This window comes from Brevundimonas subvibrioides ATCC 15264, assembly GCF_000144605.1.
Taxonomy (GTDB): domain Bacteria; phylum Pseudomonadota; class Alphaproteobacteria; order Caulobacterales; family Caulobacteraceae; genus Brevundimonas; species Brevundimonas subvibrioides.
This window is the reverse complement of sequence record NC_014375.1, coordinates 1,444,005-1,892,612: the sequence shown is the minus strand read 5'-3', so window position 1 is coordinate 1,892,612 and position 448,608 is coordinate 1,444,005. Positions and strand designations below refer to the sequence as shown.

Genomic DNA, 448,608 nt, shown 5'->3' with positions numbered 1-448,608 from the left:
TGGACGAAGATATCGCCCGGATCGGTTTCGCGCACCACGAAACCATAGCCCTTGGTGCGATTGAACCATTTGACGGTCGCGGGCTCCAGGTCGCCCAGGACCGCCGCCGGGGCCGACAGGCTGCGCGCATCGGCGCGGAGGGCCTCGTAGCCGGTCCGACGCGGCGCGGCCATCTCGGGCTCGCTCTGGCCGAGGTCGTGGATATGGACCACCTGCCAGCCCTTGGCGCGGCGCGCGCAGTCGCATTCGATGGTTGCGCCCTCGCCCGCCAGGTCTCGTCCGGAGTCCCGCAGGCTGGAGATGTGCAGCAGGATGTCCTTGTGATCCGTCTGTCCCGGGTCGTCGGGCACGATGAAACCGTAGCCCTTGCCCGGATCGAACCATTTTACACGCCCGGCGACACGGACCACATCGGTCGCCTCCAGGCTCTCAAAATCAGACACGTCCAGCCCCCCGTCCGCGCATCTGGCAGACAGCGGTCTGTTTAACACGGTTACGCGAACGCTAGAAAAGCGAAAAACACCGATTTCTTGCCGAGCACGGCGCAAATCCCGGTCGAATGATGCGCACAACTCGCAATAACGCCCGGGCCGAGGCCCGTCGGGGCCGGCCAGGAGCGGTGTTCACACATCGATGTGGGGAAATCCCGCGTGGCAGTCCCTAGGGGAGTCGAACCCCTCTTTTCAGGTTGAAAACCTGACGTCCTAACCGATAGACGAAGGGACCGCTGCGCGAGAGCGGGCGATATAGCGGGCGATTTCCGGGGGCGCAAGCGGCCTTTTGAACTAAGTTTTGAACTAAGTAGCCATCCGCGGATCGGCGACGTCCTCGATCTCGAACTGGACGCCCTTGCGACCGTTCCAGTCGTCCGCCTTCAGACGACCGACGACGCTGAGACCGCCCTGCCCCGCCAGCAGCGCCCTGCCCGAGGGCAGGTCGGCGCAGCGCCAGGCGATGGCCTTCACAGAAGCCCCGTCCGCACCGACCAGCCGGCAGCGGACATGGCCGCCGTTCATCTGCACCGGCTCGCGCGACTGAACGCCGCTGAGCGCGAACAGCGGCTCGGGGTTGGCCGGACCGAAGGGGGCCAGACGTTCGAAGCCCTCGAACAGCGCCCGCGAGGCCGCGCCGGGGTCGATCAGGGCATCGACCTCGACCCAGTCGAGGGCATCGGCATCGGCCTGTTCGCCGGCCATGGTCGCATTCAGGAAATCGCGGAGGGCGTCGATGCCGTCGGGCCGGATCGTCAGACCCGCCGCCATGGCGTGGCCTCCGCCCGCCAGCAGCAAGCCCTCGCGCCAGGCCGACTGGATCGCGCGCCCCAGGTTCATGCCGGGCTGTGACCGCCCGGAGCCCTTGCCGACATGCGCGACGGCGTCCACGCCGATCACGATCACCGGCTTTCGCCAGCGTTCGCGAAGCCGGCCGGCCACGATGCCGACGACGCCGGGATGCCAGTCCTCGCCCGAGACCACGACGACGGCCGAGCCGTCCGCATGCTGCCCCGTGGCCTCGACGCGGCGGGTGGCCGTTTCGGTGACCTCCCGCTCGACCTCGCGCCGGGCGACGTTCAGGGCGTCCAGTTCCTCGGCCAGGGCCCGGGCCTCGAGCGGATCGTCCGTGGACAGCAGGCGGGCCCCCAGATCGGCCCGGCCGATCCGTCCCCCCGCATTGATGCGGGGACCGAGGATGAAGCCCGCGTGATTCGATTTCGCCGGGCCCGGCTCTGCGCCCGCGACGGCCAGAAGCGCCTTCAGGCCCGGATTGCGCCAGCCCGACATGACCCTGAGCCCCAGCCCGGTCAGCGCGCGATTGAAACCGGTCAGGCCGGTGACGTCGCAGATGGCACCGAGCGCCGCCAGATCGAGCCACTGGCGGATGTCGGGCTCCGGCGTCTCGACGAACAGCCCGCGCTTCCGGGCCTCCCGGTTCAGGGCGGCCAGCAGGACGAACACCACGCCCGCCGCCGCCAGATTGCCCTGACCGGAGGTATCACCCGGGCGATTCGGGTTGACGACCGCCAGACACCGGGGCGGCTCCTCGCGCATCATGTGGTGATCGATCACCACGACCTTGAGCCCGATCCCGCACGCGTGGGCGATCGCCTCGTTGGCGGCTGCGCCGCAGTCGACCGTGATGACCAGTTCGGCCCCCGAGGCCTTCAGCCGGTCGAAGGCCATAGGACTGGGGCCATAGCCCTCGGTCAGGCGGTCCGGGACATAGATCGGCAGGTCGCGGCCAAGAGCCCGGAACCAGCGCACCAGCAGGGCCGCGCTGGAGGCCCCGTCGACGTCATAGTCGGCGAAGACATGAATGCTCTCGCCCGACTGGATCGCGGACACGATCGCTTCGGCCGCCAGGTCCATGTCCATGAAGCTGGACGGATCGGGAAACAGCGCCTTGAGCGTCGGCTCCAGAAAGTCGGCACCCTGCTCCGGCTTCACGCCCCGCGCGGCCAGGGCCCGCGCCAGCGGCTCGTCAAGCCCCAGACCCTGCATGTGGGCCCGGATGACCGACGCCTCGGCGGGCCGCTGCCTCCATGCGCGCCCCGACAGCGAGCGCGCGACATCGAGGAACCCCGGCGTCAGTGGCGCGGCCGGAGGTCCATCGGCCATCAGATCGGGCGGGTCGTGCGAATGCGGCGCACGGTCCGGGTGGAGGAGTCCATCACGAGGGTGTGGGTGGTGACGAAGTTGGCCCCCATCTGCACACCGTCCAGCATGGCCCCCTTGGTCACGCCGGTGGCCGCGAAGACGGCGTCCTTGGAGACCAGTTCGTGCAGGTCGTATTTGCGGTCGAAATCGGTGACGCCGGTGCGCTGGGCCCGGGCGCGCTCGTCATCGTTCCGGAACAGCAGACGCCCCTGGAAATGCCCGCCCACGCATTTGAGCGCAGAGGCCGCCAGCACGCCTTCGGGGGCGCCGCCCGAACCCAGATACAGATCGATGCCGGTTTCCGGCTCGGCCGTGTGGATCACGCCGGCCACGTCGCCGTCGGTGATCAGCATGACCTTGGCCCCGACCTCGCGCAGGGCGGCGATCAGCGCCTCGTGGCGGGGGCGGTCCATCACGCAGACGGTGATCTGGTCCGGCCGCACGCCCTTGGCCGAGGCCAGCGAGCGGACGTTGTCGCCGGGCGTCATGTCCAGATCGACCGTGCCGAGCGCATAGCCGGGACCGATGGCGATCTTGTCCATATAGGTGTCGGGCGCATGCAGCATGCCGCCGCCGGCCGACATCGACAGCACCGTCAGCGCATTGGCCATGGCCTTGGCCGTTAGGGTGGTGCCTTCCAGCGGATCCAGGGCGATGTCGATGGCCGGGCCTTTGCCGGTACCGACCTTCTCGCCGATGTAGAGCATCGGCGCTTCGTCGCGCTCGCCCTCGCCGATGACGATCTTGCCGTCGATATCCAGGCTGTTCAGCGCCGTGCGCATGGCGTCGACCGCCAGCTGGTCGGCGTGTTTCTCGTCCCCGCGCCCGATCTGGGCCCAGGACGCGATCGCGGCCAGTTCGGTGACCATGGCGGCGTCGGCGGCCAAGGTCGATGAAAAGGGCGTCGAGGCGAAGGGGGCCGTGTCAGCCATGTGAAAACTCCTGAGAGGGATGATCCCCGGATTCTCTCGACCGGGCGATGGATTTCGCGGATCAGCGCGGCGCGGGCGTCCGATCGATCGGGGGCGGGGCCGCGCCACGACGGCGCAACTCGGCGGCGAAGGCGTCGACCTCGGCCTGGGTTTCCGCCGTGACGGGCGAGATGGCCTGGGCATCGACGCGGGCGTTGACCTCGTTGGCGAAGGCGACCGGGTCGCCCAGCGTCCACTCGATCCGGGACGCCTCGCCGGCCAGGGCCCCGCCCGAGGCGCGCAGCGTATTGACGCGGGCCGCAACCTCGATCGGCCGTGGCGTGTCCGTCGCGGTCTTGGGGAAGTCGGCCCAGCGCGGATACTCGCGGTTCGCGTCGACCAGGGCCTGGACGCGCGGCGCGATCGGCGAGGTGGCATCGGTCGTGGGGTCGAAGGCCCCGGCGCAACCGGCCACGCCCGCCGTCGACACTGAGGCCAGCGCCAGTCCGACTATCTTTTTCGCCCGATGCGCGTTCATGTCCGCGTCGGTCTAATGCATGATCGTGACAGGCGGAAGGGCGGAGCACGCGCACGCCGTCGAACTGGAAGCGCAAGGATCCTTCATGGCCCGGACCCCGACCTCCCCACCGCCGACCCTCGCCGCCGCCAAGGCCCCGCGCAAGGCCGGCCGTCCGACCTCGGCCAAACCTCGCGCGCCCAAGGCGAAAGCGGTCCCGACCCCCGTCGACACGCCGGCCGTCGATCCCGTCCCGGCCCCGCCGCCCGAATCGCCCTCTCCCCTCGCCCTGCCCGACATCGCGGCCGACCAGCGCCAGATGCTCGAGGCCCTGTCGCTGAACCTGGCCCGCGCGGCCATGACGGCCCAGTCCGCCATCGCCGAGGCAGCCCTGTCCCAGGCCGACCGCCCGGCGGCCCTCTCGCCCGATCCCTTCAACGTGGGGCCGGCGATGAATTCGGTCATGACCAGTCTGGCGGCGCGACCGGACAAGCTGTTCGCGGCCCAGGCCGACCTGTTCAACCGCTACATGGACCTGTGGGCCTCCACCACGCGCCGCGCGGCCGGCGAGGCCTCGCCAGAACCGTCGAAGGACAAGCGGTTCAAGGACCCTGCCTGGTCCGAGAACCCGATGTTCGACATGATGCGCCAGTCCTACCTCGTGACCTCGGACTGGATGAACGGCCTCGTCTCCTCGGTCGAGGATGTCGATCCGATCGTCAAACGCCGCGCCGAGTTCTTCACCAAGCTGCTGACCGACGCCTTCTCGCCGTCGAATTTCCTCGCCTCCAATCCGGCGGCGCTGAAGGCCATGGCCGAGACGAATGGCGAATCGCTGGTCAAGGGCATGCAGAACTTCGCCGCCGATCTCGAACGCGGCATGGGCAAGCTCAAGATCAGCCAGGCCGACTACGGCAAGTTCGTCGTCGGCGAGAATGTCGCCACCGCGCCGGGCCAGGTCGTCTGGCGCGACGAACTGTTCGAGCTGATCCAGTTCGATGCCGCGACGGACAGACAGCGCGCCATTCCGCTGCTGATCTTCCCGCCCTGGATCAACAAATTCTACATCATGGATCTCCAGCCGGAGAACTCCATGATCCGCTGGCTGTCGGCCCAGGGCTTCACCGTGTTCGTCTGCTCATGGGTGAACCCCGACGTCGACAAGGCCGGCTTCGGCTTCGACGACTATCTGGAAAAGGGCATCTATCGCGCGGTCGAGAAGGCGCTGGAGCAATCCGGCTCGAAGACGCTGAACACCGTCGGCTATTGCATCGGCGGGACGCTGATGGGGGCCGCCCTCGCCCATATGGCGGCCAAAGGCGATACCCGCGTCGGCTCGACGACCTTCTTCGCCGCCCAGCATGATTTCGCCGAGGCGGGCGACCTGCTGCTGTTCACCGATGAGCACTGGCTGTCCCAGGTCGAGGACCAGATGGATGCGGCGGGCGGCGTCCTGCCCGGTGCGGCCATGGCCGAGACGTTCAACGCCCTGCGCGCCAACGACCTGATCTGGTCGTTCTTCGTGTCCAACTATCTGATGGGCAAGTCGCCCGCGGCGTTCGACCTGCTGTTCTGGAACGCCGACCAGACCCGGATGCCCAAGCGGCTGCACATGGACTATCTGCGCTCCATGTATGGCCAGAACCTGCTGTCGAAGGGCGAGTTCACGATCGGCGGCCTCAAGGTCGATCTGTCGAAGGTGACGATCCCCCTGTATTTCCAGGCCAGCCGCGAGGATCACATTGCGCCGATGAACTCGGTCTATCGCTCGGCCCGGGCGTTTTCCAACGCCGACGTGACCCTGACCCTTGCCGGTTCGGGCCATATCGCGGGGGTGATCAATCCGCCCTCCGCGAAGAAGTACCAGCACTGGACCAACGCCGCCCTGCCCGGCTCTCTCGCCGAATGGCAGGCCGGGGCGCTCGAGCATCCCGGCAGCTGGTGGGAGCACTGGGCCACCTGGCTCCACGACAAGTCCGGCGACTGGGTCGCGGCCCGCAATCCGAAGACGGGGCCTCTGAAGCCCATCGAGCCGGCCCCCGGCAGCTATGTAAAGGTCAAGTCTTGAAGGTCGAACCCAATCTGCTGCTGGCCGTCGCCACCGGCACCGCCCTGACCCTTCTGGTCCTGACCGCCGGGACCTTCGGCCGCCCCGACTATCTGTTCCGCTATTCGGTCATCGCGATCGGGTTTTCGGCCTGCTACGTCGCGCTCAACACCCTGATCGAAAGCCGGGCCGTCGCCCCGCCCGCGCCCATGGTGTCGCGCGATGTGCGCTCCCTGCCCTGGGCGGCCTTCATCCCGGCCTTCATGCTGCTGGCGGCGGCGGTGCCGGTCATCCTGCCGGGGCGCGACTTCGCCCTGCTGGTGATCGTCTGCACCGTCCTGTTCGGGCTGACCGTCCGTTCGGCGATGCGGGTCACACCCTAGCGCTCGATCGTTTGAGGTGGACCCACTTCGTGGGTCCACCGAAGGCGTGAATCAAGCTCTCGCTTATCCCGGGCCTCAGGCCGGCTGAAAGGTCAGCGCCACGCCGTTGTTGCAGTAGCGCTTGCCCGTCGGCCGCGGGCCGTCGTCGAAGACGTGGCCCTGGTGCCCCAGGCAACGGGCGCAGTGGTATTCGGTGCGCGGGAAACCGATGGCCAGGTCAGTCTTCATGCCCAGCGAGCCGGGGATGTAGTCGTAGAAGCTGGGCCAGCCGGTGCCGGAGTCGTACTTGGTCTGCGACCGGAACAGCGGCAGCGCGCAGCCCTTGCAGACGAAGGTCCCCGCGCGGTGCTCGTTGTTCAGCGGGCTGGTGCCCGGCCGTTCGGTCGCCTCATGGCGCAGGACATTGTAGCTGGAGGCCGGCAGCCGCGCGCGCCACTGGGCATCGGTGATCCGGCGGAACGGCGAGTTGGCGTACTGCGCCTCGGACGCATCCGCCTCGCCCGGAGAGGAACAGGCCGCAAGCCCGGTGGCGGCGGCACCGAGCAGCAGGGCCCGGCGGGAGGTCGTGAAGGTCTGGGTCATGGCCCTACATACGTCGGCATGACGCGCGAGGTTTCAAGGCGTCATATCCGCCCCGCTCAGACCAGGCCCGTCGCCTCGTCCAGACCGAGCATCAGGTTCAGGTTCTGCACCGCCGCCCCCGACGCGCCCTTGCCGAGGTTGTCCAGCAGGGCCACCAGCCGCGCCTGCGAGCCGTCCCGGTCCCCGAACACATGCAGACGCATCCTGTTGGTGCCGTTCAGGCCTTCGGGATCCAGGCCCGTCATGGCCTCGGTCTCGTCCAGACCGGCCACTTCGACGAAGCGGGCTCCGTCATAGGCCTCGACCAGGGCTCCGTGCAGCCGGTCGATCGAGGGCGTCTCGGGCAGGGCCGCCAGCTGAAGCGGCACCTCGACCAGCATGCCCTGGCGATAGGTGCCGACCGCCGGCGCGAACAGCACATCGTGGTGCAGGCCGCTGTGCCGCGTCATCTCGGGCACGTGCTTGTGCCGCAGCGTCAGGCCATAGGCGCGGAAGGCCGGCGCGCCCTCGCCCTGTTCAAACTCGGCAATCATTGATTTCCCGCCGCCCGAATAGCCCGACACGGCGTTGACCGTCACCGGCCAGTCAGCGGGCACCAGTGCGGCCTTCACCAGCGGCCGTATCAAGCCGATGAAGCCCGTTGGATAGCATCCGGGGTTCGATACGCGTCGCGAGCCGATGATCTCGCCCCGCTGGACCGCGTCCATCTCGGGAAAGCCATAGGTCCAGCCGGTCGCGACGCGGAAGGCCGTGGAGGCGTCGATGACCCGCACGTCCGGGTTCTCGATCATGGCGACGGCATCCCTGGCCGCATCGTCCGGCAGGCACAGGATCACGGCATCGGCCGCATTCAGCGCCTCGGCGCGCGCGGCGGGGTCCTTTCGCCGGTCGCCGGTCAGGGAGATGAATGTCAGATCGGCGCGTCCCTCCAGCCGCTGCCGGATCTCCAGCCCCGTGGTCCCGGCCTCGCCGTCGATGAAGATGGTGTGGGTCATGAGTGTATTCCGACCAAGAAAAAGGGCGCTTCGGTGTCCCGAAGCGCCCTCATCCAAACCGCGGTGAAACGGCTTAGCGCTTCGAGAACTGGAAGGACTTGCGGGCCTTGGCGCGGCCGTACTTCTTGCGCTCGACGACGCGGCTGTCGCGGGTCAGGAAGCCGTGCGGCTTCAGGACCGGACGAAGCGCCGGCTCGTAGTGGGTCAGGGCGTGCGACAGGCCGTGGCGGATCGCGCCGGCCTGGCCGGACAGGCCCGAGCCCTCGACCGTGCAGACCACGTCGAACTCGGTTTCACGACCGCAGACGACCAGCGGCTGGGCGATCATCATGCGCAGGATTTCGCGAGCGAAATACTGCATCTGATCCTTGCCGTTGATCGTGAACTTGCCGGTGCCGGGCATGACCCAGACGCGGGCGATGGCGTTCTTGCGCTTGCCGGTCGAATAGGCGCGACCCTGGGCGTCCACCTTCTTTTCGTAGACGGGGGCCGAGTTGTCGTAGCCGTTGTCCGAGGTGGCGAGGCCCTTCAGGGCGTCGAAACCGGTAGCCGCTTCTTGCGTGACGTCGGTCATGATCAGAGGCTCCGGGCGTTCTTGGGCGAGCGGGCCTTGAAGTCGATGACTTCAGGCTGCTGGGCGTCGTGCGTGTGGGTCGGGCCGGCGAAGATGCGCAGGTGCGTCATCTGCTGGCGCGCCAGCGGGCTTTCCTTGGGCAGCATGCGCTCGACGGCCTTTTCCAGGACGCGCTCGGGGAAGCGGCCGTTCAGGACCTTCTGGGGCGTGGTCTGCTTGATGCCGCCCGGGTGGCCGGTGTGGCGGTAGTAGATCTTGTCGGTCAGCTTCTTGCCCGTGAACACCACCTTGTCGGCGTTGACGACGATGACGTGGTCGCCCGAGTCAACGTGGGGGGTGTAGGTCGGCAGGTGCTTGCCGCGCAGGCGCATGGCGATGAAGGTCGCGAGACGGCCGACCACGACGCCTTCGGCGTCGATGACGATCCACTTCTTGTCGACCTCTGACGGCTTCAACGCAGCCGTGGTGCTCTTCAGCATGAGGTGGGTTCCGGAAACAGGAGGGTTCGCTCCGGACGGTCCGAAGCGAGCGAAGGCGCGCTAGTAGAGGATGGGTCCACAGGCGTCAATGGCCGCATGAACGCCGAACCGGCATCAAGCGATTGTTCTGCAACGACTTTTCGATAGCGGTATGAAAATACCGCATCAAACACGCCCTATCGACGCGGTCCCGACATGAAAAGCCGGGGTTGCGACCGCCGCACCATCCACAGATTGGCGGTCACGAGGGCCAGGACGATCGCCGCCCCGGCCTGGTGCAGCCCGCCCAGCCACAGGGGCACGACGCTGATCAGGGTCACGATCCCCAGCAGGGCCTGCATCCACAGCGCCCCGCCGACGACGAAGGCCGACGTGCCCAGCCCCTCGGCCAGTTTCCACCGCCAGGCCTGGACCGCATAGACCGTTCCGCCGATCAGCAGGCCATAGGCCCAGATCCGGTGATTGAACTGCACCAGCGCCTGGTCGTGCAGGAAGGCCCAGCCGCCCTTGCCCCAGTCGACCGGTGCCAGCAGCGCCCCGTTCATCAGCGGCCAGTCGGTGTAGATGAAGCCCGCCTTGGCCCCCGCCACCAGCCCGCCCAGCAGGCACTGGATGAAGACGGCGCCCCACAGGATCGCCGCGCCGCGGCTCCAGCCCTGCGGCGCACGGTTGTGGTCCTCCCCGCTCCAGGCCTCCAGGGCCGTCCAGATCAGCCCCGCGAAGATCAGCAGGGCCAGACCCAGGTGGGTGGTCAGGCGCTCGGGGGCCACATCGACGCGCTCCGACAGGCCCGAGGACACCATCCACCAGCCGATGACGCCCTGCATCCCGCCCATGGCCAAGAGCAGGGCACAGCGCCAGATCAGCCGCGTCGGCATGGCCAGCCGCCCCAGCAGCGACCGCTCGGGGAACAGCCGGCAGGCGAGGAAGAAGAAGAACGGCAGGGCGAACACGGCCCCGACCAGCCGCCCGAACAGCCGGTGGGCCCACTCCCACCAGAAGATGGACTGGAAGTCCGCCATGCTCATGCCCGCATTGACCTGGGCGTACTGGGGAATGGCCTTGTACTTCTCGAAGGCCTCGGACCAGTCCGCGGCGTTCAGGGGCGGCAGGGCCCCCATGATCGGCTTCCATTCCGTGATCGACAGCCCCGAGCCGGTCAGACGTGTGATGCCCCCGATCACCACCATGGCGAACACCATTGCCGCGCACGCGAATAGCCAGATCGCCACCGGGCGGGATTGGCTGGAATTTCCGAAACGGTTCATTCGACGCCTGTCGATTGGACGGATACAGTGACGCCTCATCGGGCGACCGGCGCGGTATGCTCCCGCCCGGTGGCAAGATCGAGTCGGGTTTGATGACGCAGGCGGGCTTGCAGGCGCGCTTCAGGAGATGGCCTTGGAATATGCCGATATCGTCGCGGCCTTGGTGGGCGTCTTCGCCGTCGCCTGGATCGCCGACATGCTGACCGGGCGGCGGGGGCTGTTCGCGGCGTCCCTGGTCAGCGCGACCGGAGCGGCCTGCGGCTGGTTCCTGGCCGTGCGCGTCTTCGGCGCGGCCACCATGGACGACTTCCTGTGGACGGCCTGGGCCGCCGGCGGGGCGATTCTGGCCCTTGTGGCCTTCTACCTGTTCCGGAACACCCGCTGATGGGCCTTCGCACGCGCAGAGCCGTGGCGTCCTTAGGGATCGTCGCCTTCCTGACCTTCTACGTCTGGGCCGTCGTCAGCCTGGGCGCCCGGCTGCCGGAGCACCCGCTGGTGCAGCTTCTCTTCTACGGCATTGCCGGCACCGCCTGGGGGATCCCCCTGCTGCCGCTGCTGAGTTGGTCCGAAGGCCGCCCGTTCGGCTTTGGACGTCCCAAGCAGGACTAGAGGCGCCGGGCATCGGCAAGGCGGCGATTCGCGGCCGGGCGTCCGGACGGACCGCCGATCGGCGACCGGGCCATCAAAAGGTTTCCCATTCGATTTCCCTCGGGGCGGCAAGGGCGAGCGCGGCACCGCCTGATCGCCGGGGCGCGGCCTGCCGTCGCACGGGGCCGCCGCTGCGGTCGTGGGCGGCGTGGCCCGGACCGGGCACGACCCGCGCCGTGGTTCCGGCGGCCGCGCCGATCCGGAAGCGTCCGACCAGCTGGGCCAGTTCGCTCGCCTCCTGGGACAGGTTGTGGCTCGCGGCGGTGGACTGCTCGACCATGGCCGCGTTCTGCTGGGTCGTCTGGTCCATCTGGTTGACGGCCGTGTTGACCTGGCTGAGCGCGGTGGCCTGTTCCTGCGCCGAGGCGTTAATCTCCGCCATCAGTCCGTTGATCTCCATGACCCGGCCGACGATGGCGGTCAGGGCCTCACCGGTCTGGCCGACCAACCCGACGCCGTCGCGCACCTGATCGGTCGAGGCCGAGATCAAGGCCTTGATCTCCCTGGCCGCCTCGGCCGAGCGCTGGGCCAGGGCCCGGACCTCGGACGCGACGACCGCGAAGCCGCGACCCGCATCGCCGGCCCGGGCCGCCTCGACCCCGGCGTTCAGCGCCAGAAGGTTGGTCTGGAAGGCGATCTCGTCGATGACACCGATGATCTGGCTGATCTGCTCGGCCGAGTTCTGGATCTGGCCCATGGCGGTCACGGCGCGGGACACGATCTGGCCGCTGGTCTCGGCGTCCTGACGCGCGTCGGCGACCACCACATTGGCACGCTGGGCACCCTCCGCCGTGCGGCGCACGGTGGCCGTGATCTGGTCCAGCGCCGCCGCGGTCTGCTCCAGGGTCGCGGCCTGCTGCTCGGTCCGGCGCGACAGGTCGTCGGCGGCCTGGCTGATCTCGCTCGAGCCGACCTGCATGGCCGAGGCGTTGGCGGTGATCATGCCCATGGCATCGGCCAGCTTGCCCATCGCCGCATTGAAGTCCGCCTTCAGTTGCGCGTACTCGCCCGGAAACTCCGGCTCGATCCGATAGGACAGGTCGCCGGCGGCCAGGGCCGTCAGCCCGCGACCGGTCTCCGCGACGATGCCGGCCTGCTCGGCGGCGAGGGCCGCCCGACGCGCCTCCATTTCGATGCGCTGGGTTTCGGCCGCCGTGATGTCGCTGGCGAACTTGACCACCTTGTAGGGCGCACCGTCCGGGCCGAGGATCGGATTGTACGCGGCGTCCAGGATGATCCGCTCGCCGTTCCGGCCGACCCGCACGAACCGGTCGGAGACGAACTGGCCGTCCCGCAGCCTGCGCCAGAGTTCGGCATAGTCCTCGGACGCTGCATAGGCTGGATCCACGAACATGCGGTGCTGACGGCCGACGATGTCGGAAAGCGAATAGCCGACGACCTTCAGGAAATTCTCGTTGGCGTCCAGGATCGTGCCGTCCAGATCGAACTCGATCACGGCCTGGTTGCGCTTGGCCGCCACCATCAGGGCCGCGGCATCGGCCGCACCGATCGAGGCCTCGCGCATCCGGGCGACGATCAGATCCTGCAGGGCGATGACCGCCCGGCTGATCGCGCCCAGTTCGTCCTTCCGGCTGGTCGCGCCCAGCGCGACGTCCGTGCGGCCCTGGGACATCGCCGTCAGGGTTTGCGTGAGGTCGCCGAGCGGCGCGAACACCGTCCGGATCAGCAGCACGACCGCCAGACCCAGCACGCCCAACAGGATCAACGCTCCCACCGCCATGGCCGCGTCGCCCGTTGCGCCGACCGAGACGGCCTCGGCTTCGTTGAGCTTCTGCAGGTCGGTGGCCTGCCGTACCGCGGTGTCGACGCCCTGCCTGTGGTCGCGATAGGCGGCCTGGACCTCGTCGTACGCCGCCGCCGACGCGGCGGGATCCCCGCGCTTGAGGGCGGGGATCAATCCCTGTTCCACCGCCACCCAGAAGGCCTGCGCCGGACGGTCCACCTTCTCGGCCAGGGTCGCCTTGATGTCCGCCGGCAGGTCGGACGCCGCCCAGAAGGCCATGCGGTCCGCATACTGCCGGCGAAGCTCGGTCAGGCGCTGACTGTGGCGATCGACATCATCCGGACCGATGAAGGCCTGGGAGGCTTCCAGATTGGCTTCGATGACGTAGGCCGGCGGAGGCAGGATGTCGGCGACCAGGTCCTTGTCGCGGACGATCGACTGATAGGCACCCCCGCCGACGCGGATGGTATCCACGATCTGAAAGTTGGCGGCGGCGGCAAGGACGAAGAGAGCCGCGAAGGCGAGGGCTCCAAGGGTAAAGGATCGTCTCAGCAAGAGGTCCCCACGGGTATGTCTAGAAGCTAGCGAATACTCCAAGGTGGGGCTTAAAGATCGTTTAAATAGGTAGTGTCACTGAGGGTTCGATCCACGAGGTCACGCCGTACTTTGTATTTTTCGCTATTGGGTCCCGGCGGAACCGGGACGGGATCGGCGATGCTGTTCATCCGTGGACCGTTGCGGCGCAGATCACAGGTCAGTGCGCCGTGGATGGGTCCGATCAAGGCTGTGCTGCAAACGACCGTTGGACCACCGCGCGATCGGTGGCGGACAGGCACATCGCCGTCATTCTGACGCCCGTCGAGGCTGTGAAGGCATAATGGCGACGCAGTGGATCACCACCGCGTCGCCATTACGACAGACCATTGATTTTAATGGTCGGAGCGACAGGATTCGAACCTGCGACCCCTTGACCCCCAGTCAAGTGCGCTACCAGGCTGCGCCACGCTCCGAGAGGCCGGTCCTATAGCGGGGGGTTCGCATCCCCGCAAACCCTAAAAGTCGCAATCGACCTCAGCGCGCCAGAACGGCGTCCAGACGCGCCCGCGCCTGCTCCAGATCGGCCAGGACGCTGCGCAACCGCGCATCGGCGCCGTCGGAGGCCGGGTTCGATTCGCCAACGGCAGACGGGCTCGCCGATCCCGGCGCCGCGTCCATGCTGAACGCCGCTTCCGGATCGCCGTAGGCCGCCAGGCGCGCCAGCCCCTGATCCTTGTGCAGGCGCTGGACACCCTTGATGGTCAGGCCCTCGTCGTGGAGCAGTCGACGGACCGCCTTGAGCACCACGACATCCTGGGGGCGATAGAACCGGCGTCCGCCGGCGCGCTTCACCGGCGTGATGAAGGTGAATTTCGTTTCCCAGAACCGCAGCACATGCTGGGGCGCGCCCACCGCCTCGGCGGCCTCCGAGATCGTCCGGAACGCGTTGGGACTCTTGGCCATCAGGCGCCGTTGGTCGCGCCGTGAACCCGGGACTTCATGATCTGCGAGGCGCGGAAGCTGATGACGCGACGCGGATTGATCGCCGCCGGCTCGCCGGTCTTGGGGTTACGCCCCATGCGCGCGCTCTTCTCGCGGACCTGAAAGACGCCGAACCCCGACAGCTTGACCGTCTGGCCCTGCTCCAGACTTTCGACGATCAGTTCCAGCGTGCGCTCCACCAGGCTGGAGCATTCCTGTCGCGACAGGCCGACTTCTTCCAGAACGGCCTCGCACAGGTCTGCGCGGGTCAGGGTCTGCAGTTCGGCCAAGTCACGATCCCCTCGCTTCGACACCGGAACCGGCATCGCTCCCGTTGCATCATAAAAGGGGAAAACCACGCGAAGTCAAAGCGCACCGCACTCGTTACAGTCGAAACGCGCAGGCTCCCCAGGTCAGGCCGCCGCCCATGGCCTCCAGCAGGACCAGATCGCCGCGCCGGATCCGTCCGTCCCGGATCGCCGTGTCGAGCGCCAGGGGGATGGAGGCCGCCGAGGTGTTGGCATGCATGGCCACGGTCGAGATGACCTTGTGCTCATCCAGGCCCAGGCGATCGCCGACGCCCTTGATGATCCTCTGGTTGGCCTGATGCGGGACGAACCAGTCGACCTCGGGCACGGTGATGCCCGCGGCCGCGCAGGCCCCGGTGATGGCCTCGGCGATATTGACGACCGCGTGGCGGAAGACCTGGTTCCCCGCCATGCGCAGATGGCCCACGGTTCCCGTGGTCGCCGGGCCGCCGTCGACATACAGCAGATCCGTCTTGGTCCCGTCGGAACGCAGCGCGAAACCGAGAATGCCCTGGTCGGCGGATGTCCCCTGCCCTTCACGGGGTTCGACCACGACGGCCCCGGCCCCGTCCCCGAACAGGACGCACGTCGTCCGGTCGGTCCAGTCCATCAGCCGGGTCATCTCCTCGGCCCCGATGACGAGGGCGCATTTCGACAGGCCGCGCGCCACGAAGCCGTCGGCCACGCTCAGGGCATAGACGAAGCCCGAACAGACCGCCTGGACGTCGAAGGCGATGCAGACGGGCGCCCCCAGCTTGCGCTGCACGATCGACGCCGTCGCGGGAAAGGTCATGTCGGGCGTGGTGGTGGCCACGATGATCATGTCGACATCGGCCGCGGTGCGCCCGGCGTCGGCCAGGGCCCGCCGGGCGGCCTCGGTGGCCAGATCGCTGGTCGGTTCGTCATCGCGCGCCTTGTGGCGCTGGCGGATGCCGGTCCGCTCGATGATCCACTCGTCGGAGGTGTCGACGGTCTTCGACAGCTCCTCATTGGTGACGACCTGTTCCGGCAGGTAGGAGCCGACGCCGGTCACGGCGCTACGGATGACGCTCACGATACAGTCTCTTCTCGCGGGGAGGCGGAAACGGGGGGAAGGCTTTCCAGCACGGTGCCGAGACGACCCAGGTTGGCCCCCACGGTCTGCATATAGTCGCTGCGGGCCAGATCGACGGCGATGCGGATGGCATTGCCAAACCCCTTGGCGTCGGCACCCCCGTGGCTCTTAACCACGATGCCGTTCAGACCCAGCAGCGGACCGCCGTTGATGGCGCTCGGGTCGATCTTCTGGGCCATGGCTTTCAGCGCCGGCATCGCGATCACCGCGCCCAGCTTGGCCTGCAGGGTGGAGGTCAGGGCCTCCTTCAGGAGGGTCGAGATGAACCGGGCCACGCCCTCCGCCGTCTTCAGCGCGATATTGCCGGTGAAACCGTCCGTCACGACCACGTCCACCGTGCCCTTGGCGATGTCGTCGCCCTCGACGAACCCGTGATAGTTCAGGCCCAGACCGCCTTCACGCAGGATTCTGGACGCCTCGCGGACCTCCTCGTGGCCCTTGATGTCCTCCGAGCCGACGTTGAGGATCCCGACCGTCGGCCGATCAACCCCGTGCACCGCCCGGTGAAACGCCTCGCCCATGATGGCGAACTCGATCAGTTGCTCGGCATCGCTCTCGATGTTGGCGCCGACGTCCAGCACCGCCGTGACACCACGAAGGGTCGGCCAGCTGGCGACGATCGCCGGCCGTTCCAGGCCCGGGGCCGCCATGCGCAGAATCAGCTTGGAGATGGCCATCAGCGCGCCGGTGTTCCCGGCCGACACGACCGCGCCGGCCTCGCCCGCCTTCACCGCCTCGATGGCGTTCCACAGGCTGGAGCCCTTTCCCCGCCGCATGGCCTGTGCGGGTTTTTCGTCGGAGGCGATCTTCTTGTCCGTGTGACGCACGTCGCAGACGTCCGCGCTCACGTTCAGCCGGGTCATCTCGGCCCGGATCGCGGCCTCGTCGCCGTGGAGCAGGAACCGTACGCCCTCGCCCCCGTGGCGACGGATGTAGTCCCGGATACCGCCGACGACGACGGGTGGGCCATGGTCGCCACCCATGGCGTCCAGAGAGATCAGCGTGGGGGCTGGCAAGGGCTCGTTCGCTCCGGGCGCGCGCGTCAGGGCGGCGCTCATCTTGTGGGCTTCAGGATACCGTCACCCCGGCGGGATGCAACGGGCACGACGCAGGGTCAGCTTTTTCCCGTATCGTCAGGCAGCTTGAAGGCCTTCAGCACCGCAAACGGCGATATTTCCGCGGGCTCCTCGGGCTGGACGAACTCGGCGCCCGGCTTCCGGGGAAAGGGGTCGAGCGCCAGGGAAAACTGCTCGACCGCATATTGCCCCAGATCGATTCGGCCGTCCTCGATGACGTCGGGCGCATCGTCGTCCAGGGAAACCTCGACCTCGACCTCGTCCGGCTCGCGCGCGCTCGCCTCGACCAGATCGATGGAGAACCGCTCGTCGATCTGGACCGGCAGGGGTTCCAGCGTGATGCCGCAGACCTGCTCGGCGGCCGCGGTCACCCGCCCCGACAGCGTCCATCCGGCGCGCGACGGCAGGAGGCTGACGTCCGCCTCCAGACTCGACAGCGTCGCCAGATCCAGCGCCTTGACGATCCGCGCGCGGGCCGCGTCGTCCGGCACCAGATGCCGGTTCAGGCCCGCGCCGATCTCGTTGATCCGCACGACCTCGCTGAAAGGCAGGATGCGTTCCGGGTTCATGCCGCGACCTCCGGCCATTGGGGGCGTGTCAGCACGGTCTCCATCGGCTGTTCCGCCAGTTTGGCCCTGGCCGCCAGCGCATAGGCCGCCAGGCCCTCAGCCACCGCGGCGTCCTGGCTCTCGTAGACATTGCGGGCCAGTCCGGTCGACAGGGCGGCGGCGTCAGCCTCGCGGATCGCCGGCTCATAGGCGGTCATCCGTCCGTAGAGGGCCTCGCCCAGCTTGCGCATCTTCTTGGCCATGGTGACGTCGTGAACGCCCAGTTCGCGCAGGGAGTTGTCCAGCGCCGACACATAGACGTCGAACAGGTCCTGACCGGCCTCGGCCCCGGCCTGGGTGTTCGGCGCGGGCTCCTCGCGCAACCGCATGACCAGCAGCAGGACGTGCAGCGTATACAGCTCGAATCGCGCGTCGATCTGGTCGGTGACGCCCAGGTCGCGATAGAAGCCGGGTTGCCGCGCCTGGGCCACGGCGGCCTCGTACAGGGCCAGGCCGGGACGGCTGCGCTCGCGCGATCGGAACAGGTTCTTCAGCATGGTCAGCGGCCCCTTTTCTGCCGCGCCGTTGAACTAGGACGCGGGTCCGGTTAGGTCAAAGACCTTGTTTCGTCGCAGGCGCCCGCTCCATGCATAAAATCGTCGCTCGTCTGGCTGTCGTTTCGGCCGTCGCCGCCCTCGCCGGAGCCTGTGCGCCTGTGGTGGGCCTGCAGGGATTTCAGGTCGTCGACGTCAAACCGGCCGACATCAAGGTCGGCGAGGACACCAAGGAAACGGTCGTCGCCCAGCTGGGTTCGCCCTCGGCGGTCTCCACCTTCGAAGACAACATCTGGTACTACATCTCCCAGACGACCGAGCGGTACACCTACAACGTGCCCCAGGTGTCGCAGCGGACGGTGACCGCCATCACCTTCAACGAGACCGACGACAAGGTCGCCGAGGTCCGCAATCTGGGCCTCGAGGACGGCCAGCAGATCGCCATGGAACGGCGCGAGACGCCGACCCGCGGTCGCCAGCTGACGGTGCTGGAACAGCTGCTGGGCAACGTCGGCCGTGGCCAGCTCCCGCGCACCGAGGACAATGTCCCCGGCCAGCGCCGCCCGGACTAGACGTTCATCAGACAGAAAAAGGCCCCGGAGATCGCTCTCCGGGGCCTTTTCTTTGTTTCCTCCCCGTCGCGAAGCGATGGGGAGGTGGCAGCAAGCCCTTGAGAGCTGACGGAGGGGTTCTTCGTGCACGCAGAAGGGCCCCCTCCACCGCTTCGCGGCCCCCCTACCCATCTGCGATGGGTAGGAGAGTTGTTCGCCTAGCCGATGTTCCCGCTCGCCAGCACCGCCAGCAGCAGCAGCGCCACGATGTTGGTGATCTTGATCATCGGGTTCACGGCCGGGCCGGACGTGTCCTTGTAGGGATCGCCGACCGTATCGCCCGTCACCGCGGCCTTGTGCGCCTCGGAGCCCTTGCCGTGGACCACGCCGTTCTTGTCGGTGAAGCCCTCCTCGATCACCTTCTTGGCGTTGTCCCAGGCCCCGCCGCCCGAGGTCATCGAGACGGCCACGAACAGGCCGGTCACGATCACACCCATCAGCATGGCCCCCAGCGAGGCGAAGGCATTGGCCTTGTCCGAGATGAACAGGATCGCCACGAACAGCACGATCGGCGACAGCACCGGCAGAAGCGACGGCACGATCATCTCGCGGATCGCCGCCTTGGTCAGGATGTCGACGGCCCGGCCGTACTCCGGCTTGACCTCATAGGTCATGATGCCGGGGTTCTCGCGGAACTGGCGACGGACCTCCTCGACAACGGCCTCGGCCGCGCGGCCCACGGCCATCATCGACATCCCGCCGAACAGGAAGGGCAGCAGCCCCCCGAACAGCAGCCCGACGACGACATAGGGATTGGTCAGGTCGAAGGTGACCGCGCCCATGTTGGCGAAGAACGGATAGTCCGCCGGGTTGGCAGCGAAATACTGCAGGTCCGACGTATAGGCCGCGAACAGCACCAGCGCGCCGAGGCCCGCCGATCCGATCGCATAGCCCTTGGTCACGGCCTTGGTGGTGTTGCCTACCGCGTCCAGGGCGTCGGTGACGTGACGCACGTCCGCCGGCAGGCCCGCCATCTCGGCGATACCGCCCGCGTTGTCGGTCACGGGACCGAAGGCGTCCAGCGCCACGATCATCCCGGCCACGCCCAGCATGGTCGTGGTGGCGATGGCGATGCCGAACAGGCCCGCCAGCTGGAAGCTGACGATGATGCCGACGATGATCGTCAGGGCCGGAAGCGCGGTCGCCTCCAGCGAGACGGCCAGACCCTGGATCACATTGGTGCCGTGCCCGGAGACCGAGGCGTTGGCCACCGACCGGACGGGGCGGAAGTTGGAGCCGGTGTAGTATTCGGTGATCACCACGATGGCGGCGGTCACGGCCAGGCCCACCAGACCCGACAGGAACAGGCTCATGGGCTCGATCTGCAGGCCCCCGTTGGTCACGACCGGTCCGGTCACCAGGGTGTCGATGACCCAGTAGACCGCCCCGATGGACAGGACCCCGGTCACGATCAGACCCTGGTACAGGGCCCCCATGATGTTCTGGCTCTTGCCCAGCCGCACGAAGAACGAGCCGATGATCGAGGTCACGATGCAGATGCCGCAGATCGCCAGCGGCAGAAGCATCATCACGTCGACATAGGGCTGGCCGCGGAAGAAGATGGCCGCCAGCACCATGGTGGCGACCGTGGTCACCGCATAGGTCTCGAACAGGTCGGCGGCCATGCCGGCGCAGTCGCCGACATTGTCGCCGACGTTATCGGCGATGGTCGCGGCGTTGCGGGGATCGTCCTCGGGAATGCCGGCCTCGACCTTGCCCACCATGTCGCCGCCCACGTCGGCGCCCTTGGTGAAGATGCCGCCGCCCAGACGGGCGAAGATGGAGATCAGCGAGGCCCCGAAGCCCAGGGCGACCAGTCCGTCGATGACCTCGCGCCCCGTGGCCTCAAGCCCCAGCACCTGGGTCAGCACGGCGTAGTAGCCCGCGACGCCCAGCAGGGCTCCGCCCGCCACGAACATGCCGGTGATGGCGCCCGACCGGAAGGCCAGGTCGAGGCCCTTGGACAGGCTCTGCGACGCCGCATGGGCGGTCCGCACGTTCGCGCGGACGGAAATCAGCATGCCCGCGAACCCGGCCAGGCCGGACAGCACGGCCCCGATCACGAAGCCGACGGCGGCATAGACGCCGATCAGCAGCCAGGCGGCGATCAGGATGACCACCCCCACCATGGCGATGGTCGTGTATTGCCGGTTCAGATAGGCGGAGGCGCCTTCCTGAATGGCGGCGGCGATTTCTCGCATCTTGTCGTTGCCGGTTTCGGCCTTCATCAGACTGGCGGTCTGGACCAGCCCGTAAAGGACCCCCAGCGCACCGGCGGCTATCACTAGCCACAGATAGTTTGTCATCGGCGTTTCCATACCTAGAGCATTAGGCGCGCGGACCCTTGGCGCGGCGGGCGTTATCGCCTCTGTCCGCCTTCCGGTCCCCCCGTGCGCAGTCCGGACGCATCAGCGCGCCCTTCGGGATTTGCCCGGGAAGCTTACAACTGCGACCGGACGACGCAACCGGCCATTTCAGCGATGACGGGCGCTTCAGCCCTGCCGCATGCCCGTGCGGCGGCGCGGCGTCTGCAGCGCCACCTCGGCCCCCACGATCGAGCCCGCGCCGGAGATTCCGGGCGCGGCGCGCATCAGCATGGCGCTGATCGCCGCCGCGTCGACCACGGTCCAGTCGTTCTGGACCACGAAGGGGGTCACGTGCGCCGCCTTCACCAGGGCGTCCCGGTAATAGGGCTCCTTGGCGCGCATCAGCTCGGGGGTCTGTCCGCCGCCCAGCGTCAGCCGGATCGTCACGAAGACGTAGTTCCGGATTCGCCCGCCGACGATGATCGGCAAGCCGACGCCGGCGATGTTCAGCGACGGATTGCCCGTCGGCGCGTCCTCGGACGCGGACGCCGGGCCGGCGACCGTCGCGGCGACGGCCAGTGTTCCGAGAGCGAATAGGTTTCTGCGCAGCATGGTTCCTGTCTACGCCAGGACCGATTAGCATTCCGTTTCAGTCGTGCGTCCAGCCTGTCCGGCCCAGGGTCACGGGCTGGCCCAGATACCGGACCGAAACGCCCTTGCCGGCCACGACCTCGCCGATACGCGTCAGGCGCAGGTGCAGACGATCGGCCTCCTTCTTCAGCCGGGCCTCGTCCAGCGGATGGACCGACAGGGCGATCTCATAGTCGTCTCCGCCCGTGACCAGCGTCTCCAGCGCCGCCTGCGGATCGGTGCGGGCGTCCAGCCAGGCGTGCGCCGCGGCCGACAGGGGCGTCGCCTCCAGGTCCAGCGCGATCCCGACCCCGCTCGCGCCGGCGACATGGGCCAGATCCGCGACCAGTCCGTCCGAGACGTCCACGGCGGCGGTCGGCAACCCGCGGATCGCCGTCCCGAAATCGACGCGCGGCACGGGCCGCCGGTAGTGCTCGGCCAGGGCCGCGACGCGCTCGGGCTCCAGCGACAGCCGCCCGCGGGCCGCCTGCAGGCCCAGCCAGCCATCGCCGATCGTTCCGGTGACATAGACCGCATGGCCGGCCTTAGCACCCGACCTCGCCACCGCCTGCCCCTTCGGCACCCAGCCCAGCATCGTCACCGAGAACGACGCCGGCCCCGGGGTCGCGACAGTGTCGCCGCCCAGCAGGGCAACGCCGAAGGCGTCCTGGTCCGCCTTCAACCCGGCGGCGAAGGCCTCCCGTTCGGGCCAGCCGCAGCGGGGCGACCAGTGGCAGGCCAGCAGATAACCGAACGGCTCAGCCCCCTTGGCGGCCAGATCCGACAGGTTCACCCGCAACAGCTTCTGCGCCACCTGGTCCAGCGGATCGTCCGGCAGGAAATGCACGCCCTCGACGATGGCGTCCTTGGTCAGGACCAGGTCGAACCCGGCGCGCGACGGCAGCACGGCCACATCGTCCAGCAGGTCTCGCGCATAGTCGGGGTGCGCAAGCGGGGCCAGCAGCGTGCGGATCGTCTCGAACTCCCCCGCAGCGTCCAGCGCGGCCATGGGATCAGTCCTTTGGCCGCACGTCGCGGGCGACCCCGTCCAGGGCGGCGTTGACGAACTTGGCTTCCGCCTCGTCGAAGAAGGCCTTGGCCAGTTCGACGTATTCGTCGATCACGATTTCCTTCGGCACGTCGGTCCTGTGGGCCAGTTCCCACGCCCCGCAGCGCAGCAGCGCCCGGAGGGTGGCGTCCAGCCGCTCCAGCCGCCAGTTCGACGCCAGCCGGGCCTTCACCGAGGCATCGATCTCGCGCTGGCTCTGGATCACGCCGCGCACGACGTCGGCGAAATAGGCCTCGTCCGCCTCCGCCAGGGGTTCACCCTCGATGTCGGCGTCGAAGCGGTGATTGGAGAACTCGGTGATGACGGTCTCGACGCCCTCCCCGGCCAGTTCCATCTGATACAGGGCCTGGACGGCCGCCAGACGGGCGACGGTCCGCGCGCGCCGCTGGCGGCTGGTCAGCTGCGGCTCGGCCTGGGCGCGCTCGGTTTCGGCCAGCTGCGCCAGCACGGCCTGGATGGAGTTGGGTTCGGTCATGCCCCGAGCCCTAGGCGCAATCGCTTCTTCAAGGCAATCAGATCCAGACAGGCCCGCGCGGCCCCGCCGCCCTTGTCGCCTTCCGACCGCCGGGCCCGGGCCCAGGCCTGCGCCTCGTCCTCGACCGTCAGGATGCCGTTGCCGATGATCAGACCGTGGATGCCGAGGTTCATGATCCCCGCCGCCGATTGATCCGACACGATCTCGAAATGGTAGGTCTCGCCCCGGATGACGCAGCCCAGCGCGACATAGCCGTCATAGCGCGGGGCCGTCGGATATTTCCCGGCCTCCTGGGCCAGGGCGATCACCGGCGGCACTTCCAGCGCGCCGGGCACGGTGACCACGTCGAAGACCACGCCCCGGGCCGTCAGCGCATCCTTCGCGCCGTCCAGCAGGGCATCGGCCAGATCATCGTAGAAGCGTGCCTCGACGATCAGCACGCGAATGGGTTCGCTCAGGATTGGTCTTCTCCGTCCATGTCGCGCCAGCCGACGATGCGCAGGCCATAGCCCTCGATGGCGGCGGGCTCGGGGCGAGTCGAGGACATGACGATCATGTCCCGGACGCCGAGGTCCAGCAGGATCTGCGCCCCGACGCCGTAGTTCCGCAACGATCGATCCATGGCCGCGGGCTTGTCGACGCCCGCCAGCCGCTCTGCCAGCCCCTGCAGGGCCGGGTCGCGCAGGAACACGACCACGCCGGGGCCGTCGTGACGGGTGATCGTCTTCAGCGCATCGGGGATATAGCTCTGCCGTTCCTCGACGTGCCCGAGCAGGTCGGCAGCGAAATCCACCTGGTGCATCCGCACCAGGGTCGGCGTGTCGGGATCGATCCGGCCGTGGACCAGGGCGACGTGCTCGGCCCCCTCGATCGTGTTCCGGTACAGCATCAGGCGGAACGGTCCGCCGTGGACGCTCTCGAACGGCTGGTCCATGACCCGCTCGACGAAGCGTTCGGTGCGGCGGCGATAGGCGATCAGGTCGGCGATGGTGCCGATCTTCAGGCCGTGCAACTGGGCAAAGCCGATCAGGTCCGGCAGGCGCGCCATGGTCCCGTCGTCGTTCATGATCTCGCAGATCACGCCGGCGGGGGTCAGGCCCGCCATTCGGCTGATGTCGACGGCCGCCTCGGTGTGGCCGGTGCGGACCAGCACCCCGCCGTCGCGTGCCACCAGCGGAAAGACGTGGCCCGGCGAGACGATGTCGTCGGCCGTCTTGGTCGGGTCCGAGGCCACCTGGACCGTGCGCGCGCGATCCGCCGCGCTGATGCCGGTCGTGACCCCCTCGGCCGCCTCGATCGAGACGGTGAAGGCGGTCGCCATGCTCTCGCGGTTCTCGGCGGCCATCGGCGGCAACCGCAGCTGGCGCGCCCGGTCGGCGGTGATGGCAAGGCAGATCAGGCCGCGGGCGTGGCGGGCCATGAAATTGATCTGGTCCGGCGTGGCGAACTGGGCCGGGATGATGACGTCGCCCTCGTTCTCACGGTCCTCGGCGTCGACCAGGATATAGGGCCGGCCGTTCCGGGCATCCTCCAGGATGTCCTCGATCGGACTGATCGGGCTGTCAGGGTTGCTGGCGGCCCCAAGGGCTTGAGAGGAACTGCGCATCATGCCGTCTCCTGCCACCGCGCGAGGTATCGCGCCAGCATGTCGATCTCCAGATTGACCGGATCGCCGACCGACAGCCGGCCGAGCGTCGTCGCCTCCCAGGTGTGCGGGATGATGTTGAGCCCGAACCGCTGTCCGTCCACGCTGTTCACGGTCAGGGACACCCCGTCCACCGTGATAGACCCCTTCGCGGCGATATATCGATGCAGCGGCGCGGGCGCCTCGAGGGTCAGCCGGTGCGACCCGCCCTCCGGCGTGATCTCGACGACCGTGCCCAGCCCGTCGACGTGGCCCGAGACGATATGCCCGCCCAGCTCGTCGCCGACCTTGGTAGCGCGTTCCAGATTGACCGGCGTGCCGGTGCCCCAGCGGCCCAGCGTCGTCTTGTCCAGCGTCTCGCCCGAGACCTCGACCGCGAACCAGCCCTCGCCTTTCTCGACGACGGTCAGACAGCAGCCCGCATGGCTGATGGACGCGCCCAGGTCGATGCCCGACACGTCCCAGGCCGTCTCGACCTCGTAGCGACGGTCACGCGCCGTCTCGGCGACCGAGCGGACCCGGCCGATATCGGTGATGATGCCTGTGAACACTGCTTCAAGCCTTCTCGTAGCGTTCCCACAGGTCGTCACCCATGGGCTCCACCGCAAGGCGCCGGTAGCGCGGCGCATGCGCCAGCCGGGCCAGGGCCAGGCTCGCCACGCCCGGACGGCCGTCGCCGCCCAGTAGAATCGGGGCCCTGAACCATTCGATGGCATCCACCACGCCCGCCGTGACGAAACAGGCTGCGACCCGACCGCCGCCCTCGATCATCAGCGAGCGTACGCCCCGGGCCGACAGGGTCTCCAGCACGGCCTCGACGGTCGGACGCCCTTGGGAGTCGCCCGCCACGCGGACGATCTCGGCCTCGCCGATCACGATCGGCTCGCGGGTGGTCAGGATCAGGGTGCCGGCCCTCGCCAGCCGGGCGAACGGCGGCGTCCGCAGCCGGCTGTCCAGCACCACGCGCAGGGGATCCGCCGCCGTCTCGCCGTCCGGCAACCGGACCGTCAGCCGGGGATCGTCCGCCAGGACGGTCTCGACCCCGACCAGCACGGCGTCATGCGTGGCCCGCAGCCGATGACCCTGCTCGCGGGCCTGCGGGCCGGTGATCCACTGGCTCTCGCCCGTCGATGTGCCGATGCGCCCGTCCAGCGACGTGGCGACTTTCCAGGTGATCCGGGGCCGCATCAGGTCCTCGACGGTCCCTGGTCGTCGTCCAGACCCTCGTCGCCGAGGAACCGCGCGAAGTCGCCTGTCGCCCGGAAGTCCTTGTAGACCGAGGCGTAGCGGACATAGGCCACCTCATCGACGCCCTTCAGCGCCTTCATGATGAAGTCCCCGACGACGCTGGACGGGATCTCCGTCTCTCCCAGGCTTTCCAGCTGGCGCACGATCCGCGACACCATCTGCTCGACCTGTTCAGGCTGGATCGGACGTTTCCGCAAGGCGATGGCCAGCGACCGCTCCAGCTTGTCGCGGTCGAAGGGCGTCCGACGCCCGTTTCGCTTCAGGATCACCAGCTCGCGCAGCTGGACCCGCTCGAAGGTCGTGAACCGCCCGTTGCAGTTGGGACAGGACCGGCGACGACGGATGGCCGCGCCGTCGTCCGACGGGCGGCTGTCCTTCACCTGGCTGTCCATGTTGCCGCAGAACGGGCACTTCATTCGGTACGCCTATCCGTAGATCGGGAAGCGGCCGGTCAGTTCGCGCACCTTGCCGGCGACCTCGGCGATCACCGCCGGGTCGGCCTCGTCGCCGCCGTTCATCGAGGTCACGACGTCGGCGATCCAGTGGCCGACCGACTGGAACTCGGCCACGCCGAAGCCGCGCGTGGTGCCGGCGGGGGTGCCCAGACGCACGCCGGACGTCACGGTGAAGGGGGCGGTGTCGAACGGCACGCCGTTCTTGTTGCAGGTCATCAGGGCGTGTTCGAGCTGCAGCTCGGTGGCCTTGCCCGTCACGCCCTTGGGCCGCAGGTCGACCAGCATCAGGTGGCTGTCGGTGCCGCCCGACACGATCGCCAGACCGCGCTCGACCAGCACGGCCGCCAGGGCCTGGGCGTTCAGCACGACCTGTTTGGCATAGGCCTTGAACTCCGGCTTCAGCGCCTCGCCGAAGGCCACGGCCTTGGCGGCGATGACGTGCTCCAGCGGCCCGCCCTGCAGGCCCGGGAACACGGCCGAATTGATCTTCTTGCCGATCTCGACGTCGTTGGACAGGATCAGCCCGCCGCGCGGCCCGCGCAGCGTCTTGTGCGTCGTCGTGGTCACGATGTGGGCGTGCGGCACCGGGTTCGGATAGACGCCCCCGGCGACCAGACCCGCATAGTGGGCCATGTCCACCATCAGATAGGCCCCGACGCTGTCGGCGATCTCGCGGAAGCGGGCGAAGTCGATGTGGCGGCTATAGGCGCTGGCGCCCGCCACGATCAGCTTGGGCTTTTCCTTCAGCGCCATCTCGGCCACGTGGTCGTAGTCGATCAGGTGGGTGTCCTCGGTCACCTTGTAGGTCACCGGCCGGAACCACTTGCCGGACTGGTTGGCCGGGCTGCCGTGGGTCAGATGCCCGCCACAGGCCAGATCCATGCCCAGGAAGGTATCGCCGGGCTGCAGCAGGGCGAAGAACACGGCTTGGTTGGCCTGGGCGCCCGAGTGCGGCTGGACGTTGGCGAAGGCCGCGCCGAACAGTTGTTTGGCCCGCTCGCGCGCCAGGTCCTCGGTCACATCGACGAACTCGCAGCCGCCGTAATAGCGACGGCCCGGATAGCCCTCGGCGTATTTGTTGGTCAGCACGGACCCCTGCGCCTCCAGCACCGCCTTGGAGACGATGTTTTCGGACGCGATCAGCTCGATCTGCTCCTGCTGGCGGTGCAGCTCGCCGGTGATGGCGGCGAAGACGTCCGGATCGCTCTGCGCCAGACCGCGCGAGAAATAGGCGTCGTGGATGAAATGAGCGGTCACGGGCGGCATCCGGGGCTGGCGGAACGGGAGGGGCCCTATCTAGTCCCGCGCGTCGCTAGCCACAACATCTTGTGTCAGGACGCGGCGATCAGACGCCGGAGCTTGGCTATGGCGAGGCGCTCGACGGCCTTCGGTTCCGCGGCGGGGCCGACGGCGGTCGCCTCGACGCCGCTCGCGACGTGGACGGCCGTGACCTTGAGATAGACGCCGTTGCGAATGGCCTCGACGATCACCTCGCCGAGGTCGTCGGACATCAGGCCGCGACCGGCATCCGGGCGACGTTGCAGTGGGTCCACAGCGCGTCCATGGCGGTGACCAGCCTGTCCATCATGCCGTCGTCGTGGTTCGGCGACGGGGTGAAACGCAGCCGCTCGGTGCCCTTGGGCACGGTCGGATAGTTGATCGGCTGGACGTAGATGCCGTGGTCTTCCAGCAGCATGTCCGAGATCATCTTGGCGTGGACCGGATTGCCCACGAACACGGGCACGATGTGGCTCTCGCTGGGCATGACCGGAATGCCGGCCTCGGCGAAGCGGCGCTTCAGCGTCTCGGCCCGCTCCTGATGCGCGTCGCGCAGCTCGGGGTGCGTCTTGAGGTGGCGGACCGAGGCCAGGGCCCCGGCGGTCAGGGCCGGCGGCAGGCTGGTGGTGAAGATGAAGCCCGAGGCCCAGCTGCGCACCGCGTCCACGATCACCGCGTCGGCGGCGATATAGCCGCCCATGACGCCGATGGCCTTGCCGAGGGTGCATTCGACGATGTCGATGCCGTCCAGAACCCCGTCCCGCTCGGCCACGCCCGCGCCCGTCGCCCCGTACAGGCCGACCGCATGGACCTCGTCGAGGTAGGTCAGGGCACCGTACTTCCGCGCCAGGGCGATGGTGCCGGCCAGGTCGGCGATGTCGCCGTCCATCGAATAGACGCTCTCGAACGCCACCAGCTTGGGCGCATCGGCCGGAGCCGCCGCCAGCAGGGTCTCCAGATGCGCCAGGTCGTTGTGCAGGAACACATGCCGTTCGCAGCCGCCGTTGCGGATGCCCGCGATCATCGAGGCGTGGTTCAGGCTGTCGGAGAAGATGATCAGACCGGGCAGGATCCGCTGCAGCGTCGTCAGCGTCGCCTCATTGGCCACATAGCCCGAGGTGAACAGGAGCGCGGCTTCCTTCTGGTGCCAGGACGCCAGCTCGGCCTCCAGGTCCACCGCCGAGCGCGTCGTGCCCGAGATGTTGCGCGTACCGCCGGCCCCCGCCCCTACGGCGTCCAGCTCGGCCGACATGGCCTCCAGCACCTCGGGATGCTGGCCCATGCCCAGATAGTCGTTGGAGCACCAGATCACGCAGTCCTGCTCGGACCCGTCCTCACGCCGGCGCACGGCCTTGGGGAACTGCCCGCGCACCCGCTTCAGATCGGCGAAGACCCGGTAGCGGCCCTCGTCCCGGACCTGGTCGACAGCGGACTGGAAGGCTGAGGTGTAGTCGAACACGGTGACGGCTTTCGCGTGGCGTCGGAAACGGCGCGGTGATGCGCCGATGACACTCCAAAGTCCACACGCGGGGCAAGGCGAAATCGTCGCAAGCCCTTAATCGATAACGGTTCTCAACTAGGTCGTGGGTCGGTAGCGGACGATACACCAACCCAAATCACGTGCTGAAACCGCCGCTTCCCTGAACACGTCTTCCCGCTCCGCAAGTCGTTCTTCGGACACGATGCCAGATCGAAGCGCGTTTACTTCGCTCCAGCCGTCGGAGGACACGGCGGCGATGGCCGTCATTTCAGCGCGTTCTCGCGACTCGTCGCTGACGAGGACGTTGAAGGCGCGCCCTCCCGCCTCCGCCGAGACCTGGACGATCCAGAGCGTCGTCATGCTCAGCCCTTGGGAAGCTCATCCAGCTTGCCGCGCAGCATCTGCAGGATGCCCGAGAAGTCCCGCCCGCCGTAACCCAGCCGGTCGAACAGCTGGAACAGCGCTTCCGACTGCGCCCCCAGCGGCGTCGACGCCCCCGATTTCGCCGCCGCGTCCTGCGCCAGCTTCAGGTCCTTCAGCATCATCGCCGTGGCGAATCCGCCGTCGTAGTTCCGGTTCGACGGCGCGGTCGGCACCGGGCCCGGCCACGGATAGTAGGTCGTCACCGACCAGCTCTGGCCCGACGACTTGGCCGCGATGTCGAAGAACTTCACCGGGTCCAGCCCCAGTTTCTCGGCGAGCGCGATCGCCTCGCAGGTGCCCAGCATGGTGATGCCGAGGATCATGTTGTTGCAGATCTTGGCCGCCTGCCCGGCCCCGTGGTCCCCGGCCCGGAACGTCGCCCGGCTCATCGGTTCCAGCGCCGCCTCGATGCGTCCGAAGTCCGCCTCGTCGCACCCGACCATGAAGGCCAGGGTCCCGGCGTCCGCCGCCATCGTCCCGCCCGACACCGGCGCGTCGGCGAAGGCGTAGCCGCCCTCCCTGGCCAGGCCCGCGACCTTGCGCGCCGTGTCCACGTCGATGGTCGAACAGTCCAGCAGCAAGGCGGACGACGGGGCCACGCCGATGATCTGTTCCGAATAGACCTTCAGCACGTGGGGTCCGGCCGGCAGCATGGTGATGACCACATCGGCGTCCCGGACCGCCTCGCTCACCGAAGCGACCGGGGTGCAGCCTGCGGTGCCCGCGCGCTCCAGCGCCGCCGCCGACAGGTCGAAGGCCGCGACCGCGTGACCGGCTTTCGCTTGGTTGGCGGCCATGCCGCCGCCCATGTTGCCCAGTCCGATGAAGGCGACCTTGCTGGTCATGACGTCTCTCCCAAAAGCGATTTTTCTTTGGGGTTAGCCGCTCGGCCCGCGCCCCGCCAGACCTGTTCGGCGGGTTTCCCGATGCGACGGGATTTTCCCTTTACCGTGGGCCCATGTCAGACTGGCCTCGCAGCCCTGTCTGCGAATTCGCCTTTCACAGATCTCCGGAGACGACCTTGGCCCAGCTTGTCGTGACCTATCGCACGCCGACCGACCCCGCTGCCTTTGACGCCCACTACCGCGACGTCCATGCGCCGCTTGCCAGACAGATTCCGGGTCTGCGCCGTTTCGACCTGAGCGACGGTCCGGTCATGACGCCCGAGGGTCCATCCGACATCCACAGCATCGCCATCCTGACCTTCGACAGCCTGGCCGACCTCACCGCGGCGATGGGCAGCCCCGAGGGTCAGGCCGCCGCCGCGGATGTCGGGACCTTTGCCACCGGCGGGGCCTCGATGCAGATGTTCGAGACGCGCGAGGCCTAGTTCGGCTTCCTGAAGCGCAGCACGAACTGGTCGCTGCGGCCCCGGATCGCTTCGTCGAAGACCGACAGGCTGCGGTCGTCCTCGGGGTTGCGCACCACGTCGGTCTCGCCGTCGAAGATGAAACCCGCCGCCTCGACCTGGGCCCGCACGGACGAAGCCTCGATCCGGTGCAGGGTCCCGACGACCGACGTCCCGGCACCCGGCGCGGCCTCGTGGTCCAGAATGACGTAAAGCCCGCCCGGCTTCAGCGCCGCGAACACGGCTGCGTTCATCTTCGCCACATCGACGCCGAAGCGGTCGATGACGAAGTCATGGTATTCCTGGCCCATGAAGACGACGTCGAGCGGCTCGGGGAAACTCAGGTCCTCCAGCGCGCCGGTGACGCGGGTCACGTTGGGATAGTCGGTCGCCAGGGTGTCGCCAAAGGCGTTCTCGCGGGCCGCGGTCTGGTTCGGCACGAAGGCATAGACCCGGCCCTCGGGCCCCACGGCGCGGGCGAACAGGCGGCTGAAATAGCCCTCCTCGGGCCGCACGTCGGCGATCCGCTCGCCGCCGTCGATCCGGGCGAAGGCCAGCATCTCGGCGGGCTTCCTCAGCGGATCGCGCGCCACCTCGGTCGCGGGCCGCAGCGGGTCGGCGATGGCCAGGGCATAGTCCTGCACGACCGCCGACGACCGTTCATCCGGATCCACGGCCGTCGTCTGGCTCGCGCAGGCCGAGGTCGCCGCCAGCAGGGCCAGGGCGGAGACGGCGAGCAGGGTCGATTTCAGCATGGGGGATCCTCGAACAGCGTTGGGTGCACTTACGCGCAGGACCGCGCCGGGATGCAAGGTCGATCAGGACAGCGGCGTCCATTCCTCGCCATCCGGCAGGGGCGCGAACAGGGCCTCGATCGCGGCGTCGTCGACCTCGCCCAGGGTGGCCGGCGACCACTGCGGCGCATTGTCCTTGTCGACGATGACGGCGCGGACGCCTTCCTGGAAATCGTGGGTCCGCACGACCCGCCCACCCAGCCGGTACTCCATCGCCATCGCCTCGGCGAAGTCCGTCATCCCCCGGCCCAGCCGCAGCTGGCGCAGCGTGACCTTCAGCGACTGGGGCGACTTGGTCTTCAGGATCGCCAGCTGCGGCAGGGCCCAGTCCGACCCGTCCGCTTCCAGGGCCGCGACGATGTCCTCGACCCGGTCATGTGCGAACAGCCGGTCGATGGCCTCGCGGTGGGGGGCCAGCGGCGCGGGCCCGGCGTCGCCGGCCTGCGCTCCAACCGCCTCCGGACCGTCCGACAGCAGGGCCGCCTTCAGGGCATTCACCTGCGCCGACAGCACGAAATGCGTATGGATGCCCAGGGCCACCGTGTCGGCGGCCTTCAGCCGGGCCCCCGTCAGCGCCAGCCACGTCCCGGTCTCGCCGGGCAGGCGCGGCAGGAACCAGCTGCCGCCCACATCGGGGAACAGGCCGATGCCGGTTTCAGGCATCGCATAGGTCGTCCGCTCGGTGGCGACGCGCACACCGGCCGGCTCCGAGATCCCGACCCCGCCGCCCATGACGATCCCGTCGACGATCGCCGTCACCGGCTTGGGCCAGGTGAACAGCAGATGGTTCAGCCGATATTCCGCGTGAAAGAAGGCCTTGGCCTCGACGGCGTCGGTCGCCCCGCTCTCGGCGATCATGCGGATGTCGCCCCCGGCGCAGAACCCGCGCTCGCCCGCATGGTCGATCAGCACCGACCGGACCGCGTCGTCGTCGCGCCAGTCCAGCAGCGCCGCCGTCATGATCTCGCACATGCCCAGGTTCAGCGCGTGCAGGGCCTTCGGCCGGTTCAGGGTGATGCGGCCGACGCCGTTCTCGACGCGGGTCAGGATTTCGGGTTCGGTCACTGCCGCATCATCTCCCGCGCGGTGATCACCCGCATGATCTCATTCGTCCCTTCCAGAATCCGGTGCACCCGCAGATCCCGCACGATCCGCTCCAGCGGATAGTCCTTCAGATATCCATAGCCGCCATGCAGCTGCAGCGCCTCGTCGGCGATGTCGAAACAGGCGTCCGTCGCCATCCGCTTGGCCATGGCGCACCACTTCGTCGCCTCGGGGTGGCGCGTATCCAGCGCCCAGGCCCCGCGCAGCACCATCAGCCGCGCCGCCTCCAGCGCCGTCGCCATGTCGGCCAGCTTGAACTGGGTGTTCTGGAATTCGGCCAGCGCCTTGCCGAACTGCTTGCGGCTGGCGACGTAGGTCTGGGCCGTCTCCAGCGCCAGCCGGGCCCCGCCGATCGAACAGGCCGCGATGTTCAGCCGCCCGCCGTCCAGCCCCATCATCGCATAGCGGAACCCGTCGCCCTCCTTGCCCAGCAGGTTCGCGGCCGGCACGCGGCAGTCGTCGAACTGGACGATGGCGGTGGGCTGGCTGTTCCAGCCCATCTTCTTCTCCTGCGCGCCGAAGCTCAGGCCCGGCGTGCCCTTCTCGACCACGAAGGCCGAGATGCCCTTGGGCCCCGGCTCGCCCGTCCGCGCCATGACGACATAGACATCCGACGTCCCCGCGCCCGAGATGAAGGCCTTGGACCCATTCAGCACCCAGGTGTCGCCGTCGAGGGTCGCGCTGGTCCGCATCGCCGCCGCGTCCGACCCCGAGCCCGGCTCGGTCAGGCAGTAGGAGGCGATCAGCTCCATGGTCGCCAGACGCGGCACATAGCGCGCCCGCAGGTCGTCCGAGCCGAACCGGTCGATCATCCAGGTCGCCATGTTGTGGATCGAGATGAAGGCCGCCGTCGACACGTCGCCGCGCGACAGCTCCTCGAAGATCACCGCCGCCTCGACCCGGCCCAGCGCCATGCCGCCGTGCTCCTCGCCCGTATAGATGGCCGCGAACCCGGTCTCGGCCGCACGGCGCATGACGTCGACGGGGAAATGCTTGGTCTCGTCCCATTCGGCGCTGTGCGGGGCCAGCTCCGCGTCTGCGAAGGCGCGTGCCGCGTCCTGAATGGCGCGCTGGTCGTCGGTGAGGGCGAAATCCATGGAGTCTCCTGGGCCGTCGTTTTCTTGGGCTTCTAGCCCAAGCCGCGCGAAAGCGAACCCCTCTCCCCAAGGGCGAACGGCCGCGTCTATAAGCGTCCCATGACCCTGCCCTTCGCGCCTGCCCCCTATCCGCTCGCCCGGCCGCGCCGGCTGCGAAGCCAGCCGTGGATCCGGCGCCTGGTCGCCGAGACCACCCTGACGCCGTCCGATCTGGTCTGGCCGCTGATCGTCCACGACGGGGCCGAGGACCGCGTGCCGGTCGCCTCCATGCCCGGCGTCTTTCGCCTGTCGCCGAAGGCCGCCGCCGCCGCCGCCGTCGAGGCCCGCGATCTGGGCATCCCCATGGTCGCCCTGTTCCCCAACGTCGATCCGTCGCTGAAGGACGCGCTCGGCACCCGCGCCACCGACCCCGACGGCCTGATCCCCGACTGCATCCGCGCCATCAAGGACGCGGCCCCCGAGGTCGGCGTCATGACCGACGTGGCGCTGGACTGCTACACCGACCACGGCCACGACGGGGTGCTGGAGGACGGCCGGATCGTCAACGACACGACGCTCGAACGGCTGGCCGAACAGGCCTTCATCCACGCCCATGCCGGGGCCGACGTCGTGGCCCCCTCCGACATGATGGACGGCCGGGTCCAGGCCATCCGCGAGGCGCTGGAGGCCAACGGCTTCCACGACACCCTGATCCTCTCCTATGCGGCCAAGTTCGCCTCGGCCTTCTACGGCCCCTACCGCGACGCGGTCGGCTCCGCGAAACAGCTCAGCGGCGACAAGAAGACCTATCAGATGGACTACGCCAACGCCGACGAGGCGTTGAAAGAGGTCGCCATGGATATCGCCGAGGGGGCCGACATGGTCATGGTCAAGCCCGGGATGCCCTATCTCGACATCGTCCGGGCGGTGTCCGGGACCTTCAGACTGCCGACCTTCGCCTATCAGGTCAGCGGCGAGTACGCGATGATGCAGGCCTCCATCGCCAACGGCTGGCTGGACCAGGACCGCGCCATCCTGGAGACCCTCCACGGCTTCAAGCGCGCGGGCTGCGCGGGCGTGCTCAGCTATTTCGCGCCCCAGGCGGCGAGGCTGCTGGGATGATCCGCCGCGCCATTCTCGGGCTCGCCGTCGCCTTGGTGTGGCCCGCCCTGGCGATGGCCCAGGACGCGGCCGTCGCCCCCCTGCCCCGCGTCGCGCTGGAGACCTCCGCCGGACGGATCGTCATCGAGGTCGAGACCGGAAAGGCCCCGATCACCGCCGCCAACTTCCTGCGCTACGTCGACGAGCACCGGCTGGACGGCACCACCTTCTACCGCGCCATGCAGGCCGGACCGGGTACCGGCCTGGTCCAGGGCGGGGTGAACAACGATCCCGACCGGATCCTGCCGCCGATCGCCCACGAGCCGACCACGCAGACCGGTCTCAGCCACATCGACGGCGCGGTCGCCATGGCCCGCTACGCGCCGGGCACGGCCACCGGCGACTTCTTCGTCTCGGTCGGGCCGACCCCGTCCTATGACGCCGGCCGCCCGTTCTCGGTCGATCCCGACGGCTTCGCCGTGTTCGGCCGCGTGGTGGAGGGGATGGAGATCGTCCGCGCCATCCTGGCGGCCCCGACCTCGCCCACCGAGGGCGAGGGCTTCATGCGGGGCCAGATGCTGGACCCGAAGATCGTCATCAGCCGGGCCGCGCGCGCGACGGAGCCCTGACCGGCGGACCACCGATTGTGAATTTATTCCTACGTCGGTCTTGCGGCGTAGCCGGAGGCACCCCAGATGTACGCTCGCCGATGACGCACACCACAGCGCCCTGCGTTCCGAGCACAATATTCTTTCGGAACAATGATCTGGACGCCCAAGGTCATAGCGTGTGTCAGGCGTTGCACCTTTTGGACCCGGTTTTTTCGAGTCCAATCAGGGTCGGGCCTCAGGCCTACGAGGACGGTCCCGGTGTCTGCAGCCGCGCCGCCAGGCTGGACGTGTCCCAACGGTTCCCGCCCATGGCCTGGACCTCGGCGTAGAACTGATCGACCAGCGCCGTCAGCGCCAGCCGCGCGCCGTTGGCCCGCGCCTCGTCCAGCACCAGCCCCAGGTCCTTGCGCATCCAGTCGACGGCGAAACCGAACGCGAACTCGCCCTTCGCCGCCGTCTTCCAGCGGTTGTCCATCTGCCAGGACTGGGCCGCGCCCTTGGAGATGGCGTCATAGGCCGCGTCGGTGTCCAGCCCCGCGACCTGGGCGAAATGCACTGCCTCGGCCAGACCCTGGACCACGCCGGCGATGGCGATCTGGTTGACCATCTTGGTCAGCTGCCCCGCACCCGACGGCCCCATGTGCTGGATCGCCTTGGAATAGGCCATGACCGCCGGGCGCGCCGTCTCCAGCGCCGCCGCGTCTCCGCCCGCCATGACGCTCAGCTGGCCGTTCTCGGCCCCCGCCTGACCGCCAGACACCGGCGCGTCGAGGAAGGCCAGGCCGTGCACGGCGCACAGCGCCGCCATCTCGCGCGCGATCTTCGCCGAGGTCGTGGTGTGATCGACCACCACCGCGCCCCGGGGCAGCACCGCGACCGCCTCGGTCACGACCTGACGCACGTCCTCGTCCTTGCCGACGCACAGGATCAGCAGATCGGCACCTTCCGCCGCCGCCGCCACGGTCGCCGCGAACCGCCCGCCGTGCGCCCCGGCCCAGGCTTGCGCCTTGTCCGCCGAGCGGTTGTAGCCGGCGACGTCGTGGCCCGCCGCCACCAGATGGCGCGCCATCGGCCCGCCCATGACGCCCAGTCCGACGAACCCGATCTTCATGCGTCCCCCGCCGTGCCGTACCCGCCCCGGAAGTAGGTCAGGGTCGGGCCGTCGGCGGCCTCGAAGGCCTCGACCTCCCCGACGATGATCAGATGGTCGCCCATCTGCACCCGGTCATGGGTCCGGCAGTCGAAGCGCGCGACGGCCCCCGACAGGCGCGGGGGTGCATTGCCGACCCTCTGGTACTCGCCCTCGGACAGCAGGCCGACGCCCTTGGCGAACCGGTTGGACAGGGCCTGCGACCCCGCGTCCAGCACGTGGATGGAAAAGGTCTCGGCCGCCGAGAACGGTGCCCACCGCTCGGACTTCTCGTCCAGGCACCATAGCACCAGCCGGGGTGTCAGCGAGACGGAGGTGAAGGAGTTGATCGTGATGCCCAGCGGCCCGGCGGCGCTGTCGGCGGTCACGACACAGACGCCGGTCGCGAACGCGCCCAGCGCGCGGCGATACTCGGCTGCGTCCGCCTTGCGGACCGCTTCTTCTGGCAGGGGTTCAAGGCTCACATGCCGGACCTAGGCGAGGCTCGCCCGCGAGGCAACCGGACCTTCGACGGCGCGGCATACATTTCGTCGCAGGGCGACAGGGTCTAGACTGCCCCAATGACGCCGTCCGAACTCCACGCCATGGTCCTCACCTTTCCGGAAACCCAGACCGGGACGTCCTACGGGATGCCGTCGTACAAGGCGGCGGGCAAGTTCTTCACGCGCCTCCGGGCCGAGGACGACAGCATCGTCGTCTATGTCGACGGCCTCGACCACCGCGACATGCTGATGGAGGCCGAGCCCGAGACCTTCCACATCACGGACCATTATCGCGGCTATCCGGTCGTCCTCGCGCGGCTGGCGACCGTCGATCCGGCCTGGCTGCGCAAGACGCTGGAAAAGCGGTGGCTGAAGGTCGTCCCCAAACGCCTGTCCAGGGCCTACGCCCCACCCGCTTGACCTTCCCCGACGTCACCGTGTCACGTTCGTTTTAATACAGGACGGACTCCGGGGGGCGGCATGTCTGACATCAATGCGCAGGACGTCGTCGCCGTCGCCGCAGACGGCTATCGGCTGTCCGCACGCCTGATCACGGGGCCCTCTCCGACCCACGCGGTCCTCGTCACCTCCGGTACCGGCTTTCCGAAAGGCTTCTACGAGCGGTTCGCCCGCCACCTCGCCGCCCGCGGTGCGATCGTCCTGACCCACGACATGCGCGGCATCGGCAGCTCGCGTCCCGACGATCTCGCCGCGATGCGCATGACCTACGAGGACTGGGGGCGTCTGGACATGCCCGCCGCGCTCGAGGCCCTGACCGCCGCCGCACCGGGCCTGCCGGTGGTCCACGTCGGCCACAGCGTGGGCGGCCATTTCGCCGGCTTCATGCCGAACCATGCGAAGATCGCGCGCCACGCCTTCGTCGCCGTCGGCTCGGGCTACTGGCGCAAGCACCCCATCCGCTACAATCCGGTCGAGCTGTTCTTCTGGTGGATGTACGGACCCTACAGCCTCGCCCGGCACGGCTACATCAGGGGCGGGAAGCTGTGGCGCGGGGCCGACCTGCCGCGCGGTGTCTTCATCCCCTGGCGGCGCTGGTGCCACGACCCGGCCTATTTCGGCGCGCGCCTCCTGGACGAGCTGAAACCCAATCATTTCGTGGAGGTCACCGCCCCCATCCGCTCCTGGATCTTCACCGATGACCCGATCGCCAACCCCCGGACAGGGGCCGACATGCTCGCGGTCTATCCCGGCGCGCCCGGCGAGCTGGTCATCCGCACGCCGGCCGAACAGGGCGTGCCCCGCATCGGCCACGAAGGCGCGTTCCGGCGGGGCATGGAGCCCCTGTGGGACGAGATCTTCGACTGGCTGAGGCAGGCCTGACTGGCGAACCGGGCGGACGGCCCCATATCGGACGTTCCCGATCCGTAGCCCGAGCGTCCCCATGACCAACCCCCAGCTGTCCCTGACCGTCGATGGCCTGACCATCCCGCAACTCGGCTTCGGCACCTGGCAGCTGGAACCCGCGGACGCCCGCCGCATGGTCGCCGAGGCCCTGCGCATCGGCTATCGCCACATCGACACGGCCTGGATCTACAAGAACGAGGCCGCGGTCGGCGACGGCATTCGCGATTCGGGCGTGGCCCGAGAGGACATCTGGCTGACGACCAAGATCTGGACCGCCCATTTCGAGCGGGACGCCCTGCTGCGCCAGGCCGAGGAATCGGCGCGTAACCTCGGCTTCACGCCCGACCTGCTGCTGCTGCACTGGCCCAAGGCGAAGCCGACCTTCGCCGAGACGATCGGGGCGCTGAACGAGGCCAAGGATCAGGGCCTCACCCGCGCCATCGGCCTGTCCAACTTCCCCTCCGGCCAGTTCCGCGAGGCCCAGCGCCTGTCGCCCGCCCGCCTCGTCACCAACCAGGTCGAATACCACCCCTACCTGTCGCTCAAGACCCTGCGCGACACCGCGGCCGAGCTGGGCTCGTCGATCACGGCCTGGTCACCCCTGGCCCAGGGCAAGATCTCGGATGACGAGGTCATCGGCCAGATTGCCAGCGCCCACGGCAAGACCGCCGGCCAGGTCACCCTGCGCTGGCTGGTGCAACAGGGCGTCATCGCCATCCCCCGCACCACCAAGGCCGAGCGCGCCGCCGAGAACTTCGACATCTGGGACTTCCAGCTGTCCGACAACGATATGGCCCGCATCCATGCGCTGAACCGCGCCGACGGGCGGCTGGGCGACTGGCTCGACAAGGATTTCCAGTGGGATAAGGTCTGACCTGCAAAGCAGGCCGAACGGCCGCAACCAGGAAGCGACCATGGGTTCCGTTCACGGTTTTCCCGGCATCGATCCCGCCGATGCGGCCATCGGGGCGCGGCTTAAACGCTGGCGAGAGGCGCGCGGCATGGACGTCGACACGGTCGCCGCCGCCCTCAAGATCACCCCCGAGGAAGAACGTCGGGCCGAAGCCGGTCGCGCGCACCTGACGTCCTTGCAGCTGGCCGCGGCCACGCACCGTCTGCGCCTGCCCATGTGGGCCCTGGTCTCGGACAGCCGCGCCTACTGACGGGGCAAGGCGCGACCGGCCGCCCGCAAAGCTAACGATTCCTTAGCTGCCTCGACCGACCCTGCGGTCCGTGCGCCCCGCCCTCGAGTCACCCCCGGCCGAAGACCCCGCGCCGCCCCTGTGGGAGCGGGCGGCGGCGATGTTCGTGGTCATCATGCTCACGGGTGCCTTCGTCGGCCCGGTCTTCGCTCCGACCCAGGCCGAGACCCCGATCCTGCGGCTGATCTGGCTGCCGGTCTATGCGATCATCATCGCCCTGGTGGCCCTGCGCGCCGACAGGGTCGCTCGTGCCTGGCCCGCCCTGCTGATGGTGCTGGCCCTCGTGCTCCACGCCTATGCCTCGAAATACTGGTCGATCGACGCGGAGACGACGGCGCGCCGCGTGCTGGCCATGGGCATGGCCTCGGTCTTCGCCGTCTATCTGGGCGTCGTGTTCCGGGGCGTGCACCTGCCGCGCCTGCTGATGGGCATGGGCCTGATCCTGGGCGTCGGCAGTCTGGTCTTCGTCTTCGCCTTCCCCGCCATCGGCGTCCACCACGGTGACAACGACGGCCTGTGGCGCGGCCTGTGGTACGAGAAGAACCAGATGGGCGGCATCATGGTTGCGGGTGCCGCCGCCAGCGCCGCCTGTCTGGCCTCCGAACAGACCCGACATCGGTGGCTGCCCTTCATCGCCCTGCTGGTCACCACCCTGCTGGTCCTGGCGACCCAGTCCAAGACCTCCCTGCTGTGCCTGTTGCTGGCGGTGGGCCTCATCGCGGGCCTGTGGGCCATGCGGCGCGGCGGGGCGGCCTTCTCGGTCGTGGCCATCTGGGTCGGCGTGGTCCTGATCGCCACCGGCACCTATGTCTTCATCACCGAACCCGCTGTCGTCCTGAAGGCGCTGGGCAAGGACCCCTCCCTGACCGGCCGCACCGACATCTGGGTCAGCCTGATGCACAAGGTCTCGGTCCATCCCTGGACCGGCTATGGCTACCAGGCTTTCTGGGGCCGCGAGTCCGTGCCCGCCATGTTCGTGCGCGCCGAAACCGGCTGGCCGGTCCCGTCCGCCCACAACGGCTGGATCGACCTGCTGGTCCAGCTGGGCTGGCCGGGCGCGGTCGCCGTCGGGATCGTCGTCGCCGTCGGCTTCTTCGGCTCGGTCTCCCGCGTCGCGACCGACGGTCCGAAAGAGGGCTGGTGGGCGCTGGGATACTTCCTCGCCTTCCTGCTGCTCAGCCTGTCCGAGAGCGTCCTGCTCAGCCACGCCAACCTGCCCTGGGTGCTGATGCTGGCCATCGTCGCCCGGGCGACGGCCTTCGCCCCCGACACGTCGCGCGTTCCGCTTGCTCCGGCCGCGCGCGGGGCCTACCAGCAGCGACCCCGAATCGCCGCACACTCAGCCCATGCCCGCCAACGCGCCGTCCCTGTTCGATGACATCCCCGAGGCCCCCAAGCCTGCGGCTCCCCCGCCCGCGCCTGAACCCTCGCTGAAGCCACAAGCGGCGAGCGCGCCCGTCGCGCCGGCGGCCGTCACGCCTCCGCCCGCGCCCGGCTCCTATTCCGCCTCGTCCATCGAGGTGCTCGAGGGCCTCGAGCCCGTCCGCAAACGCCCCGGCATGTACATCGGCGGCACCGACGAGCGGGCCCTGCACCACCTGTTCGCCGAGGTGCTCGACAACGCGATGGACGAGGCCGTGGCCCGCCATGCCAAGCTGATCACCGTCGATCTGGACGCCGAGGGTTTCCTCTCGGTGCGGGACGACGGGCGCGGCATTCCCGTCGACCCCCACCCCAAACACCCGGGCAAGTCGGCGCTGGAGGTGGTCATGACCGTCCTCCATTCCGGCGGGAAGTTCTCCGGCAAGGCCTATGAGACCTCCGGCGGCCTGCACGGCGTCGGGGTCTCGGTCGTCAACGCCCTGTCAGACCGGCTGGACGTCACCGTCTGGCGCGACGGCTTCGAGTGGAAACAGTCGTTCAGCCGGGGCCTGCCGCTGGGCTCCATCGAACAGGTCCAGCCCTCGAAGAAGAAGGGCACCCTGATCCGCTTCCATCCGGACGCCGAGATCTTCGGCGTCGGCGCGGCCTTCAAGCCGGCGCGCCTGTTCCGCATGGCCCGGTCCAAGGCCTATCTGTTCCGCGGCGTCGAGATCAAATGGACCTGTGCGCCCGACCGCATCACCGATGCGACGCCGGAGACCGCGACCTTCCACTTCCCGAACGGGCTTGCGGATGCCCTGGCCGAACGGATCGGCGAACTGGAGACGGTCACCCCGACCTTCTCGGGCCGCGTTGAACGCAAGGGCGAGGCCGGGGCCGTGGAATGGGCCGTGGCCTGGTCCCCGATCGGCTTCGGCGAGGCTGACGGCTTCGTCCAGTCCTACTGCAACACCGTCGCGACCCCCGACGGGGGCACGCACGAGGCGGGCTTCCGCGCCGCCCTCGTGCGCGGCCTCAAGGCCTATGGCGAACTGACCCACGAGAAGCGCGCGGTCCAGATTACGGCCGAGGACGTCATCGCCAACGCCGGGGCCATGATCTCGGTCTTCATTCGCAACCCCGAGTTCCAGGGCCAGACCAAGGATCGGCTGTCTTCCAGCGAAGGCCAGCGCCTGGTCGAGGCCCTGCTGCGCGATCCGCTGGACCACTGGCTGACCGAGAACCCCAAACAGGCCAACGTCCTGCTGGGCTTCATCATCGAGCGTGCCGAGGACCGCCTGCGCCGCAGGAAGGACAAGGAGGTCCAGCGCGCCCAGGCCACCCGCAAGCTGCGCCTGCCCGGCAAGCTGTCGGACTGCTCGCGCCAGTCGGCCAACGGCACCGAACTGTTCATCGTCGAGGGCGATTCGGCCGGCGGCTCGGCCAAACAGGCGCGCGACCGCACCACCCAGGCCATCCTGCCCCTGCGCGGCAAGATCCTGAACGTGGCCAATGCCACGGCGGACAAGCTGCGCGCCAATATCGAGCTCAGCGACCTGACCCTGGCGCTCGGCGTCACGACCGGCCCGCGCTTCCATATCGACCAGCTGCGCTACGAGCGGATCGTGATCATGACGGACGCCGACGTCGACGGCGCCCACATCGCCGCCCTGCTGATCACCTTCTTCTACCGCTCCATGCCCGAGGTGATCCGTCAGGGTCGCCTGTTCATGGCCCTGCCGCCGCTCTATCGCCTGTCCGCCGGTCCCCTGTCGGAATATGCCCGCGACGAGGCCCACCGTGACGAGCTGATGGCCACGGTGTTCAAGGGCAAGAAGGTCGAGCTGGGCCGGTTCAAGGGTCTCGGCGAGATGATGGCCTCCCAGCTCAAGGAGACCACCATGGATCCGAAGAAGCGGACCCTGGCCCGCGTCACCCTGCCCGAGAGCGAGAACGACATCGAGGATCTGGTCGAGCGGCTGATGGGCAAGAAGGCCGACGCCCGCTTCCGCTTCATCCAGGACAACGCCCAGTTCGCGGTCGCCGATCTGGACGTCTAGGCCGGAGCGCCGATCGTCTGCGCCCCCTCCGACGCCAGCGCGACACCTTCGGCGTCGTCGCTGGCGGCCGCCTTGCGGCACTGGATCGCGGGCCGGTGGTGATGGCCAAGGGTGACAGCCCGCTCAGGCCGTCCTAATCGGCATCATGGCCTACAAATCCCTGCGCGACTTCATGGCCCAGCTGGAGGCCTCGGGCGAGCTGGTCCGCGTGACCGAGCCCGTCTCCACCGTGCTGGAGATGACCGAGATCCAGACCCGCCTCCTGCGGAACGGCGGCCCGGCGGTCCTGTTCGAGAAGCCGGTCATGCCCGACGGCTCGATCAGCCCGATCCCGGCGCTGGCCAATCTGTTCGGCACGGTGAAGCGCGTCGCCATGGGCGTGACGCTGGACAAAAGGTCCCGCACCACCGCCGCCGAGCTGCGCGAGGTCGGCGAACTGCTGGCCTTCCTCAAGAACCCGACCCCGCCGCGCGGCCTGTCCGACGCCATGGACATGCTGCCCCTCGCCCAGTCCGTCCTCGCCATGCGGCCCAAGGTGGTCAAGTCCGCCCCCGTGCAGGAGGTCGTCCTCAAGGGCGACCAGATCGACCTCGGCAAGCTTCCCATCCAGACCTGCTGGCCCGGCGAGCCCGCCCCGCTGATCACCTGGGGTCTGGTGGTCACCAAGGGCCCGTCGGACGACCGGGAGGACGACTTCAACCTCGGGATCTACCGCATGCAGGTGCTGGGCAAGGACAGGGCCATCATGCGCTGGCTGGCCCACCGCGGCGGGGCCCAGCACTATGCCCGCCACAAGAAGAAGAAGACCGGCCCCCTGCCCTGCGCCGTCGTCCTGGGGGCCGATCCCGGCACCATCCTGGCCGCGGTGACGCCGGTGCCCGACACCCTCAGCGAATACCAATTCGCCGGCCTGATGCGCGGGGCCAAGGCCGAGCTGGTCGCCTGCAAGACCGTGCCCCTGATGGTCCCGGCGCAGGCCGAGATCGTGCTGGAGGGCCACGTCCTGCTGGACGAGCACGCGCCGGAGGGTCCCTACGGCGACCACACCGGCTACTACAACTCGGTCGAGACCTTCCCGGTCTTCCAGGTCAGCGCCATCACCATGCGCCGGGACCCGGTCTATCTGACCACCTTCACGGGCCGCCCGCCGGACGAGCCCAGCGTGCTGGGCGAGGCCCTGAACGAGGTCTTCATCCCTCTGCTGCGGGCCCAGTTCCCGGAGATCACGGACTTCTGGCTACCGCCCGAGGGCTGCTCCTACCGCATCGCCGTGGTGTCGATGAAGAAGGCCTATCCCGGCCACGCCAAGCGGGTGATGCTGGGCGTCTGGAGCTATCTGCGCCAGTTCATGTACACCAAATGGGTCATCGTCGTGGACGACGACATCGACGCGCGCGACTGGAAACAGGTCATGTGGGCCATGGCCACCAAGATGGACCCGGCCCGCGACATCACCCTGATCGAGAACACCCCGATCGACTATCTGGACTTCGCCTCGCCCGAGAGCGGCCTCGGCTCCAAGATCGGCCTCGATGCCACCGACAAATGGCCGCCGGAGACCCATCGCGAATGGGGCGAGGAGATCCGCATGGACCGCGACGTCATCGATCGCGTCTCGTCCATGTGGGATCGCCTCGGATTGCCGGGCGACGGGACGCCGATCTGGAAGTAGCGTTGGCGTGAACACGGCCGGGGGGCGACTTGAGCGACTTCGAATTCTTCTTCAGCTTCTACGGCCTGCTGCTGGGTCTTTCCGTCGCCGAACTGGTCGGCGGGTTCTCGCGTGTGCTCCATGAGCGCCAGCGGGTGCGGTTCGGCTGGCTGACGCCGCTGCTGGCCGTGTTCGTGGCCATCGATCTGGCGACGTTCTGGAACCAGGCCTGGCGCTTCTTCCGGGACGCGCCGTTCAATCCCGTTCTCTTGCTGGTCGGCCTGATCATCGCCGCGACCTTCTACATCGCCGCCAGCATCACATTCCCCCGCGTGACGGCCGAGGGGGTCGAGACGCGCATCGACCTGGACGACCACTTCTGGGCCCATCGTCGCGTGGTGTTCGGCTGTGTCCTGGCCGCCAACGCGATGGTCTGGGCCCTGCTCGGACTTCTGGCGCTCGCGGACCCGGCCTGGTCCACCTTCTGGACGCCACGCCTCATCTTCGGCGTCATCCTGTTCGCCGTCTGCACGGCCACGGCCGCGTTCGCGCCGCAGCGCAGCGTCGTGATCGGGGCACTGATCGTCGTCCTCGCCTACACCCTGTGGAACATGGTCCGGGCCGGCTCGCAGCTGGTCGCGGCCGGAGCCTGGTCGCCACCGGTCTGACGCCACGAAGGCTTGCAAGATCGACCCTATGGGACGACGAAGGGCCATGCGCACCGCCCTCCTGTTCGCGGCCCTGGCCGCCCTGTCCTCGAGTCCCGCCATGTCCCAGTCGCTTGCCAACACCGCCGCCTGGGACCAGCCCTTCCTGCCCCCCGCCCTCGAATGGAGCGGGGCCAGCCGCGCCCTTCTGGCCGACCCGTCGAACCCGTGGACTACCGAATTCGAGCGCGACCCGGCCCATGATTTCAGCCCCGACTACGCCGCAACCCGCGCCTGGTTCGACCGGCTGGATGCGGCCTCGGACCTGATCCGGATCGAACAGTTCGGCACCTCGCCCGAGGGCCGGCCGATCTATGCCGTCATCGCGTCCAGGGACGGCGCGACCCTCGACCCGGCCAAGCCCGTCCTGCTGGCCCAGGCCGGCATCCATCCGGGCGAGATCGACGGCAAGGACGCGGGCATGATGCTGCTGCGCGACATCGCCTTCGGCGCGAAGGGCGACCTGCTGGACCGCGCCAACCTGGTGCTCATTCCCATCCTGTCGGTCGACGGCCATGAGCGGGCCAGCCCCTACAGCCGCCCGAACCAGCGCGGCCCCCGCATCCAGGGCTGGCGCAACACCGGCACCAACCAGAACCTGAACCGCGACTTCCTGAAGCTGGACCAGCCCGAGATGCGGGCCCTGCGGACCTTCATCAACGCGCTGAAGCCCGACCTCTATCTCGATATCCACGTCACCGACGGCATGGATTACCAGTACGACGTCACCTACGGCTTCAACGGCGAGTTCAACGCCTACAGCCGGTCGCCCGCCTCGTCCGCCTGGCTGGACGACGTGTTCAAGCCCGCCCTCGACGCGGCCCTGGAAGACCAGGGCCACATTCCCGGCCCGCTGGTCTTCGGCATCGACGACCAGAACCCCCGCGCCGGTCTGAACGACGGCGGCCTGGGCGAGCGGTTCTCCAACGGCTGGGGCGCGGCCGCCCACGTCCCGACGGTCCTGATCGAGAACCACAGCCTGAAGCCCTACGACCAGCGTGTGCTGGGCACCTATGTCTTCATGGAGGCCTCCCTGCGCCTCCTCGCCGAACAGGCCGGCCCCCTGCGCGCCGCCATCGCCGCCGATCAGGCCCTGCGCCCGGCCGAGATCCCCGCCAATTTCGAGGCCGACCCGGTCCCGCATCAGACCCGCGCCTTCAAGGCCGTGCTCTATGAAACCTACGACAGCCCGGCCTCGGGTCGACAGGAGATCCGCTGGCTGGGTCGCCCGGATCCCGAAGTGTGGCAGCTCCCCTACTACGGCTCGCGTCCGTCGCTCAGCCTGCGCCGTCCGACCGCCTACTGGATCCCGGCCTATCGCACCGACCTGATCGAGCGCCTGCGCCTGCACGGGTTGGCCATGGAAACGCTGGATGCGCCCCGCACCGTCGCGGTCGAGATGCTGCGCCTGAACGATCCGACCCTCGCCTCCCGGGCCAATGAAGGCCACGTCCAGATGGCCGTCACCGACGTCACGCCCATGCGCCGAGACTGGACCTGGGCCCCCGGATCGGTGCGCGTGCCGACCGACCAGCCGCTGGGGGACATCGCCGTCCTGCTGCTGGAGCCGCAGTCCAACGAGAGCTTCTTCGCCTGGGGCCTGTTTCCCGAGATCCTCAGCCGCGTCGAATACATCGAGGGCTATGCCATCGCACCGCTCGCCGAGGCGATGATGGCCGCCGATCCGGCGCTCAAGGCCGCGTTCGAGGCGAAGGTCGCCTCCGACCCGGCGTTCGCGGCGAACGGCGACGCCAGATTGGCGTGGTTCTACGAGCGAACCCCGTTCTATGATGAGCGGTACCGGCTCTACCCGGTCGCACGCGAGGACTGACCATGGCCATCCTGACCGACATGACCCCCGCCCAGGCGACCGCGCTCTGGAGCGGTCTGATGATCCTGCTGATGGTCGTCCTGTCGGTCCGAGTCGTACTGGCGCGACGGGGAAACAGGGTTGTCCTCGGAGACGGCGGCAATGCCCAGGTCACGCTGTCCAGCCGGGTCTTCGGAAACGCCGCCGAGTACATCCCGGTGGGCATCGCCGCCCTGGTCGCCCTGACCCTCCTCGGTCTTCCAGCCTATGCGATCCATGCCGTCGGCGGAACGCTGCTGCTGGGGCGGCTGCTGCACGCTGTCGGGCTCAGCGACCGCAAGCCGACTGCCGGGCGCGTGGGCGGCATGATGCTGACCTATCTGGCCCTGTTCGTGGCCGCGGGCATGCTGGTCATCCATGCCTTCGTCGGCAGTCCCCACGGCTAGGGCCGTTGCGGGCAAGGCCCGGGTCCGCCATATCGGGCCATGCCTGACAGTCTGACGTCTCCCGACATCCTGCACGACCTCGTGGCCGCCGCCCTGCGGGCCGGGGCCGATGCTGCCGAGGCCGTCACGGCCGAGCGCGCCTCGCTCTCGGTGGGCGTCCGCAACGGCGCGCTGGAAGATGTTGAACGCGAGGAAAGCCGCGATCTGGGCCTGCGCGTCTTCGTCGGGCGTCGACAGGCGTCCGTTTCGGCCTCGGACCTGTCCGCCGCCACGCGTACCCGCCTGATCGAGCGCGCCGTCGCCATGGCCCGCCTCGCCCCCGAAGACCCGTATTCCGCCCTCGTCCCCGCCGACCGGCTGGCGCGGGGCCCCTTCCCCGACCTTCAACTGTTCGATCCGTCCGAGCGGTCCGCCGCCGAACTGGAACAGGTCGCGGCCGAGACCGAGTCGGTGGCCCTCGCCGTCCCCGGCATCGCCCGCTCGGAAGGCGGCCATGCCTCGACCGCCTCCAGCCGCTGGCGTCTGGTTACGTCCGAAGGCTTCGACGGGGCCTATGGCGCGACGGGCTTCTCTCTGGGGGCCGGCGTCATCGCCGAGAAGGACGGCGCCATGGAGCGCGGCGGCGAGAGCCGCTCGACCCGCTGGCTGTCGGACCTGCCGGACGCCGCCAGTATCGGTGCCGAAGCCGGTCGCCGCGCCATCGAACGCCTGTCGCCTCGAAAGATCGCCTCCACGACCGCCCCCGTCATTTTCGATCGCCGCATCGCCGGGCAGGTCCTGTCGCCGCTTCTGGGGGCCATCTCCGGCCCGTCGATCGCGCGCGGCAACTCCTTCCTGAAGGACCGGATGGGACAGGCCGTCCTGCCGCGCGGCGTCAGCCTGGTCGAGGATCCCTTCCGTCTGCGCGGCCTCGGCTCCGCGCCGTTCGACGACGAGGGCTCGCCGGTGCAGGCGCGCAATCTGGTCGATGACGGCGTGCTGACCACCTGGCTGCTGAACGCCTCGGCCGCCGCCCAGCTCGGCCTCGAAAGCACCGGCCATGCCTCGCGCGGGCTGGCGGGTCCGCCCGGGGTCTCGACCCACAACGTCCACCTGACGCCCGGCGACCTCGACCGCGACGGGCTGATGAAGCAGGCCGGCACCGGCCTCATCATCACCTCCATGTTCGGCCCCTCGCTGAACGCCAACACCGGCGACTGGTCCGCGGGGGTCTCGGGCCTGTGGTTCGAGAACGGCGAGATCGCCTGGCCGGTCAGCGAGATCACCGTGGCCGGCAATCTGATCGACCTCTGGGCCCGCATGGTCCCCGGGTCGGACCTGGAGTTCCGGTCCAGCTTCAACAGCCCGTCCCTCCTCATCGACGCCGTCGCCATCGCGGGCAAATGACCGATCTGGGATCCGACCTTCACCTGATCCGCGCGGCCGCCCTTCGCGCCGGTGCGCTGGCCGAGGCCGAGCGCGACCGGGGGCTGCGGATCGATCACAAGGTCGGCGGTTCCCCGGTCACCAGCGCCGACCTCGCCGTCGACGCCATGCTGAAGGCCGAGCTTCTCGCCGCCCGTCCCGACTACGGCTGGCTGTCCGAGGAGACCCCCGACACGCCCGCGCGCCTGTCGAAATCCCGCGTCTTCGTCGTCGATCCAATCGACGGCACCGTCGCCTATATGAAGAACCAGCCCTGGTGGTGCGTGCCCATCGCCATCGTCGAGGACGGGGTGCCCGTCGCCGCCGTCATCCACGTGCCGGCGCTGAACGAGACCTTCGAGGCGACCCTGGAGGGCGGGGCCCGACTGAACGGCCGCCCGATCCTGGCGTCGGACGTCGACACCCTCGATGACGCTGCCGTCCTCGCCGACGCCCGCCTGATGGAGGGAGCGCACTGGCCCGAGCCCTGGCCGCCCATGCGATACGAGAAGCGCAACGCGCTGGCCTATCGCATGGCCCTGGTGGCATCGGGGGCCTTCGACGCCGCCATCGCCCTGACCCCGAAATGGGACTGGGACGTCTGCGCCGGGGCCCTGATCGCCACCGAGGCCGGCGCGAAGGTCAGTGATCACCACGGGCGGCCCTGGCGGTTCAACCAGCCGGATCCCCGTCAGGCCAGCCTGGTGTGCTCGGCCCCGGCGCTCCACCCGTTGATCCTGCGGCGCACAGGGCCTATCCCGCTGGCCAACTGACCCCGCCGCTCCCCCGGAAAGCCTTTCATGACCGACGCCCCCAACACCGCCGACCCCCAGTTGCTGCACCTCGTCATCGGCGGCGAACTCCGCCATCTGGATGCGCCCGTCTTCCGGGACCTGTCCAAGGTCGAGTTCGTGGGGGCCTTCCCCAACTATGCCGAGGCCAAGGCCGCCTGGAAGGCCCGCGCCCAGGCTACGGTCGACAACGCCCACATGCGCTTCTTCATCCTACACGCCCACCGGATGATCGATCCCCGCGGTGAGGCGACCGGCGGTTGAATCCTCGCCACATTCGCGCGCTAGCCTGAAGGGATAAAGGAGCGACACGATGATACCGACCCTTATCGTTCTGGGACTTCTGGCCGTCGGCGTGGCCATCGTGGCGTTCGCCACGCGGCAGCGCGGGCCGGCGTCGGCTGCGCCGCCGCTGGACCCCCAGACCGGCTGGAACGATCCGATCACGCCCGCGAACGCGGCCGCGACCGAGGATCCGTTCGCCCATGCCCCCGGGACGACGACCGTCGAGCCCGTGCGCGCCACCGAGCCTCAAGCATGACCCTGTTCGGCACCACGCTGGATGGCGCGCAGGTCGCGAGCCTCGTCGCCCTTCTGGCCATTCTGCTCCTCTGGATCGGGGCCCTGGGCCGCGAGCGCGGCTATGCGCGCTGGTTCAAGGCCTGGGAAGCGGAGCGCAAGGCGCGCCACGACGCCGAACAGGGCACGCAGGCCAGCGACCCCGACAGGCCCCCGACCGGCCCCTGGGGCTGACGCCTACTCCCGCTTCAGCAGGCGCTCGGTCAGCAGGGTTCCCCACCAGGAGGCCCGGAAATGCTCCCGCATCGCACGGGGGTCATAGGCGTCGGACTCGACCCATTCCATGAAGCCCACACCTGTCGGTTCGACCTCGTCGATGTAGGTCTCGACGAAATGGTCGAGCACGCCGGTCAGCCCCTCGCGGCTGTGCAGATACCGTTTCGACAGCTCCTGGCGTGCGACAGAGATCGGCTCGCCGAGGTGAAAATGCCGGTAGAAGACCGCCATCAGCCCGGCCCGGTCCGCGCCTGACTTGCAATGGATCAGGGCCGGATACTCGATCGAGGCGAACAGGTCGCGCGCCCGCCGCACCCGATCCTTGGACGGCGGATCGCGCGAATCGAGCGGGGCGTCGATCAGGGTCAGGCCCAGCCGCTCGCAGGCCGCCTTCTCAAGCCAGTAATAGCCCTCGTCGCGCTCCCCGCGCAGATTGATGACGGTCCGGATGCCCCGCCGGGCCCAGCCCTCGAGCTGGCGCGGCGACGGCTGGTTGGTTCTCACCAGATCCGGCCCGATCCAGTGGGCGTTGGAAAACGCCAGCCGCAGGAAGGCGTGATCGTTCCAGAAGAAGTCCCGTCGCGCGGCCGCCAGCCCTTCCGGGGTCGAGACATCAAATCGCGCCATGGCGCTGAAATAGGCGATGGATGGCCCTCCGTCATCCCGTCCCGACGACCGAAAGCTTGACTTGCGCCCCCTCCCGTCCGACCTCCGGCCGATGAGTTCGCCCGTGAACGATGAGAAAGCCCCCCTGCGCCCGCTGCTGGCGCGGATCTGGCGCGACTACCTCTCGCATCACAAATCCGCTCTGTTCGCCTCGATCCTGTGCGCGGTGGCCGCCGGCGGCCTGAACGCCCTGACGCTGAAGCTGCTCGAGCCCGCGATCAACGGCCTGTTCGTCGATCCGGACGCGCCGATCAGACTGTGGGGCCTGTTCCCCATCCCGCCCGGTCAGAGCCTGATCTGGATCCCCGCCACGATCGTCGTCGTGGCCTTCGTCTGGACGCTCGCCTCGCTGGGTCAGGCCGCGCTCGTCAATCGGCTGGGCCACGGCATCGTCGGCGATATCCAGGTCCGTCTGTTCGGGGCCATGATCCGCGCCGACCTGGCCCGCCTGCGCAGCCAGCACACCGGCAGTTTCGTCTCGTCCGTCCTGTTCGACGCCAATCTGGTGCGCGAGGCCTTCACCTCCGGCGTCGTCAACTACACCCAGAATGCCGTGACCCTGCTGGCCGTCATCGTGGGCATGGCCTTCATCGACTGGCAGCTGACCCTTGTGGTGCTGCTGGGCGTGCCGCTGATCAGCTTCGTGCTGCGCCGGTTCTCCAAACGCACGCGCAAGGCCACCGTGGGCGCGATGAAGGAGACCGAGACCCTCTCCACCGCCCTGATGGAGAACCTCGACGGCGTCCGGCTCATCAAGCTGGAGAACCGGGAGGCCGCGGAACAGGCCCGGGTCGGCGACGTCGTCGCCCGCCGCCAGAGGCACGTCATCAAGAGCGCCGACAGCCGCGCCTTCGCCGGGCCGTTCAGCAATCTGGTCGCCATGATCGTGGTCGCCACGGTGATGGCCTATGCGGGCTGGAAATCGCGCGACGGCCAGATGAGCGTCGGGGCCTTTGCCGCCTTCATCGGCCTTCTGATGCTGGCCGGGCAGTCGCTGCGTCAGGTGGTGAACCTGCAGACGGTGATGATCGAGGGCCTGACCGCCGCCCGCCGCCTGTTCGCCTCGCTGGATATCCAGCCGGAGATTCGCCAGGCCGCGGCCCCCGTGGCCCTGCCTGAAGGTCCGGCCACGGTGGTGTTCGACGGCGTGTCCTTCTCATACGCGTCCGCCGCCCCGACGATCTCGGACGTCTCGCTGACGGTCGCACCCGGCGAGACAGTGGCCCTGGTCGGCCCCTCGGGCGGCGGCAAGTCGACCCTGCTCAGCCTGCTGCCGCGCTTCTACGACGTGACGGCGGGGACCATCACGATCAACGGCATCGACCTGCGCGACCTCAGCCTCACCGACCTGCGCGCCCGCATCGCCCTGGTCACGCAGGAGCCCTTCCTGTTCGACGACACGATCGAAGCCAACATCGCCTATGGCCGGCCCGGGGCCACGCCCGAGCAGATCGCAGAGGCCGCCCGTTCGGCCGCCGCCCACGACTTCATCACCGCCCTGCCCGACGGCTACCAGACCCGCGCAGGCGAGGCCGGCATGCGGCTGTCGGGCGGCCAGCGTCAGCGCATCGCCATCGCCCGCGCCTTCCTGAAGGACGCGCCTATCCTGCTGCTCGACGAGGCGACATCCGCGCTCGACACCGAAAGCGAGGCCCTGGTCCAGGCCGCGCTGGAGCGGCTGATGACCGGCCGGTCGACCCTGATGATCGCCCACCGCCTGTCCACGGTGCAACGCGCCGACCGGATCCTGGTGCTCGAGGCCGGGCGCATCGTCGAAAGCGGCACTCACGCGGCCCTGGTCAGGAAGGGCGGTCTCTACAGCCGTCTGGCCCGCCAGCAGTCGCTGGATGGCGCGCCCGCCGTCGCCACGGTCGCGTGACGTGAGGCCGCTCCGCAACCCGGTCATCCAGATCATCCTGTCGTCCGTGCTCGCCGCCTGGATGCGGTTCTGCTTCGCCACCATCCGCTGGTCGTACGAGGGGCGAGAGCACGCGGAAGGCGTCTGGGCCGCGGGCGGCGGCGTGCTGTGCACCTTCTGGCATTCGCGCATCGGGCTGTCACCGTCGTGCTGGCCGCTCGACCGCGCGCAAGCGGCCAAGGCCCTGATCTCGCTCAGCCCCGACGGCCAGTTCATCGCCCGGGCCGTGGCGCTGCAGGGCTTTCCCGCCGTGCGGGGCTCCTCGGCCAACAAGGACAAGGCGGACGCAGCCAAGGGCGGGTCGCAGGCGCTGCGCGACGGCCTCAAACAGCTGAAGATCGGCGCGCTCGCCGTCACGCCCGACGGTCCGCGCGGCCCCGTGCGGGTGATGGCCGAGGGCCTGCCGCTGATGGCGAAGATGTCCGGCGCGCCGGTGCTGTTCATCGGCATGAGCTGCAATCCGGCCGTGCGCCTGAACAGCTGGGACCGCGCCCTTCTGCCCCTGCCCTTCGGTCGCGGGGCCATCGTCTACGACATCGCCCGTTTTCCCGCCGGCGCGGCCCTGTCCGACGTCACCGGGCCCTGGACCGAGCGCCTGACCGCCGTGGAGGCCCGCGCCGACGCGATCACCGGGCTGGCGCGGCTGTGACCCTGCCGCTCCTGGCCTACCGGCTGCTGACCCGCCTGCTGGAGCCCCTCGCGCCGCGGCTGCTCGACGCCCGCGTCAAACAGGGCAAGGAAGACCCCGTCCGCGTCGACGAACGGCTGGGAACGACGCGCGTCGCCCGTCCCGACGGCGACCTCGTCTGGCTGCACGGCGTCAGCGTCGGCGAGACCCTGTCGCTGCTGCCGGTCGTCGATCGACTCCGGAAGGGCCGGCCCGACCTGACCGTGCTGGTCACGTCCGGCACGCTCACCTCGGCGGAACTGCTCGCCCAGCGCCTGCCGCCCGGCGTCATCCACCAGTTCGCCCCGGTCGACGGCCCCCACGCCGTCGGTGCCTTCCTCGACCACTGGCGGCCTTCGCTGGGGATCTTCGTCGAGAGCGAACTCTGGCCCAATCTCATCCTCGCGGCGCGGGCCCGGTCCATACCCCTGGCCCTGGTGAGCGCCCGGATCACCGAGAAGACGCTCCAGGGCTGGACCCGCATCCCCGCCTCGGCCCGCAAGCTGCTGGACGGCTTCGCCCTCGTCATGCCCCAGGACGAGACGTCCGCCGCCCGTCTGCGGTCGCTGGGTGCGCGCATCGACGGTCTGGTCAACCTGAAGCTCTCGGGCGCGCCCCTGCCCCACGATGCGGCCGCCTTCACCGCCCTCAGCGCCGCCATCGGCGACCGGCCGGTGGTCGTCGCGGCCTCGACACATGAGGGCGAGGAGATCGCCATCGTGCGGGCGCTGGATCGTCTGGCCGAGCGCCTGTGCCTGATCATCGTCCCCCGTCACCCCGCGCGCGGCCCCGAGATCGCGACGACCCTGACCCGCGACGGCTACCGGTTCGCCCTGCGATCGCGGGGCGCCGCCTTGACCGGCGAGACCGACATCTATGTCGCCGACACCCTGGGCGAGCTCGGCCTGTTCCTGCGCCTGGCCGATGTGGTGGTCATGGGCGGGTCGTTCGGCTCGGTCCTCGGGCGCGAGCCGCTGGGGGGCCACAACCCGCTGGAGCCCGCGCGGCTCGGCAAGCCCGCCGTCACGGGTCCGGATGCGTCCAACTGGCAGGCCGTGACCGCGGACCTCGTCGCCGCCGGAGGGCTGATGGTCGTCGCCTCGCCGGGCGATCTGCCGGGCGTGGTTGCGCCCCTGCTCGCCGATCCGTCGGTGGCCCGCGCCATGGGCGATCGGGGCCGACGCGCGGCCGTGGAGGTCGGGGCCGGTCTCGACCGCCTGTGGCAGGCCTTGCAACCGCTCCTGCCCGCGGTGCGCCGATGAAACTCTCCACGCCCCGCTGGTGGTACGAGCGCAACGGACGCCATGGCCGCGTCGCCCGCACCCTGCTCAAGCCCGTGTCCTGGATCTGGGCCGCCGCCACCGCCCGTCGCATCGCCCGCGCCGTGCCCGTGGATGTGGGTGTTCCCGTCATCTCGATCGGCAACCTGACCGTCGGCGGCTCCGGCAAGACCCCGGTCGCGCGCGAGGTGCTGCGCCTGCTCCGCGCCCGGGGGATCGATGCCCAGGCGCTGTCCCGGGGCTACGGCGGACGCCTGGAGGGACCTGTCCGGGTGGATCCCGCCGCTCACACGGCCGCCGACATCGGCGACGAACCCCTGATGCTGTCGGCCGGGGCTCCGGTCTGGATCGCCCGGGACCGCGTGGCCGGGGCCCACGCGGCCGTCTCGGCCGGGGCCGGGACGCTCGTCCTCGACGACGCCCACCAGAACCCGTCGCTGCGCAAGACGCTCAGTCTCGTCGTCGTCGACGGCGAAACGCGCGGGGACGAATGGCCCTTCGGCGACGGGTCGGTGTTTCCCTCGGGACCCATGCGGGAAGCCTTGGCGGCCGGCCTCGCGCGGGCCGACGCCGTCGTCGTCCTGCTGCCGGCCGACGCCCCGCCCGCCGATCCCGAGCTACTGGCGACCTTCGGTGCCCTGCCGACCTTCATCGCCCGCCTGGAGCCGGCCGAGGCCCCTCCGGCCGGTCCGCTGATCGGGTTCGCGGGCATCGCCAAGCCGTGGAAGGTGGAGCGCGCCCTCAAGGCCGCCGGGGCCGAGCTGGCCGACTTCGTGCCCTTCCCGGATCACGCCGCCTACCGCCCGGCCGACCTCGCCTTCCTGTCGGACCGCGCCGCCGTATTCGACGCCGGCCTGATCACCACGGAAAAGGACTGGGTCCGCCTGCCCCCCGACTGGCGCACCCGGGTCACCTCATGGCCCGTCGCCGCCCGGTTCGAGGACGAGGCGGCCTTCGAGGCCCTGCTGGCTCACTCCTCGCGATAGACGACGCCGCCCTTCATCACGAAGGCCATCCGCTCCAGCGTGGTGACGTCGGTCAGGGGGTCGCCCTCGACCGCCACGATGTCGGCCGGCATGCCGACCGCGATCCGCCCCGCCTCGCCCGAGATCTGCAGATGCGCCGCCGCCACATTGGTCGCGGCCTGGATGGCTTCGAGCGGCGTCAGGCCCGCGCGGACCAGCAGGGCGAACTCCTGGGCATTGTCGCCATGGGCTGAGACGCCGCTGTCCGTCCCGAACGCGATCATGACCCCGCCGTCGTGGGCGCGCTGCGCCATGTCGACCATCTTCGGCCCGACTTCCAGAGCCTTGGCGGTCTGGGCCGGGGTGAAGAAGTTGTCCGGTCCCGCAGCCACCCGCGCCACGAAATCCCCGGCCAGCAGGGTCGGCACCAGATAGGCATCGTGCGCGCGGAACAGCCGGATCGAGGCGTCGTCCAGATAGGTGCCGTGCTCGATCGAGTCGCCGCCGGCCTCGAGGAAGGCGTTGATCCCGTCGACCCCGTGGGCGTGGGCGGTGACCTGCCGGCCCATCCGGTGGGCCACCTCGACGATGGCGGCCAGCTCGGCATCGGTGAACTGCTGCGCCAGGCCCGCGGCCGTATTGGACAGTACGCCCCCCGTCGCGGTGATCTTGATGATGTCGGCCCCCGCCCGAACCTGCAGCCGTACGGCGCGCATGCAGTCGTCCGCTCCCGAACAGATGCTTTCCGACGACAACAGGTGCATCACGTCGTCGGTGTAGCCGTTCACGTCCCCGTGCCCGCCGTGGATCGACACCGACGACCCCGCCGCGATCACGCGCGGCCCCACCACGTCACCGCGACGGATGCCGTCGCGCAGGGCGAAGACGGCATCGTTCGACCCACCCAGATCGGCCACCGTCGTGAACCCCGCCATCAGGGTCCGTCGGGCGAAACCCGCGCCGATCATGGCACTGTCGGCGGCATCGCGCGTCACGGCGTCCAGACGCCCGGACGGGCTCTGCTGGGAGGTCAGATGCACGTGGCTGTCGATCAGTCCGGGCAGGACGAATGAGTCGCGCAGATCGACGACGCGTCCCTCTCCGACGAAGCCGTCGCGGATTTCGGTGACCCGGTTCCCGACGATCACGAGAGTTTTATCGCGCAGCACCATACCGCTCGCGGGGTCCGCCAGAAGCCGCCCCGCCTGAACGAACGTCGTTTCGCCTGCCGCGGGTAAAGCCTGTGAGACGGGGCCCTGCTGCGCCTGCGAAGAGCCTGGCATGGCCATGATGGCCATCGCGGCCGCGAGTGCGAACTTCATCAATCTCTCCCCTGTATGCTGTCTCGACCATACGCGGGTCGGGGGCGGAGCCAAGGTCGCGCTTGAACGCGGGACCAACATTGTGAAACAAGTCCTGACTTCGGACCAACCGCTACGAGGGCGTCGCATGCGGCTATCGAGACGAGGTATGATTCTGGGCGGTTCGGCGATGCTTGCCGGTTGCGCCTCGGCACCCGCCGCCGTCACCCCGATCGTCCTGGCCCAGGCTCCGGCCCCTCGCCCCCTGGCCCCGATTCCGCAGATTACGCCGCCGCCGCTGGACCCGCAGCGCCTCGTCCGCCCCGCCCTGATGGCCCGCGCCATGGCCGCCCTCGACGTCCATCATCACCGCATCCCGCTCCGCGACCGGATGTACCTCGTCGACTTCCAGAAATTCTCGGGCGAGCAACGCTTCTACGAGGTCGATCTGATCGCCGGGCGCGTCACGGCTTTCCGGACCTGCCACGGCCGCGGCTCCGATCCGGAACACTCGGGCTATGCCCGCACCTTCTCGAACGAACCCGAGAGCTACATGTCCTCGGTCGGGGCCTTCGCCACCGCCGGGGCCGGCTGGGGTGCCCAACAGGGCCCCAACGTCCTGCTGGACGGTCTCGAATACACCAACAACCTGGCCCGCGACCGCGCCATCATCGTCCACGGCGCGGACTATGCCGACCCGGAGTTCCTGGCCCGCGAGGGCAAGCTGGGCCGCAGCTACGGCTGTTTCTCCACCGCCCACACCGACCTGCCGATGCTGCGCGAGCGGATGGGCGAAGGCCGGCTGCTGTACGCCGCGGCCTGACGCCTACTCGCGCTCCAGCGCCCGCCAGCCGATGTCGGTCCGGTTGAACCCGCCCGGCCAGTCGATCTTGCGCACCGCCTCATAGGCTCGCTCCCGCGCCTCGACGATGTCCTCGCCCTCGGCGCAGATGTTCAGCACGCGCCCGCCGACGGCCGTCAGCATGCCGTCCTCGTCGCGGTGGGTGCCGGCGTGGAAGACCTGCACATGCGGGCCGAAATCCTGTTCGGCCCCGCGGATGAGGGATCCCTCGATCGGGCTGTCGGGATAGCCCTTGGCCGCCATGACCACGCAGATCACTGTCCCGGACTTGAAGGCCGGTTCCGGCAGTCGCGACACGTCACCCTGCGCGCAGGCCAGCAGATAGGGCACGATGTCCCCGGCCATCCGCATCATCAGCACCTGGCATTCCGGGTCGCCGAAGCGGGCGTTGAACTCCACCACCTTCGGACCTTCGTCCGTCGACATCAGCCCGGCATAGAGCACCCCGCGATAGGGCGTCCCCTCCAGCGCCATGGCCTTCAGCGTCGGCTGCACGATCCGACGGTTCGCGGCCATCACCAGCGCCTCGTCGAACACGGGCGCGGGCGAATAGGCGCCCATGCCGCCCGTATTGGGTCCCAGATCGCCGTCGAAGGCCCGCTTGTGGTCCTGGGCCCCGCCGAACAGCACGGCGCGCTTGCCGTCGCAAAGGGCGAACAGGGAGCCCTCCTCGCCCGCCATGAACTCCTCGATCACGACGCGCGCGCCGGCGGCTCCGAAGCGCCCGCCCAGCATCCGCTCGATCTCCGCCTCGCCGTCGTGGCGGTCGGGGCTGATCGCCACGCCCTTGCCCGCGGCCAGGCCGTCGGCCTTGATCACATACGGGGGCTTGAACACCTTCAGGGCAGCCTTGGCGTCCTTGATCCGGTCGTAGACGCCGTAATGCGCCGTAGGGATCTCGTGGCGCGCCATGAAGGCCTTGGAAAAGGCCTTGGACGTCTCCAGCTGCGCCGCCCGGGCCGTCGGTCCGAAACAGGGAATGCCCGCTGCCGTCAGCCGGTCGGCCAGACCCGCCTCCAGCGCCACCTCCGGGCCCACGACCACCAGCCCGACCTTGAGCTCGCGCGCCAGCCGGGTCAGCCCCTCGGCATCATTGGCCTTGTAATCCGGCAGGCAGGTCGCGACCTTGGCGATGCCCGGATTGCCGGGGGCGCAATACAGCCGGTCGACCAGCGGCGACTGGCTGATTTTCCAGGCCAGGGCGTGCTCACGCCCCCCCGATCCGACGAGCAGGATATCCATGCCCGCGCAATGGCCGCGCCGCGCCGGGCGGTCAAGGGCGTGAAGGCCTCAGAGCACCGCGGAGGCCACATAGACGACCGCCCCCAGCAGGCCGATCGCCATCAGGATCAGCCAGATCGACACCGACGGATTGTTGCTGCGACGGGACAGGTCGCGCTCGCGCGGATCGTCGGATTCGCGGGGGGGCATGCGTTCATCGCTCATGACCACAGGGTATAATCCGAATGCGGCGGTTTGCGCACAGGCCGACGCGCCATAGACTGCCGTCATGACCGACGACTACGTCTTCGCCGGGCCCGAAGAGGCCACGCCCGCCCCCGCGCGCGATAACAATCCGCCCCTGTCGATCTCGGAGCTGTCGTTCGCCCTGAAGCGCACGCTGGAGGACCGATTCGGCCACGTCCGGCTGCGGGGCGAGATCTCCAAGGTCAATCGCCACGCCTCGGGCCACATCTATCTGACGCTGAAGGACGACAAGTCCGCCATCGACGGCGTCGTCTGGAAGGGGTCGGCGCGCGGCCTGGGTGTCCAGCCCGAGACGGGCCTGGAGGTCATCGTCACCGGCAAGATCACCTCCTATCCGGCGCGGTCCAGCTACCAGATCGTGATCGAATCGATGGAGGCGGCCGGTGCCGGGGCCCTGCTGGCCCAGCTGGAGCGGCTGAAGGTCCGTCTGTCGGGCGAAGGCCTGTTCGATCCGGCCCGCAAGCGGTCCATTCCGCTCTACCCCCGCACCATCGGCGTGATCACCAGCCCGACCGGCGCGGTCATCCGCGATATTTTGCACCGCATCGCCGAGCGCTGGCCCTGCCATGTCATCGTCTGGCCCGTGGTCGTCCAGGGCGATGCCGCCTGCGGTCAGGTCGGGGCCGCCATCCGCGGCTTCGACGCCATGACGCCGGGCGGTCCTATCCCGCGCCCCGACCTGCTGATCGTCGCGCGCGGCGGCGGCTCGGTCGAGGACCTGTGGTGCTTCAACGACGAGGGCCTCGCCCGCACGGTGGCGGCGGCCACTATCCCCATCATCTCGGCCGTAGGGCACGAGACCGACACCACCCTGATCGACTTCGTGTCCGACCGCAGGGCACCGACACCGACCGGCGCGGCCGAGATCGCCACGCCGGTCCTGGCCGACCTCCGTGCCGCCGTCACCGATCTGGAACGCCGGCTGGACCGCGCGGGCGCCCGTCTGCTGGAGGACCGGCGCGTTCGTCTGCGCGCCGTCGCCCGGGGCCTTCCCGCGCGGCCCGAGGACCTGATCGCCCTGGCCCAGCAGCGTCTGGACCATGCCGCCAGCCGACTGGGGTCGGGTCTGGGCCGCAACGTCGAGCTGCATCACCGTCGGCTGGTGGGGGTCGCAGGCCGGTTCTCGCCCCGCCTGCTGGACCGCGCCGTCGAACAGCGCACGGCCCGGCTGGACGGGCTGGGCAGCCGTCTGGTCGCCGCGCTCGGCGCCAACGCCGCCAGACATGAGCGTCGCCTGCTGCAGGTCAGCGGCAGGCTGACGCCCGCCCCGCTCAGGCATCGCCTCGAACAGCGCAGCGACCGCCTGACCGCCACGGTCGCCCGGCTCGACCGGGCCCGGCCCCAGGCCATCCTGCGCGCATCCGACCGCCTCGCCGCCCTCGCCCGCGCCCTGGCGACCCTTGATCCCCGCCGCCCCAAGCCCGGCTTCGCGCGGATCGACGACGAGACCGGCAAGATGATCGCCTCCGCCGCCGCCCTGTCGCCGGGCCAGCGGGTCAGCCTCAACTTCGCCGACGGATCGCAGGGCGCGACGATCGATGGCCCGGCGTCGGCGCCCCGACCGCCCGGCAAGCCGCGCACCGCGCCCGTCGATCAGGGCAGCCTGTTCTGATCCCCGTTTCCTGAAGGAGGCATTCAGGTCGGGTTCATCCAGCGGCTGCGAGTCTGGCCTTCAGGTCGGGCTGAGTGACTGGCTGCGAAAGCGGCCCCGGAACGGAGCAGTACAGTGAAGAACAAGACCCTCATCATCGGTGCCATGGCTCTGGCCACCCTGGCCGCGCCGGTCGCCGCATCGGCTCAATCGCGCCACTACGATCGTGACCGCGACGGTCGCTACGAGCGCTGGGAGCGCCGCGCCGACCAGAATCGCTGGGACGGCGGCCGCTATACCAACCGCGAGCGCTACAACGATTACCGCCGTGGCCAGCGCGACCAGTATCGCGACCACCGCCGCTATTACCGCGGCGCGACCCTCCCGCACCAGTACCGCTCCAGCTGGTACATCCGCGACTACAACCGCTACGGCTATCGCCAGCCCCCGCGCGGCTATGGCTACTACCGGACGGATACCGGCGACGTGGTCCTGGCGGCCCTGGCCACCGGCGTCATCATCTCGCTGCTGAGCAACTAGACGCTCGCAGCGTTGGGCGAGAAGCCCGCCCGGAGCGATCCGGGCGGGCTTTTTCGTGGGAACCACACCCAGGGTTCATGCGGCTTCCAGAGAGAGCAAGGAGCCCGACATGACCGACCAGCAGCCCGACACCAGCAAGCCCACCAGCCCGCCCGAACACACCGAAACGACCCGCCCCGACCAGACCAGCGTCACGCGCCCGTCGGAAGGGCCGGCCAAGCCCGCCACCGGCGGCGACGGGGCCGCAGGGGCCGGCGGTTCTGACGGTTTCGGAACGGGATCGTGACCGAGCGCCTGTTCCGGGTGACCCTGGAGGGTCCGGACGGCCAGCGCGACGTCGTCGTCCCCTCGCCCACGGCGGTGCAGGCCTCGGACGCGGCCGTGGTCGATGCGCGACCGGGCGAGGCCATCGTGTCGATCCACGAGGTCGACGCCGATACGCACCGTCCCGACGTCGCGCCGCCGGTCACCCAGGCCGAGGCCACGCCCCAGCCGGGCGACGCCTAGAGGCCCAGCTTCGCCTTCAGGATCTCGTTGGCGGCGGCAGGGTTCGCCTTGCCGCCGGTCGCCTTCATGACCTGACCGACGAACCAGCCGATGGCCTGGGGCTTCTCGGCCACGGCCGCCGCCTTGTCCGGATTGGCGGCGATGATCTCGTCCACGGCCTTCTCGATCGCCCCGGTGTCGTTGACCTGCACGAGGCCGCGCGCCTCGACCACCGCACGCGGCGAGCCTTCGCCGTTCCAGACGTGATCGAACACCTCCTTGGCGATCTTGGAGGAGATGACCCCCTCCTCGATCAGCGCGACGAGTTCTCCGACGTGCGCCGCCGGGAGGGGGCTCTCGGAGAAGTCCCTGCCGTCCGCCGCCAGCCGCGCCGACAGTTCGTTGGTCACCCAGTTGGCCACCAGCTTGGCGTCCCGCCCCATGGCGGCTTCCTCGAAATAGTCCGCCTTGGCCTGTTCGGAGGTCAGCACCACGGCGTCGTACTGCGACAGGCCATAGTCGGCCATCAGCCGCCGGCGCTTGTCGTCCGGCAGCTCGGGCAGGTTCGCCTTGATGGCGTCGATCCAGGCCTGTTCCAGCTCCAGCGGCAAGAGATCGGGGTCCGGGAAGTAACGGTAATCGTTGGCTTCTTCCTTGGACCGCATCGACCGCGTCTCGCCGGCCGTCGGGTCGTACAGGCGCGTCTCCTGAACGATCTTGCCGCCGTCCTCCAGGATCTCGATCTGGCGGCGCGCCTCGTAGTTGATGGCCTGGGAGATGAAGCGGAACGAGTTCACGTTCTTGATCTCGCAGCGCGTGCCCAGATGGCTGAAGTCACCGGTCGCCTTGAACTTCGCGTACTGGCCCTCGCGGCAGACCGAGACGTTCACGTCCGCCCTCAGGTTGCCCTTCTCCATGTCCCCGTCGCAGGTGCCCAGATAGATCAGGATGGTCCGGATCTTCTTCACATAGGCGACCGCCTCTTCCGGCGAGCGGATGTCCGGCCGCGAGACGATCTCCATCAGGGCCGTCCCCGCGCGGTTCAGGTCGACATAGCTCTCGGTCGGCGACAGGTCGTGGATCAGCTTGCCGGCGTCCTGTTCCAGGTGCAGCCGCTCGATGCCCACGTTGAAGAAGCTGCCGTCCTCGGCCTCGACCTCGATGACGCCCTCGCCGACGATCGGGAAGTACAGCTGGCTGATCTGATAGCCCTGCGGCAGGTCGGGATAGAAATAGTTCTTCCGGTCGAACTGGCTGCGCTTGTTGATCGTGGCGTTCAGGCCCAGCCCGGTCTTCACGGCCTGTTCGACGCAGTGGGCGTTCAGGGTCGGCAGCATGCCGGGGAAGCCCGCGTCGATCAGCGACACCTGCTCGTTCGGGCCCGCGCCGAAGCCGACGGCGGCCCCGGAGAACAGCTTGGCCTTCGACGCCACCTGGGCGTGGATTTCCAGCCCCATGACGATTTCCCAGGCCCCGGTCCGGCCCTGGATGAGGTTCGATGTGTCGATCGTGTCGGTCATGGGCCCTGATTAGCGCCACGGCGACCGATGCGGAAGTTCCTGTCTTGAGTGCGTCACGATTTCCGGGTCATGCTCCGCCACTCACCAACCCGGAATCTGTCAGATGATGAAGTCCATCCTTGCTGCGGCCGCGCTCGCCGCCGTCGCCACCGCCGCCTCGGCCCAGACCGCGCCCGCGACCCCGCCGGCCGACCACGCCGCCCATGCGGACCACGCGGCCCTGCCGACCATCACGTCCTCCATCAAGGACCTGCTGGCCAACCCGGCCACCGCCGCCGTGCTCGAGAAGCACCTGCCTGGTGTCTCGCAGCACCCGGCCCTGCCCCAGTTCCAGGACATGACCCTGAGCCAGGTCGCGCCGCTGTCCGGCGGAGCCGTCACGCCGGCGATCATTGAAGCCATCGACACCGACCTGAAGGCCCTGCCGGCGACCTGAGTGAAAACGGACTGATCCTCGTCGATCGAGGATCAGTCCCTCACCACCAGCGGTCGGCCTTGCCCACGCCGCCGGCCGCCTGCTCCAGGGCCGCGCCGACCCGGAAGACGGTCGCCTCGTCCAGCGCCTTGCCGATGACCTGAAGACCCAGCGGCAGGCCGTTGGAATCCAGACCCGCGGGCACCGAAATGCCGGGCAGCCCCGCCAGGTTGGCCGTGACCGTGAAGACGTCGTTCAGATACATCGTCACCGGGTCGATCTGTTTGTCGCCCACGGCAAAGGCGGCCGACGGGGTCGACGGCGTCAGGATGGCGTCCACCTGGCCCCAGACCTTGTCGAAATCCTCGGCGATGCGCCGACGCACCTTCAGGGCCCGGACGTAGTAGGCGTCGTAGAACCCGGCCGACAGGACATAGGCCCCGATCACCAGACGCCGCTTGACCTCCGCCCCGAACCCTTCGGCCCGACTGGTCTCGTACAGGTCCGTCAGCGACGAGGCCGTCTCCGCCCGGTGGCCGAACCGCATGCCGTCATAGCGGGCCAGGTTCGACGACGCCTCGGCGGGGGCCACAATATAATAGGTCGGCAGGGCGTATTTCGTGTGCGGCAGGCTGATGTCGACGATCTCGCAGCCCGCATCCTTGAGCCACTGGACGCCCTGATCCCACAGCGCCTGGATCTCGGCCGGCATGCCGTCGACGACGTATTCGCGCGGCACGCCGATGCGCAGGCCCCGGACCGACTGGCCGACCGACTGGGTCCAGTCCGGCGTCGGCACGTCCAGACTGGTCGAGTCCTTCACGTCGAAGGAGCACATGGATCGCAGCATCAGGGCCGCGTCCTCGACCGTCTTCGTGATCGGACCGGCCTGATCCAGCGAAGAGGCGAAGGCCACCATGCCGAACCGGCTGGCGCGGCCATAGGTGGGCTTGATCCCGACCGTGCCGGTGAAGGCGGCGGGCTGGCGGATCGATCCGCCCGTATCCGATGCCGTCGCGGCCAGGCACAGCTCCGCCGCCACTGCGGATGCCGATCCACCCGAGCTTCCGCCCGGCGTCAGGTCGGCATTGGACGCCTTTGATTTCCAGGGGTTCACCACCGGCCCGAAGGCGCTGGTCTCGTTGGACGAGCCCATGGCGAACTCGTCCATGTTCAGCTTGCCCAGCATGACCGCCCCGTCGCGCCACAGATTGGCGGTGACGGTGGACTCATACGGCGGCACGAAGCCGCGCAGCATGTTGGAGCCGGCGGTGGTCTGCACGCCCTCGGTGCAGAACAGGTCCTTGATGCCCAGCGGCGCGCCTTCCAGCGCCCCGGCGTCGCCCGAGGCGATCCGGGCGTCGGAGGCCCTGGCCATGGTCATGGCCTTGTCGGCGGTGACCTCGACATAGGCGTTCAGGGTCGGGTTGGCGGCCTCGATGTTCGAGACGAAGGCGCGGGTGATCTCTTCGGACGAAAAGGCCTTGGTCTTCAGGCCGTCGACGGCGGCCTTCAGGGTCAGTTGGGTCAGATCCGACATCTATTCGACCACCTTGGGCACGACGTAGAAGCCGTCCGCCGACTTCGGCGCGTTCGACAGCACCGCCTCGACCCGCGCGCCGTCCGTCACCGCGTCATCGCGCAGGCGCAGCGGCTGGGCGACGTTGGACGTCATGGGCTCCACACCCGCCACATCGACCTCGTTCAACTGGTCGATCCAGGCCATGATGGCGTTCAGCTCGCCGGCCAGCGGCTCCAGCCGGTCGTCGGGGGTCTTGATGCGGGCGAGGTGGGCGACCTTCCTCACCGTCGCGGCGTCGATGGCCATGCGGCCCTCCAATGCGAAACCTGAGCCGGCGGGATTAGCGGCGTGGAAAGGGTTTCACAAGGTTGCAGTCAGGAAGGCTGCCCAAGGCCCAGGGGTTCGCAGGCCACGACCAATAGATCCGCGGCGGGCGGCGGCTCGGCATCCATCGTAACGGCCAGGGGGAGACGTGCCCGCTGGAGACGGAAGCGGTACGTGGCGCCGCTTGCTACAGGTACATCGCAGGAGGCCGTCGCATCGATCACGGTCACAGGATCGCCGAGGCCGTCCATCCGGACCACGACATAGGCCCCCCACACGACGGCGACGTCACCCATCATGCCGGTGACCTCTCTCGTCGAGAGGACGCGCCCCGTCAGCATCACCATCGGCCCGGTCGAAGCGCCAGGGGCGGACCGGTCGATCGCACAGCCCGCCGTGGCCGACAGCACGGCGACCAGCAGTCCGGCCTTCGCTACGGCGCATCTGTGCCTCACGAGGCGGGCGTCACCGTGATCGCCGTCGGGGCCTCGTCCTCGGCCGGAACGGTCCAGGACACGATCACCTTGCGATGGCGGCTGCCGATCTCGCCCGAGGCCTCGTTGTAGGTGCTTTCGTGCAGATCCAGATCGACCCGGCCCGCCGAGGACGACAGAACCGTGTAGTCGAGGAAGTTGCCCAGCATGAACACCGACCATCCGTCGCCCGGGCCGCCGTAGAAGGCGATGTAGCTGTACAGACCGTTCATCGCCGGATCGCCCCCGGCCGTGCCGAACATCTTGGCCCCGTCCTCGGCGACCCAGTCCATCCGCACGACACTGGCGGCCGACTGAAGCGTTTCACTCTCGGCCTCGACGGTCAGGGTTTCGGGCGCGCCCGACGCGGTCAGGGGCGCGGCCTGCGGCACGGCGGCCGCCTCGGTCGTCGTCGTGACCTTGACCTCGGGCTGGGCGTTGCAGGCCGTGGCGGCCACGGTGCTCGCCAGAGCCATGGCGATGAACAGATGACGCGACATGATACCCCCTCCGTTATGGTGACGCTCACCCTCGCCTTTGACAGCCATCATGGCAACGCCTACCGCCCCCGCTGTGCCCGTATTGAATCTGACAGACCTCGCCGCCGCCTGCCCGCCCGACACCGCCTGGATGGGGCTGGATCTGGGTGAGACGACCATCGGCGTGGCCACCTCCGACACCTCGCGCATGATCGCCAGCCCGCTGGAGCTGATCCGCAAGTCGAAGTTCACGGCCGAGGCCCATGCCCTGTTCCGGCTGATGGACCACCGCAAGGTTTCGGCCCTCGTCATCGGGCTGCCCGTCAATATGGACGGCACGGAAGGGCCTCGCGCCCAGTCCTGCCGCGCCTTCGCCCGCAATCTGGACCGGATCCGTCCGGTCAACGTCGCCTTCTGGGACGAACGGCTGTCCACCTCCGCCGTCGAGCGGTTCCTGATCGACGAACTGGACCTGTCCCGGAAGCGCCGCGCCGGTGTGGTCGACCGCACGGCGGCCGCGTGGATCCTGCAGGGAGCGCTGGACCGGGTTCGCCACCAACCTCTCCCTCCCCGCTCCGGGGAGGGTGGCTGATGCGCAGCAGCAGCCGGGTGGGGACGGCAAGGCAAGGCCCCACCGACCTGTTTCTGGATCGCCCGACCCTTCCCACCCCGTCGAGGCTGCGCCTCGACGACCCTCCCCCGAGGGGGAGGGAGACACGGCGGTGACGGCTCTCATCGCGGGCATCGTCCCGGTCTTCATCCTGATCGCCATCGGCTATGGCCTGCGCAAATCCGACTTCCTGCCGGACGCCACCTGGCGGCCGATCGAGAAGCTGTCGATCAACCTGCTCTATCCCGGCTTCCTGATCCCCGCGATCTGGGACGCCGACCTGTCGGGCGGCAGCGCGGGCGCGGCGGGCGGATCGGCGGTTACGGCGGTTCTCATCGTGGGTGCCCTGACGCTGCTGGCCAAACCGCTGCTGAAGATCGACGGGCCGGCCTTCACCAGCGTGTTCCAGGGCACGATCCGCTGGAACAGCTTCGTCTTCCTGCCCGTCATCCAGTCGGCCTACGGGGCGGAAGGGCTGGCGCTCGCCGCCGTCATGATCGCCTGCATCATCCCGGTCACCAACATCGCCTGCGTGGCCGTCCTCGCCCGCTGGGGCGCCGACCAGCGCGGCGTCTCGCCCCTGGCCCTGACCCGGGCCATGCTGGCCAACCCGATCCTGGTGGCCTGTCTGACCGGTCTGGCCCTGAACTTCCTCCATGTCCCGCCCATCCCGGGCATTTCCGACACGCTGAAGCTGCTGGGCGGAGCCGCCCTCCCCCTCGGGCTGATCGTCGCCGGGGCGGGGCTCAGCTTCGCCGAGGTGGCCCGGCGCAAATGGACCGTGGCGGGCGTCACCGTGGTCAAGCTCATGGTCATGCCGCCGCTCATGTGGGGCCTGTGCGTGCTCTACGGGGGCAACGAACTGGCCCAGGCGACCGCCCTGCTGTGCGGAGCCGCGCCCGGCGCGGCCGCCGCCTATCTGCTGGCGCGTCAGATGGGCGGCGACGCGCCGCTGATGGCGGGGATCGTGGCCCTGACCACCGTCGGCAGCGCCCTGGGCATTCCCGTGGCCCTCGCCCTGTTCCATCTGGCGTAAGACGCGTTTATAGCCGGGCTTTGATGACCCATACCGCTGTCGCTGCCGACCTGATCGCCGACCGGCTGGTCCCGTTCCCGAAATCCCATTTCCTGGCCGCTGCGGACCTCAATCCGCCGTTCACGCTCGCCCTGCTCGATCTGGCCGACGTCTTCGTCGATCTGAACCGCGAATCGACCAAGGGGCTGGAACTGCTGCGCGGCCGCACCGTGCTGAACCTGTTCTTCGAGAACTCGACCCGGACCAGCTCCTCGTTCGAGATCGCGGCCAAGCGGCTGGGGGCCGACGTCGTCACCATGCCGGTCCAGGCCTCATCGGTGAAGAAGGGCGAGACCCTGATCGACACCGCCGTCACCCTGAACGCCATGCGCCCCGACATCCTGGTCGTGCGCCACTCCGCCTCCGGTGCCGCCGCCCTGCTGTCGCAGAAGGTCGGCTGCGCGGTCGTCAACGCCGGCGACGGGCGCCACGAACATCCGACCCAGGCCCTGCTGGACCTCCTCAGCCTGCGACGCGCCTTCGGCGACGTCGGCGGCCTGACCGTGGCCATCTGCGGCGACATCGCCCACAGCCGCGTCGCCCGTTCCAACGTCGCCCTGCTGTCGATGATGGGGGCTCGCGTCCGCCTGATCGGCCCGCCGACCCTCGTGCCCGGTGACGCCGACCGCTGGGGCTGCGAGGTGTTCCACGACATGCGCGAGGGCCTCAAGGGCTGCGACGTCGTCATGATGCTGCGCCTGCAGCTGGAGCGGATGGACGGGGCGCTCGTCCCCTCGACCCGCGAGTATTTCCGCTTCTGGGGCCTCGATCGCGAGAAGCTGGCCTGGGCCAGTCCGGGCGCGAAGGTCATGCATCCCGGACCGATGAACCGGGGCGTCGAGATCGATTCCGACGTCGCCGACGACCTGAGCGTCTCCCTGATCCAGGACCAGGTCGAGATGGGGGTCGCCGCCCGCATGGCCGTCCTCGCCTCCCTTTCGGCCCGGCTGGAGGGCGCGGCATGACCAGTCTCGCCATCGTCAACGCCCGCCTGCTCGATCCCGCCTCCGACTACGACGGTCCCGGCGCGGTCCTGATCGAGGACGGGGTCATCACCCGCGTCGAGCATGGGGCGGCCGCCCTGACCGCCAACCGGGTCATCGACGCTGCTGGGCTGTGCCTGTCTCCCGGTCTCATCGACATCCGCGTCCGCACCGGCGAGCCCGGGGCCGAGCCCAAGGAGACGCTTAAGTCCGCCAGTCTCTCGGCCGCGGCCGGGGGCGTCACCACCATCGTCATCCAGCCCGACACCGACCCCGCCGTCGACGATCCCGCCATGGTCGACTTCATCCAGCGCCGGGGCGCGGCCCTGAACCTGGTCAACGTCCGCGCCGCCGGGGCCGCCACCCGGGGCCGCGACGGCAAGCGGATGGCCGAGATCGGCCTGATGCACGAGGCGGGCGCGCTGTATTTCACCGACGGCGACCACGTCATCGCCGACAGCCGTGTGCTGTCGCGGATCATGTCCTATGCCTCGGCCTTCAACGCCCTGATCGCCTGCCGTCCGGCCGACCCCTGGCTGTCCGAGGGGGCTGTCGCCACCTCGGGCGAGCTGGCCACCCGCCTGGGCCTGTCCGGGGCCCCCGCCATCGCCGAACGCATCCAGCTGGAGCGCGACCTTGCCCTGGTCGAACAGACCGGCGCGCGCTTCCTGGTCGACCAGATCTCCACCGAGGCCGCGCTCGAGGTCCTGGCCCGAGCCCGCGCCCGGGGGCTGGAGGTCGCCGCCAGCGTCTCGATCAACCACCTGTGCTTCAACGAGATCGACATCGGCGACTACCGGACCTTCTTCCGGCTGGACCCGCCGCTGCGGCCCGAGAGCGACCGGCGGGCCCTGATCGAGGCGGTCCGCGACGGTCTGATCGAGGCCATCACCTCGGCCCATACCCCCGCCCCCGCCGAGGACAAGCGCCGCCCCTTCGCCGAGGCCGCGCCCGGTGCCGTCGGCCTCGAAACGCTTCTGCCCGCCGCTCTCGGCCTGCACCACGAGGAAGGCCTCGACCTCCTCGACGTGCTGCGCCCCCTGACCCACGGCCCCGCGACCCTGCTGGGTCTGGACGCCGGCGCGCTCACGGCCGGTGCCCCCGCCGACCTGATCCTGTTCGATCCCGGCGCCCCGGTCGTGGTGGACGCCGCCACCCTGCGCTCCAAGTCCAAGAACTCCCCGTTCGACGGGCGCAGGCTGCAGGGCCGGGTCGAGATGACGGTGGTGGGTGGTCGGACGGTCTATAGCGCCTAGACCCTCGCCCGTCAGAAGAGCGTCAGCGCCGGCAGCCCTGCGCCGCCGTCAGCTCCGCCCCCAGCACGCCCTTGACGGCCAGCGGCGTATCGGTCGCGATCACCGTCACGCCCTGATCGAACAGGGCGCGGTATTCGCTGACGTCCCCGTCCGCCGCATAGACGCGGTCCCAGGAGCGATCGGACCCGCCGAGCGTCCCGAACTGGACCTCGACATCGCGCGCGCCCAGCGCCCGCCACAGCGCGGGCCGCGCTTCGCGGGTGCCGGTCCAGGCCAGGATCTGCGCCGGGTTCAGCCCCTCCAGCCCGGCGACGTCGTCCAGCCCGGCCGAGATCATCATCTCCGGGGCCATGGCCGAGACGGCGCGCGCGGCCTCGGCGGAATAGGTGATCAGGATGACGCGATCCGCCGCCCCCGACCGTCGCACCTGATCGACCACCTGCCGCGCGAGGGCCACGGTCGCCGCCTCGCTGGAGGGCTTCAGGTCGATCGAGGCGATGGCCCCGACCCGGCCGGCGGCGGCCAGTGCCTCGTCCAGCGTCGGCGGGGCGGCCCCGGTCAGGGTCCCGTCGGGGGCCCGCAGCCGCGCGGCCTTGACCTCGGCCAGGGTGCGGTCGGCGACCAGACCCCGCCCCGTGGTCGTCCGGTCCAGACTGTCGTCGTGCATCATCACCAGCACGCCGTCGCGCGTCAGGGCCGCATCCATCTCGAGGATCGCCCCCGGAATGGCCCGCCCCGTCGCCTCGATGGCCTGGAGGGAGTTCTCGGGCTGGTCCTCTCCCGACTGGGCCCGGTGCGCCGAGATGGCGATCCCGCCGCGCTCGCGCACGCAGTCGAAATAGGCGGCCATGCGCGGGGCGGAGGTCGGGGCGACCGGCGGTGCCCCCGCGCATCCTGCGACCGTCGAGGCCAGGAGCAGGGTCGCGAGCGAAAGACGGGTCATGGCCATACCGGAAGGGTCAGGGATTTGCGCCCTCATACCCGCACATCCGGCAGGCCGTCACCCCCGGAACCCTTGCCCCCATCGCTGCGCCGACGCATTGTCACGGGGCACGTCAGGCGGGAGCGAATCGGTTGCAGGATCTGGTCGGCCCAGCGCTTCTCACGCTCGGCCTCGTCGCCGTGGGCGGCTATCTGCTGGGCTCCATCCCCTTCGGCGTTCTGATCACCCGCGCCGCCGGGACCGGCGACGTGCGCAATATCGGCTCGGGCAATATCGGCGCGACCAATGTGCTGCGCACCGGGCGCAAGGACCTGGCCCTCGCCACCCTGCTGCTGGATGCCGGCAAGGGCGCCGTCGCCCTGCTTCTGGCCCGCCACTTCCTGAACTCGGAGGCGGCCGGAGCCATCGCCGGCGGCGCGGCCTTTCTGGGTCACCTGTTTCCCGTCTGGCTGGGATTCAAGGGCGGCAAGGGGGTCGCCACCTTCTTCGGCCTGATGATCGCCGCCTGCTGGCCGCTGGGCCTGATGGCGGGCGCGACCTGGCTGATCGTGGCCTTCCTGCTGCGTTATTCCTCGCTGGCCGCCCTCGTGGCCGCCGCCGCCGCGCCCCTCTACGCCCTGCTGCCCCTGCCTGCGCTCGGCCTGCCCGCGCCCCAGCCGGTCTTCGTTCTGGCCATCGCCACGGCCGTTCTGATCTACATCCGCCACCACGAGAATATCGGCCGCCTGCTCAAGGGTGCGGAGCCGCGGATCGGGGCCGCAAAGAAGGCGTGAGCCTGCCCGAGGCCGAGCGGTTCGCCCGCCTGCGCCTCGCCCGCGCCGACCGCGTCGGACCCGTCTCCTTCCAGCAGCTTCTGGAGCGCTTCGGCACCGCCGTCCGGGCGCTCGACGTCCTGCCCGACCTCGTCCGCAAGGGGGGCGGCCACGGCTACACCCTGCCGGATCACAGCCGCATCGACGCCGAACTGGCGGCCGGAGCGCGCGCCGGGGCCACCCTGCTGGTCCTCGGCGACCCGGACTTCCCCGCCATGCTGGCGGCGCTCGACCCGCCCCCGCCCCTGCTCTGGGCGCGGGGAGACGTGGCCCTCCTCGGCCGGGAATCGGTCGCCGTCGTCGGGGCCCGGATCGCCTCGGCGGGCGGCCAGAGGATCGCGCGCGGTCTGGCGCAGCAGTTGGGCGAGGCCGGATTCGTCGTCGTGTCCGGCCTCGCGCGGGGCATCGACGCGGCCGCCCACGCCGGGTCGCTCGCGACCGGGACCGTCGCCGTCCTCGGCGGAGGGGTCGACGACGTCTATCCTCCGGACAACGCCAGCCTCTACGACCAGATCGCCCAACAGGGCTGTATCGTCTCCGAAAGCCCCATGGGGGCCCGGGCCCAGGCCCGCGACTTCCCGCGCCGCAACCGCATCATCTCCGGCCTGTCGCGCGGCGTCATCGTGGTCGAGGCCGAGCTGCGGTCCGGCTCCCTGATCACCGCGCGGCTGGCCGGGGAACAGGGCCGCGACGTCTTCGCCGTCCCCGGCTCGCCGCTGGACCCGCGCTCGAAGGGTCCCAACGAGCTCCTGCGGCAGGGGGCCATCCTGTGCGAGGGCATCGACGATGTCCGGCGCGCCTTCGAGACGCTGCGCACCCTTCGGGAGCCGCCGGCCGATCCTCCGTTTCTCGACGGCGGGGATGACGTCGACGCGGCCTTCCTGGACCGGGTCGCCGCCCTGCTGTCCCCCACGCCCACGCCCCGCGACGAGATCGCCCGGGCCCTGAACGCCCCGATCGGCGCCGTCGCCGCCGCCCTGCTGGAACTCAGCCTCGCCGGCCGGGCGACGCTTCTGCCTGGCGGGTCCGCCTCTACCTAGGGCAGGGCCCACGGTGGCGCCTGCAACCGCGAGCCATGGCCCAACCGAAACGGGAATATCGCGGTCCGGAACAGCCTGATTGACTTAAGGCCCGCGCCCAACCACGTTCTGCCCCCCCCCTCCTCCCAGACTGAGCCGCAATGAATCTCGTCATCGTCGAGAGCCCCGCCAAGGCCAAGACCATCAATAAATACCTCGGCTCCGGCTTCGAGGTGCTCGCCTCCTATGGCCACATCCGCGACCTTCCGTCGAAGGACGGCTCGGTCAAGCCGGACGAGGACTTTGCCATGGAGTGGGAGGTCGACGCCCGCGCCTCGACCCGGATGACCGAGATCGCCGCCGCCGCCAAGCGGGCCGACCGCGTCATTCTCGCGACCGACCCCGACCGCGAGGGGGAGGCGATCAGCTGGCACGTGCTGGAGGTCCTGAACAAGAAGAAGGCCATCAAGGACACGCCGGTCGAGCGCGTGACCTTCAACGCCATCACCAAGTCGGCCGTGCTGGAGGCCATGGCCAACCCGCGCCAGATCGACATGGAGCTGGTCGAGGCCTATCTGGCGCGCCGCGCACTGGACTATCTGGTGGGCTTCACCCTGTCGCCGGTGCTGTGGCGCAAGCTCCCCGGGGCCCGCTCGGCCGGCCGGGTACAGTCGGTGGCCCTGCGCATCGTCGTCGATCGCGAACTCGAGATCGAACGCTTCCGGCCCCAGGAATACTGGTCGATCGAGGCCGATCTGGCCGCCGACAGCCCGCCCTTCACCACCCGTCTGGTCAAGCACGCCGGCAAGCGGATCCAGCGCCTCGACATCAAGGACGAGGCGACCGCCAACGCGGCGCGCGACGCCATCCAGACCGGCGACTTCACCATCCGCTCGATCGAGAAGAAGCCGGTCCGCCGCTTCCCTTCGCCGCCCTTCACCACCTCGACCCTGCAGCAGGAGGCGTCGCGCAAGCTCGGCTTCGACGCACAGCGGACCATGCGCGCGGCCCAGAAGCTGTACGAGGGCGTCGACGAGACCGGCGGCCTGATCACCTATATGCGGACCGACGGCGTCCAGACCACGCCCGAGGGCATCGCCCAGGCCCGCGAGGTCATCGGCGAGACCTTCGGCCCGGCCTTCGTCCCGGCAGAAGCCCGTTATTACAAGACGAAGGCCAAGAACGCTCAGGAAGCGCACGAGGCGATCCGGCCGACCAACATCGCCCGTCGTCCCGACAGCCTGCGCCTCGAGAGCGACCTCCAGCGCCTCTACGAGCTGATCTGGAAGCGGATGGTCGCCTCCCAGATGGAGGCCGCGCGCCTGGACCGCACCACGGTCGAGGTCGAGACCCCCGACGGCCAGACCGGCCTGCGTGCCACCGGCCAGGTCGTGACCTTCGACGGCTTCCTGGCCGTGTATGAGGAAGGTCGCGACGAGAAGCAGAAGGGGGCCGAGTCCGAGGAGGACGACGACACGGCCCGCCTGCCGACCCTCAAGGAGGGCGCCAAGGCCAAGGTCGAGGCCATCCGCACCGACCAGCATTTCACCGAGCCCCCGCCCCGCTATTCCGAGGCGACCCTGGTCAAGAAGCTGGAAGAGCTCGGCATCGGCCGGCCCTCGACCTATGCCTCGATCCTGACGACGCTGCGCGACCGCGAATACGTCCGCATGGACAAGAACCGGTTCATTCCCGAGGACAACGGCCGTCTGGTCACGGCCTTCCTCGAGCAGTTCTTCGGCCGCTGGGTCGAATACGACTTCACCGCCGCCCTGGAGAACCAGCTCGACGAGGTGTCGGCCGGCGACATGGACTGGAAGGCGCTGCTGCGCGAGTTCTGGTCCAAGCTGAAACCCGCGACCGCCGCCGTGCTGGAACGTCAGGGTGTGATCGACGAGCTCGACACCGCCATCGGTCCGTTCCTGTTCCCCGAGAAGGCCGACGGGTCCGACGCCCGCCTGTGCCCCCTGTGCAAGACCGGACACCTGCACCTGAAGGCCAGCTTCAAGATGAAGTCCTCCTTCATCGGCTGCTCCAACTATCCCGAATGCCGCTACACCCGCGGCTTCGGCGCGGGCGAGAACGCCGGTGACGAGGCCGGCGGCGATCGCGAACTGGGCATCGACGAGGCGACGGGACTGCCGGTCGCGCTGAAGATCGGCCGCTTCGGCCCCTATGTCGAAACCGCCAATCCGGGTGAGGAGAAGCCCAAACGCTCGTCCCTGCCCAAGGGCTGGAGCCCGGCGACCCTGACGCTGGAACAGGCCGTGCGCCTGCTGGCCCTGCCGCGTCCCGTCGGCGATCACCCGGAGGACGGCAAGCCCATCACCGCCGGCCTCGGCCGCTACGGCCCCTTCATCCTGCATGCCGGGACCTATGCCAATGTCGCGGATATCGATGAGGTTTTCGACATCGGCCTGAACCGTGCGGTCGTGCTCCTGGCCGAAAAACGCGCCGGCAAGTTCGCCGGACGCGGAGCCGCCGTGGCCCCGCTGAAGGACCTCGGGGCCCACCCCGAAAGCGGCGAGCCGGTCCACGTAATGGCCGGCCGCTTCGGTCCCTACGTCAAGTCCGGCAAGATCAACGCCACCCTGCCCAAGGGGACGGCGCCCGAGGACATGACGATGGAGATCGCCGTGCCGCTTCTCGCCGCCCGCGCCCTGGTGGCCCCCAAGGCCAAGAAGGCCCCGGCGAAGAAGGCCGCCCCCAAGACGGCCGCTGCGAAGAAACCGGCCGCTGCGAAGAAGCCGGCTGCCAAGAAGCCCGCTGCGAAGAAGACCAAGACTGTCGCCTGATCCACGTCTCCTCCCCGTCGCCATTTGGCGATGGGGAGGGGGACCCCGAAGGGGTGGAGGGGCTCTTAACCGCGCACACGCTCTTCCGCATTCGTCCTGATCCACGTCAGCACGCTATCAAGATTGACCCTGACGCTTTCGGCCGAAAGTCGAAGCACGAAAACGCCCTGCGCCTTCAGCCAGGCCGTGCGTCGCTGATCCTTCTCCCAATGCTCCGCCTGCATATGGATCTGGCCATCCACTTCGACGGCAAGCCGCGCCTCAGCGCAGTAGAAGTCGAGGACATACGGCCCGACCGGATGCTGACGCCGAAACTTCAGGCCGGCCAGTTTGCGACCTCGAAGACAAATCCAGAGCCTCGCTTCCGGCGGCGTCAGCGTGCGTCGAAGCACCCGCGCCCTGCTCACTGCACCCTGCGTGGTCAAGAGCCCCTCCGTCTCTCCGCTGCGCTTCGAGCCACCTCCCCGAGCCTTCGGCTCGAGGAGGAGACACATCTGCAACATTAGTTCTTGTTTTGTTCTGTTTCCAGCCTTACCCTGTCGTCATGTCCCCCCGCCCCCTGCCGACGAAAGGACGCGGTGCCCGCACCAACGCCACGGGCCGCTACGAGGCGACCACGCACGAGGCCTTCGATGACGGCTGGACGCCGGAGGACGAGGCCCCGACGCAGATCCGCACCACGCTCACGCCCGAGCACGCGCGGACCATCATCGCGAAGAACACCAGTCCCGACATCGGTTTCGACCGCTCGATCAACCCGTACAAAGGCTGCGAACATGGCTGCATCTACTGCTACGCCCGTCCATCCCATGCCTGGATGGGCCTATCCCCGGGCCTGGATTTCGAGAGCCGGATCTTCTTCAAGCCCGAGGCCGCGGGTCTCCTGGAACGCGAGCTCCTCGCGCCCCGGTACGTCTGCAAACGCATCCACATAGGCGGCAACACCGACCCCTATCAGCCGGTCGAGCGCGATCTGAAATCGACGCGGTCGATCCTTCAGGTCTGCCGGCGGTTCAACCAGCCCTTCTCCATCATCACCAAATCGAATCTGATCACCCGCGATGTGGACATCCTTGGGCCGATGGGCCGCGACCGTCTGGCCAGCGCCTTCGTGTCGATCACGACCCTGGACCGGGGCCTCGCCCGCGCCATGGAGCCCCGCGCCTCGACGCCTGCGAAGCGCCTCGAGGCCATAAGCCGCCTGGCCGAGGCCGGCGTGCCCGTCGGCGTCGGCTTCGCCCCGGTGATCCCCGGGCTCAACGATCACGAGCTGGAGGCCGTCCTGGAGGCTGCGGCCAAGGCCGGGGCGACCACGGCCATGTACGTCACCCTGCGCCTGCCGCTCGAGATCAAGGACCTGTTCCGCGAGTGGTTGGCCGACGCCCGCCCCGAGCGCGCCGCCCGCGTGATGTCCCTGATCCGCCAGACCCGGGGCGGCAAGGACTACGACGCCGACTGGTCCCAGCGCATGAAGGGCACCGGCCCCGTCGCCGACCTGATCGCCGCCCGCTTCAAGGCCGCCGTCAAACGCTATGGTCTGGAGAGCCCGCGCCACGATCTGGACGTGACGAAGTTCCGCGTCCCCGCCGATGCCCGGCCGCAGCTGGAGCTGTTCGCCTGACCCGAACGGGTCGAACGGGTCGAACGGGTCGGACGGTGTTTTTCGTTCGCCCTATCGCCGGAACACCCCGACCAGCTCGACATGGCTGGACCACAGGAACTGGTCCACGGGCGTGACCGTCTCCAGCCGGAACCCTGAGTCGATCAGCACCCGCGCGTCCCGGGCGAAGGTCTGGGGATTGCAGGACACGCCCACGACGACCGCTGCCTTCGTCCCCGCGATCTGGGCCGTCTGGTCGATGGCCCCGGCGCGCGGCGGGTCGAACACGATGGCCTCGCAGGCCTTGAGGTCGAAGGGCGTCAGCGGGCGCCGGAACAGGTCGCGGGCCTGGGCCTCGATGGCCTTCATGCCCTTGGCCGATCCGATCCCGACCTTCAGCGCCGCGATCCCGGCGGCCGAGGCGTCCGCCGCGATCACCCGCGCCACCGTCGCCAGCGGGAAGGTGAAGGTCCCGGCTCCGCAGAACAGGTCGGCGACGACCTTCGCGCCCTTCACCGCCGCCACGGCCCGCGACGTCATCGCGTCTTCAGCCTCCGGCACCGCCTGCAGGAAGCCGCCCGCCGGCAGGGGGACCGTCGCCGGGCCGAAGCGGACCCTCGGCTGCCGCGCCATCACCAGCGTCTCGCCGGCCAGGCTCAGCCGGGCCAGGTCGCCCTCGCCCGCCGCCCGGATCGCCTGCATCTGGCGGTCCGCGGACAGCCCGCCCGAGCGGCGCTCGACCCCCGTCACATCGACGTCCAGTCCGTCCAGCGTCCAGGTCACATGCAGGGTCGGGGCGGATTTCGGATGTTCCAGGAAGGCGCCCGCCATCTTCGCCAGCAGCGGAAAGGCGGCCACCAGCCGGGGGTCGGCCACCGGACAGGTCGTCACCTCCACCAGCCGCCACGACTTGCGCGCCTTGAACCCCAGCACGACGCGCCCGTCCTCCAGCCGCCGCGCATGCAGGGCCAGCCGTCGCCGCGTCCCCGGCGGCACCGCCACCGTCGCCTCGACTTCCGTCTCGATCCGCTCGCGCGCCAGGGCTGCGACCACCTGGTCCCGCTTCCAGTCGAGATACGGCTTGCTGGCCCAGTGCTGCAGCGAACATCCGCCGCAGTCGCCATACTGCGGCGACACCGGCGGCACCCGGTCTGGACTGGCCTCGACCACCTCCGCCCCGTCCATCCGCCCGTCCCGGACCTCGCCGCGCACGGTCTCGCCGGGCAGGGTCAGGGGCACGAAGACCGGCCCGCCCGGCGTCTCGGCCACGCCGTCTCCCTGTCCGGCCACCCGGGCGATCTTCAACGTCATGCTCATCGCTCGGCTTCTAGACGCCCTGACGCGCATCGCGAAACCTGAACGAAGATGAACGACCCGCTCAAAACGCGTTCAGGTTCGAACCCCTAAAACCGGAGCATCAGATCGGAGCCGCACCCCGCGTCTCCCAACACAGGGGATCCTCCCGATGTCCGTTTCGATGAAGAGTTCAGTCGCCGCCGTCGCCGCCGTCATCGGTGCCTTCACCCTGATGCCCGCCGCCGCCTCGGCCCAGTCCTATGGCTACGGCAACAGCTACCAGAACCAGGGCTACAGCCAGCCCTACGGCTACAACCAGGGCTACGGCAACAATGGCTACCGCGATCGTTGCCAGACGCTGGGTCAGGGTCGGACGGGCGCGGGTGCCCTAATCGGCGCAGGCGTCGGAGCCGTCGCCGGCTCGCAGATCGCGGCCCGTGGCAACCGCACCGAAGGCTCGATCATCGGCGGCGTGCTGGGTGCCATCGTCGGATCCCAGGTCGGTCGTGCGTCGAACAGCAATTGCCAGTCGAACGGCTACCAGGGGTCGGCCTACGCCCCGCCGGCGACCTACTACAACGACCGGGATCGCTACGACGACCGGGCCCAGTCCTACGGCCGCTACGACGATCGTCGCTATGACAGCCGCTCGAACGACCGTCGCTACGACAACGGCTACCAGGTCAGCGCCGACGGCTATTACGTTTACGACCCGCGCCGCGGCTGGGTGCCCCGGTAACGGTCAACAGGATCGCGGCGTCGGTTAGTTTTCAGCCCCCCTGTCGACCGACGACGTGACGGGAGCCGCCGGTGGAGCAATCCATCGGCGGCTTTCACTTGTCCCAAACGGCCAAAGCCCGACGCGCGACGGCTCGCTGCCCGAGCGGCGACCGCCCGTCGATCAGGGCTTCTTCGCCCAGATCAGAAACTCGACATTGCCATCACCGCCGGTGATCGGGCTTTCGGTCGTTGCCTGAACCGACCAGCCCACGCTGGCCAGCCAGGCCGAAACGCCCTCCACCGCCGCCACATGCGCCTCGGGGTCCTTCACGATCCCCTTCTTGCCGACCGCCGACGGGCCCTCCCCTTCGAACTGCGGTTTGACCAGTGCGATCAGGTCGGCCCCTGCCCCGGCAAGATCCAGCGCCGCGGGCAAAACCTTGGCCAGGCCGATGAAGCTGGCGTCGCAGACGATCAGACCAGGTGCCTCGGGGATCAGCTCCCGATCCAGCGACCGGGCATCCGTCCGCTCCAGGCTGACCACCCGCGGGTCGGCCGCGATCCTGTCGTGGAGCTGCCCGAAACCCACATCAACGGCAAACACCTTGGCCGCCCCGCGCTTCAGGCAGACCTCGGTGAACCCCCCGGTAGAGGCCCCGACGTCCAGCACCACCCGTCCGGCAACCTCGACGGGCCAGAGCGTCAGCGCGTGATCCAGCTTCAGCGCCCCGCGCCCGACCCAGTCGTGCGCCTGCGTCACCGTCACGATCGCATCGTCGTCGAAGGCGCGCGCGGCGTTGGTCACCACGATACCGTCCACCGTGACGCCCCCGGCCTGAATGGCCGCCTTGGCCCGCGCCCGGCTGTCGATCAGCCCTTTCGAAACCAGTAGTTGATCAAGGCGCATCAGCGGTCATCCAGGGTCAGAAGCGGCAACAGATAGTCGAGGAACACCCGCCCCTTGCGCGGCAACTCCCGGTGAGTCCACAGCGCCGACAGGTCGATGGACGGGCCACACCATTCCGGCGCGACCCGGACCAGCCGCCCGCCGGCCAGATCGGCGCGGACGGCAAAGGACGGCAGCAGCACCACGCCCGCCCCGGACAGGGCCAGGCCACGGACGACAGCCCCCGCCCCGGCCGTCACCGGCCCCGACGCCTCGAACACCACCGGATCGGCAGGTCCGTCCAGCCGCCACCGCACCCCCAGCGTCGACCCGGAGTAGAGGATACAGCGGTCCCTCAGCTGGTCCGCGAGCGGCGCCCCGGTATCCAGCGTCTGCGCGACCTCAGGTGACGCGACGAGCCAGCGTTCATAGGCCCCCAGCCGCCGCCCTGTCATGCCGCTGTCGGTCAGCGGGCTCAGACGCAAGAGCAGGTCCACGCCCTCGGCGACCGCATCGATCCGCGCGTCCGTCGCCGCCAGATCCAGCCGCATCTTCGGAAAGGCGTTCAGGAAGCTGCTGACGTGCGGGGCGACCTCGTCGGTCGCGAACGCCACCGAAGTCGAGACTCTCAGCCGCCCGACCGGTTCGCGGTCCGCGCCCGCCGCCGCCTCCATCAGGGCCGCGTCCTCGTCGAGCATGCGCAGCGCCTGCTCATAGACCCGCTGGCCGGGCTCGGTCACCGACAGCCGGCGCGTGGTGCGCAACAACAGCCGCGCGCCGAGATCGGCCTCCAGCGCCGCGATCGCCCGGCTGGTGGCGGATTGCGACAGACCGGCGTCGCGCCCGGCGCGCGAGAAGCTGCCGGTTTCCACCGTGCGGACGAACAGGCGAAGGGCGGACAGGCGATCCATGCCGCCCTTTTCATGCGTTGCGCGCATAAGTCAAAGGCGATCTCCCCGGCTAATGCTCGCTGCGCAGACGGCGCACCTTGATACCGACGACGCAACCCGCGTCCGCCAGATCAAGGAGACCGACCATGACCCAGTTCCCGATCCATACCGTCGACACAGCGCCCGAAGGCTCGCGGCCCTTCATCGCCGGAGCCAGGGCAGCCTTTGGCCTCGTGCCCAATCTGGTCGGCGAGTTCGCCGAGAGCCCCGCGGTGATCGAAGGCTATCGGTCCCTCGCCGGTGCCTATCAGAAGTCCGACCTGACGCCGCTGGAGCGCGAGATCGTCCTGATCGCCGCGTCGGTCGAGAATGCCTGTCACTACTGCGTGGCCGCCCATACGACGGTCACCCAGGGCCAGCATCTGGATCAGACGGTGATCCAGGCCGTGCGCAACGGCGGACCGATCGCCGATGCCAGGCTGGAGGCCCTGCGCGACTTCGCCACCCGGGTGGTGCGCGAGCGCGGCTGGGTCTCGGACGCCGACGTCAACCGCCTGATCGGCGCGGGCTACACCGCCGGCAATGTGCTCGAGGTCGTGCTCGGCGTCGGGCTGAAAACCATCTCGAACTACGTCAACCACATCGCCGAAACCCCGGTCGACGCGGCCTTCCAGGCCAATGCCTTTACGCCCCGCAAAGCGGCCTGAACCCTTTCCGTAACCAACAGGCGGTGTCGGGCGAAGCCTCGCGCGACGCCGCCTCAGGAGACTGACCCATGCGCATCCTGACCGTTCTGTTCGCCCTCGGCCTGCTCGGGGCCGTGGTCATCGTCCTGCCGATGGTGGGGCACGACACCCTGATCAACGCCCAGTCGATCAGCCCCACCATGCCCGCCCTGCGCGGCTAGAGGCTCTCCAGCCGGGCCAGCGCCGCCTCCAGACGCGCCTTCCCGGCCTCGGCCTCCGCCAGCTTCGCCCGCTGTTCGTCGATCACGGCCGGAGCGGCGCGTTCGACGAAGTTGGGATTGCCCAGCTTCTTCATCACGTGCCCGATGTCGCTGTCGAAGGCCGCGACCTCCTTGGTCAGGCGAACGCGTTCGGCCCCCAGGTCGATGATGCCCGCCAGCGACAGGGCCGCGGCCGTGCCGCCCGAGACGAAGGTCACCGCTCCGGCCGGAGCCGTCGGGGCCGCGGCAGCCTCGGAAACGCGCGCCAGCGTCAGGATCAGATCGCGGTGCCGCAGGGCCCGCTCTGCCGTCACCCCGTCCGGCGCGACGAAGGTCAGGGGCGGCTTGGCCCCCGGCGGAACGTTCATCTCGGCCCTCAGGGCGCGAACGTCGGTGACCAGATCGACCAGCCAGCCGATCTCGGCCTCGGCCCCTACATCGATGAAGGCGTCGGGCAACGCGGGCCATTGGGCACCGATCAGCATGGGTTCCTCGCGCGCCGCGCCGTCCTTGCCCAGTTCGTCCCACAGCTCTTCCGTAATGAAGGGCATGACGGGGTGGAGCAGCTTCAGCGTCTGATCCAGGGTCCAGGCGGTCATCGCCCGGGTCTCGGCCTTGGCCGCCGCGTCCGATCCCTGGAAGACCGGCTTGGCCAGCTCCAGATACCAGTCACAGAAAACGTTCCAGACGAAGCGGTACAGGGCCGAGGCGGCATCATCGAACCGACCGCCCTCGATGGCTTCCGACACAGCGCGTTCGGTCTTGGTCAGCTCGCCGCGGACCCAGCGGTTGATCGTCTGATCAACCGTTGACGGATCGAAGCCCTCGACACGCAGGGCTTCGTTCATCTGGCTAAAGCGGGCGGCATTCCACAGCTTGGTGCCGAAGTTGCGATATCCCTCGATGCGCTGACGGGACAGCTTGATGTCTCGCGTGCCCGACAGGATGGCCATGGTGAAGCGCAAGGGATCGGCCCCCAGCTCATCGATGATCACCAGAGGATCGATCACGTTCCCCTTGGACTTGCTCATCTTCTGGCCCTTCTCGTCGCGGACGAGGCCGTTGATGATCACGCGTTTGAACGGCACCTCGTCCATGAAGTGCAGCCCCATCATCATCATCCGGGCAACCCAGAAGAAGATGATGTCGGCCGCCGTCACGAGGTCCGAGGTCGGATAGAACCGCGCCAGATCGTCGGTCTTCTCTGGCCAGCCCATGGTCGAGAACGGCCAGAGGGCGGACGAGAACCAGGTGTCGAGGACGTCCTCGTCCTGGGTCAGGGCCTTGCCACCCGACTGGGCGACGGCTTCCGCCTCGGTCTCGGCGACATAGATCTGGCCGTCGGCGTCATACCAGGCCGGGATGCGATGGCCCCACCACAGTTGGCGCGAGATGCACCAGGGCTCGATGTTGCGCAGCCATTCGAAATAGATCTTCTCGTACGACTTCGGCTCGAACACCGTGTCGCCCTGCTCCACCGCCTTCAGCGCCGGCTGGGCCAGGGTTTGGGCGTCGACGTACCACTGGTCCGTCAGCCACGGCTCGATGACCACGCCGGAGCGGTCGCCGTGCGGCACGACGTGGCGCGTCTTCTCGATCTCGCGCAGCCAGCCCTCTTCCTCGGCGCGAGCGACGATGGCCTTGCGCGCGGCGAAGCGATCCAGGCCGTCGTACTCGGCCGGGATATCCGGCGTGTCCGCCGTCGTAATCCGCGCGAAGGCGTCGAGGATGTTCAGCGCTTCAAGTCCTGCACGTTTTCCGACGCCGAAGTCGTTGAAATCATGCGCCGGGGTGATCTTGACCGCGCCCGAGCCCTTGGTCGGATCGGCGTAGTCGTCGGCCACGATCGGGATGCGCCGCCCGACGATCGGCAGGGTCACGAACTTGCCGACCAGACCGGCATAGCGGCCGTCGTCGGGATGCACGGCCACGCCGGTGTCGCCCAGCATGGTCTCCGGCCGGGTCGTGGCCACGACGATGAAGTCGCGCGTCTCCCACTCGGTCGCATTCCCGTCTTCGTCGAAGGCGATCGGGTGTTCGTAGGTGACGCCGTCGGCCAGGGGATAGGCGAAATGCCAGTACGCTCCCTCGACCTCGCGCTGTTCGACCTCGAGGTCGCTGATGGCCGTCTGGAACTGCGGATCCCAGTTCACCAGCCGCTTGTCGCGATAGATCAGCCCCTGCTGGTGAAGCTGGACGAAAACCTTGCGCACGGCCGCGTTCAGCCCCTCGTCGAGGGTGAACCGCTCGCGGCTCCAGTCGCAGGACGCGCCCAGCCGGCGCAGTTGCTGGACGATCGTCCCGCCGCTTTCGGCCTTCCAATCCCACACCTTCTGCACGAAGGCCTCGCGGCCCATGTCGCGGCGGCCGACATTGCCCGCCGCCGCCAGTTGGCGCTCGACCACCATCTGGGTGGCGATGCCCGCGTGGTCCGTGCCCGGCAGCCAAAGAACGGCCTTGCCGCGCATCCGGTGATAGCGGGCCAGGATGTCCTGCAGGGTGTTGTTCAGCGCATGGCCGATGTGCAGCGACCCCGTCACGTTCGGCGGTGGAATGACGATCGAATAGGCCTCAGCCGCGCCGTCCGTCTTCGGCGCGAACGCCCCCGACGCCTCCCATCGGGCATACAGGCGCGGCTCGGCGGCCGCGGGGTCGAAGGTTTTCTCGAGCATCAGAATGGTCCGGAAACGAAAAGGGGCGGCCCCGTCGGAGCCGCCCCTGGTGGTCTTAGTGACAGGTGACGCCGGGGGCTAGGCGGAGCGGGCGATCCGCTCGACTTCCTTGCGTACCGCCGTCTCGACGATGCCGGGCAGGTTGGCGTCCAGCCACTCCTTCAGCATCGGCCGAAGAAGGGCGCGAGCGAGGTCGTCGATGGTCGGGCCGGTTCCGCCCGTCGGTGTGGGTTCCGGCGGACGGAAGCTGGCGGCCAGACCGGCAAAGGCCGAGGCCGCGCTGGCCGAAGCCGTCTCGCTGACCAGGGCTTCGTGATCGACGGAGGATGTGCTGGGGGCCGGTTCGGGATGCACGGGCGCGGGCTCCGAATGGAACGACGTCGGAAAGGGCTCGGGCTCCGGCGCGGCGACATCCAGGTCGCCGATCGTTTCGTGCGCGGGGGCCTCGTAACGGTCGGTCAGATCGAGGATTTCCTCGTCCTCATGCTCCGGCTCCGGCTCCGGCTCGGACGTCGAGGGCGTCGCCTCCATGAAGGCGGTGACGGGTTCGGGTTCGACCACCGGGTCCGGCTCGGGTGCCGCAGCCGCAGGGGCCGCCTCGGGAGCCGGGGTGTCGTCCTCGGAGATGATCCGGCGGATCGACGCCAGGATCTCTTCCATCGTCGGTTCTTGAGCGGTCGTGTCGGTCATGGTCTGGCCTTCGGAGAACCTGCGCGGGCTATGGGCGAGAACGCTGGGGCCAAGGACGCCACCAACCCACAACATTTCGTCGCATCAACGCCCTTGGGAATCAACGGGCCTTTTCGCCTGTTGGGTTAATTGGCGCCCGAAGGGACCGTCTGGACGATCTCGGACTTCAGTTGCGTGTCGATTGGCGCATCCTCGGTATCCGTGGCCGAGGTCACCGGCGGGGCAGCGATCCGGTCCAGGGTCTCGATCAGGCCGTCCCAGGGAAGAGCGCCGCGCAGGTTGACCCGGTCGCCATTGGTGGCGGGATCGTAAAGCTCGATCGACGGATCCAGTTCGCGGGCCCCCAGACGACCCATGGCGGCCAGAAGCTGGGCCTGGGCGACGTACTGGTTGCGCCGTGCGCTCGCCAGGTTGATCTCGGCGTTGCGCAGTTCCAGCTCTCCGTTCAGGACGTCCAGCGTAGTCCGCAGGCCGACCTGCTGCTCCTGACGGACGCCCTCGGCCGCGACCGTGGCGGCCCGCACGCCGGATTGTCCCGCCGTCAGCTGCGATGCCGTCGAAATGACCTGCGCATAGGCGCTGGAGACGTCCTGAAGGACACTGCGCCGCTGACGCTCGATCTCGATCTGGGCGGCATTGGCCTGTTCCAGCGCCTGGACTTCCTGGGACCGGTTCAGGCCGCCGGTGAACAGCGGGAACGACACCGAGGCCCCGGCCTGGAAGCTGGTGCGGTCGGCGAGGTCGAAGTCCGTCAGGTCGCCGGAGCCGCCGTAGGACGCAGTGGCGCGCGCCGTCGGAAGGAAGGCGGACTTGGCCTGGGCGTGACGCGCCTCTGCGGCCTGCAGGTCGTACTGGGCGGCCGTGATGCCGGGGTTCTCGGCCAGACCGATGTCCAGGGCGACCTCGAAATCGTTGGGGATGCCGGGCAGCACGGGCGGGGCTTCCAGGTTGGCGGGGGCCTGGCCGACGACGGCGGCATAGGCGGCGCGCGACACCGAAAGCTGGGCCTGGGCCCCGGCCAGATCGGCCTCGGACTGGGCCAGACGGGCCTCCGACTGGGACACGTCGGTACGGGTGATCTCGCCGACCTCGAAGCGGGCGTTCGATTCGTCCAGCTGGCGACGCAGGACGGCGACGTTGGCCTCGCGGATCCGTAGGATCTCGACGTCGCGCTGGACGTCCACATAGGCCTGAATCACCGAAGCCAGCACCTGCTGCTCGATGGCGCGCAGCGATTCGCGACCGCTGAGCACATTGGCCGTGGCCGCATCGATGCCGCGGGCGATCCGGCCGCCCGAGTACAGGGTCTGGGACAGGTCGATGCTGGCCCCGCCCGTGTCGCTCTCGATCGTACCCAGACCGCCGCCCTGGCTGCGGCTGTAGCTGGCCGAGCCGCTGACGCTGACCTCGGGGCGCAGGCCGGCGCGCGCCTGGGGCACGACCTCGTCCAGCGCCCGCTGATTGGCCCGCTGCTGCTGCAGGGTGGGGTTGGTGCGGTAGGCCAGCGCGATCGCTTCCTGCAGCGTCTCGGCGAACGATGGCCCGGCCAGGCCGACCGCGACGGCGGTCACCAGCGAGATCCGGGCGACGGTGGCGAGCGCGCGCGAGCGTTTGAACATGGTCACATCCTGATGGGTCCCGCGAACGGTACCGGTATCCCTCTGGAACGGGGTAGTGAGGGCGTCCCGTCCCTGACGCCAGTTAAGTTTTTTTCACCCGAGCGCCAGAGCTTGGCCGCAACAAGGCGTGGGTCACAGCGCGAAGGCGGGCGCGGGTGTCATTTCGGCCAGAACCGGCGGCGCGGCATCGAACAATTCGCGGCGCGAATAGCCCTCGCGGCCCCGCACATAGAGGACGGCGCGACCATTCGGCCCGCTGCGCTCCACCACGGCCAGCCGACCGCCGATCCGCAGCCTTTCCAGCCAGGCGGTGGGCCGGGCGGCGACGGCACCCTCGCTGACGATCAGATCCCAGTCTGCCCCGGTCGGCGTGGTCAGGGGCCCGACATGCATCACGACTCCGGCATCGTCCAGCGCCGGAGCGACAACCTCGGCCACGGCCGGGTCGGCTTCCTGGGCTGTCACCTTGAGCCCCAGATCGGCCAGGACGGCGGCGGCATATGGGGCGGCGATGGCCAGGGCGGTCTCGCCCGGACGCGCGTCCAGCGCCTGCAACAGCTTGGCGACCTCGCGGGCCTGCATCAGGCGACGGTCGCCCGCGATCTCGACCTCGACCTCGCCATAGGCGGCAAAGGCCCGATCGGCGGCACAGAAGTGCTCACGCGGCACGGCCAGCAGGGCGGCCTGCAAGCCCCGGTCGGTGACGTCGTTCACCCGCACCTGGGAGTCGACCATGACCTTGCGTGCGGCTGCGAAATCCATTGTCCGATACGTCCCTTGGCCCGGCCACGCCGGGAATCTCGCGCGCTTATAGGTCCGTGGATCGCGGCCGACAATCATTGCAGCGGACAATCATTGCAGGGGTCGGATCGATCTGATAGCAACCGCCCCTCGCGATCTGGGGGCCTTGCAAGAGGTCCTACGGCCTGATGGCGGAGTGGTGACGCAGAGGACTGCAAATCCTTGCACCCGGGTTCGATTCCCGGTCAGGCCTCCATCGCGACCCCGTCGGGATCCCGGATGGATCAGAGCGGCGCGGTCATCCAGCCGATGGCACCCGCCGCACCGACGCAGCCCGCCACGATCGCGGCTGCCAGCGCGATCCGCAGATTGCGGCTCATGAACCCCAGAATGCTCGTCATGTCGTGCCCTCCCCGGACCGACACAGCGCCACAGATCACACCGTTCATCAAGGTGGACAAAGCGTTAATCCGTTGAAATTTTGGTGACTGTCACGCTTGCGGCTGGGTCAGTTGATAGAGGCCGAGCGCGCTGGTCACCGACACGTTCAGCGAGTCGAACCCGCCCGCCATGGGGATGCCCACCGTCCGCGTGCGCGCCATGACCGACGCCGGCAAACCCGGCCCCTCCGACCCCAGCAGCAGGGCGCGGCGTCCGCCCGGTTTCAGCCCTTTCAGGGGTTCGATCGCCGACGGCGACAGGGCGATGACCTCGAACCGGGCGGCCTCCAGCGCGTCGACGAGGGCCTCCAGCGAAGGGGCCGCCGCGCCAGGCGTCCGAAGCACGGCCCCGACCGACACCCGGATCGACTTGCGATAGAAGGGATCGCCGCACCGGTCGTCAGTCAGGACTGCGGCCGCCCCGAACGCCGCGGCGTTGCGGTACAGCCCGCCGATGTTGTCGTGATTGCCGATTTCGGAGGCGGCAACGACGACCGCTTGCTCCGGCAGGTCCGCCAGCACTGCATCAAGCGTTCTCGCGAGTGGCTTCTCCCCCAGCGCCAGAATGCCCCTGTGCAGCGGAAACCCGACGATCCGGTCCAGCACGTCCTGGCCCACCGCAAAGACCGGCGTGCCGGCGGGCACGGTTTCCAGCAATCCCCGCAGCCCGTCGACCCGGTTCGCGGCGATCAGAACCGACCTCGGTCGACAAAGCGACGCGTCCGACAGCAGCGTCCTCAGGACCACTTCCCCCTCGGCGATGAACAGGCCCTGCCTGCCTGTCAGGTCGCGTTCGCGGATATCGCGATAGGCCGCGATCCTCGCATCGTCGGGGTCATCGATGGTCTCGATCAACATGGTCGACATTTCCCGTTGCGCCGCGCGCGCAGCCGCTGCTATAGGCCCGCCTCCCGAGCCTCTGTTCCGCGGTAGCTCAGTGGTAGAGCAGCCGACTGTTAATCGGCTGGTCGTAGGTTCGAATCCTACCCGCGGAGCCACTCTCTCGGCTGCTTTGGCCCGACAATCCAGACTTCCCGTCCGGGACCCACGGGCTCAGGCGGTCGAAGCGCTCATCCCCCTCGCCCGACCCAGTCGCTCGATCGCGAGATCGAGGACATCGTCCGCCTTGGCGAAACACAGCCGAACGACGGCACCGTCTTGCGGTGCCGTGACGAAGGCCGAGACGGGGATGGCGGCGACGCCGAACTCGGCGACGGCGCGCCGGCAGAACATGTCGTCGCCGACAGCCACGCCGGAGGCAGCCAGGTCGATCCCGAGGAAATAGGTGCCTTCGCTGGTCGTCAGCACGAAGCCGTGACGTTCCAGCCCCGCCGCCAGCCGGTCACGCGATCGCTGGAGGTCGTCTGCCATCGTCCGGAACGAGTCGTCCGGCCAGGCCAGCCCCACGGCCACTGCGGTCTGCAGATTTGGCGGCGTGGCGAAGGTCAGGAACTGGTGCGCCTTGGCGACGGGATCGACCAGATCGGGCGCGCCGCAGACGAACCCGATCTTCCAGCCCGTCATCCCGAACATCTTGCCGGCCGATCCGATCTTGAGCGTCCGCCCGGCCATGCCCGGCTCGGCCAGCAGGGAGCGGTGCCGCCGCCCCCCGAAGATCACATGCTCCCAGACCTCGTCGCTGATGGCGATCAGATCGTGGCGGACGCACAGTCGCGCCAGAGCCGACACTTCGGCCGCATCGAAGGCGCGGGCCGTCGGATTGTGCGGATTGTTGAATAGGACGACGCGGGTCCGGGGCCCGATGACGGCCTCGACATCCGGCTCGGACAGCCGCCACACCGGCGCCTGCAGCCGGACGACCCGGACCGTACCCCCGGCCCGCTCGATCAGGGGGCGATAGGCATCATAGGCCGGCTCGAAGACGATGACCTCGTCGCCCGGGCTGACGAAGGCGAGGATGGCCGCGGCCAGCCCCTCGGTCGCGCCGGACGTCACCAGCACACCCTCGACTTCCAGCGGCACGCCCTGCATGCGGCCATAGTGCTCGACCACGGCCTGACGCAGGTCCGGCAGGCCTCGCGACGGCGCGTACTGGTTCGACCCCGTCATCAGCGCCTCGGCCGCTATGCGTCGCAGGCTTTCCGGGCCCGGACTGTCCGGAAAGCCCTGTCCGAGGTTGATCGCCTGATGCGTCCGGGCGAGCCCCGACATGGTCTCGAAGATCGTGGTCGGCATGTCGGCGAAGACGGAATGGGCGCGCATCCCATCAACGGAGCCGAGCGGCATGGGCAGCGCAAGCCACAGCCTCGAAAAAGCTGTCGCGCCGACCGTCGAGTCAGGGCGTGGTCCTGTCCGGGAACCATGTCACCTGGCGCGCGCCGCCTGTGCTGGTCCAGCCCAGTCGCCAGCCCTCCCCTGCGCGCTCCAGCACGCCGTCGGTGGTGACGACCATCGGCGGCGGCGTGAAGACTCGGTCGCCGACCTGGACAGGTTCGGAACCGTCGCCGCTGACCAGAAGCGTCCAGCGGCCGTCTTCGCCCGCGGTCACCGTACCGCCGCCCCTGCGACCCACAGCGACGGCAGCGCCCGCTCCGGCGCGACCGGACAGGAAACCCGCACGTCCGTCGGTGTCGACGGCATCGAGCGGTCCCGCCGGGTCCAGCCGGCGCGTCGGGGCCCCGATGCCCAGCAGGGCGACGGGCCCGCGCGGGTCGAGTGGCACCAGAAGCCGGCCCGGCGCGGGATAGGCGATCTGCCCGACCTGGGCCTCGACCGCCAGCAGGGCATCCTGTTTCGGCGCCGGCAGCCGGATATCGAAATGCCCCGCCTCATCCGCTCCGGCGGCATAGGCGACCCCATCGGGACCGGTCAGGACGATCCGCCCGAACCGCGCGCCCAGACCGCTGACGACGATGGCATTGCCTTCGCGCACGACGCGGTCGACGCGCGGACCGGCGACCCAGCCGTCCGTAGCGGCCTCGGCACCAGCCGGCGTTTCAGGCGGCGATCCACAGGCGAAAAGGCCGAGAGTCGCACCGACAACCGCACAGATTGCAAAGGATCGTTTCATCCGGCTCGCCGCGACTATAGGACTGCCCATCCCGTTAGCCTGTCCACCGGCTGACTGTCTCGCTTCACCTGACCCCAGAGAGTCCATGAGCACTTCGGAGCTTCGCATCGCCCCCTTCGACGGCCAATCGGTCTGTCTGTTCTGCGGCTCGTCCGATGCGGCCGATCCCAAATACACCCGGGCCGCTGCCGACTTTGGCCGCGCCAGCGCACAGGCGGGCTGGCGCCTGGTCTATGGCGGTGGAGGTGTCGGTCTGATGGGGGCCTCCGCCCGCGCCGCGCACGAGGCCGGCGGTCGGGTGCTGGGCGTCATGCCGGGCTTCCTGCGCAGCCGCGAGCGTCTGTTCGACGAGGTCGAGACCCTGGTCGTCACCTCCATGCATGAGCGCAAGCAGATTATGTACGACCAGTCTGACGCGTTCGTGGTGGCCCCGGGGGGCATCGGCACGCTGGAAGAGGTCGTCGAACTGCTGTCGTGGAAGCGGCTGGACCTGCACGGCAAGCCGGTGATCTTCCTCAACATTGACGGCTTCTGGGACACCTTCTTCGACCTGATGCGTCACAGCGTCGCCTCCGGCTTCACGCCCGAATCCTTCCTTCAGGCCTGGACGGTCTGCGACACGGTGGAGGCCGCGGTGGAAGAGATGAAGCGCGCGCCCGACAGCGCGGCCTTGCAACATGATCGGCGATAAGTGAACATCGCTTAGTCACCGGCGCGTCGATCTGCCCGTCCATCTGCTTTGAAAACGCAGGTTGACAGTTTTTAAAAAAGACGCACTAGTCGGAGCGTTGATGCCCAGGGCCGATCCGGCCCGATCCAGTCTCGGAGCCTCCCCATGCGCGCTGTCCTCCTCGCCGCCGCCCTTCTGCTTGCGCCCGCCACTGCCACCCATGCCCAGTCCGGCACCGGCAGCACCTTCACGGTCCAGAACGTCGCGTTCACTCCCCAGGCTCCCGTTCTGATCGACGGGGTCAACTGGCGCTGCAATGCCGAGAACGTCTGCGTCGGCACGGGCGGCCAGTCCCAGCCCGCCAGCCGCGCCTGCCGCCGCGTCGTCGCCCGCGTCGGCGTTGCCCTGGCCAGCTTTACCTACAAGGGCACGACCCTGAGCAGCGAAGAGCTCGCCGCCTGCAACGTCGCCGCCGCAGCCTGATCCAATGGGTCGCCTCCCCGTCGCCGTTTGGCGATGGGGAGGTGGAACGCAGCGTAGCGGCGTGACGGAGGGGTTCTTGGTGCACCCAGAGCCCCTCCGTCTGCTCGCAAGGGCTCGCACCCACCTCCCCATCGCTGCGCGACAGGGAGGAGACAGTTGACCTAGGCCACTTCGCCCTTCAGCCGCTTCTCGATCCGCTCGCGTCCGATCAGGGGCACGATCGTCGCCATATCGGGCCCGTGGGGCTGACCCGTCAGGATGTGGCGCAGCGGCATGAACAGCGCCTTGCCCTTGGCCCCGGTGCTGTCCTTCACCGCGCTGGTCCAGACCGACCAGGCTCCCGCATCGATCGTCTCCGGCAGCACGGCCAGCGCCGCGGCCGCGAAGGCCGGATCCTCAATTACCGGCGTCACCGGCCCCCGCACCATCCGCGCCAGATCGACGACGTCGCCGAACTTCGTCAGGTTCGCGCGCACCGCATCCCAGAACGTCTCGCCCAGATCGCAATCGAGGGTCTCCAGCCGGCCTTTCGCCGCCGCATAGGGCATGGCGTGCAGAGCCTGGGCGTTCAGCCGGTCCAGGTCCTCGTTGTCGTATCGCGCCGGAGACCGGCCCATCTTGTCGAAGCTGAAGCCTTGGCCCAGCGCCTCGATGCTGTCGGCGACCTCCAGCGGGTCCGACGTCCCGATACGGCCCAGGTGGCTGGTGATGGCGATCGGCTCGTATCCCTGATCGCGCATCTCGGCGACCGACAGCGATCCCAGTCGCTTGGACAGTGCCGCGCCGTCCGCCCCGACCAGCAGCGGCATGTGGGCGAAGGTCGGGACGGTCGTCCCCAGCCCGGCGGCGATCAGGGCCTCGAAGATCTCGATCTGCGCGCCCGTGTTGGTCGTGTGGTCCTCGCCCCGGATGACATGGGTGATCCCCATGTCGATGTCGTCCACGACCGACGGCAGGGTGTAGAGATACAGCCCGTCCTCGCGGATCAGCACCGGATCGGACATCGAAGTCGTGTCGACCTCGGCATGACCGCGCGACAGGTCCTCCCAGGCGACGCGGCGACCGTCCAGCTTGAAGCGCCAGTGGGGCTTGCGCCCCTCGGCCTCCAGCGCGGCCTTGTCCTCGTCGCTGAGCGCCAGCGCCGCGCGGTCGTAGATCGGCGGCAGGCCGCGCGACAGTTGCACCTTGCGGCGGCGATCCAGCTCCTCGGGCGTGTCCCAGGCCGGGTACAGCCGTCCCGCCGCCTTCAGCCGCTCGGCCGCATCGTGATAGCGGTCGAACCGCTTCGACTGGTTGTAGCGCTCATCCCAGACCAGCCCCAGCCAGGTCAGGTCGTCCTCGATCCCCTGCTCGAACTCCGGCGTCGATCGGGCCAGATCGGTGTCGTCGATCCGCAGGACGAACGACCCGCCCTGCCCCTTGGCGAACATCCAGTTGACCAGGGCTGTGCGGACGTTGCCGACATGCAGCTTGCCGGTGGGCGATGGGGCGAAACGGACCTTGACGGACATGAGACAGGCGACCTTGAAAGCGAGGCGCACAGGTCGGTCACCCCGCCGCCCAAGTCAAGGACAGCGGCCAACAGCCGACGACGTTCGCTTTTCGGCTTCCGGCGCAACGATCTTGCGGCATAAGGCGACGATGACCGCGACCGCGACCCTGACCGTCGATCTGGATGCCCTGGCGCACAACGTCCATGCGCTGGCGGCCATTTCCGGTGCGCCCGTGCACCCGGTGGTCAAGGCCGACTCCTATGGCCTTGGGGCGATCCCGGTCGCGCAACGCCTGTTGAGGGAGGGGTCACGAACCTTCTTCGTCGCGCGCCTTGCCGAGGGCATCGCCCTGCGCAGCGCCCTCGGCCCGGAGCCCACCCTCTATGTGCTGGACGGCTGCGTCGGCGACGCCGCGCCCGCACTGAAGGCCGCCGATCTTCGCCCCATCCTGAACCACGGCGACCAGCTGATGGCCTGGCGGGCGGCGGACGGCGGGGCCTGCGGTCTGCAGATCGACACCGGCATGAACCGGCTGGGCTTCCGCATCGAGGACGCGCCCGCCCCCTTCGAGGGCCTGTCCCTCGTCATGAGCCACCTCGCCTGCGCCGACGAGCCCGCCCAGCCGATGAACCGGCGACAGAGAGACGCCTTCGCCGCGGCCGCGGCTCGTTATCCCGGAGCCTTGAGGTCTTTCGCCAACTCCGGCGGCTGCTTTCTGGGGCCCGACTACGCCTTCGACGCTGTCCGCCCCGGCATCTGCCTCTACGGCGGTGGACCCGAAGGCCGCCCCCACGACCGGATCAAACCCGTTGCGACCCTGTCGGCCCGGGTGCTGCAGGTCCGCGATGTCCCGGCGGGCGAGAGCATCGGCTATTCGCGCGGTTTCGTTGCGCCTGAGGCGCGCCGCATCGCTACCTGCGGAGCCGGGTACGCCGATGGAGTCCTGCGCAGCCAGTGCCCGAACGGCCAGGTCTGGGTCGCCGGATCGCTTCGCCCCATCCTCGGCCGCGTTTCGATGGACGTCATCGCCGTCGACGTGACCGGGCTCGACGTCGCCGTCGGCGACCCGGTCGAGCTGTTCGGCCCCAACCACCTGCTCGATGACGCGGCAGCGGCGGCCGGGACGATCAGCTACGAACTGCTGACGTCGGTCACCGCGCGGGTTCCCCGGCGATACGAGGGGTGAGACAGAGGTCTTCCCATCGCTTCGGCGATGCGCGTTGTCTGCTTCGCACTTGACCTCCCGGTCCTGCCGTCGTGATCTCGCCGTCCCCCTCAGTCGCCTTTTACGGATCCGCCCATGTCCCGTCTGCTCGTCACCGCCTGTACGGCCGCCCTTCTGATCGCGGCGGGTCCGGCGCTGGCCCAGAGCATCGGCACCGGTGCCGGTCCGACGGCGCAGAACATCGGCGGATTCGCCGATAGCCCGGCCATCCCTGCGCCCACAGCCGCCACCTATCCGGGCACCATCCGGTACGAAGCCGACATCACCGACCTGGACCATCGCGTGATCTCGGTGAAACAGACCATCCCGGCCCGCCCCGGCCCCCTGACGCTGCTGTATCCGAAATACCTTCCCGGCAACCACGCCGACTCAGGCCCGATCCAGCTGCTGGCCGGCGTCGTGATCACCGCCAGCGGTCAGCCCGTCGAATGGCGACGCGACGCGGCCGACCCCTATGCCTTCCACCTCGACGTCCCGGCCGGAGCTTCCGAGATCGAGGTGTCGCTCCAGTGGCTGACCCAGGCCGACAACGCCAACTGGCGCGTCGTCATGACGCCCTCGATCGTCAACCTGGAATGGGAGAAGGCCATCCTCTATCCGGCCGGCTATGTGTCTACGGGCATCATGGTCGAGGCGTCGGTGAAACTGCCCGCCGGCTGGAACTACGGCACCGCCCTGACCACCGTCAGCCACGAGAACGACGTCGCGCGCTTCGAGCCCGTCGACCTCTACACCCTGGTCGACAGTCCCATGTTCGCGGGCGCCAACTATCGTCGGATCGACATCGATCCGTCGGGCGACGACGTGCACCTGAACATCGTTTCGGACGAGCCCGGCAACATCGCGCCGACCGCCGAACAGCTGGGTCTCTACGAGAATCTGGTCACCCAGACCGACCGCCTGTTCGGAGCCCGTCATTTCGACCACTACGAGTTCCTGGTCGCGCTCACCGACCAGCTGGGCGGCATCGGGCTGGAGCATCATCGCAGTTCCGAAAACACCGTCGCGCCCGACTTCTTCACGAACTGGGGCCGGTCGGCCGGCAACCGCGCCCTGCTCCCGCACGAATACGCCCACTCCTGGAACGGCAAGTATCGCCGCCCGGCCGACGAACTGACTGCCAACTACAACGTCCCGACCGAGAACAGCCTGCTATGGGTGTATGAGGGCCAGACCGAATACTGGGGCGACGTGCTGTCGGCCCGCAGCGGCCTGCACACCCTGGAGCAGACCCGCATCACCCTGGCCAGCCGCGCGGCCTTCTATCAGAACCAGCCGGGCCGGGCCTGGCGCAATCTGCAGGACACCAACAACCACAACCTGCTGGGCTACCGCGTCCCCGGCCAGTGGGGGTCGTGGATGCGCGGCACCAGCGACTACTACGACGAGGCGGCCCTGATCTGGCTGGACGCCGATACGCTGATCCGTGAGCGGACCAATGACCGCAAATCCCTCGACGACTTTGCCCGCGCCATGTTCGGCTCGGGCATCGAAGGCTCGGACGGCGTCTGGGTGCCCAATGGCTATACGTTCGCCGACGTCGTTGCGGCGCTGAACGGCGTCACGGAATACGACTGGGCGACCTTCCTCCGCACCCGCCTCGACGCCACGGGTCCAGAGGCCGAAGCGCCGCTGGACGGGATCGAACGCGCCGGTTACCGCCTCATCTACGTCGACGCCCCCTCGGCCGAGGAAAAGGCCATGAACGGGGGATGGGGGTCAGACTTCCAGTACTCCCTCGGCTTCAGTCTGCAGGGACCGAACAACCGTATCGGCGGCATTCGTTGGGGCGGGCCTGTCTATGCGGCGGGGATCGGCGCGGGCTGGGACCTGATCGCGGTCGGCGACAAGGCTGCGACACCCGAGGTCCTCCGCACCGCCGTCACGGATGCCAAGGGTGACACCGCCCCTATCCGGCTGACGCTGAAAAGCGGCAGCCGGATCCGGACACTCGACCTGATGTGGACAGAAGGGCTGCGCTATCCCCGCCTGGAGCGGATCGAGGGCACCCCCGACCGCCTGGCCGACATTCTGGCCCCCCTTCGGCGCTAGACCTTCAGCAGGCCCAGCAGAGCCTTCGCGGCCTCCTCGGAGGACGCGGGGTTCTGACCGGTGATCAGCTTGCCGTCGGTCAGGACGAAGGGCGCGAAATCGGCGCCCTTCTCGTAGAGGCCGCCGTTGGCCTTCAGCATGTCCTCGACCAGGAAGGGCACCACGTCCGTCAGGCCGACTGCGTCTTCTTCACCGTTGGTGAAGCCGGCCACCTTGCGACCCTTGACCAGGTATTCGCCGTCCGGGCCCTTCACATGGCGCAGGACGCCGGGCGCGTGGCAGACGGCCGCCACCGGCTTGTCGGCACGAACGAAGGCCTCGATCAGGCTGATGGACCCGGCGTCTTCCGCCAGATCCCACAGCGGGCCGTGGCCGCCGGGATAGAAGACCGCGTCGAAATCGTCGGCCTTCACCTCCGACAGCCTGTGGGTGCCGGCCAGTTCGGCCTGGGCGGCGTCGTCAGCCTTGAACCGCTTCGTGGCCTCAGTCTGGGCGTCCGGTTCGTCGCTCTTGGGGTCCAGCGGCGGTTGGCCGCCCTTGGGCGAGGCCAGGGTGATCTCGGCCCCGGCGTCCTTCAACACATAATAGGGCGCGGCGAATTCCTCGAGCCAGAAGCCGGTCTTCTTGCCGGTATCCCCCAGCCGATCGTGCGAGGTCAGGACCATCAGGATTTTCATGGCGGGGGGCTCCGTTCAGACGAGGGGATCGCGCCAGGCTTTGCCGTGGCGGGGACTGAACGCGAAAGGGCCCGGCGGTTTCCCGCCGGGCCCCTGAAAAGCGATCGGCGACCAAAAGGCCGCAGGCGTTTTTCGCTTACTTGATCTGAACGGTCGCGCCGGCTTCCGTCAGCTTCTTGGCGATTTCGTCGGCGTTCTGCTTGGAGACGTTCTCGACGACGTTCTGCGGAGCGCCTTCGACCAGGTCCTTGGCTTCCTTCAGACCCAGGTCCGAACGCACGCCACGGACTTCCTTGATGACGTTGATCTTCTTGTCGCCGCCCGAGACGAGCACGACGGTGAATTCGGTTTGCTCTTCGGCGGCTTCAGCCGGAGCAGCAGCACCGCCACCGGCGGGCATCGCCATCGCGACCGGAGCAGCGGCGCTGACGCCCCACTTTTCTTCCAGCAGCTTGGACAGTTCGGCGGCTTCGAGGACGGTCAGCGAGGACAGGTCGTCGACGATCTTGGACAGGTCGGCCATGGTCAGTTTTCCTTCGGAGGATTGGGTTTGTTAGAGAGGGTTTGCAGAGATGGAAGAGAGGTCGCTTACGCGGCTTCCTTGGTGGCATAGGCGTTGAACACCCGGGCCAGTTGGGCAGCGGGGGCCTGGACGACGCCGGCGATCTTGGTCGCGGGCGCGTTGAGCAGGCCGAGCAGCGAAGCGCGGATCTCGTCGAGTGTCGGCAGTTTGGAGAGGCTCTCCACGCCCTTCAGATCGACGACGGTCTCGCCCATGAAGCCACCGACGATGACGAAGCGGTCATTGCCCTTGGCGAACTCGGTCGAGACCTTGGCGGCCGTGGCGGGGTTCTCGGCGTATGCGATGCCCACGGGCCCCTTGAACAGGCCGTGGTACTCGCTGCCTTCGGCCGCTTCGAGCGCCTTCAGCGCCAGGCGGTTCTTGACCACCTTGAACGCTCCACCGGCGGAGCGCAGACGGCCCCGCAGGTCTTCCATTTCCGCAACGGTCAGGCCCAGGTTATGGGCCACGACCACGCTGCCAGCCTCGGCGAAGACGCCTTTCAGCGACTCGATCGACTCGGCTTTTTGTGCGCGATCCATTGCGGTCTCCAGTCTTGAGGTTCGCCGCCGGGCTTATTCCCGACAACGAGTTGGCCAAAGCACTGCGCGTCGCCGCGAAGCGTTGAGGCCGGGTAACGATGTCCGAAGGAAGGTCTGACGCTGGGTCCGTCCCGGATGCCGGGCCGACCGATGCGTCTTCACGTCCCCATCTCCCCACGGCGCTGGAGGGCTCTCCAGCATTTATGGCCTGGGTGACCCCCAGACCCCGAAGTTCTCGGACAGGACCGTCGGGACCGGGGTCTCGACGGAAGAGCGCGCTCTATACAGCGCAGGATAGGAATTGCAAGCCGACTCAGTCGGCCAGCAGGCCTTGCTGCGCGGCATCCTTGGCCTCACGCAGTTCATCGGGCGTGCACTTCAGCTCGGCGCACAGCTCGACCACCACGTCGCGCGTCAGCGAAGGCATAAGCTCGGCTATGCGCTCCTGAACCCTGGGTGCCGCCTCATACATGCCGGTCAATGTGGCCTGGCCGAGATCGCTTTCGTAGAAGGCGACGATGCCCTGCAATTGCTCGAGCGTGTAGATGTCGGCATAGATCGGGGCGGTCTCGGCAAAGATGCGTTCGATCATCCGCGACGTCGTCGCCTGCAGCGCCCGCTCATAGGCCTGAGGATCGAAGCCGCCTTCGCTCTTGGTGAACTCTGCGCCGGCCCCCGTGATCATGTCGCGGATCATGACGCCCATCTGATCCACCTGCATCGCCGCCATATACCGGCGCGCCAAGGCCAGCCGCTCGGCGGCGTGCGGTCCCGAGACCTGGTCGATGGCCCGATCCTGCGCCATGGCGGGGGCCGCCACCGCACCGCACGCCAGAACGACGACGGCGCAAAGGCTCGTCAGACGATGCGTCATCGAAAATCCCCCAGGTTGTACGCGTACAATCTACGAGGCAGCCCGTAGCGCAAGAAAAAAGGGCGGCGACCCTGCGGTCGCCGCCCCTGTTCTCTATCCGACGATGGTCGGGATCAGGCCGTGACGGAGGCCGGATCGATCTTCACGCCCGGGCCCATCGTGGACGACAGGCTGATGCGCTTGACGTAGGTGCCCTTGGCGCCGGTCGGACGAGCCTTTTGCAGGGCGTCGACATAGGCGCGGACGTTGGCCTCGAGGGCTTCCTGAGTGAAGGAGGCCTTGCCGATGCCGCCGTGGGCGATACCGGCCTTCTCGACGCGGAACTCGACCGCACCGCCCTTGGCGTCCTTGACGGCCTGGGCGACGTTCGGGGTCACGGTGCCGACCTTGGGGTTCGGCATCAGGCCGCGCGGGCCCAGCACCTTACCCAGACGACCGACCAGGGCCATCATGTCCGGGGACGCGATGACGCGGTCGAAGTCCATGAAGCCGCCGTTGATCTTTTCGTACAGATCCTCGGCACCCACGACGTCGGCGCCGGCGGCCAGGGCCTCGGCGGCCTTGGCGTCCTTGGCGAAGACGGCGACGCGGACGTCACGGCCGGTGCCGGACGGCAGGTTCACCACGCCACGGACCTGCTGGTCGGCGTGACGGGGGTCGACGCCCAGGTTGACGGCGATCTCGATCGACTCGTCGAACTTGGCGGTGGCGTGGGCCTTCACGGCGGCGATGGCGTCGGAGACGGTCATCAGGGCCTGGGTGTCGGCGGTGAACGCCTTCATGCGCTTGGTTGGCTTCGACATGCTCAGCGCTCCACGATGTTCAGGCCGATGGCCTTGGCGGAACCTTCGATGATGCGCGCGGCGGCATCCAGATCGTTGGCGTTCAGGTCCTTCATCTTCTTCTCGGCGATCTCGCGCAGCTGGGTGCGGGTGATCGAACCGACCGTCTCGCGGCCCGTCAGCTTGGCGCCCGAGGTGATGCCCACGGCCTGCTTGATGTAGTGGGTGGCCGGCGGGGTCTTGGTGACGAAGGTGAAGCTCTTGTCCTGGTAGACCGTGATCACGGTCGGCAGGGGCGTGCCCTTCACTTCCTTCTCGGTGCGCGCGTTGAACTCCTTGACGAAGCCCATGATGTTCACGCCCCGTTGACCCAGTGCGGGCCCGATGGGCGGCGAAGGCGTGGCCGAACCGGCCGGCACCTGCAGCTTGATATAGCCCAGAATCTTCTTGGCCATTGGTCTCTCCTGTGAATGACCCCGAAGCTAATCGGGGCCGGTGAGCCGTGGTCGGGCATGGCTGCCTCCCACGGATTTGTCCCGGAGCCGGAGCCACGGGAGGCGCGCCTATAGCGGAGGCACCCCGCAAAAGCAAACGGCGGCTCCGAAGAGCCGCCGCTGCAGATCGTGATCCTGAAAGGCCTAGGCCGCGTTCTTCTCGACCTGGCTGTATTCCAGATCCACCGGCGTCGGCCGGCCGAAGATCGAGACGGCGACGCGCAGGCGGGCGGCGTCCTCGTCGACACTCTCCACCTGGCCGTCGAAGCTGGCGAAGGGACCGTCGATGACCTTGACGGTCTCGCCGATGTCGAAGCGGATCGTGGGCTTGGGACGCTCCACGCCCTCTTCCACGGCGCCGATGATGGCCTGGACCTCACGCTCGGAGACCGGCAGCGGCTTGGTGCCGCCCGCGGCGCCCAGGAAGCCCGTGACCTTGGGCGTGTCCTTGACCAGGTGATAGGCGTCGTCGGTCAGTTCCATCTTCACCAGGACATAGCCCGGGAAGAATTTGCGCTCGGAGTTGACCTTGCGGCCCCGGCGGATTTCCACGACGTCCTCGGTCGGCACCAGGATCTCGGAGAAGCATTCCTCCAGATCGCGCTGCTTGGCCTGGTCGCGGATATGCTGGGCGACCTTCTTCTCGAAGTTCGAATAGGCGTGGACGATGTACCACTTGTGCCTCGGGTTCGAGGCGACCTTGGTGTCGGGCGCTGCATCCGTCATGGGCGCGTCTCCTTGTTGATTATTGGCCGATGGCGAGAATGATGGTCGACAGCCAGCCCAGGGCGGTGTCGACGGCCCAGAAGAACACGACCGCGATGGCGACCATGATGAACACCATGACCGAGGTGATCCAGGTTTCCTTGCGGCTGGGCCAGACGATCTTGCGCGCCTCGGCCTGCACCTGGCTGATGAACTGGCCGGGTGAGGTCCGCTTCTTGGGCGCGGGCGCGTCCACTGTTACGGTCGAGGCAGCCGCAGCCGTCGCCAGTTGCGGCTTGGCACGAGCGGCGGGATTGCCGGTGCGACGGCCGGGGAAGTGGGGCTTGGCCATGATCGCCTTAAAGGTCTCGTTTCGAACTTGGGTCCTGTCCCCGCAGATGGGGAGGCCCAGGCTGCGAGAACAGGGGGAAAATGGCAGGAGTTGGGGGATTCGAACCCACGACCCCCGGTTTTGGAGACCGGTGCTCTACCAGCTGAGCTAAACTCCTAGACAAGTCAGATGCGCCGTGAGGAAGACCCCGCGGCGCGTCCGTTCGCCAGACGGGGGGCTATGCCTGACGCTGCCGACCATTTCAAGGCCGGATCAGTGATCCAGGTGCGCGGCGACCGCGTCGGCCTCATCTTCTCTGTTCACGACCTGGCGAAAAAGCAGCTTGTCGATGCGGCGGTCGTCCATGTCGATGACCTCGACCTCGAAGCGGCCGAGCTGAAGGATCTCGCCCTCGTCCGGGACGCGCGACAGCTGATGCAGCACAAGGCCGGCCACGGTGTGGAAGCCGTCGGCTTCGCCGAAGTCCTCGCCCAGTTCATCCGACAGCTCGTCCAGGTCGGTCTGGCCGTCGACCAGCCAGGTGCCGTCGTCGCGCAGACGGATCAGCGCCTCCTTGTCGTCGTGGCCCTCGTCGAAGTCGCCGGCGATCATCTCCAGCAGGTCGGTGGCGGTCACCACGCCTTCGAAGGCCCCGAACTCGTCGACCAGAAAGGCCATGTGGACCTTGGACGCCTTCAGGATCTCCAGCGCCTTCAGCACCGAGGTCGACTGGGGAATGAAGGCCGGCGTCTGGACGTGCTTCTCGATATTGAACTCGCCGTTGTCCAGCAGGCTGTCCAGCAGGTCCTTCTTGTGGACGACGCCCAGCGGGTTATCGACGTCGTTTTCCTTGGCCACGACGATCCGCGAATAGGGGCAGGTCCGGACCTCTTCGCGGAGAACCGCTTCGGTGTCGTTCAGGGCGACCCAGAAGACCTCGTGGCGCGGCGTCATGGCGACCCGGATCGGCCGGTCGCCCAGACGCAGGATCTCCTCGATCATCGTCTGCTCTTCGGGCTCGATCAGACCGGCGGAGGTGCCCTCCGCGATCATGGTTTCGACCTCCTCCTGGGTGACATCGGACCCGTCCCGGTCCTTGACGCCCATGACCTTGAGGATGCCGGAGGTCGAAGCCGTCAGCAGCACCACGAACGGATGCAGCACGATGGCCACGGTCGAGATCGGCGCCGCCATCTTGGCGGCGATCGATTCGGGGAAGATCAGCGCCAGACGCTTGGGCACCAGCTCGCCCACGATCAGCGAGACATAGGTGATGCCCACGACCACCACGGCGGTCGAGGCGATCTGCGCCCAGTGGCCCGCGGCCGGGAAGGCCCCCTCCAGGATACGGGTCAGCTCTCCGGCGATGGCTGCCTGACCATAGGCACCCGCCAGAATCCCGATCAGCGTGATGCCGACCTGGACGGCGGACAGGAAATGGGTGGGGTCTTCCGACAGCTTCAGCGCGGCTCGCGCCCCGCGGTCACCGCGCTCGGCGCGGCTCTGAAGCTTGGATTTTCGGGACGAGACGACCGCCATCTCGGTCGCGGCGAACAGGCCGTTGAGCACCACGAGGAGCAGAACGACGGCGATGGCGATGAGTAACATCTAGGGGGGAGTGGGACCGGCGCGGCGCAACAGCCGGCGTCCGCCCTTCGTCATTAGCCGAATGTGGCCGCTTTCGCCACGATTTCCTTGGGGACGCGGATCAGTGGGTCGAGCCCGCATCCACCGAGCCATAGGCCCCCCGCTGTGGCCCCGGCCCGTCGTGTGCTGTCGCGCAGGCGGAGACCCCGATCAGGGTGCCGATGAAGAGGCCGATGTGCAGGGCGCGTCGCATGAAGGTTACCAAAATCCTAACGTCCGGGACTGAACCTACACACCTGTTTCCGGTTCCCGGCAAGCGGGCACCCGCCGGCGGTTGTGCGGAACGGTAAACTCCGCCGCGGGTTGGCTAGACCTGTCCCTCAGAAGGCCCCGTTTCATGATCCGCCTGTCGCTTGCCACCGCCCTTCTCGCCTCCGTGTCCCTCGCCGCCTGCGACGCGCAGGATCCCGAACAGTCCGCACCGACCGCCCGGACAGCGCCGGCCACAAACCCGGTCCAGGCCGGGGGAACCGGCCCGTTGTCGGCCCAATCGATCGAGTCCGCCGCGTGGTCACCGACCCGCCCGGCGCAGCCCGCCTCCACCCGCACCGGATCGGCAGCCCCGACCGCCCCGGGCGACGAAGGCGCGCCGGCCGCGAACGCCACCCCTCCCCGTCCCGACATCATCCGCGCCCAGATCCTGCTAGACCGCGCCCGATTCTCGCCCGGGGCCATCGACGGACTGGGCGGCCAGAATACGGAACAGGCCGTGGCCGCTTTCGAGCAGGCCAACGACCTGCCGGTCGACGGCCAGCTGGATGAACAGGTCTTCGCCCGCCTGACGCAGAACGCCGGCGCGGTCACCACGACCTATACGATCAGCGCGGCCGACGTGGCCGGACCGTTCGTCGCCACCATCCCGACCGATCTGGCGGCCCAGGGCGAACTGACCGCCCTGTCCTATCGCACGCCGCTGGAGATGCTGGCCGAACGGTTCCATGTCACCGAGGGCCTGTTGACCGCGCTCAACCCCGGCGTCGACTTCGCCCGCGCGGGCCAGGCGATCCTTGTCCCCGCTGTGGCCGACCAGCCCCTGCCCGCCGCCGTGACCCGCATTGAGGTCAGCAAAGGCGAAGGATCGCTGCGCGCCTTCGGGGCAGACGGCACCCTGCTGGCCTTCTATCCGGCCACGGTCGGCAGCTCGGCCCGCCCGGCTCCGACGGGGCGTCTGACGGTCGTCGGCGTCGCGAACGAGCCGGATTACACCTACGATCCCGATCGGGTCAGCTACGACCGCGGCGACAAGAAGGTCGTCGTGCCCGCAGGTCCGAACAACCCGGTCGGCTCGGTCTGGATCGAGCTCTCCCGCGACACCTACGGCATCCACGGCACTCCCGAGCCCTCGAAGATCGCCAAGACCGCCTCCAGCGGCTGCGTTCGACTGACTAACTGGAGCGCCGAGCAGCTGGCCAAGGCCGTGAAGCCGGGCGTCGAGGTCATTTTCAGCTAGGCTCCACGGGCCCCAGCGCCGTGCCGCCCCAGAAGCCGCACTGGTGCCGGTCGTGGAACGTCGTATCGACCCGGTCGCCGGCCGGGTCGAACACCACGACAGGCCCACCGCCATCCGTCACCCGGGGCCAGCGCGCGTCAAAGTCGGTGTCCTGGCCGAACCCGGCCCACAGCGCCATTATCCGCTCCGACAATGCACGCTGCTCTGGGGTCCACCGGTCGGTGTCTGTGAAGATCCACGACGTGCCGAACACATAGGCCAGCTCGCTGGCATGATAGGCGCCCATGTCCAGCCCGGTGATCCAGTCGGGCAGGATGAACGGCACTTCGCGGTCGGCGAATTCGTAGCCATGCACCGGCACGTGCCGCGCCAGCAGCCGCCGAAGCGAGTCGGCGGGGCATGAGAACCGGCTGTCGGTGAAGCTCTGGGCGATCGCCACCGCAGGCCCCTCGGCATCGACCGGATAGCGCTCCAGCGCTCCGGTGCCGGCGTCGCCGTACAGCCAGTGCGTCTCCTTCTCATATCGGTCCATGTCGCGCACCTCGACGGCGAACAGACGCCCTTCGTCGGTATTGGAGCCCACCATGACCGGGACCCGGGTGAAGGCCCCTTTGGCGAAGGCCTCGGGCGGGCTCAGCGGCACCATGGCGTCGCCGAAGACCGGGCCCCACGATCCCGGCCCGTTGATTCCCGACCGCGTCGAGGCCCCCCGGGCGATTCGCCAGGCCGGCGTCTTCCTCAGGCACGCCACGACATCCGGTCCCGGACACCCCAGATTGGCCGCGAAGGCCAACCCCGGCCCGGCCTGGTCCGCCGCCGCGTTCAGCGACGACGGCTCCAGGCACGGCCCGCTCTGCAGGATCACGCGGCTGTACAGCCCCTCCGAACCGGGCGACGCCATCAGATAGCAGGCGCTCCAGGCGCCCGAACTCTCGGCGAACAGGGTCACGTCCCCCGGATCGCCCCCGAAGGCGGCGATGTTGTCGTGCACCCAGCGCAGGGCCGCCTGCTGGTCCATCAGGCCCCAGTTGCCGCCCACGCCCTCGCCGTCGTCCGCGAACGCCGGAAGGGCCAGCCATCCCAGGGCACCCAGCCGAAAGTTGACCGTGACGACGACCCGGTCCTGCTCGGCCGCCAGACGGCTGGGGTCATAGTTGGCGCCCGCCCCGATGGTGAAGGCCCCGCCGTGCAGATAGACCATCACGGGCCTGGCCTGCGCCGCTGCCCCGGCCGGCGCATAGATGTTGACGAACAGGCAGTCCTCGGACCCGACGACCAGACCGCCCCCGCCGCCCAGGATCGCCTCGCGGCCCAGAGCCTGGGTGCAGTCCGATCCGATCCGGGTCGCGTCGCGCACGCCGCTCCAGGCCTGCACGGGCCTTGGGCCCCGCCAGCGCAGGTCTCCGACTGGCGGCGCAGCGTAGGGAACCCCGAGGAAGGCACGCACACCCGCCCCCTCCACGCCGCGCAGACGGCCGGCCTCGATGGTTGTCTGAACAAAGCTCCGGTCCCGCGCGAAACGGACCTGATCGACCCCGCCGGGGTGGGTGGCGCAGGCCCCGCAGACCAAAACCAGTCCAAGCACGACGAGGAATCGGATCATGCCCCCCTTCTAGCGTAACGCGCCAGGCGCGCGCCACGCCCGGGCCGGACCGTCAGGCGGCGAAACGCTCGATCGAGCGCCGGCCCGCCGGGGCCCGTCGCCCGCGACCGGTGCCGCCGAGCTCGAACCGGGCCACCAGGGATGCCAGTTGCGAGGCGTCGTTGGTCAGGTTCTGGCAGGCAGCCGTGGACTCTTCCACCATGGCCGCGTTCTGCTGGGTCGCCTGGTCCATCTGGTTGATGGCCAGATTGATCTCGGCCAGGGCCGTGGCCTGTTCGCGGGTCGAAGCCGTGATCTGGCCCATGATGCCCGAAATGTCGCTGACCCGGGCGGCGATGGCCTCCAGCGTCACACCGGTGCGGCCGACGAGCGTGACACCATTCTTGACCTGATCCCGGCTCTTGGTGATCAGCGCGTTGATCTCCTTGGCCGCCTCTGCGGAGCGTTGAGCCAAAGCCCGCACCTCCGTGGCCACCACGGCAAAGCCGCGTCCGGCGTCGCCGGCCCTCGCAGCCTCGACACCGGCGTTCAGGGCCAGCAGGTTGGTCTGGAACGCGATCTCATCGATCACCCCGACGATCTGGCTGATCTGTTCCGACGACGCCTCGATGTCGCCCATGGCATTGACCGCGTCCTCGATGACGGGGCGGCTTCGATCAGCCTCGGCCTGGGTCCGCTCCATCACCGCGGATGCATCGTCCGCGCCCTGGGCCGCCATGCGCACGGTCGCCGTGACCTCTTCCAGCGCCGCGGCCGTCTCTTCCAGGGTGGCGGCCTGGGTTTCCGTGCGTTGGGACAGCTCATGCGCCGCCTGACTGATTTCGGCGGCCTCGGAACTGATCGCCGACGCGTTGGCGTCGATGGTGGTTATGTCAGCGTGCAGGGCCTCGATCGCGACGTTGAAGTCCGCCTGAAGCTTGGCATAGCTGGCCGGAAACTCTCCTGTGATGCGGTAGCTCAGGTCGCCGCGGGCCAGGGCGCTCAGCCCGGCGGCCGTCTTTTCCACGACCTCGGCCTGCTCCTCGGCGAGAACCCGGTCGCGCTCGGCCGTCTGTTTCGCGACCATGGCCTGCTCATGGGCGACGGTCCGCTCGCGATCGGCGGCCTCGGCGGCCTGACGATCGGTGGTGGCCCGCGAAATGCCCAGGGCATCGGCGGCTTCATGGGCCTTCCGCGTCGCGAGTTCGGCGGCGGCCTGGCTCTCGGCGTTGGCGGCGAACATGGCCGTCACGCTGGCCGCGCTCCAGGTCAGCACAGCGGCTTCGACCACCAGGATGACGGCATGGACCAGCACCCGCGTGATGTCCGCGGAGCCCGGAAAGACGAGGTCGGGAAGGACAAAGCTCAGGATCAGGTGATGCAGGGCCACGGTCACGGCACCCCCGACGATCGCCCGCCAGTCGCAGTAGATGACGACCACGGCCAGGGCGGCGAAATAGGCCATGTGCATGTCCGTCTGCAGGGCATGGCCCGACAGGGCAGCCACCAGCGTTGAGACCTGGGCCATCAGCAGGATGGACGACAGCATCCGCCCGAAGGCCTGGTCGCGGAATCCGAACCAGACCCCCGTCTGGACGGCAGCGCATAGGAGGGCCGGGCCGACGTCCGACAGGAGATCGGACTTCAGAACCAGCGCCTGAATCAACGCGACCGCGACCAGGACATAGCCCAGCCCCAGAATGACGCCGGCGCCGATGGCGCGCTGGTGAACGAGGTCGCGCGGCTGGAAGATCATGATGTGGCTCCGGGACGGACGGCGCACCCAATGAGCGCGGGATTGAGAATGAACCAGGCCCCGGCGGCGCGGAGGCCCGCGGCCACGTCGGTGCCACCGATCACGGTCACAACGGTCGCCATCCGGCCGGTCGCCGAAATCTCGCCGACGGGCGCAACCGCGGCCCTGACGCGCGCTGCATCCCACCACGGCGGGAAGACGGCTGCGGCTTCGAAGGGGCGGGCGGGTCGTGCGGCAATGGCCAGGGCGGGAAGGACGGTCAGGACGACGACCAAGCCAGTGGCGAGCGCCTTCATTAATGAAGCAACGCGGATCGAACGCATTTGAACTCCCCGCCGATCGAATACATCGACGGCCCCGAAGTTGTTTGGGCTCCGGGAGCTCTACAAAACCTTTATTATGTCAGGCTAGGTACTAGCACCTACGCTCAAGTCCACGAGCTTCGCGTGGGGAGTGCTGACGGTCTTTGACAGATGCGACATGGCCGGGCCCAGCGACGGCGAGTCGCCCAAAGAAAAAGGCCCCCGGCTTTCGCCGGAGGCCTCGTTCAGATCGGTTCAGACCGTCGCTTAGGCGATGATCTTGGCCACCACGCCGGCGCCGACGGTGCGGCCGCCTTCACGGATGGCGAAGCGCAGCTTCTCTTCCATGGCGATCGGGGTGATCAGCTCGACGTTCAGCTCGGCGTTGTCGCCGGGCATGATCATCTCGACACCTTCCTTGAGGTGCACGATGCCGGTCACGTCCGTGGTGCGGAAGTAGAACTGCGGGCGGTAGTTGGTGAAGAACGGCGTGTGACGGCCACCCTCTTCCTTGGTCAGGATGTAGGCCTCGGCCAGGAACTTGGTGTGCGGGGTGATGGAGCCCGGCTTGCACAGGACCTGACCGCGCTCGACGTCTTCACGCTTGGTGCCGCGCAGCAGCACGCCGACGTTGTCGCCCGCCTGACCCTGGTCCAGCAGCTTGCGGAACATTTCCACGCCCGTGCAGGTCGTCTTCTGGACGGGGCGGATGCCGACGATCTCGACTTCCTCACCGACCTTGACGATGCCGCGCTCGACGCGACCCGTGACCACGGTGCCGCGGCCCGAGATCGAGAACACGTCCTCGACCGGCATCAGGAACGGCAGGTCGACCGGGCGTTCCGGCTGCGGGATGTAGGCGTCGACGGTTTCCATCAGCGCCAGAACCTGCTGCTCGCCGATTTCCGGGTTCACGCCGTCGGTCGCGGCCTTGGCCGAACCCATGGTGATCGGAATGTCGTCGCCCGGGAACTGGTAGGACGAAAGCAGCTCGCGCACTTCCATCTCGACGAGCTCCAGCAGCTCCTTGTCGTCGACCAGGTCGACCTTGTTCATGAACACGACCAGGGCGGGCACGCCGACCTGACGGGCCAGCAGGATGTGCTCGCGGGTCTGCGGCATCGGGCCGTCGGCGGCCGACACCACCAGGATCGCGCCGTCCATCTGGGCGGCGCCGGTGATCATGTTCTTCACATAGTCGGCGTGGCCGGGGCAATCGACGTGGGCATAGTGACGGTTGGCCGTCTCATATTCCACGTGCGCGGTGTTGATCGTGATGCCGCGGGCCTTCTCTTCCGGAGCCGCGTCGATGTCCGCATAGGCCATCGCCTTGGCGCCACCGGCCTTGGCCAGCGTCATCGTGATCGCCGCCGTCAGCGTCGTCTTGCCGTGGTCCACGTGACCGATCGTGCCGATGTTGCAATGCGGCTTGTTACGTTCGAACTTTTCCTTGGCCATTCTCTTCTCTCCGTCCCCTGAATTGAGGGGGCATATCCTAGATTTTCAGGGGTCCGGGCGGACCAGGGTCCGCCCGGTGTTGGTGGGGTTTAGGCAGAGTACTTCTTGATCACTTCGTCGGCGACGTGTTGCGGCACCGGCTCGTAGTGGTCGTACTGCATGGTGAAGGCGGCGCGGCCCTGCGACATCCCGCGAAGGGTGTTCACATAGCCGAACATGTTGGCCAGCGGCACGAAGGCGTTCACGACGGTGGCGTTGCCGCGCATGTCCTGACCCTGGATCATGCCGCGACGGCCGTTCAGGTCGCCGATGACCGAACCGAGGTAGTCCTCGGGGGTCACGACCTCGACCGCCATGATCGGCTCGAGCAGCTTGGGCGCGCCCTTTTCCTTCAGTTCGCGGAAGGCGGCGCGGGCCGCGATTTCGAACGCCAGCACGCTGGAGTCGACGTCGTGGAACTTGCCGTCCGTCAGGGTCGCCTTGAAGTCGATCAGCGGGAAGCCCGCCAGCAGACCCGAATCCTTGATGGAGTTCAGACCCTTTTCGACGCCGGGGATGTATTCCTTGGGGATCGCGCCGCCGACGATCGAGTTCTCGAACACGAAGCCCGAGCCCGGCTCGCCGGGTTCGAAGGTCAGCATGACGCGGGCGAACTGGCCCGTACCGCCGGTCTGCTTCTTGTGCGTGTAGTCGATGTCGACCTTGCGGCCGAGCGATTCACGATAGGCGACCTGCGGCGCGCCGATCGTGGCCTCGACCTTGTAGGTGCGCTTCAGGATGTCGATCTTGATGTCGAGGTGAAGCTCGCCCATCCCCTTCAGGATGGTCTGGCCCGACTCGTGATCCGTCGAGACGGTGAACGAGGGATCTTCCGAGGCCAGCTTGGCCAGGGCGACGCCCAGCTTCTCCTGGTCGGCCTTGGTCTTGGGCTCGACCGAGATCTCGATCACGGGCGCGGGGAATTCCATCTTCTCGAGGATGACCGGCGACTTCAACGGATCGCACAGGGTGTCCCCGGTGCGGGTGTCCTTCAGGCCGGCCAGGGCGACGATGTCGCCGGCGTAGGCTTCCTTGACGTCCTCGCGGTTGTTCGAGTGCATCTGCAGCATCCGGCCGACACGCTCGCGCTTGTCGCGCGACGAGTTCAGCAGGTTCTGGCCGGTTTCCATCTTGCCCGAATACAGGCGGCAGAAGGTCAGCGAGCCGACGAAGGGGTCGTCCATGATCTTGAACGCCAGGATCGACAGGGGCTCGTCGTCCGAGGCGCGACGCACGATCGGCTCCTCGGTCTTGAAGTCGATGCCCGGGGTCGGCGGGATGTCCAGCGGCGACGGCAGGTAGTCGACGACGGCGTCCAGCAGCGTCTGCACGCCCTTGTTCTTGAAGGCCGAGCCGCAGAGGATCGGATAGAAGGCACCGGTCAGCACGGCCTTGCGGATGCACTTCTTCAGCACTTCCGTCGAGGGCTCGGTGCCTTCGAGGTAGGCTTCCATCGCCTCGTCGTCGAGCTCGACCGAGTTGTCGATCAGGTACTGGCGGGCCTCGACGGCCTTGTCCATCAGGTCGGCCGGGATCTCGCCGACGGTGAAGTTGGCGCCCAGGGCGTCGTTGTCCCAGATCACCGAGGTCATGGTGACCAGATCGACCAGGCCCGACAGGCTGTTTTCCGAACCGATCGGGAACTGGATCGGCACGGCCTTGGCGCCCAGGCGGTCGCGCATCGACTGCACCGAGGCGTCGAAGTCGGCACCGATCTTGTCCATCTTGTTGACGAACACGATCCGGGGAACGTTGTACTTGTCGGCCTGGCGCCAGACGGTTTCCGTCTGCGGCTCCACGCCGGCGTTGCCGTCCAGCACGGCGACCGCGCCGTCGAGCACGCGCAGCGAACGCTCGACTTCAATGGTGAAGTCCACGTGGCCGGGGGTGTCGATGATGTTCAGGCGCTTGCCCTGCCAGAAGGCGGTCGTGGCAGCCGAGGTGATCGTGATCCCCCGCTCCTGCTCCTGGTCCATCCAGTCCATGGTCGCGGCGCCGTCGTGGACTTCGCCGATCTTATGGTTCTTGCCGGTGTAATACAGGATCCGCTCGGTCGTCGTCGTCTTGCCCGCGTCGATGTGGGCCATGATGCCGAAGTTGCGGTAGTCCTCGAGCTTGTGAGTGCGGGCCATGAAAAGCGTGCCTTGAAGTGGTTCAGGACGCAGGTAACGCGTCCTCGGGGAGATCGTCGATGTTGCGAATAAGCGGGCGCGGGCGATTTAGCTGAAACCGCCCGCGCCGGATAGGCCTAGATAGTGTCGCTGTTTGACGCTTTGAAGGCGTCTACCAGCGGTAGTGGCTGAAGGCGCGGTTGGCTTCGGCCATCTTGTGGGTGTCTTCACGCTTCTTGACCGCGGTGCCGCGGTTGTTCGAGGCGTCCAGCAGCTCGGCGGCCAGCTTTTCGGTCATGGTGTTCTCGCCGCGCTTGCGCGCCGCGTTCACCAGCCAGCGGATGGCCAAAGCGCGGCGACGATCGGGGCGAACCTCGACCGGCACCTGGTAGGTGGCGCCACCGACGCGACGCGAGCGAACCTCGACCGACGGCTGGACGTTTTCCAGCGCGGTGTGGAAGGTCTGGACCGGCTCGAAGTCCTTCTTCTTCTCGGCCAGGATCTCGAACGCACCGTAGACGATGTTCTCGGCGACGGCCTTCTTGCCCTCGTACATGACGTAATTCATGAACTTGGTGACGATCAGATCCTTGTATTTGGGATCCGGCAGGACTTCGCGTTTCTGGGCGCGGTGACGACGTGACATGGGTTGGGCCTTTTAAATCGGTGTCTGGAAGCCGGATGGAACCGGCTGAATCTGGAGGGGCGGTCCGGCTTACTTCGGACGCTTGGTGCCGTAGTGCGAACGGCGCTGCTTGCGGTCCTTGACGCCCTGCGTGTCGAGCACGCCGCGCAGGATGTGGTAGCGCACGCCGGGAAGATCCTTCACGCGGCCGCCGCGGATCAGGACCACCGAGTGCTCCTGCAGATTGTGGCCCTCGCCGGGGATGTAGCACACGGCTTCGTAGCCGGACTTGGCCAGGCGGACCTTGGCGACCTTACGCAGAGCCGAGTTCGGCTTCTTGGGGGTCGTCGTATAGACGCGGGTGCAGACGCCGCGGCGCTGGGGCGAACCTTCGAGCGCGGGCACCTTGTTGCGCACGGGCTTGGGCTTGCGGGGCTTGCGGATCAGCTGGTTGATCGTAGGCATCGTAGGGACAGTCTCGACTTCTGATGGAGGCGTGTGCCTGTCGGCCGGGGCGCCTCGGTTTCCTTCTTTTGAACGCCTCCGACGGAGACGCCCGGGATCGTTCGAGACCGGACCGAACAGCCAAACGAAAAAACCGGAACGCGCGCTTCGGGCGTTCCGGCGGGCACAGCCCGTCCGTTCAATTGTCACGATCAGGATGGGGCAGGCCCCGCCTCGAAAGTCCGGCGCGTTTACGCGGGAGGGGCCCTCAGGTCAAGACCGGGGTCCGCCCTGCTCCACCAACGGCCGCGTCAGATCGAACTCCACCCGGAAATGCCGGTTCGGGCGGCGCAGTTCATAGGCGAACATCCGCCCGGGATGGACCTCCATGGCCCAGACGTTGGTCGTCGAGACGGCCGCGTCGCCCGCATTGAACAGGGCGATCGAGAAGGCGTCGACCGGGAACTCCTGACGGTCCGCCGTGCCGGTCGAGGTCGTGTCCCCGCCGTACCAGTGCAGGCCGTCCGGCCGGCCCTGCGGATCACGATGGTCGTGCTTCAGCGTCAGGCCCGCGGCGGTCCGGGTCACGAACCACGTCCGCGAGCGGTCCTCGCCGACGCTGAAGGGGATGCGGACCTCGTCCGGGGCGCAGTCGCGCACGTGCATCACGAGACGCTGGCTGGCGAAGCCGGCATCGGCCGCGTCGGTCGTGACGACCCGCCCCTCGAATCGCTGACCGCACAGGGCGTTCAGCCGGGCCATGAAGACGTCCTGCGGCGACGAGGGCGCGGGCGCGGTGGCGCAGGCGGACAGGATCAGCGCGAGGGCGGCGGCGAGCGGGGCTTTCATACCCGGAGCCTAGCGGCTATCGATCCCGGCTCAAGCCGCGAAGTCGGGCGTTGACTTCACAGGCGCGCTGAGTATGTTCCGCGCCTCTTATTTTCACGGCTCTCCCGCCGTCGCAAAGGTAATTTCCGATGGCCAAGCCCGCCTCAATCAAGATCCGCCTGAACTCGACCGCCGACACCGGCTTCTTCTACGTCACCAAGAAGAACGCCCGCACGATGACGGAAAAGATGGTCGTCAACAAATACGATCCCGTCGTGCGCAAGCACGTCGAGTTCAAGGAAGGCAAGATCAAGTAAGGCATTCCTGCTGGGCTAACGCGCGGTCGCGCTGCTTGAGCCCGGAATGAGATGCGAACGCCCGGTCAGAAATGGCCGGGTGTTTTTCTTTTGTCTCCTCCCCGTTCGCCGCTGGGCGAATGGGGAGGTGGCAGGGAGCCCTTGCGAGCTGATGGAGGGGTTCTGCGTGCACGAAGAACCCCTCCGTCTCCTTCGCTGCGCTTCGGATCCACCTCCCCATCGCTGCGCGACGGGGAGGAGACGTCACGGATTGGACTCGGAAAAAACCGGGTGCAAGGAGTCCAAATCCTGCGAAGCCGTGTCGATAGGTTCAGACACCGCGTTCAAATCGTTGAGGTTCGCCTCCCCGTCCCCGACCAGCCGCAGCGGCTCGCGTCTGGACTCGATCCTCGGCGGGGCGATGTCGGGCAGGTCGGCCATGACATGGGCGCGGGCGCGGTCGCACAGGCGGTCGTAGACGCGCATCCAGGTCGAGGCCTCCGACGCGCGGCCCATCCCCAGGGCGCGGCGGATGTTGAGGAAGGCCTGGTCGGCCAGGTCGGCGAAACTGACCTCGTCCTCGGGATGGAACTCGCCGGCCTCCGGCAGCACGTCGCCGATCGGCTGATCGATCCGCCGCCACTTCCCGGCCCGCGCATGCATCCGGAACGAGCTGAGCGAGATGTCCCACTTCTGGCAGATGTGCGTCGCCTTCACCCCCGACAGATACTCCCGCCGGATATGATCCCACATATTGCCGCCGAGGCCGTCGAGATCCTCGGGATTGATCTGAGTGCTCATGGTCATGCGGGAAGCATGGCACATCGCTACGTCAGAATCGGACGTGGCTGTCGGAGACCCTTCGCCGTGCTGTCCAGACGCGGAGGCTGCCGACGTCCGCTGCGGGAGTTAGCGGGCCCCTGAAACCAACCGAGCCATGCACACCAGCGCCATCAGGAGACCCCGCCCGACCGCCCCATCCATCGCCCCAGACCAACCAGCAGCAAACCTGCCGCGAGGTAGAGGATCAAAATAATCGCCACCGTGGCGAGCGCTGACGGCAAACCAACGACGGGGATGTCCATAAACGGATAGGGATATTTTCCGTCAGACGCGCCACGCGCCAGCGCATACACGAAATATGCCACCGGATAGACAGCCCATATCACCGGGTCATGCCACCGTAATGCGCCTTTGGGGGCGAACAGAAGCCAGAACACGGGAACGAGGGATGGCACGACGTAGTGCATGACGGTGTCTGCGAACAGCGCTCCACCGCTCAGCTCCAGCAGCCCTCTGAGCAGGACGGCGTAGACCACGCCGACAAAGAGGATGGAAAGCGTCAGAAGGCCCAGAAGGCGCGGCGAACGGCACGCGGATTGACCGACGGCAAGTCCCGTCAAAACCAACGCAGCCAGCAGATTGGTCAGGACCGTGAAGTACCTCAGCATGACCCACACAGCCTCGGTGACTGATCCGACCTGCGCCGTCACAGCCACGAACTGCACCGCCAGGCCAATCCACGCCAACAGCGCGATCAGACCCGCTGCCACGCGAGCACTCGCGGTTTCGATGCGCATCGATCACCCCCAACAGCTCAGGCTGACGCTGGCGTAAATTCTTCGCGGCGGAATGGCAACGCCGGTCCATCGCGCCTGTTTCGCGGCTAGCCGAACTGCCGCTCGAACCGCCCCATGGCCTGAGGGTCCAGCCGCACGGTCAGCAGCATCCGCCCCTGGTCGTCCGTGTCCCGCGCCGTCACCCGGCCGTGTTCGTACAGCCAGGCCAGGGCCTCGCCCTGTGAGGGCTGGAGGATCAGCTCGGTCTCCGGGTCGTCGTCGATCAGGTCGGTGATGGCCTGGCGCAGGGTCTCGATCCCCTGCCCGGTCCAGGCGGAGACGGCGACGGCGGTGTTGCCGGAGCGGGCGGCCTGGCCCTCGACGGCCTCGCGGGCCTCGGGGTCCAAGAGGTCGGTCTTGTTCCAGACCTCGAGGATGCGGCGGGGCTTTCCTTCCGGCTGCTCGATCTGTTTCAGGACGTCCTCGACGTCTTTGGCCTGGGCCGCCGTGTCGGCCGAGGCGATGTCGCGGACGTGCAGGATCAGGTCGGCCTCGCCCACCTCTTCGAGGGTCGCGCGGAAGCTCTCGACCAGTTCGTGCGGCAGGTCGGAGATGAAGCCCACGGTGTCGGCGATGATGGCGGGGCGGCCCTGCGGGAGGCGGATCGTGCGCTGGGTGGTGTCCAGGGTGGCGAACAGCAGGTCCTTGGCCAGGACCTCGGACCCCGTCAGCCGGTTGAACAGGGTCGACTTGCCGGCGTTGGTGTAGCCGACCAGGGCGACGGCCGGGAACGGGGCCTTCTTGCGCTGTTTCCTGTGCAGGCCGCGGGTGCGGCGGACCTCTTCCAGCTCGCCCTTCAGCTTGACGATGCGGTCGGCGATCAGGCGGCGGTCAAGCTCGATCTGGGTCTCGCCGGGACCGCCGGTCGAGCCGGTGCCGCCCCGCTGACGCTCCAGGTGGGTCCAGGTGCGGACCAGGCGCGACTTCTCATAGTCCAGCCGGGCCAGTTCGACCTGCAGCCGGCCCTCTTTCGTCCGGGCGCGACGGCCGAAGATCTCGAGGATCAGGCCGGTGCGGTCGATGACCTTGCAGTCCCATTCCTTTTCCAGATTGCGCTGCTGGACAGGCGTCAGGTCGTCGTCGATGACGGCGGCCTCGGCCTCGGCGGCGCGGATCAGGGCGGCCAGTTCCTCGACCTTGCCGGTGCCGAACAGGGTGGCAGGGGTGGTCTTGCGCAGGCGCACGACCTCTTCCGCCCGGACGTCGAGGTCCAGCGCGCGGGCGAGGCCGGCGGCCTCTTCAAGCCGTTCCTGCGCCGGTCGGGACGATCGCTCGCCCATGTCGGGATGGATGACGACCGCCCGGATCAGGGGGACGGAATGGTCGATGAGTTTGGTGGTCAGGCTGGGTCTCACGGGCTGAAGCGGAGAAGGCAACATGGTGCCCTTAGACGCCTGCCGCCAGTGGTCAGTTCCGGGGCTTGTCATCCCGGCCGTAGCGAAGCGAAAAGCCGGGACGTGGGTCGCGCCATGTCACCACGCCCGGAAATCGCGTGAGCGATTGTCCGGGGGACGGCCTGCCCGCGCTCGACCGGCTCCCGGACAGCCGCTTCGCGTCTTCCGGGAGGGCCCAACAGGATGGATCACCGTCCCGGGTCTTCGCTTCGCTACGCCCGGGATGACAAGAGCGAACTTTGGAGGTCCGCGCGTCCTGCCTCAATCCTCGTCGGCCTCGGGCTCGTACAGCTGCACGGGCGCGGACGGCATGATGGTGGAGATGGCGTGCTTGTAGACCAGTTGCGACTGGCCATCGCGGCGCAGCAGCACACAGAAGTTGTCGAACCAGGTCACGATGCCCTGCAGCTTGACGCCGTTGACGAGGAAGATGGTCAGGGGGGTCTTGGTCTTGCGGACCGAGTTGAGGAAGGTGTCCTGAAGGTTCTGACGCTTGTCTTGCGACATGGCAGGTTTGTCCTGTTCTTTTGTTGTTTCGCCGCGATCGAGGAGGACCGCGGGGCCGGTTGGATCCGGCCTTTTCAGCTTAGACGGCAGGTTCGCCGCATCGCAACATCTAGATGGCCTCGCGCTTCGCCTCTTCAAGGTAGCGGGCCCGCAGTTTCGTCGCGATGGGGCCGGGCTTGCCGTCGCCGATCTTCACGCCGTCGATCGAGATGGCGGGCATGACGAAGGCCCCGGCGGCGGTGAAGAAGGCCTCCTTCGCCTCCTTGGCCTCTTCGACACTGAAGGGCCGTTCGTCCAGTTCGATCCCCTCGGCCTCGATCATCGCCATGATGGCCGTGCGGGTGATGCCCTTGAGGATATTGGCCTGGGTGTCGCGGGTGCGCAGCTTGCCGGCCTTGTCGACGATCCAGGCATTGGTCGAGGAGCCCTCGGTGACCAGGCCCATCTCGTCGACCATCCAGGCCTCATAGGCCCCCTTGTCGCGCGCGGCCTGTTTGGCGAGGACATTGGGCAGAAGGCCGACGGTCTTGATGTCGCAGCGGCCCCAACGGATGTCCGGATGGGTGACCACCGCCACGCCCTTGGCCGCCTGGGCCTGGGACCGGGCGAAGGGAATGGATTTGGACGTCACCACCACGCTGGGCGGGGTGCCAGGCGCGGGGAACGGGTGGTCGCGGCGGGCCGTGCCGCGCGTGACCTGCAGATAGACGATGCCGTCGCGGACGCGGTTCCGGCGGATGGTTTCCTTGAGCACCCGGGTCAGGGACTCGGCCGACATCGGGATGTCGATGCGCAGCTCGTTCAGGCTGCGATGCAGCCGGGTCATGTGGCCCTCGAAATCGGCCATCCGGCCGCCGAAGACCGACCAGACCTCATAGACCCCGTCGGCGAACTGGAAGCCGCGATCCTCGACGTGGATCGTCGCCTCGGCGTGGCGCTGGTAGACCCCGTTCACATAGGCGACCCGTGACATCAGTCGACACTCCCGTCTTCGTCTTCGCCGCCGCGCGAGGGCGAGACGCCCAGCGACTTCAGCTTTCTGTGCAGCGCCGACCGCTCCATGCCGATGAAGGCGGCCGTGCGCGAGATGTTGCCGCCGAAACGCATGATCTGGGCGGCCAGATACTCGCGCTCGAACACCTCGCGGGCCTCGCGCAGCGGCAGGGCGATGGTGCGTTCGGTGCCCATGCCCGACGCCCCGTTCGAGGCGACCTCCTGGGGCAGCATGTCGGCCGAGATCGGGTCGTTCAGGTCGCCGGTGGCCAGGATCAACAGCCGTTCGACGTTGTTCCGGAGCTGGCGGACGTTGCCGGGCCAGGGGTGGACCTGGAGCACGGCGATGGCGTCGTCGCCCAGCCGGCGCCGGGGCAGCCCCTGCGAGGCCGCCAGGGTCTCGATGAAATACTCCACCAGTTCGGCGATGTCCTCGCGGCGTTCCGACAGCGGCGGGACGCGGATCGGCACCACGTTCAGCCGGTGGAACAGATCCTCGCGGAAGCGGCCCTCGGTGATCTCGCTCTTGAGGTCGCGCGAGGTCGAGGTGACGACGCGGACGTCGACCTGGACGTCCTGTTCGCCGCCGACGCGCCGGAAGCGCTGCTCGACCAGTACGCGCAGGATGCGGCTCTGGCTCTCGCGGGGCATGTCGCCGACGTCGTCGAGGTAGAGGGTGCCGTTGTGGGCGCGCTCGAACACGCCGATCTTGCGCGGACGGCCGTCGTGGCCTTCCTCGCCGAACAGCTCCAGATCGAGACGTTCGGGCGTCATGCCGGCGGCGGAGATGGCGACGAACTCGCTCTTCGCGCGCGGGCTGGCCTCGTGGATCTGGCGCGCGACCAGCTCCTTGCCCGATCCGGGCGGACCCGAGATCAGGACGCGGCTGTTGGCGGGGGCGACCTTGACGATGGTGGTCCGCAGCACCTGGGCGGCCGCCGAGCGACCGATCAGGCCCGTGGGCGTCATGGCCTGGGCCCGCAGGCGGCGGTTCTCGCGCTTCAGCGAGGCGGCTTCCAGAGCGCGCTCGATGACGACGACCAGCCGGTCGGACTTGAAGGGCTTCTCGATGAAGTCATAGGCCCCGCGCTTCAGGGCGCTGACGGCCGTCTCGATGTTGCCGTGGCCGGAGATCATGACCACCGGCAGGTCGGCGTCGAGCGCCTTGACCACGTCGAGCAGCTCCAGCCCGTCCATGCCCCCGCCCTGCATCCAGATGTCCAGCACGATCAGGCTGGGCTTTCTGGCGCGGATGCCGGCCAGGGCCTCCTCCGAGCTGGAGGCCACGCGCACGGCGTGACCCTCGTCCTCGAGCAGCCCGGAGACCAGGTCGCGGATGTCGGCCTCGTCGTCGACGACCAGAATATCGGCACCGTTTGAACGCATATCGCCTCGCTATTCGGCCGCCAGCGTGCGCGAGCTTTGAGGCTCGGGCGCGCGGTCGGCTTTGCCGGTGGGAATGAGGGGAAAGATCAGACAGATTTTGGCACCGCCCAAGGTGTCGGCATCTGACAGTTTCAGGTCGCCGCCGTGGTCCTCGCAGATGCGCTTGACGATCGCGAGACCGAGGCCGGTGCCCTTCTCGCGGGTCGTGACATAGGGCTCGGTCAGGCGGTCGCGGTCACGGACGGGCAGGCCTTTGCCGGCATCCTCGATGATGAAGGTGGCGATGCCGTTCTCGACCTCCAGCCGGGCGCTGATGGCGACATCGTCCTCGGCCGCGGGCGTGCCGAGACGGCGGGCGGCGACGGCCTCTCCGGCGTTCTTCAGGATATTGGCCAGGGCCTGGCCGACCATCCGGCCGTCCGCCTTCATCCTCGCCTTGGGCAGGGGCTCAACCAGGTCGACGACCATGTCCGGCGCGGCAACCCGCTGGGCGAAGACCGCCTCGCGCAGCAGTTCGGCGGGGTTCTCGTTGGTGAAGCGCGGGGCCGGCATGCGGGCGAAGGAGGAGAACTCGTCCACCATCCGGCCAATGTCGCCAACCTGACGGATGATGGTGTCGGTGCAGCGATCGAAGATCTCGAGATCCTCGGTGATGGCGGGGCGGAATTTGCGCTTCAGCCGCTCGGCCGACAGCTGGATCGGCGTCAGGGGGTTCTTGATCTCGTGGGCGATGCGGCGGGCCACGTCGCGCCAGGCGGCATTCCGCTGCGCCGTGACCAGACGGGTGATGTCGTCGAAAGTCAGCACCATCTCGCCGCCCACGCCGCCCTCGATCCGGACGCGCAGCCGGCGCATCTCACCCTCGCGCGAGACATCGATGTCTTCCTCGATATGGGCCTCGACGCGCCGGACCAGCTCGCCCAGCTCGGGCGCGACGCTGGCCAGGCTCTGGCCGCGCACCTCGACCTCGGAGATCGACAGCAGCTGCAGGGCGCTGTCGTTGATCGCGGAAATCCGGCCGCGCCGGTCCAGCCCGATGACGCCCGCGCTGACCCCGGACAGGACGGTCTCGATGAAGCGGCTGCGGTCCTGGGCCTCGTCGCTGGCGGTCTTGAGCGCGGCCTGCTGGGCCTGGAGGTCGCCGGTCATGCGGTTGAAGGCGCGCGACAGGGTGGCGATCTCGCCCGGCGCGCCGTCGGCCTCGACCCGCGCGGACAGGTCGCCCGCCGCCACCTGGTCCGCGGCCTTCACCAGCCGGCCGATCGGGGCCGAGATCGCGCTGGCCGCCGACATGCCGAGCCAGACCGCGCCGACGAGCACCAGCAGCGCCGTCTCCAGATAGCTGAGCGCAAAGGCGGCCTGCAGCCGCGCGCGGCTCTCCTCGGCGACGCGATAGCCCTGGATCGACTCCTCGCCGTTTCGCATCTGGGCGACGATGCCGGGGGCCAGCGGCCGGACGACGTACAGATAGGCGTCGCCGTAGTCCGGCAGCGGATAGACGGCTCGGACCGTGTCGGGATGCTCGGTCACCGTCACCGGCACTTCATTGCCCTCGGCCGCGGTTTCGAACACCTCGCGCGGCGGAGCGACATAGGCGGGGGCATCCGGCAGTTCACCGCGGGCCAGCACCTCGCCGTTGCCGTTCAGGATGTAGACGGCGGGATAGCCGAAGAACTCCGCAATCTGCGTCAGGGCGCCCGAGAACTGGATCCGGTTGTCGAACACGTCGCGCACTCCGCCGAGTTCGTTGGCCATGGTCTCCAGATCGCGATCCAGCCCGCCGCCGACATCGGCGATATAGGCCCGGCCGATCGTGGCCCCGTTCTCGACGGCCGAGCGGACGTTCTGGCTGAACCACTGGTCCACGCCCCGATTGACCAGCAGGCCGAAGACCAGCGCGATCAGCACTGCGGGCACGACCGCCACCAGCGAGAACAGTGTCACGAACCGAAGGTGCAGGCGCGCGCCCGGATCGTCCGCCCGACGTTGAGACAGACGCAGCACGCGACTGCCGATGATGGCCCCCAGACCCCCGATCAGAACCAGATTGGCGATGAGGATGTAGAGGACCGCGCGGCTGGCCGTGGCGCGAGCGTCATCTCCAGCGGCGGCACCAGGTGCCACGGCAACGAGCCAGATGGCGGCTCCGGCAATCAGGAAGGCCAGTGCATAGGCCGCGCCGAACGCCGCACGCATCCGACCGGCCTCCAGCCATCCCCACAGGGATGCCTCGCCATCTGTCGCACTGGGCTGGACCGGCGTGTCGTTCATGTCGAGGCAGCTTCGGCTACCTGTGGCGAAAACTCAACAGCGACGTTGCGCAAATGCTGCGTGGCCGGGACGTGCCAGAGATCCGCCAGCACCCGGACGACCGCCTCCGGATCATCGAGGCGACAGATCTGGCCCTTGGCCGCCCGCCGGTCGTCCGCCGAGGCGGGCCAGGGGGCCTGTTCGACGTACCAGCCCAGATGCTTGCGGAACATCTTGAGGCCCAGCCCCGGGCCGTAGAAGGCGATCGAGGCCCGCATGTGATCCACGACGATGTCGAAGCGCTCGGCCGCCCCCGGCTCGGTCAGCACGGTCCCGTCACGCAGCGCCCGCTCGAGATGGGCGGCGAGCCAGGGCCGGCCGTAGACGCCGCGGCCCAGCATCAGGGCGTCGGCCCCCGACTTCTGCAGGGCCTCCCGCGCCTGATCGGCGGTAATGATGTCGCCGTTGACGATGACCGGGATGCCGACCGCGGTCTTGACCGCCGCGATCGCATCCCAGTCGGCATGGCCGGTGTAGAACTGCTGGCGCGTGCGGCCGTGAACGGTCACCGCCTTCACGCCCAGGTCTTCAGCGCGCGCCGCCAGTTCGGCGGCGTTGCGGCTGGCGTCGTCCCAGCCCAGCCGCATCTTGACCGTGACCGGACGCGACGTGGCCGCCACCACCGCCGCCATGATCCGCCCCGCCAGATCCGGCGTCCGCATCAGGGCCGAACCCGAGGCCGAGCCCGTGACCTCCTTGGCCGGGCAGCCGAAATTCAGATCGACGATGTCGGCCCCCGCCGCCTCGGCCATGCGGGCCCCCTGGGCCATCGCCGCCGGATCGCGGCCCACCAGTTGGATGACCGTCAGGGGCAGTCCGTCGCCGACGGCCGCACGGCGCATGACGTCGGGCCGTCCGCGCGCTAGCTCGGCCGAGGCCACCATCTCGGTCGCGACATAGGCCGCGCCCAGACGACAGGCCAGCTGCCGGAACGGCAGGTCGGTGATCCCGGTCATGGGGGCCATCAGCACCCGTCCGGGAATGGTCACGTCGCCGATCAGGAACCCTGTGCTCATCCGTCCGTCACCATCCCATGCGCAGGCTCTCGTCAACCGCCATCATGGCCCCTAGAAGGCCTTGATGACCTTTGCAGCGATCGTGGTGGCGGCCGGCTCCGGTTCCCGGGCCGGCGGGGACAAGCAGTGGCGACCGCTGGGCGGCAAGCCCGTGGTCCGCTGGTCGGTCGAGGCGCTGCTGAACGCCGGAGCCGAACAGGTGGTCGTGGTCGTGGCGTCAGACGGTCACGGCAGGGCGGCCGATGCCCTGGCCGGCCTGTCGCACTGGACGGCGGTGAGCGGCGGGGCGGACCGAAGCGATTCGGTTCAAGCGGGCCTGCGCGCCCTGTCCGGCCCCGGCGATCGGATCGTTCTGGTGCACGACGCGGCGCGGCCGCTGCTGTCCCCGGACGTGATCGCCCGTCTGATTGCGGGCCTGGCCGAGGCCGATGGAGCCATCGCTGCCCTGCCCGTCGCCGATACGCTGAAGCGGGGCGAGGCGGAACGGATCGAGGCGACGGTCGACCGCGCCGGCCTCTGGCGCGCCCAGACACCCCAGGCCTTTCGCGCCGACCGCCTGCTGGCCGCCTATGCCGCGTGGCCGGCGGGCGAGACACCGACCGACGACGCGGCCGTGGTCGAGCGCGACGGCGGCACCGTGCGCCTCGTGGCGGGCGATCCGCGTCTGATGAAACTGACCTATCCCGAGGATTTCGCCATGGCCGAAGCTATGATCTCCCGACAGACCCGCGTGGGCTCCGGTTTCGACGTCCACCGCTGGGGTCCGGGATCGTCGGTCTGGCTGTGCGGCGTCGAGATCGCTCACGACCAGACCCTGATCGGTCATTCCGACGCGGACGCCGGCCTGCATGCCCTGACAGACGCGATCCTCGGCGCGCTGGGCGCGGGCGACATCGGCGATCACTTCCCGCCGGAGGATCCGCAGTGGAAGGGCGCGGCCTCGGACCGGTTCCTCGTCCATGCGGCCGAACTGGTGAAGGCGCGCGGGGGCGAGATCGTCCATGTCGACGTCACCCTGATCTGCGAACGGCCCAAGGTGAAACCGTACCGGCAGGCCATGCGCGAGCGCCTGGCCGAACTGCTGGCCCTGCCGCTGGACGCGGTCAGCGTGAAGGCGACGACGACCGAGACCCTGGGCTTCACCGGCCGGGGTGAAGGCCTGGCGGCCCAGGCCGTGGCGACGATCGAACTGCCCCGCTGATCCGAACGCTCAGCCCTGCCCCCTGAAGTGACGCCATAGCGAGCCGAACAGGTTCACATAGTCGTCGGTCCAGGGTTTGACGTCGGTGTCCGGCAGCTCGGCCCAGCGGGGATCGGACCGGAACCGGGCCAGACCCGCCTCGGTCGGCGACAGGATGATCGCCTCGGTCGAGGCCTCGGCCATGTCGGCCGCATACGGCTGCTCGGCATAGATCTGGTGCAGGTAGGGCACGCCCAGTGAAACGGCCGCGGCCTGGGCCGGCCGGGTGATGTCGAGGTTCCGGTTCGACAGGTGCAGCAGCAGCACCCCGTCCGGCTTCAGTAGTTTCAGATATCCCGCGATCGCCTCGACCGTCAGCAGGTGCGTCGGCACGGCGTCCGACGAGAAGGCGTCGATGACCAGATAGTCGTAGCTGCCCGCCGTCTCATGCGCCATCGACAGCCGCGCATCGCCCAGCACGGTCCGCACCGGACCATCGGCGCAGCCGGTTATGAAGGTGAACCACTCCGGGTCGCGCGACAGCCGGTCGACCATCGGATCGATCTCGAAGAAGGTCAGGGTGTCCTCGGCCCGCTTGTAGCCCGCCATGGCTCCCGACCCCTGCCCCACCACGCCGACGGCCACGCCCCGGCCGTCGTTGCGCAGCTGCAGCCCCTGCATGACCTGCCCGAGGGGCGTGGACGGCGCGTAATACAGCGTGGGCATGCAGGCGAACCGGGGGTCCACCGGCTGGGCCCCGTGCAGGGTCGTGCCGTGCATCAGCACATGGACGGGGCCGCCCAGTCGCGGGTCCTGGGGCGTGGCCACCCGCATCAGGCCAAAGAAGCTCCGCTCGCTCAGATCCCAGACATAGCCGCGCGCGATGTGGTGCGACCCCATCGCCACGACGGCCAGGATCACCGTGAAGAACACCGACCGTTCGCGAACAAGGAAGGCGCAGATCACCGCCGCCCCGAAGATCAGCTGGGCCAGCGCCACGATCTGCTCCAGCGTGAACAGGGCGCGGAACGGCGGGTTGTAGCGCATGATCTCCAGCGCCACGGGCGGCACGATGGCCAGCAGGATGCCCCCGAGCAGCAGGGCGATCTCGACCCGCCGCACGGGCTCCCAGCTCCACGGCCGGACCAGACCGACCAGGACCAGCACCAGCGGATACTCCCACACCATGTTGAAGATCACGGGCGCGATCAGGGCGTTGAAGACGCCGCCGACGACCCCGCCGACGGACAGGAGCAGGAAGAACTCGGTCAGACGATCCGGGGCCGGTCGCCGGGCGGCCAGGACCTGATGGCACATCAGGGCGGTGATGAAGAACGTGCCCAGGTGCAGGGCGAACATCATCACCCAGTCGCCATTTCTGAACGGCAGGAGGACGATGCAGGCGGCGGCCATGGCGGCCTGGAAGGCGAAGGTAAACTTGAGCGGAATCAGAGGCTTGGCGGAAAACGCGATGACGAACGTCAGCAGGTAGAGCGCCAGCGGTATGATCCACAGGAAGGGGGCCGAGGCGACGTCGGTGGACAGGTGCTGGGTCACCCCCAGCATCAGGCTGGACGGCGCGGCGGCGATCAGGACCAGCTTGATCTTGTCGGCTCCCGCGATCGGCTTGCTGCGCGCGACCGGCGCGGCATCCAGCGCCGGCGCGGACCCCCGCTTCCAGGTCACCAGGGCCAGCCCCACGACCAGCAGCATGAAGATCGCATAGCCGCCGCTCCAGGCCGCCCGCTGACCCGACAGGGTCATCAGCGGCTCGATCACGACCGGATAGGCCAGCAGCGCCAGGAAGCTGCCCAGGTTGGATGCGGCGTAGAGGACATAGGGATTCTGGCCGTCAGCATGCCCGGCCCGGACTCGTGCGAACCAGGCCTGCAGCAGGGGGGCGGTCGCGGACAGGACCGCGAACGGCGCGCCGACGGACAGCACCAAGGTCGCCAGCAACCAGCCGATCGGCGCAGAGGGATCCGGGTCGCCGAGCAGCCCGTTGATCTTCAGCGGCAGGAACAGGGCGGCCAGGGCCAGCAGGGCCAGGTGCACGCCCAGCTGGGTGCGCAGGCTCTTCAGCCGCTGCAGGGCGTGGGCATAGGCATAGCCCGCCAGCAGCGCCGTCTGGAAGAAGACCATCGAGGTGTTCCACACCGACGGCGACCCGCCCAGCATGGGCAGGACCAGCTTGGTCACCATCGGCTGGACCACGAACACCAGGGACGCCGAGGTGAAGATCGCGACGGCGAACAGCAGCGGCGTCAGCCGATCGCCGGCCGTGTTCCCGCCCGATCCGGGCGCATCCGCGTTCAGGACGGTCTCTGACATGGATCCTCCGGTCTGTTCGGCTCGACAGAACCCTTGACGGGCCTCACGCTAGACTGACTCGGCACGGCTGCGGATAGGGCGATGTTTCCAGAGGATATCCAGGCGCTGGCCGACGCGGTGATCGGCGCCGCCACCGCGCGGGGCCTGACGGTCGCGACGGCCGAAAGCTGTACCGGGGGTCTGGTCGCCGCGGCCCTGACGGCCGTGCCCGGATCGTCGGCCGTCGTGGACCGGGGCTTCGTCACCTACAGCAATGCCGCCAAGACGCAGATGCTGGGCGTTCCGGCCGAGCTCATTGACCGGAACGGAGCCGTGTCCGAGCCCGTGGCGCGGGCGATGGCAGCGGGGGCGCGCGACCTCGCGGGCGTCGACCTGGCCGTCTCCATCACGGGCATCGCCGGGCCAGGCGGCGGATCGGCGGACAAGCCGGTCGGCCTGGTGCATTTCGGCTGTGCGAGCCCGCAGGGCGTGGCGCATGCGGTCCACCGGTTCGGCGACCTCGGCCGCGACACTGTGCGGCTGGCGAGCGTCCGGGTCGCCCTGCAGATGCTGCTCGATGCCGCAGGGTCTTCATGACGGCCGTCATCGACGCGCGGGGGCACCGCTGTCCCGTCCCCAGCCTGCGTCTGCGCAAGGCCCTGCAGGATCAGCCCGGTATCGACACCTTCAGGCTTCTGGCGTCAGACCCCATGGCCCGGATCGACGTGCCGTTCCTGATGGGAGAGCTGGGCGGGCGGGTCCTGTCGGTCGAGGAGATCCCGGACGGCCTGGCCATTACCGTCGAGAGGCGCGCCGCTCCGACAGGTTGACGACGGACCCGGACGCCTCCGGTTCGATGTCGGGCGCGCCGCGGGCGCGCGAGGCGATCTCCATCTCCGTGGCGAAGGCCCCGCCATAGAAGATGGCGTTGACGTTCCAGGACAGCCAGATCAGCAGGACGACGACGGCGCCGACCGAGCCGTAGGTCGCGCCCAGCTGGGCGATCTGCTCGACATAGATGGCGCAGAGCCAGGACGACACCATCGACATGAGGGTGGCCACCACGCCTCCGGTGATCGACGGTCCCCAGGCCACCGGATCGCGATGGGACATGGCGTAGCGATACAGAAGGGTCAGGCCGAGCCCGAGGCCCAGCGCCGGCCACAGACCGTCCAGCGGCATGAACCCGCTGCTCGCGGCGGCGGGTCCTGCATGATCGAGCAGTCGCGAGGTCACCACCGCCCCGGACACGACGGTGAACAGGGCGAAGGCGAAGAGAGCGACGAAGAAGGCCAGCAGGTTGAACTTGAAGAAGCCGTGCGGCTCCGTCTCGTCATGGATCAGGTTCAGTCCCGCCAGCAGGGCCTTGAACCCCCGGTGCGCCGCATAGGCACCGACGATCAGGGCGAAGGCGCTCTGGGTCGAGACGGTGCGCGCCGAGGCGTTGGACAACCGCTCGATCTCGGCGCGGAAGATGGCGCGCGCGGCATGGGGCATGACGTCGGCCAGGGCGGCCGCCTGCTCGCCGACCTGCGCGATCGACAGCACGGCCTTGTAGAAGCCGATCAGGATGGCGATGGCGGGAAACACCGCCAGCAGGGCGAAGAACGACACCCCGCCTGTGTAGAGCATGACGTCCCGGCCCCAGCTGCGGGTAAACGCCCGCACCGAAAGCCTGCCCCAGAAGCCTGGGGACGCGATGTCCGTCCGATATCCGCTCAAGCCGGTTCCCGCCGCAGCCTTCAGGTTTGTGACCCTATCGTAAAACAACCCCGTGGGAAGCGTCCACCGTCCCGTGTTTTTCGCTCCGTACGGGTGTCACCGGCGTTGCGCCGACCCGGACCGCATCGGTATGGTCCGCGCGCCATCGAAAAGGCCCGTGGGCGCAGGGCGCACGGATGGGGGAGACGTCGCCTTGGGTCAGGAGCCGCGCGTGCTGGTCGTCGCCGCGACCGATGAACGGATCGGGTTGCTGTGCCGGGGACTGGATTCGCTGGGCTGGCGAACCATGACGGCGCGCAGCGGGGCCGGTGCCGTGGCCGCCCTGACCGACTTCACGCTCGAGGTCGCCATTCTGGATGGCGACCATCCCGAGATCGCCGCCCTGCCCCAGGCCCTGCGCCGCGCGGCCGGTGCCCGCCGGCTACCCATCGTTGGAATCGGCACCGGGCTCGAGGAAGGCGGGGACTTCGACATGGTGGCCCTGCAGGCACCCCATCCCGCCCAGGCAGCGCTTCGCATCGAGCAGCTGGTGCGCGCCGCCATCGCCGAGGAAGAGTTCCGCCTGCGCCAGGCGACGTTCGCCCTGCACGGCGCGACCCTGGACCCCGGCGCGCCCGACCCAGCTCCGCTGAAAATCCTGATCGCGGGGGCCCCCGACCACCGGTTCCTGGCCCTGTCCAACACCCTGACGGCTGCAGGGGCGGAAGTGATCGCGGCCCCGACGCCCTATACGGCCTTCGACTACCTGCATGAGACCGCCTTCGACGCGGCGGTGCTGTGGGGCGCACCGGACCACGCCCCTGCCCTGTCGATCGCCTCGGGGATGAAGCGCAACACCCGGCTCTATCACATCCCGCTGGCGCTCTATCTGCGCAGCGAGGGCGAGATCAATCTGAGCGAGCTGTTCCACCGGGGCTTTTCCGACGTGGCGGCCGCCGACACGCCCGAGCCGGACACCGCCGCGCGGGTCCTGTCCCTGGCCCGCACGCACCGCCGCCACCTGGCCATCCGCAAGGCCCTGGAAGGGGCGCGGGGTGCCGGGATCATGGACCCGTCCACCGGCCTGTTCACCCGCACCCTGTTCGCCAGCCATCTGGGCCGCGTGGCGGAGGCGGCCACGGCCCGCCGGCGACCGCTGTCGGTGTGCGTGCTGCGGCTCGGCGACAACGACGCGATCACCCGCGCCCGCGCCGGGGGCTGGCTGGACCGGGCCATGCCCCAGATCGGGGCCATGGTGTCCCGGCTGGTGCGCGTCGAGGACACGGCCGCGCGTCTGGCACCGGAGGTCTTCGCCCTCGCCCTGCCCGCCACTCCGGCCGCGGCGGCGCGACTGGCCGCCGAGCGGATCGCGGCGGTGATCGGCTGCACGGCGTTCGACGCCGGCCCTGACCGGTCGCCCTTCGTGGCCGATTTCCATATCGGGGCCGCCGAGCTGATGCCGGGCGAGAGTGCGGCCGCCGTGCTCGAACGCGCCTCGGCCGACCTCAATGCCACGCGATCTGCGCTGGTCTGACGGGCGCGCGCCCTGTCCGGGCTAGTGGACCGGCAGCGTCTCGGCAGGCGTCACGAACTCGGGTTTCCCGCTGACCTCGCCATAGGTCATGCACAGGTCCTCGAACACGCGGTTCCAGGCGAACTTCTCGACGGTGTGGACCCGCGCGGCCGCGCCGATGGCCTCGATGTCGCGTTCGAACAGGGCCGTGACGGCCTGGGCATAGTCGTCGGGGTCGGCGCTGCGGGCCAGCTGGCCGACCTGATCCGTCACCGTTTCGGCCACCCCGCCGGCATTGACGCCCACGACCGGACGCCCGCAGGCCATGGCCTCCAGCACGATCAGGCCGAACGGCTCCTTGTCGTTGGCGTGCACGAACGCGTCGCACGACGCGATGATGCGGGCCACGGCGCGGGGATCGCGTTCGTAAGGCAGGGCGATGACGCGGTCCTCGGCCGGCATCCCGGCCCCCGCCCCCACCAGCACGAGATGATAGGGGGCTCCCAGCTTCTGGACCGCCTCGATCAGGACATCGATGTTCTTCTCGCGGGCCGGGCGGCCGGCAAAACAGAGCAGACGCGCGTCCCTGGGCAGGCCCAGACGCTTCAGCAGCCAGTCGCGGTCGCGCCGGTCGGGCCGGAAGGTATCGATCTCGACCCCGAGTGGCCGAATGACGATGTCACGCACCCCGGCCTCCTCGAGCCGTCGCGCGATGAAGCGGCTGGGCGAGATCACCCGGTCGAACTGGCCGAACAGACGGGCCCAGCGTTTCTCGACCGGTTTCTTGGCCCACTCGCCGAAATGCAGCGCGGCCAGGCCTGCCGGGTCCGAATGGCAGAACCCCACGACCGGACAACCGGCCCGCTGGCCGGCCTCGAGCGCGCCCTGCCCCGGGGTATAGGGGTCGCCCGCCTCGATCAGCGACGGCTTCATGGAAGCCACCCAGGCTCCCCACCGCTTCACCGAACTGGGCCAGCGATAGCCGTCACCGAAGGGCAGCTTGGTCGCGTGCAGCTTGATGATGCCGTCCGGTCCCGCCTCGTGACGCGCACCGGGCACGACCAGCGAATGGGCGATGCCGGGCCGGTTGGCTTCGATCCAGGCCTTCTTGGACAGCAGGTAGCGCTTCACCCCGCCGGAGCGCGGCGCATACAGCATGGTGGTGTCGACCATGCGGGGCCTGGGATCGGCGGTCGACGCCTTCAGAACCCTGAGGGTCTCCGCGACTTCCTCGTCCAGGCCCGGAATGAGCCGAAGCTCGCCCTCCTGCACGTCCAGATCGGTCAGACTCATGGGTTGGTTTCCCGTTGATCGGCCAGCAACGCGCGTTCCTGACTTTTGGATGCGTGCGGACGATTTGCGCGTGGCCATGATCCGCCCCTACGCCCGGCGACGGTCAAGCTCAAGAGCCATCGCCACCCCTCCCGCGGAGCCATTGGATCGCCGCAGCACCACCCGGCCGGAAACCCGCGCTACATCGGGCGCAGGGGTGGTTTAGCCTTGCAATCGCCTCAAATTCGCGAAACTTGAGACAGGTGGCGGCCCTCCTGTTAGAAGGCCCCGCGCCTGCCGGCGTGTCCTTCTGGGGTGAACTTTGCGAATGCGTAGACTGCTTGCGACCGCGGTGGCGCTTGCCCCTCTGATGGCGGTTACCGCGGTGCGTGCCGAGGTTGTCATTTCGACGACGCGCACGACACCGATCCAGACGTCCAACGCGACCGGCACGGCGCGCGATGACATCCGGATCGCCAGCGGTGGCCTGATCACCGTCGTCAACGGCGTGGCCGTGACGGTCGATTCGAACAATAATTTCGACCAGGACAGCGGTTCGAACATCACCCTGCCCGGCAGCGCCGACGGCACGACGGCGATTCTGGTCGGCCCCGGTGCCGATACCGCCAATGTGACCGTGGGCGGCACGATCTCGGTCACCGACGATATCGACCCCTATCCCGACACCGACAGCGACGGGGATCTGGATGGCCCGCTGGCCAATGGAGCCAACCGCTACGGCGTTCGCCTGACGGGTACGACGGCGCTGACCGGCAATGTGCTGATCGAAAGCACGGGCAACATCCTGGTCGAGGGGGCCAATGCCCGCGCGATCTCGGTCGAGCGGAACCTGACCGGCAATGTGACCAGCTTCGGCAACATGCGCGCGGTCGGCACGAATGCGGCGACGGTCGGGATCAACGGCAACGTCACGGGCGCGGTCAATATCGGCGGCACCGTCACGGCGCAGGGCCTGGGGGCCAACGCCGTCAACGTCCAGGGCGACGTGAGCGGACGGCTGACGCTGCAGGGACAGATCTCGACGACCGGGTATCGCTATTCCTCGCGGCCGACGGCCGCCCAGATCGAAAGACTGGAAGCGGACGATCTGCTGCAGAGCGGGTCGACGATCGTCGTGGCCGGCAATGTGGCCGGCGGCGTGGTCCTGGACACGCGTCCGGCCGACGCTGACACGGCCAACCTGGACGAGGACGCCGACGGCATCCCCGACGCCAACGAAGGCAACTCCGAACTCAACGCCTTTGGCAGTGCGCCGGCGCTGACGGTCGGTTCGGCCACGCGGGCGATCACCCTGGGCGTCGCCGGAACAGGCACGAATGCATTCGGCCTGATCAATCGCGGGTCGATCAATGCCAATGGCGTCTATGACGGCATCGCCGCCACAGCGGTCGAGATCGGCGCAGGCCAGGCGGTCACGATCGCCGGTGGCATCCGCAACGATGGCCCGGTCGTCGCGGTCGGGACCGAAGCGGGCGCCACCGGCTTCCGCATCAACAGCGGCGTCTCCACGCCCCTGTTCGAAAACACCAACTCCCTGACCGCCGGGTCGCTGGCGACCAAGGCCGCGCAGACCGTCGTGGCCGTCGATATCGCGGCCGGCGCCAGTCTGCCGGCGCTCACCAACAGCGGCTCGCTGCTCGCCTCCGCGAGCGGCGGACTGGCATCGACGACCGCCGTCCGTGACGCCTCCGGAACGCTGACGTCCATCACCAACTCCGGCAGCATTCAGGCCCTTCTCTCGGCCAGCGACACGACCGGGCAGACCACGGGCATCACGACGGCGATCGACGTCTCCGCCAACACCACGGGCGTGACCTATCGTCAGTTCGGCGTCACAGGCACGCCCTCGGCCGCCGATCCCGACTCGGACGGCGATGGCGTGACGAACTCCAGAGAACCCCTGACGATCGGCAACATCCGCTTCGGGTCGGGCGCCGACGTCCTGGCGGTGGAAAACGGCACCGTGGTCGGCGACGTGTCCTTCGGGGCCGGGGCCGACCAGCTGTCCATCACGGGTGGCGCCCGCGTGCAGGGCGCGGTGTCGGACGCCGATGGCCTGCTGGCGGTCAACATCGCCAACGGCACGCTGGACGCCCGTCAGGTCACCAGCACCAACGTCACCAGCCTGAATATCGGCGCAACGGGCGATCTGATCGTCACGCTCGATCCGACCGCCGGCACCAACTCCGGCTTCAGGGTCAACGGCACGGCGACCCTGGCTGACGGCGCAGGCCTCGGCATCCGGTTCAACTCGCTGATCACGTCCGCCCAGCGCTACACGATCATCGACGCCAACACCCTGGTGGCCGGGACGATCGACCAGACGGCGGTCCAGGCCAACTCGCCCTATCTGTTCGTGGTGTCGGCCGGGACGGACGTCGCCGCCGGCGACGTCTATATCGATGCCCGTCGTCGGACCGCCGCCGAAGCGGGCCTGATTTCATCCGAAGCCCAGGCCTTCGATGCCTTCTATGCCGGCCTGACGGGCGGGGGTGCCCTGCTGGACGCCTTCGTCGCCCAGGGCACGCGCGAAGGCTTCATCGAGCTGTACGAACAGGTCCTGCCGGACCATTCGGGCGGGCCGCTGCTGTCGCTGGCGTCCGGTGTCGATGCCGTCACCCGCGCCCTGACCGGGCGCAACGCCACGGTCGCGCCAGGTGAAACCAGCGCCTGGCTGCAGGAAATCAACTTCTACGCCGACAAGGACAAGACGGACACCTACGGGTTCCGGTCCGAAGGCTTCGGCGTGGCGGGCGGGATCGAGCGCGGCTCGTCGCTCGGCGCCCTGGGCGTATCGCTGGCCTTCACCTCGTCCGACATTCAGGACCCGGAGGCCGAGGCCGAAGAGGTCCTGACGGCGAACCTGGTCGAACTCGGCCTGTACTGGCGGGCCCAGGGTCAGGCCTGGACGACGTGGGCGCGGGCGGCGGGCGGCTATGCCACCTTCGATTCGACGCGCCAGATCGTGACCAGCACGGTCAATATCCAGAACACCTCCAGCTGGAACGGCTTCACCCTGGCACTCGCCGGCGGGGCCTCGTACGAGCGCAAGTTCGGCCGGCTGAGCGTGCGGCCTGAAGTCTACGCCGAGTATTTCAGCCTCAGCGAGGACGGACACCTCGAAGAGGGTCCGAACGACAGCTTCAACCTCGATATCGAAAGCCGTGACGGCCACATGTTCTCGACCGTGGCCGCGGTGAACATCGGCTACGGCTTTGGCCAGGATGGCTGGATCCGTCCGGAGCTTCGCCTGGGCTGGCGCCAGAACATCTCGGTCGATCCCGGCGAGACCATGGCCCGCTTCGTCTCGAGCGGTTCGGCGTTCAAGCTTACGCCCGACTCGATCGAAGGTGGCGGCCCCATCGCGGGCTTCAGCCTCAGCGTGGGCAACGACCTGGGCAAGCTGTCGATCACAGCCGACGCCGAGAAGATCGAAGACTACATCCGCTACAGCCTGCTCCTGCGGGCCAGCTTCAAGTTCTAGCCCCCCGGCCCGGGCATCCCAAGCCGCGGCACGTCGCGCTTGCTGCGAGGTCGTTCGCCCGATCGGGATCCGCCCGCTCGGGACAGGATTGGAAGCAGGCCGGATCATTGACCGGGCGTGCCGGCGGCCCACGCCTGCCCGCGCCCCTTAAGCCAACGAGCCTGAGGCTCAGGGCACCCTGTACTGACCGGCCAGGAAGATCAGCTCCTCGCGGCTGCTGACGCCCATTTTCGCATAGATCCTGCGGATATGGGTCCGGGCCGTCTCGAGCGTCACATTCAGCATGGACGCGAGCACGATCGCCGTATGCCCGGCGGTCAGGCCGACCAGAACCCGCTGTTCGGCGGGCGTCAGGTCGAAGGTCTCCCGAAGATCCGGCAGGATGAAGCTGGCCGTGTGCGCCAGATTGAAGGCCGTGACAGCGACCATTCTGGGACCGGAGGTGCCGGACAGGGGCTTGATCCGCACGATCAGGGTCTCGAGGCGCGATTCGGCCGTGAGAATGATCGCCCCGCCCGTCCCTTTCGCCATTGCCAGAAGCCGGGTGGTGTGTGCCGGGGTGGCGCCCACCAGACGATTGCCCGTCATGGCCAGCCGGCCCCCGCCCTCCGTGAGCTCGCGCGCGCGTATGTTCAGCCAGAGCACCGAAAGGCGGTCGACCTCACAGAGAAACAGCGCTTCGTCGAGATCATCGAGGTAGGCGGCTGGCAGGTCCACATCTGCCGCCTCCTGGAAAGCCGGGCTCTCCGACGGCGGCAACACGCGGCTGCCTTTCGGCTCGTACTGTATCAATCCGCACCTGTACTCATACCTCAACTTGGGCAGGAGTAACGCAGTCCCGCGTTCCGTGCGCATCCCCTAAAAGTGGTACGTGACGAATTGGCTTTCAATCTCTGCGTCGGTGTTCGACCAGCCCCGGATCCGCCCTGCCCTACTGGGCGCGATACGGTGCCACCATCGCGAACATCTCGTCCCGGGATTTGACGCCAAGCTTGGAGTACACCCGTTTCAGGTGGGTCCGGACGGTTTCCGGCGAGATGCCGAGCGCGATCGCCACCCGCACCACGCCGAACCCCTCGACCACGCGGCGCGTCACCTCCGCTTCGGCCGGAGTGAGGCCGAACGTGGCGCCCAGGTCGGCCCAGCAGTTGCCGTCGTCGGCCCGCTCCACCTCAAAGATGACGATCGCAAAGGCCACCGGGAGGTTCTCTGGTTCCAGCCTGTTCACGCGCACGACCCGCGCGTGGGTCGATCTCGGCCGATAGGCCCACGTCCCCGCGACCTCCACCCCGGCGATGAAGCGGGAATAGCCGCGGTTCTCGTCCGATCCCACCCACGCCATCGCGTTTCCCTGTCGCGTCAGCACCTTGCCGCCCGCCAGAAGGCGCTCACCCGCAACGTTCATCCACAGCAGCCTGAGGTCGGCATCGTGCATGAAGCTGGGCGTGGCAACCCGCTCTGACCAGCATTCGAAATACTGGCCGACGTCAAACGATCCGAGGTTCATCCGACGCTTCTAGGTCAGTTTATGTGTGGCGGTACTGACAATTAACCTAACCGGGCACGAAGCTTCGTCCTCAGGGTTGGGTATTACCCTGCCCGGCCGCGGAAACCTGAAGCGTCGCGGTCAAGGCGATGTTGCCATCGGCCGATCTTACGCTGACCACGTAGTGATCCGGCCCCCCGGGGGTATCCAGCGCAAACTCGAGAAGCGCCGACAAGGCGGCGTCCCGAACGGGTTGCCCCTCGCCCAGGCGAAGGCCGGTGCTGTCGGAATGAAGGATGCCGGCATGGGCGATGTCAAAGCGGTACCAGTTCCGGTCCATTGCCTGATCTGACCCTTCGGAGGGGACGTTGCCCCCGGCACCGGCATATTTCATGAGATTTACCTTCAGTGCAGGGTTATCAGTAAACACCTCAAATGCGACAGGATCAAGGAGCAGCGATTCAGGCCGCAGCTACCCCTTCATTCAATATTTACCAGAACGTCAGCCATTATTCCAATAGAACGGACGCGGAATCATCAAGGCTGACGAGAACAGACCTACGAACTCTGCGCGCTATTTCCATAGCTATCGGATGTTTCAAAAGATCAGTCGAAGTCTAGATCGAAACCGCGCAGCACGGCCGGGTCGACGTATAGTGTAGCCCTGGATTTGTGATGGCTGATCATGGTGTCGGCATCAGGACCTTCTGCAACCGAGAGCGCTGCGGCGAGCCTCCTCATGGCGCTGACCCTTGCCCATTCGTGGCGATGTCAACGTGGGCAACAGTGTGCCTGAATCGCCAGGTCCGGAGCGGCCTGCGGCTCGCGAACCGGGGTGCCGGGCGCGCCGTGCCGATCCCTGAAATCGTCTGATCTTTCCCGGGCGGCCCCCGGCGTGTGGACACCCGGCTTCCGTTCGCAGGGTCCTGGTTCGGATTGTCTCGCTCCAGCGCCACTGCTCAGGTAGCGCAGCTAACACGATCCGCTCGTTCGGGGTTGGGTCGTTGTCCCCACAATGGGGGACGAAGAAGCGGCCTGTTCGACTAACGATCTCGATCCCATCGAGATTTTCCACCGTTGCGCGAGACCGTTGAAAACCTGATCAGCCCTCGACCCGTCGATCCGCCCCGGACGACGCGCGGTCGCGTGCCGTGCCGGACGGTCATGAGCGGTGCCCTGTCCCTCGCCGTCCTGGCGGGCTGCGATCAGGTCAGCCCACCGCAGAGCCTCGCGCTTCCCACGCCGGGGGCCAGTCTTCTGTTCCGCGTGCGCGACGGGGCCTTCAGCCAGCCGACCCTGGAACTGACGCTGATCAATCGTGCCGGACGGCTCCGGTCCTATGTCGGCGATATCGAGCCGATGGGGCCGCCGGCGAACCTCTACCTCACAGCCGATGACTGGGTCGTGCTGATCATCGGGAAGGACATCGCCATGTTCGACATCGATGCGGACCGGAAACCCAGGGCCATTCCCGCCGAACATCGTCCCAGGGCCGCCACCTCTTCGTGGACCTACGTCGGGTTGGTCCTGCCCCGGGAGGACGGCCAACTCGGCATCTTCTCTCCAACGGATCTGGAACGTTATGGCCACCATGGATGAGGCGCGACAGTCCCGGTCGCTGTTCAGGACAGTCGTGCTGCTGGTCACCGGCGGACTTTGCGGTCTGTTCTGGCGCGAAGTCTTTCAGCTCGTGATCCTCATCGCGGGCTGACCGCAGCCCCTCGGCGGGACCGCCGTGTGGGCTGTGCAGTGGTAAGTTCGGCGGACCCCGGGAGGCGGGGGTCCGCCGAAAGCCGACCCGCCCTAGAAGCGCGCGGTCAGGCCGACCGAGTAGCGCCGACCGAGGGTGTCGTAGGTCGAAGGATCGGTATTGGCCTGCACACCCGGGGAGTAGACGATGGGCTGCTCATCCCCGACGTTGTTCACGGTGAAGCGCAGGCTGACCCGTTCGGTCAGATCCCAGCTGCCGTTGATGTCGAAGTAGTTCGCAGCGTCCAGTTCGTTGGTCGTGCCGAACTGCGTCATCTCGCCGACATGACGCCAGCGCGCGCCCAGGCCGAACGCGCCGTGGCTCCAGTTGACCGAGGCCAGCGACTTCCATTCCGGGAAGGTGTTGCCGAACACGCTGTCGATCGTGCCCGTGCGGTTGGTGAACGGACCACCCGGCGCGTCCTGACGCTCGCGGTTCTCGAGCCAGCCGACGACCACGTTGAAGTTCAGGTTGCCCCAGTCGGGCGCGCCGATGTCTGCGAGGACGAAATTCCAGTCGAACTGGGCGTCGATGCCGGACGTCTTCAGGGTCGCGAGGTTGCCGTTGACCTCACGGGCCTGGTTGACGTTGCCCGACAGCGGATCGCGATCGAACAGGGCGCAGTAGCCGTTGTTCGGGTCGAAGGTCGGGTTTTCGCCGCGCGCGTTGAAGCAGCCCTGCAGCTGGGCCGAGGCCCCGATCGTGCCGATCACGTTCTCGATCTCGATGTCGTAGTAGTCGATCGAGGCCGAGAAGCCCGACAGCCAGGCGTTGTCGTAGGGCGAGGTGATGACCAGGCCGGCCGAGAAGGAGTCCGAGGTTTCCTCCACCAGATCGGGATTGCCGCCGGTGATGCCGGGGACCTGGTTGTTGGTGAAGACATAGGCGTCGATGGCCGAGGCCGAGATGCCCTGCGCCAGGCACAGATCGCGCACCTGGGCGGCGTTCGGGCCGGTGCGGTAGCTGGAGCGGATGTCGCAGGGGTCGCCGGAGATGCCGGTGGCCGAAACGGTGCCCACGCTCGGGAAGGAGGTGTTCACCGGGGCGAACAGTTCCCCGACGGACGGGGCACGGACGGCGCGCTGGACGCCACCGCGGACCCGCAGGAAGTCGGTGATCTCCCAGTCGAGGTCGGCCTTGTAGGCATCGACGTAGCCCACAGTCGAATAATCCGAGAGCCGGTAGCCCAGGTTCAGGTCCAGTTGCTGGATGAAGGGCAGGTCCGACAGGAGGGGGACCAGCACTTCCAGGAAGTACTCGACCGAGTTGGTGTCACCCACCAGAGGCTGGCCGGGGTTGAAGCCGGCGATCTCGGAGCCGCCCACCGAGCCGCCGTCGGGACGGACCACGACGGGATTGACCTGGGCCAGGGAGGCGTCCGGGCGGAAGGCGAAGACGTCCTCGCGGTACTGGATGCCGCCCGCGAAGCGCAGGTCTCCGGCCGGGAGCTCCAGCAGGCTGCCCTGCAGCGTGGCCTCGACCACCGACTGCTCCTGCTCGGTCACGTTCTGGGCGGTCCGGCCGATGTAGGTGGCGCATTCGGCCGAGAGCGCGGTCTCGCCGTACCAGTCGAAACCGCCGGCGCAGAGCGAAGCCCCGCCGTCGGCGGCGTCCAGAAGCCTCTGGACCGCCGAGCGCGAGACGTTGCCGGATTGCACGGACGTCCGCAGGACGCGGCCGTACTGGGCGTAGACGTCATAGGTCCAGTCACGCAGGCCGACGAGGTCGCCGCGAACACCCACCGTGCTCTGGTAGACGTTGTAGTTCTCGTTGGCGCGGCGACCGCCGAGCGCGTTGAAGCGCTTGTTCAGCAGGAAGGAGCCGCCGGGCGTGGGGCGCGACGCCAGCAGCGCGGCGAGGTCGGCAGAGATGAACGGGTTGGTGACCGGCACGCGGAAGCCGGTGGCCGGGACGTTGCCGGCCGCAGGGCTGGCCGCCAGTTCATTGGCCGAGTCGTATTCCGTGAACAGCAGGTTCGCGTAGACCTCGGCCCCGGCGTTGATCTCGTAACGACCGCCGACGTAGGCGTTCCAGCGGTTCAGTCCCAGCTGGTTCAGGTTCAGGGGGCCCGTGTTGTAGACGTAGTCGCCCACGCCGGGATTGGCGTAGCCGTCGTAGTCGATGCCGCCCGGGCTGTCGAAGTTCAGCGTGCGGACGTAGCTGAAGACGGAGCCGTCGTTGTTGAAGCCGAACTGGCCCGTGTTGGTCAGGGCCCCGTCCCCGAAATAGCTTTGGACCAGGGTTTGGCTGGGAAGGTTGGTCGAATCGAAGGTCGTGCTGCCGAGCGGCGTGGTGCCCGACGGACCCGAGATCGCCGAGAACTCGCGATCGCGGTTGAAGATCTGGTCGCGGCTGGAGTGACCGAGCGACAGGACCAGATGGCCCCGGCCGTCGGCGATCTCACCGCCCAGCGTCAGGGCGTAGCTTTCGCTGACGCCGTCCTGGCGGTCGGTGACGCCGTACTGGGCGTCGAACTGAACGCCCTCGAAATTCTCGTTCAGGATAAAGTTGGCCACACCGGCGAGCGCGTCCGAGCCATAGGCCGCCGAGGCACCACCCGAAATGACCTCGATGTTCTGGATCAGCGGCGTGGGCAGCAGGTTGATGTCGACCGTACCGTCCGAGTTGGACGGAACGACCCGTCGACCGTTCATCAGCACCAGCGTGCGCTGGGTCCCGAGACCCCGCAGGTTGATGTTGGCCTGACCGCCGTTCGAAGGGTTGTTCGACGACGAGTTCACCGACGGCACGAACTGCGGAAGGTCGTTGACCAGGGTGTCGATGGTCACCGAGCCGGTCGCCTGGAAGTCTTCCTGGGTGACGGTCACGATCGGGCTGGTCGCCTGATAGTCCTGGCGGCTGATCCGCGATCCCGTGACCACGACGTCGTCGACCTGAGCCGCCTCGTCCGACTGGGTGGCAGGATCGGGCTGACCGGCCGTTCCGACGTCCTGCGCCAGGGTCGGCGTCGCGAACACCAGCGAGGCGGCGGCGACAGACGCCCCGAATGCCATAGAACTGTTCAGCAGTCTGCGGCGGTAAGCGGACGCATTCATAGAATACTCTTTCACTGATATCGCCAGTACAGGCGGAACATACAAGCTTGCCTTAGTCGTGCAGCGCGACGGTCACAGACCCGGCACAAATGTGACGGTTATATGCATCATAATGACAGTCAATCGCATTTCTTGTAACATCGTTACAGTATGACCATTTAATACCAGCGATTTCTCATCGCATAATGACTAATAACGACGATTTTGGATGCAACGTTTCTCGCGTGAAAACACGCGCTTAAACCGTTACCGAATAGCGTTGCTCTTCAACCGGAAGGTTGCTTAATCCGGCAGGTCACGAGCGTCGCGAGGGATGGCAGATGCAACAAGTTGTCGCGTGGCGCCGCTCGTCTCGAGCACCAATTCTCAGCGGTTGGTGCGTATCCAGCCGGTGATCGAAAGGCGGGTCCCGCCCGCGAAGTCAGCGACCTGGGTCACCAGGTGCGGTTGGGGCGTCCTGAACAGATTCAAGGCATTGAACGCCGGCGTATAGGCCTCCGCCAGATGTCCGTCGGCGTCGATGAAGCCGAGCAGGCCTCCCCACGACGGACGCCATCCCGGGCTGAGGTTCAGGACGTAGGCCAGCCGCCGACCGGCGTCCGGCTTTTCGTCATCGTGCTCGGTCAGATAGTGGCCCGGCCTGAAGCGGGTCGCCTGGGCATCGACGTAGGCCAGGTCGTCAAAACCCGAGATCTCGGCGGCGAAACCGAGGAACGCCGGGCTGTTCAGCCACTGATAGAGCTCACGTAGCGGGTCCGGCAGATGTGCCCCCGTCTCCGCCAGATCGCTGACTCTCAGGGTCTCGAACAGGTAGTGGAAACCTGTGCGGGCTTCCTGCCGCGCGGTGTCCGCAAGGGCGGCCCGCGCGGGCGCATCGGCCCGGGCGAAGGCCTCGACGGGAATGTCGACCGTGGAGGTTGCTCCGCGCGTGGACAGGGTCCAGCCCCCGGCCGCGTCGAGGGCTTCAACGAGACGCGCCGCGCCGTCCGCCTGCAACAGGCCGGGAACGTGCAGCCGTCCGAAGCGACGGAACACCGGTGCCATCCGGGCCGCGTCCAGGGCGGGATCGATCGCGTAGGCCATGCTCAGGATGTCGTCCCCGGCTGAAGGTCGAAGGCCACCGTCAGGCGCTCGCCCGGACCGGTGAAGGGCTCGGTGCCATGCCAGAGACAGGAGCGAAACAGAACAACCGTTCCGGCTTCCGGCCGCACCCAGTACTCCGCCGGCAGGTTCCGGCCGTTTCCGACCGGTGCCGCCCCGAACCGCAGCCAGCCCTCCCGGCTCCCGGGTTTGGACGGCCCCGGGGTCACGATGTAGACCGCGGACGACACCCAGGCGCGCGGGTGGACATGATCGGTATGACGCCCCCCGGCCCGCAGCCGCACCGACCAGGCCCCGGACATCCGCCACGCCGTGCCCCCCGGGCTTCCTTCCCAGGCCGGTGCCGCCTCCGCCAGATAGGAATCGATGGCGGGTTCGAGCGACCGGAACAACTGGTTGATGTCGGGGTCGCCCGCCGTGCGCGGATCGATGAACGATTGGGATCCCGCCGACACGGACTGCTGGAAGGGATGTGCCTTGAAGGGGTGAAGCGCCCGCAGGGCCTCCGCCGTCCGTGACAGCCTGTCCAGATCCGGCAACGGATCCAGCGGGAAGACACGGACGAGCCGCGCGTAGTCGGCGCTCGTCAGGGCACGCGGATCCGCCATCATCCGCCACGCCGTATACAGGAGGGCCCGCGCGTGCTGATGGCCCGGGTCCCGGTCCAGCAGTCCTTCCAGCAGGGTCGCCGCTTCCGGCGCCTGATCGGTGGCGACGAGCGCGGCGGCGAGGGCGATGCCGGCCCGCGGATCCCCCGGTGCCCGCGTCAGGGCGTTTCGCGCATGAACGAGCGCCCGTTGAGGATCGACGCCGGAGGCCGCTGCGGCGGCGGCCAGCAGGACCTCGACCGATCCGGACTCCAGCCAGGGAACCAGACTGGCGAGCGCCGCGTCGTCGCCGGCCGTATCGCGCAGGATCGACGCCCGGAGGATGGCCGCGTCCTCTCGCGACTCGGCGAGTGCCTTCAAAGGCTCAAGCACCGCCAATGTGCGCGACAGGTCCCCGCTCCGCATCCAGACGAGCTGGGACAGGTCCCGCACCGCGGGCAGAAAGTCGCCGCGAAGGTCCAACGCGCGACGGAACCAGACCTCGGCCTCGTCCAGATCGCCCTGGGCCAGAAGCGCCCGCGCGAGGATCAGCCGGGTCTCCGGGGCAGACCCGCCCTTGGCGATGGCCCGGCGCGCCGCGGCCTCGCTGTCCGCCTGCCGCCCGGCATCGCCCAGCGCCGCCGCCAGATTGTGCTCGGCGATCGCGCTGCCGGGCTGGCGCCGGGCCACACGCTCGAGAAGCGGCAGGGCCGCTGCGGTCTCGCCAAGGGATCGCAGCGCCCTGGCCAGAAGTTTCAGGGCCTCGTCGGGCGCGTCGGGGTCGAGGTCGGCTGCCGACAGCGCCCGCCTCGCCCGTCTGGCGTCGCCGAGCGCCAGGGCCGACCGGGCTTCGGCAAGGGCCGGCTTCCAGTCCACGATCATCGCTGATCCTTCGTCTCGACGGTTTCCCCGGGGGCCCAGAGCCTGGGCGGCCCGGTGGGGCGCGGCCACGGCGGGTGAACGGGTGCCGACGCATACAGGCCGACTTCGTTCCACGCCAGCCTCCGCGACGGGTCGTGATCCCGTTGCGGCCGAGGATCGTCAGATCGACGCATCGTGGTGATCAGCCCTGGTCCAGAACGGCGTCGAGGGAGAGGAAGGCTGACCCGTCGGCCGGGGAGACGGCGTGGTCCGCGTACAGGTCGAGGGGGTCTGCGGGCTTCCGGCGACCGTTTCAGGCCCTGCCGAACCGTCCCTCATGACGGACGGTTGAGGGTCGATGATCGCGAAGACCGGGATTGTCGGTGATCCGTTCATGACGGCCGACCGTTGAGAGGCCGTGGATCAGATGGAAAACACCGGTGCTTGCCCCTGGTGCCATCCGATGAGATGCGTGGCCCGACATTGCATCTCCGGGGCCGAGCATGACCGCATTCCAGATCACGCGCGACGAGGCCGTCGCCCATCTCCGCCTGACGCGCCCGGAGGCTTCCAACGCTCTGGACGTGGAGTTCTGGAGGAGCTTCGGCCCGGCCCTGCGCGAACTCGACGCCGGGGGCGATGTCCGCGCTCTCGTCATCTCGGGAGAGGGCAGGAACTTCTGCGCCGGGATGGACATCTCCGTGTTCTCGGGTGGCGCGATCCTCCAGGCGGACACGTCGTCCCGGAGGCAAGCCTTCCAGCACGCCGCGCGCGAGCTCCAGGAGTCCCTGACGACGCTGGAGCGGGTGCGCTTTCCCGTCATCGCAGCGGTTCAAGGGGCCTGCGTCGGCGCGGGTCTGGACATGGTTTCGGCCTGTGACCTGCGGCTCGCGTCGGAAGACGCCTATTTCCGTATCGAGGAGATCAACATCGGCATGATGGCCGACGTCGGGACCCTTCAGCGCCTCCCCAAGACCCTGCCAGACGCCGTTGTGCGCGAACTGGCCTATCTCGGGACCAGCCTGACCGCCGACCGGGCCGAGCGCCTGGGCTTCATCAATGCGGTCGGTTCGGACGCCGAGGCGACGCTGGCGGCCGCGCTTCAGATGGCGGCCACCATCGCCGGGAAGGCACCGCTGGCCGTGTCGGGCTCGAAAGCCGCCATCACCTACGCCCGTGACCACAGCGTCGCCGAAAGTCTGGAATGGGCGGCGGTGATGCAGGGGACGCTGTGGAACCCCGAGGATGTCCTGGCCGCAATCCAGGCGCGCCGGCACAAGGAAAAAGGCGTGTTCGCGGCGCTCGCTCCTCTGGTTCCCTTCGGCGACTGATCGGCGAACGTCCCTCCTTTGAGCCGCTCCGGCGCGGACGGCCTCTTCGGCATCAGGGTGAAGAAGGACCGGGAGCCGTGTGTCATGGGCCGGGTGTCAGGACGGCGCCCGCTGGAACACGCGGACGTAGTCGATCTCCATCGTCTGGGGGAATGCCCGGTCGTCCACGCCCTCGACGCCGCCCCAGTCGCCGCCGACGGCGATGTTCAGGATCATGTAGAAGGGCGCGTCGAACGGCCAGGTGGCGGGATCGTCGCGACCGTCGTTGCGAAAGCGGTAGTAGCCGACATCGTCGATGCCGAAGTTGATGCCCTCGGGCGTCCAGAGCACCTGATAGCGGTGGAAGGCGTCGCAGGCGTCGCGGACGCGTTTCATGCCGCCCCGCTCGGTGCCCTGGGTGTGATTGTAGCGGGTGGTGTGCACGGTGCCGTGGACCTCGCCGCGGGCATGGCCGACGTGTTCCATGATGTCGATCTCGCCGCCCGCCGGCCACTCGGCGTCGGCCACCGGCAGCATCCAGATGGCGGGCCATGTGCCGCGGCCGCAGGGTATCCTCGCCTTCACCTCATAGAAGCCATAGGTCCATTCCGCCTTGCCGCGTGAGATCAACCGGGCGGAGGTATAGGCCTGCCCTCCGGCATCGGCGACCTGATCCGGTCCGAGTTGTTCGCGCCGCGCCTCGATGATGAGGTGGCCGTTCTCGACGCGGGCGTTTTCCGGCCTTTCGGCGGCGTAGTACTGGAGTTCGTTATTGTACCAGCCGTCGCGGTTGCGTTCGACGTCGTAGGACCAGCGGGTGGGATCTGGCAGCCCATCCGTGTTGAACTCGTCATTCCAGACGAGGCGGTAGCCCTCCAGGCTGTCGTCCTGCGGCGGCCGTGCCGCGCCGGCGCAGGCCAGGGCCGCCAGTCCGATGACCGTCGTGGTGAAGATGCGCATGGTGGCCTCCCGTGATCATTCTGCGACGACCTTCGGCCACGCAATCGCGGTTTGACAACGTTGTCAACTCCCGACACCTTGAGACAAAAGAGACTCCAGGGATGAGACAGATGCCAAAAAACGTATGCCGGCGCGGCCTCGCCACGGCCGCCGTGTCGCTGACGGCCCTCCTGATGGCCGCGGGCCCGGCTCTGGCACAGAGCGGAGCATCGCCGGTCGTCGACGTCTCGGCCTGGCCCAGCGCGAAAAGTCCTGATGCGATGACCGATGCGGCGACGTCCGCCTTCGTCGAGGATCTGCTGGCCCGCATGACGGTCGAGGAGAAGGTCGGTCAGGTCATCCAGGCGGACATCGGCTCGATCAGTCCCGCCGATCTGGCCACCTATCCCCTGGGTTCGATCCTTGCGGGTGGAAACTCGGCACCGGGCGGGGACGAGCGGGCACCGGCTCAGGCCTGGGTCGACCTCGCCGAAGCCTTCCGGGCAGCGGCCGCGGCCCGGCCCGGAGCACGCGTGCCGCTGATGTTCGGCATCGACGCGGTGCACGGGCACAACAACGTGGTCGGCGCGACCCTCTTTCCGCACAACGTCGGCCTCGGCGCGGCGCGCAATCCGGACCTGATCGAGCGGATCGGCCGGGCGACGGCGCTCGAGGTGGCGGCGACCGGGGCGGACTGGACGTTCGGACCGACGGTCGCGGTCCCACGCGACGATCGCTGGGGCCGGACCTACGAAGGCTACGGCGAAGATCCCGAGATCGTCGCCGCCTATGCCGGTCGCATGACGCTCGGCCTGCAGGGGTCCTTGGGTCAGGGCCATCTCGCGCCCGGCCACATCGCCGGCTCGGCCAAACACTATCTGGCCGACGGGGGGACGCTGAACGGCAAGGATCAGGGCGACGCGATCATCAGCGAACAAGAGCTGATCGCCATCCATTCCGCCGGCTATCCGCCCGCCATCGACGCCGGCGTCCTGACCATCATGGCCAGCTTTTCGAGCTGGAACGGGGCCAAGCACACCGCCAATCGCGACCTGCTGACCGATGTGCTGCGCGGCCCCCTGGGCTTCGACGGTTTCGTGGTCGGCGACTGGAACGCCCACGGCCAGATCGAGGGCTGCACCAACGAAAGCTGCGCGGCCGCCTTCAATGCCGGCATCGACATGTTCATGGCGCCCGACAGCTGGAAGCCGTTGTTCGACAACACCCTGGCCCAGGTCCGTTCGGGCGAGATCGCCATGACCCGGCTGGACGAGGCGGTCCGGCGGATCCTGACCGTCAAGGTCAAGACCGGGGTGTTCGAGACCGACCGTCCGGTGGAGGGGCGTATCGAGGTGCTCGGGTCGCCGGAACATCGGGCCCTGGCGCGCGAGGCGGTGCGTCAGTCGCTCGTCCTCCTGAAGAACAACGGTTCGGTCCTGCCGATCCAGCCCGGTGCCCGCGTGATGGTCGCCGGCAGTGCCGACAACATCGGCCAGGCGGCGGGCGGCTGGACCATCAACTGGCAGGGCACCGGCAATACCCGCGCTGACTTCCCGAACGGCGAATCGATCTGGGAGGGGCTGAAGGACGCGGTCGAGGCGTCCGGTGGGACGGCCGTGCTGAGCGCAACCGGCACCTATGAGACACGGCCCGACGTGGCCATCGTCGTGTTCGGCGAGGAGCCCTATGCCGAGTTCCAGGGCGACCTGTCCGACCTCGATTTCCGTCCGCGGGCGCCTCTCGCCCTGCTGCGTCGACTCCAGGCCGAAGGGATTCCGACGGTCGCGGTCTTCCTGTCCGGGCGACCCCTGTATGTGAACCCCGAGATCAACGCCTCGGACGCCTTCGTCGCGGCCTGGCTCCCGGGATCGGAAGGCGGCGGAATCGCCGATGTGCTGGTCGCCGGCCCGGACGGCAGGCCGCGTCATGATTTCCGGGGACGACTGTCCTTCAGCTGGCCGCGCAGCCCCGATCAGGCACCGCAGAACCGGGGCGGGCCCGACTACGATCCGCAGTTCGCCTATGATTTCGGCCTGAACTATGCGGCGCCGGTGGAAACGGAGCGCCTGATCGAGGTCGAGGAGGGCACCGACGCATCGTCCATGCGGTTCCTGGCCGATGGGCGGTTCGTGACACCCTGGTCCTTGGTCGTTCGCGACGCGGGCGGCGAGGCGCGGATCGCGGACGGCGCGCGGGGCGTGAGCCCCCGCGCGGTCGTGACGGTCGCCCCGGTCGATGGACAGGGCCAGGAAACGGCTCGCCTGGTGACGTTCGCCGGACCGGGTCAGGCGATCGTGACCGGCCCGGCCATCGATCTGTCGGGACCGGATTATGCCGGCGTGGCCCTGACCTTCCGATACCGGATCGACGCCGGCGACGCCTCGGCGCTCGGCATCGGGCTGGGCAATGGCGTGGTGCCGCTGGTCGCAGGCTCAGGCTGGCGGGAGGCATCGGTGCCGCTGCGCTGTTTCGCGTCCGGCGAGGGCGGCCTCGCGGGTGTCGACCGGGCCTGGATCCTGAGCGCGACGGCCCCTGCGACGGTGGCGGTGGAAGACATCCGGCTGGACGCCGCGACCTCGACGGACTGTCCGGTCGCCGCCCGCTGAGCTCAGGTCAGGGGGGCGGTCGAACCCCGGACTTCCAGTGCGAAGGGAAGCAGATGGTCGGACGGGGCGCCCTCCCCTGTCCGGCTGACGCCGATCAGCAGCGCGGCCGCCTTGGCGGCCATCTCGGAGATCGGCTGGCGGATACTGGTCAGACCCGGCACGCTGAGTCGCACTCCCGGCGTGTCGTCGAAACTGACCAGCGACAGGTCCGGCACGCGGATCCTCAGGCGTGAGGCCACGTGCAGGGTCGCCAGAGCCATCTCGTCGTTGCTGGCGAGGATCGCCGTGGGGCGATCGTCGCGCGCCAGCAGGGTCCCGGCGGCGGCGACACCGCTCTCGAAGGTGAAGTCGCCCGGCGCGATCAGGTCCTCGTCGATCGTGACGCCGGCTTCGGTCAGGGCGTCGCGATACCCGTCCAGACGCTGGCGACTGGCCTCGAACCGGGGGCTGCCCGCGATGAAGCCGATCCTGCGATGGCCGAGCTGAAGCAGATGCCGGGTCGCTTCCGCCGCCGCCGCCCGGTCGTCCATGAAGACGCCGAAACCCACGCCCTCGCCAGCCACACCCATGCGCACGACGGGGACGTTGCGCCGGGTCAACATCTCGACCAGGGCCAGGTTCTGCGAGTGCGGTGGCGTCAGGATGATGCCGTCCGGCTGGAGCGCGGACAGGATGGCCACCACCTTGCGGTCCAGATCAGGCGATCCCGCCTCGACCAGCTCGAACAGCATCCGGTAGCCGTGCGCCTCGCAGGTGAGCATGGCCCCATGCAGCATCTGGTCGATCCAGTCGTTGCCCCGCCCGCTGCGCCAGTTGTTGATGGTGTTCTCACGGTCGTTGAGCGCCACCAGCAGATAGGACCGGCTGCCGCCCATTCGTCGCGCGGCCATGCTGGGGACATAGCCGAGCGCGTCCACGGCCTTATTCACCCGGTCCTGCAGATCCTGGGTGACGTTGGGCTCGCCGTTCATCACCCGCGAAACCGTCTTGACCGCGACACCGGCCGCTGCAGCGACGTGACGGATGGTGACCTTCGACATCGAGCCTCCCGCGACCCATCGGCTGCGCACCGACGCCACCGAACAGATCGACCTGTGTTGCACCAATCCCACCGTGCGGCGCCAGTCGAAAAACGGGCGTTGACAACGTTGTCAAACGATGGCGGATTGAAGGCAAGCGGAAAGAACAACGATCCGCAACGGGAGGACGATTCACATGCGTAACCGGAAGACAGCATTGCTGTGCGGCGCAACCCTTGCCATCGCGCTGCCAGGCCTGGCGATGGCCCAGGCCGCGGACACTCCCCGCGCGGCGGCCCAGCAGGACGAGGATGGCGAGGCAACCCAGGTCGACGATATCATCGTCACGGTCGAGCGCCGCGAACAGAGCCTGCAGAACTATGCCGGCACCGCCGTCGCCCTGACCGGCGAGGACCTGAAGGCCGTCGGCGTCCAGGATATCTCCGACCTCGAAGGTCGCGTCCCCGGCCTTTCTGTCGCCAACAACGGCGGGAACATCGAGATCTATATCCGCGGCGTCGGCTCGTCGAACAACACCGAACTGGGCGACCCGGCGGCCGCGACGCACTACGACGGGGTCTATCTGCCGCGACCGGCCGGCATCGGATCGGCGTTCTTCGACATCCAGCGTGTCGAGGTCAACATCGGCCCGCAGGGGACGCTGCGCGGGCGCAACGCGACGGCGGGCACCGTCAACATCGTGACGTGGAAACCCGGCCTGAACATCTGGGATTCCAGTGCCGAGTTCGAACTGGGCAATTATCAGCAACGGGTGTTCCAGGGGATGGTCAACATCCCGCTCGGCGAGACGGCGGCGGTCCGTATCGCGGGCTATCATCTGGAGCACGACAGCTACTACGAGGACGTGGGGCCCGCGCGCGTGGGCGTGGCCGAGGCCGAGAACAACGACGCCGGGCGGATCCAGTTTCTGTGGGAGCCCACCAGCCGACTGTCGATCCTTCTGGGTGCCGACTACATCCGCGAGACCGGCACCGGCTACACCGGCACCAACTACGCCAATCCCCTCGGCAACGGCATCGACCCCAATGACATCGAGGATCCCCGCCGGGTGATCAGCCGGGCCCAGGCTCCGGACCTGAACACCCGTCACTGGGGCGCGCGCGCCAATATCCGCTACGACGGCGACCTGTTCGACATCGAGTACACGGGCAGCTACCGCGACCTGGTCTACGACTATCGAGCCGTGACGCCGCTCGCGCCCTTCTATCCCGGCGTGCTGCAGACCTTGACCGGCCCGGGTGGACTCGGCGAGACGCTGGACAACTTCTCGCAGTTCCAGTCGATCACCGACAGCCAGTCCAAGACCCACGAGCTGCGCTTCTACGACAACGAGGGCCCCTGGATCTGGAGCCTGGGCGCCTTCTACTTCGAGGAGGACCAGTACTCGTTCCTCGGCTCGACCGGGGACCGCGGCCTGTTCTTCCAGGGCGTGGAATTCAACATGCCCGACGTCGACACCTCGTCCTACGCGCTCTTCGGGGACACGACCTACAGCGTGACCGACCGGTTCCGGATCACTGCCGGCCTGCGCTACACCGAGGACGAGAAGAGCCGCCGCGGCGTTGCCGCCCGCTACGGTTTCGCGCTCGGCGCCGGCGACTTCAACTGCTGCGGCGGCGTGCGCGTGGGCACTGAAGGCTTCGAGTTCGCCGGTCGTGGTCGCACGATCATCAACCCCGACACCGACGGAAACGGCACGATCACGGAACAGGAGATCGTGAGCTTCTATTTCAACGGCGTGAGCCGGTTCGGAGCCCGGGACAATGTCGACGACATCTTCGCCAACGGCCCTGTGCCGGGTGGCGCGCCGAACCGGCCGGCATGCCTCGACACGGTTACCGGCGACTTCTGGACCTGCGCCGCAGACGGCCGGCTGACCTATGCGGTCCCCTTCACCGGCCAGATCTTCCAGCAGGTCGGCGAAAGCCAGATCGATTTCGTGGACTGGCGCCTGCGGGCCGAGTTCGACGTCACGCCCGACAATCTGCTGTACGGCCTGATCGCCACCGGCAACAAGTCGGGTGGCTTCAACGACAACATCGGCAACGCCGGTCTGGCGCCGACCTACGACGCCGAAAAGGTGACGCTGTACGAACTTGGATCCAAGAACGAGTTCTACGTCGGCGACCTGAAGGCGCGCCTGAACGGGTCGCTGTTCTACAACGACTACGAGGACCAGGTCCTGACGTCCCTGCTGTCGGTGGCCCAGATCGTCGAGTTCCTGGGCGGCCCGCAACAGGTGCCGGTGCCGCTGGACTCCTCGCTAGCCCTCGTCGTCTCCTATTCGTACAATGCAGCGTCCTCGCGCATCTACGGCGCCCAGTTCGACGGCGGGATCGACCTGCCCTGGAACATCGGCCTGGACTTCAACCTTCTGTACCTCAAGGCCGAGGTCGTGGAGGCCGAGCCGATCCAGGACTTCCGCTTCCAGGCTGACGTTGCCCCGAGCGAGGCCGTGTTCCAGTCGATCGAGGGCAAGACCCTGCCCCGGACGCCGGAATGGCAGTTCAACATGAACCTCACCCAGGCCTTCCCGACCGAGACGATGGGTCAGTTCGACTATGTGGTGTCGGCCGGTTACCGCTCCGACTTCTTCACCACCATCTTCAACGGTCAGGATTTCCAGCAGCCCAACAATCCGCGCCGTCGCCTGGACGACAAGGTGGACGGATACTGGACGTTCGACGCCGGGTTCGGCTGGACCCCGCCGGGCGATGGGCGTCTGCGGTTCGAGGCCTATGTCAACAACCTGACCGACGAGATCCACGAGGCCGCGATCATCATCACCCAGTTCGACAATACCCGCTTCTTCACCCGGCCCCGCACCTTCGGTGCCCGGGTACGGGTCCAGTATTGATCCCCTGAAACCCTGAGCGGCCTTTGGCGGCGTCTTCCGACCGGAAGACGCCGCTTCTTTTTGCGGTGACAGCAGCGGTGCAAGCGCTCAAGGTTGGCCCCGATGCAGACGCCGCCCGCCGACCATGACGCCGGCCCCTCGATCCCCGTCGGCCCCGGCTTCATCGCCCTCTACATGGCGGCCCAGGTCGGGGCCTACATCGCCTTCATACCCCTCCTGACCCTGCTCCTGCCTCTCAAGGCCGAGGCGATCGATCCGGCCGGACGAACGCTCGCCCTCAGCCAGATCGCCCTCTGGGGCGCCGTGACGGCCGGCGTGGCCGGCGTGATGGCGGGCATCATCGGCGATCGGACCCGGCACTGGCGGGGCGGACGGTCCATCTGGATGATCGCGGGATTGGCGGGAACCGTCGCGAGCTATGTCCTGATCCACAGGGCGGCGACCCAGAGTAGCCTGATGGCCGCGATCGTGGCCCTGCAGATCAGCCTGAACTTCATGCTCAACCCGTTGGCCGCCACCCTGCCGGAGCGGGTGCCCGGCCGCCAGAAGGGCCTGGTGGCAGGGTTCACGGGGCTGGCCTTTCCGCTGTCGAGCCTGTTCGGGGCCCTGGTGATCGGTGTGTGGCTGACCGGCGAGACCGAGCGGCTGACGGCCGTCGTGCTGGTGACCGTGGCCATGGTGGTGCCATTCATCGTGATGACGTTTCGCGCGGGGCCCCGATCGACCGCGAAACCACGCCAGCGCCCGTCCCTGGCCGCCTTCGCCGATCGGGATTTTCTGATCGCGTTCGGATCGCGCCTGCTGGTCCAGACCGCGGTGGCGCTGAACGTTCTGTATCTGCTGTTCTTCCTGGATCAGGAAACCGGTCTGGATCGGGCGCTGAAGGGGATGCGGATCGAGGTGGCGATGGCCGTGCTGCTGGGCACCTCGACGTCTCTCTCGGTGTTGGCCGGCCTGATGGGCGGGCGCGTCTCCGACCGGATCGGCCGGCGCAAGCAGCTGGTGTTCGGGGGTGCCTTGCTTCTCGCCATGGGGTCGTTGCTGATGGCGCTGGTCCCGAACTGGCCGGGGCCCTGGGTCGCACAGGCGATCCTGGGCGTCGGCGTGGGTCTTTACGGTATCACCGACGCCGTTCTCGTGGCGGAAGTCCTGCCCGACCGGACCCATGCCGGCCGGGACATGGGCCTGATGAACGTCGCTGTCACGGCGGCCCAGATCTTTGCGCCCTTGCTGGGCCTGTTGGCGCTGGCGTGGTTCGGAGACGACCTTCAGTCCATCTATGTCACGGGTGCCGTCCTGGCGCTCCTGGGGGGCGCGGCTGTCATGAAGATCCATCGCGTGCGGTAAGGCGCGACCTCGATGCCGGCAGCCCGATCGGTTGCGGCTCAGAGGCCCGCAGGCCCTCTTCGCTGCGTCCAAAGGTCGAGATCGGCCTCGAGGCCGATCAGGGCGAGGCCCGACGCGATGGACTCGAACTCCCCGCCCGTCTCGATCCGGGCGGGATCGAAGCGTCGATGGAAGATGTGCCTGACCGCCGGCACGAAGGAGGTGCCTCCGGTCAGGAAGATCCGGTCGACCTCACCCGCCTGGAGACCTGATCGCTCGATCGCTTCATCCACGGCCTTCTCGATCGCGGCCAGCTCGGGCGATATCCATTCCTCGAAGTCCGATCGGGCCACCTCGGCCTGGATGTGGATTGATCCCGCGGCGAATTCGAAGGTCGCTGCAGCGGCGTCCGAGAGATCCATCTTCAGACGCGAGATCGACTGGTAGAGGGCATAGCCGTGATTGTCGTCGAGCACCTCGATCAGTCTGGCCAGCTTCTCCGGCTCCAGTGCGTTTCTGGCGATGTCGCGGATGTCCTTCATGTCCCGCGAGGCCCGTAGAAGGGCCAACTGATCCCATCGCGCGAAGGCGGCGAAGTAGCGCTGGGGGATCGGCAGGACCTTTTCGAAGCTGCGATACTCGCTGCCCTTGCCGAGTTCCGGCGATACCAGCCTGTCGATGATGCGGTAGTCGAAGGCGTCACCGGCGACACCCACGCCGGAGCGCGCCAGCGCGGTGGACCGCAGGCCGTCCGGACCGGGCTCGAACCGCACGATCGAGAAGTCGCTCGTGCCGCCGCCGAAGTCCGCGACGAGGACCGTGGCCGCGCTCCTGAGCTGACGCGCAAAGAAGAAGGCCGCCCCGACGGGCTCATAGGCGTAGCGGATGTCGGTGAAGCCCAGACGACTGAAGGCTGTCTCGTACCGCTCCAGCGCGAGGCGCTCGTCGGAGCCGCCGGCGAAGGTCACGGGGCGACCGACGATCACCTGCGCGGGCAGCGCCCCCATGGCGGCACCGCCGTGATGACGCAGACGAAGCAGGAAGGCCGACAACAAATCCTCGAAGCCGTAGCGCCGGTTGTCGATCACCGTCTCGGTGAAGGCGGAACTGGCGGCAAAGGTTTTGAACGACTGGATGAAGCGGGTCTCCAGCGGATCCTCGACATAGGCGTCGATGGCCCAGGGCCCGGCTTCGACGATCCGCTCCGGTGGGCGGCCCCGCTCCTCGAGCAGCTGGAAACCCAGCGTCGAGCGGAACGCGGTCAGGTCGCCATCGGGCGCGCTGAACCGCAGCACTTCGACATCGCCATCGGATCTGGTCACCGCGACAACGGTATTGGTCGTGCCGAAGTCGATGCCGATGGTCAGGGCGGGTGTGGGAGTCATGAGGGGGATGAGAGGGCCGAACGGATGGGGCCCGGTCCTTAACGCGAAACGGCGGCGGGGACGCTACCAAAGCGGCAGATCGTCAGCCCCGATGCCGACGGATCACCGACCAGATCGGCGGGTCCCCTCTTCCCCTGCTCTGACGGCCAGCGGCTACGTCGAACCCGGACCGGACCGCCCCGGCAAGATCATTGTATCTCTATGATTCTGCCGGGGGACGTTGTTGGGCGGCGACGGCGCTCAGGCTGGATATTCTAAAGGGCATAGACCCTGTCGCCGAGCGCGCCGAGGACCTGGAAAAAGCGAAGCGCCGGCCGCTCGGCCGCTGCGCCGAGGGTCGGACGCGGCAGGCCGTGATGACCATGTGCATGGCCGCCAGCCGCGTAGGCTCGGTCTCTCCAGCCCACATGGATCTGCTGGCTGATGTCGGTCTCGAACTCGCGGACAAGAACGACTGGTCGGAACTGGAGGCGTGGATAAGCGGGTTCGGCTGAGAATGCGGATGGCGATCTCGCTGATACGCGGGCCGCGGGCATCCGCATCTCGTTCCCCCACGCACGAGCTGCACAGGCTCCACGCGCCCGAACCAGGGAGGTAAGGTGCCGAGACATCGCCAGAGCCGAGCGCTACGGGGGGTTGTGCCGGCCAAATCCGCAGGCGATCATCGACCTCAGCTTCGGGGAATGACATGCGCGGCCAAGTGACGACATTCGGCGAGGGTGCCGGCGGCGGAACCATTACCGGCGACAATGGCGAGATCTATAACTTCAGCGCTTCATCGATCCGTTCGGCCCCGCCCCTCCTGTCCGGACAGCGTGTTGATTTTATTGCGTACGAGAGTGTCGCAACCCAAATCTTCGCGCTCGACGGGCCGCCGGCCTCGCAGGCCTTGAGCGTCGCATCGGTCTCTGGCACTTTCGATCTGGGCCGGGTGATCCAGAGGACGTTCAACGCGATCCGACAGAACGGCGTGACCTTCCTGATCGGCTCCGTCCTCCTGGTCGGGATTCCGAGCCTGCTGCTGGTCTATGGTCAGTCCAGGTTGTTGGAGGGCCAGGCGGCCTCCTTCGCCATCATCGGGCTCGCCTATCTGCTGTGGTTCGTCGGCACCTATATGCTGCAGGGGATGGTGGTGAAGGTCACTGTGGCCTCATTCAACGACAAAGCCATGAGCATCGGTGCGGCCTTTGCGGCCGGGAGCAAGCTCTTCCTGCCGCTGCTGGGCGTCGGGATCCTCGTCGGACTGGGCACGGGCCTCGGGTACATCCTGCTGGTCGTGCCGGGCGTGATCCTGGCGGTGATTTGGTCGGTGGCAACCGCTGCGGTGGCGGTCGAGGACCGGGGCGTGACGGAAAGCCTGCAGCGTAGCCGCGAGCTGACCAAAGGCTACCGCTGGCCCATCTTCGGTCTGGCCGTGATCCTCTTTCTGGGCTCGGTGATGATCGGCATGCTGGTCGCCGGTATCGGCGCGGCGACGGGCGGCAGCTTCGTGGGCGGCTCGGCCAGCCTGGGTGTGAATATGATCACGACGGCGCTCAGCAACATCCTGACCAGCGTCATCGGCGCGGCGGGCGTGGCGGCCCTGTACTACGAGCTTCGCAGCATCAAGGAAGGCGTGGGTCCTGAGGAGCTGGCGTCGGTCTTCGACTGAGGCTGAAGCTCAGACGTCGTGCTTGTCGCGGCGTCTTACGCCCATCAGCAGACGCTGTTCGAGCCGTCCGCGAAGGGCGGCATAGTAGGCGCTGAGAAAGTCCTCGTCGCGGTCGTCGAGGCCGCGCTGCCAGCCGATCTTCGCCGAGATGCGGGCAGCGACCGCCGCCATCGTGCCGCGGTCACGCTGGCGCAGGACAGATTCCAGCACGTGCAGCTCCTTGGCTCCATAAGCATCCAGCTGGGCCGGCTCGAACACGAAATGCCCCAGGCGCTCCGCGCCGTCGTCGGCCATGTCGCGCGTCAGCTTGCGCCTGGGCGTGCGCACGACCCAGGTGCCACCGACCAGGTCTCCGGCCCGGAGGCGATCCTTGTTGAATAGCGGGAAGAAGACGAAGACGCACGCCCAACCAAGCGCCAGCAACCACATCCAGCTCTCGGCGCCGCCCTGGTCAGCCCGGCTCATGAGGAGGGACAGGGGCAGGAAGACCTCCAGTTCGCGCAGCGCATTGCGAGCGAAGACTGACTCTGCCCTGAGCCGTCCGCCGTCCCGTGAGGCGACCCGGAGGCCGAACATTCGCTTGCCCGGGGTCGCCGCAGCGGCCGAAAGTTCAAAGGCCGTAAAATAGAAATTCCGCAGCAAGAAGAAGATCAGCAGCCAGATCACGGCAATGACCTCGACCCCCGTGAAGCCGCTCGCGGCACCAGCGCCGATGCCCATCAGGACCGCAGCGATGGTCAGGCCGACGAGGACGGCAATGATGATCGCTGCGTCCATCAGGAAGGCGGCGGCGCGCTGCCCCGCGTCGCCGATGTTCAGGCGCAGGTCGACGCCCTCGGGCGTAACGAAGACGCGTTCGGTCGACTTGCCGACCGGCTTAGAGACCACGGAAGGTTCTCCCACGCGGACCGTAGAAATAGGCGGTCCAGACCAGGCCGGTGAAGGCCGCCACCGCGTAGCGCACCCCGGTGTCGACGATCAGCTGGCGGCCAAACCCTTCCAGCAGGCCGGCGACGAACAGCATGACGACCACACCGCCCATGGCGACTGCGGCGGTGCGACCCGCGGCGATCGCGGCGTCAAGCCTCGACCGGTCGGCCGGGAAGGCGACGGCCCAGCCAATCTTCAGGCCGGCGGCTCCGGCGAGGGTTACGGCAAACAGCTCGGTCACCCCGTGAATCAGCAACCAGCCGCCGAGCTCCACGCCGAGCCCCCGGCTGGCGAACAGGGCGAAGAAGGCCCCCAGCATCGTCCCGTTGTAGAGCATCAGTAGCGCCGTAGGGACGCAGAGGGAGAAGCCCAGCGCGAAGGCCAGGATCGCCACCTGGGCGTTGTGGGTGAACAGATAGGCAGCGAACACGGACAGGCCGGGCTGGTCCTCGGATCCATCCAGAGTGGCGCGCAGAGTCTCGGTCGAGGCGGCGGGATCTCTGCCGCCCGCCAAGTCGGCGGGGACAAACGCGTAGAACCAGTCAGGCTCGATGGAAACGAGCCACGCCGCCACGAAGGCACCCAGTAACATCAAGGCACCAGAGACCAGGGTCTCGCGCCACAGGCTACGGACTGACGCCGGCCAGTCGTTGCTGAAAAAGCTCGCGAGCCGGTCCTGGAGGGTCGTCCGGGAGCCGTAGACGAAGAAATAGGCGCGGGCCGAAAGGGTCTCGAGGAATTCGACCAATCCCCGATCCAGCGACGTCTCGCGGGCCACCGACAGGGCGGAGAGGGTCGAGCGATAGAGGACAGGAATGGCGAGGATTTCGTCGTCGGTCAGCTGGGCGGCCGAGCCCTTTTCGACCTTATCCATCAGTCGTTCCAAGCGCGCCCAGTCGGCCTGCCGCTCGCGCCGGAAGCGCTGGCTGCGCAAGGTGTGCGGGGATGGGGTGCCGGTCACAACAGGTCCCTTCGCTTCAGGTCGAGATAAGCATTCAGCACGTCCGGTCCGACGCGATCGGCGGGTGCCTCGACGATGTGCGCGCCCATGCGGCGCAGGCGGGTCAGGACGAGCTCACGTTCGCGCAGCAGGCCGCCCGCCACAACGGAACGGGCGACGTCCTCAGGCTCGACCGGTTCCGCGGCGGTCAGGCTTTCGAGCTCCTCGTCGCGCATGACGACGAAGAGGATGAGGTGGCGACGCAGCAGTCGGCCGAGGGATTCGATCATCAGCTCGGCCGAGGTCGAATCAGCGAAGTCGGTAAAGACCACGACCAGCGAGCGTCGCTTCAGCCCGCTGGCCAAGGTCGCGAGAGCGAGCGTGTAATTCGTCTCGTGCGTCGAATAGTCGATGCGGCCCGCGATCGTCTGGAGCGTACTCTGGGCGTTGAGGCCCGACAGAGGCCCGGTGTTGATGCGGGCGACGTTGTCGAAGGCGAAGAGGCCCGCTCGATCGCCGGAGCGCAGACAGGCGTAGCTCAGCAGGAGTGCCGCGTGGATGAACCGATCCATGCGCGGCATTCCTCCGACAGGCTCGGAAGCGACGCGGCCGCAGTCCAGCGCCATGATGACGTTGTGGTTGCGCTCCGTATGGTGCTCCTTGGCCAGCAGAGTGGCGTGGCGGGCGGACTGTTTCCAGTCGATTGCGCGGCGGTCGACGCCGGGCTGGTAGTCGGTGAGGGCCTGGAACTCCGAGCCCTCGCCGAGTTGGGCCTGGGATTTCACACCGAACATGGCGTCGCGGGCGAACAGTCGGATGGCCTGATCTCGCACGGCCTGGACGTCGGTCAGGACCGCCACCGGAAGGTCGAGGGCGAAGGTCTTCTGTTTGGCGGCCAGTGCAAGGGGGCCGATCCAGCGCACCCACATCGTCTCCATATCGACGACCCCGCGCCGCTCGGGTGTGAACGGGAAGTCGAACCTCGCGCGGCGCTCGATCAGTGGCATGCGCCATGAACGCGTGGTCAGACCCAGCCGGGCGTCGGCGGCGACAGCAGCCTCTACCTCGCGCGGGCGGGGGCCGCTGCCGTCGAAGCGGACGATCACTTCCGCCGAACCCGGGCGACCCACTGCGGCCAGGACGGAAGGCAGAGGCTCCAGCCGCAGGGCCTTGCGTGATCCGGCGCAGGCAGCGTCGATCACGGTCAGGACAACGACAGCGAGGACCCATGCGAGCGCGACCTGCCAGCCCTGCGGCACCAGCACGCCGAGCAACAGGGCGACGGGAGCTCCCGCCGCCATCAGGACTACCGCTCGCCGCGTGGGATAGATCACCGGGGCGCAGCCACCCGCTCCACCAGACCGGCGAGCACCTGATCCACCCGACGCCCCTCGATCTCGGCCGAGGGAGACAGCAACACGCGGTGGCGCAGCGCCGGCAAGGCGAGGACTTTCACATCATCAGGGATGACATAGTCACGGCCGTCCAGAGCGGCGCGGGCGCGGGCAGCGGCGGCCAGCATGGCTCCTGCCCGGGGCGAGGCACCGGTCTCGACATCGGCGGAATCGCGGGTCGCCCGGATCAGGTCAGCGGTGTAGGCCACGACCTCCTCGGTCAGGCGGACTCCCGCCACGGCCGTGGCGGCCGCGTCGATCGTCGCGCCATCGGCGACCACCTCCACGCCCAACGCGACCGGATCCATCTGGCGCGTGCGGGTTCCTTGGGCGGCGATGATGGCACGCTCCTGGTCGATGGTCGGATAGGACAACACATGTTTGAAAAGAAAGCGGTCCAACTGGGCCTCAGGCAAGGGATAGGTGCCCTGCTGCTCGATCGGATTCTGCGTGGCGACGACGATGAAGCGATCGCCCAAGGCGTGGCGCTGCCCGTCGATGGTGATCTGACGCTCCTGCATGGCCTCCAGCAGGGCGGCCTGGGTCTTGGGCGGAGTTCGGTTGATCTCGTCGGCGAGCAGAAGTTCGCAGAAGATCGGTCCGCGCGTCAGGGTGAAGCTGGAGGTTTGGAAGTTGAAAAGGTTCGACCCGATGATGTCGCCGGGCATCAAGTCCGGAGTGAATTGGATGCGGCCGTAGTCGAGACCCACGCTGCGCGCGAAACTGTGGGCGAGAAGGGTCTTGGCAGTACCGGGAGGTCCCTCCAGCAGCACGTGGCCGCCGGCCAGCAGCGCGGTCAGCAGAAGGTCCACCGCACCGTCCTGACCGATCACCGCCTTTCCGATCTCGGCGCGGATGCGATCGGCGACGGTCTTCACCTCATTGACGTGCACGTGTCATCTCCTGGGTCCAGCGGTGGAGGTCGCGGGCGACGCGGATAAGGTCGCCGGGGGTTCTGGCAGCCCGGGCGCTCTCTGCCAGGGCGGTGTAGGGGCGGGTTGCGCCGGCGATGACGCCGACCCGATCGAGGAAGGCGTCCAGATCGTCTCCCGCCAGATCGCGCGGCGCGCCGATGGCCCGGGCGACGGCGGCGCGAACGAGAAGGGCGTAGGGAGGCCCCATATGGTGCTCGCGCCCGGCCATGCGGACGAGGGCGGCGGTATTGTCAGCGAGGGCACGCTTGCCCAGGGCGACGACACGGCCGTTCTGCCGCGCAGGGCCGTAGCGGACCGTCGCTTGCCAGCCGGCGAAGAGGATCAGGGCGACCAGAACCACGGTCATGCCGACGAACGGCGGCTCCAGCAGCAGCCTGCCGAGGTTGCGGGTGCGCTGGAAGCCATGGAGCGTCAGGTCGAAGACGACCGGCGTCCCGTGTGGACGCAGGGCATCCAACAACGCCAGCGCCGTACGGGCACCGGCGAGGGACTTGAGGCCTTGGGTGTTCAGGACGTCGGCGTCAGCCAGGACATAGAGGCCCGTCTCCCGATGGGTGGCCAGCACCGTGCCACCGTCAGCGTCGACGATAACTGGCATCCATTGAGATCCAACGATCCTTCGGTGCGTGTCTATGACGACCGCCTGGTCGGTGAGGAGCGCGTCGGCCGCCCGGCGCAGCGAGACGGGCTGGCGGCCGGGAAGGTCCGAGAGGGTCGTGCCGTAACGCATTTCTTGGGGCAGGACGGAAAGCGCCTGGTCGGCAGAGACAACGCCCACCGTCGAGACCCAGCCGCGGTGATCGGGCAGAGGCGTGTAGTTCCACTTGGGCAAGACCACCATGACCGAGCCCTCGTGCCGCATATCTTCGATGAGCACCGGCGGCGTTCCGACCGACGGGGTCAAGATCAGAAAGCTGTCGCTTGAGCCATTGCCCAACGATCCCCGATTGAGCACGACTGGCGTTCCGGTCGCCCGCAACAGACGCGGCAGGGCGGCGTAGCCGACCGAGGAGCGGGACAGGGCGTGAGTGCCGCCGTCATCGCCCGACTTCAGCTCCGGCGCATAGGCGGAAAGAATCCCGAGCCCTGCCAGGGCCGCCACCCCGATCACCAGGACCAAAATCATCGTCAGGGGCGTGAAGGCACCGGATCCGCCCTTCGACAGGCTCACGTGCGCCATCCGGCGGGCAGGGCGAAGTCCTCATAGGCGCGTCGGCAGTCGGCGAAATCCTGGGCGTCGACCGGTCGCCCGCCGAACAGGCTGCGCTCCACAACCTGGCCGATGCGAATGAACGCCGGGCGGGCGACCTCGGGCAGCGACGCCGCCATGGCGATTTCGCGGGTCGTAAGCGAAACCTTTATCGCGTGCGGCTTGCGCTGCTCGATGTCCTCCACGCTGCGCATCAGCAGCAGGTGCGCAGCCTCGGCGTAGCGACCCTCGGCCGCGAGCGCGTCGGCACCGGCCAGAAGGTTGCGTGCGGTGGCTTCGTCTGGCCGCCACTCGGGCTGAGCCGCGACGACGGCCGCCTCCGCCTTCGGGCGGGGCAGACGCAGGCCCAGCAGTTCGCGTATGATGAACCAGCAGACCAGGGCCACGATGATCGCCAGACCGACCCAGAAGATGATCTCCAGAAGTGGCGCGATGGCGCGCAGCGCTTCAGGGATCCACCGGAGCCAGCCCGGGACTTCCGGCGGAGTGAAACCGGTCCGATCGAACTGGAGGCGCTCGTCGGCGAGAAGTCTGGAGTGCGCCTGCGCGAACGTTGCGTCCGCCGAGCTGTTGGTCTGGTGAACAGGCGGACGGGCGATAAATGGCACCCGCAAGGCATACCAACAGATAGCTGGGCGTCAACCTCAGGCTGCGGCTTGCGGCAGGACGAAAACTACCGCCAACTCGCCGCTATGTCTCAGGGGGGCCGATACGGCTTGTCCCGGTGCTGTCAGTCAGGCGACCCGCAGTACTTTTCCTGGAATCGCCGGCAGGCGCAAACGCGCTGGGCAATATCTGCTTTCGGGCTAGGGCTTTGGACCGCTGCCGACCCATTGCGGACATTGGCACGAGAGAAGATGCTTCTCGAATGAGAACCGCCCTCTTCGCAGCCATGCTGTTCTTGCCTGCGGCCTGCGCGTCGGCCCCAAGGGAGATCGCGGTCCCAGGCTACCCCGTCACGGTCAAATACCGCGAGGATCAATGCTAGTTTTCGATCCAGGACATGTGGATGCCGAATGTCACAATGGTCGAGGGATGGCTCGCTGCGCTGCCCGACAAGTCCGGGCTGGACGTCGTGTGGCAAACCGACCAGGACCGGCGGTGCATTGATACCGCGCGGAGGGCAGTCGAACGAGCGGGCTTCACCAGCATACATGTTCGCCGTGGCAGCGCGGAGGACTATCCTGATCTGCTACGTTGCACTGCGCGGGAATCCGTCGTCCGCTAACCGCGCCTGCCCGACTGTCCGCTTCCGACCCTGAACGGACGTTTAGCCATTGTGCTAGTCGGATTGGGCAAGGACAAAGATCCATGATCGATCTCGCTCGTCGCGCTGCGCGCGCGCACCCTGCCATCCTCACATCGGTTCTCGTAATCAGCGCGCTAGCGCAGGTCATAGCGTCGGGCACGACGGTGTCGCCGTTGGTGCGCGCCCTTCTGACAACGGTGCCAATCGCATCCGCCTGCTTCTGGTTCTGGTCGATTTATGTCGTAGCCAATGAAACGGTAGTGACCCCTCGGGCACCCTTCTGGGCATGGATGTTCGCTGCCCCCCCAGTTATTGCCCTTGTCGCGGCGCTGGCTGACTTGCCCACAAAGAACAGTCCAACGTCGTTGGCGTTCTTCGCTGTCTGGATCGTCGTGCTGTGGTTTGCGGCTCAAGCTTTGGAAAACGCGGATGCCGCCAATCGCCATGCGCCATTGGGGCGCATAGTGGTCACATTGTTTTTGATGTTCGTGAGCGTGATCGGAGTCTGGGCCTTGTCAGCGAAGATCGGGCGGGTTGATGCCAGACTTCCTTAGGCTCCGAACGAACGGGTCCGCTTCCCACCCTTGGCAGACACCCGGCACGTCCGCTGTCGCGCGATGTGCCTCGTTAGACGCCCGCGGGCCCGACGAGGGCTCTTCGCTGTTTCCGCCGGTCAAGATCCGCCCCAAGACCGATCAGGGCGAAGCCCGACGCGATGGACTCAAACTCCCCGCCTGTTTCGATTGACAGGAAGACGGCGACCAGCGTCCACCGGACCGTGCCAGGGCAGTTGGGGCCGGACCGGCTTCCTTCCAAAACTCCCACGCAAAAAGAACCGGGGGAACGCTGGAACTGCCCCCGTTCGGACGGCCAGAGGCCCACAGTGTTTCAGGACAGTCAGCGAAATCCGCACAAACTGCCGCCCCTACTGCCCCCCCTTGGCACACCTTTATCCGAATCCGGAACAAGCGACCCCGGCAAAATCGCTCTATATCTTTGATTTTGCCGGGGAAAGTTGGTAGGCGGCGACGGGTTCGAACCGCCGACCCTCTCGGTGTAAACGAGATGCTCTGACCAGCTGAGCTAGCCGCCCATCCAGACGGTCTGTTTGCCTGCGGAAACCCGTGGCGTCCAGAACCGCTGCGTCACGGCACGAAAATCGGCCGCGGTCCTCCCCATCGGCGGCGCCGACAGGGAGGAGACGCTTTGGCCTAGTGGCTGACGACGGTCGTGCCGTCGATCGGCGGCACGGTCGCCGGCGCGGGGTTCAGCGGCTCGGCCACCTCGTCCCACTCCACCGCCGTCAGCGAGCCGGTCAGAGCCCATTTCAGGGCCTCGTCGGCCGTCGAGATCGGCACGATCTCCAGCGCGCCCTTCACGTTGTCGGGCACGTCGGCGAGGTCCTTCTCGTTCTCCTGCGGGATCAGCACGGTCTTGACGCCCGAACGCAGGGCCGCGAGCAGCTTCTCCTTCAGACCACCGATGGCGGTGACGCGGCCGCGCAGGGTGATCTCGCCCGTCATGGCGATATCCTTCCGGATCGGCACCCCGGTCAGGACCGAGACCATGGCCACGGTCATGGCGACGCCGGCGGACGGACCGTCCTTGGGCGTGGCGCCGTCCGGCACGTGGACGTGGATGTCGGTCTTCTCGAACACCGGCGGCTTGACGCCGAAGCTGAGCGAGCGGGCCCGGACGTAGGACGCGGCGGCGGAGATCGACTCCTTCATCACCTCCTTCAGGTTGCCGGTCACGGTCATGCGACCGCGGCCCGGCATCTTGATCGCCTCGATGGTCAGGATCTCGCCGCCGAACTCGGTCCAGGCCAGGCCGGTGACGATGCCGACCTGATCCTCCTCATCGGTCTCGCCGAAGCGGAACTTCTGGACGCCCGCATAGGTCGCCAGCTTCTCCGCATCGACGGTGATCGAGAGGGTGTTCTCCTTGGACATCTCGCGCACGGCCTTGCGGGCCAGACCACCCAAGGCCCGTTCCAGCGAGCGTACCCCGGCTTCCCGCGTGTAGTAGCGGATCAGGTCACGGATCGTGTCCTCGGGCACGATGAACTCGGCCGGGGTCAGGCCGTTCTCGGTCGTGACCTTGGGCAGGACGTGCCGCTTGGCGATCTCGACCTTCTCGGCCTCGGTGTAGCCACTGACCCGGATGATCTCCATCCGGTCCATCAGGGGCTGGGGCATGTTCAGGCTGTTGGCCGTGGTCACGAACATGACGTTGGACAGGTCGTAGTCCACCTCGAGGTAGTGGTCGCCGAACGCATTGTTCTGCGCCGGATCCAGCACCTCCAGCAGGGCCGAGGAAGGGTCCCCGCGCCAGTCGGCACCCAGCTTGTCGATCTCGTCCAGCAGGATGAAGGCGTTGGTGGTCTTCACCTTCTTCATCGACTGGATGATCTTGCCGGGCATCGAGCCGATGTAGGTCCGGCGGTGACCGCGGATCTCGGCCTCGTCGCGCATCCCGCCCAGCGACATGCGGACGTATTCACGCCCCGTCGCCTTGGCGATCGACTTGGCCAGCGACGTCTTACCGACGCCCGGAGGGCCGACAAGGCACAGGATCGGACCCTTCAGCGAGTTGGTACGGGCCTGGACGGCCAGATACTCGATGATGCGTTCCTTGACCTTCTCGAGGCCGTAGTGATCCTCCTCGAGGATCGCCTCGGCCTTGTTCAGGTCGATCGGCTTCTGCTTGGCCTTGCCCCACGGGATCGCCAGCAGCCAGTCGAGGTAGTTCCGCACCACCGTCGATTCGGCCGACATGGGGCTCATGTTGCGCAGCTTCTTGACCTCGGCCTCGGCCTTGGTGCGGGCCTCCTTGGACAGGCGCGTCTTCCGGATGCGCTTCTCCAGCTCCATGATCTCGTCGCGGGCATCGTCGGTCTCGCCCAGCTCGCGCTGGATCGCCTTCATCTGCTCGTTCAGATAATATTCGCGCTGGGTCTTCTCCATCTGGCGCTTCACGCGCGAGCGGATCTTCTTCTCGACCTGCAGGACGCTGATCTCGCCCTCCATCAGGCCATAGACCTTCTCCAGCCGCTGGGGCACCACGATGGTTTCCAGCAGCGCCTGCTTGTCGGCGATCTTCACCGACAGATGGGCGGCGACGCTGTCGGCCAGCTTGGAGGCATCGGTGATCTGGGGGATGGAGCTGAGGGCCTCGGGCGGGACCTTCTTGTTCAGCTTCACATAGTTCTCGAACTGCTCGACGACCGCGCGCAGCAAGGCCTCGGCCTGGGACGGGTCGCCCAGGTCGTCCTCGACCTCGACGGCTTCGGCCTCGAAATAATCCTCACGGTCGGTGAATCGGGTCAGGCGCGCCCGGCCCTTGCCTTCGACCAGCACCTTCACGGTGCCGTCGGGCAGTTTCAGCAGCTGCAGCACGGTGGCCAGCACGCCGATGGGATAGATGGCGTCGGGCGACGGATCGTCGTCGACGCTGTTCTTCTGAGTGGCCAGCAGGATCTGCTTTTCACCCTTCATGATCTCGTCGAGCGCCCGCACGGATTTCTCGCGCCCTACGAAGAGCGGCACGACCATGTGAGGAAACACGACGATGTCCCGCAAAGGCAGGACGGGCAGGATCTTTGACTCGGACATTATGCGCTCCTGGGCCATTGACGATCTCCGGCCCGCCTCCCCCGACGCCCCGCGATATGCAGCGACACCCTGGAGAGGCCCGTCGATTCCGACGGCGTTCGGATGAGTATGTGGCCCCTTCGCCGCCCGGTTCAAGCGTCGCCGCGCTACGGTGCACAGTTGCGTCATTAGGTACCGAGACGGCAAGATTTGTGCGGATGACGGGCGGATCTAGGTCGTCCTGTTGTCGGTCCACGGCGTCGCCGGTTTCATGGCCCGCTCGCCTTGTGGCACGGCGGACGCAGCCCGGACGTCACGCGCAACCGAACCGAACCTTGGCCGTTGCTCGCCCAACAGGAAAATCCAAAGGGAGGCCCTTCATGCGTACTCTGATCATTCTGGCCGCGACGGCTTCGGTCCTGACGCTCGGTGCCTGCAACCGCGAGACCGAAACCGCGCCCGCGACCGACGACGTGACCATGGGCGCCGGGGCCACCGCCGCTGAGGCCGCCGGAGCGGACGCGTCCGCGACAGCCACCAATGGCCGCGCAGCCGCCCGGTCGAGCGGTGCCAACAGGGACCTGACCGCCGGTGCCGACGGCGAAACCATAGATCCGGCCGGTTCGGCCACGGCGGGCTCGACGGGCACCGCCATCGCGCCGGTGACCGAAGCGACCCGGGACACGGCCAAGGAAGCCGCCGAGGCCACGAACCTGCACCCTAAACCCGCCACCCGGTAAACGCGGGCCTCGGGACAAAGAAAAAGGGGCGGCACCGCCTGGTGCCGCCCCCTGTTTCGTTGCGGCGCGCCGATCAGGCGGCGCCGTCGGCCTTTTTCTTCTCGGCATAGATCAGCAGAGGCTGGGCATTGCCCTCGATGACCTCGGCATTGACGACCACTTCCTCGACACCGTCGAAGGTCGGCAGTTCGAACATGGTCTCCAGCAGGATGCCTTCCAGAATGGAACGCAGGCCCCGGGCGCCGGTCTTGCGGGTGATGGCCTTCTTGGCGACGGCGTTCAGGGCGTCGTCGGTGAAGGTCAAGCCGACGTTCTCCATTTCGAACAGGCGCTTGTACTGCTTGACCAGGGCGTTCTTGGGCTCGGTCAGGATGGTGACCAGCGCCTTCTCGTCCAGATCTTCCAGCGTCGCCAGGACGGGCAGACGGCCGATGAACTCGGGGATGAGGCCGAAGCGCATCAGGTCGTCCGGCTCGACGCCCTTCAGGATGTCGCCCGTACGACGCTCGTCGACTTCCTTGACCTTGGCTCCGAAGCCGATCGAGGCCCCGGCTCCGCGCGCGGCGATCACCTTCTCCAGCCCGGCGAACGCGCCGCCGACGATGAACAGGATGTTGGCGGTGTCGACCTGCAGGAACTCCTGCTGCGGGTGCTTGCGGCCACCCTGCGGAGGCACAGAGGCGACCGTGCCTTCCATGATCTTCAGCAGGGCCTGCTGCACGCCCTCGCCCGACACGTCGCGGGTGATCGAGGGATTGTCCGACTTGCGCGAAATCTTGTCGATTTCATCGATGTAGACGATGCCGCGCTGGGCCCGCTCGACATTGTAGTCCGAGGCCTGGAGCAGCTTCAGGATGATGTTCTCGACGTCCTCGCCCACATAACCGGCTTCGGTCAGGGTGGTGGCGTCGGCCATGGTGAAGGGCACGTCGATGATGCGCGCCAGCGTCTGGGCCAGCAGCGTCTTGCCCGAGCCCGTGGGCCCGATCAGCATGATGTTGGACTTGGCCAGCTCGACGTCGTTGTTCTTCGTCGCGTGGTTCAGGCGCTTGTAGTGGTTGTGGACCGCGACCGAGAGCACCTTCTTGGCGTGGCTCTGGCCGATCACGTAGTCGTCCAGGACCTCGCGGATTTCCTTGGGCGTCGGAACGCCGTCCTTGGACTTCACGAAGCCGATCTTGTGCTCTTCGCGGATGATATCCATGCACAGTTCGACGCATTCATCGCAGATGAACACGGTGGGTCCGGCGATGAGCTTGCGCACCTCGTGCTGGCTCTTTCCGCAGAAGCTGCAGTAGAGGGTGCTCTTGGCGTCGGTGCCGGCGGCTTTGGTCATGGACCCTTCTCACTCTCGCGTCCCGGAGAGGGAACGCGCTTTCTTCGCAATGATTCCACCACTATGGACGCGAAGATATTCAAAAAATGACAATCCCCCATCCGAACCGCCACGACAACCCCGCGAAGACCGGGGTGACGCAACAACTGTTCGTGGATGGATCACGTTGGAGTGGGATCAAGGCGAATGGGTGACATGGGAACCGAGGATGCGTTTCGCCAGTCGCCGGTGCCCGGTCAGGCCATCGTCGCCTTCGATTTCGACGGCACCCTGACGGTTCGCGACAGTTTCACCGCCTTCCTGAGATGGAAGGTCGGCCCCGAACGCTGGCGCACCGGGCTTCTGGCCATGGCCCCTCAGCTGGCCGCCTATGCCGTGGATCGCGACCGGCAGAAGCTGAAGGAGGCGGCGGTCCGGCGCTTCATGCCCTACACAAGCCCGGTCGCCCTGGCGGTCGAGGCCGAACAGTTCGCCCGCGAACGCTGGGACGGGCTGATGCGCCCGGACGCGCTTCGGGTCTGGGAGGACTGGGGACGACGCGGCGCCCATCGCGCAATCGTGACCGCCTCCCCCGCCCTCACCGTGCGTCCGTTCGCCGAACGGCTGGGTGCCGACACCCTTCTGGGCACCGATCTGGTCATCGGCGACAAGGGCTGGTTCACGGGGGCGTTCGAGGGCGACAACTGTCGGGGCGAGGAAAAGGTCAGACGGCTGCGCGTGGCTTTCGGCCCCGAAGTCCGGCTGGCGGCGGCCTACGGCGACACCTCGGGCGACACCGAGATGCTGGCCATCGCCGACATCGCGGGCTTCCGCGTCTTCAAGGAACGGCCGGCTACTCGGGCAGGCGCAGCAAGGGCGAGGCGTCGGTCGGCAGGTAGTCCCACATCGTGACGTCGTCGGCCTGAAGGACGCCGTCCAGGTAGTAGTCCTGGCGCAGTTGCTTGCCCTCCAGCCGGTACTGCCAGCACTGGCGGGCGGCGATCGATTCACCGGCCCAGGCCTCGCGCAGCTTTTCGCGGAAGGTCGACAGGCCCGCCGAGGATACCGGCACCATCCGGCCGTCCTCACCGATCCCGAAGGCCAGCGAACGGGCCGCCCCGGCGGTACGGACCTCCGGCGTGATGCAGATGCCGTCGCGGGTCACGGTGTAGTCGACCTCGTCGACCTTCACGAGGCCGTCCGGCCGCTTCAGGTCGCGCGCCTCGAAATCGTCCACGACCGCCAGGTCCATGGCGTCGTAGGCGGGATCGGGGATTCGGGTCGCCAGCATGAAGCGGACGCGGAAGGCCCGCGGTCCGCGCTGGATCAGGTCGACCGTCGCCTGACAGTCCCCCTCCACGTCCTTGTCGTAGCAGAGCGTGTTTCCGGAAACGAAGTCGACATAGGCCGGGCCGCTCATATGCCCGTCGACCATGGCCGGCACATTATCGAGACTCTCTTCCAACGGCGCGGTCGGGGCGGCGGGGGCCGGCTTGTTGCTGCCCCAGACCGCCAGCCCCGTCCCGGCCAGACCGATCACGGCGGTCGCCAGGCCGATGACGCCGGCCACGTTGGTCAGCCGTTTCGGGCTCGAATCCGGTTCCGTCACGTCCACCCCCGTTATGCGAGGACGCTAGCCCATCGCGGTCGTGGGCCGCAACGCCGGGGCACGCCGCATCCCTGACGAAACCCGACGAAGATCAGCGTGTCAGCGGCCGTCCGCGTCGACGTCGAAGACCACGACCTTGCCGCGCGACGTCGGGTTCCAGCCGGCCGCGATGGCCGAGGCGACGGCGTTCTTGATGCTTTCGACGTTGATCCGCTGGCGTTCGAAGTTGGGGATGCCGCTGGCCCGCATGACCATGGGAAACTGCACCAGGGCCTCGCGCTGTCCCTCGACGAGGCGCAGGGCCACGCCGATGCCCTGCCATTCATTGCCGGTCGTGCGCTGGGGCTGGCGCCGGACTTCCCATTCGTAGTCGTCGCCGTCGACGGTGACGACGCCCTTGAGGTCTCGTGTGTGTTGCATGGGAGGCTGATACCACAAACGAAAAGGGCGCGCCGGTCATGGCGCGCCCTTCGTGTTGACGTTCGACAGGTCTCAGACGGTCTTGATGCCGTCCGCGTCGGCCTGGTCGCGCTTGTCGTAGACGTGGTCGACGATGCCCCATTCCTTGGCGGCTTCGGCATCCATGAAGTGGTCGCGGTCCAGGGTCTTCTCGACCTCCTCATAGGTCCGGCCCGTGTGATGGACGTAGATCTCGTTGAGGCGGCGCTTGGTGTAGCGGATGTCGGCGGCGTGCAGCTCGATGTCCGAGGCCTGGCCCCGGAACCCGCCCGAGGGCTGGTGGACCATGATGCGCGCGTTCGGCAGGGCGATGCGCTGGCCGGCGGCACCGGCCGTCAGGATCAGAGAACCCGCCGAGGCGGCCATGCCCATCACCACGGTCGAGACCGGCGACTTGATGTATTGCATGGTGTCGTAGATCGCGAGCGCCGAGGTCACCTGACCGCCGGGGCTGTTGATGTACATGCTGATTTCCTTCTTCGGGTTCTCCGACTCCAGGAACAGCAGCTGGGCGCAGATCAGGCTGGCCATGCCGTCCTCGAACGGACCGGTCAGGAAGATGATCCGCTCGCGCAGCAGACGCGAGAAGATGTCGAACGCCCGTTCGCCCCGGCTGGATTGCTCCACGACCATGGGAACGAGGTTGGATTGCAGATAGTCGATCGGATCGCGCATTCAGGCCTTCTCGGATTCTGTCGGCGGCGACTCGGACGTCGCGCCGTTCTTCCAGCATATCGCGTTCGGGTGCTCCCTATGCAAGCGAGCCGCTCCGATCAGTTGCGGGATTCGCCCGAATCCGGTGTCGTCTCCGGGCGAGTCGCGCGTTCCGCCATCCGTTCCGCGATGTCGGTGGCCTGCTGGACATACCGGAGCTGGTCGCCGCGCGTCCGGTACAGGGCCTGCAGATAGGACTGGTCCCAGTCGGTGATCCGCTGTCCGGCCGCGCCCGAAAACAGGTTCAGCACGCTCTGATAGCCGGTCAGGTCGGCGTCCGGTTCGACCTGGGCCAGGGTCACCATGCCGAGATATTCGCCCAGGGCACCGAACGAGACCTGGCTGATCTGGTTGGCGTCGACGATGAGGATCGCGCGCTGCAGGGCCTCGCGGGTGTTCGACCCGATGCGCGATGCGTTCGGCGCGTTCATGATGGCCGGACCGTCGTCCATCCCCATCATCACTTCGCCGGTCAGGATGCTGACCGGCGCGCTGACATGCCACCAGCGCACCGGCGCATCGGAATGGTGGAACTGCTCCAGCGCCGCCTCGCCCCGGTCGGTCGCGCCGTAGCGCACGGGTCGAAAGGTCTTCATGTCCTCGTCGATCAGCCGACCGGCCGCCGCATCCGGATCGGCCGTGAAGATGATCAGGACGTCGGGGCTGCAGCCCGGCCGCCCCGGCGTGAGGCCGACGGACGCGCCGACGGCCGTGACCCGGTCGACGATGAACTGGCCATAGCCCGCGTCGAGCCCGGCGACGCTGACGCACAGGCTGCGCTCCCAGCGGGCCAGCCGTCGCCCGCTGGGCGGCGCGGCCACGCGATCGATGAACCCCAGCGCCCTCGCCTCGTTCGGCGGCGCATTGACGATGATGTCGCCCAGCGGCGTCGGTTCAGGATCCTGCGCCTGAGCCAGCCCCAGGGCAAAAGCGGCGACCAATCCGATCAACATGACGACTCTCCCGATGTCCTGCCCGGGAGACCCTCGTCGAGAACCGTGTTCGGCTCAGGGCACCGTTGTTTCAGGGACGATACCGCACGGAAACAAAGCCGCGCACCGGATCCCGGTGCGCGGCGTCGTCATCAGCCTTCTTCGTCGTCCTTGAGCAGGTCTTCCTTGGTGATCGGCGTATCGGTCACGTCGGCCAGGCTGAAGATCAGGTCGCAGACCTTTTCCTCGTAGATCGGCGCGCGCATCGAGGCGGCGGCGTTGGGGTTCTGGCGATAGAAGTCCAGCACCTGACGCTCCTGGCCCGGATAGTTGCGGGCCTCGGCCATGATGGCGTTGTTCAGTTCCTGATCCGTGACGCCGACGTTGTTGGCGCGGCCGATCTCGGCCAGCACCAGACCCAGGCGCACGCGGCGCTCGGCGATCTTGCGGTACTCGGCCTTCAGGTCCTTGTCGGACTTCTTGGCGTCTTCTTCCGGCAGGTTGCCGGCGGCCTTGTCGGCCTCGACCTGTTGCCAGATGTCGTCGAACTCGGCGTCGACCATCTTGGGCGGCAGGTCGAAGCTGTGCTGGGCGTCCAGCACGTCCAGCAGGCCGCGCTTCAGCTTGAAGCGCGCCTGGCCGGCGTACTGCTGGTTCAGGTTGTTGCGCAGCAGTTCCTTCAGCTTGTCGAGGCTTTCCAGCCCGATGCGCTTGGCGAAGTCCTCGTCGACGACGGCGGGCGCCTCGGCCTTGATGGCCTTCACCTTGACGTCGAAGGTCGCCAGCTTCCCGGCCAGGTTCTTGGCCTGGTAGTCCTCGGGGAAGGTGACCTCGATCGTCTTCTCCTCGCCGACCTTGGCGCCCTTCAGCTGCTCTTCGAAGCCGGGGATGAAGCGGTTGGAGCCGATCACCAGGTCCGCGTCCTCGGCGGCACCGCCCTCGAAGGGCTCGCCGTCCAGCTTGCCCAGGAAGTCGATCGTCAGCTGGTCGCCGTCGGCGGCCTTCACGGCCTTGCCCTTCTTGTCTTCGTAGTTCTTGGCCTGTCCGGCCAGTTCGGTCAGGGCCTCGTCCAGATCGGCGTCCGACGCCTCATAGGTCGGGCGCTCCAGCTTCAGCGTCTTGGGATCGACCGGCGTGAATTCCGGCATGACTTCCAGCGCCATTTCGTAGGCGAGGTCGTCGGACCCGGCCAGGACCTTGTCCATGTCCGAGGTCAGCTTCATGTCGGCCGGGGCGGCGGGACGGACCTTGATCTCGTCCAGGGCCTTCTGGCTGGTCTCGTTGATCGTGTCGTTGACGATCTCGCCCATCATCTCGCGGCCATAGGTCTTGCGCACGTGCGAGACGGGCACCTTGCCGGGACGGAAGCCCTTCAGCTTCATCTTCGGCGCGAACTCGGCCAGCTTGGCGTCCAGCTTGGCGCTCAGCTCGGTGGCGGGCACGGTCACGGTGATGACGCGGCTCAGACCTTCGGTGGACTTTTCGACGACTTGCATGGCGGGATCTGACGCTCTGGGGCGGCACCACGAGCGGGTGCGCGCGCAGGGATGGGTAAAGCAGAAAGGGCCGCCCCATTCGGAGCGGCACCTCGAAGCCCGCCCTTATGTCGAGAGGGACGCCAAAGGTCAACGCGAAGGCGGTTTCGCAGATGCGTCTCCTTCGCTATCTCTCACCCATGTCCCAGTCCCCCTCCCCCGTCGGCGTCTTCGTGACCCCGGTCACCCCCCTGCAGCAGAACTGCACGACTGTCTGGTGCACGGCGACGATGAAGGCCGCGGTGATCGATCCCGGTGGGTCTGTCGACATCGTGATGGGCGAAATCGCGCGTCGCGGCCTGACGCTGGATCAGATCTGGATCACCCATGGCCATCTCGACCACGCGGGCGGGGCTGCCGAGATGGCGGAGAAGTCGGGTGCGCCGATCGTGGGCCCCCACCCGGCCGACCAGTTCTGGATCGACGGCATTCCGGCCCAAGGCCAGATGTACGGTCTGCCCGAGGCCCGCACGTTCGTGCCGACGCGGTGGCTGGACGAAGGGGACACGGTCGAACTGGGCGAGACCACCTGGGATGTGCGCCACTGCCCCGGTCACACCCCGGGCCATGTGATCTTCTACAATGCGAAGGCCCGTTTCGCTCAGGTGGGCGATGTGCTGTTCAAGGGGTCGGTCGGACGCACCGACTTTCCGCAGAGCGATCCCGACGCCCTGGTGCGGTCGGTCGTGGAAAAGCTTTGGCCGCTGGGCGACGACGTGACCTTCGTCCCCGGTCACGGCCCGATCTCCACGCTGGGCGAGGAGCGCCGGACAAACCCGTTCGTGTCCGACGCCGCCCTGGCCGGAACGCGACCCGTAAGGGCGGCGTCCGGCCCGGCCTAGATCAGCGGCGCAGTAGCACGCCGATCAGGACGCCGATCCCCAGCGCATAAAGGGTCGCCTTGAGGGGTTCTTCCTCGATACGTCCGCGCGCGACGGACGCCTGTTCGCGGGCCCATTCACGGCCGGTGTCGATGTCGCTGCGGACCGCCTGGCGCAGGCCCTGGTCCTTGGCGAACGAGCGGGTCTCGCCGCGCTCCATCCAACGGTCGCCGGCGCGGTCCAGGCGGGCGCGCTCGCTGTCCACGTCGTCGACGATGTCGTCGATCGTCGGGTTCGATTGGAAGTCGGTCATGGGTCGTCCTCAAGCAGGTTTGATACTGTCGGAGTGAACCCCAGGCGCTCCACGCGGTTCCCATGACAGGCCGCTTCCGGACCTGGAGTACCGCGTCATGACCGACCCGACCCCGCAGCCCGAAATCCCCCCGATGGATCCGGTGCCCGCACAACCTGAGATCGACCCCGCCGGCACGCCCGACGAAGTCCCCCCGATGCCCGGCGAAACCGACGGCGATTTCGATCGCCCAGGCGCCATCTGATTCGCACGGTCTTGAAATCGCGGACCTTTGGGAACCTTGGCGGTCCCCTCGGGTTAGCTATTCAACCGCTAGCATACAGACAGTAGAGGAAGTCCAGCATGGCCCAGGGTCAGCCTACCCGCCCTTCCGGCGTGTCCAAAAGGGGTTTTGCCTCCATGGATCCAGAACGTCAGCGCGAGATCGCCCGCAAGGGTGGCGCCAGTGTTCCCAGCGAGAAACGCAGCTTCTCCCAGGATCGCAGCCTGGCCGCCCAGGCCGGCCGCAAGGGGGGCGAAGCCTCCCACGGCACGCGTCGTCCAGAGGACGTCGAGGGCCAGGCGGAATAGCTTTCGCAGTCCAGACAAGTTGAAGGCGGCCGGTGAATCACCGGCCGCCTTTTTCTATGTCCGAACGGTCGTTCGGGCGGTCAGTTCGAAAGCAGCGCGAGCGCGACCGACGGGTCATCGCTGACGTCAAAGCCCTGCACGGTCCAGCCCGCGGCCGCGGCCATCGATGCCACGCTGTCCCGGGTGAATTTGCGCGAGCTTTCGGTATGGATGGTCTCGCCGGCGGCGAAGTCGATGCGATCGTCGCCGATATGGACGGTCTGGTCCCGGGTCGCTTCCAGATGCATCTCCATCCGCGACCGGTCCGCGTTCCAGATCGCGCGATGCCGGAAGCCGGACAGGTCGAAGTCCGCGCCGAGCTCACGGTTGGCGCGCACCAGCAGGTTCATGTTGAACGCCGCGGTCACGCCCTGTGCATCGTCATAGGCCGCGACCAGCAGATCGGACGCCTTCACCAGATCGACGCCCAGGATGAACAGTGCGCCGGGTCCCAGGCGCTCGCGCGCATTGGCCAGGAAGGCGATCGCCTGCTGCGGTTCCAGGTTGCCGATGGTCGAGCCGGGGAAGAAGCCGATCCGGCGGCCCCGGCCCAGCTCGGGCAACGGCGGCAGGTTCAGGAAATCGCCAACAACCGGAACCACCTCGATGGCGGGATAGGAGTCCGCGATCCGCTCCGCCGCCGCGTTCAGCGCGTCGGGACTGATGTCGATCGGAAGGTAGGTCGACAGGGTCGGCGCCGCATCCAGCAGGATCCGCGTCTTCTCGCTGGCCCCCGAGCCGAATTCGACCAGTACCGCGTTCTCGCCGAAGCCCGCCGTCAGGCGCGGAGCCATGGTCTTCAGCAGGGCGGCTTCCTGGCGCGTCGGATAGTATTCCGGCAGCCGGGTGATGTCCTCGAACAGGTCGGATCCGGCGGCGTCATAGAACCACTTGGGCGACACGGCCTTTTTGGGCTGAGACAACCCGGCGACCATTTCCGCACGGAACCGCGCCGTCTCCATGTCCTCGATCCGCGGACGTTTCGCTGCGGGCGCATCGGCGGCCAGTCTCAAACCCATGAACGCCCACCTTTGCTGCGGATAGAAGAAGTTGCGGTATGTGGCCCGGGCATGGCCCGGCGGCGTCGCCAGGCTGCCGCCCCTCAGCACCCGCTGATTGGCCATGAATTTCCCGTTGTATTCCGACGCCGTCCCCTCGGTCGGCCGGAAGCCCGGATAGGGCGCATAGGCACTGGCGGTGTGCTGCCACACCTCGTTGAACAGGTTCGAGAACACGTCCGGGGCCGTGGCGACGGCGCTCTCCCATTCGGCCTCGGTCGGCAGGCGCTTGCCGGACCAGACCGCGAAGGCCTCGGCCTCATAGGCGCTGATATGGCGGACCGGGGCGTCCGGATCGACGGGGGCGCGACCCGTCAGGCCCAGAACCGTCCAGACGCCGTCGTCCTCGCGCCAGTACAGCGGCGCGGTCCAGGCTTCTGCCTTCACCGTCGCCCATCCGTCCGCCAGCCAGAACTCCGGCCGCCGGTAGCCGTCGTCCGCCATGAAGGCCAGCCAATGGCCGTTGGTGACCAGGTCGTGATCCAGCAGGAAGGGCTCCAGCCACACCCGGTGCCGCGGTCCTTCGTTGTCGAAGGCGAACGTCTCGTCCCCGTGACCGATGTCGACCAGCCCGCCCTCGAACCGCGTCGCTCCGCCCCGCGCCGGCTGCAGCGGCCCGCCGGGTCGTGGCTCAACCGGATAGGCGGCCGGATCCATCGGCGAGCGCGACATCAGGTGCAGCAGGTCCATCAGGAACAGCTCCTGGTGCTGCTGGTCGTGATGCAGGCCCAGCACGAACAGATAGCGCTCCATGTCGCCCGACAGGCCACGCTCCAGGCGCGCCTCCATCCGCCGGTCGATCTCGGCGCGATAGTCCATGACCTCGTCCAGCGACGGACGCGTCATCAGCCCGCGCTCGCCGCGCTCCACGCGACGGCCCAGGCTTTCGTAGTAGGAGTTGAACAGCTGCTGCAGCCGGCCGTCGACCGGGACATAGTCGGGATCGGCAGCGAGGATCATCGCCTCGAAGAACCAGCTCGTGTGGGCCAGGTGCCATTTCGAAGGGCTGGCGTCCGGCATGGACTGGGCCGTCAGATCCTCGGTCGACAGGCCTTCGGCCAGGACGGGCATAGCGGCGCGCACGGCACGGAAGCGAACCAGATCGTCCGCCCCGGGCGCGGCCTTTCGTGCTGACGCCTTCATCGACGGTGCTCCACAGGCGCGGAACTGCCCCGATCGGTCGTCCGCGTCGGGCTAACACATCTGTTCCGCATTCGTTGCCTTCAAGGGGCAGCGGTCACAAGGACGGTCCGCTGCTGCCACCGTGGTGACAGCAGTCCTGTATCGTCCCGGACGTGCCAGGGACAATGCGGCTGCACGCATCCGCAGCGACCGATGGTCGCCACTCGCGCTCCGGGCCGGGGGATCGCCACCCTCGCGCACGGCGAGGGTGGCAGTTCCGTCTAGCGAACGGGCCGACCGCCGTGCTTGGCGTATTCCAGCCGGGCGATCGTGCGGTTGTGAACCTCGTCCGGGCCGTCGGCGAGCCGCAGGGTGCGGACCGTCGCATACATCTCGGCCAGCGGCGTATCGGCCGAGACGCCGGCACCGCCGAACGCCTGGATGGCGTCGTCGATGATCTGCAACGCCATCTTGGGGGCCGCGACCTTGATCTGGGCGATCTCGGACTTGGCGTTCTTGGCCCCGCCGTTGTCCATCATCCAGGCGGCCTTCAGCACCATCAGGCGGCACATCTCGATATTGGTGCGGGCTTCGCCGACGCGCTGTTCCCAGACCGAATGCTCCGACAGGGTCTTCCGGAACGCCGTGCGGTTCAGCAGCCGCTCGCACATCAGCTCGAGCGCCTTCTCGGCCGCCCCGATCACGCGCATGCAGTGGTGGATACGGCCCGGCCCCAGACGCCCCTGGGCGATCTCGAAGCCCCGGCCCTCGCCGGCGATCAGATTCTCGACCGGCACCCGGACGTTGTCGAGCACGACCTCGGCGTGACCGATCGGCCGCTCGTCATAGCCGAACACGGTCAGCATCCGCTCGACGCGGAAGCCGGGCGTGTCGGTGGGCACCAGCACCTGGGACTGCTGGGCATGGGTCGCGGCCTCGGTGTCCGTCTTGCCCATCACGATCGAGATGGCGACGTTCGGGTGGCCCATGTTGGTGGACCACCATTTGCGGCCGTTGATCACGTATTCGTCGCCCTCGCGCACGATCGAGGTCTGGATGTTGGTCGCATCCGAGGACGCGACGGCGGGCTCGGTCATCAGGAAGGCCGAACGGATCTCGCCCGCCATCAGGGGCTTCATCCAGCGCTCCTGCTGGGCCGGGTTCCCGTACATATGGAGGACCTCCATATTGCCGGTGTCGGGGGCGTTGCAGTTGAACACCTCGGGCGTCCACAGGCCGGCGCGGCCCATGGCCTCGGCCAGCGGCGCATATTCGAGGTTGGACAGGCCGGTGCCGTGCTCGCCGGGCAGGAACATGTTCCACAGGCCCGCATCCCGCGCCTCGGCCTTCAGGGCCTCCATGGTCCGGGGCTGGATCGTGTGGTCGGCATGCACCTCGGCCCAGTAGTCGGCCGCGCGCGGCAGCACCTTGTCGTCGAGGAACCGGGTGACCCGCTCCTGCCAGTGAAGGGCCTTGTCGGAATGCTTGAAATCCATGGTGGTGTCCTCCCGAGACACGAACGGCGCGACCCCGGTGGGGCCGCGCCGCGTCTTGTTTTGATTTTATCGACGCAAGATCAGCGCTTCAGCAGCGGGATCAGCTTCTGCGCGATCATCATGTCGCCGGCGATCTTCAGCTTGCCCTGCATGAAGGCCATCATGCCGTCGAGTTTGCCTTCCGACATGGCGATGAAGTCGTCCCACGACACGGTCACGGTCGTGTCGGCGGGTTTGTCGTCGTTGGTGACGGTGTTCGGCACCGAGGCCCCGTCGATGAAGATCTTGCCCGCGTCGCCCATGTCCAGCTTCACGGTCTTGCCCAGACCGGAGTTGTCGCCGACGGCGGCGCGGATGTGATCGGTAACCTGAGCCAGATCGGCCATTTTGCTCTCCTGGGAAGCGGTGGAGGCAAAGCCCTATCCCTCCCCGGCGACGGTCACAAGATCACGTCGGGGAAACTCGGGCCCGGTCACCGGTCCCGACCGGGGGTCGCCTGCCACGGCCCGCCTGGAACCTCTTCGCCGATCGACGGTTGTCCAGCCAGGCGGCACCGCGGCCGCAGGACTTCAGGAACAGGAACCGGCCATGAAGCCCTCCTCCATGCTCATCGTCGCCGGCCTCGCGGCGCTGTCCATCTCCGCCTGCACCCAGGCCGAAGACACGCCGGCCAACGTGCCGGAAACGGCGGCGACCATGCCCGAGGGCCAGAACGAGGCGACCGGCGCGATCGAGCCCGGCGTCGGCTCCCCGCCGGAGCCGGGTGCCGGCATCCCCGACGCGTCCCAGCCCGACGTCCTGCCCAACCCCGACGGCACCAACCCCGTGCCTCCCCAGCCGCGCGACCCGGTCGAGACGCCCGCGACCTGATCAGTCGACGCGTTCCACAGCCGCGATGATGGCCGCTGCAACGGCCTCCGGCTGCGCCAGCATGACCAGATGTCCCCCGTCGACCGGGACCACCGTCGCGCCGATGGCCTGGGCGAAGGCCTGCTGCAACGGCGGCGGGATGATCTGGTCCTGGGTGGCGACGACGTAGGTCGTCGGATGATGGGTCCAGGCCGGGACGGCACCGATGGTGTCGTCGTTGACCTTGAAGAAGGTCGGGTGCTGGGTCGCGGCCAGCACGGTCTGCAGCTCAGGCGGCAGTCCGGCGGAGAAATAGGTCGCCATGGCCTCGGCGGGCCAGGTCACCCAGCCCCCGGCGTCGGCGTGCAGCAGCGGAAACCAGACGGGCGGCGGAAAGCCCGACAGGATGGAGTTCACCCCCTGATTGGGCCCGGGGGCGAATGCCGTGACATAGACGAGCCCCTTGACCCCCGGGCTGTTGCCGGCTTCCGAAATGACCACGCCGCCGTAGGAGTGGCCGACCAGAACCACATCACCCGGCTGGTCGGCGATCACGCGGTTTACGTTGGCCACGTCCGCCTCGAGGCTGGAAAGCGGGTTCTGCACGGCGACGACGCGCAGGCCCGCGCGATGCAGATAGGGAATGACGGTCTCCCACGACGAACCATCGGCCCAGGCGCCGTGGACGAGCACGACGGTCGGCGGGGTCTGGGCACCGGCGGAGCCCGCCAGCGACAGGCTGGCAGCGGCAAGGATGGGAGCGATCAGCCGGCTGAGCAGATCAAGCATCGTGACACCTCCTTCGGCGGCTCACCAGGCGTGGCCGCACAGCCGGAAGCAAAGCACTGTCGCCCTGTCATGGCCCGTTACAACTTCGGCGATCAACGAACAGTGATCGGTCGGTATATGGCGAAGCTGCTCCCGATAGCGTGACCGGCCGAACATCGGTTTCAAGCCATTTATTCATATTGTAAGCCTACCCCTGAGCAATCCAGAAGGCCGTAAAAACGGCTGCGTGTCGGGGGACAGGCGTGCGGAATCCATCACTCTTCGGCTGGGCGCGAACGCTGGCCCTCCCCTTCGCCCTGGCGATCGGCCTCGCGTCCTGCGGCGGTGGTGGCGGCGGCGGCTCCAGCGGCGGCGGTGGCGGCCCGGCCCCTCCGCCTCCGGTCGCGGCCCCCACGCCCGCCGAAGCCGCCCGGCTTCTGACCCAGGCGACCTTCGGACCGACCGATGCTGAGATCGATGCCGTCATCGCCATCGGCTACAGCGGCTGGCTGACCCAGCAGATGGCGGCCCAGTCGTCGTCGCATCTGACCTATCTGGACAACCGTCTGGCCCAGTTGCGCCTGACCAATCCCACGGCGTCGCTCGGCGCCAACCAGTTCTATGAAAGCTTCTGGCTCTATTCCGCCACCGGACAGGCCCAGCTGCGCGAGCGGATGAAGCTGGCCCTGTCGGAGATCTTCGTCATCTCCGTGCTGGATCCCAACATCGATATCCGCGGGGCCGGTGCCTACTACGACATGCTGGGGGCCAATGCCTTCGGCAACTACCGCACCCTGCTGGAGCAGGTCGCCCTGCATCCGATGATGGGGATCTACCTGACCCACCTGGCGAACCAGAAGGAAGACGCGACCACCGGCCGGAACCCGGACGAGAATTTCGCCCGCGAGGTCATGCAGTTGATGTCGCTGGGGGTCCAGGAACTGAACATGGACGGCACCGTCCGGCGCGACTCGTCGAACAATCCGATCCCGACCTACACCCCGTCCGACATCTCGAACCTGGCGCGCGTGTTCACGGGCTTCAGCTGGTATGCGGCCACGCCGACGAACTCGACCTTCTTCGGCGGCTCCCGCACGCCCGACAGCTACGTCCGGCCGATGATCCCCTACGCCAACTACCATTCGACGTCGGTCAAGACCTTTCTCGGGACCACGATCCCGGAAGGATCGACGGACGCTGCCGATGACCTGAAGATCGCGCTGGACGCCATCTTCAACAACGTCAACGTCCCGCCCTTCATCTGCAAACAGCTGATCCAGCGGCTGGTGACCTCGAATCCGACCCCGGCCTACGTCGGCCGCTGCTCGGCGACCTTCGTCAACAACGGCTCGGGGGTGCGCGGCGACCTGGCCGCGGTGGTCCGGACCATCCTGCTGGACACCGAGGCCCGCGACATCACCGTCCTATCGGCCTCGACCGCGGGCAAGGTGCGCGAGCCTGTGATCCGCATGACCAACTGGATGCGGGCGTTCGGGGCGACCTCGGTCAGCGGCAACTATCTGCTGAACTCGACCAGCGCCAATACCTCGCTCAGCCAGTCCGCCCTGTCGTCCCCCTCGGTGTTCAACTTCTTCCGGCCCGGCTACGTCCCGCCCAATACCCGGCTCGGCACCGCCAACCTGACCGCGCCCGAGTTCCAGATCGTGGATGAGGTGACCGTCGCCGGCTATGCCAACACCATGCAGGGCGCGATCGGAAACGGCATCGGGACCGGTCGGGACGTCCTGTCCCCCTATACCCGGGAGATCGCGGTGGCCGCAGACGCCAATGCCCTCGCCGACCGGATGAACCGGATGCTTCTGTACGGCACCATGACGACCCAGCTGCGGGCGCGCCTGGTCGAGAGCATCAACAGCGTGGCGGTCCCGGCCGCCACCGGGACCAATCAGGCAGCGATCGACACCGCCCTGCTGAACCGGTCGAAGCTGGCCGTCTATATGACGATGGTGTCGCCCGACTATCTGGTTCAGCGGTGAGGACGGCAAGATGACCCACGGAATCCACAACCGTCGTCAGCTGCTCCGCATCGGCGGGGCCATGTCGATGCTGGGGGCGGCCAGCCCCTTCGCCGCCCAGTTGATGGCCGCCGGCAATGCCGCCAGCCAGAGCGCGCCGGACTACAAGGCCCTCGTCTGCATCTTCCTGTTCGGCGGCAACGACAGCCACAACACCGTCCTCGCCACCGACAGCGATTCCTGGGGCCGTTACTTCGCCGCGCGCAACACCGGCAATGCGCCCATCGCCCTGATGCCGGTCGGCACTCCGCCCACCCCGGTCGGGGCGACCAGTCCCGTCACGGGCCGCGTGGCCCAGGCCAATACGCCCGAGGCCTGGGGCGGCGTCCTGCCCATCGTGCCGCGCACGCCCAACCCCATCCCCGCCGGGACGAACGCGACGGTCCGCACCTTCGGCCTGCATCCCTTCCTGGGTCCGCTGAAGACCCTGTTCGACGCCGGACGTCTGGGCGTCGTGGCCAATGTCGGCACCCTGATCCGTCCGATCACCAAGGCCCAGTATCAGGGGCGGACCGTGGCCTTCCCGGCGAACCTGTTCTCGCACAACGACCAGCAGTCGACCTGGCAGGCGGGTCAGACCGAGGGTGCCCGGGTCGGCTGGGGCGGCCGCTACGGCGACCTGCTGTCCAGCCTCAACGGCAACGGATCCCTGTTCACCGCCATCTCCACGGCCGGAAACGCCGTCTTCCTGTCGGGTCAGAGCGTCGTCCAGTACCAGATGACGACCGCCGCCCAGCCGGCCGTCGTCATCACCGGCCAGTCGGCCAACAGCCTGTTCGGATCGACCGTGGCACCGGGCCGGGTGCGCGACATCATCACCGATACCTCCTCGGCCAGTCTGTTCGCGGCGGACTATGCGACGACCACCGGCCGATCGATCGGCGCGGCCACCTCGGTCAACAGCGTCTTCGCGTCAGCCGCCGTGACGGGCGTCCAGGCCGCGCCCGCCTATGTGAACCCCATCACCGGCGCGACCGAGACCAACTCCCTGGCCGTCCAGTTGCAGACCGTGGCCCGCATGATCGCCGCCGCCCCGGCGCTGGGGGCCAAGCGCCAGGTGTTCTTCGTCAGCCTCGGCGGCTGGGACACCCACGACTTCCAGAACACGGCCCAGGCCAACAATCTGGCCAAGGTGGCCCACGCCATGGCCTATTTCGACAGCGCCCTGGGCAATCTGGGAGGCGTGAACATGCGCCCGGCGGTGACCACCTTCACCGCCTCGGACTTTTCACGAACCTTCACGACAAACGGCGACGGCACCGACCACGCCTGGGGCGGCCACCATTTCGTCATGGGCGGCTCCGTACGGGGCGGCGACATCTACGGCCAGTATCCGACCCTGGGCGTCGATCTGGGCACGTTCCGGAACCCCGATATGAGCCGGGCGTCCCTGGTGCCGACCACCTCGGTCGATCAGTACGGCGCGACCATGGGGCGTTGGATGGGCGTGTCGGAATCGAACCTCGACACGATCTTCCCCAACCTCGGCAACTTCGGAACCCGCGGGCTGGGCTTTCTGGGCTGACGATCAGCCCGACCGGGGCCAGTCCGCATCCCGCCCGGCCTCGTAGCCGTCGCGCACGGCCTGCCGGGGCTGGTCAGCCCCCAGCTGGGCGATCTGCTCGGCCCAGACGTCGGCCAGCCTGCGGACCGTGGTGGTCACCCACCCCGGGGCCTGTTGCCGTGACCAGTTCTGGATCGAGACGGCGTTGAAGATCAGCAGGAAGGCCGTCGCCAGCACGATCGTCCGGCTGGCCCAGCGCCGCTCCCGGGCCGCCACACCCTCGTCGTCCGGCGGTGCCCCCGGCGGGAAGGCGAACCGTCCCAGGGCGATCAGGGGGTTCACCGTCGGCGCGTCATGCGGTGCGGTCGGCAGGTCGTGGGCGTCGGCGGTTTCGATCCAGTCGCTGGGAGGATCGGCCGGCGCTGCGTCCAGATAGGGCTCGACCCGCTCGCCTTCCAGCGGCGGGAACGGCGAGACGGTGTTCGCCACAGGGAACGGGGCCAGCGGCGTCTCGGGATCGTCGGGATGCTGGGTCATCGGCTCGCCCCCTCAGAACTGGAAATAGATGAAGGGCGCGACGCCGTCGGGCCTGACCGCCTCGACCAGCAGGATCGCAGCGCCGACCAGCAGGCCCATGGTCAGCGACGGCGCGGGCTTGAGCCAGGTCGCGACGCCCTCGATCGCGCGCGGCGGCAGCCAATGCATGGCCAGCCCGCCGACGATGAGCACCAGCAGGAAGGGCGTGACGAGCGTCGCCGGCTCGAACCGCCCCAGACCCGTCAGCACCTCCATCGCCATGGGGAAGGTCTCGGCCCGGAACAGGATCCAGCCCAGGCAGACGATGTGGAAGGTAATCAGCACGCCCAGCCAGGCGGGCGGCCCCCTGCCCGGCCCCAGAACCGATCTGCCCAGCCGCTCTACCACCTGGACCCCGCCGTGCAGCGCCCCCCAGGCCACGAAGGTCCAGGCCGCCCCGTGCCACAGCCCGCCCAGCAGCATGGTGACGAAGACGTTCAGGCAGGACCGGGCCAGCCCCTTCCTGCCGCCGCCCAGCGGCACATAGAGATAGTCCCGCAGCCAGCTGGACAGGCTGATGTGCCAGCGCCGCCAGAAGTCCTGCATCGAACTGGCCCGGTACGGCTGGTCGAAATTGCGCGGGAACGAGTAGCCGAGCAGCGCCGCGATCCCGATCGCCATGTCCGAATAGGCCGAGAAGTCGCAATAGATCTGGACCGCATAGCCGTAGACGGCGGCCACCAAATCCCATGTTCCGTATGCGGATGGATCGAAGAAGACCGGGTCGACCAGCCGCACCGACAGCTCGGAGGCGATCACCGTCTTCTTGAACAGGCCCCAGCAGATCAGCAGCAGGCCGTGCGCCGCCATCTCGCGCGTCAGCCGAGGCACGCGGTCGAACTGGGGCAGCAGGTCGGACGCCCGCACGATCGGCCCGGCCACCAGGTGCGGGAAGAAGCTCATCAGCAGCATGACGTCCAGCAGGCTCCTGGCCAGCGGCGTCTTTCCCCGGTGCACGTCCACGACATAGGAAATGCCCTGGAAGGTGAAGAACGAGATCCCCACCGGCAGCACGATCTGCAGCAGCGGCAGGTCCCGCTCCCAGCCGAACCGGGTCAGCAGGTCACCCGCCTGTTCGACGAAGAAGCCGTAGTATTTGAAGACGCCCAGGATCAGCAGATTGACCGCGACGCCCAGCCCCACCAGCCAGGCGCGCCGGTCCGCCGGCCTGCGCGCGACCAGGACCGCGACACCCCAGTTGAGGATCGCCGACGCGATCAGCAGGGCGACGAACCGCCAGTCCCACTGGGCATAGAAGAACCAGCTGGCCAGCAGCAGGAACAGCTTTCGCCGCCCGTTCTCGCGTTCCAGCGACCAGGCGGTGAAATAGACGAACAGGAAGAACACGCCGAAGGCCAGCGTCGGGAACAGCATGTCAGAAGCCCCGCCGGTCGTAGGCCGTCATCAGGTCGGCGAAAAGCAGCGACCCGATCCAGTCCCCGCCGGGCCCGGTGAAATGCACATGATCGCCGCGCATCAGGGGCGTGTCGCCCTGCGTCAGGGCAAAGGCCGAACAGTCTCCCCCCATGCGGCCTTTCCAGTCCCAGAACGCGACGCCCGTCGACGCGGCGACCCGGTGCTGCACATCCCGCACCACGGACAGCATGGCCGGGGCCTTCCAGCGCTGCTCGACGTCGCCGGGACAGGTCCCCCCGCCGTCCCCGCGCATCGCCTCGGGGGCCCCGAGGATCAGGATCGATGCCCCCGGAGCCGCCTGCCTCACCCGCGTGATCTGGCCCCGCAGCAGGGTCTCATAGGCGGCCGGGTCCAGCAGATCGTCGAACCCCTCGTTGGTGCCATAGGCGATCACGACGAGGTCCGGCGTCCCGTCCCCGGGTGCCAGCAGGGGTTCGGTCCCGGCCATGGCGTTCAGGGTCGCGCCGACCTCGCCCTGAGCGCTGAGGGCGATCTCGCGCTCCTCGAACCGCCCGCGCAGCCGCCACATCAGCGAGGCCGCGATGTCGCCCCCCGCCGTATGGCTGTCGCCGAACTGCACGATGCGCACGGGTCGTCCGGGCCGAGCCAGGGCCGTGAAAAGGGACGCAAGCGCCCCGGGCTGACACAGGCCGTTGGCACAGGTGGCGCTGACCGGCGACGGCAGGGGCGCATAGGGACGCTCCTGCGCGCCTGACGCGCCCGCGACGGCCAGCGCACCCGCAGCGATCAGGGCTGTCCGGATCACACCCCGGCGGCGGGCGCGGTCGGCACGACCGGTGCGTCGAGCCCCGCATCGCGCTTCAGCCGCGCGGCGACCGGCTCGGCGATCCGCAGATAGCCCGCCATCGACATGTGGATCCCGTCGTTGGCCCGCATCAGCCGCCGCCGACCCGTGCCCGTCTCGGGCAGATAGGCGTCATACTCGCCGTCCGCGTTCTCGGTCAGGCTTTCGGTCTCGATATAGGGCACGCCCAGCGCTGCCATCCGCGCCGACACGACCCCGTTGATCAGGGCCATCTTCGCATCGAACCCGGCGCGCTTCATCTTGGGCAGGCCGACCCAGTAGACCGCGATGTCCCGGCCCCGCAGCATCGCCACCAGGTCGTCGACCCGTCGGGCATAGGCGACCTTCCAGCCCTCGGTGCCGAAATCGTGGATCTCGCCATCCATGCTGATGCCCTGGGCATCGTTGGTGCCGAACAGGATCACCGCCACGTCGACCGGCTGTTCGGCGATCTGGCGCGCCGTCTTGGCCTGGATGTCGACGTAGTCGTAGCGGCTCAGCCCGGTCGAGACCTCGCTGAACTTGGTCACCGTGACGCCCGGCTGCGCGCGGAGATCGCGATACAGCGCGGTCCACAATCCGTCGCCCATGGAATCGCCGAACACGCCGATGCGCAGGCTGCCGCGCGCGGCCTTCTCCTGCAGGGGCGTCAGTGTGGGCAGGACGGGTGCGACCACGGGCGGGGCCGCGGGCTGGCCGGGTCCCGGCCCGGCCGAGGCATTGGCCGCTGCACCGAGCATCAGGGTCGGACGGCGCAGCCAGGCGCGACCGTCCGGCGTCAGGACCAGCCCGATCCCGATGCCCACGACCAGCGCGGCTGTCACGGCATTGATGCCCGCCTTCACCCCGATACGCCCCCGAACGCAAAACGACCCGGCTTCTATAGCCGGGCCGTTCCGTGGCGCGCCATGACGCACGCGCCACGCACGAGTGAAAAGGTTAACGCAGCTCGGTGAAGAACAGCTCGGCCGCGATGCTGTCGCCGCCGTACGACCCGACCCAGATGTCATAGACACCCGACGACGGCCGCCGGAACGTCAGCTCCGCATCATTGCTGCCGCCCGAGTCGTCGTCGCAATACCATTCGCCGTCCGGGCCGTTGACGACCAGGGTGACGTCCCCGCTCGAGGTCGCCCCGATGGTCAGGGGCAGGCTTCCGGCGTCGTAGGTGATCTGGAAATCCGGCGCCGAGGCGATGGTGCCCGAGCAGCTGTCGTCCACGGTCGAGGCATCGATGCTGCCGCCCGCCATGACCGACACCGTATAGGGGTCGCCGCGGAACCCGGAGCTCAGATCGATCTCGCCATAGGCGGCCGTCGCCGAGCTGTCGGGATAGCCGCCGCCGTCATAGGTCCGGCCGTTGTCGCCATACAGGCCGTTCCGCCCGCCGTTGTCGCGCCGGCCGTTGCCCCGATCGTTGTCGTACCGGTCGTTACGGCCGCGATCGCGGTCATAGTCGTTGTTGTCGCCGTAGTCGTTGCTGCGGCCGTAGTCGCTGCCCAGCTCGGTCACGAACAGCTCCGCCGGACCGCTGTCGCCGCCGAACGCGCCGACCCAGACGTCATAGGTGCCGGACTGCGGACGCGAATAGGTGATCTCCGGGTCGGTGTTGCCGCCGGAATCGTCGTCGCAGGTCCAGCGGCCGTCCGGTCCGTTGATGACCAGGGTCGTGTCGACCTGACCGTTGACGCCGAACGTCAGCGGCAGGCTGCCGGCGTCATAGGTCAGCTGGAAGTCCGGCGCACGCGACACCATGCCGGTGCAGCCGCTGGCGATCGTCGAGGCATCGATGCTTCCCCCCGACGTCACATCCACCCGGTAGGGATCCTCGTCGAAGCCGGAGTCGAGGTAGATTTCGCCGTAGGTCGCGGTCGCGCCGGTATCGACACCCTGGCCATAGGACTGGCCGGCGCCGCTGGGCCCGTACTGATCATACGGCGAGGTCGCCCCGTAGGCATACGGATCGACCGCACAGCCCGCCAGGCCGATCGTCGCCGCCCCGCCCAGCACCAACCAAAGTCTCATGACCCGTCTCCCCCGGACCTCGCGTCCTTTTGGGCAGCAGATATCATCGCTACGCCGAAAACAATGGCTTCAGGCCAGCTGTCGGGAACCGTCAGGCCAGTCTCGCGACGACCCCGGCGTGCGGGTCACCAGAGGCGTCTGGCCCTCCGCAATGGCCCGCGGGTTAGGCCGGGTAGACTAGCGCCCCAGTTCGGTGATGAAGAGCTCGCCGGACACGCTGCGTCCGCCGTAGGCCCCCACCCAGACGTCATAGATGCCCGACTGTGGATTGCGGAAGGTGTATTCCGGGTCGCCCTGGCCGCCGGAGTCGTCATCGCAGTACCAGCGGCCATCCGGACCATTGATCATGATGGTCGTGTCGCCGGATGCCGTGACCCCAAAGGTCATAGGCAGGCTGCCGGCGTCATAGGTCACCTGATAGTCGGGTGACCGGGACACCATCCCGACGCACCCGCTGGCGACCTGCGCAGCGTCCACGGCCCCGCCGGAATAGATCTGGACGCGCCGCGGATCCCCTGTGAAGCCGGCGCTCAGAGAGATCTCCCCGAAGTTTGCCGGTGCCGAGGCATCGACCAGACCGGATGAGACACCCCCGCTGTCGGACGTCCGTCCAAGCTCGCTGATCAACAGCTGTGCGGCGCCTGAGTTGCCCCCGTAGGCCCCGACATAGACGTCGTAGATCCCGCTGAGCGGACGCTGATAGGTCACCTGGGGGTTGCTGCCGTCGCCCGAGTCATCGTCGCAACTCCAGCGTCCGTCGGGCCCGTTGATGACCAGGGTGGTGTCGGCATCGCTGCGCACCGAAAAGGTCAGCGGCAGGCTGCCGCTTCCATAATTCAGCTGAACGTCCGGAGCGACGGCGACCATCCCGGTGCAGCTTCCGCCCAGGTCACCGGCGTTAACCGCCCCGCCCGAGGTGAGGTCCACCCGATACGGGTCGGGGTTGAAACCGGCATTCAGCGTATGGTCGCCGTAGGTCGCCTGGGCCGATGTGTCGACGGACGGTGCCTGCTGTTTCTTGCTCTGGGCCGAGGCCGCCGACGTCGTCCCCGCGGCCAACAAACCGGCAAGCCCCAGCAGCATCAACTTGCGCATCGTTTCCCTCCCGGAACCTGTCCACCATCGGCCATATCACCGGTTGCCCAAAAGGCAACCGGCATCGGACGAGCGGTCAGGGGGCGGGCCTTGTCAGGCGCGTCCGGTCAGCGCGCTGGTGGCCAGATAGCCCAGGGTCGCCGACGCCATGGTCAGGAAGGTGCCCCAGCACAGGTCGATGATCGTCAGCTTCCACTGCCAGACCTGCAGCGTGGCCTGGTTGGTCAGGTCATAGGTCGCATAGGCGACGAACCCCAGGGCCGCGCCGTTGATCGCCGCGCGCGTCCAGGCCCCCTCTTTCAGCGCCGGGGCGACCGCCAGGAAGACGATGCCGCCGACATAGATCAGATAGAAGATCACCGCCGCGACCATGTCCGGCTTGGGGGCCATGATCGGACCGATGACGGGCTTGTACAGCCGGTCGGTCATGGTGGTCAGCCATCCGAAGTCCACGACCGCCATCGCCACGCCGGTCGACAGATAGGCCACGATCCATTTCAGCATGCGTCAGTCTCTCTTCAGGCGGGTTTCAGGCGATAGTGGGTGACGGCCCATGTGTTGCCGCCGTCGTTTCCGAACAGGCCGGCCGTCGCCAGATAGAACCGGCGCCAGCGACGAACCCACAGCTTCGCGTTTTCGCGGCCATAGGTCTCCTGCATCAACTCCAGAACCCGATCCGGGTTCGCGTCCATATTGGCCAGCCAGTCCTCGGCCGTGCGGGCATAGTTCCCGCCGTTCCAGGTCCATTGCTGCTCGACCGCGAACAGGTCGGGGAACTGGTGCATCAGGTCCTGGCTGGGCATCACGCCGCCGGTGAAGAAATGCTGGGCGATGAAGTCGCCGTTGTCGGTGTGATCGAACCGGTAGGGCGCGTCCCGGTGCGTGAAGATGTGGATGAACATCCGCCCCTCGGGCTTCAGCCAGCCCTTCGCGCGCGTCAGCAGGGCCCGCCAGTTGGCCATGTGCTCGAACATCTCGACCGAGACGATCCGGTCATAGGTGCCGGCCGCCGGGGCCTGGAAGTCGTTCATGTCGCAGGTGATGACATTCAGGTTGGTCAGGCCGCGCAGGGCCGCCTGTTCCTCGATGTGACCGCGCTGGCCGTGGCTGTTCGACACCGCGGTAATCCGGCTGTTCGGATACTTTTCCGCCATCCACAGGCTCAGCGAACCCCAGCCGCAGCCCAGCTCCAGCACGCTCTGGCCGTCGACCAGTTCCGCATGGGCGCAGCTTTCGGCCAGGGCTTTCTCCTCGGCCTGGTTCAGGGTCTCGGCCCCGTCGCCGTACAGGCAGCAGGAGTATTTCAGCCGCGCGCCCAGGCAGATTTTGAAGAACTCGGGCGGCAGTTCGTAATGCTGGTCGTTGGCCGCATCGGTGTGTTCGGCGATGGCGCGTACCGCCATCTGGCGAGCGAATTCGGCCGAATCGTGCGGGCCGTCGCGGTCCAGCTTCTTCCTCGCCTCGGTCACCAGGCTGGCGATCGCCGGGCGGGTGATGAAGTCGGGAAAGGGCGCATCCTGAAGCTGGCGAATGGCGACGTTGGTGATGTTCATGCGGCGATCCTGACATTGCGTGGGCGGGCCGAGCCGCTTACGCCTGTCAAAGGTGTAACGGCTCCGCTGCGGAAGACCACCCAACTACGCAAGGTCGGGCGCGACGGATGATCTCATCCACGCCGGCTCGCCCGCCGTAGCTCCGGGCCAACACCCTACATGCTGTCCGGAGACCCCATGAGCGCCCATCTCGTCGCCTCGACCGATCGCCCCGCCGCCAGAAAGCGCATCGCCGTGGTCGGATCGGGCATCGCCGGCCTGTCCTGCGCCTGGCTGATGTCGCGGTCGCACGACGTGACCCTGTTCGAGGCGGACGACCGCGTCGGCGGCCACTCCAATACGGTGGAGGCGCCCAGCCCCTCGTCCCCCGTCGCGGTGGACACCGGCTTCATCGTCTACAACGAGGACAACTATCCCAACCTGAAGGCGATGTTCGAGCACCTGTCCGTGCCGACCAAGGCCGCCCACATGTCCTTCGCCGTGAGCATGGACGACGGGGCCTTCGAATACTCGAGCCACGGCATCGCCGCCCTGTTCGCCCAGAAGCGCAACTACGCCAGCCCGAAATTCTGGGGCATGATCGGCGACCTGCTGCGCTTCCAGAAACAGGCGCCTAAGGATCTCCCCGAGATGGAGCGGACGGGCGAGACGCTCGACGCCTATCTGGCGCGCAAGGGCTATGGCCGGCTGTTCCGCGATGCCCACCTGCTGCCCCAGGCCGCCGCGATCTGGTCCTCGACCCTGGATCAGATGACGGGCTATCCCGCCGCCTCCTTCGTGCGGTTCTACATGAACCACAACCTGCTGACCTATGACCTGAAGCCGACATGGCGCACCGTGGACGGCGGCAGCCGGGAATATGTCCGCCGCCTGCAGGCCGACTTCGCCGGAGAGACAGTGCTGAACGCCGGCGTCGTCGGGGTCTCCCGTGATTCGATCGGCGCCTCGGTCCGTTTCGCGGACAGCCGCGTCGAACGCTTCGACGATGTCGTCCTCGCCACCCATTCGGATCAGGCGCTGCGCCTGCTGGACCAGCCGACGCCGGACGAGCGCCGCCTGCTCGGCGCGATCCGCTACCGGCCCAACCGCGCCATCCTGCACCGCGACACGTCCCTGATGCCGAAGCGGCGCAAGGCGTGGGCCGCCTGGACCCACAAGGGCTATTCCGACCGCGCGGGCGAAGGCGGCGTGACCTACTGGATGAACGAGCTCCAGTCCCTGTCCGGCCCGCCCCTGTTCGTCAGCCTGAACCCGGCCAGGGATCCTGATCCGGCCCTGGTGCTCGGGGAATGGGATTACGAACACCCCGTCTTCGACACCGCCGCCGTGCGCGCGCAAGCCGAGCTGTGGTCCCTGCAGGGCGAGGGCGGCGTCTGGTTCGCCGGGGCCTGGTTCGGCTCGGGCTTCCATGAGGACGGGCTCCAGGCCGGGCTGGCCGTCGCCGAACAGCTGGGCGGCGTGCGTCGGCCCTGGTCGGTCGCCAACGAAAGCGGGCGGATCGTGCTGGGCGCAACCGCCACCCTGTCCGAGGCGGCTTGAGCGCGACCCAACAATCCTCCCCCGCCCCTCCGCGGGGGAGGGGGACCGCCCGAAGGGTGGTGGAGGGGGCGGACGCAGGCACAGTGTCCGGGGTCGCCCCCTCCACCCCCTCGGCCAAGCGGCCTCCGCGGTCCCCCTCCCCCGTTTCGCTGCGCTCCCCGGGGGAGGATCAGAACGCCCTCTACATCGGCGAGGTCGTGCATCACCGCGTCGTCGGCATCCGGCATACCCTGCGCTATCGCCTCTACATGCTGCTGCTGGACCTCGACACGGCCGAGGATGCCATCCGCCCCCTGCGCTGGCTCCGCAACGGGGCTTTCGGCCTGATGACCTGGCGCGCCCGGGACCATGGCGACCGCAGCGACACGCCCCTGCGAATCCAGGTCGAGCACCACCTGTCGGCCGCCGGCATCGACGTCGCGGGCGGCCCGATCCGGCTGCTCTGCATGCCCCGCATCCTGGGCTACGGCTTCAACCCGCTGGCGGTCTATTTCTGCCACCGCCCGGACGGCACCCTGGCCGCCCTGCTCTACGAGGTGACCAACACCTTCAACGAGCGGCACTCCTACCTCGTCGCCGTGCCTAATCCTCCCCCTTTGGGGGAGGGGGACCGCGAAGCGGTGGAGGGGGGACGCCGCGCGGTCGTTCGCCAGACCACGGGCAAGACCTTCTTCGTGTCCCCCTTCATGGACATGGCCCTGACCTACGACTTCACCGTCCATGCACCGGACGACGCCGTCTCGGTGGTCGTCGCCGTGCGCCGGGGCGAGACCCCGATCCTGACCGCTTCCTTCGCTGGAACGCGCCGTCCCCTGACCGACGCGGCCCTGTTCAGAGCCTGGCTTACCCATCCCCTGCTGACCTGGAAGGTGATGTTCGGCATCCACTGGGAGGCCTTGCTCGGCATGCTCAAGGGGGCCCGTTACCGCGAACGCGGCAAACCGCCGGTCCATCCCGTGACATTGGGTCGGGCCCGCTGAATGCGCCGACTTGCGCCCGCCGACATTTCCCCCCACCTCCTGCTCATCCGGACGGTTCAGGGGCCTCGAGGGCGAACGGGTCGGACGGGTCGGACGGTGTTTTTTGCGATCGCCGGGTTCGGGCCCTTGGCTTGCCCAACGGCCTCGCCCACCGTATGGAGCGTGACACGCCGCGTTATTCATCAGACGGTGAAAAAGGGGAAACGATGCGCAAGATCTACGCCGATGCCAGGACCGCGCTGGAGGGCCTGACCTTCGACGGCATGACGATCATGTCCGGCGGCTTCGGCCTGTGTGGCATCCCCGAGAACCTGATCGCCGCCCTGCGCGACACGGGCGTGAAGGACCTCACGGTCATCTCCAACAATGCGGGCGTGGACGGCTTCGGCCTCGGCCAGCTTCTGGAGACCCGCCAGATCGCCAAGATGATCTCGTCCTACGTCGGCGAGAACAAGGAGTTCGAGCGCCAGTACCTGGCCGGCGAACTGCAGCTGGAATTCAACCCGCAAGGCACCCTGGCCGAGCGCATCCGCGCGGGCGGCGCGGGCATCCCCGCCTTCTTCACCGCCACCGGCGTCGGCACCCTCGTCGCCGAGGGCAAGGACGTCCGCACCTTCGACGGCCGCGACTACGTCATGGAGACCGGCCTCGTCGCCGACCTGTCGATCGTCAAGGCCTGGAAGGCCGACGAACGCGGCAACCTCGTGTTCCGAAAGACCGCCCGCAACTTCAACCCGATGATGGCCACGGCCGGCAAGGTCTGCGTCGTCGAGGTCGAGGAGATCGTGCCGACGGGCTCGCTGGACCCCGACCACATCCACACCCCCGGGATCTACGTCGACCGCATCATCCAGGGCACCTTCGAGAAGCGCATCGAGCAGCGGACCGTCCGCCAGCACGCCGGTGCCTGACGCCGAACGCGCCGGGCGCGGCGCCGCCTATATGGCGACCCTGGATCCGGGCCTCGAAGGAGCCCTGCGCAAGGGCATGGCCCCGATCGCCCCCGACTTCGCCGACATGATGGTGGAGTTCGGCTACGGCGAGATGATGAGCCGCCCGGGCCTGGACCCGAAAAGCCGCCAGATGGTCACCCTCGGGGCCCTCGCCGCCCTCGGCCACCCGGTCGACCAGTTGAAGGGCCACATCAACGGGGCGCTGTCGGTCGGGGTCACCCCAGCCGAGATCGTCGAGGCCCTGATGCAGGTCGCCCTCTACGCGGGCTTCCCCGCCGCCACCAATGCCCTGCGCGTCGCCAAGCGCGTCTTCGCCGACCGGGGCGTCAGCCCCCTGCCCGCAACCGGAGAACTCTGATGCCCCGCACCCGCGAACAGCTCGCCGAACGCGCCGCCCAGGAACTGCAGGACGGCTTCTATGTGAACCTGGGCATCGGCATTCCGACCCTGGTCGCCAACTACATCCCGGCCGGGATGGAGGTCACCCTGCAGTCCGAGAACGGCATGCTGGGGATGGGCCCCTTCCCCTATGACAATGAGGTCGACGCCGACCTGATCAATGCCGGCAAGCAGACGATCACCGAGATCCCCGAGAGCGCCTATTTCAGCTCGGCCGACAGCTTCGCCATGATCCGGGGCGGCCACATCAATCTGTCCATCCTTGGGGCCATGGAAGTGGCCGAGAACGGCGACATCGCCAACTGGATGATCCCCGGCAAGCTGGTGAAGGGCATGGGCGGGGCCATGGACCTCGTCGCCGGCGTCAAGCGCGTCGTGGTCGTGATGGACCACGCCAACAAGCACGGCCAGTCCAAGGTGCTGAAGGCCTGCACCCTGCCCCTGACCGGCACGGGCGTGGTCAGCCGCATCATCACCGATCTGGCCGTCTTCGACGTCAAGCCGGACGGCGCGGGCCTGGAACTGGTCGAACTGGCCGAGGGCGTGACCCTGGACGAGGTCGCGGCAAAGACAGAGGCAAGCTACACCGTTTCGCAAACCCTGAACTCTGCGCCATAGTGATCGCCGGTACCGGACCCGCGAGAGGTCCGGACGACGGAGGATGACATGGGGGCAACGGGATTGGTCGGTCTGGGCAACGGCGCGCCGGTCCCCGATGCCGAACGCGTTGACGCCATCCGGTTCTCCATTCTGGACGACGCGGACGCCTGCGCCGCCTTCGGCGAGGGTCCCCGCGCGGCCCTCGCAGAGCTGAACGCCCGCGCCCACCTCGCGCTTTCGTCCAGCGGATACGACGACTGCCGGGCCCTGCTGGCGCGCCTGAAGGACGGCCTGAACGCACTGGACACAACCCGGCTCGAACCGCCCCGGGGTCTGGCCGGGCTCTTCGACAACCGTGCCGGACGGCTGAAGGCCTTTCGCGCCGCCTGGACCGCGGCGGCCCCGCTGGCTTCGGAAACCGCCGCCGAGATCGCCCAGCGAGGCCGTGCGGCTGCCGGCCGCGGGCGGGCTCTGGAGGACCTCTGGACCCACACGCGCGAGGCCCTCACCGATCTCGACGCCCACATCGTGGCCGCCCGGGCCTGGCTGGCCGATCGGGACGCGGGCGATGCGACACCGGCCGACCCGCCCGGCTTCGCCGACGCCCAGGAGCCGGAGAGCGATCCCCCGCCGTCGCCAGTCCTTCGTGAGCCGCATGATCAGTCTCTTGCGGCGATGGACACCGATGAGCCTGCTCCGGCAGAGGCCCAGCCCGCCGCGGGCGTGACCGCCCCTCATCCCCTGCAGATCCGCCTCGATACCCTCATCGCCGCTCGGTCCTCGGCCGTGGCGGCCCTGCCCCTGCTGCGGGCCATGCCGAATGCCGAGGACGGGCTGGCCGCAAGGCTCGTAGCCCTGCCGGAGGCGATCGACGCCTGGCGGCTGGATTGGCGCGACGGCCTCGGTCTGGCCGGCAAGCGGCCCCGCAAGGTCCGTCCCGACCCGAACCGTCTGGATCGGGCTCGCCAGGGCGTCATCGATACGATCGCGGAAACGGATGCCAGGCTGGCTGACGCGATTTCACGTCTGGCAGAACTGGGATCGCGTGTGTCGGGGGCCGGAAAAGCCCGGATGTCCATCGGCGGCGGACCAGCCTGACGGAGCCCCTGGGGCGAAGGGATGGTACCGCCTCTCAGGCTTGAACTGAGGACCTCCGGTTCCACAAACCGGCGCTCTAACCAACTGAGCTAAGGCGGCGCAGCGACCCTGTCGGGCAACGCGAGGGGCGTTCTCTAGCGGGACAAAGAGGGGCGATCAAGGACGGATTGAACTTCATGTCCTGTCGGCCAAACGCAAAACACCCCGGGAGATTCCCGGGGTGTTTCACGATTGAACAGATAGCCTAGTCGGGGACGTTGAACCTGACGGTCCAGGTCACCCGTCCACCAACGGCGACGCCGTCGACGGAACGCGGGGACAGTCGGGCGCTTCTGGTCGACGCCAGAACCGCGCGGCCGAAGCCGGCACCTGGCGGGTTTTCCGACACCACGCTGCAGTTGCTCACGCTTCCGTTCGGATTGACCGTGCAGCTCATCTGAACCGAGCCAGAAATGCCTCGTTCCAGTGCGCGCTCGGGGAACTCCGGAGCCACGGCGCGAGACCACACCGGGTTGGTGATGACCGGCGGACGCACCGGAGCCGGAGGGGCTGGCGGAGGCGGCGGACCGGGGACGATAACGGGCGGGCCCGTGTATTCGACGCGGTCTTCCTTCTTCGTCGGCTCGATCGGCAGGGTGATCGGCGGCGGCGGTGCCGTGGTGTTGATCACCGGCGGACGGACCTGCAGCTTGGGCGGCGGCGGGGTGTCCGGCGGAGGCGGCGGCGGCGGCGGCGGCGGCGGCGGCGGGATCGGCTCAATGATCTCGACGTCGACCGCGTCGTCGACGTAATCCATCGTCTTCAGTTCGAAGCGTTGCTTCTGCAGAAAGTAGAACAGAACCGCAAACAGTACGCAGACGACACCGAGAACAATGAACCAAGTCAAAGGCGAGGCCTTCGTCCGGGGCGCGTCATAACGGCTGCGGTGATACTCGACGGGTGTATCTGTCATGTGATTTCCCGTTCCTACTGCGGTGCTTTGTCTTCGCCGACCAGGGCGACGCTGTAGAAGCCGGCGTCCTGCAGTGCATTCATGGTCTGCATGAAGTCACCGTAGCGCGTCTGCTGGTCCGCACGAATGAAGATGCGTTCCTTGGTCGGATCCCGGCGGCCGATCTGGCTGGTCAGTTCGGCCCCGAGCGTGTCGAAAGTCGTTTCACCATCGCCGATGAATACGCGGCCGTCGGTCCTGATCGAGATGAAGACCGGCTTCGGCGGATTTTCAGCGGGCGGCGCGAGCGCGACGGGAAGCTTCACCACCACCGACACGGTCGCCACCGAAGAGGCGACCATGAAGATGATGAGCAGGACGAGCATGATATCAACGAACGGAGTGACGTTGATGTCAGCGGTCTGCTCGACCTGATACTTACCGCCGCCCGAACCTCCAAGTTTGGCGGCCATCTTGCTTACGCTCCCTTGTCGAGCTGGCGGGAGATACCGTTCAGCAGTTCAGCGGCGAAGCCGTCCGAGCGGGTGCCGTAGGCGGAGATGCGGGTGTTGAAGTAGTTGTAGAACACCACGGCCGGGATAGCGGCGAAGAGGCCGATACCGGTGGCCAGCAGGGCTTCGGCGATACCCGGCGCCACGGCGGCCAGGTTGGTCGTGTTGGACTCAACGATCCCGATGAAGGAGTTCATGATCCCGTACACGGTACCGAACAGACCCACGAACGGGCCGGTCGAACCAACCGAGGCCAGGAACTGCTGTCCACCCGACAGACGGGCGGCCAGACCGGCCTGGACGGCGGCGACGGCCGACTGGGCGCGGAACAGGGCCGAGTCGCGGTGATCGCCGGTGACCGAGAGGCCGGCCTGACGGGACAGTTCGACTTCTTCGGTAGCGGCGGCGGCCATGTCGGCCAGCGGGTTGCCGTCGTATTCATCGGACGTGGCCACGCGGCGCATGTCGGCGATGGTGCGGGTGGCCCGGAACTCTTCCAAGAACCGGTCGGTCTTGCGGTTCAGGCCGCCGTACTCGAGCAGCTTGATGAACAGCAGGGCCCACGAGAAGATGGAGGCGAGCAGCAGGCCGATCATGACAACCTTCACGACCAGGGTCGCGTCGTTGAACATGGAAACCGGGGTGATCGGGCCGCTGTGGCCGCCGGTTGCTTCTTCAGCCGGAGCCTCTTCAGCAGGAGTCGCGGCGGCCGGGGTGGTCGCAGCGGGGGCGGTCGCGGCCGCTTCGGCCGCAGGAGGCGTTGCCGCCGGGGCCTGGGCCAGTGCCGGCGAGCCCGCCATGAGCACGGCAGCGCCGGCCAGAGCGAGAAGAATGTTGGTCTTTTGCATGTGTCGCCAGTTCCTGCTTTTTGGTCTGACTCGTGGAACCCTGGAACCACAACGCGTCAGCACGCTGCGGCCCCTGATGAAATCGGTTTTGTCCCGCCGGAGGCCGGAATTGGCCTGACGTCGGAACGCCTTCTGTCGCGTCAGGTTGCCGGATGGCCCCATCGGCGGGTTGGTCGAACACCGTTGGACATTGATCCGCCGGTTTTTCGGCCGCTCACGCAAGAAAGCGGTTCAAGTCCTTTGGCGAACAGCTAACGGAGCGTCAAGGGCGCAGGGGTGCTTTTCACCCTTGGGGCGAGCCCGGAGTGTAAATCCCCGCAATGTCGCACCACTGCTGCATTTCATCGTTAGATTAACCAACCCCGGAACGGCCAAAGCCGTCGCAATCCGTGAGGGGGAGGTGGTGGTGCCTGGGGGCGGATTCGAACCACCGACACGCGGATTTTCAATCCGCTGCTCTACCAACTGAGCTACCCAGGCGCACGCATCAAAATGCGAGAGCGGGGTCTATAGGCGAGCCGAATGAGGGTGTCCAGACGGGATCAGTCGTCGTTTTCCGGATCAGCGTCCGGGACCCCCTCATCGGTGTCCGGCAGGACATAGGCACCGACCAGCCAGCGCTGCAGATCCAGGTCGGCACAACGCCGGGAACAGAACGGCCTGTAGGCCGCGACGGTCGGGTTCTTGCGACAGATCGGGCAGACGGACATGGCGTTCATCCCTGTTCAAAGACCGGGTGGCCGGGCGCGATGTGCGCATCGGCCACGACCGCGGCGCGCGGGCCCAGTCGCGTGACGAGAGGAGCGGCATTTTCCGCGTCCTGGGGCGCGCATCGCACCGTCAGACGCGGGCTCGCGGTATCGGACGCCAGCGCCAGGCGCAGGCGCCGCGTCAGGTCGATGGCCCGGGTCATCCGGCTGCGGGTGCCGTCCGCCTCCAGCAGAAGGTCGTCAACCGGTCGCGTCCGCCATGGCAGGGCCAGCTGCAGAAGGCCGAAGCGGCTGATCGGCCCCACCGTCGCCGCCGGGCCAAAGGCCGATCTCGTCATCTCGGACACGACCTTGGGGTCGAGCGTGGTCCCGACAAGGTCGATGGCCACGAGGCCGCCCCATCCCTTCAACCGCAGCAATCGGGCCGCCTGGACCAGACCCTCCCGATTCGCTCCGTCGCGTCCCTTGCGGGCGTCGCGACCCGGCAGATGGGCATAGTCGAGATCGACCGCGATCAGGGCGCGCGTCCGCTGGATGGCAAGGTCGAGAGCAAAGCGGGGAAACAGGTGGGCGATGGTCATCGCCTCTTCCTCGGCCTCCAGGCTGGCGCGAATCGCATCGCTGCCCGTGACGGGCACGGCGTCCGGTGCGAACCTCGCCAGTTCCTCGAGAACCGACGGGCCGGCCGACAGAAGCCGTGGAGCCCCCTGCCCCATCCCGCGCAGGCGCAGTGTCGGCCCCTTGGCCTCGCGCGGTTCGGCCGCGACCTCGACCTCGACCGCCGTCCCTTCGAGGAGGCTCTGCCCTTTCGACAGGGGAAGGAACCCCATGGGGCCGGCGCAGCCCAGATCGACGAAGGCCGCCCGGAAGGCCCCCTCCACGCGTGCGATCCGACCGATGGAGACGGCCCCAAGGCGATGCGCGGGCGAATCGCTCTCCCGCTGGACGATCAGGCGTTCGTACAGTCCATCCCGTACGACGATGCCCCGGAGCTCGCCGGGCGTGTCGTCCAGAAAGGCCTCGACCTCGCTCATCGGGTCCAGCCGGCTCCGGCCAGAAGATTAACGGTCTCGGGCAGGGGCAGGCCCATCACGGCGGGGTGGCTGCCGATGATTTTGAGCACGAAGGCCGCCGCCGGGCCCTGGATTCCGTAGCCGCCGGCCTTGCCCCGCCAGTCGCCCCCGGCGACGTAGGCCGAGATTTCCGCCTCCGACAGCCGCTTGAAGGCCACACGCGTGTCGATGCAGCGATGGGTGACCTGGTCGCCGCAGGCCACGGCCACGCCCGTGAAGACGCGGTGGTTGCGACCCGACAGCAGCCTCAGAAACCGTGCGGCCTCGGCACCATCGGCGGGTTTCTCCAGCAGGCGACGCCCCACGGCGACCACCGTGTCCGCCGCCAGCACCACGGCCCCCGGCGCGCGCTCGGCCACGGTCTGCGCCTTGGTGCGTGCCAGCCGCACCGCGAGCCGCGCGGGCGTCTCGTCCTTCAGCGGCGTCTCGTCGATGTCGGCGGGGTCGATGCGGTCGGGGGTGATCCCGACCAGCGCCAGCAGTTCGCTGCGGCGCGGGCTGGCCGAAGCCAGCACCAGTTCAGGTCGGGCGCTCACCCAACCTTACTTGAAGCGATAGGTGATACGGCCCTTGGTCAGGTCATAGGGCGTCATCTCGACCAGCACCTTGTCGCCGGCCAGAACGCGGATGCGGTTCTTGCGCATCTTGCCCGCCGTATGGGCGATGATCTCGTGGTCGTTCCCCTCGAGCAGAACGCGGAACGTCGCATTGGGCAGCAGTTCTGACACCACGCCGGGAAACTCGAGCAGTTCTTCCTTAGCCATGCGGCCTCTCGCGCCCGGTGAATACGAATAAAGGCTCGCGCCGGGCGAAAGCGCGAGCCGTAACAGGTGGGCGCTAATGCACCAAAACGTTCCGTTAGTCGAGTTCCCCTCCCCGCCAATCGTCGGCGGAGAGGGGAAACCGGTCCGGCTAGAGCGGCAGGGTGAAGGTGATGCCGCCCATGTTGCTGTCGGCGTGATCGCCGAAGCGGCCGCGATAGGACAGTTCGACCTTCACCGGGCCCAGGTCGCCCGACACGCCGGCCGAGGCCAGGATCTGGCCGCCGAACGGATCATCGAAGCTGCGGGCCAGCGTACGGGCCGGGTTGTTGGCGATGCCGACCCGGACGTCGTTGGTGGTGTCGTCGACGTTGTCGCGATAGCCGCCCTCGACGAATACGCCGAAGCCGCCCATCTGGCCCTCGGCCCGCACCGAGGCCTCGGCCGTGACGGCGTTGACCGAGCGATCCTCATAGCGATAGGACGCGGCGACGCCCTGTTCGGTGTAGCCGTCGACATTGGCGGTGACATAGCTGACCGCCGCGCGGGGCGAGATGGCGATGCCGCCCAGGTCCAGCCAGACGCCGCCCTGGAGACGCGCGCCCGTGCTCTGGCCGCGGGTGGTGGCCGTCATCACGATCGGAGACAGCGAGGAGACGCGCTCGATGTCGTTGTAGTCATCGCTGGCGACGCCGGCGGCGGCATTCACGAACAGCGAGCCCGAGCGATAGCCGGCATAGACATCCAGGCCGATCGACTGGAGGTCGAAGCGGTTGCGACCCGATTCGACATTGCCCTCGCGATAGGTTCCGGCCAGGCCGAAGCGCATCGTCTCGGTCCCGGCTTCCAGAGCACCGCGGACGACCGCGCCGTCTGCCGTGGCAGAGGCGACACTGCCGCGGGCATCGGTTTCGGACTGGTCATAGCCGCCGGTCACCGAAATGCTGGTGCCGGCCACCCAGGGGCCGCGACCCGACAGGCTGTCGGTCGCCGTCGACAGGGTGTCTTCGTGATGGCGGAAGGCGGTCTCGCCCTGCAGGGTGCTGCTGGCACCCAGGTCGCCATAGTACAGGTAGTCGTTGGCCAGGGCCGCGAACAGTCGGTGACCGGCCGCCGTCGGGTGCACGCCGTCCCAGTACAGATAGGTGTCGGGCGTGGCGCACACGGTCACGCCGCTCAGGCACGGAGCCGTCACGTTGGTCAGGCCGAACCGGGCGGGGTCAGACGCGAGCGTGTCGCTGACCTTGGCGATATCGAACAAAATGATGTTGGTGTTCGGCCGGGTCGGCGCGAGAGTGTTCAGACCGTTCGCAAGGGCACTGTTAAATGTACTGCCGGCAAAGTCGGCCAGCGACGAGCCCGTGGCCCCGATGGATGTCGCCGAGAACTGCGGCGTCAGACCCAGGCGCGGCAGATTGGTCACCAGGACCGTCCCGGCCCCGGCACCCGCCACGGAGTTGACGATGAAGTTGATGTCGGCGGCCGCCGCAGTGGCGACGCCGCTGATCACCGTCTGGGCCGTCAGAGGGTTGCCGGCGGCACCCGGGAAGGCCTGGAAGATGTTGTTCGCGCCACCCAGGACGCTGACCAGGTCACGCGATCCGAACACGCCGCCCGCGGTGGTGTAGGTCGTCAGTTGCTGACGCATGCCCGGCGGGAAGGCGACGACGTTGTCCGTGCGCGAGCCGCCGTAGGCGTAGTTGATGCTGCCCGTCACCGGCGCGCCGGCGGCCGAAACGCCGGCCGTGAAGCCCAGCAGTTCCGTGAAGACCGGACCGTTCGAGAAGCGCCCCTGGAAATAGGGCGGCGAGGTCGGCTGGGTGTTGCCGCTGGCGCGGTACAGGTTGCCGTTGTCGCTCAGGCTGTCGCCGAACACGACCAGACGGTTGTAAGATTGCGCCGAAGCGGCACCGGCCACGGTGACGGATGCGGCGAGCGTCAGCGCAGCCAGAGCTGCACCGCGAAGAAGTCCTGACATTGTATCCTCCCATCGGTCGGCTGGTCGCGACCGTTGAAGGCCAGTGTGATCCGCTTTTGCGCCGACGCAAGATGCCGTTGCGTCAGCTTTCAGTGCAGCAGACGGAAACGAAGCGTTCCGGCAACACTTTTGAGCACACGCAGCGCCTGCGGATCGTAGTCGCGGTCGACATCGGTGATGACGTAGCCGGTCCGCTCGTCGGTCTTCAGGTGCTGGCCGAGGATGTTCAGGCCGGCCGCAGAGAGTTCGCGGTTCAGCTCGGCCATGACGCCCGGCTGGTTTCTGTGAATGTGCAGGATCCGGTGCCCGCCCGACACGTCGCTGAGCTGCACGTTCGGCAGGTTCACACAAAAGGTGGTGTCGCCCCGGTTCAGATAGCCCAGCAGACGTTCGGCGGCGAACTCGGCGATGGCCTCTTGGGCCTCCTCGGTCGAGCCGCCGATGTGGGGCGTCAGGATGACATTCTTCAGGCCGCGGAGGGGACTGTCGAACGGGTCGGCGTTGGTTCGCGGTTCCTCGGGGAAGACGTCCAGCGCCGCGCCACCGACCCGACCCGATCCGATCGCCTGCGACAGGGCCCCGATGTCGACGACATGGCCGCGCGACAGGTTCAGGAACAGGGTGCCCGGACGCATCGCCTGGAACTGGGCGGCACCGATCAGGTTGGTGTTTTCCTTGCGTCCGTCGACATGCATCGACACCACGTCGGCCTCGGCCAGGAGTGCCTCGAGGTTTCGCATCCGGCGGGCGTTGCCCAGCGCCAGTCGCTCGGACAGATCGTGGAAGATGACCCGCATGCCCAGCGCCTCGGCCAGCACCGACAGCTGGGATCCGATCGCCCCGTAGCCGACGATGCCCAGGGTCTTGCCGCGGAGCTCGCGCGAGCCGTCGGCCGACTTGTTCCAGACGCCCTGGTGCATGGCGGCCGATTTGTCGGCCACGTCGCGCATCAGGGTGATGGTCAGACCGATGGCCAGTTCGACCACGCTGCGGGTGTTCGAATAGGGCGCGTTGAAGACCGCGACGCCCCGCCCTGCGGCCGCTTCCAGATCGATCTGGTTGGTGCCGATACAGAAGGCGGCAATGGCCATCAGGCGGTCCGCTTCGGCCAAGACCCTCTCACTAACATTGGTCTTGGAGCGGATGCCGAGGACATGGACGCCCTTGATCGCCGCGATCAGGTCGTCCTCGTCCAGCGCGCCCTTGCGGGTCTCCACGGAGTAGCCCGCCTCCTCCAGCCGTTCGACGGCCGCAGGGTGGATGTTTTCCAGCAGCAGCATCCGGATGCGGTTGCGGGGATAGGACCAGCGTCCGGCCAGACCCTCGGCGTGCAGCAGCTCGTCGATCGAGGTGGCTTCCCCGTCCGCCACGGCCACGACCTTGTCGCGTCGGGCGATCTCGGTGAAGGCGTAGAACCGGTCCGCGGCCCCCGCCAGCTTGACCTCCGCATCATTCCAGCCGTCGCCGATCATGACGACAGGACCAGTCAGACCCAGCCCCCGAATGACTATCGGCTTGCCGTTCTCGCGGGCCAGGGGGTTGGTCTCATCGACGCCGGTCACCCGCCCGTCCGCGTCATAGGTCAGGTCGTTGCAGAGGACCCGGTCGGGGGCCACGCCCAGGCGCTCCGCGATCGGGGCGATGACTTCTCGGAACCCGCCCGACAGGATCACCAGCCGATCCGCGTTTTCATTGAAGAAGCGGAGGTTCCGCCGCACCGAAGGCGTGCCCTCCTCCAGGATACGGTCCGCCAGCAGTTCGACGTGCGCGCGCGTCAGGGGCAGCAGGGCCAGCCGGGCCTTCAGTGCTGCGCCGAAATCCATCTCGCCGGCCATGGCGCGGTCGGTCAAACTCGCGATCTGGGCGCGGATCGCATCCGCGCCCTCGACGCCGGCCAGCGCGATGTCAGCCAGGGCTTCCAGCGTCTCGATCCGCACCAGGGTGGAATCGAAATCGAAGATCAGCGTCGGGAGAGCGGTCATGCCCCCCCTTTCGCCGACCTTCGGCCCGGTCGCAACGGCTTTTGTCTGGTGTCAGAGACCCGTAATTCTGCGCACACGGCTGTCGGGACGCTGGCTTTCCAGAGCCGCCGCGCCGATGGCCGCCGCGATGGTCGCGAGGGCAATGAGGGCCCCACCCTCACGGGCGTGATCCTTGGCATAGCGACCGGCATCGTCAGCGTAGCGGCGCGCGGAACGGCCTGTCTGCTCGGCGTAGCGCCGGGCTTCGCGGGCGTATTTGCGACGCTGCTTGTCCGACATGGCCCGCTGACCACGCTTGAGCGCCTTCTTCGCCTGATGGCGCGCGTCGTCGCCCAGATCGCTGACAGTCTCGCCAAACTCCCCGGCGCGTTCCGTCAGGCCGCGCGAGATGTCGTCGAACCGGTGACGCAGGGCTTCGGCGTCGAGCCAGCCGCGCGGGTCGAGACGGCTGCGCAGCGCATCATAGCGCGTGGGGCCCGTCCGTTGCGTCAGCAGATAGGTCGCCAGAGCCGCCGCAGCGACAACGGCGAGCGAGCCCGCCGTGATGCCGGGATGTTTGCGGGCTTCGGCCAGAGCGCTGAACTGTCGAACCATGGGATAATGAACCTCTTCGTCGAGGCCGTCGTCGGAGGGCTCGTAGAGCCCGTCGTCATACGGCTGATAGGCGGAACGCCTGTCCCGCATGAGGCTAGGAGCGAACTTGGCGAAAAGTGGTTCCGCCAAGCCTGGCAGCAGGGCGTAGAAACCGGCGATCAGGCGCCCGCCGCCCCCGACCGTGATCTCGCGGATCGCGTGGGTGGCGCACCACAGGATCGTATCGGCCACCACATGGGTCGCATAGACGGGCTGGGGATTGCGGAACGGCTCACCCGTCAGATTGCGCGCATGCCGGTTGTAGGGCGTATCGATGGCGGACGGCTTGATCAGGCTGACCGCGACCGGTGCCCCCTCCCGCATCAGCTCCATCCGAAAGGCGTTCGTGAAGCCCTTCACCGCGTGTTTCGAGGCCGAATAGACGCCTTGAACGGGGATGGGCGAATCGCCGAGCACCGATCCGACATTGATGATGGTGCCGCCCCCGGGCTGGGCCCGCAGATGCTCTGCCGCCACCAGCGACCCATTCACCACGCCCCAGTAGTTGGTCTCGAACACCCGATGCTGGTCTTCCAGCGTTGTCTCGCGGATCGGCCCGTGGACCGAGACGCCCGCATTGTTGACCCAGGTATCGAAGCCGCCGAACAGGCGACGGCATTTGTCGGCGGCCAGGGCCAGCGCGTCGTGGTCGGCCACGTCGGCCACCGCATAGGCCACGCGCGCGCCCTCCCGCTGCAACTCCTCGACCAGGGCCTTCAGGTCCTGCTCGCCTCTCGCGATCAGAAAGACGCAGGCCCCCGCCGCCGCCGCGCGCCGGGCGGTAGACAGGCCGATGCCCGAGGTGGCTCCCGTGATGACGATGGCTTGCTGATCGAGCGGCTTCAGGATCGGTCTGGTCGGCATGGTGGACTTTCGCAGGACGTCTGGATCGAAAACGAGGCGGGCTTCGAGGCGGTTCCGAGGGATAGCACGCCCTGCCCCACCCTTACCAAGCGGCTCCCGGTTTCCTATCTTGCCCCCTTCTCGACATTTCGCCTGCCCAAGGACCCTGCCGTGACCGATCACGAGCCTGCCGCCGCGTTCACCCCCGCCCTCGGCGATCATCCCGCCGACGACCTGGCCGCCGCCTTCCAGATCGAGGGCTGGCCGGTACGCGGTCGCCTGGTGCGTCTGGGCGAAGCCATCGACACTATCCTGTCCGCCCACGCCTACCCCGAGCCGGTCGCCGCCCTGCTGGGCGAGGCCTGCGCCCTCGCGGCCCTCGTCGGGTCGGCGCTGAAGTTCGAGGGGCGTCTGATCGTCCAGGCCCAGGGGGACGGGCCGGTTCGCTACGTCGTCGCCGACTACGACACCGACGGGCACCTGCGCGGCTACTGCCGGTTCGACGAGGCCGAGGTCGAGGAAGCGTCCAAGGGCTTCGTCCGGCCCGGGGCCAAGGCGCTGCTGGGTCAGGGCGTGTTCGTCATGACCCTGGACCGCGGCCCGGACTTCGAACGGACCCAGGGCATCACGCCGATCGAGGGCGAAAGCCTGTCGCTGGCGGCAGAGCATTACTTCGTCCAGTCCGAGCAGGTACCGACCAAGGTGCATCTGGCGGTCGGCTCGGTCACGACCGAGACCGGCACGGCCTGGCGCGCGGGCGGGGCCCTGATCCAGCTGATCGCCGCCGACGATGCGCGCGGCTCGACAGAGGAGGTCTGGGACCGCACTCGCGCCCTGTTCCAGACCTTGGGCGACGATGAGCTGATCGATCCGACGATCACGCCCGAGACCCTGCTGTTCCGCCTGTTCCACGAGGACGGTGTGCGGCTGGAGGATTCCCGCGCGCTGAAGGCCATCTGCCGCTGCTCGCCCGACCGCATCCAGTCGGTTCTGGGCTCCTTCTCGGAGGCCGAGCGCGCCGACATGGTCGAGCCGGACGGGAAGATCCACGTGACGTGCGAGTATTGCGCGACGGTCTACAAGCTCGAACCGGCGGACGTCGCGGCGGCGGCGGCCGAGGCCCACTAAACGCCGCTTTGTCCACTCAACTTTGGCGGGATGGGGTGACCGGCAGCGGCCACCCCATCCAACCTGAGGGATGAAATGTTCGGTTCGCTGTTGGCGCTCGCACTGGCCCAGACCGTCTGCGCCGCGCCGCCCGGCGTTTCAGACCTGCTCGATCGCAACCCGCGAATCGTCGTCGTGGGCGAGACGCATGGGACAGCTGAAACCCCAGCAGCCTTCGCCCGGATCGTCTGCGAGGCGGCCGCCCGAGGGCCGGTGACAGTGGCCCTGGAACTGCCGCAGCCGATGCAACCCCAACTGGACGCCTTTCTGGCTGCAGACAGCGAGACGGAGGCCCGGGCGGCGCTCGACGGCACGTGGTTCATGAATCCGCGGATCGACGACGGCCGCACCAGCCGGGCGATGCTGGACATGATGCAGGTCGTGCGTCGGCTCAGGGTCGAAAGACGCGACGTCGCCATCGTGGCCTTCCAACCGGGCTCGCAGCGGCCACGGGAGTTCCCCCAGTCCTATTACGAGCTCGACATGGGGTATCTATTGAGCCGCGCCGCCATCGACCGGCCGCAGGCCCGCGTGTTCGCCCTGGTCGGCAACATCCACGCCGGCAAGAAAGAAAATGCCAACTTTCCCGGCCTCGGCCTGCCGGCGGCCGCGCACCTGCCGGCCGACGAGACGGTAACGCTGTATGTCGCCCAACAGGGCGGCGACGCCTGGAACTGTACGTCGGATTGCGGCGTCCATCCGGTGCCAGCCCGCTATGACGCCGAAGCGCGCGGTCTGGTCCTCGGCGGCTATGGAGACGGAGCCTATGACGGCGTCCTGGCCCTCGGCCCTTCGACTGCGTCGCCGCCGGTCACCCGGCAAGCGACGGACTGACGTCAGCCGTCCAGATCCAGGGAATAGCCGGCCGAACGGACCGTCCGGATCGGATTGGCGCTCTCCTCGACGTTCAGGGCCTTGCGCAGGCGGCCGACGTGGACGTCGACGGTCCGGGCCTCGACATAGACGTCACTGCCCCAGACGGCGTCCAGCAGCTGCTCGCGGCTGAACACGCGGCCCGGGTGGCGCATGAAATGGTCCAGCAGGCGGAACTCGGTCGGGCCCAGATGGACCTCCTTGCCCGAGCGCCGCACGCGGTGCGCAACGCGGTCGATGACGATGTCGCCGTGCCCGACGCGGTCATCGGCGAGGCCCGGCCGGATGCGACGCAGCACGGCGCGGATGCGGGCGATCAGCTCGGTCATCGAGAAGGGCTTGGTCAGATAGTCGTCGGCACCGGTGTCAAGGCCGCGCACGCGGTCGCTCTCCTCCCCCCGCGCGGTCAGCATGATGACCGGCAGGTTGCGCGTCTCGGGGCGACCCCGAAGACGACGGCAGACCTCGATGCCCGACACCTTGGGCAGCATCCAGTCCAGCAGGACCAGATCCGGCTGACGCTCGTCGATCTGGACCAGACCCTCCTCGCCATCGGCGGCGACGACGACGTCGTAGCCTTCCTTTTCGAGGTTGTACTGGAGCAGGGTCGCCAGGGCGTCCTCGTCTTCCATCACCAGGATATAGGGCTGCATGTCGGTCTCCGTCGGCTCAGGCGTCAGGCGGTTGGGGGCGGGGTCGTCAGATGACTGGTGTCGGCGTCCCAGTCGCCGGGCGACGGCGTCCAGCGGGGTCGTTCACCGGTCATCTCGTCGCCGGTGATCTCGTAGTGGATGACCTCGGCAATGTTGGTCGCGTGGTCGCCGATCCGTTCCAGGTTCTTGGCCATGAACAGCAGATGGGTGCAGGCGCTGATCGTGCGCGGGTCGCCCATCATGTAGGTCAGCAGTTCGCGGAACAGGGCATTGTAGTGCTCGTCGACCTCGTCGTCCGAGGCCCAGACGGCCATGGCGCGGTCGATCTCCGAGGCCGTATAGGCGTCCAGCACGTCGCGCAGCCGCATCGACACCAGCTTGCCCATGCGCTCGATGGAGCGGGTCAGGGGCTGCATCGGCTCGGTCTCGGCCAGGCTGAGGGCCCGCTTGGCGATGTTCTTGGCCAGGTCGCCGGTGCGTTCCAGATCGGTCGCCAGCTTCATCGCCGACAGGGTCTTGCGCAGGTCCGAGGCGACCGGCTGGCGCAGGGCGATCAGGCGGATGGCCTTCTTCTCGATGTCGCGATGCATCGCGTCCAGCTTGACGTCGCGCTCGACGACCGCGCGGGCCAGGGCGATGTCGCGCCGGGCCACGGATTCGACCGCGTCCGCCACCTGGGCTTCCGCCAGGCCTCCCATGCGCGCGACCTCAGCCGTCAGCTGGTTCAGCTCGTCGCCGTAGGCCTTGACCGTGTGCTGGTTCACCCGAAGCGTCCCGTGATGTAGTCGAGCGTGCGCCGTTCACGGGGATTCGTGAAGATTTCCTCGGTGTTGCCGTGCTCGACCAGCCGGCCGAGGTGGAAGAAGGCCGTGCGTTGCGACACCCGCGCGGCCTGGGCCATCGAATGGGTGACGATGACGATGCAGTACTGCTCGCGCAGCTCGTCGATCAGTTCCTCGATCTTGGCCGTCGCGATCGGATCCAGCGCCGAACAGGGCTCGTCCATCAGGATGACTTCGGGCCGCACGGCGATGGCGCGGGCGATGACCAGACGCTGCTGCTGTCCGCCGGACAACCCCGTGCCGGCCGAATGCAGGCGATCGGCGACCTCGTCCCACAGCCCGGCCTTCTTCAGCGAGCTTTCGACGATGGCGTCCATCTCGGCCTTGGACTCGGTCAGGCCATGGATGCGCGGCCCGTAGGCGACGTTCTCGTAGATCGTCTTGGGAAAGGGGTTCGGCTTCTGGAACACCATGCCGACCTGGGCGCGCAGCAGGACCGGATCGACCGTCCGGGCGTTGACGTCCTGATCGTCCATCAGGATCTGGCCCGTGACCCGGGCCCCCTGGATGGTGTCGTTCATCCGGTTCATGCAGCGCAGGAAGGTCGACTTCCCGCAGCCCGACGGCCCGATGAAGGCGGTGACGGTCTTGTCCGGGATATCCAGGCTGACGTCGAACAGGGCCTGCTTGTCGCCATAGAAGACCGAGACGTCGCGGGCCGCGATCTTGGTCGGACCGGCGGGCCCGGAGGGCGAGGTCACCGACGGGATGCGGCCGGCCATCGCTCCCGCAGGTTCGGCCTGCGCAGCCGGCATGGACTCGCTGACGGACGCATCAGGATGCGTCCCGGCGGCGGGCAGGACCTGGCCGCCCATCATGGGCACGTCGGTCGGGTCGGCGGGACCGCCCTCGCGGCCGTCCGGGGCACGAAAGAAAGGGAATTTCATTAGCTTACCACCGGCGTTCGAACCGCCGGCGCAACAGGATCGCGGCGGCGTTCATGACGATCATGAAGGCGAGGAGAACCAGGATGGCCGCGGCCGTCCGTTCGTGGAAGGCGCGCTCGGAGGCGTTCTCCCAGATGTAGACCAGCGAGGGCAGCGCCCCCGTCGGGGCCGTCACCGAATGCGGGATGCCGGGGACAAAGCTGACCATGCCGATCAGAAGCAGGGGTGCGGTCTCGCCCAGGGCATGGGCCATGGAGATGATGGTGCCGGTCAGCACGCCCGGCATGGCCAGGGGCAGGACGTGGTGGAACACCGTCTGGGTCCGGCTGGCACCCATGGCCAGGGCCGCCTCGCGGATGGACGGCGGCACGGCCTTCAGCGCCGAGCGGGTGGCGATGATGATGGTCGGCAGGGCCATCAGGGCCAGCACCAGCCCGCCCACCAGGGGCGAGGAGCGGGGCAGATGCGCCCAGTTGATGAACAGGGCCACGCCCAGAAGGCCGTAGACGATCGACGGGACGGCCGCGAGATTGTTGATGTTCACCTCGATCAGGTCGGTGATCCGGCCCTTCTTGGAGAATTCCTCGAGATAGACCGCCGCCCCGACGCCCAGCGGAATGGCGAGGGCGGCAGTGACCAGCAGCATCAGGGCCGAGCCGACCACCGCGCCGAGGACGCCGGCCAGTTCCGGCTCGGTCGAATCGCCGTTGGTGAACAGCAGGGTGTTGAACGTCGTCGAGACCGCCCCGTCACGCTTCAGCCCGTCCAGCCAGGCCATCTGCTGGTCGGAGACCTTGCGCTGGTCGGCCGGCGTCTCGCGGGTCACCTCGCCCTTGTAATAGAGGTCCGCCTCGTCCGAGACCGGAGCAGTGACCGTGACCGTCTGGCCGATCAGGGCCGGGTTCTCGCGGATCATGGCGGCCGCGCGGAACTTCAGCTCCGACGACAGCAGGGCGCGATAGGCCGTGGTTTTCGTCCCGCGCTCGTCGTCGGTGACGCCCATCCGGGCCAGCGACTGTTGGGCGACCATCTGCTGGAAATTGGTACCTTGCGGATAGGCACGGTCGATACGCGCCGGGTCCATATAGACGGGCACGGTGATCTGGTTGGCGTAGAAGGCCGTGTGGCCCTGTTCGATGATCCGGCCGAGCAGCAGCAGCAGGAAGCTCATGGCCACGCCGATCGCCAGCAGGCCGTAGAGCTTGAACCGACCCTCGCGGGCATAACGCGCCTTGAGGCCGCGCTTCAGCAGGCTGTCGCGGGCACCTTCGGTCAGGATGTCGGGGGTCGCCTCAGTCATACTGTTCCCGATAGGTCTGGACGATGCGCTGGGCGACGATGTTGAGGACGAGGGTGACCAGGAACAGGGTCAGGCCCAGGCCGAAGGCCGCCAGCGTCTTGGGACTGTCGAACTCCTGGTCGCCGGTCAGCAGGGTGACGATCTGAACGGTGACGGTCGTCACGGTATCGAGGGGGTTGAGCGTCAGCCTGGCCGCCAGCCCGGCCGCCATGGTCACGATCATGGTCTCTCCGATGGCCCGCGACATGGCCAGCAGCAGGGCACCGGCGATCCCCGGCAGGGCGGCCGGCAACAGCACGCGCTTGACCGTCTCCGACTTGGTGGCGCCCATGGCATAGGACCCGTCGCGCAGGCTCTGCGGCACCGCGTTGATGATGTCGTCGGACAGGGAGGAGACGAACGGGATCAGCATGATGCCCATGACGGCCCCGGCCACCAGCGCCATCTGGTTCTGGACCAGCAGCAGATACTGGCCGATCCCGTCCAGCGGCCCGCCGACCAGCAGGGCCCCGATCCCGTTGAAGAACTCGCGGAACGCCGGCCCCACCGTCAGGGCGGCGAAGAAGCCGTAGACCACCGTCGGCACCCCGGCGAGGATCTCGAGCAGCGGCTTGACGATCCCGCGCGACAGGCTGCTGGCGTACTCCGAAAGGTAGATGGCCGAGAACAGGCCGACCGGGGCGGCGACGGCCATGGCGATCAGCATGATCAGGAAGGTTCCTGCAAACAGCGGGACGGCGCCGAAGGCCCCCGACGATCCGACCTGGTCGGCGCGGATCGCGATCTGCGGGCTCCATTGGGTGCCGAACAGGAAGTCGGTGACGGGCACGGCCTGGAAGAAGCGAAGACTGTCCCACAGCAACGAGAAGACGATGCCGACGGTGGTCAGGATCGCCACCGCCGAACAGGCGAACAGCAGACCCCCGATCCAGCCTTCGACCCGGTTCCTGGCGCGCAGGCTCGGCCTGATCTGGGCAAGGGCGAACAGCCCGCCCATGATCGCGGCCAGGATCGCCGCCGCGACGGCACCCCACACCAGCGTATCGTGAATGCGGCCGGCTCTGGCCCCTTCCGAGATCAGGATCGGAGCCAGCTCGCCGGGCCAGGCCTGCAGCGCACGGCCGCCTTCGCCCACGATACGGGCGTCGTTCATGAAGGCTTCGCGGCGGAAGGGCTCCAGCGCCATGACCGCGTCCGGAGACCCGGCGGCCACAAGGCTGTGTTCAATGCTCCCCGAAAAGAGGCCGGCGGCGATGACCACCGCCAGGGCGGGGACCGCCACCCAGATCAGGGCGTAGTAGCCGTGCTGCTGCGGGCGCGAGTGCGGGCTCTCGCCCTTGGCCACATCGCGCGCCAGGCGCTGCGCACGGTTGCGCCCGAGCCCGTAGGCCAGCGCAGCCATCACAGCCAGCACGGGGATAAGGAACCAGATCATCACGCCCCAGAACACCGTATTCTGGGCTGTCGTGCGCCAGAATCAGAACCGCCGAGGATCGGCGGATGTCGGCGCGGAACCTGCCCTCGGATGGTCAGCGGATTACGACGGCTGAATGACAGTTCTGCAACGACGCAGGGCAAACGTCGTCAACGCGGCCGTCAGGCCGGCATCGGTGACGGGGTCCGGTCGTCGGTCATCGGAAAATAGGCGGTGAACAGGGCACCTTCGCCGGGCGAGCTTTCGACGATCAGACCGCCGCGATGGCGGTTGATGATGTGCTTGACGATGGCCAGGCCCAGACCCGTTCCCGCCCGCTCCCCGCTTTTCTGGCCCTCGACGCGGTAGAACCGCTCCGTCAGCCGCGGCAGGTGCTCACGCGCCATCCCCGGCCCGTGGTCGCGCACGGTCACGGCCGCATAGCGCACGCCGATCTCGCGATCCGGGGTCAACAGCGAAAGCCGGGTCGCGCCCGGCATGCGCGGGGCGGTGGCGCGGTCCGCGTCCAGTCCGATGTCCAGACCGATTTCAACGATCGCGCCCGTGGTCGAATACTTGATCGCGTTGTCCGCCAGGTTCTGGATCACTTGAACGATCTCGTCACGATCCCCCGTGATCCGGCCGCCCTCGGGGACCGCCAGATGAATGGACACGCCCTTGTCCTGGGACAGCACGCTGAGCGCGTCCACGACGTCCGCCGCGGCCCGGCCCAGATCGACCCGACCCGAAGGAGGGATATGCTCGTTGAGCTCGATGCGGCTGAGCGAAAGAAGATCTGCGACCAGCCGGCTCATGCGCTCGGCCTGGGCCGCCATGATGTCGAGAAACCGGTCACGGGCGGCGGGATCGTCGCGGGCGTGACCCTTCAGGGTCTCGATGAAGCCGCTGAGGGAGGCCAGCGGCGTCCGCAGCTCGTGGCTGGCGTTGGCGAGGAAGTCGACGCGCATCAACTCCATCCGGCGCACGTCTGTCTCGTCGCGAAGACCCAGCAGGGCCAGTGCCGCCCCTTCGGGTGATGGCAGGGGCCGGACCCACGCCTTCCAGTGCCGGGCGCGCGATCCACCCGCCGCATAGTCCGTGGTCCGGCTGATGCCGCCGAACAGGGCCTCGTCGATGGCCTCGAGGACATTGGGATCGCGCATCGCGGAGACCAGCAGCATGCCTTCGCGCGGCACCCTGAGCAGTTCGCGGGCCGCGCGATTGGCCAGCACGATCCGGCGTCCGGCGATATCGTCGGCCTCGCCCCCACTGATGATCAGGACCGGATCGTCCAGCGCCTCGAAGACGCTGTCCAGCAGGCGGCCGTCGTCCCCGTGGCGCGAGGTCGCCGGCACGTCGGCGCTGGACGCCTGACCGGCGACCGGCTGGCTGCGCGCCCCCAGCCAGGAGACGATCGCGACGATACAGGCCCCTCCGATCAACCAGGCCGAAATGTCGGGACGGGCCGCGGCGATCACCAGCATGACCACGACCGCGACGCCCCCGGTCGTGCCCGCGGTCCAGAGCCGCGAGGACGCCAGCGGGGCGACCGGCGATGGCGATTCGTCAAAGGGCATGGATGGCGAATGCTCCGGGATCCGGCACCGTTCGTGGCGTCCGGTCGTCAGGACTAGCATCATCCGGACACGGCGCGATGACGACCCGCAGTCATTGAGACCGCGATTCATCGGAAACCGACCGCTTTTTTTACCTATTGTCGCCAGGGTGCGTGTCTGAGTTGGGGAAGACGCGCCTTTGCCTTGGATCGTGAACTGTCTGGTGGGGATGCACGACTGGCGGCTGACGCTGCTGGCGGCGACTGTTTGCGTCACCGGACTGGCAACCAGCATCACCCTGATCGGCATGGCCCGGCGGTCTTCGCAGCGCGATCGGTTTTCCTACGGCGGACTGGCCGGAGTACTCGGCGGCCTGACGGTCTGGGCCACGCATTTCCTGGCGATGCTGGGTTATCGGTCCGGCGAGACGCTGCATTACGTCGCCAGCGAGACCCTGATGTCGCTGGCCATCGTCGTCGTCGGGATGGCGCTGGGCATCGCGCTGACGCTGAGCAACGATTCGCGACTGACCCGGGTGCTCGTCGCCGTCCTGGCCGTCTGCAGCGTCGCTGCGATGCATTTCATGGGCATGGCCGCGATCCGCATCGATGGCGCGGTCGCCACCTGGGATACGGCCACCGTCGTGACGGCCGTGACCCTCAGCATCCTGGCCGCCATGTGCACGGCGATCTGGAAACGTCGTGACGGTTGGCAGCGCATTTCGACCAACACATTCCTGGCCGTGACCAGCGTCTGCATCCTGCATTTCGGCGGCATGGCCGGGCTGACGATCGTTCCGGATCCAACCATCCGTGTGCCGGTCTCGGCCATCACACAAACCAGTCTGCTGATCTGGGTCGTCGGCGGTGCAACCCTGGTCGTTGCTGCCGCCGCACTGGTCACCATGATGAGCCTGTGGGGCCGCAGCAGTTCCCTGAACCAGTTGCGCGAGGCCATCGACACCATGCCCGACGGCCTGGGCTTCTACGATGCCGACGACCGACTGGTGATCTGGAACGCGCGCTATGCGGAGGTGAACACCGAGCTGGCGGCCGCGCTGGAAGTCGGGGCGAAGTTTCGTGACATGCTGCAGATCGGCCTGGAACAGGGTCTTTATGCCGAGGCCGTCGGGCGCGAGCAGGAATGGATCGAGGAGCGGCTGGCGGCACGGCGGCGGCTGTCGAACACTCTGGAACAGCAGATTTCGGGCGATCGCTGGCTGAGGGTCCAGGACCGCCGCACGGCCCAGGGCGGCATCGTCACGGTCGTCAACGACATCACCGACCTGAAGCGCGATGCCCAGGCCCTGGCCGAAGCGCGCGACACGGCCGAGACGGCCAACCGGGCCAAGTCGGAATTCCTGGCCAACATGAGCCATGAGATCCGGACCCCGCTGAACGGCGTGATCGGCCTGACCCAGGCCCTGGCCCGCACCGAACTGGATCACGACCAGCGCGAGATCCTGAACCTGATCCAGTCGTCGGGGGTGACGCTGCAGACCCTGTTGAGCGACATCCTCGATCTGGCCCGCGTCGAGTCCGGGCGGCTGGAAATCGCGGACGAGCCGTTCGATCTGGCCCGCGCCATCAACGAGGCGGCGCACCTGTACGGCGCGCCGGCCGCCGAGAAAGGCCTCCAGTTCTTCGTCGATATCGACCCGGCCGCGGAAGGCTGGGTCAGAGGCGACGTCGTCCGCCTGAAGCAGGTGCTGACCAATCTGGTGTCCAACGCCGTCAAGTTCACGGCCAAGGGCTTCGTCAGCCTGAATGCCGCGGTGGGCCGTGACCGGGACGGGGCCGCGATCCTGCGCTTTACGGTCGAAGACACCGGCGTCGGGTTCGATGCCGAGGCCAAGGCCCGCCTGTTCACGCGGTTCGAGCAGGCCGACGGCACGATCACCCGCCGGTTCGGCGGGACGGGCCTGGGCCTGGCCATCTGTCGCCAGCTGGCGGACATGATGGGCGGGCATCTGGACTGCGAAAGCGAGGCCGGCGGAGGATCCACCTTCATCCTGACCCTGCCCCTGATTGCGGCCGAGGCCCCGGTGGTGCAGCCGATCGAACTGGCGTCGTCAGCCGATCCGCACGAGCGTCGGGTCCGGGTGCTGGTGGCGGACGATCATCCGACCAACCGCAAGGTCGTGGAGCTCATTCTGGGTCAGGCCCCCGTCGACCTGGTGTCGGTCGAGGATGGCGCCCAGGCCCTGGCGGCAGCCCGGTTGCAGACGTTCGACCTGATCCTGATGGACATGCAGATGCCGGTCATGGACGGGCTGACGGCCGTTCGTGAAATCCGGCTGCACGAGGCGACGACGGGCACCCAGAGGACCCCGGTCGTCATGCTGACCGCGAACGCCCTGCCCGACCATATCGCGGCAGGCCAGGCGGCCGGGGCAGACCGGCACCTGGCCAAACCGTTCGACGCGGCCGAACTGATCGCCCTGGTCAGCGAACTGGGCGGCGAGAGCTGCGCCCTCGCCGCCTGAACTCGCCCTATTCGTAGCCGTGGGCGGCTTCGTTGATCACCTGTGACGGCATGCGGGAGAAGTCCACGGCCACGGGCGTGGCGGCCTTGGCCTGAAACGTCTTGATGACGTGCTCCAGACGGCGGCGGACTTCCTTCTCCGACTCCGAACCCGGATCGAGGTCCAGGGGGGCCAGGCAGAAGTCGATGATGGCCTGGGGGCGGCTGATCGGATCCATGGGTTCTCTCCTTATTCCGCCGCGACGAACTGCGCGGTTTCGGTGGATTCCTTCATGGCGGTCGTGGAGGACTGCCCGTTGGAAATGACGGTGGCGACCTGGTCGAAGTAGCCGGTACCGACCTCGCGCTGGTGGCGGGTGGCGGTGTAGCCGATGGCCTCGTTGGCGAACTCGCGCTGCTGCAGCTCGGAATAGGCCGCCATGCCGCGGTCACGGTAGCCGTCGGCCAGCTCGAACATCGAGTTGTTCAGGGCGTGGAAGCCGGCCAGGGTCACGAACTGGAACTTGTAGCCCATGGCCCCGAGCTCGCGCTGGAACTTGGCGATGGTGGCGTCGTCCAGCTTGGCCTTCCAGTTGAAGGAGGGCGAGCAGTTGTAGGCCATCAGCTTGCCGGGGTGCTCCTTCTGGACGGCCTCGGCGAACTTCTTGGCGTCCTCCAGCGAGGGGTGGCTGGTCTCCCACCACAGCAGGTCGGCGATCTTGGCATAGGACAGGCCGCGCGCGATGCAGTGGTCCAGGCCCGTGCCTTCCTTCAGGCGGAAGAAGCCTTCGGGCGTGCGGTTGTCGCGGTCGATGAAGGGCCGGTCCCGCTCGTCGATGTCGGAGGTGATCAGCTGGGCGCTTTCGGCGTCGGTCCGGGCGACGGTGATCGTCGGCGCGCCCATGACGTCGGCGGCCAGGCGGGCGGCGATCAGATTGCGCTCATGCGCCTGGGTCGGGATCAGCACCTTGCCGCCCAGGTGGCCGCACTTCTTCTCGGAGGCCAGCTGGTCCTCGAAGTGGACGCCCGCGGCCCCCGCCTCGATGAAGGCCTTCATGATCTCGAAGCTGTTCAGCGGGCCGCCGAAACCGGCCTCGGCGTCGGCCACGATCGGCACGAACCAGTCGCGCTTTGCCCCGCCCTCGGCATGCTCGATCTGGTCGGCGCGCTGCAGGGTGCGGTTGATGCGGCGGCACAGTTCCGGCGCGGCGTTGGCGGGGTACAGCGACTGGTCCGGATACATGGCCCCGGCGGTGTTGGCGTCGGCGGCGACCTGCCAGCCCGACAGGTAGATGGCCTTCAGACCCGCGCGGACCATCTGCATGGCCTGGTTGCCGGTCACAGCGCCGAGGGCGTTGATGTAGGGTTCCGAGTGCAGCAGCTCCCACAGGCGGTTGGCCCCGCGTTCGGCCAGGGTGTGGGTGATCGGCACCGAGCCGCGCAGCTTCAGCACATCCTCGGGCGTGTAGGGGCGCTCGATGCCGTCGAAACGACCGGCGGGGGATGGAACGAGATCGGCGAAGGTGGTCATGGCGCGGCTCTGGGATCTGATCTGGCCGGGGCGAACGTCGCGACGGCCAGACCATCAAACACGCGCCTGTCATCTTTGATACAGAAGCGGGCCGGTCTGCGAAGTCATCTTGTCACATTATGACCCTTGAATTTCAGTCACGATGTGACAAGCATGGTCCATGGACGTCACCGCCGATCGCAAGCTGTTCCTCGGGGCCCGGGTCAAGCGGCTGAGGCGCGACCGGGGCCTGACCCAGACGGCCATGGCCGGCGACCTCGGCGTCTCGCCCAGCTACCTGAACCATATCGAGCGCAACCAGCGCCCGGTCTCGGCCCAGCTGCTGCTGCGTCTGGCCGATGCCTATGACGTCGACCTGCGGACGCTGGGCCAGACCGGGGCGGCGGGCGAGGCGGACCTGGCCGAGGTGCTGGCCGATCCGCTGTTCAAGGGGCTGGAGGTGCCGCGCCACGAGCTGGTGCAGCTGGTCGACGACGCGCCCGGGGCGGCCGAGGCCATCGTGCGGCTGTACCGCGCCTTTTCCGAGCAGCGGGACAAGACCCGCGCCGCCCTGATCGAGGGCGGGCAGTCCAGCGACGCCGCCTCCCCGGCCGACTGGGTGCGGGACCATGTCCAGTCGCGCGCCAACTACTTCCCCCAGCTGGACGGTCTGGGCGAGACCCTGCACGCGGCCCTGGACCCGAACATGACCGGCGAGGGCTGCGAGGCCCTGGCGCGCGTACGACTGGCCACGCGCCACAATCTGGCGGTCAAGGTCATGCCGGCCGAGGTCATGGTCGAATGGACGCGCCGGTTCGATCCGCACCGGCGCAGGCTGCTGCTGTCGGAGACGCTGGACCATTCCTCGCGCGCCTTCGCCATCGCCTACCAGCTGGCCCTCGCCGAGCATGACGCCGAGCTGAACGCCCTGGCCGACGCGGCCCGGCCGCCGGACGCCACCACGCGCGCGCTGCTCAAGGTGTCGCTCACCAACACACTGGCGGCCGCCATCCTGATGCCCTACGCCGCCTTCCAGCGCATGGCCGAGGCGACCGGATACGACATCTCCCGGCTGCAGACGCGGTTCGCGGTGTCGTTCGAACAGGTGGCGCACCGGCTCACGACCCTGTCCCGGCCGACTGCGCGGGGCGTGCCCTTCTTCCTGATGCGCGTGGATCAGGCGGGCAATGTCTCCAAGCGCTATGCCGCCGGGGCCTTCCCGTTCGCGCGGTTCGGTGGAGCCTGCCCCCGCTGGCGGCTGCACTCCGCGTTCCGCACGCCGGGACGGCTGGTCACCCAGATCATCGAGACGCCCGACGGACGCCGCTGGTTCACCCTGGCCCGGACCGTCGACCGTCAGGGGCACGACGGGTTCGGCGAGCGCTACGACCTGGCCATCGGCCTGGGGTGCGAGCTGAAGGACGCGCATCGACTGGTCCATGCGCGCGGGCTCGACCTGGCCGCGCCGGACGTCACCCCCATCGGTCCGGCCTGCCGCCTGTGCCACCGCCATCCCTGCGCCGAACGGGCCGCCCCGCCGGTCGACCGCGTTCTGGCGGTCGACGACTGGTCGAAATCGGTCAGTCCCTATCCCTTCGGCGCGGCCTGATCCCCGGTCAGGACGACGCGTCCCTCCACCATCGTGAAGGCCACGCCGGTGCGTTCGAACAGGCGGGCGATCTCGCTGGCGGGGTTGTTTGAACCCTCGTCCAGCATTCGCTCGATGCCCGCCCGCAGCGACGGATCGCGGGACTCGCGCGTCAGCATCTGCAGCCATTCCTCGCGGGTCAGGATGCCGTCGTCGGCGTTGAGGCGCTGCAGGTCCGCGACGACATCGAAGAAATCACCCCCGCGGCGCTCCCGTCTCGCCCCCTCCAGCGCCATGGCCCAGACGGCGCCACAGGCATAGAAGGCCTTGTTGTCGCCGCGCTCGCCGGCGGTGGCGACGGGCTTGCCGGTGGCGAAGGTCACGCAGTCGTCGACCTCGCGCTGAAGCTCGGCCCGGGCGTCCCAGGACGGATCGATGGCGGAGATCGCCCGCACGGCCATCAGGTCGGCCCCGCCCTCGGTGATCCAGGCATCGCGGGCGAACTCGTACTTCAGGCCGTCGGAGCCCAGCCAGAAATGCGCGCTCTCGTGGCCGATGAACCAGCGGGCGCGGGCCAGGGCGGCGGGTTCGGGGTTCAGGACGCCCTCGCCCTCGAAATTCATCGAGATCAGGCCCGGCAGGACGCTGCCGCCCATGCTGGACAGGCTTTCGGTCGGCCCCGTCCAGCTGACCATCAGCGTGGGCTTGGGGCCCGCCTGCGGGCCGAGGCGCGCGGCGTAGTAGTCCATCACCAGCGGCGTGAAGCCGCCCAGCTGGTCGCCCAGCCACGTCGGCAGGCCGGGATCGATCACCGTGGTGATCCCCTGCCCCTCGCGCGTCCGGGCCTCGCCGAACAGGACATAGGTGTCGGCGTCGATGGCGGTGACCCGGGCCAGACGCTCGCCCTTGAACATGACCGGCCCGGCCCTGTCGTGCCAGCTGACCTCGGCCGGGCCGCCGGGCAGATCCAGGCCGTTCAGGTCCAGCGGCAGGGCGCGCGCCTGCTCGACCGACGCCAGCGGCGACGCGTCGAACTGCCCCGAGTACAGGGCCACGGCGCCGTCCGAGAAGATCAGGGCGGGATCGTAGTCGGCCTCCAGATCGCCGGCGCTCGGCACCATGCGGACCCGGACGCGGCGCGGGACGGGACCGCCGTCGGCGGCGCGCAGGACGTCGTAGCGCCCCTGACGATCCAGGATGACGCCGGGCGTTTCGACCGTCCAGCTGTCGGGGCGCCACGGCATCCGGCCGACGCGCAGCAGGGCCGATCGCTGGAAGAACCAGACGGGTGCGTCCTCGTTCAGCACGAAGTCCGCCGTCCAGCGATCGCCGTCCCGCTCGACCGCGACGGTCACGGGCGTGTCGATGCTGGCCTGGGCGTGGCGCGGGGGGGCGGCCGAGGCGCAGCCGGCGGTCAGCGTCGTGGCGGCGAGAGCGATCAGCAAGGCACGCATGGGTATCCCCCGGGTCGGCGACGGCGTTCTGGGTAGCAACCCGACCCCATGTCTTCACCTTAAGGATCGCTCATGAAGCCGGACGTCAGGGAACGGCGTCGAGCGCCCTTTGTGCCGCCGCCAGTTCGCCGGCCATCACGGCCTTCAGGCGTTGCGGGGCCAGGATGACGACCTGATCGCCCCAGGTGAACAGGTGCCAGGCCAGCTCGCGCATGCCCGACGCCCGGAAACGGACGATGACGGACCCATCGGGCTGATCCTCCAGCGACTGCGTCGGATGCCAGCGCCAGCCCCGCGCCTCGGCCGCCCCCTGGGGCGTGACGGACAGGACCACGTCCTCGATCTCGTCCTGATAGATGCCGAAGGACTGGCTGGCGAAGACCGACAGGTCGAAGTCCGCCGGCGGCGGCGCGAAGCCCGGCTGGGCTTCCACCGCGCTCATCCGGTCGAGCCGGAACGTCTGCACCTTGCCGCTGTCGCGGTCGGCCGCGACCAGATAGTTGGCCCGGCCGAACATCACCCCGCACGGGGCGACACTGCGCCGGCGGGCCTCGGCCCCCGGTCGGGAATAGGTGAAGCCCAGCGGCGACTGGGCCAGGACCGCGCCGCGGATCGTCGCCAGCATGGCCTCGTCGGCCCCCGGGCGTGGCCCGGCCTGGACCGCGATGGTCTCGGCCCGGATCAGGGCCTCCAGATCCGGGGCCAGACGGTTCAGGGTGGTCGAGCGCATGGCCGACTTCAGCTTTCGCTCCAGCCCCTCCAGCGCCGCCGCCCGGCCGGGTTCGCCCGCTGCCCGCAGGCCCTGCGCGGCACGGGTCAGTTCGATCAGTTCGACGGTGGTCGGGGCCTGTTCGAAGGCGGACAGGCCGCCCCGGATGCGCCAACGCTTCTGGGGCGGATCGAAGACCTCCTCCGTCGCGGGGAACAGGGCGATGACGGCGTCGCGCAGCCGCTCGGCCGTGCGGCGACCGACGTCGAGGTCGCGGGCCATGTCGTCCAGGGTGAGCCCCTCGGCCGAGGCGGCCAGCCGACGCGCCAGCTCCACGACCATGACCGCCTTGTCGTGCCGCACGCGAAGCCTCCGGAACCCTACGTCCGATTTTGACGTATCACCGCCCTATACCACGATCAACGACAAGACGTCGCTCACCGGAGATCGTCCCATGGCCCGCGCCTTCGCCCCCCAAGCTGCCGTCAACGCCAACCGCTACCTGATCGTGCCCTGCGAGGCCGACGGCTGCGGCGACCTCGCCGTCATCTGGGACCGGCTGGAGGAACAGGTGGTCGACGTCATCGATGCCCGTGCCTCGGCCCGGTATTCGGACGAGGACGCCCTGTGGGACGAAGCGCGCGGCTGGCAGGACGCCGACCTGCGCATGGCGGCCTGACGTCAGGCCGGATAGCGGGCCTGGAGCGTCTTCATGCTCCACTGCGCCATCTCGGCCAGCACGTCCGGGTCGATGTCGGACAGCCGGTTCACATAGATGCAGCCCTTGCCGCTCTTGTGCTTGCCCAGCCGGTTCAGGAAATCGACGCGGGCGTCCTCATAGGCCGCCATGTAGAAGACGAGGTTGGCCTTGCGCGGGGCGAACGCGACCAGGGGCGCATCGCCCTCATGGCCGCTGTCGTAGCGATAGTGATAGCGCCCGAAGCCGATGATGGTCGGCCCCCACATGGTCGGAGCCAGCCCCGTGGCCTGGCCCAGAAGGGCGGTCGCCGCCGCGGCGTCGTCGCGTCGCCGGGGGTCTTCGACCGCCGCGATGAAGGCCTCGACCGACACGGCGGTCGGTTTCGTCTTTGCCTCGGCCATCAGACGCCTCCTCGTCAGTGCGCTACCTTCGGCCGGGCGGTCCAGCGGTCGATCAGGCGCTGGGCAGGGGTCTCGACCAGACGGTGCGCGACCAGGGCCAGAACCAGGATCAGGCCGAACAGGGCCACGGCGAACAGATCATTGATCCAGACCGAACCAAAGTCGATACGCCGCCCGCCCGGAACCCAGTCCAGCTTGCGGGCCACGATCATCAGCACCGTCAGCACGAACATGTGGACCATGTAGATGGCGAACGACCAGCGCCCCAGGGTGACAAGGGCCGGATGATCGAGGACGCGTGACAGGGCCCCCTCCTCCCCCGCGAACACCCATACGACGGCGACGAAGATCAGGGTGACGGCGACCGTGACCGGCCCGGTGGCCCAGCCGATGAAGACGCAGATCGCGACGACGGCGGCGACTTCCAGCGCCGTGGCGGCGGACCCGCCCAGACGCGGGATCCGGGTCCAGACGCCCTGGAGCAGGCAGCCGAGGAAGAAGCCGTAGACCGCGCGCGGAACGGCGAAATCGTAGGTCGTGTTCATCCAGCGCCGGGCATAGGCCAGGACCAGAACGGCTCCGATCAGGGCCAGAACCGCACCGATCCAGCGGAAACGCCGGGGCGCGACGAGGACCAGACCGGCGAAGATCAGATAGCAGGCGACCTCGGCGCTGAGCGTCCAGGCGGGACCGTTCCACGTCAGGGACGGCAACACATGCCAGGCCTGGACCAGAAGCAGGTTGGCGAAGATCGCTTCCACCGACCGGTCGCGGACGAAGGGCGTCGCGCCGTCGATCTGGAAGAAGAGCCGGGCCAGCTCCAGCCCGATGAAGGCGGCCAGCATGAGGGCGTGCAGCGGCCAGACCCGACCCAGCCGACGCACCATGAACCGCCCGGCCTCGCGTGGCGTCGTCAGCCGACCGGCATAGGCATGGGCGATCACGAAGCCGGACAGGACGAAGAAATAGTCGACGAAAAGATAGCCGTGCTGGACCAGCCCCCAGTCGCGCCAGTGGCTGGCGACCGGCATATGGAACATCACGACCAGAACGGCACAGATGCCGCGCAGGGAATCGAGGGCTTCGAATCGACGGGGGGCGGTGGCGAGGACGGGTTTCACGCGGTCGTGATAGCGCCGCACCGCGTCGAGGGGTAGCGCCGTTCACAACCCGCGCTCGAGCAGCGAGCGACCGCGTCGCGAGCGTTGGCGCGCTTCAGGGAGGGATGGAGGCCTGGCCTCCGAGTTGAACGGAGGGTTTACGGGTTTGCACACCCGTTGCGTCGCCCCTCCGCCACCAGGCCGTGTCCGAGAGCCCGATCACTCTGGCCCTCAATGTTTGAAAGTGTCCTCACGAACACGGTTGACGCGTCATTCACCGCGAAGGGCAACGGTTGGCCATAGTGGCGCGCTATTTGTATGGATGACTGGCGGGCCAGACCGGCCGTAGAGACAGACCGAATCCATGCGCTTTGACTATCGACTCGTCCTGATCGCCTGTGTGTCCGCCTGCGCCCCGATGCTGCCGGAGGCCCCACCCGTCGCGCCCCCCGCGCCGAGCCCGGCGACGCAGCCCCCGCGCGGATCCGGCCCGGCCACGCCGCCGCCTGCGCCGGCCCAGACCGCTGGCGTCGATCAGCCGGGGTTCGAGGGCTGGAAGCAGGGATTCCTGAACCGCAAGGGCGGGGCCCGACGCGCCCAGTACGAGCAGCAGCTGGCCAATCTGACGCCCGACCCCGAGGTCGTCCGGCTCGACGGCAACCAGCCCGAGTTCAGCCGCCCGGCCGGGACCTATATCTCCAACGCCGCCTCGGCCGCGCGGATCGCCGAGGCGCGTCGGCGGATCGATGCCGTGCCTTGGGCCGTGACCCAGCGCTACGGCGTGCCGGCCGAGATCCTCGTTTCGATCTGGGGCAATGAATCCAGCTTCGGCCAGGTCCAGGGCAACAAGGACGTGATCCGCTCGCTGGCCACCCTCGCCTATGACGGGCGTCGCCGGGACTGGGCCGAGGATCAGCTCAAGAACGCGCTGGACATCGTCGTCGACGGCCGGCGCGAGCGGTCCGGACTGCTGGGCAGCTGGGCGGGCGCGATGGGCCAGACCCAGTTCATGCCCGACAACTATCTGAGGCTGGGCGTCGACCAAAACGGCGACGGCCGGGTCGACATCTGGGGCTCCGACGCCGATGCGCTGGCCTCGGCCGCCAACCTTCTGGCCCAGGCTGGCTGGAAGCGGGGTCAGGCCTGGGGCTACGAGATCGTGCTGCCCGCCGGGTTCGACTATCGTATGGCCGAGGCCGAGGGCCAGCCCTGGAGCTACTGGGCGCAACGGGGCGTGACCCTGGCCCACGGCGGTGCGCCGACGGCGGCCGAGGCGGCCGAACCGGGTATCGTCCTGTTGCCGCAGGGCGCGCGCGGGGCCGCCTTCCTGGCGCTGCCCAACCACTACATCATCCGGCGCTACAACAACTCGGTCAGCTATGCCCTGGCCATCGGCCTGACCGCGGACGGCGCCGTGGGCAAGCCCGGACTGGTCGGCACTTGGCCGGACGACGGACCGATCTCGCGCGAGCAGCGGTTCGGGGCCCAGACCGCCCTGGCCCGCGCCGGGTTCGATCCCGGCACAATCGACGGCGTGATCGGCTCCGGCACCCGCCGGGCGCTGCGCCAGTGGCAGATCGCCAACGGCCGCCTCCCCGACGGCTACCTGACCGCCGCCCTCGCCGACGAGCTGATGCGGGGGATGTAGGGCACCGAGTCTCCTCCCCTTTCGCGCAGCGAATGGGGAGGTGGCAGCGAGCCCTTGCGAGCTGACGGAGGGGTTCTGCGTGCACGAAGGCCCCCTCCGTCTCCTCCGCTTCGCTGCGGAGCCACCTCCCCATCGCTGCGCGACAGGGAGGAGACGGCCGACTACTCCTTCAGCCGCCAGGTCGCCCCTGTGGGGCCGTCCATCACCACCACGTTCAGCGCCGTCAGCCGGTCGCGGATGCGGTCCGCCTCGGCCCAGTTCTTCTCCGCCCGCGCGGTGACCCGCTCCGCCAGCAGGCCCTCGACCTCGGCCTTCAGCGCGTCGTCGGCCCCGCCTTCGAACCACTGGTCCGGCGTGGACAGAAGCACACCCAGGATACGACTCGACGCCAGCAGCTCGGCCTTGGCGATGCCCACCGCATGGTGGTCACCGGCCGTCATGGCCCGCTCGATCTCGCTGGACAGGGCGAACAGCGTGGCCATGGCTCCCGGCGTGTTCAGATCGTCGGAAATGGCGGTCAGGAATTCCGGCGAGGGCATGTCGCCCAGCGGCGCGACGGCCTCGGCGCGGCGAAGGGCCCCGTAGAGCCTGTCGAGGTTTTTCCGCGACTGATCCAGCAGGCTCTGGTTCCAGTCCAGCGGCTGGCGATAGTGGGCGCTCAGCAGGGCCCAGCGCACCACCTCGCCCGGGATCGTCTGCACCAGATCGTGCAGCAGCAGGACGTTGCCCACCGACTTGGACATCTTCTCGGCGTCCACCGTCAGGAAGCCGTTGTGCATCCAGTAGCGGCTGTAGGCGTCGTGCGAATCGGCGTCGTGCGCATGGCCATGGGCGCAGACGCCCTGGGCGATCTCGTTCTCATGATGCGGAAAGACCAGATCGATGCCGCCGCCATGGATGTCGATCGGCAGGCCCAGGGTCTGTTCGATCATGGCCGAGCATTCGATATGCCAGCCGGGCCGACCGTCGCCCCACGGCGATGGCCACGACGGCTCGTCGGGCTTGGACGGCTTCCACAGGACGAAGTCGTGGGGATTTTTCTTGTAGGGCGCGACCTCGACGCGGGCCCCGGCGATCATGTCGTCCAGGTTCCGGCCCGACAGCGCGCCATAGGACGGATAGCTGGAGACGTCGAACAGCACATGGCCCTCGGCGGCATAGGCGCAGCCTTGGTCCATGATCTCGCCGATCTGGCGCACGATCGCGTCCATGTGCCCGGTCACGTGAGGCGCGATGTCGGGCGGCGTGACGTTCAGCGCGCTCATGTCGGCCAGATAGGCGGCCTCGTAGCGGGCCGTGACGTCTCCGATCGGCACGCCTTCCCGGTGCGCCTTCGCATTGATCTTGTCGTCCACGTCGGTGACGTTGCGGGCGTAAATGACGCTCTCGGCCCCGTACTCGCGCCGCAGCAGCCGCACCAGGACGTCGAACACGACCGGCGGACGGGCGTTTCCGATGTGGGCGAAATCGTAGACCGTCGGTCCGCAGACGTAGAGCGTCACCCGCTCGGGATCGCGCGGGACGAAGGCCCTCTTCTCGCGGTGCAGGGTGTCGTGAAGGAAAAGCGTCATTATGAAGCGGAGCCGTTCGGATTCTTGCGGGATTGGGTCTTGCTCCCATATAGCCGTGTCAGCCGGGCGAACAGCCGTGGTTACGAATAGGGAGAGCGACGCGCGTCAATCCGGGGCCATCGTCCCGGCGCTACTGGTCGCTGAAATCATCTTATGGACGCCAACGCCTCCAGGCCGACTCTCGTCGGCAACGATCATCTGACCCGTCCGACCCGCGAGGAGGCCCTGGCGGCCGTGCGGACCCTGATCGCCTGGTCGGGCGACAATCCCGACCGCGAGGGCCTGCTGGACACGCCCAAACGGGTGGTCGACGCCTACGGGGAATGGTTCGAGGGCTATACCGCCGATCCGGCCAAGGAACTGAGCCGCACGTTCGAGGACGTGCAGGGCTATGACGACATGGTGCTGCTGCGCGATATCGAGGTCGAGAGCCACTGCGAGCACCACATGGCCCCCTTCCTCGGCAAGGCCTATGTCGCCTATCTGCCGACCGAGAAGGTCGTCGGCATCTCCAAGATCGCCCGCGTGGTCGAAATCTTCTCCAAGCGTCTGCAGACGCAGGAAACCCTGACGCAGGAAATCGCCGGCGCGCTGGAAGATCACCTGTCGCCCGCCGGCGTCGCCGTGCTGATCGACGCCGAGCACCAGTGCATGACGACCCGCGGCGTGCACCACCGCCACGTCTCGACCATCACGACGCGCTTCACGGGCCAGTTCAAGACCGATCCGGCCCTGATCGAGCGCTTCCTGAAACTGGCCAAGGGCTGATCTTCGCGCGGCGCGTGAAAACCGCGCCGTCGGAACCGGAACAGGCTCGAGACCGCTTTACAAGCCGGACGCCAGACGCCAGAAACCGTTCGAACCGTATAGCGTTGCTCGTGGCCCGTGGCCGGAGCCTGCATGGAGAAGACATCATATGGCTGCCAAGCTCTCAGGCCCCGGTGGACAGGGTGGCAAGACCATCGAGCAGAACGCGGACATCAACGTCACGCCGTTCGTCGACATCATGCTGGTGCTGCTGATCATCTTCATGGTGGCCGCGCCCCTGGCCACGGTGTCGATTCGCCTCGACCTGCCGCCGGCGACGCCGCCGAGCCCGGATGATGTCCAGAAGGAGCCGGTCTATATCTCCATCCAGGAGTCCGGCTCGATCTTCATCGCCGACCAGCAGACCACGATCGAAACCCTGGTGCCGGACGTGTGCGCGGCTCTCGGCGGCGGCAACCCGGGCTGCAAGGAAGAGCGCGTCTTCGTCCGCGCCCAGCCGGAAGTGAAATACAACCAGTTCATGGAAGTCATGAACGCGCTGCAGGACCAGGGCTTCTACAAGGTCGGCCTGCTGAACGAAGACATCACCTAGTCGGCCTCGCCTTCAAAGGATCAGGGCCGCGTCTCGAAAGAGGCGCGGCCCTTTTTCTTGTCTTCAGCCCAGGGTCGCGACGACGCCGCGCGATTCGAGGCCGGCGAGGGCGTCGCCGACGGCGGTGATGAAGCGAACGTCGCCGCCGAGGCGGGACGGGACGACCGCGGACAGGCCGGCGATCGCACGGACCCTGTCCGCCGCGGATCCGGTTCCGGCCAGGGCCTGCCCAAGGACGTCTGCCAGGGGGTCGTCGACGACATGGGTCTCGCCCGTCTCGGCGACGCCGTCCTGCCACCGGATCCAGCCGGCGACGGCCATTGCCAGGGCCTCGATCCCCTGCCCTGCGGCCAGCCGGTCCGCGATGGTCGCCAGCAGGCGCTGCGGCAGCTTCTGGGAGCCGTCCATGGCGATCTGCCGCGTGCGGTGCTGCAGGGCCGGGTTCCGGAAGCGGGCCATCAGGTCCCGCCGGTAGGCCGCGACGTCCAGGCCCGGCGGCGGGCTCAGCGTCGTCGCGGCCTCATCCCACAGGCGTTCGACGAAGGCGGCGAAGGGCGGTTCGGCCACGACCTGGTGCACGAACGCATGGCCGGCCAGACCGCCCAGATAGGCGATGGCGGAATGGGCGCCATTCAGCAGCCGCAGCTTGGCGTCCTCCCACGGCGCGACGGCATCGGTCAGCTGGACCCCGAGGGCCGCGAAGTCCGGGCGCGGGCCACAGAAGCGGTCCTCGATCACCCACTGGGTGAAGGGTTCGGTCTTGACCATGCCGGGATCCTCGACCCCGAGCCGCGCCGCCAGCGACGCGACGTCGTCCGGCGTGGTCGCAGGCACGATGCGGTCGACCATGGTGGCCGGAAAGGCTCCCGCCTCGGCGATCCAGTCGGCCAGCGCCGGATCGATTCGCCCGGCCATGCCGAGCACGGCGGACCGCACCCGCGCGCCGTTGTGCGGAAGGTTGTCGCACGAGACCACGGTGAAGGGCGGCAGTCCCCGCTGCCTGCGCCTGGCCAGGGCGGCGACGAGGAAACCCGGCGCCGTCCGGGGCGCGACGGGGTTCGCGATGTCTGCGACGACATCGGGGTCGGTCTCGATCAGCGATCCGGACGCGGGGTCGAGGCGATAGCCCTTCTCGGTCACGGTCAGGGTGACGATGTGGACCTGCCGCGAGGCCATGGCCTCGACGACCGCACCGGGGTCCTCGGGCGCGACCAGCACGCCCTGGACCGCGCCAATGATCCGGATGCGCTCGACGTCGCCGTCGCGAACCAGAACGCTGTAGAGGCCGTCCTGGGGCTGCAGCTGGTCGCGCACGCCCGGAGACCGCAGCGACACCCCCAGGATGCCCCAGCGCATGTCCCCGGACCGCAGGGCGTCGTCGAACACCACGGCCTGATGGGCGCGGTGAAACGCCCCGATCCCCAGATGGACGACGCCAATCCGCACGGACGAACGGTCATACCCCGGCCGTTCGACCTGGGCGGTCAATCCAGCCAGCGTCGCGTTCGAAAGGCGTCCCGTCACAGCCGGTAGGCCGCCTTGACCAGGTCGTAGGTCAGGGCGCGGGCGAGATCGTGCGCCTCGTCCTCCTCCAGCCGGTGCTCGACCACCAGCCGGGCCAGATGTCCGCAGTCCATGCGCCGGGCGACGTCGTGGCGGGCCGGGATCGAGAGGAAGGCCCGCGTGTCGTCGTTGAAGCCGACGGTGTTGTAGAAGCCGGCCGTCTCGGTGGCCTGTTCGCGGAACCGGCGCATGCCCTCGGGGCTGTCGTGGAACCACCAGGGCGGACCCAGCTTCAACGCCGGATAGTGGCCGGCCAGAGGGGCCAGCTCGCGGCTGTAGGCCGTCTCGTCCAGGGTGAACAGGATGATCGTCAGGCCGGGTTCGGACCCGAACCGGTCCAGCAGGGGCTTCAGGGCGCGGACATAGTCGGTCTGCGTCGGGATGTCGGCTCCCTTGTCTCGGCCGAAGCGGGCGAAGACGGCCGCGTTGTGATTGCGGAACGAGCCCGGGTGGATCTGCATGACCAGTCCGTCGTCAAGGCTCATCGCCGCCATTTCGGTCAGCATGTGACCGCGGAACAGCTCGGCCTCGGCCGCAGACACGGGACCGGCCGCGACCCGCGCGAACAGGGCGAGAATGTCGGCATCGGACAGGTCGGCGGTAAAGGCGGTCGGGTGTCCGTGGTCGGTCGAGGTGGCGCCGTGGGCGGCGAAGAAGGCCCGGCGGTTCCGCAGCGCCGCGCGGTAGCCGTCCCAGGTCCGGGCGTCCTCGCCGGTGATCCGGCCGAGTTCATCGAGGTTGGCGTGAAAACCCTCGAAGTCCGGGTCCAGCACCGGGTCGGGGCGGAAGGCGGTGACCACCCTGCCCTTCCAGCCCGAGGCCTTGATCGCGGCGTGGTGATGCAGCGGATCGAGCGGGCTCTCGGTCGTGGCGATCAGCTCGATGTTGTAGCGCTCGAACAGGGCGCGGGGCCGAAAGGCCTCCGTCTTCAGGGCTGCGTCGATGACGTCGTAATAGTGATCGGCCGTCCCGGCCGACAGGCGGACATCCAGACCGAAGGCCTCGGCATAGACCCAGTCATGCCACATCCGCGAGGGCGTGCCCCGGAACAGATGGTAGCGCTCGGCGAACCGACGCCAGATGGCGCGGGGATCGGTCTCGACCGGGCCGCCGTCGGCACGCGGCACGCCGAGGTCCTCCATCGGGACACCCTGACTGAACAGCATGCGAAAGACGTAGTGATCCGGCGTGATCAGAAGCTCGGCCGGATTGGTCCAGGGCGCATTGGTGGCGAACCACGCCGGGTCGGTGTGGCCGTGCGGACTGACGATCGGCAATCCGGCCACCTCGGCATACAGGCGGCGCGCGATCGAGCGTGTGTCGGGCTCGGCCGGAAAGAGGCGATCCGGATGAAGATGCAGCGGCTGGGGCATGGGCAGGCGATCCACGAACGGGCTGGCCAGAATGCCGTCCCGCAGACCTTCAGCCTATCTCGACACCGGTGTCAGGGTCCAGTTGCGAACGGCCTGTCCATCCGTCAGGGTCCGAAAAAGGTAGGACGCCCGCGGGTTTCGACCCAACCTCCAGCCAGGCAGCCGCAGTGGGCATGCAAACGATTGTTGCAATCGATTGCATTATAGCTTAGCTGTTCGGGCTACGGGCCCGGATGAGAGGCTCGGGGACATGGGGAAGATACGATGAAACGCACCGGAACCGTCTGCGCCGCCGCCTTGCTGGCCGCGCTGAGCACCAGCGCCTTTGCGCAGAGCACCGCGCCGCAACAGACCGAGCAGGAAGCGAGCAACCTCGACGAGATCGTCGTTACCGCGGTCGCCGGCTCCAGCACCACGTTGCGCTCCAGCGTGTCGGTCACAACCCTGAATGCCGAGGCGGTCGAGGATCTGGCCCCGCGTTCGACGGCTGAAATCTTCCGCAGCATCCCGGGCATCCGGTCCGAATCATCGGGCGGCGAGGGCAATGCCAACATCGCCGTGCGCGGCCTGCCGATCTCGACGGGCGGAGCCAAGTTCCTGCAGATCCAGGAGGACGGTCTGCCGATCCTGGAGTTCGGCGACATCGCCTTCGGCAACGCTGACATCTTCACCCGCTATGACGCGACCATCGCCCGCGTCCAGGCCGTCCGGGGCGGCTCGGCCTCGACCTTCGCATCCAACTCCCCGGGCGGCGTCATCAACCTGATCACGGCGACCGGTAGCCAGGAAGGCGGCTCGCTGTCCCTGACGCGCGGAATCGACTTCGACTCGACGCGCGGCGACTTCCAGTACGGCGGCCAGATCACTGACGACCTGTACGGCTCGGTCGGCGGCTTCTATCGCTCGGGCGAAGGCGCGCGCGACGCCGGCTACACCGGTGAGAGCGGCGGCCAGATCCGGGCCTCGCTGACGCGGGAGTTCGCCAACGGCTATCTGCGCCTGAGCGCCAAATATCTGAACGACCGGGCGATCGGCTATCTGCCGTCGCCTATCCAGGTCACCGGTACCAACAGCGACCCGAACTGGGGGCCGCTCTCGGGCTATGACGCCTCGTCTCAGACGCTGCATTCGGCCCTGTTCCAAACCAGCCCCGGCCTCGACGGTGACAACGGTCCGCGCGTATCCGACATCAAGGATGGCATGCACCCGGAGGTCCTGTCGGTCGGCATCGAGGCCAGCTTCGACATCGGGTCGGGCTGGACCCTGACCGACCGTTTCCGCATCGCCTCGGCCTCGGGCCGCTTCGTCTCCCCCTTCACCGCGGGCACGGGCTCGCCCACGACGATCGCCGCCGGCATCGGCGGCGCAGGATCGACAGCCCGCTACGCCAATGGCGCCAACGCCGGCCAACTGGTCCCGGCCAACGCCAACGGCAACGGCCTTCTCGCGCAGATCGTGCTGTTCGACACCGAGATCAACGATTTCGGCAACATGGCCAATGACCTGAAGCTGGAACGCGAGTTTCAGGCCGGTGGCGGCACCCTGAAGACGACCTTCGGCTACTACCGCTCCAGCCAGACGATCGACATGGACTGGCTGTGGAACTCGTTCGTGCTGGAAGTGAAGGGCGACAACGCCGCCCTGGTCGACGTGTTCAACTCGGCCGGCGTCAAGCAGACCCAGAACGGCCTGGTCGGCTACGGCGCAACCTTCTTTGGCAACTGCTGCCGCCGTTCCTACGACACCGAATACACGATCGACGCCCCCTATGCGGCGTTGAGCTGGGAAAGCGGCGACCTGATCGTCGATGGCTCGGTCCGCTTCGACAATGGCAAGGCGACGGGCAGCTTCGCCGACGGGATCGTCACCACCCGAGACATCTCGGGCGATGGCATCATCCAACGGCCGGAAACCCAGGTCACCCAGATCGACTTCGCCAACACCAAGCCGGTCGACTACGACTGGAACTATTTCTCCTATTCGGTCGGGGCCAACTATCAGCTGAACGCCGACACCGCCGTCTTCGGCCGGGCCAGCCGCGGGGGCCGGGCCAACGCCGATCGCCTCCTGTTCGGGCCGGCCATTCTGGCATCGGGCGACATCCGCAGCAGCGACGCGGCCGTCGACATGGTCGATCAGTACGAAGCGGGCGTGCGCTATCGCAACGGGGCCATCCAGCTGTTCGCCACGGCCTTCCTCGCCAACACCGAGGAGACCAACTTCGAAGCCACCAGCCAGACCTTCACCGACGCCGAATACGAGGCCAAGGGCATCGAGGTCGAGGCCTTCTATCGCGCCGGCGGCTTCGATTTCTCCGGCGGGGTGACCTACACCAAGGCGGAAATCACCGCCGATCGACTCAACCCCGCCAACGTCGGCAATACACCGCGTCGCCAGGCCGACTGGGTGTTCCAGGGCACAGGCAGCTACACCTGGGGTGCCTTCCGGGTCGGGGCCAACATCGTCGGCACGACCGACTCGTTCGCCCAGTTCGACAACCAGCTGGTCCTGCCGGGCTACGTGATCGTCAATCCGTTCGCCAGCTATGACCTGACCGAGGATCTGGCCCTGACCCTCAACGTCAACAACGTGTTCGACGAGTTCGCCGTCACGGAAAGCGAGGAAGGCTCGATCGTGCCGAACACGACGAACATCCTGCGCGCCCGGACGCTGAACGGCCGGACCGCCAGCGTCAGCCTGCGCTACCGCTTCTAGAACCTCCTGACCGCCGCGAGCGACAGCGGCGACCCCTGACGCGCGGTCCGGCCCCATCCGGATCGCGCGTCTTTCTTTGCCGACGCGATTTGACCCCGGTCGCGCGACAACGCAAAGCGATGCAATGAACGACAAGACGGCCAAGATCGGAAGTCTGGCCGATCTGGCCAGGATCGCGGGGCTCTCGACCTCCACAGTCTCGCGCGCCCTCGCCGGCAGTCCGCTGATTCGCCAGGAGACCCGCGAGCGGGTCGCCGCCCTGGCCCGGGAGCACGGCTATCGGCCCAACGCCATCGGACGCAACCTGCGAACGGGCAAGACCCAGGCCATCGCCGTCATCCTGCCGCTGGGCCACGAGATCGGACAACCGGTGTCGGATCCCTTCTTCATCACCCTGCTGGGACATCTGGCCGACGCCCTGACCCGCCACGGCTATGATCTCCTGCTGTCGCGGGTGATCCCGTCTGACGACGACTGGCTGGCCCGGATGACGGATTCCGGGCGGGTCGACGGGGTGCTGGTGATCGGCCAGTCGGATCAGATCGAGACCATCGATGCCATCGCCGCGCGCTATATGCCGCTGGTCGTGTGGGGGGCGGTCTTTCCCGGACGGGTCCAGTGCACTGTGGGGACCGACAACCGTCTGGGCGGCGAGATTGCGACGCAGCACCTGCTCGATGCGGGCCGGCGACGGCTGGCCTTCTTCGGCAATCCAGATTTCCCGGAGCTGGGCGAACGCTATCAGGGGTTCCTGGCGGCGCACCGGGCGCTGGGCATATCACCGCCCGCCCACGTCCTGCCCGTCCATCTGACGCCCCAGACCGCCTATGAGACGATCGGAGAGTTTCTCGACTCAGGCGCAGCCATCGACGGCGTGGTGGCGGCAACCGACATCATCGCCATGAGCGCCATACGCGCCCTGACGGAGCGCGGTGTTTCGGTGCCCGAGGATGTGGCTGTGGTTGGCTATGACGATCTGGAGATCGCCATCCACGCCTCCCCGGCCCTGACGACGATCCGGCAGGATCTGCACGCCGGGGCCGAGGCGATGGTCGATCTCCTGATGCGGCGTCTGGGCGGCGAGGCGGCCCCCTCCGTCGTGCTGCAGCCGGAACTGATCGTGCGCGATTCGGCCCCCGGCGGCCTGACGGCTATCCGGCGGAGCCCACCTCGTATTCCCGGTCGTCGTTGACGGCGAGACGCGCCGCTGCCGGGTCGAACAGACGATTCAGCAGCAGCGCCAGGAACAGCACCAGAGCGAAGCCGGTGGCGAGGACGAAGCCGTACTGGGCCCCGCCGAACGCGTCGCTGACCGCGCCCATGGCCAGGGGCGACACGACCGCGCTGACGCAGGTGAAGAACAGGATCACCCCCGCCACGGCCCCGTGCTGGACCTTGGGAAAACAGCTGATCCCCTTGGAGTTCAGGGTCGGATAGATCACCGACATGAACAGACCGGACAGTGGCAGCAACCAGACCGCCGCGCCCCGACCCCCAGCCAGCGCCCCGGCGAAACAGATCAGGATCGCCAGACTGCACACCACTAGTACGGTCGTCCAGGCGAACCGTCCCAGCAACCACGCGCCCAGGAACCGGCCGGCCGCGCGCAACACGAAGAAGATCGAAAGCGCATAGGTCGCGATCAGGATTGCGGGCCCGCGATAGTCCGCCAGCAACGTCGGCATCCAGACATAGATGGCCGTCTCGACGCCGACATACAGCATCGTGCCCAGGCTGAAGGCCAAGGCATAGGGATTGCTCATCATGGCCAGGGTCGCCTTCAGGTCCGCGGGCTTCTGCTGGCCAAGGACCGGCCGCGGATAGCGGACCGCGCTGGCCGTGGCGATCAGTAGGACGGCCAGGACCCCGGCGATGACGTAGAGCCATTTCCACGACGCGCCCGAGGCCAGCAACGCCGCCACGACGGCCGGCCCGACAATCGCGCCGACGCCGAAGAAGCCCTCCACGGTGTTCATGGTGGCCGTGTGGGAGCGGGTCGAGGTCGAGATGTCTCCGATCAGGGCGAGGGCGGCCGTCTTGAACACACCGATGGCCGCACCCGACAGGAACAGCAGCATCACGAAGAAGCCGAAGCTCTGGCCGACGGCGAAGAGGAAGGCCGTTGCGGCGAACAGGGCGAGGCCGAGGATGATCGCCCGCTTGCGTCCCAGACTGTCGGCCAGGAATCCCAGCATCAGCCCGGCAAGGGCGATACCGCTCATGGTGGCGTAGTGAAACGACCCCGCGGCCGTCATGCCCAGATCGAACTCCTCGATCACGCGCGGAATGATCACGCCGACCGAGTCGGTCGTCATCGCGAACATCATGAACATCAGATAGGTCAGGGCCTTTATGACCCCGATGTTGCCGGGTCTATCCGTCGGGCTGGCGGCGGTCATGGGGGTCTTCCTCCAGAGTGCCTTGGCTCGCCGGACCGTCCGGGGCCTTGGTCGTTTGGGATGTGTCGTGGAGCGCCCGCGCGAGGGCGATGGCCCCCAGGACGCCGGACCGGTCGCCGAGCGCCGGCGGCACCAGAAAGGTCTCGATGGCCCCGGCGGACGCAAGATGCGGCAGATACCCGCCGAGCTCGTCGCGCAGACGCAGCCGCGTCGCCGCCAGCACCGTCGGGTGACTGCCGACGCCCCCTCCGATGACAATTCGCCGAGGTGCTGCCACGAAACACAGCGTGGCCATGGCCTGGGCCAGATAGTCCGCGACCAGATCCCACACCGGATCGTCGGCGGTCAGGGTTTCACCCCGTTGCCCGGTCCGCTTCGCGAGCGCGGGCCCGCTGACCAGACCCTCCAGACAGTCGCCATGGAAGGGGCAGACGCCCTCGAACGGATCACGCGCGGGATCTCGGCGGACCTTGATGTGGCCGGCCTCCGGATGAAGCGCACAGTGAAGAGGCATGCCATTGACGATCAGGCCCACGCCGACGCCTGTCCCCACGGTGACGTAGGCGTGATCGCGCAGACCCTGCGCCGCCCCCCAATGCCCCTCCCCCATCGCCGCACCCGCGACGTCGGTGTCGAACGCGACCGGGACACCGAAGGCCTCGGCCAGCCTCGGGGCGATCACGGCACCGGTCCAGCCCGGCTTTGGCGTCGGAAGGATCCGGCCCCAGTCGGGGGCGGCGCGATCCAGGCGCGCGGGTCCGAAGGTGGCCACGCCGATCCCTTGAAGCGTCGTGTGCGCCGCGACACCGGCGATCAGTCGCTCGACCTCGGCGAGGGTCTGATCGGGCGTGGTGGTCGGGATCCGGATGGGGTCGGACAGGTCATCCGGCCCGCTGCCGAAGCCGACCATGACCTTCGTTCCGCCCAGTTCGACCCCCGCGAAGACGCTCATCCCGTCACCAGCCACCGAACGGCATAGGGGGCCAGTCGTGCCATATCGTCATTGTCCGCCAGTCCCAGGACGTCCTGCGCACCTGAATACCCGTGCGGAACGGTCACCGACACGATGCGGTCGCTCATGTTCGCGAGCAAAAGGAACCGCCGGGTGCCTTCGTCCCGCGTGAAGGCCAGGACCGCCGGATCGCCCGCCGCACAGGGGATGGCACGACCGGAGACGCCCAGATCGTTCAGTCGACGGGCGGTGGCACCGAGGTGGCTCAGGGTGTCGAACAGCATTTGTTCGACCGTGCCCGGCTGATCCCGCAGGCCTGCCCGGGTCCAGTCCATCAGCGGCCGGTGCAGCCAGCGTCCGTCAACGGCCCGCAGGGGATCTTCGGCAAAGGCCTGGTCGTTCGTCAGGCCGATCTCGTCGCCCATATAGATCAGGGGCCAGCCGTCGAGGCCGTAGATGGTGGCATACAGCAGGATCAGACGGCGCGCCGGCAGGCCGGTCGGTGACGGATCGTCTTCCAGCCCGGCCAGTGAGGCCGCCATGCCGTTGGTGGACGGTACGCCCCCTTCCGCCGTCTGGAAGGCGCGCCCGTTCGAGAAACTGTTCGCCCCGCCCCCACCATAGAACCGCGACCACCGCGCCAGATCCTCGGGTGGCGCATAGTCCGCCAGGGCGTTCCAGATCAGGTCGTCGTGACAGCGCACATAGTTCAGCCAGTTGGCCCCGTCCGGCCGCGCCGAGGCTGCGGCGATCAGTTTCGCGGCGATCCCCGCATCGCCATCGGCCAGGGCACCCCAGAGCGCCGTCATCACCCCGTTGCTGTAAGCCAGGTCGCATCCGGGGGATTCCTGTCCGAAGAACGGCAGCACATCCTCCAGACCCTCGATGGCCTCAGCGATCAGAACGACGGAGGGGGCGACGATGGACAGAGCGGCACGCCAGGCCTCGACGATCCAGTAGACCTCGGCTTGATTGCGGCAGGTGGTGCCCGGCCGTTTCCAGAGGAAGGGCGCACTGTCGAGGCGAAAGCCCTGAACGCCCTTGCTGGCCAGGTACAGAAGCACCTCCAGCATCTCGGCGAAGACGGCCGGGTTGGCGTAGTTCAGGTCCCATTGAAACGGATAGAAGGTCGTCCAGACGTGGCCGCCCATCTCGGCGTCCGGGGTAAAGCTGCCCGGGGCCGTGTCGGGGAAGACGTCGATCAGGTCCTCTTCCCACCGGGCGACGTCGTCAGGATTTTCGACCGTGATGTAGTAGTCGCGGTAGCGAGAATATCCGGCGCGGGCCACGACGGCCCAGGCGTGTTCTCGTGCGGTGTGATTGCAGACGACATCGAGGATCACGCCGATGCCGTGCCGCTGGAGTTCCGTCGCGAGCGCCTCCATCTGATCCATGTCGCCGAGACGCGGATCGATTTCGCGATAATCCTGGACCGCGAACCCGCCGTCGCTGTCGCCGGGCCGTGGACGCAGAAGGGGAAGCGGATGCAGCCACTTGACCCCCAGCGCCTTCAGATAGTCCGCCCGCGCCGCCAGCCCGGACAGGTCGGCGTCAAACCGGTCGACGTAGAACGTATAGATGGACTGGCCAGAGGCGGATCGCGCTCCGGGATGAGCCTCGACCGCGGCATCCAGCGCCTTCAGGTCCGGCCGCCGCGCGGCCAGATGTTGGGACAGGCTGGCCTCCAGGCCTGAAAGGACGTCGTTGCAGGCCGGATGGTCGCCATACACCTTCCGGAATCGCGCCCGGAGAACCTGCCAGCGTCGATCCGACTCCGGCGTCGGGCGGTCGGCTGGGGTCTCGGCCATCTGGGTCATGAAGGGGTCGTTCGCATCCGGAATAAGCGAACACGCTAGCACCCCGCCCACCAAAAATGCAATCGATTGCAGATCAGCCTTGCAGCGGCGGTCCGCTGGCCCATCTCGCGATTGCCTCATCGACCGTGAGCGCACCGGATTTGGCGGCGATATGCCCCTCCCCGTCCGAGAACCGCGGCGCGGGCGCGGGCTGACGCACCGCGTTCACGGTCGGAAACACGCCACGGTCGCGGTTGTGCGGGTGGTCCGCCGCCTCGGCGAAGCTGAGCACCGGTGACACGCAGGCGTCCACGCCCTCGAACACCTCGGCCCAGGCGTTGCGCGACCGGCCGGCGAAGGCGGCCTCGAAGGCGGCCTGCATCTCTGGCCAGATGCTCCGGTCGTGCTGGGAGAACCGGTCCCGCGCGATGCCCAGACCATCCAGCAGCAGGGCGAAGAACTGGGGCTCCAGCGCGCCGACCGCGACGTGGCCGCCGTCGGCACAGGCATAGCAGCGATAGAAGGGCGCGCCGCCGTCGATCAGGTTGGAGCCTCTCTGGTCGTTCCAGAGGCCGCTGGCGATCATGGCGTGGAACATGCTGGACAGGACGGCCGTGCCCTCGACCATGGCCACATCGACCGTCTGCCCCCTGCCGGTCGCGCGCGCGCTCATGACCGCCGACAACAAGCCCACGACGGCGAACATGGCCCCGCCCCCGTAGTCGCCCAGATAGTTCAGCGGTGGCACGGGCGGCCGATCCGCCTCGCCCATCGCGTGAAGCGCCCCGGTCAGGGCGATGTAGTTGATGTCATGCCCGGCCCTGGGCGCCAGCGGACCGGTCTGGCCCCAACCCGTCATCCGCACGAACGCCAGCTTCGGATTGGCCTCCAGACAGACGTCGGGGCCGAGGCCCAGCCGCTCCATCACCCCCGGCCGAAACCCCTCCATGACCGCGTCGGCGCGGGCGATCAGATCCAGGACGGCGGCCCGGTCCTCCTCGCGCTTCAGATCGACCTCGACATGGGTCCGGTTGCGATGGAGCACGGTACCGCCGATGTCGTCCCACACCCTGGCCGCACCGGCCGGGCGCGCCACGCGGATCACCTCGCAGCCGAGGTCGGCCAGAATCATGCAGGCCAGGGGCACGGGGCCGATGGCGTCGAACTCGACGATGCGAAGGCCGGCCAGAGGTCCATGCGACATCACGCGCTGCAGGCCCGCATCATTTCCATCCCTGGGTCAAACGTCCGAAAGCCCGGGTTTTCTAGCGGTCTTTTTCCGATTCAGACAGGCGTCAGACGCGGCGCGCGTCTTCAGGCCCCCGGCGTCGCCCGCGGCACACTGCAGGCTTTCACGTAACCATAAGAACCCAAACGATCAGACCTGAAATTGATTAACCATAGTCGGACGTGAGCACCTGAGGCCCTGAGCGACTGCCAAAATGCCTCATGTGAAAGAATACACTGTGACGTTGTGCGCACGGTGCAACCATTTGCGCCCTACCCCATTATGTGTGCGTCACTGAGTTCATCGAACACTGGCCTCTTTGCCAGATTCTGGCGGTGACGCGCATAGCCTTGGCTTTGCGTGTCCCCAATCGGGTCCGTTCTGCAGACTTCCCTGGCACGCGGTGCTTCCCTGCTGCTCGGGAACCGGCGCGTCCTGATTCACGCGGCGGCGACCGAGACAATCGTGATGAGACTTAGCCTTTTGACGGCTGCCCTGCTTGGGGTGGCCGGTTCCGCGCACGCGCAACAATCCGTTCCGAGCGCCGGCAGCCTCCTGCAACAGATCCCACCGGTGGTCCGGCCCGAACCTCGCAGCGGTATCGACCTGGTCACGCCTGACCAGATCCGTGAACCGGTCGTCGAGGGGGCCCGGGTCCATGTCTCGGCCGTACGGGTAACCGGTGTTACCCTCTTCGCGGAGCAGGACCTCGCTGCCCTGACCGGCATCTCGCCCGGCAGCGACCTGACCCTGGCCGAACTCCGCAACGGCGCGGCGGAGATCACCGACTTCTACAACGACAAAGGCTACTTCCTCGCCCGCGCCTATCTGCCGGCGCAGGAGATCAGCGGCGGCCTGGTCACCATCGCGGTCACCGAAGGCCGGTACGGCACGATCGCGGTCCGCAACGGCTCCCGGCTCGACGACGGCGTCGCCGCCGCCATTCTGGATCGGCCCGCTCTGCAAACCGGGGAAGTGGTCACCATCCGGCCGCTGGAGCGGGCGCTGCTGCTTCTGTCGGACACCCCGGGCGTCGTTGCGAACTCCACCCTGTCACCGGCCGCCCGGCCCGGAGCCTCCGACCTGACCATCGAGCTCGCCAACGCGCCGTTGATCTCGGGCAGTCTGGAGGCCGACAACGTCGGCGACCGCTATTCGGGCCGCTACCGGTTCGGCGGCTCGCTCAACCTCAACAACCCCACCGGTGCCGGGGATCTGGCAAGCCTCCGGGTCCTGACGTCGGGCGAGGGCCTGGGTTATGGCCGTGCCAGCTATCAGCGGCCGCTGGGCGAGGCGACGATCGGAACGGCCTATACCCACGTCGACTACACGCTCGGCGAGGAGTTCACGGCCCTGGATGCCGGCGGGTCGGCCGACATCTTCGGCGTCTTCGCCAGCTATCCGATCCTGCGCTCGCGCCGGGCCAACGTCTCCGTCTTCGGCAGCGTCGACCACAAGCGGCTGAAGGACGACATCGGGCTGGTTTCGCAATCGTCACGCAAGACCATCGACGCGGTCGGACTGGGACTGCGCGGTGACGCACTGGACGCCTTCGGCGGCGGCGGGGCGACGTCCTGGTCGCTGATCGGCACCGCCGGGTCTCTGGACATCCGCTCGCCGCTCGAACGGGCCGCCGACGCCGCGACCGCCGGGTCGCAGGGCGGGTTCGGGAAGCTGCAGTACAGCCTGGCCCGCAGCCAGACCCTCGTGGGGCCGCTGTCGCTCTACGGCGCGCTGCGGGGCCAGGTCGCGTCCGGGAATCTGGACACGACCGAGAAGATGCAGCTCGGCGGTGCCTATGCCGTCCGGGCCTACCCGGAAGGTGAGGCCTACGGCGACGAGGGCTATGTCGCCACCGTCGAGACCCGGCTCGAGCTCGACCGGTGGACCCCGGCCCTGCCCGGCCGTCTGCAGGTCTTCAGTTTCGTCGACTGGGGCGAGGTGGATGTGGCCCAGAGCCCCTGGTTCGCCGGCTCCAACCATGAACGTCGCAGCGGAGCGGGCGTCGGCCTGGTCTGGCAAAGCCCTTCCGACCTGATCGTCAGGACGACCTGGGCCCGCCGGAACAACGACCAGAGGGTCACCTCGGGTCCCGACCGCCGCGACCGCTTCTCCTTCCAGATCGTGCAGCTGTTCTGATGGCGGATTTCGCCCGAGCCGCCGCGCCGCACACCCCCAAGGATTCCGCCATGACCCGCCTGCACAGTCTGATCTCCGGCCTCCATGGATGGGGTCGCCCCGCCGGACGTCGCACCGCCCTCTCCGCCTCGACCGTTCTCACGCGGCTGATCTCTCCGGCCGCCCTCGGGCTCGCCGCAGCCCTGTCCATGGGAACAGGCGCCACCGCGCAGACCCTGCCCACCGGGGGCGTGGTGTCTGCCGGCACGGCGACCCTGTCCACCAGCGGCAACACGATGACGGTCAACCAGTCCAGCCAGACCGTGGCGATCAACTGGCAGAGCTTCTCGATCGGCACCGAAAGCAACGTCGCCTTCGTCCAGCCGGACACCACCTCGGTGGCCCTGAACCGGGTGCTGGGGGCGGATCCGTCCCTGATCATGGGCGGGCTGACGTCGAACGGTCAGGTCTTCCTGATCAATCCCAACGGCATCCTGTTCGGCCGCAGCGCCCAGGTGAACGTCGGCGGCCTGGTGGCCTCCACCCTCGCCCTCAGCGACGCCGACCTGATGGCCGGTACCCTTCGCTTCTCCGGAACGGGCGGATCGGTCGTCAACGAGGGCGCGATCACCAGCGGCGGGGGCTACGTCGCCCTGCTGGGCGGGCAGGTGGCCAACGACGGCGTGATCCAGGCCCGCCTCGGGACCATCGCCCTGGCCGCCGGCGAGGCGATCACCCTGGACTTCGCCGGCGACGGCCTGCTCAAGGTCGCGGTCGACACCGGCGCGGTCGGCACCCTGGTCCGGAACGGCGGCCTCCTGCAGGCGGACGGCGGATCGGTCATCATGACCACCCAGGCCGCCGGCACCCTTCTCAACACGGTGGTGAACAACACGGGCACCATCCAGGCCCGCACCATCGGCAATAGGGACGGCGTCATCCTCCTGCTGGGCGACATGAGCAGCGGCACGGTGACGGCGGGCGGCTCTCTCGACGCCAGCGCGCCCGACGGCGGCGACGGCGGCTTCATCGAAACCTCGGCCGCCACGGTCCGGATCGCCGACGGTGCCCGCATCACCACCCAGTCCTCCGGCGGAACCACCGGAACCTGGCTGATCGACCCCCAGGACTTCACGGTCGGGGCGGGCGGCAACATCTCGGGCGAGACCCTCTCGCGACAACTGGTCACCACCAACGTCACGATCAGCACCCTGACGGGCGCGGGCGCAGCCCTGCCCGGCAACGGCGCCATCCACATCAATGACGCGATCGCCTGGTCCGCGTCCGGCACGCCGACCACCCTGACGCTCAACGCCAATCGCGACATCAACATCAATGCGCCGATCACGGCCACGAACGGCAATCTGGTGGCCTGCTGCGGCCGGGACGTGAACGTCAACGCCCCGATCGTCACCACGCGCGGCAGCGTGCTGCTGAATGCGGGCCAGGACATCCGGGTGTTCCACGCCATCACCACGACGGACGGCAACATCGCCCTGTGCGCCGGGCATGACGTCCATATCGACGCCGCGGTCACCCTGACGCGGGGATCCACCATTCCCGCGCAGAGCCTCGGCCTTCCGGTCGGTCTGACCCTGATCGCCGGCTACAACGCCAGCGGGCCCGGGGTGGACGGGGGCACGATCATCTACGGGGCCCTCACCCCGCCCACGACCGTCACCGTCGCTCCGACGACCATCAGCTACAATCCGGTGTCCTATGCCGCGCCGACCGACTTCGGCATCCATTTCGTCCGCACCGAAGGGGCAACCCTGACCCAGCGCATGCTGCTGTTTCCCGAGGGCGGGCGCGTCGCAGACGGCACCACGGCGACGACCCTGACCGGGTTCCGCACCACGGCCCTGTCGGGGACACCCGCCGGCGTGAGCCTGGTCGCGGGTCCCGGCGCCACGGCCGCATTCGACAGCGTCGACGCCGGCACCGACGTCGGCATCACCTACAGCGGCTACAGTCTGTCGGGTGCCGACGCCGCCCGGTACGCCCTGGCCGGGCCCTGCTGCTCGGCGGGCTTCCGGACCCGCAGCACGATCACCCCGGCAGCGGTCATCACGCCCCCTGTGGTCGTTCCGCCCGTCGTCGTTCCGCCGGTGGTGGTCCCGCCCGTGGTGGTGCCTCCGGTCGTCACCCCGCCCGTCGTGACACCGCCGGTCGTCGTGACGCCCGTGGTCACGCCGCCGTTCGTGACTCCGGTCTTCCCGGTGATCCCGACGTCTTCGACGCCCGTGTCGGGAAACGACCGACCCGTGCCTCCCGGCGAGGGACTGAACCTGGTGATCGTGGACTTCCCGCCCCCGGCCTCCCCCTTCCCGCCCGTCGATGTCCCGGTGCCCACACCCCCGGTGCCCGAGGTCCCGGCGACCCCCGTCCCGCCGACCGGCCGGGATATCCCGCCGCCCGCCGCGGAGACCCCGCCCGACACGACCACGCCCTATCTGGAACAGCCCAGGCCGATGGCGCCCGCGCCCATCCGTCCGCCCAAGCAGGATCGAAACTGATCGTGGCCGTCTTCCAGGCCCACGCATCCGCCCGGAACAGGGCAGCGGCCCGAAAGCCGCACGCGACCGGCGTGCAGGTCCTCGGCCTGGGGGGCGCGGCCAGTCTGGCGGCGCTCGGGTTCGGCGGACCGGCCGCCGCCCAGGGTGGGGGGGCGATCCCACGCCCCCCCGTCGCCGAGACGTCGACGAGCCTCCAGGCGTTGCGGACCTGGGTGCTGGCGACCGGCGACAACCACGGCCGGCCGTTCGTGATCGTGGACAAGATCGACGCCCGGGTCGCGGCCTTCGACCCGGCGGGGGCGATGCTGGCCTCGGCCCCGGTTCTGCTCGGCCTCGCCCGGGGCGACGACTCGCCTGCAGGGATCGGTGACCGGGCCCTGGCCAGCATCGGTCCGGAGGACCGGATCACGCCGGCGGGCCGCTTCGCCGGGGAACTGGGCGAAAATCTCGCCGGCAGGACCGTCCTGTGGGTCGACTACGATGCGGCGATCTCGCTGCATCCCGTCGCGACCGCTGTTGTCTCCGAACGCCGTCAGGCCCGGCTCGACAGTCCGGCGACCTCGGACAACCGGATCTCCTACGGCTGCATCAATGTGCCCGCGGACTTCTATTCGGCCGTCGTCCTGCCGATGTTCAGGGACGCGCCGGGGGTGGTCTACGTCCTGCCGGAGACCCGATCGCTGGACGCCCAGTTTTTCCACGGCACCGCAGCGCCTGCCGATCCCGGACGGGCGAGCGCGTCCCTGCAGGGCGACAGCCCGGACCTGTGACATAGGCCACGGCCCTCGCGGCGGCCCATCCCTGCCGCCGGGACCCGTCAGGCGATGCCAGAGCGTCCCGGACGCCCGAAGCCGCTCATTCCCACTCTATTGTTCACGGGACCAGAAGGCGCTGATTTATCAGCGCCTTTTCTCTGACCTTCGCGACATACCGACTGCGGTACCGTCGCGAAAACAAAGCTGCTGAAAAGAAACAAGATTTTGATGTAGATAAAATTCCGGTGATGCCGCGGTCTATCGGGAGGCGCCGGCCACGGCCAAGACTGCAAGGCGCAGCCAACCCCAAGCTCAGAGCCCTCCTAATACCGACAAATCCATACCGACATGAGCGGCAGTCGTGTGAGACGATACCGTCATTTGGATGATCGGCCAACGTCGTCAATGCGCCAGGATCGGACTTCACGTGACGCCGCGAGGCCTGACATTAGGATCTCGAGGGTTTCGCCAAACCGTGCAGGTCAAGTCGGGCGCTTCCTCTGATCACGCCGGCCAATTGCCCGCATTGGCAATGGCAGCGCAGAGTGTGAGAACCGGCCATCGCATCGGAGCCCTCAGCATGTCGAACGCCAAGCTTCTCCTCGTCCTCGCCGTCTCAGTGTCGATCTGTTCAGTCGGGCCGGCGTTCGCTCATGCTCCGGGCCAGACCGCCGTCGCCTCGGTTAATGACGTGCAGGCGGAGGCGACTGCGGCAGCGCAGGTCGTCGATGCCTTTCATGCTGCGCTCGAACACGGAGAAGCAGACGCTGCACTGGCCCTGCTGTCCGACGACGTCCTGATCTTTGAGAGCGGCGGGGCTGAACGATCGAAAGCCGAATATGCCCAACACCATCTGGCCGCCGACGCGGCGTTCTCGGCCGCCGTGCCCAGCATCCGGTCCCGCCGCCTCGCGCGAGCCAGCGCGGACAGCGCCTGGGTCGCGACCGAGAGCCGAACGACAGGCTCGTTTAACGGCCGCCCGATCAACAGTCTCTCGGTCGAAACAATGGTCCTTCGTCGCGAGGCCGATGGATGGCGGATTTCGCACATTCATTGGTCGTCGCACGCGGCGCGCTGATCCAAGTCAGCCAGCGGGGGCTGCAGACGCGCCCTTCTGGGCCAGCCATGCGTCGATCAAGGTGATTTCGCGCTCCTGCGCCGTGATCACCTCTTGGGCCAGGCTTCGCGCTTGGGCGTCCTTGCCTTGCGCCAGCTCGACACGGGCCATCGATACGGCAGCGACGTGGTGCCCCCGCATCTGCTTCATGAAGTCGATGTCAGCGTCGCCGGTGAAAGCCGGCATCTGCTCCATCATCGTGTTCATTGAGGATTTGTAGCCCTGAGTGGCGATTGAATCGCCCGGCGAGGCCGCGGCGAGGCCGCCCATCTTCCCGTGCGTGGCCGCCATTGCAGGAGCTTCAGGCGGGCCAGCAGGGGGCGCTTCAGCTTGTTGCGGGGAACAGGCCGCTGACAGGGCGCAGGCGACGATGACGAGACTGATGCGGTTCATGACGGGCTCCTTGAGATCCCGACGTTAGCGACCGGACCTCCTCATTCGTTCCGCAAAGCCCTACCGACTGGCTCGCGCCAACAGTTCGATCAGTTCGCCGGCCTTGGCCTTGCGATCCTCGGGATCGTCGCCGGTCATGGCGCCCATCACGCAGTGGTCAAGGTGGTCCCTCAGCACTTCGGTCTCCACGCGATGCAGCGCCGCCCGGACCGCCTGCAACTGGGTCAGCAGGTCAACGCAGTACCGATCATCTTCGACCATGCGCGCGATTCCCCGCACCTGGCCTTCGATGCGGCTCAGCCTGTTGAGAACCTTGGGTTTCGTTTCAGTTTGCATGCGGCCTCGCCTCGTGAGCCATCAATATACCCCATACGGGTATCTTGCGATATACCCCCCACCGGTATATGTGATCGCTTCGATCAGCCGGAGAGAGCGACATGACCACGCATCCCCACAGTCACGCCGCAGTTCATGCCTGCTGCGGGGCAAAAGCCTCGGATGGCGCGGCCACGGTCAAGGATCCGGTCTGCGGCATGTCGGTCGATCCCACGACGACGGCCCATCGAGCCAGCCATGACGGACAGGACTATTTTTTCTGTTCGGCCGGGTGCCAGTCCAAGTTCGTCGCCGACCCCGCCCCCTACTTGACCCCAGGAATGCAAGCGGAGCCCGTCATTCCCGGCGCCATCTACACCTGCCCCATGCATCCGGAGATCCGACAGGAAGGACCGGGGTCGTGCCCGATCTGCGGCATGGCGCTGGAGCCGGAAACCGTCACCGCTGAAGCCCCGCCCAATCATGAACTGGTCGATTTCACCCGCCGTTTTTGGATCGGTCTGGTCCTGACCCTGCCGGTCTTCGCCCTGGAGATGGGCGGGCACCTGACGAACCTGCACATGCTGATCCCGGGCCAGATGTCGAACTGGATTCAGTTCGCGCTGGCGACGCCCGTGGTCCTGTGGTGCGGCCTCCCCTTCTTCGAGCGCGGCTGGACGTCGCTGCGCACCCGTCGGCTGAACATGTTCACCCTGATCTCAATGGGGGTGGGGGTAGCCTGGCTCTACAGCGTCGTCGCCGTCCTCGCTCCGAGCCTGTTTCCGCCCGCCTTCCTCAAGGCCGATGGGAGCGCGCCGGTGTATTTCGAGGCGGCGGCGGTCATCACCGTGCTGGTGCTGATCGGACAGATTCTGGAACTTCGGGCCCGGGAGCAGACCTCCGGCGCCATTCGAGCCCTGCTGGACCTCGCGCCCAAGACCGCACGACGGGTCCGGGCCGACGGCGTAGATGAAGATGTCTCCTTAGATCAGATCACCGTTGGCGACCGCCTGCGCGTCCGGCCCGGCGAGAAGATCCCGGTCGACGGCGAACTCTTGGACGGCCGGGTCGCGGTCGATGAATCGATGGTGACGGGAGAATCGATGCCAGTGACGAAGGATGTCGGAGATCGCGTCGTCGCCGGCTCCCTGAACAAAACCGGCTCCTTCATCATGCGCGCCGACAAGGTCGGGGCCGACACCCTGCTGGCCCAGATCGTCCAGATGGTCGCTCAGGCCCAGCGAAGCCGCGCACCGATCCAGCGGCTGGCCGACACGGTCTCCGGCTGGTTCGTGCCGACCGTGATCGCGATCGCCCTGCTCGCCGCCCTCGTCTGGGGCCTGGTCGGCCCGGAACCCCGTCTGTCCTACGCTCTCGTCGCCGCGGTTTCGGTCCTGATCATCGCCTGTCCCTGTGCGCTGGGCTTGGCGACCCCGATCTCGATCATGGTGGGCGTGGGCCGAGGCGCGCACGCCGGCGTCCTGATCAAGAACGCGGAAGCGCTCGAACGCCTCGAGAAGGTCGATACCCTCGTTCTGGACAAGACCGGCACCCTGACGGAGGGGCGTCCGTCGGTGACGGCGATCCTGCCCGCCGAGGGCTTCACCGACACCGACATCCTGCGTCTCTCGGCCAGCCTCGAGCGCGGCAGCGAGCATCCGCTGGCCGACGCGATCGTCCGAGCCGCCCGGGATCGGGCCCTTACCCTGTCGGAGGCCGCGGATTTCGACAGCCCGGTCGGCCGGGGCGTGCGCGGGACGATCGAGGGACGCCAGGTCGCGCTGGGCAACACCCGCTATCTCGGTGAACTCTCGATCGACGTCTCCGCCCTGGAGCCGAAGGCCGAAGCGCTCCGTCACGACGGCGCCACCGCCATCTTCGTGGCGATCGACGGGAAGGCAGCCGGGGTCCTCGGCATCGCCGATCCGATCAAGGCCACGACGCCCGCCGCGATCATTGCATTGAAGGCGGCCGGCCTGCGGCTTGTCATGATGACCGGGGACAACCGGACGACGGCCGAGGCCGTGGCGCGACGTCTCGGCATCGACGAGGTTCAGGCCGAGGTCCTGCCGCAGGACAAGGCGTCCGTGGTTCAGCAGCTTCGCGCACAGGGCCGGATCGTCGCTATGGCGGGGGACGGCGTCAACGACGCCCCTGCCCTCGCCGCCGCCGATGTGGGCGTCGCCATGGGGGCGGGCTCGGACGTCGCGATCGAGAGCGCGGGCGTGACCCTGTTGGGCGGCGATCTGCAGGGCATCGTTCGGGCCAGACATTTGTCGAAGGCGGTGATGGGCAACATCCGCCAGAACCTTGTCTTCGCCTTCGGCTACAATGCGCTCGGCATCCCGGTGGCGGCCGGCCTGCTGTACCCTGTCTTCGGCTGGCTGCTGTCGCCCGCTCTGGCGGCGCTCGCCATGGCGCTCTCTTCGGTCAGCGTCATCGGCAATGCGCTGAGGCTGCGCGCGGTGAAACTCTAGGCCGACGAGGGAAAGCGGCGTGAGCCGCGTATTTCTGAGATATCGTCTGGATGTCAGTGGAGTCACGACATGGGTTTCAATCGTTTCGGTCCCGCTTTCGCGGTCGCTGCGGCCGTGGTCATGGCCGCCGGCGCGGTCAGCGCCCATGCGCGTCTCGTCAGTTCGACGCCTGCGGCGAATGCGACCGTGGCCGCACCCCGCTCCATTGCCCTCACTTTCAGCGAGCGGATGGTGCCGGCATTCTCGACGTTTGACGTGGTGAACGCCGCCGGCGCCAAGACCGCCGTCAGCACGACCGTGAGCGAAGACGGCCGATCGATCACAGGCGCCCTCGCCCGACCGCTCGCCGCCGGAGGCTATACGGTCAACTGGACCATCGCCTCGAGCGACGGCCACCGCATGACAGGCTCCTACGCCTTCACCGTTCGCTGAGGTGATCGAGGCCTGGGTTATTGGCCTGAGAGCGATCCAGTACGGCGCCGCCGCGCTGCTGTTCGGTCTGCCGGCCTTCCTGATCTACAGCGCCCCAGCTACGGAGCCCCTTTCCCTGGCTTGGCCGCGACCCGCCCTGTTCTGTGCGGCCGTGGCGCTGGCGTTGGCGGCGCCCGCCGCCCTCATCGCCCACACCGCGATGATGGCCGGATCCTTGAGCGAGGCGATCAAGCCCGAGACGCTCGGTATGATGGTGACGGGTATGGGCTTGGGGATGGCGCTAGCCGTTCGGTCCCTTGTCGCCTTTGTGGCCTTGGCGGCGGTCGCGATGATCCGGCCCGGTCCGCGACTGTGGTGGGCCTGCATGCTCCTCGGCCTCGTCGTCTCGGCCACCTTCGCCTGGACCGGTCATGGTGCGGCCACCGAGGGTCCCGGACACGGACTCCATATTGCGTCCGACATTCTGCACGCGGTTTCAGCGTCTCTTTGGGTCGGCGCTCTGGCCGCCTTCGCCGCCTTGGTCGCATGGCGTCCCCGGGAGCCATCCCGGCACGATCAGGCTCTGGCGCGCGTCTTGGCCGGCTTCGCGCAAGTCGGCACCCTCGCCGTGGCGGTTCTCCTGCTGACGGGCTTGGTCAACAGCGCCTTCCTGGTAGGGTGGAGCGGGCTCTGGACGCTGCCCGACAGAGCCTATGGGCGCTGGCTCATCCTCAAGCTCGCCCTGTTCGGCCTCATGCTGGGACTGGCGGCCATCAATCGCTTCCGCCTGACCCCCGCCGTCGAGGCCGTCCGTGCGGACTCGGCTACCGTGTTCGGCCATCTCAGGCGAAGCCTTGTCGTAGAATTCGCGCTCTCTCTGGCCGTTCTGATGGTCGTCGCCGTGATGGGGACGCTCGCGCCCCCGGCCTCGTTGCCTTGACGGGGCGGGGCCTCAACCGAGGGATTTGGTCGTACGAGGCGTATGGGGTTATGGGGCCGACGGAGGTGCAACATGACTGAGGACATCGATCGCCTGATCGCGAGCGCCCGGCCGGCGAGCCCGGCCGGGCTTTCAGGGCTGGAATCCGATGTCTGGCGCCGCATCGAAGACCGCGTCAGTGAAGGGCGGATGGGTCAGGTTCGCGTGGCGGCCCTCGCCATGGCGCTCGTGGTTGGCGTCGCCAATGGGGGCCTGTTCGCTCTGTCCGCGCGGGCCGAACCTTCCGAAATGCAGGTGTTCAGCGTGTCGGCAGGCCTCTCGCCGATCGGGACGCTCGGAGCCGGCGAATGACGGGGGGGTGGCGGTCCATCGCGATCACGGCGGCGCTCGCCGCCCTCGCCAGCGGCGCAGGGACCTGGGCCAGCACAGCCTGGTTGATGAAGCGGAATGAAGCGCCCAGCCTGCACAGTATCGTCCATGATCAACTTGACCTGACAGAGGACCAAGAAACGCATCTGGAGGCGATCGAAGCCCGCTTCGCCTCGCGCCGAGGCGCGCTCGAAGCCGAAGTCCGGACGGCCAATCGCGAGCTGGCGGATGCGATCGCCGTCAGCGAGGGCGACAGTCCGCAGGTTCAGGCGGCGGTCGATCATTTCCACGTCGCCATGGGCGGTCTCCAGAAGGCCACCATCGCCCATGTGTTTGAGATGCGGTCGGTCCTGACGGCCGAGCAGGCCCAGGTGTTCGACCGGCAGGTCGTCGGAGCCCTCCTGCAAGACGCAGGATAAGACCCTGGTGGATTCGGGGGCTCCACTCGAAACACGGGCGGCGAAGGGCGACCGGGCCGCCTTCAGCGCGCTGATGACTGCGACGAAGTGCGATCTCCATCGCTTCGTTCGCAGATACGTGGGCGACGACGAAGAGGCCTACGATCTCGTCCAGGAGACCTATGCCTCCGCCTGGCTGGCTATTCGCCGGTATGATCCGAGCCGCAGCTTCGCGACTTGGCTCCGCTCGATCGCCGTCAACAAATGCCGCGACTGGGGCCGCAAGCGTGCGGTTCGCCGGGTGGTCCGCGGCGTTATGGGCCTCGACGCGCCCGAAGCCCTGGCTGTCGGGGACGGGGCGACGACGCCGGAAGAGCGGCTGGATGAAGGACGGCGACGGACGGCGCTGGACCGCGCCATCGCTGATTTGCCTGACACCCTGAAGGCGCCGCTGCTTCTGACTGCGCTCGAGGGCCGCTCCCACGCCGAAGTCGCGGTCATCGTCGGAGCCACTCCCAAGGCGGTCGAGACCCGCGTTGCGAGGGCGCGCGCCAAGCTCGCGGAAGCTCTTCGGGACCACTGAACCGTCGCTGTCGGCGACTGAGGCGGTTCGACGCAAGGGGACGGGCGCTCCCGTGCGTATTGGCAGTAGGACCGTCCGTTCTCCCCGTCCGGGATGACGACGTCGAAATAGCCTTAGCGAGGACCGAGCCTAGATGTCGATCATGCGACTGGACCGACGCACCTTTCTACGCGGCGCCGCGGCGGGAGGCGGCCTGCTCGGTTTGCAAGGCCTACTGCCCGCCTGGGCCCAGACCGGTTCAGCGGGTCTTCGGTCGGAGTTGCCGGCCCTCGTCGGCCCGAACATCGACCTCACGGTTGGCCACTCGCCGTTCTCGGTCGGTGGGCGAACCGGACACGCCGTGACGGTCAACGGCCTGTTGCCGGCGCCGCTGCTGCGCCTTCGCGAAGGTCAGAACGCCCGCTTTTCGGTGACTAACACCTTGGACGAAGACACCTCGATCCACTGGCACGGCGTACTGTTGCCGTTCCAGATGGACGGCGTGCCGGGCATCAGCTTCCCGGGCATCCGGCCACGCGAGACCTTCGTCTATGAGTTTCCCGTCAAGCAGTCGGGCACCTATTGGTATCACAGCCACTCCGGGCTCCAGGAGGCGATGGGCCACTACGGACCGATCGTCATCGACCCGGCCGGCGCCGATCCCGTCGCCTATGACCGCGAGCATGTCCTGGTCCTGTCGGACTGGAGTTTCATGCATCCCCACGAAATCCTAGCGAAACTGAAGAAGAGCCCCGGCTACTTCAATCGCCAGCGGACGACGCTTTCCGGCCTGCTGGCGGGTGCGGACGGCATGAGCCTCGAAGAGCGGCGAATGTGGGGCCAGATGCGGATGGACCCGCGCGACATCTCCGACGTGAACGGCACGACCTACACCTTCCTCGTCAACGGCCATGGCCCGGAAGAAAACTGGACCGGTCTGTTCCGTCCGGGCGAGCGTGTGCGCCTGCGCATCATCAATGCCTCGGCGATGTCGATCTTCAATGTACGGATCCCCGGCCTGCCGATGACCGTCGTTCAGGCCGACGGCGAAAATGTCCGACCCGTCGAGGTCGACGAGTTCCAGATCTCCGTCGCCGAAACCTACGACGTTATCGTCCAGCCCAACGAGGACCGCGCCTACACCATCGTGTCCGAAGCGATCGACCGCTCGGGCATGGGCCGCGCCACGCTCGCCCCGCGCCTGGGCATGACGGCGGAGGTTCCGCCGCTCCGCGAGGTTCCAACCCTGACGATGCGCGACATGGGCATGGGCGGGATGGATCACAGCGGGATGGCGGGCATGGACCATAGCGGCATGGCCGGAATGGACGATGGCGCGATGTCCGGCATGGATCACGCGGCCATGGGGCAGACCCCGGCCGCCGCTCCCGCGTCCGATATGGCGGGCATGGGCGCGATGAATATGCGGGACCCTGACAACGCGCCGGCCGACATGGCGGTGGGCGTGGGCGTCGACATGATCGCCATGGCCCCCGCCAACCGGCTGGGCGATCGCCCCCTCGGCCTGGAAACGGTCGATCACCGGGTGCTGGTCTATACCGATCTGGTTTCGCTCCAGCCGAACAAGGATCGCCGTCCGCCGTCCCGGACGATGGAAATCCATCTGACCGGCAATATGGAACGGTTCATGTGGGGCTTCGACGGCCGCAAATTCAGCGAACTGGTCGAACCGATCCGCTTCGAGCGGAATGAACGGGTCCGCGTCACCCTGGTGAACGACACCATGATGGGGCACCCGATCCATCTGCACGGGCATTTCTTTGAACTCGTTACGGGCGGTCCTGCGGGGCATCAGCCGCTGAAGCACACCGTCAATGTCGCTCCCGGATCAAAAGTGACGTTCGACCTGACCGCCGACGCACCCGGAGACTGGGCCTTCCACTGCCACATGCTGATGCACATGCACGCCGGCATGTTCAACGTGGTGACGGTGCGGCCCATGGACGGAGCCGCCTGATGAACCGCCTCGCCATCGCCCTCGCCCCCATCATCCTCGCCGCCAGCGCCTTCAGCGCCCAGGCCCAGGACCCGCACGCGGGCCATGTCATGCCGGCGCCGACCCGCCCCGCGCCCGAACAAGTCGCCGAGCCTCAGACTCCCGCCCGGCCGGCAGCACAGGATCCGCACGCGGGTCATGTCATGCCGCCCGCGCCGATGCCGCCCGAAGCCGATCCCCATGCGGGTCACGAGACGTCGACCATGGCGCCCGCGCAGCCTGATCCGCACGCCGGGCACGACATGGCCACGATTCAGCCGGCCCAGGCGGATCCCCATGCCGGGCATGACATGGCGGCGATGAGCATGGGGCCGCCGGATGTCCCGACCAGCGCGGACGATTCCGGTCGACCTCCAGAGACGCCGGTTCCGACCGCCGCCCTGAGCGGCCCGACGCACGCCGCCGACCTGGTCTTCGGCGCAGAGGCGATGAACGCATCACGCCAGACCTTGATTGCCGAGAACGGCGACGTGCGTACCACGGCCGTCATCATCGATCGCCTCGAAGCCGCCTTCGGCGATGGCGACGACACCTACCTTTGGGATGTCCAGGGATGGAGCGGCGGCGACATCAATCGCTTCTGGTGGAAGTCCGAGGGTGAAGGCGACTTCGGCGGTGATCTGGAGGAGGTCGAAATTCAGGCCCTCTACAGCCGCGCCATCACGCCCTTCTGGGATGTGCAGGCCGGTGTGCGCCAAGACTTCCGGCCCGATGGCGAGGACACCACCCATCTGGTCCTGGGTCTCCAGGGACTGGCCCCATACTGGTTCGAGATCGACGCAGCCGCCTTTCTATCCACGAAGGGCGACCTGACCGCCCGCGTCGAGGCCGAGTATGATCAGCGGATCACACAGCGCCTGATCCTTCAGCCGCGCCTCGAAATCGATGCCTCGGCCAGCGATATTCCGGAACTGGAGATCGGCTCGGGTCTCTCTTCGATCGAGGCGGGCCTGAGACTGCGCTACGAACTCCGCAAGGAGTTCGCCCCCTACGTCGGCGTCGAGTGGAGCCGCGCCCTCGGAAACACCGCCGACTACATCGAAGCCCGAGGCGGCGAGGCAGAAGACACCCGGCTCGTTGTCGGCCTCAAGGCCTGGTTCTAATCCAAGGAGACTACCCGATGATCCGCACTCTTGTTCTCACCGCCGCTTTGGCGTTTGCCGGCGCCGCCGCCGCTCAAGACCCGCACGCCGGCCACGCCGGAATGCAACACCAGGCTCCGGCCGCCTCCAACATCGTCACCACCCCGGCCGACGGCGCCATGATGCAAGGCGCACCGGAACGCTTCAGCGCGACTTTCCCGCACCCGATGATCCTGAAGACCGTGACACTCACCGCCGAGGGCCAGGCCCCGATCGTCGTCACCGCGCCCGCCCTGCCCGCCGCCGTGACCGTCAGCGTGGCCTTGCCGCGTCTCGCGCCGGGGAGCTACGCTGCCGCCTGGTCCGCCGAAGGTCCGGACGGCCACAAGATGTCTGGCTCTACCCGCTTCATGATTCACTAGGAGAACGACGATGAAAGTTTCCACCCTGCTGGCCGCCGCCGGCGCGATCCTGACCCTGAGCGCCGGCGCGGCCCTGGCCGCTGAAGGCTGCGCCTGCTGCAAGGACATGGCCGCGGATGCGGCTATGACCTGCTGCGACGAGATGAAGACCGACACCACCCCGGCCGAGCCGGCGGCGCCCGCACCAGCGCTGTCGGACACGCCTGCCCCCCAGGGGCACGCAGACCACAACTGATCGTCGGCGATCGATCTCCTCCGGCGGCCCCCTCGGCGAAGCCACCGGAGGTGACCGGAATCAGGTTGCCTGGTCCCGGTCGCCGGCCTGCTCTGTGCCGGGGACCGGCCCGGCGGCGTCCTTCCGGACGAAGCGCACGATCTCGGCTCGCATTTGCGGTTCAGCGATGAATCCGGCGTCCGCGAACGCGATGTGCTGGGGCCCCAACGGCCCAGATGGATCCGCTCGCCACCATCCGTCGACGGCCGCGGCTTTCGGCAGAATGCCACCCACGATCCGTTCAATTTCCCGGAACGTCAGGTTTACCTCGGACCGCTTCTGGCGGCGAAGGAAGGATGCGAGGGGCGCATATTTGGTCATCGGCGTCTTTTCCTCCCTCGCCGCGATCGGTCAAGCCCGACTCGCGCGACCAGCCTTGAGCGTTGTAGGATCGTCGTCGGCGGGTTCCGGAACGGACAGGCGCTGGTTTTGAGCCAAGCGACGCAATGCGTCGGCGGCGATCAGAGCCGACACCTCCGGCTTCTGTACAGAAGTCCAGGCCCGCCCCCTCTCCTTCTACGCGCGCTCAAGCTTGGCGCTCATTCGTCTTCAGGGTCTATGATGCCGGTGCGAACCCCGACCGCTACAACCTGAATCCTGGTCCGTACGCCCAGCTTGGCGCATGCCTTCCAGATATAGGGCTTGAACGACAAGGCCTGTGGAGCACGCAGCATCCTTGCCTGCTCGTCCTCTGAAAGGAGATCAGGCCAGTAGCGAAACCTGTCCGGAGCGGCGGGTCCCGCGGCAACCGGCTCGCCGAAGAGGTTTGCCTGCACACGCATCAGGCCAAGGCGAGCTGGTCGGACGCCGACGGCGCCGGCACCTTGAAGTTGGACAGGCTGACGCCGACCAGGCGGATGCCCTTGGCGGGCGGATAGAGCGAGCGGACCAGCAGGAGGCTGATCTCTTCCAGCCGATCCTTGGACGTCACCGGCTCCGGAAAGGAACGGCTGCGGGTGGACTGCTGAAAGTCGGCCCATCTGACCTTCACCGTCACCGTGCGCCCGTAGGCGTCCGACTTCTCGCACCAGCCCCAGACATCGCCCGTCATGGCGAGGACACCGGCCTCAATCGCCGAGGGATCGGTCAGGTCGCTTCCGAACGTCGTTTCCGATCCGGACGACTTGCGCTCCCGGTTCGGGTTAACCGCGCGATGATCCTCGCCGCGCGAGATGGCGTAGTACCAGGGACCGGACTTGCCGAAATGCTGCTGTAGTAAGGCCAGCGACTGGCGCCGGAGGTCCTCGCCGGTCTCGATGCCCAAGCGGCTCATCTTGGCGGCCGTCACCGGCCCGACCCCGTAGAAGCGTTTCACCGGCAGGATCTCGACGAAGGCCTCGCCCCGCCCGGGCGGCACGACGAACTGGCCGTTCGGCTTGCGCTGGTCTGAGGCCAGCTTGGCTAGGAACTTGTTGTAGGAAATCCCCGCCGACGCTGTCAGGCCGGTCTCTTCCAGGATGCGGGCGCGGATCTCGACGGCGGTCTCCGAGGCGGTCGGCAGGCCGCGCAGGTTGTCAGTGACGTCGAGATAGGCCTCGTCCAGGGACAGCGGCTCCACCAGAGGCGTGTAGTCAGCGAAGATCGCCTGGATCTGTTTCGAGACGGCGCGGTAGACCTCGAACCGTGGCGGGACGAAGACGAGGTCCGGGCACTGCCGCAAGGCCGTGGTCGACGGCATGGCCGACCTCACGCCGAAGACCCGCGCCTCATAGCTGGCCGCCGCCACCACGCCGCGTTGGGCGGCGTAGCCCACGGCCACCGGGCTGCCGCGCAGAGCGGGATCGTCGCGCTGTTCGACGGACGCGAAGAAGGCGTCCATGTCGACGTGAATGATCTTGCGAACCGGCCCGTCGCTCATGCCCCGGCCTAGCAAGATTGGAACATAAAGGGAGCAGCAAAACCGCCCCCCTGTGACACCAAGTCGGTTCGCGGCGCGCCGGTCGCCGGTCTACAGTGACAGTCTCGCCGCCATCCGGGACCGCCGCCGATGAACCGCCTTTCTCGTCGCCTTCTCATCCTCGGCCTGCCTCTGGCCGCCCTCGCGGGCCCGGCCCTCGCCACGCCGCCCAAGCGCATGATCGCGTACAAGACGCCCTGGTGCGGCTGCTGCGGCGGCTGGATCGCGCACATGCGCCAGGCGGGCTGGACCGTAGAGGTCGTCGAGCGCGAGGACCTGGCACCGATCCGGGCCCAGCATGGCGTTCCGGACCGGCTGGCCTCCTGCCACACCGCGGTGGTCGGCGCCTACGCCATCGAGGGCCATGTCCCGGCCGGCGACGTCGATCGATTGCTGGCGAAGCGCCCGGCCGCCCGGGCTCTGAGCGCGCCCGGCATGCCGGCGGGGTCGCCGGGCATGGAGGCCGCCGGACGGGAGCCCTATACGACCGTCCTGATCCTCAACGACGGTTCAACCAGCGTGTTCGGTCGGCACAACGGCGCCTGACGCCTGGGGCGTCGTCGCCGGATCTGGCGCCGTCCCGTTGACGCGAGGCGGATTGAGCCAAGTCTGGACCGGACGGTCGAAGCCGTAGCGGAACACAGCGGCGGCCACGAAGGCGCCGACCAAGCCGACGGCCCACAGGGCCCAACGAACGCCGGACGACCAGGACTCCTGTCCCAGGGCGTCGAGCAGGCCGAACCAGACGATGCGGCTCACCTCATTGGTGAGGAACATCGAGAACGACATCAGGGCCAGATGCTCGATCAGCCGTGAAGGACTGCGCACCGGCACGGCGCCGGCGGCCCAGATGATCACGGTCATCAGGCCCAGCGACAGCAGGCTGAAGGCGCCGAAGGCCTGGAACAGTACGAGCGCGACGGCGGCGGCGACGCCGATCGCTCCGGCCAGGCGCGGCCCGACATAGACCCGCGAGCCGTAGAAGGCCGCCGCGACCCCGAGCAGGAACAGCGGCAGAGCGCGCAGGATGCCGTAGCGCATCGGCAGGCGGTAGATCGGATCGCCGAGCCAGAGCGAAGCGGCGACGTCAGCGGCGAGGACTAGGACCGTCGCGCCGATCACCACGACAAGCGGGGGCCAGCGCCACAGGGCGCGGCTGATCCAGGGCAACAGGAGATAACACCCGATCAGGGCCGAGAGGGTCCAGGTCGGGGCGTTCCACCCCTGCCCGCCCGGCACGCCATAGGCCTGGACCAGCAGCACCTGCGCGGACAGCTGCGACCAGTCGAACCAGCGCGGATTGCTGGGCGCGATCCCCGCCAGGGCGGCGCCGCCGACGAGAGCGATGAGGATGAGGCTGACGACCAGGTGGGCCGGGACGACCCGCAACAACCGCTGGCGCGAATAGGAGCGCAGCGAGGCCTGCCCGGCGGCGAACCGGTCGCCGTAGATGCGGGCCAGGACATAGCCGGAGTCGATGATGAAGAAGTCGGTGAGCAGATAGCCGCGCTCGAACACCGGATGCAGCTGTGGCAGCGGGACCGGTGAGGCCTCGCGGAAATGGTAGAGGATGATCAGCGCCCCGACGATAAAACGCAGCGCGTCCAGCCAGCCGCCGCGCGCGATCCGGACGGGGCGAGGCGACGGCTCGGTCAGGGCGGCTTTGGGCATTCAGTCAGTCTTCCGTGGCGCATACCCGGCGACGGCGCTGTGGTGCTCATGTGGATGCAGGACGATCTGGTCTCGCGAAAGATAAAGGCCGGTCGTTCCCAAAACCCAAACGACGATCAAGCCACCGACGATCATCAGTCCCGCCCGATCGCGGGGGCCGAACACGAACGAGCAGGCGATCACGCCGCCCAGAATGGCGCCGTAACCAAAATGCAGCGGCACCTTGTGGGCGCCGAGCAGCAGAAGCGCCATGCAGAAGACCAGGCCGCCCGCGAACAGGCTGACCCCGATGGCGATGAGCGTATCGAGCACGGGCCTTGGCCTGAGCGGGCGTGTCTGGAGCCGCCGCCCTCGTTGGCGATAGCGGCCTTCGCGCCAACGAATGCTTCGGCCGCGCACGGTGAAGCGCTTGCCGGCCATCCGTCAGGGCCTTGCGCCGGGCGCGGGCGTGTCCTCATGGCGCGCAAGGAGGATTCTCATCCGGACAATCTCGGATTCCTGGGCCGCGATAATCTCAACGGCCAGATTGCGAACGTCGCGGGCTTCGCCATGCTCGACGGCGACCTTGGCCATCGCGAGCGCACCCTCGTGATGGGCGATCATTCCGCGCAGGAAGTCGATGTCGGCGTCGCCGGTGTAGTTGATGCTCATGGCCTGATGCATCTGCGCGCTGGCCTCGCGATAGGCGCGGGTCGACGGGCTGTCTTCGGGCGCGCCAGCGTGACTTGCTTCGGTGTCGCTCGGGCGGGCATCCACCGCCGACGGCGCCGCAGCGACGTCACGGGTTTGCCGCGAGATCATGCCGAAGGCGAAGGCCGAAAGGGCGAGAAAGACGGCGATGACGGAGATCCATCCGAAACGCTTCATGACGATGTCCTCGAGAGACCCCGCGCGACCACGGGGGCGGCTGGGATTGCGGTTGGAAGGGTGGGCGCGGTTCGGTCGCGGTAGGCGAGCAGCCGAAGGGCGTTGAACACCACCAGCAGGGTCGAGCCTTCGTGGAGCGCCACGGCGGGACCGATGCCAAGACCGAGGATGGTCGCGGGCACCAGGAAGGCGACGACGCCGAGGCTGACATAGAGGTTCTGGAGGATGATCCGGCGGGTCTGCCGGCTCAGGCCGACCGTGAACGGCAACTGCGACAGGTCGTCGGACATAAGGGCGACATCCGCGGTCTCGAGGGCGACATCGGACCCGGCCGCGCCCATGGCGATGCCGACCGTGGCCGTTGCCATGGCTGGGGCGTCGTTCACGCCGTCGCCCACCATGGCGATCTTGCCGTCCGCGCGGAGTTTCTTGATGGCGTCGACCTTGTCCTCCGGCATGAGATCGCCCCACGCCTCGGTCAGCCCGACCTGCTCCGCGATGGCCTGGGCGGCCTTCTGGTGATCTCCCGAGATCATGATCATGCGCTGGACGCCGAGGGCCCGGAGCGCCGCGAGCGCGGCCCCGGCCGCAGCGCGCGGCGTGTCGAGCAGGCCGATGACACCGAGGTCTCGCGTCCCGCGCCGCACCACCATCAGGGTCCGCCCCTGGTCGCGCAGTTGCGCGGCGACGGCCGTCGTTTCGTCGTCGAGACCCGCCACGCCGTCGGCCCCGAACATCTCGGGCTTGCCGATCCAGATCGTCTCGCCGCCGAGTTGGGCCGTCACCCCCTTGCCGGTCAGGCTCTTGAGCTCGGTTGCGGCCACGAGCGCGGTATCGCCCAGCCGTTCGGAGCCGTCGCGGGCGATCGCGTCCGCGAGCGGATGGTCGCTGAGCCGCTCGACGGCGACCGCGATTGCGAGGAGGTCGGCTTCCGTCGTCCCGCGCACCGGCATGACATCGGTGATCCGGGGCCGACCCTCGGTCAGGGTCCCGGTCTTGTCGAAGGCGATGGCGTTGAGCGAGCCGAGATTCTCCAACGGCGCGCCGCCCTTGATCAGAACGCCCGCGCGCGCCGCACGGGCGACGCCCGACAGGACCGCGCTCGGGGTGGCGATGGCGAGCGCGCAAGGGCTGGCGGCGACCAAGACGGCCATGGCGCGATAGAAGCTGTCGCGGAACGGCTCATCGACCACCACCCAGGCGAACAACAACACGAAGGCCAAGCCCAGGACGACAGGCACGAAGATGCGCTCGAACCTGTCCGTGAAGCGCTGGGTCGGCGACTTCTGGGTCTCGGCCTCGCTCACCATCCGGACCACCTTGGCCAAGGTGGTGTCGCTCGATTTGCGGGTGGTCTCGATCTCGATCGCACCGGCGCCGTTGATGGTGCCCGCGAAGACGAGGGACGCAGATCCGACCTGGGCCGGCCGCTCGCGGGCCGCAGCGGCGTCCGGGACCGGCTGCTTGTCCACCGGCATGCTCTCGCCGGTCACCGGGGCCTGATTGATGCTTGTCGTTCCCACCACGACGAAGCCGTCGGCCGGAAGGCGCTCGTTCGGACGCACCACCACGGTGTCGCCGACCACCAGTTCTTCGACCGGCAGTTCGACGACCTGCCCGTCACGCCGCACATGGGCGATCCGGGGCGCCAGATCCGCCAGGGCCTCGATCGCCCGTTTTGCCCGCCCCATGGCGTAGTGCTCAAGGGCATGACCGATGCTGAACAGAAACAGCAAAAGCGCACCTTCGGCCCAGGCGCCGAGCGCCGCCGCGCCCGCGGCGGCGACGAGCATCAGGGTGTCGATCTCGAAGCGCTTCTGACGAAGGTTTGCGACCGCCTCCCCCACAGTGAAGAGCCCTCCGAACCCATAGGCGACCACATAGAGCGCGATGGGCAACCAGGCCGGCAGATTAGGAACGAGTTTCTCCAAGCCGAAGCCTACGGCCAGCGCCGCCCCCGACGCGAGGGCGAAGATCAGTTCGGTATTGGCTCCAAGGATGCCGCCTTCACCGTGGGCATGGCCATCGCCGGTCGCATGATCGTGAGCTTCCGCCGTATCGCCAGATTTGGTTGCGGAGGTCATTCATCGTTCTCCTATACTTTGGTGCGCGCGGCATCTCGCAAGATGTCCACGCCGCCCTTCACCGCGATGGCCGCGACGAGCACACCGACCACGAGGTCCGGCCAAGCCTGGTCGAGCCACAGTACGAGCCCCCCCGCGACGAGGATTCCTCCGTTGGAGGCGAAATCGTTAAAGCTGAAAGTCTCGGCCGCCTTCATGTTGACGTCGCCGCTGTCCTGGCGGCGGATCAACTGCAGGCAGATGAGGTTGATGATCGCCGCGACGATCGCGAGCCCCATCATGGTTGGGCCGATCGGTTCGGTTCCGACCAGGAATCGACGACCGGCGTCCAGAAGGACGCCGGCGCCGAAGATGAGGAGCATCACGCCCGAAAAACGCGCCGCGCCCCGCTTCCACGAGCCGGCTCGGCCGATCGCGAGGAAGCTGATCAGGTAGACCGCAGCGTCCGAAGCGTTGTCGACCGCATTGGCCAGCAGGGCGCTGGAATCGGCGGACCAGCCGCCGATTCCGAGCGCAACCGCCAGGCCCGCATTGAGCGCAAGAACCGTCAGCAGGGTGCGCCCCTGCTGACGGTCATTCTGATTGCGAGCAATCAATCCTCGACCCCCTCATCCTTGCGGTGCCGCACCGCCTTGGCCGCGAAGGTCGGAAGCACCAGCAGGGTCAGGGCGGTCGCGGTCAGCAGCCCGCCGATGACGACGGTCGCCAGAGGCTTCTGAACCTCGGCGCCCGCGCCATGGGCGATCGCCATCGGGATGAAGCCGACGATGGCGACGAAGGCTGTCGTCAACACCGCCCGCAGCCGGCTCGAAGCGCCTTCGATCGCTGCGTCACGCGGCGCAAGACCCGCCTGCAATCGCTCGCGAATGGCCTGCATCAGGACGAGCCCGTTCAAGGTCGCCACCCCTGAAACGGCGATGAAGCCGACTGCTGCAGACACCGAGAACGGCATCCCTCGCAGGAGCAGCGCCAGGGCGCCGCCGATCAGGGCCAGCGGCACGCAGGCGAAGACAAGACCAGCCTCCGAGAACGACCCCAGAGCCATGAACAACAACACGCCGATCAGTACGAAGACGATCGGGATCACCAGCCCCAGACGCTGCTGGGCGCGCTCGAGGTTTTCGAACTGACCGCCCCAGGTCAGGCGGACGCCCGGCGGAAGCGCGATCTGTTCGACCCGTTGCTGGGCGTCGGTGACGAAACCGCCCAGATCCCGGCCGCGGACGTTAGCCTGAACCACCATCCGGCGGCTGCCGTCATTGCGGCTGATCTGGTTCGGCCCTTCGGCGCTCTGAATGCGCGCGACCGAAGACAGGGGCACGGTCACGCCCGTCGAAGAGACGATTGGCAGGGCGGCAAGCGCCGCCGGATCGTTCCTGGCGTCGTCGGGGAGGCGGACGACGACATCGAAGCGACGATCGCCCTCGAAGATCCGACCGGCCTCCGCGCCGCCGATGGCGGCCGAGACCGCCTCGGAGACGTCGGCTGCGGACAGGCCGTAGCTGGCCGCCGCAAATCGGTCGACGCTGACCGTCAGGGTCGGCAAGCCGGACGCCTGTTCGACGCGAACGTCGGCGGAGCCGGTGGTCTGGCGCAGCGCGCCGGCCACCTGATCCGCGACCCGCTGCATGGTGTCGAAGTCATCGCCGTAGACCATGACCGCGAGGTCCGTCCGCACGCCTGAGATCAGCTCGTTGAAGCGGAGCTCGATGGGCTGGCTGAACTCGAAGTTATTGCCGATCTGTTGATTGGCAAGCTCTTCGAACCGCTCGAGCAGGGCCTCCTTCTCGAGACCGGAATCAGGCCAGTCCTTGCGGTCTTTCAGAACGATGACACTGTCCGAAATGTTGGGCGGCATCGGGTCGACGGCCGCCTCGGCGGTGCCGGTCCTGGAGAACATGGTCTCGACTTCCGGCTGGGCGGTGATGACCCGTTCCAACGCCATCTGCATGGCGAGGGACTGTTCCAGCGACGCCGAGGGAACTCGCAGCGCCTGCATGGCGATGTCGCCCTCGTCCAGAGTGGGGATGAACTCCCGTCCCAGGGATGAGAAGGCCAGACCACCGACAACAACCGCGCCGAGTGCCGAGATCAGGACGATCTTAGGACGATCGACGGCGGCGCGGATGGCCGGCTGGATCCAACGCCGCGCGTGGCGGAGCAGGAAGGTCTCATGTTCGTGGGCTTGGCCGTGTTCGTCGGTCTCGACCTTCTTGGGTTCCCGCACCAGCAGGGCCGTCATCGCCGGAACGAAGGTGAAGGAGAAGATGAAGGCGCCGACGAGCGCGAGCATGACCGTCGCGCCCATGGGGACGAACGTCTTGCCCTCGACGCCCTCGAGCATCAGCAAGGGGGTGAAGACGAGCAGGATGATCAGCTGACCGAAGGCGGCCGGCTTGACCATCTTGCGGGCTGCGGCCACGGCGACATCAAGGCGTTCCCGACGGGTCAGGGCCCGTCCCAGATCAATCCGCCGCTGCGACAGCATCAGCAAGGTGCTCTCGACAACGATGACCGCCCCGTCGACCAGAAGGCCGAAGTCCAGCGCGCCCAAGCTCATCAGGTTTCCACTGATGCCGAACCGGTTCATGCCGATGACCGCGAACAGGAAGCTGATCGGGATCATCAGCGCTGTGATGCTGGCCGCACGAATGTTGCCGAGCAGCAGGAACAGCACGACGATGACCAGAAGCGCGCCCTCGATGAGGTTGCGCGCCACCGTCGAAATCGTCGAGTTGACCAGGGCGCTACGGTCGAGAACCGTTACCGCCTCGATCCCTGCGGGCAGGGTCTTGCGAACTTCCTCAAGGCGCTCCCCGGCCGCTTGGGCCACGGTGCGGCTGTTGCCGCCCGCGATCATCAGCGCCGTACCGAGCACGGCCTCGTGGCCGTCACGGCTGGCGCCGCCCAGACGCGGGGCCTGGCCGATTTCGACTGTTGCAACGTCAGCCACGCGAACGATCAGGCCGTTCCGGTTGACGACCGGCGCCTGAGCCAGGTCCTCCACGGTTGAGGCCAGGGCGTCGGTGCGGACCGTCAGCGCTTCGCCAGCGCGCTGGATGTAGCCCGCGCCGGCCTGGGTGTTGGCGCGGTCGAGAGCCTGGATCAGGTCACCCATGCCCAAGCCGTAGGCGGAGAGGCGCGCGACGTCGGGACGGACCGCGTACTCCTTCACATAGCCGCCGACGGTGTCGACGCCGGCGAGACCGGGAGCGGTCCGCATCTGCGGCGCGACAATCCAGTCCTGCACGGTGCGCAGATAGGTGGCGCGCTGCTGCGGGGTCGAAAGCAGATCGCCTTCCGGCGTCAGATAGGCTCCGCCCGCCTGCCAGCCCGTCTCGCCAGGCTTGGCGAGGTTCTGACTGTTGAACGGCTTGTAGTCGACCGTCCACATCAGCACTTCACCGAGACCCGTCGTGATTGGGGCCATGGTCGGCTCCACCCCTTCGGGCATGGCCTCCCGGGCGCCGGCAAGGCGTTCAGCCACCTGCTGACGGGCGAAATAGATGTCCGTCTGGTCGGTGAAGATGACCGTGACCTGGCTGAAGCCGTTTCGGCTCAGGGATCGGGTCGTCGTCAGGCCGGGAATGCCGGCCATGGCGGTCTCGATCGGATAGGTGACCTGCCGTTCGATCTGTTCGGGCGCGAGCGCCGGAGCGACCGTGGTCACCTGGACCTGGCGATTGGTGATGTCCGGCACGGCGTCGATGGGAAGCCGTGTCAGTTCGAGGAGTCCGTAGGCCGCGACGAGCGCCGTGGCGAGGACCACGAACCATCGGAATTTAACCGAGAGCTCGATGATAAACTTGAACATCTGGTGCGCCCCTAGTGACCGTGCTCGGCCTCGCCCTTGGCGAGCTCGGCTTTGAGGAGGAAGGCGTTCGTGCCGGCGACCCGTTCAGCCCCAGTGAGGCCGCGCAGGATTTCGGTCCGCCCCCCGGCCTGACGGCCGGCGAGCACAGGACGGGCCTGGAAGCCGTTCGGGACTTGGACGAAGACGACGGTGTTGCCGTCAACGGTCTGGACCGCCTCGGTTGGAACGGTGAGACCGCCCGTGGTTTCGCCCGTCACGATCGCACCCGTGACGGCTGAACCGGCCGGCGGGAGGACCGAGCCCGTCGGTCGGGCCCGGATGACCGTGGCGCCGCTCTCGCCGCCCGCGCCTGCGGCCACGCCGGTGACGATGGCGTCGAAGTCGCCGCTCGGGCTGCTGACCCGCAGAGGCGCCCCGGCCCGGACATTGGCAGACAACGCAGGCGGCGCGTTGAAGACCAGCTCAACCCTGGCCGGGTTGGTGACCTCGGCGACAACGCCACCCTGGGCGACGAAGCCGCCCGGTCCGACCTGAACGCTGGTCACGACCCCGGCGATGGGGCTGGTGACGCTGAGGCGGCCTGAAGCGTTGGGCGAGCCCGCTGCGCTGGACCGCGCGCGAGCCGCCCGGGCGCCAGCTTCGGCGCTGAGCAGTTGCGCGCGGGACGCCTCGACTTCCTGTCGCGCGACGACGCCCTGATCCGCCAGATTGCGGTTGCGTTGATAGGCCTGGCGCGCCGCCTCCGTCTCGGCGGCCGCGGCGTCCGCGTCCGCGCGGAAGGTCGCCGCTTCGCCACTGACGACGCTCACCAGAGGCTGGCCGATCCGGACCGTCTGACCCGGTGCCACGAGAACTCGCTCAACGCGCCCACCGACGGACGCAGCAACAGCGGCGCGCGCGTCGACCATGGGCTCGACCCGCCCGGAGAGCCGGGTTTCCGCTCCCCCTCCCCTACCGACGCCGACCACGATCAAGCTGGCGGCCTGGGCCTGGGCCGCGCTTAGCGCGACGAAGCCTTCCGGCGCTTCGGCCTCGCCTTCGTGGCCGGCCTCGCCCTCGGCATGGGTCCCTTCTTCTTCAGCGTGACTCGTCCCACCCTCGGCAGCGGCTGGAGCGTCCGGGCCGCGCGTGAGCAGGAAGAGCCCACCTCCGCCGAGAAGAACGACGGCGGCGGCGCCGCCGATGAGCAACGTCTTGTTGGATGTGCGCTTGCGCATCATTGGGCTCCTTGGAATGGGGCGCGGCCGTCCTGGCGCGCGAGTTCAATCTCGGCCTGGACGCGTGCAAGGCGTGCATCGACGGCCGAAGTTCGAGCTGAGATCAGGGCGGTGCGGGTGACCCGCAGTTCGAGCTGGGAGATCCTCCCGGCTTCGGTTCCAATCCGCGACAGACGGTAGGCTTCCTCTGCGGACGCCACCCCCGCATCGGCGGCGGAGACCCGGCTGACGGAGGCGGCAAGCCGCGCCCGCGCTGCGGCCCGATCGGCCTGGGCTTCCTGACGGGCGCCGAGAAGCCGCGCATCCGCAGCCCGGAAGTCGGCCTGCGCCGCGTCTATGTTCCCGCGGTTGCGGTCGAACAGGGGCAGCGGCATGCTGACGCCGAAAGTCAGCGCCGTCGCGTCCTCCATCTCGTAGCGACGGACACCGACGCTGGCGTTGATATCCGGGCGCGAGCGGATCCGCTCCACGTCGATCCGGCGTTCGGCGGCCGCGCGTTGAGCCTCGGCGACGCGAACGGTCGGCGCATCCTCCGGGGCCGCGAAGGTGGAGGCAGGCGCGAGGTCCAGCAGGCTGGCATCGATGGCCGTCACCGGAGCCGCCAGCATGGCGACAGCGGTCAGTCGCGCGAAGGCCGCGTCGCGCTCCGCGACAGCCTCATCGCGCGAGGCGCGCGCCGCAGCCGCTTCGCTTTCACCCTGGATGCCACGCAGCAATGGCTCACGGCCTTCCTCGACAAGAACCAAGGCGGCCCTCGCATCGGCGATGGTCAGGGTCAGGCTTTCCTCGGCCAGGACGGCCCGCCTTTGAGCGGCTTCCGCGTCGGCATAGACCTGAGCGAGCCGTCCGGCGGCGTCGATGACGGCGAGATCCCGTTGCAGCGCCGCGGTTCCGGCTTCCGCGCGGGCGACATTCACCCGCGCGGTTCGGCGTCCCCAGAGCTCAAGGTCCTGACTGATCGACAAGGTGGTTTCGGCGTTGGCGTAGCCGGAGAAGGGCCCCGTGCCGAACGCGTTCTCGGCGTCGAGGGCGATCGTCGGATTAGGCCTGACACGGGCCTGGCGGACACGCGCTTCGGCGGCGTCCGACAGGGCGCCGGCTTCAAGGGTGGCTGGGGTTTGATCGAGCTGGGCGAGCAGCTCGGCGAACGACGGAGCGGGGTCAGCCCAAGCGGGACTGGCCAGCACGGCAGCAAATGCGGCCAGCGCGCAGCCGACCGCGAAACGCGGCGGCCTGCGATGTGAGGGAGGCATGATTCATCTTCCAGAAATTTGACACGAGATCGCGCGCACGGCGGCGCAGAGGTCGAGTCAGACTCTGGGCGGGCGCTTCAGGCCGTCGGGCGAGATCGACGACGGAAAATCACTCGAGGGGAAGGCGTGAACCGGCCTTGCGTGGATTTGCATCGCGATGTCGTCGGCGACATCCGCACGGGCGGTTCCGTTGTGGTGGCAATGACCGTGGGTGCAGATGCCGTGCCCACCGCCTAGGTCGGCCTGGTCGCTATCGCCTGCATCCTGAGCGACCATGGCGTGAGCCGAGGTCGTCTCTGGGGCGCAGGTCGCGGCGTCAGCGATAGGGGCGACGAAAAACACGGCGGCGACCAAGGTCACAGCCAGAATCAGTCTCGCCCATGTCGCCATTGACCAAGTCATCGCGCGCTGAATACTTTTATTCGAGCGGAGGAGCAATCTGTTACACAGTCCGCTTGCTGCGACGGTTTCACCGCTCCGCGAGCAGACCTCGCCCCGCGAGCGAACGACGCACGGCGGACAGCGGGTCGCGCCTCTCCCGCAAAGCGCTCCAAGCCGGTCCGTCTTACCTTCTGAACGCGCCGGGTCATGCCCGAGCCGATCGGCTCTCCTGCCGCGCCTGCAGCAGGATGGACAGGGCGGAATGCAGGAAGACGGCTCCGAGCAGCGCGCCGGCCAGCAAATCGGGCCAGCGCGAACCCGTCAGCCAGACAAGACCGCCGGCGGCGGCCACGCCGAGACTGTGAACGAGATCGTTGCGGGTGCAAAGCCAGACGGAGCGGACATTCGCGTCGCCTTCGCGATAGCGCACCAGCAGCAGGGCGGCCACGAGGTTTGCGGCGAAGCCAAACAGGCCGAGGCCGGTGATGACGGATCCCTCGGGCGGCTGTCCGGAAACGGCTCGCCAGACGGCGTAGCCGAATACGGAGACAGCCATGAGGACCAGGCTCAGGCTCTTGAACATCGCCGCCCCTGACCGCACCCGGACGGACCGGCCGATCACCCACAGGCTTATGGCGTAGGTCGCGCTGTCGGCCAGAAAGTCCATCGCGTTGGCGGCAAGGGCTGCAGAGCCCTGAACGACGCTGCCGGCGACGATCGCGGCGAAGCCGACCAGGTTGATGGCGATGACGGCGACCAGAATGCGCCGATAAGCCGGGGAGGCCCCGTCGAACTTGACGACCTGACCGCAACAGCCGGAGGGGGCCGTCGAGCAGGAAACCGGGGTATCGCGTGCGCTCATGCCCGCCTTCTGCACCCTCTAGCCACTAGAGGGTCAAGCGCCTATCCTGCCGTCATGCCCACCGTCTCATCGCCCGCCCGTTCCATCGGCCGTTTGTCCGCGGCGACTGGCGTGAAAGTCCCGACCATCCGCTTCTACGAACAGATCGGCTTGCTTCCGCGCGCCGCGCGCAACGAGAGCGACTACAGGGTCTATGACGAGCCCGCCTTTCGTCGCCTGTCCTTCATTCGTCATGCCCGCCAGCTCGGGTTCGAGATCGACGACATTCGAGCGCTGCTCGATCTCGCGGACGAACCGGAACGGCCCTGCGGGGACGCCAACCGGATCGCGGAACGCCAGCTCGCGGCCGTCGACGCCAAGATAGCGGGTCTGCAGGCCCTTCGCACCGAGCTTTCGCGAATGCAGGTCGCCTGCGCCGGCGGACGCGTTTCGGACTGCCGTGTGATCGAGGCGCTCAGCGGGGCTGGCGACCTGCAGCTCGGCGCGGTCACCTCGCCTTCTCCAACGGTATTGTCTCAGGGGAACGTCGGGTGAGTTTCGCCGCCGGCAAGAGCGAACCTTGGGCGCTGGGCGCCATGCGTTTCGCCGCCATGGCGCAAGGCGCCTCACTGCCAGTCTGAGCCAGCATAGGTTTGGGCCGGATGTTCCGCAAACCTCCCGACTGCTGAGTCCCCTTACTTCGTCGGCGAACAGCTCGGGAAACTGGAGCGTGAAGGCGCACGCTCCAAATAAACCCTCGCGCCTTCTTCCGCTGACGGGCTCCGGCCAACCTTAGTCCCACGATCGAGCGCCAAGCATCAGGGTTTGGCTTGGCTCAAACTCCAGCTAGGATGCCAGTCGGCGGGCCTCGACCGGATAGCCTTTGATCTTGAGCCAGGGGACGTTCTGCGTCGGCGGCGATCACGGGTGAAGACGTCGAGCTTCACACAGAAGTTCCCGGCCCGCCCCCTCCCCTTCACCAACGATCAGCACTGAGTCGCCGCCACCGGTCCTTCTCAGACAGCGGCACCTCCGCCAAATCCGCATGGTCGCGCCAGCGCGTAATGACGCCCTGCTCGACCTCAAAGACGCTGATGGCGCGCACGTCCAGCAATCCTCCGCGGCGTGCCGCCAGGAGGTAGGCGCTCTCCGCGATCACGAGATCATCTTCGGCGACGCATTTAAGGATGTGCAGTTCGAAGAGCGAATAGGTTTGAAAGAGCCGGCGCCAGAACCCGAGCAGCGCCGTTCTGCCGATAAGGTCGCCCGCGATGTCGAACCGTGCCGCGACATGCTCGGCAAGATAGGTTTCAAGCCGCCGTACGTCGCGAAATGCGATCTCCTTGGCGAAAGCTTGGACAACAGATCCGGGCATCGACGATATGATCACAGTTCAGATGAGCGATCATGATCCGATTCTTGATCAAAAATCGCGCGCTGCGTGTGGCGACCTATTAATCCGGTTCAATCACGCCGGCCCGCACTGCGACTGCGACCGCCTCGATTCTTGTCCGGACCCGGAGTTTCGAACAGACTTTTTCCAAATCGCGCAGCACCGGACCGCCCGCCGCCTCGTAGTTCTCGACGCCGACAAACCGGACGCGCCGGTCGCCGACGCTCACCTTGGCCTCGGTCATGGCGCGCCGGATGGCGTAGGCCGGGGTATGGGGGCCGACCTGCTCCAGCACCTGCCGCTGCCGGTCCTGATCCTCGCTGACGCAGAAGGCGGTCAGCTGATCCAGAGCCAGCGTCCCGGCCCGATAGGCCGCCATCAACTCCGGGACCGCTGACCCAAGCCGAAGGCGCTGGCGCACGACATGGGCCGACACCCCGAACCGGGCGCCGATCTCCTCGGGGCCGTAGCCCTTCTCAACGGCGAGCCGCTGGAAGGCCTCGAACTGGTCGGCGGGATGCATGGCCTCGCGGGTCATGTTCTCATCGAGGCTGATCTCGTGGGCGTCGTTCTCGGCGTCCACGATGACCCGAACCGGATGGGTCCGCTTGATCGTCTTGCGCTTGGCCAGCAGCCGAAGTCCCTGACGACGCCCCTCGCCGATCGTCACTAGGTAGTTTCCCGTAGGCGCGCCCTCATCGTTCCGCTCGATCTCGACCACGGGCGGCTGCAACACCCCCTTGGCCTTAATGGAGGCCGCGAAGGCCTCGATGGTCGCCGGGCTATGCGGGGTCTTCCTCGCATTCTTCGGCGAGGCCTTGAGCCGGTTCAGCGGCACGATGAGTTCCGCGCCGTGTTGCGGCGCGGTCGCTTCGGTCGCGATGGTTTCGATGGATTGAGCCGTCATGTCTGCCTCCTTTGGGCATGGGTTGCAGGCACGCGAACTGCGCGCCTGAAACCCTGCCCGTCGGCGAGACCGGGGTAGCAAGGGCCAGGGCGGACCGGCCGGAGGGGGATCGCCCGACCTGCACAAGCCTGACCTTGATGATGATCATGAAGACGATCGCCGGCGCGGAAGGTCGGGGAGACCGGCCGGTCCGGCGGCGCAGCCGCTTCACCCTGGCGCGCGCGAGGGCGGAGCCCTTAGCTCTGGACGCCCGCCGGACCGTTGGTCCCGTCGGCAAGGTCGATCGTCAGTGCGAGCGTGTCGATCACCGCCCACGACACCCTGTTGCAGCGAGGAAGGAGCCTGAAGAAGGCGTCGCCTGTCCCGCGGTGAGGAATGAATCGCGGCGAAGCGATCGGCATCGGCGTCACGTCGATCAATTGTCCGCGCTCGTCTGCAACGACGGAATGGGCGACGATGTGGAGCTGGAACGCGTCCTGCGCCTCGATCAACCAGCCGTGGACCGGGATCGCGTCCGGCGTCTGCGCCGCCCAGCGCACAGCGTTGGCATGACAGTCGTTGGGGCGCGCCGCATCACCATCGCGAAACACGACCTGAAGCGGTTTCGGGCAAAGCGCTTCGGAGCGGCGCCCGTGGACCTCATCGAAATAGGCGACATCATCGGCGTCGAAGGTGATCGTCATGTCTCGTCCTCTCGCCGTCGACGGCCCGACGGGTCCGAAGGCATGACACGCTCTCGACTTCCGACCAAAGCAGAGCTTCACTCGGACATTGAGGCTCTCGCCTCCGCTTGCGGGCGGAAAGCGGCGGCGCGAACTTCGAGGACCACGCCCTGTCATCCCCCACCCTGATATCCTTCGATGAGTCCGGCTTCACCGGGCCCAATCTGCTCCGGGACGACCAGCCGGTCTTCGCCTATGCGGCGGTCGAACTGTCCATTGAGGACGCCAATCAGCTGATCGCGGAGATCCGCGACGGTCGCAAGCCGGTCATCCAGGCCGCCGAACTGAAGGCGTCCGGACTCAAGAAGCGGGGGGACTGGCCCGAGATCGCGGGCCTCGTGCTGGCCCGGATGGAGGGCCGTTACAGCTTCCTCGTCGCGGACAAGCGGCTGGCGTTCGCGGGCAAGGTGTTCGAGTACCTCATGGAGCCTGTGCTCGAGGACAACAGCCTGCTCTTTTACCGTCACGGGCTTCATCGGCTGGTCGCGGGAGCCGTCTATCGAAGCATCGCGACCGCCGGCGGACCGGCCGAGGACCTCGCCCTTCAGCTCGAGACGTTCATGCGCAGTTTCGATCCCGCAGACGCCCCCGCGGTCTTCGCCGCGACCGGAGAGGCGCCGGCGGATGCGCGGGTCCTGGGCGAAGTGTTGCGGTTCGCGCGGGGCTATGCCGAGCGGATCAAGGCGCGCACCGAGCACCTGAAGGACGACGCCGAGTACGCCAAATGGGTGCTGGACCTGACTTCGACCGCGCTGATGTCGCTCCTCGTCAACGGTTTCGGCCCCAAGCATCAGCAGCTCGAGGTGCTTTGCGACGACTCCAAACCGCTACAGGGCATCGCCTCGACCTTCGACGGCTTCATCGGTCGCGATGAGGAATTCCCTCTGCATGGCGGCAACCGCGTGGTCAGCGCCAGGCTCAATCTCGCGGGGCCGATCCGGTTCGGCCAGTCGCATGACAATCCGACGCTTCAAATCGCCGACCTGATCGCCGGCCTCGCCGCCCAGCTCTATGGCCGCAACACACCTGCTGAACTTCAGCCTCTCAAGGCCGACCTGGACCGCCATCTGCATGAGGATCACATCCTGCCGGAGACGGCGGGGGACTCGCAGATGACCGCGGTCGAGAAACAAGCCAATATGTTCGTCCTGCGTCACCTCGCGGGCCGCGCGGCGCTGGGAGCCGACCCCCTCAAGGGGATGGCCAAGGTCTACGTCCAGGCCTTCAAGCGAGCGGGCTCCGTCGGCCAGCGCTTGCGAAACCGGCGCTGAGGACACGTAAGCCTGCCACCGCAGGTCTGCGTGTTCACCCTCCAGCATCTTTCGGTTCGAATCGGCCGGAACAAGGAGATGCTCCATGGGACAGACCCATTCGCCCCTGCCGCGAACGATCAAGAAGCCGGAACTGCGCCAGATGGTGCCTCTCGCAGACAGCACCATCTGGGAAATGGAGCAGCGCGGGGAGTTCCCCAAACGCTTCCGGCTGACGCCGCGATGCGTGGTCTGGGATCTGTCGGAGGTGCAGGCCTGGCTGGAGAAACGCCGCCGCACCCCGGTCACGGCGGCCAAGGCCCCGGATGTGCGCCTGCGCCGAACACGCCCGGTCCACGACGGGCTGGGCGCGGCCCGGCCGCACCTGTGAGCCGGGTGCGCTTCAGAAATCAGCGAGTATGGTCATAGAATGCTTCATCCGGGGCCGGTTGTGACCCGGAGACCGGGACAGGGACGTCCAGGGCTGATCATTGATTTCTTCACCCCCGGGGCTTATATGTCCTCCCGAGGCCAGATCGGTTGAAACAGCCTCACCCGCCTCTTCGGAGGTCCACGCGTGAGCGAGATAGGGATTTCGGTCCCGGAAGCGGCTACCGAGTGACTTCTGATAGGGGCGCCTCCGGGCGCCCTTATCTTTTCCGGTGAAACTTCAGCTTCTCGCCCTTCAGCGTCTTGTCGACCAGCACGGCGAAGCGAACCTTGCTCATGTGGGCGATGGCGAGCGCCTGCGCCGGTTCAGGGCTGTAGGCGCTTTCCACGAAGAGCTTGAGATCGATGCCGGCGCCGGCGCCGCGCTTGACCCTGAAGAAGACCCTGTAGTCCCCTGCTCCGCCGTCGTTGCGCACACCGATCCGCAGGAAGTTCGCCTCCGGGGTCTGATAGACATGCGCGGTCGGCAGACCTTTCAGGATATGCGGCAGCGCTTGCGACAGCCCGTAGCGGATCGGACAGAAGACGCGCCGCCTCGGGCCGTCCCAGACCGCCACCGCGTTGTCGTCGTGCCGGGCGGCGTCGAAGGTTTCGCTGAAGCAGTGGTTGCTGAACCGGACATCGATCTTCACGCCGTTCGGACGCGACTGGGTCGCCATCTCGAGAACGAAGGGCTCGAGATGGTCGAACGCGAGCGTCTGCCCCGCGACCTCCAGCGGCGGAAAGTACGGCCCGGCCATGATCTACAGTCCGGACAGGTCCGGCGACCGCTTGCGCAGTCCCGGCCGAACGGCCGCGCGCTTGGTGGCGGCGGCCTTGTCGCGCGCGTCGATCATGTCCTTGGCGATCGGCTTCAGCTTCTCGACCAGGGGCTTGAGGTCATAGATGTTGCTGGCCTGCCCTCCGCTGGAATGGCGACGCACGATCCGACGAACGAGACCTTCGTCTTCGAGGCGTTTGATGGCGCGCTGGACGGTCTTGTCCGACACGCTGAGGCGTTCGGCCAGCCTGCGCTTCGAGGGGAACGGCATCTCCTCGTCCTCCCACCAGTGGTCGATCAGGTGCATCAGCACCGCGAGTTCGGTGGCGTTGATGTGCAGGCGAGCCTGGGCTCGGAGCAGGACCGAAGGGACGAAGGTGAAGCCCGGGTCGATCACGCCCTTGGTCCACCGCTTCTCCAGGACCTTGCGCGACGTCTCAGGCGTGGCGGCGGGACGGAGGGGGACGACCTTGTTGGTGGTTTCGCTCATGGTTGATCTCATTGATTGAGCCGATACAATGGACCTTCAAACCGTTGAACGGAATGGTTCGGGCCCGCCTCTCCCCTGGACATAGGCGCCCATACCCCCGGACGCCATCGTCCCTCCGCCCCGGTCGCCACCGTCCCCCGAATAAGCACGCCGCGCGTTTCAGGACGCCGTGTCGCATGAGGCTATTGGAGTACAACAACCCCCTGGTCGTCGGCGTCCACGGGTCCACCAATTTTCTGTTCGCATCCCTGGGATGCGTTTCAGAATTTCGGATCGAACCGCGGCGCGCTGACCTCTGGTGCGGCGAGCGCCGGGGTATAGGCGCGTCCCGCTTCCCACGCATCCACGGCGTTCGACCATTCCTGAGCCATGTGCCGACGCTGGGTCTCGAACTCCGCCTTGTTGTAGACGCCGCGCGAGGATCGCTCTTCGTGAGCCAGCCCCTTCTCGATCCAGTCCGAGTTGAAACCCATCTCATGCAGCAGGGTCGAGGCCGTCCGCCGCAAGTCGTGGACGGTGAAGGGTTCGAGCGGGAGATCACCCTTACCGGCCTTCTCAGCGATCGCACTGGTGACGCGGTTGAAGGTCGCCCGCGACATCGGCGCATCGGCGTCGTAGCGCGACGGCAGGATGTATTTCGAGTTGCCGGCGCAGGTCTTCAGGGCGACCAGGATGTCCAGCATTTGGGTGGAGAGGTAGACGTTGTGAGGGCGTGAGCGCTTCATGCGCGCTGCCGGTATCGACCAGACCGCATTGTCGAAATCCACCTCGGTCCATACCCCGTCCTGAAGTTCGCTCTTTCGAACCATGCTGAGCAGGATGAACTTCAGGCCGAGCCTGATGGTTGGCAGGGTCGCCACCTCACCCAGAAGCATCAGCATGATCCGGATTTCGGCGGGGGTGAGCGAGCGGTCGCGCGGTCGGAAGGTCGCGATGGACGCCGGGCCCACGTCATCTGCCGGGTTGTCGATCTTCTCGCCGTGGAGGATGGCCCAGCCGTAGATCTGCTTGACGATATCCCGGACGTGGATCGCCGTCGCGGGCGCCCCGCGGTCCACGATCGCCTTGCAGTGCGCCCGCAAGTCGTCAGGCGTGATCTCGCTCAGCAGGCGTTTCTTCCACTTCGGAAGGATGTCCCGATTGAAAATCGCCCGGCGCATGTCGCGGGTGCTGTCCGCCATCGGCGCGCGGTCCATCCAGCCCTGGGCGACCTGTGCGAAATCGTGAGCTTCCTTCAAGCGACGTTTGGCGCGCTGCTTTTCAACGGCGGGCGATACCCCGTCTGCGATCGCCTTCTTCACCTCGATCAGCCGCTCGCGGGCTTGGGCCAGCGTCAGCCCGGCCCGACCGTAACGCCCGAGCGTCATGGTCTCTCGACGGCCGTTGAACCGATAGTCGTAGCGGAATGAGATCGCGCCGCCCGTCGAGACATAGACGTACATACCGTCCCTGTCGGTACTCTTGTAAGCCCTTGCTTTCGGACGCAAATTCTTCAGTGCGGTGTCGGTTAGCACGGTATAATCGCCTCTGGCTGTCGGTCCTCGAATTCGGGCGCGCCAAGACAGCTTTTTATCATCCATTTCAGAGACTTGCTGGAAATGAATACCGTCAGGGCTTGGCCCGATGTCAGGACGGTATGAGCCCGAGTCCGCCAGATCAATGCAGCGGCGTACCGTCGGGCAGTCCGACAAAACGAAAAAAGACCCTCCGAATGGCTCCGAAGGGTCTCGACAGAATTCACAATGTTGTCAGCCCTTTAGAGGCGGCTTCGGAAGCGATACCGAATGCTACCGAAGGGTCGGGACTATTCCCACTCGATGGTGCCGGGCGGCTTGGACGTGACATCGTAGACGACGCGGTTGACGCCGCGGACCTCGTTGACGATGCGCGTCGCGCACTTGCCGAGGACGTCCCAGGGGAATTCGAAGAAGTCGGCGGTCATGCCGTCGGTCGAGGTGACCGCCCTGAGCGCCAGCACCTTCTCGTAGGTCCGCGCATCGCCCATGACGCCGACGGTCTTGACCGGCAGCAGGACGGCGAAGGCCTGCCAGATCTTGTCGTACAGACCCGCCTTGCGGATCTCGTCCAGATAGATGGCGTCAGCCTGCTGCAGGGTCTCGACCGCGTCCGGCGTGATCTCGCCGGGGATGCGGATGGCCAGGCCCGGCCCGGGGAAGGGATGGCGGCCAACGAAGGCGTCGGTCAGACCCAGTTCGCGGCCCAGGGCCCGGACCTCGTCCTTGAACAGCTCCCGCAGGGGCTCGACCAGCTTCAGCTTCATATAGTCGGGCAGACCGCCGACGTTGTGGTGGCTCTTGATCACATGGGCCTTGCCGCTGGACGACGACACGCTCTCGATCACGTCGGGATAGAGGGTGCCCTGGGCCAGGAATTCGGCACCGTCGATCTTGCCGGCCTCGCGGTCGAAGACCTCGATAAAGACCCGGCCGATGATCTTGCGCTTGGTCTCCGGGTCGGACTGGCCCGCCAGTTCGCCAAGGAATTCCTTCGACGCATCAACGTGGATCAGCGGGATGTTGTAGTGTTCCCGGAACAGGGTCGTGACCTGGGTCGCCTCGTCCTTGCGCAGCAGGCCGGTGTCGACGAAGACGCAGGTCAGCTGGTCGCCGATGGCCTCGTGGATCAGCACCGCCGCGACCGACGAGTCGACCCCGCCCGACAGGCCGCAGATCACCTTGGCCGAGCCGACCTGTTCGCGGATCTGGGCGATCTTCTCGTCGCGATAGGCCGCCATGGTCCAGTCGCCCTTCAGCCCGGCGATGCCGTGGGTGAAGTTCTTCAGCATCTGGTGGCCGCGCGGGGTGTGCATCACCTCGGGGTGGAACTGGACGCCGTAGAAGCGGCGGGTCTCGTCGGCGATGACGGCATAGGGGCTGCCCGCCGAGGTGGCGACGACGTCGAAGCCTTCGGGGATGGCGACGATCTTGTCGCCGTGGCTCATCCAGACGGTTTCATCCTCGCCGACCGGGGCCAGATCGGCCAGCAGGGGCGAAGCCTTCTGGACGGTGATCTCGGCGCGCCCGAACTCGCGGGTGTGGCCGCCCTCGACCTTGCCGCCCAGCTGTTCGCACATGGTCATCTCGCCGTAGCAGATGCCCAGCACCGGCACGCCGGCCTCGAACACGGCCTGGGGCGCGCGGGGGCTGCCCTCCTCGTGGACGCTCTCGGGACCACCGGACAGGATGATCGCCGCCGGCTTCAGCGCCGCCAGCGCCGCCTCGGCCTTGGCGTAGGGATGGATCTCGCAATAGACGCTCGCCTCGCGCAGGCGGCGCGCGATCAGTTGCGTCACCTGGCTGCCGAAATCGACGATCAGGACTTTCTGGTGCGTTTCAGCCGACACGTTCAGTTTCCTCGATGTTCCAGCCAGACCCTGCGTTCGATGGTCTCGGCAAGGTAGCAGTCCGCGAATGCGACGGCGGCCCGGGACCCGGCGCCCGCCCGGGCACGATCGGCCGCGCAGTAGCTGTCGCGCATCTGGATCCACGCCCGTTCCATGTCGCGCAGCTCTATCCGGTCCTCGGGCGATGCGGCAGTGCGCATGCGCCGGTAGACGACGTTCAGCCGGTGGTCCTGACGCTCTGTCTCCGCGGTCATGCAGGCCAGTCGCCGCTCCGGAACCCGTCCCGCCGCGGCCATGCACTGCAGGTAGACCGGCGTCATCTGCGCCTGGATCTCCGGATCGGCCTGGGCGAACGACAGCGCCGTGGCGGCGAACAGGGCGATCATGCGGGCTCGCCCGGCAGCGGCGCTGTCAGACGCTCGAACTCCGCCTTCAGCAGGTCCAGCGCCTCGGCCAGGCCTTCGTCGATCACGGACAGGGTATCGGTCCAGTCGGACAGGCCGGTCAGGTCCGCCTTGCCGTCCGAGATGCCGCGCAGGCCCAGCACCGGCACGTCGAAGCGGGCGGCCGCGCGGACGACGGCATAGGTTTCCATGTCCACCATGTCGGCATCGATGGCGTCATAGGCCTCGCCCGAGACGACGGAGGCCCCGGTGGCCAGACGGGCATAGGGCTGGCCCGCCGGTCCGCTGGCCAGGGTCAGGACGGCGGGCTGGTCCAGAAAGGGCGTGACCCCGGGCGGAAAGCCGAGCACCGACGCATCCATGTCGCGATAGCCGACCTCGTCGACCCAGTAGACGCGGCCGTGTTCCAGCGTCTGGGACCCCGCCGAGCCGAGGCAGAGGATCACGTCGGGCAGCCGGCCCTGATGCGCCAGGTCGGCCAGCACGGCCGTCGTCTGGACCGCCGCCTCGACCGGGCCGACGCCGGTGATCAGGGGCTGGATGCGCGCCCGCAGGGCCGGGCCGTACTCGGCCTCCGCCGCCATGACGCACAGCGCCGTCAGCGGCCCGAAGTTCGAAAGCTCGAACGTCCCGCTCACGCCCGCCGCTCGTAGAGGGCGACGAAGAACCCGTCCGTGTCGGTCGTCGCCGGCGACATCCGCAGGCGATGGCCCTGGGCGAGGCCGGCCAGGGTCTCGCGCGCCGCGTCGGTCATGGCCGCGCTGCCGAGCGCCTCCGCGACCGGAACCGGCGCGAACGACGGATGGTCCTCCTCGAAGTGGTCGACCGTCGCCTCGTTCTCGACCCGCAGCATCGAACAGGTGACATAGACCAGCCGCCCGCCCGGTTTCACCAGCTTGGCGGCCCGCGCCAGGATCGCCATCTGCAGCGCGTGCATCCGGTCGACGTCCTCGGGCTTCAGCCGCCAGGCGTCCTCGGGCCGACGCCGCCAGGTGCCGGAGCCGGTGCAGGGCGCGTCGACGAAGACCACATCGGCGATGCCGACGATGTCCTCCACGCCGCCGCCATTGGGCCCCAGGTGGATCAGCTCGGCCTCGACGCCGGCGCGCGCCAGCCGGGGCCGGATGTTGTCGAGACGCTTCTGCACCACGTCGCAGGCGATCAGACGCCCCTCGGCCCGGGCGATCGTCGCGGCCTTGGGCTTGGATTTCGGCGCATCGACCCAGCCGGTCGGGGTCCAGATGCGTTCGGGTTCGGCCGGCGCGGCCTCGACGCGCGAGGCACCGTTCGCCAGGCCCTGCATCGCCAGGCCCAGGGTCTTGCCCCCGCCGCCGGCGCAATAGTCGACGACGGTCATGCCGGGCTCGACGCCCGCCAGCCAGCAGACGATCTGGCTGCCCTCGTCCTGGATCTCGATACGCCCGGCCTTGAAGGCCTCCAGCGCCTGGACGTTGGGCGGCGGCTCGGCCGACAGTCGCAGGCCCCAGGCGGACCAGGGCGTGCGTGTCGGGTTCAACCCCGCCTCGCGCAGCTCGGCCTCGACCTCGGCCACCGTGGCCCTGGCCCCGTTGACGCGCAGGTCGATCGGCGCGCGCGGCACCATCAGACCGGCGGCCTCCTCGGCCCAGCGGTCGCCGAAGGTGTTCCTGAAATCCTCGACCACGAACTCGGGCAGACCGGCCGCGACCCAGCCCGGGACCTCGTCGGCGGTCATGCTGATGCGCGACCGCTCCTGTTTCGACAGCGGCTTGGGGCCATAGCCGTCGCCGGCGTGCAGGGCCTCGATCTCCTCGACCGACAGGCCGTCGATCAGGCTCAGCGCGCCGATGACCAGCGCCCGCCCGTCCTCGCGCCCGCCCATGGCCCAGACCAGGCGGCCGCGCGCGCGCAGCACCTTGTAGACCTGGTCGGCGATGGCCCGGCGGTCTTTGGAGCCGGCGTAACGGTTCTCGGTCCCCCAGGTCTTGAGAACGGCCTCGGCCGGGGCCTTGCCCGCGCTGATGCGGTCGATGATGGCGGCGGCGGAGGCGAGACGGGCGGCGGGGGTCAAATCAGGAGGTCAGTTCAGGTTGTTCAGGTGAAAAGGGCGGCGAAGATGGCGACCAGACCGCCCATGGCGATCAGCCAGACGATCGATCGCACGAACGGGATGCCGAAGGCGTACAGCGGGATATAGACCAGTCGCGCCCAGAAGAAGGCCTGCGTCCCCCAGAAGGTCAGGGGCCCGTCCTCGCCGGCGACGTGGGCGATCAGCACCGCGCCGATGAACAGCGGCAGGGTCTCCCACATATTGGCCTGGGCCCGCTCCAGCCGCTGGGTGATGATCCCCGGCCGGGCCGGCACGCCGTCGCGCGCTCCGGCGTTCCAGTCGATGCCGTTGGCCATCGTCCGCCCGGCGGCGGGCAGGAAGATCAGCACGAAGGCCAGCACCAGCGTCGCCGCCAGCATGGTCAGTTCCGGTGTCGTCACCAGCACCCAGCCGTCACCCATCGTCGTCACCCCTGCCTGTAGTTCGGTGCCTCGCGCGTGATCATCACGTCGTGGACATGGCTTTCGCGCAGGCCCGCTCCGGTGATGCGCACGAAGCGTGCCCGGTCCTGGAACTCCGCGATCGTGGGTGCGCCGACATAGCCCATGGCGGCGCGGAGCCCCCCGACCATCTGGTGCAGCACCGGCGCGATCGGCCCCTTGTAGGGGGTCTGGCCCTCGATACCCTCGGGCACCAGTTTCTGGGTGTCCTCGACTTCCTTCTGGAAGTAGCGGTCCGCCGACCCGGCGCCCATGGCCCCGACGGAGCCCATGCCGCGATAGCTCTTGTAGGACCGGCCCTGGTACAGGAACACCTCGCCGGGACTCTCGTCGGTTCCGGCGAACATCGAGCCCATCATCGCGACCGAAGCGCCCGCCGCGATGGCCTTGGCCAGGTCGCCCGAATACTTGATCCCGCCGTCGGCGATGACCGGGGCACCACTGTCCTTCGCGGCGCGCACCGCGTCCATGATGGCCGTCAGCTGGGGCACGCCCACGCCGGCCACGATCCGGGTGGTGCAGATGCTGCCCGGGCCGATGCCCACCTTCACCGCATCCGCGCCCGCGTCGATCAGGGCCCGCGCCGCGTCATAGGTCGCGATGTTGCCGGCGATGATCTGCAGACGGTTGTTCTCGCGCTTGATCCGCTCGACGACCTTGGACACCTGGGCCGAGTGGCCGTGGGCGGTGTCGATCACCACCACGTCGCAACCGGCGTCCGCCAAGGCCATGGCGCGCTCGAACCCGGCGTCGCCGACGGTCGAGGCCGCGCCGACCAGCAGCCGGCCCTGATCGTCCTTGGCCGCGTGCGGATGGGCCTGGGCCTTCTCGATGTCCTTCATCGTGATCAGGCCGGTGGCGCGATAGTCCTCGTCCACCACGATGACGCGTTCGATCTTGCGGGTGCGCAGCAGCGTCCGCGCCTCGTCGCGGCCGGCCCCCTCGCGCACGGTGACCAGGTCGCCCGTGGTCATCAGGTCGGCGGCCCGGGTGTTGGGATCGGTGTCGAACCGCATGTCCCGGTTGGTCAGGATGCCGACCAGCTTGCCGCCCGCGTCCACCACGGGAAAGCCGGAGATCTTCCGGTTCGCCACGATCTGCCGGACCTCGCCCAGCGTCGTTTCCGGACGGATGGTCACCGGGTTGATGACCATGCCGCTTTCGTAGCGTTTCACCGTCCGGACCTGATCGGCCTGTTCCTGCACCGTCATGTTGCGATGCAGGATACCCAGACCGCCGGCCTGGGCCATGGCGATGGCCAGACGGCTTTCGGTGACCGTGTCCATGGCGGACGAGGTCAGCGGGATGTTCAGTCGGATGTCGCGCGTCAGCCGGGTCGAGACATCAGCCTCTGCAGGCATCACCTCGGACGGGCCGGGTTCGAGCAAAACATCGTCGAAGGTGAGCCCTTCGCGAATCTCCATGGGAGTCTCCGTTTTGCGGGCCGCCTATCCTCTTTCGCAGACGCGAAGTCAACCGCGACGCATCCAAACCCGATCCCGTGCGTAAGTCTTTTCAGCAGGACTTGAAACTTTCAGCCTGAGCTAACATTTTAGAGGCAGATGGTCGTCACCCTCGCCAGATCCGTGCAGAGCCTCGCGCTCAAGATCGCCTCCTACGGCGTCATGCACCTTGTCGTGGCGATGCTGGTGGCTTTCGCCATCACGCGCGACTGGCGCATGGCCCTGGCCATCGGCGTGGTCGAGCCCTTCTTCCAGACCATCGCCTATTCCTTCCACGACCGCATCTGGCACCGGATCGAGCATCGCCGGACCCGCAGCGGCATGGAGGAGGCGAGCGAGGCCGTCACCGCCCGCCTGGACGTCATGAACGCCGAGGAACAGGCCCGCGCCCACGGCCACCACGGCCACAGCCACGCCCTGCCCTCGCTGAAGAAGATCGCCGTCAAGACCGTGACCTACGGCGTCATGCATTTCGTGGTGGCGGTGTCGGTGGCGTTCGCCATCACCCAGGACCTGAAGGTTGCCCTGACCGTAGGGGTCATCGAGCCCCTGGTGCAGATGGTCTTCTTCGCCATTCACGACCGCATCTGGACCGGCCGCGAAGCGCGCCGGTCCGCGACACAGGCGGCCTGATCACCGCCTATTTGCGGTTTAGCGCCACCAGATAGACCTCCGACGAGCCTTTGCGGCTGGCGGCGGGCTTGACGTATTTCACCTCCTGGAACGCCGCCCGCAGCTCGGCCAGCACGCGCCCGGCGTCGCCGCCCTGGAAGTTCTTGGTCACGAAATGCCCGCCGGGCCGCAGCGTGCGGATGGCGAAGTCGGACGCGACCTCGATCAGGGCGATGATCTTCAGGTGGTCCGTCTGGCGGTGGCCGACGGTGTTGTGCGCCATGTCGGACAGGACGAGATCGGGCGGACCGCCCAGCAGGTCGATCAGTTGTTGGTCCACCCCCGGATCGGTGAAGTCGGCCTGGATCAGCGTCGATCCGGGAATCGGCTCGATCGGCAGCAGGTCGACGCCGACGACGGAGGCCGCGCCCCGGTTGACGCACACCTGCACCCAGCCGCCCGGGGCCGCGCCCAGGTCGATGACGCGGGAGCCCCGCTTCACCAGATGAAAGCGGTCGTCGATCTCGCTGAACTTGAAGGCCGCGCGGCTGCGCCAGCCCTCGGCGCGCGCCTTTTCGGACCACGGATCGGCCAGCTGGCGCTTGATCCATTCGATGGACGAGATGGACTTCTTCTCGGCCGTCTTGATCTTTCCGCCCATGCCGCGGCCAGCCGCGGTCCCGCCCGTCGGCGGTTTGACCATGCGGCGACGCTCTTGCGGGGCGGACGCGGGCTTTTCATCATCACTCATCGCCCCCACATAGCGCCGACGGCCCTCAGGGGCTATGACCCCCCGACTTTACCTCCATGGAGCGCCCGATGGCCGACCAGACCCTGACCCTTACCCTCGAGACCGGCGACGTCGTCATCAAGCTGCGGCCCGACCTGGCCCCCGGCCACGTGGCCCGCATCACCGAGCTGGCGTCCGAAGGCTTCTATGACGGCGTGGTCTTCCACCGCGTCATTCCCGGCTTCATGGCCCAGGGCGGCGATCCGACCGGCACGGGCACCTCGGGCTCCAAGAAGCCGAACCTGAAGGCCGAGTTCTCGAACGAGCCGCACGTGCGCGGCATCTGCTCGATGGCCCGCACGAACCAGCCGGACACGGCCAACAGCCAGTTCTTCATCGTCTTCGACGACGCGACCTTCCTCGACGGCCAGTACACCGTCTGGGGCGAGGTGATCGAAGGCATGGATCACGTCGACGCCCTGCCCAAGGGCGAACCGCCCCGCAACCCGGGCAAGATCGTCAAGGCGACGGTCAACTAGAACGACTGGAAAGGCGGCCCCCCGGGCCGCCTTTTTCGTCAGTCCCCGCCGGACCAGGCGAACTTCACGCCCGTATAGCTGCGCCCGTCGATGGTGACGGCGGCGGTCATGGCGGAGGCTTCGCCCTCCCCCAGGTTTCGACGCGCCGTCGACAGCGCCCCCTGATCCAGCCGCGCATCGAAGGTCACGCGTCCATGCTCGGGACTGGTGCCCGTCATGCGGACCCGGCCGTCGCTGACCGAATAGCTTTCTGGCAGGACCCGCTCGGTCTGTTCGCCGGGAACCAGGAACTCCAGCATCACGGGCGCGAAGGTCGCGCTGCGCTTGCCGTCTTCCCAGTCCCGGAACTCGGGTTCCTGGCCGACGAAGACGGTCGTCAGCTGGAAATCGTCCGGCCCCACCTGGGCCCCCGGAAGATAGTAGCCGGACAGGTCGCCGGTCTGGCTGTGGGCGAAGGCACCTGCCCGCGCAGTATTCGACGTGGCCTCGGCCGCAGGGCCGGCCTTCGGCTGTGCGGGTGGCGACAGATCACAGGCGGCGACGAGGAGGCTCGCGGCCACGGCGACGATGAGGGGGCGCATGGTGTCTCCTGAACAGGCTTTCGCGGGATCATACCCCGATACGGCCGTCCGGCGCACCGACCGCTCAGGGCAGATGGATCAGGACCGGCAGCCAGCCTTGCGCCTGGGCCCAGTCGACGCCCTCGAAGATCGGCACGGCCAGCAGGAAGACCAGTCCGTCGCGGATCGTGGTCAGGAAGAACTGGGGCCGCACGGTCAGCTCCGCGTTGTCCTGCCATTTGCTGAAGGCGGGGCCGCAGCGCGGCGTGCGCGCCATATAGGCCTTGTAAGGCTCGCCGAACTCGGCCGTCAGCCAGGCCTCCTCCTGGCGGATGGTGAAGTGGAACACCGCCACGGCGATCACCACGAACAGCACGCCCATGCTGAAGCTGCCCGTCTGGGCCCCGACGCCGAAGGCCCCGAAATAGCTGAAGACGTAAAGCGGGTTACGGCTGATCGAATAGGGGCCGGTCGAGACGATCTCGGCCTTCTTTCGCCCGCCGATATAGAGCGAGCACCAAGCCCGACCGACGATGCTGATGACGATGGCCCCCAGGCCGACCGATTCGATGCCTTCGGAGAGCGGCTCACCCACCCACGGCGAGGACGAGACGAAGGCCAGCGCGACTGCCGCGAGCAGGGCGATTCCGAGAACCCACTTCCGGATCAGCTGGATTCGCTGCAGATCGAAGGCGTTGGTCGTCGTCACAGTCATGTCACGTCCCGGTCACTTTCCGGACGAGAACGCCAAAGCGTGACCGCGCGCAAGCGCTATCTTTGCGACTGAAAATCGCCTGCGCTACCGGTCGAGCGAACGGTCCAGGGCCCGGAAGGCGGAAACCGACAGTTCCGTCGCGCTGGCGAAGACTGCGGGTGTGATCCGCTCGAAATCGTCCGACGGGCGGTGATAGTCGGGGTGGTAGTCGACGCCCAGGTACAGGAACGGCACGCCGGCCGTGAAGAAGGGCCCGTGGTCGGAGGCCTGGACCCAGTTGTTCTCGCCCGTGTCCTGCGGCGTGTCCTTGCCGAACGCCAGCGACACGGATCCGTCCGCGGGAACGGTCTCGAGGATCGGCCGGAAGGTCGGGTTCTGATAGGTGCCGGTGACCCACAGATGGCCGTCGGTCTCGGCTCGCGATGTCATGTCGAAGTTCAGGTTCAGCGCGATCGACGACAGCGGCACGGGCGGGGCCTGGACGAAATGCTTGGCCCCCAGCAGGCCGTGCTCCTCGCCGTCGAAGGCGACGAAGATCACGCTGTGCTCGGGCGGCGCGTCCTTCAGCCGGGCGGCGATCTCCAGCATGGTGGCGACGCCCGAGGCGTTGTCGTCGGCTCCGTTGTAGATCTGGCCTTCGCTGATCCCCACGTGGTCGTAGTGCGCGGTGATGACGATGTAGCGGTCCGGCACCCGCGTGCCCTCGACCAGACCCAGGATGTTGATTCCGTTGTAGGTCTTGGGCCCCTGGCGCGTGCGGCCGTCCAGGGTCCAAGGCTGAAGCCGGCCCACCGGCGGGGCGGCGATGCCGAGGGATTCCAGCCGCGCGACGATATAGGCCCGCGCCCGCTCCCCTCCGGCGGTTCCGGTGTCGCGTCCCTCCATGTCGTCGGCCGACAGGATGCGGACGTCGGCCAGAAGCTGGTCGTAGGAGGGCGTGCCGGCCACCGGTGCGGCTGCGGCCGGCACCTCCGCGTCGGTCATGGCGGCGCAGGACGACAGCAGGACGGCGGCGGTGGTCAGGGCCAGGAAGCGGAACGAACGGGACATGGGGTCTCCTGAAAGGTCCTCACCGGCATAGACGTCGGCGGGTGGCGCGTCAGATTAACTTCCTGTCATCCCGCCGGGCTGGCGAGGCCGCGCGGCGATGCTAAACCGGGCCATGGCCCTGACCCCCGTCGAATCCCTGAACGAAGTTGAGGCTGAGGCCGAGCTGGCCCGGCTGGCCGCCGAAATGGCCGCGCACGACGCCGCCTATGCCGAGGCCGCGCCGACGGTATCGGACGCCGACTACGACGCGATGAAGGCCCGCAACCTGGCCATCGAGACCCGGTTTCCGGCGCTGGTGCGGTCCGATTCGCCGTCGCTCAAGGTCGGGGCCCCCGTCTCGACCCAGTTTACCGAGGTGCGCCACGGCGTACCCATGCTGTCGCTGGACAATGCCTTCGAGGCCGCCGACGTGACGGACTTCGTCGCCCGCATCCGGCGCTTCCTGAACCTCCCGGCGGACGAGGTCGTCGCCTTCACGGCCGAACCCAAGATCGACGGCCTGTCGGCCAACCTGCGCTACGAGGACGGTGTCCTGGTCCAGGGGGCGACCCGCGGCGACGGCCGGGCGGGCGAGGACATCACCGCCAATCTGAAGACCATCGCCGACATTCCGCACCGGCTGAACGGCAAGGGCTGGCCCGCCCGCATCGAGGTGCGCGGCGAGGTCTATGCCCCCAACGACGCCTTCGCCGCCTTCAATGCCGAGGCCGAGGCTGCCGGCCGGCGGACCTACGCCAACCCCCGCAACTTCGCCGCCGGGTCGCTGCGCCAGATCGATCCGACCGTGACGGCCGCCCGGCCCCTGCGGTTCTTCGCCTATGCCTGGGGCGAGACGTCCGAGCCGTTCGCGGAGACCCAGGCCGGCGCGCTTGAGGCCTTCGAGGCCTGGGGCTTTCCGGTCAATCCGCGCTCGGTCCGGGTCGAGGGGTCCGACGGCCTGATCGACGTCTATCGCGGTCTGGAGACCGACCGCGCGGGTCTCGGCTATGACATCGACGGCGTCGTCTACAAGGTCGACCGGCTGGACTGGCAGACCCGCCTCGGCTTCGTCTCCCGCAGCCCGCGCTGGGCCATCGCCCACAAATTCCCGGCCCAGCAGGCGACCACGGTGCTGGAGGGCATCGACATCCAGGTCGGTCGCACCGGCTCCCTGACCCCCGTCGCCCGCCTCGCCCCCGTCACCGTCGGCGGCGTGGTGGTGCGCAACGCCACCCTGCACAACGAGGACGAGATCGCGCGCAAGGACGTCCGTATCGGCGACACCGTCGTGCTGCAGCGCGCCGGGGACGTCATCCCCCAGATCGTCTCCGTGGTGCTGGACAAGCGCCCGGCCGACGCCTTGCCCTATGTGTTCCCGACCCACTGCCCGGTCTGTGGGTCCGAGGCGGTGCGCGAGGGCGACGACGTGCGCCGCCGCTGCACCGGCGGGCTGATCTGCAGCGCCCAGCTGATCGAGCGGCTGAAGCATTTCGTCTCGCGCCGCGCCTTCGACATCGAGGGGCTGGGCGAGAAACAGCTCAGCGCCTTCCACGACCGCGGCTGGATCCACGAGCCCGCCGACATCTTCCGCCTGGCCCGGGACGCCGACAAGCTGGACGCCCTGCGCGCCGAGGACGGCTATGGCGAGACGAGCGTGCGCAACCTGGTCGCGGGCATCGACGCGCGCCGCGTCATCAGCCTCGAACGGCTGATCTTCGGCCTCGGCATCCGCGACATCGGCGACCAGACCTCCCTCCTGCTTGCCCGCCATTTCGGCGACTGGGCCAGCTTCCACGCCGCGGCGATGGAGGCCGCGTCGGGCATCCCCTCGCCGGAATGGACGCAGCTGGCCGAGGGCCATGGCGTTTCGCCCCGCACCCTGTCGGTCATGGCGGCCGCCACCCTTTCGCCCGCCGATCCCTGGCCCGAGGCTCCGATCGACCAGAAGCTGGCCCTCGCCTTCCCCGGCATCGCCGCCCCCGCACGCCGCGCGCTGGGTCCGCTCGCAGTCGACTGGGCGGGCATCGTCGAACTGGCCCGGATCGCGCGCGAGGACGGCCCGTCGATGACGCTGGGCGAGATCGCGGGCATCGCCGGCGTCGGGCCCGTCGCCGCCCGCGCGGTCGCCGACTTCTTCCATGAGCCGCACAACCAGGCCGTCGTCGCCGCCCTGCTGGCGGAACTGACCACCGTCCAGGATGCCGAACGCCCCAAGTCCGACACCGCCGTCACGGGTAAGACCGTGGTCTTCACCGGCGCGCTGGAGCGGTTCACCCGCGACGAGGCCAAGGCCCGGGCCGAAAGCCTGGGGGCCAAGGTCTCCGGTTCGGTGTCGAAGAAGACCGACTACCTCGTCGCCGGCCCCGGCGCGGGGTCGAAACTGGCCGACGCGCAGAAGCACGGCGTCGCCGTCCTGACCGAGGACGAATGGCTGGCGCTGATCGGCGGTTGACCTGCGCCACGAAAACCGCCTGATCCGCGTCCAACCTGCCTGCACCAGTATCCGGAGTACCCAGAATGATCCGTCCCCTCGCCCTCGCCGCGCTCGCGATGTCCACGCTCGCCGCCCCCGCCATGGCCCAGAGCACCGACCCGACCGGCCTGTGGCAGACCCCGACCAACGGCGGCCAGGTCCGGATCGCCCGCTGCGGCCAGGCGCTGTGCGGGACCCTGGTGACGTCCAACAATATCCGCAGCAACCCCGGCCTGCTGGACGAGAACAACTCCAACCGCGCCCTGCGGACCCGCACGATCCGCAACGTCCAGCTGCTGAGCGGCTTCACGGGCGGGCCGACCGAATGGCGCGGCGGTCAGGTCTACAATCCCGAGGACGGCCGCACCTATCGCGGCACCATCACCCTGACCAACCCCAACACCCTGAACCTGCGCGGCTGCGTGGTCGCGCCCCTGTGCCGCAACCAGACCTGGACCCGCGTGCGCTAGGTCCAGGTCGGCTCCGTCGGCCGCGCGGACCAGGAGGTCAGCCAGAGCTTGATTCACGCTTTCGGCGGACCCACGCAGTGGGTCCTCCTCAAACGATCAAGCTCTAGCGGTTCAGCGCGGCCCGGCCGGCGGCCGCATAGCGTTCGCCGGCGGCGGCATCCTTGGGGAAGACCGCTTCGATGCGGGCCAGATCCCCGGCCGTCAGCGCCACCTCGGCCGAGGCGACATTGTCCTCCAGCGTCGTCACGCGCCGCGTCCCGGGGATCGGCACCAGATGCTCCCCCTGCGCCAGCACCCAGGCGAGGGCCAGCTGCGCGGCCGTCACGCCCTTGTCCGTGGCGATCGCCGTCACCGCCTTCACCAGGTCGATGTTCTTCTGGAAGTTCTCGCCCATGAAGCGGGGATTGGTCCGGCGGAAATCGCCCTCCTCCAGGTCGTCGATCGACTGGATGTCCCCCGACAGGAAGCCGCGACCCAGAGGGCTGTAGGGCACGAAGCCGATGCCCAGCTCCTCGCAGGTTTGAAGGATCCCGTCCTCGGGTTCGCGCGACCACAGCGAGTATTCGGTTTGCAGGGCCGTGATCGGATGGGTCGCATGCGCCTTGCGCAGGGTCTCCGGCGCGGCCTCGGACAGCCCCAGGAACCGGACCTTGCCCTCGGTGACCAGTTCGGCCATCGCGCCCACCGTCTCCTCGATCGGCGTGTCCGGATCGACGCGGTGCAGATAGTAGAGATCGACGTGGTCGGTGTTCAGCCGCTTCAGGCTGCCCTCGATCGCGCGGCGCACATTGGCGGGCGAGCCGTCGACCTTCAGCGCCGTGCGCTCCGCATTGTAGCCGATGCCGAACTTTGTCGCGAGGAAGATGCGGTCGCGCCGGCCCGCGAAGGCCCGGCCCAGCAGTTCCTCGTTCGTATAGGGGCCGTACATCTCGGCCGTGTCGAACAGGGTGACACCCAGCTCCAGCGCCCGGTGCAGCACGCCCGTCGCGGTCGCCTCGTCGGAGGGCGCGCCGTAGAAGGCGCTCATCCCCATGCAGCCCAGGCCCACGGACGAAACCTCGGGACCGTTCGGTCCAAGACGACGGGTCTTCATGGGGCATGCTCCGGGGTTGTTGAGGCCGAAAGGTCGGGTCTCACCCCCCGATCCGCAACCCCCTCAGAGCGGCGCGCACTGCCGCTCCAGCCAGGCCAGAACCACACCGTCCAGCAGCGGCCCCACCTTCGCCAGCGTCTCCGCATGATAGGCATCGACATAGGCCCGCTCGTCCGCCGTCAGCAGGGCGACGTCGATCAGCCGCCGGTCCAGCGGCGCGAAGGTCAGCTGTTCGAACCCGTGCATCGGCCGCTCGCCGCCCGGAACGGCCTCGGGCGGCGTGACCACCTGCAGGGTCTCGATCCGGATGCCCCAGTGGCCCTCGCGATAGTAGCCGGGCTCGTTCGACAGGATCATGCCGGTCAGCAGGGGCTGGCTGTTCACCGCCTTGGCGATCCTCTGCGGCCCTTCGTGGACCCCCAGATAGCTCCCCACGCCGTGGCCGGTCCCGTGGTCGTAGTCCAGCCCCGCCATCCACATCGGCAGGCGGGCCAGAGCGTCCAGCTGGTGGCCCGTCGTGCCCGCCGGAAAGCGCACCGTCGCCATGGCGATATGGCCCTTCAGCACCAGGGTGAACATGCGCCGCTGATCGGCCGAGGGCTCGCCGATGGCCATGGTCCGGGTGACGTCGGTCGTGCCGTCCAGATACTGGCCGCCGCCGTCCACCAGCAGCAGCGAGCCCGTCTCCATCCTGCGGATCGTGCGCGTCACCGGCTTGTAGTGCGGCAGGGCCGCATTGGGCCCGACCCCGGCGATGGTGTCGAAGCTGAGGTCCTTCAGCGCCCCGGTTTCCTCGCGAAACCGCTCCAGCGCCTCGACCACCTGGCGTTCGTCGGGCAGCTCGACCTGGGCGACCGTGTCGACCCAGTGCAGAAACCGGGCGAGCGCCGCGCCGTCGCGGATGTGGGCCTGACGCGATCCCTCGATCTCGACCGGGTTCTTGGCCGCGCGCGGCAGGGCGCAGGGATCCATCCCCTTGACCACCGTGGCTCCGACCAGGGCCAGCCGGTCGAAATACCAGGCCGATGACTGGGCCGGATCGATCAGGACACGCACGCCCTTCATGCCTTCCAGCGCCTGCGGCAGCTCGCCGGGGTTCATCAGGGTCACGTCGTCGCCCAGCCAGCCGGGCAATTCGTTGGTGACCTTGGCGGGATCGAGGAACAGCATCGCCGTGCCATTGGCCGCCACGATGGCCTGGGCGAGCGGCAGCGGCGACCGGATTACGTCCCCACCCCGCACATTGAACAGCCAGGCGATCGACGAGGGGGCGGTGAGGACGCAGGCCTCGGCCCCGGCCTCGGCGATCGCCGCGCCGATCCGGGCGCGCTTGGACGCGCTGCTCTCGCCCGCATAGCGATCCTCATGCGGCACGACGGGAGCCGTCGGCTGGGCCGGTCTCGCCTCGGCCCATGCGACGTCGACCGGGTTGTGGTCCACGGGCTTCAGCGTGGCACCGGCTTTGGCCGAGGCGCGCTTCAGCCGTGCGAGGGCATCGGGACTGTGCAGGCGAGGATCGTATCCGATCACCATGCCGTCGGGGATCTTCTCCAGATAGGCCGGCACCCCACCCTCGACGAGGTCGAGGATCTCGAACTGCCCCGCATCGACCTGGGCGCGGACCTGAACGGTGTACCGACCGTCCGCGAACACCGCCGCCCGGTCCTTCAGGACCACGCCCGCGCCCGCCGAGCCGGTGAAGCCGGTCACCCAGGCCAGCCGGTCGTTGGCCGCCGGCAGGTATTCGTTCTGATGCTCGTCCTCGTGCGGGACCAGAAACCCGTCCAGCCCCTGACGCGCCATCGCGGCGCGCACGAGCGGAAGGTGTTCCGCTCCGAAGGACGGATCGGTGGTTTCGTCGAAGGTCTGGCGCATGCCGCACGCATAGCGCCCCCTCCCCCATCCGGGAAAGAGGGCGCGTCGGCGTCAGGGCTGGGGCGAGGTCGGGGTCACGGTGGCGACGTCGGGCGACGACGGGGCCGGCGTAGACACGGGCACTTCGACGCGGCGCTCGATGATGACGGGCGGCTGGCTGGCGGCGCGGGCCTGTTCGGCCCGGGCCTCGTTGGTCGCGCGGATGGCCTCGGCCTGGGCGCGGGCGGCATCCATCCGCGCCATGTCGACGCTCTGCTGCGCGCCGTTGATCTGGTTTTGCAGAACGGCCTGATCGGCCTGGGCCTGGGCGGCGGCGGCGTCGGCCTGCGCCTGGGCCAGCTGCGCCTGCGTCTCGTCGGTCGTGCCGCGATTGGCCAGGATCCAGAAGACGGCGATCAGGACGACGGCGGCCAGACCGCCCGCGATCCACCAGCCGGTGCTGGACTCGCGGCGCACCACGACGGTCTCCGTATAGACGGGCTCGCTCACCACGATCCGCTCGGGCGGAATGCGGTTCGGGTCGGGGTCGTACTGGCTCACGGGAAGTCCCTCCATTGAGCCAGCGTAACGGCGGCGCATTGTCGCGGTTCCGCCTCAGCCCATCCGGCGCAGGACCAGGGCGCTCCAGGCATCCCGGTGGATGCGGCGCTCCAGCCGGAACCCGCGCGACAGATAGGCGGCCGACACCCGCCGCTCCTGCGTGCGCAGCAGGCCCGACAGGATGGCCACCCCGCCGATGCGCAGGCTCATCTTGATGTCCTGCGACAGGGCGACCAGGGGCGGGGCCAGGATGTTGGCGAACACTAGATCGTAGGGCGCACCCGCCCGGACCTTGACGTCGTTCAGGCCGGACGCATGGACGAACCGGGCATGGGCCTGGTTCAGCTTCGCGTTCTCGTTGGCGATCCGCACCGAGGGCGCATCGATATCGGTCCCGACGGCCAGGGCCGCGCCGGTGCGGGCGGCCGCGATGGCCAGCACGCCCGTGCCGCAACCGACGTCCAGCACCTTCTCGAACCGCTCGCGCTTCAGCAGCTCGTCATAGGCGACCAGACAGCCGACTGTCGTGCCGTGGTGTCCTGTCCCGAACGCCGCGCCGGCGTCGATCTTCAGGTTCACGGCATTGGGCGGCACCCGCCCCTGGTCGTGCGCCCCGTAGACGAAGAACCGGCCGGCCCGCACCGGCGGCAGCCCCGACAGCGACATGGCCAGCCAGTCGGCGTCCGCCAGGGTCTCGACCTTGACCGTCACACCGGTGTGCAGGGCCAGCCGCGCCACCAGACCGTCGGCCTCGGCCTCGGAAGTGGGGAAGGCGTCGATGCGCCAGACGTCCCGGTCCTCGTCCTCTTCCAGGATGGAATAGGTCGCGCCTTCCAGCATGACGTCGGTGTCGATGTCCTCGGCCGCCGCTTCGCAAGCGACGCGCGAGCCGTGGGCGATGATTTGAACGGGATTATAGGACATGGTGCTCAAACGCCGGTATCATTGCGAATCGTTACAACCAGACAGGCGTTTGGGCGCTCCCGTTCCTGACGCGATTGTTCTAACCGAGGGGTCGGGGAATACATGGCCAAGTCACCGTCTACTGCGTCGCCGAAAGCGACCGCCGCTTCCAAGCCTAAACCGGCGCCGAAGTCGAGCGCCGCGAAGACCGCTACCGCTGCAAAGGCAACCGCTCCGGTCAAGACGACCGCCGCAAAACCGGCCAAGGCGCCCGCAGTGAAGACCGCCGCGGCGAAGGCTCCGGCACCGAAGGCCGCAGCAAAGGCACCGGCGGCGAAGGCTCCCGCGGCCAAGGCCCCCGCCGCCAAGGCGCCCGCCGCCAAGCCGGCTGCGAAGGCTCCGGCCCCGAAGGCCTCGGCTCCCGCCCCCAAGGCCGCCACCAAGCCCGCCGCCAAGGCCCCCGTGAAAGCGCCGGCCGCCAAGGCTGCCCCCAAGACCGCTGCAAAGACTCCGGCTCCGAAGACCACCGCGCCCAAGGCCGCTGCGTCCAAACCCGCCGCCGCCAAGCCCGCGCCCTCGACGGCCGCCGCCGCCGCCAAACCGGCCACGGCTCCCACGCCCGCTCCCGCGCCTGCAGCCAAGCCTGCCGTGACCCCCGCGCCGACCGCTTCGGCACCGGTGACGCCGCCCGCGCCCAAGGCCCCGGAAAAGAAGAAGGGCTTCTTCGACACCCTGGCCGACGCGATCTTCGGCAAGCGCTGATCGGGTCTGAAATGCGAAACGCCGGGCAGCACATGCTGCCCGGCGTTTTCATGTCTGGTGGATGGCGGGCCGATCAGTCGGCGGGCAGGTCCTCGGCCAGGATGGCCATCTCGAACATGAAGCTGCCGTCCTCGTCCTCGTCGTCGAACACGACGCCGATGAACTCGTCACCGACATAGACCTCGGCGGAATCGGTCACCTTGGGCCGGGGCTTCACGACGATCCCGCCCGTATTGAATGTGCGCTTCAGGTGGGTCTCGATGCGCTTCATGTCTGCGGTGTTCACGGCGGGCCTCGATGGTCTGGAAATGAGCGGCGGACCCTAGAGACGCGAGCCTGCGAAGGAAACCCCGGCCGTCAGATCACGAAGTCATAAACGATGTCGGCCAGGGTATGATCCATGGTCCGGGCGGGCGTCGCATCGGTCGGGCAGTTGACCAGACGCGCGGGGACCCCGGCCACGGTGCAGCCCGCCGGCACCGGCTTCAGCACCACCGACCCCGAGGCCACCTTGGCGTAGTCGCCGACCACGATATTGCCCAGCACCTTGGCCCCGGCCCCCAGCAGGACGCCCTTGCCGATCTTGGGGTGACGGTCGCCGCGTTCGGCCCCGGTCCCGCCCAGGGTCACCCCGTGCAGCATCGACACCTCGTCGCCGATCACCGCCGTCTCGCCAATGACGATGCCCGTGCCGTGATCGAGGAAGATGCCGGACCCGATTTTCGCCCCCGGATGGATGTCCAGCTGGAACAGCTCCGAGATCCGGCTCTGGAAGTGGAAGGCCAGGGTCTCGCGTCCCTGACCCCACAGCCAGTGCGCCACCCGCCAGGCCTGCAGGGCTTGGAAGCCCTTGAAATAGAGGAACGGCTGCAGCAGCGACTTGATCGCCGGATCCCGCTCAGCCACGGCCTGCAGGTCCGCCTCGGCCGAGGCGACGATCGAGGGGTCCGACCAGAAGGCGAAGGCGCAGACCTCGCGCACGCTCATCGGGGCCAGTTCGGCGTCGCCGATCTTGCGCGCGATCTGGAAGCTCAGGGCATTGGCCAGATCGATATGGGACAGGATGGTCGCGTTCATCAGCGACCCCAGGTGAGGTTCGCTGCGCGCGGCCTCCTCGGCCGACGCCCGCAACTGGCTCCAGATGCCGTCCTGCGAGGCGACCACTTCCAGCTTGTGCATCACCGGCTCCATTCGATCATCATACCCGCGCCCTCACGATCTTGTAAGCATGGCGTGCGCCAGCCAGCCCGGCAGCTGCCCTTCCCGCGCCATATGGTAGGCCCGGTAGGCCGTCGCCACCGTGAACCCGTCCAGCACCGCGCCGCGCTCGATCTCGTGCAGCAGCTGGGTGAACGGCACCCGCACCACGGCGATCACCTCGGTCGGGTCGGGGTCGAGCGGCACGGGCGTCAGATCCCATGCGATCCAGGTCAGGCCGATCTCGTCGGTGATCGAGTTCGAGACCTCGATGGCCAGCGCCCGCTTCCACGCCCCGGCCTTCAGCCCGGCCTCCTCGGCCAGCTCGCGCATCGCGCCCTGCAGCGGGTCCTCATCGAACGGGGCCCCGCCCTCGGGCATCTCCCACGAATAGTTGCCCCGGGCGAAGCGCGCCTGACCCACCAGGGTGACGGTCCCGTCCGCGTGGACCGGCAGGACCCCGGTCGCCAGGTTCTTGAATCGCAACACGCCATAGCGCGCCGCCCGCCCGGTCGGGGCCACCGCGTCGTGCTGCGTCACCTTCATCCAGGGCGTTTCATAGACGACGTCGTGCCCCCGATCCTGCCACGGCACGGGCGTCGGCAGCCCCTCGGCCCAGGCCGGAACGGGGCGGTCCTCGCCGAAGGGATCCTGATCGTCCATGGCCCCAGCTATGGCGCGAAAGCATGACGTCGCCTAGTTGGAAGCCATGGCCCTGCCCCCTTCCGCCGCTCTCGGCACGCCCCTGCCCCTGCCCACCCGGTCGCCGGACATGCTGCACCGGCTGGCGACCCGCCGGTCCGCCCCGGCCCAGGCCCTGATGGACCCCGGCCCCTCGGACGGCGACATCGACACCCTTCTGACCCTGGCGGCCCGCACGCCCGACCATGGCAAGCTGTTTCCCTGGCGCTTCGTCGTCCTGGGACGCCAGACCCGCGCCGACCTCGCCGAACGCCTGGCGGTCATGGCCGTCGAGCAGGGCCTGCCCGGCAAGGCGACCGCCGTCCTGGCCAAGCTGACCGCCGCCCCGACCACCGTCCTCGTCATCTCGACCGCCGCCCCCGCCTCCAAGCCCGTCTGGGAACAGGAACTGTCGGCCGGCGCCGTGTGCATGAACCTGGAGCACGCCGCCGATGCGCTGGGCTTCTCGTCCAGCTGGATCACGGACTGGTACAGCTACGACCCCGACGCCCTGGCCCTGTTCGGCGTCCGCGAGGGCGAAAAGGTCGCCGGCTTCGTCCACATCGGCACCGTGGCCGAACCGCCCCTGGAGCGCGAACGCCCCGACGTCTCGGCCCTGACCACCACCCTGCCCTAGGCTTTCGCCCACTCCATCAGCATGAACCAGGGAGCGCGGTCGTAGTGCGCCGCGCGCACCGGATCGCCCGCCGGGTTCGCGCGTGGCTCGGCGAAGTGCGTCAGGGTCAGCCCCTGCTCCAGCAGCAGCGTCATGTAGGTGCCGAGCGGCCGGTGCCAGTTCTGGATGCGAATGCCCTTCCAGGCGATCCAGCCGACCGTCTCGTCCAGATAATGATCCATGGCATGGGCCCGCCGCCCGTCCGGCAGGGTGACCCACCCCAGCTCATGGGCATCGGCGGCGGAGTTGTAGGCCGCCAGATTGGCGATCAGCAGCCGGCCGCCGGGGGCCAGCACCCGCGCCATCTCCGCGATCGCGGCCCGCACATCCGGAATGTCGATCAGCGACAGATAGCTGACCACCAGATCGAAGGTGCCGTCCCCGAACCCCAGGGCCTCGGCCGCCTCGACGCGGTAGTCGCCGCCGGGATGCAGCCGGCGCGCATGATCGATCAGGGCCGCCGTGGGGTCGATGCCGACCGCCGCCACCCCCTCCGCGCTCAGCATCCGGCAGAACCGGCCCTCGCCGCAGCCGACGTCCAGCGCCCGGGCATAAGGCCTCATCCGGACCCGCTCCAGCATCGGCGCGTCCATGACCCAGCGTCGCCCGAAGTCGCCCTCGTCCCCCTGGGAGGCGACCCAGGCGTCGGCGGAGGCCTCCCATCCGTCGCTCATCGCGGCTCCTCCTCCGGCCGGTGCACCAGCGACACCATCACCACCGAGATGATCATCAGCAGGAACCAGCTCCCCAGCTTGGACACCGACACCATCTCCCACCCCGCCTGCTGTCCCGGATAGGCCCAGGCCCGCCCCAGGGTCCCCAGATTTTCGGCGAACCAGATGAACAGGGCCACCAGCAGATAGCCGAGCAGCAGGGGCATCTTCAGCCGCGTGCGGTTCGCCGTGAACCAGAACCACCCTCGCCCGAACAGCAGGGCCGTGGCCACGAACAATCCGGTCCGGATGTCCGGCAGCCAGTGATGGGCGAAGAAATTGACATAGATCGCGGCCGCCAGGACCCAGGTCGTCCACACCGGCGGATAGCCCCGCACCCGGATATGGAAGATCCGCTGCACCCGCGCGATATAGCTGCCGACGGCCGCATACATGAACCCCGAGAACAGCGGCACGGCCCCGATCCGCAGCACCGAGTCCTCCGGATAGACCCACGACCCGTGCGCTGTCTTGAACAGCTCCATGATGGTCCCGGCGATGTGGAACAGCAGGATCACCCGCGCCTCGGCCCAGCTCTCCAGCTTCAGACCCAGCATCGCCGCCTGGATCAGGACCGCCCCGACGACGAGAAAATCGTAGCGCGAGACCGGCGCATCGTCCGGCCACAGCAGGAAGGTCACCAGGATCAGTCCCAGCATCGCGCCGCCGAACAGACAGGCATAGGCCTGTTTGATCCCGAACATCAGGAAGGTGAAGCCCAACCGGCTCCACGCCGCGCGGTCGGCCACGACCTGCAGCGCGTCGAGCTTGCGGCGGCCCCAGGATTCCCAGGGAAGGCGATCGGATCGGTGCACGGCCGAGCCTAGGCAGGGAAGGCACCGTTCGCCAAGACCGCGCCTTGTCAGAACGACGAAAGCCGGCCCCGCATCGCTGCGAAACCGGCTCCCGTCATCCCTTGACGCACACCACCTGACGCAGGGTGTGCACGACCTCGATCAGGTCGGTCTGGGCCGCGATGACCGCGTCGATGTCCTTGTAGGCCATCGGCGTTTCGTCGATCACCTCGGCGTCCTTGCGGCATTCGACGCCTTCGGTCGCGCGGACGTGGTCCTCGACCGTGAAGCGCCGCTTGGCCTCGGTCCGGCTCATCGCCCGACCGGCGCCGTGCGAGCAGGTGCAGAACGAGTCCGCATTGCCCTTGCCGCGCACGATGAAGGATTTCGCCCCCATCGAGCCGGGGATGATGCCCAGCTCATCCAGCTTGGCCGACACCGCGCCCTTGCGGGTCAGGAACACGTCCTTGCCGAAATGACGCTCCTTCGAGACGTAGTTGTGGTGGCAGTTCACCGCTTCCTGCGTCGTCTCCAGATCCGGCCAGAAGGCCTTCAGCACGCCCAGCACCGAGTCCATCATCACCTCGCGGTTGGCGCGCGCGTATTTCTGCGCCCACGACACCGCCCGGACATAGTGGATGAAGCCGTCCGTCCCCTCGGGGAAATAGGCCAGGTCCTGGTCCGGCAGGTTGATGTGCCACCGGCGCATCTCGTGCTTGGCCCGTTCGATGAAGTAGGTCCCGAACCGGTTGCCCACGCCCCGCGAGCCGGAGTGCAGCATCACCCACACGTCCCCCGCCTCGTCGAGACAGAGCTCGATGAAGTGGTTGCCGGTGCCCAGCGTCCCCAGGTGGCCGAAGCCGCGCGGGTGCGCCGCCTTGGGGTGGGCCTCGACCACGGCGTCGTAGCCGGCCTTCAGGTCCGCCCAGCGGGTCACGGCCGAAGCCGGCGGCTCGCCGGCCCAGGCACCCTTGTCGTTGCGCCCGCCGTTGTCGGTCCGGCCGTGCGGAACGGCCGCCTCGATGGCGGAGCGGATGGCCGACAGGTCGTCCGGCAGGTGTTCGGCGCGGATCGAGGTCCGCACCGCCATCATGCCGCAGCCGATGTCCACGCCCACGGCGGCCGGGATGATGGCCCCCACGGTCGGGATCACCGACCCCACGGTCGCACCCATGCCCCAGTGCACGTCGGGCATGACCGCGACGTGTTTGTGGATGAACGGCAGCGAGGCCACGTTCTTCAGCTGTTTCAGCGCCGCATCCTCGATGGGCACCCCCCGGGTCCAGGCCTTGATCGGCACATGGTCCGGGTTTTCGATCACGTCATGGCCACGCATGGCGGATGCCTCCTTTTCTGTCTGTGATCCTCACGGACCGGCAGCGGAGATGTCGCTTGCGGATACAAGAAACCCCTCCGGCCGGTGGCGGGAGGGGTTGCTGGAAAACCGAAGTCTTTCGACCGTTCGTCCCTACACCGCCTCCGCGCACGCGCCATTGCCCTCGACCGGCTGGCGGTCGAAGTTCATGGGCAGATACGAGGTGGCGACTTTCAGGAACATGGTTCGCTCGTCTTCGGGAGGCGTCCCATAGAGGAGCGGCCGACGTAAATCCAGCCGGTTTGTGCCGATGCCGCTCGACTGTCGATACGCCTGCGCGACAACCGGCTCAGGCGTGGTCGGCGTCCAGATACCGCATTGTGTGGTCGCGCACGTCCGCCGGCCAGTCCTCCATCTCCTGGTTCAGCCGATCCCGATCCCCGGCGAACAGGGCGCGCGACGCCTCCTCGAACCCGGGCATGTCGCCCGCCATCGCCTGCATGAACCGATAGGCCGCCTCGCGCGCGGACCGGCTTCGGCCCTCATCCGCCCCGTCGCGTCGCGCGGTTTCGACCAGACGCCGCAAGGCCACCGACGCGCCCCCCGGCTGGGTATTCAGCCAGTCCCAGTGGCGCGGCAGCAGCGTCACCTCGCGCGCGACGACACCGAGCCTGGGCCGCCCCCGTTTCGGCGGGGCGACCGCGACCGTGTCCGCGACGATCGCATCGCGCGGGTCCAGATCGGCCACCCGGCCGGTGTCCGCGTCGAACACCAGGACGCCGTCCGGCGCCCCACCGTCGATGGCGCGCCAGGCCGCTGCGCTGGCCTGCGCCCAGTCGCCCCGCGCCAACAGGCGGGAGCCTTCGAACACGAAAAAGCGTCCCGCTGCATCGATCATATATTTACCCGGGTAAAACTATCCGGCTATATTACCCGGGCAAAAAGGAAATGTCATGACCCGCCCCGACCGCAAGGCCCTCATCGCAGCGTACAAGGACCGCAAGACCATCGCCGGCGTCTTCGCCGTCATCTGCGGCGCGACCGGCGAGGTCTGGGTGGGGGCCAGCCGCCATATCGACACCCAGCAGAACGGACTGTGGTTCTCGCTCCGCCTCGGCAGCGGTCGCACCCCCTCGCTTCAGGCCGCCTGGGCCGAACATGGCGAGGACGCGTTCCGCTTCGAACAACTGGACCGCCTGCCCGAGGACACCTCCGCCCTCGCCCGCGACACCGAGCTCAAATCCCGCGCAGCCCTGTGGACGGCCCGGTTGGACGCGCGAAAGCTGCTTTGAAGACGCCTACCCTCGCCCGCGATACGTCGGCACGCCCTGGTCGGGCAGCCACAGGCCCTCGGGCGGCGCGCCCGTCTGCCAGAAGACGTCGATTGGGATACCGCCGCGCGGGTACCAGTAGCCGCCGATGCGCAGCCAGCGGGGGCTCAGCAGGTCGGCGATCCGCTTGCCGATGGCGACGGTGCAGTCCTCGTGGAAGGCGCCGTGGTTGCGGAAGGCCGTCAGGTACATCTTGAGCGACTTGGATTCGACGAGCCAGTCGCCGGGCGCATAGTCGATGACGATGTGGGCGAAGTCGGGCTGGCTCGTCACCGGGCACAGGCTGGTGAACTCCGGCGCGGTGAACCGGGCCAGATACAGGGTGTCGGGATGCGGGTTGGGCACGCGCTCCAGAACCGCCGTCTCGGGCGTGGTGGGCTGGACGGTGTGCTGGCCCAGTTGGGAGAGGCCTGAGGTGTCGGTGGTCATGGCGCTTCTCTAACGCCAAGCCCGTTTCGCGTCGATGCGTCCGATTCTGTCGTCGGTGCGTGGTAGGGTCCGTCCTTCTCCCCGGCTCGGCCCCCGACGTCAGGGCGAACAGGTCGGACGGGTCGAACGGGTCGGACGGTGTTTTTTCAGACCGCCTCGACGCCGGATTTGCCTTCCCCCGCGACACCCGGTTAAGCGTAGCCAAACAAAACGGAGCGAACGCCATGGCCATCCCCGTCTCCCTGCAGAAGGGTCTGAAACTGCCGGTCATCGAGGCCCCGATGTTCCTGGTCTCGGGACCGGACCTCGTGGTGGAATGCTGCAACAACGGCATCATCGGCACCTTCCCGTCGCTGAATGCCCGCACGACCGAGGGCTATCGGGAGTGGCTGGTCGAGATCAAATCCCGTCTGAACCCCGATGCGGCGGCCTTCGGCGTCAACCACATCGTCCACCCGACCAATCCCCGGCTGATGGCGGACATGATGGTCTCGGTCGAGCATCAGGTGCCGCTGATCATCACCTCGCTGGGGGCCGTGCGCGACGTCGTCGACGCGGTCCACGGCTATGGCGGCGTCGTCTTCCACGACATCGCCAATGTCCGCCATGCCCGCAAGGCGGCCGAGAGCGGCGTCGACGGCCTGATCCTGGTCGCCAACGGCGCGGGCGGCCACGCCGGCATCATCAACCCCTTCGCCCTGGTCAACGAGGTGCGCGAGTTCTTCAAGGGCACCATCATCCTGTCCGGCTGTCTGTCGAACGGACAGGACGTGGCGGCGGCGCTGATGCTGGGGGCCGACTTCGCCTATATGGGCACCCGCTTCATCAACACGACCGAGGCCATCGCGCCGGACGCCTACAAGGACATGATCATCGAGTCCGGCGCGACCGACATCGTCCACACCCCGGCCGTGTCCGGCATCCCGGCCAACTTCATGATCAAGTCGCTGGAGGCCAACGGCATCGACCCCAAACACCTGCCCGAGCACAAGCTGGACATGGGCGACGAGGCCAAGGCCTGGAAGACGGTCTGGTCCGCGGGCCAGGGCGCGGGGGCTGTTCACGATGTGGTTCCTGCGGCGGAACTGATCGGGCGTTTGCGGGCTGAGTACGCCGATGCAACAGCCCAGTTCACCAACAAGGTCGGCGTCGCCTAGACTGGAGCGCATGACCCGCTCCCGTCTCGCCGCGCTCGCCCCCGCCCTGATCCTTGTGGCCTTCGGTCCCGCCGAGGCCCTCGCCCAGGACCGCGACAACGCCCGCTGGAGCCCCGACCGGGCCTCCCACTGGTCGTTCGAGACGGGGGCCGGGACCGACAACCGCTCCAAGGGGGCCTCCAAGACCGACGGCGATCCCTATGTCTTCGGCGAGGTCCAGTGGAACGCCGCCAGCGGCTTCTATGCCGACGCCGAGTTCGAGACCATCGATTCCTCCGGCTCCCGGGTCGAGACGGAACTGGAGGCCGGGTGGCAGTTCGCGGCCGTCGGCCTCGAGTTCGACACCTCCGTCTCGCGCAAATGGCGGGTCGGGGCGGATCCGGGGCAGGACGACGACGCCTGGGAATACCAGTTCGACGTGATGCGCGAATTCGGTCCCGTCGACACCCGTCTGCGGGTCGAGCATTCGCCCGACGGCCTGGGGTCGACGGGCACCACGACCTGGGTCGAGACCCGCCTGCGCTGGCCCGTGACCGAGGGCCTGCAGGCCAGCGCCACCCTCGGCCGGCGCGAGCAGGACGGGGCCCCGGACTACACCGGCTGGAACGCCGGGGTGACCTATGAACTGACCGGCACGACCGACCTCGACCTGCGCTGGCATGGCACCGACGCCGAAGACGAGGGCCGCCAGTACGAGGACGCGCTCGTCGCGTCCGTCCTGATCGCCTTCTAGGATTCAGCGGGTGCGACACGTGCGGCCCCTCGCCGCGCGGCCGTTCGCGGCGCATCCGGAACGGCGGTCTCGTCGTTACTGGGCCGGTCGCCACGAGGCGGCTCTCACAGGAGACCTCCCATGAAGCTCACCTTCCTCGCCGGTGCCGTATCGGCCGCCGCTCTGCTGGCCGCTGCTCCGGCCGCCTTCGCCGATCACCATGGCGGCGCGCACAGCCAGACCGTCACCGTCGGCGGCGCGCCGATGTACGCCAACAAGACCATCGTCGAGAACGCCGTGAACTCGCCGATCCACACGACGCTGGTCGCCGCGGTCACCGCCGCCGGCCTGGTCGAGACCCTGTCGGGCCCCGGCCCCTTCACCGTCTTCGCGCCGACCGACGAAGCCTTCGCCGCCCTGCCCGCCGGCACGGTCGAGACCCTGGTCCGTCCCGAGAACAAGGCGACCCTCACCAAGATCCTGACCTATCACGTCGTCGCCGGCCGCGTGACCGCCGCCGACGTCATCGGCCTGATCGAACAGGGCGGCGGATCGGCCGCGATCACCACCGTCTCGGGCGACACCCTGACCGCCAGCCTGGACGGCTCGACCGTCGTCCTGACCGACGAGAAGGGCGGCACCGCCCGCGTGACCCAGGCCGACGTGCTGCAGTCGAACGGCGTGATCCACGTCACCGACGCGGTCTCCATCCCGGAGTAGTCACCGACCGTTTGCGGAGGGGGTTCGCCCCCTCCGTCTTCGCTTACCCCAGCGCCTGATCCAGATCCCCGATCAGGTCGTCGATGTCCTCGACGCCGACCGACAGCCGGATCAGATTGTCCGTCACCCCGCCCGCCTCGCGCACCTCCCTGGGGACGGAGGCGTGGGTCATGATCGCCGGATGATTGACCAGGCTCTCCACGCCCCCAAGCGACTCCGCCAGCGTGAACACCTGCACCCGCTCCAGCACCTGTTTCGTCCGCGACAGGTCGCCGTCGAGGATCACCGTGACCATGCCGCCGTAGCGACCGTTCATCTGGTGGGTCGCCAGCTCGTGCTGCGGATGACTGATCAGGCCAGGATAGATGACCCTGGTCACGCCCTTGCGCTCCTCCAGCCAGCGCGCGACCGCCAGGGCGTTTTCGTTGTGCGCCTTCATCCGCAGGCCCAGCGTCTTCAGACCCCGGTTGGCCAGGAAGGCGTCGAACGGCCCCATCACCCCGCCGACCGAGTTCTGCAGGAACTTGATCTCCTTGGCGATCTCGGCGCTCCCGGCCACCAGGACGCCGCCGATGATGTCGGAGTGGCCGTTCAGGTATTTGGTCGCCGAATGCATGACGATGTCGGCCCCGAGCGACAGCGGCCGCTGGCTCCAGGGCGTGGCGAAGGTGTTGTCGACCACCAGCAGCAGCCCGTGCGCCTTGGCGACCTTCGACAGGGCCGCGATGTCGGCCAGCTTCATCAGCGGATTGGTCGGGGTCTCGACCCACAGCATCTTCGTCTTCGGCGTGATCGCCGCCTCGACCACCGCCGGATCGCTCAGGTCCACATAGGCGAAGTCCAGCCCCATCGACCGCCGACGCACGCGCTCGAACAGCCGCCAGGACCCGCCGTACAGGTCGTCGCCGGTGACGATATGCGATCCGGCGTCCAGCAGCTCCAGCGCCGTCGAGGTCGCCGCCATGCCGGAGGCGAAGCCGAAGCCCTGAACGCCGCCTTCGAGGTCGGCGATACAGGCCTCGAACGCCTCGCGCGTCGGGTTCTTGCCGCGGGCGTACTCATAGCCCTTGTTCACCCCCGGGCTTTCCTGGGCATAGGTCGAGGTGGCGTAGATCGGCGTCATCACCGCCCCGGTGGTCGGGTCCGGCCGCTGCCCGGCATGGATGGCGCGGGTCGAGAACCCCTGGCTGTTCTTCAAGTCGGCCATGGTCCTACCGGTTCAGGCTGAGGTGGTTGATCAGGTCGACGCGGGCGATCAGGCCGACGAACGTCTCGCCATCCAGCACGATCGCCACCCGGTCGCGGTCGAACAGGGGGATCAGCGAGTCCAGAGGCTCGGTCACCTGCACCGTGTCCAGATCGCGCGTCATGGCCGAGGAGACCGGCTTGGCAAAGCGCTCGCGTCGCGTGATCTCGTCGGTGTTCATGATGTGGACGATGTCGCTCTCGTCCAGGATACCGACCAGCCGGCCCTCCTGGATGATTGGCAGCTGGGACACGTCGGCCCCGCGCATGCGCTTGAACGCCGTGTCCAGGGTGTCGTCCGGCCCGGCCGTGACCACGTCGCCCTTCTCGTATTTGCGGCTGATCAGGTCGGACAGGTCACCCTGGATCACCCGCTCGCCCAGCCCTTGGTCGGCCAGCCAGGCGTCGTTGTAGACCTTGGACAGATATTTCGCCCCGGTGTCGCAGACGAAGGTCACGCAGCGCTTCGGCTCGGTCTGCTCGCGGCACCAGCGCAGGGCCGCCGCGATCAGCGTGCCCGACGACGACCCGGCCAGGATGCCCTCCTTCAGCAGCAGCTCGCGCACCGTCGCCACGGCCTCGGCGTCCGGGATGGAATAGGCCTTGTCGATCAGGCTCATGTCCGCCGTATCCGGGACGAAGTTCTGCCCGATGCCCTCGACGGTATAGCTGCCCTCCGGACCCGGGACGCCTTCGTTGACGATACCGGCCAGCACCGACCCGACCGGATCGGCCAGGACGATCTCGGCGTTCGAGCCCTGGCTCTTCAGATACTGGGCCACGCCGGTGATCGTTCCGCCCGAGCCGATGCCGGCGACATAGGCGTCGATGTCGTGACCCATCTGCTCCCAGATCTCGGGGCCCGTCGTCTTCACATGTGCTTCGGAGTTCGCATGGTTGTTGAATTGGTTGACGAAGAACCCGCCCGGGATCTGCTGCGCCAGCCGCTCGGCCATGTCGGTGTAATACTCGGGATGCCCGTGCGCGACGTCGGACCGCGTCAGCCGGACATCCGCCCCCATCGCCCGCAGGTGCTGGATTTTTTCCTTGGACATCTTGTCCGGGATGACCAGCAGCACCTTATAGCCCTTGGCCTGACCTACGAGAGTAAGCGCCAGGCCCGTGTTGCCGGCCGTCGCCTCGACGATCGTGCCGCCGGGTTTCAGATACCCCTCAGCCTCCGCTGCCGCGATCATCGACAGGGCGATACGGTCCTTGATCGAGCCCCCCGGGTTCTGGGCCTCCAGCTTCAGGAAAAGACGGCACGGCCCCGTGTCGATCCGCGTCACCTCCACCATCGGCGTCTTGCCGATCAGGTCCAGCAGCGAACCGGTCGGCGCGCTCAGGGTCGGGTGTTCGGCGAGGGACGAGGAAGACATTCAGACAGACTCCGGAACGGAAAGGCGCGGCGGAAGCTGATCGCCCGACCTCATCCGGTCAAGCGGCGCAACATTTCGCCCTTTTACGCGAAGCGCCCTACATAGGAACTCAATGACCAAACACCCAAGAAAACCCGCCGCCGGATTGCCGGACGAGGCCACCCTGCTGGCCTTCCTGCGTGACGCCGGATCGGCGGAAAAGGGCGATATCGCCCGCCACTTCGGCCTCAAGGGCGAGGACCGTCGCGCCCTGCGCGAAATGATCCGCGGCCTCGAAGCCGCCGGCAAACTCGGCAAGCGCGGCCGCAAGGGTTTCTCCGAAGCCGGTGCCCTGCCCCCCGTCGGCGTCGCCGATGTGGTCGAGAAGGACAACGACGGCGAGCTCTACGTCCGCATGGTCGAGGCCTCGGCCGATGCGCCCAACGCCCTGCTGATCCCCGACAAGGGAACGCCGGGCCCCGCCCCCGGCCTGGGTGACCGCGTTCTCGCCAAGTTCGAGCTCGGCCCGAACGGCTGGGAAGCCCGGCTGATCAAGAAGCTCGACACGAACAACAACCGCGTCCTCGGCGTCATCCGGAAATCCAACAAGGAGACGCGGGTCGAGCCCGTCGACCGGCGCTCCAAGGACGTCCTGATCGTGCCCGCGGTGCAGGCGACGGACCTGCGCGACGGCGACCTGGTGCTGGCTGCCATCGAGAAGTCCGACCAGCGCTATGGCCACAAGCGGGGCAAGATCCTCGAGACCGTCGGCCGCGAGGACGATCCCCGCGCCGCCTCCCTGATCGCCATCCACACCCACGGCGTGCCCATGGGCTTCTCGGAGGCCGTGGAGCAGGAGGCCGAGAACCAGGACCTGCCGACGCTGAAGGGCCGCGACGACCTGCGCGACATCCCCTTCGTCACCATCGACCCCGCCGACGCCCGCGACCACGACGACGCCGTCTACGCCCAGCGCGACGAGGATCCGAAGAACGAGGACGGCTGGATCGTCTGGGTCGCCATCGCCGACGTCGCCGCCTATGTCCGCCCCAACACCAGCCTGGACCGCGAGGCGCGGGCCAAGGGCAACTCCACCTATTTCCCCGACCGCGTCGAGCCGATGCTGCCCGAGCGGCTGTCGAACGGCCTGTGCAGCCTGAAGGAAGGCGAGAACCGCGCGACCCTGGCCGTCCGCATGGTCTTCGACAGCGACGGACGAAAACTGGGCCACAAATTCCACCGTGGCCTGATGCGCAGCCACGCCAAGCTCAGCTACGAACAGGCGCAGGCCGCGATCGACGGCGTCGAGACCGGCGGGGGCACCGACGACACGACCGGCCCGATCCTGGACGCGATCCTGCGGCCGCTGTGGAACGCCTACCACACCATGCTGAAGGGCCGGCTGAAGCGCGCCCCCCTGCAGATCGACTCGGCCGAACGGCGCATCCGGATGTCGCCCGACGGCGGCATCGCCTCGATCGAGAAGCGTGTCAGCCTGGAGGCCCACCGCCTGATCGAGGAGATGATGGTCCAGGCCAACGTCTGCGCCGCCGAGACCCTTGAGGCCAAGCGGACCCCCCTGATCTTCCGCGTCCACGACACCCCCAGCCAGGAGAAAGTCTTCAATCTGGCCGACTTCCTGTCGACCCTCGGCAAGCCGTGGAACAAGGGCGAGGCTCCGACCACCAAGCGGTTCAACAAGCTGCTGGACGAGACCCGCGACGGCCCCCACGCCGAGGTCGTCAACGAGGTCGTCCTGCGCTCCCAGATGCAGGCCATCTACAGCCCCGAGAACGTCGGCCATTTCGGCCTGAACCTGGATCGCTACGCCCACTTCACCTCGCCGATCCGGCGCTATTCCGACCTGATCGTGCACCGGGGCCTGATCCGGGCGCTGAACCTGGGCAGCGACGGCCTGACCGACCGCGAGATCGCCGAACTGCCCGCCATCGCCGACCAGGTGACCCAGACCGAGCGGCGGTCGATGGCCGCCGAGCGCGATGCCATGGACCGCTACATCGCCGCCTTCCTCGAAGACCGGGTCGGCGCGACCTTCACCGGCCGCATCACCGGCGTGACCCGCTTCGGCCTGTTCGTCCGGCTGGACGAGACGGGCGCCGACGGCCTCGTGCCCGTCTCGTCGCTGGGCAGCGAGTACTTCACCCACGACGACCGCGCCCACGCCCTCGTCGGCGAACGCTCGGGCCAGCGCTACACCCTGGGTCGTCCCGTCGAGATCAAGCTCAGAGAGGCCACCCCCATCACCGGCGGCCTGCTGTTCGAGATGCTGTCGGACCCCGAGCCGCGCGACCCCAACGCCCCCGCCCCGCGCCTCGGGATGCGCGGCCGCGGTCCAGGCACCGGCGGCAACGGCCCGCCCAAGCGCGGCATCGGCCGTCCCGGCGGTCCCAAACCTCCGCGCGGCGGCACGCCCAAGGGCGTCCGGAAGGGCAAGCGGCGCTAGGCCCCGGTCCCCTCGGCCAATCGGTCGCCCTGTCAGGACCACCCCGGTCTGATATGACCGGCCAAGGCTTCAATGGAGTGATCGTCATGCCCCGTCTGGTTCCGGCTCTGTCCGCCGTCGCGGCCCTTGCCGTCTCCGCCTGTGGCGACGTCGATGTCGGGGCGGCCGGGCGCAACGCCGCCATGGCCGCACTGGAGGCAAGCCATCCCGAGATCGTGCAGGGCGTGGAGGCCGCCCGGCTGCTCAAACTGGCGGCCGCGACCTGCGGCTGGGAAGACGTCGACGCCACGCGCCTGGCCCAGACGGCGGTGGCCGGCATCGAGGAGCCCCCGCTCCGCGCCGCCGCGTCGAGCCTGGTCGAGGACCTGATCGTCGCCCCCGCCGCAACCCCCGCTGCCGGGGCGACGACGACCGCCAGCGACTGCTCGCCCGAAGTCCGGCAGGCCCTCGAGGCCCGCATCGCGGCCATCGGGCAAGGCAACGGCGAGGCGGAAGCGGAGGCCGAGGCCGAGGCGGGCTGATCGCCCGAGGCGCAGCCCGGGTCCTTCCTGCCACCGGTCGCGGCGATGGACGGGCCGTCAGCCCCCCGCCAGCCGTCGCGCCAACGCCGCCTGTTCGCACGGCACCTCGCCGCTCAGCCACACCTGCAGCATAGCCAGCTGGCCGGCGGCGGTCGCGGCCGCCGTCATGGCCGGCGGAATGCCGCCCGGCGTCTGCCCGCCCAGCCGCGCCTCGATCATCCCCGCCAGTTTCCGCTGCAGCTTGGCCGCCAGTGGCGGCTCGAACATCACCCGCGCCAGCGCCCGGCGCTCCCACAGGTGGTCCACCACGAACCGCAGCCGAGGCAGGCTGGCCCTGCCCGCCCCGGCCTCGGCCAGGGGCGCGAAGATCGGATCGATGGCCCAGACCATCACGTCATCCTTGTTGCGGAAATGCTCGTAGAAGGTCGAACGCCCGACGCCCGCTTCCTCGATCAGGTCCGACGTCCGCATGGCGCTGTAGCGGCGCGCGAAGATCAGGCGCGTGAAGGCGTCGAACACCGCCTTGCGGGTCCGCTGGCTGCGCCGGTCCAGATCCTCGACGGCCTCGGTCATTTCCGCACCCTAGACGATCGCCCGCCGGGGTTCAGCCCGAACCCTCGCCCCCGTTCCGGACATTCCCGGTCATTCGTCCGCTACCGGACTTCGGCCGACGTCGTCTGTCGCCCGGCGCGCGGACCCCGGGCACACAGGGCCTCTGAAACGGGGACCACCATGACCGACCAGACCCGCGCCGACGGCGTTCTCATCGTAGCGGCGACGGCATTCGCCCTGGTCCTGATGCTGCACCATCCGACGTCGTTCGACACCACGCATGAGGATGGCCTTCTGCTCAGCGACTGGTCGAACGGCTTCGTCCACGCCGCCATGATCGGCTGTCTGCTCGCGCTCGCCGTCGGTCTGGAGGGCGTCAGGCGACGTCTCGGCGGCACCCGCCTGTTGACCCGCGCCGGGGCGGTCCTGCTCTGGGCCGGCTTCCTGGCCCTGGCCGGAGCGGCCCTCGTCAACGGTTTCGCGACCGGCCGGCTGATGGCGTCCACGTCCGACCCCGTGATCCGCGAGGCCGGCGGCCGCGCCTTCTGGGCCCTGAACCAGAGCCTCACCGCTCTCGGCACGATGCTCGTCGCGCTCGGGGCCGCCGCCTGGTCCCCGGGCCTGTGGCGTCTCTCCCTTGCAGGTCGCGTGGCGGCGGGTCTGGGGGTCGCCCTCGCCGCCCTGTCGCTCTGGCACACCACGACCGACGGCGGTTTCGGCCTCCACGTCGCAGTCGCGGCCACGGCGGCCTTCGCCCTCTGGTCTCTGTCCACCGCGGCGACCATGATCCTCGCTCGCCCACAGGAAGGCCCATGACAGAACGCCATCACGCCGCCGCCATCGTCCCCGCCCGCGACCTCGAGGCCAGCACCGCCTTCTATCGTCGCCTCGGCTTCGAAGTCGTCAGCGACCATGGCGACTATCGTCTGCTCGACGACGGCCGGGGCTGGCGCATCCACCTGCGGTCCACGCCCGGCTGGCCGCGCCGTGTCGAGGACAATCCCCTGGGCCTCTACCTCTATGTGGAGGACGTCGACGCCGTCGCCGACCGGGTGCGCGACCTGATCATCGAACCCCAGGGTCCGCATGCCCGCATCTGGGGAACCTATGAGTTCGCGGTCAGCGACCCGTCCGGGGCGCTGGTCCGCATCGGCCGCGTGCTGGACTGACGGCGCATCCGCCACTCTTTCCTTGCCCTCGCCCGCGTGGCATCGCTCGGACATGCCGTCCGCTCACCAGCCTTTCGACGCTGCCCAGGATCTGGCGGACGCCCCGCGCGCGCCCGGCCCCCGGCAACGTCCGAAGGATGCCGCGACCCTGATCCTGGTCCGCTCCGGCCGGCACCCCCAGGTCCTGATGGGCCGGCGCGCGCCGGGCCACGTCTTCATGGCGTCGAAATGGGTCTTTCCCGGCGGGCGGATCGACCGCTCTGACTTCTCCGCCGCCTCGGCCACCGAGCCCTCCGCCGCCACCCGGGCCCGTCTGGAGACCGAACTGGCACCCCATCGCGCCCGCGCCCTGTGCCTGACGGCGGTACGTGAGACGTTCGAGGAGACCGGGCTGATCCTCGGCCGCCCGGCCCCGCCCGCCTCCGTCGCCGGGCCGTGGCGCGAGTTCCGGGCCGCCGGGGCCCTGGCCGACCTCGCCGCCCTGGACTATGTCGCGCGCGCCATCACGCCGCCGGGCCGGACGCGGCGGTTCGATGCCCGGTTCTTCATGGCCGATGCCGCAGCCCTGCTGGCCCCCGAACCCACGGCCGGATCGGGCGAGCTGGACGAGATCGCCTGGCTCCCGCTCGAGGCCGCCCGCGCCCTCGACCTGCCCTCCATCACCCGCTTCGTCCTCACCGAGGTGGCCGAGCGGCTGACCCACAAGGGGCGTCCCATCCCGTTCGTGCGCATGGTGCGCGGCACCCATCAGGTGACCCATGACTGAGACCCTGACCCTGCGCCTGACGATCGCCGACCCTGTCGCCGGTCTCCACTACAGCCTTCAGGATGCGAAGAGCCTGCCGGTCGACATCCGCATCGCGACCGACGCACCCCTGTCGTTCGACGTGCCCGTGACGCTGCGCCCCGACGGCCGGCTTGGCGGCCCCTTCGTGCGCCGCGAGGGCCCTGTCCGGCGCTTCATCTATCTCGCCATCGCCGGCCAGGCGGGCCAGACGGATGCGATCGGCCGGCACATCAGCCGCCGCGCCAAGATCGACGTGCACGAGATTGCCGCCGACCTCCTCAGGCCCGGCGCGGTGATCGAGGCCACGCTGCCCGGGCGCGGCAAGGACGGCCTGCCCGCCTGCGCGACGGTGCGCCCGCTGGACCCGTGGCAGACCGTCGGCTGAAAATGGTCATCCCGGAAGCCGCAAAGCGCCTGTCCGCGATGCCCTGATCCCGCCACGGTCGCCGGTCAACCTCTGCGGGATTGGGTGGGGGAATAGGTGGTCGACGCCAGTGTGAGTCTCGTGCCGCGCCGTCCGTCCTTCGGGTCGGTCGAACGCCGCCGCGCCGCGCTGATGGCCGCCTCCGTCCTGGTTCACGTCGCCATCCTGACGCCTCTGGCCCTGCGGTTCTTCGAGCCGCCGGCCGCCCCGACGGTCGCCTTCGACGAAATGCCCGTCTTCATCCAGATGGAGCCGCGCCCCCTCCTCCGCGGAGAGGTCGCCCGCGTCGCCGCGCCGGCGTCGGCGCGCACCGAGGCCACGCCGACCGTAGGCGAGGTCCCCGCCAGCCGGTCGATCGCGCCGCCGGTTCCCGGTCAGGCCGAAGCCTCGCCCGCGCCCCTGTCCCCGCGAATCGCCGCCGAAGCCCCCGCCGACGCCGCCCCGTCGTCGGTCGATCCGTGGCAGGTCACGCCCGAGACGATGCGGGCCGCCGTCGCCCGATCCATGCGCCTGGGGGCCGCCGGCTGTCGCGCCATGGACGGCCGGCTCAACCCGTCCGAGCAACGGCTGTGCGACGACCGCTTCAACGAGGCCGCCGGCCGCGCCGGACCGCTGGGCCCCCGCACCCTGACGCCGTCGGAAGCACGGCGCGAGGCCCAGTTCGCACGCGACGGAGCGGCCGCCCTGGCGCTGCACGATTCCCTGCGCGGCGGCCGCGCCGGTTCCGGTATCGTCGGGGCCAGCCCGGACTGTCCCGGCGGCAACCTGCGCGGGTCCTGCGCCGGGGCGCTTCTGCGACCGGGGTTCGAGATGACCGACGACCGCCTGCGCAACAACCGCAAGATGGAGTAATCCGGCCCGCCGCCCTCAGACGGCCCAGCCGTGCTCCGTGCAGAAGGCGTCGTGAGCGGCGGCCCCGAGATCGACCATCGCGTTCATCGCCATGAGGTAGGTCATCGCGCCCAGGGCGAGGAGGGTGACGGCCCACAGCACGCTGTCGGCGCTGCCGTGTTTCCTGTTGGCTTTAGTCATTCCCGCCTCTCGTCCTGCGAAGGATGCAGGGGGTCCCTGACCACGTCAACGGCAATCCGCAACCCCAGGCTGCAGCCCTTGAAGGGCGCTGACCCATGAAAAAGGGCGGCTCCGTCGCCGGAACCGCCCTCATTCGTCTTCAGCTGTGAAGAGCGATCACTCGCTCTCGGCCAGCTCCAGTTGCAGCTCGGCCGGCAGGGGCTCGATCGCGGCTTCGCGGGTCGAGGTCAGCTCGGCGTCGCGGGCATTGGCGACCTTCTGCAGGCTGCGGAGGTAGGCCCCCGTGCCCGCCGGGATCAGGCGGCCGACGATGACGTTCTCCTTCAGGCCTTCCAGCGTGTCCTTCTTGCCGTTGACCGACGCGTCGGTGAGGACGCGGGTGGTCTCCTGGAAGGACGCCGCCGAGATGAAGCTGCGGGTCTGCAGCGACGCCTTGGTGATGCCGAGCAGGACGGGCTGCGTCGTGGCCGGACGGCCGCCACGCTTCTCGACCTTCTCGTTCTCCAGGACCGCCTCGGCCACCTCGACCGTGTCGCCACGGATCAGGGTGGTCTCACCCGAGTCGATGATCTCGACCTTCTGCAGCATCTGGCGAACGATCACCTCGATGTGCTTGTCGTTGATCGGCACGCCCTGCAGTCGATAGACCTCCTGCACTTCGTTCACCAGATACTCGGCCAGCGCCTCGACGCCCTGGATGCGCAGCAGATCGTGCGGATCGGGGTTGCCGTCGATGATGTAGTCGCCCTTCTGGATCAGATCGCCGTCGTGGACGGAGATGTGCTTGCCCTTGGGGATCAGGAACTCGACCGCTTCGGGCTGTTCGCCGTCCGCGTTCAGCTCCGGCGTGATCTTGATCCGGCGCTTGTTCTTGTAGTCGCGACCGAATTCGACCCGGCCGTCCATCTCGGCGATGACCGCGCAATCCTTGGGACGACGGGCCTCGAACAGCTCGGCCACCCGCGGCAGACCGCCGGTGATGTCGCGCGTCTTGGCACCCTCGGTCGGGATACGGGCCAGGATCTCGCCGGGCTTGACCTCGTCGCCGTTGGCGACCGACAGGATGGCCCCCACCGGCAGCAGGTACCGGGCGTCGGAGCCCGAGGCCAGCTTGGTGTAGGCGTCGCCCGCCGTGATTCCCATGGCCGGACGCAGGTCCGAACCGCGGGGCGAGGCACGCCAGTCGATGACGACGCGCTGGGCGATGCCCGTCGCTTCGTCGGTCTCCTCGCGGAACGACAGGCCCTCGGTCAGATCCTCGAAGCGGACGGTGCCGCCGACTTCGGTGATGATCGGGGTGGTGTAGGGGTCCCACTCGGCCAGGCGTTGGTTCTTCTTGACCTCTTCGCCTTCCTTGACGCGCAGACGGCCGCCGTACGGGATCTTGTACGACTCGCGGTCCTTGCCATCGACCATGACGGTGACGACGACGTTGCGGCTCATCGACACCAGGTCGCCCTGGGTGCCGGTGACGGTCGGTCCGACGATCTTGATGATCCCGGCGTTGGTCGCCTCGTAGAACGAGGTTTCCGCCACCTGGGCCGTGCCGCCGATGTGGAAGGTCCGCATCGTCAGCTGGGTGCCCGGCTCGCCGATCGATTGCGCCGCGATGACGCCGACCGCTTCGCCGATGTTGACGTTGGTGCCGCGGGCCAAGTCACGGCCGTAGCACATGCCGCAGATGCCGGCTTCGGCCTCGCAGGTCAGGGCCGAGCGGACCTTCACCGACTGGACGCCCTCGCGGTCGATGACCTCGACCACGTCCTCCACCAGATAGGTGTCGGCCGGGAACAGCACGGTGTCGGTGCCCGGGGCCTTGATGTCCTCGGCGTTGTAGCGACCCAGGACGCGTTGCCCCAGCGAGACCAGGACGTCGCCGCCCTCGACCACGGCGCGCAGGGTGATGCCCCGCGTGGAACCGCAGTCTTCCTCGGTGACGATCGAGTCCTGCGCCACGTCCACCAGACGGCGGGTCAGGTAACCCGAGTTGGCGGTCTTCAGCGCGGTGTCGGCCAGACCCTTACGGGCCCCGTGGGTCGAGTTGAAGTATTCGAGGACGGTCAGGCCTTCCTTGAAGTTCGACACGATCGGGGTCTCGATGATCTCGCCGGACGGCTTGGCCATCAGGCCGCGCATCCCGCCGAGCTGCTTCATCTGGGCCTGCGATCCGCGGGCACCGGAGTTGGCCATCATGTAGACCGAGTTGATTTCGGCCGTACGACCCGAGGCCAGGACGCGCGGCTGCGCGATCTCGCCCATCATCTCGTCGGCGACCCGGTCCGTGGCCTTGGCCCAGGCGTCGACGACCTTGTTGTACTTCTCGCCCTTAGTGATCAGGCCGTCGGCGTACTGCTGCTCGTATTCCTCGACCAGCGTGCGGGTGGCGGCGACGATCTCGACCTTCTTGGCCGGGATCACGATGTCGTCCTTGCCGAACGAGATGCCGGCGCGCGCGGCTTCCTTGAAGCCCAGCCCCATCATCTGGTCGGCGAAGATCACCGTCGCCTTCTGACCGCAGTGGCGATAGACCACGTCGATCAGGTTGCCGATTTCCTTCTTCGTCAGGTTCTTCTCGAGCAGGCGGTAGCCGACGTTCGGGTTCTTGGGCAGCAGGGCGCCCAGCTTCATCCGGCCCGGCGTCGTGTCGATCACCTTGGTGATCTCGTTGCCGTCCTTGTCTTCCTCGGTCCAGCGCGCCTTGATGCGGGTGTGCAGGGTTACGACACCGGCGTCGAGCGCCGCGTCGATCTCGCCGACGTTGGCGAACAGCTTGCCTTCACCGGGCTCACCGTCCTTGACCAGCGACAGGTAGTACAGGCCCAGGACGATGTCCTGCGACGGCACGATGATCGGCTTGCCGTTGGCGGGCGACAGGATGTTGTTGGTCGACATCATCAGGACGCGCGCTTCCAGCTGGGCCTCGAGGCTCAGCGGGACGTGCACGGCCATCTGGTCGCCGTCGAAGTCGGCGTTGAACGCGGCGCAGACCAGCGGGTGCAGCTGGATGGCCTTGCCTTCGATCAGCTTGGGCTCGAACGCCTGGATGCCCAGACGGTGGAGCGTCGGCGCGCGGTTCAGCATGACCGGGTGCTCGCGGATCACCTCTTCGAGGATGTCCCACACCTGGGGCTGTTCGCGCTCGACCATGCGCTTGGACTGTTTGACGGTGCCCGACAGGCCCTTGGCGTCCAGACGCGCATAGATGAACGGCTTGAACAGCTCGAGCGCCATCTTCTTGGGCAGGCCGCACTCGTGCAGCTTGAGGTCGGGACCGACCACGATGACCGAACGGCCCGAATAGTCGACGCGCTTGCCCAGAAGGTTCTGGCGGAAGCGGCCCTGCTTGCCCTTCAGCATGTCGGCCAGCGACTTCAGCGGACGCTTGTTGGCGCCCGTGATGACGCGACCGCGACGGCCGTTGTCGAACAGGGCGTCGACCGATTCCTGCAGCATCCGCTTTTCGTTGCGGATGATGATGTCGGGCGCGCGCAGTTCCATCAGCCGCTTCAGGCGGTTGTTGCGGTTGATCACGCGGCGGTACAGGTCGTTCAGGTCGGAGGTCGCGAAACGACCGCCGTCCAGCGGCACCAGCGGACGCAGTTCCGGCGGGATGACCGGCACGACCGTCAGGATCATCCACTCGGGCTTGTTGCCGGATTCGAGGAAGGCCTCGATCAGCTTCAGGCGCTTGGAGGCCTTCTTGGCTTTCACTTCCGACGGGCTGTCGGCCAGTTCGCCGCGGTGGCGTTCGGCCTCCGAGTGCAGGTCGATGCCCATCAGCAGGTTGCGCACGGCCTCGGCGCCAATCTCGGCCGTGAAGCCGTCATCGCCGAACTCGTCTTGGTAGCGATAGAACTCGTCTTCCGTCAGCAGCTGGTTCTGCTTCAGCGGGGTCAGGCCCGGCTCGGTGACGATGTAGTTCTCGAAGTAGAGCACCCGCTCCACGTCCTTCAGCGCCATGTCGAGCATCAGCGAGATGCGCGACGGCAGGGACTTCAGGAACCAGATGTGGGCGACGGGGGACGCCAGTTCGATGTGGCCCATCCGCTCGCGCCGGACGCGGGCCAGGGTGACCTCCACGCCGCACTTCTCGCAGATGATGCCCTTGTATTTCATGCGCTTGTACTTGCCGCACAGGCATTCGTAATCCTTGGTCGGGCCAAAGATACGCGCGCAGAACAGGCCGTCACGCTCGGGCTTGAACGTGCGGTAGTTGATCGTCTCGGGCTTCTTGATCTCGCCGAAGGACCACGAGCGGATCTTTTCGGGGGACGCGAGGGCGATCTTGATCTGGTCGAAGGTCGGGGTGACCGGGACCGCGTTGAAGATGTTCAGGACTTCCTGGTTCATCTTGATTCCTTCTGCGGCGGGGGCCGCGTAAAATTCGAAAGATGGAGAGGGCGGAGGGACCGTCCCTCCCCGCTTGCGCGAGGAGGGATCATTCGGTCGGTCAGCTGTTCTCCAGCTCCACGTTCAGACCCAGCGAGCGCATTTCCTTGATGAGAACGTTGAAGCTCTCGGGAATGCCCGCCTCGAAGCTGTCGTCGCCGCGCACGATGGCCTCGTAGACCTTCGTCCGTCCGGCCACGTCGTCGGACTTCACGGTCAGCATCTCCTGCAGGGTGTAGGCGGCGCCGTAGGCTTCCAGAGCCCAGACCTCCATCTCCCCGAAGCGCTGTCCGCCGAACTGCGCCTTGCCGCCCAGCGGTTGCTGGGTGACGAGCGAGTACGGTCCGATCGAACGGGCGTGGATCTTGTCGTCGACCAGGTGGTGCAGCTTCAGCATGTAGATGTAGCCGACCGTGACCGGGCGCTTGAACTGCTCGCCGGTCGTGCCGTCATAGACGATCGACTGACCCGAACGCTCCAGACCGGCCTTCTCCAGCAGGTCCTCGATGTCCGAGATGTGCGCGCCGTCGAACACCGGGGTGGCGAACGGAACGCCCTTGGAAAGGTTCTGCGCCAGCTCGACCAGCTCGTGCTCGTCCTGCGGCAGAGGGGTGTCCTCGCCGTAGATGCCGGTCAGGTGATCGATCAGCGCCTGCTTCTGGCCACCGCCCTGCCAGGCTTCCAGCAGACCCTGGATCTGCTTGCCCAGTCCGGCCGAGGCCCAACCCAGGTGGGTTTCGAAGATCTGGCCGATGTTCATGCGCGAAGGCACGCCCAGCGGGTTCAGAACGACGTCGACCGAGGTCCCGTCTTCCAGGTGCGGCATGTCCTCGATCGGCAGGATCTTGGAGATGACGCCCTTGTTGCCGTGACGACCGGCCATCTTGTCCCCGGGCTGAAGCTTGCGCTTCACGGCCACGAACACCTTGACCATCTTCATCACGCCGGGGGGCAGTTCGTCGCCGCGCTGCAGCTTCTCGACCTTGTCCTCGAAGCGACGGTCGAGCGCCTTGCGGGCGTCCTCGAACGACTTCTTCATCTGCTCCAGCTCGCCCATCGCCTTCTCGTCGTCGAGGGCGATCTGCCACCACAGGCCGCGCGACAGCTCGCCCAGCTTGGCGTCCGTCACTTCACCGCGACCCAGGCCCTTGGGACCCGAGACGGCGTTCTTGCCCAGCAGCAGGGGCTTCAGGCGGCCGTAGGTGTTGCGCTCCAGGATCGCGAGTTCGTCGTCGCGGTCCTTGCCCAGGCGTTCGATCTCGTCGCGTTCGATCGACATGGCGCGTTCGTCCTTGTCGACGCCGTGGCGGTTGAACACGCGCACGTCGACGATCGTGCCGGCCACGCCGGGCGGCAGGCGCAGCGAGGTGTCGCGGACGTCCGAAGCCTTCTCGCCGAAGATGGCCCGCAGCAGCTTCTCTTCGGGGGTCATCGGGCTTTCGCCCTTGGGCGTGACCTTGCCGCACAGGATGTCGCCCGGCTGGACCTCGGCGCCGATGGCCACGATGCCCGCCTCGTCGAGGTTGCGCAGGGCTTCCTCGCCGACGTTGGGGATGTCGCGGGTGATTTCCTCAGGCCCAAGCTTCGTATCGCGGGCCATGACCTCGAACTCCTCGAGGTGGATCGAGGTGAAGACGTCGTCGCGCACGATGCGCTCGGAGATCAGGATCGAGTCCTCGAAGTTGTAGCCGTTCCACGGCATGAAGGCGACGAGCGCGTTCCGGCCCAGGGCCAGTTCGCCCAGGTCCGTCGACGGGCCGTCGGCGATCACGTCGCCGGTCTTCACTTCATCGCCCACGCGCACGATCGGGCGCTGGTTGATGCAGGTCGACTGGTTGGAGCGCTGGAACTTCGACAGGCGGTAGATGTCGACGCCCGAACGGCCGGCGTCCAGGTCGCCGGTGGCGCGGACCACGATCCGCGTGCCGTCGATCTGTTCGACCACGCCGTCACGACGGGCGACCACGACGGCCCCAGAGTCACGGGCGACGACCGCTTCCATGCCGGTGCCGACCAGCGGCGCGTCCGACTGCACCAGAGGCACGGCCTGACGCTGCATGTTCGCGCCCATCAGGGCCCGGTTGGCGTCGTCGTTTTCCAGGAAGGGGATCAGGGCCGCGGCGACCGAGACGACCTGTTTCGGCGACACGTCCATCATGTCGACGTCGGCGCGGATCAGCAGCTGCGAGTCGCCGTTGATCCGGCCCGGGACCAGTTCGTCGACGATCATGCCGTCCTTGAGGGCGATGTTCGCCTGGGCGATCGTGTATTTCGACTCCTCCATGGCCGAGATGTAGACCACCTCGTCTAGGGCCTTGCCGTCCTTCACGCGCCGGTACGGGCTCTCGATGAAGCCGTATTTGTTGACCCGGGCGTGGGTCGCCAGCGAGTTGATCAGGCCGATGTTCGGGCCTTCCGGCGTTTCGATCGGGCAGATGCGGCCGTAGTGGGTCGGGTGCACGTCGCGGACTTCGAAGCCCGCGCGCTCGCGCGTCAGACCGCCCGGTCCAAGCGCCGACAGGCGCCGCTTGTGGGTGATCTCGGACAGCGGGTTCGTCTGGTCCATGAACTGCGACAGCTGCGACGAGCCGAAGAATTCACGCACCGAGGCCGCGGCCGGCTTCGCGTTGATCAGGTCGTGCGGCATCACCGTGTCGATATCGACCGACGACATGCGCTCCTTGATGGCGCGCTCCATGCGCAGCAGACCGACGCGGTACTGGTTTTCCAGCAGCTCGCCGACCGAACGGACCCGGCGGTTGCCCAGGTTGTCGATGTCGTCGATCTCGCCGCGGCCGTCCTTCAGGCCGACGAGAATCTGCAGCACCTTCAGCACGTCGTCCTTCTGCAGGACGCGGATTTCGTCGGACACTTCCGGCGTTTCCAGACGCATGTTCATCTTGACCCGGCCGACGGCCGACAGGTCGTAACGCTCGCCGTCGAAGAACAGCGAGTTGAACATGGCTTCGGCGGCTTCCGGGGTCGGGGGCTCGCCGGGGCGCATCACGCGATAGATGTCGAACAGCGCGTCCTCGCGGCCCGTCGACTTGTCGACCCGCAGGGTGTTGCGCATGTAGGCGCCGACCGTGACGTGGTCGATGTCCAGCACGTCGATGGTGGTGAAGCCGCGCTCTTCCAGCAGTTCGATGGTCGGCGCGTCCAGCTCGTCGCCGGCTTCGGCATAGATCTCGCCGGTCTCGTAGTTGACGGCGTCGGCGGCCAGGTAGCGGGTCACCAGGGCGTCGGCCGCGAGCGACAGCGACTTGGTGGTGTCACCCAGCTTCTTGGCGGCGCGAGCGCTGATCTTCTGGCCGGCCTGGGCGACGATCTCGCCGGTGTCGGCATCGACCAGATCGAACTCGGGCTTCACGCCCCTCCAGCGTTCGGCCTTGTAGGGGGTGACCCAGCCGTCGCCGCGCTTCTCGTACGGCACGGTCTCGTAGAAGGTGCGCAGGATCTCTTCGCCGTCCATGCCCAGGGCCATCAGGAAGGTCGAGGCGGGCAGCTTGCGGCGACGGTCGATGCGGACGAACACGATGTCCTTGGCGTCGAACTCGAAGTCCAGCCACGAGCCGCGGTACGGGATCACCCGCGCGGCGAACAGCAGCTTGCCCGAGGAGTGGGTCTTGCCCTTGTCGTGGTCGAAGAAGACGCCCGGCGACCGGTGCATCTGCGAGACGATCACCCGCTCGGTGCCGTTGACGATGAAGGTCCCCTTGTCCGTCATCAGGGGGATGTCCCCCATGTAGACGTCCTGCTCCTTGATGTCCTTGACCGAGCGCGCGCCCGTTTCCTCGTCCGCCTCGAACACGATCAGGCGCAGCTTGACCTTCAGCGGCGCGGCATAGGTCATGTCGCGCTGGATGCATTCCTCGACGTCGTACTTGGGGTCCTCGAATTCGTAGGACACGTATTCCAGCACGGCGCGTTCGTTGAAGTCCTTGATCGGGAAGACCGACTTGAACACGGCCTCGATGCCCTGTTCCTTGCGGACGCCCGGACGGACCTCGCGCTGCAGGAACTGCTCGTAGGATTCGCGCTGAACCTCGATCAGGTTCGGCATCTGCACCGCCTCGGGGATGCGGCCGAACGATTTGCGGATGCGCTTCTTGCCGGTGAAGGTCGTGGCCGATGCGATCTGACCATTGATGGTGAGACCGTTCAGGACGTCAGTCATTCTGTTTTCCCATGTCGCGCGCCGGGGGAGACGCGCGTGAAATGCAGCGGCACAGGGCACCGTTCGGTGTCCCGTGACAGTCGGTTTCGGCCTCCACCCTCGACGCGCTTTCGCGCATCAGGAGGCCTGAAATCTGGTAAGCTCCCTGGGTAAGGAGCCACGCCTTCGCTCGGTCGGAGGGCGACGGACCGGGCCTCGGCGCTTTCGCGCGGAATCATGGAGTGATTGCGGAACGCGCACATATACGCGCTTCGCGGGCGAAATAAAGGCCCGTCGCGCGATTTTCGGGAACCGGGCGAGCCTGAACCTTTCGTTGCAGCGGCGGCCGCACAGGTTCATCACGGCGGACACAGCGAAGTCACGGAGGACACGACGAGACCGAGTGGTCGTTAGGGTCGCCGTTCTCCTCTGGTGCCGAAACGATAGAAGGGCGGCGTCGCCGCCGATCCTCTCGTCGACGGGACATCGAGCCAGAAGGAAGGGATCGGCGCCGGCGCCTCAGTCTGGGTTTCGTCGTGTTCGCTGTGGCCCGTTGTGATCGCTGTGATGCACCTCTTTCTGGACATCCATACGCCAACTGAAGCGCCGCCTGGTCTAGGCCGGCAAGGCCCCTGCCCCGTCCGCCGCCTTGGCATCAGGGGTGAAGTCCCGCTCGAAATGCGCGATCCGGCTCTTGAGCCCGCCCACGCGACGCAGCGCCAGCGACGCGGCCCAGCGCGCCGCCAGTTCCGGCGTCGACATGCTGTCGGTGAAGCGCGGACGCCCGCCCCGGCTGCGGATCACGGCATTGGTGTAGATCGCACCATTGCGAAAGCGCGTCGGCCAGGTCTGGAAGTCCATCGACAGGCTGACGCAGAACTTGTCCAGGTTCTCGACACGGTGCGGCGCATACAGCGGCCAGGTCAGGGCCTCGCCGGGCTCAAGGTCCATCACCTGGGCATCGGCCTCGAAAGCCCGCGTATAGGGCAGTTCCTCGGTCGTCTGGCGCGCCACGACCTGCTCCATCGCCTGTTCGGGCAGATGCGCCTCGTCGCCCGGATAGATGAACAGCCGCTTGCGACCCCGCAGGTGGAACAGCACCACCCCGGCGGCGTCGAAATGATAGGGCACCCGGGCCACGGGCGACGAGATGATCAGCTGACCGGCATTGGTCACGGCTTTCATGCCGGGATAGGTCGCCTGGATCCTGGCGAATTCGCCCATCGCCGCGCGCCACAGGTCGGGGCAGCCCTGCTCCGCCTGCCTCAGATTGACCCACAGCCGCCCGGCCTGGATCGCCGCCAGCATCTGGTCGCCCGACAGGGTGCCGCGCGCGCCGGTCCTCAGCGAGACCTGACCTTCGTCGTCGTAGTCGTACAGGTTGATGTCGAACAGGTGGGCCGGATAGCGGTGCAGGATCTCGGCCAGGGCCTCGTCGGAGGCGAACCCCTGCTCGACCAGACCATGCGGATGCTTCTTCGCCTCGGCGATCGGGCCGGGATAGCGGGTGCGGCGGCCGGCGGTCGCCGCTTGTGTCTGGCTCATCGTCATCTCTTTCAGGCCGCGGCCTGCCGACCGGTCGCCTTGCGCACGGCGACGCCGGCGGCCGCGACCGCCCCCATGAAGCGGTTGGCGGGCGTGGTCTCGCAGGCCTCGATGGCGGCCCAGCGACGCCGCACGCTGGTGCGCAGCCGCTCGCCCCGTCCGCCGGACGCGCTGTCCAGCAGCCCGACCGCCACGTCCGACAGACTGGCTCGCAGACCGGGTTTCAGCACCACGGCCTCGCGCACGCTCTGGGTCGCATTGCAGAAATACTTCTTGTAGCCCTCGCCCCCGAACCCGAAGTCGAACACCCGGAACCCCGCCGCGCAGCCCAGCCGCATCGTGTCCATGGTCAGCAGGATGCCCGGCGAACACCGCGCCAGGGCGGGCTCGTAGGCCGGGAACCAGAAATGGTAGCGGTCGCCCGCGTGCAGCGAATATTCGATGGCCGTCAGCCGGTCGCCCGCCCACAGGGCCGCCATCGAGGCTCCGAAATCGGTCCGCGTCTCCGCCATCAGGGCGTGCAGCAGTTCGGCCGTCCAGCCGCACGCGAAGATGTCATGCCGCCCCGTTCGGGCGTACTGGTCGCGCTTCAGCCCGATCAGATGATCCAGCAGTTCCGGGTCGCGCAGGCCGTGCTCGACGCGGATCGGCCCCAGCTCGGCCTCCAGGCTGCGGCGGGCCCGCTCCTTGTCCTTGAAATACTTGCCCCAGGTCTGGCGGCGCTCGGCGTACCAGCCGTGATAGGAGGCCTCGCCCGCTTCGGGCACGACGGTCATCAGGGTCTCGCGCAGGCTCCCCGCCCCCGACGGTCCGACCCAGGCCGAGACGTTCAGGCGCGGCGCGCCCAGCAGTTCGGCCACCGCGGCCAGGGTCGGGGCCTCGCCCGGCATGGCGATGACGCCATGATAGTCGTTCATCGGCGCGCCCAGGGGCTGGATCGCCGATCCGCGGCGCTGATGCGGGAAGTATCCGACGGTCCGCCCGTCGCGGGTCAGGATCGCGACCGCCGCGTCCGGACTGATCCGCGATGCGATCTCGGTGAACTCCCACCGGAAATAGGGGCTGGCCAAATCGGGATTGGCGTCGGTCATCTGACGCCACAGGGCCACGTCGGCGACCGTCAGCTGGTCCGCCTTGACGACCTCGATCTGTAGCGTTCCGGCCATGCACGTCTCCTGGACGCCTGCGTCCGCAAGCGCCGTTCCACCGCATGTCCTATCCGATGCGCCGTTTCAGTACGGTTGAGCGGCGTGGTGAACGAAACCTTCGCCCCCGGGCCGGCGTTGCCATAGCCCACACGGAGCTTGACCATGACCGATCCGAACCGCCCGCCGCGCCAGACCGAGAACGAGAACCAGCGCCCCGCCGGCGACGGCAAGACCCCCCGCCCCGCCACCGAACCGCGCGGCTCCGAAGGCAGCAGCAACTCCGGCGAAACCGCGACGGACCCGGCCACGGGAAAGCCGAACGCGTAACCTCCTGCTCCCTCGCGGGAGACGCGTGACCTCTCCCTTCTCCCCTTGCGGGAGAAGGTGGCCGAGCGAAGCGAGGTCGGATGAGGGGTCACGCTGACGTTGAAGGCTCGCGTTGCGTCCGCTCACGCCGACCGCTGGTGTGACCCCTCATCCGTCAGCCTTCGGCTGCCACCTTCTCTCGCAAGGGGAGAAGGACCAAAGAAAAAGGCCCCCGGCTTTCGCCGGAGGCCTCGTTCAGATCGGTTCAGATCGTCGCTTAGGCGATGATCTTGGCAACCACGCCGGCGCCGACGGTGCGGCCGCCTTCACGGATGGCGAAGCGCAGCTTCTCTTCCATGGCGATCGGGGTGATCAGCTCGACGTTCAGCTCGGCGTTGTCGCCGGGCATGATCATCTCGACACCTTCCTTGAGGTGCACGATGCCGGTCACGTCCGTGGTGCGGAAGTAGAACTGCGGGCGGTAGTTGGTGAAGAACGGCGTGTGACGGCCACCCTCTTCCTTGGTCAGGATGTAGGCCTCGGCCAGGAACTTGGTGTGCGGGGTGATGGAGCCCGGCTTGCACAGGACCTGACCGCGCTCGACGTCTTCACGCTTGGTGCCGCGCAGCAGCACGCCGACGTTGTCGCCCGCCTGACCCTGGTCCAGCAGCTTGCGGAACATTTCCACGCCCGTGCAGGTCGTCTTCTGGACGGGGCGGATGCCGACGATCTCGACTTCCTCACCGACCTTGACGATGCCGCGCTCGACGCGACCCGTGACCACGGTGCCGCGGCCCGAGATCGAGAACACGTCTTCCACCGGCATCAGGAACGGCAGGTCGACCGGGCGTTCCGGCTGCGGGATGTAGGCGTCGACGGTTTCCATCAGCGCCAGAACCTGCTGCTCGCCGATTTCCGGGTTCACGCCGTCGGTCGCGGCCTTGGCCGAGCCCATGGTGATCGGAATGTCGTCGCCCGGGAACTGGTAGGACGAAAGCAGCTCGCGCACTTCCATCTCGACGAGCTCCAGCAGCTCCTTGTCGTCGACCAGGTCGACCTTGTTCATGAACACGACCAGGGCGGGCACGCCGACCTGACGGGCCAGCAGGATGTGCTCGCGGGTCTGCGGCATCGGGCCGTCGGCGGCCGACACCACCAGGATCGCGCCGTCCATCTGGGCGGCGCCGGTGATCATGTTCTTCACATAGTCGGCGTGGCCGGGGCAGTCGACGTGGGCATAGTGACGGTTGGCCGTCTCATATTCGACGTGCGCGGTGTTGATCGTGATGCCGCGGGCCTTCTCTTCCGGAGCCGCGTCGATGTCCGCATAGGCCATCGCCTTGGCGCCACCGGCCTTGGCCAGCGTCATCGTGATCGCCGCCGTCAGCGTCGTCTTGCCGTGGTCCACGTGACCGATCGTGCCGATGTTGCAATGCGGCTTGTTACGTTCGAACTTTTCCTTGGCCATGGCCAAACTCCTGATGGCCCGGGTTGAGGGGCGCTGGGTGCTATCAAAAACCTGGAGCGGGTAGACGGAATCGAACCGACATATTCAGCTTGGAAGGCTGCTGTATTACCATTATACTATACCCGCACGGAAACCACGGCAGTCCCTTGTTTTTGCAAGGAATTGTCCGCAGTCGATCCTCTTTTTCGCGCTCGTTCGCCGTGTCGAAACCGCGTGGTGGGGGAAGCAGGACTCGAACCTGCGAAGCTTACGCAGGGGATTTACAGTCCCCCCCCTTTGCCGCTCGGGACATTCCCCCTCGCGCGTTTCGAACCGTCGAACCCTGACCCGATACCCGTCTTTCGACAGCTATCGGAACAAAAGGCTTCTGGGTCGGGACACGCCTGAGATAGAGGGTGCGCCAGACCCGAAAGCCCTAGGGCTCCAAATCGGAGGGCGTCTTATAGTGTCGAGAAATCCAGAACGCAACGACCGGAAATCGGGTCCGAAAACGGCCTCGAAACCGGGCGGCAAACCCCCTTTCAAGCCGCGCTCCGGTGACGCTTCGGCCGAACAGCGTGGGCCGAAACCGGGTGGCTGGAACCCCAACCCGCCGGCCAGGGCCTTTTCCTCGGCCGCCCCGCGCCCGAGCCGGGGCAAGGTCGATGCCGACGGCTTCCTGTGGGGCCGCCACCCCGTGCTGGCGGCCCTGGCCAATCCGGCCCGCAAGGGCATGGGCCGGCTTCTGGCCACCGAAGACCGCGCCGCCGAGATCGAGCGCGAAGGCACGGCCAACGGCCACAAGATCGAGGTCATGGACGCCCAGACCCTCGAACGCATGCTGCCCGCCGGGGCCGTTCACCAGGGCATGGCCTTCAAGGTCCAGCCGCTGGAGGGCGTCAGCCTCGAGGACCTCGGCGATCCGGCCGAGGGAATCATCGTCATGCTGGACCAGCTGACCGACCCCCAGAACGTCGGGGCCATCTTCCGCTCGGCCCTGGCCTTCGGCGCGCGCGGCATCGTCGTCCAGGACCGTCATTCGCCGGTGCTGGCCGGTGCCCTCGCCAAAGCCGCCGCCGGGGCGACCGAACGCCTGCCCTGCGCCCGCGTGACGAATCTGTCCCGCGCCCTGGAACGCCTCGCCGACCTCGGCTGGCGCGCCGTGGGTCTGGACGGCGATTCGGAGGAACTGCTGGAGAACGCCCTCGACCACCGCCCGACCGTCCTGGTCATGGGGTCCGAGGGCGACGGCATCCGTCGTCTGGTCGCCGAGCACTGCGACGTGCTGGCGAAGATTCCCATGCCCGGCGGCTTCGAGAGCCTGAACGTCTCCAACGCGGCGGCCGTCGCCCTGTATGAGGCCACGCGCAAGCAACGCTGATCCGCCCCTCCCCATTCGCGCGGCGAGTGGGGAGGAGGCTTGGCGGTACGGATTCACCCCGCTAGAGACCGCGCATGGAATTCCTCAGCTCTCCCGAACTCGCCAGCCAGCTGTCCGCCCTGGGCAAGGTGCTGGCCATCGACTTGGTCCTGGCTGGCGACAACGCCGTCGCCGTCGGCCTGGCCGCCGCCGCCCTGCCCCAGGAACTGCGTCGCAAGGCCATCCTGATCGGTCTGGCCGCCGCCGTCGTCCTGCGGATCGTGTTCGCCCTCGTCACCGTCCAGCTGCTGGCCATCGTCGGCCTGCTGATCGCGGGCGGGGTGCTGCTGCTCTGGGTCTGCTGGAAGATGTGGCGCGAGCTGCAGGAGGCGGCCACCCACGACCAGGCCGAGGCCCAGGCCGAGCTCGAGCTCGCCCTCGCAATCGAACACGGCAAGGGCCCCTCGCCCGAGGAAATGGGCCTGAAGCGCAAGAGCTTCGGCGCCGCCCTCGTCCAGATCCTGATCGCCGACGTGACCATGTCGCTGGACAACGTCCTGGCCGTCGCGGGCGCGGCCCACGACCACCCCTGGATCATGGTCTTCGGCCTCGTGCTCTCGATCGGCCTGATGGGCGTGGCCGCGACCTACATCGCCAAGCTGCTGGGTCGCTACCGCTGGATCGGCTACGTCGGCCTGGTCATCGTGCTCTACGTCGCCATCCACATGATCTGGGACGGCTATCGCTCGACCGTGGTGCGGGCCCTGGCCGTGGAACAGCACAACGCCTCGGCTCCCGCCTTCCTCGACGTCACCGCCGAGGAGGTGACGAAGTCCTGCCGTCCGGAGAAGGGCGAAAAGCTGACGATCTGTCTGGCCCAGCAGGCGATCGCTGAACCCTGACGCCGCCTGACGTCGGGGCCGGGTCCGCTATCGTCCCTACGGCTTCGCTTCTACGATGGGGATCGTCACCTTTCCCCATCGATGAACCTGCGGAGTGCCCGATGAGCCTGATGCTTCTGCCCCTCCTGCTCGCCGGGCCGATGACGACCGCGGCCGAGCCGGTGCCGCCGGCCGTCGTCCAGTCGGGCGTCCGCACCATCGGCGTCGGCGATCCGCTCCGCCGTCCGATCCTCGACGCCCTGAGGCCGTCCATCCAGCGCGATCTCGGCGGCCAGCCGGTGCAATTCGTGGTGGACCGGCTGCGGGTCCAGGGCGACTGGGCCTTTTACGCGGGGTCGATCCAGCAGCCCGGCGGGCGGCCCATCGACTTCGGCCGGACCCGCTACGCCAGCGCGCTGGAGAACGGCGTGTTCGACGGTCCGGGCACCTACGCCCTGCTGCGCCGGAGCGGCGGCACCTGGCGGGTCGTGACCTTCGTCATCGGCCCGACCGACGTCGCCTGGCTGGCCTGGCCGGACGAGTTCAACGCGCCGGCCGCCCTGTTCGACTAGTTTTCGTCGTTCGGGTCGACGCGCCGACCGGCGTGTTCCGGGACGATGGCGGGTTCATCACAAAGCGCACAAAGGGAACCACAAAGGGCACGACGGATCCTGTGCGTTCGCCAGAACCGCGTCTGCGGTTGCCTCGGACCTATGCGGCGTATGCCGCGATCAGGAATTAGAAGCGAAGACGTCGACCTGCACAAGGCACCGCTGCCTTCGTGCCCTTCGTGGCCTTCTTTGTGCCCTTTGTGATGAACCGTCCTCACGCGCTGCAGCGCTTGTAGGATCAGCGACGGTTCCAGCTCCGCCGATCGGTCCAGCCGAACGCGCGGGGAATCAGTCCGCCCCGCCGAAGCGCTCGGACCATTCCGCCACCTGGACGTCCTCGATCTTCCTGAACAGCACCTCGGCCGAGGCCACCTTCTGGCCGCGCGGCAGGCGGTCCAGCAAGGCCTCGTCCGCCGCCGGCCATGACAGGTCCGTCTCGCCCACCGTCGCCGCGATCGTCGGGGCGGTGAACGGCAGGACCGGGGCCGCCAGCCGCGCGAACAGGGCGACCAGATTCAGGCCCGTCCGCACCCCGACGGCCGAGCGTTCGACATCGGTCTTGTAGGCGGTCCAGGGCGCGGCCTCCTGCAGGTATTCGTTGCCCAGCACCCAGACGGCGCGCAGGGCCACGCAGGCCTTCCTGAACTCCATCGCCTCGAAGGCGGCCGTGGCCTCGGCGATGCCCGCCGCCACATCGGCCTCCAGTTTCGCCTCCAGCGGGCCCGGTGTGCCGCCGTCCGGCACCACCCCGTCGAATTTCGATTCCGCGAACTTGACGATCCGGTTGACGAAATTGCCCAGCACATCGGCCAGGTCCTTGTTGGTCGTCGACTGGAACTGCTCCCAGGTGAAGGCCGCGTCCGACCCTTCCGGCCCATAGGCCGTCAGGTGCCAGCGCCAGTAGTCGGCGGGCAGGATCTCCAGCGCCTGGTCCATGAAGACCCCGCGCTTCTGCGACGTCGAGAACTTGCCGCCGTACCAGTTCAGCCAGTTGAAGGCCTTCAGCGTGTCGACCGTCTTCCACGGCTCGCCCGACCCCAGGATGGTCGCGGGGAAGCTGACGGTGTGGAAGGCCACGTTGTCCTTGCCCATGAACTGGACGTAGCGGACGTCGTCGGCCCCCTCGTCCAGCCGCCACCAGTCGCGCCAGGTCGTGCCATTGGCCTCGGCCCACTCCTCGGTCGCGCCGATGTATTCGATGGGCGCGTCGAACCAGACGTAGAAGACCTTGCCCTCCATGCCCGGGCGCGGCCCGCCGTCGTCACCGACCACCGGCACGCCCCACTTCAGGTCGCGCGTGATTCCCCGGTCGATCAGCCCCTCGTCGAGGTGCTTCAGCGCGATCGACTTCGCCAGCGTCTGCCAGTCGGACTTCGACTCGATCCAGCCCCGGATCCGGTCCTCGATCTTCGTCTGCAGCAGATACAGGTGGCGCGTGTCGCGCACCTCGAGGTTGGTCGAGCCCGAGACCGCCGAATAGGGGGCGATCAGGTCGGTCGGGTCCAGCAGCCGCCCGCAGTTGTCGCACTGGTCGCCCCGCGCGCCGACGTGGCCGCAGTGGGGGCAGGTCCCCTCGACATAGCGGTCGGGCAGGAAGCGCGCGTCGTCGACCGAATAGACCATCCGGTCCACCCGTTCCTCGATCAGGCCGTTGGCCTCCAGCACCTTGGCGAAATGCTGCGTCAGCCGCCGGTTCGGCTCGCGCGAGGACCGGCCGAACCAGTCGTAGCTCAGGCCGAACGCCTGTCCCGCCGCCTTCTGGATCTCGTGCTGTTCGTCGCAATAGGTCTGGACGTCCTGACCGGCGGCCGCGGCGGCCAACTCGGCCGGCGTCCCGTGCTCGTCCGTGGCGCAGATATAGAGGACTTCATGCCCCTGCCCGCGCTTGAACCGGGCGAAGACATCGGCCGGCAGCATCGACCCCGCCAGATTCCCCAGATGCTTGATGCCGTTGATGTAGGGCAGCGCCGAGGTGATCAGGATGCGGGGCATGGGTGTCCGGGGGTCAGGGGAGCGGTCGGATATAGGGCGATGCGGCCCCGGCGTCACCCTTCGCGCTCCCTGTCTAGGACGCTTTACATTTGCCGCTCCGTGATGTACAGGGTGCTTTACATCTCGAACGCCCGGTCAGGGGATCGGGCCAACACGGAGCCGGACGATGTCGCGTGGACTGGGCTGGACGCTGGGAGGAATCTTCGCCGGTTTCGGCGTGCTGTTCTTCACCGTATGGCGGTCGGAAGACTCGATGAGCATGGTGGCGATCATGTTCGCGGTGTCCTCGGTGATGTTCGCCACCACGGAGGCCACGCAGAAGCGCAAGGCTCCCTGCCCGGATCAGGCCGGGGATCAGGCCTCGGCGGACTGACCCGGGCCCGCCTGCAGCCGCCGCGCGATCCGCACGAACCGGCCCGTCAGCAGGCTCGCCGACACCAGGCTGGCGATGATCACCGCCCAGACCAGGCCATCGACGCCGATCCGGTGGGCCAGCACCCAGCCCAGCGGCATCATCACGGCGCCGTACGAGAAGAAATGCATGATCGTCGGCCACCAGACGTCGCCCGCCGCGCGGTTGGCCTGTGACGCCACCACCTGGATGCCGTCGGCCACGAAGAACAGGCTGGCCAGTACCAGGGCCGGCACCGCGATCGCCGCCAGTATGGGATCGCGGTTGTAGGCGGCGATCAGCAGCGGCGCGGTCGGCCACACCACCAGCGCCACGATCAGGGTCAGCACGGCGATCGTTCCGATCCCGACCAGCCCGTTCCGCAGCACGCCGCGCGCGTCCTCTGCTCCATAGGCCCGGCCCACCAGCACCGCTGTCGCCGACGACAGACCCATCGGCACCATGAAGACGATGGCCGAGATGTTCAGCACGATGGCCCAGGCCGCCGTCTCTTCCGTCCCCAGCTGCCCGGCGATGAAGGTCATCAGGGCGAAGGCCCCGACCTCGATGAAATAGGACGCGCCCGACCCGGCGCCGATCTTGATCTGCTCGCGCTCGGCCGGCGGGTCCTTCGGCGGCTTGTTGAACACCCCCAGCGCCCGCGCCTCCGGCAGGCGGACGATGTAGATCACGAGGAACACGGCCAGCGACCCGCGCGCGAAGAAGGTCGCCCAGGCCGAGGCCTCAGCCCCGAACAGCCCGATGCCCAGGATGTCGGGCACCAGCAGCAGGTTCAGCGCCAAGTTGACGCCGTTGGCCACCCACATGGCGATCATGCCCGGCTTGGGCTTGCCCAGGGCCTCGAGGAAGAACTGGGCCGCCACCGAGATCAGATAGGCGGGCATGCCCAAGGCGAAAACGATAAGAGCCGGCCGCGCCCCCTCGCCCAGCCCGTCGGCCAGGTTCAGCTGCGTCAGGGCCCACGGCCCGACGACGATCAGGGCGATCATCGCCGCGATCCCCAGCTGCAGCGAATAGACCAGCCCGCGCCGCAGCACGGCTCCGGCCTCGTCGCGCCGACCCTCGCCGATCCGCCGCGCGGTCATCACCTGCACGCCCAGCAGCAGGCCGACCGCCGTCGTCACCATGATCGAGGTGGGAGCCAGCGCCAGCGAGCTGTAGGCCAGCTCGGTGCTCGAATAGTTGCCGACCACGATCGCGTCGGTCAGCCCCATGGTCATGATGCCGATCCGTGCCAGCACCACCGGCCAGGCCAGCGTCAGCAGCTCGCGCGTGGCGGCCCGGGTGGAGGGGGAGAGGAAGGGCATGAGCGGTCTTTGAGGCAGTAGGCAGTAGGCAGTAGAGGGTAGATCAGGGCCGCGAGGGTGAGATCGGGCCGGTCGCTATAGCCGCTTCCGCCAGCCCCGTCTTCACTGCCTACTGCCTACTGCCTCCTGCCTCTCTCTTCACCACGCCCCCATCTCCCGCAACTGCTTGGCCAGATCCTCCGGCATGTCCCCGGCGTCCAGCGACGACAGGTCCGGGGGCGCGTCCTTGGGCTCCAGATAGCGCCAGCCCTGGAACGGCCTGCGCGCCTGCGGGGCCGTGCGGATCACCTCGGGCGACAGCTTGATCAGGCACATCGACGCCTTGCCCTCGCCTTTCGTCGTGATGTCCAGGATCGGCATCCGGCAGGTCACCGAGCCCTTCATGACCCAGAAGATCGACCCCCCGTCCTCGATCTCGGGCGCGCGCTTGGGCGTCATCCGGGTGTTGACCGTCAGCCAGTCCCCCTTGGCCGCCCGCCGTTCCAGCGTCTCGACCTTGGCGACACCGACGCAGAGCTTGATCATGTGGAGAGGCATGGTCGGGCACTATCATCTCCCTCGCCCTCGGGGGAGGGTCGTCGATGCGAAGCCGCGACGGGGTGGGGCGGGCAAGGTGACGCGGGGCAGGCCTGTGGGGTCTAGCCTCCCCCTCTCCCGGCGGGAGAGGGTCAAATCCGTTGGACTCATGGAGTCCAACGGAGTGCAAATTCTGTTGAGCGAAATCAGCGACTTGCACGTGCTAGACTCGGTTTTTCCGAGTGCAATTGCCTCAGCCTCCGCCCATCACAGGGCCTCATAGGCAAAGTGCACAAGCCTCTGTATTAAAACACTTTCCTGCCTAGACGTCGGCCTCGACCACCGCCAGCACCGCATCTGCCGCCACCTGGTCCCCGACGGCGAAGGCCACCTCGCCCACCACCCCGTCGAACGGCGCGTTGAGCGCATGCTCCATCTTCATGGCCTCCAGCACGATGACCGGCTGGCCCTTGGTCACCACATCCCCGGCCTTCGCCGGCGTCGCCACGATCTTGCCGGGCATAGGCGCGCGAAGCGACCCGTCGGAGGCGGTGCCGGCCGCTCCGCTACGCGGTGCCTGGCGCGAGACTTCATAGCGGTCGCCGCCGTGAAAGACGACCAAGCCCCCGTCGATCTCGGGCCCGTAGCTAACCACCGGATAGCCGTTCAGATAACCAGCTTGATGCCTGATGCCATCGATGAAGAAGGTCTGCTGCATGACGGCCGCGCCGTTCAGCCGGAAGCCGCGCGATCCATATTCGGTGTCCCAGGCGTCGCCCGAGTCGACCGCCCTGGACCTCCATAGGAGGTCGCTGGCGTCCTGAATGACGGCCTCGGGCGGTTCGCCAACGGCCGTCAACGCCCCCTCCTCCGCCCCGATGAACCCCGTGTCCACGTCCCCCGCCACGAAGCGCGGATGCTCCAGGCACCGCACCAGGAACCCCGCATTGGTCCGCACCGGCCAGACCTCGACCGACCCGCACGCCTCCGCCAGCCCCGCGGCCGCCTCTTCCCGCGTCTCCGCATGCACGATCAGCTTGGCGATCATCGGGTCGTAGAACTGGCTGACCTCGCCGCCCTGCTCCACGCCCGTGTCGATCCGCACCCCGTCCGGCAGCACGAAATGCTCCAGCTTGCCGATGCTCGGCAGGAAGCCGTTCGCAGGATCCTCGGCATACAGCCGCGCCTCCATGGCCCAGCCGTGGATCGCCAGCTGGTCCTGCCTCAGCGGCACGGGCTCGCCCGCCGCCGCCCGGAACTGCCATTCGACCAGATCGACGCCGGTGATGGCCTCGGTCACCGGGTGTTCGACCTGCAGCCGGGTGTTCATCTCCATGAACCAGATGCGGTCGGCCCGCAGCCCCTCGGTCCCGTCGGCGATGAACTCGATGGTCCCCGCCCCGACATAGTTTACGGCCTTGGCCGCCTTGACCGCCGCCGCCGTCACCGCCGCCCGGGTCGCTTCGTCCATCCCGGGGGCCGGGGCCTCCTCGATTACCTTCTGGTGCCGCCGCTGCAGCGAGCAGTCGCGCTCGAACAGGTGCACGACCTCGCCGTGGGCGTCGCCGAACACCTGAACCTCGATGTGGCGCGGCGACAGGATGTATTTCTCGATCAGGACCCGGTCGTCACCGAAGCTGGACGCCGCCTCGCGCCGGCAGGAGCCCAGCGCATCCAGGAAGGCCTCGGCCGCATCGACCCGCCGCATCCCCTTGCCGCCGCCGCCCGCCACGGCCTTGATCAGCACCGGATAGCCGATCGCGTCGGCCTCCGCCTTCAGGCGTTCGGGCGACTGGTCCTCGCCCATATAGCCGGGCGTGACGGGCACCCCCGCCTCGACCATCAGCTTTTTCGCCGCGTCCTTCAGCCCCATGGCCCGGATCGCCGCCGGCGGCGCGCCGATCCAGACGATCCCGGCCGCCATCACGGCCTCGGCGAACTCGGCGTTCTCGCTCAGGAAGCCATAGCCGGGGTGAATCGCCTCCGCCCCCGTCGCCTTGGCCGCCGCCAGCACCCTGGCCGCATCGAGGTACGATTCGCGCGCCGGGGCCGGCCCGATCAGCACCGCCTCATCGGCCTCCCGCACATGCAGGGCCTTGGCGTCGGCCTCCGAATAGACGGCGATGGTGCGGATCCCCATCCGCTTGGCGGTGCGGAAAACGCGGCAGGCGATCTCGCCACGATTGGCGACCAGGACGGATGTGAACATGCGCCCGGTTTAGAGGGGCACACGGCGATTGTCTCCTCCCCGTGCGCAGCATGGGGCTTGCGGTCGGCTCGTATACGAGCCGATCCTCAAGGCGCGGCGCGGCTTCGCGCCGTGACGGAGGGGGCGAGACGGTGCCCGAAGCGAGTGCTGGCGGGCGCTCGACCGGCGCGACCCGGTCGCCCCCTCCGTCAGCTCGCTAGGGCTCGCTGCCACCTCCCCATCGCTCCGCGACGCGGAGGAGACGTGCGGTTCTACTCCGCCCAGCTCGGGCTGCGCTTTTCGAGGAAGGCCAGCACGCCCTCCTGACCCTCTTTCGACACCCGCGCCTTGGCGATGCGCCTGGCGGTGTCCTCCATCAGGCCGCGGTCGATCGACTCGCCGGCCAGATCGTTGACCAGCCGCTTGGCCTCGCCCATCGCGCCGGGCGCGTTCTGGGTCAGGCTGTCGGTCAGCATCGACACGAACTCGTCCATCGACCCCTCGGGCAGGACCATGTCGATGATCCCGGCGTGGGCGGCATAGTCGGCGTCGAAGATGTTGGCCGTCAGGAACAGCTGCTTGGCCCGGCGCGCGCCGACCGCCTCGATCACATAGGGCGCGATCGTCGCCGGGATCAGGCCCAGCTTGACCTCGGAGAACGCGAACCGCGTCCCCTCGACCGCCACCGCCATGTCGCAGGCGCAGACGATGCCCGCCCCGCCGCCCATCGCCGCGCCCTCGACCAGGGCGACCGTCAGGGCCGGAATGTCGTGCAGCGCCTTCAGCATCTTGGCCAGCATCATGGCGTCGTCGCGATTGTCGCTCTCGGACCAGCCGGCGGCGTCCCGCATCCAGCCCAGGTCCGCGCCCGCGCTGAAGGTCCCGCCCGCGCCCCGGATGAAGACCACCCGCACATTGTCGGCCCCGCCCAGCGTCTCGAAGGTCTCGTGCAGGGCGGCGATGGTCGCGGCGTCGAAGGCGTTCTTCTTGTGCGGCCGGTTGATGGTGACGAACACCACCCCGTCGGCCGTGCCGTCGACCTGCACCAGGTCATCGTTCGCGTCCGGGGCCGGATCGGGCACCAGCGGGTGCGAGATCGCATTCATTTCCAGCGCCTCGGCATCGGTGATGTCCAGGGCATTCAGGTCGTTTTCGGTGGGGTCGGCCATGGTGGTCTCCTGCGGCTGTCGCCCTATAACGCGTCTGGGGCCGAACGGAACATGGAGACGACGCCATGGCGACCAACACGACGGATCGCGTCCGCCGCATGAGCGTGTCCAGCGTCCACGTCCACTATGTGAACAAGGCCGAACGCAAGGGCCGCACGCGGGCGGAGGTGGACGAGGTCATCCGCTGGCTGACGGGCTATTCCCAGGACCAGCTGGAGGCCCTGCTGACGGCCGGAACGGACTTCGAGACCTTCTTCGCCGAGGCCCCCACGATGAACCCGAACCGCTTCCTGATCACCGGGACGATCTGCGGCCACCGGGTCGAGGCGATCGAGGACCCGTTCATGCGCGAGGTGCGCCACATGGACAAACTGGTCGACGAGGTCAGCAAGGGCAAGGCGATGGCGAAGATCCTGAGATCTCCGCCCGCCTGATCACATCCGGAAGATGCCGAAGGTCGTGTCCTCGACCGGCGCGTTCAGACTGGCGCTGATCGCCAGCCCCAGCATATCCCGCGTCTGCGCCGGATCGATGATCCCGTCGTCCCACAGCCGGGCCGTGGCATAGTAGGGATTGCCCTCGTCCTCATATTTCTGGCGCACCGGAGCCTTGAAGGCCTCGGCCTGCTCCGGGGTCCAGCTGTCGGCGTCGCGGTGGACGGTAGCCAGCACCGCCGCCGCCTGTTCGCCGCCCATCACGCTGATCCGGCTGTTGGGCCAGGTGAACAGGAAGCGCGGCGAATAGGCCCGGCCGCACATGCCGTAGTTGCCGGCCCCGAAGCTGCCGCCGATCAGGACCGTGAACTTGGGCACATTGGCCGAGGCGACCGCCGTCACCAGCTTGGCCCCGTCCTTGGCGATCCCGCCCGCCTCGTATTTTCCGCCGACCATGAAGCCACTGATGTTCTGCAGGAAGACCAGCGGGATCTTCCGCTTGCAGGCCAGTTCGATGAAGTGCGCCCCCTTCAGCGCGCTCTCCGAGAACAGCACGCCGTTGTTGGCCAGGATGGCGACCGGATAGCCCCAGATGCGGGCGAAGCCGCAGACCAGGGTGGTGCCGTACAGCGCCTTGAACTCCTCGAACTCCGACCCGTCGACCACCCGCGCGATGACCTCGCGCACGTCGTAGGGCGCCCGCACGTCATCGGGGATCAGACCATACAGCTCCTCGGCATCGAACGCCGGGGCCCGGGGCTCGCGCACATCCAGATCGACCCGTTTGACGGTGTTCAGATGGCCGACGATGCCCCGCACGATCTCCAGAGCGTGCTCGTCGTTCTCGGCGACATAGTCGACCACGCCGGACTTGCGGCCGTGCGTCTCCGCCCCGCCCAGTTCCTCGGCCGAGATGACCTCGCCCGTCGCGGCCTTCACCAGCGGCGGGCCGGCAAGGAAGATGGTGCCCTGGTTGCGCACGATCACCGTCTCGTCCGACATGGCCGGCACATAGGCCCCGCCGGCCGTGCACGATCCCATGACGCAGGCGATCTGGGGGATGCCCTTGGCCGACATCCGGGCCTGGTTGAAGAAGATACGGCCGAAATGGTCGCGGTCGGGAAACACCTCGGCCTGGTGCGGCAGGTTCGCCCCGCCCGAGTCGACCAGATAGACGCACGGCAGGTGGTTCTGCTCGGCGATCTCCTGGGCCCGCAGGTGCTTCTTCACCGTCATCGGGAAATAGGCGCCGCCCTTCACCGTCGGATCGTTGGCCACGATCATGACCTCGCGACCCGACACCCGCCCGACGCCGCAGATCATCCCGGCTCCGGGAGCCTCGTCGCCATACATGCCGTTGGCGGCCAGCTGCCCGACTTCGAGGAAGGGCGAGCCGGGGTCCAGCAGCCGCTCGACGCGGTCCCGCGGCAGCAGCTTGCCGCGTGCGACGTGCCGGTCCCGGCTGGCGTCGGAGCCGCCCCGGCCCGCCTTCTCCACCCGAGCGCGCAGCTCGGCGTTCAGGGCAGTGTTGTGGGCGTGCAGCGCCTTGAAGGCGGCGCTGGCAGGATCGACGGCGGAGGTCAGCTTCGGCATGGGGGTGGTTTAGGGGCGGTCGGGACGGAAGGCAAAGGGGGGCCCCTCTCCCCTTGCGGGAGAGGGCTTGAGCGCCCGCGAGCGAAGCGAGTGGACTTGCGCGAAAGGGTGAGGGGTCAGGCGGTGCCAACCGTCGAGAGCGATGTCACCCCTCACCCGCAAGGGGAGAGGGCTACTTCTTCAGCAACCGGTCCCGCGCGGCGTTCAGCTTCGCCGCCAGCCCCTCGGTGCCGCCCTGATCGGGGTGGGCCCGCCCCATCAATCGACGCCAGGCGGCATTGACCTGTTCGGGCGAGGCCCCGGTCCCGACCCCCAGGATCGACCGCGCCTCGGCATCGCCGATCGCCTCGCGCTTGACCGCCGCCGTCCGCATCCGCGAGGCCACCACCAGCCAAAGCGCCGCCCCGACCAGGCCGGCACCGCTGACCCATGCGCCCTTGGTCAGCGCCAGGACGCCGCCGACCAGCAGGGCGGCCGACACGAGCGTCGCCGCGACCCGCCAGTGACCTCTGCGCGGTCCTTCCGTCTGGCGACCCAGTCGGATCAGCGCCCACACGACGATGCCCGCCAGCACGAGCCAGATCAGGCTCATGCGAACTGTCCGATCAAGCGGCTTCGAGCGCCGGCAGGCTGACGTCGTCCAGGCCCAGGGCCTGCATCAGGTTACGCATCTCCTGGCGCGCCGCGACGTGGGCCAGCGACACCGCCACAGGCCGCACCTCGTTGGACAGGTCCGCCACGGTCAGGCCGAAGGGGAACAGCTCGCGATAGATGACCCGGTCGCGCAGCCCCGGCCCGACGCGGAAACCGACGCGCTTGGCCAGCTTCAGCATCCGCTCTTCCAGACGACGGCGGTTGCGCGCCTCGGCCACGGCCATGCGGTTGACCACGACGATCCAGTCGATGGCGGCATGGCGGCCCTCCTTGATCGCGCGGTGCTTTCTGGCCTCCCACACGCTCTCGGAATAGGTCGAGGGCTTGAGCAGGTCGAGGGTCACGGGATCGACGGTGCCCAGCATGTCGAAATCGACGAAGCTGTCGTTCATCGGCGTCACGATCTGGTCGGCACGGGCATGGGCGGCGCGCGACAGCGCGGTGTCCCCTCCCGGCGTATCGATCAGGATGACCTCGGCCCCGGACACCACCGCCTCGCTGAAAGCCGCCTCGAACCGCGCCAGTTGCTCGGCCTCCTCGGCCCGTGCCAGGGCCTTGCCGTCGCCCAGGTCCGGCTGCACCGGCATGGGCAGGGTGACGCCGTTGGCGGCCGTCCAGGCCGCCCGGTGCGAGAAGAAATGGGCCATCGACCGCTGCCGCAGATCCAGGTCCAGGATCGCGACCTTCCGGCCCGCGTGCATCAGGCCGCAGGCGATGTGGATCGCCAGGGTGGACTTGCCCGCCCCGCCCTTTTCGTTGCCGACGACGATGACCTGAGCCTGGTGCTGGGAGGGCTGCGTCATGATCCGATGATCCGGTGTTGGCGACCACCGACTCACTGGCCGGTCGTCATGGCCCACCAGAATCGGGCCCGCCGCCCCATCCGTCAACGAAAGGTTAAGCGACAGCTGTGGGAAGATAGCCGGCGACGCGGCTCAGCCCCGGCGCAGACACCCCAGATCGGCCGCGTCGGCGGCGCGACAGACGGCACGGGCCGCCTCGCCGGAGGTGGTGACCTTCAGCCGGGTCAGGGTGCGACCATCGACGTCGACGGTCTCGAACGCGGGCGTCAGATCGGCGACCGACGCGCCGGCCGCGCGGATGCGCGACCAGGCGGCCCGGGCCGCCGAGGGGCTGGAGAACGCCCCAAGTTGCAGGGTCTCGCTCGGGCCGGCCGTCGACATCCTCACAGATTCTTCTTCCACGGCACGCGTCGGGCGCATCGTCGGCAGACGGTCCGACACCTGCTGCAGCACCGCCTGTGTCACGACCGGTGCGGCGGCCTCGACCATCGCCGGTGCCGCCTGTTCCACGGCCCCGCGCAAGCCCAGGTCCCGGGCGTCCCACAGGGCATGGGGGTCCATGACCTCGACCTTGAGCGCACCGGGGTTGGCGATCGCGGCGGCATCGACGACGGCCGGGCGGATCGAGCCTTCGGACGCCTTCCGCGAGGGCCGGCTGGACCCATCCAGCGGTACGCTGGCCACGGCCTGGGCCATGGACTCGAACCGGTTCGGGTCGCCCTCGACCATGCCGCACGACGCGGTCGCGAGGCCGGCGAGACCGACGAGCACTGGACGAAGCATTCTGCTGGGCGTCATAAGCCGACCTGTAGCCCGGCACCATTTGCCGTCCGGTGCATGAACACGCTTAAGTCGAAGGGTTAATCCGGTAAGCATGAGCGAAAACTCTCCCTCCATGCCCATCGCGCGAAGCGTGGATGCGTTGCGTACCGCCGTTCGCGACTGGCGGCGCCAAGGGTTCACCGTGTCTTTCGTGCCGACCATGGGAGCCCTGCACGAGGGTCACCTGACCCTCGTGCGCGAAGCCGGACAGCGGGCGGACAAGGTCGTTGCCAGCGTCTTCGTTAACCCGACCCAGTTCGCCGCCCACGAGGATCTGGGCACCTATCCCCGGCGCGAGGCCGAGGACGCCGCCCTTCTGGCCGGCGCCGGATGCGACCTGCTGTTCGCCCCGACGGTGGGCGAAATGTATCCGGACGGCTTCGTCACCTCCGTCGCGGTCGGAGGACCGTCGCAGGGGCTGGAGACGGACTTTCGTCCCCACTTCTTCGGCGGCGTGGCCGTGGTGGTCGCCAAGCTGCTGAACCAGGTCCAGGCCGACGTCGCCGTGTTCGGCGAGAAGGACTACCAGCAACTGATGGTCGTGCGCCGCATGGCCCGCGACCTGGACATTCCGACCGCGATCGTCGGCGCACCCACGATGCGGGATGGCCATGGCCTCGCCCTGTCGTCGCGCAACGCCTACCTGTCGGAGCCCGAACTCGACGTCGCCCGCTGCCTTAACGGCGTCCTCGCCGAGGCCGCCATCAAGGCTGCCGACCGACGTCCCCTGGCCGCCGTCGAGCGCGACGCCTACTCGGACCTGCTCAAGGCCGGCTTCGAGCGGGTGGACTATGTCGCCGTGCGCCAGGCGGACAATCTGGCCCCGTTCCCGAACGGTGTCGTCGAGGCACCGGCGCGCATTCTGGCGGCGGCCTGGGTGGGAAAGACACGCCTGATCGACAATCTGGCCGTGTGACGCCTGTGGCGGCTTGACGCACCCCGACCTCTGATGTTCCGTCGCGTTCGGAGAACAAGGGGATCTGAAATGTCGCGTGCCATCGCAACCATCGCTGCGGCATCGGTCGCAGCCCTGCTCACCGCCTGCCAGCCGACGGCGGAGGCCGAGAGCTCGGCCCAGGCCGTCAGCGGTCCACATGTCGTCGCCGCCACGGACATCGAAGCCGGGCGCTACATCGTTCTGGTCGGCGGCTGCAACGACTGCCACACCCCGGCCTATGCCCGCACGGGCGGGACCGAACCACCCGAAAGCGAGTGGCTCAAGGGCAGCACCGAGGGGCACACCGGCCCGTGGGGCACCAGCTACGGCAAGAACCTTCGCCTGACGGTCGCCGGTATGACCGAGGACGAGTGGGTCGAAAAGCTGGCCACGGGCTCGAGCCTTCCGCCCATGCCCTGGCCCAGCGTCAAGGCCATGTCCGAGGCCGACAAGCGCGCGGTCTATCGCTACATCAAGGCCCTGCCGGGCGATGCGGGCCAGCCGGCCCCCGCCCCCCTGCCCCCCGGGGTCGCCCCGCCCGGACCACCCGCCGTCTGACCTAGCCGATCGCCCCGACGCAGCCCTCGGCGTCGCCGGGCGTCAGCGCGGCGTCGGTCAGGGCCAGGGTCCAGCCGTGGTGGGTGTTCAGACCCCAGCGGCGCGCGCCGCCGCCGTCACCGGCATCGCCCCCGGCCGTGACGATCACGCTGCGCCCCCTGGGCAGAGCAGCCGGATCGATCTTGCCGACCGCCAGGGACGTCGGCTGACCGCCGGTCTGGCCGAACCCGTCGAACACGCTCAGCGAGGACCAGTCGCGGCGCAGGCCCAGCCACCAGGGATCGTCGGTGTTGATCGCCAGCACGGCCACGCCCCTGCCCTCAGCGGCGAAGGCCAGGGCGGCCTGCGGGTCCCGCACCATGCGGATGGCGGCCGCCGCACCGAAGCGGTGCCGGGCCCCGTCGAAGGCCCGTGTCGGATCGGTCGGGGCCCAGACCTGGACCTGCAGCTGGCCCTGGCGCGCCAGACCCCAGCCCACGATCTCGCGCCACAGACCTTCGACCGCATCGGCATAGCCGGGCTCGGCCCTGGCCAGCATCCGGCTGAGGACGGTCTGCTCGCGGTCGGGCCGCAGCTTGGTGTGGGGGCCGTGCGGCGCGTCCTTGGCGAGACCGACCCTGGCGGCGATGTCCAGACGGCGCTGGAACAGGGCAAGAAGCTGGTCGTCGACGCTGTCGATCTCGGCGCGCAGCGCGGCCAGCGCCATCTGCTCGGGGGACAGGTCTTGCGGGGTCATGTCGGGCCAGACGGGCTGGAGGTTGGTTTTCGGCATGGGATCAGGGCTTTCACGGTGTGCATTTCGATGAGGGGTGCGTGGGTGCGCCGCCGCCCCGGGTCGGGGCGGTCGCCGGCGAGGCTGTCAGGAGCGGGTGCCGCTCGAGGCCTCAGCCGGCGTATCGAAAGCCGTAAAAGCGATAGCCGAAATAGAGGGCAGCCGCGCGCGAACGAAGCGAGAGGGTCGAAAGCGAGGCGCGCAGCGGGGACATGGGTCGGTCCGGTTCATCGGATCGGTGGCGATCCGTACCCCCTTATGACACGCAACGATCGTGCGCCGTCAACCCGCCTCGCGGGCCAGGAGAACAAATCGCGTGCGGTTATCGGCGGAATCCTGAAGATCGAGACGCAGGATCGACAGTCCGTAGACCTCCGCCGCAGCGACCGGTGCCAGGGCAGCGCGCGTGCGGTCCCCCGCCTCGGACACGTCGCGGGCAGCCCCGGCCGTGTCGAACGCCTCGACCATCGTCAGGTTGAGCGCGGTCAGCTTGCCGGAGCACTGGGCCAGGGCGATCGGGTGGCTGGCCACGGTCCGCAGCTCGTCGAGCTCGACGCCGTCGAGCGCCATCAGGGCCATGCGGATGGGCCGCCAGGCCTCGCCCACGACGGCGAGGCCGGAGGTCCTGACCAGGGTCGCGGCCGGTTCGACATCGCCGATGGTGGAGTTCTCGACCGGGATCAGCGCGCAGTCGCAGGCCCCCGACTTCACCGCGGCGATGGCGTCCTCGAACGTCTCGAACGGGACGTGTTCATCCCAGGGACGCAGCTCGACGCAGGCCTCGTGGCTGAAGGCGCCAGGCGCGCCCTGGAAGGCCGTGCGGCCGCCCCGGTCGTCGCCGGCCGGCCGCCCGATCGCGGCCTCGGTCACGCCGCGCGCGACTGATTCAGCCGTCCGCTCTTGAGCCGCTCGGCCACCAGGAAGGCCAGCTCCAGCGCCTGGTCGGCGTTCAGGCGCGGATCGCAATGGGTATGATAGCGGCTGGACAGGTCGTCCTCGGACACGGCCTGGGCCCCGCCGATGCACTCGGTGACGTTCTGGCCGGTCATCTCCAGGTGGACGCCGCCGGGATGGACGCCTTCCGATTCGGCCACGTCGATGAAGCCCTTCACCTCGCCCAGGATCCGGTCGAACGGCCGGGTCTTGTAGCCACTGGCGGCCATCAGGGTGTTGCCGTGCATCGGGTCGATCGACCAGATCACCTTCTTGCCCGCCGCCTTCACCGCCCGCATCAGGCCGGGCAGCCGCTTGCCGACCTTGTCGTGACCGAAGCGTCCGATCAGGGTCAGGCGACCCGAGATATTGTCGGGATTCAGCGCGTCGATCAGGGGCAGCAGGTCGTCGGCCTCCATGGTCGGGCCGCACTTCACGCCGATCGGGTTCCGGATGCCGCGCATGAACTCGACGTGGGCCCCGTCCAGCTGGCGGGTCCGTTCGCCGATCCACAGCATGTGCGCCGAGGTATCGAACCACTCGCCCGTGCCGCCATCCAGCCGCGTCAGGGCGCTCTCGACGTTCAGCAGGAGGGCCTCGTGCGAGGTGAAGACCTCGACGCGGCTCAGGTCGGGGTGTGTCTCGGGCGTAACGCCGACCGCCTCCATGAAGGCCAGGGCCTCGGCGATCTTGTCGGCCAGTTCGCGATACTGGGCTCCGATGCCGTGGTCGGCGAAGCCCTGGGTCCAGCGATGGATGTTGTACAGGTCGGCATAGCCGCCGCCCGCGAAGGCGCGCAGCAGGTTCAGAGTCGAGGCCGACTGGTTGTAGGCCTTCAGCAACCGCTGGGGATCGGGCACCCGCTCTTCGGGCGTGAAGGCCGAGCCGTTGATGTTGTCGCCGCGATAGGACGGCAGGGTCACGCCATCGATCTCCTCGATGGGCGAACTGCGCGGCTTGGCGAACTGGCCGGCGATCCGGCCGACCTTCACCACGGGCTTGCGACCCGCGAAGGTCAGGACCACCGCCATCTGCAGCAGCAGGCGGAAGGTGTCGCGGATGTTGTCGGTCGAGAACTCCTTGAAGCTCTCGGCGCAGTCGCCGCCCTGCAGCAGGAAGGCCTTGCCCGCCTCCACGTCGGCCAGCTTGGCTGTCAGCGTCCGGGCTTCTCCGGCGAAGACCAGCGGCGGCAGGGCCCGCAATTCGTCCTCGACGCGCTGAAGCTCGCGCACGTCCGGATAGTCCGTCGGCATGTGCACGACGGGCTTGTTTCTCCAGGATTCAGGGGTCCAGCGCATGGTCATGGCCGTAGAATAGGCCTCTCGCGGTTGCGAAACAACAAACTAGCCCGCCGAAGTTTCCTGGTTCTGCTTCACCTTCAGCGTCACCAGTTCCTCGGCCATGGTCGGGTGGACGGCGCAGGTGGCGTCCCACTGGGCCTTGGTCAGTCCGGCCTTCACGGCGATGGCGGCCAGCTGGATCATCTCCGGCGCTTCCGGTCCGACGATGTGGACGCCCACGACGCGGTCGTTGGACGCATCCACCACCAGCTTCATCAGCACCCGCTCGTCCGATCCGGTGAAGGCGTATTTCATCGGCCGGAACTTCGTCGAATAGATATCGACCGCGCCGGAACAGGTCCGCCTCGCCTCGCTTTCGCTGAGCCCGACGGTGCCGACCGGCGGCTGGCTGAACACAGCGGTCGCCACCGCCTCATAGTCGAAATGCTGGGGGTTGCCCTTGTAGACGGTCTCGTGGAAGGCGACCGCCTCGCGGATCGCGACGGGGGTCAGGTTCATCCGGTCGGTCACGTCGCCGATGGCCCAGATGTTGTCGGCCGTGGTCTTCGACAGCGTGTCGACCTGGATCGCGCCCTTGTCGTTCAGGGCGACGCCCGCCGTCTCCAGCCCCAGGGACTTCACGTGCGGGACGCGGCCGGTCGCGAACATGACGACGTCGGTCTCCAGCTCCATGCCGTTCTCCAGCACGTTCACGAGACCGCTGTCGGTCTTGCGGATTTCCTTGTGCTGGCAGCCGAGGACGACCTTGATGCCGCGCTTCTCGATCTCTCCGGCCAGATGGGCGCGTACGTCGTCGTCGAAGCCCCGCAGGATGTTCGGCCCGCGATAGATCAGGGTCGTCTCGACCCCCAGCCCGGCGAAGATCCCGGCGAACTCCACCGCGATATAGCCGCCGCCCGCGATCAGGATGCGCTTGGGCAGTTCCGGCAGGTGGAAGGCTTCCTCCGAGGTGATCGCGTGCTCGATGCCCGGCAGCTCTTCCGGCATCCACGGGCGGCCGCCCGTTGCGATCAGGATGCGCTCGGCCGTGACGGTCAGGTCGCCGCCGTCCTCGCCCTTGCCCGCGATGACCACCGTGTGGGCGTCGGTCAGGACCGCGCGGCCATGGATCAGCTCAACGCCCGCCTTGCCGAGGTTGGCGGCATAGATGCCCGACAGCCGGGCGATCTCGACATCCTTGGTCTCGATGAATTTGGGCCAGTCGAAACTGGCCTCCACCGTCCAGCCATAGCCCTCGGCGGTGTGGAACTGGTGGGCGAAGTCGCTGGCCATGACCATGAACTTCTTGGGCACGCAGCCCCGGATCACGCAGGTCCCGCCGACGCGGTGCTCCTCTGCGATCGCCACCTTCTTGCCGCCCAGCGCCGTCAGGCGCGCCGCCCTCACCCCGCCCGAACCGGCACCGATGACGAAGAGGTCGTAGTCGTAGTCGGCCATGCCGGGCTCCGCGAAAAATACCGTCCGACCCGTCCGACCCGTTCGGGTCGACCGCCTGCGTCCATGGGGAGCCGCGCGGGGGACGCAGGACTTAGTGACCCGGGGTCAGAGCGGCAAGGCTTGAGGCCTGCGCCAATCAGCGCCTAGGGCACCAGCACCTCGACCCCGTCGTCCCGCCCGATGATCGCCTCGTCGGCCAGATCGAGGAACAGGCCGTGCTCGACCACGCCGGTGATCAGCTTCAGGTCGTCGGCCAGGCGAACCGGGTCGTGGATGGCGACGCATTTCGCGTCGTAGATGACGTTGCCGCCGTCCGTGCGGACCACGCCCCGATCCGCCTGGCGCAGCCGGGCGGGCATGGTGATGTCGTGGTCGGTCAGCACATCCATGATCCGGTTCGCCGTGGCCTTGTGGCCGAAGGCGACGACCTCGATCGGCAGGGGGAAGGCCCCCAGCACCGGCACCACCTTCGCCGCATCGGCGATGACGATGCAGCGGTCCGACGCCTCCCACACCAGCTTCTCGCGCAGCAGGGCCGCCCCGCCGCCCTTGATCAGGGCCAGCCCCGGGCCGACCTCGTCGGCACCGTCGACGGTAAGGTCGATGCGCGAGACATCCTCCAGCGTCGTCAGCGGCAGGCCCAGTTCGCGGGCCAGGTCGGCGGTCTTCTCTGACGTCGGCACGCAGCGCAGCCCGGTCAGGCTCCGCGCCGCGAGCGCCTTCACGAACCAGCCCGCGGTCGACCCGGTGCCCAGCCCCACCACCATGCCCGCCTCGACCCGCAGGGCCGCGGCCTCGCCGGCGATCTGTTTCTGGTGATCGCTCATTTCGATTTCGCCGCCTTGATCGCCTTCGCCCGTTCGCGGAACGCCGCCCCCGCGCCCGGCATGTTCACCTGACGCCCGCGTCCCAGGGCCATGGCGTCGGCCGGCACATCCTCGGTGATGACCGAGCCCGAGCCGATCACCGCTCCCGCCCCGATCGTCACCGGCGCGACCAGCGCCGAGTTCGACCCGACGAAGGCCCCGGCCTCGACCTCGGTGCGGACCTTGTTGAAGCCGTCGTAGTTGCAGAAGATCGTGCCCGCGCCGATGTTCGCGCCCACCCCCACCGAGCCGTCGCCCAGATAGGACAGGTGGTTGGCCTTGGCCCCCGTCTCCATCCGCACGTTCTTGACCTCGACGAAATTGCCGACCCGGACGCCCTCGCCCAGGTCCGCGCCGGGGCGCAGCCGCGCATAGGGTCCGACCTCGGCCCCCGTCGCGATCGTCGCGCCCTCGATATGGCTGAAGCTGCGGATGCGCGCGCGTTCGGCCACCGTCGCGCCGGGACCGAAGACCACGAAGGGCTCGATCACCGTGCCCGCGCCCACCCGGGTGTCCCAGGCGAAATGCACCGTCTCCGGCGCGCTCATCGTCACGCCGGCGGCCAGGAAGGTCTCGCGCTGCACCTTCTGGAACAGGGCCTCGGCGGTCGCCAGCTCGGCCTGGGCGTTGACCCCCATGACCGAGTCCTCGGACGCCATCACCGCCCGCGTCGGCGCGCCGCGCTTGCGGGCCAGCTCGACCACGTCGGTCAGATAGAATTCGCCCTTGGCGTTCTCGTTGGTCACCTCGGCCAGCAGCTCGAACAGGAGGCCGACGGGTGCCGCCATGACGCCCGAATTGCAGGTCTTCAGGGCCAGGACCTCGGCCGAGGCCTCCTTGGCCTCGGTGATGGCGGTCAGGGTGTCGCCTTCCATGACCAGACGGCCATAGGCCCCCGGATCGGCCGCCTCGAAGCCGATGACCGTCACCCCGTCATGCGCCTCGAACACCGCCTCGATATCGGCGGCGCGCAGCAGGGGCACGTCGCCATAGGTCACGACCACCTGCCCGACGAAGTCGCCGAGCACCGCTTCAGCGGCACGGACCGCGTGGCCCGTGCCCAGCGGCGGGTCCTGGACCGCGATGGACTCCTCGCCCAGCCGGTCGACCACATGCGCCCGCACTTCCGGAGAGTGCGCGCCCACCACGACCACGATCCGCTCGCAGCCCAGGGCCTCGGCCGCGTCGATGGCGTGGTCCAGCATGGCGCGGTGACCGACCGGATGAAGCACCTTGGGCACCGGCGACTTCATCCGCGTGCCCTGGCCGGCGGCGAGGATGATGGCGGCTCTGGGGTGGCTGGTCATGAATCGGTCCGGCGGCTAGTCAACGGCCGAGGTCTAACCCATCGGGCGGCCCGACGGGAGAAGGCAAGATGATCGAACGCGACCTTGAAGGCTGGACCCTGGCCTTCGACCTGGACGGCACCCTGGTGGAGACGCATCAGGACCTGGTCGGCACCCTGAACCGCATGCTGGTGTCGAAGGGTCTGCCGCCTGCCCCCATGGAGGGCGCCCGCGACCTGATCGGCGGCGGGGCCCGGGCCCTGCTGGAGCACGGCTTCACCCTGGCCGGCGCGCCGCTGGAACAGGCACGCAACCCCGACCTGTTCGACGCCTTCATCGCCGACTACATCGAGCACATCGCCGATGAATCCGCCCCGTTCGACGGCGTGGTCGAGACGCTGGAGACCCTGTCGGCGCGGGGCGCGACCCTGGTCGTCGTCACCAACAAGCGCAGCGACCTGTCAGAGCTGCTGCTGGGCAAGATCGACCTGACCCGCCACTTCGCCGCGATCGTCGGCCCCGACCGGGTCAGCGAACGGAAGCCTTCCGGCGCTCACCTGATCGAGGCGATCAAATCGGTGGGCGGCGACCCGGCCCGCGCCGTCATGGTCGGCGACGCCGCCCCTGACGCGGGCACGGCGAAGGACGCGAACATCCCCTGCGTCCTGGTCAGCTTCGGCTACACCCCGATCCCCGTCGAGGATCTGGGCGGCGACATCATCGTCGATGCCTTCGAGGACGTGGAAGAGGCCGTCGATATGATCGTGGTCGATCATTACGTGAACAAGGCGATGTTCGGGGGCTGACCCCTACCCCGCCTTCGCCGCGTCGAAGGCCGCCCGGGCCGTCTCGATCCGCGCCAGATGGGCCTCGGCCCAGGTCCAGACGCCACAGAAGGCCTCGGCGAGGCTGAAGCCCATGTCGGTCAGGCGGTACTCGACCTTGGGCGGCACCACCGGGTGGACGGTGCGGACCACCAGGCCGTCGCGCTCCATCTGGCGCAGGGTCTGGGTCAGCATCTTCTGGCTGACGCCGCCGGACAGGGCCGCCAGCCGGGTGAAGCGCTGCTCGCCGTGCTCGGCCAGGACATCCAGCACGATCATGGTCCATTTGTCGGCGACCCGGCCGATCACCTCATTGACCAGGGCCTCGACGCGCGGATCGACCGGCGGGTGATCGAAGATCGCGGGGCGTTCGGCAACGGGCCTGGCGGCAGCGGCGGACATTGGTTTCCCTTCGGTGCGTATGGCACGTTTCGGTGCCTGCTTTCGATCAGTGCGTGATCGTTCTATCTGCTCCGGCACGGGGCCGGAACCCCGAAGGAGCGACGACATGAACACCGCACACGACACTGTCCTGATCACCGGCGGCGGCACCGGCATCGGCCGCGCCATGGCCGAGGCCCTGCACACCAGGGGCGCAAAGGTCATCATCGCCGGCCGCCGCGCCGAGGTCCTGGCCGAGGTCTGCGCCGCCAACCCGGGCATGGCCCATGCGGTGCTGGACGTGGCCGATCCCGCCTCGATCCCGGCCGTCGTGGCGCAGGTGATCGCCGACCATCCGGCCTTGAACGTGGTCATCAGCAACGCCGGAATCATGAAGGCCGAGAATCTGTCCGCCGGAGCGTTCGACGCCGCCCTCGTCGACGAGACGGTGGCCATCAACCTGCTGGGCACGATCCGGGTGGCGGCGGCGGTCCTGCCGCACCTGCTGCAACAACCGGCGGCGACCTTCGTCACCGTGTCCTCGGGCCTCGCCTTCGTGCCCCTCGCCGCGACGCCCACCTACTCGGCCACCAAGGCGGCGATCCATTCGTGGACCCAGGCGCTGCGGACCCAGCTGTCGGGGACCTCGGTCAAGGTCGTCGAATGGGCCCCGCCCGCCGTGGCGACCGACCTGATGCCGGGCCATGCCGAGAACCCCAACTCCATGCCCCTGGCCGACTTCACCGCCGAGAGCCTCAGCCTGTTCGAGGCCGGGCACGACACGGTGCTGGTCGAGCGGGTCAAGTTCCTGAGCGGGGCCGAGGCGCGGGGGGACTATGCGACGGTGTACGGGATGTTGAACGGGGCGCACTGAAGGCCTTCCTTCTCCCGGAGGAAGAGGGTCTGGGGCGTCGATAGAATTCATCGCCACCGCGCCGGTTGCAGTCGTGCCTGGCAGGCAACATGTTGCGGCTCCTCCCCGGAAAGACCGCCGTCATGCTCGCCAGATTCTTCGCCATCCCGCTGTGGCAGCGCACCGCCGCAGGGTTCGCGCTCGGCATCATCGCCGGGCTGATCCTGAGGGAACAGGCGACGGTGTGGCTGCAGCCGATCGGGGACGTCTATCTGAACCTGATCCGCATGGTGGTGGCGCCGCTGGTGCTGTTCACCATCGCCTCCTCGATCGCCAAGCTGGGCGCGGGCGCGGGCGCGATCCGGTTGGGCGCGCGCACCATCCTGTGGTTCGCCATCACCTCCCTGCTGGCCGTGCTCGTCGGTTTCGCCTTCGGTCACCTGATCAACCCGGGGCTGGGGCTGTCCAACCTGCCGCTGGGCGAGGTCAAGGACCGGGTCATCCCGACCCCGCTGGAGGTGCTGCTCGGCATCGTTCCGACCAACCCCTTCGCGGCGCTCAGCGAGGGCAAGGTGCTGCAGATCATCTTCTTCTCGGCCCTGGTCGGGGCGGCGCTGGTGGCCCTGGGAGACCGGGCCCAGACGGCGCGGCGGCTGGTGGACGAGGGCGCGGCCATCATCTTCCGCATCACCCGCTGGGTCATCCAGCTGACCCCGTTCGGCGTGTTCGGCCTGATCGGCTCGGTGGTCGGCGGCTATGGCTGGGAAGCGCTGCTGCCGCTGGGCAAGTTCATCCTCGCCATCTACGCCGCCTGCCTGTTCCACATCCTGATCGTCTATTCCGGGCTGCTGAAGCTGCACGGACTGAAGGCGACCAGCTTCTTCCGCGGGGCCTTCGCGGCCCAGCAGACGGCCTTCGCCACCTCCTCCTCGCTCGGCACCCTGCCCATCACCCTGCGCCAGACGGTCGAGCGGCTGGGCGTGCCCCAGGCCTACGCCGCCTTCGCCGTGCCGCTGGGGGCCAACGTCAAGATGGACGGCTGCGGGGCTATCTACCCGGCCATCGCCTCGATCTTCATCGCCCAGTATTTCAGCATCGACCTGACCATCACCCAGTACGTCCTGATCGGGCTGACGGCGGTGCTGGGGTCGCTCGGGACCGCCGGGGTGCCCGGGACCAGCATCGTCATGCTGACCCTGACCCTGTCCACTGCGGGCCTGCCGCTGGAGGGCATCGGCTATATCGTCGCCATCGACCGGATCATCGACATGATGCGCACGGCCACCAACGTCACCGGCCAGATGCTGGTGCCGGTGCTGGTCGCGAAGGAAGAAGGCCTCCTGAACCAGGGCATCTACGACGGCCACGTGGCCTGGCTACCCGGCGACCCGGAAGCCGAGACGCCCGAAAACGTGGTCGCCGCCGGCATCTGATCCTCTTGCCTCCCGCCGGGGAGCGGGCTATGTCCCCGCCTCCCCGCATGGACCGAGGTCTGCGGGGCCCGAGATGGATGCGTAGCTCAGCGGGAGAGCACCTCGTTCACACCGAGGGGGTCACAGGTTCAATCCCTGTCGCATCCACCACTCTCTCCCCCTCCGCCGCTGAAGGTCACCTGCAGCCCCGTTCCGTTGCCCTTGTCGGCATTGCGGCGGAGAACGGTGGCGCGGACGTCACAGCATAATCCGAACACTGCACAACTTTGAGTATGGACCATGCCTCTGGAACGGGTCATCGTCCGCGAAAGATGCGCCTTTGTTGCAGGCGCATCGAACGTCAGTGCTCGAGAGTTCGTTTGCCGCAGTATCGCTTACATCTCCACGATGGGCCCACCAGGCCATCCGAGACCCGATACATCGATCTGCCCAGCAACGAGGAAGCGCTCGAGTTGGCGCGCGACGCCCTGATCGATAACGAGCAGTTTTCCCGTGCCGAAGTGTGGACCGACGACCGCATCGTCGTGGTGTTCGAGCGCGGCGGGGACAGGCCCTAGCCGCGGCGTCGCGTTTCGGCTGTAGCGCCCCGCGGTCACCGACCGAGGCAGGCCGGCTCCGTTACATCGCGGGCTGACGGGTTCGATCCCTGTCGCATCCAGCCTCTTTCCGCTCTAGAACCCGAAGCGCCGCAAGCCAGCGACCTGCTGTCCTTGCGAACCGTCATGCAAGGGGCCCGACCGTGATCCACGAAATCGCCGAGATCGATATCATCCCCGGTCACGAGGCGGAGTTCGAGGCGGCGGTGGCCGAGGCGGCGTCGCGTTTCCGCAGTGCGCGGGGCTGCCGCAGCCTGGCCCTGAACCGTTCGGTCGAGCACCCCCGGAAGTATCGGCTGGTCGTCGGCTGGGACACGATCGAGGATCACATGGTCCACTTCCGCGAGAGCGAGGCCTTCCAGGTCTGGCGCGGTCTGGTCGGACCCCATTTCGCCAGTCCCCCGCAGGTCGAACATGTCGAGACCGTGCTGGAGGCCTTCAGCCAGTGACCCTGACCTTCCCCTCCGCCCCGCCCGTCCTCGCCCCCACCACCACCGGCGAGCAGTTCCCCGTGCGTCGCCTGTTCTGCATCGGCCAGAACTACGCCGCCCATGCGCGCGAGATGGGCGGAAATCCGGACCGCAAGCCGCCGTTCTTCTTCACCGCCTGGGCCGAGACCGTGGTCCCGGACGGCAGCGTGATCGCCTATCCGCCCATGACCGCCGACTATCACCACGAGGTCGAGCTGGTCGTCGCCATCGGCGCGCCCGGTCGCGATGTGGCCCCCGCCGACGCCCTGGCCCTGGTCCATGGCTATGCAATCGGCCTCGACATGACCCGCCGGGACCTTCAGGCCGCTGCCAAGGAAGCCGGACGTCCCTGGGATGCCGCCAAGAACGTGGAAGCCTCCAAGCCGCTGGGGCCGATCCACCCCGCCGCCGGCTTCGATCCTGCGTCCGGGTCCATCACGCTGAGCATCAACGGCCAGCCCCGTCAGGCGGGCGACCTGGCCGACCAAATCTGGTCGGTGCCCGAGATCATCGCCCATGTGTCGAAATTCTACCGGCTCGAGCCGGGCGACCTGATCTACACCGGCACGCCCGCGGGCGTCGGCCCGGTCGTGCCCGGCGACACGCTCGTCGCGGCGATCGAGGGCCTCGGCACCCTGACCGTCACCGTCGGCCCCGCCGCGCACTGAGGCTCCGACCATGATCCTGCACGGCTATTTCCGCTCCTCGGCGGCCTGGCGCGTCCGCATCGCGCTTCATCTCAAGGGCCTGCCGGTCGAGACCCGGTTCCAGCACCTGGGCAAGGGCGAGCAGCTGTCGCCGGCCTACAAGGCCGTCAATCCGCAGGGCCTGATCCCCAGCCTGGTCTTGGACGACGGGGCGGTCCTGACCCAGTCCCTGGCCATCTGCGAGTATCTGGACGAGGCCCATCCCGAACCGCCCCTGCTGCCGGGGGCACCGCTCGACCGCGCGCGCGTGCGCGCCTTCGCCCAGGTCATCGCCTGCGACATCCATCCGGTCCAGAACCTGCGGGTGCTGAAGGCGCTGCAGGCCCGGGGCCAGACCCAGGACGACACCCGTGGCTGGGCACGCGAGGTCATTTCCGGCGGCTTCGACGCGCTGGAAACCCTCGCCGCCGATCGGCCCGGTCCCTTCGCCTTCGGCGACACCCCGACCCTGGCCGACATCTGTCTGGTGCCCCAGATGGCCAATGCCCGCCGGTTCGGCGTGGAGCTGCGCTGGCCGCGCCTGTCCGCCATCGAGACCGCCTGCCTGGCCCTGCCCGCCTTTTCCGAGACCCACCCGGACCGTCAGCCGGATGCCGAATAGGACCCAGCCATGAAGGTCGTCATCGTCGGTGCCGGTCACGCGGGCGGATCCGCCGCGGCCCTGCTGAAGGCCTCGGCCTTCGAGGGGGAGATCGTCCTGCTGGGCGACGAGCCCGCGCTCCCCTACCAGCGCCCGCCCCTGTCCAAGGCCTGGCTGAAGGGCGAGGCGGATCTGGAGTCCCTGCTGCTGCGGCCCGAGAGCTATTACGCCGAACAGGGCATCACCCTGCGCACCGGTGTCGTCGTCTCCGCCGTCTCACCGGCCGCGCGCACCGTCACCCTGTCGGACGGCAGCGTGGAGACCTACGACACCCTGATCCTGGCCACCGGCTCGACGGGTCGCCGCCTGCCGATCCCGGGCGCGGACCGGTCCGAGTTGATCGAGCTTCGCACCTTGGCTGATGCCGAGCGCCTCAAGGGCCAGCTCGGACCCGGCCGTCGGCTGGTGATCGTCGGTGGCGGCTATGTCGGGCTGGAAGCGGCGGCCTCGGCGCGTGCGCTGGGCGCCGAGGTCGTTCTGCTGGAGCGGCTGGACCGGGTGCTGAAGCGCGTCGCGTCCGAGCCCCTGTCGGCCTTCTTCACCGCGCGACACCGGGCCGAGGGGGTCGACATCCGCCTGGACGTCGAGGTCGCGGCCTTCGAGGACGGCGGCGTGCGGCTCGCGGACGGTACACTGGTCGAGGCCGATGTCATCCTGGTCGGGGTCGGGGCCCTGGCCAACGACGGTCTGGCCCGCGCAGCCGGTCTGGCCTGCGACCCGGCGGGCTCCGGCGGCATCGTCGTCGATGAGACGGCGCGAACCTCGGATCCGTCCATCTACGCCATCGGCGACGTCACGGTCCGCCCCGTGCCCGTCCATGGCCTGACGTTACGGCTGGAAAGCGTGCCCAACGCCCTCGAGCAGGCCCGACAGGCCGCGCACGCGATCGTCGGCCGCGCCCAGGTCGCGCCGGAAGTGCCCTGGTTCTGGTCGGACCAGTACGACCTGAAGCTTCAGATCGCGGGCCTGCCGCAGGCGGCAGACCGGACCGTGGTGCGCGGCGATCCCGCGACCGGCCGGTTCGCCGTCTTCCACCTGTGCGAAGACCGCATCGTCTGCGTCGAGGCGGTCAACGCCCCGCCCGAGTTCATGGCCGGCAAACAGATGATCGGACGGCGCACGCCGGTCGATGTCGCCAAACTGACGGACCTCGCCGTCTCGATGAAGGCGGTAGCGCTGGAGCCCGCCGCCTGAGCCACGGCGGGCCCTCCGTCAGAGTCCGCCGCGATACGAGCCGTTGGACGCCAGCCGCACCACGATATCGTCGATCTGCACCCCGCCCCGGTCGATGACCAGGTTCTGGTAATTGCGCTGGCCTTCCATGGTCTCGGACTCGACGCCCTGAACCTCGGCCACGAACTGGGCCCGCAGATAGGTGGCCAGTTCGCCGGCGGTCACCGCCCCGTCGCCGTCGCCGTCGCCTTCACCCGCCAACCCCGCGCGCAGGAAGTGGGACAGGTATCCACCGGCCTCGAACTTGTCGGCCACCGCGCTGGTCAGGTCCTCTTCGGAGCTGAACAGGCCCATGACTCCCGGCCGATCGACGACGTTCCGCGCAAAGCCGCCCGAGAAACAGCTGTCCAGCACCAGCAGCGACAGCCGGGTATCCAGGCTGTTGAACAGCCGCGCCATTTCGGTGTCCGTGATCTCTCCGTCGGTCAGGATGATGGACTCGGTGCGACCGTCGGGTTCCTGGGCACTGGTGACCGAATCTTCCTGGCTGCCGTGGCCAGAGAAGAAGAACAGGAACATGTCGTCGGGCCCGGCCTCGCGCGCGACCTCGGTGAAGGCGCGACGCACGCCCGCCACCGTCGCCTCGGCATTGGTCAGGACCACGCTGGAGGCGTTCAGGACGCCCTCGCGGTCCAGTGTCTCGGCCAGTTTCTCGGCGTCCTCGTCGGTGTAGGGCAGGTTGTTGGCCTCATCGCCGTAGTCGGAGATGCCGACCATGATGGCGAACACCCGCGGGCCACCCTGAACCGCCGCCTGGCGCTGCGATCCCATGCTGGGCGTCACGCTGAACCGGTAGGATCCCGTCTCGCCGGGCTGATAGCTGGTAACCGCCACCGTGTATTCGCCGTCTTCCGACAGGACGGTGTCCAGGCGGCTGTTGGTGCCGTCCTCGCCGTCGTCGTTCTCCAGCTGCTCGCCCGAGGGCGTGGTCAGCAGGACATAGGCGTCGAAGGCCGAGGACGTCAGCTCGGCCGCCACCCGCTGGCCGCGCTGGCCCCGGAAGGTGAAGGTGTCGACGTATTCGCCGCTGTCCAGCTGATCGTCGCCCGACTGCAGGCTGCCGCCGACGGTATCGCCGACCCGGATCGTGCCGCCGGCCACATCCTGGCGGCCGCGATCGTTCTCGACATAGCTGTCCTGCTGCGGCCGTCCGGCCTGCTGGCGGCCGGTCGCCGGCACGACGCTCAGGCGATAGTCGCCGGCCTCCCCGGCCTCGTAGCTGGTGGCCGTGATCCGGTATTCGCCATCGGCCGGCAGGGTCACGAACAGTCGGCTGTTCAGGCCGTCGCCCTCGGAGTCGTCATCGTTGAACTCCGACAGCCCGCCGGGCCCCTGGATGGCGAGGTAGGGGTCGAAGCCGTTGCCGGTCAGGCGCAGGTCCAGCTGCTGCCCCCGGCGTCCGCGCACGGTGTAGGTGTCGATGTATTCGCCCGAGTCCAGCTGGCGGTCGCCGCGCGCCAGCGAGCCGTTCACCGTCTGGCCGACCGTGATGGCCCCCTGCACCGGACGCTCGGGCGGCTGATAGGCCCCCTGCGGCGGACGTCCCTGCCCGGTCGAAGATCCCCGTCCGCCTTCCTCCAGCGCGATCTGGTAGCGGCCGGTCTCGCCGCTTTCGAAGCTGGTAGCCGAGACGTTGACTGTCCCGTCGGCGGGCGCGGTGAAGCGGATCCGGCTGTTGCGGGTCCCGCGCTGGCCGGTGTCGTCGTCGTTGTCCTCCGACAGCCCGCCTGGTCCGCGCAGGATCAGATAGGGATCGAAGTCGCTGGCGTTCAGGCTGACCGAATAGGTCTGGCCACGCCGGACCGGGAAACTCCACGCATCGGCGAACTCTCCGGTCGACAGGGTGCGGTCGCCCGACGCGAGCGCGCCGGAGGCCGGGCGATCGGCCGACAGGACACCGCCGCCTGCGTTGCCCCCCGTGTTTCCACCGCCGCCGCCCCGCGGGCCGTTGCCACCGCCGGTCCCCAGGCTGATGGAATAGCGACCGCTTTCGCCGGACTCGTAGCTGGTGGCCGTGATCCGGTAGGTGCCGTCGACCGGCAGACGCACGTCCAGCATGGAGTTGGTGCCGTCGTCGCCGCCGTCGTCGTTGTCTTCCTCGAAGTCGCCGGGCCCGCGCACCATCAGATAGGTGTCGAAGTCGTCCGAGCGCATCGTCACCGCCAGAGGCTGACCCGCGCGACCCTGAACCTCGTAGACGTCGATGAACTCGCCCGAGTCCAGCTGGTCGTCGCCGCGCGCCAGCTCGCCCTGCACCTGTCCGCCCGGCCGCAGCTGGGTCTGGGCCCAGACCGGCCCGGTCAACAGCGGTCCACCCGCGAGGCTGACCGAAAGGACCGTCGAAAACAGAAGCTTGCGCATAAAGATTCCCCCGAATACCGGCGGCACACTGCCCGTGGGAAGCTTCGCTGTCATCCCGTCGCGTAACCGGGGTCAGATTCCGACATCTTTCGGCCACCACCACCATTCGGCCTTGATCGGGGAGCATACGCCCCGCCCTCCCGAAACGACCCAAAGACGCTCACGCCTCGCCAATCCGGGCGAAGCGCACTACGGAATTCATATGCCCTTCCCCGCCAGTCATCCCGCGCTCGACCGCGCCCTCTCCGAACGCGGCTATGCCGAGCCGACGCCTGTCCAGGCCGCCGTGCTGGAAGCCGCCCTGTCGGAGGACGGCAGCGTCGATGCCGAAAGCGGACGCGACCTTCTGGTCTCGGCCCAGACCGGGTCGGGCAAGACGGTCGCCTTCGGCCTGGCGCTCGCCCCCACCCTGCTGGGCGAGGCCGAGCGGTTTACCGACTTCGGCGCGCCCCTGGCCCTCGTCATCGCCCCCACCCGCGAACTGGCCCAGCAGGTCGCCAGCGAGCTGACCTGGCTCTATGCCCAGACCGGAGCGCGCATCGTCTCCTGCGTCGGCGGCATGGACCCCAAGGTCGAGCGTCGGGCGCTCGAGCGCGGAGCCCACATCGTCGTCGGCACGCCCGGCCGTCTGCGCGATCACCTGGAGCGCGGCGCGCTGGACCTGTCCGAGGCCCGCGCCGTCGTCCTCGACGAGGCCGACGAGATGCTGGACATGGGCTTCCAGGAAGACCTGACCTTCATCCTCGACGCCGCGCCGCCGACCCGCCGCACCCTGATGTTCAGTGCCACCCTGGCCCGCGACATCGTCCAGCTGGCCAAGACCTACCAGCGCGACGCGATCCGCATCGACACCGTCGCCGGCAACAAGTCCCACGCCGACATCGAATACAAGGCCATCCGTTGCGCCCCCAACGAGATCGAACTCGCGGTCGTCAACGTGCTCCGGTACTTCGAGGCTCCCGGCGCCCTGGTGTTCGCCAACACGCGCGAGCGGGTGAAGCACCTGACCGCCTCCCTGCGCGAGCGCGGCTTCTCGGTCGTCGGCCTGTCCGGTGAACTGACCCAGAGCGCCCGTTCCGAGGCGCTGCAGGCCCTGCGCGACGGCCATGCCCGCGTCTGCGTCGCCACCGACGTGGCTGCTCGCGGTCTGGACCTGCCCGATCTGGGTCTGGTCATCCACGCCGAGATCCCGGTCAACAAGGCCGGCCTGCTGCACCGTTCGGGCCGCACCGGGCGCGCCGGCAAGAAGGGCGTCTCCGTCCTGCTGGTCAGCTACACCCGCCGCCGCAAGGTCGAGCTGATGCTGCAGTCGGCCGCGATCGTCGCCGAATGGTCGGGACCGCCGAGCGCCGAGATGATCCTGGAGAAGGACCGCGAACGCCTGCTGGCCGACCCGGCCCTGACCGCCCCCGTCGAGGACGCCGAGGCGCTGGAACTGGGCCGTCTGCTGCTGGAGCGCACCACGCCCGAACAGGTCGCCGCCTCTCTGATCCGCCTCTATCGCCAGAAGCTGCCCGCGCCGGAAGACGTCTATGACGACGACCGCATGAAGCGACAGCAGGAGACCGGAAAGAACGACCGCGGCCAGACCGACGCCCCGTTCCAGGACTTCGCCCGCGGCGGCGAGATGGCCTGGTTCCGCATCAACATCGGCCGCGACAAGAACGCCGACCCGAAATGGCTGCTGCCCACCATCTGCCGCATCGGCCATGTGACCAAGCGCGACATCGGCTCGATCAAGATCTTCGACCGCGAGACCAAGTTCGAGATCACCAAGGAGGCCAAGGCCAAGTTCAAGGCCGCCGTGGCCGCCTCGACGGAGGACGGCGTGACCGTTCAGGACGCCGTCGCGCCCGGGCCCAAGGAGCGCCCCGCCAGCCGCTGGGACAAGACGCCCGTCGGCGGCGAGCGCCCGGAGCGCGCCGAGCGCAAGCCCTGGGCCAACAAGACCGAGGGCGACCGCGCACCCCGTGGCGACAAGCCGCCCTTCGAGAAGAAGCCGTGGGTCAAGCGCGAGGGCGCTCCGACCGGCGAGAAGAAGCCCTGGGTCAAACGCGACAATCCCGAAGCGGTCGAGCGCACGCCCTGGGCCGGCAAGGTCGAGACCGGTGACGCCCCGGCGAAGAAGCCCTGGGTGAAACGCACAGCCGACGCCCCGACGCCCGAGGGCAAGAAGCCGTGGGTCAAGCGGGACGACCCGGATCGTCCGAAGACCCCTTGGACTCCGGCCTCGGATGCCACGCCCTCAGCCCCCGGCGAAAAGCCGTGGAAGGGCAAACCCAAGGGCGGCGACCGCCCCTGGGCCGCCAAGGACGCGCGCGGCAAGCCGGCCGCCAAGCCCGCGGGTGACAAGAAGCCGTTCAAGAACAAGAAGAAGCCGAACGGCTAGGGGCCAGAACCCTCAGCGCTCCGGTTGACGCAGGGATGTCCAGCGAGCGGTTCATCACAGCGACCACAGCGGGCCACGGCGAGCACAACGGGATCAGGACTGCGGCACCACCGCCGGGCCCTTCCTTCTGAGCAACGTCCGCCGAAGCGAGGCTCGGCGGCGACGCCGCCCCCGGTCTCGTTGCGGTGCCAGGAGCGATCGACGAGCGCGACTACCGCTCGGTCCCGTCGTGTCCTCCGTGACCTCGCTGTGCTCGCTGTGATGAACCTGAGCGACGGCCGCGCCAACTCAGCCGACAAACGCCCTAGAGCGCCCGGAACCACCGGTCCAGCAGCGCGGCCTCCGCGCGGCGGGCCTCCGTGCGTTCGGCATTGTCGGCGTCGACGCCCCACTGTCGCTCCTGGAAGGCCTCGTCCAGGCGACTGATCTCGAACGCAGCCGCGCCCGACAGGGCACCGCGCTGCACGGCCAGTCCCAGGATCGCGCTGCCGAACAGCGGGACGGCCGTCGCCAGCCCCGTCAGGGCGAAGTCGTCCAGCTCGAGCGCCAGGGTCTTCACCCGGGCGAGGGTTTCCGGCGGCTGGGGCCGGTGGATGATGCCTTGGGTGGCCTCGACATGGACGCCCAGTTCGGCCCCCGCCCAGTGCCGCCACGGGGCCCAGTCCCGCGCCTGCTCGGCGACCAGATTGGTCGGGTGTTCAGCCAGGTAGCAGAGCAGGTCTGACCCCACATAGGAGGCGATCTCGTCGGCTACGGGTTCGCGCGTCTGGCTGACCCGGTCGATGGCGGTGGCCGCCAGCCGGGTGGCGGGCATGGTGCCCGGTTCGATGAACTCGCCCTGGGCCGCCCACTCGTCGGCGACCAGTCGCGCCGCCGCCTCGGTCGGCAGGACCATTCGGGCATGGGCCGGAGTCTTGGGGGCCCGCCCGTCCAGCAGGACGACATGGCCCTCTCCGTCCGGCGCAACGGACGCGTCCTTCCAGAACCGCTTCAGCCGTTCCTCGGATTCGCGAAACCCCTTCTTGGCGGCGACGCGCGGGTCCAGCGGCGGGATATGGCTCATGCGAAGGCTCTCGAGGCGAAACGGTCCAGCGCGACCTCCAGGTCGGCGAAGTCGGTGGCGACATGCGGTGCGCCCGCCGCGATCTGTTCCTCGGGCGTATGAAACCCCCAGGCGACGCCCTGCGGCCGGACCCCGGCATTCAGCGCCATCGAGATGTCATGGGCCGTGTCGCCGATCATGATGGTGTCGGCCGCGCCGGCCCCGGCCGCCGTCATCGCGGCGTGCAGCATGGCCGGATCGGGCTTGCCGGGGCCGTCCTCGGCGCAGTGGGAGGATACGAACAGTTCGCCCCAACCTTCGCGCGCCAGGTTCCGCGCCACGCCGCGCCGGTTCTGCCCCGTCGCCAGCGACAGCCGCCAGCCGTCGCGATGCAGGCGACGTAGCGTGTCCAGGGCCCCGGGATAGAGCGGCTCCTCGTGGCCCGCGTCGAACATCCGCCCGAAGCTGGCCCGGAAGGCCTCGGTGAACCGCTCCAGCTCGGCCGGGCCGAGGTCCGGCTCCAGCACGGCCAGGGCATGCGGCAGGCTCAGGCCCACGATCTGGCGCACCCGGTCATAGTGGGGATCGGGCAGGCCCAGATCCCGCGCCGCCTCGGTCGCCGCCTGCAGGATCGACGCGCGGCTGTCGACCAGGGTCCCGTCGATGTCGAAGACCGCCAGAGGGCGCTTCATCGAAATCCTCCCCCATTGGGGGAGGTGGCGCGGCGCATCTTCGCGCCGTGACGGAGGGGGCCTACCGCGAATGCCGGAGTGTGGGGCGAGCCCCCTCCACCCCCGCGCAAGCGCGCGGCGGTCCCCCTCCCCCTACGGGTGAGGATTGCCATCATCGCTGCCGCCTCACCCCCGCGAAGGGATCGTGGTCCGACTCGTTCTCGTCGAAGCCGAAATGCTCGAAGCCGGCCCGCAGCTCGGCGCTGATCGGGGCTTCCACGACCAGCGTCCCGCCCGCCGGATGGTCCAGTTCGATCCGCCGCGCGTGCAACTGCAGCTTCAAGGGCCCGCTCAGCTGGGTCGAGGCGTCGTCGCCGTATTTTGGATCGCCCAGGATGGGATGGCCGATCGCCTTCATGTGCGCGCGCAACTGGTGGGTCCGGCCGGTGAAGGGTCGCAGCGCCATCCACGACGCGCGCTGCGCCGCATGGCTGATCACGGCATAGGCGGTCTCGGCCGGTTCGGCCCCCGGGTCCTTCGGGTCGGCGGGACGCATGATCTCGTAGTCGTTGATGCCCGACTTCTTCAGATGAACGCTGATCTGGCCGTCGGCGGGCTTGGGCAGACCCATCACGATGGCCCAGTAGGTCTTCTTGGCCTGACGCCGCGCGAACGCCCCCGCCAGCCGCTTGGCAGCCTCCGGTCCCTTGCCCAGAAGCAGGACGCCCGAGGTGTCCCGGTCCAGCCGGTGCACCAGCCGCGGGCGTTCCATCCCCTCGCCCCAGGCCGACAGCAGCCGGTCGACGTGGCGCGTCGTCTTGGTGCCCCCTTGCACGGCCAGGCCCCACGGCTTGTTCAGGGCGATCACCAGATCGTCCTCATAGATGACCATGGACTTGGCGAAGGCGATGTCGGCGGGGGTCAACGCCATATGCTCGCCCGGCGCGCGCACGATGGGCTCAGGGATCGGCGGCACCCGCACGGCCGCGCCCGCCGTCAGCCGTCCCTCGGGCTTGATGCGGGCCCCGTCGACGCGGATCTGGCCCCCGCGCGCCATCTTCTGCACCTGGATGTTCGACAGATGCGGCCAGCGCCGGCGGAACCAGCGGTCCAGCCGGATGCCGTCCTCGGCCTCGGCGACATACAGGATCTGGGCCTCGCGCGCGCCGACCGGCCCCTTGGGCTCCGGCGCGGCGGGTGTGGTTTCCTTGGGATCGTAACTCACAATGCCGCTCCAAACGCCCGTCGCGCCATCATCAATCCCGCCATCAGCGCCGCGATCGCCAGCACCACCGACAGCCCTACATAGGCCGCCGCCATTCCATAGTCCCGCCGCTCGATCATCAGCACCGTCTCCAGCGAGAAGGCGCTGAAGGTCGTGAACCCGCCGAGGATGCCGACGGCGGCGAACACTCGCACGGTCTCCTGCGACGCCTCGGCCCGCAGGCCTATCCAACCGACCAGCAGGCCCATCGCCAGACCGCCGACGACATTGACCGCCAGCGTCCCCCACGGCCAGGCCCCGGCCGGGAACAGCCGCCCGGCCGCCAGCCCCACGCCATAGCGCGCCATGGAGCCCAGGGCCCCGCCGATGGCGACCAGCAGAAATCGTGTCATGATCGGGGGCTTATAGCGCGCAATCGCCGAAAGCACAGGGAGGCGTCCATGCTCGATCTGGTCCTGGCCATCGTCCACCACCTGCTGGTGTTCGGACTGGCGATCATGCTGGCGATGGAGCTGGCCTATCTGCGCGCCGACCCGGTGCCGGTCGCGCGCCTGACGAAGCTAGACGGCGGCTACGGCGGGGTGGCCGCCCTGGTCGTCGCCGTGGGCGTGGCCCGCATCGTCTGGGGGGCCAAAGGCTGGGTGGCGTACGAGGCCAACCCCTTCTTCTGGGCCAAGATCGCGACCTTCGCCGTCATCGTCCTTCTGTCTGTCATGCCGACGATCCAGTTCATCAAATGGGGCCGGGCGCTGAAGGCCGACGCCGGCTTCCGCCCGCCCCCTTCCGCGGTCGCCCGCACGGCCCTCTGGGTCCGGATCGAGGTCCTGCTGCTGCTCCCGCTGGTGGGGTTCGCTGCGGCGATGGCGCGCTGGCCGCTCTAGACCGAGCTGGGTGCGCTTATCCACTGTCCGGGCTCGCGTGGCCAGGGAGCCTGCCCACCCATTGGCATCGGGTTCAGCGGCTGCCTTCGCCCAACGGGGCAGGATTACCTGACCAAAACGTCACTTGCCGCCTGCTACGGTTAACGGCGATATCCAGCTTCGCGTCGCGAGAGAACACCGTCCGCCCGGCGGCGGGGTCTGTCATACTGCCGGGTCAGAGTTCGCAGGGGTTCACGGCCTTTCTCATGTCACACGACGATCCTCACGCGCCGCATCCGTCCGTGGAACCGATCCCGCATACGCCGGAGGCTCCCCTTGCGCCGCCGGCCGACACCATCCCGCGCACGCCTCCGCCGGCCACGCCGCCGCCCCAGCCGAACCCGACGACCTCGGACGACGGCATCCTGCGTCCGATCCAGGAGAGCGACTATTTCACCATGGATCCCGAGGCGATCCGGGTGATCTCGGCCAACATCGACCAGTATTTCAACCAGCCGCTCGACATCTTTCCGTTCTGGGAGACCGAGAACAAGCCGGACCGCTTCCACGTCCTGTTCAATCGACAGATCGAGGAGCGCTTCCCCGCCGACGCCGACATCCGGGGCCGAATCTACGGTTACGGCCGCCGCGTGTTCAACGCTCTGCGCGTTCATGTGATCACCAAGCGCCTGACGCAGGCAATGGCCCTCATCGCCTTTGCCGCCCTCGCCGTTCTCGGCCCCGGCCTCTTCGCCGAATGGACGGGCGGCCAGCCCCAGGGGCTCGGTCTTGCCGTCCTCGGCATGCTCGTGACCCTCGGCATCTTCTTCGGCGTGTCGTCGATCCTGTTCGTCCAGTACCGCTTCCGGCTGGAGAACGATTCCTATGAGCTGTCCCGCGAGGTCGTGCAGCGCACCCGCGAACTCCAGAACCTGTTCACGAACGCCCGCGCCCTGTCTGACCAGGCCGAGACCCAGTTCGCCACGGACGGCAAGGGCTGGGGCATCCGCGCCCTCTTCCTGACCCGGCTGGTCCTGTGGATCGGCGCGCGCATGGAGTATCTGGAAAAGTTCGCCCAGATGACCCTGTGGCGCACCCGTCGCGAGCGCTACTGGATGCGCTGGGTCGGCCGGATCACGACGCCGCTGGTGCTGCTGGTCTGGATCGCCGTGTTCGCCTTCTGGCCGGCGCCGGCCGGCAACGAAGGCGGCTTCCGGGTCCTGCAGGGCATCGCCCTCGTCCTCGCCGTGCTGGTGTCGTGGCTGTCCTTCTTCCGCTGGCAGACGCCAACGGCGGCCGTGAAGGACAAGCTGGGCGTCGACGGCTGGGTCCGCTACGCCTCGCTGGACGTCGACAACACCGTCGGCGACCAGGTCCGGCGCGACAAGGAACGCCTGGTCGAATACCGCGCGCTTACCCGCGGCCGCTGAGGCTGTAACGCACCTCGCGCGCGTCGTAGGCCTCCACGCTGTCCGGCTTGGCCCCGCGTCCCAGCCGGACCTCGAGCACCGTCGAGGTCGGGGACGGTCCCTGGAAATTCAGCCCGACGCCGACGCCCGTGCTCGTGCCCGAATAGCGGTATCCGCCATATCGACCCGAGCTGGAGCCGACCCCGACCGAGACGCTGGGCCGGAATCCGCCTGCGCTGTCTGGGCGACCGTTGATGTAGCGCTGGGTCACCTCGAACCAGTCATAGCCCTGCTCGATCGTCAGGTCGGCGGCGCGCAACAGGGCCATGTCCGCGACCGGACCCGGGGCCCCCACGCCGTTGTAGCTGACGCGATATCGGTCGCTTTCGATCCGCTGCTCGGCATAGCCCTGACCGCCCGGTCCGCCCTGGGGTCCGTAGGGGGCCAGGCTGGCGCAGGCAGAGGTGGTCAGGACGACGGTTGCGATTACGCCCGCCAAGGCAACGCGATTGGGATTGAAGCGCTTGGACATGTCAGTACCCATTTTTGTTCGGGGCGTGTGTTTGTCAAAAATCGGAAGCCGGCTTCGAAGCGAGGACTATCCGGCCATGCAAACCTTCAGCGCCGGTTCATTGTCCGAAAGCCTTCACGCGCTGCAGGGTTCCGAACTGCTGGCCAACGGCTGCGTCAACCTGATCGGGCTGGACGCCATCCGTGACCGGGCCGGGCCGATGTGGGCCCGCAAGCAGGAACTCGTCTGGGAGTTCACGGCAAAGAAGCTGCAGGAGAGGCTGGGGCCGCACGACCTGCTGCTCCGCGTCGATGACACCACTTTTCTGGTGGCGGTCGTCACCGACTATGCCAGCGCAGCCCAGGCGGTCTGTCTGCGCGTGCTGGAGGAGGTGCTCCTGCACTTCATCGGCCACCTCGACCGTGCCGACATCCGGTTGCGTCGGGTCGAGGATATCCGGGACGGCGAAGTCGTCAGCAGTAGCCTGGACCCGACCCGCATTCCCAAGCTGGAGGATGCCCCCCGGTCGTCGGCCGCCATGGCCCCGGACCCGGTTCGCGAGGCCGAGAAGAATCCCCTGCTTTTCAAGTCGGTGTCGGGGCGCGTGCTGCGCGTGGACTTCGCGCCCCGGCCGGTCACCAGCCTTCAGCATGGCGTGCTGACGGCGCTCCACCTGTCCCAGGCCATCGTGGATACCGAGACGAACATGGTGCTCGACGCATCCGGACGGGACGATCTGACGGACGCCGATCTGATCCGGATCGACGAGGCCAGCCTGGACTATGCCTCCCTGTTCGCCATGGGCGACCAGGCCGCCGGCTACGTCGCCCTGATCATTCCCGTCTCGTATCGAACCCTGCTGAACCGGCGCGGGCGTGCCGCGCTGATCGCCCATAGAGCCGGCAGTGTGGCGCTGAAGACCGGCGGGTTGTTCGAGATCATCGACATGGACCTCGGAACGCCGCCCAGCCGGATGGACGAGGCCGTGTCCATGGCCCGCACCCTCTGTCGCGGTGCCCTGGCGCGCCTTCCCGAACGACACGGGTCCCTGACTCCGTTCGCCGGCATCGGCTTCGCCGGTCTGACAGTGCCGCTATCGCGTCAGGGGACCCAGGCCATGCAGACCGTGCGGCTGCTGGCCTCCCGCAGCGAGTCGCTGAAACGATCGTTCCGCGCCATGATCGCCCTGGACGCGCCAGCCGGTAGCGCCGAACGGCTGCGCGCCCTGGGGTTCACCCACAGCAGCACCGAAGTCGCCTTCAACCCTTCGGCCAGCCCGATCCCAGATCGAGAGACGCTGCCAGCGCGCTGAAATCCTCAGGCAGGCCCGCGGTCACCGTCCGTTCCCCGCCTTCGGGATGCGGGAACGTCAATGACACTGCATGCAACATCAGCCGGGGCGCGGCCCGCCCCCCCGCCGTCAGGGCCCCGCCATAGCGGACGTCCCCGATCAGCGGCCGCCCGATGTGCGCCATGTGCACCCGCAGCTGGTGCATCCGGCCGGTGAACGGCTGAAGCTCGACCAGGGCCCCGTCGTCGCTGGACGCCAGGGTCCGGTACCGGCTGCGCGATCCCTGTGCCCCCTTGGTGTCGAAGGCCGCGACCCGCATGTAGCTCTCGCGCCCGATCTCCTGGCGCACCAGCGGCACATTGATGTCGCCCTGGGGCGGCTCGGGCGCGGCCGAGACCAGCGCCAGATAGGTCTTGGTCAGCCGGTGCGCCTGGATCGCCTTGCCCAGAAAGCTCGCCGCCGGCTTGGTCTTCGCCGCGAGGATGACACCGGAGGTGTCCCGGTCCAGCCGGTGCACCAGCTCCGGCCGCTTCCCGTTCGACCGCGCGAAGGCCCACAGCAGGTCGTCCAGGGTATGCGCCTGGATCCGCCCGCCCTGGCTCGACAGCCCCGCCGGTTTGGCGAAGGCGATCACCGAGGCATCCTCGTGGATCACCCACGACCTTACGGCGGCGATCTCGTCTTCGGTCAGGGATACGGGGGTTCTCAGGGTCACACGCCCGGAGTTAGAGCCTGATCCCGAAAAGTGTAAGCGGTTTTCGGTTCAGATCAGGCGTCTGCAATCAGCGCAGGAAACCCCGCGCCGCCATCATCCGCGAATACCAGACGAGGAACAGACACCCCGCGAGGATGACCCCATTCATGATCAGGGCCGTGTCGCCCATGACCGCCGCCCCGTTCGACAGGCCATAGCTATAGACCAGGCTGATGAGAAACGCCGCCAGCGACGCCACGAACACCGGAAAGGCCAGCCTGCGCCGCGCGAGCAGCAGGATCGCCCCCAGCAGCCCGGCCCACACGCCGATGGCCCAGACGCCCGTCATCCAGACCGGCATCGCATGGAGATAGGCGATCTGGGGATCGGTCATGCCGACCCCGCGCAGATACGCGTCTCCGCCCGTCTGCGTCATCGTGTAGTCGAAGGGCCCATAGCTGTTCCACAGCAGCCCGATCACCCCGACCACCCAGTAATGCCAGGGCGTCCGCCCCGACCGCGTGTCGCTCATGATGCTGACCATCGTCCCCTCCCAAGGATGTCCGGGGAACGACGATACGCCTCTGGGCCGTACGGGCAACCTCGACCGCGTCAGCTCGTGCCCGACTTCGCCGCCCGCATCGCCGCCCAGCGTTCCAGACGGGCCTTGACCTTCTCCTCGTGCCCCTCGCCCTTCGGTTTATAGAAGACACGCCGGTCCATCTCGTCGGGGAAGAAGTTCGCGCCCGAGAACCCCTCCTCGGTGTCGGGGTCGTACTGGTAGCCCTTGCCGTATCCGAGCGACTTCATCAGCTTCGTCGGGGCGTTGCGAATATGGGCCGGCGGCATCAGCGAGCCCGTCTCGGCCGCCGCCCGTTTCGCCGCCTTGAAGGCCTCGTACACCCCGACCGACTTGGGCGCGGTCGCCAGATGGACCACCGCCTGGGCCAGCGCCAGTTCGCCCTCGGGGCTGCCGAGGAAGTCGTAGGTGTCCTTGGCCGCATTGGCGACCAGCAGCGACAGCGGGTCCGCCTCGCCGATGTCCTCGACCGCCATCCGCACGATCCGGCGGGCGAGATACAGCGGATCCTCGCCGCCGTTCAACATCCGCGCCAGCCAGTACAGGGCCGCATCCGGGTCCGATCCCCGCACCGATTTATGCAGCGCAGATATGAGGTTATAGTGTTCTTCTCTCGACTTGTCGTAAGCCGGAGCCCGCCGCTGCAGCGTCGCCGCCAGGGCCTGGACGTCCAGCGGCTCGGGCGGCAGGGCGAACAGCGTCTCGGCCATGGTCAGCAGGTATCGACCATCCCCGTCGGCGAGGGCCAGCAGCGCCTGACGCGCCTCGAGCGTCAGCGGCAGGGGGAGACCCTCCTCCGCCTCAGCGCGAATCAACAGTTGATTCAACGCCGCATCGTCCAGCCGTTTCAGGACGAAGACCTGGCTGCGCGACAGCAGCGCCCCGTTCAGCTCGAACGACGGGTTCTCCGTCGTGGCCCCGACCAGGGTCACCACCCCCTCCTCCACGAACGGGAGGAAGCCGTCCTGCTGGGCGCGGTTGAAGCGGTGGATCTCGTCCACGAACAGCAAGGTCGACTGCCCGGCCGCCCGCCGGACCCGCGCCTGTTCAAACGCCTTCTTCAGGTCCGCCACGCCCGAGAACACGGCCGAAATTTGCTGGTACTGATAGCCGGCTGCCTTGGCCAGCAGGCGCGCGATCGTCGTCTTGCCGGTCCCTGGCGGCCCCCACAGGATCATGGATCCGAGGCGTCCGGCCTCGATCATCCGCCGGATCGGCCCGCCCTCGCCCAGCAGATGATCCTGCCCCACCACCTGGTCCAGCGACGCGGGCCGCAGCCGGTCGGCCAGGGGCGCGTCGGGAGGATGGATGCCGGAGGCTTCGAAAAGATCGCTCATGACGCTATGTAGGTCGCTCGCGCGCCCGGACAAAGGACAGACGATGACCGATCAGACCCCTGCGGCCCCGACCGGCGGCGTCATCCCCTATCTGACCATCCCGTCGCGCGGCGGTCAGGCGGCAGTGGAGTTCTACCGCGCCGCCTTCGGGGCCGAGGAGCTGTTCCGCAACCTCGCCGACGACGGCGAGCGGGTGCTCCACAGCCGGCTGCTGATCAACGACGGCGTCGTGATGATCTCGGACGAGTTCCCCGAATACGGCAACGCATCGGACATCGTGCCCGTCGGCGTGGCCCTGCACCTCCAGGTCGACGACGCCGACGAATGGTGGAACCGCGCCGTGACCGCAGGGGCCGTGCCGCTGATGCCGATGGCAGACCAGTTCTGGGGCGACCGCTACGGCCGGGTCATGGACCCGTTCGGTCACACCTGGTCGATCGCCGCGCCGATCAAAGCCTAACGCACCCGCCCCGACATCGCCCGGCCCTGCCGCAGCATGGACACCTCCGACCCCCGCGTGGCGCGCTGGATCGCCGACAGGTCGCGCACCGGCCGCCCGTCGATCTGGGTCACGACATCGCCCGGCAGGAAGCCGTTGGCGCGATAGGCATAGCTGTTGCGCGCCACGTCGGTGACGATCGCGCCGCTGGCGAAGGGATCGCCGCCCAGCCGGTCGGCCAGCGCCGGGTTCAGCGCCGCGACCTGCGCCCCCGCGAACGGGCCCTGCTCGATCGTCTGGCCATTGCCCTTGGCGTCGCCCGGCAGGCTCTGCACCCGGGCGTTGAGCGTCTGGGACTGCCCCTCCCGCAGCACCGTCACCGCGACGGAATCGTTGGGGTCCCGCGTCCCGATCCGGAAGTTCAGTCCGCCCTGGTCGTTGATCTCTGCCCCGTCGATGGCGGTGATGACGTCGCCTTCGCGCAGTCCCGCCCGCGCGCCGGGTCCGTTGGCATAGACGTCGGTGACGATCAGGCCCTGCGGCCGCGCGAGACCCAGCGACCGCGCGATATCGGCCGTCACGCTGTCGCCCTTCACGCCCAGCCAGGGCCGCACCACCGCCGTCGCGCCGCCCAGCGCCGAATCCACCACCCGCCGCACCATCGAGGCCGGCACCGCGAACCCGACCCCCGAGGAGGACCCCGACCGCGAGAAGATGGCCGTGTTGATGCCGATCACGTCGCCGTCCATGTCGACCAGCGGCCCGCCGGAGTTGCCCGGATTGATCGCCGCATCCGTCTGGATGAACGAGCCCGAATCGCTGATGCCCGTCTCGGTCCGATTCAGCGCCGAAATGATCCCGTTGGTCACGGTCTGGCCCACGCCGAACGGATTGCCGATGGCCAGCACCAGATCGCCGACCTGCTGTTCCTCGCGGTCGTCGATGGCCAGGACCGGCAGCTGCTCGGTGACCCCCGTCAGCCGCAGCACCGCGATGTCGCTGCGTTCGTCGGCCAGGATCACCTCGGCCGGGAACTCGCGCCGGTCATTCAGGACGACCCGGATCTGCTGGGCCCCCTCGATGACGTGGTTGTTGGTCACGACGATGCCGTCGGACCGCACGATCACGCCCGAGCCGGCGGATTCCGCCACCCGCTCCCGCGGCATCCCGCCGCCGAACATCTGGAAGAAGGGGTCCGCCTGCACTCTCTGGATCGATCGCGCCGAGATGTTCACCACCGCCGGGGCTGCCTCGCGCACGACCGGAGAGAAGCTCTGCTTCATGGTCGAGACGTCGGTCGGCGTGGTCCGGTTCGTCGGCTCGGCGAACACGCCGTCCTGGGCCTTGGTCGAGTTGGCATTCCCGCACGCGGCCAGAGCCAGCGCCGCGGTCAGGGCGAGGGTCGAGGTCTTCATGGCATTCCAGGGTTCAGTCATAGCGGACACCCATATCTGTACCGATTTCGGGCCGCATCAAGGCGGTGTCTTACCGTCTTATGGCCGGCAGACTATCGGCCGCACGCCCGTCCCCAACCGGAACCGCGATCCCCAGAAGCCGCCCCAGCAGGGGCTGCACATCGACGCTGTCCATGTCCCGCAACACCACGCCCGTCCGGATGGACGGCCCACGGGCGATGAACAGGGCCTGCATCTCGGTCGAGGCATTGTCGAACCCGTGGGCCCCGCCCGGTGACCTCAGGGGCCGCGCACGGCTTGCCAGATACCAGCCGATGTCGGCCAGGCAGACGATCGGCGGCACGCGTGGATTGGTGCCCAGCACGAACCGCGCCGGAAGCTCTCCACGCCGCCAGCATTCGTAGTGGTCTTTGCGCCCGATCAGGGCCGCATCCACCGCCGCCTCATGACCCGGCATCGGGGCCAGATAGGCGACCCCGCTGGCGTAGATGACGTCCAGCGCGCCCGCCGGCAGCGCATCGTCCAGATAGATGGTCTGGTCAGGGCGGATGGGGGCCATGCCGTGGTCCGACACGATCACCAGCGTCGTGCGGTCATACAGACCCCGGTCCTTCAGCCCCTGCACCAGCCCGCCGATCGCGGCATCGACCTGACCCGCCGCCGCCAGGGTTTCCGGTGACCCCGGCCCCGTCGCATGGCCCACCGTGTCCACCACGTCGAAATACAGCGTCACCAGATCCGGCCGCCCGTCTGCCAGGTCCAGCCATGCCAGCACCTGATCCACCCGCGCCTCATTGCTGACCGCGCTGTCATAGGGCCGCCAGTACGTCGGCCGCCGCCCCCGGATTTCCGTCTCCGACCCCGGCCAGAACATGGTCGCCGCGGTCAGCCCCGCCGTCTCGGCCGTGACCCAGATCGGCTCGGCCTCGTTCCACCACCCGGTTTCCTTCCGTGCCTGGTTGAAACGGCCCAGCACCGGATCGTCGAAATTGTTGCCCACCATGCCGTGGTGGTCGGGATGCAGCCCGGTCACCAGCGTGTAGTGGTTCGAGAAGGTCAGGCTGGGAAACGACGGCCGCATCGGCCCCGTTGCCCCTTCGGCCGCCAGTCCCGCCAGCACCGGCGTCGCGCCCCGGTCCAGATAGTCCGACCGGAACCCGTCGATGGAGATCAGGAGGGTCAGGGGTCGAGACTGCGGCGGACCCGCCGGAGCGGTCGCGCAGCCAGCGAGGAAAAGGGTCAGCAGAACGATCAGAAGACGCGGCATGGGTCGGCCTTGAAGCAGAAGCCGTCCGGCATAGGGTCGATATGAGACAGGGCGGCGACACCCGGTCGTCCGACCACGCCCGCCGCGGCCGGGCAAAACCGCGCGGCGACGGAGCGCTCGCCACAGCAGGGCGTTCAGCCTTCCAACCCTCACCGGAGCCGGACCATGAGCCAGACGCTGAACACCACCTTCGCCACCCGTCGCGACGCCGAGCTCGCCATCGAACGTCTGGTCCAGGAACACGGCATCGAACGTACGGACATCTTCGTCGCGCCGGAGGGGGCCGCCAACTCCGCCGGCGAAGACGTCTCCGGCTCGGATCAGGCCTCCGCCGCGCCCGGCCAGCCCCAGCGCAACGACGGGGCCCTCAACGGGCGGATCGAGGTCTCGGTGGATGTCGGGAACGACGACGACGTGGCCGTGATCCAGGCCGCCTTCACGGAGATGGGCGGCCAGGCGGCGAAGGGCTGATCCGACGATGGACCGGCCGGTGGTGACCCTGCTGGGCGACTCCCTGTCGGCCGGCTACGGCCTGTCCGTGGACCAGGCCCTGCCCGTCCAGCTGGAGCGCGCCCTGTCCCGCCTGGACGTCCCGGCGACCGTCATCGGCGCGGGCGTGCACGGCGACACGACCGGCGACGGTCTGGCCCGGATCGACACGGCCGTGCCGCCCCGCACCCGTCTTTGTGTCGTCGCGTTGGGGGCCAATGACATGATGCAGGTCCGCGCCCCCGACCGCATCGAGGCGACGCTCGACGCCATCGTCTCGCGTCTGCTGGCCCGCGGAATGGATGTGCTGCTGTGCGGCATGCGCGCCCCGCCGTGGCTGACCGGCTATGCGCCCGCTTTCGACGCCGTCTTCCCGGCGGTGGCACGGCGGCACGACATCCCGCTCTATCCCTTCCTTCTGGACGGCGTCGCGCTGGATCCCCGCTACAACCAGCCCGACCGGATCCACCCCAATGCGCAGGGCATTGCCCTCATCGCGCAACGGCTCGCGCCGGCTGTCCATCACGCGCTGTCCCGCCAGCACATCCGGAAGAGGGGATGACGGCGCCGGTCTATCCCGACACGCCGGACGGCCGATATTTCGTGGTCCGGGGGCGGCTCTGGCGCAGGTCCAACCCCGCCCTGCCGGAGGCCGAACGGCAGCAGCGGGTCTCGGACCTCATGCGGGGCCGAAACGCCGTGCGGCTGGCCCGGCGCTCCGGCGACGCAGCGGCGATGGCCGAGGCCCGCAGGCAGGTCGACGACGCCAAGATCGCGCTGGGCGAGCGCGGACCCGTCTGGTGGACGGACGCCAGCCCCGACCTGAACCGCCACATGGCCCGCACCACCATCTATGCCGACTGGTTCGCCGGGCTGGAGCCGGGCGCCTAGACCCAGTGATCCTGGATCTGGGTCGGCAGCCAGGGCAGGGCTGCGTCGTGATGCGGCAGCGCCGGGCCGTCATGCCAGGTCACGGCGTCCGCGTCCCACGCCTGCAGGCTCGCCGCCTTGGACGCAGTCTCCTCGAGCGGCGAGACCGGGGCACCGGCGGGGGGGCCGTTGAAGGCGAAATTGTGCACCGTCAACTGTCCGATGGTGACGTTGCTCAGCGTCAGCGACTGCGTCTCGCTGACGGTGATGATCACGTTCGATCCCGACTGGGTCATGGCGGCCTGGACGGCGGCGAAGTTGGCGAACTGGCTCTGGGACAGGACGATCATCTCGCCTGAGCCGGTCGAGAAGTCGGTGATCCGGTCATGGCCTCCGCCGGCCAGATGCCAGAACTGGTCGACGCCCGCCCCGCCGGTCAGGATGTCGTTGCCGGCGTTGCCGTTCAGGATGTTGTTCAGCCCGTTGCCGACGATCGTGTCGTTGCCCGTCGAGCCCAGCCCGACCCGGCCCGAACCGACGAGGTAGAGCGCCTCCACGTTCAAGGACATCTGGTAGGTGTCGATGTAGGAATAGACCGTGTCGGTGCCTTCGCCGGCGGCCTCGTAGACGACGTCGCCCGCCTCGGTGACCTCATAGGCGTCGTTGCCGAGCGAGCCGACCATGATGTCGTTGCCGGCCCCGCCGATCAGCACGTTGTTGCCGTCGTTGCCCACGATCATGTTGTTCAGCGCGTTGCCGGTGGCGTTCACGGCCGTGCCGACCAGACGCAGGTTCTCGACATTGGCCCCCAGCGTGTAGGTGACGTAGCTGAAGATGGTGTCGATGCCCTCGCCGGCGGCCTCGACCACGACGTCGCCGGCCTCGGTGACCTCGTAGGTGTCGTCGCCCGTGCCGCCGTAGAAGGTGTCGTTGCCGGCTCCGCCGACCAGCAGATTGTCCAGCCCGTTGCCGACCAGGGTGTTGTCGCCCGCATTGCCGTAGCCGGTCGTCGCCGACCCCACGAGGCGCAGTGATTCCGTGTTGGCGGCCAGGGTATAGCCGCTGGCATAGGCGAAGACGGTGTCGAAGCCCTCGCCGGCCCCTTCCTGGATGTTGTCGGCGACCTCGCTGACCTCATAGGTGTCGTCGCCGTCGCCGCCGACCATGATGTCCGCGCCGTCGCCCCCGACCAGGACGTCGATCCCGCCGTAGCCGAACAGCACATCGTTGCCGCCGTTGCCATAGAGGCTGTCATAGCCGTCGGCCCCGTTCAGGACCTCGCCGCCGCCCGGGTTCCGACCAGGGTCTGGCCGGTCGTCAGGACCACGACCTGGTCCGAGAACTGGATCCGCTCCACCCCGGCCAGTGTGATCGTCCGGGCCCCCGCCGGTCACGGTGGTGATCCCGCTGTTGGTGGCGATCGTGAACCCGGCCCGCGCCCCGCCGATCACGGCCGTGTCGCTGCCGCCGCCGCCGATCAGCACGGCCGAGCCGCCGCCGACGGTCAGGGTGTTGTCCAGGGCGTTGCCGATGACGGTCCCGCCGTCCGCATTGGTCGACCCGTTCCGCGCCCGCCCGGCCAGCTCAAGCCGCTCGACATTGGCCGAGGCCGTATAGGTCTCCAGATAGGAATAGACGGTGTCCGTGCCCTCGCCGGCGGCCTCGACCACCACGTCGCCGGCCTCGGTCACCTCATAGAAATCGTCGCCCTGGCCGCCGACCATCCGGTCGACCCCGGCCCCGCCGACCAGCAGATTGGCCCCGGCATTGCCGATCAGGGTGTTGTTCCCGGCATTGCCGATGCCCGCCCGGGCCGACCCCACCAGCGCCAGCGTCTCGACATTGGCCGCCAGGGTGTAGCTGTCCAGATAGCTGTAGACGGTGTCGCTGCCCTCGCCCGCCTGCTCGGTCACGACATCCCCGGCCTCGGTCACCTCATAGGCGTCGTCGCCCTGTCCGCCGATCATCGTGTCGTTCCCCGACCCGCCGATGAAGACGTCGTTGCCGCCGCCGCCCGACAGGACGTCGTCGCCGCCGTAGCCGTAGAAGGTGTCGCTGCGATCCGTGCCGCTCAGCACGTCCCCTTCCGCCGTCCCCTGAACGGTCAGGCCGGCGAACGTCGGGATCACGTCGCCCAGGGTGATCGTGCCCAGCACGCGCACCGCAAAGGCCCCGCCCGGTGTCTGGGCCGAGACCAGCGTATAGGCGCCATCCTGGCTCAGGGTGACGCTGGTCGGCTGGAGGTCCGTCAGATCGATGACGTCGAGGCCGGTCTGGAAGTCCTGGATGATGTCCAGGCTGCCCGCCCGCGAGTCCTGCGCCGACAGATAGCCGAAGATGTCCGCCCCGGCCCCGCCGGTCAGAAGGTCGCTGCCGCTGCCGCCGACCAGCACGTCCGCGCCGTCGCCACCCGCCAGGATGTCGTTACCGCCTCCGCCCGTCAGGAAGTCGTCGCCGCCGGCACCATCGATGTCGTCGATGCCAGCACCTCCGAAGACCACGTCCACGCGGGCTCCGCCGAACACCTTCGAACCGTAGCCCCCCAGAGCCACCAGCTCCATGTTCCGCAACACCAGACCCTCGGTGCCTCCGGTGGGGTCCAGATAGACGATGGTGCGATAGCGGACAAAGGTCAGGTCGACGATGTCCTGACCCGCGCCACCGTCCATGGTCGCGGTCCACGACTCGGCCCCCTCGCCCTCCATCTCGAACTCGTCGTCGCCATTGCCGCCCAGGGCGACGTCGTTGCGTCCGATGAGCAGGGAGTCATTGCCCTCGCCGCCGTCCAGATCGTCCCGCACCTGATCCGGGGTCGCGATGCCCGTATTACCGTAACCGCCCCCCCACAGCAGGTCGTCCCCCGCCCCGCCGAACAGGACGTCGGTGCCGGTGCCGCCCAGAAGAACGTCGTCGCCGTCGCCGCCGGTGATGAAGTCGTTGCCGCCCATCCCCTCCAGGATATCGTTGCCGCCCAGCCCCGAGATGTCGTCATCGCCAGCAGACCCGCGCGTCGTGTCGTTTCCAGGAGTTCCATTGTAGGTCGGCACGTCGTCTCACCTGATCAAGCGCGTCGCTACTGACGCGGCGGGCACATTCGTCGAGAAATGTGACAGCCGCAAGCTGCACCAGGCGTGCCCACGTCTATTCACGGTTGGTAGGACATGGCGGCGCCCTCCGGCCGCCACGGCCACGCCATCGCCAGCCCCTGCGCTCCGGAACGACTGCCCCACACCTGTCAGAACCTTAATCTCCGGCCGCTTGCCGACCGCCCGTCTCCGGGCGATGGTCCGCCCATGAACGCTGTGATCGAAACCCGCGCCCTGACCAAGACCTATGGGACCGTGCGCGCCCTGGACGGTCTCAGCCTGACCATTCCGCGCGGCGGGGTCTATGGCGTGCTCGGCCCCAACGGTGCGGGCAAGTCGACCCTGTTCCGCATCCTGCTGGGCCTGATCCGTCCGACCGAGGGCGAGGCCATCGTCATGGGTGGCCGGGTCGGCGACGTGGCCGCCAGCCGGCGCATGGGCTCGATGATCGAGACCCCGCGCTTCCCGCCCTACATGACCGCCCGCCAGGTGCTGGAATGGCTGTCCGTCGCCCACGGCCTGACCCCCGACGCCGCCCGCGTCGCCGGCTGGCTGGAGTGCGTCGGCCTGACCGAGGCCGCCGACCGCAAGGTGCGCGGCTTCTCCGTGGGCATGCTGCAGCGGCTGGGCGTCGCCGCCGCCCTGATCACCGAGCCCGAACTGGTCATCCTCGATGAACCCACAAGCGGCATGGATCCGCCCGGCATCCAGGAGATGCGCGCCCTGATCCGCTCCCTGTCGGAAAAGGACGGCATCACCGTCGTCCTGGCCAGCCACCAGCTGCTGGAGGTCCAGCGCGTCTGCGACCGGGTCGCCATCCTGAACCGGGGCAAACTGGTCCGTGAGGGCTCGGTCACCGACCTGACCTCCTCCGGCGAGCGCCTGCGCCTGTCCCTGACCCCGATGGCTCCGGCTATGGCCATCCTCGGCGACCGGGCCACGGTCGAGGGCGACGCCCTCCTGGCTACCCTGCCCCGGGCCGAGGCCCCCGCCCTGCTCCGCGCCCTGATCGAGGCCGGTGTCGATATCGAGGAGGCCCGCTGGATCGGGGCCGATCTGGAAAGCGTCTTCATGACCGAGACAGGATCCGTTCAGCACGTGGAGGCGATCCGATGAGCGTGACCCTGCTGCCCGACGCCGTGCGCTCGGAGGCCTACCGGCTCGTCCGCAACCGCATGGCGGTGTTCTGGAGCGTCTTCTTCGTCCCGCTGCTGTTCATCGCGGGCGGCGCGATCTTCCACTTGGTCAACAAGGGCAAGGCGGCCGAACTCGCCGGCGCCACCGGTCTGCCTGCCGACCTGCTCACCGCGGCTCCCGTGAACCTGATGGACGGATTTGGGATCGGGGTCGGGGCCATCGCCAATGGCGCGATCCTCGTCTTCATGCTGATCGGGGCGGCCACCCTCTATGCCGGGGACTACCGCTGGGAGACCTGGCGACTGACCAGCGCCCGCAACAGCCGGGTCAACCTGCTGCTGGGCAAGCTCGCGGTGTTCAAGCTTACGGCCCTGGCGACCATGGCGACGTTCCTGATCGCCGGCCTGCTCTTCAGCGTCACCGAGGCCGTGATCTATGGCCGGTCGCTGACATTCGACGCCGAAGGCTTCAAGGCCGGGCAATTCGGCCTCTTGGTCCTTCTGGCCTGGGTCCGGATCGTCCAGTACGCGATGATCGCCCTGCTGGCGGCCATTCTGACGCGGTCCATGCTGGCCACCCTGTTCGTGCCCGTGGTCGTCGGTTTCGCGCAGTCGCTGCTGGGCGGGCCCGGGCTCGGTCTGCTGGGCTGGGAGCCGACGGCCTGGCAGTCGCAGCTGCTCTTGCCCGGCCTCGCCTATGACACCCTGAAGGCCGCGATCGGCGGCGCGCCCGGACTGGCCGACGGTCTCACCCTTAAGGCCGTCGTCAGCCTCGCCCTGTGGACCCTCGCCCCCCTCGCCGCCGCCATCGCGTTGTTCAGCCGTCAGGACCTGTCGAAGGAATAGGACGATGGGCAAGGCCTGGGCGCTGCTCTGCCTGATGGTGCTCGGCAGCCTGGCCGCAGGCTGCGCGGCGCTGCCGGGCCGGGTCGATCTCGGCCTCGTCCCCCGCTGCGAGGTCTCCGCGGATGGAGATCTGACCCTTCGGGGCTCCACCAACGCCGCCATGCTGGCCTGCGTCCAGCAGCACGCCCCCCTCTCGGCGCGGCGGGTTATCCTGAGCTCGCAAGGTGGCGATGTCTCGAGCGCGCTTTCGATTGCCGAGATGCTCCAGCCGCTCCGCGCGGAAATGATCGTCCGCCGCGACTGCCACTCGTCCTGCGCCAACTACTTCCTTCCGGTGGCGCGGCGGATCGTGGTGGAGCCGGGGGCCTGGGTCATCCTGCACGGCAGCATAGACGGGCACATGCTGGCCCGGATGGAAGCCCTGGCAGCAGAACGCGCCGTCACCTTCGACTTCCGGGCCCTGCACGACCGCCAGATGGCCTTCGCGGCCCGCAACGACATCTCGCTCGGATGGCTCTCGTACCGCACCGACGCCGAGTTCAATGACGGCGTTCGTGGCCGCCACCAGACCGGCAGTGTGGAGACGTGGAAAACAGAGGATCCCCGCGAGGCCACCATCGCCTACATCGTGGTCGAGGAAAGCATGATGCGGAGCTGCCTCGGCGAGGTCGACATCGCGCCCTTTGTCGACACCCGCGTCCAGCGCGCCTACGCCGACCGCCGGCTGCGGACCCGCTGGTCCCGGCAGGACACCTACCCGTCCGGCAGTCTCGCGTGCGTCGACGACGGTTTCGTGGCCCCGGACTGACCGGTCGACCCGACCCTCAGTCCTCGTCCGGGGCGCCCAGCGGGAAATAGTTCCGGTACGGCCGCGCCTCGTCCAGCGCCCTCGCATAGCTCGGACGGGCCAGCAGGCGACGGCGATAGGCCCACAGGTGGGTCAGATCCTTCGGGATCGGATGGGTCCAGTGGGCATACAGCAAGCCCGGCGCGGCCCCGCAATCAGCCAGGGTGAAGACCTCGCCCGCCGCCCAGGTCCGGCCCGACATCACCCCGTCCAGCCAGGCATAGGCTGTCTCCAGCCTGGCCTTCGCCTCGGTCGCGATCAGCGGATCGCGGTCCGCCTCGGGACGGAGGGCGTTATAGATGATCCGCTGCTGGTGGGCCTGGACGTGGTTGTCGAACACCCGGTCCATGAACCGTGTCTCCAGTGCCAGGTCCGGATCGGTCGGGATCATCGGGATATCGGGCGATATCTGGTCCAGCCGCTCGATGATGATGGACGTCTCCGCGAAGTGGCGTGCGCCGTCCTTCAGCACCGGAAACTGCCCGAACGGCCAGGCCGCCTTCAGCTCACCCATCGCCCCCTCGTCCTCCAGCATCCGCTGGGTGAACGGCAGGGCCTTCTCGTAGAAGGCCACGATCGCCTTCTGGCAGTAGGAGGAGAACGGGTGGCTATACAGGATCAGGTCGCTCACAGGCGCTTCTCCATCCAGACGTTGCACCGGGCATAGGGCGTGGGCTGCGGCGGAAGATCGACGAAGCCGAACCGGCGATACAGGGCGATGGCATGGGTCTGGGCCGCATTGGTCTCCAGATACAGGCGGGGCGATCCGGCGGTCCGGGCGTGGCCCTCGCAGGCGTCGAGCAGTCTCCGCCCCAGCCCGAGCCCCTGCGCCCCGGCCGCCACCGCCATCTTGCCGACCTCATAGCCCCCGTCCGGCATGGCCATCAGAGAGCAGCAGCCGACCGCCTCGCCGTCGCGCTCGGCCATGAAGATGGCCCCGCCTTTGGAAAGGATCGCCCCGTCCGGATCGTCCAGCACCAGCCGGTCCTTGGCTTCGAGGGCGTAGCCGCCGGCCAGGATCCAGTATTCGTTCAGAGCCACCCACGCGGCGGCGTGGTCCGGGCGATAGGGAGCGATCTGGATCTGCATCGCCGGCACCCTGCCCCACCCCCGGCCAAAGAAAAAGGGCGACCCGGTCACCCGGATCGCCCCTTCAAATCCGTCTGTGAGACGAAGCCTATTCGTCGTCGCCTTCGTAGACGGCGACCGGGCCCGAGTCCTGGCCCTTGGCCGAGGTGTCGCGGTCGACGAACTCGATCACGGCCATCGGGGCGTTGTCGCCGTGGCGATATCCGGCCTTCATGATGCGGATGTAGCCACCCTGACGGTCGGCATAGCGCGGGCCGATCGTTTCGAACAGCTTGCCGACCTGGGTCACGTCACGGACGTGGCTGATGGCCTGGCGACGGGCGTGCAGATCGCCCTTCTTGCCCAGGGTGACCAGCTTTTCGACGAAGGGGCGGAGCTCCTTGGCCTTGGGCAGGGTCGTGGTGATCTGTTCGTGCTTGATCAGCGACGCGGCCATGTTCGCGAACATGGCAGTGCGGTGGCTGGCCGTGCGGCCGAGTTTGCGGTGGGCGGCGCCGTGGCGCATCGGGGTCTCTCCTACTCCGGCCCTGGTTTCCCGCTTCCGGGACCCGTGACCGCATTATTCTAACCGCTCCAGAGACCAACAGGCGGTCCGGGCGGAGGGTTGAAACTAGATCTGGTCGTCGAACTTCTTGGCCAGGTCTTCGATGTTTTCCGGGGGCCAGTTCGGCACATCCATGCCGAGCGACAGACCCATGGAGGTCAGCACTTCCTTGATCTCGTTCAGCGACTTGCGGCCGAAGTTCGGGGTGCGAAGCATCTCGCCCTCGGTCTTCTGGATCAGGTCGCCGATGTAGACGATGTTGTCGTTCTTCAGGCAGTTGGCCGAACGGACCGACAGTTCCAGTTCGTCGACCTTCTTCAGCAGAGCCGGGTTGAACGGCAGGTCGGGCTTGCCGTCCACCTGTTCCACGGCCTTCTTCGGCTCGTCGAAGGTGATGAAGATCTGCAGCTGGTCCTGAAGGATGCGCGAGGCATAGGCCACGGCGTCCACGGGCGACACGGCACCGTTGGTTTCGACTTCCAGCACCAGCTTGTCATAGTCCAGCGACTGGCCCTGACGGGTCGGCTCGACGCGATAGGCGACGCGCTTGACCGGCGAGTACAGGGCGTCGACGGCGATCAGGCCGATCGGGGCGTCTTCCGGACGGTTGAACTCCGAGGCGACATAGCCCTTGCCGTTCTGGACGGTCAGTTCCATGCGGATCGAAGCGCCGTCATCCAGGGTGCAGATGACGTGGTTCGGGTTCAGCACCTCGATGTCCGAAGGGACCTCGATCTGACCGGCGGTCACGGGCCCGGGGCCGGTGGCGCGCAGGGTCATGCGCTTGGGGCCCTCGGCGTGCATGCGCAGCGCCAGTTGCTTGATGTTCAGGACGATGTCGACGACGTCTTCACGGACGCCTTCCAGCGACGAGAATTCGTGCACGACGCCGTCGATCTGGATCGCGGTCACGGCCGCGCCTTGCAGCGACGACAGCAGCACGCGCCGCAGGGCGTTGCCGAGCGTCACACCGAAACCGCGCTCGAGAGGCTCGGCCACCAGGCGGGCCTTGCGTTGGGCGTCGGAGCCCAGCTCGATCTGCGGCTTCTCGGGACGGATCAGCTCTTGCCAGTTACGTTCGATCATAGGTGTCCCTCGAAACGAGTATCGCCGGACCCTCTCACCTCGTCAGGGAGGCGGGTCCGGCGGAGAAATAGGGTCGGCGGCGGGGTAGCTTAGACGCGACGGCGCTTGGGCGGACGGCAGCCGTTGTGCGGCATCGGCGTGACGTCGCGGATGGTCGTGATGGTCAGGCCGACCGACTGCAGGGCGCGCAGGGCCGACTCACGGCCGGAACCGGGACCCGAGACGTTGACTTCCAGCGTCTTGACGCCGTGTTCCTGGGCCTTCTTGCCCGCGTCTTCGGCGGCCATCTGGGCGGCGTAGGGCGTCGACTTGCGCGAACCCTTGAAGCCCATGTGTCCGGCGGACGACCACGAGATCGCGTTGCCCTGGGCATCGGTGATCGTGATCATGGTGTTGTTGAAAGACGCATTCACGTGGGCGACGCCCGAGGTGATGTTCTTGCGCTCGCGCTTCTTTACGCGACCCGGTTCCTTGGCCATGTGTCTGTCTTACTTCTTCTTGCCGGCGATCGGCTTGGCGGGACCCTTGCGGGTGCGGGCGTTGGTGTGGGTGCGCTGACCGCGGACCGGCAGGCCCTTGCGGTGACGCAGGCCGCGGTAGCAGGCCAGGTCCATCAGACGCTTGATGTTCATCGACGTCTCGCGGCGCAGGTCGCCCTCGACGGTGTGGTCCTTGTCGATCGTCTCGCGGATCTGCAGGACTTCGGCGTCGGTCAGCTGGTTCACGCGGCGCGAGGCCTCGATGCCCACCTTGCCCACGATGTCCTTGGCGGCGGCCGGGCCGATGCCATGGATATACTGAAGCGCGATTTCGACGCGCTTGTTGGTCGGAATATTGACGCCAGCGATACGGGCCACGAAGATCTCCAAGTACGCGCAAACCGGACGCAACAAACGCTCCGGTCAACAGACCAGGAGCGTGGCGCCCTTCGCGGGAAGCGCGCCTTATACAGGCGATTCAGATTGCGTCAACGCCTGAGCGAGACACGAAGGATATTCGCCGCCTACTGACGACCGAACAGGACCACCACGGTCGCCCGAAACCCCTCGACCGAACGCCCGGAGGCGGTCGTCGGCGGACGGAAGCGGAAATAGGTCTCTGCCACCCGCGTCGCCGCATCGCCGAACCCGAGCCCCTGCGGGCTCTCGGACACCACGCGACAGCCCTCCAGCCGCGTGTCCGGGCGGATCACGCAGTTGACCGAGGCCCGGCCCGCGACCCGCCGGCGGCGGGCTTCGGGGGGCACCATGCCCAGGATCTCCCCGTTGGACGCGCCGCGCAGGATGATGGGTCCGGATCCCGACCCGGGACCGTCGCCCTCCCCTTCGCCGTCGCCCGTGCCATTGCCCTGTCCCCCCTGCCCGAAGCCCGGCACCGTCCCGGGCTGATCGGAGGCGCCGACGATCAGGGCCGGCGCAGGGGCGGGCCTGGGCGGGGCGGGAAGTTCTGGCTGCGGCACGGGACGGGGCGTCACCCGCACGACCGACGGTGCCGCGGGCGCGCCACCCCCGGCATCGGGTGCGGGCGGCTCCGGCGGCGGCGGAGGGGGCGGGGGTGGGGTCAGTTCGACCAGCTGCACATTGATCGGCGTCTGGATCACGACCGGCGGCGGCACGTGGCCCAGGCCGCTCAGCGCGAATAGCCCGGCATGCAGGGCGACGACGCCCAGGACGATGCCGCCCTGACGCCAGCGTCTTGCGGATTTGGGCGTGGCGGGAATGATCATGGCTCCGGTCGCGGCGATTGCCGCCAGGCTGGGACGGGCAAACGCGCCGTCCCGTCGGAACGATCCATAGCAGACCCGCAGCGACGACGCCTGACGACGGGGCTCACGTCCCGTTCATCCGGCGTGGGCTCAGGCGCGGGCCAGGGCCCCGGAGATGGCCGTGGCCACGGTCTCGATCGAACCCATGCCATCCACCTCGGTCAGCAGACCCTTGTCGCTGTAGTACGGCAACAGCGGCGCGGTGTTGCGGTTGTAGGCGTCCAGCCGGACCTTGAAGCTTTCGGGATTGTCGTCCGGCCGGCCTTGATCGGCGAACCGCTTGGAGACCCGCTCCAGCAAGGCCTCGTCGTCGACCTTCAGACGCACCACGGCGTCGATCTTCTTGTCCAGCTTGGCCAGCATGGCGTCCAGGGCCTCGGCCTGGGCGATGGTGCGGGGAAAGCCGTCGAAGATGGCTCCGCCAGCCTCCTCGGCCTCCGTCAGCCGCGCCTCGATCAGGGCGATGACGATGTCGTCGGCGATCAGGCCGCCCTTCGACATAATCTCCTTGCACTGCTGACCCAGGTCCGAGCCCGAGGCGATCGCCTCGCGCAGCATGTCGCCGGTCGACAGCTGGACCATGCCGCGCTGTTCGACCAGCCGCTTGGCCTGCGTACCCTTGCCGGCCGCGGGGGGCCCGAACAGGATCAGGTTCATGCTCGGTGCCCCTCCCCGGGCGTTCTTAGCGTCGGACCGGCGCAGGTGCGCCGCGACCGCCGCGGCCGCGCAGCTTGGCCTTCTTGATGAGGCCCTCGTACTGGTGCGCCAGCAACTGCGACTGGATCTGCGCCACCGTGTCCATCGTCACCGAGACCACGATCAGGACCGAGGTGCCGCCGAAGTACAGACCTTGTCCGAAGTTGGCGGACACGATCTCGGGCAACAGGCAGACCGCGGTGATGTAGGCGGCACCGATCACGGTCAGGCGGGTCAGGACATAGTCCAGATATTCCGCCGTCCGCTTGCCCGGACGGATGCCCGGCAGGAAGCCGCCGTATTTGCGCAGGTTCTCGGCCGTGTCCTCGGGGTTGAAGGTGATCGAGGTGTAGAAGAAGCAGAAGAACACGATCAGCAGCGCATACAGCACCATGAACAGCGGCTGGCCGTGCGTCAGCTGGGCCGCCACGGTCGGCAGCCAGGCCAGCCACGCCGGCAGGTTGGCGGTCGCGGCGAAGTTGGCGACGGTCGACGGCAGCAGCAGCAGGGACGATGCGAAGATCGGCGGAATGACGCCGGCGGTGTTGACCTTCAGCGGCAGGAACGAACGCTCGCCCCCCGCCATCCGGTTGCCTTCCTGGCGCTTGGGATACTGGATCAGCAGACGACGCTGGGCCCGCTCCATGAAGACGATGAACACGACCACGGCCACCACCATCACCACGATGAACAGCAGGGCGAAGGCCGAGATCTGGCCTTGCTCGGCCAGACCCAGCAGGCGACCGATCGTGCCCGGCAGGACCGCGACGATCCCGGCGAAGATGATCAGCGAGATGCCGTTGCCGACGCCGCGCGCCGTCACCTGCTCGCCCAGCCACATCAGGAACATGGTGCCGCCGGTCAGCGAGACGACCGTCGTGGCGAGGAAGAAGATTCCGGGGCTGTCGACCAGATTGGGCTGGGCGTTCAGTCCGACGGCGATGCCGAACGACTGCGCCAGAGCCAGGATCACGGTCAGGTAGCGGGTGTACTGGTTGAGCTGCTTCCGCCCGCTTTCGCCGCCTTCCTTCTTCAGCTTCTCCCACGGCGGATACACGCTGCCCATCAGCTGGACGATGATCGACGCCGAGATGTAGGGCGTCACGTTCAGTGCGAAGACGGCCATCCGCTCCACCGCGCCACCCGAGAACATGTTGAACATGTCCAGGATGCCGCGCTGGCCATCGGGATTGTTGAAGAACTGCAGGAAGGCTTCGGAGTTGATCCCCGGGATCGGCACATAGGTACCGATGCGATAGACCAGCAGTGCGCCCAGCGTGAACAGCAGACGCTTGTGCAGCTCGGTCGCTTTCGCAAACGAGCCCATGTTCATATTGGCGGCGAGTTGTTCGGCGGCCGAAGCCATGTGTCGTTACCCCGACTGATCAGTACGCGGCCGATCGAACGAATCCGGGGCCAACGTCCAGATAGGCGAAGGGCGGCCTCTTAGCGAGACCGCCCCCCGTGCTTTTATTGTTAGGCTTTCGAAGCCGTGCGGGTCGTGCGTGCCGAGATCTTGTTGGCATCGCCACGCGGTGCCTTGGCGGCGGGCACCTTGCCCTTGGCGGCGTTGCGCTTCTCGACGCGCGCGGCGGCCTTGGCTTCGGCGGCGATCCGCTCCTGGACGACCGAGCCACCGGCGGCTTCGATCGCCTTGATGGCACCGGCCGAGGCCGACCAGACGACCAGCGTCAGGGCCGACTTCACTTCACCGGTACCCAGGATACGCACGCCGTCCTTGACGCGGCGGATCACGCCGGCGGCGACCAGGGCGTCGCCCTTGATCTCGCCCTTGGCATCCAGCTTGCCGGCATCGACGGCGTCCTGCAGGCGCCACAGGTTCACTTCGGCCAGCTTCAGGGCGTTGGGATTGTTGAAGCCGCGCTTGGGCATCCGCATGTACAGCGGCATCTGGCCGCCTTCGAACCCGCCGATGGCGACGCCCGAACGCGACTTCTGACCCTTGACGCCGCGACCGGCGGTCTTGCCCTTGCCCGAACCCGGGCCGCGGCCGACGCGCATGCGCTTCTTGTGAGCGCCCTCGTTGTCGCGGATTTCATTCAGTTTCATGTGCCTGATCCTTTCGGGTTCTAGCGCCTGGCGCGCGGCCAGACTCGGCTTTGATTTTCATTTGGGAACGGACGGATCCGACCCCGGAACGCGATGAAGGGCGGCCTATAGCCGCCCCCACCCTGTCACCGCAAGGGCGACGCCCTCCCCCGTCAGGGAGAGGGCCATTTACGCAATTACTTTTCGACGATCTCGGTCAGGTGGGCGACCTTGGCGATCATCCCGCGAACCGAGGGGGTGTCTTCCAGCGTGGACTCGCGGCCCATGCGGTTCAGACCCAGGCCCACCAGGGTGGCGCGCTGGTCGTTCTTGCGGCGGATCGGCGAACCGGTCTGCTTGACGGTGACGGTAGCCATAATCAGGACTCCACGGCTTCGGGCGCGGCCTCGATGGCCGAGGCGCCGTCGTTGCGGCGGCCCATCAGGTCGGAGACCTTCTTGCCACGCTTGGAGGCGACCTGACGCGGCGAGGACTGGACTTTCAGTGCCTCGAACGTCGCGCGGATCATGTTGTAGGGGTTGGACGAGCCGGTCGACTTGGCCACCACGTCGGCGACGCCGAGGGTTTCCAGGACGGCGCGCATCGGACCACCCGCGATCACGCCGGTGCCGGGAGGGGCAGCGCGCATCATGATCTTGCCGGCGCCCCAACGGCCGTTGCCGTCGTGGTGCAGGGTGCGGTTCTCGCGCAGCGGCACGCGGATCATCGTCTTCTTGGCTTCTTCGGTCGCCTTGCGGATGGCTTCCGGCACTTCGCGTGCCTTGCCGTGACCGAAGCCCACGCGACCCTTGCCGTCACCGACGACCATCAGGGCTGCGAAGGAGAAGCGACGGCCGCCTTTGACGGTGGCGGCGACGCGGTTGATGTGCACCAGCTTCTCGACGATGTCCGAATCCGGACCGTCGACAGCGGGGGCGTTGCGGTTGTCGCGACGGTTGCGGTCGTTGCCGCCTTGTCCGCCGCCACGTTGGGGTGCTTGGGCCATCTGTCGGTCCTTAGAAGTTCAGGCCGGCTTCACGCGCGGCATCCGCCAGCGCCTTCACCCGTCCGTGATAGATGTAGCCACCGCGATCGAAGACCACGTCCTTGATGCCCTTCTCGATGGCGCGCTCGGCGACCAGCTTGCCGATGGCGGCAGCGGCCTCCTTGTTGGAGCCCTTCGAGGTTCCGGCCTTGTCGCCTTCCAGCGAAGAGGCCGAGGCGACCGTGATGCCCTGGGTGTCGTCGATGATCTGGGCCGAGATGTTCTTGTCCGAACGGTGCACGGACAGGCGCAGGCGACCGTTGCCCATCGCCTTGAGGCGGCGGCGGTTGCGCTCGGTGCGCTTGGCGGCTTTTTGCTTGAGGGTCGTTGCCATGGCTTACTTCTTCTTGCCTTCCTTGCGACGCACCTTCTCGCCGGCGTAACGGACGCCCTTGCCCTTGTAGGGCTCCGGCGGACGCAGCTTGCGGATGTTGGCCGCCAGTTCACCGACCACTTGCTTGTCGGGGCCGGAGATCTTGATCTCGGTCTGCTTGGGCACCGCGAAGGTCACGCCGGCCGGAGCCACCACGTTCACTTCATGCGAGAAGCCCAGCTGAAGCGACAGGTCATTGCCCTTCATGGCGGCGCGGTAACCCACGCCGACCAGCTCGAGCGTGCGCTCGAAGCCGTCGGTGACACCGACGACCATGTTGTCGACCAAGGTCCGCGACAGACCCCACATCGCGCGGGCGCGCTGGGTGTCGGCGCGGATCGCCAGGCTCAGCTCGCCGTCGTTCTGGGTCAGCTCGACCTCTTCGGCCAGGGTCCAGGACCGCTCGGCCTTGGGGCCTTTCACGGTGATGGTCTGGCCGTCGATGGTGACGGTCACGCCTTTCGGCACGGTGATGGGACGTTTTCCGATACGGGACATCTTTAGTAGACCCTGCAGAGGACTTCGCCGCCGACGTTGGCGTCGCGAGCGGCAGCGTCGGACATGACGCCCTTAGAAGTCGAAAGGATCGAGATGCCCAGGCCGTTCTTGATCGGCTTCAGGTCGGAGATCGCCGAGTAGACGCGGCGGCCCGGCTTGGACACGCGTGCGATCTCGGCGATGACCGGCTGGCCGTCAAAGTACTTGAGCTCGATCTCGAACTGCGGGAATTCACCGGGGTTCTGAACCAGCGAATAGCCGCGGATGTAGCCTTCGTCCTGCAGCACGTCGAGGACGCGCTGGCGCAGACGGGAGGCCGGGGTGAGCACTTTGGAACGCTTGCGCATGGCCGCGTTCTTCATGCGAGCGATCATGTCGCTCAGGGGATCGTTGATCATCATGTCTGTTCGCTCCCCTTACCAGCTGGACTTCGTCAGGCCCGGGATCTGGCCCAGGTTGCCGAGTTCGCGAAGCGCGATCCGGCTCATCTTCAGCTTGCGATAGAAGGCCCGCGGACGGCCCGTCACTTCGCAGCGGTTGCGGATCCGGACGGCCGCCGAGTTGCGCGGCAGCTCGGCCAGCTTCAGGCGGGCGTCGAAACGCTCTTCCAGAGGCAGGCTCTCGTCGTTGGCGGTCGCCTTCAGCGCGGCGCGCTTGGAGGCATATTTGGCGACGAGGGCTTTCACCATCTCGTTGCGGTTCACGGCGCTTTTCTTAGCCATTGTGCTTTTCCCTTCCCGCTCAGTTCTTCACGAACGGGAACTTGAACTCGGTCAGAAGCGCGCGCGCCTCGTCGTCGGTCCGAGCCGTGGTGCAGACGATGATATCCATGCCCCACATCTGATCGATCTGGTCATAGTTGATCTCCGGGAACACGATGTGCTCCTTCAGACCCATGGCGTAGTTGCCGCGGCCGTCGAACGACGTGGGCTTCAGGCCCCGGAAGTCCTTCACGCGCGGCAGGGCGATCGTGATCAGACGGTCCAGGAACTCGTACATCTGGTCGCCGCGCAGGGTGACCTTGCCGCCGATGATCATGCCTTCGCGCAGCTTGAAGCCGGCGATGGAGGTGCGGGCCTTGGTCGGAACCGCCTTCTGGCCGGCGATCTGCGTCAGATCCTTGAGGGCCGCATTGGCCTTCTTGGAGTCAGCGACGGCTTCGCCGATGCCCATGTTCAGGACGATCTTGTCCAGACGCGGCAGCTGCATCGGGTTGGTGTAACCGAACTTCTCGGTCATCACGCCCTTGATGCGCTCGTTGTAGTCGCCCTTCAGGCGGGGGGTGTATTTCGTATCGGCCATCAGATGACGTCTCCCGTCGTCTTGGCAAAGCGAACCTTCTTGTCGCCTTCCATGCGGAAGCCGACGCGGCTGGCCTTGCCGTTGGCGTCGGCGATCGCGACGTTCGACAGGTGAAGCGACGCTTCCTTGTTCTTGATACCGCCCTGGGGGTCACCCTGGGACGGACGGGTGTGGCGCTGGACCATGTTGATCCCGGTCACCATCACGCGGTTCTCGGTCGGCAGGACCTTGGCGACTTCGCCAGTGCGGCCCTTGTCTTTTCCGGCCAGGACGACGACGCGGTCGCCCTTCTTGATCTTGGCGGCCATGACTACAGAACCTCCGGAGCCAGCGAGATGATCTTCATGTGGTTCTTGGCGCGCAGTTCGCGGGGAACCGGGCCGAAGATCCGCGTGCCGACGGGCTCGTTCTGCTTGTTGACGATGACGGCGGCCGACTTGTCGAAACGGATGACCGAGCCGTCCTTGCGCTGGATGTCCTTGGCGGTGCGCACGACGATGGCGCGAACCACTTCACCCTTTTTCACGCGGCCGCGAGGAATGGCTTCCTTGACCGAGGCGACGATCGTGTCACCCACCGAGGCGTAGCGACGGCCTGCGCCGCCCAACACCTTGATGCACATGACCCGGCGAGCGCCCGAGTTGTCGGCCACCTCCAGGTTAGTTTGCATCTGGATCATATGATCAGATCCTTCTGATTACGACGCCGAGGCCGGGGTGTCCTTCGAGAGGACCTCCCAACGCTTCAGCTTGGATTTCGGGGCGCACTCACGAATGCGGGCGACGTCGCCTTCCTTGAAGGCGTTCGCTTCATCGTGGGCGTGGTACTTCTTGGACAGGCGCACGATCTTTTTCATGACCGGGTGCAGCAGCGTGCGTTGGACGACGACGACGACGGTCTTGTCGCCCTTGTCGGACACGACCACGCCTTCGAGAATACGTTTGGGCATGGGGTTTCCTTACGAAGCCGAGCGCTTCTCACGCAGAAGCGTGGAGATGCGGGCGATGTCTTTGCGGACTTCACCGACGCGGTGAGTCTTTTCCATCTGGCCGGTGGCGGCCTGGAAGCGCAGGTTGAACTGCTCCTTCTTGAGCGACAGCAGCTGGTCGCCCAGCTGGTCGTTCGTCTGGGAGCGGAGATCGGCGATCTTGGTCATCAGGCGACGTGCTCCACGTGCGAGACACCGGCGTCCAGGCGGGTGACCACCTTGGTGCGGACCGGCAGCTTGGCGGCACCCAGACGCAGGGCCTCACGGGCCACGTCGTCGGCAACGCCGTCGATTTCGAACAGGATCCGGCCCGGGTGGCAGCGCGCCGCCCAGTGATCCACCGCGCCCTTGCCCTTGCCCATACGGACTTCGGCAGGCTTGCCCGAGACGGGAACGTCCGGGAACACGCGGATCCAGACCCGGCCCTGACGCTTCATCTGGCGGGTGATCGCGCGGCGGGCCGCCTCGATCTGACGCGCGGTGATGCGTTCCGGCTCCAGCGTCTTCAGGCCGTAGGACCCGAAGTTCAGCGAGAAGCCGCCCTTGGCAGCGCCGTGGATGCGGCCCTTGAAGGCCTTGCGATACTTGGTTTTCTTCGGTTGCAGCATGACTTAGCCCTCACGCCCGCGACGTTGACCGCGGTCGTTACGACCGCCGCGATCACCACCACGGCCTTCGTTCGACGACGGACCGGCCGCTTCCAGAGCCCAGCGCTTGTCCTGCGCCATCGGATCGTGTTCCAGGACTTCACCCTTGAAGACCCAGACCTTCACACCGATGATGCCGTAGGTCGTCTTGGCCTCGATGAAGCCGTAGTCGATATCGGCGCGCAGGGTGTGCAGCGGCACGCGGCCTTCGCGATACCATTCCATCCGCGCGATTTCGGCACCGCCGAGGCGACCCGAGACGTTAATGCGGACGCCCTTGGCACCCAGGCGCATGGCCGACTGCATCGAACGCTTCATGGCGCGGCGGAAGGCGATCCGGCGTTCCAGCTGCTGCGCGATGTTCTCGGCGATCAGCTGGGCGTCGGTCTCGGGCTTGCGCACTTCGACGATGTTCAGGTGAACTTCACCCTCGGTGCGGGCCGAGATGTCCTTGCGGAGCTTCTCGATGTCGGCGCCCTTCTTGCCGATCACGACGCCCGGACGGGCGGCATAGATCGTCACGCGGCACTTCTTGTGCGGACGCTCGATGATGATGCGCGAGACGCCGGCGGCGTTCAGACGCTCCTTCAGCCACGTGCGCAGCGCCAGGTCCTGGTGCAGCAGACGGGCGTAGGACGGGCCGTCGGCGAACCAGCGGCTGTCCCAGGTACGGTTCACGCCGAGGCGGAAACCGATCGGATTGATTTTCTGACCCATCAGGCGGCCTCGCCGGCTTCACGGACCACGATGGTGATCTCGCTGAACGGTTTCAGGATGCGGGACGAACGGCCACGAGCACGGCTCGCGAAACGCTTCATCACCAGGTTCTTGCCCACGAAGGCCTCGGCAACGACCAGGCTGTCGATGTCCAGGTTGTGGTTGTTCTCGGCGTTCGACACGGCGCTGTAGAGCACCTTGCGGACGTCGTCCGAGATGCGCTTGCGGCTGAATTCCAGCTCGTTCAGGGCCTTCTGGACCGGCAGGCCACGGATGGACTGGGCGACCAGGTTCAGCTTCTGCGGGCTGATGCGGACGTTCGTCAGCTTGGCGCGCGCTTCCGTTTCGCCGACGCGGCGGGTGTTGTTGGTCTTGGGCATGTTACTTCCGCTTCGCTTTCTTGTCCGCGGCGTGGCCGGGGAACGAACGGGTGGGCGAGAACTCGCCCAGTTTCATGCCGACCATGTCCTCGTTCACGTGCACGGGGACGTGCTTGTGACCGTTGTGGACACCGAACGTCAGACCGACGAACTGCGGCAGGATGGTGGAGCGGCGCGACCAGGTCTTGATCACGTCCTTGCGGCCCGACGTCGAAACGGCGTCGGCCTTCTTGAGCAGATACCCGTCGACGAACGGGCCTTTCCAGGAGGAACGGGCCATCTTTAGCGAGCCTTCTTGAGGTGGCGGCTACGGATGATGAAGCGATCCGTCGCCTTGTTCTTGCGGGTGCGGGTACCCTTGGTGTCCTTGCCCCACGGCGTGACCGGGGTCCGGCCGCCGGACGTCTTGCCTTCACCACCACCGTGCGGGTGGTCGACCGGGTTCATGGCGACGCCGCGAACGTGCGGACGGAAGCCCATGTGACGAACGCGACCGGCCTTGCCGAGGTTCTGGTTCATGTGGTCGGCGTTCGAAACGGCGCCCACCGTGGCCATGCAGCCGTCCAGGACCATGCGCAGCTCGCCCGAGCCGAGGCGGATCTGGGCGTAACCCTGATCGCGACCCACCAGCTGGGCATAGGCACCGGCCGAACGGGCCAGCTGAGCGCCCTTGCCGGGCTTCATTTCCACGCAGTGGATGATGGTGCCGACGGGGATGGAGCGCAGCGGCATGGCGTTGCCGGGCTTAACGTCCGTCTTTTCGCCGGCCACGATCGTGTCGCCCGCCTTCAGGCGTTGCGGCGCGACGATGTAGGCCTTTTCGCCGTCCTCATAGGTGATGAGGGCGATGAAGGCGGTACGGTTGGGGTCGTACTCCAGCCGCTCGACGGTCGCCGTCTGGAACTTGCGACGCTTGAAGTCGATCTTGCGATACAGGCGCTTGGCACCACCGCCGCGGAAGCGGACGGCGATACGACCGCCCTGACCACGTCCCCCCGACTTGGTCAGGCCTTCGGTCAGCGACTTCTCGGGACGGCCCTTGAAGAGCTCCGAGCGGTCGATCAGCACCAGGGCGCGACGGCCCGGCGATGTCGGATTGTAGGTTTTCAAGGCCATCTGTTTAGAGCCCCGTCGTGACGTCGATCGACTGGCCTTCAGCCAGCGTCACGATCGCTTTTTTGATGTCGACCCGACGGCCCATGATGCCGCGGAAGCGCTTGGTCTTGCCCTTTTGAACCAGGGTGTTGACCTTCAGGACGTTGACCTTGAACAGGCTTTCGACCGCAGCGGCGATCTCGTCCTTGGTCGAGGTGCCCGCGACGCGGAACACGACCTTGTTCTGCTCCGACAGGATCGTCGCCTTCTCGGTGATGATCGGCGACAGGATGGTGTCGTAGTGTTTGGCGGTTGGAGCGGCGGCCATTACGCGGCTTCCTTCTCGGCTTGCTCGCGACGCGAGGGCTTGTAGTCGGCGTAGGTGGCCTCGATGGCCTCCACGGCAGACTTCGTCAGCACCAGCTTGTCAGCGCGCAGGATGTCATAAACGTTCAGGCCGGCGTTCGGCAGGACGTGGATCTGGGGGATGTTGCGCGACGCCAGGGCGAAGTTCGCATCCACTTCCGGTCCGGCGATGATCAGCGTGCGGGTCCAGCCCAGCTTGCCGAACGTCTCGCGCAGAGCCGAGGTCTTGGCTTCCTTGACGGTCAGGGCGTCGACGACGACGAGATCGCCGGTCTTGACCTTGGACGACAGGGCATGACGCAGGGCCAGGGCGCGGACCTTCTTGGGAAGGTCGAAGCCGTGATCACGGACGATCGGGCCGAAGGCGCGCGAACCGCCGACGAACTGCGGGGCACGGCGCGAACCGTGACGAGCGCCGCCGGTGCCCTTTTGCTTGTACATCTTCTTGCCGGTGCGAGAGTTCTCGTTCCGGGTCTGGACCTTGTGGGTACCGGCGCGGCGCTTGGCCAGTTGCCAGTTGACGTAGCGGGCTAGCAGGTCGCCGCGGATGTCGGTGATGCCGAAGATGACATCCGACAGCTCGACGTCGCCGGCAGCCTTGCCGTCAAGGTTGATGCTCGAGAGTTTCATGCTTCACCGCCTTCGACGGTCTCGGCCGGGGCCTGCTCTTCAGCGGGCGTCTCGGCCGGAGCGGCTTGAGCGCCGCCCTTGGTCTTGAACGAACCGGGGAACGGCAGGTCGGCGTGCGTCTTCTTGTGCGCGTCGCGGACCTTGACCCACGACCCTTCGTGGCCGGGGACAGCGCCCTTGACCAGGATCAGGCCGCGCTCGGCGTCGACACGGACGATCGTCAGGTTCTGGGTGGTGATCGTCTCGTTTCCGAGCTGACCGGCCATCTTCTTGCCCTTGAAGGTCTTGCCCGGATCCTGACGCTGACCGGTGGAGCCCAGCGAACGGTGCGAGACGGACACGCCGTGCGTCGCCCGCAGACCGCCGAAGTTCCAGCGCTTCATACCGCCCTGGAAGCCCTTGCCGATCGTCTCGCCCTGGATGTCGACCTTCTGGCCCACGACGAAGTGGTCGGCCGACAGGGTCGCTCCGACGTCGATCATGGCGTCGTCCGTAACACGGAACTCCATGACGACGTGCTTGGGCTCGACTTCCGCCGTGGCGAAGGTCGTGCGTTGAGCCTTGTTGGTGTTCTTTGCCTTCTTGGTCCCGGCACCCAGCTGCAGGGCGACGTAGCCGTCCCGCTCCTGAGTGCGTTGACCGACGACCTGACAGTCGTCGAGCTGGAGCACAGTGACCGGAACGTGTTGGCCGTCATCGGCGAACACGCGGGTCATGCCCAGCTTCTTGGCGATCACGCCCGTGCGCATATCGGATCCCGCCTTTGTTTCTTTAAATCTTGATCTCGACGTCCACACCGGCGGACAGGTCGAGCTTCATGAGCGCGTCCACGGTCTGCGGGGTGGGGTCGACGATGTCGAGGACACGCTTGTGCGTGCGGATTTCAAACTGCTCGCGCGACTTCTTGTCGACGTGCGGCGAGCGGTTCACGGTGAACTTTTCGATCAGGGTCGGCAGCGGGATCGGACCACGTACAGTGGCGCCCGTGCGCTTGGCCGTGTTCACGATTTCGCGCGTCGAAAAGTCGAGGACGCGGTGATCGAAGGCCTTGAGCCTGATGCGGATGCTTTGATCCATATCGGTCGTATTTCCCAAGCAGGCGAACCTGCGTCCCTGTGAACCATTTCAAAGACCGGAGGCCTTCAGGCACGAATGCCTTCAGAGTACGCACGTCCGCAAAAACGATCGGCCCACGCAGTCACCCGCGAAGGCCGTTGAAGTCCTGGATCGCTACAAAGAACGGGCCGGGTCGTTCCTGCGAACCGCGTCTGCAACCCGAGAGCTGCACAGCCGGTCCAACAAGAGTTGGCGCTTATGACGATTGAGTCCCGTTTCGTCAAGCGCGTCGAAGGGCTTCGAGCCGGATTCTGTGGGAAAGACGGCCCGGGGGGTTCCACGCTCCCGGGCCGCCTCCATTCGGCGTTCTGACTCGGGGGAGAGATCAGTTGCCGATGTGGACCCGACCGCCGCCCATGACGGACTGGGAGACCGCGCCGGTGACCCGGCCGACCCTGACGTCGCCGCCGCCGACCAGACTGGCTTCGAGGCTGTCGACCGTGCCGGTGACCGTGACATTGCCCGATCCGGCAATGGCGGCCTCCAGCGGACCGGTGTCGCCCTGGATCACGATGTCGCCCGAGCCGCCGATGGAGGCGTCGACGGAACGGGGCCGCCCGCCGCCGACGCGCACATCGCCCGACCCGCCGATCGCCGCTTCCACCGCGCCGGTCGCCTGGGTGACGGTGATGGTGCCCGAACCGCCGATGGCGGCGTCGAGGTCGCCGGTCGCGCCCGCCGTGACCCGGCCCGAACCGCCGATGGCCGCTTCCAGGCTTCCGGACGTCCCGGCGCGGATGCTGCCCGACCCGCCGATCGACAGGTCCGCGTGGCCCGAGGTGTTCGCGATCGTCCAGTCACCGCAGCCGCCGGCCCCCAGCTCGATCGAGGTCGCGCCGCGGCCGATGGCTCCGAAGATGGCCGAGTCCTCGGTCGAGACGTCCACGGTCCGCGGGGTGCGCACCACGATCAGGGGCGCGGCCGACAGATCGACCCGGCCGTTCCGGCGCACCTCTACAGAGGCCCCCTCGCCCGGCTGGCGCGCCTCGGCCGGTCCGCTGCGGCAGTTGCGGATCGGATTGCGGCCCAGACCGCCGTCGATGCGGATCTCGTTTCCGGAGCGCGTCACGGTCGGCATGGGCAAACCACCCGTTCCCGGCTCGATCTCGACGGCGACGTCGGTCCGGTCCTCGACGATCACGACCATGCGCGCGGCGGCGCGGCGCACGCGGACCTCGGGGCCTTCGGCGGCGGAGGCCGGCGCGGCGGCCGCGAAGGTGGCGGCGACGGCGGCAGCGATGGCGAAGGCGGCGGTGATGGACTTGGTCATGATGGGCTCCTCCCTGGTGTTAAGGCGAAGGTGATCCCGCCACCGGGCGAAGTCATTTTAACTCGACGTCATGACCTCGAATTAATCCGGGCCCCGTTGTCGATACGGCCAAGCCTCGCGCGTCTTTCCTTTGTCGTGCAGGATCGGAGCGTCCGATCAGGCGACCGCAAACACGGAGGCTGACCCCATGCACTATGCCCTGCTGATCCACGAACCCGAGGCCGAGTCCTATCCCGAGGGCGAGGCCAGCCCGTCCTGGCACGCGATCCTCGACGCCCACGGCCAATACGGCATGCAGATGGGCGAGGCCGGGGTCTTCGTCGGCGGCGCGGGCCTGAAGTCCGCCACCACCGCCACCACCGTGCGGGTGACCCCGTCCGGCCGCACCGTTCATGACGGCCCGTTCGCCGAGACGCGCGAACAGCTGGGCGGCCTCTATATGATCGACGTGCCCGACCTGGACGCCGCCATCGACTGGGCGAAGAGGTTGCCGATCGCGCGCAACGGCTCGATCGAGATCCGGCCGATGCTGCCGCCGCCGCCGCAGGGCTGATCCGTCCCGGTGAGCCGTCTCCTCGACCAGACGTTCCGGGACGCCGGCGGCCGGGTGGTTTCCGCCCTCGCTGCCGCCTTCCGTGATCTCGATCTGGCCGAGGAGGCCTTCGCCGAGGCCTGTGCCCGCGCGCTGGAACGATGGGGCGACGCCCCGCCGGCCGATCCGGCGGCCTGGCTCTATGCCGTCGCCCGGCGCTGGGCGCTCGACCGCTTCCGCCGCCGCGCCACCGCCGCCGCCTGGCGCCCCGACGATGCGCCGCCCGAGCCGACCCCCGAGGACCACGTCATGGCGCTGGATCAGCCCATACCCGACGAGCGGCTGCGGCTGATCTTCGTCTGCTGCCACCCCGCGGTCAGCCCCGACGCCCGCGCGGCCCTGACGCTCCGTACCGTCTGCGGCCTGTCGACGGTCGAGGTCGCCGCCGCCTTCCTGACGCCCGAGCCGACCCTGGCCCAGCGGCTGGTCCGGGCGAAGCGCAAGATCGCCGAGGCCGGCGTGCCCTACGACGTCCCCTCCCCCGACCGCTGGCCCGAGCGTATGGACGCGGTCCTGTCGACGCTCGAGGTCGCCTATGCCCAGGCGCATGCCGATGCCGCGGGGGACGGGCCCCATGCCGACTTCGCCACCGGGATGCTGAACCTGACCGGCCTGCTCGCCCGGCTCGCGCCCGACGATGCGGAGGCGCAGGCCCTGGCCGCCACGGTCCGCTATTCCGAGGCCCGCCGCCCGGCCCGCCTCGCTCCCGACGGGGCCATGGTGCCCCTGACCGAGCAGAACACGGCCGACTGGAGCCCCGCCCTGATCGCCGAGGCCGGGCGGTTCGTGGCTCGCTCCGCGGCCATCTCCCATGCCCGGCGCGCCGTGCCCGGTCCGCGCGCGCTCCAGGCTGCGATCCACGGGGCTCATGCCGACCGCGCCACGACGGGTCTTACCGACTGGGCCGCCATCCTTGGCCTCTACAACCTGCTGCTGCTCCAGCGCGACGACCCGGTGATCCGCACCAACCGCGCGGTCGCCCTGGCCGAGGTCGAGGGTCCGGCGGCCGCGCTCGACGCCCTGCTCTGCATCGACGCCCCGGGCTGGTTGCCCCTGCACGCCGCCCGCGCCGAGATGTTCGCCCGTCTGGGCTGGGACAAGGATGCCCGCGAGGATTACGACGCCGCCCTGGCGCTGGGTCCGTCATCGGCGGAGGCCTTGTTCCTGAAGGCCCGACGGGATCGTCTCCTCCCCAGCGCGCAGCGTTGGGGCTTGCGGTCGGCTCGTATACGAGCCGATCCTCAAGGCAGCGAGCCCTTTGCGAGCTGACGGAGGGGTTCTTCGTGCACGAAGAACCCCTCCGTCTCCTCCGCTTCGCTACGGATCCACCTCCTCCTGCTTCGCACGGGGAGGAGACGCTGCTAAGCCTCGCTGCATGAAGCGCATCGCCCTGACCCTCGCCGCCCCGATCCTATCCGCCCTGGCGCTCGCCGCCTGCGCCACCGCGCCGGTGCCGACGCCCGCCCCGGCCGCCCATTCGACCCCGGCAGAGTACGAGGCCGGTCAGGCCGCCTATCTGGCCTGGAACGGTCAGCGACGCGGCTGGACGACCACCGCCTCCGGCCTGCAGTACCGCCGAGAGGGCCGCGCCCATCCCGAAGGTCGCCAGCCCACCGCCACCGATACGGTCAAGGTCCACTACGAGGGCACCTTCATCGACGGCCGCAAGTTCGACTCCTCCTACGACCGGGGCGAGCCCGCCGAGTTCCCGCTGAACCGCGTCATCCGTGGCTGGACCGAGGGCGTCGCCCTGATGCGCGTGGGCGAGACATTCTACTTCGCCATCCCGGCTACCCTGGGCTACGGCGACCGCTGGGTCGGCGGGGACGAACTGCCGCCCAACTCCACCCTGCTGTTCAAGGTCGAACTTCTGGACGTGAGCCCGGGCGCGTAGGACCTTCTCCATGACCCTGCACGCCGCCTACGACCCGTCCAACATCTTCGCGAAGATCCTGCGCGGCGAGATCCCCGCCGTGAAGGTCTGGGAGGACGACGGCGTCCTGGCCTTCATGGACGTTTTCCCTCAAAGCGAAGGCCACGTCCTGGTGATTTCGAAGACCTCGACCGCGCGCAACCTGCTGGAGGTCGAGCCCGAAACCCTGGCGACCCTGACCGCCGCCGTGCAGCGCACCGCCCGCGCCGTGGTCGGGGCCCTGTCGCCCGAGGGCTTTTCGATCATGCAGTTCAACGGCGAGGCCGGCGGCCAGACCGTCTTCCACCTGCACGTCCACATCATCCCCCGCTGGGCGGACCGGCCCATGAAGGGCCATGGTCAGGCAGGGATGGCCGATGTCGAAGCCCTGAAGGCGACGGCGGCGAAGATCGCCGCGGCCCTGGACTAAAACGGCCCCCGGAACACGAACCACGCCCCCAGGAAGATGAAGGCGAACCCCACCCCGTGGTTCAGCGTCAGCCTCTCGCCCAGGACGGTGACCGAGAAGACCGCGAACACCAGCAGGGTGATCACCTCCTGCATCGTCTTCAGTTCTGCGGCGGAATAGACCTGATGCCCGATCCGGTTCGCGGGCACGGCCAGGCAGTATTCGAAGAAGGCGATGCCCCAGCTGACGATCACCACGATCCACAGCGGCTTGGACCCGAACTTCAGGTGGCCGTACCAGGCGAACGTCATGAAGACGTTGGACAGCGCCAGCATGACCACGGGCAGGATGTAGGACGTGTTCGGCATGGCGTTTCATAGCTTGCGCCCGCCGCACCACGCCAGTTAAACGCTCCCAGCCCAAGGCCCCGGGCCGGCTTAGCTCAGTTGGTAGAGCGCCAGTTTTGTAAACTGGATGTCGCGGGTTCGATTCCTGCAGCCGGCACCACGCCTGCGCCCCACCCGGAACTACGCGGCAGACGACAGACCCGGGCCCGATGCCCAGGGCGGGACCGGCAGGCCCTTGCCGGCCAGGAACTCGGCGTTGAACAGCTTGGACGCATAGCGCGAGCCGGGGTCGCACAGCACCGTCACGATCGTCTTGCCCGGCCCCAGCTGCCGCGCCAGCCGCACGGCCCCCGCGATGTTCACCCCCGCCGACCCGCCCAGCGACAATCCCTCGTGCACCACGAGGTCGAACAACAGCGGCAGGAACTCGGCGTCCTCGATGCGATAGGCGTGATCGGGCGTGAAACCTTCCAGATTGCCCGTGATCCGCGCCACCCCGATGCCCTCGGTGATCGATGACCCCTCGGCCGTCATCACCCCCTGGGTGAACCAGTTGAACAGCGCCGCGCCCGCCGGATCGGCCAGCGCCACCTGGATCCCGGGATCCCGCTCCTTCAGGAAGGTCCCCGCCCCCACGATCGTGCCGCCCGACCCGACCGCGCTGACGAAGCCGTCGATCCGCCCGCCGGTCTGCTCCCAGATCTCGGGGCCTGTGCCGGTGTAGTGGGCCTCGCGGTTGGCGGTGTTGTCGAACTGGTTGGCCCAGATGGCCCCGTTCGGCTCCGAGGCGTCGAGCTCCCTCGCCAGCCGCCCGGAGTAGTGGACGAAGTGGTTGGGGCTGGAAAACGGCGCGGCGTCCACCTCGATCAGCCGGGCTCCCAGCGCGCGGATCGCCGACTTCTTCTCCTCGGACTGGGTCCGGGGAATGACGATCACCACCGGATGGCCCAGCGCCGCCCCGACAAGAGCCAGTCCGATCCCGGTGTTTCCCGCCGTGCCCTCGACGATCGTCCCGCCGGGCTTCAGCGAGCCGTCGGCCCGTGCGGTCTGGACGATGGACAGGGCGGCCCGGTCCTTGATCGACCCGCCGGGGTTCATGAACTCGGCCTTGCCCAGGATCTCGCAGCCGGTGGCTTCCGACAGACGGTTCAGCCGGATCAGCGGCGTGCGGCCGATGAGGTCGATGATGGAGTCGGTGGGCATGGGGGTCTCGGGATGCGTCAGACTGCGGGGACCAGTCGCCCGCCAAGGTGGATGCCGCACTCGGTCTTGTCCACGCCCGACCAGCGTCCGGAGCGGGCGTCCTGCCCCTCCGCCACGGCCGAGGTGCACGGCCAGCAGCCGATCGACAGATAGCCCTGCGACACCAGGGGATGACGCGGCAGGTCGCGCGCGACGGCATGGTCCTCGATCTGCTCGGCGCTCCACCCGGCCAGCGGATTGATGCGCAGCTGCCCGTCCAGAACCTCGAAGACCTCCAGCGCCTGTCGCGTCCCGGCCTGATAGCGCTTCCGCCCGGTGATCAGGGCGTCGAACCCCGCGGATGCCCGCGCCAGAGGACGGACCTTGCGCAGGTTGCAGCAGGCATCGGCATCGCTTCGCCACAGATCGTCCTTCGGGTCGAGGTCGGCCCGTTCCCCGGCGTCGGGCACGACCAGCCGGACGTCGGTCAGGCCCAGCCGCTCCGTCAGCGTGCGTCGGTACTGCAGGGTCTGCAGGAAGTGCTGACCGGTCTCCAGGAACAGGACCGGCGTGTCCGGCCGCGTCCGCGCGATCAGGTCCAGCAGCACCGCCGCCTCCGCCCCGAAAGACGACAGGGCCGCGATCTTCAGACCCGGCACGGCGAAAGCCGCGCGCAGGACGTCGAGAGGTTCGGCCTCGCCTGCCTCGGCACTCAGCCGGGCCGCGAGCGTCTCGGGATCGTGTCTCGCCTCAGCCGCCCGCCGTCGCCAGGCCGGCACGGTCTCGTCCGCCGCCGGCTGATAGGCCACGTCGAACGCCGCCAGCATCCGCTCCCACGGCCCTGCATCGTCGCCGGCCGGACGCTCGACCGCGTCGAAGCCCGACCGCTTCAGATGCCGCGCCTGGTCCGGCAACACATGCCCGGCCGCCACCAGCCGGCCGGTCCAGCCCCGCTCGCGCAGGATGGAGGCCAGGGAGAACCCCCGCCCGTCGCGAAACGCGCCGAACTCCAGCACCAGGCTGTCGGCACTCCCGGCCGCCGCCTCGACCTCGTCCAGAGGGGTCGAGACCGGCAATCTCAAGCCCGGCACGGTCGGCTCAAGCAGTCGCATCGATCGTCTCGTAGATGGCCTGGCGGAACGGGTCGGCGCCGACCCGGCGGACGGTGTCGATGAAGCGCTCGCTCCCGGTCCGGATGACCAGATAGCGGTCCAGCGCCCGCTGGATGGCCGGAGCGACCTCGTCGGCGGGCAGGCTGCGCCCCACGATCTCGCCCAGCGACGCCTGTTCGTCAGGCGAGCCGCCGACCGTGATCTGGTAGTATTCCTCGCCCTTCCGGTCGACGCCCAGCACGCCGATATGCCCCACGTGGTGGTGCCCGCAGGCATTGATGCAGCCGCTCATGTTGATCCGCACGGGCCCGATCCGCTCCTGCCACGCCATGTCGTGAAGACGTCGCGAGAGGGCCTGCGCCACAGGGATGGAACGCGCATTGGCCAGACTGCAGTAATCCAGTCCGGGGCAGGCGATGATGTCGGTGACCAGATCGGCGTTGGCCGTCGCCAGCCCCGCCGCCTGCAGCGCCCGCCACAGCGCCGGCGTGTCGTCCAGCCGGACATGGGGCAGGACCAGGTTCTGCTCATAGGCGGCGCGCACCTCGTCGAACGAGAACCGCGCGGCCAGATCGGCCACCGCCTCCATCTGCGCCGCCGTGATGTCGCCCGGCACGCCGTCGACCGGCTTCAGCGAGATCACCACGCTGGCATAGCCCGGCTGGCGATGGCGGCGGATGTTGTTGCGGCTGAACCGGGCGAAGTCCGGATCGGCCAGCACCGCCCGGTCGAACGCGCCCGACGTCTTGGGCAGGTCGGCGAAGGCGGGCGGGTCGAAATAGGCGCGGATTCGGTCCATCTCGGCGTCGGGGATGCGCAGATCCTCCTGCCGCAGGGTGGCGAACTGCCGCTCCACCTCCTCGCGGAAGGCCTCGATGCCCAGCGACGCGACCAGGATCTTGATCCGCGCCTTCTGATTGTTGTCCCGCCGACCCAGCAGATTATAGGCCCGCAATATGGCCGTCAGATAGGCCAGGATCTCCGATCCCGGCACCGCTTTGGCGATCTCCTGGCCCAGATACGGCAACCGCCCCTGACCGCCGCCGACGAAGACCTGGAACGCGGTCCCGCCGTCTTCCCCGCGCACGATGCGCAGGCCGACGTCGTGGGTCTGGATCGCCGCCCGGTCCTTCTCGGCCCCGATCACCGCAACCTTGAACTTGCGCGGCAGGAAGCTGAACTCCGGATGGATGGTCGACCATTGCCGCAGGATCTCGCACCACGGCCGGGGATCCTCGACCTCGTCGTCGGTCGCCCCGGCGAAGACGTCGGTGGTGACGTTGCGGATGCAGTTGCCGCTGGTCTGGATGGCGTGCATCTCGACCTCGGCCAGTTGTTCCAGGATCGCCGGCAGGTCGCTCAGCGCCGGCCAGTTGAACTGGATGTTGGTGCGGGTGGTGAAGTGGCCGTAGCCCTTGTCGTAGGTCCGGGCGATGTGGGCCAGCCGCCGCATCTGGGCCCCGCTCATGACTCCGTAGGGCACCGCGACCCGCAGCATATAGGCGTGCAGCTGCAGATAGACCCCGTTCATCAGCCGCAGGGGCTTGAACTCGTCCTCGGTCAGGGCCCCGGAGACCCGCCGTTCGACCTGGTCGCGGAACTCCTCGACCCGCTGACGCACCAGCGCCGCGTCGAACTCGTCGTAGCGATACATCAGACGGGCGCTCCCGACAGGCTGTTGCCCACCGTCGGTCCCGCCGAACGGATCGACTCCTTCAGGCGGTCGCGGCCGACGAAGGCGTGATCCGCCACCTCGACCAGATAGGGGTTCACGAACACCTCGGGCCGCCCCGCCGCGCGATCCCGGGCCGCCTCGGCCCCGTCGTCGTCGAACGCGACCGCCTCGGAGACCGAGTCCACCGGCCGGTCGCCGTCCCCCAGATAGATCACCCGCCCGTCGCTGAGGCGGTTCGCGGTCACGATCCTCACGCCGCCGCCTCCGCCCGCACGTCCAGCTGGGCCGCGCTGAAGGCCGCGCATTCGCCGACGAACAGCAGGGCCGGGCCGGTCAGATTCGCGCGTGCGACCAGCCCGCCCAGATCGTCGAGCGTCCCGGTGATGACCCGCTCGTCCGGTCGCGAGCCGTTCTCCACGATGGCGACCGGCGTCGCGCCGGCCCGCCCCGCGGCGATCAGCGAGGCCGCGGTCTCCGCCGCCCGGCCCGTGCCCATATAGATGGCCAGGGTCTGGTTCGGTCCGGCCAGCCGCTGCCAGTCCGGCGCGACCCCGGCCGGCTTCTCCTGCGCCGTGACAAAGGTCACCGACTGGGCATGGTCCCGGTGCGTCAGAGGAATGCCCGCAGAGGCCGCGCAGGCCAGGGCCGCCGTCACGCCCGGCACCACGAACACCGGCACGCCCGCCGCCCGCATGGCTTCCAGCTCCTCGCCACCGCGCCCGAAGACGAACGGATCGCCGCCCTTCAGCCGCACGACCCGCTGCCCGGTGCGGGCTTCGGCGATCATCAGCTGTTCGATCTGGTCCTGCGGCACGGAGTGGTCACCCCGCGTCTTGCCGACATACAGCCGTCGCGCATCGCGGCGGGCCCGCGCCAGAACCGCCTCGGGCACCAGCCGGTCGTGGATGATGACGTCCGCGTCCTGCAGCACCCGCAGGGCCTTCAGCGTCAGCAGTTCCGGATCGCCCGGCCCCGCGCCCACGATGTGCACCACGCCCTGTTCCGGCGCGGCGACGTTCATCAGCCGCAGCATCTCGCGCCGCGCCTCGGCCACCTTGCCCGCCCCGACCAGATCGGCCGCCGAGCCGCGGAAGGCGCGCTCCCAGAACCGCCGTCGCGCGAGGAAGTCCGGCACCGTCGCCTTGACCGTATCGCGCAGCTCGCCCGCCAGCCGCGCCAGCGGCCCCAGGGCGGCGGGCAGGATGGCCTCGATCCTCGAGCGCAGGTCCCGGGCCAGGATGGGGGCCGCCCCCCCGGTCGCGATGGCCACGACGATCTGGTCGCGGTCGATCAGGGCGGGGGTCTGGAAGTCCCCCAGCGCCGGCCGGTCCACGACATTGACCTGCGCCCCGGCCGCCCGCGCGACCCCGGCCAGCCGTGCCGCCTCGGTCTCGTCGTCCAGGGCGATGAAGACCAGCCGCGATCCCCACAGATCGTCCTCGACAGGCGTCCGCTCGATCGGCACGGGGCCGCCCCGTGGCATGGAGGTCGCCCCGGGCAGGCCCTCGGGCGCGAACCACAGGACCTCGGCCGGGCTGTCGGCGAACAGACGGAGTTTCGCCAGCGCCGCCTCGCCGCCGCCGATCACGACGACGCGGGCATGGTCCAGGGGGATGGAGGCGAGAAAGACACGCATGGCGACGGCTCCGCGCCGGACGTGCCAACAGCACTCTGGCGTGCCGCTCCTATCGACCCCCGCCGGCAAGCTTCACAAATCAGATTGTCTTCGCGTCGCTGATAGGATTTCTAGGGGCATGGCCAGACCCCTTCTTCCCCTCAACGCCCTGCGCGCCTTCGAAAGCGCGGCGCGCCATCTGAACTTCACGCGCGCGGCGGATGAATTGTCCGTCACGCCCGGCGCGGTCAGCCAGCAGATCCGCCTGCTGGAAGACACGGTCGGCGGCCCCCTGTTCAAGCGCGAGGCCAAGGGGCTGCAGATCACGGACCTCGGCCGCGCGGCCGCGCCGCTGCTGCGCGAGGGGTTCGAACGGCTGATGGACGCCTCCGCCCTGCTGCGCGAACCGCCCCGCCGCCGCCAGATCTCGGTCAGCGTGGCCCCGTCGTTCGCCGCCAAATGGCTGATGCCGAGGATGGACGATTTTCACGCCGCCCACCCGGAGATCGAGGTCTGGATCTCGGCCGACATGGAGCCGGTCGATCTGACCGAGGGGGCCGCAGACCTCGCCGTCCGGTACGGCCCCGGCAACTACGGCGGCCACGTCTCCCAGTTGCTGATGACCGAGACGGTCCTGCCCGTCTGCGCCCCTCGCCTGATGACCGGCGATCATCCCATCCACTCGCCCGGCGATCTGATCCACCATACCCTGCTGCACGACGTCTCGTCGGACGCCGACCCCAGTCGTCCGGACTGGGCCATGTGGCTGAAGGCGCGAAAGGTCCGCCACCCCGATCCGCGCCGGGGCTCCCGCTACAACCAGTCCAGCCTGCTGATCGAGGCCGCCATCGCCGGTCGCGGCATCGCCCTGGCCAAGCGGACCCTGGCCCAGGCCGACCTGGCCGCCGGACGACTGGTCGCCCCGTTCGCGGACGGCTCGGAGGCGGTGGGTTTCGCCTATTCCGTCATCATGCCCCGCGACCGACCGGCGTCGGCCAGCGCGCTGGCTTTCACCGCATGGTTGAAACGCCAGGCCATCGACCATGACAACAACATGGATGTCCTGTAGGGCTCCTGAATGGAGCGCCGTCAGTTTTCCTATCACCGACGCGCACGATTGCTCGTTCGACGTGAACGCCAGGGTCCGGCACTGCACGGGCCTTGCCGAGGATCCGACGTGCACGCCGATCTGACACTGACAGCCCACCCTGCCACCGAGCCGCGCGCGGCCGCCGCGCCGGTCGCCACGGCCAACGCGCATCTGCGCCGCCTCGAGAGCGAGGCCATCGAGATCCTGCGCGAGGTGGCCGCCACCGCCCGCAATCCGGTCATGCTGTATTCGATCGGCAAGGACTCGGGCGTGATGCTGCATCTGGCCCGCAAGGCCTTCTTCCCGGCCCCGATCCCCTTCCCGCTCCTGCACGTCGACACGACCTGGAAGTTCCGGGAGATGATCGCCCATCGCGACGCCATCGCCGACCTCTATGGCGTGCGCCTGATCGTGCATATCAACCCCGACGGCGCGGCGCGCGGTATCGATCCCGTCCGCTCCGGCGGCGAGACCCACACCCGAGTCATGAAGACCGAAGGCCTGAAACAGGCGCTGGAGGCCCACGGCTTCGACGCGGCCTTCGGCGGAGCCCGCCGCGACGAGGAGGCCTCGCGCGCCAAGGAGCGCATCTTCTCGGTCCGCAACGCCGCCCATGCCTGGGAGCCCCGTCTGCAGCGCCCCGAGCTCTGGCGGCTGTACAATACGCAGATCGAGCCGGGCGAAAGCCTGCGCGTCTTCCCCCTGTCCAACTGGACCGAGCGCGACGTCTGGGAATACACCCGCGCCGAGGCCATCCCCGTGGTGCCCCTGTATTTCGCCGCGCCCCGTCCGACCGTGATCCGTCAGGGCCAGCTGATCGTGCGCGACGACGACCGACTGCCGCTGCAACCCGGCGAGGTGCCGGAACTGCGCCGCGTCCGCTTCCGCTCCCTGGGCTGCTATCCGCTGAGCGCGGCGGTGGAGTCCGACGCGACCACGCTGGACGCCGTCATCGCCGAGCTGGATGCCAGCCGACACTCCGAGCGTCAGGGCCGCCTGATCGACGGCGAAGGCACCGCTTCCATGGAGATGAAGAAGCGCGAAGGGTATTTCTGATGGACGGCTCGACCCTCGCCGTACGCCCGCCGCGCCCTCCCGCCGGGTCGCGCGACCTGCTGCGTTTCCTGACCTGCGGCTCGGTGGACGACGGCAAGTCCACCCTGATCGGCCGGCTGCTGTTCGACCTGGGTCAGGTGCCCGACGATCAGCTGGTGACCCTGAACCGCGATTCCCGTCGCTTCGGCACGGACGGCGATGCGGCCGACTATGCCCTGCTGCTGGACGGACTGTCGGCCGAGCGCGAGCAGGGCATCACCATCGACGTCGCCTACCGCTATTTCTCCTCGCCCCGGCGCAGCTTCATCGTCGCCGACACGCCGGGCCACGCCCAGTACACCCGCAACATGGCGACCGGGGCCTCGACCTGCGACCTGGCGGTGATCCTGGTCGATGCGACCAAGGGCCTGTCGGAACAGACCCGCCGCCACAGCCGCATCGTCGCCCTGTTCGGCATTCGTCAGGTCATTCTGGCCGTCAACAAGATGGACGCGGTCAACGGCGACGCCGCCGTCTTCGACGCCATCGCCTCGGCCTACGCCGGGGTCGCCCTCGAGCAGGGCCTGACCCGGGTCACCGCCATCCCCATCAGCGCGCGTCACGGGCACAACCTGGTCCGCCGCTCGGCCTCCACGCCCTGGTACACCGGCCCCACCCTGATCGAGGCGCTGGAGACCGCCGACACCCAGGCCCCCGGCCACGACGCGCCGTTTCGCCTGCCGGTCCAGTACGTCAGCCGTCCGGATCAGACCTTCCGGGGCTATAGCGGCTCCATCGCCTCGGGCCGGATCGCGGTCGGCGATCCCGTCGTCGTCGCCCCCTCGGGTCGCGCCGCCCGTGTCGCCCGTATCGTCTGCGCGGGCGAGTGGGCCGAGGATGCCGGGGCCGGGGATGCCGTCACCCTGGTGCTGGACCAGGACATCGACATCGCGCGCGGCGACGTGCTGGCCCCGCCCGCCGACCGTCCCTCGGCCGTCGACCGGTTCTCGGCCCGGCTGCTCTGGATGGACGAGGCCCCGCTCGACCCGGCCCGCAGCTATCTGCTCCGCATCGGCACCGCGCTCGTGCCCGCGCGTGTGACGGCCACCGATGACGCGGCCTCTCTGGTCCTGAACGAGATCGGCGACCGGATCATCCACACCAGCGGCCGGGTCGCCTTCGACGTCTTCGCCGACCACCCCGGCACCGGGGCGCTGATCCTGATCGACCGGGACACCCATGCGACCGTCGCGGCCGGCATTGCGCTGGCCGCCCTCGACCAGCCCGGCGACATCCACCGCGTCGCCCCGGCGGTCGATCGCGCCGCCCGGGAACGTCGGAACGGCCACGGCGGAGCCGTCGTCTGGATGACCGGCCTGTCCGGCTCGGGCAAGTCGACCATCGCCGCCGCGCTGGAGCGTCGCCTCCACGCCGCCGGCGTTCGCACGGTGGTCCTCGACGGCGACAACCTGCGCCACGGCCTGAACCGCGACCTGGGCTTCTCCGACACCGACCGCAGCGAAAACGTGCGCCGCGTGGCCGAGGTCGCCCACCTGTTCGCCGAGACCGGGGTCGTGGCGATCTGCGCCCTGATCTCGCCGACCCACGCCCAGCGCGCCCAGGCCCGGTCGATCTGCGGCGACACGCCCTTCCTCGAGGTCTTCGTGAACACGCCCCTGGACCTGTGCCGCGCGCGCGACCCCAAGGCCCTCTATGCCCGCGCCGACGCCGGCGCGGTCGTCGGTCTGACCGGTGTCGGCTCCACCTACGAACCCCCGCTCGCCCCCGACCTGATCCTGCCCACCGCAGACCTGACGCCCGAAGCGGCGGCCCGCGCCGTGGCCGATCAGCTGACCGGGCTCGGCGTGACCCGCGCGATCTGAACCACTCTTTCGCCGCCCCAGGGGATGACGGGATTGGAGCGAGGTGCGATGGCTAGTGGCCAGACACCGCACACCCTCAACCCTCCTCCTCGCGCGCCCCGACTGCCCATGCCCGAACGCACCATCAACAAGCTGGGACACCGCATCGGCGCGCGGGGCGGCCGGACGCGCACGGCCATCCTCGACGCCACGCGGCGGCTGCTGGAACGCCGCCATCTGGGTGAGCTGCGCGTCGCCGACGTCGCGGCCGAGGCCGGGGTGTCGCCGTCGAATTTCTACACCTACTTCAAGACGGTCGAGGAGCCGGTCCTGGCCCTGTGCGAGGCGGCCGCCGTCGACTTCCAGCCCCTGTCGCGTCACCTGGACGGCGACTGGTCGGCCGACCAGGCCTTCGCCGCCGCCCGCGCCTATGTCGTCGATGTGCTGATGATCTGGCGCGACCACGGCCCCGTCCTGCGCATCGAGCACATGCTGGCCGACAAGGGCGAGGCGGGCTTCGTCGAGGCGCGCATCCGGCGTCTGCGCCGGGTCCACCTGTCGCTCGAACGTCGCATCGCCGTGGCCCACGCCACCGGCTATCACGCCCAGGGCCTGGACCCGCGCCTGGCCTCCTACGAGGTCGCGAATCTGGTCGAGTCGGTCGCCGCCGGGTTCGAACTGATGCGACGCGGAGACACGCCGTCGGACGCGATCCTCGACACCACGGCCCACATCGTCGTCAAGCTTGTCACGGGGCGTTGAGCCACGACCGATTCTGACGCAGCCAGCCCTTATGCTGGCTTGGCGACCACGGTCTTTGGCATCGTAAGATAGATTACCCCCCGAACGGGTCGGACGGGTCGAACGGGTCGAACGGGTCGGACTATGTTTTTTCGTCCGCCTGGCGCTACCCCCCGATCGGCCCGTACAGCCAGGTCAGCCAGACGCCGATCGCCAGGAAGGTCCCGAACGGCAGCCGGTCGCCGCCGCTCACGCTCCGCCGCGTGATCAGCAGCGTCAGCACGACGCTGAACCCCGCGGCACAGGCCCACAGCAGCACGCTGGGCAGCCCCATCCAGCCGACCCAGGCCCCCGCCCCCGCGAACAGGATCGGATCGCCGCCGCCCAGCCCGTCGCGCTTGCGGACCAGCCGGTACAGCGCGGCTAGCGCCCACAGGGACCCGAACCCGAAGGCCGCTCCGATCAGCGACGCAACCGGCCAACCCTGCGCGATGACCGCCGCCGCGATCAGGCCGGTCACAATCAGCGGCAGGGTCAGCTCGTCCGGCAGCCAGAAATTCTCGGCGTCGATCAGGGCGATCAGCAGCAGCTGCCAGCCCAGAACCGCCGTTGCGACGACCATGATCCAGCCCGCCTCGGCCCCGGACAGTCCGGCCCAGACCCCGATCGCCGCCGCCCCGCACTCGATCAGCAGATAGCGCGGCGACACCGCCGCCCCGCACATCGCGCACCGTCCGCGCTGCACCAGCCAGCTGACCACCGGCACCAGATGCCAGGCCTTCAGCGGGGCCCCGCAGCTCATGCAGTGCGACCGGCCGAAGACGACGTCCTCGTCGCGCGGCAGGCGCACCGTCACGGCGGCGATGAAGCTGCCGACGATCAGGCCCAGCAGGCCCATGATTATGGCGATGACGACAGGCGCGGGCACGGATCCCGCTTAGCGCGGTTCGGGCCTCAGCCGCCACCCAGGGCGACGGCCACGCGGTAGGTCACGAACGCCGCGCCATAGGCCAGGGCGAACATGTAGGCGATCATCACCCACATCCACTTCCAGCTGTTCAGCTCGCGTTTGACCACGCCCAGCGTCGCCACGCACTGGGGCGCGAAGACGTACCAGGCCAGGAAGCTGAGGCCGGTCGCCAGCGACCACTGCGCCGCCAGGGTGGCGCCGAGCAGGCTGCCGGCCGCCTCCGCATCGCCGATGGCATAGACGGTGCCCAGCGCGGCCACCGCCACCTCGCGCGCCGCCATTCCGGGCACCAGGGCGACGACCATCTGCCAGTTGAAGCCGATCGGCGCGAAGAGGGGTTCCAGCGAATGGCCGATCATCCCGGCGAACGAGTAGTCGATGGCCGGGTCTACGGCCCCCTCGGGCGGATAGGGGAAGGTCGACAGGGCCCAGACGACGATCATCAGCGGCAGGATGATCTTGGCCGCCCGCGCCATGAAGATGCGGGCCCGCAGCCACAGATTGATGGCCACCGATTTCACGTCCGGGGCCTTGTAGGCCGGCAGTTCCATCATGAAGGGCTCGACTGCCCCCCTCCAGAACACCTTGCGGATGACGAAGGAGACCAGCAGGGCGCTGATGATCCCCGCCGCATACAGGCCGAACATCACCAGACCCTGCAGGTTGGCGAAGCCCCAGACCGTCTCGTTGGGAATGAAGGCGGCGATAATCAGCGTATAGACCGGGATCCGGGCCGAGCAGGTCATCAGCGGGGCCACCATGATGGTGGTCAGCCGGTCCCGCTTCGAATCGATCACCCGCGCCGCCATGATCCCCGGAATGGCGCAGGCGAAGCTGGACAGCAGGGGGATGAACGCGCGCCCGTGCAGCCCCGCGCCGCCCATGATCCGGTCCATCAGGAAGGCCGCCCGGGCCATATACCCGAAGTCCTCCAGCACGATGATGAACAAGAACAGGATCAGGATCTGCGGCAGGAAGACCAGCACGGACCCCACGCCCGAGATGATCCCGTCGATCACCAGGCTCTGGAGCAGCCCGTCCGGCAGCACGGCCGCAACCTGCAGGCCCAGCCAGCCGAAGCCCGCCTCGATCCCGTCCATCAGGGGAGTGGCCCAGGTGAAGACCGCCTGGAACATGACGAACAGCAGCACCATCAGGATGGCCAGCCCGGCCACGGGGTGCAGCAGAACACCGTCGATCTTGCCGGTCAGGGTGTCGGGCCGCTCGGGCGGTCGCACGCAGTCGCGCATGATCTGCTCGGCCCGGCGGTGGGCTCCGCGCAGGGCCTCGGCATCCGGCGCGGTCCAGCCGTCGCCGGCGGACATCAAGCCCGGTCCGGCGGCCGTCTCGATCCCTTCGACCAGTTCGGCGATGCCGCGCTTGCGCGTCGCCACGGTGGTGAAGATCGGCACGTCCAGCGCCGCCGACAGCCGCTCGAGGTCGATCCGCAGGCCCTGGCGCTGTGCGATGTCGTACATGTTGAGCGCCAGCACCATCGGCCGACCGACCGCCTTCAGCTCAAGGATCAGCCGCAGCACCAGCCGCAGGTTGGTCGCATCGGCCACCGCCACGATCACGTCCGGCACGGCCTCGCCCTGAAGCCGGCCCAGGACGGCGTCGCGGGTGACCTCTTCATCGGGACTGCGGGCGCGCAGAGAATAGGTGCCGGGCAGGTCCAGCACCGACATCGACCGGCCGGACGCGGCCAGAACCCGGCCCTCCTTGCGCTCGACGGTGACGCCCGCGTAGTTGGCGACTTTCTGGTGGGCCCCGGTCAGGGCGTTGAACAGCGCGGTCTTGCCCGAATTGGGATTGCCGACCAGCGCGACCCGGACGGGCCTGACGGCGACGTCCATGCCTACTCGGCGGCTTGAGCGAACAGCTCGATGGTCAGGCCGCGCGCCTCGCGACGCCGCAGGGCGACACGCATGTCATCCACCTTCAACGCCATGGGATCCTTGCCGATCGCACCCTGATGCAGCAGCTGGATCACGGCCCCTTCGACCAGGCCCAGCTCCAGCAGGCGGCGCTCCAGCTCGGCTCCATGTTCGTCGCGGGCATCCGCGCCGACCCGGGTGATGACACCCTTGTCGCCCAGACGCGCTTCGGACAGGGAAATCACGTTGCTCATGACACTCGCCTTGTCAGGGACCAGCTCTGAGTCCCCGTTACATGCGAACGCTTATCAGACGCGGAAGACGTTCGTCCAGAGGCAAGATATTCTCCCTCGCCTTCACGGGGCGAGACGCGTCGCCGCAGGCGAAGCCGCGACCGGCATGACGGTGCTCACACCCAGGCCGATCCCGCCCTGACGGCGAGGCCGCGGCCCCCTCCCTCACGCGGGGTAAGGAAGGGAGACGACGGTGACTACTCCGCGGCTGCTGGGACCGGATCGTTGGCGGTGGCTTCCTGGGCCTCCCACTCCTCGATCTTGCGGGCCGTGTACTCGGGCGACTTGGTGAACCGGGCCAGGGCCCCGTAGATCACCGGCACGACGAACAGCGTCAGCAGGGTCGAGAACATGGCACCGGTGAAGATCACCACCCCGATCGTCTGACGGCTGCCTTCCCCGGCACCCTGCCAGAGCGCCAGCGGCAGGGCCCCGAAAGCGGTCGCGATCGAGGTCATGATGATCGGCCGCAGGCGCAGCGAAGAGCTTTCGATGATCGCTTCGGTGATCGATCGGCCCTGGTCCCGCAGCTGGTTGGCGAACTCCACGATCAGGATGCCGTTCTTGGCCGCGATGCCGATCAGGATGATCAGCCCGATCTGGGAATAGATGTTCAGGCTCGAGCCCGCCATGAACAGGCCGAACAGACCGCCCGCCGCTGCCAGGGGCACCGTCAGCATGATGACCGCCGGGGTGATCCAGCTTTCGAACTGCGCCGCCAGCACCAGGAACACCAGCAGCAGGGCCAGTGCGAAGGCCCAGGCCACGGCTCCACCCGCCTCCTGCTGGTCGCGCGCCGCGCCGCCGTACTGGATGTTGACCACCCCTCTCGGCTGTTCCGCGATCTGGGTGTCCATGAACGCCACGGCATCGGCGATCGTCGTACCCGGATTGAGGTCGGCCGACAGGGTGATGGCCCGTTGCCGGTCCAGACGCCGACGGTCCGGCGTGTCGCCCGACGTCTTGGTGGTGACCACCGACGACAGGGGCACCAGGGCACCCGACCCGGCTCCGACATACAGGGTTTCCAGATCGGCCAGCGACGAACGGTCCTCGCGATCCGTCTGCAGGATCACGTCGTACTCCTGCCCGCCCCGGATATAGGTCGTGGCCAGCCGGGAGCCGAACATGGTCTCCAGGGTCCGGCCGATCTCCTGGGACGAGACGCCCAGCGCTGCGGCCTTCTCGGGATCGACCTCGACCAGTACGCGCGGTGCGTTGGGCTCATAGTTCAGGCGTGGACGCGAAAAACCCGGGTTTTCCTGCGCCGCCGCCAGGACGGGCTGCAGCCAGTTGTAGATCTCGGCGTACTCGGATCCGGTCACGATCATCTCGATCGAGTTGCCGCCGCCGCCTCCCCGCTGGAAGGCTCCCGGAACCGACGCATTGACCTGCGCGCCGGTCTGGCCGCGCAGCTTGCCGTTCAGTTCCTGGGCGATCTCGTCCGCCGACCGGTCCCGCTCGGACCAGTCCTTCAGGATCAGCGAGGCGTTGCCGGAGTTGAAGCTGCCACCGCCGAAGCCGGGCGAGGAGATCAGATAGCTCTCGACCTCGCCGTTGGCCTTGTACTCGGCCAGGATGGGCTCGAGGCCCAGCATGATCTTGCGGGTGTAGTCGAAGCCGGCCCCCTCAGGACCCTGCACCCGGACCTGAACCCGGCCGCGATCCTCCGGCGGCACCAGCTCGTCCGGCAGGGTCACGAACATGGTCGCCGCACTTGCCCCGACCAGCACGATCAGCAGCGACACGCCGATGACGGCGATCCGCTTGCCGACCAGCATCTTCAGCGAGTCCGCATAGGAGTTCTTCAGGCCGTCCATGGCCCAGTCGACTTTGCGCGCCACCCAGCCGGATCCGGCGGCGGGCCGCAGGATCTTGGAGGCCAGCATCGGCGACAGGCTGAGCGCGAGGAAGGCGGAGAAGGCCACGGCCGCCGCGATCGCAGCCGCCAGCTCCACGAACAGCCGCCCGACGTATCCCGGAAGGAACAGAAGCGGGGCGAACACCGACAGCAGGGTGATGGTGGTGGCGATGACGGCGAAGAAGACCTGACGCGTTCCGCGCTCTGCGGCCACCAGCGGCGGCTCGCCGTGGTCCAGCCGGCGCTGGATGTTCTCGACCACCACGATGGCGTCATCGACCACCAGACCGATCGCGAGCACGAGGGCCAGCAGGGTCAGCAGGTTCAGCGAGAAGCCCAGCGGCGCCAGGACGATGAAGGTCGACAGCAGGCAGATCGGGGCCACGATGGACGGGATCAGCGCTGCCCGGAGGCTGCCCAGGAAGATGAAGTTCACCAGGGCGACCAGCGCCATGGAAATCCCGATGGTGATCCAGACCTCGTCGATGGCGTGCGAGGTGAAGACCGAGTTGTCGGAGCCCACGACCAGTTCGGTGTCGTCGGGCAGGCTGGGCCGGATTTCCTCCACCAGGGCCTCGACGCCCTTGGAGATTTCCAGATCGTTCGACTGGGCCTGACGCGTCACGGCCAGACCGATCTGATCCAGGCCGTTACCCCGGAACAGGCGACGCGCTTCCGCCGGAGCCTCCTCGACCCGGGCGATGTCGCCCAGGCGGGTCACATAGCTGGCCCGCGGCTGCAGCGCGCCGCTGGCCCCCGATCCGTTCGGAATCGACCCGGTGGAGACCGCGCCGGAGGCTCCCGCCGAGCCGATGGAGGCGGACCCGGTCGTGCCGATCGGCAGCTGGGCGAAGTCCTGGGCCCGCGCATAGGTCCGGGCCACGCGGACGGTGTAGTCCTTGTCGGTCGACTCCAGCGCACCGGCCGGCAGTTCGACGTTCTGGCTACTCAGGGATTGTTCGACGTCGGAGACGGTCAGGCCGCGCGCGCCCATGGCGTCGGCGTCCAGCCAGATGCGCATGGCATAGCGCTGCTCGCCATAGATCTGGGCTTGGGCCACGCCCGGCACGGTCGCCAGCCGGTCCAGCAGATAGCGGTCGGCATAGTCGGTCAGCTCCAGCCGGTTCATCGACGACGACCGCAGGAACAGGATCATGATCGGCTGGCTGTCGGAGTCCGCCTTGGAGACTTCCGGCGGCTGGGCCTGGTCGGGCAGGCGCCCCTGCACCCGGCTGACCCGGTCGCGCACGTCGGAGGCCGCGACGTCGATGTCGCGATCCAGGGCGAATTCGATGGTGACGTTCGAGCGCCCGTCCCGGCTGGACGAGGTGATCCGCTCGACACCCTGGATCCCGGCGACCTGCTGCTCGATCGGCTCGGTAATCCGGTTCTCGATGACCTCGGCCGAGGCCCCGGCATAGCTGGTGGAGACCGACACGATCGGCGGATCGACGTCCGGCAGTTCGCGCACCGGCAGGAAGAAGAAGGCAGCGGCCCCGATCACGCACAGCACGATGGCGGCCACGGCCGCCAACACCGGCCGCCGGACGGAAACGTCGGACAGCATCATCGCGCGGCCGCCTGCGGCTGAGCGGCGGCGTTCCGAGCGGCCGCGCCAGTCGGTGCCGTCGCTCCGGCCCGCTGTGCGCCTCCGGCCCCACCCACCGTCACCGGCGCATTGGGCTGGATGCGGTTCAGGCCGCCGGCGACGACCCGGTCGTTGGCGTTCAGGCCCGATACGATCTCGACGTAGCCGCCCTCGACCGCCCCGGTCTCGACCTCGACGCGCTGGGCCGTGGAGCCCCGCTCGCCGGCCGCGATGCGATACACGAAGGCTCCGTCGCCCTCATACTGCACGGCCGCTTCAGGCACGGCGGGCGTCTGGCGCTGGCCCTGCTGGATGGCCACCCGCATCAGCATGCCCGGCCGGATGCGTCCGCCCGGATTGGGGAACTCGGCGCGCGCCGTCACCGCGCGGGTCGTCTCGTTGATGCGGGTATCCACCAGCGCGATCCGCCCGGAGAACTGTTCGTTGCCATAGGCGTCCGCGGTGGCCGTGATCGAAAGCCCCGACCGCAGCACGCCGAGGTAGCGTTCCGGCACCGGGAAATCGACGCGGATCACCGAGGTGTCGTCCAGCGTGGTGATGACCGCGCCGGGGCTGATCAGGGTGCCTGCGGTGACCGTGGACAATCCAAGGGTGCCGGCGAAGGGCGCGCGGATGGAAAGGTCGCCCTGGCGCGCCAGCGCGGCCTGCAACGTGGCACGGGCGGTGGCCAGCTCGGCCCGGTATTGCTCGACCATCATCCGGGGAGCATAGCCCTGCTCGCCCAGCGCGGCGTAGCGTTCGTACTGCGTCTCGGCCAGCCCGACCCGGGCCCGCGCCTCGATGATGCCGGCCTCTTCCTCGCCGGCCTGCAACTGGACGAGCGGCGTGCCGGCCGCGACCCGCTGGCCGTCCCGGAACAAGACGCGCGTGATCAGCTGGCTGGTGCTGGAGGTGATGTTGACCGAGCGCTGACCGCGCGCGACGCCCAGCACGTTGATCTGGTCGCTGAAGGGGCGCTGCACGACCACAGCCGCCTCGACGGCCTGCCCGCGACCGCCGCCACGGCCCCCACCGGGGCCGCCCGCGCCCGCTTCGTCGCCGGCAAACGCCACGCGCATCACGGCGGCCACGATCATGAGACCCAGGACCACCGCCGCGGCGACGAGGAAGAAATGACGTTTGATCACGCGGGCACCGACTCCAGAATTCACGTCGGACGGCATAGCCGTTCCGCTTCACGAGGCAACTTAAAGAGTTTGTAACGTGAGCCGTTCCGGTTTCCGTCGCGGCATTCCACCACGGGTGCCCGGGTGTCAGAACCGCCGCCAGATCGCAACCACGGGACCCTCGGCCAGGGGCGTCTCGCGCCCTGCCACCGTCCGCCGCCAGCCCGCCTGCAGGCTCCAGGATCCAAGGTCACGCACGACCGACGTCTCGACCGACAGCCAGCGCGCGCCCGCGTCGTCGGTGACGCCTCCGAACGCCTGGCCCAGAACCATCCAGCCCTGCCCGAACCGGCTGCCGACCGTGAAATCCGCGCGCGTCTCGTCGGGCAGCCCGTCGCGCATCCGCCGCGCCGCCTGGACCTCGACGAAGGCCTGTCCGGGGATCAGACGGCCCGCCCAGCCCTGGCCGTCGCCAAACGACCGGCCGACCGATGCCCTCACTTCCCAATCCTGGTCACCGACGCCCGGCGCGGCGTAACCGGCGTTCCGCCCCTCGCCCGCGATCGCATAGCCGGCATACAGGCTGACGGCCGTCCGGTCGTCGCGCCAGGCCTGCCAGGTCAGCCCGATCTCGGCCGGACCCCGGCCCTGATAGTCGACGAAGGCATCCTCGCCCGACTGCCAGTCACCCTTGAACTGCAGCGTCACCCGGTCTGTCACGCCGTACTCGGCGAAGACCCCGATGGCCCGATCCTCGCGCGCCGCGGGCATCGGCACAGTCCGGCCCGAGGAATCGTAGCCGTCCCTCGCCCGCATCACCTCGGCCTTCAGGATGACCTGCGCCCGGCCCTTCTTCTGGGTCCAGGCCCCGGCCTCGACCGACGACGCCGCTGCCGCGAGCACAACGCCCGCAAGGCAGCGGCCCAGCATCAGGCGTCGTAGCCGGGCGATTTCCGCTCCAGCAGCCGCAGCGCGCCCGGCCAGGCCAGGCTGGAGATGAAGCCAATGCCCTTGCCCTGTTCCTTCGTCTCGGCCTGGGCGGCGTCGGGGGCCATCAGGACATGCTCGCGCCCACCCGACAGGGCGGCGATCTGCTGGGCACAGGCCCGCTCCAGGAAGAACATCCCGACCCAGGCCGCCGCCGCCGTCTGGCCGACCGCGAGCGTCCCGTGGTTGCGCAACAGCATCAGCGGCTTGTCCCCAAGGTCCGCCACCAGCCGTTCGCGCTCGTCATGGTTCAGCGCAAGGCCCTCGTAGCCGTGGTACGCGACCTGATGCTGCAGCAGGCAGGCGTTCTGGCCGATCGGCAGCAGGCCCTCCGCCTGCGCCGCCACGCCCACGCCCGCCACGGTGTGCAGATGGATGACGTAGTGTGCGTCCTCGCGGGCGGCATGGACCGCCGAATGGATCGTAAATCCGGCCGGATTGATGAAGCTCTGGGTCTCCTGGACGATATTGCCGTCCAGATCGACCTTCACCAGCGACGAGGCCGTGATCTCCTCGAAGTAGAGCCCGTACGGATTGATCAGGAAATGGTGCTCCGGCCCCGGGACGCGGGCGGAGATGTGGGTGAAGATCATATCGTCCCAGCCGTGCAGGGCGACGAGGCGATACAGGGCGGCCAGATCGACGCGCGCCTGCCATTCTTCGGCCGAAACACGCGACTTCAGGCTCTGGGCGGCACCGTCGGCCATGGTTCACTCCTGATCGGCGTTAACGAACGTCGGCCGGGACCCTCGCGCCAACCCGTGATGCGGTCAAGCCGGACCGCGTTCAGGCTTGATTAACCAAGTTTTCACGACCTGCGGCCAAGCTGTGCCGTGTTCGGATGCCTTCCGACCGGAGCCCCCCGTGACCGCTGTCATCCGCCTGCAGACGTCCCAGCCTTCCGACGCCGAGGCTTTGACGTCCGCATCGCGACTGCTGGAACTCGCCCGCGGCAAGACCACGGATGACCGTCGCCGGCTGCTCCTCGGGATCGCCGCCCTGTGCGATGCGACGCCTCCGGGAGCCGAAGCCTCCCCCCTGCTCGGCGACATCTTCATGATCATCGCCCGCCAGGCCGAGCGCGATATCCGCAAGGCCCTGTCCGAAAGCCTGGCTTCGGCGGAGTGGGCCCCGCCGGCCCTGATCGCGATGCTGGCGCTGGACGAGATCGAGATCGCCCGCCCCGTCATCGCCGCCAGTCCGCTGCTGAACGATCACGATCTGCTGCGCGTCCTGGTCGAAGCGACCATCGAGCACCAGATCGAGGTGGCTCGCCGGCCGCACATCAGCGGCAGCGTCGCCGACGCCATCATCGACCGGGGCGACCCGGCCACCCTGACGGCCTTGGCCGCCAACCGGACCGCCCAGGTCAGCGAGGATGCCCTGGGTCGCCTGGTGGAACACTCTCGCCGCATCGCCGCCCTGCGCGCGCCCCTGACGCGTCACCCGCGCCTGAACGACGCCCTGGCGACACAGCTCTATCAATGGGTCGGTCAGGCCCTGCGCGAGGCGATCGGCGAACGGTTCAGAGTGGACGAGAGCAAGCTCGCCGTCGCGATCGACGCCGTCACCCGTCCCCCGCTGGCCGAACCGAAGGGGATCGAAGAGGCGGTCTCCATCATCGACAAGGAGGAGATGGAGCGTCGGCTGGTCGCCAAGCTGCAGAGCGCCGGACAACTGCGGGCCGGTTTTCTGATCCGTGCGATCCGTGAAAAACGCCTCAGCCTGTTCGAGCACGGCGTGACCGCGCTCGGGGGCTTCACCCTTGACCAGGTCCGGGCCGCGATCGTCCGACCCAGCCCGGATGCGCTGTTCCTGCTGTGCGCCGCCGTCGGCATCGATCGCGCCGTCTTCCCCGCCGTGCTGGAGGAGATCCGCTCCATGAGCGACGGCTGGCCGGGCGGCGGCGACGTCGGCTATCACGGACGCATGTCCCTCCCCCCCTCCGCAGCCGCGCGCGAGTTCCGCGCCCTGATGGGTCACGTCGGCGGCTGACGCTTCGAAACGCCGTTTGACTTCACCGACGGCGTCGGCTTGTCCTAGACCGGTGAACGCGACGCAATCCCCCCTCAGACTGGCCTTCTGCGCCAGCGACCGACCCGAGGCGCTGGAGGCCCGCGCACGCCTGTCCGCCCTGTACGGGTCGGTGCCGGAGGCCGAGGCGGACGTCATCGTCGCCCTGGGCGGGGACGGCTTCATGCTGGAAACCCTTCACGCCAACCTGACGCGTCGCACGCCGGTCTACGGCATGAACCGGGGCTCGGTCGGCTTTCTGATGAATGACTATGAGGACGACGACCTGCCGGACCGGATCGCGGCCGCCGGTCGGGCGGTCATCCACCCGCTGCAGATGGACGCCTGGACGGAGAGCGGCGCGGTCCATACCGGCCTGGCCATCAACGAGGTCTCCCTGCTGCGCCAGACCCGCCAGTCCGCCAAGCTGAGGATCAGCGTCGACGGCAAGGTGCGGCTGGAGGAGTTGTCCTGCGACGGCTGCATGGTCGCCACGCCCGCCGGCTCGACCGCCTACAACCTGTCCGCCCACGGTCCCATCATCCCGCTGGACGCCCGCATGCTGGCCCTGACGCCCATCAGCGCCTTCCGCCCCCGTCGCTGGCGCGGTGCCCTCCTCTCCCACCGCGCCCGGGTGGAGTTCGAGGTGCTGGAAGCGGACAAGCGGCCCGTCAGTGCCGTGGCCGACAGTCTGGAGATCCGCCGCGTGGTCAAGGTCGCGGTCAAGGAACGACGCGACGTCGCCCTGACGATGTTGTTCGACGCGGGCCGGTCCTTCGAGGAACGCGTCCTGGCCGAACAGTTTATGGCCTGACGGATCAGGTCACGGCTTCTTAAGGGGGACTGTGCATTCTGCGATCACCACGTTCGCAGGAGTAAGCCGTGAGCAACCCGGCTCAAGTGACCCGCCCGCCCAACATGCTTCGCGCCAAGGTCGGCGGCGGCTTCAGCGGGATCAACGCCGAAGCCATCGCGCGCGCTGAAGAAGCGCTTAAGGCGATGTCGGGCCAGTTCGGGCAGTGGCTGCAGGACGAGATCACCAAACTGGACGCCGCCCAGGCCGCGATCCGCGCCGAGGGATACAATGCCCAAACCGCCGAGGGCCTGTACTTCCGCGCGCATGACCTCAAGGGTCTGGGGGCCACATACCAGTATCCGCTGGTGACGCGCCTGGCCGGTTCGCTGTGCAAGCTGATGGACGATCCGATCAAGCGCATGGATGCGCCGATGGTCCTGATCGACGCCCACGTCGATGCCATCCGCGCCGTCGTCCGCGACCAAATCCAGACCGACGACCACCCCACGGGCCGCGTCCTGTCGGAAACCCTCGAAGCCCAGGTCGCCGCGCACCGGGCGGGCTGAACGAGCGCCCCTCTCCCCTGGCGGGGAAGGAGTTTCTACGCCGCGTTCGCCGCGACCAGACGTCCCGGCGTTTCCGCCGGCCGGTCCAGCCGCTCCATCAGATAGGCCAGGTCGTCGCGCGAGGTGTTGGGCCGCTGGGTCAGGAACCGTTCCAGCATCCGCTCGCGGAACGCCTCGCCGGTCGTGTCCGCGCCTTCCGCCGACAGCTGGCGCCAGGTGTCGACACCGGCACGGAAAGCCTGGAACAGGCGCGGCGGCAGGCCGGCGCGATCATAGATGGCCTTCAGGCCCAGCGGACCCGCATCGTGCACCATCAGCCACGCCCGCTCGTGCGGCGTCGAGGCCAGTTCGGCGATCCCGTGCTCGAACAGGGTCATCTGTCCGCGCGCCAGGGCCCGCAGCAGCAGCGACCCGGTCAGCGCGCGGCGGGCATTCAGCTGGCCCACGAAGGTCGCGATATCCGCCGTCGTCGCGGCCTGGTCGATCAGGTCGACGGTCGCCCGCTCGCGCGCGAAGGTCGACAGCCGGATGGCCGTTTCGGGCGCGACGGCATGGCGGGTGATCAGGTGCGTCCGCACCGCCTCGCTGGCCAGGGCGACCAGCCGCTCGGTGATGTCCAGCGGCAGGACCTGACGATAGGCAAGGGCCGCCACGACCTCGGGCGACGATCCGAACCGGTCGACGACGCGCCCCATGGCGTTTTCGGAAATGTCGGCATTGTCGTTGGACGCCAGGGTTCTGACGGACTGTTCGCAGCCGTCGCTGCTCAGCACGTCGGCGACGTCGCGGGACACGCGCGGCCGCGCCGCCACCGCCACCTGACGCACCGCCGATCCGGCCTTCACGATCTCGATCAGGTCGTCGTCGGTGAACACCGGCGAGGAGCCGATGATGGGCAGGGCGATGGAGTCGACGTCCGCCGCCAGCATCCGCGCCACATCGTGCGGCAGCAGATCCGAGCTCTTGAGCGTCACCGCGAGGGCCCGCCGCACCAGCTCGGCGGCGTCTTGGGCCAGGACCCGCATGATCTTCTGGGCGGCTTCGCGATCGGCATCGTCCAGATCGATCCGGTCCATGCTGCGGCACAGCTTGTGGGCCGCCGAGGCGCGCTCGTCCTCGTCCGTCGCCTTGATCAGGCGGCGGATGTCGAACTCGGTCAGACGGGCGCGATAGGCGGTCATTGGGGGCTCAGATCGTGAGTCGCTTTGAAGCGTCCCTCAAAGTGAACCTGCTTGCTTAACGCCCAGTTTACCACCCGCCTCCCGACGGGGATCCTGTCCCGGTTCCAAAGGCCTTGGTGAAGCTGCCGCCCTTCTGGTCGCCTTCCTGGCCCAGCAGCAGGGCCAGCAGACCCTGATCCTGTTTCAGGCGGTCCATGCGTGCGGCGATGGCCATGTCCTTCTCGTCCAGCGCGGGCAGTCCCGGTGCGCCGGACCCGAGCGCCGGAGCGCCCTCGCCCGCGGTGCGCTGCAGATTGGCATGGACCTCGGCCACGGTCGCCGCGCGGCCGTCCCGGTAGAAGATCGAGCGGTTCGCCGCGGCCGCCTGCGGGAACATGGCTGCGGCACTGGCACCAGGCCGCGTCGCCATGGCCTCCATGATCTGGGCCGCCCCCGCCGGACCCAGGAAGTGCGCCGCATACAGATCGCCGGCGCCCGGCTCCCGTCCGGTACGCCCGCGCAGGTAGGCGGCGTTCGACGCCGTCAGTTCGCCCGCCATGGTCGAGGCCGCCTGCGGATCGAACCGCAGGTCCAGCACGACGTTGCGCGCCGATCCGTCCACCCGCCAGCGGCCGTCCGACCCGCGATGGATCAGATCCGCGTACTGGCCATAGCCGTGCTGGGCCCCGTGCTGCTTGACGGTCGCCAGCCAGGTCTGCTCGATGAACTGGAACAGGCCGGCGGCCGAAGAGGTCCGTGCCTTGGCCGAGGGGTTGAACGCGCTCTCGCGCCGCGCCGTCTTCATCAGGAAGTCGAAGTCCACGCCGGTTGCGCTGGCGGCACGACGGATCGCGGCCTCCACCCCTCCCGATGCTGGAATCGCTCCGACGGTCATGCAGCAAGGCTCGGAGATCGTGGTTAATCGAGCGTTAATGTCCGTTAACGGCAGTACTGGCCCGGATGTCGCAGGCAAGACCTGATCAGCGATCAGTCAGAAACCGACGTTTCTTCCGCCGCAATCCCGCCATCAGTCGCGCGCGTCATTCCGCTCAGGGTTGCTGGGGAGCGGCTTAAGAACGAGGGAGTGACGGCCATGATGATGCAGACCGCAGGCGGACCCCGACTGGTCAGCCCGATCGATTTCGGCGAACGCAAACGCCCCCTGCCCCGGTCAACCTGGATCACCATCGGGGTCGTGGGGCTGGCCCATGTCGGTCTGGCCGTCGCGCTTTACTACCAGCGGGTCGAGACCGAGGTCGTGCCCGACGCACCACCGGAACGGATCATCGACGCCCGCATGTACCGGCTGCCAGAGCCGGAGCCCAGGCCGGCGCCCACGCCCCCGGCGCCCAATCCGCCGGTGAACCGCACGCCCGCACCGCCGCAGACCGTCGAGACCCTGCCCACCGTCATGACCGACACGCCGGTCGCAACACCGGGCCCGTTCATCAACACGACCACAATCGTGGCTCCCGCGACCGCCACCGGCACGGCCAGCGAGCCGGTCGACACGACGCCGCCCGGCCCGCCCGTGATCACCTCCCCGCGCTGGATCAGCCAGCCCAGCGGCGAGCAGCTGGCGCGCGCTTATCCCGGCCGGGCGATCTCGCAGTCGGTGTCGGGCTCGGCCCGTCTCAGTTGCCTGGTCCAGGCCAACGGCACCGTGACCGGCTGCAGCGTCGTCTCCGAGACCCCCGGCGGGTTTGGCTTCGGCCGGGCCGCCCTGGGGCTGACCCGCTATTTCCGCATGAGCCCGCGGACCGTCGACGGCCAGGCGGTGGACGGTGCCCGGGTCAGCATCGGTTTGCGCTTCAACCTGCCTGAGAGCTGAACCGCAGGGGATCGAAGGCGGCCGCGTAGCGATCGCGCGGTCGCCCTTCGATCCCGTCGGCCACGACCTTCGCCACCATCGGCCCCAGCAGCCAGCCGTTCCGGCGGGGGGCCAGGGCGACGTGGATCGCGGGCTCGCGTGTGGGTCCGGCCATGGGCAGGCCGTCCGGGCTGGCCCCGCGCACACCCACGCGCCAATCGACAGCGTCTCCGATCGCGCGGCCCAGCAGGGCCTCGGCGGCCCGGACAAGGGTCTGCGATGCGGCGCGATCGGGCACGGGATGGCGCTCGCCCTCGACCATGGTCGCGCCGATCAGTGTGTTTCCCCCGGCTCCCGGCACGACATAGGACCCGTCGCCTCTCACGACCCGATCGGTCAACGGCCGCGCGACCCGGCCGATCTGACCTGCGATCGGCGAGACACGGGCCAGGATCTCCACGACCGCGTCCGGGAGACCCAGCACCGGACCGGCCGTGCCATTGGCCAGAACCACCGCGTCCGCTTCGATCGCGCCATCCTCGACCTGCAGCCGCCACCCCGCCGCGGTCCGTGCCATCCTCAACAGCCGTTGCGGCAGGATCGGCGTTCCGATCGAACGCGCCAGCGCCGCCAGGGCCTGCGCAGGTTCGAGCCGCACGTCGGACGGCAGATGCAGTCGACCGGCCTCCCACACCGTCTCGAAGCCGTGGTCGGCCAGCAGGGCCGCCGCCGCTTGCCGGTCCTCGCCCGCCCATTCCGCCGGTGTCGGATCAAGGAGGATCCCGCGATACGCCGCCAGATCCGGCCACAGCGCCGCCGCCTCGCGAAACACGGTCGCCACATCCCCGCCGGGACGGTCCAGCAGGATTTCCGCCGCCGGCGCGATCATGCCGGCCGCGACCGAGGACGCATTGGGTTCGCCCGGGTCGATCACCCGAACGTCCCGACCTCGCGACGCGAGCTCGCCGGCGACGCAAAGGCCCAGCACGCCCGCGCCGACCACCACGATGTCACATGAAATATCCGCCACGGCCGGTCCATCGACCGACCGTCCGGCGATTTCAAGTCGGGACTGGCGTTCCGGCTATTCCGCCGCCATCGCCGCGGCCTGATCCGCGATCCGCACGGCGGCCAGCCGCTCGGTCAGGGCGGCATGCTGGGCCCACAGCGCCTGGGGCAGCCGGTCGCCGAAGCGGACATAGAAGGGCGGGATCAGCCCGGCCTCCTCGGTCCACACCTCGGCGTCCACTTCCAGCAGCGTCGCCAGGTCGGCCTCGCTCAGCGACAGGCCCTCGACGTCCAGCGCGCCTTGCGCGGGCACCCGCCCGACCGGCGTGTCGACCGCGTCAGCCTCGCCGTCCAGCCGCTCGGCGATCCATTTCAACACACGCGCATTGTCGCCGAATCCGGGCCAGACGAACGTGCCGTCCTCGCCCTTGCGGAACCAGTTGACGAAAAAGATGCCCGGCAGCTTCGCCGGGTCGGCCTTGGCCCCCAGGGCCAGCCAGTGCGCGAAATAGTCACCCATGTTGTAGCCGCAGAAGGGCAGCATCGCGAACGGGTCGCGGCGCAGCTCGCCGATTGCGTTCTCAGCCGCGGCCGTGCCTTCCGACGCCACGGTCGAGCCCATGAACACGCCGTGTTCCCAGTCGAACGCCTCAGTCACCAGAGGCACGGCCGAAGCCCGGCGACCGCCGAACAAAATGGCGTCGATCGGCACGCCCTTGGGGTCTTCCCACTCCGGCGCGATGGTCGGGCACTGGCTGGCGGGGGCGGCGAAGCGGGCGTTCGGATGGGCCGCGGGCTCGCCCGAGGCCGGATCGTGCGCCACGCCCTTCCAATTGGTCATGCCCGCGGGCACGTCCTTCGTCAGGCCTTCCCACCAGACGTCGCCATCGGCGGTCAGGGCGGTGTTGGTGAAGACGGTGTTGGTGGCCAGGGTCGCCAGCGCGTTCTGGTTGGTGTTTCGGCTCGTGCCCGGCGCGACGCCGAAGAAGCCGGCCTCGGGGTTTACGGCATACAGGCGTCCGTCGTCGCCGAAGCGCATCCAGGCGATGTCGTCGCCGATCGTCTCGGCTTTCCAGCCCGGCAGGGTCGGCTGCAGCATGGCCAGGTTGGTCTTGCCGCAGGCGCTCGGGAAGGCGGCCGCCATATATTTCGACCGGCCCTTCGGATCGGTCAGCTTCAGGATCAGCATGTGCTCGGCCAGCCAGCCCTCGTCGCGGGCCATGACCGAGGCGATGCGCAAGGCGTAGCATTTCTTGCCCAGCAGGGCGTTGCCGCCATAGCCGGAGCCATAGGACCAGATCTCGCGCGTCTCGGGGAAGTGGACGATCCACTTCTCGGCATTGCAGGGCCAGGCCACATCGGCCTGTCCCTCGATCAGGGGCGCGCCCAGGGTGTGGACGGCCGGCACGAACACGCCGTCGTCGCCCAGGGCTTCCAGCGCGGCGGATCCCATCCGGGTCATGATGCCCATCGACACGGCGACATAGCCGCTGTCGGTGATCTCGACGCCGAGGGCCGACAGCTCCGAGCCCAGCGGCCCCATCGAGAACGCCACGACATACATGGTCCGGCCGGCCATGCAGCCGTCGAACAGGCCGTCCAGCCGCGTCCGCATTTCGCCCGGCTCGGCCCAGTTGTTGGTCGGACCGGCGTCGATCTCCTCGGCCGAACAGATGAAGGTCCGGCTCTCGACCCGGGCCACGTCCTTGGGATCCGACGCCGCGTAATAGCTGCCGGGACGTTTGTCCGCGTCCAGCGCCTTCAGCGTGCCCTTGTCGATCAGGTCGGCGACGATCGCGGCCTTCTCGGCCTCCGATCCATCGCACCAGTGGACGCGGGCGGGCTTTGTCAGGGCCGCGATCTGTTCGACCCAGGCGATCAGGCCGGCGTGACGGGTCGGCGCGGGCGCGAGGCCTGCGATGGTCGAGATGGAAGCCAAGCGAATTCTCCTGAACGTCGGCCCGGCTGGTCTGACGCCGCCGTGAACCGCCCCTTTTGTAACAGCGCCTCACGGCCTGTTACAGGCGCAATGACACCCGGGATGCCGCCGCGTCAACCGGTGCAGGATTTCACCCCCGCCCCGCGCGCGCATCGCGGCCTTGAGGTCGAATCCGGTCGCGCGACCGCCCGTCGCCCTGTATCTGCAACGCTGTGCAGACGCTCGATCCCATCACCGCCGCCGCCCCCACGGGCGCCATGGCCTCGCCCGCCGTGGCCCGGAACACCGACCCGATTCTGGCGGTGCTGAAGGCGCACCTGCCCGCCGACGGGCGCGTGCTCGAGATCGCCTCCGGCTCCGGCGAGCACGCCGTGGCCTTCGCTCGGGCCCTGCCCCGGACGACCTGGACGCCCAGCGACCCCTCGCCCGAGGCCCGGGCCAGCATCGCCGCCTGGGCCGCCGAGGCCGCCCTGCCCAACCTGAACCCGGTGCTGGACCTCGATGCCGCCCGCCCCGACGCCTGGCCCCCGGTCGACGTCCAGGCCATCGTCTGCATCAACATGATCCACATCAGCCCGTGGCCGGCGACCGAGGGGCTGATGGCCGGGGCCGCCCGCGTCCTGCCCGATCCCGGCGGGCTGCTGGTCCTGTACGGCCCGTTCCGCGAGGCCGACGTCCCGCTGGCCCCGTCCAACGAAGCCTTCGACGCCAGCCTGAAATCCCGCGACCCCGCCTGGGGTCTGCGCGAGGTCGAGGCCGTGGTCGCCCTGGCCCGGACGCACGGCCTGCACCTGACCCGCCGCGCGGACATGCCCGCCAACAACCTGATGCTGCTGTTCCGCCGCGTCGGCTGACCCTGGAGCCCGCCTTGAAGACCTTCGCCCCCCTGCTCGCCCTCGGCCTGGCCCTCGCGGCCACCGTCCCGGCCACGGCCCAGACCGCGCCCGCCCAGGCCGCGCCGACCGCACCCCCCGCCCCCGCCCCGCCCTACGGCACGCCGATCTCGCTCGACGCCGCCCAGGCCCTGATCGATCGCGCCGTGGCCTATGGTCAGTCGAAGGGATGGCGTCTGGCGATCGCGATCGTCGAGCCGTCGGGCGAACTGGTGGCCTTCGCCCGGATGGACGACACCCAGTACGGGTCGATCCATGTCGCCCAGCGCAAGGCCGAGACCGCCGCCCGCTATCGCATCACCACCGCCCTGATGGAGGAGCGCGTCCAGACCGGCCGCATCGTCACCCTCGCCAACTCCGAAGCCTTCGCCATCGCGGGCGGGATTCCCATCGTCGTCGAGGGGCGCATCGTCGGGGCCATCGGCGTATCGGGCGCGACCGCCGCCCAGGATACCGAGACCGCCACCGCGGCTCTGGCGGCCGACTGAGCTTGGCCTTCTCCCGCCTCTATGACGGCCCCGAGCCCAGCCGCATCAACAAATGGCTGGGCCAGAGCGGCGTCTGTTCGCGCCGCGAGGCCGACGCCCTGATCGCCGACGGCCTGGTCTCCATCGACGGCGAGGTCGTCACCGACGCCGGTCGCAAGATCGAGCCGGGCCAGACCCTGACCCTGTCCGACCGCGCCGAGACCGCCCTCGCGGCCGGGATCACGATCGTGATGCACAAGCCGCTCGGCTACGTCTCGGGCCAGCCCGAACCCGACAAGGTTCCCGCCGTCCGCCTGCTGACCGAGGCCAACCGGATCGGCCCCGGCACCGCCCCCGCCGCCGATGCCTCCCTGCCGCCCATCGGCCGGCTGGACGAGGATTCGCGCGGCCTGCTGCTGCTGTCCGCCGACGGGGTGGTGGCCAAGGCGGTGATCGGTCCGGACAGCGATCTCGACAAGGAATATCTGGTCCGGGTCGTCGGCGACGTCACCGAGAAGAAGCTCAAGATCCTGCGCCACGGCATCATGCTGGACGGCCGCCAGCTGCGCCCCGCCTACGTCAGCCGGATGGAGAGCTTCCGCCTCAAGTTCATCCTGCGCGAGGGCCGCAACCGGCAGATCCGGCGCATGTGCGCGATGGTCGATCTCGAGGTCGTCGACCTGATCCGCGTCCGCATCGGCCCGCTGAAGCTGGACAACCTGCCCGAGGGCCACTGGCGCATGCTGACGGCGGAGGAGCGGGTGGCGCTGGTCGGCTGAGGTCGGTGCCGGACTCGAAAAACACAGTCCGACCCGTCCGACCCGTCCGACCCGTTCGACCCGTTCGGAGAGCCCGCTTCGGGCGACGGTGATGGTTCAACTGTCAAAGACCGAAACCCCCAGCCTAACAGACCGATACGTCAGGATCGGTCGTATCAGGAGCCGCCGTACGGGCTGATGCTCTTGCGCGCCGCCGAGGTCTTGCATTTAACCTATCGGTTAATCATTATGCGCGAAACCGCACAGGAGCCCGCCCATGCCCGCCGACCGCAAGATCATCCCCTGCCTGTGGTTCGACACCCAGGCCGAGGAGGCCGCCAACTTCTACGTCTCCGTCATCCCCGACAGCCGCATCGACAAGGTCGTCCGCGCCCCCGCCGACTATCCGGGCGGCCGGAAGGACAGCGTCCTGATGGTCGAGTTCACCCTGGCCGGGGCCCCCTACACCGCCCTGAACGGCGGCCCCTATTTCACCTTCACCGAGGCCATCTCGCTGCAGATCGAAACCGCCGACCAGGCCGAGACCGACCGCCTGTATGACGCCCTGTCGGCGGTGCCCGAGGCCGAACAGTGCGGCTGGGCGAAGGATCGCTACGGCCTCAGCTGGCAGATCATCCCGGCCGGCTTCACCGACCTGATGAGCGACCCGGATCCGGCCGTGGCGGCCCGGGCCTTCGCCGCGATGATGGAGATGAAGCGGCTGGACGTGGACGCGCTGCGAATTGCCGCACGGGGCTAGCCCTCGCCGAACACCGGGATATTTCCTGCTCTGGTCAGTAACCCGGCAGTCGATCGGGCCGTAGACGACGCAGGCCGGGCGGAGAGGTTTCCTTGCGATCACTGCTTCAAAGGATGGTCCCCCGCTCGGGTGGCCGGCTTCACAGCCTCAAGGGCGCCTGGGCACTCCGCCCCGACGACTGTCCCTGCGACGTCCATTTCATCGAGTGGATGGAGGGCCGCGCCGTCCCGAACGAGGCCATCTTCCACTTCGGCACCGGCGACCATCACCACGTCGGCCTCAGGCTGGGCGAGAGCGACCTCGGCACCTCGGTCATGAGCATCACCGCGACCCGCCGCGAGTATGACAGCTACATCGATCTGGTGACCCACCGGCCGGAATTGGCGCGCGGCTACTGCGTCTATTTCGGCGACATCTACACCTCGAACCCGGCCCTGTTGCCGATGTTCGACGTCGTCACCCTGTTTCACCTGTGCGAGTTCAGGTCCGAGGAAAACGACGCCTACGGGGCCCTGACCGACCTGGAGCTGACCCGGTTGTTCACCGAGCGCACCCGCCCGGGCGGCCACCTGATCTTCTACACCGGCTCCTACGCCTACGCCCGGGCAGAGCCGATCATTGCCGAATGGGCCGCGACCAGCTCGGTGGAAGAGGTCGAGGGCTACCGGACCCTGCGCGTGTTCCGAAAGACCGGGGCGGTCTAGGGGATAACGGGCTGCTCGCCTGACGACCCTCTTCTGCAGCCGGACCAAAGACACTTCCCCTCTCCCAACGGGAGAGGGCTTGAGCGCACGCGAGCGACAGCGAGTGTTCTTGCGCGAAAGGGTGAGGGGTCGGTGCCCACCGGTGAGGGCTACCCCTCACCCTTTCGGCTGGCGGATCGCTGCGCTCTCCGAGCCTCAAGCCCTCTCCCGCCGGGAGAGGGAGCGCAGATGCGGCCCCACCTTCTTCTCCAGCAGGGCCACCAACTCCGGCTGCATGAACCCATAGTCGTCGGGGATATCCAGACACACGACCCGCGCCGCCTTCAAGCTCCGGCCGAACCGTTTCTGCAGCCGGACCCGATGCGCGCGCTCCATGACGAAGACGATGTCGGCCCATTCCACCAGTTCATCGGTGCAGGGCTCGTCCGCATCCGGCGCCAGCCCCGCCGACGCGGTCTCCACCCCCGGGCCAGGCGGCGAACACCTGCTCCGCCGTCGGCGAGCGGAGGCGGTTGCGGGAGCCGAGGAAGAGGAGGCGGGTCACGAAGCAAGGCCCGTTGCTTAATCGCTCAGCCGTTCTGATACTCTGCGAATGGACCAAGAATCTAACGCCATACCAACAGAGTCATTTGTGCCTACGCGGCGGCTCTTGTGTAGCGAGTCGTTGGCGACCTCGTTCATTGCATACCGCGACTCATTCGATTCATTCATGTTTCTGATCGAGCAGGCGTCGCGCGCTGATCAGACGCGAAAGATCGCGAGGGAGGCCCTTGGCAAAACCGATCCCGACGATGACCCCGAGCCAACTCAGAAAGCACTAAAGCGCTTTAGCAGGACCAACTCGGAGAATCTCGTCAACAACTCAGTGAATGCGTTTCAACGATATTTCTCGCAAATAGTCCAAGAATGCATTCGGAAGAAACCGGATATATTGACCTCAAACGAGCAGGTCCCAGTCCGAGATATCATTCACCTAAAGCGAATGTCCGATGTGATTGAGTTGCTCGTAGAAAGGCGCGTCAACAAGCTCGCTTACGAAGGCATTTCAGGAATCGAGTCGTATTTTCTAGATCGTCTAGGTTTAGCTATGTTTTCTAATGATCGAGAACGGCAGCTCACTCGCGAGTTCATCGAACTTAGAAACATCATTGTCCACAACGGGGGTATCGTAAATGCCATTTTTCTTGAACGCGTTGGGAGCTCACCTACGCGTCCATTCCGTCTAGGCAAGAGATACCATATTGGATGGGACGATTTCTGCGATTACGCCGCTAACATCATCGCCGTAACGTCAAACCTAGACAAAGCGGCCTGCACCAAATTCTCACTTCGCCGCAAGAAGTTTGGAACTTGGGTGGATCTAAAAAAGTCATAGCGGAATATTATCGTGCTTCTTCCAAGGGTTCGTCTGCACCTTCCCCTTCAGCGTCCGTAGCGCCCGGATCAGCCGCCGCCGCGTGCCGTGCGGCATGATCACGTCGTCGATGTAGCCCAGGCCCGCCGCCACGAAGGGGTTGGCGAAGCGCTCCTTGTACTCGGCCTCGCGCGCCGCCAGGGCTTCGGGGTCGCCGGCCTCCTTGCGGAAGATGATCTCGACCGCGCCCTTGGCCCCCATCACCGCGATCTCGGCCGAGGGCCAGGCGTAGTTGACGTCGCCGCGCAGGTGTTTGGAGCTCATCACGTCATAGGCCCCGCCATAGGCCTTGCGCGTGATCACCGTCAGCTTGGGCACCGTGGCCTCGGCATAGGCGAACAGCAGCTTGGCCCCGTGCTTGATCAGGGCGCCGTATTCCTGGCGCGTGCCGGGCATGAAGCCGGGCACGTCGACGAAGGTCACCAGCGGGATCGAGAAGGCGTCGCAGAAGCGCACGAACCGCGCGGCCTTGCGGGATGAGTCGATGTCCAGCACCCCCGCCAGCACCTGCGGCTGGTTGGCGACGATGCCGACCGACTGTCCGTCCAGACGGCCGAAGCCGCAGACGATATTCTTCGCGAAATCCGCCCCGATCTCGAAGAACTCGGCCTCGTCGACCGTCTTCAGGATCAGTTCCTTGATGTCATAGGGCTGGTTCGGATTGGCGGGCACCAGGGTGTCCAGCGAGGCCTCGTCCCGGTCGGGGTCGTCGTACGACTCGCGCACCGGCGGCTTCTCGCGGTTCGACAGCGGCAGGAAGCCGATCAGGCGGCGCACCTCCGACAGGGCCTCCAGATCGTTCTCGAACGCCCCGTCGGCCACGCCCGACTTGCCCGCATGGACCCGCGCCCCGCCCAGGTCCTCGTGGCTGACCACCTCGTTGGTGACCGTCTTCACCACGTCCGGGCCGGTTACGTACATGTAGCTCGTGTCCTTCACCATGAAGATGAAGTCGGTGATGGCGGGCGAATAGACGTCGCCGCCCGCGCACGGCCCCATGATCACGCTGATCTGGGGGATGACGCCCGACGCCAGGGTGTTCTGAAGGAAGATGTCGGCGTATCCCGCCAGGCTCTCCACCCCCTCCTGGATCCGCGCCCCGCCGGCGTCGAACAGGCCGATGATCGGGGCCCCATTGGTCAGGGCCATGGTCTGAAGCTTCACGATCTTGGCCGCGTGCGCGCCCGACAGCGACCCGCCGAACACGGTGAAGTCCTTGGAGAACACATAGACCAGCCGCCCGCCGATGGTGCCCCGCCCCGTCACCACGCCGTCGCCCGGCACGCGCTGGTGCTCCATCCCGAACTGGTGGCTGCGGTGCTCGACGAACATGTCGGTCTCTTCGAACGACCCCTCGTCCAGCAGGACCTCGATCCGCTCGCGCGCGGTCAGCTTGCCCTTGGCGTGCTGGGCCGCGATGCGGGCGGGGCCCCCGCCCTGACGCGCGGCTTCGCGGCGGGCTTCCAGCTGTTCGAGGATGGCTTTCATGAATCTCTCCTTGCGGCACCGATAGCCCTTCTCCCCTTGCGGGAGAAGGTGCCCCGGAGGGGCGGATGAGGGGTCACGCTGACATCAAAGGTCGTCGAGGCATCCGCATACCCCCTGCGCCGGAGTGACCCCTCATCCGTCAGGCTCCGCCTGCCACCTTCTCCCACAAGGGGAGAAGGACTGTTTCTTCCGGACCTGTAACCGCTTACAGTCCCGGCAAAAGAAGACGACCGGGATACAGGAGACGGAATGGCCGACGTGGCCCTGAGTGGAATTCGCAAATCGTTCGGCGCGACCGAGGTCCTGAAGGGCGTCGATCTGACCATCGCCGACGGCGAGTTCGTGGTCTTCGTCGGCCCGTCCGGCTGCGGAAAGTCCACCCTGCTGCGGGTCGTCGCGGGCCTCGAGGAGGCCGACGCCGGAGAGGTCTCGATCGGCGGCCGGGTCGTCACGGACATGAGCCCCTCGGACCGGGGCATCGCCATGGTGTTCCAGTCCTACGCCCTGTATCCGCACATGAGCGTCTACCAGAACATGGCCTTCGGCCTGACCCTGGCCAAGGCGGACAAGGCCGAGATCGACCGCCGCGTGCGCGCCGCCGCCGAGACCCTGAACATCACCGAATACCTGGACCGCAAGCCCAAGGCCCTGTCCGGCGGCCAGCGCCAGCGCGTCGCCATCGGCCGCGCCATCGTGCGCGAGCCCGAGGTCTTCCTGTTCGACGAGCCCCTGTCGAACCTCGACGCCGCCCTGCGCGTGCGCATGCGCTACGAGTTCGCGTCGCTCCATGGCCGCCTGAAGACCACCATGGTCTACGTCACCCACGACCAGGTCGAGGCCATGACCCTGGCCGACCGCATCGTGGTCCTGAATGGCGGCGTGGTCGAACAGGTCGGGGCCCCGATGGAGCTCTACGAGAACCCGCGCACCCTGTTCGTGGCCCAGTTCATCGGCAGCCCCAAGATGAACCTGATCTCGGCCGAGGTGGTGGAGGCCTCGTCCACCCGCGCCGTCGTCCGCACGCCTGCGGGCGAGACCCTGACGGTCGCGGCCCGGGCCTCGAACGCCACGGTCGGCCAGTCCATCACCCTGGGCATTCGGCCCGAGCACCTGACCCTGTCGGGCGAAGGCAGCGCCATCGCCGTGACCGTGGCCTTCGTCGAGACCCTGGGCAACGCCACCTATGCCTATGTCACCCATCCGGGTTCGCCCGAGACCCTGACGGTTCAGCTCCCCGGCGACGTGCGTCCGACGGTCGGGGAATCGCTGACCCTGCACATCGCGCCCGCCCACGGCCACCTGTTCGGGGCCGACGGGATCGCGTTTGCGCGGGGCTAGCGCTGCGCGCGGGCGGGCTCGTCCGGGATCACCGAGCCGACGACCAGGCTGACCAGACCGGTGATGATCGCGGCCCCTACCCCCGCCCACAGGCCGTCGACGCTGAACCCGCCGAGGAAGACCGCCACCAGTCCGATGGTCGCGGCGTTCACGACCAGCAGGAACAGGCCGAACGTCACCACCGTCAGCGGGAAGGTGACGAACACCAGGACCGGCCGCACGATCGCATTGACGATCCCCAGCAGCACCGCGGCGGCGACCAGCGACCCGGTCGATGAAAAGTCCACCCCCGGCACCACATAGGCCGACAGCCACAGCCCCAGCGCGGTGACCACGGCCTGCAGGATGAACCTCAGCATCGTTCCGCTCCGGATTTCGCCATCATCGTGAACCACGATATCGCCACGCTTCGGCGCCTTCGCAACCACGTCGGTTGACGGAACCGTAGCCGTTCACATGCGCTAACACGGCAGCCTCCCCGGCGCTTCAGATCAGAAGGACTTTCATCATGACCGACCAACGTATCGAAGGTGCCGCCAACGGCATCAGCGGCAAGCTCAAGAACGGCCTCGGCAACCTGACCGGCGACACCAAGCTGCAGGTCGAAGGCAAGTTCGACGAAGTGAAGGGCAAGGCCCTCGACGCCTATGGCCGCGCCATCGACAAGCTGGAAACCCTGTCGGAACGCGCCCCCGCCGACCTGCGCGACCCGATCAACACCGGCCTCGATTTCGCCCGTCGCAAGCCGCTGCTGACCACCGGCATTCTCGCCGGCCTGGCTTTCCTGCTCGCCGGTTCGGGCCGCCGCCGCTACTAGGCTTCAGCCTCCAGACAAACGAAAGGCCCGGGATCGCTCCCGGGCCTTTTTTATTCCTCCCCCGCGCAGCGGGGGAGGATTAAACCGCCTCGCCGTCCACCGTTTCCTTGACCGGCGCGCCGGTGGTGGGGGTGATGTCGAAGGCGATCTTGCCGTCGACCAGGGCGACCTTGACGTGACCGCCCCGCGTCAGACGTCCGAACAGGATGTCGTCGGCGAGCGGCTTCTTGATGTTCTCCTGGATGACCCGGCCCAGCGGGCGCGCGCCATACAGTTCGTCGAAGCCGTTCTTGGCCAGCCAGTCGGCCGCGTCGTCGGTCAGCTCGATGGTGATGTTGCGGTCCGCCAGCTGGGCTTCCAGCTGCAGCACGAACTTGGTCACCACCATGCGGATCGTCTCGGCCGCCAGAGGCTTGAACGACACCACGGCATCCAGACGGTTGCGGAACTCCGGCGCGAACAGGCGCTGGATGGCCTTCTCGTCCTCGCCCTCGACCTTGCCGCGACCGAAACCGATCGAGGCCCGGGCGTTGTCGGCCGCGCCCGCATTGGTGGTCATGATCAGGACCACGTTGCGGAAGTCGACCTTCTTGCCCACCGCGTCGGTCAGCATCCCGTTGTCCATGACCTGGAGCAGGATGTTGTAGACGTCCGGGTGCGCCTTCTCGATCTCGTCCAGCAGGACCACGGCGTGCGGGTGCTGGTCGACGGCGTCGGTCAGCAGGCCGCCCTGGTCATGGCCGACATAGCCCGGAGGGGCCCCGATCAGCCGGCTGACCGTGTGCCGCTCCATGTATTCCGACATGTCGAAGCGCAGCATCTCGATGCCCAGGGTAGAGGCCAGTTGCTTGGCCACCTCGGTCTTGCCCACGCCGGTCGGGCCGGCGAACAGGAAGGACCCGATGGGCTTTTGCGGATCGCGCAGACCGGCGCGGGCCAGCTTCATGGCCGAGGCCACCTGTTCGATCGCCGCGTCCTGGCCGAAGACAGCCCGGTTCAGGTCGGTCTGCAGCTCGCGCAGGCCTTCGGTGTCGGTCTTGGAGACGGACTTGGGCGGGATGCGCGCCATCTTGGCGACGACAGCCTCCACCTCCTTCTGGCCGATGACCTTCTTCCGCTTGGACTCGGGCAGCAGCATCTGCGACGCCCCGGCCTCGTCGATCACGTCGATCGCCTTGTCCGGCAGCTTGCGGTCGGTCATGTAACGCGCCGACAGCTCCACGGCCGAGCGGATCGCGGCGTCGGTGTAGCGCAGCTTGTGGTGTCCCTCGTAGGCGGTCTTCAGCCCTTTGAGGATCTTCACCGTGTCCTCGACCGTCGGCTCGTTGACGTCGATCTTCTGGAAGCGACGCACCAGGGCGCGGTCCTTCTCGAAGTGCTGGCGGTACTCCTTGTAGGTCGTCGAGCCCATGCAGCGCAGCGAGCCCGAAGCCAGCGCCGGCTTCAGCAGGTTGGAGGCGTCCATCGCCCCGCCCGAGGTCGCGCCGGCCCCGATCACCGTGTGGATCTCGTCGATGAACAGGATGGCGTCCTCGTGGGTCTCCAGCTCCTTGACGACCTGCTTCAGCCGCTCCTCGAAGTCGCCGCGGTAGCGGGTCCCGGCCAGCAGCGCGCCCATGTCGAGCGAGTAGATGGTCGCGCCCTTCAGCACATCCGGCACCTCGCCCTTGACGATCTTCAGCGCCAGGCCTTCGGCGATGGCCGTCTTGCCGACGCCGGGTTCACCGACCAGCAGCGGGTTGTTCTTGGTCCGGCGGCACAGGATCTGGATCGAGCGGTCGACCTCGGCCTGACGCCCGATCAGCGGGTCGATCTTGCCGTTCTTCGACTTCTCGTTCAGGTCGACGCAGTAGGCCTCCAGAGCCTCTCCGCCCGACTTGACGGCCGCGGCGTCCTCGGCCTCCTCGGGCGACTGGCCCTGGGCCTTGGGCGGACGCGCCTCGCCCGCGCCGGCCTTCTTGGGAATGCCGTGGGCGATGAAATTGACCGCGTCATAGCGGGTCATGTCCTGCTCCTGCAGGAAATAGGCGGCGTGGCTCTCGCGCTCGCTGAAGATGGCGACCAGCACGTTCGCGCCGGACACTTCCTCGCGACCCGACGACTGCACGTGGATCACCGCGCGCTGGATCACGCGCTGGAAGCCGGCGGTCGGCTTGGCGTCCTCGCCGTCCGAGGTCGCGAGGGCGGCGAGGTCGGTGTCGACATACAGCGTCAGCGCCGTCTTCAGCGCGGTGAGGTCGACGTTGCAGGCCTTCATGACCGCCGAGGCATCGGCGTCATCGACAAGGGCCAGCAGCAGGTGTTCGAGCGTCGCATACTCGTGGCGGCGTTCGTTGGCATAGGAGACCGCGCGGTGCAGGGTCTCTTCGAGAGGACGTGAAAACGAGGGCATGGGGAGATCCTCTCAGTCTTTTTCCATAGTGCACTGTAACGGGTGCTGGTGACGGC

General features: G+C 68.2%; 450 protein-coding genes, 12 tRNA genes and 1 pseudogene (2 of these 463 running past the window's edge). 173 read left to right on the top strand and 290 right to left on the bottom strand.

From position 1 onward, the window contains the following. The 5 genes from BRESU_RS09485 to BRESU_RS09465 all read right to left on the bottom strand — a co-directional run. Positions 1–443: the 5' portion of a cold-shock protein gene (locus tag BRESU_RS09485; RefSeq protein ID WP_013269325.1), read on the bottom strand. It extends 118 nt beyond the left edge of the window; only the first 443 of its 561 coding nucleotides appear in the window; its start codon is at positions 441–443; its stop codon lies off the left edge, out of view. A gap of 208 nt (positions 444–651) precedes the next feature. After that, positions 652–726, bottom strand: a tRNA-Glu gene (locus BRESU_RS09480). A 71-nt stretch (positions 727–797) separates the two neighbouring features. Beyond that, positions 798–2,615, bottom strand: coding sequence for a single-stranded-DNA-specific exonuclease RecJ (recJ, locus tag BRESU_RS09475; RefSeq protein ID WP_013269324.1), 1,818 nt, complete (start codon positions 2,613–2,615; stop codon positions 798–800). Next, the gene (gene glpX / locus BRESU_RS09470) at positions 2,615–3,586 is read right to left on the bottom strand and encodes a class II fructose-bisphosphatase (protein WP_013269323.1); all 972 of its coding nucleotides are present in this window, start codon (positions 3,584–3,586) and stop codon (positions 2,615–2,617) included. The genes recJ and glpX overlap by 1 nt, the downstream gene beginning before the upstream one ends. Before the next feature lie 61 nt (positions 3,587–3,647). Next, positions 3,648–4,103: a hypothetical protein gene (locus tag BRESU_RS09465; RefSeq protein WP_013269322.1), complete on the bottom strand. Its 456-nt coding sequence runs from the start codon at positions 4,101–4,103 to the stop codon at positions 3,648–3,650. Between the two features lie 85 nt (positions 4,104–4,188). Between BRESU_RS09465 and phaC the strand changes: the two genes are divergently transcribed. Beyond that, positions 4,189–6,150 (top strand): class I poly(R)-hydroxyalkanoic acid synthase, encoded by a 1,962-nt coding sequence (phaC, locus tag BRESU_RS09460; RefSeq protein WP_013269321.1) that lies wholly within the window; start codon positions 4,189–4,191, stop codon positions 6,148–6,150. Continuing rightward, on the top strand, positions 6,147–6,512 hold the full coding sequence (locus BRESU_RS09455) for a hypothetical protein (protein WP_013269320.1): 366 nt from the start codon (positions 6,147–6,149) through the stop codon (positions 6,510–6,512). The genes phaC and BRESU_RS09455 overlap by 4 nt, the downstream gene beginning before the upstream one ends. Positions 6,513–6,587: 75 nt before the next feature. Here the strand turns inward: BRESU_RS09455 and msrB are convergent, their stop codons facing one another. From msrB to BRESU_RS09430, 5 genes are all read right to left on the bottom strand, one after another. Then, a complete protein-coding gene (gene msrB, locus BRESU_RS09450; RefSeq protein WP_013269319.1) occupies positions 6,588–7,094 on the bottom strand; it encodes a peptide-methionine (R)-S-oxide reductase MsrB in 507 nt (168 codons plus the stop codon). Between the two features lie 56 nt (positions 7,095–7,150). After that, positions 7,151–8,089 carry an N-acetyl-gamma-glutamyl-phosphate reductase gene (gene argC, locus BRESU_RS09445; RefSeq protein WP_013269318.1) on the bottom strand — a complete coding sequence of 313 codons (939 nt, stop codon included), beginning with the start codon at positions 8,087–8,089 and terminating at the stop codon, positions 7,151–7,153. A gap of 73 nt (positions 8,090–8,162) precedes the next feature. Next, positions 8,163–8,663 (bottom strand): 30S ribosomal protein S9, encoded by a 501-nt coding sequence (gene rpsI / locus BRESU_RS09440; RefSeq protein ID WP_013269317.1) that lies wholly within the window; start codon positions 8,661–8,663, stop codon positions 8,163–8,165. A 2-nt stretch (positions 8,664–8,665) separates the two neighbouring features. Further along, entirely contained in the window at positions 8,666–9,142 is a 477-nt protein-coding gene (gene rplM, locus BRESU_RS09435) for a 50S ribosomal protein L13 (protein WP_013269316.1), read from the bottom strand. 176 nt (positions 9,143–9,318) lie between these two features. Then, positions 9,319–10,410 carry a COX15/CtaA family protein gene (locus BRESU_RS09430; protein WP_013269315.1) on the bottom strand — a complete coding sequence of 364 codons (1,092 nt, stop codon included), beginning with the start codon at positions 10,408–10,410 and terminating at the stop codon, positions 9,319–9,321. 133 nt (positions 10,411–10,543) lie between these two features. Here BRESU_RS09430 and BRESU_RS09425 point away from each other — a divergent pair, with 133 nt between their 5' ends. Further along, complete coding sequence (locus BRESU_RS09425) at positions 10,544–10,795, top strand: hypothetical protein (protein WP_013269314.1); 252 nt, start codon at positions 10,544–10,546, stop codon at positions 10,793–10,795. Continuing rightward, positions 10,795–11,019 carry a DUF2842 domain-containing protein gene (locus BRESU_RS09420; protein ID WP_013269313.1) on the top strand — a complete coding sequence of 75 codons (225 nt, stop codon included), beginning with the start codon at positions 10,795–10,797 and terminating at the stop codon, positions 11,017–11,019. Before BRESU_RS09425 ends, BRESU_RS09420 begins: the two co-directional genes overlap by 1 nt. A gap of 73 nt (positions 11,020–11,092) precedes the next feature. Here BRESU_RS09420 and BRESU_RS09415 read toward each other — a convergent pair whose 3' ends face one another. From BRESU_RS09415 to BRESU_RS09380, 8 genes are all read right to left on the bottom strand, one after another. Beyond that, positions 11,093–13,357 (bottom strand): methyl-accepting chemotaxis protein, encoded by a 2,265-nt coding sequence (locus BRESU_RS09415; protein WP_013269312.1) that lies wholly within the window; start codon positions 13,355–13,357, stop codon positions 11,093–11,095. A gap of 378 nt (positions 13,358–13,735) precedes the next feature. Beyond that, positions 13,736–13,812: transfer RNA gene (locus tag BRESU_RS09410), tRNA-Pro, on the bottom strand. Between the two features lie 61 nt (positions 13,813–13,873). Then, positions 13,874–14,302, bottom strand: a complete 429-nt coding sequence (locus tag BRESU_RS09405; protein WP_013269311.1) for a MerR family transcriptional regulator — start codon at positions 14,300–14,302, stop codon at positions 13,874–13,876. Next, positions 14,302–14,646 (bottom strand): integration host factor subunit alpha, encoded by a 345-nt coding sequence (locus BRESU_RS09400; protein ID WP_050762487.1) that lies wholly within the window; start codon positions 14,644–14,646, stop codon positions 14,302–14,304. The genes BRESU_RS09405 and BRESU_RS09400 overlap by 1 nt, the downstream gene beginning before the upstream one ends. A gap of 58 nt (positions 14,647–14,704) precedes the next feature. Continuing rightward, the gene (locus tag BRESU_RS09395) at positions 14,705–15,682 is read right to left on the bottom strand and encodes a beta-ketoacyl-ACP synthase III (protein WP_013269309.1); all 978 of its coding nucleotides are present in this window, start codon (positions 15,680–15,682) and stop codon (positions 14,705–14,707) included. Further along, complete coding sequence (gene plsX / locus BRESU_RS09390) at positions 15,679–16,800, bottom strand: phosphate acyltransferase PlsX (RefSeq protein ID WP_013269308.1); 1,122 nt, start codon at positions 16,798–16,800, stop codon at positions 15,679–15,681. Before plsX ends, BRESU_RS09395 begins: the two co-directional genes overlap by 4 nt. Before the next feature lie 56 nt (positions 16,801–16,856). Beyond that, entirely contained in the window at positions 16,857–17,387 is a 531-nt protein-coding gene (locus BRESU_RS09385; protein WP_013269307.1) for a YceD family protein, read from the bottom strand. Continuing rightward, the gene (locus tag BRESU_RS09380) at positions 17,384–17,923 is read right to left on the bottom strand and encodes a ubiquinol-cytochrome C chaperone family protein (RefSeq protein WP_013269306.1); all 540 of its coding nucleotides are present in this window, start codon (positions 17,921–17,923) and stop codon (positions 17,384–17,386) included. The genes BRESU_RS09385 and BRESU_RS09380 overlap by 4 nt, the downstream gene beginning before the upstream one ends. An 89-nt stretch (positions 17,924–18,012) precedes the next feature. On the opposite strand from BRESU_RS09380, the gene BRESU_RS09375 reads away from it, so the two are divergent. After that, positions 18,013–18,492: an outer membrane protein assembly factor BamE gene (locus BRESU_RS09375; RefSeq protein ID WP_013269305.1), complete on the top strand. Its 480-nt coding sequence runs from the start codon at positions 18,013–18,015 to the stop codon at positions 18,490–18,492. Between the two features lie 197 nt (positions 18,493–18,689). On the opposite strand, the gene BRESU_RS09370 is transcribed toward BRESU_RS09375, so the two are convergent. The 14 genes from BRESU_RS09370 to mmsB all read right to left on the bottom strand — a co-directional run bounded on the left by BRESU_RS09370 (position 18,690) and on the right by mmsB (position 30,406). Further along, positions 18,690–20,837, bottom strand: coding sequence for a sodium-translocating pyrophosphatase (locus tag BRESU_RS09370; RefSeq protein ID WP_013269304.1), 2,148 nt, complete (start codon positions 20,835–20,837; stop codon positions 18,690–18,692). A gap of 186 nt (positions 20,838–21,023) precedes the next feature. Beyond that, complete coding sequence (locus BRESU_RS09365; RefSeq protein WP_013269303.1) at positions 21,024–21,449, bottom strand: hypothetical protein; 426 nt, start codon at positions 21,447–21,449, stop codon at positions 21,024–21,026. A gap of 37 nt (positions 21,450–21,486) precedes the next feature. Beyond that, the gene (gene thiL / locus BRESU_RS09360; protein ID WP_013269302.1) at positions 21,487–22,476 is read right to left on the bottom strand and encodes a thiamine-phosphate kinase; all 990 of its coding nucleotides are present in this window, start codon (positions 22,474–22,476) and stop codon (positions 21,487–21,489) included. A gap of 4 nt (positions 22,477–22,480) precedes the next feature. Then, a complete protein-coding gene (gene nusB, locus BRESU_RS09355; RefSeq protein ID WP_013269301.1) occupies positions 22,481–23,011 on the bottom strand; it encodes a transcription antitermination factor NusB in 531 nt (176 codons plus the stop codon). Then, positions 23,008–23,451: a 6,7-dimethyl-8-ribityllumazine synthase gene (gene ribH / locus BRESU_RS09350; RefSeq protein ID WP_013269300.1), complete on the bottom strand. Its 444-nt coding sequence runs from the start codon at positions 23,449–23,451 to the stop codon at positions 23,008–23,010. The genes nusB and ribH overlap by 4 nt, the downstream gene beginning before the upstream one ends. 14 nt (positions 23,452–23,465) lie before the next feature. Then, positions 23,466–24,620 (bottom strand): 3,4-dihydroxy-2-butanone-4-phosphate synthase, encoded by a 1,155-nt coding sequence (gene ribB, locus BRESU_RS09345; protein WP_013269299.1) that lies wholly within the window; start codon positions 24,618–24,620, stop codon positions 23,466–23,468. Beyond that, positions 24,617–25,207, bottom strand: coding sequence for a riboflavin synthase (locus BRESU_RS09340; protein WP_013269298.1), 591 nt, complete (start codon positions 25,205–25,207; stop codon positions 24,617–24,619). The genes ribB and BRESU_RS09340 overlap by 4 nt, the downstream gene beginning before the upstream one ends. 4 nt (positions 25,208–25,211) lie before the next feature. Next, a complete protein-coding gene (locus BRESU_RS09335; RefSeq protein WP_013269297.1) occupies positions 25,212–25,844 on the bottom strand; it encodes a RibD family protein in 633 nt (210 codons plus the stop codon). Beyond that, positions 25,844–26,320, bottom strand: a complete 477-nt coding sequence (nrdR, locus tag BRESU_RS09330) for a transcriptional regulator NrdR (RefSeq protein ID WP_013269296.1) — start codon at positions 26,318–26,320, stop codon at positions 25,844–25,846. The genes BRESU_RS09335 and nrdR overlap by 1 nt, the downstream gene beginning before the upstream one ends. A gap of 9 nt (positions 26,321–26,329) precedes the next feature. Further along, positions 26,330–27,625 carry a serine hydroxymethyltransferase gene (gene glyA / locus BRESU_RS09325; protein WP_013269295.1) on the bottom strand — a complete coding sequence of 432 codons (1,296 nt, stop codon included), beginning with the start codon at positions 27,623–27,625 and terminating at the stop codon, positions 26,330–26,332. Between the two features lie 65 nt (positions 27,626–27,690). After that, positions 27,691–27,870, bottom strand: coding sequence for a DUF6898 family protein (locus BRESU_RS09320; RefSeq protein ID WP_013269294.1), 180 nt, complete (start codon positions 27,868–27,870; stop codon positions 27,691–27,693). Beyond that, entirely contained in the window at positions 27,870–29,096 is a 1,227-nt protein-coding gene (hemA, locus tag BRESU_RS09315; protein WP_013269293.1) for a 5-aminolevulinate synthase, read from the bottom strand. Before hemA ends, BRESU_RS09320 begins: the two co-directional genes overlap by 1 nt. Positions 29,097–29,213: 117 nt before the next feature. Further along, entirely contained in the window at positions 29,214–29,477 is a 264-nt protein-coding gene (locus BRESU_RS09310) for a hypothetical protein (RefSeq protein WP_013269292.1), read from the bottom strand. 2 nt (positions 29,478–29,479) lie between these two features. Beyond that, entirely contained in the window at positions 29,480–30,406 is a 927-nt protein-coding gene (gene mmsB / locus BRESU_RS09305; RefSeq protein WP_280990780.1) for a 3-hydroxyisobutyrate dehydrogenase, read from the bottom strand. Positions 30,407–30,561: 155 nt separating this feature from the next. Here mmsB and BRESU_RS09300 point away from each other — a divergent pair, with 155 nt between their 5' ends. Then, positions 30,562–30,870: an EthD family reductase gene (locus tag BRESU_RS09300; RefSeq protein ID WP_013269290.1), complete on the top strand. Its 309-nt coding sequence runs from the start codon at positions 30,562–30,564 to the stop codon at positions 30,868–30,870. Here BRESU_RS09300 and BRESU_RS09295 read toward each other — a convergent pair. The 3 genes from BRESU_RS09295 to BRESU_RS09285 all read right to left on the bottom strand — a co-directional run bounded on the left by BRESU_RS09295 (position 30,867) and on the right by BRESU_RS09285 (position 33,883). After that, positions 30,867–31,643, bottom strand: a complete 777-nt coding sequence (locus BRESU_RS09295; protein WP_013269289.1) for a class I SAM-dependent methyltransferase — start codon at positions 31,641–31,643, stop codon at positions 30,867–30,869. The genes BRESU_RS09300 and BRESU_RS09295 overlap by 4 nt on opposite strands. 63 nt (positions 31,644–31,706) lie before the next feature. Then, complete coding sequence (locus tag BRESU_RS09290) at positions 31,707–32,747, bottom strand: enoyl-CoA hydratase/isomerase family protein (protein WP_013269288.1); 1,041 nt, start codon at positions 32,745–32,747, stop codon at positions 31,707–31,709. After that, positions 32,744–33,883, bottom strand: coding sequence for an isobutyryl-CoA dehydrogenase (locus tag BRESU_RS09285; protein WP_013269287.1), 1,140 nt, complete (start codon positions 33,881–33,883; stop codon positions 32,744–32,746). The genes BRESU_RS09290 and BRESU_RS09285 overlap by 4 nt, the downstream gene beginning before the upstream one ends. Before the next feature lie 99 nt (positions 33,884–33,982). Between BRESU_RS09285 and hemB the strand changes: the two genes are divergently transcribed. Then, a complete protein-coding gene (gene hemB / locus BRESU_RS09280; RefSeq protein WP_013269286.1) occupies positions 33,983–34,984 on the top strand; it encodes a porphobilinogen synthase in 1,002 nt (333 codons plus the stop codon). Then, positions 34,981–35,592, top strand: a complete 612-nt coding sequence (locus tag BRESU_RS09275) for a peptidylprolyl isomerase (protein ID WP_013269285.1) — start codon at positions 34,981–34,983, stop codon at positions 35,590–35,592. The genes hemB and BRESU_RS09275 overlap by 4 nt, the downstream gene beginning before the upstream one ends. A gap of 223 nt (positions 35,593–35,815) precedes the next feature. Here BRESU_RS09275 and BRESU_RS09270 read toward each other — a convergent pair whose 3' ends face one another. Continuing rightward, on the bottom strand, positions 35,816–36,685 hold the full coding sequence (locus tag BRESU_RS09270; RefSeq protein ID WP_013269284.1) for an NAD(P)-dependent oxidoreductase: 870 nt from the start codon (positions 36,683–36,685) through the stop codon (positions 35,816–35,818). Beyond that, a complete protein-coding gene (locus tag BRESU_RS09265; protein WP_013269283.1) occupies positions 36,682–37,188 on the bottom strand; it encodes a flavin reductase family protein in 507 nt (168 codons plus the stop codon). The genes BRESU_RS09270 and BRESU_RS09265 overlap by 4 nt, the downstream gene beginning before the upstream one ends. Positions 37,189–37,284: 96 nt before the next feature. Here BRESU_RS09265 and BRESU_RS09260 point away from each other — a divergent pair, with 96 nt between their 5' ends. The 15 genes from BRESU_RS09260 to BRESU_RS09190 all read left to right on the top strand — a co-directional run bounded on the left by BRESU_RS09260 (position 37,285) and on the right by BRESU_RS09190 (position 50,757). Then, entirely contained in the window at positions 37,285–37,626 is a 342-nt protein-coding gene (locus BRESU_RS09260) for an MmcQ/YjbR family DNA-binding protein (RefSeq protein ID WP_013269282.1), read from the top strand. 60 nt (positions 37,627–37,686) lie between these two features. After that, positions 37,687–38,547, top strand: a complete 861-nt coding sequence (locus BRESU_RS09255; RefSeq protein WP_013269281.1) for an alpha/beta hydrolase family protein — start codon at positions 37,687–37,689, stop codon at positions 38,545–38,547. Positions 38,548–38,608: 61 nt separating this feature from the next. Then, positions 38,609–39,445, top strand: a complete 837-nt coding sequence (locus BRESU_RS09250) for an aldo/keto reductase (RefSeq protein ID WP_013269280.1) — start codon at positions 38,609–38,611, stop codon at positions 39,443–39,445. A gap of 40 nt (positions 39,446–39,485) precedes the next feature. Beyond that, positions 39,486–39,734: a RodZ family helix-turn-helix domain-containing protein gene (locus tag BRESU_RS09245; protein WP_013269279.1), complete on the top strand. Its 249-nt coding sequence runs from the start codon at positions 39,486–39,488 to the stop codon at positions 39,732–39,734. Between the two features lie 70 nt (positions 39,735–39,804). After that, the gene (locus BRESU_RS09240; RefSeq protein WP_013269278.1) at positions 39,805–41,151 is read left to right on the top strand and encodes an O-antigen ligase family protein; all 1,347 of its coding nucleotides are present in this window, start codon (positions 39,805–39,807) and stop codon (positions 41,149–41,151) included. Continuing rightward, entirely contained in the window at positions 41,120–43,195 is a 2,076-nt protein-coding gene (gene parE / locus BRESU_RS09235; RefSeq protein WP_013269277.1) for a DNA topoisomerase IV subunit B, read from the top strand. Before BRESU_RS09240 ends, parE begins: the two co-directional genes overlap by 32 nt. A gap of 145 nt (positions 43,196–43,340) precedes the next feature. Beyond that, positions 43,341–44,867 carry a UbiD family decarboxylase gene (locus tag BRESU_RS09230; RefSeq protein ID WP_013269276.1) on the top strand — a complete coding sequence of 509 codons (1,527 nt, stop codon included), beginning with the start codon at positions 43,341–43,343 and terminating at the stop codon, positions 44,865–44,867. 29 nt (positions 44,868–44,896) lie between these two features. After that, positions 44,897–45,514 carry a hypothetical protein gene (locus BRESU_RS09225; protein ID WP_013269275.1) on the top strand — a complete coding sequence of 206 codons (618 nt, stop codon included), beginning with the start codon at positions 44,897–44,899 and terminating at the stop codon, positions 45,512–45,514. 46 nt (positions 45,515–45,560) lie between these two features. After that, entirely contained in the window at positions 45,561–47,384 is a 1,824-nt protein-coding gene (locus BRESU_RS09220) for a M14 family metallopeptidase (protein WP_013269274.1), read from the top strand. Positions 47,385–47,386: 2 nt separating this feature from the next. Continuing rightward, the gene (locus BRESU_RS09215) at positions 47,387–47,809 is read left to right on the top strand and encodes an MAPEG family protein (protein WP_013269273.1); all 423 of its coding nucleotides are present in this window, start codon (positions 47,387–47,389) and stop codon (positions 47,807–47,809) included. Between the two features lie 39 nt (positions 47,810–47,848). Then, a complete protein-coding gene (locus tag BRESU_RS09210) occupies positions 47,849–49,195 on the top strand; it encodes a TldD/PmbA family protein (RefSeq protein ID WP_013269272.1) in 1,347 nt (448 codons plus the stop codon). Next, positions 49,192–49,986: a 3'(2'),5'-bisphosphate nucleotidase CysQ gene (locus BRESU_RS09205; protein WP_013269271.1), complete on the top strand. Its 795-nt coding sequence runs from the start codon at positions 49,192–49,194 to the stop codon at positions 49,984–49,986. Before BRESU_RS09210 ends, BRESU_RS09205 begins: the two co-directional genes overlap by 4 nt. Positions 49,987–50,013: 27 nt before the next feature. Continuing rightward, positions 50,014–50,268, top strand: a complete 255-nt coding sequence (locus BRESU_RS09200) for a DUF4170 domain-containing protein (RefSeq protein ID WP_013269270.1) — start codon at positions 50,014–50,016, stop codon at positions 50,266–50,268. A 49-nt stretch (positions 50,269–50,317) separates the two neighbouring features. Next, positions 50,318–50,545, top strand: a complete 228-nt coding sequence (locus tag BRESU_RS09195) for a hypothetical protein (protein WP_013269269.1) — start codon at positions 50,318–50,320, stop codon at positions 50,543–50,545. Then, positions 50,542–50,757, top strand: coding sequence for a hypothetical protein (locus BRESU_RS09190; protein ID WP_013269268.1), 216 nt, complete (start codon positions 50,542–50,544; stop codon positions 50,755–50,757). Before BRESU_RS09195 ends, BRESU_RS09190 begins: the two co-directional genes overlap by 4 nt. Positions 50,758–50,760: 3 nt before the next feature. Here BRESU_RS09190 and BRESU_RS09185 read toward each other — a convergent pair whose 3' ends face one another. Further along, positions 50,761–51,426, bottom strand: a complete 666-nt coding sequence (locus BRESU_RS09185; RefSeq protein WP_013269267.1) for a protein tyrosine phosphatase family protein — start codon at positions 51,424–51,426, stop codon at positions 50,761–50,763. Positions 51,427–51,517: 91 nt separating this feature from the next. On the opposite strand from BRESU_RS09185, the gene BRESU_RS09180 reads away from it, so the two are divergent. From BRESU_RS09180 to lpxK, 4 genes are read left to right on the top strand one after another with little or no spacing between them, the layout of a single operon-like run. Next, the gene (locus BRESU_RS09180) at positions 51,518–53,344 is read left to right on the top strand and encodes an ABC transporter ATP-binding protein (RefSeq protein WP_013269266.1); all 1,827 of its coding nucleotides are present in this window, start codon (positions 51,518–51,520) and stop codon (positions 53,342–53,344) included. Between the two features lies 1 nt (position 53,345). Further along, positions 53,346–54,032 carry a lysophospholipid acyltransferase family protein gene (locus BRESU_RS09175; protein ID WP_013269265.1) on the top strand — a complete coding sequence of 229 codons (687 nt, stop codon included), beginning with the start codon at positions 53,346–53,348 and terminating at the stop codon, positions 54,030–54,032. Then, positions 54,029–55,312 (top strand): 3-deoxy-D-manno-octulosonic acid transferase, encoded by a 1,284-nt coding sequence (locus tag BRESU_RS09170; protein ID WP_013269264.1) that lies wholly within the window; start codon positions 54,029–54,031, stop codon positions 55,310–55,312. Before BRESU_RS09175 ends, BRESU_RS09170 begins: the two co-directional genes overlap by 4 nt. Next, entirely contained in the window at positions 55,309–56,316 is a 1,008-nt protein-coding gene (lpxK, locus tag BRESU_RS09165; protein ID WP_013269263.1) for a tetraacyldisaccharide 4'-kinase, read from the top strand. The genes BRESU_RS09170 and lpxK overlap by 4 nt, the downstream gene beginning before the upstream one ends. Here the strand turns inward: lpxK and BRESU_RS09160 are convergent. Next, positions 56,301–57,617: a metal-dependent hydrolase family protein gene (locus BRESU_RS09160; RefSeq protein WP_013269262.1), complete on the bottom strand. Its 1,317-nt coding sequence runs from the start codon at positions 57,615–57,617 to the stop codon at positions 56,301–56,303. The genes lpxK and BRESU_RS09160 overlap by 16 nt on opposite strands. A gap of 148 nt (positions 57,618–57,765) precedes the next feature. On the opposite strand from BRESU_RS09160, the gene BRESU_RS09155 reads away from it, so the two are divergent. After that, entirely contained in the window at positions 57,766–58,419 is a 654-nt protein-coding gene (locus tag BRESU_RS09155; RefSeq protein ID WP_013269261.1) for a murein L,D-transpeptidase catalytic domain-containing protein, read from the top strand. 3 nt (positions 58,420–58,422) lie between these two features. Here the strand turns inward: BRESU_RS09155 and purD are convergent, their stop codons facing one another. After that, positions 58,423–59,700 carry a phosphoribosylamine--glycine ligase gene (gene purD / locus BRESU_RS09150; RefSeq protein ID WP_013269260.1) on the bottom strand — a complete coding sequence of 426 codons (1,278 nt, stop codon included), beginning with the start codon at positions 59,698–59,700 and terminating at the stop codon, positions 58,423–58,425. Between the two features lie 48 nt (positions 59,701–59,748). Next, a complete protein-coding gene (locus BRESU_RS17555) occupies positions 59,749–59,904 on the bottom strand; it encodes a hypothetical protein (RefSeq protein ID WP_169308017.1) in 156 nt (51 codons plus the stop codon). 64 nt (positions 59,905–59,968) lie between these two features. On the opposite strand from BRESU_RS17555, the gene xseA reads away from it, so the two are divergent. The 4 genes from xseA (at position 59,969) to BRESU_RS09135 (ending at position 62,584) form a co-directional block, all read left to right on the top strand. Further along, entirely contained in the window at positions 59,969–61,558 is a 1,590-nt protein-coding gene (xseA, locus tag BRESU_RS09145) for an exodeoxyribonuclease VII large subunit (protein WP_013269258.1), read from the top strand. 114 nt (positions 61,559–61,672) lie between these two features. Continuing rightward, the gene (locus tag BRESU_RS09140; RefSeq protein ID WP_013269257.1) at positions 61,673–62,077 is read left to right on the top strand and encodes an RcnB family protein; all 405 of its coding nucleotides are present in this window, start codon (positions 61,673–61,675) and stop codon (positions 62,075–62,077) included. Between the two features lie 109 nt (positions 62,078–62,186). Continuing rightward, on the top strand, positions 62,187–62,363 hold the full coding sequence (locus tag BRESU_RS17395; RefSeq protein WP_013269256.1) for a hypothetical protein: 177 nt from the start codon (positions 62,187–62,189) through the stop codon (positions 62,361–62,363). Next, positions 62,360–62,584 (top strand): hypothetical protein, encoded by a 225-nt coding sequence (locus tag BRESU_RS09135; protein ID WP_013269255.1) that lies wholly within the window; start codon positions 62,360–62,362, stop codon positions 62,582–62,584. The genes BRESU_RS17395 and BRESU_RS09135 overlap by 4 nt, the downstream gene beginning before the upstream one ends. Here the strand turns inward: BRESU_RS09135 and gatB are convergent. Further along, complete coding sequence (gatB, locus tag BRESU_RS09130) at positions 62,581–64,083, bottom strand: Asp-tRNA(Asn)/Glu-tRNA(Gln) amidotransferase subunit GatB (protein ID WP_013269254.1); 1,503 nt, start codon at positions 64,081–64,083, stop codon at positions 62,581–62,583. The two genes, BRESU_RS09135 and gatB, sit on opposite strands and share 4 nt — an antisense overlap. A 103-nt stretch (positions 64,084–64,186) precedes the next feature. On the opposite strand from gatB, the gene BRESU_RS09125 reads away from it, so the two are divergent. Beyond that, positions 64,187–64,519 (top strand): hypothetical protein, encoded by a 333-nt coding sequence (locus BRESU_RS09125; RefSeq protein ID WP_013269253.1) that lies wholly within the window; start codon positions 64,187–64,189, stop codon positions 64,517–64,519. A gap of 40 nt (positions 64,520–64,559) precedes the next feature. Here the strand turns inward: BRESU_RS09125 and gatA are convergent, their stop codons facing one another. From gatA to BRESU_RS09105, 4 genes are all read right to left on the bottom strand, one after another. Continuing rightward, the gene (gatA, locus tag BRESU_RS09120) at positions 64,560–66,038 is read right to left on the bottom strand and encodes an Asp-tRNA(Asn)/Glu-tRNA(Gln) amidotransferase subunit GatA (protein WP_013269252.1); all 1,479 of its coding nucleotides are present in this window, start codon (positions 66,036–66,038) and stop codon (positions 64,560–64,562) included. Next, positions 66,039–66,326 (bottom strand): Asp-tRNA(Asn)/Glu-tRNA(Gln) amidotransferase subunit GatC, encoded by a 288-nt coding sequence (gene gatC, locus BRESU_RS09115; protein ID WP_013269251.1) that lies wholly within the window; start codon positions 66,324–66,326, stop codon positions 66,039–66,041. 68 nt (positions 66,327–66,394) lie between these two features. Next, the gene (locus tag BRESU_RS09110; protein ID WP_013269250.1) at positions 66,395–66,691 is read right to left on the bottom strand and encodes a hypothetical protein; all 297 of its coding nucleotides are present in this window, start codon (positions 66,689–66,691) and stop codon (positions 66,395–66,397) included. Positions 66,692–66,795: 104 nt separating this feature from the next. Beyond that, positions 66,796–67,317: a hypothetical protein gene (locus BRESU_RS09105; RefSeq protein WP_013269249.1), complete on the bottom strand. Its 522-nt coding sequence runs from the start codon at positions 67,315–67,317 to the stop codon at positions 66,796–66,798. A gap of 73 nt (positions 67,318–67,390) precedes the next feature. Between BRESU_RS09105 and ruvX the strand changes: the two genes are divergently transcribed. The 4 genes from ruvX (at position 67,391) to pyrC (ending at position 71,220) form a co-directional block, all read left to right on the top strand. Then, positions 67,391–67,888, top strand: a complete 498-nt coding sequence (gene ruvX / locus BRESU_RS09100; protein WP_041761490.1) for a Holliday junction resolvase RuvX — start codon at positions 67,391–67,393, stop codon at positions 67,886–67,888. A gap of 130 nt (positions 67,889–68,018) precedes the next feature. Further along, positions 68,019–68,942 carry an AEC family transporter gene (locus tag BRESU_RS09095; RefSeq protein ID WP_013269247.1) on the top strand — a complete coding sequence of 308 codons (924 nt, stop codon included), beginning with the start codon at positions 68,019–68,021 and terminating at the stop codon, positions 68,940–68,942. 23 nt (positions 68,943–68,965) lie between these two features. After that, positions 68,966–69,946, top strand: coding sequence for an aspartate carbamoyltransferase catalytic subunit (locus BRESU_RS09090; RefSeq protein WP_013269246.1), 981 nt, complete (start codon positions 68,966–68,968; stop codon positions 69,944–69,946). After that, positions 69,943–71,220 (top strand): dihydroorotase, encoded by a 1,278-nt coding sequence (pyrC, locus tag BRESU_RS09085; protein ID WP_013269245.1) that lies wholly within the window; start codon positions 69,943–69,945, stop codon positions 71,218–71,220. The genes BRESU_RS09090 and pyrC overlap by 4 nt, the downstream gene beginning before the upstream one ends. A gap of 22 nt (positions 71,221–71,242) precedes the next feature. On the opposite strand, the gene BRESU_RS09080 is transcribed toward pyrC, so the two are convergent. Further along, on the bottom strand, positions 71,243–72,163 hold the full coding sequence (locus tag BRESU_RS09080; protein WP_041762338.1) for a glycerophosphodiester phosphodiesterase family protein: 921 nt from the start codon (positions 72,161–72,163) through the stop codon (positions 71,243–71,245). A gap of 131 nt (positions 72,164–72,294) precedes the next feature. Here BRESU_RS09080 and plsY point away from each other — a divergent pair, with 131 nt between their 5' ends. The 3 genes from plsY to topA all read left to right on the top strand — a co-directional run bounded on the left by plsY (position 72,295) and on the right by topA (position 76,789). Then, positions 72,295–72,936: a glycerol-3-phosphate 1-O-acyltransferase PlsY gene (plsY, locus tag BRESU_RS09075; RefSeq protein ID WP_013269243.1), complete on the top strand. Its 642-nt coding sequence runs from the start codon at positions 72,295–72,297 to the stop codon at positions 72,934–72,936. After that, on the top strand, positions 72,933–74,015 hold the full coding sequence (gene dprA / locus BRESU_RS09070; RefSeq protein ID WP_013269242.1) for a DNA-processing protein DprA: 1,083 nt from the start codon (positions 72,933–72,935) through the stop codon (positions 74,013–74,015). The genes plsY and dprA overlap by 4 nt, the downstream gene beginning before the upstream one ends. Positions 74,016–74,155: 140 nt before the next feature. Further along, positions 74,156–76,789, top strand: a complete 2,634-nt coding sequence (gene topA, locus BRESU_RS09065; protein WP_013269241.1) for a type I DNA topoisomerase — start codon at positions 74,156–74,158, stop codon at positions 76,787–76,789. A 65-nt stretch (positions 76,790–76,854) separates the two neighbouring features. On the opposite strand, the gene BRESU_RS09060 is transcribed toward topA, so the two are convergent. Further along, positions 76,855–77,214, bottom strand: a complete 360-nt coding sequence (locus BRESU_RS09060; RefSeq protein WP_245528554.1) for an endonuclease domain-containing protein — start codon at positions 77,212–77,214, stop codon at positions 76,855–76,857. Between the two features lie 119 nt (positions 77,215–77,333). Between BRESU_RS09060 and BRESU_RS09055 the strand changes: the two genes are divergently transcribed. Then, positions 77,334–78,410, top strand: coding sequence for a PA0069 family radical SAM protein (locus tag BRESU_RS09055; protein ID WP_013269239.1), 1,077 nt, complete (start codon positions 77,334–77,336; stop codon positions 78,408–78,410). Between the two features lie 51 nt (positions 78,411–78,461). Here BRESU_RS09055 and BRESU_RS09050 read toward each other — a convergent pair whose 3' ends face one another. Beyond that, a complete protein-coding gene (locus tag BRESU_RS09050; protein ID WP_013269238.1) occupies positions 78,462–79,700 on the bottom strand; it encodes a class I SAM-dependent RNA methyltransferase in 1,239 nt (412 codons plus the stop codon). A gap of 166 nt (positions 79,701–79,866) precedes the next feature. Here BRESU_RS09050 and BRESU_RS09045 point away from each other — a divergent pair, with 166 nt between their 5' ends. Continuing rightward, positions 79,867–80,424, top strand: a complete 558-nt coding sequence (locus tag BRESU_RS09045) for a glycine zipper 2TM domain-containing protein (protein ID WP_169308016.1) — start codon at positions 79,867–79,869, stop codon at positions 80,422–80,424. A 162-nt stretch (positions 80,425–80,586) separates the two neighbouring features. Here the strand turns inward: BRESU_RS09045 and BRESU_RS09040 are convergent, their stop codons facing one another. Together BRESU_RS09040 and BRESU_RS09035 are read right to left on the bottom strand one after the other, a co-directional pair. Next, positions 80,587–81,312 carry a TlyA family RNA methyltransferase gene (locus BRESU_RS09040; protein WP_013269236.1) on the bottom strand — a complete coding sequence of 242 codons (726 nt, stop codon included), beginning with the start codon at positions 81,310–81,312 and terminating at the stop codon, positions 80,587–80,589. After that, positions 81,312–82,202 carry a LysR family transcriptional regulator gene (locus tag BRESU_RS09035; protein WP_013269235.1) on the bottom strand — a complete coding sequence of 297 codons (891 nt, stop codon included), beginning with the start codon at positions 82,200–82,202 and terminating at the stop codon, positions 81,312–81,314. Before BRESU_RS09035 ends, BRESU_RS09040 begins: the two co-directional genes overlap by 1 nt. A gap of 125 nt (positions 82,203–82,327) precedes the next feature. Here BRESU_RS09035 and BRESU_RS09030 point away from each other — a divergent pair, with 125 nt between their 5' ends. Further along, positions 82,328–82,888, top strand: a complete 561-nt coding sequence (locus tag BRESU_RS09030) for a carboxymuconolactone decarboxylase family protein (RefSeq protein ID WP_013269234.1) — start codon at positions 82,328–82,330, stop codon at positions 82,886–82,888. A 68-nt stretch (positions 82,889–82,956) separates the two neighbouring features. Continuing rightward, positions 82,957–83,088, top strand: a complete 132-nt coding sequence (locus tag BRESU_RS17755; RefSeq protein ID WP_013269233.1) for a hypothetical protein — start codon at positions 82,957–82,959, stop codon at positions 83,086–83,088. Here the strand turns inward: BRESU_RS17755 and BRESU_RS09025 are convergent. From BRESU_RS09025 to BRESU_RS09010, 4 genes are all read right to left on the bottom strand, one after another. Further along, on the bottom strand, positions 83,085–85,799 hold the full coding sequence (locus BRESU_RS09025; protein ID WP_013269232.1) for a valine--tRNA ligase: 2,715 nt from the start codon (positions 85,797–85,799) through the stop codon (positions 83,085–83,087). The genes BRESU_RS17755 and BRESU_RS09025 overlap by 4 nt on opposite strands. 78 nt (positions 85,800–85,877) lie before the next feature. Then, complete coding sequence (locus BRESU_RS09020; protein ID WP_013269231.1) at positions 85,878–86,489, bottom strand: DUF2497 domain-containing protein; 612 nt, start codon at positions 86,487–86,489, stop codon at positions 85,878–85,880. A 125-nt stretch (positions 86,490–86,614) separates the two neighbouring features. Further along, positions 86,615–88,108: a TolC family outer membrane protein gene (locus BRESU_RS09015; RefSeq protein ID WP_013269230.1), complete on the bottom strand. Its 1,494-nt coding sequence runs from the start codon at positions 88,106–88,108 to the stop codon at positions 86,615–86,617. A 132-nt stretch (positions 88,109–88,240) separates the two neighbouring features. After that, positions 88,241–88,870, bottom strand: a complete 630-nt coding sequence (locus BRESU_RS09010; RefSeq protein ID WP_013269229.1) for a protein-L-isoaspartate O-methyltransferase family protein — start codon at positions 88,868–88,870, stop codon at positions 88,241–88,243. Between the two features lie 161 nt (positions 88,871–89,031). Here BRESU_RS09010 and BRESU_RS09005 point away from each other — a divergent pair. Beyond that, a tRNA-Cys gene (locus BRESU_RS09005) sits at positions 89,032–89,105 on the top strand. A gap of 235 nt (positions 89,106–89,340) precedes the next feature. On the opposite strand, the gene BRESU_RS09000 is transcribed toward BRESU_RS09005, so the two are convergent. Beyond that, positions 89,341–90,147: a TrmH family RNA methyltransferase gene (locus BRESU_RS09000; RefSeq protein ID WP_013269227.1), complete on the bottom strand. Its 807-nt coding sequence runs from the start codon at positions 90,145–90,147 to the stop codon at positions 89,341–89,343. A 65-nt stretch (positions 90,148–90,212) separates the two neighbouring features. Here BRESU_RS09000 and BRESU_RS08995 point away from each other — a divergent pair. Beyond that, positions 90,213–90,287: transfer RNA gene (locus tag BRESU_RS08995), tRNA-Asn, on the top strand. Between the two features lie 55 nt (positions 90,288–90,342). On the opposite strand, the gene BRESU_RS08990 is transcribed toward BRESU_RS08995, so the two are convergent. Both BRESU_RS08990 and BRESU_RS08985 read right to left on the bottom strand, forming a co-directional pair. Continuing rightward, positions 90,343–91,512 carry an aminotransferase gene (locus BRESU_RS08990; RefSeq protein ID WP_041761487.1) on the bottom strand — a complete coding sequence of 390 codons (1,170 nt, stop codon included), beginning with the start codon at positions 91,510–91,512 and terminating at the stop codon, positions 90,343–90,345. A gap of 73 nt (positions 91,513–91,585) precedes the next feature. Then, positions 91,586–92,320 (bottom strand): hypothetical protein, encoded by a 735-nt coding sequence (locus BRESU_RS08985; RefSeq protein WP_013269225.1) that lies wholly within the window; start codon positions 92,318–92,320, stop codon positions 91,586–91,588. 85 nt (positions 92,321–92,405) lie between these two features. Between BRESU_RS08985 and BRESU_RS08980 the strand changes: the two genes are divergently transcribed. Together BRESU_RS08980 and BRESU_RS08975 are read left to right on the top strand one after the other, a co-directional pair. Then, a complete protein-coding gene (locus BRESU_RS08980) occupies positions 92,406–93,011 on the top strand; it encodes an LOG family protein (protein ID WP_013269224.1) in 606 nt (201 codons plus the stop codon). Between the two features lie 144 nt (positions 93,012–93,155). Further along, positions 93,156–93,473, top strand: a complete 318-nt coding sequence (locus BRESU_RS08975; RefSeq protein WP_013269223.1) for a DUF8200 family protein — start codon at positions 93,156–93,158, stop codon at positions 93,471–93,473. A gap of 161 nt (positions 93,474–93,634) precedes the next feature. Here the strand turns inward: BRESU_RS08975 and gltX are convergent, their stop codons facing one another. Further along, positions 93,635–94,984, bottom strand: a complete 1,350-nt coding sequence (gene gltX, locus BRESU_RS08970; RefSeq protein ID WP_013269222.1) for a glutamate--tRNA ligase — start codon at positions 94,982–94,984, stop codon at positions 93,635–93,637. Positions 94,985–95,114: 130 nt separating this feature from the next. On the opposite strand from gltX, the gene alr reads away from it, so the two are divergent. Further along, a complete protein-coding gene (gene alr, locus BRESU_RS08965) occupies positions 95,115–96,152 on the top strand; it encodes an alanine racemase (protein WP_013269221.1) in 1,038 nt (345 codons plus the stop codon). A 114-nt stretch (positions 96,153–96,266) separates the two neighbouring features. After that, complete coding sequence (locus BRESU_RS08960; RefSeq protein WP_013269220.1) at positions 96,267–98,243, top strand: M61 family metallopeptidase; 1,977 nt, start codon at positions 96,267–96,269, stop codon at positions 98,241–98,243. On the opposite strand, the gene BRESU_RS08955 is transcribed toward BRESU_RS08960, so the two are convergent. From BRESU_RS08955 to BRESU_RS17750, 11 genes are all read right to left on the bottom strand, one after another. Continuing rightward, positions 98,240–98,920, bottom strand: coding sequence for a type 1 glutamine amidotransferase domain-containing protein (locus BRESU_RS08955; protein WP_013269219.1), 681 nt, complete (start codon positions 98,918–98,920; stop codon positions 98,240–98,242). The two genes, BRESU_RS08960 and BRESU_RS08955, sit on opposite strands and share 4 nt — an antisense overlap. A 136-nt stretch (positions 98,921–99,056) precedes the next feature. Beyond that, complete coding sequence (gene rplL, locus BRESU_RS08950; RefSeq protein ID WP_013269218.1) at positions 99,057–99,443, bottom strand: 50S ribosomal protein L7/L12; 387 nt, start codon at positions 99,441–99,443, stop codon at positions 99,057–99,059. Positions 99,444–99,508: 65 nt separating this feature from the next. Then, the gene (rplJ, locus tag BRESU_RS08945; protein ID WP_013269217.1) at positions 99,509–100,024 is read right to left on the bottom strand and encodes a 50S ribosomal protein L10; all 516 of its coding nucleotides are present in this window, start codon (positions 100,022–100,024) and stop codon (positions 99,509–99,511) included. A 313-nt stretch (positions 100,025–100,337) separates the two neighbouring features. Continuing rightward, positions 100,338–100,898, bottom strand: a complete 561-nt coding sequence (locus BRESU_RS08940) for a DUF2059 domain-containing protein (RefSeq protein ID WP_013269216.1) — start codon at positions 100,896–100,898, stop codon at positions 100,338–100,340. A 113-nt stretch (positions 100,899–101,011) separates the two neighbouring features. Then, complete coding sequence (gene rplA, locus BRESU_RS08935; protein WP_013269215.1) at positions 101,012–101,701, bottom strand: 50S ribosomal protein L1; 690 nt, start codon at positions 101,699–101,701, stop codon at positions 101,012–101,014. Positions 101,702–101,703: 2 nt separating this feature from the next. Then, positions 101,704–102,135 (bottom strand): 50S ribosomal protein L11, encoded by a 432-nt coding sequence (gene rplK, locus BRESU_RS08930; RefSeq protein ID WP_013269214.1) that lies wholly within the window; start codon positions 102,133–102,135, stop codon positions 101,704–101,706. 183 nt (positions 102,136–102,318) lie between these two features. Beyond that, complete coding sequence (gene nusG, locus BRESU_RS08925; RefSeq protein WP_013269213.1) at positions 102,319–102,900, bottom strand: transcription termination/antitermination protein NusG; 582 nt, start codon at positions 102,898–102,900, stop codon at positions 102,319–102,321. Between the two features lie 19 nt (positions 102,901–102,919). After that, positions 102,920–103,231 (bottom strand): preprotein translocase subunit SecE, encoded by a 312-nt coding sequence (gene secE / locus BRESU_RS08920; protein WP_013269212.1) that lies wholly within the window; start codon positions 103,229–103,231, stop codon positions 102,920–102,922. An 81-nt stretch (positions 103,232–103,312) separates the two neighbouring features. Beyond that, positions 103,313–103,388, bottom strand: a tRNA-Trp gene (locus BRESU_RS08915). 95 nt (positions 103,389–103,483) lie between these two features. Then, positions 103,484–104,818: a hemolysin family protein gene (locus BRESU_RS08910; RefSeq protein WP_013269211.1), complete on the bottom strand. Its 1,335-nt coding sequence runs from the start codon at positions 104,816–104,818 to the stop codon at positions 103,484–103,486. A 100-nt stretch (positions 104,819–104,918) separates the two neighbouring features. Further along, positions 104,919–105,050 (bottom strand): hypothetical protein, encoded by a 132-nt coding sequence (locus tag BRESU_RS17750; protein ID WP_280990771.1) that lies wholly within the window; start codon positions 105,048–105,050, stop codon positions 104,919–104,921. Between the two features lie 144 nt (positions 105,051–105,194). On the opposite strand from BRESU_RS17750, the gene BRESU_RS08905 reads away from it, so the two are divergent. Next, complete coding sequence (locus tag BRESU_RS08905) at positions 105,195–106,307, top strand: L,D-transpeptidase family protein (RefSeq protein ID WP_013269210.1); 1,113 nt, start codon at positions 105,195–105,197, stop codon at positions 106,305–106,307. On the opposite strand, the gene BRESU_RS08900 is transcribed toward BRESU_RS08905, so the two are convergent. From BRESU_RS08900 to BRESU_RS08865, 8 genes are all read right to left on the bottom strand, one after another. Beyond that, entirely contained in the window at positions 106,300–107,910 is a 1,611-nt protein-coding gene (locus BRESU_RS08900) for a carboxylesterase/lipase family protein (RefSeq protein WP_013269209.1), read from the bottom strand. The genes BRESU_RS08905 and BRESU_RS08900 overlap by 8 nt on opposite strands. 52 nt (positions 107,911–107,962) lie before the next feature. Further along, positions 107,963–109,645 carry a methyl-accepting chemotaxis protein gene (locus BRESU_RS08895; RefSeq protein ID WP_013269208.1) on the bottom strand — a complete coding sequence of 561 codons (1,683 nt, stop codon included), beginning with the start codon at positions 109,643–109,645 and terminating at the stop codon, positions 107,963–107,965. Beyond that, positions 109,642–109,968 (bottom strand): hypothetical protein, encoded by a 327-nt coding sequence (locus tag BRESU_RS08890; protein WP_013269207.1) that lies wholly within the window; start codon positions 109,966–109,968, stop codon positions 109,642–109,644. The genes BRESU_RS08895 and BRESU_RS08890 overlap by 4 nt, the downstream gene beginning before the upstream one ends. Positions 109,969–110,214: 246 nt before the next feature. Then, on the bottom strand, positions 110,215–111,405 hold the full coding sequence (gene tuf / locus BRESU_RS08885) for an elongation factor Tu (RefSeq protein ID WP_013269004.1): 1,191 nt from the start codon (positions 111,403–111,405) through the stop codon (positions 110,215–110,217). 89 nt (positions 111,406–111,494) lie between these two features. Beyond that, the gene (fusA, locus tag BRESU_RS08880) at positions 111,495–113,576 is read right to left on the bottom strand and encodes an elongation factor G (RefSeq protein WP_013269206.1); all 2,082 of its coding nucleotides are present in this window, start codon (positions 113,574–113,576) and stop codon (positions 111,495–111,497) included. 151 nt (positions 113,577–113,727) lie between these two features. Then, positions 113,728–114,201, bottom strand: a complete 474-nt coding sequence (rpsG, locus tag BRESU_RS08875) for a 30S ribosomal protein S7 (protein WP_013269205.1) — start codon at positions 114,199–114,201, stop codon at positions 113,728–113,730. Between the two features lie 69 nt (positions 114,202–114,270). Continuing rightward, positions 114,271–114,645 (bottom strand): 30S ribosomal protein S12, encoded by a 375-nt coding sequence (gene rpsL / locus BRESU_RS08870; protein WP_013269204.1) that lies wholly within the window; start codon positions 114,643–114,645, stop codon positions 114,271–114,273. 252 nt (positions 114,646–114,897) lie between these two features. Beyond that, positions 114,898–115,473: a hypothetical protein gene (locus tag BRESU_RS08865; RefSeq protein WP_013269203.1), complete on the bottom strand. Its 576-nt coding sequence runs from the start codon at positions 115,471–115,473 to the stop codon at positions 114,898–114,900. Positions 115,474–115,601: 128 nt separating this feature from the next. On the opposite strand from BRESU_RS08865, the gene rpmG reads away from it, so the two are divergent. Beyond that, positions 115,602–115,769: a 50S ribosomal protein L33 gene (gene rpmG, locus BRESU_RS08860; RefSeq protein ID WP_013269202.1), complete on the top strand. Its 168-nt coding sequence runs from the start codon at positions 115,602–115,604 to the stop codon at positions 115,767–115,769. Between the two features lie 243 nt (positions 115,770–116,012). Here the strand turns inward: rpmG and BRESU_RS16920 are convergent, their stop codons facing one another. The 8 genes from BRESU_RS16920 to dusB all read right to left on the bottom strand — a co-directional run bounded on the left by BRESU_RS16920 (position 116,013) and on the right by dusB (position 124,973). Then, positions 116,013–116,555 carry a hypothetical protein gene (locus BRESU_RS16920; RefSeq protein WP_013269201.1) on the bottom strand — a complete coding sequence of 181 codons (543 nt, stop codon included), beginning with the start codon at positions 116,553–116,555 and terminating at the stop codon, positions 116,013–116,015. Positions 116,556–116,701: 146 nt separating this feature from the next. Next, positions 116,702–117,328: a Pr6Pr family membrane protein gene (locus BRESU_RS08855; RefSeq protein WP_013269200.1), complete on the bottom strand. Its 627-nt coding sequence runs from the start codon at positions 117,326–117,328 to the stop codon at positions 116,702–116,704. Between the two features lie 86 nt (positions 117,329–117,414). Further along, positions 117,415–118,746: a GTPase HflX gene (hflX, locus tag BRESU_RS08850; protein WP_013269199.1), complete on the bottom strand. Its 1,332-nt coding sequence runs from the start codon at positions 118,744–118,746 to the stop codon at positions 117,415–117,417. A gap of 276 nt (positions 118,747–119,022) precedes the next feature. Next, positions 119,023–119,268 (bottom strand): RNA chaperone Hfq, encoded by a 246-nt coding sequence (gene hfq / locus BRESU_RS08845; RefSeq protein ID WP_013269198.1) that lies wholly within the window; start codon positions 119,266–119,268, stop codon positions 119,023–119,025. A gap of 109 nt (positions 119,269–119,377) precedes the next feature. Next, positions 119,378–120,241, bottom strand: a complete 864-nt coding sequence (locus tag BRESU_RS08840) for a D-amino-acid transaminase (protein WP_013269197.1) — start codon at positions 120,239–120,241, stop codon at positions 119,378–119,380. After that, on the bottom strand, positions 120,241–121,647 hold the full coding sequence (gene ntrX, locus BRESU_RS08835) for a nitrogen assimilation response regulator NtrX (RefSeq protein ID WP_013269196.1): 1,407 nt from the start codon (positions 121,645–121,647) through the stop codon (positions 120,241–120,243). The genes BRESU_RS08840 and ntrX overlap by 1 nt, the downstream gene beginning before the upstream one ends. Before the next feature lie 9 nt (positions 121,648–121,656). Beyond that, positions 121,657–123,918, bottom strand: coding sequence for a sensor histidine kinase NtrY-like (locus BRESU_RS08830; RefSeq protein WP_013269195.1), 2,262 nt, complete (start codon positions 123,916–123,918; stop codon positions 121,657–121,659). Further along, positions 123,915–124,973: a tRNA dihydrouridine synthase DusB gene (dusB, locus tag BRESU_RS08825; RefSeq protein WP_013269194.1), complete on the bottom strand. Its 1,059-nt coding sequence runs from the start codon at positions 124,971–124,973 to the stop codon at positions 123,915–123,917. The genes BRESU_RS08830 and dusB overlap by 4 nt, the downstream gene beginning before the upstream one ends. A gap of 64 nt (positions 124,974–125,037) precedes the next feature. On the opposite strand from dusB, the gene BRESU_RS08820 reads away from it, so the two are divergent. Then, a complete protein-coding gene (locus tag BRESU_RS08820; protein WP_013269193.1) occupies positions 125,038–126,174 on the top strand; it encodes a bifunctional 2-C-methyl-D-erythritol 4-phosphate cytidylyltransferase/2-C-methyl-D-erythritol 2,4-cyclodiphosphate synthase in 1,137 nt (378 codons plus the stop codon). Positions 126,175–126,183: 9 nt separating this feature from the next. Here BRESU_RS08820 and BRESU_RS08815 read toward each other — a convergent pair whose 3' ends face one another. Then, on the bottom strand, positions 126,184–128,484 hold the full coding sequence (locus BRESU_RS08815) for a spermidine synthase (RefSeq protein WP_013269192.1): 2,301 nt from the start codon (positions 128,482–128,484) through the stop codon (positions 126,184–126,186). Between the two features lie 81 nt (positions 128,485–128,565). Here BRESU_RS08815 and BRESU_RS08810 point away from each other — a divergent pair, with 81 nt between their 5' ends. Then, positions 128,566–129,060 (top strand): CinA family protein, encoded by a 495-nt coding sequence (locus BRESU_RS08810; protein ID WP_013269191.1) that lies wholly within the window; start codon positions 128,566–128,568, stop codon positions 129,058–129,060. After that, positions 129,057–129,293 carry a sulfurtransferase TusA family protein gene (locus BRESU_RS08805; protein WP_013269190.1) on the top strand — a complete coding sequence of 79 codons (237 nt, stop codon included), beginning with the start codon at positions 129,057–129,059 and terminating at the stop codon, positions 129,291–129,293. Before BRESU_RS08810 ends, BRESU_RS08805 begins: the two co-directional genes overlap by 4 nt. Here BRESU_RS08805 and BRESU_RS08800 read toward each other — a convergent pair. Beyond that, positions 129,259–130,185 carry a YihY/virulence factor BrkB family protein gene (locus tag BRESU_RS08800; RefSeq protein ID WP_013269189.1) on the bottom strand — a complete coding sequence of 309 codons (927 nt, stop codon included), beginning with the start codon at positions 130,183–130,185 and terminating at the stop codon, positions 129,259–129,261. The two genes, BRESU_RS08805 and BRESU_RS08800, sit on opposite strands and share 35 nt — an antisense overlap. Before the next feature lie 193 nt (positions 130,186–130,378). Here BRESU_RS08800 and BRESU_RS08795 point away from each other — a divergent pair, with 193 nt between their 5' ends. Then, positions 130,379–131,698 carry a diguanylate cyclase domain-containing protein gene (locus BRESU_RS08795; RefSeq protein WP_013269188.1) on the top strand — a complete coding sequence of 440 codons (1,320 nt, stop codon included), beginning with the start codon at positions 130,379–130,381 and terminating at the stop codon, positions 131,696–131,698. Between the two features lie 21 nt (positions 131,699–131,719). Here the strand turns inward: BRESU_RS08795 and BRESU_RS08790 are convergent, their stop codons facing one another. Further along, the gene (locus BRESU_RS08790) at positions 131,720–132,970 is read right to left on the bottom strand and encodes a glycosyltransferase (protein ID WP_013269187.1); all 1,251 of its coding nucleotides are present in this window, start codon (positions 132,968–132,970) and stop codon (positions 131,720–131,722) included. A gap of 307 nt (positions 132,971–133,277) precedes the next feature. Between BRESU_RS08790 and BRESU_RS08785 the strand changes: the two genes are divergently transcribed. Then, a complete protein-coding gene (locus BRESU_RS08785) occupies positions 133,278–136,454 on the top strand; it encodes an autotransporter outer membrane beta-barrel domain-containing protein (protein ID WP_013269186.1) in 3,177 nt (1,058 codons plus the stop codon). Positions 136,455–136,622: 168 nt separating this feature from the next. Here the strand turns inward: BRESU_RS08785 and BRESU_RS08780 are convergent, their stop codons facing one another. The 3 genes from BRESU_RS08780 to BRESU_RS08770 all read right to left on the bottom strand — a co-directional run bounded on the left by BRESU_RS08780 (position 136,623) and on the right by BRESU_RS08770 (position 138,334). After that, positions 136,623–137,171 carry a helix-turn-helix transcriptional regulator gene (locus tag BRESU_RS08780; protein WP_169308015.1) on the bottom strand — a complete coding sequence of 183 codons (549 nt, stop codon included), beginning with the start codon at positions 137,169–137,171 and terminating at the stop codon, positions 136,623–136,625. 214 nt (positions 137,172–137,385) lie between these two features. Next, entirely contained in the window at positions 137,386–137,961 is a 576-nt protein-coding gene (locus BRESU_RS16915; RefSeq protein WP_013269184.1) for a helix-turn-helix transcriptional regulator, read from the bottom strand. Positions 137,962–138,031: 70 nt separating this feature from the next. Continuing rightward, a complete protein-coding gene (locus tag BRESU_RS08770) occupies positions 138,032–138,334 on the bottom strand; it encodes a DUF6894 family protein (protein WP_013269183.1) in 303 nt (100 codons plus the stop codon). Between the two features lie 770 nt (positions 138,335–139,104). Between BRESU_RS08770 and BRESU_RS08765 the strand changes: the two genes are divergently transcribed. Both BRESU_RS08765 and BRESU_RS17745 read left to right on the top strand, forming a co-directional pair. Continuing rightward, positions 139,105–139,539 carry a hypothetical protein gene (locus tag BRESU_RS08765; protein ID WP_013269182.1) on the top strand — a complete coding sequence of 145 codons (435 nt, stop codon included), beginning with the start codon at positions 139,105–139,107 and terminating at the stop codon, positions 139,537–139,539. Further along, the gene (locus BRESU_RS17745; RefSeq protein WP_013269181.1) at positions 139,523–139,651 is read left to right on the top strand and encodes a hypothetical protein; all 129 of its coding nucleotides are present in this window, start codon (positions 139,523–139,525) and stop codon (positions 139,649–139,651) included. The genes BRESU_RS08765 and BRESU_RS17745 overlap by 17 nt, the downstream gene beginning before the upstream one ends. Before the next feature lie 92 nt (positions 139,652–139,743). Here the strand turns inward: BRESU_RS17745 and BRESU_RS08760 are convergent, their stop codons facing one another. From BRESU_RS08760 to BRESU_RS08750, 3 genes are all read right to left on the bottom strand, one after another. Further along, entirely contained in the window at positions 139,744–142,746 is a 3,003-nt protein-coding gene (locus tag BRESU_RS08760; protein WP_013269180.1) for a TonB-dependent receptor plug domain-containing protein, read from the bottom strand. Between the two features lie 366 nt (positions 142,747–143,112). Next, the gene (locus BRESU_RS08755) at positions 143,113–143,829 is read right to left on the bottom strand and encodes a 2OG-Fe(II) oxygenase (RefSeq protein ID WP_013269179.1); all 717 of its coding nucleotides are present in this window, start codon (positions 143,827–143,829) and stop codon (positions 143,113–143,115) included. A 2-nt stretch (positions 143,830–143,831) separates the two neighbouring features. Then, on the bottom strand, positions 143,832–145,316 hold the full coding sequence (locus BRESU_RS08750) for a putative 2OG-Fe(II) oxygenase (protein ID WP_013269178.1): 1,485 nt from the start codon (positions 145,314–145,316) through the stop codon (positions 143,832–143,834). Between the two features lie 482 nt (positions 145,317–145,798). Between BRESU_RS08750 and BRESU_RS08745 the strand changes: the two genes are divergently transcribed. Further along, positions 145,799–146,626 carry an enoyl-CoA hydratase-related protein gene (locus BRESU_RS08745; protein ID WP_013269177.1) on the top strand — a complete coding sequence of 276 codons (828 nt, stop codon included), beginning with the start codon at positions 145,799–145,801 and terminating at the stop codon, positions 146,624–146,626. Between the two features lie 96 nt (positions 146,627–146,722). Here BRESU_RS08745 and BRESU_RS08740 read toward each other — a convergent pair whose 3' ends face one another. Then, positions 146,723–147,565: a glycoside hydrolase family 16 protein gene (locus BRESU_RS08740; RefSeq protein ID WP_013269176.1), complete on the bottom strand. Its 843-nt coding sequence runs from the start codon at positions 147,563–147,565 to the stop codon at positions 146,723–146,725. Positions 147,566–147,666: 101 nt separating this feature from the next. Here BRESU_RS08740 and BRESU_RS08735 point away from each other — a divergent pair, with 101 nt between their 5' ends. After that, a complete protein-coding gene (locus BRESU_RS08735) occupies positions 147,667–150,150 on the top strand; it encodes a glycoside hydrolase family 3 protein (RefSeq protein WP_013269175.1) in 2,484 nt (827 codons plus the stop codon). A 2-nt stretch (positions 150,151–150,152) separates the two neighbouring features. Here the strand turns inward: BRESU_RS08735 and BRESU_RS08730 are convergent, their stop codons facing one another. Further along, on the bottom strand, positions 150,153–151,190 hold the full coding sequence (locus tag BRESU_RS08730) for a LacI family DNA-binding transcriptional regulator (RefSeq protein ID WP_013269174.1): 1,038 nt from the start codon (positions 151,188–151,190) through the stop codon (positions 150,153–150,155). A gap of 175 nt (positions 151,191–151,365) precedes the next feature. Between BRESU_RS08730 and BRESU_RS08725 the strand changes: the two genes are divergently transcribed. Together BRESU_RS08725 and BRESU_RS08720 are read left to right on the top strand one after the other, a co-directional pair. Then, positions 151,366–154,047 (top strand): TonB-dependent receptor, encoded by a 2,682-nt coding sequence (locus BRESU_RS08725; protein ID WP_013269173.1) that lies wholly within the window; start codon positions 151,366–151,368, stop codon positions 154,045–154,047. A 102-nt stretch (positions 154,048–154,149) separates the two neighbouring features. Then, positions 154,150–155,394, top strand: a complete 1,245-nt coding sequence (locus BRESU_RS08720) for an MFS transporter (RefSeq protein ID WP_013269172.1) — start codon at positions 154,150–154,152, stop codon at positions 155,392–155,394. A gap of 38 nt (positions 155,395–155,432) precedes the next feature. Here the strand turns inward: BRESU_RS08720 and BRESU_RS08715 are convergent, their stop codons facing one another. Then, positions 155,433–156,758, bottom strand: coding sequence for an Hsp70 family protein (locus BRESU_RS08715; protein WP_013269171.1), 1,326 nt, complete (start codon positions 156,756–156,758; stop codon positions 155,433–155,435). 191 nt (positions 156,759–156,949) lie between these two features. On the opposite strand from BRESU_RS08715, the gene BRESU_RS08710 reads away from it, so the two are divergent. Both BRESU_RS08710 and BRESU_RS08705 read left to right on the top strand, forming a co-directional pair. Further along, positions 156,950–157,252, top strand: coding sequence for a hypothetical protein (locus BRESU_RS08710; RefSeq protein WP_041761477.1), 303 nt, complete (start codon positions 156,950–156,952; stop codon positions 157,250–157,252). Positions 157,253–157,446: 194 nt separating this feature from the next. Then, positions 157,447–158,409 carry a YciC family protein gene (locus tag BRESU_RS08705; protein WP_013269169.1) on the top strand — a complete coding sequence of 321 codons (963 nt, stop codon included), beginning with the start codon at positions 157,447–157,449 and terminating at the stop codon, positions 158,407–158,409. Positions 158,410–158,418: 9 nt separating this feature from the next. On the opposite strand, the gene BRESU_RS08700 is transcribed toward BRESU_RS08705, so the two are convergent. The 6 genes from BRESU_RS08700 to BRESU_RS08675 are packed head-to-tail and all read right to left on the bottom strand — an operon-like array spanning position 158,419 to position 164,426. Next, the gene (locus BRESU_RS08700; RefSeq protein ID WP_013269168.1) at positions 158,419–159,297 is read right to left on the bottom strand and encodes an RDD family protein; all 879 of its coding nucleotides are present in this window, start codon (positions 159,295–159,297) and stop codon (positions 158,419–158,421) included. Then, on the bottom strand, positions 159,287–160,300 hold the full coding sequence (locus tag BRESU_RS08695) for a stage II sporulation protein M (protein ID WP_013269167.1): 1,014 nt from the start codon (positions 160,298–160,300) through the stop codon (positions 159,287–159,289). The genes BRESU_RS08700 and BRESU_RS08695 overlap by 11 nt, the downstream gene beginning before the upstream one ends. Next, positions 160,297–161,580 (bottom strand): DUF58 domain-containing protein, encoded by a 1,284-nt coding sequence (locus tag BRESU_RS08690; protein WP_013269166.1) that lies wholly within the window; start codon positions 161,578–161,580, stop codon positions 160,297–160,299. Before BRESU_RS08690 ends, BRESU_RS08695 begins: the two co-directional genes overlap by 4 nt. Before the next feature lie 29 nt (positions 161,581–161,609). Next, positions 161,610–162,566: an AAA family ATPase gene (locus BRESU_RS08685; protein WP_013269165.1), complete on the bottom strand. Its 957-nt coding sequence runs from the start codon at positions 162,564–162,566 to the stop codon at positions 161,610–161,612. Next, positions 162,553–163,788 (bottom strand): DUF4350 domain-containing protein, encoded by a 1,236-nt coding sequence (locus BRESU_RS08680; RefSeq protein ID WP_013269164.1) that lies wholly within the window; start codon positions 163,786–163,788, stop codon positions 162,553–162,555. The genes BRESU_RS08685 and BRESU_RS08680 overlap by 14 nt, the downstream gene beginning before the upstream one ends. Beyond that, positions 163,776–164,426 carry a DUF4129 domain-containing protein gene (locus BRESU_RS08675; RefSeq protein WP_245528552.1) on the bottom strand — a complete coding sequence of 217 codons (651 nt, stop codon included), beginning with the start codon at positions 164,424–164,426 and terminating at the stop codon, positions 163,776–163,778. Before BRESU_RS08675 ends, BRESU_RS08680 begins: the two co-directional genes overlap by 13 nt. Positions 164,427–165,129: 703 nt before the next feature. On the opposite strand from BRESU_RS08675, the gene BRESU_RS08665 reads away from it, so the two are divergent. After that, positions 165,130–165,621: a hypothetical protein gene (locus tag BRESU_RS08665; RefSeq protein ID WP_041761470.1), complete on the top strand. Its 492-nt coding sequence runs from the start codon at positions 165,130–165,132 to the stop codon at positions 165,619–165,621. Between the two features lie 73 nt (positions 165,622–165,694). Here BRESU_RS08665 and BRESU_RS17795 read toward each other — a convergent pair. From BRESU_RS17795 to lon, 3 genes and pseudogenes are all read right to left on the bottom strand, one after another. Next, a pseudogene (locus BRESU_RS17795) lies at positions 165,695–165,811 on the bottom strand (hypothetical protein); the annotation flags it as partial. A gap of 272 nt (positions 165,812–166,083) precedes the next feature. Then, positions 166,084–166,160 (bottom strand) — tRNA-Val (locus BRESU_RS08660). Between the two features lie 118 nt (positions 166,161–166,278). After that, complete coding sequence (gene lon / locus BRESU_RS08655) at positions 166,279–168,681, bottom strand: endopeptidase La (protein ID WP_013269162.1); 2,403 nt, start codon at positions 168,679–168,681, stop codon at positions 166,279–166,281. 359 nt (positions 168,682–169,040) lie between these two features. Between lon and BRESU_RS08650 the strand changes: the two genes are divergently transcribed. Next, positions 169,041–169,400, top strand: coding sequence for a hypothetical protein (locus BRESU_RS08650; RefSeq protein WP_013269161.1), 360 nt, complete (start codon positions 169,041–169,043; stop codon positions 169,398–169,400). A 73-nt stretch (positions 169,401–169,473) separates the two neighbouring features. Here the strand turns inward: BRESU_RS08650 and clpX are convergent, their stop codons facing one another. Beyond that, entirely contained in the window at positions 169,474–170,736 is a 1,263-nt protein-coding gene (clpX, locus tag BRESU_RS08645) for an ATP-dependent Clp protease ATP-binding subunit ClpX (RefSeq protein WP_013269160.1), read from the bottom strand. A gap of 186 nt (positions 170,737–170,922) precedes the next feature. Here clpX and BRESU_RS08640 point away from each other — a divergent pair, with 186 nt between their 5' ends. Continuing rightward, positions 170,923–171,627, top strand: a complete 705-nt coding sequence (locus tag BRESU_RS08640) for an HAD-IB family hydrolase (RefSeq protein ID WP_013269159.1) — start codon at positions 170,923–170,925, stop codon at positions 171,625–171,627. Here the strand turns inward: BRESU_RS08640 and BRESU_RS08635 are convergent. From BRESU_RS08635 to tig, 5 genes are all read right to left on the bottom strand, one after another. Further along, positions 171,569–172,324 carry a hypothetical protein gene (locus tag BRESU_RS08635; RefSeq protein ID WP_013269158.1) on the bottom strand — a complete coding sequence of 252 codons (756 nt, stop codon included), beginning with the start codon at positions 172,322–172,324 and terminating at the stop codon, positions 171,569–171,571. The two genes, BRESU_RS08640 and BRESU_RS08635, sit on opposite strands and share 59 nt — an antisense overlap. A gap of 99 nt (positions 172,325–172,423) precedes the next feature. Next, positions 172,424–172,744, bottom strand: coding sequence for a hypothetical protein (locus tag BRESU_RS08630; protein WP_013269157.1), 321 nt, complete (start codon positions 172,742–172,744; stop codon positions 172,424–172,426). Between the two features lie 72 nt (positions 172,745–172,816). Continuing rightward, positions 172,817–173,458 carry an ATP-dependent Clp protease proteolytic subunit gene (locus tag BRESU_RS08625; protein ID WP_013269156.1) on the bottom strand — a complete coding sequence of 214 codons (642 nt, stop codon included), beginning with the start codon at positions 173,456–173,458 and terminating at the stop codon, positions 172,817–172,819. 98 nt (positions 173,459–173,556) lie between these two features. Further along, the gene (locus BRESU_RS08620; protein ID WP_013269155.1) at positions 173,557–174,450 is read right to left on the bottom strand and encodes a hypothetical protein; all 894 of its coding nucleotides are present in this window, start codon (positions 174,448–174,450) and stop codon (positions 173,557–173,559) included. A 131-nt stretch (positions 174,451–174,581) separates the two neighbouring features. After that, positions 174,582–175,925: a trigger factor gene (gene tig, locus BRESU_RS08615; protein WP_013269154.1), complete on the bottom strand. Its 1,344-nt coding sequence runs from the start codon at positions 175,923–175,925 to the stop codon at positions 174,582–174,584. A gap of 179 nt (positions 175,926–176,104) precedes the next feature. Between tig and BRESU_RS08610 the strand changes: the two genes are divergently transcribed. After that, complete coding sequence (locus BRESU_RS08610; protein WP_041762316.1) at positions 176,105–176,806, top strand: MBL fold metallo-hydrolase; 702 nt, start codon at positions 176,105–176,107, stop codon at positions 176,804–176,806. A 1-nt stretch (position 176,807) separates the two neighbouring features. Here BRESU_RS08610 and BRESU_RS08605 read toward each other — a convergent pair whose 3' ends face one another. Beyond that, complete coding sequence (locus BRESU_RS08605; RefSeq protein WP_013269152.1) at positions 176,808–177,098, bottom strand: hypothetical protein; 291 nt, start codon at positions 177,096–177,098, stop codon at positions 176,808–176,810. 97 nt (positions 177,099–177,195) lie between these two features. Here BRESU_RS08605 and BRESU_RS17550 point away from each other — a divergent pair, with 97 nt between their 5' ends. After that, positions 177,196–177,342: a hypothetical protein gene (locus BRESU_RS17550; protein ID WP_013269151.1), complete on the top strand. Its 147-nt coding sequence runs from the start codon at positions 177,196–177,198 to the stop codon at positions 177,340–177,342. A gap of 98 nt (positions 177,343–177,440) precedes the next feature. Then, positions 177,441–177,668, top strand: a complete 228-nt coding sequence (locus BRESU_RS08600) for a con-10 family general stress protein (protein ID WP_013269150.1) — start codon at positions 177,441–177,443, stop codon at positions 177,666–177,668. Between the two features lie 80 nt (positions 177,669–177,748). On the opposite strand, the gene egtB is transcribed toward BRESU_RS08600, so the two are convergent. From egtB to BRESU_RS08585, 3 genes are all read right to left on the bottom strand, one after another. Further along, positions 177,749–179,908 (bottom strand): ergothioneine biosynthesis protein EgtB, encoded by a 2,160-nt coding sequence (egtB, locus tag BRESU_RS08595; RefSeq protein WP_013269149.1) that lies wholly within the window; start codon positions 179,906–179,908, stop codon positions 177,749–177,751. 260 nt (positions 179,909–180,168) lie between these two features. Continuing rightward, a complete protein-coding gene (locus BRESU_RS08590) occupies positions 180,169–181,383 on the bottom strand; it encodes an acyl-CoA dehydrogenase family protein (protein WP_013269148.1) in 1,215 nt (404 codons plus the stop codon). An 80-nt stretch (positions 181,384–181,463) separates the two neighbouring features. Then, complete coding sequence (locus tag BRESU_RS08585; protein ID WP_013269147.1) at positions 181,464–181,769, bottom strand: SCP2 sterol-binding domain-containing protein; 306 nt, start codon at positions 181,767–181,769, stop codon at positions 181,464–181,466. 202 nt (positions 181,770–181,971) lie between these two features. Between BRESU_RS08585 and BRESU_RS08580 the strand changes: the two genes are divergently transcribed. After that, on the top strand, positions 181,972–182,253 hold the full coding sequence (locus tag BRESU_RS08580) for a hypothetical protein (RefSeq protein WP_013269146.1): 282 nt from the start codon (positions 181,972–181,974) through the stop codon (positions 182,251–182,253). On the opposite strand, the gene BRESU_RS08575 is transcribed toward BRESU_RS08580, so the two are convergent. Then, entirely contained in the window at positions 182,254–183,021 is a 768-nt protein-coding gene (locus BRESU_RS08575) for an alpha/beta fold hydrolase (protein WP_013269145.1), read from the bottom strand. Between the two features lie 242 nt (positions 183,022–183,263). Here BRESU_RS08575 and BRESU_RS08570 point away from each other — a divergent pair, with 242 nt between their 5' ends. Then, entirely contained in the window at positions 183,264–184,997 is a 1,734-nt protein-coding gene (locus BRESU_RS08570; RefSeq protein WP_013269144.1) for a DUF1800 domain-containing protein, read from the top strand. Between the two features lie 10 nt (positions 184,998–185,007). Next, positions 185,008–186,561, top strand: a complete 1,554-nt coding sequence (locus BRESU_RS08565; RefSeq protein WP_013269143.1) for a DUF1501 domain-containing protein — start codon at positions 185,008–185,010, stop codon at positions 186,559–186,561. A 3-nt stretch (positions 186,562–186,564) separates the two neighbouring features. Here the strand turns inward: BRESU_RS08565 and BRESU_RS08560 are convergent, their stop codons facing one another. The 8 genes from BRESU_RS08560 to BRESU_RS08520 all read right to left on the bottom strand — a co-directional run bounded on the left by BRESU_RS08560 (position 186,565) and on the right by BRESU_RS08520 (position 194,010). Continuing rightward, on the bottom strand, positions 186,565–187,077 hold the full coding sequence (locus BRESU_RS08560; RefSeq protein WP_013269142.1) for a hypothetical protein: 513 nt from the start codon (positions 187,075–187,077) through the stop codon (positions 186,565–186,567). A gap of 12 nt (positions 187,078–187,089) precedes the next feature. Then, positions 187,090–188,490, bottom strand: a complete 1,401-nt coding sequence (locus BRESU_RS08555; RefSeq protein WP_013269141.1) for an MBOAT family O-acyltransferase — start codon at positions 188,488–188,490, stop codon at positions 187,090–187,092. A 1-nt stretch (position 188,491) separates the two neighbouring features. After that, positions 188,492–189,298 carry a GDSL-type esterase/lipase family protein gene (locus tag BRESU_RS16910; RefSeq protein ID WP_013269140.1) on the bottom strand — a complete coding sequence of 269 codons (807 nt, stop codon included), beginning with the start codon at positions 189,296–189,298 and terminating at the stop codon, positions 188,492–188,494. After that, positions 189,295–190,182 (bottom strand): SGNH/GDSL hydrolase family protein, encoded by an 888-nt coding sequence (locus BRESU_RS08545; RefSeq protein WP_013269139.1) that lies wholly within the window; start codon positions 190,180–190,182, stop codon positions 189,295–189,297. The genes BRESU_RS16910 and BRESU_RS08545 overlap by 4 nt, the downstream gene beginning before the upstream one ends. A gap of 94 nt (positions 190,183–190,276) precedes the next feature. Beyond that, positions 190,277–191,362: a hypothetical protein gene (locus tag BRESU_RS16905; protein WP_013269138.1), complete on the bottom strand. Its 1,086-nt coding sequence runs from the start codon at positions 191,360–191,362 to the stop codon at positions 190,277–190,279. Between the two features lie 177 nt (positions 191,363–191,539). Beyond that, positions 191,540–192,457: a hypothetical protein gene (locus BRESU_RS17610; protein ID WP_013269137.1), complete on the bottom strand. Its 918-nt coding sequence runs from the start codon at positions 192,455–192,457 to the stop codon at positions 191,540–191,542. Positions 192,458–192,550: 93 nt separating this feature from the next. Further along, entirely contained in the window at positions 192,551–192,961 is a 411-nt protein-coding gene (locus tag BRESU_RS08525; protein ID WP_013269136.1) for a DUF2177 family protein, read from the bottom strand. Between the two features lie 14 nt (positions 192,962–192,975). Beyond that, a complete protein-coding gene (locus tag BRESU_RS08520) occupies positions 192,976–194,010 on the bottom strand; it encodes an SAM-dependent methyltransferase (protein ID WP_013269135.1) in 1,035 nt (344 codons plus the stop codon). Between the two features lie 177 nt (positions 194,011–194,187). Between BRESU_RS08520 and BRESU_RS08515 the strand changes: the two genes are divergently transcribed. From BRESU_RS08515 to BRESU_RS08490, 6 genes are all read left to right on the top strand, one after another. Next, positions 194,188–195,549 (top strand): NAD(P)/FAD-dependent oxidoreductase, encoded by a 1,362-nt coding sequence (locus tag BRESU_RS08515; RefSeq protein ID WP_013269134.1) that lies wholly within the window; start codon positions 194,188–194,190, stop codon positions 195,547–195,549. An 83-nt stretch (positions 195,550–195,632) separates the two neighbouring features. Beyond that, on the top strand, positions 195,633–196,529 hold the full coding sequence (locus BRESU_RS08510) for a DUF1365 domain-containing protein (protein ID WP_245528622.1): 897 nt from the start codon (positions 195,633–195,635) through the stop codon (positions 196,527–196,529). Between the two features lie 206 nt (positions 196,530–196,735). Continuing rightward, positions 196,736–197,440 carry a CoA transferase subunit A gene (locus BRESU_RS08505; RefSeq protein ID WP_013269132.1) on the top strand — a complete coding sequence of 235 codons (705 nt, stop codon included), beginning with the start codon at positions 196,736–196,738 and terminating at the stop codon, positions 197,438–197,440. Then, positions 197,433–197,840 carry a carboxymuconolactone decarboxylase family protein gene (locus BRESU_RS08500; protein WP_013269131.1) on the top strand — a complete coding sequence of 136 codons (408 nt, stop codon included), beginning with the start codon at positions 197,433–197,435 and terminating at the stop codon, positions 197,838–197,840. The genes BRESU_RS08505 and BRESU_RS08500 overlap by 8 nt, the downstream gene beginning before the upstream one ends. Beyond that, positions 197,840–198,499, top strand: coding sequence for a 3-oxoacid CoA-transferase subunit B (locus tag BRESU_RS08495; RefSeq protein WP_013269130.1), 660 nt, complete (start codon positions 197,840–197,842; stop codon positions 198,497–198,499). Before BRESU_RS08500 ends, BRESU_RS08495 begins: the two co-directional genes overlap by 1 nt. 48 nt (positions 198,500–198,547) lie before the next feature. Further along, complete coding sequence (locus BRESU_RS08490) at positions 198,548–199,579, top strand: hypothetical protein (protein ID WP_013269129.1); 1,032 nt, start codon at positions 198,548–198,550, stop codon at positions 199,577–199,579. Between the two features lie 22 nt (positions 199,580–199,601). Here BRESU_RS08490 and BRESU_RS08485 read toward each other — a convergent pair. The 12 genes from BRESU_RS08485 to BRESU_RS08435 form a co-directional block, all read right to left on the bottom strand. Further along, positions 199,602–199,678, bottom strand: a tRNA-His gene (locus BRESU_RS08485). 145 nt (positions 199,679–199,823) lie between these two features. Then, complete coding sequence (locus BRESU_RS08480; RefSeq protein ID WP_013269128.1) at positions 199,824–200,531, bottom strand: energy transducer TonB; 708 nt, start codon at positions 200,529–200,531, stop codon at positions 199,824–199,826. Positions 200,532–200,545: 14 nt separating this feature from the next. Beyond that, positions 200,546–200,983 carry a biopolymer transporter ExbD gene (locus tag BRESU_RS08475; protein ID WP_013269127.1) on the bottom strand — a complete coding sequence of 146 codons (438 nt, stop codon included), beginning with the start codon at positions 200,981–200,983 and terminating at the stop codon, positions 200,546–200,548. A 5-nt stretch (positions 200,984–200,988) separates the two neighbouring features. Next, positions 200,989–201,870 (bottom strand): MotA/TolQ/ExbB proton channel family protein, encoded by an 882-nt coding sequence (locus tag BRESU_RS08470; RefSeq protein ID WP_013269126.1) that lies wholly within the window; start codon positions 201,868–201,870, stop codon positions 200,989–200,991. A 404-nt stretch (positions 201,871–202,274) separates the two neighbouring features. Further along, positions 202,275–202,350, bottom strand: a tRNA-Phe gene (locus BRESU_RS08465). Between the two features lie 62 nt (positions 202,351–202,412). Continuing rightward, entirely contained in the window at positions 202,413–202,580 is a 168-nt protein-coding gene (locus tag BRESU_RS17150) for a DNA gyrase inhibitor YacG (RefSeq protein ID WP_013269125.1), read from the bottom strand. Positions 202,581–202,585: 5 nt separating this feature from the next. Next, positions 202,586–203,614 carry a ribonuclease E/G gene (locus tag BRESU_RS08460; protein ID WP_013269124.1) on the bottom strand — a complete coding sequence of 343 codons (1,029 nt, stop codon included), beginning with the start codon at positions 203,612–203,614 and terminating at the stop codon, positions 202,586–202,588. Further along, the gene (locus BRESU_RS08455) at positions 203,611–204,189 is read right to left on the bottom strand and encodes a Maf family protein (RefSeq protein ID WP_013269123.1); all 579 of its coding nucleotides are present in this window, start codon (positions 204,187–204,189) and stop codon (positions 203,611–203,613) included. The genes BRESU_RS08460 and BRESU_RS08455 overlap by 4 nt, the downstream gene beginning before the upstream one ends. 6 nt (positions 204,190–204,195) lie before the next feature. Next, complete coding sequence (gene infA / locus BRESU_RS08450; RefSeq protein ID WP_013269122.1) at positions 204,196–204,417, bottom strand: translation initiation factor IF-1; 222 nt, start codon at positions 204,415–204,417, stop codon at positions 204,196–204,198. Between the two features lie 148 nt (positions 204,418–204,565). Continuing rightward, on the bottom strand, positions 204,566–206,392 hold the full coding sequence (locus BRESU_RS08445; protein ID WP_013269121.1) for an autotransporter domain-containing esterase: 1,827 nt from the start codon (positions 206,390–206,392) through the stop codon (positions 204,566–204,568). A gap of 89 nt (positions 206,393–206,481) precedes the next feature. Next, the gene (gene serA, locus BRESU_RS17790) at positions 206,482–208,374 is read right to left on the bottom strand and encodes a phosphoglycerate dehydrogenase (RefSeq protein ID WP_013269120.1); all 1,893 of its coding nucleotides are present in this window, start codon (positions 208,372–208,374) and stop codon (positions 206,482–206,484) included. A gap of 51 nt (positions 208,375–208,425) precedes the next feature. Beyond that, a complete protein-coding gene (locus tag BRESU_RS08435; protein ID WP_013269119.1) occupies positions 208,426–209,871 on the bottom strand; it encodes an SDR family oxidoreductase in 1,446 nt (481 codons plus the stop codon). Positions 209,872–210,021: 150 nt separating this feature from the next. Between BRESU_RS08435 and BRESU_RS08430 the strand changes: the two genes are divergently transcribed. Continuing rightward, complete coding sequence (locus BRESU_RS08430; protein ID WP_013269118.1) at positions 210,022–210,978, top strand: Hsp33 family molecular chaperone; 957 nt, start codon at positions 210,022–210,024, stop codon at positions 210,976–210,978. A 75-nt stretch (positions 210,979–211,053) separates the two neighbouring features. After that, positions 211,054–211,851: a TraB/GumN family protein gene (locus BRESU_RS16900; RefSeq protein ID WP_013269117.1), complete on the top strand. Its 798-nt coding sequence runs from the start codon at positions 211,054–211,056 to the stop codon at positions 211,849–211,851. Positions 211,852–211,853: 2 nt separating this feature from the next. Here the strand turns inward: BRESU_RS16900 and phoB are convergent, their stop codons facing one another. The 6 genes from phoB to BRESU_RS08395 form a co-directional block, all read right to left on the bottom strand. Next, complete coding sequence (gene phoB / locus BRESU_RS08420) at positions 211,854–212,543, bottom strand: phosphate regulon transcriptional regulator PhoB (RefSeq protein ID WP_013269116.1); 690 nt, start codon at positions 212,541–212,543, stop codon at positions 211,854–211,856. A gap of 23 nt (positions 212,544–212,566) precedes the next feature. After that, positions 212,567–213,307 carry a phosphate signaling complex protein PhoU gene (gene phoU, locus BRESU_RS08415; RefSeq protein ID WP_013269115.1) on the bottom strand — a complete coding sequence of 247 codons (741 nt, stop codon included), beginning with the start codon at positions 213,305–213,307 and terminating at the stop codon, positions 212,567–212,569. Further along, entirely contained in the window at positions 213,304–214,107 is an 804-nt protein-coding gene (gene pstB / locus BRESU_RS08410; RefSeq protein ID WP_156796279.1) for a phosphate ABC transporter ATP-binding protein PstB, read from the bottom strand. The genes phoU and pstB overlap by 4 nt, the downstream gene beginning before the upstream one ends. A 169-nt stretch (positions 214,108–214,276) precedes the next feature. After that, the gene (gene pstA, locus BRESU_RS08405) at positions 214,277–215,572 is read right to left on the bottom strand and encodes a phosphate ABC transporter permease PstA (protein WP_013269113.1); all 1,296 of its coding nucleotides are present in this window, start codon (positions 215,570–215,572) and stop codon (positions 214,277–214,279) included. Next, positions 215,565–217,007: a phosphate ABC transporter permease subunit PstC gene (gene pstC / locus BRESU_RS08400; RefSeq protein ID WP_013269112.1), complete on the bottom strand. Its 1,443-nt coding sequence runs from the start codon at positions 217,005–217,007 to the stop codon at positions 215,565–215,567. Before pstC ends, pstA begins: the two co-directional genes overlap by 8 nt. A 161-nt stretch (positions 217,008–217,168) precedes the next feature. Then, positions 217,169–218,563, bottom strand: a complete 1,395-nt coding sequence (locus BRESU_RS08395) for an ATP-binding protein (RefSeq protein WP_013269111.1) — start codon at positions 218,561–218,563, stop codon at positions 217,169–217,171. Positions 218,564–218,741: 178 nt separating this feature from the next. Between BRESU_RS08395 and BRESU_RS08390 the strand changes: the two genes are divergently transcribed. After that, positions 218,742–221,027, top strand: coding sequence for an ATP-binding protein (locus tag BRESU_RS08390; RefSeq protein WP_013269110.1), 2,286 nt, complete (start codon positions 218,742–218,744; stop codon positions 221,025–221,027). 7 nt (positions 221,028–221,034) lie between these two features. Here BRESU_RS08390 and BRESU_RS08385 read toward each other — a convergent pair whose 3' ends face one another. Beyond that, entirely contained in the window at positions 221,035–221,244 is a 210-nt protein-coding gene (locus BRESU_RS08385; protein WP_013269109.1) for a hypothetical protein, read from the bottom strand. An 11-nt stretch (positions 221,245–221,255) separates the two neighbouring features. Further along, positions 221,256–222,536 (bottom strand): isocitrate lyase, encoded by a 1,281-nt coding sequence (gene aceA / locus BRESU_RS08380; RefSeq protein WP_013269108.1) that lies wholly within the window; start codon positions 222,534–222,536, stop codon positions 221,256–221,258. Between the two features lie 160 nt (positions 222,537–222,696). Here aceA and BRESU_RS08375 point away from each other — a divergent pair, with 160 nt between their 5' ends. Continuing rightward, positions 222,697–224,124 carry a helix-turn-helix domain-containing protein gene (locus BRESU_RS08375; protein ID WP_013269107.1) on the top strand — a complete coding sequence of 476 codons (1,428 nt, stop codon included), beginning with the start codon at positions 222,697–222,699 and terminating at the stop codon, positions 224,122–224,124. Here the strand turns inward: BRESU_RS08375 and BRESU_RS08370 are convergent. Next, on the bottom strand, positions 224,103–225,557 hold the full coding sequence (locus tag BRESU_RS08370) for a hypothetical protein (RefSeq protein WP_013269106.1): 1,455 nt from the start codon (positions 225,555–225,557) through the stop codon (positions 224,103–224,105). The genes BRESU_RS08375 and BRESU_RS08370 overlap by 22 nt on opposite strands. Before the next feature lie 85 nt (positions 225,558–225,642). Then, positions 225,643–226,629: a helix-turn-helix transcriptional regulator gene (locus BRESU_RS08365; RefSeq protein ID WP_013269105.1), complete on the bottom strand. Its 987-nt coding sequence runs from the start codon at positions 226,627–226,629 to the stop codon at positions 225,643–225,645. A gap of 91 nt (positions 226,630–226,720) precedes the next feature. Between BRESU_RS08365 and BRESU_RS08360 the strand changes: the two genes are divergently transcribed. Continuing rightward, the gene (locus BRESU_RS08360; RefSeq protein WP_013269104.1) at positions 226,721–226,945 is read left to right on the top strand and encodes a hypothetical protein; all 225 of its coding nucleotides are present in this window, start codon (positions 226,721–226,723) and stop codon (positions 226,943–226,945) included. Positions 226,946–226,947: 2 nt separating this feature from the next. On the opposite strand, the gene BRESU_RS08355 is transcribed toward BRESU_RS08360, so the two are convergent. Next, positions 226,948–227,367, bottom strand: a complete 420-nt coding sequence (locus BRESU_RS08355) for a DUF1801 domain-containing protein (RefSeq protein WP_013269103.1) — start codon at positions 227,365–227,367, stop codon at positions 226,948–226,950. A gap of 14 nt (positions 227,368–227,381) precedes the next feature. Next, entirely contained in the window at positions 227,382–228,488 is a 1,107-nt protein-coding gene (locus tag BRESU_RS08350; protein ID WP_245528621.1) for an acyltransferase family protein, read from the bottom strand. A gap of 343 nt (positions 228,489–228,831) precedes the next feature. Between BRESU_RS08350 and BRESU_RS08345 the strand changes: the two genes are divergently transcribed. After that, positions 228,832–230,115, top strand: coding sequence for a lytic murein transglycosylase (locus BRESU_RS08345; RefSeq protein WP_013269101.1), 1,284 nt, complete (start codon positions 228,832–228,834; stop codon positions 230,113–230,115). 161 nt (positions 230,116–230,276) lie between these two features. On the opposite strand, the gene cysS is transcribed toward BRESU_RS08345, so the two are convergent. Continuing rightward, positions 230,277–231,686: a cysteine--tRNA ligase gene (gene cysS, locus BRESU_RS08340; protein ID WP_013269100.1), complete on the bottom strand. Its 1,410-nt coding sequence runs from the start codon at positions 231,684–231,686 to the stop codon at positions 230,277–230,279. Between the two features lie 153 nt (positions 231,687–231,839). On the opposite strand from cysS, the gene folE reads away from it, so the two are divergent. After that, positions 231,840–232,454: a GTP cyclohydrolase I FolE gene (gene folE / locus BRESU_RS08335; RefSeq protein WP_013269099.1), complete on the top strand. Its 615-nt coding sequence runs from the start codon at positions 231,840–231,842 to the stop codon at positions 232,452–232,454. Positions 232,455–232,602: 148 nt separating this feature from the next. Then, a complete protein-coding gene (locus BRESU_RS08330; RefSeq protein ID WP_013269098.1) occupies positions 232,603–233,046 on the top strand; it encodes a biopolymer transporter ExbD in 444 nt (147 codons plus the stop codon). Positions 233,047–233,109: 63 nt separating this feature from the next. On the opposite strand, the gene BRESU_RS08325 is transcribed toward BRESU_RS08330, so the two are convergent. Next, positions 233,110–234,570 carry a mannitol dehydrogenase family protein gene (locus tag BRESU_RS08325; RefSeq protein WP_013269097.1) on the bottom strand — a complete coding sequence of 487 codons (1,461 nt, stop codon included), beginning with the start codon at positions 234,568–234,570 and terminating at the stop codon, positions 233,110–233,112. Then, the gene (uxaC, locus tag BRESU_RS08320; protein WP_013269096.1) at positions 234,567–235,982 is read right to left on the bottom strand and encodes a glucuronate isomerase; all 1,416 of its coding nucleotides are present in this window, start codon (positions 235,980–235,982) and stop codon (positions 234,567–234,569) included. The genes BRESU_RS08325 and uxaC overlap by 4 nt, the downstream gene beginning before the upstream one ends. Before the next feature lie 264 nt (positions 235,983–236,246). On the opposite strand from uxaC, the gene BRESU_RS08315 reads away from it, so the two are divergent. Both BRESU_RS08315 and BRESU_RS08310 read left to right on the top strand, forming a co-directional pair. Further along, a complete protein-coding gene (locus BRESU_RS08315) occupies positions 236,247–238,697 on the top strand; it encodes a TonB-dependent siderophore receptor (protein ID WP_013269095.1) in 2,451 nt (816 codons plus the stop codon). A gap of 124 nt (positions 238,698–238,821) precedes the next feature. Further along, positions 238,822–239,889, top strand: a complete 1,068-nt coding sequence (locus BRESU_RS08310; RefSeq protein WP_013269094.1) for a LacI family DNA-binding transcriptional regulator — start codon at positions 238,822–238,824, stop codon at positions 239,887–239,889. Here BRESU_RS08310 and BRESU_RS08305 read toward each other — a convergent pair. The 4 genes from BRESU_RS08305 to BRESU_RS08290 form a co-directional block, all read right to left on the bottom strand. Next, positions 239,849–241,096: an MFS transporter gene (locus BRESU_RS08305; RefSeq protein ID WP_013269093.1), complete on the bottom strand. Its 1,248-nt coding sequence runs from the start codon at positions 241,094–241,096 to the stop codon at positions 239,849–239,851. The two genes, BRESU_RS08310 and BRESU_RS08305, sit on opposite strands and share 41 nt — an antisense overlap. After that, positions 241,071–242,048, bottom strand: coding sequence for an ROK family protein (locus BRESU_RS08300; protein WP_013269092.1), 978 nt, complete (start codon positions 242,046–242,048; stop codon positions 241,071–241,073). Before BRESU_RS08300 ends, BRESU_RS08305 begins: the two co-directional genes overlap by 26 nt. Further along, the gene (locus BRESU_RS08295; RefSeq protein WP_013269091.1) at positions 242,045–243,865 is read right to left on the bottom strand and encodes an alpha-amylase family protein; all 1,821 of its coding nucleotides are present in this window, start codon (positions 243,863–243,865) and stop codon (positions 242,045–242,047) included. Before BRESU_RS08295 ends, BRESU_RS08300 begins: the two co-directional genes overlap by 4 nt. 73 nt (positions 243,866–243,938) lie before the next feature. Further along, on the bottom strand, positions 243,939–245,048 hold the full coding sequence (locus tag BRESU_RS08290) for a CaiB/BaiF CoA transferase family protein (protein ID WP_013269090.1): 1,110 nt from the start codon (positions 245,046–245,048) through the stop codon (positions 243,939–243,941). A 597-nt stretch (positions 245,049–245,645) separates the two neighbouring features. Between BRESU_RS08290 and BRESU_RS08285 the strand changes: the two genes are divergently transcribed. From BRESU_RS08285 to BRESU_RS08270, 4 genes are all read left to right on the top strand, one after another. Beyond that, positions 245,646–247,211: a ShlB/FhaC/HecB family hemolysin secretion/activation protein gene (locus BRESU_RS08285; protein ID WP_245528620.1), complete on the top strand. Its 1,566-nt coding sequence runs from the start codon at positions 245,646–245,648 to the stop codon at positions 247,209–247,211. A 50-nt stretch (positions 247,212–247,261) separates the two neighbouring features. Continuing rightward, entirely contained in the window at positions 247,262–249,706 is a 2,445-nt protein-coding gene (locus BRESU_RS08280; RefSeq protein ID WP_041762298.1) for a two-partner secretion domain-containing protein, read from the top strand. Between the two features lie 2 nt (positions 249,707–249,708). Beyond that, a complete protein-coding gene (locus BRESU_RS08275; protein ID WP_013269087.1) occupies positions 249,709–250,476 on the top strand; it encodes a hypothetical protein in 768 nt (255 codons plus the stop codon). 565 nt (positions 250,477–251,041) lie between these two features. Then, on the top strand, positions 251,042–251,539 hold the full coding sequence (locus BRESU_RS08270) for a YybH family protein (protein WP_013269086.1): 498 nt from the start codon (positions 251,042–251,044) through the stop codon (positions 251,537–251,539). Positions 251,540–251,545: 6 nt separating this feature from the next. On the opposite strand, the gene BRESU_RS08265 is transcribed toward BRESU_RS08270, so the two are convergent. Then, positions 251,546–251,971 (bottom strand): DUF305 domain-containing protein, encoded by a 426-nt coding sequence (locus BRESU_RS08265; RefSeq protein ID WP_013269085.1) that lies wholly within the window; start codon positions 251,969–251,971, stop codon positions 251,546–251,548. Positions 251,972–252,031: 60 nt separating this feature from the next. Continuing rightward, on the bottom strand, positions 252,032–252,307 hold the full coding sequence (locus tag BRESU_RS08260; RefSeq protein ID WP_013269084.1) for a metal-sensitive transcriptional regulator: 276 nt from the start codon (positions 252,305–252,307) through the stop codon (positions 252,032–252,034). A 101-nt stretch (positions 252,308–252,408) separates the two neighbouring features. On the opposite strand from BRESU_RS08260, the gene BRESU_RS08255 reads away from it, so the two are divergent. From BRESU_RS08255 to BRESU_RS08210, 10 genes are all read left to right on the top strand, one after another. Continuing rightward, on the top strand, positions 252,409–254,763 hold the full coding sequence (locus BRESU_RS08255; protein ID WP_013269083.1) for a heavy metal translocating P-type ATPase: 2,355 nt from the start codon (positions 252,409–252,411) through the stop codon (positions 254,761–254,763). 69 nt (positions 254,764–254,832) lie between these two features. Continuing rightward, on the top strand, positions 254,833–255,195 hold the full coding sequence (gene copC, locus BRESU_RS08250; protein ID WP_013269082.1) for a copper homeostasis periplasmic binding protein CopC: 363 nt from the start codon (positions 254,833–254,835) through the stop codon (positions 255,193–255,195). A gap of 1 nt (position 255,196) precedes the next feature. Next, the gene (copD, locus tag BRESU_RS08245) at positions 255,197–256,114 is read left to right on the top strand and encodes a copper homeostasis membrane protein CopD (RefSeq protein ID WP_013269081.1); all 918 of its coding nucleotides are present in this window, start codon (positions 255,197–255,199) and stop codon (positions 256,112–256,114) included. A gap of 72 nt (positions 256,115–256,186) precedes the next feature. Beyond that, complete coding sequence (locus BRESU_RS08240) at positions 256,187–256,465, top strand: hypothetical protein (RefSeq protein WP_013269080.1); 279 nt, start codon at positions 256,187–256,189, stop codon at positions 256,463–256,465. Continuing rightward, complete coding sequence (locus BRESU_RS08235) at positions 256,462–256,902, top strand: Spy/CpxP family protein refolding chaperone (protein WP_013269079.1); 441 nt, start codon at positions 256,462–256,464, stop codon at positions 256,900–256,902. Before BRESU_RS08240 ends, BRESU_RS08235 begins: the two co-directional genes overlap by 4 nt. Before the next feature lie 7 nt (positions 256,903–256,909). Beyond that, positions 256,910–257,464, top strand: coding sequence for an RNA polymerase sigma factor (locus BRESU_RS08230; RefSeq protein WP_013269078.1), 555 nt, complete (start codon positions 256,910–256,912; stop codon positions 257,462–257,464). Between the two features lie 133 nt (positions 257,465–257,597). After that, the gene (locus BRESU_RS08225) at positions 257,598–259,421 is read left to right on the top strand and encodes a copper resistance system multicopper oxidase (RefSeq protein WP_013269077.1); all 1,824 of its coding nucleotides are present in this window, start codon (positions 257,598–257,600) and stop codon (positions 259,419–259,421) included. Continuing rightward, a complete protein-coding gene (locus BRESU_RS08220; RefSeq protein ID WP_013269076.1) occupies positions 259,421–260,563 on the top strand; it encodes a copper resistance protein B in 1,143 nt (380 codons plus the stop codon). Before BRESU_RS08225 ends, BRESU_RS08220 begins: the two co-directional genes overlap by 1 nt. A 17-nt stretch (positions 260,564–260,580) precedes the next feature. Next, on the top strand, positions 260,581–260,964 hold the full coding sequence (locus BRESU_RS08215) for a copper resistance CopC family protein (protein ID WP_013269075.1): 384 nt from the start codon (positions 260,581–260,583) through the stop codon (positions 260,962–260,964). Positions 260,965–260,974: 10 nt separating this feature from the next. Then, positions 260,975–261,199 carry a hypothetical protein gene (locus tag BRESU_RS08210; protein WP_013269074.1) on the top strand — a complete coding sequence of 75 codons (225 nt, stop codon included), beginning with the start codon at positions 260,975–260,977 and terminating at the stop codon, positions 261,197–261,199. Between the two features lie 60 nt (positions 261,200–261,259). Here BRESU_RS08210 and BRESU_RS08205 read toward each other — a convergent pair whose 3' ends face one another. Further along, positions 261,260–261,559, bottom strand: a complete 300-nt coding sequence (locus BRESU_RS08205; RefSeq protein WP_013269073.1) for a DUF7662 domain-containing protein — start codon at positions 261,557–261,559, stop codon at positions 261,260–261,262. Between the two features lie 460 nt (positions 261,560–262,019). After that, positions 262,020–263,096 (bottom strand): DNA polymerase IV, encoded by a 1,077-nt coding sequence (gene dinB, locus BRESU_RS08195; protein ID WP_013269072.1) that lies wholly within the window; start codon positions 263,094–263,096, stop codon positions 262,020–262,022. Between the two features lie 129 nt (positions 263,097–263,225). On the opposite strand from dinB, the gene BRESU_RS08190 reads away from it, so the two are divergent. After that, positions 263,226–263,681: a DUF411 domain-containing protein gene (locus BRESU_RS08190; protein WP_013269071.1), complete on the top strand. Its 456-nt coding sequence runs from the start codon at positions 263,226–263,228 to the stop codon at positions 263,679–263,681. Here the strand turns inward: BRESU_RS08190 and BRESU_RS08185 are convergent. From BRESU_RS08185 to BRESU_RS08140, 9 genes are all read right to left on the bottom strand, one after another. Then, positions 263,646–264,806 carry an acyltransferase family protein gene (locus tag BRESU_RS08185; RefSeq protein WP_013269070.1) on the bottom strand — a complete coding sequence of 387 codons (1,161 nt, stop codon included), beginning with the start codon at positions 264,804–264,806 and terminating at the stop codon, positions 263,646–263,648. The two genes, BRESU_RS08190 and BRESU_RS08185, sit on opposite strands and share 36 nt — an antisense overlap. Beyond that, complete coding sequence (locus tag BRESU_RS08180) at positions 264,807–265,226, bottom strand: hypothetical protein (RefSeq protein ID WP_156796131.1); 420 nt, start codon at positions 265,224–265,226, stop codon at positions 264,807–264,809. A gap of 3 nt (positions 265,227–265,229) precedes the next feature. Beyond that, entirely contained in the window at positions 265,230–265,673 is a 444-nt protein-coding gene (copM, locus tag BRESU_RS08175) for a CopM family metallochaperone (RefSeq protein WP_013269068.1), read from the bottom strand. Next, positions 265,670–267,757, bottom strand: a complete 2,088-nt coding sequence (locus BRESU_RS08170; RefSeq protein ID WP_013269067.1) for a heavy metal translocating P-type ATPase — start codon at positions 267,755–267,757, stop codon at positions 265,670–265,672. Before BRESU_RS08170 ends, copM begins: the two co-directional genes overlap by 4 nt. Positions 267,758–267,768: 11 nt before the next feature. Then, positions 267,769–268,353 carry a cation efflux transmembrane domain-containing protein gene (locus tag BRESU_RS08165; RefSeq protein ID WP_013269066.1) on the bottom strand — a complete coding sequence of 195 codons (585 nt, stop codon included), beginning with the start codon at positions 268,351–268,353 and terminating at the stop codon, positions 267,769–267,771. Then, positions 268,350–271,571, bottom strand: coding sequence for an efflux RND transporter permease subunit (locus BRESU_RS08160; RefSeq protein WP_013269065.1), 3,222 nt, complete (start codon positions 271,569–271,571; stop codon positions 268,350–268,352). Before BRESU_RS08160 ends, BRESU_RS08165 begins: the two co-directional genes overlap by 4 nt. 11 nt (positions 271,572–271,582) lie before the next feature. Then, on the bottom strand, positions 271,583–272,788 hold the full coding sequence (locus BRESU_RS08155) for an efflux RND transporter periplasmic adaptor subunit (RefSeq protein ID WP_013269064.1): 1,206 nt from the start codon (positions 272,786–272,788) through the stop codon (positions 271,583–271,585). Next, positions 272,788–273,975, bottom strand: a complete 1,188-nt coding sequence (locus BRESU_RS08150) for a TolC family protein (RefSeq protein WP_245528619.1) — start codon at positions 273,973–273,975, stop codon at positions 272,788–272,790. The genes BRESU_RS08155 and BRESU_RS08150 overlap by 1 nt, the downstream gene beginning before the upstream one ends. A gap of 652 nt (positions 273,976–274,627) precedes the next feature. Further along, positions 274,628–275,284, bottom strand: a complete 657-nt coding sequence (locus BRESU_RS08140) for a cation efflux transmembrane domain-containing protein (RefSeq protein WP_013269062.1) — start codon at positions 275,282–275,284, stop codon at positions 274,628–274,630. Between the two features lie 54 nt (positions 275,285–275,338). Here BRESU_RS08140 and BRESU_RS08135 point away from each other — a divergent pair, with 54 nt between their 5' ends. Then, positions 275,339–275,818 carry a MerR family transcriptional regulator gene (locus tag BRESU_RS08135; protein WP_013269061.1) on the top strand — a complete coding sequence of 160 codons (480 nt, stop codon included), beginning with the start codon at positions 275,339–275,341 and terminating at the stop codon, positions 275,816–275,818. Positions 275,819–276,239: 421 nt separating this feature from the next. Here the strand turns inward: BRESU_RS08135 and BRESU_RS08130 are convergent, their stop codons facing one another. From BRESU_RS08130 to BRESU_RS08120, 3 genes are all read right to left on the bottom strand, one after another. Then, complete coding sequence (locus tag BRESU_RS08130; protein ID WP_013269060.1) at positions 276,240–276,638, bottom strand: nuclear transport factor 2 family protein; 399 nt, start codon at positions 276,636–276,638, stop codon at positions 276,240–276,242. Positions 276,639–276,717: 79 nt separating this feature from the next. Further along, complete coding sequence (locus BRESU_RS08125; RefSeq protein ID WP_013269059.1) at positions 276,718–277,563, bottom strand: ParB/RepB/Spo0J family partition protein; 846 nt, start codon at positions 277,561–277,563, stop codon at positions 276,718–276,720. A 236-nt stretch (positions 277,564–277,799) separates the two neighbouring features. After that, complete coding sequence (locus BRESU_RS08120) at positions 277,800–278,246, bottom strand: hypothetical protein (protein WP_013269058.1); 447 nt, start codon at positions 278,244–278,246, stop codon at positions 277,800–277,802. A 107-nt stretch (positions 278,247–278,353) separates the two neighbouring features. Between BRESU_RS08120 and BRESU_RS08115 the strand changes: the two genes are divergently transcribed. Further along, positions 278,354–279,556 carry a DUF3800 domain-containing protein gene (locus BRESU_RS08115; RefSeq protein WP_013269057.1) on the top strand — a complete coding sequence of 401 codons (1,203 nt, stop codon included), beginning with the start codon at positions 278,354–278,356 and terminating at the stop codon, positions 279,554–279,556. 85 nt (positions 279,557–279,641) lie between these two features. Next, positions 279,642–279,926 carry a helix-turn-helix transcriptional regulator gene (locus tag BRESU_RS08110; RefSeq protein ID WP_013269056.1) on the top strand — a complete coding sequence of 95 codons (285 nt, stop codon included), beginning with the start codon at positions 279,642–279,644 and terminating at the stop codon, positions 279,924–279,926. Positions 279,927–280,185: 259 nt separating this feature from the next. On the opposite strand, the gene BRESU_RS08105 is transcribed toward BRESU_RS08110, so the two are convergent. From BRESU_RS08105 to guaB, 9 genes are all read right to left on the bottom strand, one after another. After that, complete coding sequence (locus BRESU_RS08105; RefSeq protein WP_013269055.1) at positions 280,186–280,725, bottom strand: hypothetical protein; 540 nt, start codon at positions 280,723–280,725, stop codon at positions 280,186–280,188. Between the two features lie 3 nt (positions 280,726–280,728). Then, the gene (locus tag BRESU_RS08100; RefSeq protein WP_013269054.1) at positions 280,729–281,235 is read right to left on the bottom strand and encodes a helix-turn-helix domain-containing protein; all 507 of its coding nucleotides are present in this window, start codon (positions 281,233–281,235) and stop codon (positions 280,729–280,731) included. Positions 281,236–281,495: 260 nt separating this feature from the next. After that, positions 281,496–282,749, bottom strand: a complete 1,254-nt coding sequence (locus tag BRESU_RS08095; protein WP_013269053.1) for a tyrosine-type recombinase/integrase — start codon at positions 282,747–282,749, stop codon at positions 281,496–281,498. Positions 282,750–283,039: 290 nt separating this feature from the next. Continuing rightward, positions 283,040–284,599, bottom strand: a complete 1,560-nt coding sequence (gene guaA, locus BRESU_RS08090) for a glutamine-hydrolyzing GMP synthase (protein ID WP_013269052.1) — start codon at positions 284,597–284,599, stop codon at positions 283,040–283,042. A 2-nt stretch (positions 284,600–284,601) separates the two neighbouring features. Then, positions 284,602–284,985: a lysozyme inhibitor LprI family protein gene (locus BRESU_RS08085; RefSeq protein ID WP_013269051.1), complete on the bottom strand. Its 384-nt coding sequence runs from the start codon at positions 284,983–284,985 to the stop codon at positions 284,602–284,604. Beyond that, the gene (locus BRESU_RS08080; protein WP_013269050.1) at positions 284,982–285,641 is read right to left on the bottom strand and encodes a 5'-methylthioadenosine/S-adenosylhomocysteine nucleosidase; all 660 of its coding nucleotides are present in this window, start codon (positions 285,639–285,641) and stop codon (positions 284,982–284,984) included. The genes BRESU_RS08085 and BRESU_RS08080 overlap by 4 nt, the downstream gene beginning before the upstream one ends. Next, on the bottom strand, positions 285,638–287,053 hold the full coding sequence (locus BRESU_RS08075; RefSeq protein WP_013269049.1) for an RsmB/NOP family class I SAM-dependent RNA methyltransferase: 1,416 nt from the start codon (positions 287,051–287,053) through the stop codon (positions 285,638–285,640). Before BRESU_RS08075 ends, BRESU_RS08080 begins: the two co-directional genes overlap by 4 nt. A 23-nt stretch (positions 287,054–287,076) precedes the next feature. Next, positions 287,077–287,493 (bottom strand): MAPEG family protein, encoded by a 417-nt coding sequence (locus BRESU_RS08070; RefSeq protein ID WP_013269048.1) that lies wholly within the window; start codon positions 287,491–287,493, stop codon positions 287,077–287,079. A 5-nt stretch (positions 287,494–287,498) separates the two neighbouring features. Then, complete coding sequence (gene guaB, locus BRESU_RS08065; protein ID WP_013269047.1) at positions 287,499–288,956, bottom strand: IMP dehydrogenase; 1,458 nt, start codon at positions 288,954–288,956, stop codon at positions 287,499–287,501. Positions 288,957–289,094: 138 nt separating this feature from the next. On the opposite strand from guaB, the gene BRESU_RS17145 reads away from it, so the two are divergent. After that, positions 289,095–289,628 (top strand): DUF2061 domain-containing protein, encoded by a 534-nt coding sequence (locus tag BRESU_RS17145; RefSeq protein WP_013269046.1) that lies wholly within the window; start codon positions 289,095–289,097, stop codon positions 289,626–289,628. A 7-nt stretch (positions 289,629–289,635) separates the two neighbouring features. On the opposite strand, the gene BRESU_RS08050 is transcribed toward BRESU_RS17145, so the two are convergent. Next, positions 289,636–290,358 (bottom strand): RlmE family RNA methyltransferase, encoded by a 723-nt coding sequence (locus BRESU_RS08050; protein WP_041761451.1) that lies wholly within the window; start codon positions 290,356–290,358, stop codon positions 289,636–289,638. A gap of 68 nt (positions 290,359–290,426) precedes the next feature. Between BRESU_RS08050 and BRESU_RS08045 the strand changes: the two genes are divergently transcribed. After that, the gene (locus BRESU_RS08045) at positions 290,427–290,876 is read left to right on the top strand and encodes a peptidylprolyl isomerase (protein ID WP_013269044.1); all 450 of its coding nucleotides are present in this window, start codon (positions 290,427–290,429) and stop codon (positions 290,874–290,876) included. A 38-nt stretch (positions 290,877–290,914) separates the two neighbouring features. Here BRESU_RS08045 and BRESU_RS08040 read toward each other — a convergent pair whose 3' ends face one another. The 3 genes from BRESU_RS08040 to BRESU_RS08030 all read right to left on the bottom strand — a co-directional run bounded on the left by BRESU_RS08040 (position 290,915) and on the right by BRESU_RS08030 (position 293,201). Then, positions 290,915–291,457 carry a hypothetical protein gene (locus tag BRESU_RS08040; protein ID WP_013269043.1) on the bottom strand — a complete coding sequence of 181 codons (543 nt, stop codon included), beginning with the start codon at positions 291,455–291,457 and terminating at the stop codon, positions 290,915–290,917. 64 nt (positions 291,458–291,521) lie between these two features. Beyond that, positions 291,522–292,151: a methyltransferase family protein gene (locus BRESU_RS08035; protein ID WP_013269042.1), complete on the bottom strand. Its 630-nt coding sequence runs from the start codon at positions 292,149–292,151 to the stop codon at positions 291,522–291,524. 84 nt (positions 292,152–292,235) lie between these two features. Then, positions 292,236–293,201 (bottom strand): M20/M25/M40 family metallo-hydrolase, encoded by a 966-nt coding sequence (locus tag BRESU_RS08030; protein ID WP_013269041.1) that lies wholly within the window; start codon positions 293,199–293,201, stop codon positions 292,236–292,238. 112 nt (positions 293,202–293,313) lie between these two features. Here BRESU_RS08030 and ligA point away from each other — a divergent pair, with 112 nt between their 5' ends. Both ligA and BRESU_RS08020 read left to right on the top strand, forming a co-directional pair. Beyond that, positions 293,314–295,632: an NAD-dependent DNA ligase LigA gene (ligA, locus tag BRESU_RS08025; RefSeq protein WP_041761449.1), complete on the top strand. Its 2,319-nt coding sequence runs from the start codon at positions 293,314–293,316 to the stop codon at positions 295,630–295,632. Between the two features lie 65 nt (positions 295,633–295,697). Next, positions 295,698–296,123, top strand: coding sequence for a DUF2147 domain-containing protein (locus BRESU_RS08020; protein WP_013269039.1), 426 nt, complete (start codon positions 295,698–295,700; stop codon positions 296,121–296,123). Between the two features lie 103 nt (positions 296,124–296,226). Here BRESU_RS08020 and BRESU_RS08015 read toward each other — a convergent pair whose 3' ends face one another. From BRESU_RS08015 to BRESU_RS08000, 4 genes are all read right to left on the bottom strand, one after another. Then, positions 296,227–297,216 carry an aldo/keto reductase gene (locus tag BRESU_RS08015; RefSeq protein WP_013269038.1) on the bottom strand — a complete coding sequence of 330 codons (990 nt, stop codon included), beginning with the start codon at positions 297,214–297,216 and terminating at the stop codon, positions 296,227–296,229. A gap of 63 nt (positions 297,217–297,279) precedes the next feature. Further along, positions 297,280–299,091: an aminopeptidase P family protein gene (locus BRESU_RS08010; RefSeq protein WP_013269037.1), complete on the bottom strand. Its 1,812-nt coding sequence runs from the start codon at positions 299,089–299,091 to the stop codon at positions 297,280–297,282. A 51-nt stretch (positions 299,092–299,142) separates the two neighbouring features. After that, positions 299,143–299,631, bottom strand: a complete 489-nt coding sequence (locus tag BRESU_RS08005) for a hypothetical protein (protein ID WP_013269036.1) — start codon at positions 299,629–299,631, stop codon at positions 299,143–299,145. 54 nt (positions 299,632–299,685) lie between these two features. Then, positions 299,686–300,555 (bottom strand): 50S ribosomal protein L11 methyltransferase, encoded by an 870-nt coding sequence (locus BRESU_RS08000; protein WP_013269035.1) that lies wholly within the window; start codon positions 300,553–300,555, stop codon positions 299,686–299,688. 255 nt (positions 300,556–300,810) lie between these two features. On the opposite strand from BRESU_RS08000, the gene BRESU_RS17545 reads away from it, so the two are divergent. Further along, on the top strand, positions 300,811–301,296 hold the full coding sequence (locus BRESU_RS17545) for a hypothetical protein (protein ID WP_169308014.1): 486 nt from the start codon (positions 300,811–300,813) through the stop codon (positions 301,294–301,296). A gap of 73 nt (positions 301,297–301,369) precedes the next feature. Here BRESU_RS17545 and BRESU_RS07990 read toward each other — a convergent pair whose 3' ends face one another. The 3 genes from BRESU_RS07990 to BRESU_RS07980 all read right to left on the bottom strand — a co-directional run bounded on the left by BRESU_RS07990 (position 301,370) and on the right by BRESU_RS07980 (position 303,156). Then, positions 301,370–301,567: a DUF3126 family protein gene (locus tag BRESU_RS07990; protein WP_425358225.1), complete on the bottom strand. Its 198-nt coding sequence runs from the start codon at positions 301,565–301,567 to the stop codon at positions 301,370–301,372. 86 nt (positions 301,568–301,653) lie between these two features. Beyond that, the gene (gene cysE / locus BRESU_RS07985) at positions 301,654–302,475 is read right to left on the bottom strand and encodes a serine O-acetyltransferase (protein WP_013269032.1); all 822 of its coding nucleotides are present in this window, start codon (positions 302,473–302,475) and stop codon (positions 301,654–301,656) included. Positions 302,476–302,508: 33 nt separating this feature from the next. After that, the gene (locus BRESU_RS07980; protein WP_013269031.1) at positions 302,509–303,156 is read right to left on the bottom strand and encodes an NUDIX domain-containing protein; all 648 of its coding nucleotides are present in this window, start codon (positions 303,154–303,156) and stop codon (positions 302,509–302,511) included. Between the two features lie 46 nt (positions 303,157–303,202). On the opposite strand from BRESU_RS07980, the gene BRESU_RS07975 reads away from it, so the two are divergent. After that, the gene (locus BRESU_RS07975; RefSeq protein WP_013269030.1) at positions 303,203–303,811 is read left to right on the top strand and encodes a nitroreductase family protein; all 609 of its coding nucleotides are present in this window, start codon (positions 303,203–303,205) and stop codon (positions 303,809–303,811) included. Here the strand turns inward: BRESU_RS07975 and BRESU_RS07970 are convergent. From BRESU_RS07970 to BRESU_RS07955, 4 genes are all read right to left on the bottom strand, one after another. Beyond that, positions 303,808–304,524, bottom strand: a complete 717-nt coding sequence (locus BRESU_RS07970; protein WP_013269029.1) for a class I SAM-dependent methyltransferase — start codon at positions 304,522–304,524, stop codon at positions 303,808–303,810. The genes BRESU_RS07975 and BRESU_RS07970 overlap by 4 nt on opposite strands. Beyond that, the gene (locus tag BRESU_RS07965; protein ID WP_013269028.1) at positions 304,521–305,378 is read right to left on the bottom strand and encodes a DUF817 domain-containing protein; all 858 of its coding nucleotides are present in this window, start codon (positions 305,376–305,378) and stop codon (positions 304,521–304,523) included. The genes BRESU_RS07970 and BRESU_RS07965 overlap by 4 nt, the downstream gene beginning before the upstream one ends. A 94-nt stretch (positions 305,379–305,472) precedes the next feature. After that, the gene (locus BRESU_RS07960; RefSeq protein ID WP_013269027.1) at positions 305,473–306,693 is read right to left on the bottom strand and encodes an RtcB family protein; all 1,221 of its coding nucleotides are present in this window, start codon (positions 306,691–306,693) and stop codon (positions 305,473–305,475) included. A gap of 328 nt (positions 306,694–307,021) precedes the next feature. Further along, positions 307,022–307,543, bottom strand: coding sequence for a DUF2239 family protein (locus BRESU_RS07955; protein ID WP_245528618.1), 522 nt, complete (start codon positions 307,541–307,543; stop codon positions 307,022–307,024). A gap of 82 nt (positions 307,544–307,625) precedes the next feature. On the opposite strand from BRESU_RS07955, the gene BRESU_RS07950 reads away from it, so the two are divergent. Then, positions 307,626–307,964 carry a GIY-YIG nuclease family protein gene (locus BRESU_RS07950; RefSeq protein ID WP_013269025.1) on the top strand — a complete coding sequence of 113 codons (339 nt, stop codon included), beginning with the start codon at positions 307,626–307,628 and terminating at the stop codon, positions 307,962–307,964. A 6-nt stretch (positions 307,965–307,970) separates the two neighbouring features. On the opposite strand, the gene queF is transcribed toward BRESU_RS07950, so the two are convergent. Beyond that, positions 307,971–308,432, bottom strand: a complete 462-nt coding sequence (gene queF / locus BRESU_RS07945) for a preQ(1) synthase (RefSeq protein WP_013269024.1) — start codon at positions 308,430–308,432, stop codon at positions 307,971–307,973. A gap of 224 nt (positions 308,433–308,656) precedes the next feature. Here queF and BRESU_RS07940 point away from each other — a divergent pair, with 224 nt between their 5' ends. From BRESU_RS07940 to BRESU_RS07930, 3 genes are all read left to right on the top strand, one after another. After that, a complete protein-coding gene (locus tag BRESU_RS07940) occupies positions 308,657–309,589 on the top strand; it encodes an NAD(P)H-dependent flavin oxidoreductase (RefSeq protein WP_013269023.1) in 933 nt (310 codons plus the stop codon). Positions 309,590–309,599: 10 nt separating this feature from the next. Then, complete coding sequence (locus tag BRESU_RS07935) at positions 309,600–310,322, top strand: TorF family putative porin (protein WP_013269022.1); 723 nt, start codon at positions 309,600–309,602, stop codon at positions 310,320–310,322. Positions 310,323–310,442: 120 nt separating this feature from the next. After that, on the top strand, positions 310,443–311,021 hold the full coding sequence (locus BRESU_RS07930; protein ID WP_013269021.1) for a fasciclin domain-containing protein: 579 nt from the start codon (positions 310,443–310,445) through the stop codon (positions 311,019–311,021). A 43-nt stretch (positions 311,022–311,064) separates the two neighbouring features. Here the strand turns inward: BRESU_RS07930 and BRESU_RS07925 are convergent, their stop codons facing one another. Both BRESU_RS07925 and BRESU_RS07920 read right to left on the bottom strand, forming a co-directional pair. Next, complete coding sequence (locus BRESU_RS07925) at positions 311,065–312,228, bottom strand: cystathionine gamma-synthase (protein ID WP_013269020.1); 1,164 nt, start codon at positions 312,226–312,228, stop codon at positions 311,065–311,067. Between the two features lie 4 nt (positions 312,229–312,232). After that, a complete protein-coding gene (locus tag BRESU_RS07920; RefSeq protein WP_013269019.1) occupies positions 312,233–313,645 on the bottom strand; it encodes a pyridoxal-phosphate dependent enzyme in 1,413 nt (470 codons plus the stop codon). Between the two features lie 112 nt (positions 313,646–313,757). Here BRESU_RS07920 and rnr point away from each other — a divergent pair, with 112 nt between their 5' ends. Both rnr and BRESU_RS07910 read left to right on the top strand, forming a co-directional pair. Next, complete coding sequence (gene rnr / locus BRESU_RS07915) at positions 313,758–316,088, top strand: ribonuclease R (protein ID WP_013269018.1); 2,331 nt, start codon at positions 313,758–313,760, stop codon at positions 316,086–316,088. Between the two features lie 86 nt (positions 316,089–316,174). Continuing rightward, on the top strand, positions 316,175–316,609 hold the full coding sequence (locus BRESU_RS07910) for a hypothetical protein (protein WP_013269017.1): 435 nt from the start codon (positions 316,175–316,177) through the stop codon (positions 316,607–316,609). Positions 316,610–316,666: 57 nt separating this feature from the next. Here the strand turns inward: BRESU_RS07910 and BRESU_RS16890 are convergent, their stop codons facing one another. Then, positions 316,667–317,182, bottom strand: a complete 516-nt coding sequence (locus BRESU_RS16890) for a TetR/AcrR family transcriptional regulator (RefSeq protein ID WP_013269016.1) — start codon at positions 317,180–317,182, stop codon at positions 316,667–316,669. Between the two features lie 159 nt (positions 317,183–317,341). On the opposite strand from BRESU_RS16890, the gene BRESU_RS17380 reads away from it, so the two are divergent. The 5 genes from BRESU_RS17380 to BRESU_RS07880 all read left to right on the top strand — a co-directional run bounded on the left by BRESU_RS17380 (position 317,342) and on the right by BRESU_RS07880 (position 320,393). Then, positions 317,342–317,977, top strand: a complete 636-nt coding sequence (locus BRESU_RS17380) for a hypothetical protein (RefSeq protein WP_013269015.1) — start codon at positions 317,342–317,344, stop codon at positions 317,975–317,977. Continuing rightward, a complete protein-coding gene (locus BRESU_RS07895; RefSeq protein ID WP_013269014.1) occupies positions 317,974–318,330 on the top strand; it encodes a VOC family protein in 357 nt (118 codons plus the stop codon). Before BRESU_RS17380 ends, BRESU_RS07895 begins: the two co-directional genes overlap by 4 nt. Before the next feature lie 52 nt (positions 318,331–318,382). After that, positions 318,383–319,096: an NUDIX hydrolase gene (locus BRESU_RS07890; RefSeq protein ID WP_013269013.1), complete on the top strand. Its 714-nt coding sequence runs from the start codon at positions 318,383–318,385 to the stop codon at positions 319,094–319,096. Then, entirely contained in the window at positions 319,089–319,502 is a 414-nt protein-coding gene (locus tag BRESU_RS07885) for a DUF5990 family protein (RefSeq protein ID WP_013269012.1), read from the top strand. Before BRESU_RS07890 ends, BRESU_RS07885 begins: the two co-directional genes overlap by 8 nt. A 96-nt stretch (positions 319,503–319,598) precedes the next feature. Then, complete coding sequence (locus BRESU_RS07880) at positions 319,599–320,393, top strand: hypothetical protein (RefSeq protein ID WP_013269011.1); 795 nt, start codon at positions 319,599–319,601, stop codon at positions 320,391–320,393. 15 nt (positions 320,394–320,408) lie between these two features. On the opposite strand, the gene BRESU_RS17375 is transcribed toward BRESU_RS07880, so the two are convergent. The 5 genes from BRESU_RS17375 to BRESU_RS07860 form a co-directional block, all read right to left on the bottom strand. Beyond that, entirely contained in the window at positions 320,409–320,573 is a 165-nt protein-coding gene (locus BRESU_RS17375; protein WP_013269010.1) for a hypothetical protein, read from the bottom strand. Between the two features lie 156 nt (positions 320,574–320,729). Continuing rightward, on the bottom strand, positions 320,730–324,923 hold the full coding sequence (rpoC, locus tag BRESU_RS07875; protein ID WP_013269009.1) for a DNA-directed RNA polymerase subunit beta': 4,194 nt from the start codon (positions 324,921–324,923) through the stop codon (positions 320,730–320,732). 100 nt (positions 324,924–325,023) lie between these two features. Next, a complete protein-coding gene (rpoB, locus tag BRESU_RS07870) occupies positions 325,024–329,139 on the bottom strand; it encodes a DNA-directed RNA polymerase subunit beta (protein ID WP_013269008.1) in 4,116 nt (1,371 codons plus the stop codon). Between the two features lie 594 nt (positions 329,140–329,733). Then, positions 329,734–330,663, bottom strand: coding sequence for a cupin-like domain-containing protein (locus BRESU_RS07865; protein WP_013269007.1), 930 nt, complete (start codon positions 330,661–330,663; stop codon positions 329,734–329,736). A gap of 11 nt (positions 330,664–330,674) precedes the next feature. Further along, on the bottom strand, positions 330,675–331,829 hold the full coding sequence (locus tag BRESU_RS07860) for a GNAT family N-acetyltransferase (RefSeq protein WP_013269006.1): 1,155 nt from the start codon (positions 331,827–331,829) through the stop codon (positions 330,675–330,677). Between the two features lie 144 nt (positions 331,830–331,973). Here BRESU_RS07860 and BRESU_RS17540 point away from each other — a divergent pair, with 144 nt between their 5' ends. After that, positions 331,974–332,138 (top strand): hypothetical protein, encoded by a 165-nt coding sequence (locus BRESU_RS17540; protein WP_013269005.1) that lies wholly within the window; start codon positions 331,974–331,976, stop codon positions 332,136–332,138. Between the two features lie 256 nt (positions 332,139–332,394). Here the strand turns inward: BRESU_RS17540 and tuf (BRESU_RS07855) are convergent, their stop codons facing one another. The 3 genes from tuf (BRESU_RS07855) to BRESU_RS07845 all read right to left on the bottom strand — a co-directional run bounded on the left by tuf (BRESU_RS07855) (position 332,395) and on the right by BRESU_RS07845 (position 333,883). Beyond that, positions 332,395–333,585: an elongation factor Tu gene (tuf, locus tag BRESU_RS07855; RefSeq protein WP_013269004.1), complete on the bottom strand. Its 1,191-nt coding sequence runs from the start codon at positions 333,583–333,585 to the stop codon at positions 332,395–332,397. 52 nt (positions 333,586–333,637) lie between these two features. Then, positions 333,638–333,711, bottom strand: a tRNA-Gly gene (locus BRESU_RS07850). An 88-nt stretch (positions 333,712–333,799) separates the two neighbouring features. Continuing rightward, positions 333,800–333,883 (bottom strand) — tRNA-Tyr (locus tag BRESU_RS07845). Between the two features lie 147 nt (positions 333,884–334,030). Between BRESU_RS07845 and rlmB the strand changes: the two genes are divergently transcribed. The 3 genes from rlmB to BRESU_RS07830 all read left to right on the top strand — a co-directional run bounded on the left by rlmB (position 334,031) and on the right by BRESU_RS07830 (position 336,377). Further along, entirely contained in the window at positions 334,031–334,945 is a 915-nt protein-coding gene (gene rlmB / locus BRESU_RS07840) for a 23S rRNA (guanosine(2251)-2'-O)-methyltransferase RlmB (RefSeq protein WP_013269003.1), read from the top strand. A 74-nt stretch (positions 334,946–335,019) separates the two neighbouring features. Continuing rightward, on the top strand, positions 335,020–335,826 hold the full coding sequence (locus BRESU_RS07835; protein WP_013269002.1) for a TerC family protein: 807 nt from the start codon (positions 335,020–335,022) through the stop codon (positions 335,824–335,826). Positions 335,827–335,927: 101 nt separating this feature from the next. Next, positions 335,928–336,377 (top strand): hypothetical protein, encoded by a 450-nt coding sequence (locus BRESU_RS07830; protein WP_013269001.1) that lies wholly within the window; start codon positions 335,928–335,930, stop codon positions 336,375–336,377. Positions 336,378–336,704: 327 nt separating this feature from the next. Here BRESU_RS07830 and metG read toward each other — a convergent pair whose 3' ends face one another. After that, positions 336,705–338,408 carry a methionine--tRNA ligase gene (gene metG, locus BRESU_RS07825; protein ID WP_013269000.1) on the bottom strand — a complete coding sequence of 568 codons (1,704 nt, stop codon included), beginning with the start codon at positions 338,406–338,408 and terminating at the stop codon, positions 336,705–336,707. Between the two features lie 166 nt (positions 338,409–338,574). On the opposite strand from metG, the gene BRESU_RS07820 reads away from it, so the two are divergent. Beyond that, on the top strand, positions 338,575–338,781 hold the full coding sequence (locus BRESU_RS07820; RefSeq protein ID WP_013268999.1) for a hypothetical protein: 207 nt from the start codon (positions 338,575–338,577) through the stop codon (positions 338,779–338,781). Here BRESU_RS07820 and BRESU_RS07815 read toward each other — a convergent pair. The 4 genes from BRESU_RS07815 to BRESU_RS07800 form a co-directional block, all read right to left on the bottom strand. Then, a complete protein-coding gene (locus tag BRESU_RS07815; RefSeq protein ID WP_013268998.1) occupies positions 338,763–340,127 on the bottom strand; it encodes an MATE family efflux transporter in 1,365 nt (454 codons plus the stop codon). The genes BRESU_RS07820 and BRESU_RS07815 overlap by 19 nt on opposite strands. A gap of 138 nt (positions 340,128–340,265) precedes the next feature. Then, positions 340,266–340,664 (bottom strand): DUF1489 family protein, encoded by a 399-nt coding sequence (locus BRESU_RS07810; RefSeq protein ID WP_013268997.1) that lies wholly within the window; start codon positions 340,662–340,664, stop codon positions 340,266–340,268. A 301-nt stretch (positions 340,665–340,965) separates the two neighbouring features. Then, on the bottom strand, positions 340,966–342,852 hold the full coding sequence (locus BRESU_RS07805; RefSeq protein ID WP_013268996.1) for an acetyl/propionyl/methylcrotonyl-CoA carboxylase subunit alpha: 1,887 nt from the start codon (positions 342,850–342,852) through the stop codon (positions 340,966–340,968). Between the two features lie 251 nt (positions 342,853–343,103). After that, a complete protein-coding gene (locus tag BRESU_RS07800) occupies positions 343,104–344,000 on the bottom strand; it encodes an enoyl-CoA hydratase-related protein (RefSeq protein WP_013268995.1) in 897 nt (298 codons plus the stop codon). A gap of 65 nt (positions 344,001–344,065) precedes the next feature. Between BRESU_RS07800 and BRESU_RS07795 the strand changes: the two genes are divergently transcribed. Continuing rightward, complete coding sequence (locus BRESU_RS07795; protein WP_013268994.1) at positions 344,066–344,434, top strand: DUF2200 domain-containing protein; 369 nt, start codon at positions 344,066–344,068, stop codon at positions 344,432–344,434. On the opposite strand, the gene BRESU_RS07790 is transcribed toward BRESU_RS07795, so the two are convergent. The 4 genes from BRESU_RS07790 to BRESU_RS07775 form a co-directional block, all read right to left on the bottom strand. Continuing rightward, a complete protein-coding gene (locus tag BRESU_RS07790) occupies positions 344,435–346,027 on the bottom strand; it encodes a carboxyl transferase domain-containing protein (protein WP_013268993.1) in 1,593 nt (530 codons plus the stop codon). It lies immediately after the preceding gene. A gap of 172 nt (positions 346,028–346,199) precedes the next feature. Beyond that, positions 346,200–346,619, bottom strand: coding sequence for a J domain-containing protein (locus BRESU_RS07785; protein WP_013268992.1), 420 nt, complete (start codon positions 346,617–346,619; stop codon positions 346,200–346,202). 13 nt (positions 346,620–346,632) lie between these two features. Beyond that, positions 346,633–347,484 carry a division plane positioning ATPase MipZ gene (locus BRESU_RS07780; protein ID WP_013268991.1) on the bottom strand — a complete coding sequence of 284 codons (852 nt, stop codon included), beginning with the start codon at positions 347,482–347,484 and terminating at the stop codon, positions 346,633–346,635. 132 nt (positions 347,485–347,616) lie between these two features. Further along, positions 347,617–348,267: an SPOR domain-containing protein gene (locus BRESU_RS07775; RefSeq protein ID WP_156796130.1), complete on the bottom strand. Its 651-nt coding sequence runs from the start codon at positions 348,265–348,267 to the stop codon at positions 347,617–347,619. A gap of 112 nt (positions 348,268–348,379) precedes the next feature. On the opposite strand from BRESU_RS07775, the gene panC reads away from it, so the two are divergent. Together panC and BRESU_RS07765 are read left to right on the top strand one after the other, a co-directional pair. After that, on the top strand, positions 348,380–349,222 hold the full coding sequence (gene panC / locus BRESU_RS07770) for a pantoate--beta-alanine ligase (protein WP_245528617.1): 843 nt from the start codon (positions 348,380–348,382) through the stop codon (positions 349,220–349,222). 69 nt (positions 349,223–349,291) lie between these two features. After that, positions 349,292–349,801 carry a cytochrome c gene (locus BRESU_RS07765; RefSeq protein ID WP_013268988.1) on the top strand — a complete coding sequence of 170 codons (510 nt, stop codon included), beginning with the start codon at positions 349,292–349,294 and terminating at the stop codon, positions 349,799–349,801. 1 nt (position 349,802) lies between these two features. Here BRESU_RS07765 and BRESU_RS07760 read toward each other — a convergent pair whose 3' ends face one another. From BRESU_RS07760 to glmU, 6 genes are all read right to left on the bottom strand, one after another. Then, positions 349,803–350,573, bottom strand: a complete 771-nt coding sequence (locus tag BRESU_RS07760) for a chorismate mutase (protein WP_013268987.1) — start codon at positions 350,571–350,573, stop codon at positions 349,803–349,805. 282 nt (positions 350,574–350,855) lie between these two features. Beyond that, entirely contained in the window at positions 350,856–351,443 is a 588-nt protein-coding gene (locus BRESU_RS07755) for a prephenate dehydratase domain-containing protein (RefSeq protein ID WP_013268985.1), read from the bottom strand. Beyond that, complete coding sequence (locus tag BRESU_RS07750; RefSeq protein ID WP_013268984.1) at positions 351,440–352,810, bottom strand: class II 3-deoxy-7-phosphoheptulonate synthase; 1,371 nt, start codon at positions 352,808–352,810, stop codon at positions 351,440–351,442. The genes BRESU_RS07755 and BRESU_RS07750 overlap by 4 nt, the downstream gene beginning before the upstream one ends. 39 nt (positions 352,811–352,849) lie before the next feature. Next, entirely contained in the window at positions 352,850–354,244 is a 1,395-nt protein-coding gene (gor, locus tag BRESU_RS07745) for a glutathione-disulfide reductase (protein WP_013268983.1), read from the bottom strand. Positions 354,245–354,387: 143 nt separating this feature from the next. Continuing rightward, complete coding sequence (gene rpiA / locus BRESU_RS07740) at positions 354,388–355,071, bottom strand: ribose-5-phosphate isomerase RpiA (RefSeq protein WP_013268982.1); 684 nt, start codon at positions 355,069–355,071, stop codon at positions 354,388–354,390. Further along, positions 355,068–356,417, bottom strand: coding sequence for a bifunctional UDP-N-acetylglucosamine diphosphorylase/glucosamine-1-phosphate N-acetyltransferase GlmU (gene glmU, locus BRESU_RS07735; protein ID WP_013268981.1), 1,350 nt, complete (start codon positions 356,415–356,417; stop codon positions 355,068–355,070). Before glmU ends, rpiA begins: the two co-directional genes overlap by 4 nt. A 68-nt stretch (positions 356,418–356,485) precedes the next feature. On the opposite strand from glmU, the gene BRESU_RS07730 reads away from it, so the two are divergent. Further along, a complete protein-coding gene (locus tag BRESU_RS07730; RefSeq protein WP_013268980.1) occupies positions 356,486–357,202 on the top strand; it encodes an HAD-IA family hydrolase in 717 nt (238 codons plus the stop codon). Positions 357,203–357,205: 3 nt separating this feature from the next. On the opposite strand, the gene BRESU_RS07725 is transcribed toward BRESU_RS07730, so the two are convergent. Beyond that, entirely contained in the window at positions 357,206–357,622 is a 417-nt protein-coding gene (locus BRESU_RS07725; RefSeq protein ID WP_013268979.1) for a winged helix-turn-helix transcriptional regulator, read from the bottom strand. A gap of 106 nt (positions 357,623–357,728) precedes the next feature. Between BRESU_RS07725 and BRESU_RS07720 the strand changes: the two genes are divergently transcribed. From BRESU_RS07720 to BRESU_RS07685, 7 genes are all read left to right on the top strand, one after another. Then, positions 357,729–358,475, top strand: a complete 747-nt coding sequence (locus tag BRESU_RS07720) for an SDR family oxidoreductase (protein WP_013268978.1) — start codon at positions 357,729–357,731, stop codon at positions 358,473–358,475. A 122-nt stretch (positions 358,476–358,597) separates the two neighbouring features. Then, positions 358,598–359,887 carry a dicarboxylate/amino acid:cation symporter gene (locus BRESU_RS07715; RefSeq protein ID WP_041761438.1) on the top strand — a complete coding sequence of 430 codons (1,290 nt, stop codon included), beginning with the start codon at positions 358,598–358,600 and terminating at the stop codon, positions 359,885–359,887. 75 nt (positions 359,888–359,962) lie between these two features. Further along, positions 359,963–360,037, top strand: a tRNA-Val gene (locus BRESU_RS07710). Between the two features lie 589 nt (positions 360,038–360,626). Beyond that, entirely contained in the window at positions 360,627–360,932 is a 306-nt protein-coding gene (locus BRESU_RS07700; protein ID WP_013268975.1) for a putative quinol monooxygenase, read from the top strand. After that, positions 360,929–361,621: a fumarylacetoacetate hydrolase family protein gene (locus BRESU_RS07695; RefSeq protein ID WP_013268974.1), complete on the top strand. Its 693-nt coding sequence runs from the start codon at positions 360,929–360,931 to the stop codon at positions 361,619–361,621. Before BRESU_RS07700 ends, BRESU_RS07695 begins: the two co-directional genes overlap by 4 nt. A 10-nt stretch (positions 361,622–361,631) precedes the next feature. Further along, on the top strand, positions 361,632–362,261 hold the full coding sequence (gene maiA / locus BRESU_RS07690; protein WP_013268973.1) for a maleylacetoacetate isomerase: 630 nt from the start codon (positions 361,632–361,634) through the stop codon (positions 362,259–362,261). Between the two features lie 9 nt (positions 362,262–362,270). Continuing rightward, positions 362,271–363,494, top strand: a complete 1,224-nt coding sequence (locus BRESU_RS07685; protein WP_013268972.1) for an NAD(P)/FAD-dependent oxidoreductase — start codon at positions 362,271–362,273, stop codon at positions 363,492–363,494. 18 nt (positions 363,495–363,512) lie between these two features. Here BRESU_RS07685 and BRESU_RS07680 read toward each other — a convergent pair whose 3' ends face one another. Then, a complete protein-coding gene (locus BRESU_RS07680; RefSeq protein ID WP_013268971.1) occupies positions 363,513–365,894 on the bottom strand; it encodes a pre-peptidase C-terminal domain-containing protein in 2,382 nt (793 codons plus the stop codon). Positions 365,895–366,096: 202 nt separating this feature from the next. On the opposite strand from BRESU_RS07680, the gene BRESU_RS07675 reads away from it, so the two are divergent. Beyond that, complete coding sequence (locus BRESU_RS07675; RefSeq protein WP_013268970.1) at positions 366,097–368,283, top strand: DEAD/DEAH box helicase; 2,187 nt, start codon at positions 366,097–366,099, stop codon at positions 368,281–368,283. Between the two features lie 304 nt (positions 368,284–368,587). Here the strand turns inward: BRESU_RS07675 and BRESU_RS07670 are convergent, their stop codons facing one another. From BRESU_RS07670 to crcB, 4 genes are all read right to left on the bottom strand, one after another. After that, positions 368,588–369,346: an ATP12 family chaperone protein gene (locus BRESU_RS07670; RefSeq protein WP_013268969.1), complete on the bottom strand. Its 759-nt coding sequence runs from the start codon at positions 369,344–369,346 to the stop codon at positions 368,588–368,590. After that, positions 369,343–370,017 (bottom strand): HAD-IA family hydrolase, encoded by a 675-nt coding sequence (locus BRESU_RS07665; RefSeq protein ID WP_013268968.1) that lies wholly within the window; start codon positions 370,015–370,017, stop codon positions 369,343–369,345. Before BRESU_RS07665 ends, BRESU_RS07670 begins: the two co-directional genes overlap by 4 nt. A 151-nt stretch (positions 370,018–370,168) precedes the next feature. Then, positions 370,169–371,221, bottom strand: coding sequence for an RluA family pseudouridine synthase (locus tag BRESU_RS07660; protein WP_013268967.1), 1,053 nt, complete (start codon positions 371,219–371,221; stop codon positions 370,169–370,171). Continuing rightward, on the bottom strand, positions 371,218–371,613 hold the full coding sequence (gene crcB, locus BRESU_RS07655; RefSeq protein ID WP_041762256.1) for a fluoride efflux transporter CrcB: 396 nt from the start codon (positions 371,611–371,613) through the stop codon (positions 371,218–371,220). Before crcB ends, BRESU_RS07660 begins: the two co-directional genes overlap by 4 nt. 48 nt (positions 371,614–371,661) lie before the next feature. Here crcB and BRESU_RS07650 point away from each other — a divergent pair, with 48 nt between their 5' ends. Continuing rightward, positions 371,662–372,102, top strand: a complete 441-nt coding sequence (locus BRESU_RS07650; RefSeq protein ID WP_013268965.1) for a DUF2214 family protein — start codon at positions 371,662–371,664, stop codon at positions 372,100–372,102. A gap of 245 nt (positions 372,103–372,347) precedes the next feature. Further along, a complete protein-coding gene (locus BRESU_RS07645; RefSeq protein ID WP_013268964.1) occupies positions 372,348–373,511 on the top strand; it encodes a hypothetical protein in 1,164 nt (387 codons plus the stop codon). On the opposite strand, the gene BRESU_RS07640 is transcribed toward BRESU_RS07645, so the two are convergent. Next, positions 373,495–374,022, bottom strand: coding sequence for a CC0125/CC1285 family lipoprotein (locus tag BRESU_RS07640; RefSeq protein WP_041761435.1), 528 nt, complete (start codon positions 374,020–374,022; stop codon positions 373,495–373,497). The genes BRESU_RS07645 and BRESU_RS07640 overlap by 17 nt on opposite strands. A gap of 76 nt (positions 374,023–374,098) precedes the next feature. On the opposite strand from BRESU_RS07640, the gene BRESU_RS07635 reads away from it, so the two are divergent. Beyond that, positions 374,099–375,313: a hypothetical protein gene (locus BRESU_RS07635; protein WP_013268962.1), complete on the top strand. Its 1,215-nt coding sequence runs from the start codon at positions 374,099–374,101 to the stop codon at positions 375,311–375,313. Here BRESU_RS07635 and BRESU_RS07630 read toward each other — a convergent pair. The 3 genes from BRESU_RS07630 to BRESU_RS07620 all read right to left on the bottom strand — a co-directional run bounded on the left by BRESU_RS07630 (position 375,261) and on the right by BRESU_RS07620 (position 377,903). Then, on the bottom strand, positions 375,261–376,007 hold the full coding sequence (locus tag BRESU_RS07630) for an RluA family pseudouridine synthase (protein ID WP_013268961.1): 747 nt from the start codon (positions 376,005–376,007) through the stop codon (positions 375,261–375,263). The genes BRESU_RS07635 and BRESU_RS07630 overlap by 53 nt on opposite strands. A 67-nt stretch (positions 376,008–376,074) precedes the next feature. Further along, positions 376,075–376,530, bottom strand: a complete 456-nt coding sequence (locus BRESU_RS07625; protein WP_013268960.1) for a hypothetical protein — start codon at positions 376,528–376,530, stop codon at positions 376,075–376,077. Positions 376,531–376,598: 68 nt separating this feature from the next. Then, positions 376,599–377,903, bottom strand: coding sequence for a replication-associated recombination protein A (locus BRESU_RS07620; protein WP_013268959.1), 1,305 nt, complete (start codon positions 377,901–377,903; stop codon positions 376,599–376,601). A 43-nt stretch (positions 377,904–377,946) separates the two neighbouring features. Between BRESU_RS07620 and BRESU_RS07615 the strand changes: the two genes are divergently transcribed. Next, a complete protein-coding gene (locus BRESU_RS07615) occupies positions 377,947–378,363 on the top strand; it encodes a VOC family protein (RefSeq protein WP_013268958.1) in 417 nt (138 codons plus the stop codon). On the opposite strand, the gene BRESU_RS07610 is transcribed toward BRESU_RS07615, so the two are convergent. Further along, positions 378,360–379,757, bottom strand: a complete 1,398-nt coding sequence (locus BRESU_RS07610; RefSeq protein ID WP_013268957.1) for a Do family serine endopeptidase — start codon at positions 379,755–379,757, stop codon at positions 378,360–378,362. The genes BRESU_RS07615 and BRESU_RS07610 overlap by 4 nt on opposite strands. A 70-nt stretch (positions 379,758–379,827) precedes the next feature. Further along, complete coding sequence (locus BRESU_RS07605) at positions 379,828–381,024, bottom strand: alkaline phosphatase family protein (protein ID WP_013268956.1); 1,197 nt, start codon at positions 381,022–381,024, stop codon at positions 379,828–379,830. Positions 381,025–381,189: 165 nt separating this feature from the next. Here BRESU_RS07605 and BRESU_RS07600 point away from each other — a divergent pair, with 165 nt between their 5' ends. Genes BRESU_RS07600 through BRESU_RS07590 form a run of 3 tightly spaced genes read left to right on the top strand, consistent with a single transcriptional unit; the run spans position 381,190 to position 382,404 of the window. Further along, positions 381,190–381,495: a hypothetical protein gene (locus tag BRESU_RS07600; RefSeq protein WP_013268955.1), complete on the top strand. Its 306-nt coding sequence runs from the start codon at positions 381,190–381,192 to the stop codon at positions 381,493–381,495. Positions 381,496–381,502: 7 nt separating this feature from the next. Then, positions 381,503–382,075, top strand: coding sequence for an arylesterase (locus BRESU_RS07595; RefSeq protein WP_013268954.1), 573 nt, complete (start codon positions 381,503–381,505; stop codon positions 382,073–382,075). Continuing rightward, on the top strand, positions 382,072–382,404 hold the full coding sequence (locus BRESU_RS07590) for a hypothetical protein (RefSeq protein WP_013268953.1): 333 nt from the start codon (positions 382,072–382,074) through the stop codon (positions 382,402–382,404). Before BRESU_RS07595 ends, BRESU_RS07590 begins: the two co-directional genes overlap by 4 nt. Here the strand turns inward: BRESU_RS07590 and BRESU_RS07585 are convergent. Continuing rightward, on the bottom strand, positions 382,401–385,430 hold the full coding sequence (locus tag BRESU_RS07585) for a calcium-binding protein (protein WP_013268952.1): 3,030 nt from the start codon (positions 385,428–385,430) through the stop codon (positions 382,401–382,403). The genes BRESU_RS07590 and BRESU_RS07585 overlap by 4 nt on opposite strands. A 246-nt stretch (positions 385,431–385,676) precedes the next feature. Here BRESU_RS07585 and BRESU_RS07580 point away from each other — a divergent pair, with 246 nt between their 5' ends. The 3 genes from BRESU_RS07580 to BRESU_RS07570 are packed head-to-tail and all read left to right on the top strand — an operon-like array spanning position 385,677 to position 388,259. Beyond that, positions 385,677–386,585, top strand: a complete 909-nt coding sequence (locus BRESU_RS07580) for an ABC transporter ATP-binding protein (RefSeq protein ID WP_013268951.1) — start codon at positions 385,677–385,679, stop codon at positions 386,583–386,585. Next, positions 386,582–387,451 carry a hypothetical protein gene (locus BRESU_RS07575; RefSeq protein WP_013268950.1) on the top strand — a complete coding sequence of 290 codons (870 nt, stop codon included), beginning with the start codon at positions 386,582–386,584 and terminating at the stop codon, positions 387,449–387,451. The genes BRESU_RS07580 and BRESU_RS07575 overlap by 4 nt, the downstream gene beginning before the upstream one ends. Before the next feature lie 4 nt (positions 387,452–387,455). Further along, the gene (locus tag BRESU_RS07570; protein ID WP_013268949.1) at positions 387,456–388,259 is read left to right on the top strand and encodes a hypothetical protein; all 804 of its coding nucleotides are present in this window, start codon (positions 387,456–387,458) and stop codon (positions 388,257–388,259) included. Positions 388,260–388,275: 16 nt separating this feature from the next. On the opposite strand, the gene BRESU_RS07565 is transcribed toward BRESU_RS07570, so the two are convergent. The 31 genes from BRESU_RS07565 to BRESU_RS07415 all read right to left on the bottom strand — a co-directional run bounded on the left by BRESU_RS07565 (position 388,276) and on the right by BRESU_RS07415 (position 405,954). Continuing rightward, positions 388,276–388,929 (bottom strand): glutathione S-transferase family protein, encoded by a 654-nt coding sequence (locus BRESU_RS07565; RefSeq protein ID WP_013268948.1) that lies wholly within the window; start codon positions 388,927–388,929, stop codon positions 388,276–388,278. Then, positions 388,926–389,387 carry a GNAT family N-acetyltransferase gene (locus BRESU_RS07560; RefSeq protein ID WP_013268947.1) on the bottom strand — a complete coding sequence of 154 codons (462 nt, stop codon included), beginning with the start codon at positions 389,385–389,387 and terminating at the stop codon, positions 388,926–388,928. Before BRESU_RS07560 ends, BRESU_RS07565 begins: the two co-directional genes overlap by 4 nt. An 88-nt stretch (positions 389,388–389,475) precedes the next feature. Further along, positions 389,476–389,892 carry a 50S ribosomal protein L17 gene (gene rplQ / locus BRESU_RS07555; protein WP_013268946.1) on the bottom strand — a complete coding sequence of 139 codons (417 nt, stop codon included), beginning with the start codon at positions 389,890–389,892 and terminating at the stop codon, positions 389,476–389,478. A gap of 105 nt (positions 389,893–389,997) precedes the next feature. Further along, entirely contained in the window at positions 389,998–391,017 is a 1,020-nt protein-coding gene (locus BRESU_RS07550) for a DNA-directed RNA polymerase subunit alpha (RefSeq protein ID WP_013268945.1), read from the bottom strand. An 89-nt stretch (positions 391,018–391,106) separates the two neighbouring features. Beyond that, positions 391,107–391,496 carry a 30S ribosomal protein S11 gene (gene rpsK / locus BRESU_RS07545; protein ID WP_013268944.1) on the bottom strand — a complete coding sequence of 130 codons (390 nt, stop codon included), beginning with the start codon at positions 391,494–391,496 and terminating at the stop codon, positions 391,107–391,109. A 9-nt stretch (positions 391,497–391,505) separates the two neighbouring features. After that, positions 391,506–391,874: a 30S ribosomal protein S13 gene (gene rpsM / locus BRESU_RS07540; RefSeq protein ID WP_041762254.1), complete on the bottom strand. Its 369-nt coding sequence runs from the start codon at positions 391,872–391,874 to the stop codon at positions 391,506–391,508. A gap of 146 nt (positions 391,875–392,020) precedes the next feature. Then, positions 392,021–392,743, bottom strand: coding sequence for an energy transducer TonB (locus BRESU_RS07535; protein ID WP_013268942.1), 723 nt, complete (start codon positions 392,741–392,743; stop codon positions 392,021–392,023). Between the two features lie 129 nt (positions 392,744–392,872). Beyond that, positions 392,873–393,439 (bottom strand): adenylate kinase, encoded by a 567-nt coding sequence (locus tag BRESU_RS07530; protein ID WP_013268941.1) that lies wholly within the window; start codon positions 393,437–393,439, stop codon positions 392,873–392,875. 25 nt (positions 393,440–393,464) lie between these two features. Beyond that, positions 393,465–394,844 carry a preprotein translocase subunit SecY gene (gene secY / locus BRESU_RS07525; RefSeq protein ID WP_013268940.1) on the bottom strand — a complete coding sequence of 460 codons (1,380 nt, stop codon included), beginning with the start codon at positions 394,842–394,844 and terminating at the stop codon, positions 393,465–393,467. Between the two features lie 110 nt (positions 394,845–394,954). Next, positions 394,955–395,548, bottom strand: a complete 594-nt coding sequence (gene rplO, locus BRESU_RS07520) for a 50S ribosomal protein L15 (RefSeq protein ID WP_013268939.1) — start codon at positions 395,546–395,548, stop codon at positions 394,955–394,957. Positions 395,549–395,724: 176 nt separating this feature from the next. Beyond that, positions 395,725–395,904, bottom strand: a complete 180-nt coding sequence (rpmD, locus tag BRESU_RS07515) for a 50S ribosomal protein L30 (RefSeq protein WP_013268938.1) — start codon at positions 395,902–395,904, stop codon at positions 395,725–395,727. Positions 395,905–395,906: 2 nt separating this feature from the next. Beyond that, on the bottom strand, positions 395,907–396,533 hold the full coding sequence (rpsE, locus tag BRESU_RS07510; protein WP_013268937.1) for a 30S ribosomal protein S5: 627 nt from the start codon (positions 396,531–396,533) through the stop codon (positions 395,907–395,909). A 10-nt stretch (positions 396,534–396,543) separates the two neighbouring features. Beyond that, the gene (gene rplR / locus BRESU_RS07505) at positions 396,544–396,906 is read right to left on the bottom strand and encodes a 50S ribosomal protein L18 (RefSeq protein ID WP_013268936.1); all 363 of its coding nucleotides are present in this window, start codon (positions 396,904–396,906) and stop codon (positions 396,544–396,546) included. A 3-nt stretch (positions 396,907–396,909) separates the two neighbouring features. After that, on the bottom strand, positions 396,910–397,443 hold the full coding sequence (gene rplF / locus BRESU_RS07500) for a 50S ribosomal protein L6 (protein ID WP_013268935.1): 534 nt from the start codon (positions 397,441–397,443) through the stop codon (positions 396,910–396,912). Between the two features lie 2 nt (positions 397,444–397,445). Beyond that, the gene (rpsH, locus tag BRESU_RS07495) at positions 397,446–397,844 is read right to left on the bottom strand and encodes a 30S ribosomal protein S8 (RefSeq protein ID WP_013268934.1); all 399 of its coding nucleotides are present in this window, start codon (positions 397,842–397,844) and stop codon (positions 397,446–397,448) included. 15 nt (positions 397,845–397,859) lie between these two features. Next, positions 397,860–398,165, bottom strand: coding sequence for a 30S ribosomal protein S14 (rpsN, locus tag BRESU_RS07490; RefSeq protein ID WP_013268933.1), 306 nt, complete (start codon positions 398,163–398,165; stop codon positions 397,860–397,862). Between the two features lie 19 nt (positions 398,166–398,184). After that, complete coding sequence (gene rplE / locus BRESU_RS07485) at positions 398,185–398,745, bottom strand: 50S ribosomal protein L5 (RefSeq protein ID WP_013268932.1); 561 nt, start codon at positions 398,743–398,745, stop codon at positions 398,185–398,187. Further along, positions 398,745–399,053 carry a 50S ribosomal protein L24 gene (gene rplX / locus BRESU_RS07480; RefSeq protein ID WP_013268931.1) on the bottom strand — a complete coding sequence of 103 codons (309 nt, stop codon included), beginning with the start codon at positions 399,051–399,053 and terminating at the stop codon, positions 398,745–398,747. Before rplX ends, rplE begins: the two co-directional genes overlap by 1 nt. A 2-nt stretch (positions 399,054–399,055) precedes the next feature. After that, complete coding sequence (gene rplN / locus BRESU_RS07475; RefSeq protein WP_013268930.1) at positions 399,056–399,424, bottom strand: 50S ribosomal protein L14; 369 nt, start codon at positions 399,422–399,424, stop codon at positions 399,056–399,058. A gap of 18 nt (positions 399,425–399,442) precedes the next feature. Continuing rightward, positions 399,443–399,694, bottom strand: coding sequence for a 30S ribosomal protein S17 (gene rpsQ, locus BRESU_RS07470; protein ID WP_013268929.1), 252 nt, complete (start codon positions 399,692–399,694; stop codon positions 399,443–399,445). Between the two features lie 9 nt (positions 399,695–399,703). After that, entirely contained in the window at positions 399,704–399,901 is a 198-nt protein-coding gene (rpmC, locus tag BRESU_RS07465) for a 50S ribosomal protein L29 (protein WP_013268928.1), read from the bottom strand. Next, positions 399,901–400,341: a 50S ribosomal protein L16 gene (gene rplP / locus BRESU_RS07460; RefSeq protein WP_013268927.1), complete on the bottom strand. Its 441-nt coding sequence runs from the start codon at positions 400,339–400,341 to the stop codon at positions 399,901–399,903. Before rplP ends, rpmC begins: the two co-directional genes overlap by 1 nt. A 3-nt stretch (positions 400,342–400,344) precedes the next feature. Next, complete coding sequence (gene rpsC / locus BRESU_RS07455; RefSeq protein WP_013268926.1) at positions 400,345–401,097, bottom strand: 30S ribosomal protein S3; 753 nt, start codon at positions 401,095–401,097, stop codon at positions 400,345–400,347. Continuing rightward, positions 401,097–401,477, bottom strand: coding sequence for a 50S ribosomal protein L22 (gene rplV, locus BRESU_RS07450; RefSeq protein ID WP_013268925.1), 381 nt, complete (start codon positions 401,475–401,477; stop codon positions 401,097–401,099). Before rplV ends, rpsC begins: the two co-directional genes overlap by 1 nt. 1 nt (position 401,478) lies before the next feature. Continuing rightward, positions 401,479–401,757, bottom strand: a complete 279-nt coding sequence (gene rpsS / locus BRESU_RS07445; RefSeq protein WP_013268924.1) for a 30S ribosomal protein S19 — start codon at positions 401,755–401,757, stop codon at positions 401,479–401,481. A gap of 2 nt (positions 401,758–401,759) precedes the next feature. Then, positions 401,760–402,593: a 50S ribosomal protein L2 gene (gene rplB / locus BRESU_RS07440; RefSeq protein ID WP_013268923.1), complete on the bottom strand. Its 834-nt coding sequence runs from the start codon at positions 402,591–402,593 to the stop codon at positions 401,760–401,762. A gap of 4 nt (positions 402,594–402,597) precedes the next feature. After that, positions 402,598–402,900, bottom strand: a complete 303-nt coding sequence (locus tag BRESU_RS07435) for a 50S ribosomal protein L23 (RefSeq protein WP_013268922.1) — start codon at positions 402,898–402,900, stop codon at positions 402,598–402,600. After that, on the bottom strand, positions 402,900–403,568 hold the full coding sequence (gene rplD, locus BRESU_RS07430) for a 50S ribosomal protein L4 (protein WP_013268921.1): 669 nt from the start codon (positions 403,566–403,568) through the stop codon (positions 402,900–402,902). Before rplD ends, BRESU_RS07435 begins: the two co-directional genes overlap by 1 nt. Beyond that, positions 403,565–404,317 (bottom strand): 50S ribosomal protein L3, encoded by a 753-nt coding sequence (rplC, locus tag BRESU_RS07425; RefSeq protein WP_013268920.1) that lies wholly within the window; start codon positions 404,315–404,317, stop codon positions 403,565–403,567. The genes rplD and rplC overlap by 4 nt, the downstream gene beginning before the upstream one ends. Before the next feature lie 22 nt (positions 404,318–404,339). Further along, positions 404,340–404,645, bottom strand: a complete 306-nt coding sequence (gene rpsJ / locus BRESU_RS07420; protein WP_003164367.1) for a 30S ribosomal protein S10 — start codon at positions 404,643–404,645, stop codon at positions 404,340–404,342. 364 nt (positions 404,646–405,009) lie between these two features. After that, positions 405,010–405,954 carry a GIN domain-containing protein gene (locus BRESU_RS07415; protein WP_013268919.1) on the bottom strand — a complete coding sequence of 315 codons (945 nt, stop codon included), beginning with the start codon at positions 405,952–405,954 and terminating at the stop codon, positions 405,010–405,012. 187 nt (positions 405,955–406,141) lie between these two features. Here BRESU_RS07415 and BRESU_RS07410 point away from each other — a divergent pair, with 187 nt between their 5' ends. From BRESU_RS07410 to BRESU_RS07395, 4 genes are all read left to right on the top strand, one after another. Beyond that, a complete protein-coding gene (locus BRESU_RS07410) occupies positions 406,142–406,507 on the top strand; it encodes a YciI family protein (RefSeq protein ID WP_013268918.1) in 366 nt (121 codons plus the stop codon). Positions 406,508–406,516: 9 nt separating this feature from the next. Continuing rightward, positions 406,517–407,815: an RNA polymerase sigma factor gene (locus BRESU_RS07405; RefSeq protein WP_013268917.1), complete on the top strand. Its 1,299-nt coding sequence runs from the start codon at positions 406,517–406,519 to the stop codon at positions 407,813–407,815. 106 nt (positions 407,816–407,921) lie between these two features. Beyond that, on the top strand, positions 407,922–408,440 hold the full coding sequence (locus tag BRESU_RS07400; RefSeq protein WP_013268916.1) for an FKBP-type peptidyl-prolyl cis-trans isomerase: 519 nt from the start codon (positions 407,922–407,924) through the stop codon (positions 408,438–408,440). Between the two features lie 10 nt (positions 408,441–408,450). After that, complete coding sequence (locus tag BRESU_RS07395) at positions 408,451–408,888, top strand: HIT family protein (RefSeq protein ID WP_013268915.1); 438 nt, start codon at positions 408,451–408,453, stop codon at positions 408,886–408,888. Here BRESU_RS07395 and BRESU_RS07390 read toward each other — a convergent pair. Next, positions 408,885–409,235, bottom strand: coding sequence for a DMT family protein (locus BRESU_RS07390; protein WP_013268914.1), 351 nt, complete (start codon positions 409,233–409,235; stop codon positions 408,885–408,887). The genes BRESU_RS07395 and BRESU_RS07390 overlap by 4 nt on opposite strands. Before the next feature lie 63 nt (positions 409,236–409,298). On the opposite strand from BRESU_RS07390, the gene BRESU_RS07385 reads away from it, so the two are divergent. Next, a tRNA-Thr gene (locus BRESU_RS07385) sits at positions 409,299–409,374 on the top strand. 20 nt (positions 409,375–409,394) lie between these two features. Here the strand turns inward: BRESU_RS07385 and BRESU_RS07380 are convergent. The 5 genes from BRESU_RS07380 to cysG are packed head-to-tail and all read right to left on the bottom strand — an operon-like array spanning position 409,395 to position 414,819. Beyond that, entirely contained in the window at positions 409,395–410,417 is a 1,023-nt protein-coding gene (locus tag BRESU_RS07380; protein WP_013268913.1) for a cysteine synthase A, read from the bottom strand. 17 nt (positions 410,418–410,434) lie between these two features. Beyond that, positions 410,435–411,508: a phosphoadenylyl-sulfate reductase gene (locus BRESU_RS07375; RefSeq protein WP_013268912.1), complete on the bottom strand. Its 1,074-nt coding sequence runs from the start codon at positions 411,506–411,508 to the stop codon at positions 410,435–410,437. Then, the gene (locus BRESU_RS07370; protein WP_013268911.1) at positions 411,495–413,162 is read right to left on the bottom strand and encodes a nitrite/sulfite reductase; all 1,668 of its coding nucleotides are present in this window, start codon (positions 413,160–413,162) and stop codon (positions 411,495–411,497) included. The genes BRESU_RS07375 and BRESU_RS07370 overlap by 14 nt, the downstream gene beginning before the upstream one ends. Next, the gene (locus tag BRESU_RS07365) at positions 413,162–413,437 is read right to left on the bottom strand and encodes a DUF2849 domain-containing protein (protein WP_013268910.1); all 276 of its coding nucleotides are present in this window, start codon (positions 413,435–413,437) and stop codon (positions 413,162–413,164) included. The genes BRESU_RS07370 and BRESU_RS07365 overlap by 1 nt, the downstream gene beginning before the upstream one ends. Next, positions 413,434–414,819 (bottom strand): siroheme synthase CysG, encoded by a 1,386-nt coding sequence (gene cysG / locus BRESU_RS07360; protein ID WP_013268909.1) that lies wholly within the window; start codon positions 414,817–414,819, stop codon positions 413,434–413,436. Before cysG ends, BRESU_RS07365 begins: the two co-directional genes overlap by 4 nt. Before the next feature lie 118 nt (positions 414,820–414,937). Between cysG and gcvA the strand changes: the two genes are divergently transcribed. From gcvA to BRESU_RS07340, 4 genes are all read left to right on the top strand, one after another. Beyond that, on the top strand, positions 414,938–415,867 hold the full coding sequence (gcvA, locus tag BRESU_RS07355) for a transcriptional regulator GcvA (RefSeq protein ID WP_013268908.1): 930 nt from the start codon (positions 414,938–414,940) through the stop codon (positions 415,865–415,867). A gap of 108 nt (positions 415,868–415,975) precedes the next feature. Then, a complete protein-coding gene (gene cysD, locus BRESU_RS07350; protein ID WP_013268907.1) occupies positions 415,976–416,944 on the top strand; it encodes a sulfate adenylyltransferase subunit CysD in 969 nt (322 codons plus the stop codon). Beyond that, on the top strand, positions 416,944–418,806 hold the full coding sequence (cysC, locus tag BRESU_RS07345) for an adenylyl-sulfate kinase (protein WP_013268906.1): 1,863 nt from the start codon (positions 416,944–416,946) through the stop codon (positions 418,804–418,806). Before cysD ends, cysC begins: the two co-directional genes overlap by 1 nt. Positions 418,807–418,914: 108 nt before the next feature. Then, positions 418,915–419,547 (top strand): TetR/AcrR family transcriptional regulator, encoded by a 633-nt coding sequence (locus tag BRESU_RS07340; RefSeq protein ID WP_041761426.1) that lies wholly within the window; start codon positions 418,915–418,917, stop codon positions 419,545–419,547. A gap of 145 nt (positions 419,548–419,692) precedes the next feature. Here the strand turns inward: BRESU_RS07340 and BRESU_RS07335 are convergent, their stop codons facing one another. The 7 genes from BRESU_RS07335 to BRESU_RS07305 form a co-directional block, all read right to left on the bottom strand. Next, positions 419,693–420,454, bottom strand: coding sequence for a prepilin peptidase (locus BRESU_RS07335; RefSeq protein WP_013268904.1), 762 nt, complete (start codon positions 420,452–420,454; stop codon positions 419,693–419,695). A gap of 26 nt (positions 420,455–420,480) precedes the next feature. Then, a complete protein-coding gene (feoB, locus tag BRESU_RS07330; protein WP_013268903.1) occupies positions 420,481–422,352 on the bottom strand; it encodes a ferrous iron transporter B in 1,872 nt (623 codons plus the stop codon). Between the two features lie 2 nt (positions 422,353–422,354). Continuing rightward, the gene (locus tag BRESU_RS07325; protein ID WP_013268902.1) at positions 422,355–422,627 is read right to left on the bottom strand and encodes a FeoA family protein; all 273 of its coding nucleotides are present in this window, start codon (positions 422,625–422,627) and stop codon (positions 422,355–422,357) included. Positions 422,628–422,863: 236 nt separating this feature from the next. Further along, the gene (locus tag BRESU_RS07320; protein WP_041762247.1) at positions 422,864–426,094 is read right to left on the bottom strand and encodes an efflux RND transporter permease subunit; all 3,231 of its coding nucleotides are present in this window, start codon (positions 426,092–426,094) and stop codon (positions 422,864–422,866) included. After that, the gene (locus BRESU_RS07315; RefSeq protein ID WP_041762246.1) at positions 426,094–427,263 is read right to left on the bottom strand and encodes an efflux RND transporter periplasmic adaptor subunit; all 1,170 of its coding nucleotides are present in this window, start codon (positions 427,261–427,263) and stop codon (positions 426,094–426,096) included. Before BRESU_RS07315 ends, BRESU_RS07320 begins: the two co-directional genes overlap by 1 nt. Before the next feature lie 126 nt (positions 427,264–427,389). After that, positions 427,390–428,172, bottom strand: a complete 783-nt coding sequence (locus tag BRESU_RS07310) for a hypothetical protein (protein ID WP_013268899.1) — start codon at positions 428,170–428,172, stop codon at positions 427,390–427,392. After that, positions 428,172–428,936: a class II aldolase/adducin family protein gene (locus BRESU_RS07305; RefSeq protein ID WP_013268898.1), complete on the bottom strand. Its 765-nt coding sequence runs from the start codon at positions 428,934–428,936 to the stop codon at positions 428,172–428,174. The genes BRESU_RS07310 and BRESU_RS07305 overlap by 1 nt, the downstream gene beginning before the upstream one ends. Before the next feature lie 157 nt (positions 428,937–429,093). Between BRESU_RS07305 and BRESU_RS07300 the strand changes: the two genes are divergently transcribed. From BRESU_RS07300 to BRESU_RS07290, 3 genes are all read left to right on the top strand, one after another. Continuing rightward, complete coding sequence (locus BRESU_RS07300; RefSeq protein WP_013268897.1) at positions 429,094–430,224, top strand: DUF2336 domain-containing protein; 1,131 nt, start codon at positions 429,094–429,096, stop codon at positions 430,222–430,224. 52 nt (positions 430,225–430,276) lie between these two features. Continuing rightward, positions 430,277–431,056: an NAD kinase gene (locus BRESU_RS07295; protein ID WP_013268896.1), complete on the top strand. Its 780-nt coding sequence runs from the start codon at positions 430,277–430,279 to the stop codon at positions 431,054–431,056. A 68-nt stretch (positions 431,057–431,124) separates the two neighbouring features. Then, complete coding sequence (locus tag BRESU_RS07290) at positions 431,125–431,604, top strand: hypothetical protein (RefSeq protein WP_013268895.1); 480 nt, start codon at positions 431,125–431,127, stop codon at positions 431,602–431,604. A gap of 35 nt (positions 431,605–431,639) precedes the next feature. Here BRESU_RS07290 and spbR read toward each other — a convergent pair whose 3' ends face one another. Both spbR and BRESU_RS07280 read right to left on the bottom strand, forming a co-directional pair. After that, a complete protein-coding gene (spbR, locus tag BRESU_RS07285; RefSeq protein ID WP_013268894.1) occupies positions 431,640–432,785 on the bottom strand; it encodes a SpbR family protein in 1,146 nt (381 codons plus the stop codon). Between the two features lie 67 nt (positions 432,786–432,852). Beyond that, positions 432,853–433,659 (bottom strand): transglycosylase SLT domain-containing protein, encoded by an 807-nt coding sequence (locus BRESU_RS07280; protein WP_013268893.1) that lies wholly within the window; start codon positions 433,657–433,659, stop codon positions 432,853–432,855. A 198-nt stretch (positions 433,660–433,857) separates the two neighbouring features. Between BRESU_RS07280 and BRESU_RS07275 the strand changes: the two genes are divergently transcribed. Beyond that, entirely contained in the window at positions 433,858–434,595 is a 738-nt protein-coding gene (locus BRESU_RS07275) for a TonB family protein (RefSeq protein ID WP_013268892.1), read from the top strand. Here the strand turns inward: BRESU_RS07275 and BRESU_RS07270 are convergent. Both BRESU_RS07270 and BRESU_RS07265 read right to left on the bottom strand, forming a co-directional pair. Next, a complete protein-coding gene (locus BRESU_RS07270; RefSeq protein WP_013268891.1) occupies positions 434,576–435,604 on the bottom strand; it encodes an NAD(P)/FAD-dependent oxidoreductase in 1,029 nt (342 codons plus the stop codon). The two genes, BRESU_RS07275 and BRESU_RS07270, sit on opposite strands and share 20 nt — an antisense overlap. A 54-nt stretch (positions 435,605–435,658) precedes the next feature. Further along, positions 435,659–437,521: a phosphoenolpyruvate carboxykinase (GTP) gene (locus tag BRESU_RS07265; RefSeq protein WP_013268890.1), complete on the bottom strand. Its 1,863-nt coding sequence runs from the start codon at positions 437,519–437,521 to the stop codon at positions 435,659–435,661. A gap of 212 nt (positions 437,522–437,733) precedes the next feature. Between BRESU_RS07265 and BRESU_RS07260 the strand changes: the two genes are divergently transcribed. The 5 genes from BRESU_RS07260 (at position 437,734) to BRESU_RS07240 (ending at position 441,103) form a co-directional block, all read left to right on the top strand. Then, positions 437,734–438,375, top strand: a complete 642-nt coding sequence (locus BRESU_RS07260) for a DUF938 domain-containing protein (RefSeq protein WP_013268889.1) — start codon at positions 437,734–437,736, stop codon at positions 438,373–438,375. Positions 438,376–438,389: 14 nt separating this feature from the next. After that, positions 438,390–438,902, top strand: a complete 513-nt coding sequence (locus BRESU_RS07255; RefSeq protein ID WP_013268888.1) for a GlcG/HbpS family heme-binding protein — start codon at positions 438,390–438,392, stop codon at positions 438,900–438,902. 2 nt (positions 438,903–438,904) lie between these two features. Beyond that, positions 438,905–439,660, top strand: a complete 756-nt coding sequence (locus BRESU_RS07250; protein WP_013268887.1) for a pseudouridine synthase — start codon at positions 438,905–438,907, stop codon at positions 439,658–439,660. Positions 439,661–439,916: 256 nt separating this feature from the next. Continuing rightward, positions 439,917–440,399 (top strand): VOC family protein, encoded by a 483-nt coding sequence (locus BRESU_RS07245; protein WP_013268886.1) that lies wholly within the window; start codon positions 439,917–439,919, stop codon positions 440,397–440,399. A 113-nt stretch (positions 440,400–440,512) separates the two neighbouring features. Further along, positions 440,513–441,103, top strand: coding sequence for a hypothetical protein (locus tag BRESU_RS07240; protein ID WP_013268885.1), 591 nt, complete (start codon positions 440,513–440,515; stop codon positions 441,101–441,103). A 195-nt stretch (positions 441,104–441,298) separates the two neighbouring features. On the opposite strand, the gene BRESU_RS07235 is transcribed toward BRESU_RS07240, so the two are convergent. After that, entirely contained in the window at positions 441,299–441,565 is a 267-nt protein-coding gene (locus tag BRESU_RS07235) for a phosphotyrosine protein phosphatase (protein ID WP_245528615.1), read from the bottom strand. 247 nt (positions 441,566–441,812) lie between these two features. Between BRESU_RS07235 and BRESU_RS17370 the strand changes: the two genes are divergently transcribed. Continuing rightward, positions 441,813–442,478: a hypothetical protein gene (locus BRESU_RS17370; RefSeq protein WP_156796129.1), complete on the top strand. Its 666-nt coding sequence runs from the start codon at positions 441,813–441,815 to the stop codon at positions 442,476–442,478. Here BRESU_RS17370 and BRESU_RS07230 read toward each other — a convergent pair. Beyond that, positions 442,473–444,005, bottom strand: coding sequence for an acyl-CoA carboxylase subunit beta (locus BRESU_RS07230; RefSeq protein ID WP_013268883.1), 1,533 nt, complete (start codon positions 444,003–444,005; stop codon positions 442,473–442,475). The two genes, BRESU_RS17370 and BRESU_RS07230, sit on opposite strands and share 6 nt — an antisense overlap. A 249-nt stretch (positions 444,006–444,254) precedes the next feature. Here BRESU_RS07230 and BRESU_RS07225 point away from each other — a divergent pair, with 249 nt between their 5' ends. Continuing rightward, the gene (locus tag BRESU_RS07225; RefSeq protein WP_013268882.1) at positions 444,255–445,343 is read left to right on the top strand and encodes an ABC transporter ATP-binding protein; all 1,089 of its coding nucleotides are present in this window, start codon (positions 444,255–444,257) and stop codon (positions 445,341–445,343) included. Here BRESU_RS07225 and BRESU_RS07220 read toward each other — a convergent pair. Continuing rightward, positions 445,340–445,702 (bottom strand): phage holin family protein, encoded by a 363-nt coding sequence (locus tag BRESU_RS07220; protein ID WP_013268881.1) that lies wholly within the window; start codon positions 445,700–445,702, stop codon positions 445,340–445,342. The genes BRESU_RS07225 and BRESU_RS07220 overlap by 4 nt on opposite strands. Before the next feature lie 149 nt (positions 445,703–445,851). Between BRESU_RS07220 and BRESU_RS07215 the strand changes: the two genes are divergently transcribed. Beyond that, positions 445,852–446,160 carry a CsbD family protein gene (locus BRESU_RS07215; protein WP_013268880.1) on the top strand — a complete coding sequence of 103 codons (309 nt, stop codon included), beginning with the start codon at positions 445,852–445,854 and terminating at the stop codon, positions 446,158–446,160. Between the two features lie 79 nt (positions 446,161–446,239). Here the strand turns inward: BRESU_RS07215 and clpA are convergent, their stop codons facing one another. Next, entirely contained in the window at positions 446,240–448,552 is a 2,313-nt protein-coding gene (gene clpA / locus BRESU_RS07210; protein ID WP_013268879.1) for an ATP-dependent Clp protease ATP-binding subunit ClpA, read from the bottom strand. A gap of 12 nt (positions 448,553–448,564) precedes the next feature. After that, positions 448,565–448,608, bottom strand: partial view of an ATP-dependent Clp protease adapter ClpS gene (gene clpS, locus BRESU_RS07205; protein WP_013268878.1) — the final stretch only. Its footprint extends 289 nt past the window's final position; only the last 44 of its 333 coding nucleotides appear in the window; its start codon lies beyond the right edge, outside the window — the gene reads right to left on this strand; the stop codon is at positions 448,565–448,567.

Bases quoted from the DNA above. Each gene is read 5' to 3' on its own strand.
- recJ (WP_013269324.1), bottom strand. From the start codon at position 2,615: ATGGCCGATGGACCTCCGGCCGCGCCACTGACGCCGGGGTTCCTCGAT.
- glpX (WP_013269323.1), bottom strand. From the start codon at position 3,586: ATGGCTGACACGGCCCCCTTCGCCTCGACGCCCTTTTCATCGACCTTG.
- BRESU_RS09465 (WP_013269322.1), bottom strand. From the start codon at position 4,103: ATGAACGCGCATCGGGCGAAAAAGATAGTCGGACTGGCGCTGGCCTCA.
- phaC (WP_013269321.1), top strand. From the start codon at position 4,189: ATGGCCCGGACCCCGACCTCCCCACCGCCGACCCTCGCCGCCGCCAAG.
- msrB (WP_013269319.1), bottom strand. From the start codon at position 7,094: ATGACCCAGACCTTCACGACCTCCCGCCGGGCCCTGCTGCTCGGTGCC.
- argC (WP_013269318.1), bottom strand. From the start codon at position 8,089: ATGACCCACACCATCTTCATCGACGGCGAGGCCGGGACCACGGGGCTG.
- rpsI (WP_013269317.1), bottom strand. From the start codon at position 8,663: ATGACCGACGTCACGCAAGAAGCGGCTACCGGTTTCGACGCCCTGAAG.
- rplM (WP_013269316.1), bottom strand. From the start codon at position 9,142: ATGCTGAAGAGCACCACGGCTGCGTTGAAGCCGTCAGAGGTCGACAAG.
- BRESU_RS09430 (WP_013269315.1), bottom strand. From the start codon at position 10,410: ATGAACCGTTTCGGAAATTCCAGCCAATCCCGCCCGGTGGCGATCTGG.
- BRESU_RS09420 (WP_013269313.1), top strand. From the start codon at position 10,795: ATGGGCCTTCGCACGCGCAGAGCCGTGGCGTCCTTAGGGATCGTCGCC.
- BRESU_RS09405 (WP_013269311.1), bottom strand. From the start codon at position 14,302: ATGGCCAAGAGTCCCAACGCGTTCCGGACGATCTCGGAGGCCGCCGAG.
- BRESU_RS09400 (WP_050762487.1), bottom strand. From the start codon at position 14,646: ATGCCGGTTCCGGTGTCGAAGCGAGGGGATCGTGACTTGGCCGAACTG.
- plsX (WP_013269308.1), bottom strand. From the start codon at position 16,800: ATGAGCGCCGCCCTGACGCGCGCGCCCGGAGCGAACGAGCCCTTGCCA.
- BRESU_RS09385 (WP_013269307.1), bottom strand. From the start codon at position 17,387: ATGAACCCGGAACGCATCCTGCCTTTCAGCGAGGTCGTGCGGATCAAC.
- BRESU_RS09380 (WP_013269306.1), bottom strand. From the start codon at position 17,923: ATGCTGAAGAACCTGTTCCGATCGCGCGAGCGCAGCCGTCCCGGCCTG.
- BRESU_RS09375 (WP_013269305.1), top strand. From the start codon at position 18,013: ATGCATAAAATCGTCGCTCGTCTGGCTGTCGTTTCGGCCGTCGCCGCC.
- BRESU_RS09370 (WP_013269304.1), bottom strand. From the start codon at position 20,837: ATGACAAACTATCTGTGGCTAGTGATAGCCGCCGGTGCGCTGGGGGTC.
- BRESU_RS09365 (WP_013269303.1), bottom strand. From the start codon at position 21,449: ATGCTGCGCAGAAACCTATTCGCTCTCGGAACACTGGCCGTCGCCGCG.
- thiL (WP_013269302.1), bottom strand. From the start codon at position 22,476: ATGGCCGCGCTGGACGCTGCGGGGGAGTTCGAGACGATCCGCACGCTG.
- nusB (WP_013269301.1), bottom strand. From the start codon at position 23,011: ATGACCGAACCCAACTCCATCCAGGCCGTGCTGGCGCAGCTGGCCGAA.
- ribB (WP_013269299.1), bottom strand. From the start codon at position 24,620: ATGATGCGCAGTTCCTCTCAAGCCCTTGGGGCCGCCAGCAACCCTGAC.
- BRESU_RS09335 (WP_013269297.1), bottom strand. From the start codon at position 25,844: ATGCGGCCCCGGATCACCTGGAAAGTCGCCACGTCGCTGGACGGGCGC.
- nrdR (WP_013269296.1), bottom strand. From the start codon at position 26,320: ATGAAGTGCCCGTTCTGCGGCAACATGGACAGCCAGGTGAAGGACAGC.
- glyA (WP_013269295.1), bottom strand. From the start codon at position 27,625: ATGCCGCCCGTGACCGCTCATTTCATCCACGACGCCTATTTCTCGCGC.
- BRESU_RS09320 (WP_013269294.1), bottom strand. From the start codon at position 27,870: ATGTCCGACGACCTCGGCGAGGTGATCGTCGAGGCCATTCGCAACGGC.
- BRESU_RS09310 (WP_013269292.1), bottom strand. From the start codon at position 29,477: ATGACGACGCTCTGGATCGTCCAGGTCTCGGCGGAGGCGGGAGGGCGC.
- BRESU_RS09295 (WP_013269289.1), bottom strand. From the start codon at position 31,643: ATGCTGAAATCGACCCTGCTCGCCGTCTCCGCCCTGGCCCTGCTGGCG.
- BRESU_RS09285 (WP_013269287.1), bottom strand. From the start codon at position 33,883: ATGGATTTCGCCCTCACCGACGACCAGCGCGCCATTCAGGACGCGGCA.
- hemB (WP_013269286.1), top strand. From the start codon at position 33,983: ATGACCCTGCCCTTCGCGCCTGCCCCCTATCCGCTCGCCCGGCCGCGC.
- BRESU_RS09275 (WP_013269285.1), top strand. From the start codon at position 34,981: ATGATCCGCCGCGCCATTCTCGGGCTCGCCGTCGCCTTGGTGTGGCCC.
- BRESU_RS09270 (WP_013269284.1), bottom strand. From the start codon at position 36,685: ATGAAGATCGGGTTCGTCGGACTGGGCGTCATGGGCGGGCCGATGGCG.
- BRESU_RS09260 (WP_013269282.1), top strand. From the start codon at position 37,285: ATGACGCCGTCCGAACTCCACGCCATGGTCCTCACCTTTCCGGAAACC.
- BRESU_RS09255 (WP_013269281.1), top strand. From the start codon at position 37,687: ATGTCTGACATCAATGCGCAGGACGTCGTCGCCGTCGCCGCAGACGGC.
- BRESU_RS09250 (WP_013269280.1), top strand. From the start codon at position 38,609: ATGACCAACCCCCAGCTGTCCCTGACCGTCGATGGCCTGACCATCCCG.
- BRESU_RS09245 (WP_013269279.1), top strand. From the start codon at position 39,486: ATGGGTTCCGTTCACGGTTTTCCCGGCATCGATCCCGCCGATGCGGCC.
- parE (WP_013269277.1), top strand. From the start codon at position 41,120: ATGCCCGCCAACGCGCCGTCCCTGTTCGATGACATCCCCGAGGCCCCC.
- BRESU_RS09230 (WP_013269276.1), top strand. From the start codon at position 43,341: ATGGCCTACAAATCCCTGCGCGACTTCATGGCCCAGCTGGAGGCCTCG.
- BRESU_RS09220 (WP_013269274.1), top strand. From the start codon at position 45,561: ATGCGCACCGCCCTCCTGTTCGCGGCCCTGGCCGCCCTGTCCTCGAGT.
- BRESU_RS09215 (WP_013269273.1), top strand. From the start codon at position 47,387: ATGGCCATCCTGACCGACATGACCCCCGCCCAGGCGACCGCGCTCTGG.
- BRESU_RS09210 (WP_013269272.1), top strand. From the start codon at position 47,849: ATGCCTGACAGTCTGACGTCTCCCGACATCCTGCACGACCTCGTGGCC.
- BRESU_RS09205 (WP_013269271.1), top strand. From the start codon at position 49,192: ATGACCGATCTGGGATCCGACCTTCACCTGATCCGCGCGGCCGCCCTT.
- BRESU_RS09200 (WP_013269270.1), top strand. From the start codon at position 50,014: ATGACCGACGCCCCCAACACCGCCGACCCCCAGTTGCTGCACCTCGTC.
- BRESU_RS09195 (WP_013269269.1), top strand. From the start codon at position 50,318: ATGATACCGACCCTTATCGTTCTGGGACTTCTGGCCGTCGGCGTGGCC.
- BRESU_RS09190 (WP_013269268.1), top strand. From the start codon at position 50,542: ATGACCCTGTTCGGCACCACGCTGGATGGCGCGCAGGTCGCGAGCCTC.
- BRESU_RS09185 (WP_013269267.1), bottom strand. From the start codon at position 51,426: ATGGCGCGATTTGATGTCTCGACCCCGGAAGGGCTGGCGGCCGCGCGA.
- BRESU_RS09180 (WP_013269266.1), top strand. From the start codon at position 51,518: ATGAGTTCGCCCGTGAACGATGAGAAAGCCCCCCTGCGCCCGCTGCTG.
- lpxK (WP_013269263.1), top strand. From the start codon at position 55,309: ATGAAACTCTCCACGCCCCGCTGGTGGTACGAGCGCAACGGACGCCAT.
- BRESU_RS09160 (WP_013269262.1), bottom strand. From the start codon at position 57,617: ATGAAGTTCGCACTCGCGGCCGCGATGGCCATCATGGCCATGCCAGGC.
- BRESU_RS09155 (WP_013269261.1), top strand. From the start codon at position 57,766: ATGATTCTGGGCGGTTCGGCGATGCTTGCCGGTTGCGCCTCGGCACCC.
- purD (WP_013269260.1), bottom strand. From the start codon at position 59,700: ATGGATATCCTGCTCGTCGGATCGGGGGGGCGTGAGCACGCCCTGGCC.
- BRESU_RS17555 (WP_169308017.1), bottom strand. From the start codon at position 59,904: ATGAGCGATGAACGCATGCCCCCCCGCGAATCCGACGATCCGCGCGAG.
- xseA (WP_013269258.1), top strand. From the start codon at position 59,969: ATGACCGACGACTACGTCTTCGCCGGGCCCGAAGAGGCCACGCCCGCC.
- BRESU_RS17395 (WP_013269256.1), top strand. From the start codon at position 62,187: ATGACCGACCAGCAGCCCGACACCAGCAAGCCCACCAGCCCGCCCGAA.
- gatB (WP_013269254.1), bottom strand. From the start codon at position 64,083: ATGACCGACACGATCGACACATCGAACCTCATCCAGGGCCGGACCGGG.
- BRESU_RS09125 (WP_013269253.1), top strand. From the start codon at position 64,187: ATGATGAAGTCCATCCTTGCTGCGGCCGCGCTCGCCGCCGTCGCCACC.
- gatA (WP_013269252.1), bottom strand. From the start codon at position 66,038: ATGTCGGATCTGACCCAACTGACCCTGAAGGCCGCCGTCGACGGCCTG.
- gatC (WP_013269251.1), bottom strand. From the start codon at position 66,326: ATGGCCATCGACGCCGCGACGGTGAGGAAGGTCGCCCACCTCGCCCGC.
- BRESU_RS09110 (WP_013269250.1), bottom strand. From the start codon at position 66,691: ATGGTGATGCTGACGGGGCGCGTCCTCTCGACGAGAGAGGTCACCGGC.
- BRESU_RS09105 (WP_013269249.1), bottom strand. From the start codon at position 67,317: ATGTCGCGTCATCTGTTCATCGCCATGGCTCTGGCGAGCACCGTGGCC.
- BRESU_RS09090 (WP_013269246.1), top strand. From the start codon at position 68,966: ATGACCCATACCGCTGTCGCTGCCGACCTGATCGCCGACCGGCTGGTC.
- pyrC (WP_013269245.1), top strand. From the start codon at position 69,943: ATGACCAGTCTCGCCATCGTCAACGCCCGCCTGCTCGATCCCGCCTCC.
- BRESU_RS09080 (WP_041762338.1), bottom strand. From the start codon at position 72,163: ATGACCCGTCTTTCGCTCGCGACCCTGCTCCTGGCCTCGACGGTCGCA.
- topA (WP_013269241.1), top strand. From the start codon at position 74,156: ATGAATCTCGTCATCGTCGAGAGCCCCGCCAAGGCCAAGACCATCAAT.
- BRESU_RS09055 (WP_013269239.1), top strand. From the start codon at position 77,334: ATGTCCCCCCGCCCCCTGCCGACGAAAGGACGCGGTGCCCGCACCAAC.
- BRESU_RS09050 (WP_013269238.1), bottom strand. From the start codon at position 79,700: ATGACGTTGAAGATCGCCCGGGTGGCCGGACAGGGAGACGGCGTGGCC.
- BRESU_RS09045 (WP_169308016.1), top strand. From the start codon at position 79,867: ATGAAGAGTTCAGTCGCCGCCGTCGCCGCCGTCATCGGTGCCTTCACC.
- BRESU_RS09040 (WP_013269236.1), bottom strand. From the start codon at position 81,312: ATGCGCCTTGATCAACTACTGGTTTCGAAAGGGCTGATCGACAGCCGG.
- BRESU_RS09035 (WP_013269235.1), bottom strand. From the start codon at position 82,202: ATGGATCGCCTGTCCGCCCTTCGCCTGTTCGTCCGCACGGTGGAAACC.
- BRESU_RS09030 (WP_013269234.1), top strand. From the start codon at position 82,328: ATGACCCAGTTCCCGATCCATACCGTCGACACAGCGCCCGAAGGCTCG.
- BRESU_RS17755 (WP_013269233.1), top strand. From the start codon at position 82,957: ATGCGCATCCTGACCGTTCTGTTCGCCCTCGGCCTGCTCGGGGCCGTG.
- BRESU_RS09025 (WP_013269232.1), bottom strand. From the start codon at position 85,799: ATGCTCGAGAAAACCTTCGACCCCGCGGCCGCCGAGCCGCGCCTGTAT.
- BRESU_RS09020 (WP_013269231.1), bottom strand. From the start codon at position 86,489: ATGACCGACACGACCGCTCAAGAACCGACGATGGAAGAGATCCTGGCG.
- BRESU_RS09015 (WP_013269230.1), bottom strand. From the start codon at position 88,108: ATGTTCAAACGCTCGCGCGCGCTCGCCACCGTCGCCCGGATCTCGCTG.
- BRESU_RS09010 (WP_013269229.1), bottom strand. From the start codon at position 88,870: ATGGATTTCGCAGCCGCACGCAAGGTCATGGTCGACTCCCAGGTGCGG.
- BRESU_RS09000 (WP_013269227.1), bottom strand. From the start codon at position 90,147: ATGTTGATCGAGACCATCGATGACCCCGACGATGCGAGGATCGCGGCC.
- BRESU_RS08990 (WP_041761487.1), bottom strand. From the start codon at position 91,512: ATGCGCGCCCATTCCGTCTTCGCCGACATGCCGACCACGATCTTCGAG.
- BRESU_RS08985 (WP_013269225.1), bottom strand. From the start codon at position 92,320: ATGAAACGATCCTTTGCAATCTGTGCGGTTGTCGGTGCGACTCTCGGC.
- BRESU_RS08980 (WP_013269224.1), top strand. From the start codon at position 92,406: ATGAGCACTTCGGAGCTTCGCATCGCCCCCTTCGACGGCCAATCGGTC.
- BRESU_RS08975 (WP_013269223.1), top strand. From the start codon at position 93,156: ATGCGCGCTGTCCTCCTCGCCGCCGCCCTTCTGCTTGCGCCCGCCACT.
- gltX (WP_013269222.1), bottom strand. From the start codon at position 94,984: ATGTCCGTCAAGGTCCGTTTCGCCCCATCGCCCACCGGCAAGCTGCAT.
- alr (WP_013269221.1), top strand. From the start codon at position 95,115: ATGACCGCGACCGCGACCCTGACCGTCGATCTGGATGCCCTGGCGCAC.
- BRESU_RS08960 (WP_013269220.1), top strand. From the start codon at position 96,267: ATGTCCCGTCTGCTCGTCACCGCCTGTACGGCCGCCCTTCTGATCGCG.
- BRESU_RS08955 (WP_013269219.1), bottom strand. From the start codon at position 98,920: ATGAAAATCCTGATGGTCCTGACCTCGCACGATCGGCTGGGGGATACC.
- rplL (WP_013269218.1), bottom strand. From the start codon at position 99,443: ATGGCCGACCTGTCCAAGATCGTCGACGACCTGTCCTCGCTGACCGTC.
- rplJ (WP_013269217.1), bottom strand. From the start codon at position 100,024: ATGGATCGCGCACAAAAAGCCGAGTCGATCGAGTCGCTGAAAGGCGTC.
- BRESU_RS08940 (WP_013269216.1), bottom strand. From the start codon at position 100,898: ATGACGCATCGTCTGACGAGCCTTTGCGCCGTCGTCGTTCTGGCGTGC.
- rplA (WP_013269215.1), bottom strand. From the start codon at position 101,701: ATGTCGAAGCCAACCAAGCGCATGAAGGCGTTCACCGCCGACACCCAG.
- rplK (WP_013269214.1), bottom strand. From the start codon at position 102,135: ATGGCCAAGAAGATTCTGGGCTATATCAAGCTGCAGGTGCCGGCCGGT.
- nusG (WP_013269213.1), bottom strand. From the start codon at position 102,900: ATGACGGATGCAGCGCCCGACACCAAGGTCGCCTCGAACCCGAGGCAC.
- secE (WP_013269212.1), bottom strand. From the start codon at position 103,231: ATGGCCAAGCCCCACTTCCCCGGCCGTCGCACCGGCAATCCCGCCGCT.
- BRESU_RS08910 (WP_013269211.1), bottom strand. From the start codon at position 104,818: ATGTTACTCATCGCCATCGCCGTCGTTCTGCTCCTCGTGGTGCTCAAC.
- BRESU_RS17750 (WP_280990771.1), bottom strand. From the start codon at position 105,050: ATGCGACGCGCCCTGCACATCGGCCTCTTCATCGGCACCCTGATCGGG.
- BRESU_RS08905 (WP_013269210.1), top strand. From the start codon at position 105,195: ATGATCCGCCTGTCGCTTGCCACCGCCCTTCTCGCCTCCGTGTCCCTC.
- BRESU_RS08900 (WP_013269209.1), bottom strand. From the start codon at position 107,910: ATGATCCGATTCCTCGTCGTGCTTGGACTGGTTTTGGTCTGCGGGGCC.
- BRESU_RS08895 (WP_013269208.1), bottom strand. From the start codon at position 109,645: ATGATCTTCCAGCCGCGCGACCTCGTTCACCAGCGCGCCATCGGCGCC.
- BRESU_RS08890 (WP_013269207.1), bottom strand. From the start codon at position 109,968: ATGCGTTCGATCCGCGTTGCTTCATTAATGAAGGCGCTCGCCACTGGC.
- tuf (WP_013269004.1), bottom strand. From the start codon at position 111,405: ATGGCCAAGGAAAAGTTCGAACGTAACAAGCCGCATTGCAACATCGGC.
- fusA (WP_013269206.1), bottom strand. From the start codon at position 113,576: ATGGCCCGCACTCACAAGCTCGAGGACTACCGCAACTTCGGCATCATG.
- rpsG (WP_013269205.1), bottom strand. From the start codon at position 114,201: ATGTCACGTCGTCACCGCGCCCAGAAACGCGAAGTCCTGCCGGATCCC.
- rpsL (WP_013269204.1), bottom strand. From the start codon at position 114,645: ATGCCTACGATCAACCAGCTGATCCGCAAGCCCCGCAAGCCCAAGCCC.
- BRESU_RS08865 (WP_013269203.1), bottom strand. From the start codon at position 115,473: ATGAAAGCCCCGCTCGCCGCCGCCCTCGCGCTGATCCTGTCCGCCTGC.
- rpmG (WP_013269202.1), top strand. From the start codon at position 115,602: ATGGCCAAGCCCGCCTCAATCAAGATCCGCCTGAACTCGACCGCCGAC.
- BRESU_RS16920 (WP_013269201.1), bottom strand. From the start codon at position 116,555: ATGACCATGAGCACTCAGATCAATCCCGAGGATCTCGACGGCCTCGGC.
- BRESU_RS08855 (WP_013269200.1), bottom strand. From the start codon at position 117,328: ATGCGCATCGAAACCGCGAGTGCTCGCGTGGCAGCGGGTCTGATCGCG.
- hflX (WP_013269199.1), bottom strand. From the start codon at position 118,746: ATGTTGCCTTCTCCGCTTCAGCCCGTGAGACCCAGCCTGACCACCAAA.
- hfq (WP_013269198.1), bottom strand. From the start codon at position 119,268: ATGTCGCAAGACAAGCGTCAGAACCTTCAGGACACCTTCCTCAACTCG.
- BRESU_RS08840 (WP_013269197.1), bottom strand. From the start codon at position 120,241: ATGTCACGGGTCGCCTATGTGAACGGGGTCTACCAGCGCCACGCCGAG.
- ntrX (WP_013269196.1), bottom strand. From the start codon at position 121,647: ATGCGTTCAAACGGTGCCGATATTCTGGTCGTCGACGACGAGGCCGAC.
- BRESU_RS08830 (WP_013269195.1), bottom strand. From the start codon at position 123,918: ATGAACGACACGCCGGTCCAGCCCAGTGCGACAGATGGCGAGGCATCC.
- dusB (WP_013269194.1), bottom strand. From the start codon at position 124,973: ATGAGCACAGGGTTCCTGATCGGCGACGTGACCATTCCCGGACGGGTG.
- BRESU_RS08820 (WP_013269193.1), top strand. From the start codon at position 125,038: ATGACCTTTGCAGCGATCGTGGTGGCGGCCGGCTCCGGTTCCCGGGCC.
- BRESU_RS08815 (WP_013269192.1), bottom strand. From the start codon at position 128,484: ATGTCAGAGACCGTCCTGAACGCGGATGCGCCCGGATCGGGCGGGAAC.
- BRESU_RS08810 (WP_013269191.1), top strand. From the start codon at position 128,566: ATGTTTCCAGAGGATATCCAGGCGCTGGCCGACGCGGTGATCGGCGCC.
- BRESU_RS08805 (WP_013269190.1), top strand. From the start codon at position 129,057: ATGACGGCCGTCATCGACGCGCGGGGGCACCGCTGTCCCGTCCCCAGC.
- BRESU_RS08790 (WP_013269187.1), bottom strand. From the start codon at position 132,970: ATGAGTCTGACCGATCTGGACGTGCAGGAGGGCGAGCTTCGGCTCATT.
- BRESU_RS08785 (WP_013269186.1), top strand. From the start codon at position 133,278: ATGCGTAGACTGCTTGCGACCGCGGTGGCGCTTGCCCCTCTGATGGCG.
- BRESU_RS16915 (WP_013269184.1), bottom strand. From the start codon at position 137,961: ATGAACCTCGGATCGTTTGACGTCGGCCAGTATTTCGAATGCTGGTCA.
- BRESU_RS08770 (WP_013269183.1), bottom strand. From the start codon at position 138,334: ATGAAATATGCCGGTGCCGGGGGCAACGTCCCCTCCGAAGGGTCAGAT.
- BRESU_RS08765 (WP_013269182.1), top strand. From the start codon at position 139,105: ATGAGCGGTGCCCTGTCCCTCGCCGTCCTGGCGGGCTGCGATCAGGTC.
- BRESU_RS17745 (WP_013269181.1), top strand. From the start codon at position 139,523: ATGGCCACCATGGATGAGGCGCGACAGTCCCGGTCGCTGTTCAGGACA.
- BRESU_RS08760 (WP_013269180.1), bottom strand. From the start codon at position 142,746: ATGAATGCGTCCGCTTACCGCCGCAGACTGCTGAACAGTTCTATGGCA.
- BRESU_RS08755 (WP_013269179.1), bottom strand. From the start codon at position 143,829: ATGGCCTACGCGATCGATCCCGCCCTGGACGCGGCCCGGATGGCACCG.
- BRESU_RS08750 (WP_013269178.1), bottom strand. From the start codon at position 145,316: ATGATCGTGGACTGGAAGCCGGCCCTTGCCGAAGCCCGGTCGGCCCTG.
- BRESU_RS08745 (WP_013269177.1), top strand. From the start codon at position 145,799: ATGACCGCATTCCAGATCACGCGCGACGAGGCCGTCGCCCATCTCCGC.
- BRESU_RS08740 (WP_013269176.1), bottom strand. From the start codon at position 147,565: ATGCGCATCTTCACCACGACGGTCATCGGACTGGCGGCCCTGGCCTGC.
- BRESU_RS08735 (WP_013269175.1), top strand. From the start codon at position 147,667: ATGAGACAGATGCCAAAAAACGTATGCCGGCGCGGCCTCGCCACGGCC.
- BRESU_RS08730 (WP_013269174.1), bottom strand. From the start codon at position 151,190: ATGTCGAAGGTCACCATCCGTCACGTCGCTGCAGCGGCCGGTGTCGCG.
- BRESU_RS08725 (WP_013269173.1), top strand. From the start codon at position 151,366: ATGCGTAACCGGAAGACAGCATTGCTGTGCGGCGCAACCCTTGCCATC.
- BRESU_RS08720 (WP_013269172.1), top strand. From the start codon at position 154,150: ATGCAGACGCCGCCCGCCGACCATGACGCCGGCCCCTCGATCCCCGTC.
- BRESU_RS08715 (WP_013269171.1), bottom strand. From the start codon at position 156,758: ATGACTCCCACACCCGCCCTGACCATCGGCATCGACTTCGGCACGACC.
- BRESU_RS08705 (WP_013269169.1), top strand. From the start codon at position 157,447: ATGCGCGGCCAAGTGACGACATTCGGCGAGGGTGCCGGCGGCGGAACC.
- BRESU_RS08690 (WP_013269166.1), bottom strand. From the start codon at position 161,580: ATGGCGGCGGGAGCTCCCGTCGCCCTGTTGCTCGGCGTGCTGGTGCCG.
- BRESU_RS08680 (WP_013269164.1), bottom strand. From the start codon at position 163,788: ATGGCGCACGTGAGCCTGTCGAAGGGCGGATCCGGTGCCTTCACGCCC.
- BRESU_RS08665 (WP_041761470.1), top strand. From the start codon at position 165,130: ATGATCGATCTCGCTCGTCGCGCTGCGCGCGCGCACCCTGCCATCCTC.
- lon (WP_013269162.1), bottom strand. From the start codon at position 168,681: ATGTCCGAGTCAAAGATCCTGCCCGTCCTGCCTTTGCGGGACATCGTC.
- BRESU_RS08650 (WP_013269161.1), top strand. From the start codon at position 169,041: ATGCGTACTCTGATCATTCTGGCCGCGACGGCTTCGGTCCTGACGCTC.
- clpX (WP_013269160.1), bottom strand. From the start codon at position 170,736: ATGACCAAAGCCGCCGGCACCGACGCCAAGAGCACCCTCTACTGCAGC.
- BRESU_RS08640 (WP_013269159.1), top strand. From the start codon at position 170,923: ATGGGTGACATGGGAACCGAGGATGCGTTTCGCCAGTCGCCGGTGCCC.
- BRESU_RS08630 (WP_013269157.1), bottom strand. From the start codon at position 172,744: ATGCAACACACACGAGACCTCAAGGGCGTCGTCACCGTCGACGGCGAC.
- BRESU_RS08625 (WP_013269156.1), bottom strand. From the start codon at position 173,458: ATGCGCGATCCGATCGACTATCTGCAATCCAACCTCGTTCCCATGGTC.
- BRESU_RS08620 (WP_013269155.1), bottom strand. From the start codon at position 174,450: ATGTTGATCGGATTGGTCGCCGCTTTTGCCCTGGGGCTGGCTCAGGCG.
- tig (WP_013269154.1), bottom strand. From the start codon at position 175,925: ATGCAAGTCGTCGAAAAGTCCACCGAAGGTCTGAGCCGCGTCATCACC.
- BRESU_RS08610 (WP_041762316.1), top strand. From the start codon at position 176,105: ATGTCCCAGTCCCCCTCCCCCGTCGGCGTCTTCGTGACCCCGGTCACC.
- BRESU_RS08605 (WP_013269152.1), bottom strand. From the start codon at position 177,098: ATGACCGACTTCCAATCGAACCCGACGATCGACGACATCGTCGACGAC.
- BRESU_RS17550 (WP_013269151.1), top strand. From the start codon at position 177,196: ATGACCGACCCGACCCCGCAGCCCGAAATCCCCCCGATGGATCCGGTG.
- BRESU_RS08600 (WP_013269150.1), top strand. From the start codon at position 177,441: ATGGCCCAGGGTCAGCCTACCCGCCCTTCCGGCGTGTCCAAAAGGGGT.
- egtB (WP_013269149.1), bottom strand. From the start codon at position 179,908: ATGAAGGCGTCAGCACGAAAGGCCGCGCCCGGGGCGGACGATCTGGTT.
- BRESU_RS08590 (WP_013269148.1), bottom strand. From the start codon at position 181,383: ATGGATTTCAAGCATTCCGACAAGGCCCTTCACTGGCAGGAGCGGGTC.
- BRESU_RS08585 (WP_013269147.1), bottom strand. From the start codon at position 181,769: ATGGCCGATCTGGCTCAGGTTACCGATCACATCCGCGCCGCCGTCGGC.
- BRESU_RS08580 (WP_013269146.1), top strand. From the start codon at position 181,972: ATGAAGCCCTCCTCCATGCTCATCGTCGCCGGCCTCGCGGCGCTGTCC.
- BRESU_RS08575 (WP_013269145.1), bottom strand. From the start codon at position 183,021: ATGCTTGATCTGCTCAGCCGGCTGATCGCTCCCATCCTTGCCGCTGCC.
- BRESU_RS08565 (WP_013269143.1), top strand. From the start codon at position 185,008: ATGACCCACGGAATCCACAACCGTCGTCAGCTGCTCCGCATCGGCGGG.
- BRESU_RS08560 (WP_013269142.1), bottom strand. From the start codon at position 187,077: ATGACCCAGCATCCCGACGATCCCGAGACGCCGCTGGCCCCGTTCCCT.
- BRESU_RS08555 (WP_013269141.1), bottom strand. From the start codon at position 188,490: ATGCTGTTCCCGACGCTGGCCTTCGGCGTGTTCTTCCTGTTCGTCTAT.
- BRESU_RS16905 (WP_013269138.1), bottom strand. From the start codon at position 191,362: ATGAGACTTTGGTTGGTGCTGGGCGGGGCGGCGACGATCGGCCTGGCG.
- BRESU_RS17610 (WP_013269137.1), bottom strand. From the start codon at position 192,457: ATGCGCAAGTTGATGCTGCTGGGGCTTGCCGGTTTGTTGGCCGCGGGG.
- BRESU_RS08525 (WP_013269136.1), bottom strand. From the start codon at position 192,961: ATGCTGAAATGGATCGTGGCCTATCTGTCGACCGGCGTGGCGATGGCG.
- BRESU_RS08520 (WP_013269135.1), bottom strand. From the start codon at position 194,010: ATGAACATCACCAACGTCGCCATTCGCCAGCTTCAGGATGCGCCCTTT.
- BRESU_RS08515 (WP_013269134.1), top strand. From the start codon at position 194,188: ATGAGCGCCCATCTCGTCGCCTCGACCGATCGCCCCGCCGCCAGAAAG.
- BRESU_RS08505 (WP_013269132.1), top strand. From the start codon at position 196,736: ATGCGCAAGATCTACGCCGATGCCAGGACCGCGCTGGAGGGCCTGACC.
- BRESU_RS08495 (WP_013269130.1), top strand. From the start codon at position 197,840: ATGCCCCGCACCCGCGAACAGCTCGCCGAACGCGCCGCCCAGGAACTG.
- BRESU_RS08490 (WP_013269129.1), top strand. From the start codon at position 198,548: ATGGGGGCAACGGGATTGGTCGGTCTGGGCAACGGCGCGCCGGTCCCC.
- BRESU_RS08480 (WP_013269128.1), bottom strand. From the start codon at position 200,531: ATGACAGATACACCCGTCGAGTATCACCGCAGCCGTTATGACGCGCCC.
- BRESU_RS08475 (WP_013269127.1), bottom strand. From the start codon at position 200,983: ATGGCCGCCAAACTTGGAGGTTCGGGCGGCGGTAAGTATCAGGTCGAG.
- BRESU_RS08470 (WP_013269126.1), bottom strand. From the start codon at position 201,870: ATGCAAAAGACCAACATTCTTCTCGCTCTGGCCGGCGCTGCCGTGCTC.
- BRESU_RS17150 (WP_013269125.1), bottom strand. From the start codon at position 202,580: ATGTCCGTCTGCCCGATCTGTCGCAAGAACCCGACCGTCGCGGCCTAC.
- BRESU_RS08460 (WP_013269124.1), bottom strand. From the start codon at position 203,614: ATGAGCGAGGTCGAGGCCTTTCTGGACGACACGCCCGGCGAGCTCCGG.
- infA (WP_013269122.1), bottom strand. From the start codon at position 204,417: ATGGCTAAGGAAGAACTGCTCGAGTTTCCCGGCGTGGTGTCAGAACTG.
- BRESU_RS08445 (WP_013269121.1), bottom strand. From the start codon at position 206,392: ATGTCAGGACTTCTTCGCGGTGCAGCTCTGGCTGCGCTGACGCTCGCC.
- serA (WP_013269120.1), bottom strand. From the start codon at position 208,374: ATGACCGCTCTCCCGACGCTGATCTTCGATTTCGATTCCACCCTGGTG.
- BRESU_RS08435 (WP_013269119.1), bottom strand. From the start codon at position 209,871: ATGCCGACCAGACCGATCCTGAAGCCGCTCGATCAGCAAGCCATCGTC.
- BRESU_RS16900 (WP_013269117.1), top strand. From the start codon at position 211,054: ATGTTCGGTTCGCTGTTGGCGCTCGCACTGGCCCAGACCGTCTGCGCC.
- phoB (WP_013269116.1), bottom strand. From the start codon at position 212,543: ATGCAGCCCTATATCCTGGTGATGGAAGACGAGGACGCCCTGGCGACC.
- pstB (WP_156796279.1), bottom strand. From the start codon at position 214,107: ATGGCCGGCCGCATCCCGTCGGTGACCTCGCCCTCCGGGCCCGCCGGT.
- pstA (WP_013269113.1), bottom strand. From the start codon at position 215,572: ATGACTGAGGCGACCCCCGACATCCTGACCGAAGGTGCCCGCGACAGC.
- pstC (WP_013269112.1), bottom strand. From the start codon at position 217,007: ATGATCTGGTTCCTTATCCCCGTGCTGGCTGTGATGGCTGCGCTGGCC.
- BRESU_RS08395 (WP_013269111.1), bottom strand. From the start codon at position 218,563: ATGCCCTTTGACGAATCGCCATCGCCGGTCGCCCCGCTGGCGTCCTCG.
- BRESU_RS08385 (WP_013269109.1), bottom strand. From the start codon at position 221,244: ATGGATCCGATCAGCCGCCCCCAGGCCATCATCGACTTCTGCCTGGCC.
- aceA (WP_013269108.1), bottom strand. From the start codon at position 222,536: ATGACCACCTTCGCCGATCTCGTTCCATCCCCCGCCGGTCGTTTCGAC.
- BRESU_RS08375 (WP_013269107.1), top strand. From the start codon at position 222,697: ATGGACGTCACCGCCGATCGCAAGCTGTTCCTCGGGGCCCGGGTCAAG.
- BRESU_RS08370 (WP_013269106.1), bottom strand. From the start codon at position 225,557: ATGCGTGCCTTGCTGATCGCTCTCGCCGCCACGACGCTGACCGCCGGC.
- BRESU_RS08360 (WP_013269104.1), top strand. From the start codon at position 226,721: ATGGCCCGCGCCTTCGCCCCCCAAGCTGCCGTCAACGCCAACCGCTAC.
- BRESU_RS08355 (WP_013269103.1), bottom strand. From the start codon at position 227,367: ATGGCCGAGGCAAAGACGAAACCGACCGCCGTGTCGGTCGAGGCCTTC.
- BRESU_RS08345 (WP_013269101.1), top strand. From the start codon at position 228,832: ATGCGCTTTGACTATCGACTCGTCCTGATCGCCTGTGTGTCCGCCTGC.
- cysS (WP_013269100.1), bottom strand. From the start codon at position 231,686: ATGACGCTTTTCCTTCACGACACCCTGCACCGCGAGAAGAGGGCCTTC.
- folE (WP_013269099.1), top strand. From the start codon at position 231,840: ATGGACGCCAACGCCTCCAGGCCGACTCTCGTCGGCAACGATCATCTG.
- BRESU_RS08330 (WP_013269098.1), top strand. From the start codon at position 232,603: ATGGCTGCCAAGCTCTCAGGCCCCGGTGGACAGGGTGGCAAGACCATC.
- uxaC (WP_013269096.1), bottom strand. From the start codon at position 235,982: ATGCCCCAGCCGCTGCATCTTCATCCGGATCGCCTCTTTCCGGCCGAG.
- BRESU_RS08315 (WP_013269095.1), top strand. From the start codon at position 236,247: ATGAAACGCACCGGAACCGTCTGCGCCGCCGCCTTGCTGGCCGCGCTG.
- BRESU_RS08310 (WP_013269094.1), top strand. From the start codon at position 238,822: ATGAACGACAAGACGGCCAAGATCGGAAGTCTGGCCGATCTGGCCAGG.
- BRESU_RS08305 (WP_013269093.1), bottom strand. From the start codon at position 241,096: ATGACCGCCGCCAGCCCGACGGATAGACCCGGCAACATCGGGGTCATA.
- BRESU_RS08300 (WP_013269092.1), bottom strand. From the start codon at position 242,048: ATGAGCGTCTTCGCGGGGGTCGAACTGGGCGGAACGAAGGTCATGGTC.
- BRESU_RS08295 (WP_013269091.1), bottom strand. From the start codon at position 243,865: ATGACCCAGATGGCCGAGACCCCAGCCGACCGCCCGACGCCGGAGTCG.
- BRESU_RS08290 (WP_013269090.1), bottom strand. From the start codon at position 245,048: ATGTCGCATGGACCTCTGGCCGGCCTTCGCATCGTCGAGTTCGACGCC.
- BRESU_RS08280 (WP_041762298.1), top strand. From the start codon at position 247,262: ATGACCCGCCTGCACAGTCTGATCTCCGGCCTCCATGGATGGGGTCGC.
- BRESU_RS08270 (WP_013269086.1), top strand. From the start codon at position 251,042: ATGTCGAACGCCAAGCTTCTCCTCGTCCTCGCCGTCTCAGTGTCGATC.
- BRESU_RS08265 (WP_013269085.1), bottom strand. From the start codon at position 251,971: ATGAACCGCATCAGTCTCGTCATCGTCGCCTGCGCCCTGTCAGCGGCC.
- BRESU_RS08260 (WP_013269084.1), bottom strand. From the start codon at position 252,307: ATGCAAACTGAAACGAAACCCAAGGTTCTCAACAGGCTGAGCCGCATC.
- BRESU_RS08255 (WP_013269083.1), top strand. From the start codon at position 252,409: ATGACCACGCATCCCCACAGTCACGCCGCAGTTCATGCCTGCTGCGGG.
- copC (WP_013269082.1), top strand. From the start codon at position 254,833: ATGGGTTTCAATCGTTTCGGTCCCGCTTTCGCGGTCGCTGCGGCCGTG.
- BRESU_RS08240 (WP_013269080.1), top strand. From the start codon at position 256,187: ATGACTGAGGACATCGATCGCCTGATCGCGAGCGCCCGGCCGGCGAGC.
- BRESU_RS08235 (WP_013269079.1), top strand. From the start codon at position 256,462: ATGACGGGGGGGTGGCGGTCCATCGCGATCACGGCGGCGCTCGCCGCC.
- BRESU_RS08225 (WP_013269077.1), top strand. From the start codon at position 257,598: ATGTCGATCATGCGACTGGACCGACGCACCTTTCTACGCGGCGCCGCG.
- BRESU_RS08220 (WP_013269076.1), top strand. From the start codon at position 259,421: ATGAACCGCCTCGCCATCGCCCTCGCCCCCATCATCCTCGCCGCCAGC.
- BRESU_RS08215 (WP_013269075.1), top strand. From the start codon at position 260,581: ATGATCCGCACTCTTGTTCTCACCGCCGCTTTGGCGTTTGCCGGCGCC.
- BRESU_RS08210 (WP_013269074.1), top strand. From the start codon at position 260,975: ATGAAAGTTTCCACCCTGCTGGCCGCCGCCGGCGCGATCCTGACCCTG.
- BRESU_RS08205 (WP_013269073.1), bottom strand. From the start codon at position 261,559: ATGACCAAATATGCGCCCCTCGCATCCTTCCTTCGCCGCCAGAAGCGG.
- dinB (WP_013269072.1), bottom strand. From the start codon at position 263,096: ATGAGCGACGGGCCGGTTCGCAAGATCATTCACGTCGACATGGACGCC.
- BRESU_RS08190 (WP_013269071.1), top strand. From the start codon at position 263,226: ATGAACCGCCTTTCTCGTCGCCTTCTCATCCTCGGCCTGCCTCTGGCC.
- BRESU_RS08185 (WP_013269070.1), bottom strand. From the start codon at position 264,806: ATGCCCAAAGCCGCCCTGACCGAGCCGTCGCCTCGCCCCGTCCGGATC.
- BRESU_RS08180 (WP_156796131.1), bottom strand. From the start codon at position 265,226: ATGGCCGGCAAGCGCTTCACCGTGCGCGGCCGAAGCATTCGTTGGCGC.
- copM (WP_013269068.1), bottom strand. From the start codon at position 265,673: ATGAAGCGTTTCGGATGGATCTCCGTCATCGCCGTCTTTCTCGCCCTT.
- BRESU_RS08170 (WP_013269067.1), bottom strand. From the start codon at position 267,757: ATGACCTCCGCAACCAAATCTGGCGATACGGCGGAAGCTCACGATCAT.
- BRESU_RS08160 (WP_013269065.1), bottom strand. From the start codon at position 271,571: ATGTTCAAGTTTATCATCGAGCTCTCGGTTAAATTCCGATGGTTCGTG.
- BRESU_RS08155 (WP_013269064.1), bottom strand. From the start codon at position 272,788: ATGCGCAAGCGCACATCCAACAAGACGTTGCTCATCGGCGGCGCCGCC.
- BRESU_RS08140 (WP_013269062.1), bottom strand. From the start codon at position 275,284: ATGAGCGCACGCGATACCCCGGTTTCCTGCTCGACGGCCCCCTCCGGC.
- BRESU_RS08135 (WP_013269061.1), top strand. From the start codon at position 275,339: ATGCCCACCGTCTCATCGCCCGCCCGTTCCATCGGCCGTTTGTCCGCG.
- BRESU_RS08130 (WP_013269060.1), bottom strand. From the start codon at position 276,638: ATGCCCGGATCTGTTGTCCAAGCTTTCGCCAAGGAGATCGCATTTCGC.
- BRESU_RS08125 (WP_013269059.1), bottom strand. From the start codon at position 277,563: ATGACGGCTCAATCCATCGAAACCATCGCGACCGAAGCGACCGCGCCG.
- BRESU_RS08120 (WP_013269058.1), bottom strand. From the start codon at position 278,246: ATGACGATCACCTTCGACGCCGATGATGTCGCCTATTTCGATGAGGTC.
- BRESU_RS08110 (WP_013269056.1), top strand. From the start codon at position 279,642: ATGGGACAGACCCATTCGCCCCTGCCGCGAACGATCAAGAAGCCGGAA.
- BRESU_RS08105 (WP_013269055.1), bottom strand. From the start codon at position 280,725: ATGGCCGGGCCGTACTTTCCGCCGCTGGAGGTCGCGGGGCAGACGCTC.
- BRESU_RS08100 (WP_013269054.1), bottom strand. From the start codon at position 281,235: ATGAGCGAAACCACCAACAAGGTCGTCCCCCTCCGTCCCGCCGCCACG.
- BRESU_RS08085 (WP_013269051.1), bottom strand. From the start codon at position 284,985: ATGATCGCCCTGTTCGCCGCCACGGCGCTGTCGTTCGCCCAGGCCGAT.
- BRESU_RS08070 (WP_013269048.1), bottom strand. From the start codon at position 287,493: ATGGGTGACGGCTGGGTGCTGGTGACGACACCGGAACTGACCATGCTG.
- guaB (WP_013269047.1), bottom strand. From the start codon at position 288,956: ATGGAGATTCGCGAAGGGCTCACCTTCGACGATGTTTTGCTCGAACCC.
- BRESU_RS17145 (WP_013269046.1), top strand. From the start codon at position 289,095: ATGGTCGTCACCCTCGCCAGATCCGTGCAGAGCCTCGCGCTCAAGATC.
- BRESU_RS08050 (WP_041761451.1), bottom strand. From the start codon at position 290,358: ATGAGTGATGATGAAAAGCCCGCGTCCGCCCCGCAAGAGCGTCGCCGC.
- BRESU_RS08045 (WP_013269044.1), top strand. From the start codon at position 290,427: ATGGCCGACCAGACCCTGACCCTTACCCTCGAGACCGGCGACGTCGTC.
- BRESU_RS08040 (WP_013269043.1), bottom strand. From the start codon at position 291,457: ATGCGCCCCCTCATCGTCGCCGTGGCCGCGAGCCTCCTCGTCGCCGCC.
- BRESU_RS08035 (WP_013269042.1), bottom strand. From the start codon at position 292,151: ATGACTGTGACGACGACCAACGCCTTCGATCTGCAGCGAATCCAGCTG.
- BRESU_RS08030 (WP_013269041.1), bottom strand. From the start codon at position 293,201: ATGTCCCGTTCGTTCCGCTTCCTGGCCCTGACCACCGCCGCCGTCCTG.
- ligA (WP_041761449.1), top strand. From the start codon at position 293,314: ATGGCCCTGACCCCCGTCGAATCCCTGAACGAAGTTGAGGCTGAGGCC.
- BRESU_RS08020 (WP_013269039.1), top strand. From the start codon at position 295,698: ATGATCCGTCCCCTCGCCCTCGCCGCGCTCGCGATGTCCACGCTCGCC.
- BRESU_RS08015 (WP_013269038.1), bottom strand. From the start codon at position 297,216: ATGAAGACCCGTCGTCTTGGACCGAACGGTCCCGAGGTTTCGTCCGTG.
- BRESU_RS08010 (WP_013269037.1), bottom strand. From the start codon at position 299,091: ATGCGCCAGACCTTCGACGAAACCACCGATCCGTCCTTCGGAGCGGAA.
- BRESU_RS08000 (WP_013269035.1), bottom strand. From the start codon at position 300,555: ATGTCCTATAATCCCGTTCAAATCATCGCCCACGGCTCGCGCGTCGCT.
- BRESU_RS07990 (WP_425358225.1), bottom strand. From the start codon at position 301,567: ATGAAGCGCATCGAGACCCACCTGAAGCGCACATTCAATACGGGCGGG.
- cysE (WP_013269032.1), bottom strand. From the start codon at position 302,475: ATGCACAAGCTGGAAGTGGTCGCCTCGCAGGACGGCATCTGGAGCCAG.
- BRESU_RS07980 (WP_013269031.1), bottom strand. From the start codon at position 303,156: ATGGACGATCAGGATCCCTTCGGCGAGGACCGCCCCGTTCCGGCCTGG.
- BRESU_RS07975 (WP_013269030.1), top strand. From the start codon at position 303,203: ATGGCCCTGCCCCCTTCCGCCGCTCTCGGCACGCCCCTGCCCCTGCCC.
- BRESU_RS07970 (WP_013269029.1), bottom strand. From the start codon at position 304,524: ATGAGCGACGGATGGGAGGCCTCCGCCGACGCCTGGGTCGCCTCCCAG.
- BRESU_RS07960 (WP_013269027.1), bottom strand. From the start codon at position 306,693: ATGCGTGGCCATGACGTGATCGAAAACCCGGACCATGTGCCGATCAAG.
- BRESU_RS07950 (WP_013269025.1), top strand. From the start codon at position 307,626: ATGACCCGCCCCGACCGCAAGGCCCTCATCGCAGCGTACAAGGACCGC.
- queF (WP_013269024.1), bottom strand. From the start codon at position 308,432: ATGACCACCGACACCTCAGGCCTCTCCCAACTGGGCCAGCACACCGTC.
- BRESU_RS07940 (WP_013269023.1), top strand. From the start codon at position 308,657: ATGGCCATCCCCGTCTCCCTGCAGAAGGGTCTGAAACTGCCGGTCATC.
- BRESU_RS07935 (WP_013269022.1), top strand. From the start codon at position 309,600: ATGACCCGCTCCCGTCTCGCCGCGCTCGCCCCCGCCCTGATCCTTGTG.
- BRESU_RS07930 (WP_013269021.1), top strand. From the start codon at position 310,443: ATGAAGCTCACCTTCCTCGCCGGTGCCGTATCGGCCGCCGCTCTGCTG.
- BRESU_RS07925 (WP_013269020.1), bottom strand. From the start codon at position 312,228: ATGGCCGACTTGAAGAACAGCCAGGGGTTCTCGACCCGCGCCATCCAT.
- BRESU_RS07920 (WP_013269019.1), bottom strand. From the start codon at position 313,645: ATGTCTTCCTCGTCCCTCGCCGAACACCCGACCCTGAGCGCGCCGACC.
- rnr (WP_013269018.1), top strand. From the start codon at position 313,758: ATGACCAAACACCCAAGAAAACCCGCCGCCGGATTGCCGGACGAGGCC.
- BRESU_RS07910 (WP_013269017.1), top strand. From the start codon at position 316,175: ATGCCCCGTCTGGTTCCGGCTCTGTCCGCCGTCGCGGCCCTTGCCGTC.
- BRESU_RS16890 (WP_013269016.1), bottom strand. From the start codon at position 317,182: ATGACCGAGGCCGTCGAGGATCTGGACCGGCGCAGCCAGCGGACCCGC.
- BRESU_RS17380 (WP_013269015.1), top strand. From the start codon at position 317,342: ATGACCGACCAGACCCGCGCCGACGGCGTTCTCATCGTAGCGGCGACG.
- BRESU_RS07895 (WP_013269014.1), top strand. From the start codon at position 317,974: ATGACAGAACGCCATCACGCCGCCGCCATCGTCCCCGCCCGCGACCTC.
- BRESU_RS07890 (WP_013269013.1), top strand. From the start codon at position 318,383: ATGCCGTCCGCTCACCAGCCTTTCGACGCTGCCCAGGATCTGGCGGAC.
- BRESU_RS07885 (WP_013269012.1), top strand. From the start codon at position 319,089: ATGACTGAGACCCTGACCCTGCGCCTGACGATCGCCGACCCTGTCGCC.
- BRESU_RS17375 (WP_013269010.1), bottom strand. From the start codon at position 320,573: ATGACTAAAGCCAACAGGAAACACGGCAGCGCCGACAGCGTGCTGTGG.
- rpoC (WP_013269009.1), bottom strand. From the start codon at position 324,923: ATGAACCAGGAAGTCCTGAACATCTTCAACGCGGTCCCGGTCACCCCG.
- rpoB (WP_013269008.1), bottom strand. From the start codon at position 329,139: ATGACTGACGTCCTGAACGGTCTCACCATCAATGGTCAGATCGCATCG.
- BRESU_RS07865 (WP_013269007.1), bottom strand. From the start codon at position 330,663: ATGAGCCAGACACAAGCGGCGACCGCCGGCCGCCGCACCCGCTATCCC.
- BRESU_RS07860 (WP_013269006.1), bottom strand. From the start codon at position 331,829: ATGGCCGGAACGCTACAGATCGAGGTCGTCAAGGCGGACCAGCTGACG.
- BRESU_RS17540 (WP_013269005.1), top strand. From the start codon at position 331,974: ATGACCGATCCGAACCGCCCGCCGCGCCAGACCGAGAACGAGAACCAG.
- tuf (WP_013269004.1), bottom strand. From the start codon at position 333,585: ATGGCCAAGGAAAAGTTCGAACGTAACAAGCCGCATTGCAACATCGGC.
- BRESU_RS07835 (WP_013269002.1), top strand. From the start codon at position 335,020: ATGGAATTCCTCAGCTCTCCCGAACTCGCCAGCCAGCTGTCCGCCCTG.
- BRESU_RS07830 (WP_013269001.1), top strand. From the start codon at position 335,928: ATGAGCCTGATGCTTCTGCCCCTCCTGCTCGCCGGGCCGATGACGACC.
- metG (WP_013269000.1), bottom strand. From the start codon at position 338,408: ATGCCCCGCATCCTGATCACCTCGGCGCTGCCCTACATCAACGGCATC.
- BRESU_RS07820 (WP_013268999.1), top strand. From the start codon at position 338,575: ATGTCGCGTGGACTGGGCTGGACGCTGGGAGGAATCTTCGCCGGTTTC.
- BRESU_RS07815 (WP_013268998.1), bottom strand. From the start codon at position 340,127: ATGCCCTTCCTCTCCCCCTCCACCCGGGCCGCCACGCGCGAGCTGCTG.
- BRESU_RS07810 (WP_013268997.1), bottom strand. From the start codon at position 340,664: ATGCCTCTCCACATGATCAAGCTCTGCGTCGGTGTCGCCAAGGTCGAG.
- BRESU_RS07805 (WP_013268996.1), bottom strand. From the start codon at position 342,852: ATGTTCACATCCGTCCTGGTCGCCAATCGTGGCGAGATCGCCTGCCGC.
- BRESU_RS07800 (WP_013268995.1), bottom strand. From the start codon at position 344,000: ATGGCCGACCCCACCGAAAACGACCTGAATGCCCTGGACATCACCGAT.
- BRESU_RS07795 (WP_013268994.1), top strand. From the start codon at position 344,066: ATGGCGACCAACACGACGGATCGCGTCCGCCGCATGAGCGTGTCCAGC.
- BRESU_RS07790 (WP_013268993.1), bottom strand. From the start codon at position 346,027: ATGCCGAAGCTGACCTCCGCCGTCGATCCTGCCAGCGCCGCCTTCAAG.
- BRESU_RS07785 (WP_013268992.1), bottom strand. From the start codon at position 346,619: ATGAGCCTGATCTGGCTCGTGCTGGCGGGCATCGTCGTGTGGGCGCTG.
- BRESU_RS07780 (WP_013268991.1), bottom strand. From the start codon at position 347,484: ATGACGCAGCCCTCCCAGCACCAGGCTCAGGTCATCGTCGTCGGCAAC.
- BRESU_RS07775 (WP_156796130.1), bottom strand. From the start codon at position 348,267: ATGCTTCGTCCAGTGCTCGTCGGTCTCGCCGGCCTCGCGACCGCGTCG.
- panC (WP_245528617.1), top strand. From the start codon at position 348,380: ATGCCCATCGCGCGAAGCGTGGATGCGTTGCGTACCGCCGTTCGCGAC.
- BRESU_RS07765 (WP_013268988.1), top strand. From the start codon at position 349,292: ATGTCGCGTGCCATCGCAACCATCGCTGCGGCATCGGTCGCAGCCCTG.
- BRESU_RS07760 (WP_013268987.1), bottom strand. From the start codon at position 350,573: ATGCCGAAAACCAACCTCCAGCCCGTCTGGCCCGACATGACCCCGCAA.
- BRESU_RS07750 (WP_013268984.1), bottom strand. From the start codon at position 352,810: ATGACCATGCGCTGGACCCCTGAATCCTGGAGAAACAAGCCCGTCGTG.
- gor (WP_013268983.1), bottom strand. From the start codon at position 354,244: ATGGCCGACTACGACTACGACCTCTTCGTCATCGGTGCCGGTTCGGGC.
- rpiA (WP_013268982.1), bottom strand. From the start codon at position 355,071: ATGAGCGATCACCAGAAACAGATCGCCGGCGAGGCCGCGGCCCTGCGG.
- glmU (WP_013268981.1), bottom strand. From the start codon at position 356,417: ATGACCAGCCACCCCAGAGCCGCCATCATCCTCGCCGCCGGCCAGGGC.
- BRESU_RS07730 (WP_013268980.1), top strand. From the start codon at position 356,486: ATGATCGAACGCGACCTTGAAGGCTGGACCCTGGCCTTCGACCTGGAC.
- BRESU_RS07725 (WP_013268979.1), bottom strand. From the start codon at position 357,622: ATGTCCGCCGCTGCCGCCAGGCCCGTTGCCGAACGCCCCGCGATCTTC.
- BRESU_RS07720 (WP_013268978.1), top strand. From the start codon at position 357,729: ATGAACACCGCACACGACACTGTCCTGATCACCGGCGGCGGCACCGGC.
- BRESU_RS07715 (WP_041761438.1), top strand. From the start codon at position 358,598: ATGCTCGCCAGATTCTTCGCCATCCCGCTGTGGCAGCGCACCGCCGCA.
- maiA (WP_013268973.1), top strand. From the start codon at position 361,632: ATGATCCTGCACGGCTATTTCCGCTCCTCGGCGGCCTGGCGCGTCCGC.
- BRESU_RS07685 (WP_013268972.1), top strand. From the start codon at position 362,271: ATGAAGGTCGTCATCGTCGGTGCCGGTCACGCGGGCGGATCCGCCGCG.
- BRESU_RS07680 (WP_013268971.1), bottom strand. From the start codon at position 365,894: ATGCGCAAGCTTCTGTTTTCGACGGTCCTTTCGGTCAGCCTCGCGGGT.
- BRESU_RS07675 (WP_013268970.1), top strand. From the start codon at position 366,097: ATGCCCTTCCCCGCCAGTCATCCCGCGCTCGACCGCGCCCTCTCCGAA.
- BRESU_RS07670 (WP_013268969.1), bottom strand. From the start codon at position 369,346: ATGAGCCATATCCCGCCGCTGGACCCGCGCGTCGCCGCCAAGAAGGGG.
- BRESU_RS07665 (WP_013268968.1), bottom strand. From the start codon at position 370,017: ATGAAGCGCCCTCTGGCGGTCTTCGACATCGACGGGACCCTGGTCGAC.
- crcB (WP_041762256.1), bottom strand. From the start codon at position 371,613: ATGACACGATTTCTGCTGGTCGCCATCGGCGGGGCCCTGGGCTCCATG.
- BRESU_RS07650 (WP_013268965.1), top strand. From the start codon at position 371,662: ATGCTCGATCTGGTCCTGGCCATCGTCCACCACCTGCTGGTGTTCGGA.
- BRESU_RS07645 (WP_013268964.1), top strand. From the start codon at position 372,348: ATGTCACACGACGATCCTCACGCGCCGCATCCGTCCGTGGAACCGATC.
- BRESU_RS07640 (WP_041761435.1), bottom strand. From the start codon at position 374,022: ATGTCCAAGCGCTTCAATCCCAATCGCGTTGCCTTGGCGGGCGTAATC.
- BRESU_RS07635 (WP_013268962.1), top strand. From the start codon at position 374,099: ATGCAAACCTTCAGCGCCGGTTCATTGTCCGAAAGCCTTCACGCGCTG.
- BRESU_RS07625 (WP_013268960.1), bottom strand. From the start codon at position 376,530: ATGGTCAGCATCATGAGCGACACGCGGTCGGGGCGGACGCCCTGGCAT.
- BRESU_RS07620 (WP_013268959.1), bottom strand. From the start codon at position 377,903: ATGAGCGATCTTTTCGAAGCCTCCGGCATCCATCCTCCCGACGCGCCC.
- BRESU_RS07615 (WP_013268958.1), top strand. From the start codon at position 377,947: ATGACCGATCAGACCCCTGCGGCCCCGACCGGCGGCGTCATCCCCTAT.
- BRESU_RS07610 (WP_013268957.1), bottom strand. From the start codon at position 379,757: ATGAAGACCTCGACCCTCGCCCTGACCGCGGCGCTGGCTCTGGCCGCG.
- BRESU_RS07605 (WP_013268956.1), bottom strand. From the start codon at position 381,024: ATGCCGCGTCTTCTGATCGTTCTGCTGACCCTTTTCCTCGCTGGCTGC.
- BRESU_RS07600 (WP_013268955.1), top strand. From the start codon at position 381,190: ATGAGCCAGACGCTGAACACCACCTTCGCCACCCGTCGCGACGCCGAG.
- BRESU_RS07595 (WP_013268954.1), top strand. From the start codon at position 381,503: ATGGACCGGCCGGTGGTGACCCTGCTGGGCGACTCCCTGTCGGCCGGC.
- BRESU_RS07590 (WP_013268953.1), top strand. From the start codon at position 382,072: ATGACGGCGCCGGTCTATCCCGACACGCCGGACGGCCGATATTTCGTG.
- BRESU_RS07580 (WP_013268951.1), top strand. From the start codon at position 385,677: ATGAACGCTGTGATCGAAACCCGCGCCCTGACCAAGACCTATGGGACC.
- BRESU_RS07575 (WP_013268950.1), top strand. From the start codon at position 386,582: ATGAGCGTGACCCTGCTGCCCGACGCCGTGCGCTCGGAGGCCTACCGG.
- BRESU_RS07570 (WP_013268949.1), top strand. From the start codon at position 387,456: ATGGGCAAGGCCTGGGCGCTGCTCTGCCTGATGGTGCTCGGCAGCCTG.
- BRESU_RS07560 (WP_013268947.1), bottom strand. From the start codon at position 389,387: ATGCAGATCCAGATCGCTCCCTATCGCCCGGACCACGCCGCCGCGTGG.
- rplQ (WP_013268946.1), bottom strand. From the start codon at position 389,892: ATGCGCCACGGCGCCGCCCACCGCAAACTCGGCCGCACGGCCAGCCAC.
- BRESU_RS07550 (WP_013268945.1), bottom strand. From the start codon at position 391,017: ATGATCGAACGTAACTGGCAAGAGCTGATCCGTCCCGAGAAGCCGCAG.
- rpsK (WP_013268944.1), bottom strand. From the start codon at position 391,496: ATGGCCAAGGAACCGGGTCGCGTAAAGAAGCGCGAGCGCAAGAACATC.
- BRESU_RS07535 (WP_013268942.1), bottom strand. From the start codon at position 392,743: ATGATCATTCCCGCCACGCCCAAATCCGCAAGACGCTGGCGTCAGGGC.
- BRESU_RS07530 (WP_013268941.1), bottom strand. From the start codon at position 393,439: ATGAACCTGATCCTGTTCGGGCCCCCCGCGGCCGGCAAGGGTACGCAG.
- secY (WP_013268940.1), bottom strand. From the start codon at position 394,844: ATGGCTTCGGCCGCCGAACAACTCGCCGCCAATATGAACATGGGCTCG.
- rplO (WP_013268939.1), bottom strand. From the start codon at position 395,548: ATGAAACTGAATGAAATCCGCGACAACGAGGGCGCTCACAAGAAGCGC.
- rpmD (WP_013268938.1), bottom strand. From the start codon at position 395,904: ATGGCTACCGTCACCGTCAAGCAGACCGGTTCGCCGATCCGCCGCAAG.
- rpsE (WP_013268937.1), bottom strand. From the start codon at position 396,533: ATGGCCCAAGCACCCCAACGTGGCGGCGGACAAGGCGGCAACGACCGC.
- rplR (WP_013268936.1), bottom strand. From the start codon at position 396,906: ATGGCAACGACCCTCAAGCAAAAAGCCGCCAAGCGCACCGAGCGCAAC.
- rplF (WP_013268935.1), bottom strand. From the start codon at position 397,443: ATGTCCCGTATCGGAAAACGTCCCATCACCGTGCCGAAAGGCGTGACC.
- rpsH (WP_013268934.1), bottom strand. From the start codon at position 397,844: ATGATGATCAACGATCCCCTGAGCGACATGATCGCTCGCATGAAGAAC.
- rpsN (WP_013268933.1), bottom strand. From the start codon at position 398,165: ATGGCTAAGAAAAGCGCCGTGAACCGCAACGAGATGGTGAAAGCCCTC.
- rplE (WP_013268932.1), bottom strand. From the start codon at position 398,745: ATGGCCGATACGAAATACACCCCCCGCCTGAAGGGCGACTACAACGAG.
- rplX (WP_013268931.1), bottom strand. From the start codon at position 399,053: ATGGCCGCCAAGATCAAGAAGGGCGACCGCGTCGTCGTCCTGGCCGGA.
- rplN (WP_013268930.1), bottom strand. From the start codon at position 399,424: ATGATCCAGATGCAAACTAACCTGGAGGTGGCCGACAACTCGGGCGCT.
- rpsQ (WP_013268929.1), bottom strand. From the start codon at position 399,694: ATGCCCAAACGTATTCTCGAAGGCGTGGTCGTGTCCGACAAGGGCGAC.
- rpmC (WP_013268928.1), bottom strand. From the start codon at position 399,901: ATGACCAAGATCGCCGATCTCCGCTCCCAGACGAACGACCAGCTGGGC.
- rplP (WP_013268927.1), bottom strand. From the start codon at position 400,341: ATGCTGCAACCGAAGAAAACCAAGTATCGCAAGGCCTTCAAGGGCCGC.
- rpsC (WP_013268926.1), bottom strand. From the start codon at position 401,097: ATGGGTCAGAAAATCAATCCGATCGGTTTCCGCCTCGGCGTGAACCGT.
- rplV (WP_013268925.1), bottom strand. From the start codon at position 401,477: ATGCCCAAGACCAACAACACCCGCCGCGTCGGCGAAACGGAAGCGCGC.
- rpsS (WP_013268924.1), bottom strand. From the start codon at position 401,757: ATGGCCCGTTCCTCCTGGAAAGGCCCGTTCGTCGACGGGTATCTGCTC.
- rplB (WP_013268923.1), bottom strand. From the start codon at position 402,593: ATGGCCTTGAAAACCTACAATCCGACATCGCCGGGCCGTCGCGCCCTG.
- BRESU_RS07435 (WP_013268922.1), bottom strand. From the start codon at position 402,900: ATGGCCGCCGCTCCAACCGCCAAACACTACGACACCATCCTGTCGCCG.
- rplD (WP_013268921.1), bottom strand. From the start codon at position 403,568: ATGAAACTCTCGAGCATCAACCTTGACGGCAAGGCTGCCGGCGACGTC.
- rplC (WP_013268920.1), bottom strand. From the start codon at position 404,317: ATGCGCACGGGCGTGATCGCCAAGAAGCTGGGCATGACCCGCGTGTTC.
- rpsJ (WP_003164367.1), bottom strand. From the start codon at position 404,645: ATGGATCAAAGCATCCGCATCAGGCTCAAGGCCTTCGATCACCGCGTC.
- BRESU_RS07415 (WP_013268919.1), bottom strand. From the start codon at position 405,954: ATGACCAAGTCCATCACCGCCGCCTTCGCCATCGCTGCCGCCGTCGCC.
- BRESU_RS07410 (WP_013268918.1), top strand. From the start codon at position 406,142: ATGCACTATGCCCTGCTGATCCACGAACCCGAGGCCGAGTCCTATCCC.
- BRESU_RS07400 (WP_013268916.1), top strand. From the start codon at position 407,922: ATGAAGCGCATCGCCCTGACCCTCGCCGCCCCGATCCTATCCGCCCTG.
- BRESU_RS07395 (WP_013268915.1), top strand. From the start codon at position 408,451: ATGACCCTGCACGCCGCCTACGACCCGTCCAACATCTTCGCGAAGATC.
- BRESU_RS07390 (WP_013268914.1), bottom strand. From the start codon at position 409,235: ATGCCGAACACGTCCTACATCCTGCCCGTGGTCATGCTGGCGCTGTCC.
- BRESU_RS07380 (WP_013268913.1), bottom strand. From the start codon at position 410,417: ATGCCCACCGACTCCATCATCGACCTCATCGGCCGCACGCCGCTGATC.
- BRESU_RS07375 (WP_013268912.1), bottom strand. From the start codon at position 411,508: ATGCGACTGCTTGAGCCGACCGTGCCGGGCTTGAGATTGCCGGTCTCG.
- BRESU_RS07370 (WP_013268911.1), bottom strand. From the start codon at position 413,162: ATGTATCGCTACGACGAGTTCGACGCGGCGCTGGTGCGTCAGCGGGTC.
- cysG (WP_013268909.1), bottom strand. From the start codon at position 414,819: ATGCGTGTCTTTCTCGCCTCCATCCCCCTGGACCATGCCCGCGTCGTC.
- gcvA (WP_013268908.1), top strand. From the start codon at position 414,938: ATGGCCAGACCCCTTCTTCCCCTCAACGCCCTGCGCGCCTTCGAAAGC.
- cysC (WP_013268906.1), top strand. From the start codon at position 416,944: ATGGACGGCTCGACCCTCGCCGTACGCCCGCCGCGCCCTCCCGCCGGG.
- BRESU_RS07340 (WP_041761426.1), top strand. From the start codon at position 418,915: ATGCCCGAACGCACCATCAACAAGCTGGGACACCGCATCGGCGCGCGG.
- feoB (WP_013268903.1), bottom strand. From the start codon at position 422,352: ATGGACGTCGCCGTCAGGCCCGTCCGGGTCGCGCTGGTCGGCAATCCC.
- BRESU_RS07325 (WP_013268902.1), bottom strand. From the start codon at position 422,627: ATGAGCAACGTGATTTCCCTGTCCGAAGCGCGTCTGGGCGACAAGGGT.
- BRESU_RS07320 (WP_041762247.1), bottom strand. From the start codon at position 426,094: ATGCTGTCCGACGTTTCCGTCCGGCGGCCGGTGTTGGCGGCCGTGGCC.
- BRESU_RS07310 (WP_013268899.1), bottom strand. From the start codon at position 428,172: ATGCTGGGCCGCTGCCTTGCGGGCGTTGTGCTCGCGGCAGCGGCGTCG.
- BRESU_RS07305 (WP_013268898.1), bottom strand. From the start codon at position 428,936: ATGGCCGACGGTGCCGCCCAGAGCCTGAAGTCGCGTGTTTCGGCCGAA.
- spbR (WP_013268894.1), bottom strand. From the start codon at position 432,785: ATGACCGCCTATCGCGCCCGTCTGACCGAGTTCGACATCCGCCGCCTG.
- BRESU_RS07280 (WP_013268893.1), bottom strand. From the start codon at position 433,659: ATGACCGTCGGAGCGATTCCAGCATCGGGAGGGGTGGAGGCCGCGATC.
- BRESU_RS07275 (WP_013268892.1), top strand. From the start codon at position 433,858: ATGATGATGCAGACCGCAGGCGGACCCCGACTGGTCAGCCCGATCGAT.
- BRESU_RS07245 (WP_013268886.1), top strand. From the start codon at position 439,917: ATGCCCGCCGACCGCAAGATCATCCCCTGCCTGTGGTTCGACACCCAG.
- BRESU_RS07240 (WP_013268885.1), top strand. From the start codon at position 440,513: ATGGTCCCCCGCTCGGGTGGCCGGCTTCACAGCCTCAAGGGCGCCTGG.
- BRESU_RS17370 (WP_156796129.1), top strand. From the start codon at position 441,813: ATGTTTCTGATCGAGCAGGCGTCGCGCGCTGATCAGACGCGAAAGATC.
- BRESU_RS07230 (WP_013268883.1), bottom strand. From the start codon at position 444,005: ATGAAAGCCATCCTCGAACAGCTGGAAGCCCGCCGCGAAGCCGCGCGT.
- BRESU_RS07225 (WP_013268882.1), top strand. From the start codon at position 444,255: ATGGCCGACGTGGCCCTGAGTGGAATTCGCAAATCGTTCGGCGCGACC.
- BRESU_RS07220 (WP_013268881.1), bottom strand. From the start codon at position 445,702: ATGCTGAGGTTCATCCTGCAGGCCGTGGTCACCGCGCTGGGGCTGTGG.
- BRESU_RS07215 (WP_013268880.1), top strand. From the start codon at position 445,852: ATGACCGACCAACGTATCGAAGGTGCCGCCAACGGCATCAGCGGCAAG.
- clpA (WP_013268879.1), bottom strand. From the start codon at position 448,552: ATGCCCTCGTTTTCACGTCCTCTCGAAGAGACCCTGCACCGCGCGGTC.